Raw genomic sequence first — 452,600 nt, 5'->3', positions numbered from 1 at the left:
TCGCCGTTCATCTTTTCCTAATGGCGGAGGCGCGATGAAGTGCGACGTACTGATCCTGGCAGGCCTGTGGAATTCCGGTCCCGAGCATTGGCAGAGCCAGTGGCAGGACCGCTATCCCGCCTGGACCAAGGCCCAGCACCGCGACTGGAACTGCCCGGCGCGCGACGAATGGGTGGCCGAACTGGACGCCGCCATCGCCGCCTGCAAAGGCGCGCCGATCCTGGTCGCGCACAGCCTCGGCTGCATGCTGGTGGCGCATTGGGCGGCCAGCCGTTCGCCGCTGAAGGTCGCCGGCGCCTTCCTGGTGGCCCCGAGCGACGTCGAGGCGCCAAGCTACCCAGCCCCCGTCAACGGCTTCGCGCCGATCCCGCTCGCTCCCCTGCCCTTTCCCAGCATGGTGCTCGCGAGCGGCAGCGATCCCTACATCACCCCCGAACGCGCCGCCGCCCTGGCCCAGGCCTGGGGCAGCCGCCTGGTGCACATCGGCGAGGCCGGCCACGTGAATGCGGATTCCGGGCACGGTCCCTGGCCCGAGGGCGAGCGCCTGCTGCAGGAGTTCTGCGACCAGATCGGGCATACGACGTGACGATCCTCGCTACCGCGCGCCTGCGCCTGGAACCCGTCTGCCCCGCGCACTACGAGGGCCTGCGGGTGCTGAACGCCGACCCGGCGGTGCAGCGCTACATCGCAGGCCGTCCTGAAACGCCCGAGGAAACCGCGGCCATGATCGCGCGCGTGCAGGGACGCTGGCAGCAGTTCGGTTATTCGTGGTGGAGCTTCATCGAGAACGACACGGGGGAACTGGTCGGTGCCGGCTGCATCCAGCACCTGGGCCATGACCCGGTTAACGAACACGAGATCGGCTGGCGCCTGCTGCCCAGCCGCTGGGGCCGCGGCTATGCGACCGAAGCGGCGCGCCGCATGGCGGCCTTCGCCTTCGACGATCTTGAAGCGCCCTCGCTGGCGGCGATCTGCCACCCGGAGAACGCGGATTCGGCGAAAGTGATGCGGCGCCTGGGCATGCGCAACCGGGGTATAGAGAACTGGCACGCGCAAACCGTGGCGGTATACGACATCGGCGCCGACGCCTTCGCAGCGCTTCGCACATGAAGACCTATCACGGCAGCTGCCGTGACTTTGACCGAAGCAGCAAACCCGTAGGGTGGGCGGCTCCACCCAGGCCGTCGCTCAGCCCTCGGCGCCTGCGCCGCCCACGCGTTCAACCTGAGGTTGCGGACCACTGACGCGCTTCGATACGCGGCATGTCGACCGCGTGGGCGGCGCAAAAGCCGCGAGCTGGGCGATTACTCGGGTCGAGCCGCCCACCCTACGACAACGCGGACGCGTTAACGAAAAACCGGGGCGCGAGGCCCCGGTCCGGTGTGCAGCTCAGTCGATTATTTGGCGGTCGCCAGCAGCATCTCGTTCAGGCGTTTCACGAACGAGGCCGGATCGCTCAGGCTGCCGCCTTCGGCCAGCATGGCCTGGTCGAACAGGATGTGCGACCAGTCGGCGAAGCGCGGGCCGCTCGCGTCCTCGTACTTCAGGCGCGTCACCAGCGGGTGGTTCGGGTTGATCTCGAGGATCGGCTTCGATTCCGGCGCGTTCTGTCCGGCCGCCTTCAGCATGCGCAGCAGGTTACCCGACAGCTCGTTCTCGTCCGCGACCAGGCAGGCCGGCGAATCGGTCAGGCGGAAGGTCACGCGCACGTCCTTGGCCTTGTCGCCCAAGGCGCCCTTCATCTGCTCGACCAGTTCCTTGTAGCCGGCTTCGACCTCCTGATGCTCCTTCTTCTCGGCCTCGTCTTCCAGGCCGCCCAGGTCCAGGCCGCCCTTGGCGACCGACACCAGTTCCTTGCCTTCGAACTCGCTCAGGAAGGACAGCATCCACTCGTCGACACGGTCCGTCATCAGGAGCACTTCGACGCCCTTCTTGCGGAAGATTTCCAGGTGCGGGCTGTTCTTCGCGGCGCTGTAGTTGTCGGCGGTGACGTAGTAGATCTTGTCCTGGCCTTCCTTCATGCGGGCGATGTAGTCGGCGAAGGAGACGTCCTGCGCGTCGGACTCGCCGGCGGTGGAGGCGAAGCGCAGCAGCTTGGCGATGCGGTCCTTGTTGGTCGCGTCCTCGCCGATGCCTTCCTTGAGCACCTGGCCGAATTCCTTCCAGAAGGTGGCGTATTTATCCTTGCCGGCCTGCTCTTCCGAATTCGCCATCTCTTCCAGCATGCCCAGCACGCGCTTGGTCGAGCCTTCGCGGATCACGCGCACGTCGCGCGATTCCTGCAGGATCTCGCGCGAGACGTTCAGCGGCAGGTCGCTCGAGTCGATCACGCCCTTGATGAAGCGCAGGTAGGTCGGCATCAGCTGCTCGGCGTCGTCCATGATGAACACGCGCTTGACGTACAGCTTGATGCCGGCACGCTTGTTGCGGTCCCACAGGTCGAACGGAGCGTGGCCCGGGACGTACAGCAGCTGGGTGTACTCGCTGCGCCCTTCGACGCGGTTGTGGGTGTAGGCCAGCGGGTCCTGGAAGTCGTGCGAGACGTGCTTGTAGAACTCGTTGTACTGTTCTTCGGTGATGTCGCTCTTCGAGCGCGCCCACAGCGCGCTGGCCTGGTTGACGGTCTCGAACTCGTCCTTGACGACGGTCTGCTTCTTCTCCTCGTCCCACTCTTCCTTCTGCATCACGATCGGCAGCGAGATGTGGTCCGAGTACTTGCGGATGATCGACTTCAGCTTCCAGCCGGACAGCAGCTCTTCCTCGCCGGCGCGCAGGTGCAGGATCACGTCGGTGCCGCGGCCCGGCTTCTCGATCTGCTCGACGCTGTAGTCGCCCTCGCCGGTCGACTCCCAGCGCACGCCGTCCGAAGCAAACGCGCCGGCGCGGCGGGTGTTGACGATGACGCGGTCGGCCACGATGAAGGCCGAGTAGAAGCCGACGCCGAACTGGCCGATCAGGGCCGCGTCCTGCTGCTGGTCGCCCGACAGCTTGCTGAAGAATTCCTTGGTGCCCGACTTGGCGATGGTGCCCAGGTGCGAGATGACTTCGTCACGGCTCATGCCGATGCCGTTGTCCGAAATCGTGATGGTGCGCGCGTCCTTGTCGAAGCTGACCTTGATTTTCAGCTCGTGGTCGTTGCCGTACAGGGCGTCGTTGTTGATCGCCTCGAAGCGCAGCTTGTCGGCCGCGTCGGACGCGTTCGAGATCAGTTCGCGCAGGAAGATCTCCTTGTTCGAGTACAAGGAGTGAATCATGAGCTGCAACAGCTGTTTTACTTCTGCCTGGAAGCCAAGGGTTTCTTTTTCGGCAACTGCCATCTTGTTCCTCGTGGTGGGTCTGATAAAGGGTTAAAAACAAACGGACTGCTGCAATATAGGGACACCAACAACAATTTCAAGGCCCCGTCATTGCAGCAATGTTGCAATTATTTTAATCGATCCACCGGCGCGGCTTATAAGGGCCTGACCTGGATATTGCGGTAGAAGGTCTCCGCGCCTTCCGACTGCAGCGAAAACTTCCCGCGCGTGTGCGGGAGCATCTTGCCGCCCACGTTCTGGCGCGGATTCTCGGCGCGCAGCACTTCGACGCCGTTGACGATGTGGACCAGGGTCTTGCCGTCGGCGATCACTTCCAGCGTGTTCCACTCCCCAAGCGGCTTCTCGGGGTTGCCCTTCTTGAGGATGCGCGCCTTCAGGCCGGTGCGCAGCGGCAGCGAGGGCTCGTAGCGGTAGAACTTCCAGTCGCCCTCGTTGGCGTCGCCGACGTGGGCATCGACGGTCACGCCGTCCAGGCTGTGGTAGTCGCCGGTATCGCCTTCCTGGATCTGCGCTTCGTGGCTGCGCATCCAGTGGCCGCTTTCCGCGCCTTCCGGCCCGACCGCGTAGTACAGCAGCCCGCTGTCGCGCGGGAGGTCGAGGCGCGGCGCCCACTTCTTGCTGCCCCACTTGAACTCGAGCTTGAGGTGGAAATTCTCGTATTCGCCGACCGTGCTGATGGCGCCCCACTCCTCGCCCGACACGCGCAGCATGCCGTCGACCACCGAGAATACCTTGCGCGGATCCTTGTCGAGGCCGCGGCTCGAGGTCGGCGCCTTCATGTTCGGGGAAGTCGGCTGCATGCTGATCCAGGTCGTCCAGCCGGACAGGTCGCGGCCGTTGAACAGCGAGGTCCATCCGGCCTCGGCCGCCTGCAGCGGCGCGCACAGGGCCAGGGCGGCGGCCAGCAGGCCGGCTCTGGCAAGGGAATAGCGGGTCATCGACAGTCTCCTTCTCTTATAAATATGCGCCTGGCCTGAAACAGCCTTGCGGCGCCGCGGGCAGCCCGTCCGTACGGGCGAAGTGAATCTAGCATGGCCATGTGTGTTAGCGCTACCACAAAAACCCATCTTGCCGAATTCCTTATAAATTTTTCCGATTTATTGACACTCTTAAACATTTCCGAGTGCTAGTATTTCCCATATAAACAGCCAGGCGCGCCGATGGTGTTAGCGCGCACATGGCTGATCACAAAAGCGGAGACAGGCAGGATGAGCACAATTGTCGTTGGCATGGGCATGGTCATTGCCATGGGCTCGGGCAGCGAGCCCGGCGAGCGCAAGGAGCGCCAGCGCACCCGGCGTCCCGCCTCCGTGGCCAGGCCCTGCGCCTCCGCCGCACGGGAAGAATGTGCCGGCTTCTTCGCCGCGAACGGCATCTCGACTCCGAGCACCCTGTTCGACACGCTCTCCGATACTTATTACTTCGCCAAGAACCGGGCCGGCCAGTTCGTCTGGGGCAACCGCCTGCTGCAGGAACAGCACGCGCTGGCGGACGTCAAGGACATCCTCGGCAAGACCGACCACGACTTCTTCCGGCGCGACATCGCCGACCGCATCCGCGCCGACGACCTGGCCGTGATGGAGACCGGCGTCACCGTCAAGAACAAGCTGGAGGTGATCGACGGCGGCAACGGCGAACTGACCTGGCTGTTCACGACCAAGGCCCCGATCCGCAACCGCGAGGGGGCGATCGTCGGCATCGAAGGCTTTTCGCGCGACGCCCGCCGCTCGCAGGACACGATCGCGCCCTTCCACGAATTCAAGGCCTGCATCGAGTACGTGCAGGAACACCTGACCGAGAACATCAGCATCGACCACCTCGCCAAGCTGTCCTGCATGTCGCTGTCGACCTTCGAGCGCAAGTTCAAGGAGCACTTCTCGCTCACGCCCAAGCAGTACGTGCTGCACATGAAGGTCCACGAAGCCTGCCGCCTGCTCCCCGGCGCCAACAGCATCGCCCGGGTCGCGCTGGCGACCGGCTTCGGCGGGCAGAGCTACTTCACCAAGCAGTTCCGCAGCATCGTCGGCATCACGCCCAAGCAGTACCAGCTGGCGCTGGCGGCAGGACGGGCCGGGAACGCCCCATCTTTTCACCGAAAAGGAAACCATGTTGAAGCCTCTTGATCCTCGCGCCCGGCAAAGGCGCTCGGCCCTGCTGCGGCTGGGCGCCCTGTGTGGCGTTACCGGCTTGTCCGCCCTCGCGTCCAGCGGCGACGTGCTCGCCGCCGTGGCGGCAGCCGGCAAGGGCGCCGCCTACGAGCCGGTGCTGCTCACGCGCGACGAGCTGCTGCTGACCGGCGTGCTGGCCGAGCTGATCATCCCCAGGACCGACACCCCCGGCGCCATGGAGGTCGGCGCGCACCGCACCATCGACCACCTGCTCAAGGTGTGCGCCCTTGCGCCCGAGCAGGCGCGCTTCAAGGCCGGGCTGGCCCGTATCGAGGCGGCGGCGCAGGCGCAGGGCGGCAAGCGGTTCAAGGACCTGCCGGCGGCGCGCCAGGTGGCGCTGCTGCGCGCGCTCGACGCGGGCAGCGCGCCCTTCGAGGGCGACGACCAGGGCTTCTTCCGCCAGCTGAAGGGCTACGTCGCTTTTGCCTACTACACCTCGGAAGCCGGCGCCACGCGCGAGCTGGCCTACCTGCCGATCCCCGGCGGCTTCCAGGGCAATTACAAGCTCACCCGATCCAGCCGCGGCTGGGCGATCCAATAAACCCGACACCAGGCCCCATGGAACCCGTCTCCTCCTTCTACATCAAAAGCAGCCCGGAACAGTTCGACGCGATCGTCGTCGGCTCGGGCATCACCGGCGGCTGGGCCGCCAAGGAACTGACCGAACGCGGACTCAGCACCCTGATGGTCGAGCGCGGCCGTCCGGTCGAGCATGGCATCGATTACATCGGCGAAAACAAGGACCCGTGGACCATGCCCAACCGCGGCCGGGTCGACGCCACGGTGGCCGACGAGCAGTACCCGGTCCAGAAACAGTGCTACGCCTTCGACGAGCACACCAAGCAGTTCTTCAACAACGACCGCGACATGCCCTATTCGACACCCGCGGGCCGTCCGTTCAGCTGGATCCGCGGCAACCAGCTGGGCGGCAAGTCGCTGATGTGGGCGCGCCAGTCCTACCGCTGGAGCGACCTGGACTTCGGCGCCAACCTGAAGGACGGCCACGGCACCGACTGGCCGATCCGCTACGCCGACCTGGCGCCCTGGTACAGCCACGTCGAGCGCTTCGTGGGCATCAGCGGCAGCAAGGAGGGGCTGGCGGTGCTGCCTGACGGCGAATTCCTGCCGCCTTTCGAGTTCAACACGGTCGAAGCGGCGCTGAAAAAGAAGTTCGACGCCATGTATGCGCCGGCGCGCATGATCATCGGCCGCACCGCGAACCTGAACAAGGCCAGCGACGAGCACCTGGCCCAGGGCCGCGCCCCCTGCCAGGCGCGCAGCCAGTGCCACCGCGGCTGCTCCTTCGGGGCCTACTTCTCGACCCAGAGCTCGACCCTGCCGGCCGCGCTCAAGACCGGCCGCCTGCGCGTCGCCACCAACGCCATCGTGCACAGCGTGATCTACGACGCCAGGACCAACCGCGCCACCGGGGTGCGGGTGATCGATGCCGAGACCATGGAGACGCGCGAATTCCACGCCAAAGTGGTCATCCTGTGCGCCTCGACCCTGGCCTCCACCGCGATCCTGCTGAACTCGACTTCAAACGCCTTCCCCACCGGGCTGGCCAACTCGTCCGGCGTGCTCGGCCACTACCTGATGGACCACCTGTGGGCCGCCGGCGCCAGCGGCCGGGTCGAGGGTTTCGAGAACGACTACTACCGCGGCCGCCGTCCCACCGCCCCCTACATCCCGCGTTTCCGCAACGTGGTCGACCAGCACCCTTCTTTTGTGCGCGGCTATGCGCTGGCGGGCGGCGCCGCGCGCGACGGCTGGCAATCGGCGGCGTGGAAGCCCGGCTTCGGCAAGGACTTCAAGGCCATGCTGAGAAAACCCGGCCCCTGGCACTTCAGCCTGGGAGGCCAGGGTGAAATGCTGCCGCGCTTCGAGAACATGGTCAGCCTGCACCCGACCAGGAAGGACAAATGGGGCATCCCGCTGCTGCACATCGACATCACCCACGGCGAGAACGACCGCAAGATGCGCGAGGACATGGCCGATACCGCCGCCAACATCCTCGAGGATCTCGGCGTCAAGGACGTGAAGAAGCGCATGCTGACGGAAGCCGAATACCCGCCCGGCCTGGCAATCCACGAGGTGGGCACGGCGCGCATGGGCCGCGACCCGAAGACCTCGGTGCTGAACGGCTTCAACCAGGCCCATGACGTGCCAAATTTGTTCGTCACCGACGGTTCCTCGCTGGCATCCTGCGCCTGGCAGAACCCTTCGCTGACCTTCATGGCGCTGACCGCGCGCGCCTGCGCCTACGCGGTGGACCAGCTCAAAGCCGGGAAAATCTGACAAGAACGGAGACAGAATGAACAAGCAAACGATGCTGTACGTCCTTTTGGCCGCCACTTTCGGCGCAGCTTCCCAGGCCCTGGCCGCCGCGGGTGTCACGGAGGCGTCGCCGCGCATCGGCGTACAGCTGTGGTCCGTCAAGGACGAGATCAAGCAGGACTTCGAAGGCACGCTCACGAAGATCGCCAGGCTCGGCTTCCAGGGCGTGGAGTTCGCCGGCGAATTCGGTCCCTACAAGTCGAACCCGGCCGCCTTGAGATCCTTCCTGGACAAGAACAAGCTGCAGTGCGCCGGTGCCCACGTGGGCTTCGACCAGCTGGCGGACGCGCGCTTCGAGGCCACCACCGCCTTCTACAAGACGCTCGGCTGCGCCAACCTGGTGATCCCGATGGACGCCCGCGGCGCCAGCGTCGAGGGCAGCACCGCGATGAGCAAGGAGCTCAGCGCCTTGTCCGGCAAGCTGGCCCCCAAGGGCATGCGCATCGGCTACCACAACCATGCCCAGGAAATGGCGGGTGAGGTCGGCAGCACGCCCTGGGACGTGATCGCCCGGAACACGCCGAAGGCGTCGATCATGCAGCAGGACGTGGGCTGGACCACGCACGCAGGCAAGGACCCGGTGGCCTACGTCTACAAGTACCCGGGCCGCACCGTGAGCACCCACTACAAGGCCAAGTTCGCGCCGGGCACCAGCGGCACGCCGATCATCGGCCAGGACAGGACCGACTGGGCGGGCCTGACGCGCGCCCTGCGCGAGGTCGGGGCTACCCAATGGATCATCGTCGAGCAGGAGGAATACCCGAACGGCATGGGCCAGCTCGACACGGTGGCCGCCTCCCTGAAAGGATTGAAGGCCGTGCTCGCGAAGATGCCGGCCAAATGAGCCTGTCCGTCCGTTTCAGCCACATCGTCAAGGAATTCGGGCCTGTGCGCGTCCTGCACGGGGTCGACTTCGCGCTCGAACCGGGGCGCGTGGTGGGCCTGCTGGGGGAGAACGGCGCCGGCAAATCGACCCTGATGAAGATCCTGGCCGGCTACGAACGTCCTACCAGCGGCCAGCTGCTGGTCGACGGCGTCGAGCGCCAATTCGACAGCGCGCGCGACGCCGAGGAGCTGGGCATCGCCCTGATCCACCAGGAATTCAACCTGGCCGAGCACCTCACGATCGCCCAGAACATCTTCCTGGGCCATGAGAAGACCCGCAAGGGCCTGCTGGAGCGGCGCGCCATGGCGGTCGAGGCTGCCGCCTGCCTCGAGCAGGTCGGCCTGGACCGCGACCCGGACACCCGCGTGTCCGAGCTGATCGTCGCCGAAAAACAGCTGGTGGAGATCGCCAAGGCCCTGTCGCGCAAGGCGCGCCTCCTGATCATGGACGAGCCCACCGCCAGCCTGTCGGCCGGGGAAACGAAAAAACTCTTCGGCCTGATGGCGCGCCTGAAGGGCGAAGGCGTCACCATCGTCTACATCTCGCACAAGCTCGACGAGATGGAAGCGCACACCGACGAGGTGGTCGTCATGCGCGACGGGAAGTTCGTCACGCGCGCCGCTACCTGCGACGTGAACCGCCGGCAGATGGCCAACCTGATGGTCGGACGCGACGTCTCGGACATGTTCCCGCCCAAGCAGCCTGCGCTCGACGACGCGCCGGTACTGCTGCGGGTATCGAACCTGGAGGTCCCGGGCTGGGTACACAAGCTGGGCTTCGAGGTGCGCGCCGGCGAGATCCTGGGCTTTGCCGGCCTGGTCGGCGCAGGCCGCACCGAAGCCTTCGAGGCCATCCTCGGCCTGCGTCCGCGCCAGAGCGGCAGGATCGAGATAGGTGGCCAGGCGGTGGACATCCGCAGCCCGCGCGAGGCCATGCGGCATGGCCTGACCTACCTGAGCGAAGACCGCAAGGGCAAGGGCCTGCACCTCGACCTCGGCCTGCGCGAGAACCTCACCATGATGACGCTGGAGCGCGACGCCAGGCCCTGGGTCGACCTGAAGGCGGGCCGCGCGGCGCTCGAGCGGGCCATCGCGGACTTCGGCATCCGCCTGCGCGACCCGGATTGCGTGGCGCGCTCGCTCTCGGGCGGCAACCAGCAAAAGCTCGCGCTGGCCAAGTACCTGCATTCGAACCCGCGCGTGATCGTGCTCGACGAGCCGACCCGCGGCGTGGACGTGGGCGCCAAGCGCGACATCTATGCGCTGGTCCACCGCCTGGCCAGCGAGGGCCGCGCCGTGATCGTCATCTCGTCCGAACTGATCGAGCTGATCGGCCTGTCGCACCGGGTGGCGGTGCTGCACGGCGGGCGCCTGCAGGCCGTGCTCGGCCCCGACCAACTCAGTGAAGAAAACATCATTTCCCATGCAACCGACACCCAACACACCCGCCACTAGGCCCTCCTTCCTGCCTGCCCTGCCGCGCCTGAAGGGCCTCGGCCCGGCGCTGGCCCTGATCCTGCTCTGCATCGCGGGCGGCCTGCTCAATCCCGATTTCGCCACCTTCGACAACCTGATGAACGTGCTGACCCGCACGGCCTTCATCGGCATCATCGCGGTCGGCATGACCTTCGTGGTCGTCTCCGGCGGCATCGACCTCTCGGTCGGCTCGATGGCGGCGCTGATCGCGGGCGTCATGATCGTGGCGATGAACGCCCTGGCAAGCGGCGCGAATCCGCCCGGCGCCGTCACCATCGTCCTGCTCGGCATCGGGCTGGCGCTCGCCTTCGGCGCGGTGTTCGGCATCCTGCACGGCTTCCTGATCGCACGCGGCCGCATCGAAGCCTTCATCGTCACGCTCGGCACCCTCGGCGTGTTCCGCGCCGTGCTGACCTGGCTGTCGGACGGCGGCGCATTGACGCTCGATTTCACCTTGTCCGAAACCTACAGCCCGGTCTACTACCACAGCCTGCTGGGCGTGCCGGTGCCGGTGTGGGTGTTCGCCCTGGTGGCCCTGCTGGGCGCCCTGATCCTGAACCGCACCGCCTACGGCCAGCACGTGCAGGCGATCGGTTCCAGCGAACAGGTGGCGCGCTACGCCGCGATCCGCGTCGACCGCGTCAAGGTGCTGACCTACCTGCTGCTGGGCGTGTGCGTGGCGATCGCCACCATCCTGTACGTGCCGCGCCTGGGTTCGGCCACGCCCACTACCGGGATCCTGTGGGAGCTCGAAGCCATCGCCGCGGTGGTCGTGGGCGGCACCTCGCTCAGGGGCGGCTCGGGGCGCGTCATGGGCACCGTGATCGGCGCCATCCTGCTGTCCGTGATCGGCAACATCCTGAACCTCACCAGCATCATCAGCGTGCACCTGAACCCTGCCGTGCAGGGCGTGGTGATCATCGCCGTGGCGTATTTGCAGCGCGGCCGCCGCTGAACCGTTTATTCATTAAAAAAGGAATCTTCATGCGTCCATCGAAACGACAATTCGGCAAACTGGCCGCGGCCTGCCTGCTGGCGCTCGGCAGCGGCCAGGCGTTCGCCGCCGACAAGCTCACCATCGGCGTGGCCATCCCCACCGCCACCCATGGCTTCACCGGCGGCATCGTCTGGTGGGCCAACCAGGCCAAGCGCGAGCTGGAAGCGGCCAACCCTGGCTTGAAGATCATCGTCAAGACCGCCGGCAGCACGCCCGAGCAGGCCAACCAGGTGCAGGACCTCCTGGTGGTGAACAAGATGAACGCGCTGGTGATCCTGCCGCTGGAGTCGGCCTCGCTGACCCAGCCGGTGGCCCAGGTCAAGAACAAGGGCGTCTACGTGACCGTGGTCGACCGCGGCCTGACCAATCCGGCGGCCCAGCATGCCTATGTCGCCGGCGACAACACGGCCTTCGGCAGGCTGCCGGCCGAATACCTGGCCAAGCGCATGAACGGCAAGGGCAATATCGTGGTCCTGCGCGGCATGCCGAGCACCATCGACAACGAGCGCGTCAAGGCCTTCCAGGCCGAGATCGGGAAGCACCCGGGCATCAAGGTGCTCGATGCCAAGTACGGCAACTGGAACCGCGACGACGCCTTCAAGGTCATGCAGGACTACCTGACCCGCTTCAAGCAGATCGACGCCGTGTGGGCGTCCGACGACGACATGGCGATCGGCGTCATCAAGGCCATCGAGCAGGCCAAGCGCAGCGACATCAAGGAAGTGTTCGGCGGCGCCGGCGCCAAGTTCGCGGTCAAGAAGGTGATGGACGGCGACAAGCTGGTGCAGGCCGACGTGTCCTACTCGCCCAAGTTCATCTACGACGCCATCAAGATGACCGCCAATGCGCGCCTGAAGGGCCAGGCCCTGCCCAGCAGGACGATCATTCCGTCGGTCCTGATCACGCGCGAGAACGCCAAGCAGTTCTATTTCCCCGATTCGCCTTACTGATACGACAGGCCTCAGCATGAAAACCATCAAGGGACCGGCGATCTTCCTCGCCCAATTCATGGGCGACCAGGCGCCCTTCGACACCCTGGCCAACCTGGCCGCCTGGGCCAGCAGCCTGGGCTACGCGGGCATCCAGCTGCCGACCGACAAGCGCCTGTTCGACCTCGACATCGCCGCCGAGAGCCAGGACTACTGCGACGAGATCCAGGGCCTGCTCGCCGCGCACGGCCTGGCGATCACCGAGCTGTCGACCCACCTGCAGGGCCAGCTGGTGGCCGTGCATCCGGCCTACGACGCCCTGTTCGACGGCTTCGCCGCGCCGCAGGTGCGCGGCAACCCGCGGGCGCGCCAGGAATGGGCGGTCGGCCAGATGAAGAACGCGGCGCGCGCCTCGCGCCGCCTTGGCTTGAACACGCACGCGAGCTTCTCGGGCGCGCTCGCCTGGCCTTACCTGTATCCATGGCCGCAGCGGCCCGCCGGCCTGGTCGAGGAAGCCTTCGGCGAACTGGCGCGGCGCTGGCTGCCGATCCTGGACGCTTTCGAAGACGCCGGCGTGGACGTGTGCTACGAGCTGCATCCAGGCGAGGACCTGCACGACGGCGTGACTTTCGAGCGCTTCCTGGACGGAGTGAAAGGCCACCGCCGCGCCAACATCCTGTACGACCCGAGCCACTTCGTGCTGCAGCAGCTCGATTATCTCTCCTTCATCGACATCTACCACGAGCGCATCAAGGCCTTCCACGTCAAGGACGCCGAATTCCGCCCGAACGGGCGCCAGGGCGTCTACGGCGGCTACAGCTCTTGGGCCGAGCGCGCGGGGCGCTTCCGCTCGCTGGGCGACGGCCAGATCGACTTTTCCGCCATCTTCTCGAAGCTGGCGCAGTACGACTACGCCGGCTGGGCGGTGCTCGAATGGGAGTGCTGCCTCAAGCATCCGGAAGACGGCGCGCGCGAAGGCGCCGACTTCATCCGCCGCCACATCATCCGGGTCGCCGAGCGCGCCTTTGACGATTTCGCAGGCGGCGGCGCCGACCGCGCCGCCCTGCGCCAGCTGATGGGGATCGAAGCATGAGTGCGATCGGACGCAATGAAACGGACAAGCAGGACGGCCTGCCCCCGCGCCGGCTGCGCTTAGGGATGGTGGGTGGCGGCGACGGCGCCTTCATCGGCGCCGTTCACCGCATCGCGGCGCGCCTGGACGACTGCTACGAGATCGTGGCCGGCGCCCTCTCCAGCGACGCCGAGCGCGCCTTGCGCAGCGGCGCGGCGATCCGGCTCGACCCGGCGCGCAGCTACAGCGACTACCGCGAGATGGCGCGGCTGGAGAGCCAGCGTCCGGACGGCATCGACGTGGTGGCGATCGTCACGCCGAATCACCTGCACGCCCCGGTGGCGAAAAGCTTCCTGGAAGCCGGCATGCACGTCATCTGCGACAAGCCGCTCGGCATTTCGCTGGGCGAAGGAGAAGAACTCGCCGCCCTGGCGCGCGCCAAGGGGCGGGTGTTCGCCCTCACCCACACCTACAGCGCTTACCCGATGGTGCGCCACGCGCGCGAACTGGTCGCCTCGGGCGCGATCGGCGACCTGCGCCTGGTGCACGTGGAGTATGCCCAGGACTGGATGGCCGAAGCCGCCAACCAGTCGCCGGAATTCCAGGCCACCAACTGGCACAACGATCCGCGCCGCGCCGGCCCGACCGGCTGCACCGGCGACATCGGCACCCATGCCTTCCACCTCGCGGCTTTTGTTACCGGCATCCAGCCGAGCGAGCTGCTGGCCGAGCTGCACTCGTTCACGCCGGAGCGCATCCTGGACGACCACGTGCAGGTGATGCTGCGCTACCCGAACGGCGCGCGCGGCATGCTGTGGTCGAGCCAGATGGCGACCGGCTGCGAGAACGCGCTCAAGCTGCGGGTGTTCGGCAGCAAGGCCAGCCTCACTTTCGACCAGGAGAACCCGAACGAGCTCGTCCTGACGCCCCAGGGCAGCTGTGCGCAGCGGCTCACGCGCGGCCGCGTGGGCGGCGTTGCGGCCGGACATGCGACCCGCGTGCCCTGCGGTCATCCGGAAGGCTACCTGGAGGCGTTCGCCCAGCTGTACCGGGACGCGGCGGCGCAGATCCATGCGGCCGAGGCCGGCCAGCCCTTGCCGGCAGCGAGCGCCAGCCTGCCCACGGTCGAGGACGGCGTGGCCGGCCTGCGCTTCATCGACGCCGTGCTGGCCAGCCACGATGCGGGTTCGCGCTGGGTGGAGCTCGGCAAAAAATAAATCTGGCGGCGCATGTCGAATCCGGACCTGCCCGTTCGTCGTAGTGGCAGTAGCACCCCACAACCAGAACAGGAGGTCCAATCATGAATCAGGCAGCACGTCCCATTCCCGAAGGTTTCCACAGCATCACCCCGCACCTGATCTGCAAGGGCGCGGCCGACGCCATTGCCTTCTACCAGCAAGCCTTCGGCGCCGTCGAACTCGATCGCATGCCGGGGCCGGGCGGCAGGCTCCTGCACGCCAGCATCCGCATCGGCGATTCGATCCTCATGCTGTGCGATGAATTCCCCGAATTCTGCAGCAGCGGACAGATTCCCGCGCCGGGGTCGGCGGTCTCCATCCACCTCTACGTTCCCGATGCCGATGCGGTCTGGGAACGGGCGCTGGCCGCCGGCGCCCAGCCCATCATGCCGCTGGGCGATGCGTTCTGGGGCGACCGCTACGGCCAGCTGGTCGATCCCTTCGGCCACCGCTGGGCGATCGCCACCCACCTGCGCGACATGACGCCGCAGGAAATCGCGGCCGAGATGGCCAGGCAGGTGCCCGGCGCCTGAGTCTCAGCCAGTCAACGCGCGTTCGAGGAAGCGGAAGGTCGCCGGATCCTGCAGCGCGGCCACGTTCAGGCGCATGCGGGTCGAGGGCAGCTGGCTTGGCGAGAACAGGCTGCCCGGCGCCAGCAGCAGGTCTTCCCGCATGGCGCGCGCGGCCAGTTCGTTGGTGTCGCAGCCGGCATCGACCCACACGAACATGCCGCTTGCCGGGGCCGGTTCAGGGCGCAGGCCGAGCGCCTCGATCTGGCGCAATGCCTTCGGGCGCACCGCGTCCAGGCGGCTGCGCACCCGGTCCAGATGCTTGCGGTAGAGCCCGTCGGACAGGATCTTGTAGACCACGCGCTCGCCGATGTCGCTGGTGGTGAGCGTGGCCAGCATCTTGCGGTCGGCCAGGCGCTGCGCCCGCTCGCTCGATGCCGCGATGAAGCCGACCCGCAGGTTGGGCGCCATCGATTTCGAGAAGCCGCCCAGGTAGATCACCTGGCGCAGGCCGTCGAGCGCCGCCAGGCGCGTCGCATTCCCGGGATGCAGATCGGCGTAGATGTCGTCCTCCACCACCGTAAAACCATGCTGCTCGGCGAGGCGCAGGACCTGGAAGGCTTTCGCGGCCGACAGCGAGGTCGAGGTCGGGTTGTGCAGCACCGAGTTGATCACGTACAGGCGCGGCTGGTAGCGCGCCGCCAGCTCGGCCAGTTGCTCCAGGTCGGGACCGTCGCCAAGGCGGCGCACGCCGACCACGTTCAGTCCCATGGCGGCAAACGATCCGAACATCAGGAACCAGGCCGGATCGTCGACAAAAACGGTGTCGCCCGGCCGGCAGAACTCGCGCGCCACCAGGTCGAGCGCCTGGCTCACGCCCAGGGTCATGACGATCTGTTCCGGCGGCGCGCCGATCTCGAACTCGGCCAGCTTGCGCTGCAGCTGCTGGCGCAGCAGCAGGAAGCCCTGCGGTGCGCCATAGCCGAGGAAGGCGGCGCTGTTCTGCCGGCTCAAGCTTGCCAGGGCCCTGGCCACGGCCGGACCGTCGAGCCAGTCGGCCGGCAGCACGCCCGCGCCGGGCGAGTGCTGCAGCGGGGACTGCCGGAACATGTTGCGGATCAGCCAGGCGACATCGAGGCTGGCGCCGGCGCTCCCTGTCGGCGCCGCCTCCATTGCGCCCGCGCCGATGGGTGCGTGCGCCCGACCGCGCACGAAGAACCCGGCGCCGCGGCGCGAGTCCAGGTAGCCCTGGGCCACCAGCCGGTCGTAGCTGGCCACCACGGTGAAGGGCGACACGCCGTGGCTTGCGGCGAACTGGCGGATCGAGGGCATGCGCGCGCCGGGGCGCAGCAGGCGCTCGTCGATGCGGGCGGCAACGAGGCGCACGATCTGGTCGGCCAGCGCCTCGCCGGAATCGCGCGCCAGGCTCAAGACGGGCGTATTGGTCATGTCACCATCACAGTGAAGAAACTAAGTAGCAAAGTGTACTGGGACTGTATCGGTCCACCGCGCTAGCATAGACCTGTGCCTACCTCGCCGCAAGCATCTTTCGAAGGAGTCCCATGCCTACCGCCGCCTGCCCCGCCGCCCCTGCCATCGGCAGCACGGATGCCCCTGACCAGAACCGGGGCATGCTGCTCGGCCTGCTCGGCGTGGCGATGTTCAGCCTGACCATGCCCTTTACCCGCATGGCGGTCGCGCAGCTCGATCCGGTGTTCGTCGCGCTCGGGCGCGCCCTGGGCGCCGCCCTGCTGGCCGCGGGATGGCTGCTGTGGCGGCGCGCGCCGCTGCCGCCGCGCGCCGCCCTGCTGCCCCTGGCGCTGGTGGCGGGCGGCTGCATTGTCGGCTTCCCGCTCCTGACCTCGATCGCCCTGCGCAGCCTGCCTGCCTCGCACAGCGCCCTGCTGGTGGGCGTGCTGCCCCTGGTGACGGCGCTGTACGCCGCCCTGCGCGGCCATGAGCGGCCATCACGCGGCTTCTGGGGCATGGCCCTGCTCGGTTCCAGCCTGGTGGTGGGCTTCGCCCTGGCCCAGGGCGGCGGCAGCCTGCATCCGGCCGACCTGCTGGTGTTCGGCGCCGTGGCCGCAGCGGCGGTCGGCTATGCCGAAGGCGGCCGCCTGGCGCGCAGCCTGGGCGGGCCGGAAACCATTTGCTGGGCGCTGGTGCTGGCGGCGCCGGTCCTGCTTCCGGTGCTGCTGTGGCATGGGATTCCCGCGCTGGGCGGCGTGGGAACCGCGTCCTGGCTCGGCTTTGCCTACGTCACCGCGATCTCGATGTTCATCGGTTTCTTCTTCTGGTACCGAGGCCTGGCGCTGGGCGGGGTGGCGCGGGTCGGCCAGGTGCAGCTGCTGCAGCCCTTCATGAGCCTGGTGGGCGCCGCCCTGCTGCTTGGCGAGGCGCTGACCCTGGCCAACTGCGCCTTCGCGCTGGCGGTCGCCGCCGTCGTGTTCGCGGGACGCCGGATGGCGGTGCGTCAGCAGTAAAACGTGCTCCCCGGCGCCGGGTGGACGTACAATACCGGCTTCTTTCACTGCAACGTCACAAAAACCATGTCCGTCTACGATAAACTCAAAGAACTGAACATCACCCTGGCCGCGCCGGCCACCCCGGCCGCCGCCTACGTCATGTACGTGCAGACCGGCAACCTCGTGTTCATCTCGGGCCACATCGCCAAGAACGCCGACGGCTCGCCGAACGCGGGCATCCTGGGCCGCGACAAGACCACCGCCGACGGCCAGGCCGCCGCGCGTTCGGTCGCCATCGACCTGATCGGCACCCTGCAGGAAGCCGTCGGCGGCGACCTGAACCGCGTCAAGCGCATCGTCAAGGTGATGAGCCTGGTTGCCTCGACCCCGGAATACAATGAGCAGCACCTGGTCACCAACGGCTGCTCGGAACTGATCGGCGAAGTCTTCGGCGAAGCCGGCAAGCACGCCCGTTCGGCCTTCGGCGTCGCCTCGCTGCCGCGCGGCACCTGCGTCGAGATCGAGATGATCGCTGAAGTTGCGTAAAGCTTGTCGCTTAAACATTTGTTTAAGCGATGTTGCATTTGTTTAAAGTACCGATCGCGGGCTGGGCCTACCCGGCCCGGTCCATCCCGAGGCCGCCTACCCGCGTGCCTTATAATGGTCCGGCACTACCCGTGCGGTCCCTTCCTGAGAGTCCTGTGAGAACAGCATGAAAATCGAGAATCCAAACCCCATCCAGTGGCAGTTTTCGGAACGCGCGCAGCAGCTGCAAAGCTCGTTCATCCGCGAAATCCTGAAGATCACCCAGCGTCCGGAGATCATTTCCTTCGCGGGCGGCCTGCCCTCGCCAGCCACCTTCCCGGTCGACGTCATGAAAGCGGCGTACGACAAGGTACTGTCCGAGACCGGCAAGGTCGCGCTGCAGTACGGTCCGACCGATGGCTACGGCCCGCTGCGGGAATGGATTGCCAATTCGCTCTCCACGGAAGGCAGCCGCATCCTGCCTGAACAGATCCTGATGACCTCGGGCTCGCAGCAGGCACTCGACCTGCTGGGCAAGGTCCTGATCGACGAAGGCAGCCGCGTGCTGGTCGAGACCCCGAGCTACCTGGGCGCCCTGCAGGCCTTCTCCGTTTACCGTCCCGAATTCAAATCCGTCGAGACCGACGAACACGGCCTGGTGCCGTCGTCGATCGACGCGATCGCCCAAGGCGCACGCCTGCTGTACGCGCTGCCGAACTTCCAGAACCCGACCGGTCGCAGTTTGTCGATCGAACGCCGCCAGTCGTTGGTGGAAACCTGCGCCCGCCTCGGCCTGCCGCTGATCGAGGACGACCCGTACGGCACCCTGTCCTACCGCGGCGAGCCGTCGCCGAAGATGGTCGCGATGAACCCGGACGGCGTCATCTACATGGGTTCCTTCTCGAAGGTGCTGACCCCGGGTATCCGCCTGGGCTACGTCTGCGCCCCGCTGCCGCTGGTGCGCCGCCTCGAGCTGGCCAAGCAGGCGGCCGACCTGCACACCGCCCAGCTGACCCAGATGGTGGTGCACGAAGTGGTCAAGGACGGCTTCCTGGACCAGCACATCCCGACCATCCGCAAGCTGTACGGCGACCAGTGCCAGGTGATGCTGGACGCGATGGCCGAGCACTTCCCGGCAAGCGTGACCTGGACCAAGCCCGAAGGCGGCATGTTCATCTGGGTGACCCTGCCGCAGAGCATCGACGCGATGAAACTGCTCGACCAGTCGCTGGCCGCCCGCGTGGCCTTCGTGCCGGGCGCGCCATTCTACGCGAACGAGCCGGCCACCAACACCCTGCGCCTGTCCTTCGTGACCGTGCCGCCGGAGCGCATCCGCGAAGGCATTGCCATCCTTGGCAAGCTGATCAAGGACATGCTGTAAGGGTTTTTGCATCTTCATGAAACCGCCGGCCCGACCGGCGGTTTTGCATTTTAATCAAGACAAGTGGATGTGTGACAACAGAGTAGCCACAAGTCACCTTGAAAAGAGTATCATCTGTCGCAGTCTTACCTATCGGCAACACTGCAAAAATGAACTCCGCCTGCTCCGACTTTTCGATGCCGGTCCGCCAGACGACGATCCTGATAGTCGATGACGTGCCCGACAGTCTCGATCTGCTCAACGAAATGCTGCGCAGCCAGGGATACCATACTTTCGTTGCCAATTCCGGCTTGCGCGCCATCGATCTGGCCCAGCGCGTGCAGCCCGACCTGATCCTGCTGGACGTGATGATGCCCGGCATGGACGGCTTCGAAACCTGCCGCCGGCTCAAGGCACATCCCGAGACGATGGACATCCCGGTCATCTTCGTCAGCGGCTGCAACGAGACCGACGACGTGGTGTCCGGCTTCGACCATGGCGCGGTCGACTACATCTCGAAGCCCGTGCGCCTGCCCGAAGTCAAGGCGCGCGTGCGCTCGCAATTGCAGACCCAGTCCAGCAGCGAACACCAGAAGCGCCAAACCCGGCGCCTGCGCATGATCGTCGAGGGCATGGACGAAGGCTTGATTCTGGTCGGCGCCGACGGGCGCATCCAGTATGCGAATCCCGCAAGCGAGCGGGTACTCGGATACAAGGAGGCCGAGCTGGCCGGCCGCCCGCTGGCCGACCTGCTGGCCGAGCCCGCGGCAAACGATTACGCGGCCTATTTCGACCGCCGCGACACGCAGATGCGCGACCCGGCCCTGGAGCGCTGCCGCGGGACCCGCGAAGTGCTGTTGGTACAGGCCGACGGGAGCCTGCGGCCGATGGACCTGAACCTGTCGCCGATGGCGCAAGGCGAGCAGCTCTACGTCGCCCTGCTGCACGACATCGCCCACCACAAGCAGTCCGAGACCGCGCTGCAGCGCGTCGCCATGGCCGACCCGCTCACCGGCATCGCCAACCGGCGCCAATTCGACTCCTGCCTCGAACGCGAATGGCAGCGCGCGATCCGCAACGCCAAGCCGCTGTCGCTGCTGGTGCTCGACGTCGACCACTTCAAGCTGTACAACGACCTGCTCGGCCACGCCGCCGGCGACCAGTGCCTGCAGGCCGTGGCCAGCACGGTGCAGGCGCATGCGCTGCGCGCCACCGACCTGGCGGCGCGCTACGGCGGCGAGGAATTCGTCCTGCTCTTGCCCGACACCCCGTATGCCGGCGCGGCCAAGCTGGCCGATTCGATCCGCGCCGACGTCGAGCGCCTGCGCGTGCCCAACCCGCGCTCGAGCACCTCCGACTTCGTCACCGTCAGCGTGGGCGCCGCCACCTTCGTGCCGACCAAGTTCGACGACATGCGCTCGCTGTTCCTGGCCGCCGACCGCGCCATGTACGACGCCAAGGCGGCCGGCCGCAACCGGGTGGTCGCCGTCGGCGGCGGCTATGCCTGGGAAGCGATGCAGACGGCGCTGGCGCGCTAGCCGGCCCGGCTCACACCTGCCGCGGATAACCCGTGATGCGCGCGATGTCGCGGTACATCGGCTGCAGCCGGCGGTACATCCCCAGGTAAACCTCGCGGTACAGCCGGTTGTAGACCGCCTGGTTGCTTGCTACCGGCTCGAACACCCTGCCCACCCGCGTCATGCCCCCGATCGCCGCCGCGAAGTCAGGGTACAGGCCCAGCCCCACGGCGGCGTCGATCGCCGCACCCAGTCCCGAGGTCTCGTACACGTGCGGACGCGAGACCGGCAGGCCGAAGATGTCGGCGGTGAGCTGCATCGCGGCGTCGCTCTGCGAGCCGCCGCCTGACACGCGCAGTTCGGTGATGCGGGTGCCCGAGCGCCGCTCGATGCGCTCCTTCCCTTCGCGCAGCGCGTACGCCAGCCCTTCCAGGATGGCGCGGTAGACGTGGGCGCGGGTATGCACGTCGCCAAAGCCGATGATGGCGCCCTTGGCCTCGCGCCCCGGCACCCGGATGCCGGGCGTCCAGTAGGGCTGCAGCATCAGGCCCATGGAACCGGGCGGCACCGCATTGGCCAGTTCGTCGAACAGGCGCTCGGGCGCCACGTCTTCCAGCAGGGCGCGCATCTGTTCGTGGTGGCCGAACTGCTCCTTGAACCAGTTGACCATCCAGTAGCCGCGAAATACCTGCACCTCCGTGCTGTAGGCGCCGGGAATCGCCGCCGGATACGGCGGCACGAAGGGCGTCACCTCGACGTAGCGGGTGGTGGTGGTGTTGATGGTGGCCGTGGTGCCGTAGCTCAGGCAACCGACGTGGGGCGCGCTGCAGCCGGCGCCGATCACTTCGCAGGCCTTGTCGGCGGCCGCGGCCAGCAGCGGCAGGCCTGCAGGGATGCCGGTGTCCGTCGCTGCCTGCGCGCTGACGCTGCCCAATTGCGTGCCCGGCTCCTGCAGCTCGGGCAGCATGCGCGGCTCCACCGCCAGCGCCTGCCATTTCCAGTCGCGCCGTCCAGCCCATTTGCGGCGCCGGTAGTCGAACGGCAGGTAGGCCACCTGCGAACCGGAGGAATCGGCAAAGCGCCCGCACAGGCGCCAGTTCAGGTAGCCCGACAGCAACAGGAACTTGTGGGTCGCCCGCCAGATCTCGGGCTGGTGCGCGTGGATCCAGTTGATCTCGGCCTCCCCGCGCAGGTAATCGATGGTCTCGCGGACCCGCGCCAGCCGAAAGGCGGTGCGCCACAAGGGCCCGATCGGCGGCACCACATCGGTACGGCGCTGGTCGAGCCAGGTGATGGCGGACCGCAGCGCTGCTCCTTCGCGGTCGACGTTGATGACGGTGCCGCGCTGCGTCGTCACCGCCACGCCGGCGATGCGGGCGCGGTCGGCGCCCGGCTGGGTCCAGAGCTGCCGGCAGGCCTGGCACAGCGCCTGCCAGAAGCCCTCGGGGTCGTGCTCGGCCCAGCCGGGATGCTCGCTGCGGTAGTCCAGCAAGGGGACTTGCGACCTGGCGACGATGTCGCCCTCCAGGTCGAACAGCAGCGCGCGCACGCTCTGGGTGCCGTTGTCGATGGCGAGGATCAGCGGATCATGCATCGGAAGGGTATGGTGTCATGCCGCGCAGGTGCGGAAGCCGGCGAAGATATCGTCGCGTTCCGGCTGGTAGAAATTACGGAAATTCGGGGAGCGCAGGCGCGCCGGCGTCGCGAACGACGCGCCGCGCAAGGCCTGGCGGCTGCCGAAATACGGCGCCGAATACTCGCGGTAGCGATCCGCACCGAAGCCGGCATAAGGCAGGAAGGGCGAGGCCGTCCACTCCCACAAGTCTCCCCACTGAAAGGCCGGGTGGCTTGATGCCGCCGCGAACTCCCATTCCTGTTCCAGCGGCAGGCGCCGCCCGGCCCAGCGGCAGTAGGCCTGCGCTTCGTGCAGGCTCACATGACGCACCGGCGCACGGGGATCGAGGGCAACCGGGGCCCCGAAGCGCTGCTCCAGCCAGCCTCCCGCGCCATCCGGCATCCAGTAGCGCGGCGCCGTGCGCCCGTTCGCCGTCAGCCAATCCCATCCGGCCTGGCTCCAGCAGGCGGCACGCCGGTAGCCGCCGTCGTGCACGAAGGCGAGGTAATCCGCGTTGGAGACCAGCCCGGCATCGATCGCGAACGGCGCGACCTGGCACATGAAAGCCTGCTTTTCATTGTCGAACACGAAGCCACGCCCCTGCTCCCCGCCGAGCAGCAGCGCGCCGCCGCCAAAGGCGATCTCGCCTTGCGCGCGCGCCGGGCCGACCTCGTCCTCCAGGCAGGCGGCGTCGCGCGGCGCGGCCGCGCCGAGCGTCTGCAGCGTATAGGCAAGCGCTTCGCCATGCATGTCCTCATGCGCCAGCACCAGGCGGTAAGGATAGAGGGCGGCATCGTCGCCGGACTCGCGCGCCAGGCGCGCGCGAACCCGCTCGAGCACTTCATGGCAATAGTCCTCGATCCGGGCCGGCGCGGGCAGTGCCAGCGACCAGCGCGCGTCGTGCGGCACGGTGTTCGAATCGAAGCAGGCATCGGCCTGCGCCAGCAGCGAATCGCCGCTCGCCTCGCCCGGCGCGCTGCCGCGCGCTGCGCGCAGTACGAACCATTCGGCGAACCAGGCGATATGGCCCAGTTCCCACAGCGGCGGATTGAGGATGGCAAGACGCGGCACCCGGGCACTGTCGTGGTAGCCGGCGCCGGCCAGCGCATCGAACAAGGCAAGCGTGCGCTGCCGCGCATCCTGCAGGGCCTGGTCCAGGCCGCGCCGGTCCATGCTACGGAAGGTTGCGTGCTGTTCGTTCATGCACGCATTGTACGGCCTTGTCACTGCAAGATCATCATCCGGTCTCCGCAGCGGCCGGCATGCGCCAGGCCCGGGCTTCGCCGGGGTCGACGCCGCGCTCGCGGGTGAACGCCGTGCCCATCGCGCAGCTGTCCGCTTCATGCAATTCCCAGGCACCCTCCCCTTTCAGGCACAGCACATGGGTGTGGTGGCGCAGCACCGCGGCGCGGTGGGCGATGCTGATCAGGGTCGCGCCGCCCCTGCGCAGGCGCGCGTACAGCGAGGCCTCGTTGGCGGCATCGAGGGCGCTGGTCGCCTCGTCCAGGATGACGATCTTCGGCCGGTGCACCAGCACCCGGGCGAAGGCCAGGCGCTGCTGTTCGCCGACCGACAGCAGCTTTTCCCAGTCGTGCACGGCATCCAGGCCGCCCACCCGCTCGGCCAGGCGCGGCAGCTGGACCTCGCGCAGGATGTCCAGCAGCTGCGCGTCGCTCAGGTCGGCATGCGCGCTGGGGTAGAGCAGCTGGCTGCGCAGCGTGCCCGACTGCAGGTAGGGTTGCTGGGGCAGGAAGAAGAACTGGTCCAGGGCCGGACGGTGGATGGTGCCGCTGCCCTCGTGCCACAGGCCGGCGATCGCGCGCAGCAGCGAGCTCTTGCCGCAGCCGCTCTCGCCGGTGATGAGCAGCGCGTCGCCGGGTTGCAAGGCGAGCGACAGCTCCTTGATCAGCACCCGTTCCGATTGCGGCGGGTGCAGGGTCAGCGATTCCAGCATCAGCTGCTGGCCCTGGCGCGTCTGGATGCGCGCTTGCCCGCTAGCGCCCCCGGATCCTGCTTCGGGCTGCACCAGCCTGGACAGGGCCTGCAGGCGCCCGATGCCGGCCACGAAGCGGCTCAGGCTCTCGAAGTTGTCGACGATGACGCCCACCGCCGCCAGCACCGCCGTGAAGGCGCCGGCCGCCTGCACCGCCCGCCCCACTTCCAGCTCGCCCGACAGCACGCCATTGGCCAGGATCATGAAGGGCAGCACCAGGGTCAGTTGGCTGAAGGTGCGCTGGAACAGGTTCAGCGAACACTGCTTGCGGATCAGGCGTGCGAAATTGTCGATCACCTGCTGGAACTTGCCGTCGATATGGGCCCGTTCCTGCGCTTCGCCGCGGTAGAAGGCGATCGACTCGGCGTTCTCGCGCAGGCGCATCAGGCTGAAGCGGAAATCCGCCTCGCGCCGCAGCTGCCAGAAATTCAGGTGGATCAGCGGGGTGCCGAACACGTACAGGGCGACCACGGTGCCGGTCAGCGCATACACCGCCAGCACGCCGACCAGCAGATGCGAAATCGACCACAGCACCGTGCTGAAGGCCACCAGCTGCATGATCGAGCCCAGGAAGATGAGCAAAAAGTGGATCGAGCGGCCCGTGAAGCTGTTGATGTCTTCGCTGATGCGCTGGTCGGGATTGTCGATGTCGCCCTCGGCGCCCAGCCGGTAGTAAGTGCGCCCCTTCAGGTAGCCGTCCAGGAAGCGCCCGGTGAGCCAGCGCCGCCACTGGTTGGCGAAGCGGTCGCGCATGTAGTAATAGAAGGCATAGACCGGCACCGCGAACGCCAGCGTCATCAGGCAGGCCCGCACCGCGGTCCAGAAGCGGCCGTCTTCCCTGCCCGCCAGTGCCGAGGTCATTTCGCCGGCCTGCTCGTTGAGCATCACGGCCAGCTTGGTCTCGACCAGCATCAGCACGATCAACAGGGCCAGCAGGGTCCAGGCCTGCCGGCGCTTCTCGCCCAGCCAGTAGGGCTTGGCCACGCTGACGAATTCCTTCCATGCGGCGAGCGACAGGGGCGCGGCGCGGCGCCCATCGTTGGCGCCTGCCGGCGCATCCTGCGCTGCGGGGCCCTGGGCTGCTGTGGTCGGCGTCTTCATGCTCGGTGAAATGCTGTTGATGGCTTGAAACCAGCATACCGCCGCCCGGTCGCCGCTTCCGTGCGAAAACGGACATAGTCCGTGTTGCGCTTCTACGTCTTCGACGAACCCGGGACAGGTCCAGGACAGCCATCATCGACGGCACCGCCCTGCATGAGCGCCAGCTGCTCCGGCGCGAACACCACCGTCTGGGCCTGGAATCCCAGCGCGATCCCGGCCGCCTCGAGCCGCTCGGCGATCGCCAGCAGCAGCGCTTCGCGCGTGCGCACGCTGGCCTCGAAATCCGGCACCTCCATGTAGGCGAACACTTCGATATTGAAGGAGCGATCGCCGATCCGGCCCAGGTGCGCGCGCGAACCTTCGCCGACCTCGTCGTGCTCGAGCAGGATCTGGCGGACGATGCCGGCGGCTTCCGCCAACCTGGCGGCGGGGGTGCGATGGTCGAGCGCGATCACCGGGTTGAACAGGAAGCGGTCGCGCGCGGCGTAGTTTTCGATCTGGCGTGCCGAAAAATCGCCGTTCGGGATGGTCACCAGGGTACGGTCCAGGGTGCGCAGGCGGGTCGAACGAATCCCGATGTCTTCCACCGTGCCGATCACGTCGCCGACCTTGACGAAGTCGCCCACCTGGGCCGGCCGGTCGGCGATCACGGTGACGCTGCCGACCAGGTTCTCCACGGTCTTCTGGGCGCCCAGGGCCAGCGCGATACCGCCGATGCCGAGCGCCGCGATGCCGGTGGTGACGTCGATGCCGAAGGTATCGAGCAGGCCGATGGCGAAGAACAGCAGCAGCACCACCTTGGCGGTGCGCCGCGCCAGCACGATGACCGAGACCACCTGGCGCCGTCCGCGCCGCTGCATCCGCGTGATGGCCAGCTGGGCGACGGCGTCGAGCAGGCGCAGGCCGAACCAGACGAAAGCGATCAGGAGCAGGATGCCGGTGTAGCGCAGCAGGGTCTGGCGCGCCACGATGGCGACCGGCAGCCGCTCGGCCCATTCGAAGAACACGAACACGGCGACCAGGAGGCTGAGCGGCGGCAAGGCCGCCTCGAAGAAGCGGTAGGCGCCGTTGGCGGCGGGGTCCGCTACCAGCCGGCGGATCAGAGCGACCAGGATGGTGGCGACGATCCACAGCCCGCCGAAGACCAGCGCGCCCAGGCCCACCAGCATGCCCCAGTCCTCCAGCGGCGCGCCGGCCACGGTGAACTGCGGGCGCTGGGCATCGGTGACGGCGGTGGATTTCTCGGCCACGGCCGCGATCGCGGTCGCGGTCTCTCGCGAGATGCGCCAGATCTGCAGGCCCTCTTCTTCGCCGCGGCTGAGCAGGACCGGGATCGTCCTGCCCTTGGTCCTGATCTCGCCGATGCGCTCCTGGTCCACCGGCAGCTCGTCGCCGATGCGGCCGGGGCCGTCGTTCGACAGGGCCGCATACGGTTCCAGCGAACCGCCGCTGTCAAGCAGGGCCTGGAACTCGCGCGCCCTGGCGGCCGCCGCCGCGCGCTGCCGGCTGCTGTTTGCAGGGAGGTCAAAATACTGGGCGGCGCGGTCGTGGTCTCCCTCGGCCAGGGCCCGGATCAGCCCGGAAACCGTCGAACGCGGCGTTTCGCGGCCGAGCAGGTCGGCCTGGGTGGGCGCGGCCGCGGCCTCGGGCTCGGCCGCAAACAGGGGACCGGCTGCCGTGGCCGGCAGTATGAATGCGAGCAACAGCCAGGCGAACGATAAGGGAATCAAAAATTTCGGGAAAGAAATCAGGACAGAAAGACGCATTCTCAAAAACAACTCCTTCGCTCAAGGACAGGGCGCAGTCTAGCATCCGCCCCGTTCCTCACGAACTGCTGTCCTCGCCAACGCATCCGCAGGCAAGGGCTATAATTGTCCGAATAGCCAACGCACCCAGACCGCTTATTGACGGTAATCGACGTGAATCCACATCTCGACCAGCTCCACCCCTACCCCTTCGAACAGCTGCGCCAGTTATTCAGCGGCGTGACCCCGAACCCCGCCTACAGCCCGATCAGCCTCGGCATCGGCGAGCCGAAGCACCCGACGCCCGCCTTCATCGAGAAGGCCCTGATGCATGCGATGGCCGGCCTGTCGGTCTACCCGACGACCCACGGCAGCGAGCCGCTGCGGGTGGCGATCGCAGGCTGGCTCGAGCGCCGCTACGCCATCCCGGCGGTCGACCCGGGCACGATGGTGCTGCCGGTGAACGGTTCGCGCGAAGCGCTGTTCGCCTTTGCCCAGTGCGTCGTGGACGGCGCCCGCGGCAATGCGCTGGTGATGAGCCCGAACCCGTTCTACCAGATCTACGAGGGCGCGGCCTACCTGAGCGGCGCCACGCCCTATTACGTCAACTCGGAACCCGGCCGCAACTTCGCGCCCGACTATGCCAGCGTGCCGGATGAGGTCTGGTCGCGCGTGCAGCTGCTGTTCGTCTGCTCGCCGGGCAACCCGACCGGCGCCGTGCTCACGCTCGAGGACTGGCGCCAGCTGTTCGAGCTGTCCGAGCGCCACGGTTTCGTGATCGCCTCGGACGAGTGCTATTCCGAGATCTACTTCGGCACGACGCCGCCGCTGGGCGCCCTCGAAGCGGCGCACCAGCTGGGCCGCAGCAGCGGCGAACGCCCGTATGCGAACCTGGTGGTGTTCTCCAGCCTGTCGAAGCGCTCGAACGTGCCGGGCATGCGCTCGGGCTTCGTGACGGGCGACCCGCAGCTCCTGAAGAAATTCCTGCTCTACCGCACCTACAGCGGCGGCGCCATGTCGCCGCCGATCCAGGCGGCCTCGATCGCGGCCTGGAACGACGAGCACCACGTGCAGGACAACCGCGCGCTGTACCGCGAGAAGTTCAACCTGATCACCCCGCTCCTGAAGGGCGTCATGGACGTCGAGCTGCCCGACGCCGGCTTCTACCTGTGGGCCGACGTGCGCCGCACCGGCCTGTCGGACACCGAGTTCGCACGCCGCCTGTACGCCGAATATAATGTGACGGTTTTGCCAGGCAGTTATCTTGCACGCGAAGCGCACGGCCTCAACCCGGGCCGCAACCGCATCCGCATGGCGCTGGTAGCCAGCGTCGACGAAGGGCTCGAAGCCGCCAACCGCATCGTCGAGTTCTGCAAGGGCCTGTGAGGCCGGCACCAAACCATACCTAACTAGAGAATCATCATGACCCAACAACTCCAGAACATCATCGACACCGCGTGGGAACAGCGCGCGGAGTTCAGCCCGTCCAACGCCCCAGCCGAACTGCGCGACGCGGTCGCCCACGTGCTCGCCGGCCTGGATGCCGGCACCCTGCGCGTGGCAGAGAAAAGCAGCGGCGACTGGGTCGTGAACCAGTGGATCAAGAAGGCCGTGCTGCTGTCCTTCCGCCTCGAGAACAACGTGCCGGTCGCCGGTGGCGGCGGCATGCAGTTCTACGACAAGGTGCCGACCAAGTTCGCCGACTACACCCCGGAAGATTTCGCCAAGGGCGGTTTCCGCGTGGTGCCGCCGGCGGTCGCCCGCCGCGGCAGCTTCATCGGCAAGAACGTGGTCCTGATGCCGTCCTACGTCAACATCGGCGCCTACGTCGATGAAGGCGCGATGGTCGACACCTGGGCCACCGTCGGCTCCTGCGCCCAGATCGGCAAGAACGTGCACCTGTCGGGCGGCGTCGGCATCGGCGGCGTGCTGGAACCGATGCAGGCCAACCCGACCATCATCGAAGACAACTGCTTCATCGGCGCCCGTTCGGAAATCGTCGAAGGCGTGATCGTCGAAGAGAACTCGGTGATCTCGATGGGCGTCTACATCGGCCAGTCGACCAAGATCTACAACCGCGAGACCGGCGAGGTCACCTACGGCCGCATCCCTTCGGGTTCGGTGGTGGTGTCGGGCAGCCTGCCGTCAAGCGACGGCAAGTACAGCCTGTACTGCGCCGTGATCGTCAAGCGCGTGGACGCCAAGACCCGCGCCAAGACCGGCATCAACGAGCTGCTGCGCGGCGACTGATGCGCTTGCTGACCGCGTGGGCAGGGAACCTGCCCACCCTACAAAACCGGATCGCCGTACGTAGGGTGGGCGGGTCCCCCGCCCACGCGGTCAAGCGGCAGTAGAGCACTACTACATTAGGAGACGATGCCATGGCCATGGACCGCCTGTTCCAGCTGATGAAGGAGAAGAACGCTTCCGACATGTTCTTCGCCGTGAACTCGCCGGTGCACATCAAGATCAACGGGAACCTCATCCCGATCAACCAGCATCGTCTCGAACCCGACAACATCATCTCGCTGTTGTCCGAGATCGCCTCGCCGGAACAGATGCAGGAGCTCGAGCGCGAGAACGAACTCAACATGGGCGTGTCGGTCGCCAACCTGGGACGCTTCCGTCTGTCGGCCTTCCGCCAGCGCGGCTCGATCTCGGCCGTGCTGCGCTTCGTGCCGGCGAATATCCCGCCGATCGGCGAACTGGGCCTGCCGCCCGTGCTATCCGAGCTGATCATGGAAAAGCGCGGCCTGCTGCTCGTCGTGGGCGCCACCGGTTCCGGCAAGTCGACCACCATCGCCTCGATGCTGGACCACCGCAACGAACAGCGCACCGGCCACATCCTGACGCTGGAAGACCCGATCGAGTACCTGTTCAAGAACAAGAAGTCGATCGTCAACCAGCGCGAAATCGGCAGCGACGCCACCAGCTTCGCCACGGCGCTACGCAACTCGATGCGCCAGGCGCCCGACTGCATCCTGATCGGCGAGATCCGCGACAAGGAAACCATGGCGGCGGCGCTGGCCTATGCCCAGTCCGGCCACCTGGTGCTGGCCACCCTGCACGCCAACAACAGCTACAACGCGCTGAACCGCATCATCAGCTTCTACCCGATCGAGAACCGCGCCGCCCTGCTGCAGGATCTGGCCTCGAGCGTGAAGGCGATCGTCTCGCAGCGCCTCATCAAGTCGGCCGCCGGCGGCCAGCGCCAGGCCGCGGTCGAGGTGATGCTGAACACACGCTACATCGCCGACCTGATCGAAAAGGGCGAGATTGGCCAGATCAAGGAAGCGATGGACAAGAGCCTGTCGCCAGGCTCGCAATCGTTTGAAGGCGCCCTGCTCAAACTGGTCAAGGATGGGCTGGTGACGCAGGAAGAAGCGCTGGCCAATGCCGACTCGGCCACCAACCTGCTCTGGCTGCTCAACAATGGACCGGAGAGCCAGGTGCAGCCCGAGGAAGAGAAGAAACCGGGCAAGGAACCGCCGGGTGCGTCCTTTACCGAGTTCACGCTCAACAACTGAGCCATTTCTTCCGTCCGCTGCGGAAAAACGCCCCTGTGTAGAATCCTCGCAGGGGGCGTGCTGTGCTATCCTTGCCGCCTTTCCAAAATACCATCTCCCTGCGCATTCGCGCGGGCGCAAGGATTGACGCACCATGACCACGACCCTCTACGGCATCCCCAACTGCGACACCGTCAAGAAAGCCCGCACCTGGCTGGCGGACAACGGCCACAATTTCACGTTCCATGACTTCAAGAAACAAGGCTTGACGCGCGAACTGGTGGCCGGCTGGCTCGAACAACTGGATTGGGAAACCCTGGTCAATCGCAAGGGCACGACCTGGCGCAACTTGCCGGACGAGCGCAAGGCGCAAGTGGTCGACAAGGCCAGCGCGCTCGAGCTGATGCTGGAGAACCCGTCCGTCATCAAACGCCCGGTATTGCAAGGCGTGGGCCCGGTCTCGGTCGGCTTCTCGCTTGATGCCTACGCGGCCAAGTTCAAGGACGCTGCATGAAACCCTCGCGCACCCTCCTGCTGACGGAAGAGCTGATCGCCCTCGATTCGGTCACGCCGCAGGACAAAGGCTGCCAGGAGCGCCTGAAGGAACTGCTGGCGCCGCTGGGCTTTCACTGCGAGACCATCGAATCGAACGGCGTCACCAACCTGTGGGCGCGCAAGGGGACGACCGCACCCGTGTTCGTGTTCGCCGGCCACACCGACGTGGTGCCATCCGGTCCCGAACACCAGTGGGTATCAAGCCCTTTCGTGCCGACCCGCCGCGACGGCAAGCTGTACGGCCGCGGCGCCTCGGACATGAAGACCTCGATCGCGGCCATGGTGGTCGCCTGCGAGGAGTTCATCGCCGCCCACCCTGACCACAAAGGCTCGATCGCGTTTCTCATCACCAGCGACGAGGAAGGCCCGGCCGTCGACGGCACCGTGGTCGTCTGTGAGCGCCTGGAAGAACGCGGCGAGACCCTCGACTTCTGCCTGGTGGGCGAACCGACCTCGAACCACGTGCTGGGCGACACCATCAAGAACGGCCGCCGCGGCTCGCTCTCGGGCCACCTGGTGATCAAGGGCATCCAGGGCCACATCGCCTACCCGCACCTGGCGCGCAACCCGATCCACCAGGCCGCGCCGGCGCTGGCGGAACTGGCTCAAGAGGTCTGGGACGAAGGCAACGAGTACTACGCGCCGACCAGCTGGCAGATCTCGAACATCCAGGCCGGCACCGGCGCCACCAACGTGATCCCGGGCCACGTGACGATCGACTTCAACTTCCGCTTTTCCACCGCCAGCACCGCCGACGGCCTGGAGGCGCGCGTGCACGCGATCCTCGACCGTCACGGGCTCGACTACGAACTGCAGTGGACCTTATCCGGGCAGCCCTTCCTGACGCCGAAAGGCCTGCTGTCGGACACGCTGTGCGACGCCATCTTCGAGGAGCTGGGCGTGCAGACCGAACTGTCGACCACCGGCGGGACCTCGGACGGCCGCTTCATCGCCCGCATCTGCCCGCAGGTGATAGAATTCGGGCCTCCGAACGCCAGCATCCACAAGATCGACGAACACATCGAGCTGCGCTACATCGATCCCCTCAAGAACATCTACCGCCGCACGCTGGAACAGCTGCTGGCCCAGTAACGAGCAATAAAAACCGGGAGAAGGCCATGACCAACACCACTTTCAGCACGCCGCGCGACCTGCTGCGCTATGCGATCACCCGCTTCAACTCTGCCCGCCTGTTCTTCGGCCACGGCAGCGCCGAGGCTTTCGACGAAGCGGCCTACCTGATCCTGCACACCCTCAAGCTGCCGCTGGACCGGCTCGATCCCTTCCTGGACGCGCGCCTGCTGCCGGACGAAGTGATCCAGGTGATGGAAGTGATCGAGCGCCGCGTGGTCGAGCGCGTGCCGGCCGCCTACATCACCAAGGAAGCCTGGCTGGGCGACTACCACTTCTACGTGGACGAACGCGTGCTGGTGCCGCGCTCCTTCATCGCCGAACTGATCCCGCAAACCTTCAGCCCCTGGGTGCAGGATCCGGAAAGCGTGGAGAACGTGCTGGAACTGTGCACCGGCAGCGGCTGCCTGGCGATCATGATGGCCGAGGCCTTCCCGAACGCCGTGGTCGACGCGGTGGACATCTCGAAGGACGCGCTGGCCGTGGCCGAGCACAACATCCGCGAATACAAGCTGGAAGGCCGCGTCAACCCGATCGAATCGGACCTGTACGAGCACGTGCCCTTCAAGCGCTACGACCTGATCGTCACCAACCCGCCCTACGTGAACAGCGTCTCGATGGGCAAGCTGCCGCCGGAATACCTGCGCGAGCCGCAGATCGCCCTGGCGGGCGGCGAGGACGGCATGGACCTGGTGCGCAAGATCGTCGAAGGAGCGGCCGAGCGCCTGACGCCGGAAGGCATCCTCGTGGTCGAGATCGGCAACGAGCGCGACTATGCCGAAGCGGCCTTCGGGCACCTGGGCCTGACCTGGCTGAGCACCAGCGCGGGTGACGATGCCGTGTTCCTGCTGACCGCCGAACAACTTCAATCGCAGTAATCCCTTGCGTGGGCGGCGTCGCCGCCCACGCAACATAGACAGAAATACGCAATGATCCGCTTCCAGAACGTCAGCCTGATGCGCGGCACCAAGCCGCTGCTCGAGGACGCCGACCTTACCCTCAACCCGGGCGACAAGATCGGCCTGATCGGCGCCAACGGCGCCGGCAAATCGAGCCTGTTCGCCATGCTGCGCGGCGAGCTGCACCCGGACCAGGGCGCCATCGACTTCCCCGCCAAGTGGCGCATGGCCTACGTGGCCCAGGAGACCCCGGCCCTCGACCGCCCGGCGCTGGAATACGCGATCGACGGCGACGTCAACCTGCGCCGCCTGCAGGCCGAACTCATTGAACTGGAAGCGCATCCGGACGTGGGCGACCACGGCATGCGCCTCGGTGAGCTGCACAGCGCGCTGGCCGATGCCGACGCCTACACGGTGCAGTCGCGCGGCGAGCAGCTGCTGCTTGGCCTGGGCTTCTCGCTGGAGCAGATGGCGCAGCCGGTGGCCAGCTTCTCGGGCGGCTGGCGCATGCGCCTGAACCTGGCGCAGGCCCTGATGTGCCCTTCCGACCTGCTGCTGCTGGACGAACCGACCAACCACCTGGACCTGGACGCGATCATCTGGCTGGAGGATTGGCTGAAGCGCTATCCGGGCACCCTGATCATCATTTCGCACGACCGCGATTTCCTCGACGAGATCGTCAACGTGGTCGTGCACATCGACGAGCGCAAGCTGAAGCGCTATTCGGGCAACTACAGCGCCTTCGAGCGCCAGCGCGCCGCCCACCTGGTGCTGGCCGCCGCCGCTTTCGAGAAACAGCAGCGCACCCGCGCCCACCTGCAATCCTTCGTGGACCGCTTCAAGGCCAAGGCCACCAAGGCGCGCCAGGCCCAGAGCCGCATGAAGGCGCTGGCCAAGATGGAAGAGCTGGCCCCGCTGCGCGCCGCCGCCGAATTCTCCTTCGAATTCCGCGAGCCGCTCTCCGCGCCGAATCCGCTGCTGGTGCTGGACAACGTCGATGCCGGCTACCCCTTGCTGGATGAGCATGGCGACAAGGTCGGCGGCAAGGCGATCGTCAAGCGCGTCAACTTCTCGCTGCAGATCGGCCAGCGCATCGGCCTCCTTGGCGTGAACGGCGCCGGTAAGTCCACGCTCATCAAGACCGTCGCCGGCGAGCTGATGCCGCTGGAGGGCAAGGCCACCCTGGGCAAGGGCCTGTCGATCGGCTATTTTGCCCAGCACCAGGTCGAGATGCTGCGCCACGACGAATCGCCGCTGTGGCACTTGCTGAAGATCGCGCCGAACGTGCGCGAGCAGGAACTGCGCAACTTCCTCGGCAGCTTCAACTTCCCGGGCGATATGGTGACCAGCCCGATCGCGCCCTTCTCCGGCGGCGAAAAGGCGCGCCTGGCCCTGGCCCTGATCGTGTGGCAGCGCCCGAACCTGCTGCTGCTGGACGAACCGACCAACCACCTCGACCTCGAGACCCGCGAGGCGCTGACCATGGCGCTGGCACAGTTCGAGGGCACCGTGGTGCTGGTCTCGCACGACCGCCACCTGCTGCGCGCCACGACCGACGAGTTCATCATCGTCGCCGACGGCAAGCTGCAGCCTTTTGATGGCGACCTGGACGACTACAAGGAATGGCTGTTCCAGACCAAGCTCGGCAAGGGCACCGACACCCTGCCGGCGCCCGCCCCTGCGAAGGACGGCAAGATGGATGCGCCAATGGCGGCCCCGGTCGACCGCAAGGAGCAAAAGAAGCTGGAAGCGGAAGCGCGCCAGCGCATGGCCGCGCTCAGGAAGCCTATCGAGAACCGCGTCAAGCGCCTCGAAGAGCAGATGGCCAAGCTGAACGCGAAGAAGGCCGAGATCGACGCCCAGCTGCTCGAGCCGAGCATCTACGAGGCCGAGAACAAGGAAAAGCTCAAGCTTCTCGTGGCCGACCAGGCCTTCGCCGCGCGCGACCTGGAACAGCTCGAATCCGAATGGCTGGAGCTGCAGGAGCAGCTCGAAGGCCTGGCGGCGTAAGCCTCACGCCACACCTCTCCGTTTGACCCATCCGCATCGCCCTGAACCGGGGCGATGCGCGACCCGTTGCGCCCCTTTTCTTCCCGCCCATCCGCGAGCCCGGCGCCCTGTCACGTGCCTGCCTCGTCAAAAAAGTCGATATTTAAATAGGAATCATTCTTATTCTCATTTATAATGTTTCCATTCTGCATATCTTTACGTTTTTTTTCGACTTTTTACACGGATACCGTATGCCTGCGCCCCGCTTTGCCCTGCCGCTGTTCCGCCGCTCCCTCATCAGCACCGCCGTCGCCCTGCTGCCCCTCGCCGCCAACGCCGACCCGGCGCCGCACGACATGGCGACCGTCGTCGTCACCGCATCCGGCTTCGAACAGAGCATCCGCGAAGCGCCGGCCTCGATCACCGTGCTCACCCGCGAGCAGCTCGAGAAGGAACGCTTCGGCAACCTGGCGCAGGCGCTGGAGAGCGTGGAAGGCATCGACGTCGGCGCGGCCGGCGACAAGACCGGCGGCCTGAACATCAGCATCCGCGGCATGCCGAGCGACTACACCCTGGTCCTAATCGACGGCCGCCGCCAGAACGCTGCCGGCAGCGTCACTCCGAACGGCTTCGGCGGCACCTCGACCAGCTTCATGCCGCCGGTCGGCGCGATCGAGCGCATCGAGATCATCCGCGGTCCGATGTCGACCCTGTACGGTTCGGACGCGATGGGCGGCGTGATCAACATCATCACGCGCAAGGTCGGCAAGCGCTGGCATGGCAACGTGGCGGCCGACTACACGGTGCAGGAGGAATCGAGCTTCGGCGACGTCAAGAGCGCCAAGTTCTACCTGAGCGGCCCGCTCGCGGCCGACGTGCTGGGCCTGTCGCTGCGCGGCAGCACCCAGCGCCGCGCCGCCGCCGATATCCGCTACCAGAACCAGAATGGCATCGTTGCGCCGACCATGGGCGCCAATCCGGTCGAGTCAAACATCGACAACCTCGGCGCGCGCCTGGCCTGGGCGCCCAGCCGCATGCACGAATTCACGCTGGACGCGGACAGCACCCGCCAGAGCTACGACAACACGCGCGGCCAGCTCGGGACCCTGGGCATCCAGGGCGGCTACGGTCCGAAGCAGAAGTACAACCGCGACCAGGGCAGCCTGTCCTACCGCGCACGCCTGGGCTTCGGCACCTGGGACAGCAGCTACATGGTCAACCGCACCGAAACCATCGGCCGCACCATCCCGCCGGGCACCCCTGGCGCCGTGGCCGGCAGCGCGCGCACCCTGGAAGTGGAGAGCCGCGTGTTCGACACCAAGCTGGTGGCGCCCTGGGGCAATCACCTGACCACCATCGGCGCCCAGCACTGGGACGCCGAGATGGTCGACGGCGTCGCGCCGCAGGCCTTTGCCTTCACCCAGAAAGCCCTGTTCCTGGAAGACGAATGGCGCATCGCCCAGCCGCTGCTGCTGACGCTCGGCGCGCGCTACGACGACCACAGCATCTTCGGCGGCCAGGTCAGCCCGCGCGCCTACCTGGTGTGGAACGCGTCGCCGCGCTGGACCGTCAAGGGCGGCGCCAGCCGCGGCTACAAGACCCCGCGCGTCGAGCAGCTGGCGCCCGGCATCAACGGCTTCGGCGGCCAGGGCACGATTCCCCTGGTGGGCAGCCCCGGCCTGAAGCCCGAGACCAGCGTGACGACCGAGCTGGGCGTCTATTTCGACAACGGCGCCGGCTGGACCGCCAATGCCGCCCTGTTCAACAACGAGTTCAAGGACAAGATCACCACCGGCACCGGCCTGCTCAACTGCTCCTACCGGCCGGCGCCCAACCGCCCGGGCTGCGTCAGCTTCGGCAACTGGCCGAACGTCGACGCCTTCGGCCAGTCCACCAACGTGGACGAAGCGGTGACCCGCGGCCTGGAGCTCGCGACCCGCTTCCCGCTCGCCCCCGGCTGGGCCCTGAGCGCCAACTACACCTGGACCGACAGCGAGCAGAAAAGCGGCCCGAATGCCGGCAAGCCGCTCGGCGACACGCCGGAACATGCGCTCAACGCGCGCCTCGCCTGGGACATCTCGGCGCAATGGAATGCCTGGCTGCGCCTCGAGGCCCGCAGCGAGCGCTTCCGCGATCCGGGCAGCTCGGCAGCCACCCGCGCGGCCAAGGCGGCGCTGGGCGACTACAAGGGGTATGGGATGCTGCACCTGGGCGGCAGCTACCAGCTGAACAAGCGTGTCACGGTGAATGCGGCGATCTACAACCTGGCCAACAAGGACTTCATCGATTACCGTCCTTACCAGGCGCCGGGGTCGGCGGCGCCGACCTGGAGCAGCGTCTACGTCAACAACATGGACGGGCGCCGCCTGTGGCTGTCCGTGAGCGCGGACTTCTGACGGGCTCCTGCTCTAGGCGACCTGGCGCGGTTCGGCCGGCGCCACCGACATGAGGCGCGCGATGTCGATCAGGATCATGCGCCGCCCCTTGGCCAGGCCGAGGCCGATCAGGTAGTCGGCGTCGCGCTGGGCGCCCGGCAGCGCGACCACCTGCTCCGGGCGCAGGCGCACCACGCCGGTGACGCGCTCCACCACCACGCCCACCACGCCTGCGGCCACCCGCACGATCACCACGTCGGTATCCGGCTCGGGCAGCGCAAAGACGGGGGCGAAGGCGGCCCGCAGGTCCATCACCGGCATGATCACCCCGCGCGAGAGCGCCACGCCGCCGATGATCTCGCCGTCGCTGCAGAAACGCTCGAGCGACCGGTATGCCTTGAGTTCCTGCACCGCGGAATAGTCGAGCCCGTAATCGAGCCCGCCCACGGTGAACCCAAGGAATTGCTGGGGTGCGGCGAGGATATGGTTCGACATGGTGGTTCCTTTCATCGGCACCACCAATGCTAAAGGCGAGCTCCCCTTAAAATGTTGACTGCAGTCAACTATCGCACTGTGCCGGGGCACACTGCACTGCTGTTGTCCAGGCTATTGCCGGATTCGCCGACAGAGCGCAATGCGCGTCTGGCCCGGTGCAGGGTCTGGACATTGCGAAAACTCACGTAGGCCAGCCCGGCGATGAACAGCGCCGCGAAAGCGAGCGCCAGGCGGATGCCGCCGAACAGGAAACCGCCTGCGAAAAAAAACAGGCCGTACCAATAGATGTCGTAGACCGTGGCCAGCACCAGCCCGGCGGCCGAATGCGTGAGGCTGACCTTTTGCGAGGCGAGGTCGCGCCAGCCCAGCACCGAGTTCCAGTCTCCCGCCCGCCCGAATGCGATGGCGTAGGTGGCGCCTGCCTGCGGGATGGCGCCATGCCCCAGGCTGACGCCATATTGGGTGCGGCCTTCGCTGCGAAAGCTGAAGTCGCCGGCAGCGACATTGAATACCTCTTCAACATGGATGCGTTCTATCTGCATGGTTCTCCGTTCGCGGTCAGGTTCGGGGATCAAGGTAGCGCTTCCCCAGCGCCGCCCTGGCGGCGCGCTGTTCGATGTGCTTGAAATAGGCCCTGCCCCTGCCCTCCGATACAAAGTAAAAATACTCACCGTGGGCATTGCGCGCATAGCGGGTCACACTGATGGCGCGGATGCGGTACTCGTCCTGGTAGGCCACGTTTTCGACCACGATCTCGGCGCTGCGCCCGTCGAAGCACAGCTCCGGCGGCGCTTCCGTGATACGTATCTGCCGGAACTCCTCGTTCGCCATGCCGACGATGTCGCGCGCGCCGCGTATGTACCGGTAGTTGCTGTACGCGACGACCGCAAGGAACACGATCCCGAGGACCAGCGCAATGGGTTCCATGGCGTCTCTCGTTCAGGCCTGCAGCCAGGCCACCAATGGCGCATCGTTCGGATTGACCAGCACCTTGTCCAGGTGCGCGCGCGGCAGCAGCGACACCGCCTGGCTCTCCCAGCCCATGTCGGACGGGCAGCCGCCGACGCGCCGCCCCAGGTAGTAGCGGGTGCGGCTGCGGCTGCGCGTCAGGTCCATCAGGTGTCCGGTCAACAGCACGTGCAGGCCGCTTTCCTCGTACGCTTCGCGGATCGCCGCGGCGCGCAGCAGCATGCCCGGGTCCAGCGTCCCTTTCGGGAAGGTGGCCGGGTAGCCGCCGAAGCCGTTCGACGGGTGCACCACCCAGACCCGCCCGTCGTCCTCGAGGATGACGACGCCGGCCGCCACGCGCTTGCCCGGCGCGGGTTCGAAGGGCGACTCGCCGAAGGCGTCCTCCTGCCCCGCAAGCGCGATCCAGCCGGCATCGATGCGCGGGGCCTCGCGCCACACGGCAAATGCGAGGCCGTTCAATGCCGGCGGCACCGGGCCGCCCGGGATCACGGTGGCGGGGAGCAGCGGGTCGAGCCAGTTGTCCAGCGGCGTCGGCGCGGTGGGCGCGGCGATGGCGACCGGCTTGCCCCATTCATCAGGTTTCGGATGGATCGGCGTTTGCATGTCTCCATTCTAATACCGCAACAGCGGCGCAGCGAAGCATTGATTCGCCACCCCTTCTGTGACAACATCGGTCGACCCCATCCGCCTCCGACCGCGACCGACAACAATGAACAAGACGCCCGGCTCCGCTCCCATCACCCTTGCGCTCGACAACGTCCTGCTCGACACCCGCCCGCGCCAGCTCGGCGGCTGGCGCCGCGCTGGCGCCGAGTTCCTGTACTTCGGCTTCAAGAACGCGCGCGCCTGCCTGTTCGTGGGCCTGTTCTTTGCCGCCATGATGCTCACGCCGCGCACCGGCATCCTCGGCATCCCGCGCTACGACCTGCTGCTGCTGGTGGCGCTGGCGATCCAGCTGTGGATGGTGAGATCAGGCCTGGAGACGATGGACGAGCTGAAGGCGATCTGCCTGTTCCACGCGATCGGCTTCGCGCTCGAGGCATTCAAGGTGTCCGGCGCCATCCAGTCCTGGGCCTACCCCGACTTCGCCTACACCAAAGTGCTGGAGGTGCCGCTGTTCTCGGGCTTCATGTACGCGGCCATCGGCAGCTACATCGTGCAGGCCTGGCGCCTGTTCGACCTGCGCATCCGCCACCATCCGCCCCACTGGATGGCCTGGGCCATTGCGATCCTGATCTACCTGAACTTCTTCACCCACCACTATATCGGCGACTACCGCTGGTACCTGGCCGCCTGCGCGCTCGGCCTGTACTCGCGCACCATGGTGGTGTTCCGGCCGCTCGACCGCGACCGCAGGATGCCGCTGCTGCTGGCCTTCGTGCTGATCGGCTTCTTCATCTGGCTGGCCGAGAACATCGGCACCTTCTGGGGCGTGTGGCGCTACCCGAACCAGCTGGGCGCCTGGTCGGTGGTCCACGTGAGCAAGTGGAGCTCGTGGTCGCTGCTGGTGATCATGACCTTCACCATCGTGGCCAACCTCAAGCATATCAAGGAAAAGATCCACGTCGCGCGGGCATAGCTGCGCGCGGCGCGGGTATCATGGGTGGGTAGCGCCCGTGTCCGCTTTTCCAAAGGAGCCGCCATGAAACCGCCGACCAGCCTGGTCATGCTTGCCCTGCTCGCGGTACTGCCCGCCGTCCTGGCGACGCCCGGAGCCGTCCAGGCGGCCGGCTTCCAGAGCCAGCGCGCCATCGCCGCCGGTGAAGTCGACCTTCCGGCCATGCTGGCCGGGATGGAACGGCAGCGCGCGAAGGCCATCGTGCAGCGCGATATCGCCACCCTGCGCCACCTGATGGACCGCGAGTACTACCACGTCGACAGCCGCGGGCGGGTGCGCAGCAAGACCGAGCTGCTCACCGCGCTCGAACGCAACGAATTTCGCTTCCGGCTCTACAATATCGACAGCACCGAGGTGCACCCGCTGGAAGGCGGCAACGCGGCCCTGGTCACCGGCACCTACCGCGCGCTGATGGCGGGCGACACCGCCAAACCGCCGCGCTTTCGCTACGCGCATCTGTGGATACGCCAGCCGGACGGCTGGAAGAACAGCTTCCACCAAAGTACTGCCATCCGTCCCGCGCAGGACGATTGAAGATCAGGCGACGGCGGCTTCCGCCGTGCTCCAGCTGACGCTGCCGCTGCCGCCGGCGAACAGCAGTTCGGCGCCGCTGGCCTCGCGCAGGCGCGCCTTGATCTCGCGTGGCGCCAGGTTGTAGTGATTGCCGCGCTCCGCATCCGCGCTGTCCGGTTCCACGTCGAGCGCACGCACCGTGAGCTCGCCGGCCACCTGCGCGATGGCGACGCTGACCGTGCCGCTGTGCTGCGCGCGCTGGGCTTGCAACCTTTCCAGCAGCGCCATCCCGGACTGCTGCTCGGTCTCGACGTCCTTGATCTCCTGCGACAGCGTGGCCATCTGCTTGAGCGCCGGCGCGGCGGTGGCGGCGAGCTTCCTGAAGGCCGGCTGCTGTTCCGGCGTGAGCACCAGTTCGCCCTTGCGCACGCGCCCCGCCAGCCTGACGTAGCTGGCCACCTCGGGTTGGGCCGCCAGCGCGCCCATGGCGGCGCGGCGCCGGCCGGCCAGCTCGCCGAACTGGCCCACGCGCTCGCGGATCATGCCGAGCGCCGCATCGATGCGGGTGCAGTCCGGGCGTAGCACGAAGACCCGCATCTCGCTGTGTCCGCGCGGCGCGGCGCGCTCGATGGCGATGCGCCTGGCGGCGATGGCGCAGCCTTCGGCCTGGCTAATTTCCACCTCGTCGGCCACGATCTCGCAATTGAGCGCCTCGACGATCGAGACCCTGCTGCCGGAGATGATGCAGTTCTCGGCGCGCTGCAGACTGACGTCCCCGTTGGCGCTCTGGATGGTAGCGTTCGATGCGACGCCGGCCACGACGATCGGGCCATCGCTGTTGCGCGCGCTGCCGCCCATCAGGTTGCGGTTCAGGCGCACCACGCCGCCGCGCGAGGCGATGCGGCCGAAGACGTCGGCATGCACCGTGATGCTCTCGCCTTCGACCACGCGGTTTTCCTGCACCTCGCCGAATTCCTCGTAGTCCCCCTCGAGCTGCAGGTTGCCGGTGGTCCTGGCACTGACCCCGTCGTGGCTGACGATCTTGTCGCCCACCGAGATCCGGTTGCCTTCCACGTTCAGGAAGCCGTCCTGCAGGGCGAGCACGAACTCGCCTTCGGCGATGCGGTCGACCGTGGTGCCGGGGCCGCTCCAGTCGCTCAGTTCGAGATCCAGCGGCAGTTCGGGCGCAAGGGCGATGCCGGACAGGTCGAAGCCCGGCTCACCCTGCACGCGCGGGAGCTTGCGCAGCAGGCGCGTGCCGCGCTGGACCTGGGGGAAGCGGTTCTGGAAGCTCATCAGGTCGAGCTTGCCGTTGGCGAGCTGGCGCGGGGCGTCGCTGCGGTGCAGTTCGTTCGAGACCTCGACCACGCGCGCATCCTCGCCCGGCCGCGGAGGCAGGCGGCGCGCCACCACGATGCGGCCGGCCGCGCTGGTGGCGATGGCGTCCCTGACTCCCGCGACGTCGATGCCGAAGCGGATGCCCTTCGTCCACATGTCGGCGATGAACTCGTCGATGTCGAGCCGGGCCGGCTGCTCGACGCCCTCGGGGTCCGGCAGGAACACGGGTTCGAAGTAGTATTCGGCCTGGCCGTCGGCGATCCTGACGGCGCGGTAGAGCTCGCGGCGCGCCGGATCGAAGGGCAGGATGTCGTCCGCCAGTCGCACCACGGTCTCGCCGCGGGCATTGCGCGGCAGCTCGGGACCGTGACCGAACAAGGCCTTGATCAGGACCGGATAGTCGAGCCTAGAGAAATACTGGTTCCCGAGCAGGATGCCGTCGACCGCCGCCAGCAGGGCCGGGCCCAGGGCGGCCACGTCGCAATAGATGCCATCGGCCTGGCGGGCGATGCAGGCTTCTGCGGCTGCTGGGTTGGACACGGCGCATTCTCCCGATCTGCTAAGGTCTCTTCAAGATAGCACGTTGCAATACGAAAATAAACATATAGCAACTAGATTTCCATGAAGAAACCCCACCGATGGGGGAAGCGCGCCGTAAACGAGAACGGCGCCCGCAGGCGCCGTCAGGATTGCAGGCCGGCTCAGCGGCGCCGCGCGTTCGGATACAGGTCGCGGTTGGCTTCGTTGATCTGGCGCTTCAGTTCGCTGCGCTCGTCCGGCGTCATGCGGCCGCGGCGGCCACCTTCTTCACGCATGGAGTCGCGCATCGCCTGTTCCTGGCGCATGCGGGCCTCGTCGCGCATTTCCTGGGCGCGCGGGTCGTAGCGCGGATCCTGGGCGCGCATCTCGTAACGGTCGCGCATGGCCTGCTGCTGCATCTCTTCGCGGCGCTGGCCACGGTCCTGGCCTTCTGCCATGGCGCCGGCGGCGGTGCAAGCCAGGGCGACAGCGATCACACCGTGCCTGACGAAACGCGCCAGCCGACCCTCGTTTGCTGCCTGGATTTTCGTATGCACGTTGTTCATGGTGTTCCTCTTCCGCGATGCCATATAAACAGATAAGCTGTGATTTCCACTTGCAGCCAGTGTATGTGCATAGCGTCCGAGGTGTAAGACCGAATGGGTAAAGTTTGTAACACAATGTAATGGCTGAGCCATCCGAACAAGATGTTCAAGCGATAACACGTTACCATAGCGACATGCTTCTGACAATTCTGGATTCCATATGAACGCATCGACGAACAATACGGGCAGCAACCCGACCAACAACAGCGCCACCGGCAACCAGGGCGGCCACTCCGCCAAGATCATGGTGGTGGACGACGACGTGCGCCTGCGCGACCTGCTGCGCCGCTACCTCACCGAGCAGGGCTTCCAGGTGGTGACCGCGGAGAGTGCGCCGGCCATGAACAAGCTGTGGCTGCGCGAGCGCTACGATCTCCTGGTGCTGGACCTGATGCTGCCGGGCGAAGACGGCCTGTCGATCTGCCGCCGCCTGCGCGGCGCCGGCGACCAGACCCCGATCATCATGCTGACCGCCAAGGGCGAGGACGTCGACCGCATCGTCGGCCTCGAGATGGGCGCCGACGACTACCTGCCCAAGCCCTTCAACCCGCGCGAGCTGGTGGCCCGCATCGGCGCGGTCCTGCGCCGCAAGGGCCCGGACGAAATCCCGGGCGCGCCGAGCGAAACCCCGCAGACCTTCGAGTTCGGCGATTTCGTGCTCGACCTGGGCACGCGCACGCTGAAGAAAAATGGCGAGACCGTCCCCCTGACCACCGGCGAATTCTCGGTGCTCAAGGTGTTCGCGCGCCATGCGCGCCAGCCGCTCTCGCGCGAGAAGCTGATGGAACTGGCCAGAGGCCGCGAATACGAAGTCTTCGACCGCTCCCTGGACGTGCAGATCTCGCGCCTGCGCAAGCTGATCGAGCCGGATCCTTCCAGCCCGCTCTACATCCAGACCGTCTGGGGCCTGGGCTACGTGTTCATCCCTGAAGGACAGCCGCGCTAGTGTTCGCCCCACTCTCGGCGGCGCGCCGCGCCGCCCGCTTTGCCTGGTACCGGAGCGGCCTGTTCTGGCGGACCTTCCTCCTGATGTCGGCGCTCACCGCCGCCTCGATGGGCTCGTGGATCGGCATGATCAGTGTGTTCCAGCGCGGCCCGCAGATCCAGCAGACCGCCGAGCTGGTGGTGTCGGCGGTGACCATCACCAGGGCTGCCCTGATCCACTCGGCGCCTGCGCAGCGGCTCGAGCTGCTGCTCGAACTGGTGTCGAACGAAGGCATCCGCGTCCTGACGCTCAACGAAGACGACATCGTCGAGCCGCCGCCCAACAATCCCCTGATGCCCGAGATCGCCGCCATCGTGCGCGAACGGCTGGGCAAGCAGACGCGCTTTTCCGCCGGCGTGAACGGGGTGCCGGGCTTCTACATCAGTTTCAACATCGACGGCGACGAATACTGGCTGATGCTCGAGCGCGAGCGCCTGGCCGGGCTGACCCGCGTGCAGTGGCTCGGCTGGGCCACGCTGGTGGGCCTGCTGTCGCTGATCGGCGCCGCCTTCATTTCCTCGCTGGTGAACCGGCCGCTGGCGCGCCTGACGGCGGCCGCGCGCGCCATCGCCAAGGGCGAAAAGCCGGCGCCGCTGCCCGAGAAAGGCTCGCAGGAGATCATCGAGGCCAACCGCAGCTTCAACCAGATGGTGGACGACCTGGCGCAGGTGGAGAAGGACCGCGCCGTGATCCTGGCCGGCATCTCGCACGACCTGCGCACGCCGCTGGCGCGTATGCAGCTCGAGGTCGAGATGGCCAACCTGCCGCAGGAGGCGCGCGAAGGCATGCAGTCGGACATCGACCAGATGGACGCGATCATCGGCCAGTTCCTCGACTACGCCAAGCCGACCGATGCCGCCACCTTCATCGCGGTGAACCTGTCCGAGATGCTGGCCGAGGTCGGCCGCGAGGCGGGCCGCATCCGCGACCTGCGCGTGCAGGTCGACCTGATGCCGGGCGTGCACGTGATGGGCAACGCGACCGACCTGCGGCGCGTGGTCAACAACATCATCGAGAACGCACGCAAGTACGGCAAGACCCCGGGCCAGGATTACACCGAGATCGCGATCGTCCTGCGGGTCAAGGCCACCGGCCACGGACGGCGCGCCGTGATCGAGATCTGCGACCACGGGGTGGGCGTGCCGGAAGACCAAATCAACCAGCTGCTCAAGCCCTTCACGCGCCTGGACAGCGCACGCGGCCAGGCCAACGGCGCCGGCCTGGGCCTGGCCATCGTGGAACGCGTCCTGAGCCGCCACAATGCCGAGCTCACGGTGAGCAACCGCGAAGGCGGCGGGCTGCTGCTGCAGCTGGCCTTGCCACTGGCCGGGTAAGCGGCGCGTGGGTCAGCTGCTGGCCGCCCTCCTCCGTGGCCTCGGCCGCAACCTGCTGGTGTTCGCGGCCATCGTGCTGGTCCTCGCCTCAGGCCACTGGCTGCGGGGCGAATGGGCGAACCTCCAGCACATCGTCGCCGAGCTGCCGGCGCTGCGCCAGGCGCAGGCCGACTTCGACGCGCGCCGCGCCGCGCTGGCGCGCGATACCGAAGAAGAACTGCGGCAGCTGGCCGGCGCCGGCATCGCCCGGCTCGACGGCCGCATCGCCGCCATCGACGCCGAGATCGCGCGGCTGCGCCGCGAGCGGGAAGCGGCGCCGGTGCTGGGCGCCGCCCTCGCCGGCCGCGAGGCCCTGGCGCAGCAGCTCGCCCGTTCGGCCATGCGCGACATGGAAATCGAACTGCGGCGCCAGGAAAAGACCCACCTGCAGGCCCTGCGCGCACGCGCCGATGCGCTCGCCAACCGGCAGGCCGCGCTGGCCACCCTGGAGCGGCTGCGGCGCGAGCACGTGGCGGTCTACACGGCGCTGCAGGACACAATGAAAAAGCGCGCCCAGGCGGAACAGGCCGCGGGAACCTGGGGCAAACTGTTCTTCACCGACGACTACCGGCAGCTGCGGGCACTGGACGCACAGCTAACACAGCTGCGCGCCAGGAACAGCGCCGCACACCGCGCCTTCGTGGCGCAGCGGGCGCTGGTGAACACGCTGCCGGCGGTCGGCGCACCGGCCGCGTTCCGGCTCAATGAAGAAGCCCTGGCGGCAGCGTCCGCCCCGCTGCGCGAACGGCTGCGGCAGGTCGAGGCGCTGGCGGGAACCAGCGGCGCCTGGCGCGCCTACGGACTGGTGCAGCCGCTGTTGCTGCCGGCATTGCTGGTGCTGGCCGCGTGGTGGCTGGTGCCGGCCGCCATCCGCGCCCTGTTCTATTTCGTGCTGGCGCCGCTGGCGGCGAAGAGGCCGGCGATCGTCTTCGAGGACGCGCCGGCATCCTCCGGCACGCCCACCCGCACTTCCTCGCGCATCTCCGCCGTCTCGCAGCAACTGGTCCTGGCGCCGGGCGAGGAACTGCTGATCCGCCCCGACTACTGCCAGAGCCAACCCGCCGGCGTGCTCGTTGCGACCCGGCTGCTGTTCGACTGGCGGCGGCCGCTGAGCAGCCTGGCCGCGCGCCTGTGGATGCTCAAGCGCCTGCGCGCCAGCGCGGCGGCCGAGGTGGTCGTGTCGGCCACCAGCGACCCGCTCGACGAAGTCGCGCTCCTGGTACTCGGGCCCGGGGAATCCTTCGTGCTGCAGCCGCGCGGCCTGGCTGGCATGGTCTACCGGACCGGCCGGCGGCCCATCATCCGCAGCCACTGGCGCGTGGGAACCCTGCACGCCTGGCTCACCCTGCAACTGCGCTACCTGGCCTTCGAGGGCCCGGCGACCCTGGTGCTGAAAGGCTGCCGCGGCGTGCGCCTGGAATGCGCCGGGGCCGGCCGCACGATCAGCCAGGATGCGACCCTGGGCTTCAGCGCGCATGCGCGCTACGGCACCGTGCGCGCCGAACCCTTCCTGCCCTACCTGACGGGCCGGCAGCCCCTGTTCCACGACAGTTTCGCCGGCCAGGATGCCTGCTTCCTGTACGAGGAAGTGCCGCGCTCGGCCCAGGCGGGCGGGCGCCGCAGCAATCCCTTCGAGGTGCTGCTTGACGCCGGCTTGAAGGCCTTCGGTATTTAAGCCTCAGGCTTCCTTGCGGAACACCGGCGGCAGCACCGGCGTGGCCAGCGCCGCCCGGCCGCCGAAGGTGGCCGCCATGTCGTAGCGCAGGCCGGCCGCTTCCCAGCGCCGCAGGAACTCCTCGATCACGTCCGGATGGCTGCCCAGGTGCAGGCGCACGTAGGGCACCGGAGCGGTCTGGTTGAACAGCGAAGCCGATACCAGGGTGCCGGTGGCGAAGAACAGGTCGTCGCGGAAGCGGTCGATGCCGCCGTCCGTCGTCTGGTAGACCTTCGGGATCTCGATCAGCATGTAGGAGGTCGACGGTCCGATGCACAAGGCGGCATCCATCCATCCCATGCGCTCTTTCAGGCGCGCGCGCACCAGTTCTTTCTGGCGGGTGTAGAACAGGCCGGTCTCGATGGTCCAGTCGGCCGCTTCCGGCGTGGCCAGCCAGGCGCACATCAGTTCCGCGTTGTGGGTATTGGTGTGGTAGCGGTTGATCCAGGATTCGCGGCTCAGCTGGCGCAGCATCTTCGGCGAGGTGGTGATGGCCGCCACGCCCATGGTATTGCAGGAGAACTGCTTGCCGAAGGGACGGGTCGCGACCCAGCGCTCGAACATGCCCGAGCGCACCAGCGCATTGTCGCCGCCGTCGTGGTCGAACGCGTCGAGCAGCGCTTTCAGGTGGTTGACGACCGGCGCACGCGGATCGTGGACGCAGTAATAGGCGTCGTCGAGCAGCAGGAAGCCGCCCTGGTCGGCGCACAGGTCCAGCAGATAACGGGTCACGTCGACCGGCCACTGCATGCCGGTCGGGTTGTGCTGGGGATTGCTCACCGCCATGGCGATGTGACGGCTGCCGTCGGCCAGCGTCTCGCGCACGATCGCATCCCATGCCTGCAGGTCCGGCAGCCAGCCGTTCTTCGGTCCCAGCGGCAGGAACACGATCTCGAAGCCGACGTCCTTGAAGATGCCGCGGTAGTCCCAGGCGGGGGTCGGCACCAGCGCCACCGGCGTCTTGCCCGGATGGGTTTGCGTCGCATGGCGCATGGCGACCTTCGCCATGTCGTACATCGCCATCCGGGTCGTCATCGCCAGGCAGCCGACGTCGATGTCGAGGCCAGCCTCGGGCCGGCGCGCCTCCAGGTGGTGCTCGCTGACGATCAGGCGGCGCATGAAGTTGCGGTGGCGCTGGATGCCGTAGCCGGATTCGGCATAACCCATGTCGCCGCGTGCGAACTGGAAGGCGTTGATGAACTCCAGGAATTTCGGGCTGACGCCGTTCCAGTGTTCGCCCTTGACGGCATACAGGGCCGGTCCGTGCGGGGCTCCGGCCTGCATGTACTCGTGGTACAGCACCTGCTCCGGCGAGCACTGGCGCATCTCTTCCGAGTCGTTCTGAAGGTGTTCGGCGGCGGCCTGGATGTGGCTGCGCAGGTGCGGCGTCCAGGTCGGGACCGTGGGACGTTCGAGGGCTTGGTTCAACTGGGTCATCGGGAGGTCTCTCACTATTAACTTGGCGGAAAGCTTGTAGTTTTGCCATGTGGCAACACTGCAAACTCCGCGCAGTCTAATGAGTTGGTATGGACCCGGTCGCACGATTGGATGGGGCGATCGCGCCCCATGCAGGCCGCATGAAACGCGCTCTAACTGGCTTCTTTCAGGCTCGCCAAAGCCTGCGCAATACCGGGATAGCGGAACACGAAACCCTCCTGCTGCAGCCGGCGCGGCGCGACGCGTTGTCCTTCCAGCAGCAGGTCGGACTGCTCGCCCAGCACCATGCGCAGCGGCCAGCCCGGCGTCGGCATGAAGCTGGGGCGGCGCCAGATGCGCGCCGCCGCCTCGCTGAATTGCGCCTGCGTGACGCATTCTGGGGCCGTGAAGTTGCTGGCCCCGACCGCACCTGGACGTGGGTGCGCGAGCGCATGGCGCCAGCGGTGCGCCATGCCGCCCACGACATCGTCCACATGGATCCACGACAGCCACTGCTGCCCGCTTCCCAGCCTGCCGCCCAGGCCGAGCAGGATCGGCAGCAGCATCATGGGCAGCGCCCCGCCCACGCCCACGACCAGGCCGAAGCGCATGCACTCCACCTGCACGCCGTACTGCGCGGCCCTGCCGGCCGCCTCTTCCCATTCGCGGCACAGGTCCGACATGAAGACCGGCTGCGGCGGCGACGATTCGTCGAGCTCGGATTCGTCGCCGATGCGCTGGATGCCGTAGTAGCCGATGGCGGATGCGTTCAGCAGCAGGAAAGGCTTGTGGTCGGCCCGCGCGATCCAGTCCACCACCTGCCGCGTCAGGCCGATGCGGCTGCGGCGCAGCGCTTCCTTGCGCGCCGCGGACCAGCGCGGACCCAGGATGCGGGCGCCGGCCAGGTTGAGCACGACCTCGATGCGGGTCTGCGGCGGCAGCGCCTCCATCGATCCGACGCACTCTACCCTGCCGTCAAACAGGCGCGCCGCCGCTTCCGGCTGCCGGCTCAGGGCGACTACCCTGTGGCCGTCCTGCAGCAAGGCCCGCACCAGGTGCTGGCCGACGAAGCCGGTGGCGCCGGTGACGAGGACGCTGCGTTGATGCGCGTCGAAAGATATGGCGGGCGTAGCACCGCCGCCCTGCCCGCGCGCCGCCGCGATCACCTCGCGCAGTCCCGATAGCTTGCTCACGGTGGATGTCATGGCTGCTCCTTGCTTGTGGGTCCGAGGAAGCGGGCGACCTTGCCGCCCATCTTGAGAAAGCGCTGCAACGTCTGCGGCGGCAGGTGCCGGTAATCCTCGAAGCTGGCGCTGAGCATCTCGAGGAACTCGAGCACGACCTGCATGCGCGCCAGCGTGGCGGCATCCAGGCCCGCGTCTTCTTCGCCTTCGATGGCGCATTCGCGCAGCACGGTCAGGGTCGGGTCGATCTCGCGGCGCTTGCGCTCTTCCAGGATGACCCGGAAGATTTCCCACACGTCCTGCAAGGCCTGGAAGTGGTCGCGCCGGTCGCCCAGCACGTGCGACACGCGCACCAGCTTCCAGCTCTGCAATTCCTTGAGGCTGTTGCTGACGTTGGAGCGGGCCACGCCCAGGGTCTCGACGATGTCGTCGGCGGTCAGCGGGCGCTCTGACAGGTAGAGCAGCGCGTGGATCTGGGCGACGGTGCGGTTGACGCCCCAGCGGGTGCCCATCTCTCCCCAGTGCAGGACGAATTTCTGTGCGGTCGGGCTCAGGCTCATGGCCTTCCTTTATTTCTGTCGTTACAGAAATTAAAGAACATAATGAAGAAAAGAGCAAGCATTGATTCGATACCGCCGTCATTCCATGCGTGGCGCTTGGCCGGCCCGGTGCACCGCGCGTCACAAAACAAGCGTACTCTGCCGGTTCGCCCTGCCCGGCTTGCCTGGGACCGGCCAGGCGATTCGTCTGTCCAGGCGACGGAGGCACTATGAAACGTCTGTTCCTGGGCGCGGCCGCCCTGCTTACCTGCGCGGCTGCCCACTCGCAATCCGCCACCTGGACCTTCACCTACACCGGCTTCTATGACAACGAGGCCCAGGTCTACCGACCGGACCTCACCCTGAAGGGAGAATTCACCGGCGCCGACCTGGATGCCGACGGGGTCATCGAACGCACCGAACTGTCCGGCTTCCAGTTGTTTCATGGCTCCTTCCCCCTGGACCTGCTCAACTGCGCGACCGTCTATCCGGATTCGTACGGCTGCACGGTCGAGCGCTTCTTCTTTTCCGAGGCGGCCGGCCTCGATTTCTCGGGCAACCACACCCGGTCGAACATGCACACCGGCAATACGGAATACCTGCGGGTCGCCACCGGCATCAGCTGGGTGACGGGGCATTACTCGGGCCGCGCCGGTTCGGAGCCGGGCTCCTCGGTCTTTTTCTGGACGCCGCAGACCAGCTTGAGCATCGTGTCCTCGGTGCCGGAACCGGGCCAGGCGACGCTGCTGGCACTTGGCCTGGGCGCGCTGGCATTCGGCGGCCTGCGCCGCGCGCGGCGGCTTCGCTATACTGTCGGCTTTCGACTTTCGCGAGCCCGCCATGACCGCTACCACCCTCTCCTACCGTGACGTCGAACTGGCCGCCGAGCGCCTCCTTGGGGCCGCGCACCGCACGCCGGTCCTGACCTCGAGCACGGCCGACAAGCTCTCCGGCGGCACCCTGTTCTTCAAGTGCGAGAACTACCAGCGCATGGGCGCGTTCAAGTTCCGCGGCGCCTACAACGCGATCGCGAAGTTCGACGATGCCCAGCGCGCCGCCGGCGTGCTGACCTTTTCGTCGGGCAACCACGCGCAGGCGATTGCCCTGTCGGCGAAGCTGGCCGGCATCAAATCGACCATCATCATGCCGCAGGACGCGCCGGCGCTGAAAGTCAAGGCCACCAAGGAATACGGCGGCGAAGTCATCACCTACGACCGCTACACCGAGAATCGCGAAGAGATCGGCCGGCGCCTGTCGGAAGAGCGCGGCATGACCCTGATTCCGCCCTACGACCATCCGGACGTGATCGCCGGCCAGGGCACGGCGGCCAAGGAATTGTTCGAGGAAGTCGGCGAGCTCGACATCCTGCTGGTGTGCCTGGGCGGCGGCGGCCTGCTGGCCGGCTGCGCGCTGACGGCGCGCGCGCTGTCGCCGAATTGCAAGGTGATCGGCGTCGAGCCGGAAGCCGGCAACGATGGCCAGCAATCGCTGCGCAAGGGAGAAATCGTGCACATCGCGGTGCCCAAGACCATCGCCGACGGCGCCATGGTGACCCATATCGGCGAGCACAACTTCGAGGTGATCCGCCGTAGCGTGGACGACATCGTCACCGTCAGCGACGCCCAGCTGGTGCAGACCATGGCCTTCTTCGCCGAGCGCATGAAGATGATCGTCGAGCCGACCGGCTGCCTGGCGGCGGCAGCGGCCCTGCACGGCGTGGTCGACGTCAGGGGCAAGCGCGTGGGCATCCTGATCAGCGGCGGCAACGTCGACCTGTCGCGCTTCGCCGAACTGATGCAGACCCTCGAATCCTGACGGATTCGCCTGATGGAATTCATCGGGTCGCCTGAACTGCCCGCACCCGCCGGGCATTATTCGCAGGCCGTCGTCACGCGCGGCGGCCTGGCGTTTCCTGGTGGTAGTGCAATTGGTCGCGGAACGCCCTAACGGCTGAGAGATTCTTGTGCGCAGGCCGCGCACACGTGAGGCAGCGAACAGAGCATTGTAAGATCGACATCGACAATGGAGGCTCGAACAAAGGAGCCGACCATGAAGCGTCATCTCTGCCTCAGTATCCTTGTCGCGGCACTGGCCGCGCCCGGCGCCCACGCTGGCGCGAACATCGTCAAGTGCGTGGACGGCGCCGGCCGCGTCACCCTGACCGACCAGCCCTGCGAGCACGGCGCCACCATGGTGCGCCTGGCGAATATGCCGGCCGACGAAGGCGTCACGCGCGCCGAACCCTATCCCTTGATCACCGAGCGCGGCGTGCTGCCGCCGACGCCGGTCGCGCAGCGCCGCCAGGCGACGCAGCGCGTGAAGGCCAAGCCGATGCTGCGCGACGTGGTCACGCTCAAGGCGGCGCGGGCGCAGTTCCTGTTGATGGATGCGGCGGGAACGCCGAAGCATACGCTGGCGACGCTGGACTGAATTCCGGCCTGCCCGGCCGGCCAGCTCAATGCAGGTCGTGCAAGCGCGTCACGCTCGCCAGGTGCGAGGGCGACGGCGACTCCAGCATGCGCAGCACCTCCAGCACTTCCGGGTGGGTGATGAAATCCGCGGCCGACCGGGCCTGCAGCAGGCGCTCCGGCGGCTGCGAGCGCGCCACCGCCCAGCCCTGCACGTAGTCCACGCCGATCTCCGCCAGCGTCTGCACGGTGGCCGCGTCTTCCGCCCATTCCGCGATCGTCTTCATGCCCAGGTTGCCCGCCAGACTGACGATCGCTTCGACGATCGCCACGTTGGCCGGGTGGGCGTTGATGTTGACGATGAAGTTGCCGTCGATTTTCAGCACGTCGGCCGGCAGTTCCTTCAGGTAGGAAAAGGAGGTATAGCCGGCGCCGAAATCGTCCAGCGCCACCTTCACCCCGAAGCTGCGCACCTGGTCGATGAAGCGGCGCGTATTGTCGAGGTCATGCAGGGCGACGCTCTCCGTGATCTCGAGGCACAGGCGGCTGGCGACGTGCACGTAGCGTCCCAGGATGTCGAAGGTGTCCTGCACGAAGCGCTCGTCGTTGAGCGAGGCGCCCGACAGATTCATGCAGACGAAACGGGTATTGCCCAGCTCCTCGGCATGCTCGGCGATCCAGGCCAGGGTGGTGTTCAGCACCCAGCGGTCGATCACGCTGGCGCGGCCGCTCTTCTCGGCCGCCGAGATCACGGCGCCGGCCGGCACCACGCGGCCGTCCTGCTCGCGCATGCGCAGCAAGACTTCGAAGTTCAGCGATTCGCGCGGGCTGCGCAGCGACATGATCGGCTGCATCTCGAGCAGCAGGCCTTCGGTGGCCTGCGGGCCGGACAGGCGCGCCACCATGTCCAGTTCGGCCGCGCGCTGGCGGAAGGCTTCGGCGCCGCGCTCGTACACCACCAGGCCCTCGCCCTGCCCCGTCTTGGCTTCGCGGCAGGCGCGGTCGGCGGTCGACACGGCGTCCTTCATGGCGATGCCCGGCGTCACCTCGATCAGGCCGACCGAGCCGCGCACGTGGAAGGCCTTGTCGCCCACCCGGTAAGGCGTGTTGCCGAGGCGGTCGACGATGCCGCGGCAGATGATCGAGGCCAGCGGGATGGCGGTCTCCGGCATCACGATCACGAATTCGTCGCCGCCCACGCGGCCGATCTGCTGGCCGCCGGCCAGCATGGTGGCCATGCGTTCGCACACCTGCTTGAGCACTTCGTCGCCGGCGGCGTGGCCGAACAGGTCGTTGATGAGCTTGAAGCGGTCGAGGTCGACGTAGGCCAGGGCCATCGGCTTGCCGGCGGCCAGGCCATTCGCCGCCAGCGCGAATTCGCGCTCGATGCCGCGGCGGTTGAAGACCTTGGTCAGCGGATCGTTGTTGGCCATGAAGTGCAGCTGCTCGGTGGCCTTGTGCTTTTCGGTGGTGTCCTGCAGCACGCCCTCGATGCGCGAGCGCGCCAGCGTGGCGCTCACCAGGAAGCGCTGGGTGCCGTCGCGGCTGGTCAGTTCCATCTCGGCCTCGGCCTTGGCGTGCACCCCCTCGTGCAGTGCGGTCCAGGTGCTTTCGGTGAAGAACTGGCGCCATGCGGTGCGGCCCGGCACGAAGCTGGCGATGCCCAGCATCTTCTGCAGCGCCGGGTTGACGCTCAGGAAGTGGCCATACATGTCGAGCGTGAACAGGCCCACCGGCATGGCCTGGTAGGCGTGTTCCAGTTCCTGCTGGGCCGCTTCGCGCTGCTCGGTCTCGACCCGCATCTGCTCGGCCACGGCCAGCGCGGCCAGCAGGCTCGACGCCAGTGCGGCGGTGACGCTGTTGATGATGCCCAGCAATTCGCGCATGCCGAGCGCGGCCGAGGCGACTTCGGCGATGGTAGCCAGGAAGCTGACGGCGAAGGAGGCGGCGAACCAGGAGGCGACCCGGTTGCGCGATTCCGCGATGATCTTGAACAGGCCCACCGTCATCACCGAGAAGCAGCATACGGTGATGCCCCACAGCAGCGGCAGGTACATGCCGTAAGGCAGGAACATGGCGGCGGCCAGCATCGGCATGCACAGCCACTGCATGATGCGGAACGGCAGCACGTAGCGCAGCGCGGCGATGTTCTCGCGCAACAGCGACTGGTACAGGGTGAGCGTGGCGATGCCGTACAGGGTGATGGTCACCGACCGGCTGCGCAGCAACCAGTCCGAGGGAATGGTCTGGCCGAGCCACTGGATGTCCCAGCCGGCCGACAGCGCGGCCACCCGCAGGTTCAGCACCAGCCAGCCGGCGAACAGCACGTACAGCGGCTGGCGGTTGATCAGGGCGGTGATCAGGATGAACAGGGCCAGCACGATCATGCCGCCGTCGAGCAGGCCCGATTTGCGGTGGTACTGCTCGACCGAGAGCTGGTGCTGTTCGGCCGGCCACTGCAGGACCGACAGGCGCGCCGGGCCGGAGAAATCGGCGCGGCACAGCAGTTCCGGCGGCAGCGGGTTCAGCGTCAGGGCGAAGCCGGCCTTCGAGGCTTCGATGGCCCCTTGCCCGGCGCTGCGGGTGGCGCTGCCGAGCGGCGCCAGGCTGGCGGCGTCCCAGCAGGCCACGTCGAGCGCGTGACGCGAAGGAAACTCGACCACCTGGGCGCCGGCGCGCGGCATCGGCTCGAAGGCGAACCAGACCGGGGCTTCGGACAAATGGGTGTCATGGCCGGTCACCAGGCTGGAGGCGCGCGCGCGCGCCAGCGCGGCGCCCGGCGACAGGCTGGCTTCCTGCTGGACCGTCACATGCATCGACAGCGGCACGTCGCCGGAGGTGCGGTACTGGTCGTGCCAGAAGATCAGGGCGACGAGGGAAACGAGGCCGATCCCGAACGGGATCAGGTAATACGAGAACAACTTCAACACCCGCTCCACCACCGCATGCGCGGCGGCCAGGAGCGAAGAACGACGTTGGGGTGTTGGGATGGACATAAGCTGGACCGGTGCGAATCAATGCTGCGCCGGAGCCGGCGCAGCGTCAAGTCGCAAGGATACAGCTTTAGGTAGATGCCGTCATGCAATATATGCTTAGCAAATAGCGAATTGGCGTGTCTGCAACGTCAAATCCGTCAATTTTGTCACCTTGGTGGTGGCCAGCGCCGGCGGCGCGGCGGGGCCGACGTCGATGTCCGGATGCTGCGTATCGAAGAAGAATGTGGCCAGCGGATGGCGCGCATCGCGGTAGCGCTGTTCGAAGCTGGCGATCTCGAAGGCCATGACGCGGTGCGGGATATTGCCGACGTGGCGCAGCGGCACGGCGCCCTGCTCCGGGAACACATCGGAAAACAACAGTTGCTCGTACTGGCGGTCCACCGGCGGACGGCCGGTAGCGACCGAATAGTCGATGGCGTTGTCTTCGCAATACATGAAGCAGGCCTTGATCAGTGCCATCTTGACCACACGGCCGATGCGGCCCTCATCGATGCCGAGGCGGGTCGCTTCGACCAGGCGGCGGCCCTGCAGCCAGGACGGCAGCTCGACCGATTCCTCGACGCCGAGCGGGCGGTACAGGTTGGTGCGGATGCGGGTACTGCCGATCGGCGAGCCGTCCAGCCGGGATTCGGCCAGCAGCACGATGGTGTCGTCCTCGTAGTCGGCGGCTTCGGGCTGGGCCAGCGAGCGTGCGAAGTCCGGCACGTGGCGGGCATAGGCCGCATGGCGGATCTTCACGGCCTTGAGCAGGTCGGCCTCGGTTTCGACCCGGCGAATGGTGAATGGCAGGCGCTCGATGGGGCGACCGGCGGCGCGAGCGGCACGGGCCACATCGGCGGGGTTGGAAACGACTGGGTCGAACAGCGACATGACAACTACTCCGGATTGAAATTATGAAACGAAACTTGCTTGATTCAAATTATCAATCCGCTCAGCAATATTCTAATTGCTGAGCTGAAGCACTTTTTGCCCTCTGTTTGTCCTACACGATTGCAAGATTACTCCGACAGTTTTGCAAGATTTCTCCTACACGAAAGCACGAGCGTACTTAACAATGTCGTCACACTTACCAATAGTTATTTGACAATCAGCGCCGCCCGGTCAGCGCCGCAGCGTGTTTACATCATGCGCGCCGTGCCGGACACCCGGATCGATCCACCCGCGTCAAGGCCGATGTCGGCGGACAGGCGCGAGCGCATGCCCATGTCTTCGCCCTGCACCACCTCGATGCGTCCGCCGTGCGGCCAGCCGAGGTCGCGCAGGTAGCCGGCGAAAGCCGCGGTGCCGGCCCCGGTCGCCGGGTCCTCGAGCACGCCGCCGGAGGCGAAGGGATTACGCGTATGGAACAGCTGCGGCGTTTCCGCCCAGGCGAAGACCACCGTCACCAGGCCGTGTTCGTTCATCAGGCGGCGGCCGGCGTCGAGCTCGTAGGCCATGCGGGCCAGCGCGGCGCGGCTGTTCAGCGCCAGCACCAGGTGGTCGGCGCCGCCGTGGGCCAGGGCCGGCGGGATGCGTTCGTCGAGGTCGGCGCGGGTGTAGCCGAACAGGGCCAGCGCGGCGTCGACCAGCGCGGCGGGCGCCGGGCTGCTCCTGGTCGGCGGCGACTGCAGGCTGGCCGCCACCCGGCTACCCTCCACCCGTCCCTCGACCGAGATGGTGGCCGCGTTCAGCGCCAGCTCGTAGCGGCCGTCGCCGAAGCGGCGCGCCAGCGCGGCGCCCAGCGCAATGGTGGCATGGCCGCAGAACGGCACTTCGGACTCGGGCGAGAAATAACGCACCCGCCAGGCCCCGGTCGAGCCGGCACGCTGCGGCGCGGCGAAGGCGGTTTCGGAAAAGCCGATGGCGTGCGCCAGCGAGCCCATCTCGGACGGGGACGGCAGCGCCTCGCCGATCCAGACGCCGGCCGGGTTGCCGCCCTGGTCGCCGTCGGAGAAGGCGGCAATGCGGAGGATGTCTTTGTCGTTCATGGCAGTCTCTTTCTTGTGCTTGGGCGACCGCCATGATAATCCCTCAAGGACAGCCCTGCTGCATGGCCGCGGCCATCTCCTCGGGCGAGACGTCGCGGATATGTGTAGCCATCGACCAGCGGTGCCCGAACGGGTCTTCGACCACGCCGTAGCGGTCGCCCCAGAACATGTCGGCTGGGGCCATGCGCGCGATCGCGCCCGCCTCCACCGCGCGCTCGAAGGCGTGGTCGACGTCCGGCACCGACAGGTGGATGGTGACCGGCGTGCCGCCCAGCGCCGTGGGGCCGGTGGCGTCCCAGTCGGGGAATTCGTCCATCAGCATGAGCATCGAATCGCCGATGCGCACGCTGGCGTGGGCCAGCTTGCCGCCGGGCCCGGGCAGGCGCATGACTTCCTCGGCGCCGAAGGCGCGCGTGTAGAAGGCGATGGCGTCGGCGGCGCCGGCGCAGACCAGGTGGGGCGTGATGGTGTGCATGCCGTCTTCGACGGGCTTGACGGTGTTCTCTAGCGTGCTCATGGCGGTCTCCTCGGTTGGGAACAAGCGTACAGACACTAGCGCCGGGCGAAGGTTCTGGCCATCCCTAAAAAGCTTGACCTGGGACCGTGCCGGCCCTAGTATTTAGACAGTCATCTAATTAGAAAGCGATCGAACATGGCAGGACCGCTGAACGAGGTGTTCAAGGCGATCGCCGATCCGACGCGGCGCGAGATCCTGCGCCTGCTGCGTCACGAAGAGATGAGCGCGGGCGAGGTGGCGGCACGCTTCGACATGAGCAAGCCGACCATGTCGCATCATTTCGCAGTGCTCAAGGCGGCCGGCCTGATCACCAGCCGGCGCGAGGGGCAGACCATCTGGTATGCGCTCGACACCACGGTGCTCGAGGACGTGCTGGCCTGGTCGATGGACATGGCGCGCGGCGCCAGGGGAGAAAAATGATGAAGAAGCGTTTTATCCTGGTGTGCCTGGCGGCGCTGCTGATCGTGCTGGGCATGGCCGCAACGATCTATCCGGAACTGCCGGCGCGGGTGCCGGTGCACTGGAATGCCGGCGGCGAGATCGACGGCTGGGACGAGCGCCACATGCTGCTCATCCACTCCGCCTTCCTGCTGGGACTGGCCGCGCTCTGGCTGGTCCTGCCGAAGATATCGCCGCAACGCTTTGCAATCGACGGTTTCGAGAGCACCTGGTGGTTCAGCGGCATGCTCATGGTTTGCCTGATCGCCTACCTCCAGTGCGTCCACCTGTGGGCCGCATACCGGCCCGGCTTTCCGATGGACCGCGCGGTACTGGGCGGGCTGGGGTTGCTGTTCGTCCTGCTCGGCAACGTAATGGGCAAGGTGCGCCGCAACTTCTGGCTCGGCATCCGCACGCCATGGACGCTGGCGAACGAACGCGTGTGGTACGCCACGCACCGGCTGGCGGCCAAGAGCATGGTGGCAGGCGGCCTGCTGCCCCTGCTGGCGGCCTTCGGCGTGCTGCCGGGGGCGGTGGCGGTGGTGGCGATGGTGGCGTCGGCGCTGGTGCCGGTGGCGTTTTCGCTGATCTACTACAAGCGGCTGGAGCGCGCCGGAACGCTCGAGGCCTGATCCTTCAGCGCTCCAGCACCTGTTCCAGGCGCCGCGCCAGGAAGTCCACCAGGGCGGCCACGCGCGGCGCCAGCGATCCCTGTTTATAGAACACCGCCCACACCGGCTGGGTCCACGGCAGGCTCGCCTCTTCCAGCACCGGCACCAGCCTGCCGGCCGCCACATCGGCGCGCGTCAGGAAATCCGACAGCGAAGCCACGCCCGCCCCGGCCAGCGCCAGGTGGCGCACCGTCTCGCCGCTCGATGCCGCCACGCTTGGCGCCACCGTCCACCCTTCCCCGCCGGCGTGACGCAGCGGCCAGGTGTTGAGCAGGGCAGGCGCCGTGAAGCCGAGCGTGCGGTGCTCCTTCAGCGCGTCGACGCTGGCCGGCGTGCCATGCTTGTCGAGATACGCCGGCGCCGCCAGCACGCGCAGGCGCGAGCTGCCCAGGCGGCGCGCGTTCAGGGTCGAATCGGGCAGCGCGCCGATGCGGATCGCCAGGTCGGCCCGTTCCTCGATCAGGTCGACGTAGGTCTCGCCGCTGACCAGCTCCAGCTGCACCAGCGGATACTGGTCCAGGAATGCCGGCAGCAGCGGCGCCAGCAAGTGGTCGAGCGCCGGCGTGGCCGCGTTCACCCGCACCAGGCCCGAAGGCTGCGAGCGCCGCGCGGCGGCCTCCAGCTCGGTATTGGCCAGGTCGGCCAGCAGGCTGCGCGCCCGCCCCAGCAGCCAGCCGCCCTCTTCCGTCAACTGCAGGCGCCGCGTGGTGCGGTGCATCAGCGTCATGCCCAGGTGGTCCTCGAGCCGCGAGATGGTGCGCGACACCCCGGAGGGCGTCTGCCCGAGCCGCTCGGCGGCCTTCGAGAACGATCCCGTATCTATGACTGCAGCGAATGCAATCAAGGCTTCCACATCGATCATTCGTGACTCCACGTCAAAAGTGAATTGTACGCCAAGGCATTTTTCTGCGCAGTCCGAAGCGGCACACTGCGAGGCCTGGATCAATCCCCCGGCATACAAAGGAGAACCCCATGCCACTCGCCCTCTGGGCGCTCACGCTGAGCGCCTTCGCCATCGGCACGACCGAGTTCGTGATCGTCGGCCTCATTCCCACCATCGCCGCCAGCCTGAATGTGTCGGTGCCGTCCGCCGGCCTCTTGGTAAGCCTGTACGCGCTCGGCGTCGCCGTCGGCGCGCCGGTGCTGACCGCCCTCACCGGCCGGGTGCCGCGCAAGCAGCTGCTGCTCGGCCTCATGCTGCTTTTCACCATCGGCAACCTGGTGGCCTGGATGGCGCCCGGCTACGCCGCCCTGATGGCCGCCCGCGTGCTGACCGGCCTCGCGCACGGCGTGTTCTTCTCGATCGGCTCCACCATCGCGACCAGCCTGGTGCCGAAGGAAAAGGCCGCCAGCGCGATCGCGCTGATGTTCACCGGCCTGACCGTGGCCCTGGTCACCGGCGTGCCGCTCGGGACCTTCATCGGCCAGCACTTCGGCTGGCAGGCGACTTTTCTCGCCGTGTCGCTGCTGGGCCTGATCGCGATTGTCGGCAGCTGGATCCTGGTGCCGGCCGACATCGCCGGCAGCAAGCCATCGAGCCTCCTGACCCAGCTCGCGGTGCTGAAGAAGCCGCGCCTGCTGCTGGTGTATGCCATGACCACGCTCGGCTACGGCGGCTCCTTCATCGCCTTTACCTACCTGGCGCCGATCCTGCAGGAAGTCTCGGGCTTTGCCGCATCGAGCGTGAGCCTGGTGATGCTGGTCTACGGCGTCTCGGTCGCGGCCGGGAACATCTGGGGCGGCAAGCTGGCCGACCGCAAGGGCCCGCTGCCGGCGCTGCAGATCGTGTTCGCGCTGCTCGCGCTGGTGCTGCTGGTGCTCGGCTTCACCGCGCCCAACAAGTGGCTGGTCCTGGGAACCGTGCTGGCCTGGGGCGCGGTCGCCTTTGGCAACGTGCCCGGCCTGCAGGTCTACGTGGTGCAGCGCGCCGAACGCGATGCGCCGCACGCGGTGGACGTGGCCTCCGGCCTGAACATCGCCGCCTTCAACGTCGGCATCGCCTTCGGCGCCTGGGGCGGCGGCCTGATCGTCGCCAAATTCGGACTGATGGCCACGCCCCCGATCGGCGCCCTGATCGTCGTCGGCGCCTTCCTTCTTACCACGCTGGCGCGCTGGCTGGACCGCCGCGACGGCCTGCCAGCCAAGGTGGCTCGGCAGCACGCCGTCGCCACCCACTGATTTTTCAATGAAAGGATTCACCATGCACATGCCACAACTCGGCCTCGGCACCTTCCGCCTGCAGGGCCAGCAGGCCATCGATTCGGTCCGCAACGGACTCGAACTGGGCTACCGCCACATCGACACCGCCCAGATCTACGGCAACGAAGCCGAAGTCGGTAGCGCGCTGGCGGCGTCGAAGCTCGCGCGCGACGAGGTCTTCGTGACCACCAAGATCTGGACGGAGAACCTGGCTGGCGAGGTCCTGGTGCCCAGCCTGAAGGAAAGCCTGCGCAAGCTGCGCCTGGAGCAGGTCGACCTCACCCTGATCCACTGGCCTTCGCCGGGCGCCGCGGTGCCGGTGGCCGAATCGATGGGGGCCCTCCTCAGCGCACGCGAACAGGGTCTCACGGGAGCCATCGGCATCTCGAATTTCCCGATCGCCCTGATGCGGGAAGCAATCGATGCGGTCGGCGCCCACAACATCGCCACCAACCAGGTCGAGCTGCATCCCTACCTGCAGAACCGGACGGTCGCCGCCTTCGCACGCGAGATGGGCATCCACGTCACCGCCTACATGCCGCTCGCCTACGGCAAGGTGATGGATGATCCGGTCATCAAGGGAATCGCCGCGCGCCATGGCGCCACGGCCGCGCAGGTGACGCTGGCCTGGCTGATGGCCAGGGATTATGCCGTCATCCCCTCGTCGACCAAACGCGCCAACCTGGCCAGCAACCTGGCCGCCGGCAGTCTGGTGCTGACGCAGGACGAGCTGCTTGCGATCGATGCGCTGGACCGCGGCGAACGCCTGGTCAGCCCCGAGTTCGCACCTGGGTGGGACTGACTACTCGTCGAGTTCGGGATAGTGGCGGAAGATCCCATTCTGGTTGAACGGGATGCGGCGCGGCGAGGCCAGGTAGGCCGCGATATTGGGCCGCGCCGCCACGCGGTCGCGCAGCGCGCCGAGGGCCGGATACTCGCCCTCCAGCCGCTTCATGGCGTTCGGGAAGGCATAGCGCAGGCCTTCGATCACCTGGAACAGCGACAGGTCGGCATAGCTCGGCTTGTCGCCCACCAGCCAGTCGCGCTGCTCGGGATTGGTGAGCAGGCGCGAGAAATAGCCGAAGAACTTGGGCAGGCGCGTCTCGATGAAGTCGGCGGCGCGCCGCTGCGCTTCCGGCTTCTGGTCTTCATAGTAGAGCGAGGTGGCGATCGGATGATGGGTATCGTGGATCTCGGTGACCAGGTCGGCGATGGTCAGCTGCAGCTGGTGGGTCCACAGCCGGCCCGGATCGGAGCGGGGCGCCAGCGCATGCTGCTCGCCCAGGTACAGGAGGATGTTCGCCACCTGGCCGATGGTCAGCTCGCCGGCACGCAGGAAAGGCGGCGCGAACGAGGGACGTGTTTCGGTCTCGAGCGCCGACAGCAGCAGGTCCATGCCGCCCTCGCGGCGCGCCACGTCCACGTACTCGGCCCCCGCCTCTTCCAGGGCAAGCCGGACGAACTCGCCACGCCCCTGTATACCTGGCCAGTAAAAAAGTTCATACGCCATCTCGCACCTCCGGTCTGGTTCGGTCTGGCGCAATTATCGATGATGAATCGGAAGCGTGTCGCCGCACAAACATGGTAATCTTGTATGCTTGTCAGGCGAAAACAAAAAGTCGCAAAACAGGCGAAAAACAAGCAAGAACAAGCAAGACGAACCACGAGAGAGAGACACGACATGAACGCAACCCGTCCCAGCGGTTTCATTTCCATCCCCCAGCGTTCTCCGTATTACCACAGCACGAGTTAGCATCCTGGCAAATTGCGTGGCAGAATGTGATTTCTGCGATGCAAGCCCATCTACAGTTGCGGCCTCCTGAAACCCACTGCAGCGCGCAGCAGGTTTTCCGAGTACTCATGTAGCGGGCATCGAAGATAAAGCAGTGGCGCCGCCGTGGCGCCCGCAACTTTACGCCGACTGGAGCGCTCACATGATTTTCGCTCACCTGACCAAGCACTGGATTGCACGCCGCAGCCAGTACACGCCTGCCTCCTGGATGCTGAGCATCGTGCGCAGCCTGCGCGTGCTGCGCTACTGGCGCGAGCACCAGGCCCTGTGCCGCCTCGACCTGGTACGCCGCTTCGTCGCGGCCGCCCCCAACGACGACCTGTTCCACCACCTGAGCCACCGCAGCTACCTGGCGCGCGACCTGAGCGCGCGCGAGCGCGTGCAGTGCGTGCTGTCGCACTACCGCTTCGAGGACGCCGCCTTCAGCAATGCCTACCACCAGGCCGTCTACGGCGGCGGCGGGCTCACGCTGTGGCAGCACGACACCGGCGAGCACAGCTTCCTGCTGCGCCTCGAGATGGCGCCGCGCCACGATGCCGAGGGCGACCTTACCATCTCGCTGGTCGCCGACGGCAAGTACCTGCACCGCCTGTCCTATACCTGGATCGACGGCCAGCTGGCCGGCAGCGAGCTGCCCACCGTGCCCTTCGTGACCCGCAACCAGGGCCGCTGGCTCGACTCCGGCGCCGCCTTCGACGCTTTCGAAGAAGCCTTCCCCAACAACTCGCCGAGCTTCTTCTGCTTCGCCGCGATGCAGGGCGTGGCGCAGGCCCTGGGCATCGACCAGGTGGTGGCGATCAAGTGCACCTCGCACATCGCCTACGATCCGGCCGACCTGAAGCACTTCGAGAATGCCTACGACGGTTTCTGGAAGATTCTCGGCGGGGTCGAGATGCCGGGCCGCAGCTACCTGATCCGCCTGCCCTTCTACCTCAAGCCGCTGGCCGACATGCCGTCCAAGCACCGCAAGCGCGCCGCCCAGCGCCGCGAATACTGGCGCGCCATCGGCGACTCCACCCGCACCACCATGCTGCGCCACATGGTGCCGGCCGCCAGCGCCCAGGCGCGCGCGGTCGCGGCGCCGGCCACGGCCGAGGCCTGAGGCCGGGCGGCTCGTCGCGGCCGCCCGCCATCCCGTCTGTCCCATCCGGGGCGTGCCGGCAAGGCCGGAATCCGGCGCGCCGGCCCGGGCATTCCGACTATGATGATGGGACATGCCTTCTCGAGCCCATTCGACATCCGACAGCCGCGCGTCGCCCGCCGTCCCCATGCCCGCCTTGCCGCGCCTCGTCGCCTGCGCCTGCGCACTCATCGCCGCCATTTGCCTGCTGGGGTGGGCGGCCGGCATCGATTCGCTCGTTTCCGTCTTCGCCGGTTTGCCGGCCATGGTCCCGCTGACCGCCACCCTGACCCTGCTCGCCAGCGGCACACTCACTTTGCACGGGCGCGGCGCCGATACCCGCTTCGGCCCGGCACCGGCGCTGCTCGTGACCGTCATGGCGGCTGCGATCCTGCTGGCACATGGCAGCGCGCGGCTGGACTGGCCATTCGCAGCGTCCTTCATTGCCGACCATGCCGGCTGGTGGCGTTTGTCGTCGCCGCTGACCGCGGCGATGTTCTTCGGCATGGGCATCAGCCTCCTGGCCCTGCCCCGTGCGCGCCATGTCCAGCTCGCGCAATGGCTGGCGCTCGGGGTGCTGTCCCTGGCCGCGCTCACGCTGGCAAGCTACATGTTCCGCGACACCTTCCTGTACCAGTCGCTGCCCGGCAGCGGCACCTCGATCCTGACGGCCCTGGTGCTGATCCTGCTGCCGCTGGGCGCCCTGGCCGCACGGCCTTCCGAAGGAATGATGGCGGCGGTCGCCGGCCACACCCCAGAGGCGCAGATGGCGCGCCGGCTGCTGCTGTCGGCCATCGCCATGCCGGTCCTGCTCGGCGCGCTGGTCTGGCTCGCCCTGCACTTCGATACCATCGACACCGAAACCGGCATCGCGCTGCTGGTCTGGGGGATCGTGGCCCTGATCGTGGCGAGCACCTGGCACGCGGCGCTGCGCCTGAACCGCGCCGATGCCGCCCGCCGGCGCGCCGAGCAGGCGCTGGAACGGGCCCTGGCCTCGTTGCGCGAAGCGGACGCGCACAAGGACCGCTTCATGGCGGTGCTGGCGCACGAGCTGCGTAATCCGCTGGCCCCGATCCGGGCGGCGGCCGACTTGCTGCGCCTGCCAGGCGGCGCCGACGCCGCGCAGCAGCATCGCACCGCCGAGATCATCGGGCGCCAGGTGGAAACGATGACCCACCTGGTCGAGGACCTGCTCGACGTGTCGCGCGTGCGGCAAGGCCTGATCGCGGCGGAACGCGCGCCCGTGGACCTGTGCCTGGTCCTGAACGACGCCCTCGACCAGACCCGCCCGCTGTTCAGGCAGCGCCGCCACCGGCTGCATGCGGACCTCCCGCCGCAGGGGCCGGTCGTGCTGGGCGACCACAAGCGCCTGGTACAGATCGTCGCCAACCTGCTGGTCAACGCCGCCAAGTACACGCCCGAAGGCGGCGAGATCCGGCTGGCCCTGCACGTCGGACGCGAGCGCGCCGAGATCAGCGTGCACGACAACGGCGTCGGCATCGAGGCCGGAATGCTCGGCCGGGTGTTCGACTCCTTCAGCCAGGTCACGCGCACGCCGGGCCGCAACGAAGGTGGCCTGGGCATCGGCCTGGCGCTCGTCAAGAGCCTGGTCGAACTGCATGGCGGCACCGTCAGCGCGCACAGTCCGGGACTGGGCCTGGGCAGCACCTTCGTGGTGACCCTTCCCTGCGCACCCGCGGCCGCCCCCACAGACGCCATGGCGTCCTGAGTTCCGGCCCGTCTTGCCACATTCACCACGGCCTCCCGTGTCCGTGCTACACTGCCGCCTCGCTAGGGGTCCTGGCATGCGCGAGAAGCGCGTTGCCGGGTGAGAGATACCCTTCGTACCTGATCTGGATAATGCCAGCGAAGGAAAGCGCAACGCAGTTCCCATCCTTGTTTGCCCTTCCCCCACGTTGGCTCCGGCTTTTTTAATGAAAGCAGCGCGCCATGCTTGATGTGGCGCGCGAAGACGAGCAAACCATGACATCCAAGCTGAAGTACTCCCTGATTGCCTGCGCCATCCTGCAGGCCTTCTCCACCAACGCATCCGCACAAGCGCTTGACGGCGTGGCCTCGGTGGTCGTCACCGGCAGCCGCTGGGTCGCCAGCGACCGCGCCAGCATCGGCGGTTTTTCCGACGCGCCGCTGCTCGATACCCCGGCATCGATCACCGCCATCAACCGCACCCAGATGCTGGACCTGTCGATCCGCAACGTGACCGACGCCGCCCGCTACGATGCTTCGATCGGCGACGCCTACAACGCGGTCGGCTATGCCGAGCAGTTCTCGATCCGCGGCTTCGCCCTCGACAACGCCACCAGCTACCGCAAGGACGGCATCGCGATTTCCGCCGACACCCAGATCCCGCTGGAGAACAAGGAACGCATCGAAGTGCTGCGCGGCCTGGCCGGCCTGCAGGCCGGCGTCGCGGCGCCGGGCGGCATGCTCAACTTCGTCACCAAGCGCCCGACCAATGCGCCGCTGCGATCCATCCTGGTGGAAGCGAGCGAGCGCGGCACCCTGCACGGCTCGATCGACCTGGGCGGCCGCTTCGAGGACCGCCGCTTCGGCTATCGCATCAATGCCGCAGCCGAGGACCTGAAGTCCTACGTGCGCGGCGCCGATGGCGAGCGCCAGTTCGTCTCCGCCGCCTTCGACTGGCAGATCAGCCCGGACGCCCTACTCCAGCTCGACGTCGACCACCAGCACAAGGCGCAGATCACGGCGCCTGGCTACCAGCTGCTGCGCAACGAAGTCCTGCCGACCGGCGTATCGGCCAAGACCCTGCTGAACGACCAGCCCTGGACCAGGCCGGTCGAGACCGACAGCAGCAACCTGGGCCTGCGCTTCGAATACCGCCTGAACCCGGACTGGACCGCCACGGTCAAGGCCAACAAGCACTGGTTCAAGCGCGACGACTACACCGCATTCCCCTACGGCTGCAGCAACGAGGGCGAGGGCTTCTATCCGGGCTACTGCTCGAACGGCGACTACGACGTGTATGACTACCAGAGCGTGGGCGAGCGCCGGACACCGTGGGGCCTGCAGGCCATGCTGCAGGGCCGCTTCGCCACGGGCGCGGTGCGCCACCAGCTGACCGTGGGCGCCGCCCTGTCCGAGCGCCACGACAGCTTCGGCGAATACGTCTACGACTACGCCGGCTACAGCAACATCTGGAACAACCAGGCCGTCGATCCGGCCCCGGGCAATCCGCGTACCGGCCCGGTGATGGAGCGCCGCAGCGACCGCGAAAGCGCGCTGTTCGTGCAGGACGTGGCGGCGCTGTCCGACAAGATCACGCTGCACACCGGCCTGCGCTGGGTAAAGCTCAAGCGTGACGAGCTGGCCGAGATCGAACAGGGCTGGGTGCATGCCGACGATTCCTTCGTGCTGCCGAGCGTCGCCCTGGTCTACAAGCCGGCGCGCGACTGGAGCGTCTACGGCTCGCTGAGCCACGGCCTGCAGCACGGCGGCATCGCCGAAATGGGCACCGCCAACGAAAACAGCGTGCTGCCGCCGAGCCGCTCGAAGCAGGTGGAAGTGGGCGTCAAGGGCGTGGTGGGCAATGCGGTGATGCTGTCGGCCGCCGCCTTCGACATTCGCCAGGGCCTGGAGTACGTCAACGCCGCCAACCTCTTCGTGCGCGCCGGCCAGCAGCGCCACCGCGGCGTCGAACTGGCGGCCCAGGGCAAACTGAATTCCGACCTGAACTACAGCCTGTCCCTGATGGCGCTCGACGCCGAACAGACCGGCACCGGCGACCTCGATGTCGAAGGCAAGCGCGTGACCAACGTGCCGGAGTTCCGCTCGACCGCCTGGGTGGAATACGCGGTGCCGGCGCTGCGCGGCCTGAAAGTGGACGCCACCTGGCAGTACTCGGGAAGCAAGGCCTTCGACCCGGCCAACCGCGCCGTCGTGCCGGGCTACCACGTGGCCGCGCTGGGGGCCTCGTATGCGCTGCGCGTGGGTGGGATGAACACCATCCTGCGCGCCCGCGTGGACAACGTGTTCGACAAGTTCTACTGGCGCGACGTGACGCAGTCGCTGGGCGGTTACCTGCTGCCGGGCGCGCCGCGCACCTTCAGGGTGTCGGCGCAGTTCGACTTCTAAGGAGTTGTAGGGTGGGCGGCTTCGCCGCCCACGCGGTGATCGATGTCGGCTCCGCTTTCGCGCAGAATGATCTTGCTGCCAACTATCACCGCGTGGGCGGGAGACCCGCCCCCCTACGGTCAACGCATACTCAGTCGGCCAGCTCAGCCAGCTTGCCCAGGCAGCGCCGCTGGAAGCCATCCAGGCCGGCGGTCACGAAACTGTCGTCCGGCTCGATCACCTCTGCATCGAGCAGCAGGCGCAGCTTGGCGATGCGGTCGCCCTGGGTCAGCGCCTGGGCCAGGTGCGGCCCGTCCGGGTCGCTTGCCCAGGCGATCGCCTCGACCACCTCGGCCGGGAAGTCCCAGTGGCGGGCGATCACCGCCGACAGCTGGCGGCTGGCCTCGAACAGTTCGATCCCGAAGGTCCCCGAACCGGGCACCTTGCCCTGGCAGACCCGGTCCGCGATCTGGAACGCGACCTGCAGGCCCACGTTCTGCATCAGGCCGGCCAGGTAGGATTCGAACACGCCGGCCGACAGGCCCGGCGCCATCACGCTGGCGGCAAAGGCGCAGCGCTCGGAATGGCGCCACACGTTCGGCGCCACCTGGCGCGCGACGCCCTGCACCTTCACGCGGATCAGCGGGCGCATCGCAATGCGCGCCAGCAGCATGCGCAGGCCGTTCAGGCCGAGCATGGTCACCGCGCCGTCGAGGGTCTCGATCGGTTTGGCCGGCCGGTAGTAGGCGCTGTTCGCCTCGCGGATCACTTCGGCGACCAGCACCAGGTCGCGTCCCACCTCGGCCGACAGCGCGGCAGTGGAGATGTTCTCGTCCGACAGGGCGCCCAGCAGCTGCGTCACGAGTTCCGGCACGCGCGGCACCAGGCCGGAGGCGCTTTCGGGGTCGTCCGTGAGGGCGCGCAGCTCGTCGAGGATCTGCCGTTCGATCTCCGGACTGGCGTTGGTGCCGCTCGAGGCGGCCAGCCAACGGTAGTAGGCAGCGTCCACATCGGCCGCCATATCGGTCTCATTTGCCACCGCGGCCGCATCAGTGGCGGCTGAGGCAGCGGTCTCCTTTTCGGTGCCGCCGAGCAGGCGGCCTATCCAGTTTTTCACAGCGCACCGCCGTAGTTGTCAAAGCTGAGAAAAACATTCTAATACCATACGGCAACAAAAAGGCAAATGTAACCGCTTGTCTCCTAAATCCACCTCAATCAAGAGACAAAGAGTCAGCAGGACGCCCCAGCAGACCCTCCACCTGGCGCAAGCGCTGTTCCAAGCTGCCTTCGAGCAGGACGTAGGAGATGGCACGCGCCTGCAGCGTCTCGACCAGCATCCGGTGCACGGTCTGGCGCACCTCTTCCGATTCGCGCTGCAGCCCGTCCGGCTCCCAGGGGCTGTCGGGCGCCGTCACCAGGGTCCAGGCGTAGTCGTGGCTGCCGGCGAGGCGCGCCAGTTGCGGGTCGACGCGGCCCCAGTACTGGCGGCTGTACAGCGCCGTCATCAGGGGCGTCGTGTCGCAGAACAGGAAACCTGCGGCGCGCCCGGCCGCCTCGTCCTCGCGCGCGCGCTGGGTGCAGGCGATCGGGTACTGGTCTTCTTCGTCCGGCACGCGGCCGTGGGTATCGACGAATTCGCGCAGGTATTCCGGCACCCACACGGTGCCGTAGCGCCGCGCCAGGGCGTCGCACAGGGTCGATTTGCCGGACGATTCGGCGCCGAGCACGGCGATGCGCATCGGCTTCGGCGTCACGCATCCCTCCGCGCGATGTTCGACCAGGCGCGCCAGCCGGTCCAGGCCAGCACCACGAACACCCCATACAGGATGGCGGTCAGGTGCAGGTCCTTGTAGATGTACAGGCCGACGTAGAGCACGTCGACCACGATCCACACCAGCCAGTTCTCCACCTTCTTGCGGCCCAGCAGGAGCTGGCCCACCAGGCTGCCGGCGGTCAGGAAGCCGTCCGCATGCGGCACATCGGTGTCGGTGAGACGGTCGAGGAACTGGGACAGCAGTACGAAGCCGATGGCCCAGGCGGCGATGGACCAGCCCCAGCCCGCAGGCTTCAGGCGCGTGACCACCAGCGGCCGGTCGCCGGCGCCGTGCAGCCACTGGTACCAGCCCCATACCGAGGCGCCGATGAACACGAACTGCAGGCCCATGTCGCCATACAGCCTGGCCTCGAAGAAGACCACGGCGTACGTGCTTGACGACGCGATCGAGAACAGCCAGGCCCAGTGCTTCTGGCGGATGTTCAGCAGCACGGTGGTCACCGCCAGCAGGAAGGAGATGAGTTCCAGCGGCGTGGTGCTGAAACCGAGAAAGGCGAGCGGTTCGTTCATTCGATGCGGGGGACGCAAGGTCAGGTCAGCAGGCGATTATGGCCACTCGCTGACCAATGCGCAAGGCTCACCGTCCGGATCCGGACACGATTGCCCCCAGCCGGGCAAGGCCGGCCTGATCGAGAGCCGCTTCGCGACCCGCTTTACCTGAGCTTGCGGCGGCGCGCGCCGCCCAGGCCGAGCGCCGCCAACGCGAACAGGGCCAGCGAGCCGGGCTCCGGCACCTCGGCAGTGAGCGCCCAGCCGTCGATGCTGCCGGCGTCGCCCGCTTCGCTGTCCACCACCGTCAGGGTCCAGGCGCCGAACACGTTGTGGCCGATGAAGGCGGCCAATGCCTCCTCCGGCCGGAACGACCCGGTGTAAGGGGCATAGGCATAGCCTTCGGCGATGCTGATGGCGGCGCCGTCGTCGAACAGGGTATCGGTATAGTTGGCGCCGCCCGAGCCGCCCTGGCGGTTCGACAGCAGCACGGTCATGCCGTCATGGCTCAGGCTCAGCACCAGGTCGGCATCCCAGCCGTGGGTGATGTTGACCAGTGCGTTGACGTCCAGGACGCGGCCATGGCGCTCCACGTTCAGGGTCGAACTGACCGTGCAGGTATCGCAGATCTCGACCGGCACGTTGGGGCTGGCGACGGTGATGACGCCGGCGTGGGCGCTGGTGCTGCCGATGGCGAATGCGGCGGCAAGGGTCAGGCAAAGGGAGCTGAGTTTCACGATGGTCTCTTCTGGAATGTGTTGTGGTGGAGTGCTCTCCCCTTGGCGCGGGAGAGCCTCTGCTTACGTGTGCTTAGTTGATCTTGACCAGGTCCATGGCGTCGAAGGAGACGGCCGGGGTCAGCCAGCTGGAGGAGCTGGTGGACCCGCTGACGACCCAGATCTTGAGCGTGTTCTGGCCGGCGATCAGCGCGCTGGCCGGAATCGTGTAGTCGTAGGTGATATTGCGCGCGCGGTAGGTGCCGACCGTCATGGTGCGGGTCGATGGCTGGCCCGGCGGGAACAGGTCGCCGGACTGCGAGCCGACGAAAGGCGAGGTCCAGTTGTTCACGTTGATCTGCGGGCGGCCGCCTGCCTGCGCGGCGGTGATGCCGATCCTGAAGCGGTAGGTCGAGGTGGCCGAGATCTGGCTCGCCTTCAGGGCGAAGCTGATCGTGACCGGGCCGTTCGGCGCGGTATTCAAGCCCTTCCACTGGAAGGCCGGCATGTGCAGGCCGGGCGTCGAGATGCCGACACGGTAGGGATCGGCGCTGCTCGCCGTCGTGAACCACGGGCTCATGCGCACGTCGGACGGGTGCATGATGGTGATCTTGTCGCCATTCAGGAATTCCCTGGGCGTGCCGTCCCACTCGCCGATGCGGAACAACGCCTGCGTCAGGCTCGGGTCCCCTTTCGCGATGTGCCATTTGCCGCGCGGGTCGTCATTGTTCACCAGCGGGTCGGCGGCGATCGTCAGCGCCGGCACGATATTGGTGGTGCCTGCGGTGACGTTGACCGTCGACGTGGCGACCGCCAGTTCGTTCTTGTAGACGGTCATGGTGTAGGCGCCGGGGAGCATGCCGTTGGCCTGGGTATTGCCGTCGTGGCTGGCGGCATCTGCCCAGTATTGCGCGGTGGCGTTGGCGAAACCGACGGTGTACGGGAAGGCCGGGTTGCGGCCGTAGATGGCCGGCACGAACACGTTGCCGCGCGCCGTCGGCGGCACGTAACCGAGCAGGTTCATCTTCGAGAACCATGCGGTATCGACGCTGCCTGGCGCCGCGCCGTTGTTGAACACCATGGTATAGGCGTTCAGGCGGTTGAAACGGAAGGCTTCGGTCTGGCCCTCGCCATAGTTGACGATGTAGGTGATCTCGTTGTTGGTGCTGGTGATCTGGTTGAGCAGGCTGCGGTAGAACGGACCGCCGGAGCCGCCTTCGTTATTGTCGCGGACGATCCACACGCCGACGTTCGGACCGGTGCCGCCGATATGGGTCCAGTCCTTCAGGCGCATGTTGGAGTAGTGCTTGGAGCGCGTCTCGCCCGCATTCGCACCGCTGTTGATGCCGAAGATGTCGCCCGACTCGATGGCGCCGGTGGTGCCGCGCAGATCGTCGGGCCAGGATGGCGGGCGGTTCGGATCGGCATTCGTCACCAGGCCGCCGGGCGTGCCGGCCGGCGTGCCGCTGGGCAGCGCGGCGATGCGCAGGCGCGCGATGAAACGCACCAGCGCCTGGCCGGTCGGCTCGGCGGTGAAGTGGGTGCCCATGTAGATCCTGGGGTCGCCCTTCCTCACCAGGTAGTAATGGGTCAGGACCCCGGTCGCGCCGCCGAGCGTCTTGACCGTCACCTTGATGTAGTCGCTGGCCGCGGTGGTCGCGCTCTGGCCGGCAGCCGGCACCGTCACCGGCACGGCATTGCCGTTGGCGTCGACCACTTCGGCCTTGACCTCGACCCCGGTCTGGTCCGTATAGATCCAGTCGTAGCCGCTGTTGACCTGGGTGCCGCGGGCCGCATCCTGGAATTCGACGCCGTTATAGACGATGCTGGACAGGTCGCCGGGAGAGGTGGTGCTGGTGTCGTTCGGGTGGCCGCGTACCTTGAATACCAGGCCGGCGCCGGTGTCGATGGTGTAGCTGACGATCCTGTCGCTGGCATCCTTGGTCGTGGTGACGCCGAATGCGGCCTGGGCTTGCATCGATGCGCCGGCCAGCATCGTGAATAGTGCGCAGCCTTGCAGCAAGGCTTTCAAGCTTGGTGTTCTCATGCTGTCTCCAATGATGTTGTTGTAATTGCATTTTTAGTATTGGATGTAAAGACCTTGCAGGTCAATCGTCTGGTCGAGACAAGCGGAAATACTCACTTCCGTGAGCAGAATAAAAAGGCGCTGTCAACTTTAACTATGGATGAGCGCGGAACTGCTGAGCTCATCCATGGTCGAATGCCTGTCACCACGGACGGGAACGACCATGCGCGCGCCACATTTCAAGAAGTGGTTTGCCAAACTCCCTGCACTGAACCTGCCCCAGCGCCTGCAGACGCTGGCGGCCCTGCATCCCTCTGCCGGGCTCGATCAGGTGATTGCCCTCATCGGCCAGATCGGCGCCACGCAGCGCCGCTGCCCGAGCTGCGCCTGCGAACATTATTACCGGCATGGACAAGCGAACGGCCTGCAACGCTACCGCTGCCGCGCCTGTAGCCGCACCTATAACGACCTGAGCGGCACGCCGCTGGCCCGGCTCCGGCTGCGTACAAAGTGGCTTGATTACTTGGGAACCGTGCTCGACTCGAAGTCGGTGCGCGCAGCCGCCAGCGAGGTCGGCGTGCACCGCAACACCGCCTTCCGCTGGCGTCACCGCTTCCTGGAACGACCCAGGCATGCCCAGCCGACGCGCCTGGGCGGCATTGCCGAGGCTGATGAAATGTTTATATTGGAATCGCAAAAAGGCGCGCGCAAGCTGGACCGACCGGCACGCCGACGTGGCGGCCGCGCCAGCAGGCGCGGCATTTCACGCGAACTCGACTGCATTCTTGTCGCGCGCGACCGCAGTGGCCAGACCGCCGATGCCGTAGTCGGCCGTGGCGCCTTGACGGTTGCGCAGCTGGAGCGCCACCTGCTGCCCCGGCTCGATTGGCAGGTGCTCCTGGTCAGCGACGGCCATGCGGCGTATCGCAGTTTCGCCCGCAAGCATGGCATTGCGCACGAGGCGGTGAACCTGCGTGCGGGTGTACGGGTACGCCGCGGTATTGCCGGGGTCATCCATGTCCAGAATGTGAACGCCTACCACCAGCGCTTCCGGCAATGGTTGAGCCGCTTCCGCGGCGTAGCTTCGCGCTACCTGCCGAACTACCTGGGCTGGCGTCGGGCGCTCGATGGTGGACGGATCACGACGGTGGAGCAATTGCTGCGACTCGTGTTCGGAGTCATCCATAGCTAACGCTGACAGCGCCAAAGAAAACCGCCGCGGGATCGCTCCGGCGGCGGTTCTGGATCAAGCTTTCCCGCTTACTTCTTCGGATACTTGATCGTCATTTCCTTCAGCAGGTTGTCGGCGTGGTCGACTTCCTTCATCACCCACAGCATGTAGCGGATGTCGACGTGGATCGCACGCGTGATCGCGGTATCGAAGTACCAGTCCTTGGTGATCGATTCATAAGTCGAATCGAAGTTCAGGCCCACCAGTTCGCCGCGCTTGTTCATCACGGCCGAACCCGAGTTGCCGCCCGTGGTATCGGCGCTCGACAGGAAGTTCACCGGCACCGTGCCCAGCACCGGGTCCTTGAACACGCCGTAGCGCTTGGCCTTGATCGCATCCAGCAGCGGCGCGGGGGCGATGAACGGATCCTTGTTGGTGGCCTTCTCGACGATGCCTTCCACCGTCGTGAACGGCCCCTTGACCAGGCCGTCGCGCGGGGCGTAGGGCGCCACGGTGCCGTAGGTCACGCGCAGGGTCGAGTTGGCGTCCGGGTAGACCGGCTTGCCCTGCGACTTCTTCCAGGCGATGACGGCCGCCATGTACTGCGGGATCACGCGTTCGAGGTTGCCGTCGATCTCGTTGCGGCGGTTTTCCAGCGCCATGCCGGTCTCGTGCAGGCGCACGGCCAGCTGGATGAAGGGGTCGTTCGACTTGCGGAAGGCGTCCGCATCCTTGCCGATCCAGGCCAGGCGCTTGGCGGTGTCGGCCAGCTCGGTCGCCTTGTACATCGCGTTCAGCGCGTTCGGCGCCGGCAGCAGCCCGTCCAGGCCCTGCGGGTGCATCTTCGCATCGATGCGGGCATAGCGCGCCAGCGCGGCGCCCCAGCGGGCTTCGTCGACCTGGGGCACGAAAGACTGCTCGAGGCGGGTCAGGCGCGCCTTGATGAAGGACAGGTCGCGCTCCTGGTAGCCCGACTCGCGCTGCGCGTCCGGCTTCTGGCGCTCCAGCGCCAAGCGGTACAGGGTGCGCGCGCTCTTGAGCAGGTCGCTGTGCGTCGCTTCGGCCCAGGCGGCTTCCTGGCGCGAGGCCGCCATGTCCTGGGCGATCACGCCATCGAGTTCGCCCAGCAGGCCCTTGGCGCCCTTGCCATTCTGCTTGTGCCAGGCGCGGAACTCGGCGTCCTGCACGTCCTTGATCGCGGCGATGTCCTTGCGCGCGAAGCCGTCCAGCAGGCCTTGCGTCTTCTTGAGCACGTTGTTCAGGCTCTTGGCCACGCTCGCGTAGCGCACGTCCCAGGCCGGGTTGCCCATGGTGGCGGCCGAGATCACCGACAGGTCGGCGGTGATTGCACCTACCTTGGCGGGGAAATCGACGTCGCGCGCGAAGCGGATCTCGCTCGGCAGCTTGTAGCGGCTGGTGCGGCCCGGATAGCCTGCCAGCAGGATCGGATCGCCGTTCTTCAGGCCTTCCGCGGAGACCACCAGGAAGTCCTTCGACTTGTAGGGCACGTTGTCGGGCGACGGGTCGGCCGGGCGGCCATCCTTGCCGACGTAGGCGCGCAGGAAGGCGTAGTCGCCGGTCTGGCGCGGCCATTCGTAGTTGTCGATGTCGCCGCCGAAGTTGCCGATGCGGTCGGACGGCGCGTACACCAGGCGCACGTCGCGGATCATCAGCTGCTTGATGCGGTAGTACTCGAGGCCGCGGTGGAAGGCCGGCACCGAGCAGCGGGTCGACTTGTCGGTCTCGCACTCCGCCACCAGCGCCTTGATGCGCGACTCCACCAGCTCGTGGCGATCGCGGCCCGACATGGTCGGGCTCAATCCCTTGAGGACGCGGTCGGTGACGTTCTCGACCTTCTCGGTCACGTACACCAGGGTGTTCGGGCCGCCCGGCAGTTCATCGGCGCGGGTCTTGGCCAGGAAGCCGCCCACGATGTAATTCTTCTCGGGGGTCGAATTGCGCTGGACCGCGCCATAGGCGCAGTGGTGGTTGGTGACCACCAGGCCATCCGGCGACACGAACGAGGCCGAGCAGCCGCCGAGCGAGACGATGGCGCTCATCGGATGCTTGCTCAGGTCGGCCAGTTTCTCGGCCGGGATGGTGATCCCGATACGCTTGAGTTCGGATTTGAGTTGCGGCAGCTGGTGCGGTTGCCATTGGCCTTCATCGGCGAGCGCGAAGTTTGCGACGCCGATCAAGGCAACAGGCAGGACGAACGATTTGAACAAGGTAGACCCCAGATGAATAAAAAAGCACCCGGCAGTATAACTTTGTTATATATGCATGAGGTCGTTTTTTGGCGTAATGACGGGCAGTTCAGCCCTGCTCCTGCCCCGCGCGCCAACCGCCGCCCAGCGCCTGGATCAGCGCCACCGCCGCCGCCTGGCGGTCGGCCTGCACCTGCACCAGCTGGCGGCGCGCACTCAGGGCGGTGGCCTGCGCCTGCACCACTTCCGAATAGCTCACCTGCCCCGCGCGGTAGCGGTTCAGGATTTGCTGCTCGACCTTGTCGGCGGCTTCGGAAGCCACCCGTGTCAGCTCCTGCTGCTGCTCCAGGATGCGGGTCGCGCTGAGCTGGTTCTCCACGTCGGCGAAGGCCGTGAGCACCGTCTGGCGATAACGCGCGACGGTCGCCTGGTGGCGCGCCTCGGCCCCCGCCACGCTGGCGCGGGTGGCGCCGGCGTTGAAGATCGCCTGCGCCGCCGACAGCCCGAAGGACCAGGCGGCATTCGATGCCGAGAACAGGTCCGACACGCTGCTGCCGCCGCTGCCGAGCGAAGCCGACAGGCCGATGTTCGGGAAGTAGGCCGAGCGCGCGATGCCGATCTCCGCATTCGCGGCCGCCACGTCGCGCTCGGCGGCAGCGATGTCGGGGCGGCGCTGCAGCAGTAGCGAAGGAACCCCCACCGGCACCGCCGGCACCGTCACCCGCCATTCGGGCAGCGGGGCGAGCGTGAACTCGCTCGGCGCCTTGCCGACCAGGACCGCGATCGCGTGCTCGAACTGGGCGCGCTGGCGGTTCAGGCTCAATTCGTCGTTGCGGGCATTGGCCAGCTGGGTCTGGGCCTGCAGCACGTCGGTGCGGGCAACGATGCCGACATTGAAGCGGTTGGTCGTGATCTGCAGCTCGCGCTCGTAGCCGGCGATGGTGCGCGCCAGCAGGCTGCGCTGGGCGTCAATGGAACGCACGGCAAAATAATTCGCCGCCAGCTCGCCCTGGGCCGACAGGCGCGCGCTGGCCAGGTCGGCAGCCGTGGCCTCGGCACTGGCCTGGGCGCTGGTGACGCCGGCCCGCAGGCGGCCCCACACGTCCGGCTCCCAGCTGCCGCCCAGGTTCAGCCGATAGGCATTGTCCGCGCCCTGCCCGCGCACGCCCGCGCGGTCGCCGGACAGGTTCAGGTTCACGGTCGGGAACAGGGACGCGCGCTGCTGCGCCACCAGCGCACGCGCCTGCGCATAGTTGGCAACCGCCACCGCCACGTTCTGGTTCGAGACCTCGATGGCATCCGCCAGCTCGTTCAGCACCGGATCGTCGAACAGCTGCCACCAGGGGCCGCGTTCGAGCGCATCGGCGGGCGCCGCCGGCACCCAGCCCTGGGCTTCCTTGAAGGCCACCGGTTCCGGCGTCGTTGGGCGCTGGTAGGCGGGGCCGACGGCACAGCCGCCGGCGATGCCGGCAGCCAGGGCGACGAGGGAGAGGCGGTACATGGCGTGGGTTCTCATCATGGATTCGTTATTTTGCTGGGATCGGCTGATCGAGGTCGGCATGGCGGGTCAGCTCATGCTCGTTCGGCTTCCTGGTGCGCAGCTTGTCGAGCAGGACGTAGACGACCGGCGTGGTGAGCAGGGTCAGGAGCTGGCTGGCGACCAGGCCGCCGATGATGGCGATGCCGAGCGGGCGGCGCAGCTCCGAGCCTTCGCCGAAACCGATCGCCAGCGGCAGCGCGCCCAAGGCAGCGGCCAGGGTGGTCATCAGGATCGGGCGGAAGCGCAGGATGCAGGCTTCGCGCACCGCCTCCACCGCGGAGAGGCCGCGCGCACGCTCGGCCTCGAGGGCGAAGTCGATGATCAGGATGGCGTTCTTCTTGACGATGCCGATCAGGAGGAAGACCCCGATCAGGGCAATGATCGAGAACTCCATCCGGAACAGCAGCAGGGCCAGCACCGCGCCCACGCCCGCCGAAGGCAGCGTGGACAGCACCGTCACCGGGTGCACCAGGCTTTCGTACAGGATGCCGAGCACGATGTAGATCACGACGATCGCCGCCAGGATCAGCATCGGCTGCTCCTTGCTGGATTCCTGGGCGGCGCGCGCCGTGCCCTGGAAGCTGCCGCGCACGTTGGACGGCATGGCGATGTCCGCTTCGGCCTGCTTCACCGCGGCCTGGCCGTCCTCGAGGTTGAAGCCTTGCGCCAGGTTGAACGAGACGGTGGTCGACAGTTCGCCGTCCTGGTGGTTGACCGAGGTCGGGGTCGAGCTTTCGGCGTAGCTGGCAATCGCGCTCAGGGGCACCATGGTGGTGAGGCCGGTGGACAGCGCTGCACCGCTGGACGGGTCGCGCGCGGCGGTCAGGTTGGTGGAGGAAGCGGCCGTGCCGGACGTGGACTGCGTGCCGGTGGCGGTCCCACCGCCGCCGCCGCGCGCCGGCACGTAGACGTCGCGCAGGGCTTCCGGCGACTGGGCATAGCGCTGGGCCACGCCCATGATCACGCGGTACTGGTTCAGCTCGTCATAGATGTTGGCCACCTGGCGCTGGCCGAAATTGTTGTACAGCGCATTGTTGACGTCGCGCGTACCGATGCCCAGGCGCGCCGCCGTGTCCTTGTCGATGGTGACGAAGGTCTCGACGCCGTTCTCGGCCTGGTCGGTGTCGACGTCGACCAGCGCCGGCTGGCGCTTCATCGATTCGGCCAGGCGCGTGGCCCATTGCTTCAGGTCGGCCGCGTTGTCGCTCTTGAGCGTGTACTGGTAGGTCGAGTTGCTGGACCGCCCGCCCATGCGCAGGTCCTGCACCGGGTTCAGGAAGATCGACACGCCGGTGACGCGCGCCAGCTTCGGTCGCAGGCGCGCGATGACGGCCTGTCCGGTATCGCCTTTCGCGCGCTCGTCGATGGGTTTCAGGTTGATGAACATGAAACCGCCGCCCGCGCGCCCGCCGCCGGTGAAGGCGACCACGGTGTCGACCGCCGGGTCGCGCCGGATGATGTCCACCAGCTGGCGCAGCTTGCCCTGCATGGCCTGGAAGGAGATGCTCTGGTCGGCGCGGATGCCGCCGTTGAGCTGGCCGGTGTCCTGCTGCGGGAAGAAACCCTTCGGCGCCGCCGCGAACAGGTAGACGTTCAGGCCGACCACGAAAGCGAGGATGATCATCACCAGGAGCTTGCTGTCGAGCGCCCAGTCGAGCGCGTGCCGGTAGACCCGCAGCGTGCGATCGAAGCCGCGCTCGGACCAGCGTGCGAGTAAGCCGGGCTTCTTGTCCTTGTCTTCCTTGCGCAGCAGCCAGGCGCACATCATCGGCGTCGTGGTCAGCGAGATCACCAGCGAGATCATCACCGCGGCCGACAGGGTCACGGCGAATTCGCGGAACAGCCGGCCCACCTGCCCGCCCATGAACAGCAGCGGAATGAACACCGCTACCAGCGACAGCGAGATCGACAACACGGTAAAGCCCACTTCGCGCGCGCCCAGCAGCGCCGCCTTCATGCGGTCCATGCCGGCCTCGATGTGGCGCGCCGTGTTCTCCAGCACCACGATGGCGTCGTCGACCACGAAGCCGGTGGCCACCGTCAGCGCCATCAGGGACAGGTTGTTCAGGCTGAAGCCCAGCATGTACATGACGCCGAAGGTGCCCAGCAGCGACACGACGGTGGCCACCGCCGGGATGATGGTGGCGCGCAGGCTGCGCAGGAACACGCTCACCACCAGCACCACCAGCAGGATCGACAGCACCAGGGTGAACTCGATCTCGTGCAGCGAGGAGCGGATCGAATTGGTGCGGTCCGAGGCCACCTGCAGGCTGACGTCGCCGGGCAACTGGGCCTGCAGGGTCGGCAGCAGCGCGCGCACGCCGTCCACGGTCTCGATGACGTTGGCGTCCGGCTGGCGCGTCACCAGCACGATGACCGCCGGCTGGCCGTTGAACAGGCCGAGCGTGTTGACGTTCTCGACGCCGTCGATGACCTCGGCCACGTCGCGCAGGCGGATCGCCGCGCCGTCGCGCCAGGCCACCACCAGGTCGCGGTAGTCCGCCGCCTGCGGCCGGCCCTGGCCGGGGGTGCTCCCCTCCTTGGCGGCGGGCTGCGAATAGATCTGGAAGCGGTTGCCCGCCCCTTCGATCGCGCCCTTCGGGCGGTTGGCGTTGGTGGCCTGGATCGCGGCGCGCACGTCCTCGCTCGACAGGCCGTATTTGTTCAGCGCATAAGGCAGCAGCTCGACGCGCACCGCCGGCAGCGAGCCGCCGCCGATCTCGACCTCGCCCACGCCCTTCACCTGCGCCAGGCGCTGCTGCACCAGGTTCGATACCGATTCGTAGATTTGGCCCGGCGAACGGGTCTTCGAAGTGAGCGCCAGGATGATCACCGGCGCGTCCGAGGGGTTGGCCTTGCGGTAGGTCGGGTTGCTGCGCAGCGTGGCCGGCAGGTCGGCGCGCGAGGCGTTGATCGCGGCCTGCACTTCGCGCGCGGCCGAGTCGATCTTGCGGTTCAGGTCGAACTGCAGGCTGACCCGGGTCGAGCCGTTGCTGCTGCTCGAAGTCATCTCGTTGACCCCGGCGATCACGCCCAGCCTGCGCTCCAGCGGCGTGGCCACGCTCGAGGCCATGGTCTCGAGGCTGGCGCCGGGCAGCGAGGCCGACACCGAGATGGTCGGGTAGTCGACCTGCGGCAGCGGCGAGACCGGCAGCACGAAGAAGGCGGCGATGCCGGCCAGCGCCAGGCCGATCGTCAGCAGGACGGTCGCGATCGGGCGTTCGACGAAGGGCCGCGACAGGTTCATGCGCCGATCCTCTCGGGCTTGTTCGGCGCCCTTCCGCGCTTGTCCCCACCCCTGCGTTGCGCCAGGCGGTCGAAGGCCAGGTAGATCACCGGCGTGGTGAACAGCGTCAGCAGCTGGCTGACGATCAGGCCGCCGAAGATGGCCAGGCCCAGCGGGCGGCGCAGCTCGGCGCCCTCGCCCGTGCCCAGCATCAGCGGGACGGCGGCGAACAGCGCGGCCAGCGTGGTCATGATGATCGGACGGAAGCGCAGCAGCGCGGCCTGGCGGATCGCCTCCAGCGGCGCCTTGCCCTCGTCGCGCTCGGCCTCGATGGCGAAGTCGATCATCATGATCGCGTTCTTCTTGACGATGCCGATCAGGAGGATGATGCCGATGATGCCGATCACCCCAAGCCCCTGCCCGGTCACCCACAGGGCCAGCAGCGCGCCGACGCCGGCCGACGGCAGGGTCGACAGGATGGTCAGTGGGTGCACATAGCTCTCGTACAGCACGCCCAGCACGATGTACACGCAGACCACGGCCGCCAGGATCAGCCACAGCTGGTTCGACAACGAGGCCTGGTAGGCGCCGGATGCGCCGAGGAAGGTCATGCTGACCGCGTTCGGCATCTTGATTTCTTCCGCCGCCTTGTGGATCGCATTCACCGCAGTGCCCAGCTTGACGCCTTCGGCGGTATCGAAGCCGACGGTGGCGGCCGGATACTGGGCCACGTGGGTGATCTGCAGCGGCGCCTCGGCCTCGCGGATGGTGGCTACCGCCGACAGCGGGGTCGGCTGGCCCGAGCTGGTGCGCAGCTGCAGGCGGTTCAAGCTTGCCAGCGACATCGCCTCGTCCTGCTGGGCCTCGAGGATCACCCGGTACTGGTTGGTTTCGGTGAAGATGGTCGAGACGATGCGCTGCCCGAAGGCGCTGTAGAGCGCGTCGTCGATCGAAGCCGCCGTGATGCCCAGGCGCGAGGCGGTGTCGCGGTCGATGTCGATGTAGGCGGCGCTGCCGACGGCGCCGGCGTCGGTGGTGGCGTTGCGCACTTCCTTCTTGGTGGCCATCTGGGCAACCAGCTTGCGTGCCCATTCGTTCACGGTGGCGCTGTCGGCGCCCTCGATCGACAGGCGGTACTGGGTCGGGCCGCTTTCGGCGTCGATGGTCAGGTCCTGGGTCGGCTGCAGGTACAAGGTGACGCCGGCCACGTTGGCCACCCGGCTGCGCAGCCGGTTCATGATCGCTTCCTGGTCGCCGCGTTCCTCGGCCTTCAGGTTGATCAGCATGGTGCCGGTGTTGAGCATCGTGTTGTTGGCCGCGTCCACGCCCACGTAGGAGCTGAGCGAGGCGACCGCCGGATCCTTCAGCACTTCGGCGGCGGCAAGCTGCTGGAGCCTCGCCATCTCGGCATAGGAGATCGACTGGCGCGCCTGCAGGCGTGCCTGCAGCTGACCGGTGTCCTGGGTCGGGAACAGGCCTTTCGGAATGACCACCCACAGCAGCGCGGTCAGCACCAGGGTGGCCAGGGCCACCAGCAGGGTCAGGCCCTGGCGCGCCAGCACCCAGCCCAGCGCGACGTCATAGCGCCCGATCACGCGGTCGAAGAAGGCCTGGGACTTTTGCGCGAAGCGGCCCGGGCGCTCTTCTTCATGGCTCTTGAGCCAGCGCGCCGACATCATCGGCACCAGCGTGAGCGAGACCACCATCGAGATCAGGATGGTCACGGCGAGGGTCACCGCGAACTCGCGGAACAGGCGGCCGACCACGTCGCCCATGAACAGCAGCGGAATCAGGACCGCGATCAGGGACACGGTCAGCGAAATGATGGTGAAGCCGATCTGGGTCGCCCCCTTGACCGCCGCCGCCATCGGTTTCTCGCCCTCTTCGATATAGCGTGCGATGTTCTCGATCATGACGATCGCATCGTCGACCACGAAGCCGGTGGCGATCGTCAGCGCCATCAGGGACAGGTTGTTCAGGCTGTAGCCCATCAGGTACATGACGCCGAAGGTGCCGACCAGCGAGATCGGCACCGCCAGGCTGGCGATCACGGTGGCACGCAGGCTGTGCAGGAATGCGAAGATCACCAGCACCACCAGCACCACGGCCAGCAGCAGTTCCATCTGCACGTGCTCGACCGAGGAGCGGATGCCGGCGGTGCGGTCGCTCAGCACGTCCATGCGCACCGCGCTTGGTAAGCCCGCCTGCAGCTCGGGCAGGCGCTCCTTGATGCCGTCCACGGTGGCGATCACGTTGGCGCCGGGTTGGCGCTGCACGTTCAAGATGATGGCCGGCTTCATGTTGGCCCAGGCGCCGATGCGCACGTTCTCGGCGCTGTCGACCACGCGCGCCACTTCTTTCAGGCGCACCGGGGCGCCGTTGCGGTAGGCGACGATCAGGTTCTGGTAGTCCTCGACCGCCAGCAGCTGGTCGTTGGCGTTGATCGCGTAGGAACGGGTGGGGCCGTCGAAATTGCCCTTGGCGCTATTCGCGTTGGCCGCCGTGATGGCCGAGCGCAGGGTGTCCAGGCCCAGGCCGTAGGAGGCCAGCGCCTCGGTATCGGCCTGGATCCGCACCGCCGGGCGCTGGCCGCCCGACAGGGTCACCAGGCCCACGCCCGAAACCTGGCTGATCTTCAGCGCCAGGCGCGTGTTGACCAGGTTCTGGACCTCGGTGAGCGGCAGCGTGTCGGAAGTAATCGCCAGGGTCAGCACCGGCGCGTCGGCCGGGTTGACCTTGGCGTAGACCGGCGGCGCCGGCAGGTCGGTCGGCAGCAGCGAGCCGCCGGCATTGATGGCGGCCTGTACCTCCTGCTCGGCCACGTCCAGGGTCTGGCCGAGGCCGAACTGCAGGGTGATCACCGACACTCCGGCCGCGCTGGTGGAACTCATGCGCGTCAGGCCCGACATCTGGCCGAACTGGCGCTCCAGCGGCGCGGTGACCGTGCGCGCCATCACTTCGGGACTCGCGCCAGGGTACAGGGTCTGCACCTGGATGGTCGGGAAGTCCACCTGCGGCAGCGCCGACAGCGGCAAGAAGCGGTAGCCGACCAGGCCGGCCAGCACGATGGCCAGCATCAGGAGCGCGGTGGCGACCGGCCGACGAATAAATGGGGCGGATGGGCTCATGAGGTGCTCCCGTACGGCGCGTCAACGCGGGCGTGATTTGAACGCGCGCACGGCAGAGCCGTGCACCCTACGTAGGGTGGACGGGTCTCCCGTCCGCGCGTCCAACGCACGCTGATCATTGTTGCGCTCCCTGACGCTGGCGGCGTCCCTCGCCCTGCCCTTGCTGCCCACCCGCGCGCGCACCTTGCGGCCGGTCGCCCGGCAAGGTCACCTTGGCCCCATCGCGCAAGCGATCCGCCCCTTCGGTAATCACCTGCTCGCCCACCTTCAGGCCGGTCTTGATCTGCACCTTGTCCACGGTCGCCTGCCCGCGCGTCACCGCGCGCTGCGACACCGTCTTCTCCTGCGGATTGAGCACGAACACGAAGTCGCCGTTCGCCCCATGGCGCAGTGCCGTCACCGGCACCACCACGGCGCCCTCGATGGTGTCCAGCTGCAGGCGCAGGTTGACGAACTGGCTCGGGAACAGCTTGTTGTCGCTGTTCGCGAAGCGCGCCTTGGCGCGCACGGTGCCGGTCTGCACGTCAACCTGGTTGTCGAGCGCAATGAAGCTGCCCGTGGCCAGCTGATCGGTGCGGGTACGGTCCAGCGCGGTGGCCGGCAGCTTCGCGCCTTGCGCGATGCGTCCCTGCAGCGCCGGCACCTGGTCCTGCGGCACGGTGAATTCGACGTCGATCGGCGACAGCTGGGTGATCACCGCCACGCCGTTCGCATCGCCGGTGTTGACCAGGTTGCCGATATCGACCGTCCGCAGGCCCACCCGGCCGGAGATCGGCGCCTTGACCTGGGTGTAGCCGACATTGAGCTGGGCGATGCCTTCGGCCGCGCGGTCAGTCATGACCGTGCCCTCGAGCTGCTTGACCAGCGCCGCCTGGGTATCGACTTCCTGGCGTGCAATCGACTCCTGTTCCAACAGGGTGCGGTAGCGGCCGAGTAGCAGGCGCGCGTTCTCGAGCTGAGCCTCGTCGCGCTGGCGCTGGCCGCGCGCCTGCAGCAGCGCCATCTCGAAGGGGCGCGGATCGATCGTGGCCAGCACCTGGCCGGCCTTGACCGTCTGCCCTTCGGTGAACAGGATCTTCTGCACCACACCCGAGACCTGCGGCCGCACGGTGGCGGTGGCCGCCGGCACCACGGTACCGAGGGCGTCGATCAGGATCGGGATGTCGGCCTGTTCCGCGGTCGCGACGCCCACCGTGGTCGCCGGCCCGCCGCGCCCGCCCCGGCCGCCGCCACCGGCGCCAGGACCGCCGCCAGCGCCGGGACCGCGTGCGCCGGCCGCCCCCGGCGGGCCGCCCGCGCCCTCGCCCGCCGGACGGTGTGTCAGGTACCACGCCAGCGCCGCCAGGCCGGCCATCGCGAGCACTGCGATGACGGTCCCGATCAGGCGCTTGCGGCGCCTGGCCTCGGGAGACGGGGGTGGTGGGCTCGTGAGGGCGGACTTGGGGGACTGGTTCGAATCCATGCTCAACCTTGTTCTTATGGGCAGAATGTTATTCAGATAACGTTGTGCCCAAAAGATTAGCATGGCGCACTGCCCTGATATGTTTCGTAACGTACATTGCGCGCACGATGCTGTTACATGAGCGGGACGCTTCTTTACATCGATTTACACCGATGACCACCAAATCCGCGGAGTAAACGGGAAACGGGTGCGGAATCGCTTCCGCACCCGTCTGTTTGCCGTAGCACTCGGTTACAAAGTGGCTACAAATCCGGCGCCGTCCCGGTCATGGCGTGCCGCACAGGCAGTGGGTCACCGCGGCGAAGGGCTTGCGGCCGTCGGCGACGTCTTTCAGGAAGGCCATGTCCTGCGCCACCTGGGCCACGGGGCCGGCTGGCAGCGCCGCTTCCATCAGGCCGAGCTTGACCTGGATGTTGACGGCTTGCGCGGTCGAGGCGCCCATCATGTTCAGGAAGCGCTCGATGCGGCTGACCGGCCGCTCGATGTAGGCCACCCGGTAGTCCTCGCCCAGCTTGGCGCGCTTGGCGGCCGAGGCCAGCGCATCGCGGTAGCCGCCCAGGCGGTCGACCAGGCCTCGTTCCTTGGCCTGGGCGCCGGTCCAGACCCGGCCCTGCCCCACTTCGTCGATCTTCGCCGGAGTGGTCTTGCGCGCGTGCGCCGCCTTGGTGGTGAACTCGCTGTACACGTGGTTGATGCTGCTCTGGACCAGCGAGCTGAAACGCGGATCGATCGGGCGCAGCGGGTTGTAGGCATCGGCCAGCCAGGTGGTGGTGACGCCGGCGGTATGGATGCCCAGCTTGTCGCTGATCTTCTCGGCGGTCGGCAGGATGGTGAACACGCCGATCGAGCCGGTGATGGTGGCCGGGTCGGCGATGACTTCGTCGGCCGCCATCGAGATCCAGTAGCCGCCGGAAGCGGCCACGCTGCCCATCGACACCACCACCGGCTTGCCGGCGGCGCGCGTCAGTTCCAGCTCGCGCCGGATCAGCTCCGAACCATAGGCGCTGCCGCCTGGCGAATCGACGCGCAGCACCACGGCCTTGACCTGTTCGTCCTCGCGCGCCTGGCGGATCAGGTTGGCGGTAGTGACGCCGCCCACCACGCCGGGGCCGCTGGTGCCCTCGGTGATGTTGCCGGAGGCGGTGATCACGCCCACCGCATCGCCGAAGGGCCGGGCTTCGTGACGCGCCAGGTAATCGTGGTAGCCGACCTGGCGGAAGGATTTGATGCCCTCGTCCCAGGCGCCGCGCTTGGCCAGCATGGCGCGGATCTCGTCGCGGGTCTTGATACCGTCCACCAGCTTGGCGCCCAGCGCCACCTGCGCCGCGCTGCCGCCTGCCGCTTCCATCTGCTGCGGCAGCGTCTCGATCCACCTGGCCACGCTGCCCGCGGGGAGCTTGCGGTTCTTCTCGACCTGGGCCGTGTAGTCCTGCCACAGGGCGTTGTACAGGAAGCTGTCGGCTTCCTGGGCCGCTTCCGACGGGCCGTTGGCGATATAGGGTTCGGCGAAGCTCTTGTAGGTGCCGACCTTGATCAGGTTGACGGTCACGCCCAGCTTGTCGAGCGCGTCGCGGTAGTAGTTGCGGCGACCGCCGAAGCCTTCGATCAGCACCATGCCCATCGGGTGCACGTAGACTTCGTCCGCGTGCGAAGCGATCAGGTAGCGCTTCTGGTCATAGGTGCCGCCCCAGGCCACTACCTTCTTGCCGGCAGCCTTGACGCGGTCGAGCGCGGCGCCCACCTCGCGCAGCTGGGCCAGGCCGCCGCCGTTCATCTGGTCGAGCAGCAGCACCACGGTGCCGATGTGCTTGTCCTTTGCCGCGGCGTCGAGCACGCGCAGCAGGTCGCGCAGGCGCACGCTGCGCTTGCTGTCGCCGCCGATGGAATCGAGCACCGTGTCCTCCAGGCTCGACTGGTACTGCTCGACCAGGTCGCCCTTCAGTTCCAGCACCAGGGCGGTCTTCTCGCCGATCGGCTTGACGCCGCCCGAGCTCATGATCGAGATGACGATGATCACGAACAGCAGGAACAGCAGGTTCATGAAGGTGCGGCGCGATACGTCGACCGCGTGCCACAGCATGCCGAAGGCGCGGCGCAGCGCACTCAGGGGTTTGAAAGCCATCGAAACTCCGTCTTCAGTCTATATGAAAGGCGCAGGCCGTCTTGTTAGACGGTGACTGCGGCCGTCCCGGCCTTTTCCTTGTGGGAGATGGCGAACAGGCCGGCAAACACGAGTATGCCATTTACCATGAGCAATTCCAGCCCAAGGCGGTAGGAACCGAGCAAGTGTTCCTGATTGTACTCAAGGAGAGCGCAGAGAATCGGCGCGCCAATCGTAATGTACGGCACCAGGCGGTCGGTCAGGGTGCGGCGCGTGAGCATGCCGAAGGCGAACAGGCCCAGCAGCGGACCGTAGGTATACGCCGCCAGCTTCAGGATCACCCCGATCATGCTCGGGTTGTCGGCCGCCTTGAAGCCCAGCACCAGGACCAGGAACAGCGCGGCAAAGCCCAGGTGCACGCGGCGGCGCAGGCTTTCCTTGGCCGCTTCCGTCATGTCGGTACGGCGCTTGATGCCCAGCAGGTCGATGCAGGTCGACGAGGTCAGCGCCGTGATCGCGCCGTCGGCGCTGGGGAACAGGGCCGAGATCAGCGCGATCAGGAACACGACCTGCAGCGCCGCCGGCAGGTGGCCCATCACCACGGCCGGGAAGATCTTGTCGCCGCTTGCCGTGACGCCCGCGACCGGCGCATACAGGTACAGCAGGCCGCCCAGGAACAGGAAGGAGAGCAGCACCACGACCAGCACCGCAGTCAGGGTCAGCATGTTCTTCTGCGAGTCCTTCAGGGTCTTGACCGAGATCGTCTTCTGCATCATTTCCTGGTCCATGCCGGTCATCGTGATCGTGATCAGGGCGCCGGCGATGATCTGCTTGAGCCAGAAGTTGGGGCTGTCCAGGTCGTGCGTGAAGATCCTGGCCAAACCTTGCGACTGCATCTGGTTCAGGCTTTCCGGCACCGACATGTTCAGTTCGCCCAGCAGGATCCACACGCATGCGAACAGGCCGAACAGCATGGCGCTGGTCTGCAGGGTGTCGGTCCAGACAATGGTCTTGACGCCGCCCTTGTAGGTATACAGCAGGATCATGCCCAGCACGACGAGGGTGCTGAGCCAGAACGGCACGCCGAGGCTGTCGAGGATGATCGCCTGCAGGATATTTACGACCAGGTACAGCCGCGCGGTGGCGCCGAGCAGGCGCGACACGATGAAGAAGCCCGCACCGCTCTGGTAAGCGCGCCGGCCGAGGCGGACGTCGAGGTAGTGGTAGATCGAGGTCAGCTGCAGGCGGTAGTACAGCGGCAGCAGCACGTAAGCCACGGCGATGTAGCCGATCACGTAGCCGATCACGATCTGGGCATAGCCGAAGCCGTCGACGCCGACCGCGCCCGGCACGCTCACGAAAGTCACGCCGGACAGCGTGGTGCCGACCATGCCGAAGGCCACCAGCATCCAGTTGCTGCTCTTGTTACCGATGAAGAAGCTGTCGTTGTTGGCGTTGCGGGAGGTGGCCCAGGCCACCGCGAGCAGGAGCGCGAAGTAGCCGATCAGGATTGCGAAAAGGAGTGCCGGGGACATGGAATTCCAGTGGGGTTATCGTTTCGCCCAGCAATATACACCTAAGCGATGCCACCGGGAATGCAGCAAGCTAGCCCTGTTATGCCCGTGGGTTATGCCCGCCAGGCTATTTCCCCACGTGCGGGCGGCCCTAGGCTTCTTCGCCCTGCACCCGCTCGAAGGGGCCGATGCAGGTGTTCATGGTCTCGTCCGCGCACATCAGGAACAGCGCCCCGGAGGGGTGGAAACGGATGTAGTTGGTGGCGGTGGTGCCGGGTTTCATGATGGCGCCGGCGCAGTCCTTCTTGCCGTTGTCCTTGACGATGCGGTCTTCCAGCCGGTAGAAGCCCTTGGCGCTGGGCTTGGCGGGGATGCGGTATTCGCTCTCGGAGACTTCTTCGGCGCTGGTGACGAGGGTGGTGCCGTCACCGCGGAAGCGGTAGGTTTCCGAGCAGCCGAGGTCGGGCAGGCTCAGTTTCCAAATGCCCAGGATGGGATGATCGGCCGGCGGCGCGGCCTGGGCCGCGGGCGGGGCGGCGATCAAGGCGATCGAGAACAAGGCCCCAGTCAACACCGCGGCAGGCACACGCATGGCAGGCTCCTTCGCACGTCGCGACAGCCGGGCGGACGCCGCGGCAGGCCCGCGCATGCGGACGGTGCCATTATTGCAGGGGCGGCGCGCGCACGTCGCACGCGCCGCCGTATGCCGTCAGCCGTTTTCGACAGGGGTCTTCGGCTTGGCAGGACGGCGTCCGCGCGGGGCGGTCTTGCGGGCCGGGGCCTTGTGGGCCGGACGGGCGGATTTCTTGCGCGCCGCCTTGGCGTCGGCATCGCCGTCGGCATCCGCGGCGTCACCGGCATCAAGCGCGGTATCCGTTGCGGTATCGGCTACCGCTTCCGTTGCGCTTGCCGGCATGTCCGCAGCGCTGTCGAGCGCCACGGTCGGAGCGGGCAGATCGGCCGCCGCTTCGACAGACGGCGCTTCGACAGCCGGCGCTTCGGCTGCCGCTTTCTTCGCGGCCGGCTTGCGCGGTGCGCGGCGGCGTTCCTTGACCGGGGCCGGCGCCGGCTCCACGGGGACCTCCTCCACCGGGGTGTCGGCGACTGCGTCGACCGTTTCTTCAGCCGGAGGCGCTTCCGCCGCCGCCTCTTCCGTGGCGGCCGGGCCCGGCGGCAGTTCCGCGGCCAGGGCCGCGTCCACCGCGCTCGGCTCGGACACGGCAGGCGCTGCCTCGCGGCCCCTGCCGCCGCCACGCCCGCCACGGCCGCGGCGGCCACGTTCCGGCTTGGCTTCGGCCTGCGGTGCTTCCTCGCCGCCCTGGACGGCGGCGGCTTCCTCGCCCGCCGGGGTGTCCGGCACCGCCACCAGCTCCGGGGCCGGCATCGCTACCGGCGCCGCGGCGCTGCGGAACACATAGGTGCCGGATTTCTCGTCGCGGCCGAAATCGAACAGGCCGCGCGCCTGGGCTTCTTCCAGCAGGTTGCCGAAGGTGCGGAAACCGTAGAAGGTCTCGGAGAAGTCCGGACGGCGGCGCTTCAGGGTGTCCTTCAGCAGCGAAGCCCAGATCTTGCCGGTGTCGCCGCGCTCGGAAACCAGCGCATCGAAGGTCTCGACCACCATTTCGAGCGCCTGCGCCTTGCGCGCTTCCAGTTCTTCGCGGCGCTTGTCGTCGCTCGGACGGCGCGCGCCCGGCTGGCCGCGGCGCGCGTCGAGTTCTTCCTTGCGCTTGGCGGCGGCGCGGTTCTTTTCACGCACCAGGTCGTCGTAGAAGATGAATTCGTCGCAGTTCGCCACCAGGAGGTCCGAGGTGGACTGCTTGACGCCCACGCCGATCACGCGCTTGGCGTTCTCGCGCAGCTTCGACACCAGCGGCGAAAAGTCCGAGTCGCCCGAGACGATGACGAAGGTATCGACGTGCGACTTGGTGTAGCACAGGTCGAGCGCGTCGACCACCAGGCGGATGTCGGCCGAATTCTTGCCCGACTGGCGCACGTGCGGGATTTCGATCAGTTCGAAATTCGCTTCGTGCATCGGCGCCTTGAAGGTCTTGTAGCGGTCCCAGTCGCAATAGGCTTTCTTGACCACGATGCTGCCCTTGAGCAGCAGGCGTTCCAGCACCGGCTTGATGTCGAATTTTTCGTAGTTGGCGTCGCGCACGCCGAGCGCGACGTTTTCGAAGTCGCAGAACACCGCCATGCTGATGTTGTCGGAGGAAGCCATGAATTATTGCTTTCAGATAATAAAAGGACGAACTGACCGCGATTATACGCAACCCGCTTCTTCCTGGCGGCGCGCGTGTCGCAGAAGTAAATGTGTCATCGCAAACAATCGCTTTTATAATTGTGTTTTCTTCATGGCTCGTCCCTGTATTGACCCATGCTCTCGCCATCCGTTTTCGAGTCAGCGTTCAATAGTTCGCCGATCGGCAAATACCTGCTGTCGCCGACGCCCGAAGCCGTGATCCTCGCCGTGAACGATGCCTTCCTGAAAGCGTCTTCGCGCCGGCGCGAGGAGCTGGTGGGCACGAGCCTGTTCGTGGCCTTCCCTTCCAATCCCGACGACCCCACCAGCAGCACCAACGAGGCCGAGCTGCGCGCATCGTTCGCCAAGGTGCTGGCGACCCGCGAGCCGGATATGCTTCCGGTGCAGCGCTACCCGATACCCCTGGAAGGCCCCGACGGCACGGTCAGCTTCGACGAACGGTTCTGGAGTGCCTATAGCGCACCGGTATTCGGCGAGGACGGCGCCATCGCCTGCATCTCGCACACGACCAAGGACGTTACCGAGCAGATCCGTTCCGAACGGGCCCTGCGCGAAAGCGAGAGCCGCTTCCGGGCGCTGACCACGGCCGGCCAGGTGGTGTACCGGATGAACGCCGACTGGACCGAGCTGCGCGAGCTCGACGGGCGTGGCTTCCTGATGGATACCGCGGGTCCGCGCGCGTTCTGGCTCCAGGACTATATTCCGGCCGACGAGCAGGCGCGTGTGCACGCTGCCGTGCTCGAAGCGATCCGCACCGGTTCCGTGTATGAGCTGGAGCACCGGGTGCGCCGCATCGACGGCAGCGACGGCTGGGCATTGTCGCGCGCGGTGCCGATCCAGGATGCGCAGGGACGGGTGGTGGAATGGATCGGCGCGGCCAGCGACATCAGCGAGCGCAAGGCAGCCGAAGAGAAGCTGCGCGAGTCGGACCGGCGCAAGGACGAATTTCTCGCCATGCTGGCCCACGAGCTGCGCAATCCGATCGCGCCGATCAGCGCCGCGGCCGCCCTGCTGCAACGCATGAAGCCGGACGAGGCGCTGGTGCGGCGCACCAGCGAGATCATCGCGCGCCAGGTCGGCCACATGACGGCGCTGATCGACGACCTGCTCGACGTATCGCGGGTCACCCGCGGTCTGGTCGAACTGGAGCAGGCGCCGGTCGACCTGCGCGACGTGCTGCAGGATGCGGTCGAGCAGGTCACGCCGCTGGTGCGCGCACGCCGCCACGACCTGTCGCTGGCGCTGCCGCAAGGCGCGGTCATGGTCAGGGGCGACAAGAAGCGGCTGGTGCAGGTGGTCGCCAACCTCCTCAACAACGCGGCCAAGTACACGCCGGAAGGCGGACGCCTGGTGCTGCGTGCCCATGCCGCCGACGGCAATGCCTGCATCGACGTCAGCGACAACGGCATCGGCATGGCGCCCGAGTTGACCGGGCGGGTGTTCGAACTGTTCGCGCAGGCCGAGCGCAGCGTCGACCGCTCGCTGGGCGGCCTCGGGCTGGGACTGGCCCTGGTGAAAAGCCTGGTCGAACTGCACGGCGGCTCGGTCGCCTGCGCCAGCCCGGGACTGGGACTGGGCAGCACCTTCTCGGTCTGCCTGCCCTGCTGCGCCGGGAATGCCGCGCCGTGCGAAGATGCCGCCGCTCCCATCGCCGCGGACGCGACCGGCAAGGCGGCTGCGCTGCGGGTCCTGGTCGTGGACGACAACGTCGACGCAGCCGTGACCCTGGCCATGGTGCTGGAAGCGGCCGGCCACCAGACACTGGTGGAACACGGCGCGCTGGCCGCCCTCGAACGCGCACGGGCGGCGCCGCCGCAGGTCTGCCTGCTCGACATCGGCCTGCCGGAGATGGACGGCAAGGAGCTCGCGCGGCGCCTGCGCGCCGACCCGGCCACGGCGGGCGCCCTGCTGGTCGCCGTCACCGGCTATGGCCAGGACAGCGAACGCCAGCAGATCATGGCCGCCGGCTTCGACCACCACCTGGTCAAGCCGGTGGACATGGAGCGGCTCGGGGCGATCCTGGCGGCGGTCTGAGCTAGCGCAGCAGCTGCGTCGGCCCGTGGCCCAGCCGGGCCGCCAGGGCGCGCGCCTGCAGCTGCCGGTGTGCGGCCGCGCCCGCGGCGTTCGCAAGCGCACCCTGGCCTTGCGCGCCGGGCGTGCCGAGGTCGAGGATCGTGAGCTGCTCGAACAGCTGCGTGGCCTTGCCGGTCGAGTCCCTGACGCGCACGACGATGGTGTAGTCGCCGTTGGACGTGTAGGTATGGCTGGCGCGCACCTCGCCCTTGCCCCGGTATTCGCGCAGGCCCACCACCTGGGGGCCGCTGCCGTCGCCCCAGTCGACCGTCGCGCTGTGGGTGTCGCCCACGTTGCGGTCGCGGAAGGACAGCGTGATCTCGAGCGGCTGGTTCAGGCGCGGCTGTGCGTGCCGGATCGGCCCGAGCACCGGCGCATCGGTGCCGCCGCCGTTGGCGCGCAGGAGCACCACCCCGGCGTTGGAGCTGGCCACGATATCGCCGTTGTTCGAGACCGCCAGCGCCGAGTGCAGCACCAGGCCCGTGGGCGGGTTGAGCAGGCGCGTATTCAGGTCGACCGCGCCGCCGCGGGTCCAGCGATACGCGATATTGCCGCCCGGAGCGCGCTGCCCCAGGCCGACCACCACGCCGCGCTCGTTGGCGGCATTGGCTTCGGAGACCTGGAGCCCGCGCGGGTGCAGGTCGACCAGGCCGCGCGCCCGGGAAAACAGGAAGGCGCGGGGCGCGGGGTCGGAATTCCCGCTGACCCTGCGGCCAACCACTTCGCCGTTGCCGTTCAGCCCATGCGTGATGGTGCGCGCGCCGATGCGCACCGCGCCCTTGCCCGGACTCCACAGGAAGGCGCTGAGCTCGGGGCTCAGCGTGTCGAGCATCCCGGCGATCTCCCCGCGGTTGTTGCCCGTCGAAGCGAATGCGAAGCGCTTGCCGAAGGGACCAAGGTCCATCGTCCGGCCGGCGGCGTCCCAGGCCAGCACGTTCGGCGCCCCGCCCGCCGCGTCTCCGGACCCGACGGTGACGTTGCCGTCGTTGATGTGGCTGGCATAGGTCGCGCCGATGCCCGCCGGCGCGGGCAGCTGGATCAGGCGGTTCGCCGCGGTCCAGCGCACGGCGCGGTCGGCGCCGTTCTCGGCCGAAAGCGCGGATCGCCCGACGATCTCCGCGTAATTGTTGATGGCCGTGACGAAGGTGGAACCGTCGCTGCTCAGGCTCGGCAAGGGAAGCAGGCCGCGTGACGCCGACCAGCGGAACGGCCGGAACGGGGTGCCTTCAGGCATCGCCGGCTCGACGATGCTGGCCGAGAAGGCGACTTCGCCCTTGTCGTTGAGGTCGCCGAGAAAGGCGGTCCGGTTGTTCGGCGGCGAGATGTCGATCACGCCCGCACCGTCGAAATAGCCCACGTGCAGCAGGCCATCGAGGCCGAAGTATTCGAACGCGGCCTGGCCGCGGGCATTGATGTCGGCCACGAAGCTTAAGGTCCCGCCTGCAAGATTGACGATGCCATAGACGTCCCGGCCCTGGCTCCCGGCCTTGTGCCCTTCCTGCTCCCCTGGCGCGGCAAGGACCTTGCCGCTGTTCTCGCCGGCACGGCTGCCGGCGGCCACCGCGCTCGCCAGCACCACCATGCCTGTTATCGTGGAAAAAAGCCCTATCGAGAAATGTCGCATTGTCTGTCTCCGGTAGTGGTCTCATGCGCCTGCATGAGGCAGCACGAATGTAGAACGCCCACCGGGCGGACAGGACGAACTATCGCAAACGCGTTCGATGGCGCGCCAGGAATGGACGACGGCGTTTACAGCCGTGCCAGGGTGGCATCGTCCGGCTCGCCATCGAAATACTTGTCGATGCAGTCCTGGAAGACCGCTTCGTCCGGCGCGACGTCGGCAAACAGGGTCATCGACGAGCGGAACTTGAGGTCGTCGGGGTGGCCAAATATGTCTTCGGCCGTCAGCCCGTCACGCTTGGCCACGATGCCCGCGCACTCGCGCAGGCGCGCGCCCAGCACCGGATGCGCCAGGTAGGCGGCGGCCTCGTCGCTGGACGCGATCGCGTAGCGCTGCGCCATCTCGCTGCGTCCGAGCCCGGCAATCTGGGGAAAGATGAACCACATCCAGTGGCTGTGCTTGCGGCCGGCGCGCAGTTCGGCGAGCGCCGTGGCGTACACCGGTTCCTGGGCCTGGACGAAACGTTCCAGGTCGAATTCATTGTCCATTGCATCACCTCCAGCTCCGACCATGCTACAACTTTGAGATTGTTTGCTAAAGTGCGTTCCATAGGACGCGCCAATGGACACCCATCATCTCTCTCTACTGCTCGTGCGCGACATGCCGTACGGGAAATACAAAGGCCACAAGATTGCCGACCTGCCGGGCCACTACCTGGGCTGGTTTGCCCGCGAAGGCTTTCCACGCGGCGAGCTGGGCCATTTGCTGGCCCTGATGTACGAGCTCGACCATAATAATCTGCGCAGCCTGCTCGACCCGCTTCGTAGCCGCTGAGCAACAGCGCAGGCACCGCGGCAGTGCTTGTCGGCTATACTGGCGGCGCCACCGTCTAATCGGAATTCGATGGAAAACGAACACGCTTCCCCTCCCCTCGTGCTGGTCGTCGAGGACGACGAGCACATCGCCCAGGTCCTGCGCTTCATGCTCGAGCGCCAGGCTTACCGCGTCGTCCACCTGGCCGACGGCCGCGCCGCGAGCGAACATTTCCGCAATGCGAAGGAGCGGCCCGACCTGGTGCTGCTCGACGTCATGCTGCCCTACGTCGACGGCTTCGAGCTGGTACAGCTGGCACGCGAACGCAGCGACTGGGCCGGCTTGCCGATCCTGATGCTCACTGCCAAGAATACCGAACGCGACACCGTGCGCGCGCTCGACGCCGGCGCCAACGACTTCGTCATCAAGCCGTTCCAGCCGAATGAACTGCTGGCGCGGGTCCGGCGTTTCCTGAAGACGGGCTCATGACCCCGAGCGCCTTGCCCGCAGGCGCCGGCAACACCTTCATCACCGTCGCGGTCTGGACCGGGACGGTGGCCCTCGTCCTGACCCTGTTGCTGGCCCTGCAGATCGTGCTGCTGCGTATCAGCCTGCGGCGGCGCGAGCGGCGCGCGGCGCGTGCCGTCGCCCGCTGGCGCCCGCTGCTGAACCAGGCCATCGTCGGGGAAGATCCCGAGCTGCCGTCCTTGCGGCCGAACGAGCGCCTGCCCTTCCTGCACCTGTGGGCGCACCTGCAGGGTTCGCTGCGCGGCGAGGCCAACGAAGCGCTCAATGGCGTGGCGCGCCGCCTCGGCGTCGACACCCTGGCCCGCGGCATGCTCGCACGCGGCGCGCGCGACGAACGCCTGCTGGCCACCCTGGTGCTGGGACACCTGCGCGACCGCGCCGCCTGGCCGCAGCTGCTGCCGCTGGCCAGCGCCGCCGACAGCGTGCTCTCGCTCAGCGCGCTGTGGGCGCTGGTGCGGGTCGATCCGGAAGCCGCGGCCGACTACCTGACGCCGCTGTTCATCGAGCGCGAAGACTGGGCGCTGTCGCACGTGGCCGGCATCCTGCAGCAGGCCAGCGGCCCGGTGGCGCAGGTGCTGGCGCGCATCCTGCCGGGCTTGCCCGAGGATCGGCTGCCACGCGCATTGCGGATCGCCGAATCCCTGCGGGTCACCCTGCCGGCCGGGGTGCTCGCCGAGGCCCTGCGCAGCCCGTCAAGTAGCGTGGTGATCGCCGCCCTGCGCGGCGTGCTGACACCTGCCACCTTGTCTGAAGTGCGCACCCTGCTCGGCCATGAAGACTGGCAGGTGCGGGTGCAGGCCGCGCGCGCCCTGGGCCGGGTCGGCGAGCGCAGCGACGCCGCCCGCTTGACCAGCCTGCTGGGCGACCCGCAATGGTGGGTGCGCTACCGCGCGGCCCAGGCGCTGCGCGAACTGCCGCTGCTGGCACAGGCCGACCTGGACGCGGTGCGCGCCTCGCTCACCGACCGCTTCGCGCTCGACATGCTGGACCAGGTACTGGCGGAGGAGCAGGCATGACCGATTTCATCACCTGGTTCGTGTTCTGCTACTTCATCGCGCTCAACGGCGGATACCTGCTGCTGAACGCGATCGCGCTGCGGGCCCTGCGCGTCAAGGGCCAGGAACTGTTCATCGCCGACCTGCCGCGCGCCTATTCCGGCCTGGAGCCGCCGGTGAGCATCCTGGTGCCGGCCTATAACGAGGAAGCCACCATCGCCGCCTCGGTCCGCTCGATGCTGCAGCTGACCTACGCCGAGTTCGAGATCATCGTTGTCAACGACGGCTCCAAGGACGGCACGCTGGAGGTGCTCAAGCGCGAGTTCGCCTTGCTGCCCTTCCCGGAAGCCTACCGGCGCCAGATCCCGACCGCCGAGGTGCGCGGCATCTACCGCTCGACGCGCTACCCGAACGTGCGCGTGATCGACAAGCTCAACGGCGGCAAGGCGGATTCCCTGAATGCCGCGATCAACGTCTCGCGCTATCCGCTGGTGTGCGGGGTCGACGCCGATTCGATCCTGCAGCGCGACAGCCTGGCCAAGGTCACCGAGCCCTTCCTGCGCGACCCGACCGTGGTGGCGGCCGGCGGCACGGTGCGGGTGGCCAACGGCTGCACCGTCAGCGGGGGCTTCCTCACCAGCGTCGGGCTGCCGAAGAACATCTGGGCCCTGTTCCAGGTGGTGGAATACCTGCGCGCCTTCCTCTTCGGACGGCTGGGCTGGTCGTCGATGAACGGCATGCTGATCATCTCCGGCGCCTTCGGCGTGTTCCGCAAGGACGCGGTGGTGCTGGCCGGCGGCTACCGGCGCGACACCATCGGCGAGGACATGGAACTGGTGGTGCGCATGCACCGCCTGCTGCGCGAGAAGCGCCAGCCCTACCGCATCGAATTCGTGCCCGATCCGGTGTGCTGGACCGAGGCGCCCGAGGACTACCGTACCCTGAAGAACCAGCGCATCCGCTGGCAGCGCGGACTGGCCGAGAGCCTGAACGCCAACTGGGGCCTGGTCTTTTCGCGTAACGGCGGCGTGCCGGGCTGGGTGGCCTTCCCCTTCATGCTGCTGTTCGAGTGGCTCGGTCCGCTGGTGGAGATCGGCGGCTATGTGTTCATGATCTGGGCTTACTTCAGCGGCATGATTTCCTGGGAGGCCTTCGGCGCCTTCCTGTTCGTCGCCATCGGCCTGGGCATCCTGCTGTCGGCCTCCGGCCTGCTGCTGGAAGAGATGTCCTTCCACATCTACCCGCGCGGCAGGCAACTCTTGATGCTGGGACTGGTGGTGATCCTGGAGAACTTCGGCTACCGCCAGCTCAATTCCATCTGGCGCCTGACCGGCCTGTGGCGCTGGGCGATGCAGAAGGAGTCGAGCTGGGGCACGATGAAGCGCAAGGGCACCTGGCAAAGCCAGGACGGCCAAACGCCAACCGGCAAATGAGCGCGGCAAGCCGGCCGTCATCGCTACACTGAAGGCCATGTCACGGCTTGCCTTACTTTTTCTCCTGTCGATGAGCGCTCCCGCCCACGCCGCGTTCCTGCACCTGTGCCCAGCGCAGTCGGCACCTGGCGGCGTCCCTTCCGCCAAGGCCCGCGGGGCCGACGGCAAGGAACTGCGCTTCGTCGTCACCGGCGCAGCAGCGCTGCCCGGCTGCCGCTCGCTCGCACTCGGCGCCGCCCAGGTCGAAACCCTGCACGTGCTGGGCGCGGACGCGGCGCCGACGCCCACCATCCTGCTCCAGGGCGAAGCCAGGGACGGAGGCTTCGCCGTCAGCGAACAGACCCTGGTGCCTGACGGCGACGGGCAGCCATCGAAGCCGGCGCCGATGCCGCTGCGGACCAACCTGCTGGACCGGATGCAGGTCCGTACCTATGGGGTCGAAGAACGGGTCCAGGCGCGCCTCGACCAGGGCCGCCTGCGCATCGACTGCCGCGCCGGCTCGCGCCCGGCGGGCGTGCTGCTCACGGGCCCGTGGACCATCCCGCGCCTGCGCGCGCAGCTGGTGGCCAGGCATTCCGGCAAGGGACAGTTCACCTGGCAGGCTGCGGATGCGGCAGGGGCGGCGCGCGAATCGGCGCTCGACATGGGCCAGCTTTCCGCCAAGGGCGGCGCCGGCAGCACACGCCTGGCCCTGCCGGCCGCCCTCGACCGGGGCAACTGGCGCCACTTCGTGCTCGCCTGCCCGGCCGCCGGCGGCAGCCTGGCGCTGGATTCCCTGGTGCTGGAACCGGATGCCCCGGGCGCCGCGCCGCGCTCGACCTGGATCTGGGACCGCAGCGCCTGGCTCGAACGCGGCGAGGACCTGCTCGACTGGGCCGCGCGCGAGCGCATCGGCGAGTTGTTCATCGTGGTGCCGCTGGAACAAGGCCGCATCAAGGATCCGGAGCTTCTCTCCGCCTTCGTGCGCCGCGCCGGGCAAAGGGACATCGGCATCAGCGCGGTGGAAGGCGACCCGCACATGGTGCTGCCGGGCGAGCGCGCCGCCACCGCCGCGCGCGCCCGCGCCTATGCCGCCTACAATGCCGCGGCCGAACCGGCGGCGCGCTTGAAGAGCATCCAGTTCGACATCGAACCCTACTTGCTGCCCGAGCACGTGCTGCCGGCCGCGCGCCTCGATGCAGAGTACGTGGCCACCCTGGCGGCGCTGCGCGCGGCGGCGGGCGACATGCCGCTCGAGTTCGTGGTGCCCTTCTGGTGGGGCGAGCGCCACGCGCTGCTGGACGGCCTGGCGCGGCATGCCGATGCGGTCTCGGTGATGGACTACCGGACCGATCCCGAGCAGATCCTCGCCTTCGCCATCCCCTTCCTGGATTGGGGAGCGGCCAGCGGCAAGCGCGTGCGCATCGCACTGGAAGCCGGCCCGCTGCCGTTCGAGATCCAGCGCCGCTACCGCCGCGCGCCGGATAATGGTGCAGGCGACATGCTGCTGTTCACGGTCGAGGGCCAGCGGATAGCGGTGCTGCTGCGCCAGCCGCTCGCGCATCCGCGCGCCCTGCCCTACCAGCTGGTGGATAGCCGCCCGATCGACGGTTCGGCCACCAGCTTCCACAAGAACAAGGACGCGCTGCGCGCCCTGCTGCCCCGCCTGGAGGCCGATTTCGGCGCCTGGCCGGGGTTCGCCGGGATCGCGCTGCACGAGTGGCGATGATGGAAACCGACTTCGACCCCGGCCTGCTCGCCGCGCTGCGCGAGGCGCGCAAGCTCATGGTGCTGACGGGCGCGGGGATGTCCGCCGAAAGCGGCATTCCCACCTTCCGCGATGCCCTGACCGGCCTGTGGCGGCAGTTCGACGCAGCCTCGCTGGCCACGCCGGACGCCTTCCGGCGCGATCCCGCCCTGGTCTGGGGCTGGTACGAATGGCGGCGCATGAAGGCACTGTCGGCCCGGCCGAACGCGGGACACGTCGCGATCGCGCGGCTCGCCAGCCGCGTGGAACACCTGTCCCTGTTCACGCAGAATGTCGACGACCTGCACGAGCGTGCCGGCAGCCATGACGTGCAGCACCTGCACGGCAGTCTCCATCATCCACGCTGTGCCGACTGTGCGCGTCCCTTCTCCCTGCCGGCGGCCGCGCCCGTGGAGCCCGAAGGCGGCCGGCGCATGGCGCCGCCAAGCTGCCCGGCCTGCGGCGGCCCGGTCAGGCCCGGCGTGGTGTGGTTCAACGAAGCGCTCCCCGAAGACGTCCTCGCGCGTGCATTCGATGCATGCGCCAGCTGCGATCTGCTGATCGTCGTCGGCACCTCGGGCACGGTCTATCCGGTGGCGCAGCTTCCCGAGGTGGCGCGCCGGGCCGGCAGCCGGGTCGTCCAGGTCAATCCGACTGCCAGCGAGCTGGATCGCCTGTGCACGTGGAACCTGAGGGGAAGTGCCGCGCAGGTGTTGCCGGCCCTGCTCGACCGCGCATGGTGAGCCCGGGCACGGGACAGCGCCGTGAGATTTGGTGAACTTGTCCGGCCTGTTTAGGGGTAGAGTCGAGGCTTTGCGCCCCTCCGAACGCCCCTGAGGCACCGATGCGTATTCCACCTGCCCACCCCCGCGTGGCCACGCGCGCCACGGCGGTACAACTCATGCGCGCCCGCCTGCTGCGCGAAGGCTTCCCGCGCGTCCAGATGTTCATCCTGGTGTCGCTGACCGGGCTGGCCGGTTTCGGCGCCTCGGTGGCGATGCTCGCCGCCGGGGTCGAAGCGATGGCGCTGCGCTACACGCTGGCGATGGGCGTGGCCTACATCGCCTTCCTGCTGCTCCTGTGGCTGTGGCTGCGCACCAGCGCGGCGGACTACCTCGACCCCGGATGGGTCGGCAATGCCGACGGCAGCGCGGCGGCCAAGGATGGCGCGGCCGACTTCAGCGGTGGCGGCGGCAGCTTCGATGGCGGCGGTGCCAGCGCCAACGTCGACTTCGGCGCACAGGACAGCGCCATCGGCGCCATCGCGGACAATCCGCTCGGGGCCGTGGCCGAGGCTGAGGAAGCCGCGGTTCCCCTGGTCGTGATCCTGCTCGCCGTGGGCATCGCGCTGTCTTCCCTATTCGTGATCTGGTCGGCGCCGATCCTGTTTGCCGAGATCCTGGTGGACGCCCTGCTGGCCGCGGGCCTCTACCGGCGCCTGCGGGTGCTGGAGCCGCAGCACTGGATGCTCGCCGCATTGAAACGCACCATCGCCCCCTTCGTGCTGACCACCCTCACGGTGGCCGCGGCGGGATGGGGCATGCAGGCCTATGCGCCCGAGGCCAGGTCGCTTGGCGAGGTCCTGTCCAGCCGCTAGGACGCTGCCGGCAGCTCCACCACGAAGCGCGTGCCGCGATCGGGCGCGGTGGTGAATCCGATGGTCCCGCCATGCTCCTCGATGATCGCCTTGCTGATCGCCAGTCCCAGGCCGGTGCCGCCGCGCGTACGCGAATCGGCCCCGTCGGCCTGGGCGAAGCGCTGGAACACGCGCTGCTGGAATTCCGGCGCGATGCCGGGGCCTTCATCAAGGACCAGCAGGCGGACCTTGCCGGGGGTGTGCGCCAGGCCCAGCGTGACGGACTTGCCCGCCGGGGTGAACTTGATGGCATTCGACAGCAGGTTGGTCAGTACCTGCTCCATGCGGTCGGCGTCGATGCTGGCCGCGATCCCGGCTGCGCCCGCATCCCAGTCGTGCCGCAGCAGCACCCCAGCCTTGCGGGCATGCCCTTCCATCGCCGCCAGCGCGCGCTCGGCCACGGGCAGCAGCGGCTGCGCGCGGGCCTCGAAGTGGATCTGGCCGGCCTCGATCTTCTGGATGTCGAGCAGGTCGTTGACCATGCGCACCAGCCGCTCGCTGCTCTGGCTGGCGATGGTAATCAAGCGCAAGGCATCCGGCGGCAGCTCGCCCGCCATGCCGTCGGCCAGCATCGCCAGCGAGGCCTGGATCGAGGTCAGCGGCGTGCGCAGCTCGTGCGAGACGGTCGAGATGAACTCGTTCTTCATCTGCTCGACCCGCTTGCGCTCCGAGATATCGTGCAGGAACACGCTGAAGAAGGCGTCTTCGCCCTGGCCGGCCAGGGCCGCCGTCATCTCGATGGTGAATTCGCGCCCCTGGCGGTCGATCACCTGACGCTCCAGGCGCTGGTCGAGCATGGCCAGGTGGCCGGTCTGGCGGAAGGCATGCAGGGCCTGCCCCAGGCTGGCGCGGTAGCGCTCCGGCAGCACCAGCTCGGACAGCGGCCAGCCCACGGCCTCGTTGCGGCCCCAGCCGAACATGCGCTCGGCCGCCTCGTTCCAGTCGAGGATGATGCCGCGCTGGTCGACCGCGATATAGGCATCCTGGGCCGCTTCCACGATCGCATTGATGCGCTGTTCGCTGGCCTGCACCGAAGCCAGCGCGCGCTCCAGTTCGCGGGTGCGTTCCTCGACGCGCTGCTCCAGCGTGGCGTTCAGGTCGCGCAGTTCGGCCTGCTTTCGCACCAGGTCGCCCACCAGCCCGTTCAGGGTGGTCGACAGCGCCTGCACCTCGAAATAGTCGTTCGCGCTCGGCGGCAGCTGGACCGCCTCGCCGCGTCCCAGGCGTTCGGCCGATTCGGCCAGCGCCCCGAGCGGACGGGTGATGCGGCGCGCCACCAGCAGGCCGGCCACGGAGAACAGCACCGCCAGCGCCGCACCGCTCCACAGCGCCTGCTCGCGCAGGCGGCGCACCGGCGCATAGGCATCCTCCACGTCCTGGCGCACCAGCACGGTCCAGCCGAGCCCGGGGTAGATGCCGCGGCCGACGGTGGCGCCGTAGCCGACCAGGTAGGACAGGCCGTCCGGCCACTCTTCGACCAGGTAGCCGGTGCGCTTCTGCTGCGCCAGCCGCAGGCTCTCCAACGCGATCTTCTTGCCCTGCAGTTCCGTGGGGCCGAGCAGAACCACGCCCTGCGCACTGACGATCAGGGCCTGCACCCGGTCGCGCGCCTGGACCGGCGCGATGATCGAGCGCTCGACGTCGCGCGCCCACTGCCAGGACAGGTGCACGCCCAGCACCCCGGCCGTCTTCCCGGCCAGGTCGGTAAACGGGAAGGCGACGTCGACGAAGCGGCGCGGCTCGCCGTTCTCGCTCGGGAGCAGCTTGGCGAGCTTGACCGCTTCGTGGACGTCGCCGACGTTGACGCCCTCGAGGGCATTGCGGAACCACGGGCGCTGCGACACGTCCGCGCCTTCCAGCAGGCCGCGCGCCTCGACGATCACGCGGCCGTCGAGGCCGGTCAAGCCGATCCAGTCGTAGTAGCCGTAGGTCTCGCGCATGTCGGACAGCACCTGGCGCCGCTCGGCCGGCGCGATGGTGGCATCGCGCAGCGCGCGGCGCCGCGTCATCAGGCTGACCTCGCGGTAACGCTCGGCCATTCCACGGTCGAGCTTGTCCGCGGTCTGGCGCGCCATCTCGCCCAGGTTGTTGCCGATGCTTTCCTTGACCTGCTCGGTCGAGGAGCGCTCGATGACCACGACCAGCAGCAGGGTCAGGATCACGGTCAGGAGCGAGAAGGCCAGCGCCAGCCAGGCGCCGAGGCCGAGCCTGCGGTTCCGGGTGGCGGCGGGTGGGGAGGTGTCCATGTTGGTTCGATGCTGAAACAATTGCGTCAGCGTAACATACGTCAACTCAACATACTATGAACAAGACCGTGGGCGTCGCACGGGGGAAACGGATTTCCTGTAAACTAGACGGCTACAGCTTCGCACCATGCCGCAACAGCAAGAAATACCAAGAGAAACGCCATGCCGACCCCATCCTCCTCCACCGACCAGCTGCTCGATTACGTCACCTCGTGTGCCCTGCCGACCCCGTGGGCACAGTTCACGCTGCACGCCTTCATCGAGCACTCCACCGGCAAGGAGCACCTGGCGATGGTACTGGGCGACATCGGCGACGGCGAACCGGTGCTGGCGCGCGTGCATTCCGAATGCCTGACCGGCGACGTGCTGTTCTCGCAGCGTTGCGACTGCGGCGCCCAGCTCGAGGGCGCGCTGCAGCGCATTGCCGAGGAAGGGCGCGGCATCCTGTTGTACCTGCGCCAGGAAGGCCGCGGCATCGGCCTGGTCAACAAGATCCGCGCCTACCGCCTGCAGGAAGCCGGCGCCGACACGGTCGAGGCCAACCTGCAGCTGGGCTTCCATGCCGACGCCCGCAATTACGAGCTGTGCAAGCCGATGCTGGAACAGTTCGGCGTGCGTTCCCTGCGCCTGATGACCAACAACCCGCGCAAGATCGACGCCCTGAGCCGACTCGGGATCGCGGTAGCCGAGCGCGTGCCGCTGCTGGTGAACCGCAACGCCTTCAACAACAGTTACCTGAATACCAAGCAGGCCAAGCTGGGCCACATGATGGGCCCGCTCGAGCCGCTCGAGCCGGTCGGCGCGGCGCTGGCCGAGCCGGACAACAGCTGAGCCACCCCTGCTTCGCGTGATCGGGTCCACTGACCCGATCACCATAACGCGCGCGCAGCCCCGGCGTCCGGTGGCAAGATAATGCTTCCTTCTTGCCATGATCGGAATGCATGAAACGGACCGCCGCCGCCCTCCTGCTTCTCTGTCTCGCGGCGGGCGCCGCCACGGCGCCTCCGGAACAGGCCAACCGCCCACCCCCAACGCGCGCCGCCACGGCGCCTGCGCCGCCCCCGCACCTGTCCCCGAGCGATCCGCCCGGGCCCACGCCCCCGGCACCGGCACCGGGCGAGGTCGATGCCCAGGACGCCCTGCCGCCGCCCTCCTCGGCCGCCCAGGACCTGTACTCGTCGGCGCGCGGCGACCTGCTGCAGATCCGCATGCTGCTCAAGAACGGCCGCACCCAGTCCACCGTCGGCTCGGGTTTCCTGGTCGGCACCGGGAACCTGGTGGTCACCAACTACCACGTGGTGTCGCAGATGGCGCTCGACCCCGACGTCTACACCGCCGAATACGTCGACACCGATGGCAATAGCGGTCCGGTTGAGCTGCTGGCCGTCGACGTGCTGCACGACCTGGCCGTCCTGCGCGTCAACCGTGAAGGCAGCGGCTTCTTCAAGGTGCCCGAACGCCCGGTGCGCCTGACCCAGGGGCAGCGCCTGTACTCGCTCGGCAATCCCCTCGACCTGGGCTTTGCGATCTCGGAAGGCGCCTACAACGGCGTCGTCACACGCAGCTTCTACGACCAGCTCATGTTCGGCGGCCCGATCAATTCCGGCATGAGCGGCGGGCCCAGCGTGACCGGCAACGGCACCGTGGCCGGCGTCAACGTGTCCAAGCGGCGCGACGGCGAGTCGGTCAGCTTCCTGGTGCCGGTCAAGTACGTGCAGGAGCTGCTGCGCAAGGTCGAGAGCCAGCCGGCGCCGCCGAAGGATTTCAATCCCTTGATCGCCGCCCAGCTGCTGGAGCACCAGCGCGCCATGGTCGACCGCCTGCTGGAGGAGCCGCTGGCCATCAAGAGCATGGGGCCCTACCTGGTGCCGGTGCGCGAATCCGGCCAGTTGCGCTGCTGGGGGCGCTCGAACGTGAAGGCCGAGACCGCGTACACCTCGGACTCGATGAGCTGCGCGATGGAATCGGCGATCTACGTGTCCTCGACCCAGCAGACCGGCCACGTGGCGATGACCCACCAGTACATCCGGTCCGACAACCTGGCCCGCCTGCCCTTCGCGGCACTGAGCAGCCGCCTGTTCGGCGCGGCCAAGCTGGGCAACGCCGGCGACGCGCGCCTGACCAAGCCGGTGTGCACCGAACGCTTCGTGCACACCCGCACCCTGCCGCTGCGCGCCGTGACCTGCGTACGCGCCTACCGCAAGTTCGAGGGCCTGTACAACTTCACGCTGCTGACCGCCAGCACCAATGCGGCCGAGTCGAGCCTGCAGAGCCGGCTGGACGTGTCCGGGGTCTCGTATGAAAACGGCATGCGCGTGACGCGTGCCTTCCTCGGCTCCTTCGGACGCAACATCCGGCGCGCGCCCGCCGCACCAGGCACGCCGGGAGGCCAGCGATGAACGGCCCCTGGACCGTCGAGATCCTGGCGCGCAACGGCGAGGTGCTGCACCGGCACCGCGCCGCCAGCCTGCCGATCCGTGTCGGCCGCGCCTACGACAACGACTTCATCCTCGACGACGAGTACGCCGCCGCGCACCACGCCGTCATCGAGCAAGGCACCGATGGCGCGCTCGTGATGCGCGACCTCGGCACCCGCAATGGCTTGAACACCGGGCGCAAGCGGGTGCAGGAACTTACCCTCACGGGCGACACCGTGGTGCGCATGGGCCATACCTCGCTGCGTGTGCGCGCGGCCGATTTCCCGGTGCCGACGGAACTGCGCGACCGCACCATGCACGGCTGGGAAGGGCTGGTGCCCGGTATCGTCGGCGTGCTGCTGGCCGGGCTGGTGGCCCTGTTCGTGACCTGGCTGTTCGACGCCGAGCCCTTCGAGCTGCTCAACTATGTGCTGGCTCCCGGCGCGGGGATCGGCGCGGCGCTGCTGTGGAGCAGCCTGTGGGCCTTCATGAACCGCCTGTTCGGGCGCTATACGCGGCTGGGGCGGCACCTGTTCATCTTCGGCTGCGGCATGGCGGCGCTGGTGGGCTTCCGCCTGCTGGCGGCAGTGGCCGCCTATGCCTGGTCGCTCGAATGGCTCACCCGCTACGGTTCCCACGTGGCGGTGGCCACAAGCGCGGGCATCATCTACTTCCACCTGGCGACCATCAAGCCGCCCCTGCGCCGGCGCCTGCGTGCGATCTGCGCTTGCGCGGCGGTGCTGGCCTCGGGGCTGGTGCTGATCGTGAACCAGCAGCAGCACGGCCGGGTCGCGGACGAACTGTACATGGCCGTGCTGCTGCCGCCGGAGCTGCGCGCCAGTCCCGATGCGACGGTGGCGGAGTACATGGTCGACGTCGAGGCGATGCGCACGCAGCTGGAGGAAGAACGCGGGACTGCGCCTGCGGCGGGCGGGAACTGAGCAAGGCTTTGCAGCTTTGACAAGTAGCGGCGAATGCTGGATCATCGGGCATCTTCAGCCCGGCCAGCCCATGAAACCGACCCGCAGCGCCATCACCGCCGTCATCGCCTGGTTCCTGTTCTGGGCGCTGATGGTGCTGGTCGCCGTCGAAGACTACCGGCGCGACGGCGGCACGGCCTACTGGCAACCGGTGCTCTGGGAGACCTCCTCGGCCTGTGTCGCCACTTTCCTGCTGCTGCTCCAGCGCCGCGCCACCCGGCGCCACGACCACCTGATCGCCACGCCCTGGCGCTGGTTCGCCCTGCAGGCGCGCATGCTGCCGCTGTTCTGGCTCGCCTTCGTGCCGCTGGTCTTCGGCGTACGCCATGTCGTGTACGCGCTGGCCGGCACCAGTTACGAGCACGAGCCCTGGCTGCAGGTCTTCGTCTACGAGTCGCTCAAGCTCACCGTGTTCGTCGGCCTGTTCATCGTGATCGGCTTCGGCCTGCTGTCCTACCGCGAACTGCTGGGCGCGCGTTTGCGGGCCGAACAGGCCAACGCCCTGCTGCGCGAAGCCCAGCTGCAGTCGCTGGCGCGCCAGATGCAGCCGCATTTCCTGTTCAACGCGCTCAATACCATTTCCTCGCTGATGCACACCGACGTGGCGCGCGCCGACGCCACCCTGGTGCAGCTGGCGGACCTGCTGCGCGCCGCCCTGGCGCTGGGCGAACGGCCGCAGGCCACGCTCGAGGAGGAATTGCGGCTGGCGCGCGCCTATGCCGGGGTGATGGAAGGACGCTTCGATGGCCGCGCCCGGGTCGACTGGCGCATCGACAGTGCGGTGCTGGGCGTGCCGCTGCCGGCAATGAGCGTGCAGCCGCTGCTGGAGAACGTGTTCAAGCACACGGTCGAACGGCGGCGCGCTCCCACCCGCATCACGGTCAGCGCCGCGCGCGATGGCGGCGATTTCGTCCTGCGCGTCGAGGACGACGGCGGCATGCTCGGCAAGGATGCCGACTGCGGCGCGCCGGGCATCGGCCTGGCCAACCTGCGCGCACGCCTGGCGGGCCTGCACGGCGACGGCGCCCGCGTGACGCTGGCCCAGCTGCTGCCTTGCGGCGTACGGACCGAACTGAGGCTGCCATGCGCATCCTGATCGTCGACGACGAGCGCCCGGCGCGCGAACGGCTGCGCCGCATGCTGGCGCTGGAAGCCGGCATCGAGGCCATTGGCGAGGCGTCCGACGGCATCGACGCGCTGCGGCAGCTGGCACAGTTCCGGCCCGATGCGCTGCTGCTCGACGTCGAGATGCCGGAGCTGTCGGGCATCGACCTGGCGGCCTCGCTGCCGGCCCCTGCGCCGCTGGTGGTGTTCGTCACCGCCTACGACGAATACGCGCTGCGCGCTTTTGACGCGAATGCCATCGATTACCTGCTCAAGCCCTTCGACCAGGCGCGCCTGCGGCGCTCGCTCGAGCGCCTGCGTGCGCGCCATGCGGCGCAGGCCCTGGCTGCAGCGGCGGCGCCCGGCCTGCCGCCGCGCCAGCTCCTGGTGTCGGAGCGCGGCGCCACGCGCGTGGTGCAGGTGGCGGACATCGAATGGCTGGAGACCGCCGACAACTACGTGGTCCTGCACAGCGCCGGCGGAGCGCCGCTGCTGCGCCAGACCCTGTCCGGACTGCTGGCGCAGCTGGGCAGCGGCTTCGTGCGCTGCCACCGGCGCGCGGCGGTGCGTCCCGGCGCCGTCCAGCGCGTCAATCCGCTCGATAAGGGCGACTGCGAACTGGTGCTGCGCAGCGGCGCGCTGGTGCCCTGCAGCCGCCAGTACCGGGCCGCGCTCATGGAAGCACTCCAGTCCTGCTAGCCTGGCCCCCTCCGGTCCGATCCGCCCCATCCCGGGCCCGCCTCGCCACAAAACGCTCGCCGCCGGCATCTCGACACGCCATGCTCGCGCCATCACTTCAACAAGAGCGAGCCATGAACCCTCACCTTTCTGCACCCGCCACCCGCCTGTACTTCCTCGACTGGGTGCGCATCCTTGCCTTCTTCGTCCTGATCGTCTACCACGTCGGCATGTACTACGTGAGCTGGGACTGGCACGTGAAGAGTCCCTTTGCCGGCACCGGTCCCGAAGCCTTCATGAAGCTGTCCTCCCCATGGCGCCTGAGCCTGCTGTTCTTCGTGGCCGGCGTCGGCGCCAGCCTCATGCTGCGCAAGCTCGGCAGCGCGTCCTTCGTGCGCCGGCGCAGCCTGCGCCTCCTGGTGCCGCTGGTGTTCGGCATGCTGGTGATCGTGCCGCCCCAGCCCTATTTCGAAGTGGTCGAGAAGCTCGGCTATGCGGACGGCTATGGCGCCTTCATGGGGCTGTACCTGCAGGCCTACGACGGTTTCTGCCGCGAGGATTGCCTGAGCCTGCCGACCTGGAACCACCTGTGGTTCGTGGCCTACCTGTGGATCTACACCGTGCTGCTCGGCGGCCTCGCTGCCGTGCTCGGAAACCGCTTCGACCGCATCGCCGCGCATGCCGGCGCCCTGCTCCACGGCTGGAAGCTGATCGCGCTGCCGGCCGCGCTGCTGGCCCTGGCGCGCATCAATCTGGTCGAGCATTTCCCGACCAATCACGCCGTGGTCGGCGACTGGTACAACCACGCGATGTCCTTCCTGTGCTTCCTGTTCGGGGCGCTGGTGGCCCGGGTGCCGGGATTCTGGACGCGTCCTGGCCTGCTGCGCTGGCAGGCGCTCGGCATCGCCGCCTTCGGGTGGGCGGCGCTGGCGACGTGGAGCGCGGCCTACGAGCTGCTTGCGCCGCAGGCGAGAGAGACGCTCCGGCCCCTGATGTATGCGCTGTACGCCGTGCTGGCCTGGAGCGCGATCATGGCCGCCTGCGGTTTCGCCGCGCGCCACCTCGACCGTGACGGCCCTGCGCGGCGCTACCTGAACGAGGCGGTGTTCCCGGTCTATATCCTGCACCAGACCCTCATCGTCGTGCTGGCGCACGGGATGCAGCCGCTGCGGATCGCGCCGGGCCTGGAAGCGATCCTGTTGATCGTGCTGACCCTGACCCTCAGCTTCGGCGCATTCGAACTGATCAGGCGCGTGCGCTTGTTGCGGCCGCTGTTCGGGCTGGCGCCCCGCTCCCTCGGGAACGCGCCGGCAGCGGTCCCGGTGCCGGCGCAGCCAGCTCCTGCGCAGGCCGCCGCCGGCTAGCGCCGAAGCCGGAAGCGCTCAATGGGTCTGGGCGCCCTCCGGTCGGCCACCCTGGCTGCTGCGGGCTTGCTGGCCGCGCTGCGGCTCGCTGTTGCCGCCCGCCGCGGCGCGCGCCTCGCCGCTGGGCCGTGCAAACGGATCGGCGACGTTGCGCATCGCCTCCTGCTGGTTGCGGATATTGCGCTCGGTTTCCTCGGCGGTGCTGCGCGCCACCTCGTCGACCAGGGCACGCGCGGTGCGCGAGGTGTTCTGCACGTGCTGCTCGGTCACGCGCGCCAGCTCGACCTGGGAGTCGGCCGCCAGGCGCGAGATGTGCTGCTGGTAGGCGCGCAGCTTCTCGGTGGTGGGCTGGGCCCGGGCCGAGGCGGCGCTGAACAGCTCGGTCTGGCGGTCGGTGCTCAGCACCTGCTGGCTCGCCAGGGTGCCCTCCTCGACCAGGGTCTGGACCAGCTGGATGTTCAGGTCGCACATCTGCTGGAAAGAGCGGAACATCGATTTGGACATATCGTTGAGAAACGCGGTCTGCGCCTCCACGTGGGAGCGCACGGCCGGGGTGTGCGGAAAGAAGTACATGCGTTGACCTCCGTATGTGCTTGCAAGGAAAGGCACGCCAGGGCCGGCAAAGCGGTCCGTGGCACGAAGGTAGAAGGCTAAAGAGGGGGCCAGGTGCGCGTTTGATGTAAACCAAACGTGCGCCGCCCAGACGTCATCGCCGGGCCGGCGCGGCGGGCAGTTCGGCGCCGCAATCCTTGCAGAAGTGCGCGCCGGCCTCGTGGCCGCTACTGCCGCAGGCCGCGCAGGCGCGCTCGAGGCGCGCCGGACCGTGGCGGCGGTCGACCCGGCGCGCCGTCATCTCGGCGGTGACGATGCCGGTCGGCACTGCCAGGATGCCCCAGCCGAGCAGCATCATGAAGGAGGCGATGCCCTTGCCGAGCGTCGTGTGCGGCGTGATGTCGCCGTAGCCGACCGTCGTCATGGTGACGATGGCCCAGTACATGGCGGTCGGGATGCTGGTATAGCCGTGCGCCGGCCCTTCGACCACGTACATCACGGTTCCCATGATCAGCACCACCATCAGCACCACCGACAGGAAGACCATGATCTTGCGCCGGCTGGCCGCGAGCGCCTCGCCCAGGCGGGTGTACTCCTCGATGTACAGGGTCAGCTTGAAGATGCGGAATATGCGCAGCAGGCGCAGGATGCGGATATCGAGCAGCGCCTGGCTGCCCGGCACCAGCAGCGAGACGTAGGTAGGCAGCACCGACAGCAGGTCGACCAGGCCGAAGAAACTGGTGGCATAGCGCAGCGGATGGCGCACGCACAGCAGGCGTGCGAGGTACTCGGCGCTGAACAGCAGCGTGAAGAACCATTCGAGCACGCGCATGGTCGGCGCGTAAGGCACGCCGATCGCGGGCACGCTCTCGAGCACTACCACCAGGATGCTGAGCAGGATCGCGGCGATCAGCACGATGTCGAAGCGGCGCCCGGAAGGCGAATCGCTGAGGAAGATCAGGTCGTACATGCGCCCGCGCCAGCCGTCCGCGCGGCCGTAGCGCAGCAGCGCCTTGTCGGGGCGGCGGGCCGGCCCCGCCCCGGCTCCTCCGTTCTTTCCCGCTTTCATCGCGCTTGCGGCGCTGCGCCCGTCCCCGGTTCGGCGACATGGTAGGCCGCACCCTTGAGCTCGACGGTATTGCGCTCGGGGTCGAGCAGGTAGATCGAGGGACCGTCGCCTTCGGCGCCGTAGCGCGTTTCGACCGGACCGGCAGCCACCCCGTGCGCCTCCAGGTGGCGCCGGATCGCCGCTTCGTCGAAGGGCTCGACGCGCAGGCACAGGTGGTCCAGGTTGCGTCCGCCCACGCCCGGCGCCGCGCCGCCTTCGCGCCCGAGCCGGCTCTCCACCGGCACCAGGTCGATCAGGGAATGGCCGGCGCGCAGCTGGATCAGGCCGATGTCGTCGAGGCGGCGCTCGACCCGGCAGCCCAGCACCTCGCCATAGAAGGCGATCATGGCCTCCAGGTCGGCCACGCGCAGCACGATGTGGTCGAGCCCGCGTACCGGGATCGGATGCTCACTTGGCATGGCGCTCGACCCAGGCGGCGAAGGTGTCGATGAAGGTCTGGAAGAAGGCGCGGCTGGAATCGTCGATGAGCCGCTCGCCCTCGTACTTGCCCGCCACCTGCCCGACATAGGCTTCCGGCGCCGGCATGCAGGGCATGTCCAGGAAAGGCAGCATCTGGCGCAGGTGATGGTTGGCGCCGAAGCCGCCGAGTGCGCCGGGCGAGACGCTGACGATCGCGCAGGGCTTACCGGTCCAGGCCGCCTTGCCGTAGGGGCGCGAGCCGACGTCGATCGCATTCTTCAGTGCGCCCGGCACCGAGCGGTTGTATTCCGGGGTGCAGAACAGGATGCCGTCGGCCTGCCGGATGCGGTCGCGGAAGGCGGTAAAGGCGGCGGGCGGGTTGTCGGTCTCGTCGTCCTGGTTGTAGAGCGGCAGGTCGCGGATCTCGACGATCTCCATGTTCAGGCTGCCTGGGGCCAGCTCGATCATCGATTGCGCCACCTTGCGGGTGAACGAGTCCTTGCGCAGGCTGCCGACGATGACGGCGATGTTCCGTGTGCTCATGTTCTTCCTTTCGGGTTCGGTCACAAAACCTGATGTTAACCAGTTTTGCAATATCCCGCAGAGCGAGCGACCCGGGTGCTAGATGCGCAGGCGCCTGCGCTCTTCCAGGAAGCGCTTGAGCTGGGCCGGTTTCATCACGACCACCGGATCGCCATGCCATACGAACAGGAAAGGCTCGCCGCCCAGGCGGTCGGTGAGCTTGGCCGACACCAGGAAGCGCGTGCCGACCGGATAGCGTTCAGGATCGCTGAGCGCGCGCGCGCAGTGCACGCGCAGGGAGGTCGCGTAGGCCTGCCCCGAAACCGGACGGATGCGTACCCGGCCGCTGCGCGGATCGACAGCCGACTCGACGGCCACCTCGCGATAGTTCCATGCTTCGCGCGCCATCCGTTCAGCCTTTCGCGGCCGCCGGCGCCGGGCGTACTAGCTTCGCCTCGCGGATCGGCAGGTTGATGAGCGCGGCCGCCAGCGCCAGCAGGATGTCGGCGTACCACATCCAGGTGTAGTCGCCGAAGCGCACGAACGACAGGCCGCCCAGCCAGGCGCCGAAGAAGCCGCCGATCTGGTGCGACAGCAGGGTCAGGCCGAACAGCGTCGCCAGGTAGCGCATGCCGAACAGCTTGCCCACCAGGCCGGCGGTGGGCGGCACGGTGGCCAGCCAGGTGAAGCCGAGGGCGCCGGCGAACAGGTAGAAGGTCAGCGCCGTCTTCGGGGCCAGCAGGTAGAGCACGATCAGCACGGCGCGGCTGGCATAGATGATGGCCAGCAGCGACTTCATGCGATAGCGGCTGGCGAGTATGCCGGCGGCGAGGCTGCCGCCAATGTTGAACAGGCCGATCAGGGCCAGCGCGGTAGCCGAAACGCCGGCGGGCAGGCCGCACAGCGCGACTTCCTGCGGCAGGTGGGTGACCAGGAAGGCGATATGGAAGCCGCAGGTGAAGAAACCCAGGTGCAGGCACAGGTAGCTGCGGTCGACCATGGCCTGGCGCAGCTGCTGGCCGAGCGTGATGCCCGGCGCCGACGGGGCGGCCGCTGCGGCAGGGCCGGCAGCCGGCAGCGCAAGCGCGGGCTTGCGGCGCATGCCGAGCGCAAGGGGAATCGTCAGCAGGGTCGCGGCCGCCATCGTCAGCATCGCCATCACCCAGCCGGCGCCGGCGATGATCGCCCCCATCAGCGGTGCGAATACGAACTGGCCGAAGGAGCCGCCTGCATTGATGAAGCCGGACGCGAAGGCGCGGCGTTCCGGCGGCAGGCGCTGGGCGGTGGCGCCGATCAGGATCGAGAAGCTCCCTGCCCCTGCCCCGGCGGCGGACAGGATGCCCATGGTGAGCAGCAGGCCCCACTCGGAATCCATGAAAGGCGTGGCGGCGGTGCCCGCGGCGAGCATGATGCCGCCGACGACGATGACCCTGGCTGCGCCGTACTTGTCGGCGATGGCGCCGAACACGGGCTGGGATGCGCCCCACATGAGCTGGGCCACGGCCATCGCGAAGCTGATGCTGGCCACGCCGAGGCCGGTGGAAGTGTTGATCGGCGACAGGAACAGGCCCGTGGTCAGGCGGGCGCCCATCGTGATCATCAGGATGGTACTGGCGGCCAGGATCAGCATCCAGGCCGCGCGCGGCGTCATCGTCTCTTGATTCATGTGCGCCTCCTCGGCCGGGCGAAGTGCCCATCGAAGGGATTATAGTGCATATGCACGCACATGTCAGAGATGCATTATATCAGCCCGGTTCGACGGCGCGGATCAGCATCGCGACCGACTCCGCGGCCATGCCCTCCTCGCGCCCGAGGAAGCCCAGCTTCTCGTTGGTCTTGGCCTTGATGTTGACCTGCTGCGGCGACACACCCAGGTCTTCGGCGATGCGCGAGACCATCTGCGGGATGTGCGGCGCCATTTTCGGCTGCTGGGCGATGATGGTGGCGTCGATGTTGCCGATCGTGTAGCCGGTGGCCACCACGCGGTGCGCCACTTCGCGCAGCAGCGTGCGCGAGTCGGCGCCGGCGAACATCGGGTCGGTGTCCGGGAAATGCTTGCCGATGTCGCCCAGGGCCGCCGCGCCGAGCAGCGAATCGATGATCGCGTGCAGCAGCACGTCGGCATCGGAATGGCCGAGCAGGCCGAGGCGGTGCGGGATGGTCACGCCGCCGACGATGAGCTTGCGCCCTTCGACCAGCGCGTGGCAGTCGTAGCCGGTTCCGATGCGGAATGGCGGGGTGGGATTCCAGGATGCTTGTGTCATGGTCGTTCAGTTCGCTTCGTTGTTTGGATCGGTTCGGTAGGCTGCCAGGTACATCTCGGCGATCCGGATATCGGCAGGCAGCGTGACCTTCAGGTTGCGGGGATGCCCTTCCACCAACTTGGGGGCCAGTCCCAGCGCTTCAACCGCGCTGGCGTCATCGGTAATCGCCGACGGGTCGGTCGCCGCGTCGAGCGCCCGCAGCAGCAGCTGGTAGCGGAACATCTGCGGCGTCTGCGCCAGCCAGAGTCCGTCGCGCGAGACCGTCGCAAGGGATGAAGCCCCCGCGCCCGCGCTGCTGCGCTTGACCGTGTCGACCACGGGCAGGGCCAGCAGTCCGCCGGCCGGGTGTTCACCCGTTTCGACGATCAGGCGCTCGATCAGTTCCGCATCCAGGCCGGGCCTGGCCGCGTCGTGCACCAGGATCCAGTCGTCGAGCCCGATGCTGCCGTGCAGCGCGCGCAGGCCGTTGCGGATCGACTCCATGCGGGTGGCGCCGCCGCAGCGCAGGACGGTCACGCCGCTTGGCGGCACGACTGCATCGATGAGCGGGTCGTCGGCGCTCACCACCACATAGGTATGCGCGATCAGGGGACTCGAGCGGAAGGCGTCGAGCGTGTGGCGCAGCATGGGCTTGCCGCCGATCTGCAGGTATTGCTTGGGACTGTTCGCTCCCATGCGTGCGCCGACCCCGGCCGCGGGGAGCAAGGCGAAATAGCGTTGCGGATACTCTGACGGTTTTGCTACTGCCGGGTTTGTCATTTTTGCTTGCTTCGTTGTAAAGGGCCAAGCAAAGACTGTACCTCACCTCCGCAAACCTTGCCGAGACGGGCATATTCCTGCGGCGAATCGATTGCCGCCTGCAAGGCTTCGACCTTCGCCATCTCGCTTTTAATATAGGGCATCCAGCCGCGGTCGATTTCGCGCTGAAGCAGGCTTTGTGCCTGGCCGATGCGCGCATACAGGGGCTTGTCCTCGAAACGCCGCGCCAGCGCCAGGCGCACCCGGGCTTCGGCCTTGGGCAGGTAGTCGAGGTAGGTGTTCAGGTGGCGCATCTCGTGCGCCAGCACTTCTTCGTAGGCGCAGGAACCGGGCCGGAACTCGCGGCTGATGTAGACCACGATCGGCGGGTAGTAGAGCTTGATGTCGATGTGCGGCGCGATGCATTCGTAACCGCTGGCCTCGTCCGCCAGCAGGCGCCCGCCGACGTTGATGCTCACGCGCGACTCGGTGCGGGTCAGGCCCAGCACCAGCTGCCCGGGCCGCGCCCGGCCCTTCATCGCCGTCAGCGCACGGGCGCCGACGGTGTTGTCGATCCGGAAACCGTTCTGGGTACCGGTCAGCACCGACAGGCTTTCGCCGATCGTGTCCTCGCAGCGCGCCTGGAACTCGGTACGCGCCGCCGCCGTGGCCGCCAGCGCCCAGCACCACAGCACGAGCGCCAGCACAGCTCGCATATCTCAGGCGGGACTCCAGGCGCCGGACAGGATCTTCTCGAGCCAGAAGCTGCCGATGATGGTCTTCACGTCGGTGATCTCGCCGCGCCTGACCATCTCGAGCAGCTCGGGCACGGTAGCGCTGAAGGTTTCGAGGAACTCGCCCTCGTCCAGCTTCTGTTCGCCGGCGCTCAGGTCTTCGGCCAGGAACAGCTCGAGGTGCTCGTCCGAATAGGCGATGGCGTTGTGGATGGTGCAGACGAAGCGCCACTTGGCGGCCGTGTAGCCGGTCTCTTCTTCGAGCTCGCGCTTGGCGCAGGCCAGGTGGTCCTCGCCCGGATCGATCTTACCGGCCGGGAATTCGATGAAGACCTGGGAGTTCGGATAACGGAACTGACGCTCCAGCAGCACGCGGCCGTCGGGCAGCAGCGGCAGGATGACCACTGCGCCGGGATGGCGGATGAATTCGCGCTGGGTGATGGAACCGTCGGGGAGCTTGATGCGGTCGTTCTCGACCTTCAGGAAGTGGCCGTCATAGACGACGCCGCCGTCGATGCGGGTCTCGCGTAAATCTGACACCATGCGGTCTCCAGTTGCTACTGCGTTACAGGAAATCAGGCGCGGCGTTTGCGCAGGTAACGGAAGACGAAACCGGGGAACGCCAGCACCAGGAACAGGCAGCCGGTGATCGCATAGAACTCCCAGTTCTGCGCGAACACGCCGCCGATCCGGGATTCCAGCATGCGAGCCAGGAAGCCGACGACGAAGTATAAAACAATTAACTCTAACAGGCGCAGCGGGAAGGACTTCGTGCGCGGGCCGTCACCGGCGCTGCTGGTCTTCAGGGGTACAAGACCGAACACGCGCTCGGTGAGGAAAGGCAGGTTGGCGGCCGCGAGCGAGATCGCGACCACCAGCCAGGCAGCGAGGGAGGAATCCACCCGGCTTGCCTGATTACTTGGCGAGGGTTGCCTGCATCGCGGTGTAGCACACCGCCAGCAGCCAGCCCGGGACGATACCCAGCACCACCACGGCCACGCCGTTGATCGACATCACGGCGCGCATGTCGGCCGAGGTGTTGATCGGGGCGGTGTCCGCTGCCTCGTCGAACCAGATGGTCTTGACGATGCGCAGGTAGTAGAAGGCGCCGATCAGCGAGAACAGCACGGCCACGACCGACAGCCACACCATGCCCGCGTTCACGACAGCCTGCAGGACCGCCCACTTGGCCATGAAGCCCACCATCGGCGGCACGCCGGCCAGGGAGAACATCAGCACGGTCATCACGACCGCGAACCATGGCGAACGCTTGCCCAGGCCCTTGAAGTCGGCGATGGTCTCGGCCTCATGGCCGGCACGCGCCAGCATCATGATCAGGCCGAAGCTGCCGACCGTGGTCAGGACGTAGGTGATGGTGTAGTACATCGCGGCGCTGTACGAAGCGGCGGCATTGCTGCTGTCGCCGTCGACGATGCCGGTCATCATGGCCAGCACCACGAAGCCCATCTGGGCGATGGTCGAGTAGGCCAGCATGCGCTTGATGTTGGTCTGCGCGATCGCGGTGATGTTACCCACGGCCAGCGACAGCACGGCCAGCACCAAGAGCATCTGCTGCCAGTCGAAGGCCATGCTTGGGAGGCCTTCGACCAGGATGCGGATCACCATGGCGAAGGTCGCCAGCTTCGGTGCGCCGCCCAGCAGCAGGGTGACCGCGGTCGGGGCGCCCTGCACCACGTCCGGGACCCACATGTGGAACGGGACCACGCCCAGCTTGAAGGCCAGGCCGGCAACGACGAACACCAGGCCGAACACCAGGATGTTGCGGTTCGCATCGACCGCGGCGCTGGCCTGGTTGATGGCGGTCAGGTCGAGCGAGCCGGTGGCGCCGTAGATCATCGACATGCCGTACAGCAGGAAGCCCGAGGACAGCGCGCCCAGGATGAAGTACTTCATCGCGGCTTCGGTCGAGATCGCGTGGTCGCGGCGCAGTGCCACCAGCGCGTACAGCGACAGCGACATCAGTTCCACGCCCAGGTAGATCGACAGCATGCTGTTGCCCGAGATCATGATCATCTGGCCGAGCATCGAGAACAGCGCGAGCACGTAGAACTCGCCGCCCAGGTTACCGGACATCATGGCGCGGTCTTCCGCGTACTGGCGCGAATACACCAGGGTCATCGCGGTGGCCACGTAGGTCACCAGCTTGAGCAGGTTGGACATCGGGTCCGACACGTACATGCCGTTGAAGGTGTACACGGTCGCGCCGGTACCCATGTCGGCGAAGGTCAGCACGCCGCAGCCGGCGATGGCCATCAGGCTGAGCGCATACGTCAGGTTGCGCTTGCCCGCCTTCATGTACATGTCGATCAGCAGGATCGCGGAAGCCGCGATCAGCAGGAAGATTTCGGCATAGACCGGCGCCAGGTTGGCGTCGGTTGCCGCTAACATTGTGGAGTTCATTTCGTTCATGTCAGTTTATTGAGGCAGTTTGCCGGCTGCGACGTGCTGCAGCAGGTCGGTGACCGACACCTGCAGCGTCTCGGCGATCGGCGCCGGGTACAGGCCCATCACCAGGGTAGCGATGGCCAGCACGCCGAGGATGGCGAACTCGCGGCCGTTCAGGTCGGTCAGCTCGGCCACGTGCTTGTGCACGATCGGGCCGAACACGACGCGCTTGACCATCCACAGCGAGTAGGCGGCGCCCAGGATCAGGGCGGTGCCCGAAGCCACGCCGGTCCAGAAGTTGAACTCGACGGCGCCCAGGATGACCATGAATTCGCCGATGAAGCCCGAGGTGGCCGGCAGGCCGGCGTTGGCCATCGAGAACAGCACGACGAAGGCGGCGAATTTCGGCATGGTGTTGACCACCCCACCGTAGTCGGCGATTTCACGCGAGTGGACGCGGTCGTACAGCACGCCGATGCACAGGAACATCGCGCCCGACACGAAGCCGTGCGAGATCGACTGCATCAGGCCACCCTGCACGCCCAGGTCGTTGAACATGAAGAAGCCCAGGGTGACGAAGCCCATGTGGGCGATCGACGAGTACGCGACCAGTTTCTTCATGTCCTTCTGCACCATCGCCACCAGGCCGATGTAGATCACGGCGACCAGCGACAAACCGATGACGACCGGCGCCAGGTACTGCGAGGCGTCCGGGGTGATCGGCAGCGAGAAACGCAGGAAGCCGTAGGCGCCCAGTTTCAGCATGATCGCGGCCAGCACCACGGAACCGCCGGTCGGCGCTTCCACGTGGGCATCCGGCAGCCAGGTGTGCACCGGCCACATCGGAACCTTCACGGCGAAGGCCATGAAGAAGGCGATGAAGATCAGGATCTGCTCGTTCATCGTCAGCGGCAGGCGGTGCCACTCGAGGATGTCGAAGCTGCCCGACTGGTTGTACAGGTAGATGATCGCGACCAGGGTCAGCAGCGAGCCGAAGAACGTGTACAGGAAGAACTTGAATGCCGCGTACACGCGATTCGGGCCGCCGAACACGCCGATGATGATGTACATCGGGATCAGGGTGGCTTCGAAGAAGAAGTAGAACAGCAGACCGTCCAGCGAGGCGAACACGCCGATCATCAGGCCCGACAGGATCAGGAAGGAACCCATGTACTGCGCCACGCGCTCTTCGATCACCTGCCATGCCGCCAGCACCACGATGATGCTGATGAAGGCGGTCAGCGGGATGAACCACAGCGACAGGCCGTCGACGCCCAGCTTGTAGAACACGTTGAAGCGTTCGATCCAGGCGGCCGACTCGTAGAACTGCATGCCGTGGGCGCCATTGTCGAAGTTCATGATCAGCGGCAGCGTCGGCAGGAAGCTGACGACGGCGCCGACCAGGGACAGCAGGCGGACGAAACCGGCGTTCTTGTCACGGCCGACCGCCAGCACGATCATGCCGAACAGGATCGGGAGCCAGATCGACAGGCTCAGGTAAGGAGGAAATGTAGAAATTGACTGCATCATTTTTCGCTTTTCGCTTTTTCTCTTATCTGTGCCTGCATTAAGCGCGCCAGAACGGGAAGAACCACAGCAACGTTGCCAGCACGCCGACGATCATCACGAATGCATAGTGATAGATGTAGCCCGTCTGGAAGGTACGGGTGATCGTCGAGAACCAGCCCACCAGTTTGGCCGAACCGTTGACCAGCAGGCCGTCGATCAGGCCGCGGTCGCCCACTTTCCACAGGCCGCCACCGACGGCGCGCGCGCCACCGGCGAACACGACTTCGTTGAACTTGTCCATGTAGTACTTGTTGTCCAGCAGGGTGTGCAGGAACTTGAACTTGGCATAGAACCAGGCCGGAACGCGTGGGTTGACCATGTAGCAGTAATAGGCAGCAACGACGCCCGCCAGTGCCAGCCAGAACGGTGCGGTCTGCAGGCCGTGGATCGCCATTGCGCCGGCGCCGTGGAACATTTCGTTCAGCTCGGCCATGGCCGGGTGGCTCGGGTTGACGTAGATCACGTCCTTGAAGAAGTCGCCATGCAGCATCGGGCCGATGGCCAGGTAGCCGATGATGACCGACGGGATCGCCAGCAGGATCAGCGGCAGGGTCACGACCAGCGGCGACTCGTGCGGCTTGTCGCCCGGCTGCAGGCCATGGTGATGGTGGTCGTCGTGGCCGTCGTGCGCGTCTTCTTCGTTATGCGCATCCGAATCGTGGCCATGGCTGTGCGGCTGCGGCTTGTTCCAGCGCGATTCGCCATGGAACACCAGGAAGTACATGCGGAACGAGTAGAAGGCGGTCACGAACACGCCGGCCAGCACGGCGAAGTTGGCGAAGCCGGCGCCCGGCAGGTTCGAGGCGTGCACCGCTTCGATGATCGAGTCCTTCGAGTAGAAGCCCGAGAAGAACGGGGTACCGATCAGGGCCAGCGAGCCCAGCAGCGAGGTGATCCAGGTGATCGGCATGTACTTGCGCAGGCCGCCCATGTTGCGCATGTCCTGGTCGTGGTGCATGCCGATGATGACCGAACCCGCGCCGAGGAACAGCAGCGCCTTGAAGAAGGCGTGGGTCATCAGGTGGAACACGGCCACCGAGTAGGCCGACACGCCCAGCGCGACGGTCATGTAGCCCAGCTGCGAAAGCGTGGAATAAGCAACAACGCGCTTGATGTCGTTCTGGATGATGCCCAGGAAGCCCATGAACAGCGCGGTGATCGAGCCGATCACGATGATGAACGAGAGCGCGCCGTCCGACAGTTCGAACAGCGGCGACATGCGCGACACCATGAAGATGCCGGCGGTAACCATGGTTGCAGCGTGGATCAGCGCCGAGATCGGGGTCGGGCCTTCCATCGAGTCCGGCAGCCAGACGTGCAGCGGGAACTGCGCCGATTTACCCATCGCGCCGATGAACAGGCAGATGCAGGCGGCGGTCAAGAGAGGCCAGCCGATGCCCGGCACGGTCATGCCGGCCAGCTTGTCGGCCTGCGCGAACACCTCGGTGTACTGCATGGTGCCGGAAGCGGCCAGCAGCAGGCCGATGCCCAGGATGAAGCCGAAGTCGCCCACGCGGTTGACCAGGAAGGCCTTCATGTTGGCGAAGATCGCGGTCGGACGGGTATACCAGAAGCCGATCAGGAGGTACGAGACCAGGCCCACCGCTTCCCAGCCGAAGAACAGCTGCAGGAAGTTGTTGGACATGACCAGCATCAGCATCGCGAAGGTGAACAGCGAGATGTACGAGAAGAAGCGGTTGTAGCCTTCGTCCTCGGCCATGTAGCCGATCGTGTAGATGTGCACCATCAGCGACACCGAGGTCACCACGCACATCATCATTGCCGACAGCGTGTCGATCTGGAAGCCGACAGCCAGCTTGAGCGTGCCGACGGTCATCCAGGTGTAGATGTCTTCATTGAAGCTCGCGCCGTCGAGCACGGCCATCAGGGTCTGGACCGAGATGATCAGCGCGATCAGCACGCCCAGGATGGTCGCGGTGTGCGACACCTTGCGGCCGACCACATTGCCGAAGAACTTGGTGCCGAGCAGGCCGGCGACCGCCGAGCCCGCCAGCGGCGCCAGAGGCACCGCCAGTAACATTGAGGAAGAGAGTTGCCCCGCCATTGTTGAACCTTAATCGTTATTGTTAATCAGCCGAGACCATCAGCCCTTCAGGCTGTCGAGGTCTTCCACATTGATCGTGTCCAGGTTACGGAACAGGACCACCAGGATCGCCAGGCCGATTGCCGATTCGGCGGCCGCGACGGTCAGAATGAAGAACACGAAGATCTGCCCCGCCGCGTCTCCGAGGTAATGCGAGAACGCGACGAAGTTCAGGTTCACCGCCAGCAGCATCAGTTCGACGGCCATCAGCAGGATGATGATGTTCTTCCGGTTCAGGAAGATGCCGATCACCGAGATCGCGAACAGGATCGCGCCCAGGATCAGGTAATGTGCGAGCGACAAAGTCATGGTGCCTCCTTCGGTGCAGCTGCTGCCGCTGCTGCAGCTGCTTTTTCCGCGGCTGCTGCATCGATGGCGCGCTGGTTGACCGCATCCATCTTGACGATGCGCAGGCGGTCGTTACGCTTGACGCGGACGGCGGCGCCCGGGTCGATTGCTTTGGTGTCCTTGCGCTTGCGCAGGGTCAGGGCGACTGCGGCGATGATCGCCACCAGCAGGATCACGGCGGCGATTTCGAAGCCGTAGATGTACTTGGTGTAGATCAAGAGGCCCAGTTCCTTGGTGCCGCCGATGTTCAGGGCGGCAGCCTCGGCCGACAGGTCGGTCTGGCTGTACGAACGGTACAGCACGGCGGCCATCTCGAGCACGATCAGGGCGCCGATACCCGAGGCCAGCGGCAGGTAACCCCAGAAGCCCTCTCGCATGCGGTCGATATTAATGTCGAGCATCATCACGACGAAGAGGAACAGCACCATCACGGCGCCGACGTAGACCAGCACCAGCACGATGGCCAGGAACTCGGCCTTCAGCAGCAGCCAGATGCCGGCCACGTTGAAGAAGGCCAGCACCAGGAACAGCGCGGCGTGGACCGGGTTCTTGGTGGTGATGACGCGCAGTGCGGCCAGCACCGTGATGGCCGCGAACGCGTAGAACAGGAAAGTGGTGAATTCCATGAATTGACAGCCTCTTCTTATCGGTACTTCGCGTCCGCTTCGCGGGCGGCGGCGATGTCGTTTTCGTAGCGGTCACCGACGGCCAGCAGCATCTCTTTGGTGTAGTAAAGATCGCCGCGCTTCTCGCCGTGGTATTCCAGCACGTGGGTTTCCACGATCGAGTCGACCGGGCAGGACTCTTCGCAGAAACCGCAGAAGATGCACTTGGTCAGGTCGATGTCGTAGCGCGTGGTGCGGCGGGTGCCGTCCTCGCGCTGCGCCGATTCGATCGTGATCGCCATCGCCGGGCACACTGCCTCGCACAGCTTGCACGCGATGCAGCGCTCTTCCCCGTTGGGGTAGCGGCGCAGGGCGTGCAGGCCGCGGAAGCGGTTCGACATCGGCGTCTTCTCTTCCGGGTACTGGACCGTGATCTTGCGCGACAGCGCGTACTTGCCGGTCAGGGCCAGGCCCTTGAAGAGCTCGGACAGCATCAGGCTGCCGACAATTTCTTTAATCCGATTCATTTTCGTTTGATTCCTTACTTCACAGGCATCCAGATGTTCCACGGCGAGTGCATCCAGATCGCGACCACCACCAGCCAGAACAGGGTCAGCGGGATGAACACTTTCCAGCCCAGGCGCATGATCTGGTCATAGCGGTAACGCGGGAAGGTGCCGCGGACCCAGATCATGGTCGATACCAGCATGAACATCTTCAGGAACAGCCAGAAGAAGCCGCCGATCGCGCCGAATTCCAGGAAGCCGAACGGTGCCGACCAGCCGCCCAGGAACAGGATCGCTGCCAGGGTCGAGATCAGGATCATGTTGGCGTATTCGGCCAGCATGAACATCGCGTAGGACATGCCCGAGTACTCGACCATGTGGCCGGCGACGATCTCCGACTCCCCTTCCACCACGTCGAACGGGTGGCGGTTGCATTCGGCCAGGCCGGACACGAAATAGATGACGAACAGCGGCAGCAGCGGCAGCCAGTTCCACGACAGGAAGTTCAGGCCCATGTCGGCGAAGGTGCCGACCTGCTGGCTGGTGACGATGTCGGTCATGTTCAGGCTGCCGGTGACCATCAGCACCACGACCAGCACGAAACCGATCGGGATTTCGTAGGAGATCATCTGGGCCGAGGCGCGCATCGCGCCCAGGAACGAGTACTTCGAGTTCGAAGCCCAGCCGGCGATGATGACGCCGTAGACTTCCATCGAGGTGATCGCCATCAGGAACAGCAGGCCGGCATTGACGTTGGCCAGCGCGGCTTGCGGGCCGAAGGGCACCACCGCCCAGGCGGCCAGCGCCGGCATGATGGTCATGATCGGACCGATCACGAACAGGCTGCGGTTGGCCTTGGCCGGGATGACGATTTCCTTGAGCAGCAGCTTGACCGCGTCGGCGATCGGCTGCAGCAGGCCGCCCGGACCCACGCGGTTCGGGCCGACGCGGATCTGGATCCAGCCGATCAGCTTGCGCTCCCACAGGGTCAGGTAGGCGACCAGACCCATCAGCGGCAGCAGCACCACGAGGATCTTCATGACGGTCCAGGCCAGCGGCCAGACCGGGCCGAGCAGGTCAGCCCCGCCGGCGTTCAGCGTATCGATAAAACCGGGCGTTGCCATTATTTGCCGCCTCCTACCTGTTCAACTGCTTTCTCAACATTGATCTCACCGAACATCGCGCCGAGCGTAGCAACGGCCGGGTGGCCGGCGGCCACGCGCACTGCGTTCGACGGCAGGCGTGCATCCACGTTGGCGACCAGCACGGCGCTGCCCGAACCCTGCGACACGCGGACCGAGTCGCCGGCCGTGACGCCGATCTGCTCGGCCACGGCCTTGGACAGGGTCACCAGCGGCGCATTCGCGTCGGCGGTGCGCTGCAGCGGCTCCGAACGGCGCGCCAGCGCGTCGGTGAAGTAGATGCCGACGTCGGCGACGCGCTCGAGCTGGCCGGCCGGTGCATACGAACCAGCGGCCGGCGCCAGGCGCGCGACGTTGTTCAGCTTGGCGGACAGGTCGGTGACGCCCTTGCCGATGGCTTCGTCGCGGATCGATTCCGAAGTCTCGTAATCGAAGCCCGACAGGCCCAGCAGGTTGCCCAGCACGCGCAGCACTTTCCAGGCCGGACGGGTCTCGCCCAGCGGCTTGACGGTGCCGTTGAAGCTCTGTGCACGGCCTTCGCAGTTGACGAAGGTGCCGGCGGTCTCGCTGAACGGCGAGATCGGCAGCAGCACGTCGGCGAAGTCCATGCCGTGCTTGAAGGCCGACATGGCGACGACCATTTCGGCGCCGTCGAGAGCGGCCCTAGCCTGCTGCGGGTTGGCCGCATCCAGTTCCGGTTCCGCGTTCAGCAGCACGTAGGCCTTCTTCGGCGATGCAAAGACGGCTTCGCCCTTGCCCGTCGCGCCGACGATGTGGCCGCCGACGGTGTTGGCGGCGTCGACCAGGTAGCCGAAGGAGCAGCCGGTCTGCTCGGCGATCCACTGCGCGGCGGCGTGGATCTTCGAGGCTTGCGGGTGGTACGAAGCAGCGTTACCCAGCAGGACGGCGCCCGGGGTGTCGACACCGACCAGGGTCGCGGCGATGGCCTTGCCGCCTTCGCTCGGTTCGACATTCCCGAAGCCGGCCGGGGCTGCGACGTCCTTGGCCAGGGCCACGGCAACGACGACTTCCGACAATGCGGCCAGCCAGTCGCTCGGTGCGGCAACCATCTTGTTCGCCACCGGCATCAACAGGTCGTCGTCGCTCGCGCCCAGCAGCGACAGCTTGGCGCCGCCCTTGGTGGCGGTACGCAGGCGGGTCGCGACCAGCGGGTGGTCCTTGCGCAGGTTGGAGCCGATGACGAAGGCGCGCTTCAGTTGCGAGAAGTTCGCGATCGGCATGCCCAGCCATGGGGTGACCTGGCCGTCCAGGGCGAAGTCGCTCTGGCGCAGGCGGAACTCGATGTTGTCCGAGCCAATGCCGCGGGTCATCTTGTTCAGCAGGTACAGTTCTTCCAGGGTCGAGTGCGGGGTCGCGACGGCGGCGATGCTGTCGGCGCCGTGCTCGTGGCGGATGTTACGCAGGCCGTGGGCCACGTATTCCAGCGCGGTCTGCCAGTCGGTTTCCTGCCACACGCCACCCTGCTTGATCATCGGTTGGGTCAAACGGTCGGCGTTGTCCAGCGCCTCGTACGAGAAGCGGTCCTTGTCCGACAGCCAGCATTCGTTGATGGCTTCGTTTTCCAGCGGCAGCACGCGCATGACCTTGCCGCCCTTGACCTGGACGATCAGGTTCGAGCCGAGCGAGTCGTGCGGCGCGATCGACTTGCGGCGTTGCAGTTCCCACGGACGGGCCGAGTAGCGGAACGGCTTGCTGGTCAGGGCGCCGACCGGGCACAGGTCGATCATGTTGCCCGAGACTTCCGAGTCCACGGTCTTGCCGACGAAGGTGGTGATCTCCGAATGCTCGCCGCGGCCGACCATGCCGAATTCCATCACGCCGGCCACTTCCTGGCCGAAGCGCACGCAGCGGGTGCACTGGATGCAGCGCGCCATCTCTTCCATCGAGATCAGCGGGCCGGCCTCTTTCGGGGCCACCACGCGCTTCTCTTCTTCGTAGCGCGAGTTGCTCTTGCCGTAGCCGACGGCCAGATCCTGAAGCTGGCATTCGCCGCCCTGGTCGCAGATCGGGCAATCCAGCGGGTGGTTAATGAGGAGGAACTCCATCACCGACTTCTGTGCCTGCACGGCCTTGTCGCTGTGGGTGCGCACGATCATGCCCGGCGAGACCGGGGTGGCGCAGGCCGGCAAGGGCTTGGGCGCCTTCTCGACTTCGACCAGGCACATGCGGCAGTTCGCTGCGATCGACAATTTCTTGTGATAGCAGAAGTGCGGGATATAGGTCCCGAGTTTGTTTGCGGCGTCCATCACCATGGAACCTGGTGCGACTTCGACTTTTTTGCCGTCTAATTCAATTTCAACCATTTGATCGTTACCTGACCTGGTTTAAAGGTATGCGGGCACGAGGCAGTGCTTGTGCTCGATGTGATATTCGAATTCCTCGCGGAAGTTCTTGATCATCGCTTCCACCGGCATCGCGGCGGCGTCGCCCAGCGCGCAGATGGTGCGGCCCTTGATGTTGCCCGCGATGTTGTTCAGCAGGTCCATGTCTTCCGGACGACCCTTGCCGTTCTCGATGCGGTGGACCATGCGGTACATCCAGCCGGTGCCTTCACGGCACGGGGTGCACTGGCCGCAGGATTCTTCGTAGTAGAAGTACGAGAGACGCAGCAGCGACTTCACCATGCAGCGGGTCTCGTCCATGACGATCACGGCGCCCGAACCCAGCATCGAGCCGGCCTTGGCGATCGAATCGTAGTCGAGGTCGGTATCCATCATGACCTCGCCGCGGATCACCGGCGCCGACGAACCGCCCGGGATGACCGCCTTGATCTTCTTGCCGCCACGCATGCCGCCGGCCAGCTCCATCAGCTTGGCGAACGGGGTGCCCAGCGGAACCTCGTAGTTGCCCGGACGCTCGACGTCGCCCGAGATCGAGAAGATCTTGGTGCCGCCGTTGTTCGGCTTGCCGAGGGCCATGTAGTTTTCCGGGCCCATGTTCAGCAGGAACGGAACCGCAGCGAAGGTCTCGGTGTTGTTGATCGTGGTCGGCTTGCCGTACAGGCCGAACGAGGCCGGGAACGGCGGCTTGAAGCGCGGCTGGCCCTTCTTGCCTTCGAGCGACTCGAGCAGCGCGGTTTCTTCGCCGCAGATGTAGGCGCCGTAGCCGTGGTGGGCATGCAGCTGGAACGAGAAGTTCGAGCCCATGATGTTATCGCCCAGGAAGCCGGCGGCGCGCGCCTCTTCCAGCGCTTCCTCGAAGCGCAGGTATTCCTGGAAGATCTCGCCGTGGATGTAGTTGTAGCCCACGGTGATGCCCATCGCGTAGGCGCCGATGGCCATGCCTTCGATCAGCGCGTGCGGGTTGTAGCGGATGATGTCGCGGTCCTTGAAGGTACCCGGCTCGCCTTCGTCGGTATTGCAAACCAAGTATTTCTGGCCAGGGAACTGGCGCGGCATGAAGCTCCACTTCAGGCCGGTCGGGAAACCGGCGCCGCCGCGGCCGCGCAGGCCCGATGCCTTCAGGTCGGCGATGACCTGTTCCTGGGTGACGCCGCCTTCGAGGATCTTGCGCAGGGCCGAATAGCCGCCGCGCTTGACGTAGTCTTCCAGATGCCAGTTTTCGCCGTTCAGATCCTTGAGGATCAGCGGATTGATGTGACGGTCGTGCAGGCTGGTCATTTGTTCAGTTCCTCAAGCAGGGCGTCGATCTTCTCGTCGCTCATGAACGAGCACATGCGGTGGTTATTCACCAGCATCACCGGTGCGTCGCCGCAGGCGCCCATGCACTCGCCTTCCAGCAGGGTGAACTTGCCGTCGGCGGTGGTTTCTCGGTAGTCGATACCGAGTGCGTCCTTGATGCGCTGGCCGGCGCGCTCGCCGCCCGACAGGGCGCACGGCAGGTTGGTGCAGACCGTGATCTTGGCCTTGCCGACCGGCTTCAGGTTGTACATGTTGTAAAAGGTCGCGACTTCCTGCACGGCGATGGCCGGCATGCGGATGTAGTCGGCGATTTCCTGCATGGTTTCCGGCGACAGCCAGCCCAGTTCGACCTGGGCGTGGGCCAGCGAGGCCATCACGGCCGACTGGCGTTGATCGGCTGGGTACTTGGCCAGCTCGCGATCGATTTTCTTGTAGGTTTCCTGCGATAACATAATTCTTTCCTACCCTCTTAGCGGTCGATACTGCCGAACACGATGTCCTGGGTGCCGATGATGGCCACGGCGTCGGCAATCATGTGGCCGCGCGACATTTCGTCGAGGCTCTGCAGGTGGACGTAGTCCGGGGTGCGGATCTTCAGGCGGTACGGCTTGTTGGCGCCGTCCGACACGATGTAGATGCCGAACTCGCCCTTCGGGTGCTCGATCGCCGCAAACGCCTCGCCTTCCGGCACGTGGAAGCCTTCGGTGAACAGCTTGAAGTGGTGGATCAGCGACTCCATGTTGGACTTCATGTCCATGCGGTTCGGCGGCACGATCTTGTGGTTGTCGATCATGACCGGACCCTGGTTCACGCGCAGCCAGGCGATGCACTGCTTGATGATGCGGTTCGCCTGACGCATTTCCTCGATGCGCACCAGGTAGCGGTCGTAGGAGTCGCCATTGGTGCCGACCGGGATGTCGAACTCGACCTTGTCGTAGGCCGCGTAGGGCTGGGTCTTGCGCAGGTCCCAGGCGATGCCCGAGCCGCGCAGCATCGGGCCGGTGAAGCCCATGGCCAGTGCGTCTTCCGGCGAGACCACGCCGATGCCGACGGTACGCTGCTTCCAGATACGGTTGTCGGTCAGCAGGGTTTCGTATTCGTCGACATAGCCGTCGAAACGCTTGGTGAAGGCTTCGATGAAGTCGAGCACCGAACCCTGGCGGTCGCGGTTCAGGTCGTCGATCGCCTTCTTCGAGCGGATCGGCGATTCGCGGTGCTGCGGCATGCGGTCCGGCAGGTCGCGGTACACGCCGCCGGGACGGTAGTAGGCCGCGTGCATGCGCGCGCCCGAGACCGCCTCGTACACGTCGAACAGGTCTTCGCGGTCACGGAAGGCGTACAGGAAGGGACCCATGGCGCCGATGTCGAGCGCGTGCGCGCCCAGCCACATCAGGTGGTTCAGGATACGGGTGATCTCGTCGAACATCGTGCGGATGTATTGCGCGCGGATCGGCGCTTCGACGCCCAGCAGCTTTTCCACAGCCAGCACGTAGCCGTGCTCGTTGCACATCATCGACACGTAGTCCAGGCGGTCCATGTACGGGACCGACTGCAGGTAGGTGCGGGTCTCGGCCAGCTTCTCGGTGCCGCGGTGCAGCAGGCCGATGTGCGGGTCGGCGCGCTGGATCACTTCGCCGTCCAGCTCCAGCACGAGGCGCAGCACGCCGTGCGCTGCCGGGTGCTGCGGACCAAAGTTCAGGGTGTAATTCTTAAGCTCAGCCATTATTTCGATGTCCCGTAGGTTTCTTCACGGATCACGCGCGGGATGTTCTCGCGCGGCTCGATCGTCACCGGTTGGTAGATCACGCGTTTCTGTTCAGGGTCGTAGCGCATTTCGACGTAGCCCGTGATCGGGAAGTCCTTGCGGAACGGATGGCCGATGAAGCCATAGTCGGTCAGGATGCGGCGCAGGTCGCCGTGGCCGTCGAACAGGATGCCGAACAGGTCGAAGGCTTCGCGCTCGAACCAGTTGGCGGCGCGCCAGATCGGCGTGATCGACTCGACCATCGGCATGTCGTCGTCCGCGCAGAAGGTGCGCACGCGCACGCGCCAGTTGTTGGAAACCGACAGCAGGTGGACGACCACCGCGAAGCGCGGACCGTCCCAGGTGCCTTCACCGTACTGGGAATAGTCGACGCCGCACAGGTCGATCATTTGTTCGAAGCGAAGCGCCGGGTCGTCGCGCAGCGCCTGCATCGTCTTGATGTAGTCGGCGGCCTTGACCACCACAGTCACTTCGCCCAGCGCCTGCTTGATGGCAGCGCCCTCGCCCAGTGCATTTTTCAGGGCGAGTTCAAGGGTTTCGAGTTTCGTCGTCATGGTGTTTCGCTGTTCTTAGCGCGCGATGGTGTTGGTGCGCTTGATCTTGTTCTGCAGCTGCAGGATGCCGTACAGCAGTGCTTCCGCGGTCGGTGGGCAACCCGGCACGTAGACATCGACCGGCACGATGCGGTCGCAGCCGCGCACCACCGAGTACGAGTAGTGGTAGTAGCCGCCGCCGTTGGCGCAGGACCCCATCGAGATCACCCAGCGCGGTTCGGCCATCTGGTCGTACACCTTGCGCAGGGCGGGAGCCATCTTGTTGCACAGCGTGCCGGCGACGATCATCACGTCGGACTGGCGCGGAGACGGGCGGAACACAATGCCAAAACGGTCGAGATCGTAGCGGGCAGCGCCCACATGCATCATCTCGACCGCGCAGCATGCCAGACCAAACGTCATCGGGAACATCGATCCCGTGCGGGCCCAGTTGATCAGCTTGTCGGCTGTGGTGGTAATGAAACCTTCGTTTAATACGCCTTCAATTGCCATGGCTTATTCCCAATCAAGGGCACCTTTCTTCCAGATGTACCAGAAGCCCACGATGAATTCGGCGATGAACACCATCATCGTGATGAAACCGGTCCAGCCCAGTTCGCGCATCGAGACGCCCCATGGGAAGAAGAATGCCGTTTCCAGATCAAACAAAATAAACAGGATCGCCACCAGGTAGTAGCGAACGTCGAACTTCATGCGCGCATCTTCGAAGGCTTCGAAGCCGCATTCATACGGGGACAGCTTGGCTGCGTCGGGACGGTGCGGACCAAGGATGCGGCCGAGCACCTGCGGAGCGACACCGACGCCGATGCCAACCAGGATAAAGAGAAGAACGGGGAGATAATTTTCGAGGTTCACGTGAAGCCTATTTGAACGATCGGTTAATGAAACACTGCAGGGCTGCAGCGCCGAGTCGCGCGAACCTGGCCGGAGGGGAACTCCGTTGAATGCCACCAGGACCGTACAACTGATCCTCGTGAAAAAGCCAGCTCAGGCAGGAGAGCGATCGCTCATGCGCCCTTGCTGGCTCTTTCGTATATTGGTGCCGACGGCGAGACTCGAACTCGCACAGCTTGCGCCACTACCCCCTCAAGATAGCGTGTCTACCAATTTCACCACGTCGGCTGGAGACCAGTATTTTACCCTGCTTTAGCACTACTTTTCAATGCACAAATTGCGCTATCACAAGGAAATTACGCAATTACTCAACATTTCTTTTGATGCTAGCCATCTTACGGCAGGGTTGGCAGCTTAAAGGGCCGCCCATCCTTTACAACAATGCGTCCCTGCCCGATAGCGAGGCGCATTCTACTCCTAATCTGGAACGGGCGTGCGGCCCGCATCCCGATTACTTGGTCGGAGCCGGTGCAGGCGCGGCAGGCGCGGCTGCGGCCGGGGCCGGGGCCGGAGCGGCTTCGCCCGGCGCCGCAGGAACGGCAACGCCCGGGGTCTGCGGGATGTCGTTGGCCGGAACGGCGGTGGTCGGGCCGGCGTTCGGGCCTGCGCCCGGGACGTCGCTCGGAATGCCGGTGGCCGGCGCCTGCGAGGAAGGCACGGTGACGCGCTCCATCACACCGCCATCGGTGCCGGCGGCGGTGCTGCCATTGCTGTGCCAGGCCAGCGCCAGGGTCGATGCGAAGAACACGGCGGCCGCGACGGCGGTCGACTTCGACAGGAAGTTCGACGAGCCCGAGGCGCCGAACAGGCTGCCCGAGGCGCCCGAGCCGAAGGCCGCGCCCATGTCGGCGCCCTTGCCGTGCTGGACCAGCACCAGGCCGATGATGGCCAGGGCAGAAATAACCTGCACAACAATAATCAGATTGAACACGGTGTTCATTGCAATTCCATTTCCAAGTTAAACGACGTCGATTGACTGCTATAAATGCTTTATTTCTAAAGCTTGATTACTTTTGAAACTGTGAATCTCTCAATTCGCTGAGCGAATGATGCCGAGGAAGTCTTGCGCTTTCAGCGCCGCACCGCCGATCAGGCCGCCGTCGATGTCCGGCTGCGCCATCAGGTCCGCCGCATTATCCGGCTTCATGCTGCCGCCGTACAGCACCAGCGTGCGTTGCGCGGCGTCGGCGTTGCAAGCGCGCAGTTTTTCGCGCACGGCTGCATGGACTTCCTGGGCCATTTCCGGGGTGGCGGTCTTGCCGGTGCCGATCGCCCACACCGGCTCGTAGGCCAGCACGATCTTGTCGACAGCATCGACCCCGACCGCTTCCAGCACGGCTTCCAGCTGAGCATTGACCACGTCCATGGTCTGCCCTGCTTCGCGCTGCTCCAGGGTTTCGCCGATGCAGACGATCGGAGTCAGGCCGGCTTCCAGCGCAGCCCTGGTCTTTTTCGCCACCAGCTCGTCCGTCTCGCCGTGGTAGGCGCGACGCTCCGAGTGGCCGACGATCACATAGCGGCTGCCGAAATCCTGCAGCATCGACATGCACACTTCGCCGGTATAGGCGCCGACCGGATGGCAGGACACGTCCTGCGCACCCCAGGCGATCGGGGAATCCTTGAGAATTTCTTCGCATTGGAACAGGTAAGGCGCCGGCACGCAGACCGCGACCTGGGCCTTGGCATTGCCGAGACCTTCGAGGATGCCGGTCAGGAGCGCGGCATTGGCAGCGCGGCTGCCGTTCATTTTCCAGTTACCTACGACGAGCTTGGGACGCATAGAACCCCATCTTTTAATTTAACCCGCTATTCTAGCGGTCGAATATGTGGCGGTCAAACAATGGCTGAGCCATTCCTTGAACGCCACTTCCCTTTTTGATTCAATCTCTTAGACCACTTCCAGCACGATCTTGCCGACGTGGGTGCTGGATTCCATCAGCGCGTGTGCCTCGGCCGCCTGGGCCAGCGGGAAGCTCTTGTAAATGACCGGCTTGAGTTTGCCCTGTTCGAACAGCGGCCACACGCGCTCGCGCAAGCTGCGCGCGATCGCGGCCTTGAAGGCGACCGGACGCGGGCGCAAGGTCGAGCCGCTGATGGAGAGGCGGCGGCGCAGTACTTGGCCCAGGTCGATCTCGGCCTTGGCGCCGCCGAGCAGCGCGATCAGGGCGATGCGGCCGTCGTCGGCCAGGCAGTCGATCTCGCGCGGGAGGTAGTCGCCGGCGACCATGTCGAGGATCACGTCGACGCCCTTCCCGCCCGTCAGCTCTTTGACTACGGCGGCAAAGTCTTCGCTGCGGTAATTGATGCCGCGCTCGGCGCCGAGCTGCTCGCAGGCGCGGCACTTCTCGCTCGAGCCTGCGGTGGCGAACACGCGGTGCCCCAGGGCCGCGGCGAGCTGGATCGCGGTGACGCCGATGCCCGAGCTGCCGCCCTGCACCAGCAGCGACTCACCCGGCGCCAGTTGCGCGCGGTCGAACACATTTGACCAAACGGTAAAAAAAGTCTCGGGCAGCGACGCGGCTTCCAGCGGGCTCAGGCCTTGCGGGACCGGCAGGCACTGCTCGGCGGGCGCGGCGCAGTATTCGGCATAGCCGCCGCCCTGCACCAGCGCGCAGACCATGTCGCCCTTGGCAAAGCCGGCGGCCGCGTAGTCGCCGTCGACGATCTCGCCGGCCACTTCCAGGCCCGGCAGATCGGAGGCGCCCGGCGGCACCGGATATTTACCGAGCCGCTGCAGCACGTCGGGGCGGTTGATGCCCGCCGCATGCACCTTGATCAACACCTCGCCGGCTTTTGGCACCGGCACAGGCCGCTCGCAAAGTTGCAGGACGTCCGGCTTGCCGGGCTGCGTGATTTCGATGGCGCGCATGGGAACTCCCGTGTTGAAAAAACCACAATTGTAAGGGAGCCGGGGAAAAGCTGCGCGCCTCGCGTCGCTTCACCCGGCGCGGCGCGTGCTGCGCGTACCCCGGAATTCCTCGTGCGGCGTGCAGTAGCCGCGGTCCTGGCGGACGAACACGCGGCCGTCGCGCGACTGCAGGCGCAGGCTAGCCCGGAAGTCGGCGCCGTACTTGTGGTCGTAGGGGTAACTGGGAAGTTTTGGCATCGGCGCCAGTCCGAACTCGAGGGACAGCGTCACTGCCGCCAGCGCGTCCGGCGCAATGCCATGCCGCGCGAGCGCTGCGCGCAGGTAGAGCGCCCAGGTACGGGCCACGCTGGTGCATGCGGGACAATCCGGCTGTACGCGGCCGTGCAGCATGTCGATCTCGACGCGTTTGTCGAAGGCACGCGCTTCCGTGTACAGCACGCCGAGCGCCCAGTAGCCGTCGAAGTCGTTGTTGCGGGTAAGAAACTTGGAGAGAAGACCTGCGGTGATGTGATTGAACTTGCGTCTGGCAATCATATCCATGCCCCCGTCGATCGCCGGATGCCTGGCATCACGCGGCAGATCGACCAAGATGGATGGGCCAGGGAGTCAGATTAGCACAGTGGCGAACTCAGGCGCGCATGCGCCGCTCCGGCTCCTGCATGACGCTGACACCCACCAGGGTATCGCGCCGCAGGCGCACGCGGGTATGCGGGGTGCGGATCCCGGCGCACATGCCCCAGGCCGCAGCCCAGCGCAGCGCCCGGTCCGTTTCCGGTCCGAAGGGCCGCGCTGCCGAGGCCCGGTTCAGCGCGGCCGACATACGCTGCATCGCGTAAAGCTTTTTCATCGAAACAATCTTGGCCATGGGACCAAGATAAAGTTTCAGGCCGGGACTGACCGTTCCCTACCTAACTCAATGGCGATGCCGATGATGTGGATTCGCGTGGCACGAACAGCGGGCTCAGGCCGGCGTCCACGGCCTGCAGCGCCTGCAGCGCCATCGCATATGCGCCCTCGTAGGACTTTGCCGCGGCAATGAAGCGCCCGTTGTGGCAGAACTTCGCATCGGGCACGCCGGTCACCGCCGCCAGTTCGGCGTCGCGCAGGCCGGCCCAGCTTTCCGGCAGGTCGGCGCGGGCATCGAAGGTGTCGGTCGTGGCCGGCACGGTATGCAGCATGTAGCGGTCTTCCGACAGGCTGTGGCTGAGCACGAAGAGCACCTTCGGCATTTCCTTGCGCACCACCGAACTCCACGGCAACGCTGCATTCTTCAGGAACAGCAGGCGGCCATTCTCCAGCATCTGCGCCTGGCGCACCTGGGCCAGCGCCAGGATGGCGCCGACGCGGTACTTGACCGAATTGACGATCACCTCGGTGAGGAAGTCCATCGCCTTGCGGAACTGGGCCAGGCGGTAGGCATCGGCCCGCTCGCCATAGCCCAGGCGCTGCTCGTCCATCCAGTTCGGGTTGAAGCCGGACACCACGGCCGACATGCCGTAGCCGCCCGGCGCATTCTTGGCCGCGCCCACGTCCGACAGGTCCAGGTACTGGACGATGTCGGCGTCGATGGCATAGGCCATCTGCTGCGCCGTGTCCTCGTCGAGCTGGTGGCCCGTGTGCATAGTGGCCAGGTGGGCGACGCAGCGCGCGCCGTACTCGCGCCAGACCAGGCCGGCGCTGGCATAAGGCACACCGCTCGTGCGGGCGCCGTCGAAGCCCTTCTGGTGATGGTCGAAGCGGCCCGCGGCCGGATCCCAGATGCCGCCGACGTCGACCACGAAATCGGCGGCCTCGATGATGGCAGGCTCGCGCGTCCTGACGATGTCGGCGTCAGGAAAGAGGATGTGCAGGACGGCCACCGCCCATGCGTCGTCCGCATGGAACTTGCCGTTGTGGGTCACGATGACCATTGTCGCTCCAATACTTGAAAATCAGGAGCGCATCATACAGGGTTCACCCCGGCGGCTTCACACCGCTTCCGGCGCGAGCCGTTGCGGATGGCTGTACAGCACATGGCGCCCTCCCCGCACGAAACCGGCCAGGGTCAGCCCTGCCCGCTCGGCCACCTGCACCGCCAGCGCGGTCGGCGCCGAGACCGCGGCCAGCAGCGGAAAGCCCGCGCGCGCGGCCTTCTGCACCATCTCGAAGCTGGCGCGGCTGGTCACCACCGCGAAGCCGCTTCCCGTATCGGCGCTGGCGCGCGCCAGCGCCCCGACCAGCTTGTCGAGCGCATTGTGGCGGCCGATGTCTTCGCGCACGCACAACAGCTCACCGCTGCGATCGGCCCAGCCGGCCGCGTGCACGGCGCCGGTCGCATGGTGCAGGTCCTGGCGCGCCGCCATCGCCGCCATCGCCCGGTGCAGGGCTTCGGGTGCGAAGCTCACCTGGGTGCTGCCTTGCAGGTCGGCAAAGGCATCGTCGTCGAAGCAGTCCAGGCTCTCGACGCCGCACAGGCCGCAGCCTGTTTTCCCGGTGCGGGCGCGGCGCGTCTGCTTCAGCCGCATCATGGCGCCGGCCGCGATGCGCATCTCGATGGCGATGCCGTGCGGCGCCTCGTCCACCTCGATGTCGTGGATGTCGCGCGCGTCGCGCACGATGCGCTCGCCCAGCGAAAAACCGAGCGCGAAATCTTCCAGGTCCTGGGGCGAAGCCAGCATCACCGCATGGCTGATGCCGTTGTAGCTAAGGGCCACCGGCACCTCGTCCGCCACCAGCTCGGTCGCGTTCTCCAGGTGCCCGTCGCGCCAGCGCCCGGCCGGCAGCCAGGAGGCGCCTTGCGGGGCGAAGAAGCCTGCGCCCGCGTTCACGATGGCCTCCCGCCGCGCTCGAGGATCACGTCGATCGCCTTGGCCGCCGGCACCTTGCTTTCCTTGGCGTGGTGCCACAGCGGGATCAGGGGATTCAGCTCGGGGAAGTAGCCCGCGATGCAGCCTTCCGGCACGTCGTAGGGCACCACCGCCAGGCCGCCGACGCGGCGCTCGACGCCGTCCTCGGCCGCGCAGCGCAGGCCCACCAGGTCGCCCTGCTTCAGCGCGTATCTGGCCATGTCGGCGCGCGCCATGAAGATCACCATGCGGCTGCCGTAGACGCCGCGGAAGCGGTCGTCGTGACTGTAGATGGTGGTGTTGAACTGGCCGTCGCTGCGCACCGTGAACAGGCGCAGCGTGCCCGGGCCGCCCTTCAGGTCCGGATTGCCTTGCAGCGCTTCCGGCACCGTGAAATTGGCCTTGCCGCTCTCGGTCTTCCAGACCCGGTTCGCGGCGCCCAGGGGTTTGCGAAAGCCGCCCGGCGTCCACATGCGTGCGTTGAAGTCGTGGAAGATCTCGGGATAGGTCTCGGCGATCGCATCGCGGATGCTCGCGTAATCCGCCACCCAGCGCTCCCAGTCGACGCGCGGGTTGGGATCGAGCGTGGCCCTGGCGATGCCGGCCACGATGGCCGGTTCCGACAGCAGCGACAGCGCCACCGGCTCGGCCATGCCGCGCGAACCGTGCATGCAGGCGGTCGAGTCCTCGACGGTGACGTCCTGCGGCCCGCTCGCCTGGCGGTCGATCTCGATACGCCCCAGGCAAGGCAGGATGTAGGAGGCCTTGCCGTGCACGAGGTGGTTGCGATTGAGCTTGGTCGAAACCTGCACCGTCAGGGGGATCGCGCGCCACGCCGCCTCCATCAGCTGGCGTTCGGGCACCGCGCGCACGAAGTTCCCGCCCAGGCCGATGAAGGCCTGCACGCGCCCTGCCAGGATGCCTTCGCAGGCCTCGACCGTGTTCATGCCGGGGTCGCGCGGCGGCGCGAAGCCGTATTGTTCCTCCAGCTTGTCGAGCGGCGCCAGCTCGGGCTTCTCGGTGATGCCGACCGTGCGCTGGCCCTGCACGTTGGAGTGGCCGCGCACCGGGCACACGCCGGCGCCGGGCTTGCCGATGTTCCCGCGCAGGAGCAGCAGGTTGACGATCATCGCCACGTTCTGCACGCCGTTGCGGTGCTGGGTCAGGCCCATGCCGTAGACCGCCATCGCGGCGCTGGAACCGCAGTACACCTGGGCCGCGCTTTCGAGGGCGGCGCGACGCAGGCCTGATTCGCGCTCGATGGCTTCCCACGCGCAGGCACGCACGGCCGCTTCGAACGCCGCGAAGCCGTGGGTGTGCTCCTGCAGGAAGGCGGTGTCGAGCACCCGCTGGCTGCCTGCCACGCGAGTGGCGTCGTCGAAGGCGAAGATGGCCTTGCACAGGCCCATGATGGCGGCGGTGTCGCCGCCGGGCTTGACCTGGTGGTACTGGGTGCTGATGGCCGTCTCGGCTCCCGTGAGCATCTCGGCGGGCGATTGCGGATTGGTGAAGCTGACCAGGCCGCGCTCGCGCAGCGGGTTGAAGGTGATGATCGGCACTCCGCGCCGGCGCGCCTCCTGCAGCTGGTGCAGCATGCGCGGGCTGTTCACGCCCACGTTCTGGCCGAAGAAGAAGATGCAGTCGGTCTGCTCGAAGTCGTCCAGCGCCACGGTGCCGACCGGCACGCCGATGGTCTTTTGCAGGCCGACCGAGGTGCTTTCGTGGCACATGTTCGAGCTGTCCGGCAGGTTGTTGTTGCCGTACATGCGCGCCAGCAGGCCATACATGTAGGAAGTCTCGAGCGAGGCGCGGCCCGAGCTGTAGAACACCACCTGTTTGCGGTCCATGGCGCGCAGCAGCGCCCCGATCTCGGCAAACGCGCTGTCCCAGGCGATCTCGCGGTATTTGTCGGTCTGCGGGTCGTAGCGCAGCGGCACCGTCAGGCGCCCCTGGTCTTCCAGGCTGTGGTCGTCCCAGGCTGCGAGCTCGGTGACGGTGTGGCGCTCGAAGAAATCGGCCCCGATGGTCTTGCTGGTGGTTTCCCAGGCGGTGGCCTTGGCGCCGCTTTCGCAGAACTCGAAGGGATGCGGATTGGCCGGCTTGGCCCAGGCGCAGCTCACGCAGGCATAGCCGTCAGGCTTGTTCTGCTTCAGCAGCAGCCGGCTGTCCTTCAGCGGCACGCGCTGGTGCAGCAGGATGGTAGAGACTTCCTGCACCGAACCCCAGCCGCCGGCCGGCATGGTCGGGTTCTCGATCCTTAGCTCATTCGAATGCTTGCTCATGGCCGCTCCTCGTCCTTGGAAGCATCACGCTAGTCCTGTTGCCGGAGCCATTCGGTGCGCCTGCGAACAGTTGGGACGGCAAGACGGGTCAATCTGCGGACAAGATTTCTCGGCATGCAGAGAAGATTCTTGCAGGAATATTAATCTTTTGTGGCTTCGATCCCGCGCAAATGACGCGATTGCCGCCTTCTTGTTCAGGGCCCCGGGGCTGGCTACATTTGTCAGACGAGCTCATGCATATCGCATGGCCACTACTCGAGGAGCCGACCATGAAACGCTTCCTTCCCCTCCTGCTCGATGCCGCCCGACGCCTCAAGGACGGTTTCGCCCTCTCCACCACGGGCATGAATCCGCCGCGCCGGCGCCTGCTGCTGGGCAGCGCCATGCTGGCCGCGGCGATCGCCCTACCGCAGCCGGCCACCGCCCAGCCCTGGACCACGGAAAACTGGACCGGCACCTGGGGCACGGCCCCGGCCGGTCCGCCGCTTGACGCCAGCCTGCAGACCTTCACCGACCAGACCCTGCGCCTGATCGTCCACACCAGCACCGGCGGCAACCGCGTGCGCATCCGGCTGTCCAACGAACTGGGGGCGACACCTTTGACGATCGGCGCCGCCCGCATCGGCCTGCGCGCCGGGGGCTCGGACGTCGCCGCCGGCACCGACCGCGCCCTGACCTTCGGCGGGCGCAGCTTTGTCACCATCCCGCCCGGCGCACCGGCGCTCTCCGATCCGGTGGAGCTGAACGTGCCGCCGCTGTCCGACCTGGCGGTGAGCCTCTACCTGCCCGGCACGGTACAGGCGACCACCGTGCACCAGCTGGCCCTGCAGACCAACTACGTGTCCCTGCCCGGCAACTTCACGGCCGCCGCCACCCTGCCGGTGCAGCGCACGATCCAGGTCTGGCCCTTCTTGACCGAGGTCGACGTCGACACCAGCGGGCCCACCATCGTCACCCTGGGCGACTCGATCACCGACGGCACCCGCAGCACGCCCGACACCAACAACCGCTGGCCCGACTGGCTGGCGCGCCGCCTGCAGACCGAGCGTGACCCGGTCCTCGGCATCAACGCGCGATTCGGCGTGGTCAACCGCGGCATCAGCGGCAACCGTCTGCTGGGCAACTCGCCGAACACCCTGGCCGGGCGCAGCGCGCAGGAGCGCTTCGACCGCGACGTGCTGGCCACCGCGGGCGTGCGCTACCTGGTGGTCCTGATCGGCATCAACGACATCGGCAACAGCTCGCCGACCAGCCCGGTGACGGCCGAGGACCTGATCGCCGCCTACCGCCAGCTGATCCTGCGCGCGCATGCCAAGGGCATCAGCGTGATCGGCGCCACCCTCACGCCTTTCGAAGGCGCGGCCTATTACTCGCCGGAGAAGGAAGTCGTGCGGCAGGCGGTAAACAACTGGATCCGCAACAACGACGAGTTCGACGCCGTGATCGACTTCGACCGCGTCACGCGCGACCCGGCGCGGCCGAGCCGCTTCCTGCCGGCCTACGACAGCGGCGACCACCTGCATCCGAACGACCTGGGCTACCAGGCGATGGGCAATGCGGTGCCGCTGAGCTTGTTCCGTAGCGCCGCGAAGGCGCCAGTGTCGATACCGGCGAAATGATGTTCGTAGGGTGGGCGGGTTCCCCGCCCACGCGGTGATAGTTGGCAGCGAGATCATCCGGTGCGAGAGCGGAGCCGTTAACAACCACCGCGTGGGCGGGAGACCCGCCCACCCTACGAAACCCGGTAGGCCAACACCAAGAAAAACCGCCGGTCAAGGCCGGCGGTGTTTGATCAGGAATTGTTCCCCGTACGCGAGCTCGTCGGCAAGGGCCGGCCCGGGCGCCAGGTGCGCGACATCGCCTGCGCCTCCTCGATCTGCTCCTGCGTCATCTGGCGCGAGATGGCCGCGCGCTGCTCGACCGCATTATGGTTGCCGCCGGCTGCCGCCAGGTTCCACAGCATATAGGCCAGCACCTTGTCTTGCGGCATGCCTGCCTGGTGGTAGCGGTACATCAGCCCGAGCGCGTGCTGGGCCTCGGCATGGCCCTGCTCGGCCGCCTTGCGGAACCAGCCCACGGCATGGCGCTGGTCCTGCGGCACGGCGTTGCCGGTGTAGTACATGGCGCCGACCACGTACTGGGCGTCGGCCTTGCCCTGCTGGGCCGCCTTGTAGTGCCAGGCGAAGGCCTGCTTGTAGTCGCGCGCGACGCCGCGGCCCATGTAATACATCAGGCCCAGCAAATGCTGGGCATCCGCATGGCCGGCCTTGGCGAGCGGGACGATCTCTTTCAGTGCCAGCGCGTAGTTGCGCGCGTTATACGCGCTGGCCCCTTCCGCGAAGCCCGCATGCGCACTGGCCTGCAGGCCCAGCACGAATGCGATCGCTATCAATAGTTTTTTCATGTCTCGACCATGGAATCAGGGTCTCTGCGTACCCTTGGTCCTCGTGATGGACTCAATGTTGGTTCGTGTCGTTGTTCTTGTTCTGGTCCTGCTTATTTCCAGTTGACCTTGCCCAGGCCGTCGACGCTTACTTTGCGGTTCTGCGGCTTGCCGTGCACCGTCACCGAGCCCAGGCCCGACAGCGTCAGGTTGGCGCTGTCCTTGGCGGTCACGGTCGCGTTGCCCAGGCCCGACAGCTCGAGGGTCACGTTCTCGGCCGAAAATGCCTGGGCGTCCAGGCCGCCCAGTCCGCCCAGCTCGGCCTTCAGCTTGCGGCTGCGGCCCGACAGGGTCACGTAGCCGGCGCCGCTGAGGTTCAGCTCGACGCTCTCGCTGTTGATGCCATGTATCTTCATGCTGCCGACACCGCTCAGGTTGGCGGTCATCACCTTGTAGTTACATGATACATTCATTGAGCCGGCCCCATCGAGGTTGAGCTCGAGCTCGTCGCCCGAGAAACCGGTGATGGCCGTGCCTCCCACGCTTTCGGAACTGACTTCACGCAGGTTCGGCAGCGTCAGCTCGGCATGCAGGCCCATGCTGCGGCCGAGGTTGATGCTCACGCCCTTGGTCTCGGTGCCGATGCTGATGGTGTCGCCGCTCTGCAGCGTGGTGGTCTTGCCGAGCAGGCGCGGGTCGCCGCTCAAGACCAGCAGCGGCGTGCTGCCCTGGCGGATCTTCAGGTCCACCACCCCATCGAGCTTGACGCGCACCACGCGCGCATCGACCTGGCGCGTCTCGGTCGCCACGTCCGGTGCCGCCTTGGCCATGCCCATGCAGGTCAACAGCCAGGTGCACAATGCGGCGACAGCGAAGCCGGCCTTGGAAAGCTGATTCATACCATTCTCCGAATACATGTTCGTGTTGTCCGTGGGCCGCCTTGTGGGTGAACCGGTGTGCAACAGCTCAAAATTATCATGTTGCAACTATATCCGTTCGGGCCACCATCGCCCACCAATCTGCGATGAACTGCAAAAATGGCACCCTGGAGCGGCGTATGCACGGATGGCTGGCCTGTGGCGCATGGTGGACATGAGGCCGGGCTTCCCGAGAAAAAGATTACTTATTGGCATGCCATTGAGCTAAGATGCAGCGCATGACGGCCCTGCCGTCAGTACAGTTCCTTCCCGTACTTTTTCGAGGTCAACCAATGCGCATGCGCCAATTACCTGTATTGCTGGCCGGGCTCACGTTCTCGCTGTCGGCGTTCGCCGCCTCCGCGGACCAGTGGACCCTGCCGATCGCCGTCAAGAAGCTCGACAACGGCCTGACGGTCATCGTCACCGAAGACCGCAGCTCGCCCACCGTGGGCGTATCGGTCGTCTACAAAGTGGGCATGCGCCTGGAGCCGAAGAACCGCACCGGCTTCGCCCACCTGTTCGAACACCTGATGTTTCAGGGCACGCCGAACGCCAAGAAGGGCGTGTTCGACACCACCATCACCGCCGGCGGCGGCCGCAACAACGGCTCGACCCGCGCCGACTACACCAACTACATCGAGACCGCGCCGCGCTCGGCGCTCGAGCCGATCCTGTGGCTGGAAGCGGACCGCATGAAGACGCTCGACTTCAACCCGGCCACGCTGAAGAACCAGCAGGACGTGGTGAAGGAAGAGATCCGCGTGAACGTGAAGAACCAGCCTTACGGCGGCTTCATGTGGATCGACATCGGCCAGCACGCCTTCCAGAAGTGGGAGAACAACCATGACGGCTACGGCAGCTTCGAAGACCTCGAGAACGCCAGCCTGGACGACGTGCGCGCCTTCCACCGCGACTACTACGGCCCGAACAACGCCGTGATCGCGATCGCCGGCGATATCACCCCGGCCCAGGGCTTCGCGCTGGCAGAGAAATACTTCGGCAAGATCCCGGCCCGCCCCACCCCGAAGCCGACCGACTTCAGCGAAGGCCTGAACACCGCCGAGAAGCGCCTGGTGCAGAGCGACGCCCTGGCCCAGGTGCCGGCGATCGCCGCGGCCTGGAAGATGCCGCCGCGCGGCCACCGCGACCAGGCCGCCATGGCCGTGCTGGGCGAGCTGCTGGCCGGCGGCGACGCTTCGCTGTTCTACCAGGGCCTGGTGAAGGGCCGCGAGATCGCGCTCAACGTCGATTCCCTGTTCGGCCTGACCGGTCCCTTCGAATACGACGGCCCGACCCTCCTGACCGTGTTCGCCCTGTACAAGCCGAACAGCAGCGCCGACGCCATGCTCAAGGCCATCGACGAGGAGCTCGCCAAGGTCGCGCAGAACGGCGTGGACGACGCGACGCTCAAGCGCGTCAAGACCCGCATGCTGGCCAACTGGAACAACCAGCTGGAAAGCTTCATCAACCGCGCCGACATGATGGCCAAGATGCAGGTGATGTGGGGCGACGCCAACGTGGTCAACAAGGTCCCGGGCCTGATCGAAGGCGTGACGTCGGAAGACATCCAGCGCGCGGTGCGCACCTACATGGTGCCGACCAACCGTACCGTCATCGACCGCAAGCCGGCCGCGATGCTCGCTGCCCCAGCCACCCCCGCTGCCGCAGCCGCACCGGCCGCCGGCGCTAACAAATAAGGAGCGCATCGATGAAAAAACTGATGCTCGCATTCGCCGTCTCGGTCGCCTTTGCGCCGATGGCCTACGCCGCCCCGGCGGCGGACAACCTGCCGATGCCGGCCTACGGCAAGGACAATCCGATCCCGGTGCCGAAGATCACCAAGAAAACCCTGGGCAACGGTCTGACCGTCTGGGTCGTGCCGCGCAAGGGGCTGCCGCGCGTGGACTACGTGCTGGCGGTACGCGGCGCCGGCTTCGCGGCCGACGCGCCGCAGTCCCCGGCCTTCGCCAACATGCTGGCCGGCCTGCTCAACGAAGGCACCGCCAAGCGCGACTCGCGCGCGATCGCCGAAGCGGCCCAGGGCATGGGCGGCGAAGTCGGCGCCAGCGCCACCTCGGACGGCATCGTGGTGTCGGCCAATGCGCTGGTCTCGCAGGCCGCGCCGATGATGCAGCTGCTGGCCGAAGTGGCGCGTACCCCGTCCTTCCCGGAAAGCGAAGTGGCGCTGGCCAAGGCCAATGCGCTGCAGTCGCTGCGCGTGTCGGAAACCCAGCCGGGCTTCCGCGCCGAGCGCGCCATCAGCCGCGCGGTCTACGGCGACCATCCCTATTCGCGCACCACCCCGACGGTGGAAGCCATCAACGCCGTGACCCAGGACATGCTGCGCGCCGAGCACGCCAAGCGCCTGCGCCCGGACCGCGCCCTGCTCGTGATCACCGGCCCGGTCAAGGAAGCCGACGCGCTCAAGCTGGCCGAACAGGCCTTCGGCGACTGGAAGGCCAGCGGCCCGGCCCTGCCGGAAACCGCCGCCGCCCCGGCCAATGCCAAGCCGGCGCGCATCCTGCTGAACCGCGACAAGAGCGTACAGTCGGCGGTGCGCCTGGGCAGCCCGGGCATCGCGGCAAGCGCGCAGGACCAGATCCCGCTGCGCCTGGCCAGCACCATCCTCGGCGGAGGCTTCTCGAGCCGCGTCAACATCAAGCTGCGCGAGGAAAAGGGCTATACCTACGGCGCCTCGGCCGGTGCGCGCATGAACCGCGCGGGCGGAGCGATCGTCGGCGGCGCCGACGTGCGCAACGAAGTGACCGGCGCGGCGCTGAACGAGTTCTTCTCGGAGTACAAGCGCATCGGCACCGAACCGGTGCCGGCCAAGGAAATGGAAATGAACAAGCGCTACGTGGCGGGCGGCTACATGATCAGCAACCAGCTGCAGCGCTCGGTCGCTGCGACCCTGGCGCAGAACTGGCTGGTCGGCCTGCCGGCCGAGTTCCTGGGCGAGTACGTGCCGCGCATCCAGAAGGTCACGCCGGAACAGGTGCGTGAGGTGGCGAAGAAGTACTTCAATCCGGAGAACCAGTCGATCGTGGTGGTGGGCGATCCGAAGGCGGTGGGCGAGCAGCTCAAGGCCTTCGGCGAGTTCACGGTCACCGACAAGTGATCCTGCTTGCCTGATGTGGAAAGCCCCGCTGACGCGGGGCTTTTTTCAATCTCCAGCCATCTTCATCAACACCAGCCCCGACACGATCAGCACCGCCGCCACCACGCGCATGGTGTTGAGCTGCTCCCCGAGCACCGCGACCCCGACCACGAAGGCGCCGACGGCGCCGATCCCGGTCCAGATGGTATAGGCGGTGCCCAGGGGAATGCTGCGCATTGCCCAGGACAGCAGCAGGAAGCTGGCGATGCTGCCGGCCAGGGTGATGATGCTGGGCCAGAGCCGCGTGAAGCCATGCGACTGCTTCATGGCCACCGCCCACACCACTTCGAAGAGTCCCGCCAACAACAACAATATCCAAGCCATTCGGCCATCCTCTCAAAAAGCCGGGCCGGCCCGGTCGTAGCCCCCCCACGACGGGGAAGGTCGTTTCTCAAAAGGGCGCTATTCTACCCTTTCAGCGCTTTTTCCAGGTCCGGCAGCTCGGCCGGCTTGACCAGGTGGGCGTCGAAGCCGGCCTCCATCGCGCGCCGGCGGTCTTCCGGCGAGCCGTAGCCGGTGTGGGCCACCAGGCGGATGTTCGACAGCGCCGGATTCTTCTTGATGCGGCGCGCCACTTCGTAGCCGTCGATGCCCGGCAGGCCGATGTCGAGCACGATCACCTGCGGCTTGTGGCGCAGCGCCAGCCCCTCGATCTCGGCGGCGTCCGAGGTGGTGCAGGTCTCGTAGCCCATCTCGGCCAGCAGGAAGCCCATCATTTCCATGGCGTCGACGTTGTCGTCCACCAGCAGCACGCGCATGCCGCTGCCGCCCTGCTTGGAGGCCTCGGAATGATCCAGGCCGGCCGTATCCGCGCTGACGCGCAGCAGCGGCAGCTCGACCGTGAAGGTGCTGCCCATGCCGATGCCCGGGCTCTGGGCCGACAGGCGCCCGCCATGCAGCTCGATCAGGTGCGAGACCAGGGACAGACCGATGCCCAGGCCTTCCGGGGCGCGGTCCGGCGGCACGTCCACCTGGGCGAACATGCCGAAGATGCGCGGCAGGTTGTCCTCGGCGATGCCGATGCCGTTGTCGCGCACCGCGATCTGCACCCGTTCGTTCTCGAGCAGGGAAACGCGCACCGACAGCTCGCCGCCCTTCGGCGTGAACTTGGCCGCATTGTGCAGCAGGTTGCCCACCGACTGGGCCAGGCGCACCGGGTCGCCCATCACCCACACCTGCTGCTCCGGCAGTTGCACGTCCAGGTGGTGGCCGCGCGCCGCGATCAGGGGGCCGGCGGTCTCGATCGCCTGGGCGACCACGGCGCCCAGGTCCACCTCTTCGGTGCGCAGCACGATCTTGCCTTCGGAAATGCGGGCGACGTCGAGCAGATCGTCGACCAGGTGGGCCAGGTGGTCGACCTGGCGCGTGATGACTTCGCGCGCGCGCGCCTGGCGCTCGGTATTGCCGTCGCTGTTCGCGCCCAGCAGCGCGGCCGCGTTGCGGATCGGGCTGAGCGGGTTGCGCAGCTCGTGGGCCAGCGTGGCCAGGAACTGGTTCTTGTTGCGGTCGGCCGCGCGCAGCAGCGCTTCCATCTCCTTGCGCGCGGTGATGTCGCTGGTCACGCGCGCCACCCGGTACACTTCGCCACGCGCATTGCGGACCGCAAACAGACGGTCGCGCACCCAGTGCGTGCGGCCGTCCGGTCCGAGGATGCGGAACTCGTCGTCGTAGTGCGGCGCCTGCTCCAGCTGGCGCCAGCGCTGCGCGATGCGCTCGCGGTCCTCCGGATGCACGGCGTCCAGCCAGCTCCCGGGCCGCTGGCGCAGCGCATCCAGGCTGCCGCCCCAGACGTCCGAATACGCCGGACTGACGTACTCCAGGTCGCCTTCCGGCACGGCGAACATCCAGAACACGTCGTCGATGTTGTCGGTGATCTGGCGAAAACGCTCTTCGCTGTCGCGCAGCTGGACCTGGGTCTGGTGCATGCGCAGCAGCGCATTCACGTTGGCAATCAGCTCGTCGGCCTCGATCGGCGCCGCCAGGTAGTTGTCGGCGCCCCCTTCCAGCCCGCGGATCTTGTCGGCGCGACCGGTCAGCGCCGCCGATGTCTGCAGCACCAGCACCATGGCGCTTTCGGGATTGGCCTTGATGCGGCGGCAGACTTCGATGCCGTTGATGTCCGGGAGCTTCACGTCGAGCAGCACCAGCGCCGGGTTCAAGCGCTTGACGATCTCCAGCGCGTCGGTGCCGTTGGTCGCCTCCACCACCTCGAATCCCGCTCCCTGCAGGATGCGGTTCTTGGCGTAGCGGGCGCCGTCGTTATCGTCAACGTTGAGGATCAGGGTGGAATTGGCTTTCATGATTCGGTTCCATCGTGGCTGGGCTGCGGAAAGCGCCGCGGCAAGGTCAGCGTGAAGGTCGAGCCTTCTCCGACCGTGCTCTGCACGTCGACGCGCCCATGCAGCAGTTCGGCCAGCTTGCGGCACAGCGGCAGGCCCAGGCCCGTGCCCTTGCTGCGCCGCTGGAGCGGATGCTCGATCTGGCTGAACTCTTCAAAAATCAGTTGCAGGTTGTCCGGGCTGATGCCGATGCCGGTATCGAGGACCGCAAATGCGATCGTGTCTTGCTGCGCATCGTAGGTGGCCGAGACGCGTACCGCGCCGCGCTCGGTGAACTTGAGCGCGTTGGAAATGAAATTACGCAAGATCTGCGAGATCTTGCCCTCGTCCGAATCGAAGGCTTCCGTGAAATCGGAAGGCTCGAAGATCAGTTCCACCCGGCCTTCGTCGACCAGCGGCCGCATCATGCCTTTCAAGGCGCGGAACAGGTTGTCGATCACCACCGGCGCCAGCTGGACCTCGACCTTGCCGGCCTCGATCTTGGCCAGGTCGAGCAGGTCGTTGACCAGCTCGGACAGGTCGTTGGCGGCCTTGGCGATGAACTGCACCTGGCGCTCCTGCTCCGTGGTCAGGTCGCCGTCCATGCGGTCCAGCAGCAGCTGGGCCAGGGCGCGGATCGAGGACAGCGGGGTGCGCAGCTCGTGGCTGGTATTCGACAGGAAGCGCGACTTCATCTCGTCGGCGCGGCGCAGGCGTTCGGCCTTGTCCTCGATCTCGGCGTACAGCGCGACGATGCCGCGGTTGGTGTCTTCCAGCTCGCGCGTCAGCGACAGCAGGTCTTCCTGGCGCTCGCGCAGCTCGGCCAGGGTGCCGAGCAGCTCGTGGTTCTGCAGCTGCAGTTCCTGCAGCGTGTTCGAAACCGGGCTGCCGGCCAGGCGGTTGCTGATCTCGGCCAGGCGTGCGCTTTCGACGATGGCCTGCGGCGGCAGCGCCTTGCGCATGGTGACCGCGGTGACCATGCCCTGCTCCGGCTCGACCTCGCAGGAATCCATGAGGCGGTGCGCGCTGATCACGGCCAGTTCCGGCAGCGTGCGGCTGAAGCCCTGGCCGCTTCCGGGCGCCGTCGGGGCGCGCCGTTCGCCAGAGCCCGGGTAGATGACGACTTCCAGATACTGGCGTCCCAGGCTGCGACCCAGCAGGAAGGCGGCGCGCCCGCCCGAGCCTTGGTGGCAGGCGGCGCGGGCGATCTCGGACACCGCGGTGGCCACGCGCACCTGGTCCTGCTGCGAAAAGCCGAGCAGCTCCGATACCTGGCGCGCCCGCTGGCGCACCACGACCACGTCCTGGTCGCTGTCCAGTGCCACGTTGAGGATACGGTGCAGGCTCATGTCAGCTCCCATGCCGGCGCACGACCAGCACCATGGCGTCGTCGCGGCGGCGGATGAAATCGCGCATCAGCACGGCCGCGACCAGCACCGGGCTCCTGCCTGCCAGGCCCGGATACTTGTCCAGGTCCCACTGGGTCTGGATGCCGTCCGAGTGCATGATGCACAGCGCTCCCTTTGGGAAAGGCAGCGCGAATTCCTGCACCTTGCGCATGTTGTGGCCGACGATCCCGTTGTGCGACACCAGCGCGCGCCGGCTGCCGTCGATCACGCAGCCGCCGATGTTGCCCACGCCGGCGAAGCGCAGCTCGCTCGCATCGAAGTCGATGCGGGCGGTCGCCAGCGCCGCGCCGCGCGTCGGGCGCAGCGCGTGGTGGGCGGCGTGCATCAGCTCCCCGGCCTGGCCGCCCTTGCGGGCGTCGAGGACGCGGATCGCCGCCGCGGCGGCGCGCGCCGCCTCCGGCCCGTGGCCGAGGCCGTCGGCGGCGAGCAGGGTTGCGCCGCGGCTGTCGCAGCGCACGCCCCAGCCGTCGCCGCACTCCTCTTCGCCGGCCATCGGCGTCCACAGCGCGCCGATCTCGACGCCGCACGGCTCGGGAGCCGGCACGTCGCGCCAGATGCGCATGAAGAAGGCAGAACCCTGGCCCGGCTGGGTGTAGGCATCGAACTCGTCGGCCAGGCGGTTGAGCGCACCCAGCCCGGTGCCGGACGTTCCCGTGGTGGACACGCCGTCGATCAGGCTGGCATCCAGGTCGGGGATGCCGGGCCCCTTGTCGATGGCGAGCACGTCGACGCCCACGCCGGCGCTCGATTGCGCCGGCCCGACGTGGATCTCCCCCTCGCCCGCATGCTTGAGGATGTTGGTGGCGGCTTCGGTGATGATCAGCGCCAGCTGGCCGGCGCGGGTCTCGTTGAAACCGAGCGCATCGGCCAGTCTCTGGCCGCTGCGCCGCACCGCCGCCACATCGCTCGCATGGTTGATCGCGAAGACTTCCTGCTGCGTGAGTGAACTGATCAGCGCTTCCATTTCACCACCAGCACGGCAGTGCCCTCTCCAGGACGGCTTTCGATGTCGAATTCATCCGCGAGGCGCTTGGAGCCGCCCAGGCCGAGGCCAAGGCCGCCGCCGGTGGTAAAGCCGTCGCGCAACGCGTTGTCGATGTCGGGTATACCGGGACCGGCGTCGATGAACAGCAGGCCGATGCCCTTGCGGATGCCGTCGTCCAGGCTGTCGAGGTGGACTTCGCCGCCGCCGCCGTACTTGATCGTGTTACGTGCCAGCTCGCTCGCGGCCGTGACCAGCTTGGTCTGGTCGACCAGGGACAAGGCAATGGCCACCGCCCGCTCGCGCACCTGCTTACGCAGGCCTACAACGTCCTCGTCCGACTGCAGGCGCAGGGTCACGCGTGCGCTGCGGTGCTGGCGGTGGCTATCCAGCAGCGCGGTCTCGAACAGGACTGCGTCGGTATGCGCGCCGTTCATTATTTATAGCTCTTTCCCAACAAGGCCATGCCTTTCTCGACGTTCAGGGCGGTCTTGACGCCGTGCAGCGTCAGGCCCAGTTCGACGAGGGTGATCGCCACCGCCGGCTGCATGCCGACGACGACCGTCCGGGCATCGAGCACGCGCGCCATGGCGGCGGTATTGCTGATCATGCGGCCGATGAAGGAATCGACCAGGTCGAGCGCCGAGATGTCGATCAGGACACCCTTGGCGCCGTCGCTCACGATGCGCTCGGTGAGGTCGTCCTGCAGCTGCATGGCAAGGCGGTCGTGCATGTCGACCTGGATCGTCACGAGCAGGAGGTCGCCCATGCGCAGGATAGGAATGCGTTCCATGTTCTGTGCCTGTCCGCGCTTACGCCTTGGCGACGACCGAGGTGCCGGTGCGCTCGAGCGCGACCAGGAAGGCGTCGGCCAGGGTGGCCTTGGTGATCACGTCTTCCAGGTTCACGCCGAGGTGGACGATGGTCTGGGCGATCTGCGGGCGGATGCCGCTGATGATGCAGTCGGCGCCCATCAGGCGGGCGGCGGCGATGGTCTTCATCAGGTGCTGGGCCACCAGGGTGTCGACGGTCGGCACGCCGGTGATGTCGATGATGGCGATGATGGCGCCGGTGTCGACGATCTTCTGCAGGATGTTTTCCATCACCACCTGGGTGCGGGCCGAGTCCAGGGTGCCGATCAGCGGCAGCGCCAGGATGCCGTTCCACAGCTTCACGACCGGGGTCGACAGCTCCAGCAGCTCCTGCTGCTGGCGCACGATGATCTGGTCCTTGGTCTTCTGGAACACTTCGATGGTGTACAGGCCCAGCTTGTCAAGCAGCGTGCTGATGGTCCACGAGGTCGAGGCAATCGCTTCGGCGTCGCCGTCGAAGCCGGCGCGCAGGCGGCCGAACAGGACCTGCTTCAGCGAGAACACGAAGGTCGCGGTCTCGCTCGGGGTCGAGCCGGACTTGGCGCGGGTCGACGAGATTTCGGCGAGCAGGTCGCGCACCTCGTCCCACGAACGGTGGTCGATATTGTCCAGTTCGCCCGCACGCGCGGCAATGGCGAACGCCGCCAGGAACTGCTGGCAATGGCTGCGCAGTTGCTCCTTGGAGCTGGAAGTTCCGCGCACGATCAGCGCTTCCAGCTGCGCAATCCACTCCGCGCCGATCTCGGCCTGGTGTTCCTGGATAAGCTGGCTGATACGGGCGGCGTAATCCTTCGTGGTCATCTGTTCGATTCCTAGAATTGGATGGTTGATTTCAAGTGGGCGCTACGCGGAACACGGGCGTGCGATCCCATCCTTAAGTAAATAAACAACTATAACACTTATTGCATTACGGTCACGGCACCGTTGTGCGGTGCGGGCGAGGTTTCTTTACTTGGGCAAAGAGGGAAAAACGTAGCGAGCGCGCCGGGTTTCTAAGATCGCAATGTTAATTGCAATTGTGAAATGTGTCGACTGAGACATATGCATCTCGGCTACAATGCGGCCCCTTTTCGAAGAAACCTGGCCGCGTGATAAAAGAAGCATTGGGCAAGATGCCCGCGGAGAATCGGGAACGCAACAAGCAGTTTGTGCTCATCGATCTGCTCAAAGGCGGCGCGGCCCAGCTGATCGTCCTGCACCACCTGGCCTTTTACGGGCCGATGTCCGACCACGCCCGCCTTTTGCTGCCCGCGCTGGTCGACTGGCTCTACGACCACGCCCGGATCGCGGTCCAGGTCTTCCTGGTCGTCGGCGGCTTCCTGGCTGCGAAATCGCTGTCGCCCGACGGCCTGCCGGGAATGAAGCATCCCCTGCAGCTGATCCAGCGCCGCTACCTGAAACTGGCTCCGCCCTTCATTGCGGCGATGCTGCTGGCCGTCCTCGCGTCCGCCTGGGCCGGCAGCTGGATGCGCCACGACTCGATCTCGCCGCCGCCGACCCTGGTCCAGCTGGGTGCGCACGCTTTGTTGCTGCACGGTGTGCTCGGCATTGAATCGCTGTCCGCGGGAGCCTGGTATGTCGCGATCGATGTCCAGTTGTATGCCTTGCTGACGCTGCTTGCCTGGTTCTCGGGTCGCCTGGGAGGACAGCCGCGGCCGTGGCTGATGCCGGGCCTGGTGGCGGTGGGCGTCGCGGCCTCGCTGCTGCACTTTAATCGCGACGCGGATTGGGACGTGTGGGCGCCCTACTTCTTCGGCAGCTACGGACTGGGGGCGCTGGCATGGTGGGCGAGCGATCCAGGCCGCCGGCCGCGCGCCCTCGCCCTGCTGCTGGCCGCGCTGCTGCTCCTGCCCGGCGTTGCCCTGCTGCTGGACTTCCGCAGCCGCATCGCGCTGGCGCTGGCGGTGGCTTGCCTGCTGTTCCTGTTCGGCCGCCGTCGACCGGCTTCGCGTGCCGGCAGTGGGCTGGCTGTCATCCATTACACCGGCAAGATCTCGTTCTCGGTCTTCCTGGTCCACTTCCCGGTCTGCCTGCTCGTGAATGCCGCGTTTGCCCGCTTCGTGCCAGAGCAGGCGCATGCGCAGGCGGTCGGGATGCTGGTCGCGTGGATCGCCAGCCTGCTGGCCGGCGCGGCATTTTTCCGGTGGGTGGAGACGCCGCTGGGCGATGTGTTCTCGCGGCCTCGCAGCGTCGTGGATGGCACTGTTAGTGTGCCGGCCGTAACGCGACCTCGACACAGCGCCCGGTGATCCGGTCGATCCTGAATACCAGCAGCTGTTCCCTGCCTGCGCTGCCGTTCGATCCGGACTGGGCGACCAGGTAGGCCGGATCCTCGAAGTCGGCATAGGTGCTGGGCTCGCCCAGCCATAACTTGATCTCCACCACGGACATGCCTACCGGATGATACTTGTCGAGAAAGGAGGACATCATGCAGCCGCGTCCGATCCGGTCCGCCTGCTCCCAGCGTTGGCGGTCGAAGTCGCACGAGCCCCATTCGAAATAGAGGGCAACCGAGGTGTTGCCGCCGCAGGCGTGGAGGCACAGGGACAGGCAGATCAGGGGAATCAGGGAGCGCATGCTTTTGCCCGTGAAAGAAGGACATCAGCCTACGATTCTCGGATTTTGCCTAGCAAACCTGTTGTGCCGTCTCAACCCAGAAGCCGTTCCTGATAAAAAGCGCTGTACACATTAATGCCAGTCAGTTAGCCGGAATTGTAGGGTGGGCGGGTTCCCCGCCCACGCGGTGATAGTTGCGATATGAACAGCCGCGCGGGCTGCAGTACTGTGATTTGACCGCGTGGGCGGGAGACCGGCCCACCCTACGGATGAGCGCCGGCTCTTAAGTGACAGGCATTACTGTACACATGCGTTTGCATCCAGCTGAGATGCGTACAGTAAAGCGCTTTTATCTTGTGACTTCAGGAACCAGCCGGGCCTTTACAACCCTGCCAGCACGCTTATCCGTCACGAATATCAACAAGTAGCCTTTTCCGTACTCGGTCTGGACAGTTGGCGGCCCGAGCACATAGGCCGGGTCCTCATCGTAATCGGCGTAGCCGGTAGGCGGACCGAGCAGTTGCCTTACGTCTGTGGCTGTGAGCTGATCGATTGGATGCTTGGCAAGGAACGAGGCCAGCATTTCGCCGCGCTCGATCTGCGACGACGCCGCCCAGGCCTGTGGCGAGAATTCCCGGTGCCCCAGCATGCGTGCCTGCTCGGTCAAGGAAGGACGACTACACCCACAGACAAGGCACAGCAGGATGAGAGAGATAAATGAGCGGCGCATCGTCACTGGGCTATGACCTGCAGCTTTCCTGCGCGAAGTGCAGACATGCATCTGTCACTCAGCGTGCTATTTGACCCACCCTGGCGTCCGATATTCAAGCCTACCCGATTGTTGTGCAAATCCATGCGCTTCTCGTCCATTTTGTTCCCTGAGAATGACTCATGCGCCGTCGTGAATGCAAGTCCGTTATTGAAGCCCACATCACGTGCAAGGAGTGCAGACCAGAAGCAATGGCGAAATGCGTCTGACTGATCGTTATGCCCATTTTTGCCAAAGCGCCGCACGGTCTCCGCAAACGCTGCCGTGCGCGCATCATTGATTGTGAGTACATGATGCGGATGGCGCCGCAAGTATGCCTGTTCAGACTCAGTTAATTGCTCGTATTGATCGTAGACTGTGGTCATTCGAGCTCCTCACAAGTTCCAATTCCTCACGTGGCCTGATCACGACAGATGCGCTGCAATCATTAAGGCTAGAGCACAGACATCAGTTGGCGCTGCGCGAGCAATATCCACGGAACCTGGCTAACCTTGACCTCGCTCGAAACCGGACGGCCATAATAAAAAACCGCCAGGCTCACGCACTGGCGGTTCTTATTGGCTTGAAGCCGCGAGCAGATTACTGCGCCGCGCCTTCCACCGGATCAGCAGCCTTCATCGACAGCTTCAGGCGGCCGCGCTCGTCGGTCTCGAGGACCTTCACGCGCACTTGCTGGCCTTCCTTCAGGTAGTCGGCCACGGCGTTGACGCGCTCGTTGGCGATCTGCGAGATGTGCAGCAGGCCATCCTTGCCCGGCATGACCTGGACGATCGCGCCGAAGTCCAGCAGCTTGAGCACGGTGCCGTCGTAGGTCTTGCCCACTTCGACCGATGCGGTCAGCTCTTCGATGCGGCGCTTGGCTTCCTGGCCGGCGGCAGCATCGACCGACGCGATGGTCACGACGCCTTCGTCGGTGATGTCGATCTGGGTGCCGGTTTCTTCGGTCAGCGCGCGGATGACGGCGCCGCCCTTGCCGATCACGTCACGGATCTTTTCCGGGTTGATGCGGATGGTGATCAGGCGCGGTGCGAAGTCCGACAGCTCGGTCTTCACGCTCGGCACGGCCTTCTGCATCTCGGCCAGGATGTGCTGGCGGGCTTCCTTGGCTTGCGCCAGCGCCACCTGCATGATTTCCTTGGTGATGCCCTGGATCTTGATGTCCATCTGCAGCGCGGTGATGCCTGCCGGAGTACCGGCAACCTTGAAGTCCATGTCGCCCAAGTGGTCTTCGTCACCCAGGATGTCGGTCAGGACGGCGAACTTGCCGCCTTCCTTGATCAGGCCCATGGCGATGCCGGCGACGTGCGCCTTCATCGGCACGCCGGCGTCCATCAGTGCCAGGCAGCCGCCGCACACCGATGCCATCGACGAGGAACCGTTCGACTCGGTGATTTCCGAGACCAGGCGCACCGAGTATGAAAATTCGTCCGCCGACGGCAGCGCAGCGACCAGCGCGCGCTTGGCCAGGCGGCCGTGGCCGACTTCGCGGCGCTTCGGGGTACCCACGCGACCGGTTTCGCCGGTGGCGAACGGAGGCATGTTGTAGTGCATCATGAAGTCGTCGGTGTACTCGCCCATCAGCGCGTCGATCTTCTGGCTGTCGCGCGCGGTGCCGAGGGTAGCCACCACGAGTGCCTGGGTTTCGCCGCGGGTGAACAGGGCCGAACCGTGGGTACGCGGCAGCACGCCGGTGCGGATCGCGATCGGACGCACGGTGCGGGTGTCGCGGCCGTCGATACGCGGCTCGCCGTCCAGGATCTGGGTACGCACGACCTTGGCTTCCATGTCGAACAGGATGTTGCCGACTTCGGCCGCATCGGCTTCGACGCCCTGGGTTGCCAGGCCTGCCATCACTTCGGCCGAGATCGACTTCAGCTTCTGCTGGCGCAGCGATTTTTCGCGGGTCTGGTAAGCGTCGCGGATGGCGGCGCCGGCCAGGTCGCTCACGCGGGCGATCAGTTCTTCGTTCTTCGGCGCCGGGCTCCACTCGACTTCCGGCTTGCCGCCTTCGGCCACCAGGTCGTGAATCGCGTCGATGACGGCACGCATCTGGTCGTGGCCGAAGACGACCGCGCCCAGCATGACTTCTTCCGACAGCTGCTGCGCTTCCGATTCCACCATCAGCACGGCGGTTTCGGTGCCTGCCACGACCAGGTCCATCTGCGAGGTCTTGAGCTGGGTGGTGGTCGGGTTCAGGATGTACTGGCCGTTCGCGTAGCCGACGCGCGCTGCGCCGATCGGGCCGTTGAACGGGATGCCGGCGATGCACAGCGCAGCCGAGGCGCCGATCATGGCCGGGATGTCCGGATCGATCTCAGGGTTGACCGACAGGACGTGGATGATGACCTGGACTTCGTTCAGGTAGCCTTCCGGGAACAGCGGACGGATCGGACGGTCGATCAGGCGCGAGGTCAGGGTTTCCTTTTCCGAAGGACGGCCTTCGCGCTTGAAGAAGCCGCCCGGGATCTTACCGGCTGCGTAGGTTTTCTCCATGTAGTCGACGGTCAGCGGGAAGAAGTCCTGGCCCGGCTTGGCGTCCTTCTTGGCGACCACGGTGGCCAGGATGACGGTGTCTTCGACCGACACGACGACGGCGCCGCTTGCCTGGCGCGCGATTTCACCCGTCTCCAGGGTGACCGTGTGTTGACCGTACTGGAAGGTTTTCGAAACTTTATTAAACATGGGTAATCCCTTTCTATTTGCCGACAGATTTTCAGGAGCTGTCGTTCACCTCACCACGGGTGGTTCGTCAGAACCACCATTTACTCAACAACAACGAACAACAGAAACAAAAAATGCCCGCGACAGGTATCTGGCGCAGGCATTTCGTGACTAAATCGTCTTGACCAACGATTACTTACGCAGGCCGAGCTTGGCGATCAGGTCGCGATAACGGTTTGCGTCTTTGCGCTTCAGGTAAGCCAGCAGGCTCTTACGACGGTTAACCATCATGATCAGGCCACGACGCGAGTGGTGATCTTTCTGGTGTGCCTTGAAGTGGCCGTTCAGCTCGTTGATGCGTGCGGTCAGCAGTGCAACCTGGACTTCCGGCGAACCGGTATCGTTCTGGCCACGTGCGTTGTCCGCGATAATCGCGGCTTTGTTGATGTTTTCTACGGTCATGATGTTACCTTTCACATGCGGTGCATGAGTCGAAACCCAGCGCACCGTGATTGACGAATCGCCTGCCCAAAATGGACAGACCCGCCAGTATAGGGGAAAACGGGGCATGGGGCCACTGTTTGCATCGTCCAGAAGGCAGATTTTGGGGGTATTGGCGCGCTTGGAGGGCCAATTGATGAACAAATTGATCAGATTTACAACATTCGTGGCGCTCGTCCTGCTCGGAGGCTGCGCCGGAATGCTGCGCGAGGCGCCCACCATCGGCGATCCGGAAGACCTGGTGCAGAAAAAGATGGGGCCGCCCACCAGCATCTATGGCGCCGGCAATGACCGCATCTTCGAGTACGCGACCGGGCCGATGGGCCAGTTCACCTGGATGGCGCGCATCGGGGCGGATGGGCGGCTGGTGTCCTACGAACAGGTGCTCACCGGGGAAAAGTTCGCCACCATCAAGATCGACCAGGCCACCAAGGAAGAGGTATTGCGCACGATCGGCCGGCCGGCCGAGAAGTCCTATGTGGCGATGAGGGGCTACGAGGTGTGGTCGTACCGGTACAAGGAGGCGGGCGTGTGGAATTCCATGATGCACGTGCACTTCGACGGGCAAGGGATCGTGCGGCAGATGCTCAATGGACCCGATCCGATGTACGAGCCAAGGGATCGGATGGGGTGGTGAGGCCGATCCCGGCGAAGGCGGGAGCGGCCCGGGCAGGCGCGCTTATACGCCCTGCGGATTGACGCGTTCGACCTTCGAATGCAGCTTGTTCAGCCCCGACAGATACGCCTTGGCCGAGGCCACGATGATGTCCGGATCCGCCCCCACGCCGTTGACGATGCGCCCCGAGTGCGACAGGCGAATGGTGACCTCGCCCTGCGATTGCGGCCCGTTGCTGATCGCGTTGATCGAAAACAGCACCTGCTCCGCCCCGCTTTTCACCACGCTCTCGATCGCCGTGATTACCGCATCCACCGGTCCGTCGCCCGAGGACTCGGCCGATACTTCCTTGCCGTCCACCGCGAACACGATCTTCGCATGCGGCAGCGCGCTGGTCTCGGAGCGCTGCGACAGCGACACCAGGCGGTAGATCTCGCCGGCCTGCTCATGGTCCGCGCTGGACACCAGCGCCATGATGTCCTCGTCAAAGATCTCGGCCTTGCGGTCCGCCAGCTCCTTGAAGCGGGCGAAGGCCGCGTTCACGTCAAGCTCCGATTCCAGCTCGATGCCCAGTTCCTGCAGGCGCGACTTGAAGGCGTTGCGGCCCGACAGCTTGCCCAGCACGATCTTGTTGGTGGTCCAGCCCACGTCCTCGGCGCGCATGATCTCGTAGGTTTCGCGCGCCTTCAGGATGCCGTCCTGGTGGATGCCGGAGGCGTGGGCAAACGCGTTCGCGCCCACCACCGCCTTGTTCGGCTGCACCGCGAAGCCGGTGATCTGCGAGACCATTTTCGAGCTTGGGACGATCTGCGTGGTGTCCACGCCCACCGTCAAGTTGAAGTAGTCGTGGCGGGTGCGCAGCGCCATCACGACTTCTTCCAGCGAGGTATTCCCGGCCCGCTCGCCCAGGCCGTTGATCGTGCATTCGATCTGGCGCGCGCCGCCGATGGTGACGCCGGCCAGCGAGTTCGCCACGGCCAGGCCCAGGTCGTTATGGCAGTGCACCGACCAGATGGCCTTGTCGGAATTGGGCACGCGCTCGCGCAGGCGCAGGATGCGGCGGCCGAATTCCTCGGGCACGGCGTAGCCGACCGTGTCGGGGAAGTTGATGGTGGTCGCGCCTTCGGCGATCACGGCCTCCAGCACGCGGCACAGGAAATCCTCTTCCGAGCGGCTGCCGTCTTCGGGCGAGAACTCGATGTCGTCGGTGTGATTGCGGGCGTAGCGAATGGCGAGCTTGGCCTGTTCCAGCACCTGTTCGGGTTCCATACGCAGCTTCACCTGCATGTGCAGGGGCGAAGTGGCGATGAAGGTGTGGATGCGCTTGCGCGCGGCAGGCGCCAGCGCCTCGGCGGCGCGGGCGATGTCGCGGTCGTTGGCGCGCGACAGCGAGCAGATGGTGGATTCGCGCACCGCGCTCGAGATCGCGCGGATGGCTTCGAAGTCGCCCGGCGAGGCGGCAGCAAAGCCGGCTTCGATGACGTCCACCCGCAGGCGCTCGAGCTGGCGCGCGATGCGCACCTTCTCGTCCCTGGTCATGGAGGCGCCGGGCGATTGCTCGCCGTCGCGCAGGGTGGTGTCGAAAATGATGAGGCGGTTCGGGTCAGGCATTGCAGGCTCCGTATGCTAATTGAATTAGCGGGCGCCCTGCCCGACCCGAAGGTCCGCGCTAGCGGCGCACGCCGTCGTCCGGCTCGTCGTCGAGCGGGATGATGCTCACCGGCTTGCCCTTGGCTGCGCGCCAGGCGAACACGGCATATCCCGACAAGCCGTAAATCACAAAAATCGGCCACAGGACTTTCGGTGGGTCGATCGCCAGCAGCGCGAAGCCGAGGGCAATCAGGAACACCACGATGAACGGCACCGACTTGCGGAAGTTCACGTCCTTGAAGCTGTAAAACGGTACGTTCGACACCATCGTCAGGCCGGCGAACACCGCCAGGCCCCAGCTCACCCAGTCCACCTGGCGCGAGCTGACGTTGATGTCCGGGTCGGTCATCATCATGATGAAGCCAACGATCAGCGCCGCAGCCGCCGGACTCGGCAGCCCCTGGAAGAAGCGCTTGTCCACCACCTCGATGTTGGTGTTGAAGCGCGCCAGGCGCAGCGCGGCGCCCGCGCAATAGATGAAGGCCGCAATCCAGCCCAGCTTGCCCAGCCCGCGCAGCGACCATTCATAGATCACCAGCGCCGGCGCCGCCCCGAAGGACACCATGTCCGACAGCGAGTCGTACTGCGCGCCGAACTCCGACTGGGTGTTGGTCAGGCGCGCAATGCGCCCGTCCAGCCCGTCAAGGACCATGGCGATGAACACCGCCCAGCAGGCGTGCTCGAAACGCTGGTTCATCGCCATGACGATCGCATAGAAGCCGCAGAACAGCGCGCCGGTCGTGAACGCGTTCGGCAGCAGGTAGATGCCGCGACCGCGCTCGCCCTGGACACGGTCTTCCCCCCTGCGCCCGAAGCGTTTCAAGCGGGAAAATCGTGGCGCCTTGGGCGCGGCTCCAGGTACTCGGCGTCGTGGGAAATTGGGCATAGTGGTCCGTCAAAAAATAATGCTGTTGTCAGCATTATAAAGGCGTGAACCCCTGCTTAGCGAATGATCACTGTTGTGTGAGCACTCATTTAAAGCGAACCTTTCCCACAAGACGCATCTGGAGCGTAGTTTCTCCCGGTTCAAAGCTTGGTTCCGGCATCTGGTCAGCCGCTTCCTTCATGGCGCTGGCCCGCATCATCATCGGCGCCGGCGCCCCCTGGCCATCGCCCGCATAGTTGCCCGAGCCCTCGAAATCGACGGTGTCGAGCATGGCCTCGGCCGGCTTGCGGCCCATCGCATTGGCGATCGAGGCGATGCGTTCGTTCAGGTTGCGGTAGGTGGCAGCGATGCGCTGGTCATCGAGGCGCTTTTCCAGTTCCGGGCTGAGTCCGAAGCTCACATTGTTGATTTGCAGAACTTTCTGGGCTGCGGCGGCGGTCTTCGGCAGGTCTGCCAGGTTGGTGGTCTTCACTTCCAGGTACTGGCCGACGCGCCAGGCGATCGGCACCGGTTTCACGGGCGTGCGCAAGGCCGGTTGCGGCATCGGCGGCACTTCCGGATAGACCGGGTAGGTGTAGTAGCCCATCGTCTTCAGCTCGGCCTTCGGATCGGCGCGGCGCACGATCTCGGTTCCCTCCTTCATCTTGCGGTTCACGCGTGCCGCAGCGGCGGTCTTGTCCTTGTCATGCTCTTCGACAGCGAAGGTGACGGTGGCCTGGTCGTTGGCATGCTTCACTTCGCCGAAGGCCGGGACCACGACCAGCGTGCCGGCGGTGGACGGGGCGGTCTGCGCCTGGGCCTGGGTGTGGAAGGCCAGCACCAGTGCGGCGGCGACGAGCGATTTGGAAAGTTTCATTGTTGTTCTCCAGTAGTTGCGACGAATGTCTGCGTCACTTATACGATACTGGCTTCACAACTTCCTTCGTAGTTTTGTAATGAACCGTTGCAACTGTCTTTAATTGTCGTGTGGGCGGCTTCGCCGCCCACACGACGTAACGCTTAGTTCTTCGACTGGTCGACCAGCTTGTTCTTCGCAATCCACGGCATCATCGCACGCAGCTTGGCGCCGACTTCCTCGATCTGGTGCTCCGAGGTCAGGCGGCGGCGCGAGATCAGGGTCGGGGCGCCGGCCTTGTTCTCGAGGATGAAGCTCTTCGCGTATTCGCCGGTCTGGATGTCCTTCAGGCACTGGCGCATCGCGTCCTTGGTCGCCGAGGTGACGACTTTCGGGCCGGTGACGTACTCGCCATACTCGGCATTGTTCGAGATCGAGTAGTTCATGTTGGCGATGCCGCCTTCGTAGATCAGGTCGACGATCAGCTTCAGCTCGTGCAGGCACTCGAAGTAGGCCATCTCCGGTGCGTAGCCCGCTTCCACCAGGGTCTCGAAGCCGGCCTTGATCAGCTCGACGGTACCGCCGCACAGCACGGCCTGCTCGCCGAACAGGTCGGTCTCGGTCTCTTCGCGGAAGTTGGTTTCGATGATGCCGGCGCGGCCGCCACCGTTGGCCATGGCGTAGGACAGCGCGATGTCGCGCGCCGAGCCGGATTTGTCCTGGTAGACCGCGACCAGGTGCGGCACGCCGCCGCCCTGGCGGTAGGTGCCGCGCACGGTGTGGCCCGGGGCCTTCGGCGCCACCATGATCACGTCGAGGTCGGCGCGCGGTACCACCTGGCCGTAGTGGACGTTGAAGCCGTGGGCGAAGGCCAGCACGGCGCCCTGCTTGGCGTTCGGCTCGACGCTGTTCTTGTAGACCTCGGCGATGTTCTCGTCCGGCAGCAGGATCATGATGACGTCGGCGTTCTTGACCGCTTCATCGACCTCGGCGACCTTCAGGCCGGCCGCTTCGACCTTGTTCCAGGACGCGCCGCCGCGGCGCAGGCCGACAGTGACGTTGACGCCGGATTCGCTCAGGTTCTGGGCGTGTGCATGGCCCTGCGAGCCGTAACCGATGATGGCGACGTTCTTGCCTTTGATGAGGGAGAGGTCGCAGTCTTTGTCGTAGAAAACTTTCATGGTCATTCCTTAAATTTTTAATGTAATTATTTGCGAGCGTGATTTGAACGCGTGGGCGGGAGACCCGCCCACCCTACACTTTGAGGATGCGTTCGCCGCGACCGATGCCCGAGCCGCCGGTACGGACGGTTTCCAGGATCGAGGCACGGTCGATGGCGTCGATGAAGGCGTCCAGCTTGCTCTTGGCGCCGGTCAGCTCGATCGTGTAGGTCTTCTCGGTCACGTCGATGATGCGCCCGCGGAAGATGTCGGCGGTGCGCTTCATCTCTTCGCGCTCCTTGCCGACCGCGCGCACTTTAATCAACATCAGCTCGCGCTCGATGTGCTGGCCTTCGGTGAGGTCGACCACCTTCACCACCTCGATCAGGCGATTCAGGTGCTTGGTGATCTGCTCGATGATGTCGTCCGAGCCGCTGGTGACGATGGTCATGCGCGACAGGGTCGCGTCTTCGGTCGGCGCCACGGTCAGGGTCTCGATGTTGTAGCCGCGTGCCGAGAACAGCCCGACCACGCGCGACAGCGCGCCGGCTTCGTTCTCGAGGAGGACGGAAATGATGTGTCGCATTACAGGTCCTCCGAGCCGAGCAGCATTTCATTCAGGCCCTTGCCGGCCTTGACCATCGGCCAGACGTTCTCGCTCTGGTCGGTGATGAAGTTCATGAACACCAGGCGGTCCTTCATGGCGAAGGCTTCGCGCAGCGAGCCCTCGACGTCGCCCGGCTTCTCGATGCGCATGCCGACGTGGCCGTAGGCCTCGGCCAGCTTTTCGAAGTCCGGCAGCGAATCCATGTAGGACTCGGAGTAGCGCGAACCGTAGTCGATCTGCTGCCACTGGCGGACCATGCCGAGGAAGCGGTTGTTCAGCAGGATGATCTTCGGCGTCAGGTGGTACTGCTTGCAGGTGGCGAGCTCCTGGATGCACATCTGGATCGAGCCTTCGCCGGTGACGCAGGCGACGGTCGCATCCGGGTTGGCCATCTGCACGCCCATCGCGTACGGCAGGCCGACACCCATGGTGCCCAGGCCGCCCGAGTTGATCCAGCGGCGCGGCTTGTCGAATCCGTAGTACTGCGCGGCCCACATCTGGTGCTGGCCGACGTCCGAGGTGATGAAGGCGTCGCCGTCCGTCACCTTGTACAACTGCTCGATGACCGATTGCGGCTTGATCAGTTCGTTCGAGCCCGTATAGGCCAGGCAATCCTTGCCGCGCCATTCGGCGATCTGCTTCCACCATGCCTGCAGCGCATTGGTATTGGTCGCGGCCTGGCTGGCGTCCAGCTGCGAGAGCAGCTCGACCAGCACGTCCTTGACGTTGCCGACGATCGGGATGTCGACCTTGACGCGCTTCGAGATCGACGAGGGGTCGATGTCGATATGGATGATCTTGCGCGGGTGGGTGGCGAAGTGCTTGGGGTTGCCGATCACGCGGTCGTCGAATCGCGCGCCGATCGCGATCAGGACGTCGCAGTGCTGCATCGCCATGTTGGCTTCGTAGGTGCCGTGCATGCCCGGCATGCCCACGAAATGCGGGCTCGAGGAGCGCGAGGCGCCCAGGCCCATCAGCGTGTTGGTGACCGGGAAGCCGGTCTTGTCGACCAGGCGGTTCAGTTCGTTCGATGCATTGGCCAGGATGACGCCGCCGCCCGCATAGATCATCGGGCGCTCGGCGCCCTGCAGGAGCTGGACGGCCTTGCGGATCTGGCCGGCGTGGCCCTTGTCCACCGGCTTGTACGAGCGCATCTCGATCTCGCGGGGATACTCGAAGGCGCACTTGTGCATCGTGATGTCCTTCGGGATATCGACCAGCACGGGACCGGGACGGCCGGTGCGGGCGATGAAGAAGGCTTTCTTGATGGTCGATGCCAGTTCGCGGACGTCCTTGACGAGGAAATTGTGCTTGACCACCGGGCGGGTGATGCCGACGGTGTCGCATTCCTGGAAGGCATCCTGGCCGATCGCATGGCTCGGCACCTGGCCGGAAATGACGACCATCGGGATCGAATCCATGTAGGCCGTGGACAGGCCGGTGACGGCATTGGTCACGCCCGGACCGGAGGTCACGAGGGCAACGCCGACGGTGTTGGAGCTGCGCGAATAGGCGTCTGCGGCGTGGACCGCGGCCTGTTCGTGGCGGACGAGGACGTGCTGGAACTTGTCCTGCTTGAAGATGGCGTCGTAGATGTAGAGGACTGCCCCGCCGGGATAACCGAAGACGTGCTTGACGCCCTCTTCCGCGAGACAACGCACCACAATTTCAGCGCCAGTGATCTGGGCTGATCCTTCGTTATTCATGTTCATTCCTTTCAAGACCCAATGGGAGTTTGATCGGATGCCCGTTCCTAACGAAATACGCAATGCGCAACAGCCCTCATGCTTCCCTTCTCTCTGCGGTCGCGACTGTGGTTCAGGACACCGTAGGGTCCTTACGCACGGGCGCTGGGCGCAACTCGTTCGGCTTGAGTGTCTGTAGCGTTTATACGCATCTCTCGCGCTTGTGGCGCGGGTCGGAGCAAACTGCCTACAAATGAAAGCGCGTCAATCCGGAGATGGCTTGTGGGCCTTCACCGGGTGACCGGAGAGCTTCGGGGGTGCAAAGCGTTCAAACACATTACTGCGTTGCACCATTTTGGTCAAGCCAAAAGCGTGATTATTTTTGCTCGACCAGAATGGTGCACCTGGATGGTGCGTTGCAGGTTTTTACCGTTGCATGCCCCAGCGGCGGACGGTGAGTCGCTCGAGGGTCTGGAACACGAGGTGCTCCACGGCCAGCCCGATCAGGATGACGGCGGCGAGGCCGGCAAAGACTTTATCCGTAAAAAGTTCGTTGCGGCTCTGGAAGATATACCAGCCGAGTCCGCCCTGCCCAGAGGTACTGCCGAACACCAGCTCGGCAGCGATCAGGGTGCGCCATGCAAACGCCCAGCCGATCTTCAGGCCCGACAGGATCGAAGGCAGCGCGGCCGGGATCAGGATCTGCAGCACCATGCGCAAGCCACCCAGGCCGTAGTTGCGGCCGGCCATGCGCAGGGTATCCGGCACCGCGCGGAAGCCGGCGGTGGCGCTCAGGGTCAGCGGCCACAGTACGGAATGGACCAGCACCATCAAGAGGCTGCCCTTGCCCAGGCCGAACCACAGCAAGGCGAGGGGCAGCAGCGCGATCGCCGGCAGCGGGTTGAACATCGAAGCCAGGGTATCGATCAGCTCGCGCCCGACCTTGCTCGACACCGCGAGCCAGGTCAGCAGGAAGGCGCCGACCACGCCGAGCGTGAAGCCCTGGGTCAGCACCTGCAGCGAGACGCTCACATAGCCCCACAGTTCGCCCGAGGCCAGGCCCTCCACGAAGGTTTTACCCGTCTGGATGGCGCCAGGCAGCAGCAGGTCGTTGTCGAACCAGCGCGCCAGGGCTTCCCAGATCAGGGCGATGACCAGCAGCATGCCGAGTTTGCGCAGCCAGCCGAGGTCCGGCAGCGAAAATTTTACCGATTGGTCAAAAACCGGCGCGGTTGCAGCCGGCAAAGCTTCAAGAACGTACTCGGGACGGATCGGAGGTGTGACCATGATTCAAAGACGTATTAATTAGCGAGGACTGTAGGGTGGACGGCTCTGCCGTCCGCGCGTTCAACCGGCTCCTGCGCACCGAATAACAAACCATGAATCCGCTGCGTCGCCGCCTGGAACTCACTGCTGCCCGCGCTGGCCAGACTGAACTGATGACTGTTCAATTCCGCCCTCACCCGCCCCGGGTGCGGCGACAGCAGCAGGATGCGGTTGCCCACCACCAGCGCCTCTTCGATCGAGTGCGTCACGAACAGCATGGTGAATCCGATCTCGTCCCACAGCGCCTGCAGCTCTTCCTGCATGGTCCGGCGCGTGAGCGCATCGAGCGCGGCAAAAGGCTCGTCCATCAGCAGGATGGCCGGCTGCATCGCCAGCGCCCGCGCGATCGCCACGCGCGCCTTCATCCCGCCCGACAGCGTATGCGGATAGGCATCGGCAAAGCGTGCCAGCCCGACCTTGCCGAGCCAGTGGCGGGCCCGAAGGTCCGCTTCCTTGCGCTTGACGCCATTGGCGAGCATCGGGAACATCACGTTCTCGCGCACCGTCTTCCAGGGCGGCAGCTGGTCGAACTCCTGGAACACCACGATGCGGTCCGGCCCGGGGCGCGTGATCACCTTGCCGGCCAGGGTCAGGCTGCCCGCCTGCGGCGCGATGAAGCCGCCCACCGCCTTCAGCAGGGTCGACTTGCCGCAGCCCGAAGGCCCCAGCAGCACGAACCGATCGCCCCGGTGCACGTCAAAGCTGGCGTCGTCAAGGGCGCGCACGATGCCGCGTTCGCCCCGGTATTCGAGCGTGACGTGCTCGGCGCGCAGCAAGGGTTCGGGCGGCGGGACCAGGTTCAACGGGCTCATGTCAGCTTCCTTTGTCGAGTGCCGGATGGACGAAGAAGTAGTCGCGCCAGCTGGCGGGTCTACGCTTGATGGCGCCCACCTCGTGCAAAAATTGGGCAAGGCCGAGCGTATTCTGCGGCGCCACCTTGAACTGCACCTGCGGATTCTTGATGACCTTGAGCAGCAGGGCCCGGTCGATGTTGCCCTTGTTGACGCGCAGGTAGGCGTCGGCCGCCGCTTCCGGGTTGCTGGAAGCCAGCTGCGCCGCCTCCACCAGCGCATCGATGAAGGCGCGGTAGGTCTTCGGATTCTCCTTGACGTACTTTTCGGTCGCATACAGCACGGTGGCCGAGCTCGGCCCGCCGAGCACGTCGTAGGAATTCAGCACGACGTGCGCCTGCGGATTGCCGGCCAGTTCCTGGTCCTGGAAGGGCGGGTTGCCGAAGTGGGCGTTCAATTCCGTCTTGCCGGCGATGATGGCGGCCGCGGCATCCGGGTGCGGCACGGTCTGGGTGATCGGGTCGAGCTTCTTGAATTCGGCCTTGCCCCACTGCTTGGCGGCGGCCATCTGCAGGATGCGCGCCTGCACCGACACGGTGACGGCCGGCAGCGCGATCCGGTCCTTCTGGCTGAAGTCGGCGATGGTCTTCACCGCCGGGTTGGTGCTCACCAGGTAGTACGGGAAGTTGCCGAGCGAGGCGACGGCGCGCACGTTCTGGCGCCCGCTGGTGCGGTCCCAGATGGTAAACAGCGGCCCGAGGCCGGCGCCGGCCACGTCGATGGAGCCCGAGAGCAGCGCATCGTTGACCGCCGATCCGCCCGACAGCTTGACCCAGTCGACGTCGATATCGACGCCCTGCTTCTTGCCGTGCTTCTCGATCAGCTTCTGGTCCTGGGCCACGTTCAGCAGCATGTAGACGATGCCGAACTGCTCGGCGATGCGGATCTTGCCTTCGGCCTGCGCCGTCGAGGACGCGCCCAGGGCCAGCGCGGCGGCCGCGGCCACGAGTTTCATCTTCAGTAACATGGTTTTCCTTGGTTCAGAACGGGACGTCGCCCTCGATGGTGGTGCGGTACAGCTTGCGGCGCTGGTCTTGCGGGAAAGGCGTGGCCAGGTGCATCACGGAGCGGTTGTCCCAGAACACCATGTCCTTGGGCTTCCACTGGTGACGGTAGACGAATTCCGGCCGGGTGCTGTGCTCGAACAGCCCGCCCAGCAGCTCGCGGCTGCGCGCTTCCGGGAGGTCGAGGATGCGGGTGGTGAAATGCTCGCTGACGAACAGGGCGCGGCGCGCCGTCTCCGGATGGGTGCGCACCACCGGGTGCACGGCCGGCACCACCTCGTCAATCTGCTCCTGGGTCAGCTTCGGGCGCCAGGGGTTGCGCTGACGCAGCTCCTCGTACTTGGCCAGGTAGCTGTGCTCGGCGCGCAGGCCGGCGATCTCGCGCTTGAGCTTGCCCGGCAGCGCGTCGTAGGCGGCGTGCTGGTTGGCGAACAGGGTGTCGCCGCCCTCCGAGGGCAGCTCCTGCGCATGCAGCATCGAACCCAGGCTCGGCACTTCCTTGTACGACAGGTCCGAGTGCCAGAAATGGCCGGCGTCGCCCAGGCCGATCGGCTGGCCGTTCTCGCGGATATTCGAAATCACCAGCACTTCCGGGTGGCCAGCCAGCTGGAACTGGCGCAGTACGTGGATCTGCAGGCGGCCGAAGCGGCGGCTGAACTCCACCTGCTGCTGCGGGGTGAAGGTCTGGTCGCGGAACACCAGCACGTGGTGCTCGAGGTGGGCGCGGTGCAGGCGGTCGAAGTCGTCGATGCTGAGCGGGCGGGCAAGGTCGAGGCCGAGCACTTCCGCGCCGAGCGGCTGGTTGACGAAGGGGCGGATGTCGAAATCCTGGCGGGTCGAGTCGAGCGGCATGATGAACCAGTAATGTTGAGTGAACCTGATTCCAGAATAGCCACGCACGACAGGCCCAACAACGAATCATTTCGACTAACTTCATGCAGTTTTTGTCATCGAGGGGGCCTGCACAATAAGTGGGCACTGCGCGATTTCGATGCGTTGAACATGGTTTTTTGCTAGGATTCGATAGTTTTCCTTACGGCATTCGCACCAAACGCCCTTTCAAGCACGCATGGCCACAGACAAAGAACTCAACGACTTCCTCGAGAATGTCGAACGGCGTGCGTTCAAGCAGGCGGTATATGCGGTTCGCAAGGACGAATCGGCGCTCGACATCGTGCAGGATGCGATGATCAAGCTGGCCGAGAAATACGGCGACAAGCCGGCCGCCGAGCTGCCGATGCTGTTCCAGCGCATCCTGCAGACGACCATCCTCGATTACTTCCGCCGCGAAAAGGTCCGGAACACCTGGGTCAGCCTGTTCTCCGGCTTCAGCCGGCAGGATGGGGACGATGAAGAATTTGATATACTTTCTTCCTATGAAGCGGAGGAAGGAACGGCCGCTGCGGAGTCGAGCGCCGACCAGTATGAGCGCACACAAACGCTGCGCATCATCGAAGAAGCGGTAGAAAAGCTCCCACCGCGTCAACGGGAAGCCTTCCTCATGCGTTACTGGCAGGACATGGACGTGGCAGAGACGGCCGAAGCGATGGGTTGCTCCGAGGGAAGCGTCAAGACGCACTGCTCGCGCGCCACCCACGCCCTCGCCGAGGCGCTCAAGGCCAAGGGAATCAAGCTATGAACACGGACGACATCAACCTCGCGTACAAGATACGCCATGCCCTGAACGAGAACCTCGACGCGCTGCCGGCCTCGACGACCGACCGACTGGCCGCCGCGCGCGCGCGCGCCTTGTCGCGCAAGAAGCCCGACGCGACGCGCCAGGTCCAGGCCGCCCCGCGTCCGCTGTTCGACCTCAAGGGCCTGTTCAGCGGCCCGGCCCTGGCGCGCTTTGCCGTCGCGGCGCCGATGCTGGCGCTGGTCATCGGCATGGGCGGCGTCTACCAGTACGAGCAGCAGCAGCGCCTGGCCGCCCTGGCCGAGGTCGACGCCGCCGTGCTCGCCGACGAGCTGCCGCTGACCGCCTACCTCGACCAAGGGTTCAACGCCTACGTGGAGTCGCAACAGCGCCAGCAATGACGAAAACCGCGCCGAAGCCCCGCATCGCCGTTGTTGCAACTGCGGCAGCGGTCTTGATTGCCGGGGCCGCGACCTGGGCGGTCTACAACAAATCCGAATCGACGGCGCCGGCCGCGCGCGGCGCAGGCAATCCCCCGACCGTCGCCGCCGGCGCCAAGCCGCCTGCCAAGACCCTCGACAGACCGCTCTGGCGCGAACTGACGCGCAGCCAACGCACCGCGCTCCAGCCCCTGCAGCCCGAATGGGACGCCATGGACGGCGTCCGCAAGCGCCGCTGGCTCGAACTGTCGGCCCGCTTCGCCTCGATGAGCCCGGACGAGCAGGCACGCGTGCACGAGCGCATGCGCCAGTGGATGCGCCTGACCCCGGCCCAGCGCAACCTGGCGCGCGAAAACTTCAGCAAGACCCGCAAGCTCGACCCCGGCAAGAAGGCGGCGACCTGGGAAAGCTACAAGCAGCTGTCCGAGGAAGAAAAGCGCCGGCTGGCGCGCTCGGGCAACAAGCCGCAGGGCGTGCCCTCGCTACCGCATTCGCCGATCATCGACACGCCGACCAGCTGCCCACCGGGCGCCACGCGCCGCGGCACCTCCTGCATCATGCCGCCGACGGCGCCTGCGGTGGCAACGGGCGCCGCGACGGCGCCGGCCACCGTGACGCCGACGCCGCCCGCCGCCGCACCGGCGCAGGCGCCTGTCGCACCCTCACCCGCTGCCCCAACCGCTCCGAGTGCAAACAATGCAAGCAACGCAAGCAACATCGGCACCGCCAGCAACTAAGCCCGCGCCGGTCGCTACCCCGACCATCCTGCGCCGCGTCACCGTGATGCTGTACGAAGCGCTGCTCCTGTTCTCGGTCGAGATGCTGGCGATCGCCTTCTACATGCTGGTGACCCTGAACAGCCAGCATCCGGTGGCCAAGGAAGGCATGAAGGCCTGGCTGTTCCTGGTGACGGCCGCCTACTTCATGTGGTCCTGGATTAACACCGGCAACACGCTGGCCATGAAGACCTGGCGCATCAAGGTCGTCAAGCTGGGCCATCACAAACTGCCCTTCGGGACGGCCGCCCTGCGCTTCCTGCTGGCCTGGGGCTGGTTCCTGCCGGCCCTGCTGGTGTGCTGGGCCTTCGGGCTGCACGGCAAGGGGCAGATCGCGATCGCCCTGCTGGTCGGGGTCGCGGCCTGGGCGATGACGGCGCTGTTCGACAAGGACCGCCAGTTCCTGCACGACCGCCTGGCCGGCACCCGCCTGATCGCCCTGCCGAAGGTCAAGCGCTAGGACAGCTTGCTTGCCTTGCGGCATTCGAACGCGGCAAGAATCCAAACAGCGGAATAATCGACAGCTTCACATCTCGTCTTTCCAGAAAGGTGGACCATGAAGCTTTCGAACATGCGCGTCGTCATCATGGGCGCATCGAGCGGTATCGGCGCCGCCACGGCCCTCGCTTTTGCCCGCGAGGGCGCGCAGCTGGTGCTGGGCGCGCGCGGCAAGGAGGGGCTCGACGACATCGCCCGGCGCTGCCGGCAGGCCGGCGGCAGCGCCGAGACCCTGGTCGTGGATGCGATCGATGCCGACGCGGTCGCGGCCTTCGCGCAGCGGGCGCGTGCGATCCTGGGCCGGATCGATCTCTGGTTCAGCAACATCGGCGCCGGCGTGGTCGGCAAGTATGCCGAGGTGCCGATGAGCGACCACCGGCGCATCATCGAGACCAACCTCCTCACCCACATGAACGACGCCCATGCCGTCATGCCGATCTTCCTCGATCAGGACCACGGCATCTGGGTCAACATGATCTCGGCCGGCGGCTTCGTCGCCTCGCCCTACGCCGCGGCCTACGCGGCCAGTAAATATGGCCTGCGCGGCTTCAGCGAAGCCCTGCGCGCGGAGCTGGTCAAGCGGCCGCGCATCCGCGTCTGCGACGTGTACCCTACTTTCGTGGACACGCCAGGCATGCGCCACGCGGCCAATTACACGGGCGCCAGGCTGTCCATCCCGCCGGGCGCGCTCACGCCTGAAAAGGTCGCCGCGGCCATCGTCGACCTGGCGCGGCATCCGCGCGACTCGACCGCCGTCGGCGCTCCGGCCTCCCTGTTCAGGCTGAGCAATGCGCTCGCGCCCAACCTGCTCGCTGCCGGCATGAACCGCTTCCTGGATGGGTGGGCGAAGCGCGGAGAGCGCACGCCGGATACGGTGGGGACGCTGTATGCGCCGCAGCATGGCGCCAGCGGGATCCACAGCGGGGAACGCCGGCCGCAGCAGACGGGCAACAAGGCGCTGGCGCTCGGGACCGCGGCGCTTCTTGCCGCCGTCGGCGTGCAGCTATTGCGGCGCCGCGGAGGCTAGAAGCGTTCGTAGTCGAGCAGGTAGCGCCACTGCCCGGCCTGCAGGCCGGCCATCGGCACGCGTCCGATGCGGATGCGACGCATCTCGACGATCTCCAGGCCCACTTCGCGGCACATGTGGTCGATCAAGCCCGGGCGCACGTCCTTCAGTGCGAAGCGCAGCCGGTGCTCGCTCTGCCAGCTCACCTTCATCGGCGCCAGCGGCTTGCCGTTGAAGTTCAAGCCGTGGTTGAGCAGCGCCAGTCCGCCTTCCTTGATCGATCCGGCGACGTCGACGATGTATTCCTGCTCGACGCGCGCGGCATCGTCCACCAGCTTGCGCGCCACCCGGAAGTCCTGCGTATAGACCACCAGCCCGCTCGCATCGGTCTCCAGCGGCGAGCTCAGGGTGAGCTTGTGCAGGTGCCGCTTGAGGAAGCGCGGCTGCCCGTGCCCCTGTGCCTGGGATTCCGGCAGCAGGCAGCCCAGGGCCGGTTCGCCACGGGCGCCGACACCGGAATTCAAGCCGGCCGGCTTGTGCAGCAGGATGGTCACCGGCGGCGCTTCTTCGCTCGATGCACCCGGCAGCAGGCGCACATCCTGCGAAGGCAGGACCCGGCTGGCGGGATCCTCGACGACGGCGCCGTCGACGCTAATGCCGCCGCCGGCGATGTAGCGCTCCGCCTCGGCGCGCGAGCAGCCGAGCTGCGCGGCGACGCGCTTGGCCAGGCGGATGCCCTCCTCGCTCATCTTGTCGCTCATTGGCTGCGCCAGTCGGCGAAGAAAGCCTGGAACACCTCGACCGTGCGCGCAACATCGGCAGCGCTTACGTCCAGGTGCGTCACCAGGCGGGTACGCGGGCCGATCGAGGCGCGGATCTGCGCACGCGCCAGGTACTGGCGCAGCGGTTCGCAGGCGGCCGCCGGCATGTCGAGCCAGAAGATGTTGGTCTGCGGCGTGCCCACGTTCAGCTGTTCGATCTGGGCCAGGCCCTGCGCCAGCGCGGCGGCGTTGTCGTGGTCGTTGGCCAGGCGCTGCACGTTGTGCTCCAGCGCGTACTGCGCGGCTGCCGCCAGCACGCCGGCCTGGCGCATGCCGCCGCCCAGCATCTTGCGCCAGCGCTTGCCCTGCTCGATGAAGGCCTTCGGACCCAGCAGCACGGAGCCGACCGGCGCGCCCAGGCCCTTCGACAGGCAGACCGAGACGGTATCGAAGCCTTGCACCACCTCGCGCAGGCTGATGCCCTGCTTCACCGCCGCGTTGGCGATGCGGGCGCCGTCGAGGTGGGTGGCCAGGCCGCGGCTGTGCGCGAGATCGGTGGCAGCTTTCACGTAGTCCTGCGGCAGCACGCGGCCGCCGATGGTGTTCTCCAGCGCCAGCAGGCGGGTGCGCGCGAAGTGCATGTCGTCGGGCTTGATGTAGGCCTCGATGTCCGACAGCAGGATCGAGCCGTCCGCCTGGTTGACGATCGGCTGCGGCTGGATCGAGCCCAGCACCGCCGCGCCGCCGCCTTCGTACTTGTAGGTGTGCGCTTCCTGGCCGACCAGGTACTCGTCGCCGCGGCCGCAGTGGGTCATCAGCGCGATCAGGTTGGTCTGGGTGCCCGAGGGGGCGAACATGCCGGCTTCAAAGCCGAACAGCTCGGCCGCATACTCCTGCAGGCGGTTGACCGAGGGGTCGTCGGCGTACACGTCGTCGCCGACCTCGGCCCCCGCCATGGCGGCGCGCATCGCCTCGCACGGCTGGGTGACGGTGTCGCTGCGCAGGTCGATCCACTTCTGGTTGGTGTCGCTCATCTCGTTCTCAGTCTGCTGTGACAGGTGTATAAAAGCGCTGCTTCATTTCGTCGAGCCCCAGCTCGGCCATCACTTCCTGAAGGCGTTCGGACGGCCGGCGGCGCGGCAGGTTCTTGTAGGTAGCGACGATGAGTTCATTCTTCATCGAGTGCTCCCAGCCCACCAGCTCGGTCACGGTCACCTGGTAGCCGTGCGCTTCCAGCTGCAGGCAGCGCATGACATTGGTGATCTGGCTGCCGAACTCGCGGGTGTGGATCGGGTGGCGCCAGATCTCGGTCAGCGCGCTGCGGCCCAGGTCCTTGCCCTTGTTCTTGCGCAGCACGCTCGCCACTTCGGCCTGGCAGCACGGCACCAGCACCATGTGCCTGGCCTTCTTCTTGAGGGCGAAGTCGATGGCGTCGTCGGTCGCCGTGTTACAGGCGTGCAGTGCGGTGACGATGTCGATGGTGGGCGGCAGTTGGCTGGACGTCGTCGATTCCGCCACCGACAGCGGCAGGAAGGACATGCCCGTGAAGCCCAGGCGCGCGGCCAGCTCGGTCGATTTGCTTACCAGCTCGTCGCGGGTCTCGATGCCGTAGATGTGCGAACCCGCTTCGAGTCCCTTGAAGAACAGGTCGTACAGGATGAAGCCGAGGTAGGACTTGCCGGCGCCGTGGTCGACCAGGGAGACGCTTTGCTTCTCCTCGAGCACGCTCTTCAGCAAGGGCTCGATGAAGTTGTACAGGTGGTAGACCTGCTTGAGCTTGCGGCGGCTGTCCTGGTTCAGCTTGCCGTCGCGCGTGAGGATGTGGAGTTCCTTCAGCAGCTCGACCGACTGGCCGGGACGGACTTCCGGCGGCAGCGCCGCCGGGATGTGGTTGGTTTGCTTAGCGTGCTTCATCGATCCATGCCGCCTGAATGGCTTCCAGTACGCGTTCCCCGCCGCGCGCACGGTCGTCGTCGAAGCCTTCGAGGGCGACGACCCAGTTGTGCAGGTCGACGAAGCGCACGGTGGCGGGGTCGACCTCGGGGTACTTCTCGTACAACGCCTCGGCAATGGCCGAGACCTCAGTCCACTTCATGGCAGCCTCCGTTCAGTGGCTTTCTCAGTGACTCTTCTCTGCGGCGTGGTTGATCGTGTACTTCGGGATCTCCACGACCAGGTCTTCCTCGGCGACGATGGCCTGGCAGGACAGGCGCGAATTCGGCTCCAGGCCCCAGGCCTTGTCGAGCATGTCTTCTTCTTTTTCTTCCTGCTCGTTCAGCGAGTCGAAGCCTTCGCGCACGATCACGTGGCAGGTGGTGCAGGCGCAGACGCGGTCGCAGGCGTGTTCGATCTCGATGTCGTTTTCCAGCAGGACGTCGCAGATCGACTTGCCGGCCGGGGATTCCAGCACGGCGCCGTCGGGGCAGAAGACTGGGTGGGGGAGGATGACGATTTGTGGCACTTGGGTTACCTCGTTAATTTTTCTATGTGACTGCCCTCGCCCGTCGTTCCCGCGTAGGCGGGAACCCAATTTATGCTTGCGCTAACGCTGCGCTACGAACTTGGATTCCCGCCTGCGCGGGAATGACGGTCTTTAGGCTATAGGCCATTGATTGGCGCCTGTGGTCGGTTAAGCTTTTAAACCTCGTCCAGCGACTTGCCCGCCAGGACCTTGCGCACGCTCTTGTCCATCCGGCGTGCCGCGAACTCTTCCGTGCCCTTGGCCAGCGCCTGCACCGCCGCGTGCAGCGCGTCCTGGCGCACGCCGGGCTCGATCGAGGTGTCGTTCGAGCCGTGGATGGCATTGCGCACACCATGCACCAGCTTTGCGGTCTCTTCCTGCTCCGCCTCGCTCAGCAAATCGCCATCCGCATCCAGCGCCGCCTGCGTCGCCAGCAGGATGCGCTCGGCCTCGACCTGCTCTTCGCGCAGCGCGCGCATCTGCATGTCGCCCTGGGCCGAGGTGTAGGAATCCTGCAGCATGCGCGCCACTTCGTCGTCGCCCAGGCCGTAGGACGGCTTGACGGTGATGGACGCCTCCACGCCCGAGCGGGTCTCGCGCGCCGACACCGACAGCAGGCCGTCGGCGTCGACCTGGTAGGTCACGCGGATGCGCGCCGCGCCGGCCGCCATTGGCGGGATGCCGCGCAGCTCGAAGCGCGCCAGCGAACGGCAGTCCGACACCAGCTCGCGCTCGCCCTGCACCACGTGCACCGCCAGGGCCGTTTGACCGTCCTTGAAGGTGGTGAATTCCTGGGCCCTGGCGCACGGGATGGTCGAGTTGCGCGGGATGATCTTCTCGACCAGGCCGCCCATGGTCTCGATGCCGAGCGACAGCGGGGTGACGTCCAGCAGCAGCCAGTCGTCGCCTTCGGCGCGGTTACCGGCCAGCAGGTTGGCCTGGACGGCGGCGCCCAGCGCCACTACCTTGTCCGGGTCGATGTTCGCGTGCGGGATGGTGTGGAAGAACTCGCCCACCGCGCGGCGCACGTGCGGCATGCGGGTGGCGCCGCCGACCATCACGACGCCGTCGACGTCCTCGACGCTCACGTCGGCGTCGCGCATGGCCTTGCGGATCGCGTTCATGGTCTTGCCGACCAGGTGCTTGGTGATGTCGGCGAAGGTCTGCGCGGTGATGGTCACCTGCACGATCTCGCCCGACTTCAGGATCGCCTCGATCGTGGTTTCCTCGTTGGTCGACAGCAGTTCCTTGGCCTGGCGCGCCTTGACCATCAGGGTGGCGGTGTCCTGCTCGGAGAGCGGCGCCAGCTTGGCCTGCTCGACGATCCAGCAGAACAGGCGGTGGTCGAAGTCGTCGCCGCCCAGGGCCGAGTCGCCGCCGGTGGACAGCACCTCGAACACGCCCTTGGAGAGCTTGAGGATCGAGATGTCGAAGGTGCCGCCGCCCAGGTCGTAGACGGCGTAGACGCCTTCCTTGCCGTGGTCGAGGCCATAGGCGATCGCCGCGGCAGTCGGTTCCGACAGCAGGCGCAGCACGTTGATGCCGGCCAGCTGGGCCGCGTCCTTGGTGGCCTGGCGCTGGGCGTCGTCGAAATAGGCCGGCACGGTGATCACGGCGCCGACCAGCTCGTCGCCCAGCGAATCCTCGGCGCGCTGGCGCAGCGTGGCCAGGATCTGGGCCGAGGTCTCGACCGGGCTCTTCACGCCGGCGACGGTGCTGATCTGCACCATGCCGGGGGCGTCGACGAAGTCGTACGGCAGGTTCTCGGCGTAGGCGATGTCCTTCAGGCCACGGCCCATGAAACGCTTGACCGAGACCACCGTGTTCTTCGGGTCGGTGGTCTGGTGTGCCTGGGCCTTGTAGCCGATGTTGGCATTGCCGTTCGGGAGGTAACGCACGACCGAAGGCAGCAGCGAACGGCCATCCTCGTCGCTCAGCACTTCCGGGCTGCCGCTGCGCACGGTGGCAACCAGCGAGTTGGTGGTACCCAGGTCGATGCCGACCGCCAGGCGATGCTGGTGCGGGGCGGTGGACATGCCGGGTTCGGCGATTTGGAGTAGTGCCATGGTCGTGTTACCTGTTTGTTTTTCTGTGCTGCCAAGTGGGCGGGGTCGCTTGCGCCACTGGCACAAGCGACCCCGCCCATCGTACGGAATTCCTTACGCGTCGAGCGCTTCGAACGCGTACTGTACCTCTTCCCCGAATTTATCGAGGAACATCATCGCGCGCACGCCCTGCGCGGCCGCCTGGTAGTCGCCGGCGTCGAGCTGCTTGCCGACCTGTTCCAGCATCGACTTGCGCTCGCGGCGCACCTGCGCATCCAGCTCGTCCAGCGCGCCCGCATCTTTCGACGAGCGCGCATCGTCGAGCGCTTCGCGCCATTCCATCTGCTGCATCAGGAAGCTTGCCGGCATCGCCGTGTTCGACTCGGTCTGCAGGTCGACGCCGTTGATCTCGCAGAGGTACTGCGCGCGCTTCTGCGGATTGCGCAGGGTCTGATAGGCCTCGTTGGCGCGCGTGGCCCACTGCATCGCGACCCGCTTCTCGGTGTCGGTGGCGCTGACGAAGCGGTCCGGGTGCACGCGGCCCTGGATTTCGCGATAGGCCGCGTCCAGGGCATCCTGGTCGACCGCGAAGCTCGCAGGGAGCTGGAACAGCTCGAAGTGGTTCTGCATGACTTGGCAACCCCGCCTTAAATGCGGAAGCTTTCGCCGCAGCCGCAGTTGTCCTTGACGTTCGGGTTATTGAAGCGGAAACCTTCGTTCAGGCCTTCGCGTGCGAAGTCGAGTTCGGTGCCGTCGATGTACGGCAGGCTCTTCGGGTCGACGAAGACCTTCACGCCGTGCGACTCGAAGACATTATCGTCCGGGGTTGCATCGTCGACGTACTCGAGCTTGTAGGCCAGGCCGGAGCAGCCGGTGGTGCGCACACCGAAGCGCAAGCCGATGCCCTTGCCCCGGCGCTCGAGGTAACGGTTGACGTGCTTCGCGGCTTTTTCAGTCAGGGTGATTGCCATAACGGTGACTCCAGTCTCTGTGCTTACGTGTTACGCCTTCTCGGCGTGCTTCGCTTTGTAGTCGGCCACGGCGGCCTTGATCGCGTCTTCCGCCAGGATCGAGCAGTGGATCTTCACCGGCGGCAGCGCCAGTTCTTCGGCGATCTGGGTGTTCTTGATTGCCAGCGCTTCGTCCAGCGACTTGCCCTTGACCCATTCGGTCACGAGCGAGCTCGATGCGATGGCCGAGCCGCAGCCGTAGGTCTTGAACTTCGCGTCCTCGATCAGGCCCTGGTCGTTGACCTTGATCTGCAGCTTCATCACGTCGCCGCAGGCCGGCGCGCCGACCATGCCGGTGCCGATCGCATCGTCGCCCTTGTCGAAGGCGCCGACGTTGCGCGGGTTTTCGTAGTGGTCGAGTACTTTGTCCGAATATGCCATTTTGCTACTCCTTGAATGCGGTAATTAGTGGGCTGCCCATTGGATCGAGTTCAGGTCGATCCCTTCCTTGAACATGTCCCACAGCGGCGACAGTTCGCGCAGTTTGCCGACCTTCGACTTCAGCAGGTTCACTGCGAAGTCGATGTCTTCCTCGGTCGTGAAGCGGCCGATGGTGAAGCGGATCGAGCTGTGCGCCAGTTCGTCGCTGCGGCCCAGTGCGCGCAGCACATAGGACGGTTCCAGCGAGGCCGAGGTGCAGGCCGAACCCGAGGACACGGCGATGTCCTTGATCGCCATGATCAGCGACTCGCCCTCGACGTAGTTGAACGAGACGTTCAGGTTGTGCGGCACGCGATGGTCCATGTCGCCGTTGATGTAGACCTCTTCGATCTCCAGCAGGCCCTTGGCCAGGCGGTCGCGCAGCGCCTTCACGCGCTCGAGTTCCGACGCCATCTCTTCCTTGGCGAGGCGGAAGGCTTCGCCCATGCCCACGATCTGGTGGGTCGGCAGCGTGCCCGAACGCAGGCCGCGCTCGTGGCCGCCGCCGTGCATCTGCGCTTCCAGGCGCACGCGCGGCTTGCGGCGCACGTACAGGGCGCCGACGCCCTTCGGGCCGTAGGTCTTGTGCGCCGTGAAGGTCATCAGGTCGCACTTCGTTCTATTCAGGTCGATCTCGACCTTGCCCGTCGCCTGCGCGGCGTCGCAGTGGAAGATGATGCCCTTCGAACGGCACAGTTCGCCGATCGCGTCGATCGGTTGAATGACGCCGATCTCGTTATTCACCAGCATGACCGACACCAGGATGGTGTCCGGACGGATCGCCGCTTCCAGCTGGGCGACGGTGATCAGGCCATTATCTTGCGGCTCGAGGTAGGTCGCCTCGAAGCCCTGGCGCTCCAGTTCGCGCACGGTGTCCAGCACCGCCTTGTGCTCGGTCTTGACCGTGATGATGTGCTTGCCCTTGGTCTTGTAGAAGTGGGCGGCACCCTTCAGGGCCAGGTTGTTCGATTCGGTCGCGCCCGAGGTCCAGATGATCTCGCGCGGGTCGGCGCCGACCAGGGCCGCCACGTTGGCGCGTGCTTCCTCGACCGCCGCTTCGGCGCTCCAGCCGTACATGTGGCTGCGCGATGCGGGGTTGCCGAACTGCTCGCGCAGGTAGGGGATCATCTTGTCGGCCACGCGCGGATCGATCGGAGTGGTCGCCGAGTAATCCATGTAGATCGGGAAATGCGGCGCAGTCACGAAGCTCTGCTCGGTTTTTTTGTCCAAAGGCGCGTTCATCAGTTCACTCCGGTTTCAATGTTTTGTGCAGCGGTGGCAGCGGTGCGGTGCACCACCACGACGTTTTGTTCTTTCTGCTTCTGCTGGTCGACCAGGTCTTGCAGCGAGACCGAATCGAGGTAGTCGACCATCTTGGCGTTCAGCGTGGTCCACAGCTCATGGGTCATGCAACGGGTGCCGGAAGCAGCATCGGCGCCGTGACAATTTTCTTTACCGCCGCACTGGGTGGCATCGAGCGGCTCGTCGACCGCGATGATGATGTCGGCCACCGTCACCTTGTCGGCGGTTCTGGCTAGGCTGTAGCCGCCGCCGGGGCCGCGGATCGACTCGACGATCTGGTGGCGGCGCAGTTTGCCGAACAGTTGTTCCAGGTACGACAGCGAAATGGCCTGGCGCTGGCTGATGCCCGACAGCGTGACCGGACCATTGCCCTGGCGCAGGGCGAGATCGATCATCGCGGTAACAGCAAAACGGCCTTTGGTGGTCAGACGCATCGGAACCCCGGTTAGTGTAAAATATTGCCTCTTTTCAACCCATCGGTGCAGCGCAACAATCAAATCTCTTGAGAGAGCCTGCCGAACATGCCGATTAGTTGATCGATTTAGTCAAGTATAGCAAATCCTGACTGGCTTGTCTTGGAAGGCCCCAAAACCTCCATCGGCCTTTCCTTCTCCCGGCCTTTATCGCAAACGCAGCAATTCCATCGGCCCGAACAGCGCCTGCATCCCCTGGTGCTGGATGAACGACAGGTTGTACGGGTGCTCGGCATGGATCTGCGGCAGGCGCGCCGCTTCCGGCAGCTTTTTCAACTGCTCGGCGATCTTTCCCCACAGAACGAGCGTCGGCGGCTGCGGCTGGCTTGCCAAGGCAGCAAGCACGGTCTGCAGGAATGGCTGCCAGGCGCGTGCATCGATGGCCGGCGCGACGTGCTTGCGGAACACCAGGGCCGCGTTCAGCAGCAGGAAGCCCTGTTCTATTAGATTGTCCTGCAGCTGGGCCAGGGTCTGGATGGAGCCGTTCGTGCGGGCTGCCTGGGCCACCGGCACCATCGCGCTGCCGCCGGTGTCGCCCGCATCGAGTTGACCATTTGCCACCAGCAGCATCTTCATGAAGTTGCGCAGCGAGGTGGCGCGGTTGACCGGTTTCGACAGGCCCGTCTCCGACCACAGCTCGCCGACGGCGCCATCCATGAAGCAGACCCCGGTCGCGCTCTCGGCGCGCGGGTAGGGCCCCTCCCCCACCAGCACGTGCTTCACCCGATCCAGCGGCTGGGCAAAGGCGGCGAAGATGCGGCCGCCGGTCGGCAGGTAGTCGTCGACCGCCAGCGCCGGCAGATAGCCTGGGTCGGCGGCAGCGACGGCCTGCAAACCGGCCTCGAGGATGGGGCGCCAGGAGGCGTCGGCACGGTCGAGGGCGGCGATGATCGGAGCGGGAATTGAAAGGTTGGACATGGCGAAATCGCAAGGCGCAAAGAAGCGGGATTGTAGCCCAGGGCTTGGCGCATTCCCAGCGTCAATCTAGCGTCCGCCTTTGGCATTTCAAGGCATGATTTTCACCCTTCCACTCACTCAAGCAGGAGGAGCCATGCAAACGATTCGTGAAGTGATGACGCCCGACGTGCAAACGATCACTCCGCAGGAAACCGTGCAGCGCGCGGCGCAGATGATGGACGAGCTCAACGTCGGCGCGATTCCCGTCTGCGACGGCGACCGGCTGGTGGGCATGATCACCGACCGCGACATCACCGTGCGCTCGGTGGCGGCCGGGCAGTCGCCCGACCAGACCTTCGTGGGCGACGTGATGAGCACCGACGTGCGCACCTGCTACAGCAACCAGGACCTCGACGAGGTGATGGACACCATGGGCGACGTGCAGATCCGGCGCGTGCCGGTGATCGACGAGAACTCGAAGCAGCTGGTGGGGATCGTGTCGCTGGGGGATATCGCCACCAAGTCGACCGGGGCGGTAGAGGGGGCGCTGGATGAGATTTCGTCGCCGTCGGAGCCGGATCGGTCGGAAACCCGGCATTGATGGGATGTCCTTGGTGAGCGCAACAAGCGCCCACCAAGGGGATCACTCCGCGTCCGGCTGCTGCGACGGATGCGCCGCCTTGAACGCCGGCAAATCCACACACAGCGCATTGATGCGCGCAACGGTGGGATACGCATCCACGTCGATATCGAAGCGCTGCGCATTGAACACCTGCGGCACCAGGAAGCAGTCGGCGATGGTCGGCGTGTCGCCGTGGCAGAAGCGCCCCGTGCCCAGGTTGCGCGCCAGGTGCGCTTCCACCGAGCGCAGCCCCTCGATCACCCAGTGGCGATACCAGTCGGTCTTCGCTTCTTCCGACAGCCCCAGGTGCTTCACCAGGTACTTCAGCACGCGCAGGTTGTTCACCGGGTGGATGTCGCAGGCGATGATCTGCGCCAGCTCGCGCACGCGGGCACGGCCGACCGCGTCCTTCGGCAGCAGCGGCACCATCGGGTGCAGCTCGTCCAGGTACTCGATGATGGCCATCGACTGCGTCAGCGTCATGCGGTCGTCCTGCAGGGCCGGCACCAGAGCGCTCGGATTGATGGTCAGGTAGTTGTCCATCAGGTGCTGCCCGCCCTCGCGCAGCAGGTGCACCGGCACCGACTCGTAGTCCAGTCCCTTCAGGTTGAGCGCGATGCGCACCCGGTACGCGGCCGAGCTGCGAAAATAGGTGTAGAGCTTCATGCGGGTCTCCTCTCAGGCTTTCCTGTGATAAGGGCATACTTCCTGGTCGATCGCGCCGAAGATGCTGGCGCCGTCCTTGTCGACCATCTCGATGCGCACGGTGTCACCATACGCCAGGAAGGGCGTGTGCGGCTTGCCCCCCTCGATCGTCTCGTACATGCGCACCTCGGCCAGGCAGCAGTAGCCGACGCCGCCGTTCTCGATGCTCGAGCCGTGCAGGCTGCCCTGCTTGTTCGACACCGTGCCGGAACCGACGATGCTGCCCGCGCCCAGCTCGCGCGTCCGGGCGGCGTGCGCGATCAGCTGGGCGAAGCTGAAGCTCATGTCCTCGCCCGCGTTCGGGCGGCCGAAGGGGCTGTCGTTGAGCGTCACCAGCAGCGGCAGGTGCAGCTTGCTGTCCTGCCAGGCCTCGCCCAGCTCGTCCGGCGTGACCGCCACTGGAGAAAACGCGCTGGCCGGTTTCGACTGGTAGAAGCCGAAGCCCTTGGCCAGCTCGTTCGGGATCAGGTTGCGCAGCGAGACGTCGTTCACCAGCATCACCAGGCGGATCGCTGCGGCCGCTTCTTCAACGGACGCGCCCATCGGCACGTCGCCGGTGATGACCGCCACCTCGGCCTCAAGGTCGACGCCCCACTCTTCCGACAGCACGGCGATCGGGTCGCAGGGACCCACGAAAGAGTCCGAGCCGCCCTGGTACATCAGCGGATCGCTGTAGAAGGATTCCGGCAGCGCGGCGCCGCGCGCCTTGCGCACCAGCTCGACGTGGTTGATGTAGGCCGAACCGTCGCACCATTGGTAGGCGCGCGGCAAGGGCGAATGGCATTCTTCCTCGATGAAGGACTCGGCCTTGTCGGCAGTGCCGGCGTTCAGGCGCTCATACACCTTCTTGAGCTGCGGCGCTACCTCATCCCAGTTGTCCAGCGCGCACTGCAGCGTGCGGGCGATCTTCGGGACGGCCTGGCAGGTGACCAGGTCGCGGCTGACGACGACCAGCGTGCCGTCGCGGCCGCCGGTCTTGAGGGTGGCGAGTTTCATGGCGTTTCCTTTGCTTGGTGTTTGCTTTTCGCCATTAGAGAACAAAACGTACTATCATTCAAACAGTATTTTTCGCTCGATTTATTAGATAAGCTTATGAATCCGACCTTGCGCCAGATGCGCGCATTCGTGGCCCTGGCCAAGACGGGTAACTTTACGCTTGCCGCGCAGGCGATGCACGTCACGCAATCGGCGCTCTCGGGTTTGATCAAGGAGCTCGAGCAGACCCTGGGCGCCAAGGTGGTCGACCGCAGCACGCGCCGCGCCCTGCTCACCGACATCGGCAAGGAACTCTACCCGCTGTTCAGCCAGATGATTGACGACCTCGACGGCGCCCTGGCCAATGTGGCCGACCACACGCGTCTGAAAAAAGGCATCGTGCGCATCGCCGCGCCCCAACTGCTGTCCTGCACCCTGATGCCGGAGGCGATCGCCGCCTACCGCGCCAAGTACCCCGACATCGAGGTGCGCCTGGGCGACACCGGCGTGGAGAGCGTGGTCAACCGGGTCTTGTCCGGCGAAGCCGACATCGGCATCGGCCCGGAACGCGAACCCGCGCCGCCGCTCGACGCGCGGCTGCTGTTCGAGATGCCCTTCGCGCTGGTGTTCCCGAAAGGGCATCAACTGGAAAAGCAGGCGCGCGTCACCTGGAAGGACGTCGCGCGCTACCCGCTGATCTCGCTGCAGGGCCAGTTCACCGAGCGCCTGCTGGACGACATGCACGCGTCGATGCACGCGCCATCGGTCAAGCCCGCCAACGAGGTCACCTTCATGACGACCGCGCTGGCGATGGCCGCCGCCGGACTCGGGGTGACGGTATGCATGCCCTACGCCGCCCCGCTGGCCACGCTCTACGGCCTGGTCATGCGCCAGCTGGAGGAACCAGTGCTCACGCGCCGCTTCTTCCTCTACACGCGCCCCGGGCGCTCGCTGTCGCCGGCGGCGGAAAGCTTTATCGACTTCCTCGACGGTTTCGTCGGCAGCCTGGCGCCTGCTTCGTCAGCATGAACGCGGGCCGCGGAGCGCATCACTTGGCCGCTTTCGCGGACGGATAGAAGACCTGCTCGCCGCCCGCCTTGAACGAGGCGATCAGCCCCTGCCCTTCGGGTGAGGTCATCCACTCGATCAGCTGCATCGCGCCCTTGTAGTTGACGTGCTTGTGGCGCTCCGGATTCACCGCGATGATGCCGTAGGGATTGAACATTTTCGGGTCGCCCTCGACCGCGATGTGCAGGCCGGTCTTGGCCTTGTAGGCGACGTAGGTGGCGCGGTCGGTCAGGGTGTACGCGTTCATTTCCGCCGCCATGTTCAGCACTTCGCCCATGCCCAGCCCGGCGGAAATATAGGCGGCGCCCTGCGGCTGGGCGCCGGCCTGCTTCCAGTAGGCCTTCTCCATCTGGTCGGTGCCCGAGTTGTCGCCGCGCGAGACGAAGCGCACCTGGCTAGCGGCGATCTTCTTCATCGCCGCGAGCACGTCCTTGCTGCCCTTGATGCCGGCCGGGTCGCTTACCGGACCGACCAGGATGAAGTCGTTGTACATCACGTCGCGGCGGTTGACGCCATGGCCTTCGGCGACGAACTTGTCTTCCGCCGCGCGCGCATGGACCAGGGTCACGTCGACGTCGCCGTTCTTCGCCAGCTCGAGGGCCTTGCCGGTGCCCACCGAGATCACGCTGACCCTGTAATTGGTCTTGCTCTCGAACTTGGGCAGCAGGTATTGCAGCAGGCCCGAGTTCTCGGTGCTGGTGGTGGTCGAGAGCCTGATCGCCTGCTGGGCCAGGGCTGGCGCAGTCGCCGCCAGCAGGAAGCCCAGCAGGGCAAGCTGTTTGCTCAAGAAGCGCATGTTTGGTCGCCCCATCGAAAGTTGTGGAAGCGCCATCCTAAGCTATACTGAAAAACTTTCAATATGAACAAGTTTGCATATGTTGCACATCAAGCTGTCTTACACCTTCGACGATGCGGCAGTCTCCGGGCAGCAGCTCGGCAATCCCTTGTTCGACATCCTGGGCGCCATCCATGCGTGTGGATCGGTGGGCGCGGCGGCGCAGCAGCTCGGACTGTCCTACCGCCACATCTGGGGTGAACTGAAGCGCTTCGAGACGGCGCTGCGGGCCGATCTGATCGTCTGGGAACGGGGCAAGCGGGCTAGGTTGTCGCCCTTCGGGGAGAAGCTGCTGTTCGCCGAACGGCGCGCCCGGATGCGCGTGCAACCGCAGGCCGACAACCTGATCGCCGAGATGGAGCGCGAATTCGCGCTGGCCTTCGACCCGCAGGCGCACGTGATTCCCATGTTCGCCAGCCATGACATGGCCCTGCCGCGCCTGAAGGAATTCTTGGCGCGCGACGCCAAGCTGTACCTGGACCTGCAATACCGCGGCAGCCTCGAATGCATCGCCGCCCTGTCGCGCGGCGAGTGCCTGCTGGCGGGCTTCCATGTGAGCGAGGACCACGCGCCCGGCAGCATGACGCATCGGGCCTTCAAGTCCATGCTCAAGCCGGGCCGCCACAAGCTGATCCGGTTCGTCGGCAGGCAGCAGGGCCTGATGGTGGCCGCCGGGAACCCGAAAGGCATCCACGGCGTGCAAGACCTGCGCCGCAAGGACCTGCGCTTCGTCAACCGCCAGAGCGGCTCCGGCACCCGCGTCACCGTCGAGCAGCTGCTGGCCAAGGCCGGCATCCATCCCGGCGAGGTCGACGGCTTCGAGAATGCCGAACCGACCCATCTCGCCGTCGCCGCCAGCGTCGCCTCAGGCGTGGCCGATGCCGGCTTCGGCATCCAGGCGGCGGCCGCCGCGTTCGGACTTGCCTTCGTCCCGGTCATCCGCGAGCAGTATTATTTTGTCTGCCTGAAGGACGCGGTGGACCGGCCGCCCATCAGCAAGCTGCGCGAGCTGCTGCGGCGCAGCGAGTGGCAGGCCTTGACCGCGGACCTGCCCGGCTACGACATCAAGGATGCCGGCGAAGTGGTCGCGCTGCGGCGCGCCTTCCCCTGGTATGCGTTCCGCACGCCGAAACACCAGGGCGCGCCCTGCGCTTGACGCGGGCTGCACGTACAATAGCGTGCATCCCCGCTTTTCCTGCCACCGATGTCCCTCAACACGATCGAGATCAACCGCCTGATGGACCGCTTCGACAGCCATGACAGCGTCTGGCTGTTCGGCTACGGTTCCCTGATCTTCAAGGCCGACTTCCCCTACATCGAACGCCGCCCCGCCAACATTCGCGGCTGGAGCCGCCGCTTCTGGCAGGGCTCGCACGACCACCGCGGCACCGAAGCCGCCCCGGGCCGCGTGGTGACGCTGGCGCCGGTCGATGGCGCCACCTGCCACGGCATGGCCTACCTGGTCACGCCCGAGGAATTCGCCCACCTCGACCACCGCGAGAAGAACGGCTACCTGCGCCTGGCCACCGAGATGACATTCGAGGACGGCGACACTGCCGAGGGCATCGTCTACATCGCCACATCCGACAATGCCGCCTATCTAGGCCCCGCGAGCGAGGAAGCCATCGCGCGCCAGATCGCCAGCGCACGCGGCCCGAGCGGCCCGAACAGCGAATACCTGCTGGAACTGGCGCGCGCCCTGCGCGAGCTCGGCAAGCACGACGAGCACGTGCACGAGATCGAGCGCCACCTGAAAGAATTCATCGGGGCGGCGCGCTGAGGTCTCATGGCGAACCGGCCGGCCTGCGCTCCACCTTGAGCAACAAGGGTGCTTTCGGCCGCAGTGAAATATTCAACACCGCCTCCGGCTCCCCCATCCCCTCCCCCTTCGCCAGCACGAAGCGCTGCAGCAGCATCGCCGCCACCACCGTCATCTCCGCCAGCGCCAGGTGCTGCCCCAGGCACACCCGCGGCCCGATGCCGAAGGGCATGAAGGCCCCGCGCGGAATCGCCGGCGCATCCGCCCCGAAGCGCTCCGGCCGGAAGGCCTGCGGCTCCGGAAACCAGCGCGGGTCGCGGTGCATCAGGAACACCGGAACCATGAACATGGTCCGCGCCGGCATGGTCCAGCCGCCAAGCAGGAAGGCGCGCGTCGAACGGCGGCTCATCAGGATCGGCGCGGCCGGGTACAGGCGCATCGTCTCGTTCAGGGTCTGGGCCAGGTAGCCCAGCCGCGCCAATGCGTCCTCGCCCGGCGCGCCGCCCTGCAGCACCGCATCGACCTCGCGCCGCGCCGCTTCCTGCGCCGCCGGATTGGCCGCCATGCACCAGGCCCACCAGCTCAGGCTGGCCGCGGTGGTCTCGTGTCCGGCGATGAAAGCCGTCATGCATTCGTCGCGCACCGCCGACAAGGGCCAGGCGGCCGCGTCCTGCCGGTGCAGTGCCAGGAGGCGGCTCAGCAGGTCCTGTGGCCATGCCTCATGCGGCAAGGCCAGACGGGCCTGGACGTGGCGCTCGATCAGTTGCGCCAGCATGGCGCGCACCTGCCGCTTGCGACGCTTCCACGGCAGCCAGTCGGGGCTGCTTACGGGCCAGAACATCTCGGCATTGGCCGCCACCAGCGCCTCCTGCACCGCGCTCTCCACCGCACGCGCATCAAGGCCGATCTCGCTCGAGAACATCATGCGCATGATGACGTCCATCGCCAGCGAGGTCAGCGCGCTTTCGATCGGCATCGCTGCGCCCGGCTGCCAGCCTGCCATTGCCGCCTCGGCTGCCGCCGCGATCGTCGGAACGAAGGCCTTGACCGACTTCGGCGCAAAGGCCGGCTGCAGCGCCTGGCGTTTCGCTGCCCAAGCGCTGCCCTCCGCGACCAGGACGCTGTCGCCCTGCAAGTAGGCGAAGATCTCTATCCCGCGCTCCCAGCGCTGGATCGCGTCATGGCGACTCACCAGCAGCTCGCGCACTAGTTGCGGGTCGCTGACCACGATCTCGTGCTCCGGCCACATGCGCAGGTGCACCACGTCGCCATAGGCCTGGCGCCAGCTCGCCAGGCTGCCGGGCAGGTCGCGCGCCATCCGCGCCAAGAGGCCCCAGCCGGTCAGGCCGGATGGCGGACCGGGCGGCCAGGCGCCGGGCGGATGCCGGGCTGGCGCCGGGTCGGTGGAAGCGTGCGGCGCGCCATCCGCATGGAAGGGGCAGCGGGAGGTGTCGGGCGTATTCATGTCTCGCATTCTTCGCCGCTTTCGCCGCCGCGTCTTGAACGGAAACGACATCGACAGGCCGCGGGCGCCTGCCTATACTGCTGACTCATGGCCCCCGATCGTCACGATTGCCTGCTCCCCTGCCCCGACCGGCTGGCGCGCGGCCCGCGCATATGCAGTGGGGGTAAGGCGCCGCACGACCGCCTCTACCTGGCGCCGCCGGCGCTGCAGGGCGCAATGATGGCGCTGGTCTGCCGCGATACCTCCCGCCTCGTACTGAGCGACGCCCAGCGCTTGTCGCACTTCCCCGCTTCGCCGATCGTGACGCTGTCCTGGTTCGACGGCTCCGGGATGGGCCTGGTGGACCCGGACACGGGCTGGCATCCCTTCGCTGCGCAGATGATGATCTCGGGCAGCCATTCGCGCCCGGTGACCACTTGGTCGCCGACGGGCGGCCGCGGCTACATGGCCTGCTTCCAGCCGGACGCCATCCCCGCCCTGTTCGGCATCGAGCTCGCGGCCATCCAGGACCGCTTCCTGCCGGCGCACGAAGTACTCGGCGTCGGCTGGCAGCCCTTCTTTGACGCGCTGCTGGCCGCGCCCGACGATGCCGCCGTGCTGCGCGTGCTGGAGGCGGAGCTCGGCAAACGCTGGCGCGCGGCGCAGGGCGGCGAGACAAGCCGGTTCTCGCTGCGCCAGATGGGCCGGCACTGGGTGCAGCGCCTGGCCTGGCAGGCGCACCAATGGCGCGACACGCACAGCGCGCGCCAGGTCGAGCGCCGCATCAAGTCCTTCAGCGGGCGCTCGCTGCGCGAGTGGCAATCGCTGGTGCGCACCGAAGGCTTGTTCTTCGCCGCCCGCGAACGCTACGAGACCGGCCAGCCCTTTGACTGGGCCACGCTGGCCCTGGACGAGGGCTTCTCGGACCAGGCCCACCTGAGCCGCGTCACCCGGCAGATCTGCGGCTTTCCCCCGACCGAATTCGCCGACCGCTACATCGAGGACGAGTCCTTCTGGATCTACCGGCTGTGGGTCTGAAGACCGACCCTGCCCGGCCTGAAGTCCGCTAGAATCGCTGGACCATACCGAGCGCGTCGATGCCACGCGCCATATAACAAGGAGAACAGGGATGTCGAAGAAGATGCTGGTGGGCTTGTACGCTTCGCTGTTGCTGGCGATGCAGCCGGCCGTGGCGCAAACCAAGGCCGTTGAACCCGCGCCGCAATACGATGCCGCCTTGGCCCAGTCGCTCGGCGCCGACGAGCGCGGCATGCGCCCCTATGTGTTCGTGATCCTCAAGACCGGCCCCAAGAACATCGAGGACAAGGCCGAGCGCGCGAAGATCTTCGAGGGACACTTCGCCAACATGGGCAAGCTGGCCAGCGAGAAGAAACTGGTGTTCGCCGGACCGCTGGACGGCAAGGAAGGCCGCCGCGGCATCTTCGTGATCGCGACCCCGGACATCGAGGAAGCCAAGCGCTACGTGGCAACCGATCCGGTCATTTCAAGCGGGCTGATGGAGGCCGAGTACCACAAGCTCTACGGCTCGGCGGCGCTGATGATGGTGAACGACATGCACAACAAGATTCAGAAGAAGTAATTCGACCGAGAACGCAAGGCACGCCAAGGACCAAGGACCCCATGAGCACCTCACACCCGGCATGGCTCAAACGTATGCAAAACGGATCGATCGGGGAGGCACGAGCGCGTGCCTTCCTGATCGATCGATTCTGGATACTGGAACGGTCGGTCGACATCGAAGGCGCCGATTTCATCATCCAGCGCCGCATCACGACGCACTCGCTCTTTGACCTGCGGCCGCCGCGCCTGGGTCTCGTTCAAGCCAAATTCATCCAGGACGAAAAGACCGACATTTATATTCATTCCGAATATGTCAAAGAAAAAACGGGTGAGCCGCATCCGGAATTTTTCTTGCTGGTGAGTACCGGATATGAAGACCGGTGTGTGATGCACCTCCTGTCAGCGGAGGACATCATGCAAAATTTCGCGATGGTAGAGCCGGGACTGGAAAACGCAGGCAAATACAAGCTGCCCGGCAAGACACTTTTTAACAACAAGTTCAAAGTCGCATCTCCGCGGCTGAGTCTGGAACGTATGGAGGCTTCGTTGAACCTGGCCGACATCGTCAAGAACCATCGTTTCATGTTTCCTTTCGTGTCGACTGAAGCGCCGAAGGAAGCTGCGATCGCACCGAAATATTCGGAAAAAATCGATAACGCGTACGCGAGCAATATTCCCAAAACGTTTTTCACGATTAAGAAGGACGCTCGACGCTGGCTGGAGGACGTTGAGGAGGCAAAAGGCTATCTGGAAGACATCGTCACTTCCATCGATCCCTTGATTGCACTGAAAGCAGCGAAAGATTTCGACTCCATGTTGACGGTCGATGGACGTCTTTCACTGGGACGTCTATATGACAAAGAATTCGAGGACGAGGTCAACGAATATTCGCACAAGCTTGCATTGCTCAAGCAGCACAATCTCCTGGACAACTACATCCTGCTGCGTGAGAAAGGCGAAAAATTAATTTCCGAACATCTCTGCACAGGGGAACCCTGGAATAAACAGGACGTTTGCCTCTTTGAGTGCAAGCTTGACAACATGCTGAATGTCACCAGCTTCGGTTTAAGGAAGGAGCAAGAAAAACATTCACTGCCGAATAATGGGACAGTGCAAGTCATCGCTTCGGATGCCGAGACGATTGAACTTTGTTTCTCGTTCGTTCCGGCGGTATGCCGATGGTCCTTCAGCGACACTTACCAAGAGAACCCAACATGGGAACAGACCGTTCTTTCCAATGCACGCGTCTGGACTGCGACGATATTGTTTACGGTGTTTTCCTGGATAGAACAGGACTTTTGTTCTGCTGAAAAACTCGATGTTTATAGATGAAGAACCTGCCCATGCTGCAAGGCCTGAGCGCTGAGCCTACGGCCAAAGACCAGTTTGCCGTTTTCTCAAAACAGATCCAGCTGTCCCGCCACATTCCCGTCTCTTTTGCCTGAAGCAGGCAAAGGGCGCGCCGGCACGGTCAGCGGCTTGCGAAACTGCGAGCCATCCAGCCTGCCGAAGCGCCCGCGAAACTCCCCCATCCCCAGCCGGTCCACCGCTTTCGAGAAGCGCTGGCGGATCAGGTCCGCCCACACGCCCTCCCCGTGCATGCGCTTGCCGAAGTCGCTGTCGTAATCCTTGCCGCCACGCAGGTCGCGCACGCGGTTCATCACGCGCTGCGCCCGCTCGGGGAAATGCGCCTGCAGCCATTCCTGGAACAGCGGGTTGACCTCGTGCGGCAGCCGCAACACGACGTAATGGGCGCCGATGGCGCCGGCGTCTCGCGCCGCTTCCAGGATGCGCTCGATCTCCGGTTCAGTGACGAAGGGAATGATGGGCGCCACGCTCACGCTGACCGGAATGCCGGCCTCGGCAAGGGTACGAATGGTGCGCAGGCGCCGTGCCGGCGCTGCCGCGCGCGGTTCCAGCGTGCGCGCGATCTCCGGATCGAGCGTGGTCAGGGTGATGGCGGCGCAGGCCAGGTTCTTTTCCGCCATCGGCGCGATCAGGTCGATGTCGCGCTCGATGAGGGAGGACTTGGTGATCAGCCCGACCGGATGCCGGCATTCGCTCAGCACCTCGAGCACCTGGCGCGTCAGGCGCAGCTCGCGCTCGCAGGGCTGGTAGGCGTCGGTGTTGACGCCGAGGGCGATGTGCTCGGGCACGTAGCCCGGCTTAGCCAGCTCGCGCCGTAGCAGCTCGGCCGCGTTCACCTTGGCGAACAGCCGGCTTTCGAAGTCGAGCCCCGGCGACAGGCCGAGGTAGCTGTGGGTGGGCCGCGCAAAGCAATAGATGCAGCCGTGCTCGCAGCCGCGATAAGGATTCAGCGAGACGTTGAATGGGATGTCGGGCGACGCATTGCGCGAGAGGATGCTCTTGGCGTGCTCGTCGGAGACGACCGTCTTGATGCCGGCGGCTTCGTCCTCCTCACGCTCCCAGCCGTCGTCGAATTCTTCGCGGCCATTGACTTCGTATCGACCCTGCAGGTTCGATACCGCGCCCCGCCCCTTGCGCGCCGCGAGCGGACGCGGGCCGAGCATGGGCTGCTCGTCCACGGGCTGGCGCTGGCTGGGTTGGGTGCGGTCGGGCACGTCGGCTCCATACTGTATTTTTATACAGTATGGTACGCCTCCCTCAGCCGGATTTCAAGTCTGGCGCACCAGGCGGCACATAGGCTGCCTGCTGCTGCACGAAGCCTTCGAATGCGTCGAACAGGGGCTGGAAGGGGGCATCGTCCCCTTCCAGCTGAGCCAGCGCCAGCACCGCCGCCTCCAGCGAAGATAGCTGGTGCGGCGCATGCGCCTTGCGGATCCGGTAATTCGAGGGAGCGACGTCAACCAGCGCCAGGCGCGGCAAGGCTTGCAGGGCCGGGTTCAGGTACAGCATCTTGCGGCTCTTGCGCCAGGTGGCGTCCAGCACCACCAGGCGCACGCGCTCGGCCACCATCGCCTCGAACGGCGGCGGCGCCGGCAGGCTGGCGTCGCCCGGGGTGTCCGGGTACAGCAGCACCGGCACGCGGCCATCCGCATGCAGCAGCGCATCCAGTTCGGCGCTGTCGAATTGCTCGCCCACCGCCAGCCTGCTTCCGGCCACGCTCAGGTGCAGCAGGCGCGCGCTGTTCTTGGCATTGGCCACTTCGAGCGGATGCTGCAGCACCAGCAGCGCCGCACGCGGCTCGACACGGGTGATCCAGCGGCAGATGCAGGCCGATTGCGCGCGCAGGCAGGTGGCGCAGCGCGCACGCTTCACGGATACCTCGCTCATGGCGCGGGCGTCCAGCCGCCGCCCAGCGCGCGGTACAGGTCGACGTGGGCCGCGAGCAGGCTGGCGCGCAGCTGCAGCACGGTGTTCTCGGCGCCGAAGGCATTGCGCTGGGCGTCCAGCTCTTCGAGGTAGGACGCATAGCCGTTGGCATAGCGGTTGTGCGCCACCCGCAGCACTTCATTCGCCGCCGTCCGTCGCGCTTCGGCCTCGGTCAGCTGGCGCCGCAGGCCGTCGATGCCGGCCAGCGCGTTCTCGGTCTCGGCAAAGGCCCCGCGCACCACGTTCTCGTAGGTGTAGATGGCGCGGTCGCGCACCGTTCCCGCAATCTCGGCCTGGGCGCGCAGGCGGCCCGCATCGAACAGGGGCGCCAGCACGCTGCCGCCGATGCTCCACAGCTCGACCGGGGAGCGCAGCAGGCGCGCCACGCTGGCGCCCTCCAGCCCCGCGGATGCGGTGAGCCGGATCGAGGGCAGCAGTTGATCGCGCGCCGCTGCCAGGCTGGCGTCGGCGGCGGCTACCGCGCGCTCGGCCTGGGCGATGTCGGGCCGGCGCCGCAGCAGCTCGGACGGCAGGCCGGGAGCCGGCAGGGGCATGCGCAGGGCAAGCAGCGGCCCGCCCCGTGCCACCGGTCCGGGGCTGCCGCCCGCCAGCAGGTTCAGCGCCTGCTCCTGCTGCGCGATCGCGCGTTCCATCTGCGGCACCACGCCGGCGGTGGCATGCAGCTCGGCCTCGGCCTGCGACATCTCCAGGCGCGAACTGTAGCCGACTTCGAACTGGTGCCGCGCCAGCGCGAACGAACGCTCGCGCGAGGCCAGTGTCTGCCGTGCCAACGCCAGCTGGGCATCAAGCCCGAGCAAATTGAGGTAGCCGGAAGCGGTATTCGCGGCCACCGACAGGGCGGCCGCTTCCAAGGCTGCTTCCTGCGACAGGGCGTCGAAGCGCGCCGCTTGCGTGGTACTGGCCAGGCGCCCGAACAGGTCGAGTTCATAGGCCGCCTGCACCGTCCCTACAAGAGAAGTGACTTCCACCGGCTGCCCCAGCGGCCCGATGGCGCGCGCACGCGCCGGCGCAAACGAGAAGTTCAGGGACGGCTGCTGCGCGCTGCCGGCGATGCGCACGCGCGCCGCGTATTCCTGCAGGCGCGCGCGGGCGATGCGCAGGTCGCCGTTGTTGTCGAGGGCGCGCCGCACCAGCGCGTCCAGTTGCGGGTCGCCGAAATACTTCCACCAGTCGCGCGTGATCGCTGCGTCAGCGGCGGGCGCCGTGCGCCAGGCAAGGGGCACCTGCAGGGTCGGCGCGGGCGCCGGCTGTGGCGCCATCGCACAGCCGGCCAGCACCAGGGGCGCAAGGAGGTAGACAGCCCGTGTCATCGTGCTTCCTTGCCTGCCGAGGCGGTGTCGATCGTCGCCACCACCGACATGCCGGGCCGCAGGCGCTGCGCCAGCGGCTGGTTCGGATCGATGCTGATCCGCACCGGGATGCGCTGCGCGATCTTGACGAAGTTGCCGGTCGCATTGTCCGGCGTGATCACCGAGAACTCCGAGCCGGTCGCCGGGGAGATCCGTTCCACGTGGCCGCGCAGGGTGGCGTTGTTGAGCGCGTCCACCGTGAAGCTCACCGGCTGGCCCAGGCGCACGTTGGCCATCTGCGTTTCCTTCATGTTGGCGATGATCCAGAGCGTGTTCGGCACCAGGGCGGTGAGCTGGGCGCCGGCGTTGACGAACGCGCCCTGGCGCACCGTCACCTGCCCCAGCTGGCCGTCGCGCGGCGCCAGGATGTGGGTATTGGACAGGTCGATCTCGGCCAGCCGCACGGCCGCTTCGGCATTGGCCACCGCGGCCCCCAGGGAAGCGCGGCTCACGCCCACCGAACGCAGGTTCTGGCGCGCGATCTCGAGCGCCGCCCTGGCCTGGTCGCGCGCGGCCACCGCCTGGGCGCGGGTGGCGCGTGCGGCATCGCGTTCGCGCGCCGACAGCGAACCGTCGGCGGCCAGCTCCTCCACCCGGCGCAGGTCGGCCTCGGCGCGGCGCGCCTGTGCTTCGCTCGATGCCAGCGTCGCCTGGTTCTGCGCGATGGTTGCCTGCGCGCTGCGATTGCTCTGCGCGTAATTCTCGAGCGCGGCGCGGCGGGTTGCCAGTTCGGCGCGCGCCTGCTCCAGCCGCTGGGTCGGGATGCGGTCGTCGATGCGCATCAGGAGTTCGCCCTTGCGCACCGGCTGGAAGTCCTGCACCAGCACTTCGACCACATAGCCGCTCAGCTGCGGGCTGATGATGGTCACCTGCCCGCGTACCAGTGCGTTCTCGGTGCTTTGCAGCGTGGTGCGGAACGGCGGCAGCTGCCAGGCGTAGAGCACGATCAGCACGCCGGCCAGGGCGATGGCGGCGAAGGCGAGTGCGCTCAGCAGGATGCGGCGCGAACGTTTGTTGACGGAGCTTGTCGATGGTTCGGGCATATCAGTCTGTTACCGGTTCGGGTGGCGGTGGCGCCCCGGGCGGCCGCACTGCCGGCACGGGTTTCGGGGCGGGGAAGTAATGCAGCCAGACCGCGTGCACGAAGATCCACACGGCGGCCGTGGCGGCCAGGATGGAAAGGACGAGGAACACGTCGTTGTAGGCCAGGATGTTGGCTTCGCGCGTGGCGCTGGCCGCCAGCGAGGCGACGCCCTGGCGGCTGCGCGCGGCCGGGTCGGCCACCAGCTGGCCGACCGCGGCGGCGCCGGACTGGATGCGGCCGGTCACCAGCGGATCGAGGCTGCTGAGGTGCTCGGCGATGATCGAGGAATGGTACTTCTCGCGCAGCACCTGGAAGGTGCCGACGATGGCGGAACCGAGCAGGCCGCCCAGGTTCTGCGTGAGGCCGAACAGCACCGAGAAGCTGATCAGGTTGGCCGGATTGGCGATCACGGTGCCGATCAGGGAGATCACCAGCGGTCCGAGGAAGAGCGTCCCGCCGAAGGCGAGCAGGCTCTGGCTCAGGTACATCTGTTCCGGGCGGGTCTGGTTGGTGGCATGGGCGTCCAGCCAGGCGCCGAGCGCCATGATCAACAGCGAAATCACCTGCGGCGCCATCAGGTGCTGCACGTTGATGGTCAGCGCCGAGACCACCACGCCGGCGATGGTCGCGCACAGCACGATGGCGAACAGGGTCTGCAGCTGGTCGTTGTCCAGGCCCACCAGGCGCAGGAAGCCGACCGCGCCGACGCTCTGCTCGGACAGCACGATGCGCACCAGGATCATCGACAGCGCCAGGCGCAGGATGTTCGCATTGGTGAAGAAGCGGATGTTCAGCAAGGGATTGGCGCGGTTGTGCTCCACGCAGATCGCCGCCGCCAGCAGGACGATCGAAACCGCCAGCGCGACGCCGATCCAGGGCGCTTCGAACCACCAGCGCACCCGACCGAAGCTCACCGCCGCGCACAGCAGCGCCATGCCGGGCGCGAACAGCGCGAAGGTGACGAAGTCCATCGGGCGGAAGGCCTGGAAGCGGTCGCCCGGGGGCAATTTAAGCATCAGCACCGCGCCGAGCGAGACGATGGCCAGGCCCAGCTCGAACATGTACAGGCCGCGCCACTCGGCGATCTGCAGCAGGTCGTTGGAGAAGATGTAGGCCAGCGGCAGCGCCAGCTGGGCGCAGCCAAGCGCCAGCGCCACGCCGCGCAGGCGCCACTCCTTCTTGAATGCCTGCAGCACGTAGTACAGGCCGAGCGGCGACACCGCCGCCGCCAGCATGCCGTGGGCGGCGCGCACCGCGATGGCCGAGCCGAGGTCGTTGACGAACAGGTGGGCAAAGGTCACCAGCGCGTACAGCACCAGGAAGAATTCGGTGAACAGGCGCAGCCCGAACTGCTGGCGGAACTTCACCAGCAGCAGGTTCATGGACGCATTGGCCATCACGAAGACGGCCGGCAGCCAGGCGGTCTCGGTGGAATAGGCGCCCAGCGTGCCCTGCAGGTTGACCAGGTTGACGGCCACCAGCGCATTGCCGAGGCCGCCCGTGATGGTGATCAGGATGCCGACGAAGAGGTAGGCGAAACGCAGCGGTGTCGGATGGGCGGGCGTGGACGGAGAGCCGGGGAGCATCGGCTTCTCGTCGGGCGCCCACTCGCGCGGCGCGTACTTGCTCATCCGATCATTCCTCTACCTCCCTTGCCAGGTTTGCATGATAACCGTTCACGAAAAACCACGCCGGACGCTGTACGGCAGCGTGATTGGCGCAATAAAGATAAGGAACACGTGATCACTTTGTCACGCCACAAAAATTTACCTTTGGAATTGCCAGATTGAGTATTGCCCTGCCTTTTCCACGTACCTAGAATCAATTTATGCCATGCGGAAATTCTTCCGTGTTTGTTTCACCCGGTACGCAGTCGAGACAGAGTCACCATGGTTCCACGCTTTACGCTCCGCAACATCCTGGCAGCCGCCCTGGCTGCCGCCGCATTGACCCCGGGCATCGCCGTGCAGCAGGAGTTGCAACTTGATCACCGCATGAACGAACACATCGAGCAGGTGCCCGCCGGCCCGCAGGGCCGCGCCATGCTCGAGACCACCGTGTTCCAGCCGAACGGCCCGGGCCCCTTCCCGCTCATCATCATCAACCACGGCAAGGATCCGGGCCGCCCGAACCTGCAGCCGCGCGACCGCTTCTATCACATGGCCTCGGCCTTCGTGAAGCGCGGCTACGCCGTGATGGTGCCGATGCGCCAGGGCTTCGCCAATTCGACCGGCCGCTACCGCGACTTCGGCTGCGACATGACCGCCAACGGCTACGCCCAGGCGGAAGACATCGCCGCCACCCTCGCCTACGCGCGCCAGCAGAAGTGGATCGACGCCAACCGCATCGTGATCGCCGGCCAGTCCTATGGCGGCCTGGCGACCATCGCCCTCGGCACCAAGGAGCTGCCGGGCGTGCGCGGCCTGATCAACTTCGCCGGCGGCCTGCGCGACGACAGCGACCGCTGCGCCTGGCGCTCGGCCCTGGTGACCGCCTTCTCCGAATACGGCGCCAAGACCAGGCTGCCGACCCTGTGGATGTATGGCCAGAACGACTCGCTGTTCGGCCCCGAGCTGGCGCAGCGCATGCACGCCGCGTTCGAACAGGCTGGCGGCCGCGGCCGCCTGGTCGAGTTCCCGGCCTTCAAGCGCGATTCGCACGGCATGCTGGCCAGCCGCGACGGCGAAAAGGTATGGCTGGACGACACCATGCGCTTCCTGGCCCAGGTCGGCATGCCGACCAAGGTGATCTACGACGTGCCGCCGCCGCCGAGCCCGGCGCGTACCGACTATGCCCAGGTCGACGATGTCGACGCCGTGCCCTTCCTGTCCGAGAACGGCCGCCGCGCCTACCAGGAATACCTGAGCAAGATGACCCCGCGCGCCTTCGCGGTCTCGCCGAGCGGCGCCTGGACCTGGGCCGAGGAAGGCGAAGATCCGGACGGCCGCGCATTGGCCACCTGCACCGCCAAGAGCAAGGAGCCGTGCCGGCTGTACTCGGTGGACGACTACGTGGTCTGGACCGGTGACCTCGACCAGGCGGAGAAGACCTCGGTCACGGCTTCGGTGATCGATGTGCCGAAGCCGGCGGTGGATCCGACGGCGTCGGCGCCGACCACCTCGATCGGCTCCAACAAGGCCACGAACTAGCTTGTCGCGGGGTGGGCGGCTGTCAAGCGGGCGACGCACTGTTTCTGTGCGTAAAATCTGACAGCCGCCAAGAGTCCGACCCAGCGCAAACCGCGCCCCGCCCGCAGCTCCGACAATGGCCCTGAGCTCATTTCGGAGAATTGCATGTTTCGCATCATCCACGCCCTGCTGGCGCTGGCCGCGTTGTGCGCCAGCGTGCCGGCCAGCGCCGAGAACAACCACCCCGTGATCCTGGTCCACGGCTTTCTCGGCTTCGGTCCGGACACCTTCGAGCACAGCGGTTTCAACTACTGGGGCGGCTACGGCGACATCGCCTCGCACATGCAGGTCTACCGCGGCCCGCGCACGGTGTTCGCGGCCGTGGTCGGCCCGATCAGCTCCAACTGGGACCGCGCGGCCGACCTGTACGCCCAGATCAAGGGCGGCTGCGTCGACTACGGCGCCGCGCACGTGCGCAAGTACGGTCTGCCGGGCCAGCAGCAAAAACCCGCCGGCAAGTGCTGGGCCGCCGACCCGAAGAACAACCCGGAGGCTTACCCGCTCGCGCTCTACCCGGCCTGGGACGCGGACCATCCGGTCCACCTGATCGGCCACAGCCAGGGCGGCACGACCATCCGCGCCCTGATCGAACTGCTGGAACACGGCTCGCCAGAGGACGAAGGCGGCCACGAACTGTTCAAGGGCGGCAAGGTGGGCTGGATACGCAGCGTCACCACCATCTCGACGCCCCACAACGGCACCACTTTCGCCGACGCGGTGCTGAACGTGGTGCCGCCGCTGCAGTCACCGCTCGGCGACCTGCTCAAGCACCGCTGGGCGAACTGGGAGCTGTCGCCGGACGGTGCGCGCGAATTCAACCTGTGGGCGCGCACCTCGCCGCACATCTATTACTACTCAGTGGGCACGCAGGCGACCGAAGCCGGCAGTTGGTGCTGCAACGAGACCGACCGCGTGATCGCGCCGATCCAGACGACGCTCTACCAGTACCCGCGGCTCGACATGATCCCGGCCTTCAAGGCCATGGCGGGGGAATGGATCGTGCCCTCGGTGCTCCAGAACGGCCTGGGCGGCTATACCCAGACAGGCGCAGGGCGGGTAGCGATCGACAGCGAGTGGTTTCCCAACGACGGGGTGGTGAATACGGCCAGCATGCGGGCGCCGACGGGGCATCCGGTGCGGAACTACGACGGCAAGTCGGTCAAAGGGAGCTGGAACTTTCTCGGCACCTACAAGGGGTATGACCACTTCGATATCCTGAACTGGCCGAATCCGGGGCCGTCGGCCAATCCGCTGTATGAGCGGATCAGCGACATCATCTTCAGCTTGTAAGATGACTTGACGCAATAGCCTTCGCCTAAGTCGAACGTATCGTGGCTGACGTTTCATTTGAAAAATGGAGCGTCTGCCATGAGCAGCGACTTGACCGATCAAATCACTGCTACGCTCGCGGAATTCTCGAGCGCGACCAGGCTGTTCGAATTAAGACTCGGTGACGCCTCGTGTTCCACACTGCTTGTCGAGGCTTTCTCTGCCGAGGACGCTTTGCTCGACATTCCGGTATGCGACGTCATTGCGCTGTCCACCAACGCCTATCTGAAAGCGGAGCCCCTGCTGGGCCAACCGGCCTCGCTGCAAATTACCCTCGTGGACGGAGAACAGGAAAGCATCGGCGGCGAGATCTGCGCCGTATCCGTTCTTGGCAGCGATGGCGGGCTGGCACGATACCGTATCCGTATCTCTCCCTGGATATGGCGGCTAGAACATGTTCGTAGCAGTCGTGTGTGGCAGGACAAGACGATCGTGGAGATTGTCGATGAGGTATTCGCCTCCTACCGGCCCGTAGCGCGCTGGCGCTGGAGCGCCGATACCGCGTCGTATATGGCTACTGTGCCGTCACGCAGCTACTGCTGCCAATACCGCGAACGGGACCTCGATTTCGTGCGCCGACTCCTGGCCGAAGAAGGCCTTGGCTGGCGAACCGAGCAAACGGAAGACGGTCCTTGCCTGGTGTTGTTCGCCGACAGTACCTCGCTCGATGCAGTGCCGGATGACCGAAGCTGCCGCGATGGCGCCGGCGTCCGCTATCACAACGCAAGTTCTGTAGAAGAGCACGATACCGTGCAGGCGCTGGTGGAACACAAGCGCCTGCACGCCTCGCTGACGACCTTGCAAAGCGCTGACTACAAGGCCAAGCAACTGGTCGGCGCGGCGTCTCTTTCCGTCACGAAGGCCAAATCGCTGCCGGAACTCGAATCCTACGACGCTCCCGGGCAGTACGCATTCACCGACACGGCATCGGCGCGGCGCCATGCCGATCTGCAGATGCAAGCGGCCGAAGCAAGGGGACAACTGTGGCAAGGGCGCTCCACCGTTCGTACCATGCGCGCGGGAACGCGGCTGACCGTCACCGGCATGCCACTGGGGCGGCTCGGCGATGCTGCCGCGTTCACCATCCATCACGTCACGAGCATTGGCGTGAACAACATGCCGCCGCCCGCGCAGCTCGCCCTTGCCGAACTGTTCGGCCCGCTTCCAGAACTGCTGGCAGAGGCTGTCCGCGCCCGGCAGGACGGCCTGGCCCAGGTCATCGAGCAGGCCCAGAAAACCGGCTATGCCAACTGCTTCGCTGCAATTCCCGCAGGGGTTCCATGGCGCCCGCAGCTGCACCAGGGAGAGGACCGCATCAAGGCCAGGACAACCGCACATGGCGCACAAACTGCGATTGTCATCGGCGCCGATGGCAACGACCGCCCAGACAAGGCTGACGACGCTTACTGCGATCGTCTGGGACGCATTCGCATCCGTTTCCATTGGCAGGACAGCGGACATGCGAGCTGCTGGGTACGGGTAGCGCAGCGCCTGGCTGGTAGCGGCATGGGGTGCCAGTTCCTTCCCCGGGTCGGACAGGAAGTGCTGGTGCAATTCCTTGAAAATGATATCGATCGGCCGGTCGTGGTTGGGGCACTGTACAACGGCCGGGGTGAAGGCGGCATTGCGCCCACGCCGGGCGGCCACACTGGTGCGCCGGACGATCGGGAATGCTTCGGGCGTGCGCACGACCATGCGTACTCGGCACAGGCCAACCTCGCTGGCGGCAACAGCCCGGCCTGGCACGGTGCGTCGAGCGACGCCGATGGCCACCGCAACAGGGCTGCCCAATGGGGCCTGCGCACGGCCGGGATTGGCGGGAGCGGCTATAACCAGCTGCTGATCGACGACAGCGATGGGCAAGGCCGCGCCCAGCTCAGGACCACCCAGTCGGCGACCGAGCTGAATCTTGGACATCTACTCCACGCCGCCGACAATTACCGTGGCAGCTCGCGAGGGCGCGGCGCCGAGCTGCGTTCCGACAGGTATGGCGCGGCGCGCGGCGGATCGGGGCTGCTGGTATCGAGCTGGCAGCTCAGGCACGATGCAGCCTCGCGCGACGTCGCCGGTGAGAATGCGACTGGCGCCAGCCTGATCCGCCAGGCAGCTGCGACCGCTGGCACGCTGCACCCCGCAGCGAGGATCCATCAGACCGTGGGACTGGCGGCTCACGCCGGCAGCGTCAAGGCCAACGCAAGCGTCCTGGACGGCAAGTGCGGACCAGTCAAGGCGATGTCGAATGCCGTGTCGGCGCCGCAGACCGAGAGCGGCGCTGCCCTCGTTACGGTATCCGCCAAGGACGTCTTCGGCGCCAGCGCCGGGCAAAGCCTGCAGCTGGCGAACGGCGAGACCGTCACCTTGGTAAGCGTACAGGACACCCAGCTGGCCGGCGGCGCAGGGCTTCGGCTGCACACCGGTCAGGTCATCGGCGCGCTGGCAGGCGCCACCGGCTCCGGCGCGGGCAGCGCCGGCCTGCAACTGATCGCCGCCCAGGACGAGATCGGCCTGCAGGCGCAGGCGGACGCGCTCGCCGTGCAGGCACGCGACGACGTAAAGCTGCTCAGCGCCAGCGCGCATATCGACTGGGCCGCCGCGCAACGAATCGTGCTGTCGACCGCCGGCGGCGCCAGCCTGACGATCGATGGCGGGAACATCAGTGTGCAATGCCCCGGCAAACTCGCCGTCCATGCGAACAAGAAGAGCCTGACCGATCCGCAGCAACTGGGTTATCCAATGCCTGCCCTACCCCGCAGCGTATGCGTCGAATGCCTCAAGCGCGCGCTCGCCGTGGGCTCGGCCTTTTCCATGGTGGAGTGAGATGCTGACTGATCCATTTGCCGAAGACTGGCTCGACATGCTGCACCAGCGCTTTCGCGACCGTCCCGCCGCTCACGCACTGCATGTGCTGATCGATGGCGCCTTCGTACCGGGCCTGCACCGACGTATTGGCGTCGACCGCAAGGCGCTTCTGTTCGAGGGACTGCCGGCGAGTGGGCCGAGCACGCTGGACGTGTCGCCCTTCATTGTTCCTTTCGATCCCGAAGACCGTGCGCTCAGGGCCGTGCTACGCAAGTGCCAGGGCTGGCCCATGGTCAGCGTGATCGAATCGCCGGAACCATGGCCGGATTGTGCAGCGCGGCTGGCGGCATGGTGCATCGTCGAAGCCGACGGTCAGCGTTTCAATTTCCGTTTCGCCGATACCCGGCGCCTTCCCGTCATCCTGAAGACGCTCGAGCGCGCGCAGCGCGGGCAGTTCACCGGGTCTGCCGTGAGCTGGAGCTACATCGGAAGAGACGGCAACTGGAAGACGCTTGCGCTCGAAGGATCGGGCGAGCCCATTGCTACCGCTCCGCGACTCGACGATGCCCGGTTCGCGCCGCTGGTGGAAGACAGCCGGGCCGACGAGGTGCTGGCGCGGCTCGCCGACCACCCCCATCGTGGTACGTACCGCCCGTCGCAGGCCCATGCACTGGTTTCCTCCGCACTTGCGCCGGCTCTCGAAGCCGGCTTAGGCGACGGTGACATCGTCGGCTGGTGTGGCTGGCTGCTGGCGCACGGCAAACGGGACGATGAACCGGACATCGCGCGATTGTTCACGGCGTGGAAGGCACACGCGATTTCGATGGAGGCTGTCGATGCTACTGAAACATAAGATCCTGATTGGCGTGCTGGGCGTTTCGGCCGTGGTTGGCTTGGCCTTATCACAATACCGGGACTCGCATGCGAGCGTCAGCCTGCACGGCGTGAACTACAGCGACCGCGAATTCAGCTATTTCATTGCTGATCCCGAGAACCCGAGGAAGACCATCGGCGGTGAACACATCGCGCCGTTCGCGGGCGGTGGCACGACCTGCTGCGCGGTGCTGCCGTGGAAGTGGAAGCCGGGGACCAAAGTACGACTCACGACGACTCACTGGCTGAAGAAGCTGCCTGACGGGAGCCTGCCCGAGGTGACGGAAGAACACGAAGTCGAGGTACCGGAATATGCCGAGGCAGGAGAGCTGTGGGTGATCAGGGATGGCGAAGGAAAGATTAGCGTCGTTTCCAGCAATGTTCAGCCGGACCATCCGGCCTGGCCTGGAAAGATCAAAGGGTGGCCAGTTCCGTCACTCGAGTATCGACGTGAGAGATGGGAGATCTATCGAGAAGTTGAGGAAGCATATGTCAACGCCTTCATATCGCTAATCAAAGAATTTGAACAAGATCCTATAAAGCGTGCAAAAGAAGCGTGGGAATTCGATAAGGAATACAGCCCAAAAGAAATAGCAGGATTTAATGGACCAGATGATCCACGTTATCCCGAGTACCTCAAGAATCGATACATCAGTGGACTGCAGCGTAGTAGAGACGATCTTGAAAAAATCACGAGGGCCAAACCATGAATGCAAGTCTCGCCTTGCCGGTTGGACCAGAATTTCAAGCACCCACTAAGGTCAGCGAATTATTCAACGGCAGAGAACAAGAAATACTTAAGAATGTGAGCATCAGAGAAACTGCGCCGATGTGCTCACCAAAAGCCTCATGCGAAACTAACTTATTCTTCGGCTTCTTCTTCGACGGAACAGGCAACAACTACATCGCCGCCGAAAGAACAAAAGACCATTCGAACATTGCCCGCCTGTACGACTGCTTCCCGGGAATGAGCGTACCCGGCGTGCTCCCCAAGTCCACCGACTGGGAATACAAGCCAGCGGAGCACAAGCACTTCTTCAGGGTCTACGTCCCTGGCGTCGGTACGGAATTCCCGCAAGTGAAGGACAACGGAACCGGCACCGACAAGACTTTTGGCGGCGGCACCGGTCTCTGGGGCGAGCGCCGCATCATCTGGGCGCTTGCTCAGGCCATCAATAATGTTCATCGCTTTTTTTTCGGCTCTGTCTTGATCTCGCCTGCAGAGATGAACAACTTGTTCGAAACGCTGTCGCTCACGAAAAGCACGCGTCGCGTTGTTGAGGGAAGAGTTGATCCCGATGCCGGCGCGGACATCTCGACTACTGGCAAGCAGACGAAATACATCCTGAGCGGGGTGCTCTCCCGCCTGCACAAGGCCGTCTCCGCGCACTGGATCGACCAGAGAACCGGCAAACCTGCGAAGAAAGAGCCCGGCGTCGTCAAGACAATCTACATTTCCATCTTTGGCTTCTCGCGTGGCGCAACCATGGCACGGGCCTACACCAACTGGCTACACGCGCTGTGCCTGCTCGACGCCCAACTCTGCGGTGCGAAGCGAATGTCGCTTGGCGGCTTCCCAGTGGTGTTCGACTTTCTTGGCATGTTCGATACGGTCGCCTCGGTCGGCGTGGGCAACACGGTATCCGGTCGCAACGGCCATGGCGCCTGGGCCGATGCGGAAGACAGCCTCCGCATCCCCTCCGGAATGAACTGCCTCCACTTGGTCGCCGCACACGAACTCAGGCGCAGCTTTCCCCTGGATTCGATTTCAGTGAATGGCACCGTTCCCGCCGGCTGCAAGGAAATCGTCGTTCCCGGCGTGCATTCCGACATCGGAGGTGGCTATTGCCCGCGCGAGCAGGGACGTGGCTCCGATCCGAACGGTGCGGACATGCTGTCGCGGATCCCCCTGATCATGATGTACAAGGAGGCTCGACTGAGCGGCGTACCACTGAAACTCGAACTGGCGACGGAAGCCACCAAGGCCAAGTTCGCAGTCAGCAGGGAGACGATCCAGGCCTTCAATGCCGATCTCGACACCTGCAAGGAAAAGCAGGGGCCCTTGCACCGCATCGTGCGCGAGCATATGCGCAAGCAGATCGAGTGGCGTGTCCACCGCAAGGTATCAGGAAAAGCGCCGCTGCAAAACAGTCGTAGCTTCCTTCAGGCGTCCACGTATTACCAGAACGACCTGCACAGTGCAGCGCTGCAGTTCGACGACGAAATCAAGGCCTTCTTATCGTGGCTGCAATCCAAAGGCCCGCACTTTCGACCAGCCCCCCAGCAACCCGGCTTTGGGGACCAGCTTTATTCGGAATGGGAAGAAATTGCTACCTTCTGGCAAGCGCTCGCACATCCATGCGATGCGGAGCTCGACCTGTTCGACAACTATGTCCATGACTCACGAGCTTCATTCAAGCTCAGCGGACCCGATACCGAGCAAAAGATGCATGACTATCTGCGTCGATGCGTCAAGGAGCGTGAAAAGGCACTCACCGTCATCAGCAAGGCAGATCACAGGTCACAGGTGACGCTTGAAGAACATCGCGCTGCTGAAGAGTATGCAAAAACAAACAAGATTCCGCGCTTTCGTGTCGGTGGTCATGAATCATGGGACGGGGCATTCGGCGTGATGTCGAGGGCGGGCTATCTCAGATACAGGAAAATCTATGCCGGAAGCGACACGTCCTTGATTTCCTGAACGATGACGCTGGAGACCATAGTCACCAGCGTCATCGGATAGACAAGCGCCGACGCTTCTGAGCAGAGCAGCGGGTATTCAGTGCACGCTGCGCAACCCCCGCGCCAGATCCGACAGCCGGTAGGGCTTGCTCACGAAGGTGAAGTCTCCCAGCCGGTACTGGTCCAGCTTGAGCGCCGGCTGCGGATAGCCCGAAGCCAGCATCACCTTGATGCCCGGGTAGTTCTCGCGCGTGTACTCGGCCAGCTCGATGCCGTTGACGCCGTTCGGCATGACGATGTCGGTGAACAGGATGTCCACGTCGCGGGTGGCCAGCACATTCATGGCTTCTTGCCCGCTGGCCGCGGTGGTGACCTCGTAGCCCATGCTCATGAACAGCGCCGAGGCCACGTCCAGCAGGTCCGGCTCGTCCTCGACGATCAGCACCGTTTCCGAGTCGCCGCGCGACAGCTCGCCGTCCTGCGAGGTCACGGCCGGCAGGTAGATCGCGATCGCGGTCCCCTCGCCGAGTGTGCTCTGGATGACCACCTCGCCGCCCGACTGCTTGATGAAGCCGTACACCTGCGACAGGCCCAGGCCCGTGCCCTTGCCGGTCTCCTTGGTGGTGTAGAAGGGTTCGAAGGCGCGTTGCACCGTCTCGGGCGACATGCCGGTGCCGGTGTCGGTCACCGAGGTGCACACGTAGGGTCCCGGCGCCAGCCCCGGCACCTCGCCTTCCTGCAGCGTCAGCTGGGCGGTGTCGAGCGTCAGCCGGCCGCCGTCGGGCATGGCGTCGCGCGCATTTACGACCAGGTTGAGCAGGGCCGATTCGAACCGGGCCGCGTCCACCACCGCGCTGCCGGCCTGGGGGTCGAGGTTGAATTCGAACTCGATGCCGGAATGCCCGGCGCGGCGCAGCACCGATTCGAAGCCGGAAATCAGGCGGTTGATGCTGCGCGTTTCCGGCTGCAGCGGCTGCTGGCGTGCAAAGGCGAGCAGCTGCTGGGTGAGCGTGGCGCCGCGATCGATCGCGCGGCGCATGCTGTCCAGGGTCTTGGCGTCGCCGCCGCCCTGGCGGTTCATGCTCAGCACCTCGAGGCCGCTGGCCAGCACCGACAGCAGGTTGTTGAAGTCGTGCGCCACGCCGCCGGTGAGCTGGCCGATCGATTCCATCTTCTGCGACTGGAACAGTGCGAGCTGGGCCTGCTCCAGCGCTTCCTCGGTGCGCTTCTTCTCGGTGAGGTCGCGCGTGATCTTGGCGAAGCCCAGGATCTTGCCGTCGTCGTCGTGGATGGCGTCGATGATGACATGGGCCCAGAAACGGGTGCCGTCCTTGCGCCGGCGCCAGCCTTCGGCCTCGTAGCGACCCTCGCGCGCGGCGGTGCCGAGCGCGCGCTGCGGCATGCCGCCCGCGCGGTCCTCATCGGTGTAGAAGCGCGAGAAGTGGCTGCCGAGGATCTCCTCCAGGCTATAGCCCTTGATGCGTTCGGCACCGACGTTCCAGTTGGTCACCAGGCCTTCGGGCGAGAGCATGTAGATCGCATAGTCGGTGACGCCCTGCACCAGCAGGCGGAAGCGTTGCTCGCTCTCGCGCAGCGCGTCCTCGGCCAGCTTGCGCTGGGTGACGTCGCGGGTGATCTTGGCATAGCCCAGCAGGTTGCGCTCTTCGTCGTAGATCGGGTCGATGACGACGTGGGCCCAGAAACGGGTGCCGTCCTTGCGCACGCGCCAGCCTTCGGCCTCGTATTTACCGTGCTCCAGGGCCTGCGCCAGCGCGCGCGCCGGCAGGCCGTCCTCGCGGTCTTCCGGCGTGTAGAAGCGCGAGAAGTGCTCGCGCAGGATCTCGTGCGGCTGGTAGCCCTTGAAGCGCTGCGCGCCGGCGTTCCAGCTGGCGATGTGGCCAGAGGGATCCAGCATGTAGATGGCGTAGTCGCTGATGCCGGCGATGAGGTACTGGAACCGTTGTTCCTCGGTCAGCGGCGGCTTGGACGGGTGGTGCGTGTTCATGACCGGGACCTTGCTATGTCTGGTGCGGCAAATATCCTATCATACCGATACTCAGCAATAGGATGCCACGCAATTGACCCGCATTCGCCTTGTATACACAAGATCAATATTGGAAATTGCGCCACCCTCCGCGTGATCTGCCGGATTTGACGTTACAATACCGAGTTGTATCCTCAGCAGGCCTTCCGTTTGACAATGACCCAGGCACCCACCGACACCCTAGACCTCAGCCGCTGCGCGGACGAACCGATCCGCACGCCCGGCAGCATCCAGCCGCACGGCTTCATGCTGACGCTGTCGCCGGCAGCGCTCGTGGTGCAGCAAGCCAGTGCCAACCTCGAAAGCTGGATCGGCATGCCGGCACAGGAAGCCATCGGCCGGCCGCTCGCCGAGGTCGTGGGCGAGACGGCCGCGGTGCGCATCGGCGCCGAGATCGAATCTAACCCGGCGGTGTCGCGACCCGCCTATATCGGTACGGTCACTGCCGGCAACGGCGCCCACTTCGACGTCCTTGTCCATGCCTGGGACAGCCTGCTGATCCTTGAATTCGAAGAGGTCGAGCGCCGCCGCGCCGCCGACTTCCGCCACTTGTACCCCTTGATCGGCGACTTCCTGGTCAAGATCAACCAGCCGGCCTCGATTCCCGAGATGTCCGAGCTGGCGGCGCGCCGGGTGCGCGAAGTGACCGGCTACGGCCGGGTCATGGTGTACCAGTTCGACACCGACGGCCACGGCCAGGTGCTGGCCGAATCGAAGGAAGACGGCTACGACTCCTACCTGGGGCAGCATTTCCCGGCCAGCGACGTGCCGGCCCAGGCGCGCGCCCTGTACACGCTGTCGCCGATCCGTGTGATCCAGGACGCCAACTACGTGCCGGCGCCGCTGGTGCCCGGCCTGAATCCGGCGACCGGGGCGCGCAACGACCTGTCCTTCGCCTCGCTGCGCAGCGTCTCGCCGGTGCACCTGCAGTACATGCGCAACATGGGCACGCTGGCCTCGATGTCGGTGTCGCTCATCGTCAAGGGCAAGCTGTGGGGCCTGATCTCCTGTCACAACGCCGAGCCCCGTCCGGTCTCGGTCGAGAAGCGCACCGCCTGCGAGCAGCTGGGCCAGATCCTGGCGCTGGTCATCGAGTCGCGCGAGGACGCGGCCGAACTGCAGTTCCGCCTCGACGTGCGCCGCATCATGGTCGAGATGCTGGGCCACCTGACCAAGGGCGCCGACTTCCTGGAAAACATGAGCGGCGTTTTCCCCGAGCTGCTGCGCTTCGGGCGCGCCGGCGGGGTCGCCATCGTGGTGGACGACCGCGTGCTGACCTATGGCGACACCCCGGGCGAGCCGGAGATCCGCGCGCTCGCCGACTGGCTGTCGCTGCACGGCCATACCGAGGTGTTCCACACCGATCACCTGAAGGAGGTCTACCCGCCCGGGGCCGACATGGTGCGCAATGCCAGCGGCCTGATGGCGCTGCCGATCTCGCGCATCCACCAGCATTACCTGCTGTGGTTCCGCCCGGAGGTGGTGCAGACCATCGAGTGGGCCGGCAACCCGCGCGGCAAGCAGGCTTCGCCCGACGACCCCACCCAGCTGACGCCGCGCCTGAGCTTCGATGCCTGGCGCGAGACCATCCACGGCCGCAGCCTGCCCTGGCATAGCGCCGAGATCGAGCTGACGGTCGAATTCCGCAGCGCCCTGCTGGGCATCGCGCTCGAGCGCGCCGAACAGATGGCCGAACTGGCCGAGGAACTCGGGCGCGCCAACAAGGAGCTGGAAGCCTTCTCGTATTCGGTCTCGCACGATCTGCGCGCGCCGCTGCGCCACATCGTCGGATTCTCCGACCTCCTGATCGAATCGGCCGGGTCGGAAGACCCGGAGCGGCGCCAGCGCTTCCTGAAGAACATCAAGGAGTCGGCCCGCCTGGCCGGCAAGCTGGTGGACGACCTGCTGTCGTTCTCGCAGATGGGCCGCGCCGCCCTGCGCCCGACCACGGTGGACATGAACGACCTGGTGTCGGCCTGCATCGACAAGCTCGGCATGGAAATGCAGGGCCGCAACGTCGACTGGCACATCGAGCCGCTGCCCACGGTGTGGGCCGACCCGACCTTCCTGCACCTGGCGGTGCTCAACCTGCTGTCGAACGCGGTGAAGTTCACCGGCCAGCGCGACCCGGCGGTCATCACCATCAGCTCCGAGGAAGACGCCGACTTCATCGTCTTCCACGTGGCCGACAATGGCGCCGGCTTCAACATGGAATACGTGCACAAGCTGTTCGGCGTGTTCCAGCGCCTGCACCGCATGGAAGACTTCCAGGGTACCGGCATCGGCCTGGCCAACGTGCGCCGCATCGTCGAGCGCCACAACGGCCGCGTCTGGGCCACCTCCGTACAGGGACAAGGCGCAACCTTCTCCTTCAGTATTCCGAAACACAATCCTACCGAGGCAGACAATGCTCAAGCCCATACTTCTCGTCGAAGATAATCCGCACGACCTGGAACTGACGCTGATCGCGCTGTCGAAGAGCCAACTGGCCAACGAGGTCGTGATTGTGCGCGACGGCGCGGAAGCGCTCGACTACCTCAACCGCCGCGGCGAGTTCAAGGAGCGTGTCATCGGCAACCCGGCCGTGATCCTGCTCGACCTGAAGCTGCCCAAGGTGGATGGCCTGGAAGTGCTGAAGGAAATCCGCGAAACCGAGACGCTCAAGAGCATCCCGGTCTGCATGCTGACCTCGTCGAAGGAAGAACAGGACGTGGTGCGCAGCTACGAGCTGGGCGTGAATGCCTACGTGGTCAAGCCGGTGGACTTCACCGAGTTCGTGCGCGCCATCGCCGACCTGGGCATCTTCTGGGCAGTCCTAAACGAACCGCCGCCGGGCTCGCGCCGCTACGTCAAGCCCAAGTGATTCTGCGCCGCCGGCTGCGGGGATGACACGCCGGCCTTCTGGTCGCGCTTCGCGCGGCGCAGCAGGTGGCGGATGCGCGCGCTCAGCGCGTCCGGATGGTAGGGCTTCTGCAGCAGGTGCACCGACGCGTCCAGCTTGCCCTCGTGCGCGAGCACGCCTTCCGCATAGCCCGAGGTGTACAGCACCTGCGCGTGCGGCAGGCGGCGGCGCACGATCTCGCCCAGCTGCAGGCTGCTGACCGGGCCCGGCATGATCACGTCGGTGAACACCAGGTCGATGTGGCGGCCGCTGTCGATGATCTCCAGCGCGCCTTGCGCGTCTTCCGCTTCCAGCACCTCGTAGCCCAGCGCCGACAGGATGCCGCAGGTCGAGCTGCGTACGTCAAGCTCGTCCTCGACCACCAGGATCGTCTCCAGCCCGCCCGCCAGCGGCACGCTGTGCACGGGCTCGATGGCCGCGGGCGCGGCGTCGCTGCGCGGCAGGTAGATGCGCACGCTGGTGCCCCGCCCCACTTCGCTGCGCATCACCAGTTCGCCGCCCGACTGCTTCACGAAACCATAGGCCATCGACAGGCCCAGGCCGGTGCCCTGCCCGGTCGGCTTGGTGGTGAAGAAGGGCTCGAAGGCGCGCAGCAGGACTTCCTGCGGCATGCCCTTGCCGGTGTCGGCCACCTCGATCATGATGAAGCTGCCCTGCGGGACCTCGGGCGGACGCTCGTCATCCGGACCCACATTGCAGGCGCGGATGGTCAGGGTGCCGCTGCCGGCCATGGCGTCGCGCGCATTGATGGCCAGGTTCAGCAGCACGTTGTTGAGCTGGTTCGGATCGACCATAGTGCTGCCCAGGCCCGGCTCGATGTCGGTGACGACGCGCGCGCTCGGCCCCAGCACGCGGCGCATCATGTCGTCCATTTCGCGCAGCAGGTGGCCGGGATCGACCACCACCGATTGCAGCGGCTGGCGCCGCGCGAAGGCCAGCAGGTGCGCGGCCAGCTTGGCGCCGCGCTCGACCCCGCCCAGGGCCATGTCGACGCGGCTTCTCGCGTTGTCGTTCAGGTTGCCCACCAGCTTGAGCAGCTGCAGGTTGCCGCCGATGATCTGCAGGACGTTGTTGAAATCGTGGGCCACGCCGCCGGTGAGCTGGCCGATGGCTTCCATCTTCTGGGCCTGGTGCAGCGCCGACTGGCTGGCGGCCAGCTGTTCCTGGCTCACGCGCAGCGAGGCAAAGGCGGCATCGCGCTGGCGCCGCGCAATGCAGGCGCCGCTGTGGTAGCGCACGCGCGCCACCAGCTCGCGCGGGTCGGGCCACTTGACCATGTAGTCGTTGGCGCCCACCGCGAAGGCGCGCGCCTTGATCTCGGGGTCGTCTTCGGAAGACAGGACGATGACGGGAAGGTCTTCGGTATCGGGATGGGCGCGCAGGCTGGCGGTGACGTCGAAGCCGTCCAGGTCCGGCATGCGCAGGTCGACCAGCACGACCGTGGCACGCACCTCGCGCGCCACCTCGACCGCCCGCGCCGGACTCGACTCGTAGCACAAGGTGTGGCCGGTGCATCCCTGCAGGCCGTGCGCAATGATGTCTTGCGCAAACGGCTCATCGTCGATGAGGAGAACGGAGCATTCGGGACGATCGTCAATCATTGCGGCGGGCTCGTTGATACGACACGATCTTGCATAAAGGTAAGCATTGATTCTACTATATTTTACAAATAGCGCGCACGATTGACGAATTTGAGGAGGCATCTTGCAAGTGGGCGGTCGCGCCGCCATCTATGCGGCATGCCTAAACGCCGGCCAGAACCGATCGAAGCAGCCCCCCTCGCCGATGCGCACTGCCCCTTGTGCGGCCGTGTGCTCGGCACGGTCAACATCGACCGCCATCACCTGATCCCCAAGACCTTCAAGGGCAAGGATCAGTTCCCCATCCATAAAATCTGCCACCGCAAGATCCATTCGGCCTTCACGGAACGTGAACTGCTGCAGACTTATCACACCTGGGAAGCGCTGCGCGAACACGAAGACATCCGCGCCTTCGTCGACTGGGTGGCAAAGAAGCCGCCGGATTTCTACACACGCACCTACACCTCGAACAAGAAGAAATTGCGCTGAACCGTGCAGGCCTCGCGACATCAATATATAATTTTATATATTGATGTCCTGTGTGAGGTAACTTCATGAACAGTCCCGCGGATCTGCCCGCGCTGGAAGCGGCAGCGGGCGAAGCCAGCCAATTGCTCAAGGCCCTGTCGAACCGCGACCGGCTCCTGCTGCTGTGCCAGATGACGCAGGAGGAACGCTCGGTCGGCCAGCTCGAAGCCCTGACCGGGATCCGCCAGCCCACCCTGTCGCAGCAACTGACGGTCCTGCGCGAGGAAGGCCTGGTGGCGACACGCCGCGCCGGCAAGCAGGTGTTCTACCGCATCGCGAGCGCCAAGGCCCTCGCCGTGCTGCAACTCCTGTATTCCCTCTACTGTCCAAGCGACGAGGAGCCACGCGATGAACATTGACATGGCCAGTTTCACGCCCTGGATGTCGCTGGCGGGCGGTCTCCTGATCGGTACCGGCATCGCCCTCTTCGCCCTGCTGGCGGGCCGCATCGCCGGCATCAGCGGCATCGTCGGCGGCCTGCTGCGTCCCAAGCCGGGCGAGACCGGCTGGCGCATCGCCTTCCTGGCGGGCCTGGTCGGCGCGCCCTTTGCGTATGCGCTGTTCGTGCCGCTGCCCGAGGTCCGGGTCGATGCCGGGGTGCCCGCGCTGCTGCTGGCCGGCCTGCTGGTCGGCGTCGGCACCCGCTACGGCTCCGGCTGCACCAGCGGCCACGGCATCTGCGGCCTGTCGCGCCGCTCGCCGCGCTCGATCGCCGCCACCGCCGCCTTCATGGGCGCCGGTTTCATCACCGTCTGGCTGCTGCGCCACGTGCTGGGGGCCGCATGACGATCGCCTACGCCCTCCTTGCCGGCTTCGTGTTCGGCATCGGCCTGCTGCTGTCGGGGCTGGCCGACCCGTCCAAGGTGCTTGCCTTCCTCGACCTGGGCGGCAACTGGGATCCTTCGCTGCTGTTCGTGATGGGCGGCGCCCTCTTGGTAGCGGCGCCGGCCTTTGCCTGGCTCGCGCGGCGCGGGCGCACGCTGGACGGCGCCCCGCTGCACCTGCCTGCCAAAGGACGCATCGACCGCCGGCTGGTGCTCGGCAGCCTGGTGTTCGGCGCCGGCTGGGGGCTGGCCGGTTATTGCCCCGGCCCGGCGCTGGTGTCGCTGGCCTGGGGCGGCCTGGCGCCGCTGCTGTTCGTGGGCGCGATGGTGGCGGGCATGGCCTTGTTCGAGCTGCTTGAAAAGCGGCGCTGAGCAGGCTTTTCCTTGACAAGCGCGGGCGCAACGCATTTCATGGGGTGCATGTCCAACAACTGGCTTGCCCATGGATTTCGACGACTATTCCCGCCATGACGCCACCTCCCTCGCCGCCCTGGTCGCGCAGGGCGAGGTGACGCCGCACCGACTGCTCGAACTGGCGCTGGCGCGCCACCACCAGGTCCATGGCCGCGTCAACGCGGTGGTGCGGCTGATGGAGAACGAAGCACGCCGCCAGCTGCAGGGTCCGCTGCGCGGGCCCTTCGCCGGCGTGCCCTTCCTGCTCAAGGATACGCTGCAGGACTATGCCGGCCTGCCTACCACCAACGCCAGCCGCACGACACGTGCGTATGTGCCCGGGGAGCACGCCGCCGTGGTACGCCGCTATCTTGGCGCCGGCCTGGTCGTCTTCGGCAAGACCAACCTGCCCGAGTTCGCCCTGAAGGGCGTGACCGATCCGGAACTGTTCGGCCGGTCCAGCAACCCGTGGAACCTGGCGCACACGCCGGGCGGCTCGAGCGGCGGCGCGGCGGCGGCCGTGGCCAGCGGCATCGTACCGATGGCGGCCGGGAACGACGGCGGCGGCTCGATCCGCATCCCGGCCGCCTGCTGCGGCCTGTTCGGGCTGCGGCCTTCGCGCGGGCGCGTCTCCGCCGGCCCCGATGTGGGCGAAGTCTGGTTCGGCGCATCGAGCGAAGGCGTGCTCTCGCGCAGCGTGCGCGATTCCGCGCTGGCGCTCGACGTGCTGCAGGGCGCCGAGCCGGGCGACCCGTTCATCATCGTGCCTCCGTCCGCGCCCTACGCGGAACTGATGCGGCGTGACCCGGGCCGGCTGCGCATCGGCTTCACCAGCGCCTCGCCGATCGGCACCGAGGTGCATCCGGAAGCGGTGGCGGCGGTGAACCATGCGGCCACGCTGCTGCGCGGCCTGGGGCACGACGTGGAGGAAGCGGCGCCGGAGATCGACGGCGCAGCCCTGGCGACGAGTTACCTGCACATCTACTTCGGGCAGGTGCCTTCGCTGGTGGCGCGCATGCGCTCGCTCGGCGCAAGCGGCGGCGAGCCGGAGCTGATGACGCGCCTCCTGATGACGCTGGGCGGCGCGCTCAAGGCGCCGGCGCTGACGACACAGCTGGCACAGTGGAACACCTTTGCGCGGGCATTGGGCCGCTTCCACCAGCGCTACGACCTGCTGCTCACGCCGACGCTGGCGCATCCGCCGGTGAAGCACGGCACCGGCGATTTGCCTGCGGCGCAGCAGGCGCTGCTGGGCTTCCTGCAGCGCACCGGCATGCTCGGCCTGCTGGCGCGGCTCGGGCTGCTCGACAGCACCGTCGAGCAGATCGCGCGCGACAACCTGCGCTATGTGCCCTTCACCCAGCTGTCGAACCTGACGGGGACGCCGTCGATGTCGGTGCCCTTGCACTGGACCACGGATGGCTTGCCGCTGGGGGTCCAGTTCGTGGCGCCGTTCGGGAGGGAGGACGTGCTGCTGCAGCTGGCGCATCAGCTGGAGGGGGCGCAGCCGTGGTTCGCTCGGCTGCCGGCGATGACGCGCGGTACGGAAGTCACTGTGGCCTGAAAACGAAAAGGGCCGCATTCGCATGCGGCCCTTCGTATTCTGGCTCCCCGACCTGGACTCGAACCAGGGACCTGCGGATTAACAGTCCGTCGCTCTACCGACTGAGCTATCAGGGAAAGGAGGCCGCATTATAGCGGCCCGTTTCCAGTTTGCCTAGTGCTGCGCATAAACAGTTTGGCCGCCAGCAGCCGCGGGGCTGCTTTGCTATAGTCGTCGCACTTTTCACAACCGCGATTTCCAATGACTTCCCCACGCCTCTTCGGTACTCCGCTCTCCCCTTCCGCCACCAAGGTCATGCTGCTCGGCTCCGGCGAGCTCGGCAAGGAAACCATCATCGCCCTGCAGCGCCTGGGCGTGGAGACCATCGCCGTCGACCGCTATCCGAACGCCCCGGGCCACCAGGTCGCCCACCGCGCCCACGTGATCGACATGACCGACGGCGCCGCCCTGGCCGCCCTGATCGCACTGGAAAAGCCCGACCTGGTGGTGCCGGAAATCGAAGCCATCGCGACCGAGACCCTGCTGGCCCTCGAAGAAGCCGGCAAGATCACCTGCATCCCGACCGCGCGCGCCGCCATGCTGACCATGAACCGCGAAGGCATCCGGCGCCTGGCCGCCGAGGAACTCGGCCTGCCGACCTCGCCCTACCGCTTCGCCAGCAGCCTGGAAGAACTGGAACAGGCCTGCGCCGCGGTCGGCTTCCCCTGCGTGGTCAAGCCGGTGATGTCCTCGTCCGGCAAGGGCCAGTCGAAGCTCGACAGCGCCGCGGACGTGGAGAAAGCCTGGGAAGTCGCCGCCAGCGGCGGGCGCGTCGATGCCGGCCGCGTGATCGCGGAAGGCTTCATCGACTTCGACTACGAGATCACCCTGCTCACCGTGCGCTCGATGGGCGCCGATGGGCAGGTCGAGACCAGTTTCTGCGAGCCGATCGGCCACAAGCAGGTGCAGGGCGACTACGTCGAATCCTGGCAGCCGCAGCCGATGAACCCTGCCGCACTCGAACGCGCGCGCGACATCGCGGCCAAGGTGACGGCCGACCTGGGCGGCTGCGGCGTGTTCGGCGTCGAGCTGTTCGTCAAGGGCGACATGGTGTGGTTCTCGGAAGTGAGCCCGCGTCCGCACGACACCGGCATGGTGACCATGGCCAGCCAGGTGCAGAGCGAGTTCGAATTGCATGCCAAGGCCGTGCTGGGCCTGCCGGTGGATGCGTCGCTGCGCGCGCCGGGGGCTTCCGCCGTGATCTACGGCCAGCTTGAGGCGGCGGGCATTGCGTTCGAGGGCGTGGCCGAGGCGCTGCGTGTGCCGGGCGTGGACCTGCGCCTGTTCGGCAAGCCGGAGTCGTTCGAACGCCGCCGCATGGGCGTAGCGCTGGCGACGGCGGAGGATGTCGAGACGGCGCGCCGGCGAGCGTTGGAGGCGGCGTCGCGCGTCAAACCCGTGATCCGCTAGACCTGCCAGGCAATGAGCGGCGTGGCCGGGGGCAGGTCACGCTTTGACAGAAGTTCAATAGTGAATGATAATCGTTCTCATTATCATTCTCATTGAAGCTTCTGTCATGCCCACGCCTATCGGAACACCTCGTACCCTGCTGAGCCTTCTCGTCCTCTCCACCCTCGCCCCGCTCGCAGTGGCACAGGAGCAGGCGGCGGACGGAACGGCGCAAGTACTGGTCAGCGCCACCGGTTATCGCACCACCGGCACCAAGTCCGACCTGAAACCGCTCGAGTCGCCGATGAGCTACGAGGTCTACGGCAGCGAATTGCTGGAAGCGCGCCAGGTCGACAGCGTCAACGAAGCGCTGCGCTACGTGCCGGGCGTGACGCCGGAGAGCCGTCCCACCGTGACGATCTTCGACCAGTACACCATCCGCGGCTTCGAAAGCTACCGCAACTATTACGACGGCCTGCCGCTGCAGTACAACGGCCTGTGGAACCTGGCGCCGCAGGTCGATGCCTTCGCCACCGAGAGCATCGAAGTGCTGAAGGGACCGACCTCGGTACTGTACGGTTCGGCGCCGCCGGGTGGCATGGTCAACCAGACGGCCAAGCAGCCGCGCGCCAGGCAGGAAACTCTAATACGCGCCCGCATCGGCACCGATGCGCTGCGCGAACTGGCCATCGACAGCACCGGCCCGCTGTCGCACAACCTCGACTACCGGGTGATCGCCCTGGCGCGCGAGCGCGACGGCCAGCAGGTGACGACCAAGGAAGAGCGCCGCCTGCTCGCTCCCTCGCTCACCTGGCGCATCAGCCCCTCGACGCGCCTGAACCTCAACCTGTACTATCAGGATGACCCGGCATTGATTCCGTCCACGCCGCTGCCGGGGCTCGGCACGCTGCGCCAGGCGCCCTATGGCCTGCTCGACTCGAACGCCTTTGCCGGCGATACGGCCTGGTCCGGCATGGAGCGCGAAACCACCATGGCGGGCTGGAAGTTCGAGCATGCCTTCAACGACAGCGTGAGCTTCCTGCAGAACGTCCGCTACACGAAGGCGGAGGGCTTTCAGCGCAACACCTACAACAACGGTCTGCTCGCCGACGATCGCACGCTCACCCGCTCGGCCTATTTCACCGACGAGGCGCAGAGCGGCTGGGTGGCCGACAACCAGTTCACCTTCCGCCTGCGCACCGGCGCCTTTAGCCACCGCATCCTGGCGGGTATCGACTACCAGCGCCTGCGCTCGCGCGTCGGCTATGGCGACACCCTGGGCACCGACACGCCGTCGATCGACCTGGGCGCGCCGAACCATCGCTTGTTCGACGTGTCGACGCTCCCCTTCGGCTACTACACCGAGCACCATGTGATCCGCCAGTCGCAGCTCGGCTTCTACCTGCAGGATGTAGTAACGTTCGGCGCCCTCACTGTGATCGGCGGCCTGCGCCGTGACCGCTACCGCAGCGAAGACGTCAATGCGTCGACGTACGCCGGCGCCCCCTCGGACAGCACGACCTCGATTGCCCAGCACAAGACCAGCGGCCGCCTTGCCGCGATCTACCAGCTCGGCAAGGGCCTGGCGCCCTACCTGAACTACTCGACCTCGTTCGAGCCCACCTCGGGCATCGATTCGCTCACCGGCGCGGCCTTCAAGCCCACCACGGCGAAGCAGATGGAAGGCGGCATCAAGTACAAGTCGGCGGACGGCCGCACGCAGTTGACGGCGGCGGTCTTCGATATCCGCAAGCAGAACGTGGTCGTGAACACGCCGAGCTTCAACCAGTACACGCAGAATGGCGAAGTGCGCTCGCGAGGCGCCGAGCTGTCGTGGATCCAGGCGCTGAGCGAGCAATTCGACTTCACCCTCGGCGTGACCAAGCTCGACATGGAAGTGACGAAGAACCCGCTCGATCCTGCCCTGGTCGGCAAGAAGCCGGTATGGGTGGCGGACAGGCAGGCCTCGCTGTGGCTGAACTACCAGCCGTTCGACACGCTCGGCCTGAGCGCCGGCGTACGCCATGTCGGCGACAGCCAGATGGATGCGCTCAACACCGGCATCGTGCCTTCGTACACGGTATTCGATGCCGCTGCGCTGTTCAAGCTGAACCAGACCTGGCGCCTGGGGCTCACCGCCAGCAACCTGGGCGACAAGCGCTACGTCGGCGCCTGCCACAGCGCGCAGAACTGCTGGATGGGCGCCGAGCGCAGCGTCGAGCTGAGCCTGCACGCCGCATTCTGAGGAGCGGACGATGAGCTTCCGCGCCTGGTATGCGGTCCACAAATGGACCAGCCTGGTCAGCACCCTGTTCCTCCTGATGCTGTGCGTGACCGGCCTGCCGCTGATTTTTTCGCACGAGATCGCCCACCTGACAGGCGCCAGCGTCGAGCCGCCCGCGCTGCCCGCCGGCCACGCCGGGCAGGCGAACATCGACGCCATCGTCGCCGACGCCCAGGCACGCCGCCCAAACGACCTGCCACAATTCCTGGTGGCCGAGGCCGACGAGCCGGAACTCGTCTACGTGCGCATGGCCGACAGGATCGACTCGGAAGGCCTGACGGCCTTCTATACCTACGACGCGCGCACCGGCGCTTTTCTCAGCGAATACCCGCTGGGCCAGGGTTTCATGGACCTGATGCTGCGCCTACATACCGACATGTACCTGGGACTGGGCGGCACGCTGTTCCTCGGTTTTACCGGACTGCTGCTGGCCGCTTCCATCGTGTCGGGCATTTATGTGTACGGACCGTACATGAAGAAGCTGCGCTTCGGAACCGTGCGCCGCGACCGCATCGCGCGGCTCAAGTGGCTCGACCAGCACAACCTGCTGGGCATGGTGACGCTGGTGTGGCTGCTGGTGGTCGGGCTGACCGGCACCATCAATGCGCTGAACCGCCCGATCTTCGCCGCCTGGCAGGCAACCGAGCTGGCCGCGCTGGCCGCGCCTTACCGCGAACGGCCTGCGGTCACCGGCGCGCTCGCGGCGGATGCGGCGCTGCGGGCTGCGCGCGCGGCGCATCCGGACAAGTCGCTGAGCTTCATGGCCTATCCGGGCAACGGCTTCGCCACGCCCCAGCACTTCGTCGCCTTCATGAACGGGAACACGCCCCTGACCTCGAAACTGCTGTCGATCGTGATGATCGATGCGCGCACTGCGGACATCGTCGCCAGCGCCGAGATGCCGTGGTACGTGTCGACGCTGATGCTGTCGCAGCCGCTGCATTTCGGCGACTACGGCGGGATGGCGCTCAAGCTGCTGTGGGCGCTGCTGGACGTGCTCAGCATCGTGGTGCTGTGGAGCGGGCTGGTACTGTGGTGGAAGCGGAGGAAGGTGACGGCGGAGCAGAAGCTGGCGTCCTTGCGAGGGGTGCCGATAGCCGTCGCCGAGTAACAGTGCCGAAGCCGCTAGCCATACACTACCCGCTACCTAACCAAGGTCATCCCAGCGCAGGCGTGAACAATGCCACCGGCATTGTCCACTCCAAGTTTGTCGCACAGCGCTAGTGCTTCGTGGATGCCACCTCGGCCTGCACAGGAAATTGGGTTCCGGCCTTCGCCGGAAGTCGGAGGCGCCAGTGGCGCGTACGACGATTCTTAGCAACGTCTATTCGCTCCCTAGCGCCGCCTTCTCACGCCCGTAGGTAGCAAAACAAAAAGGGCTGCATTCACATGCAGCCCTTCGAATTCTGGCTCCCCGACCTGGACTCGAACCAGGGACCTGCGGATTAACAGTCCGTCGCTCTACCGACTGAGCTATCAGGGATTAGAGGCCGTATTATAGCAGCGCTTTTCGATTTCGCGAAGTGCCGCGCTATCGAAAGGCAATATTTCCTAGCATTGGGTCCGGCGGATCAGCTTCGACAAGGCCTCCAGCACCAGCTGCGGCTCCGACATCTGCGGGAAATGCGCACTGCCCTTCGCGATCACGCGCTCGCCCAGCGGCGACAGACCCACCAGCGCTTCCTGGTTACGCTCGCGCTCGCGTTGCGCCGCGCTGGACACCATCAAACGCGGCAGCCGCTTGCCGCCCGACAGCACGGTGATGGGAATCGGCGGGAATGCCGGCGCCTCCGCGATCTCGGCCACCGTCTCGGCTTCGTTGCTCACCTCGTCATTCGGATCCTGCGGCGAAAAACGGTCCAGCAGCCCCGTGACCGCGCGCTGCAGTGCCGACCGGTAGCGCTTCATGTTGAGGACGTCGTCGGGCGCGGTCGCCTCGAGGAACAGCACGCCGCAGGTTTCTTCCGGGTAGACGCGCGCAAACAGGTTCGCATGCAGGCCGCCGAAGGAATGTCCCACCAGAAGGAATGGCGGCCTGGCCTCGATCTCGCGCAAGAGCGCGCGCAGCTGCAGGATGACCGTGGTGCCCATCTGCGCCTCGCGCGGGCGCGCACTGCCGCCGACGCCGGGCCGGTCGTAGGTGATCACCGTGCCCAGCTGTTCGATCTCGGGAAACAGCTTGAACCAGGTTTCGAGCGCGCTGCCGGCGCCGCCGAGCATGACGATGGTCGGGCTGCCCTGCCCCGATTGCGAAAAACGCAGCACCTGGCCCGCGACCGCGATCCGTTTGTTCGATGGTAGATGCTTCACTTGGTTGGTCCTGATGAGTTGATGTTGCCAGCTTACCCACTTAGCATGCAAGCCCGCAACTACCAAAACGCATCGGCGCAAAAAAACAAAAAAGCCACATCTCGCGATGTGGCTTTTTATTACATTCTGGCTCCCCGACCTGGACTCGAACCAGGGACCTGCGGATTAACAGTCCGTCGCTCTACCGACTGAGCTATCAGGGAATTGATGACAGCATTATATGTTTGCGGTGACAGTGTGTCAAATTCGACGCGTGTCGCGCAGCCACTTTTGCTGCTCTTCGGAATCAACTCTCGTCAGTTCCGAAGAGCCGCGATTTTAAAGAACTTTCGCGACGGCGTCAACGACGCGGTCGAGGTTGGTCGAGTTCAGGGCAGCGACGCAGATACGGCCGGTGTCGACCGCGTAGATCGACTGCTCGCGCAGCTTGCCGACCTGCTCTTTCGTCAGGCCCGAGTACGAGAACATGCCGACCTGCTCGCGCACGAATTCGAAGTCGTGGCCAGGGGCTTTTTCCTTGAGCTTCTCGACCATGAGGTTGCGCATCTCGCGGATGCGCACGCGCATGCCGGCCAGCTCTTCTTCCCACAGCTGGCGCAATTCCGGGGTCGACAGCACCATCGCGACCACCTTGGCGGTATGCGTCGGCGGGTTCGAGTAGTTGGTGCGGATCACGCGCTTCAGTTGCGACAGCACGCGCGCCGACTCTTCGCTGCTCGCGGCCACGATCGACAGCGCGCCGGCGCGTTCGCCGTACAGCGAGAACGACTTCGAGAACGAGTTCGACACCAGCAGCGGGATGCCGGTCTCGGCGAAGCGGCGCACCACGGCGCCGTCTTCGGCGATGCCGGCGCCGAAGCCCTGGTAGGCCATGTCGAGGAAAGGCACCAGGCCGTTATCGACCACGGCCGCGATCACCTGGCTCCACTGATCCTGGCTCAGGTCGGCGCCGGTCGGGTTGTGGCAGCAGGCGTGCAGCACCACGATCGAGCCGCGCGGCATCGCCTTGAGGGAGGCCAGCATGCCCTCGAAATTCACGCCATGGGTGGCCGGGTCGTAATAGGTGTAGTTGTTGACGGCGAAGCCGGCGCTCTCGAACAGCGCGCGGTGGTTTTCCCAGCTCGGGTCGCTGATGTAGACGCTTGACTCAGGGGCAAAGCGCTTGAGGAAGTCGGCGCCCAGCTTGAGTGCGCCGGTGCCGCCCAGGGCCTGCACGGTGATCGCACGCTTCTCTTGAATTACGGCGCTGTCGGCCCCAAATACCAGCTCTTGCACGGCCTTGTCGTAACTTGCCAGCCCTTCGATCGGCAGGTAGGTACGCGGCGCCGGCTGTTCCATCAGCTTCGCTTCCGCCTTTTGCACGCACTGCAGCAAAGGAACCTTGCCATTGTCGTCGTAGTAGACGCCCACCCCCAGGTTGATCTTGGCCGGGTTGGTGTCGGCGTTGAATGCTTCGGTGATGCCCAGGATCGGGTCGCGTGGCGCCATTTCGATGGCGCCGAAGAGGCTGGCGGAGGCTGTGGAAGTCATCGTGATAAACTGAGTTGTCGGTGGGTTCGCAGCGGTTGTATAGACATAGACGTCAGTGCTGCACTGCGTCATGTGGACTCCCATTCTAGCAAAGGTCTGAAAGTATGGCAGATTTATCCATCGCAAATGCCCCGGAACCGACCGTCATCACCTACCCCGGATCGCCCTTCAAACTGCACCAGCCCTTCCCGCCGGCCGGCGACCAGCCGACCGCGATTGCCGGACTGATCGAAGGCATCAATGACGGCCTGATGTACCAGACCCTGCTCGGGGTGACCGGTTCCGGCAAAACCTACACGATGGCCAACGTGATCGCGCAGGCCGGGCGTCCGGCCATCGTCTTCGCGCCCAACAAGACGCTGGCGGCCCAGCTGTATGCGGAGTTCCGCGAATTCTTCCCGCAGAACGCGGTCGAGTATTTCGTGTCCTACTACGACTACTACCAGCCGGAAGCCTATGTGCCGCAGCGCGACCTGTTCATCGAAAAGGACTCGTCGATCAACGAGCACATCGAGCAGATGCGCCTGTCGTGCACCAAGTCGCTGATGGAGCGGCGCGACGTCGTCATCGTGGCCACCGTGTCGGCCATCTACGGTATCGGTAACCCGAACGAATACCACAAGATGATCCTGACGCTGCGCCACAAGGACAAGGTGGCGCAGCGCGACATCATCGCGCGCCTGATCCAGATGCAGTACACGCGCAACGAGATGGATTTCTCGCGCGGCTCCTTCCGCGTGCGCGGCGACACCATCGACATCTTCCCGGCGGAACACGCCGAGCTGGCGATCCGCGTCGAGATGTTCGACGACGAGATCGAGTCGCTGCAGCTGTTCGACCCGCTCACGGGCCGCGTGCGCCAGAAGATCCCGCGCTTCACCGTGTACCCGGGCTCGCACTACGTCACACCGCGCTCGACCGTCCTGCGCGCGGTGGAATCGATCAAGGCCGAGCTGCGCGACCGCCTCGAATACTTCCGCAACGAGAACAAGCTGATCGAGGAACAACGCCTCGAGCAGCGCACCCGTTTCGACCTCGAGATGCTGGCCGAGATCGGTTTTACGAAAGGCATCGAGAACTACTCGCGCCACCTGTCCGGCTCGATGCCGGGCGAACCGCCGCCGACCCTGATCGACTACCTGCCCAAGGACGCGCTCATGTTCATGGACGAGTCGCACGTGATGGTCGGCCAGCTCAACGCGATGTACAACGGCGACCGTTCGCGTAAAGTGAACCTGGTCGACTACGGCTTCCGCCTGCCGTCGGCACTGGACAACCGGCCGCTGAAGTTCCAGGAGTTCGAGAACAAGATGCGCCAGACCATCTTCGTCTCGGCCACGCCGGCCGAGTACGAAAAGAGCAAGGCCGACAACGTGGTCGAGCAGGTGGTGCGCCCGACCGGCCTGGTCGACCCGAAGGTCATCGTCAAGCCGGCCCGCTCGCAGGTCGAAGACCTGATGAGCGAAATCACCGACCGCATCGCCAAGGACGAGCGCGTGCTGGTGACCACGCTGACCAAGCGCATGGCCGAGCAGCTGACGGAATACCTGAGCGACCACGGCATCAAGGTGCGCTACCTGCACAGCGACATCGAAACCGTGGAGCGGGTGGAGATCCTGCGCGACCTGCGCCTGGGTACTTTCGATGTGGTGGTCGGCATCAACCTGCTGCGCGAGGGCCTGGACTTGCCGGAGGTGTCGCTGGTGGCGGTGCTGGACGCTGACAAGGAAGGCTTCCTGCGTTCCGAACGCAGCTTGATCCAGACCATCGGCCGCGCGGCGCGTAACCTGAACGGCGTGGCAATTCTCTATGCGGACCAGATGACCGATTCGATGAAGAAGGCCATCGACGAGACCGAGCGCCGCCGCGCCAAGCAGATCGCCTTCAACGAAGCGCACGGCATCGTGCCGAAGGGCGTGAACAAGAAGATCAAGGACATGATCGACGGCGTCTACAGCAACGCGGCGCAGAAGGCCATGGGCGAAGGCATGGTCGACGAAGAGGCGACGGCCAAGGTCGAGGCCATGAGCGAGAAGCAGATCAGCAAGGAGATCAAGCGCCTCGAAAAGCTCATGGTGGACCACGCCAAGAACCTCGAGTTCGAAAAAGCGGCGCAGGTGCGCGACCAGCTGCATGTGCTCAAGCAGCAGGCCTTCGGGGCGCCGGGGGCGGACAACGTGGTGTCGATGCTGGGCAAGTAAGCCTGCACCGTACCCAAAACCGTTCCCGGCTTACTGCGGGAACGGTTTTTTTTCGCCTCAGATTTTTTTTATTGCGGTGGAATTTCGTGCATTTTCATCAAGGCCGGCTGTGTAGACTGCTGCCCATGACGCCTCACACCAAACTCAAAGTTGCAAACGCCCTCATGCTGCTGGGAGCCGTGCTGGTCCCGATCAGCTTTTACCGCTTCCTCGCCATGGTGTCTCCCGCTCCTTATCGCATGAGCTCGCTGGGAGAAGGATTGCTGAACCTGGGAGGCCTGGTCGCCTTCGCGCTCGTTGTCGGCATGGCCGGCTTCGTCTGGTCCCTGCGCGTGGAAAAGCGCCATCCCTCGGTGCAGGTCGGCGGGACTTTTGCGATCCGCATCCTCGTCTTCATCGTCGTCTTCATCCCGATCGTTGTGGGCAGCTTCTGACGTGAACCCGAAGCCGCGATCGACATTGGCAGCGGCATGCCTGGCTGCGCTGGCACTGCCTGCAACGGCCGCCGCCTCGTCCACCCAGGTCTTCATCGACAACGGCGAATTGAACTACGTGGGCAGCCTCACGACCGAGGCCAACCAGCGCGCCTTCGCGTTATTCAGCAAGGCGCGGCCCAGGCCAGCCATCCTGTCGATTCGCAGCAAGGGCGGGGTTACCGGCGCCGGCATCGAACTGGGCCGCTGGGTGCATGCCCAGGGCCTGACGGTCAAGGTGATGGAATACTGCTTTTCTTCGTGTGCGAACTACGTCTTCCCGGCGGCGCCGCGCAAGGTGGTGAGCAATTTTGCCGTCGTCGGCTACCACGGCGGCCTGAGCAGCATGTCGTTCCAGCTCGATGGTGAACAGGAAGCCATGCTCAAGACACTGCCCGCCGGGCAGCGCGAGGCGCTGCGCGCCAGGCTGGAACAGGCCGTGCGGGAGGCGGCCGCACCGCAAGCCGCGGAAGAAGCCCGTTATTTTGCCCTCATCGGGGTACAGCAACGCATCACGACCCTGGGCCAGTCGCCTGCGCATGCGCAGCTCGAGACCGAACAATCGGTGGGGTGGACTTATTCGATCGCGGACTTCGCCAAGCTGGGCGTGCGCGACATCCGGGTCGTCAATCCGCCGTGGAAGCCGACATTCGTCAACAGCGACAGAACGGTCATTACTATCGCGGTGGATTAGTCCGGCCGATTGAACATCCTGGGGTCGAAGCTGAATGACCTGGCGATCGACAGCTTCACGTCTGCATAGGCCGGATGCTCCGGGTTGATGACCAGGTTGCCCCCCTCCCCCACGATCACCGACGGCACCCGCATGTAGAGGTGGTGGCACTTCTGCAGGAAGGCAGTGCCGAATTGCGTTGCGCTGCCGCCGTCGTCGAGGTCATCCCAGCCTTCCGGCAGCTCTTCGCGCGACACGTCGATGCCCAGCTCGGGATCGTCCGGCAAGTCCACCGCCACCAGCACCAGGCCGGGTTCGTTGCCATCAAGGTGGACGAATTTTTCCAGCACCGCCATCTCCGCCGTCATGGCGGTGTACAGCGCGGCGCAGCCCTCTTCGTGCCAGTGTCCGCCGCTCTTGCGCGCGCCTTCGCAGCTGCGGTCCAGCGCCACGTCTTCTTCCGCGATTCTCCAGGTTCTCATGCGAGCGCGTCCCCGTATTGTCCCGGAACCAGCATACACCGGCCTGGGGCGCAGACCGCGCACGGATGGGACGGTCTCTTAGTCGACCCGCTCGCGCAAGTCGGCCAGGATGCGCAGCAGTTCCGACAGGTCCGCCGGCTTGACCAGGTGCCGGTCGAAGCCGGCCTGGCGCGCGCGTTCGCGGTCTTCGCTCTGGCCGTAGCCGGTGAGTGCGATCAGCATGGCGTTGGCGGTATCCGGCGAGGCGCGCAGGCGGCGCGCGAGCTCGTGGCCGTCCATGTCGGGCAGGCCGATATCGAGCAGCATGACTTCGGGCCGTTCGCGCAGCGCGCGCGCCAGGCCGCCGGTGCCGTCGTACTCGACGCTCACCACGTGGCCGTGCGCCTCGAGCAGCGTGGCGAGCATCTGCGCGGCGTCGGCATTGTCGTCCACCACCAATACCCGCACCGCACCCTCATTGGCCTGGTCAAGCGCCTGCTGCGGCTCCTGCGCCTCGGCGCCGGAGAGCAGCGGCAGGCGAATCACGAATTCGCTGCCCTTGTTCGGGCCCTCGCTGAAGGCCGCCACCCGCCCGCCATGCAGCGCCACCAGGCTCTTGACCAGCGCCAGGCCGATGCCCAGGCCGCCCTGCGAGCGGTCCGGCGTGCGCTCGGCCTGGGTGAACAGGTCGAAGATGTAGGGCAGCACCTGCGGGTCGATGCCCTGCCCGTTGTCGCTCACCGCGATCACGGCTTCGCCACCTTCGCTGGTCACGCGCAAGGCGATCCGACCGCCCGAAGGCGTGTACTTGGCGGCGTTATTCAGGATGTTCGAGACCACCTGCACCAGGCGCGTGCGGTCGCCCGACACGTACAGAGGCTGCTGCCACTGCTCGACCCGGAGCTCGTGGCGCTTCATGTCGAGCAGCGGGCGCACCTGTTCGACGGCGCCGTTGACGACCGCGGCAATGTCGAGGTCTTCCTTCTCGATCTCGGCCAGGCCACGCGTGACGCGCGAGACATCCAGCAGGTCGTTCACCAGGTTGGTCATGTGCTCGGCCTGGCGCACGATGATGTCGCTGGCATGGCGCGCGCGCTGCGGATCGAGCGTGCCGCGTTGCAAGAGCTGGGCGGCGGTCGTGATCGGGGCCAGCGGGTTGCGCAGCTCGTGCGCCAGCATCGCCAGGAACTGGTCCTTCTGGCGGTTGGCGGCGCGCAGCTCGTCCTCGACGCGCTTGCGCATGGTGACGTCGCTGCCTTCCACGAAGATGCCCTCGACGTCGCCCTTCGGGCCGCGGATCGGCTGGTACACGAAGTCGACGAAGCGCTCTTCCAGGGGCGCACTGGCCTCGCGCTGCACGCGTAGCGGCACCGCATGGCCCACGAAAGGCTGGCCCGACTGGTAGACCTGGTCGAGCAGCTCGAAGAAACCCTGGTCCGCGACCTCGGGCAGGGCCTCGCGCGCCGACCTGCCGATCAGTCCGCGGTGACCGATCAGCTGCAGGTAGGACTCGTTGGCGATCTCGAACACGTGGTTTGGCCCGCGCAGCACGGCGAAGATGCCGGGCGCCTGCTCGAACAGCGCCATCAGGCGCTGGTTCTCCTGTTCGCGATAGCGTTCCGCCAGCACTTCGCCGGTCATCTCGACGCAGGCGCAGTACATGCCGGCCACGGTGCCATCCTCGTCGCGCACCGGCGAATACGAGAAGCGGAACCAGGTGTCCTCGTCGTAGCCGTGACGGTGCATGCGCAGCGGCAGCCGGTCCATGTAGGTGGATTCGCCCTTGAGCGCACGCACGATCAGCGGATGGATGTCGTCCCAGATCTCGCGCCAGATGTCGTGGAAGCGGTCACCCAGCGAAGCGGGATGCTTTTCGCCGAGGATGATCGCGTAGGAGTCGTTGTACAGGAAGCCGAGCTCCGGCCCCCAGGCCACGAACATCGGGAACTTCGAGTTGAGCATCAGGCCGACCGTGGTGCGCAGGGCCTGCGGCCAGGTGCGCGGGTGGCCGAGCGGGGAATGCGACCAGTCGTGCGCCCGCATCATGGCCCCCATCTGGCCGCCCCCGCTCAGGAAGGGCAGCCATTCGGACGGAGTCTCGTGTTCGGGTTTCATGCCTGGGTCAATACGGATGTGGTCGCAGCGGTGCGCATGCCAAAAGTGTGCCAGAAAGACGAGGTTTGACCCCGCACCGCTGCCCTCATAGTGTCTGGACGAATTCGCGGATGCCGCCCAGCAGCATCTCGACCGACATGGCCGTCAGAATCAGGCCCATCAGGCGCTCGAAAGCGGTCATGACCTGCGGCCCCAGGCGCTGCTGCAGCTTTTCCGCGCTCAGGAAGACCGCCAGCCAGACCACGCCGACCGCGGCCAGCGCCGCCACGTGGATCATGGTCTCGTTGATGCTTCCGGAGCTGAACAGCAGCACGGTGGCCAGTGCCGACGGACCAGCCAGCGCGGGAATGGCCAGCGGCACGATAAAGGGCTCGCCTCCCTCGCTGCGGCCGAGCACGCCGTCCGGATGCGGGAAGATCATGCGAATGGCGATGATGAGCAGGATAACCGCGCCACCGATACGCAGGGCCACCGGCGACAGGTGCAGCGCTTCCAGGAAGTGCTGGCCGAAGAACATGAACACCAGCAGCAGCAGGAAGGCAATGGCGCATTCGCGCACCACGATGCGGGGGCGGCGCTGGACCGGGACTTCCTTGAGGGCGGCGGCGAACAGGGGAACGTTGCCGAAAGGATCAGTGACGAGGATCAGCAGGATGAAGGTCTGGAAAAAACTTTGGGTCATCGATTTTTAGTTTTTTATTGTTAAATATGTGCGGATGGCCGCGACGCATCTTAGCAGAGTATTACGTTCAAGGCTCGACCGAATGGGTGCGTTTCAGGGTGCGCAGCACGAAAGTTGAACGGCTGTGGCGGATGCCGGGAATCTTGTACAGGCGCTGGCGCAGGAAGCGCTCATAGCCCTCGGTGCCGGCCACCGCCACCTTGATCAGGTAGTCGTAGTCGCCGGTCAGCAAACTGGCCTCCATCACTTCGGGTAGCTTGGCCAGCTCTTCGCCGAAGCGGATCAGCATGTCGTCGTCGTGGCGTTCCAGCGTGACCTCGATGATGACGGTGTCCGGCAGGCCCAGCGCACGCTGGGACAGGATGGCGGCATAGCCTTCGATGTAGCCCTGCTCTTCCAGGGCCCGAACCCGGTTCCAGCAGGGCGTGGGCGACAAGTGGACGCTCTCGGCCAGCTTCTGGTTGGTGATGCGGCCATCGACGCGCAGGATGCGCAGGATTTTTCGGTCGATCTCGTCGAGGACGTCCTTTTTTGGCTTGCTGTCGGCCTCCATGAGAAGAAACTCCTGATGTTTTACATTTATATAGGAGATTCTCCCATATTCCCCTTAAAACAGGGAAACAACGAAAGCACCTTTTCGTTCCCTGCCACTACGATGGAGGGGTACTTCATCGAGACATTCCGCGCCGTCCTGAACCTCCGCCACGAACGGAGCTGCATCGCGCGCCGCGGGCGCCGCTTCAAGAGAGCGGCTTAGCAAATGAAACGGGCAGGAAAGGCTTGCGCCTTCCCTGCCCGTTCGCCTTGCCCTTGCAGGCCCGGTCGATTACTTCTCGAACTTCTTCATCCACGCCGCCAGCTGGTGCGGACGCAGGCCGTCGTAGTCTTCGAACGGCTGGTGGATCCACGGGTTGTGCGGCAGGTCTTCCAGGTGGTAGTCCGGCTTGAAGGCCGAGGTGCCCTTCACCCAGATGACGGCCGAGCGCACTTCCGAGACGTCCGGATAGTTGGTCTGCAGGTGCTCGCGCACCTTCTGCAGGGTCACGCCCGAATCGGCCAGGTCGTCGACCAGCAGGATGCGGCCGGCCAGCGGGCCCTTGGTCATCGTCATGTACTTGGCGATGTCCAGGTTGCCCTGCTTGGTGCCGGCTTCTTCGCGGTAGGAGCTGGTCGACAGGATCGCCAGCGGCACGTCGAAGATGCGCGAAATTAACTGAGCAATTCTTTAATTGCCACTGCCCCTTCCAAGACCGGCAGCCCTGCCACGCCAATGGACTTAGCCGCACTCAAAATCCCGTCAATCCGCCGACGAATTCGCGATTCACTTGGTTTTTCGGCGCTTACTTCATTTACCAAAACGTTAGTATCCGCCGAAATTTCCAACACATCGCCGGCCGAGTCCGGTGGGGCAGATGTTTTTAACTCATTCACTCGGGACTGAAGCGCCTCTACCAATTGCTTCAGCTTCTCAAGTTCTACACTGCCTGCACTCAAATTGAAGCTATTTGCCACGTCATCTGCTGCAACGATACTGCCAGAAATTGCGCTATTAGCAACATTAATACTCTTGTTTCCAGTTGAATTTCCCATATTCACAACTCCTCCGTAAACTTTGATCTGATTAATCATATCCAACTTCTGCCGCTTCGTCGTGACAACATTTCCTAAGACGATAGCAATATCATATATATTTCCAGATATAGAAATATATTCGAACTCGCCGCGAGATGCATACGCCAAAACCTGCCGATACGGGGCTTTTTCTATGTTAAGTGGCATCCGCTGCTCTAAATTTAACCTAGCATTCTCAGGTAGCACAACATACTCTTGATACGCGACATCAATACGCTGCAAGATTGCATCTAGATCGTCGCGCAACACTGCCAAATATTCTTTAGCATTCGAACCAATCACCCATATCGATATCTTGCGGGCATGATAATCTGCAGTGATCAACGCAGAGGCATCAAAAACTCCACTCTTAAAATGAACGCCAGTTTGCCAAACACATTCTTCAAAAATTTCCTGATGCCGCCCAACAATCAATTGCGGAAATATATGACGCGGCAAAAAGACATCAAATGAATATTCAAAGCTTAGTCCCGCCGACTTATCAAACTTGATAACTGCTTGCTCAGCAGGGAGCAATGCAGGAATAATTATAGTTTTCTCATCATCGCCAAGCGGATAACTCAACTTGAACTCCCGCATTGCATCCATAATCAAGCGGCACTTATCACTTGGATAGCGTAACTCATTACCAGCCTCATCAATGACTTTTTCATCACTAAGAAGTCGCACAATATCATTGATATCAATTCTGGCCTTTTGCCCATACATCAATTTATAAACTCCGTATGTCAGCCATCTCGGATTCAATACATATCCATCTGCAAATGGCAGCTGTGGAAAATGAATGATAACTCCAAGTTTATCCAACACATCGAGCAGCCAGCGCCGTCCTTGAACGGGGTCTAGAGATACACCATGACTGTTGCATATCTGATCAAATTCTTGCTTTGGAAGGAACGATTGCTTGCGGGTCAACTGCCGCAATTCCTGCAACACTTCAAATTGCTCTTCAGTGAACATAACCTGATGAGTACTAATGGCAAGAACTTCACGCCGGAATGCATCCCGAAACGTATTGGCGTGAGACGCGAATCGCCCTTGCGCTTGAGTGCATGACAATGGGTAATACCCTACAATATTTTGGTATTTTTCACGTAGTAAACCCATATCAATATTCAAATCTGCTTGATCAATTCTGTTTCCAACTACCATTACTGGAGCATTTCCTCCGAAACTTCTTACATGCTCTAGCCAATACTGTGCCTGCTCAGTAGCACTAATTTCAGCCCGTGCATTGACAACAAGAACGTATAGGCAGGACGATCGCAAGAAAAGTTGATGGGTTGCGTGAACCATCACTTGCCCGCCAAAGTCCCAGAAATGTGCTTTGATCTCAGTATCAGGTACTTGCCACTCTCGGATGTCGATCCCCGGCGTCATTGGCTCTCTACCTTCGACGACCGGCTCACCGTGGAGAACTTTGATCAAGGACGTTTTTCCTGAATCGCCGTAACCAATAAATATTACGCGAACCCGATTCAAGGGCTTAATCGCCGTCTGGCGCAGTCGAGCGGCAATGTATGCATTGGTTGCTATTGCCCCTTGAGCAATAATCTCTTCAGGCAAATCGTGGATTTTGTTCAAAAGTTGGTCGTCCAGCGGATTTCCTTGCAAGAAATTTGAATACCACCTTCGCCAAATCTCAAAGCCGTTGCCGAGCGAACTTAGACCTTTCTCGAACTCAATGCACGACGATTTCCACTGTTCTGGAGGATCGCAATCCCATAACGGGTGTTGCAGGAAAGCCTCGGCGGAAACTGACTCATCATGGAGTAGTTTGATTTCAGTCGCAAGCTGCTTTCCATATGGAGTTCGAGCATCCTCTAAATCATTCACTTCTTCTGTTTTCTCTAGATCCCCCATAAACTTCGGCTTAATACATGAAACCATGGCGGCGGCCTTCGTATAGGATGGAAAATACGAGGCAGTCATTCCTGCCAACAAAATCGCAGTACATGCCATATCTGCGTCTGACATGTCCTTTCCACTTTGATGGCTTCGGTTTACTCGTGCTTTAACACGTTGTGCTTGGGGAAGAATTTGATCAAAGTCAGTCTTATCTCTGCCCAGAGCTTGCATTACCGAGCTGTTCAGGATTCGAAAGAAAACGATCAAGTTGTTAGCGCGCTGGGCTTTCGTCCATATAGAAAATGGTATTTTTCGTGTTGGCGAAGGTTCGCAAAGCGAGGGTAAAAATCGTAGGGCTAAACGTGTTGCAAACGCAGCTAATTTTTCTTTTGGCAGCTTAGTAAATTGCTCTTCCAAAATATCGATGGCTTCTTGATTATTTTCGCTCATTTTAAAACCAGAGAAATTTAAGCTGAATTAGAATTCTTAATTATCTGTGCGACGAAAGCACAAGGCTTAAATGCAGTAAGCATAAATAAAAAATCGGGGCAGCGCCCCGATTTTTCTAAAACTATTACTTCTCGAACTTCTTCATCCACGCCGACAGCTGGTGCGGACGCAGGCCGTCGTAGTCTTCGAACGGCTGGTGGATCCACGGGTTGTGCGGCAGGTCTTCCAGGTGGTAGTCCGGCTTGAAGGCCGAGGTGCCCTTCACCCAGATGACGGCCGAGCGCACTTCCGAGACGTCCGGATAGTTGGTCTGCAGGTGCTCGCGCACCTTCTGCAGGGTCACGCCCGAATCGGCCAGGTCATCGACCAGCAGGATGCGGCCGGCCAGCGGGCCCTTGGTCATCGTCATGTACTTGGCGATGTCCAGGTTGCCCTGCTTGGTGCCGGCTTCTTCGCGGTAGGAGCTGGTCGACAGGATCGCCAGCGGCACGTCGAAGATGCGCGAGATCACGTCGCCGGGACGCACGCCGCCGCGCGCCAGGCACAGCACCATGTCGAACTTCCAGTTCGATTCGTAGACTTGCAGCGCGAGGCGCTCGACCAGGCGGTTGTACTCGTCCCACGAAACCCAGAGGTCCTTGTCGGTCGATGCAGGGGTGTTCATTTCAGGTCATTCCTATTGTTATTAAGCTGCGAACGGATGGCGCAGCACGATGGTTTCTTCGCGGTCCGGGCCGGTCGACACCATGTCGATCGGCACGCCCACCAGTTCTTCGATGCGCTTGATGTAGGCGCGGGCATTGGCCGGCAGGTCTTCCATCGACTTGGCGCCGACGGTCGATTCGGTCCAGCCCGGCATCTCTTCGTAGACCGGCTCGCACAGGGCCGCTTCTTCGGCGCCGACCGGGAAGATGTCGACCTCGCGGCCGTCGATCTTGTAGCCGGTGCACAGCTTCAGCGACTCGATACCGTCCAGCACGTCCAGCTTGGTCAGGCACATGCCCGACACGCCGTTGATCTGCACCGAGCGGCGCAGCAGCGCGGCGTCGAACCAGCCGCAGCGGCGGGCACGGCCGGTCACGGTGCCGAACTCGTGGCCGATACGCGACAGGTGCTCGCCGACGCCGGCGTCGGTCGGCAGTTCGGCCGGGAACGGGCCCGAACCCACGCGGGTCGTGTAGGCCTTGGTGATGCCGAGGATGTAATGCAGCATGCCCGGACCGACGCCGGCGCCGGCGGCGGCATTGCCTGCCACGCAGTTCGACGAGGTCACGAACGGGTAGGTGCCGTGGTCGACGTCGAGCAGCGAGCCCTGCGCGCCTTCGAACAGCAGGCTGCCGCCGGCCTTGTAGGCGGCGTACAGCTGCGACGAGACGTCGCCCACCATCGGGCGCAGGCGCGGCACCAGGGCCATCGCGTCATCGTAGGTCGTCTGGAAGTCGATCGGATCGGCGCCCAGGTAGTTGACCAGCACGTGGTTGTGGTACTCGAGGTTTTCCTTGAGCTTCTCGGCGAAGCGCTCTTCGTTGAGCAGGTCGGCGATGCGGATCGCACGGCGTGCCACTTTGTCTTCGTAGGCCGGGCCGATGCCCTTGCCGGTGGTGCCGATCTTGTTCTCGCCGCGCTTGGCTTCACGCGCCTTGTCGATGGCGACGTGGTAAGGCAGGATGACCGGGCAGGCTTCCGAGATCTTCAGGCGCGACACCACTTCGATGCCGGCGGCCTGCAGCTTGTCGATCTCGCGCATCACGTCCGGGACCGAGACGACGACGCCGTTGCCGATGTAGCAGGCCACGCCTTCGCGCATGATGCCCGACGGGATCAGCTGCAGCGCGGTCTTCTGGCCCTTGATCACGAGGGTGTGACCCGCGTTATGGCCGCCCTGGAAACGGACGACGCCGGCCGCATGGTCGGTCAGCCAGTCGACGATCTTGCCTTTACCTTCATCGCCCCACTGGGTGCCGATGACAACGACGTTCTTTGCCACGTTAGTATTTGACATCACTTAACCTAAGTTTTTGAGAATCCAATTTCCGTTTTCGAGGACGAGCACGCGGTCGCACTCGAACTCGTCCTGAACATTGTCGTGACCCGGCATGGACTGGATCACGACTTCGCCTGCCTTGCGCAGGTCAGCGATTTTTTCCTTCAGTTCCGGCGCATTGCCCCACGGCGCGCGGATCGAATGCTTGCGCTCGGCAGTCGGCAGCAGCCGCGCCAGTTCGCGCAGGTCGAGCGAGAAGCCGGTCGCCGGACGCGCACGTCCGAAGGCTTCGCCCACATGGTCGTAGCGGCCGCCGCGCGCCACTGCGTTGGGCAGGCCCGGCACGTAGAGCGCGAACATGGCGCCGCTTTCGTACTGGTAGCCGCGCAGGTCGGCCAGGTCGATCGCCACTTCGGCGCGGCCGATGGCGCTTGCCGCGAGCGCAGCCAGCTCGGCCAGCGCGCGGGTGATGCCCGGCAGGGCCGGCAATTCTTCCCTGGCACGCGCCAGCACTTCGACGTCGCCGTACAGGTGCGGCAGCGCCAGCAGGGCCATGCGGGTGGCGGGCAGATAATCTTGGGTGAGCCCGTCCAGTCCCGGCGCGTCCTTGGCGCGCAGCATGGCGATGAGCTGGGCTTCGTCGCGGCGCGCGGCCGGGTCGTCGTTGAGGATGGCGCGCAGGATGCCGACGTGGCACAGGTCGAGGCGGACGCTGTCGAAGCCGGCCAGCGCCAGCGCACCGAGCGCCAGCTCCTGGATCTCGGCGTCGGCTTCCAGGCCGGCGTGGCCGTAGATCTCGGCGCCGATCTGGATCGGCTCGCGGGTGGCGTGCAGGCCCGACGGACGGGTATGCAGCACGCTGCCGGCGTAGCACAGGCGGGTGACGGTTTCCCGGTTCAACAGGTGCGCGTCGATGCGCGCCACCTGCGTGGTCATGTCGGCGCGCAGGCCGAGCAGGCGGCCGGACAGCTGGTCGACCACCTTGAAGGTGCGCAGTTCGGTGTCCTGCCCTGCTCCGGCCAGCAGCGACTCGACGTACTCGAGCAGCGGCGGCATCACCAGTTCGTAGCCGTACAGGCGGAAGGTATCGAGCATCTTGCGGCGCAGATCCTCGATCTTGCGCGCTTCGGACGGCAAGACATCGGCGATATTTTCAGGCAGAAGCCAGTTCGGCATGGGCGGAGCTAACGGGTTGTTTGACAAGAGCGGTACAAAGGGCACGGGCGTGCTGGCGCACGGTGCGAGCGCCGAATCGGCAATTTTACCCGAAAATGATAAGGCGTAGGCGGGGGATGTTGGTTTGGCAGGTCTGGCGGCTTGCCATAGTGCCATGTTGCAACGCTTGTCTATACCGAAAATTGCCTGTAAACGTAGCGTGGGCGGGTCTCCCGCCCACGCGGTGATAGCTGAGGTGTGAATAGCCGCTCGGGCAAATCCACCGCTACTCGACCGCGTGGGCGGGGAACCCGCCCACCCTACAAAAGCGACCTGGCTTACTTGCCGCCTGGCTGCTTGAAGTACTTGAAGAACTCCGAATTCGGATCCACCACCATCACGTCGCCACGGTTCTTGAAGGTCGCGCGGTAGGCTTCCAGCGAACGGTAATACTTGGCAAATTCCGGGTTCTTGCCGAACGACTCGGCGTAGATCACCGATGCCTTGGCATCGCCGTCACCCTTGATCTTCTCGGCCTCGCGGAAGGCTTCGGCGATGATCACGGTGCGCTGGCGGTCGGCGTCGGCGCGGATCTGTTCGGATTCGGCGGCGCCGGTGGAGCGCAGCTCGTTGGCCACGCGCACGCGCTCGGCCTTCATGCGTTCGTACACCGAGTTGTTGATCTGCTCGATGTAGTCGACGCGCTTGAGGCGCACGTCCACCACGCCCACGCCGATCTCCTTGGCTTCGGCCACGACCTTTTCCTTCACCGCGTTCATCACCGCGCCACGCTCGCCGGAAATCACTTCGCGCACGGTGCGCTTGGTGATCTCGTCGTTCAGGGCAGCCTTGATGATCTGCGACAGGCGGTCGCGGGCACGGGTCTCGTCGCCGCCGAAGCTGACGTAGTACAGGCGCGGGTCGGTGATACGCCACTTCATGAAGGCATCCACCAGGATGTTCTTCTTCTCGGCCGTGATGAAACGGTCGGCGTCAGGCGTGTCGAGCGTCAGGATGCGTTTGTCCAGGTAGATCACGTTCTGGAACGGCGGCGGCAGCTTGAAGTGCAGGCCCGGCTCGGTGATCACGTCGCGCACCTGACCCAGGGCGAACACGATGGCGAAGCGGCGCTGGTCGACCACGAACACGGTGGACGAGAGCAGCATCAAGGCAATGAAGCCCGCCACAAATAAAGTTACGAGGCGGTTCATTAACGGCTCTCCCTGTCACGTGAGGAATCGCGGCTGCGGCTGTCGCGCTGGCGCACCGAATCCATGGCTTGCATGACGTCCGACGGCGGCGCCGACTGCGGCACCTGCACCGGACCCGAACGGGCGCCGACACTTTCGTTGCCGGCGCCTTGCTGGATCAGCTTGTCCAGCGGCAGGTAGATCATCGGATTGCCCGCGCGCGAATCCACCATCACCTTGCTGGTGCTGGAGAAGATCTGCTGCATGGTATCGATGTACATGCGGTCGCGGGTGACGGCCGGGGCCTTCGCGTAGGCGGCCACCACCTGGTCGAAGCGCGAGGCGTTACCGGTCGCGTTCTCGACCACCATCGAACGGTAGGCCTCGGCGTCCTGCTGCAGGCGGAAGGCCTGGCCGCGCGCCTGTGGAATCACCTGGTTGGCGTAGGCCTCGCCTTCGTTGCGGGCACGGGCGCGGTCCTGGCCGGCCTTGACGGCGTCGTCGAAGGCTTCTTGCACCTGCTCCGGCGGCTGCACGCCCTGCATGGTCACGTTGGTGACCAGGGCGCCCAGCGCGTAGCGGTCGAGGATCTGCTGCATCATCTGGTGCACGTCGGCAGCGACCTTCTCGCGGCCTTCGTACAGGACGAAGTCCATCTTGCTCTTGCCGACCACTTCGCGGATGGCGGTCTCGGCCACCTGACGCACGGTTTCGTCGTTCTCGCGGTTGTTGAACAGCCACTGGACCGGGTCCTTCAGCGTGTACTGGACCGCGAACTGGATGTCGATGATGTTCTCGTCGTCGGTCAGCATCAGCGACTCTTGCGGCTGCTTGTTGCGCACGTTGGCGCGATAGCCGATCTCGGCGGTGCGGATCGTCGACACGTTGACGGTCTCGTGGGCCTGGATCGGGTACGGCCAGCGCCAGTTGAAGCCGGCGCCGGTGGTATGGCTGAGCTTGCCGAAAGTGGTGACGACGCCGGTCTGGCCTTCCTGCACGATGAAGGCGCCGCTCGCCAGCCAGATCAGGCCGACGATGGTCGCCACCACGCCGGCGCCGATGCCGGCGCCGCGCATCTCGCCGCGGCCGCCCGGGCCGCCGCCGCCGTCGCCGCCGTTGTTGCGGCCGCCGAAGATGCGGTTCAGGCGCGCATTGAAATCGCGCCAGAGTTGATCGAGGTCGGGCGGGCCTTCACCCGGCCGGCGGCCCTCCTGGGCCTTGTGGTCACCGTCGGGTTTATGGCCCCAACGTGGGTCGTTCAGCGACAGTTTGATGCCGCAACGTTTTAGTAAAGAAACGAGCATAGGCTAGTGTGGCCCGAGATGGGTGGAGGTTGTCATAGTGTTCTCTGCAGAATTGGCCAGGGAGCCGCCCACCGCCGGTTCTTCCCCATTGCGCGACTGTTCCTGTTCTGCGCCTGCCGCCAACGCCGCCTCGACGATGGCATCTCGCAGCAGGTCCAGGCCGGCCCCGCTGTGGGCGCTGATGAAAACGCGGCTGATCTTATCATATTCATCACGCTCGACCCCGGGCTCCAGCCCGGCCGCATCAATCTTGTTCCAGACCAGGATCTGGGGCACATGATCGGCGCCGATCTCGCGCAAGACTTCGTTCACCTGCTCGATCTGTTCCATGCGCACCGGCGAGTTGCCGTCGACCACGTGCAGCAGCAGGTCGGCGTGGATGGTTTCTTCCAGCGTGGCGCGGAAGGCCGCCACCAGCTGGTGCGGCAGTTCGCGCACGAAGCCGACGGTATCGGAAATCACCACATTGCCCACCTCGTCGCCCAGGTAGAGGCGGCGGCTGGTGGTGTCGAGCGTCGCGAACAGCTGGTTCGCAACATACACCCCGGCCTTGGTCAGCGTATTGAACAGGGTCGACTTGCCCGCGTTGGTATAACCGACGAGGGAGACCGAGAAGGTCTGGTTGCGCCCGCGCTGGCGGCGCTGGGTCTCGTGCTGCTTGCGCAGCTTGGTGAGCCGGGTGCGCAGCATCTTGACGCGCTCGCCGATCAGGCGGCGGTCGGTCTCGAGCTGGGTTTCACCCGGGCCGCGCAGGCCGATACCGCCCTTCTGGCGCTCCAGGTGGGTCCAGCCGCGGATCAGGCGCGTGGCCAGGTGCTGCAGCTGGGCCAGTTCCACCTGCAGTTTGCCCTCGTGGCTCTGGGCGCGCTGGGCGAAGATGTCGAGGATCAGGCTGGTACGGTCGACCACGCGCACCTCGAGCCTGCGCTCGAGGTTACGCTGCTGGGCAGGCGACAGGGCGTGGTTGAAGATGACGAGCTCGATGCCCTCGACCTTGCAGGCCATCTTGATTTCGTCGGCCTTGCCGCTGCCGACGAAATGGGCGGGATCGGGACTGCTGCGCTTGGCCGTGATCGTGGTGATCGGTTCGGCGCCGGCGGAACGCGCAAGCAGCGACAGCTCTTCCAGGCTGGCGGTGAAATCACCGCTACCGAAATCGATGCCGACCAGCGCTGCGCGCATGGAGGTGTTGCCGGGGGCGTCAGCCATCGGCCTTACTCGGCTTCGGAGTCGAGGTTAAGGTTGACGGCGCGAGCCGGGACAACGGTGGAAATGGCATGCTTGTAGACCATCTGGGTCACGGTATTACGAAGCAGGACGACGTACTGGTCGAAGGATTCGATGTGGCCTTGCAGCTTGATGCCGTTGACCAGGTAGATGGAGACGGGGACGTGCTCCTTGCGCAAAGCGTTCAGGAATGGGTCTTGTAACAGTTGCCCTTTGTTGCTCATAACAGCTCCGTAATGTTGTTGTAGTTTAAAAATAGTGGCGGTTTGCCAAATTTCAAGTGCCTGAGCCGCATTCAGCTGTGGCGAATGCAAGCCCTAAGCTACTGTAACCTGTTTCGCCACTTTTTGTCGTACTGCTATGCCCCAGCACTGATTTAATTCTGCTCCTTGGCAAAAGGATTCTTACCGGATTTGAATTCGATGCGCACCGGGGTGCCGACCAGGTTGAAGGTATCGCGGAAATGTTTTTCCAGATAGCGCTTGTACGGGTCGCTGACGGCTTCGAGCGCATTGCCGTGGATGACGATGATGGGCGGATTCTGGCCGCCCTGGTGGGCATAGCGCATCTTCGGACGGGTGCTGCCCTTGCGCTTCGGCTCCTGCTTCTCGATCGCTTCCTGCAGCGCGCGCGTCAGGCGCGGAGTCGACAGGTTGGCGGTGGCGGCGGCATAAGCCGAGTCCACCGACTTCATCAGCTGGCTGATGCCGGTGCCCTTCAGGGCCGAGACGAAGTGGGTCTTGGCAAACGACAGGAAGTCGAGCTTGCGGTCAAGGTCCATCTTGACCTGGTCGCGCTGGTCCGACTGCAGGCCGTCCCATTTGTTCACGGCCACCACCAGCGCCCTGCCCGATTCCAGGATGAAGCCGGCGATGTGGGCGTCCTGTTCCGAGATGTCCTGCTGGGCGTCGAGCAGCAGGATGATGACGTTGGCGTCCGAGATCGACTGCATCGTCTTGATCACCGAGAATTTCTCGATGGCCTCGAAGATCTTGCCGCGGCGGCGGATACCGGCGGTGTCGATCAGGGTGTACTTCTTGCCGTCGCGCTCGAACGGCACTTCGATCGAGTCGCGGGTGGTGCCCGGCATGTCGAAGGCGATCACGCGCTGCTCGCCGACCAGGGTGTTGATCAGGGTCGACTTGCCCACGTTGGGACGGCCGACGATGGCGATCTTGATGCCATGGTCGGGATGTTCCGCTTCCTCTTCTTCATCCGGACGGTTGGCGAAGGCGAAGTCGAGCGCCTCGTTCACCAGGTCGTGCACGCCGTCGCCATGGGCGGCGGAAATGACGTAGGGGTCGCCCATGCCGAGCTCGTAGAAGTCGGCGGTGACCGAGGTGTACTTCATGCCCTCGGACTTGTTGACCACGAGCATGACCTTGCGGCCCGACTTGCGCAGGTAATCGGTGATGGTCTTGTCGTGCGGGGTCAGGCCCTGGCGGCCGTCGACGATGAACACGACGACGTCGGCTTCCGCCACCGCCTGGCGCGTCTGCAGCGCCATCTCGAACATGATGCCCTCTTTGGCCACCGGTTCGAAACCGCCGGTGTCGATGACCAGGAACGGCCGTTCGCCGATCCGGCCTTCGCCATAGTGGCGGTCGCGGGTCAGGCCAGGGAGGTCGGCCACCAGCGCGTCCCGCGAGCGGGTCAGGCGGTTGAATAGGGTCGACTTCCCGACGTTCGGGCGACCAACGAGTGCAATTACCGGCTTCATGTAGTTATTCTATTCGACCGCGATGGCGGCCACAGTTCCATTTTGTGTTTGAAAAATCAGGTGCGATCCAGCCACCAGAGGAGTGCCGATGACGGCGCTGCCGTCGGTAGCGGCGCGTGCGAGGAAGCTGCCATCCTCGCGCGACAGGAAGTGCACGATGCCCTGGTAGTCGCCCACCGCCACCGCACGGCCGAAGGAGACCGGAGTCGACAGGCGGCGGAAGGCCAGCTTGTCGTTCTTCCAGGCGCTCGAACCGGTGTCGCGGTTGAAGGCGTACAGCGCGCCCTTGTCGTCCGCCGCGAACACGAAGCGCTGGTCGACGGCGACGCCGACTTCCGACGACAGGTCGCGGGTCCACTTGGGCGAACCGGCGCTGGCGTCGAAGCAGGCGACCCGGCCCTGGTAGGACGCGGCGCAGACCTCGCCCTCGAACAGCACCGGGGCGCCGCCGATGTCGGTCACGCGTTCCAGCTCGGTGGCGCCGCGCGCCACGCCCACTTCCTGGTCCCAGCGCGGCGCGCCGGTGGCCAGGATCATGGAGGACAGGCGGCCGGCCGGCTGGGCGACGATGACGTCGCTGCCGTTGACGATCATGCCCGGTGCGGTGCGCAGGGTCAGCGACGGGGTCACGCGCTGCACGGTCCATTTCTTTTCGCCGGTCTTGGCATCCAGGCCGACGATGCGGTTGTCCAGGCTGCGGGCGACGACGATGCCCTGCCCCACCACCGGCGAGGACAGGAGCTCGCTCGACAGCTGCGAAGTCCACAGTTTCTTGCCATCCATGTCGAAGGCGAGGACGGTGCCTTTGATACCGCCGACCACGATCAGGTTGCCGTCGGTGCCGACGCCGGCCGACAGTTCGCTGCCGGCCTTGATGCGCCACAGCTGCTTGCCGCTTTCAGCCTCGACACGGGCGATGTCGCCATTGCCGCCGGCCACGACCACGGTGTTGCCCGCCAGCGCAGGCGAGAAGGTGTACGGACCGGCCTTGCCGATGTCGAGCTTCCACGCGGTACGCACGGCCATCGTCGCTTTCAGTTCCACCAGCGGCGCCGGCTGGTCGGTCTTGGATTTCGACGCGAACGGATTGAGCGAGCTGAGTTTATGGACCATGCTGGACGGGCTCAGGCTCGAGCAACCCGTCACCAGGGCCAGTACACCAACACCGACAAGTTTGCTGCTGATACGCATATTCTTTAACCTTGTTCCTGGACTGTAGAGCTGTAGAGGACGCAAAGCCCGCGCACGCCTTCGCGGCCTGCGCGGGCCTGTCAATCTTCGAGTTTACGCGGCCGCGGCGTTGGCTTTGGCGTCTTTCGCTTCCGGCACGGTGCCGCCGATGGCTTCGAGCTTGATCTGGACCAGCTGGCGGCCCGGATTATCCTTGTGCATCGCTGCCAGCGCGGCCACATAGGCCTGGCGCGCCTCAAGGATCTTGTTCTGCGCCACCAGCACGTCGCCCTTGCGGTCGGCCACTTCGGCCGAGAACTGCTCGGGGAACTTGTCGTTCAGCAGCTTGAGGGCGGCGTCAAAGGACTTCTCGTCCAGCAGCACGCCGGCCAGGCGCAGTTTCGCGATTGCCTTGTACTCGTCGTTGCCCTTGTCCACCACCCACTGCAGCTGCGCCTTGGCGGTCTTCAGGTCGTTCGCATCGAAGGCCGTCTTGGCGGCGGCCAGGCTGGCCATCTGCGCGTACACGGTGCCTTCGTACTTCTGCTTGATGTCGCCGGCGATGCGCTGGGACTTGGCATTGTCGCTGGCGACCAGGGCAGCCTGCAGCTCGTCGTACAGCGCCGAGGCCTCGACGGCCTGGGTGCGCTGGCGCGACTGCCAGAAGTTGTAGCCGGCGTAGGCGAGGAGCGCGACGATCAGCACGCCCATGATGAGATTGCCGAAACGCGCCCAGAAGGCCTTGAAAGTCGCTATCTGTTCCTGTTCTTCGAGGTCGTATGCCATGGTCTGCTCAGTGTCTGTTTGTTATTTGGAATGGTGAATCGGTGCTGTTACGGACGGTGGTGATGACCGTGTTCGTTGCAATTCTCGTCGTCGCAGTCGTGGCCGCCGCCTCCGACGATCTGGTCGACCACGTAGTCGACCACTTCCTCGAAGGGCACGCTGGCCTGCTGCTGCTCGCCGGCCTCGCCGCGCATGGACTTGACCGCGGCCTTCTGGTTCGCGATCTCGTCTTCGCCGATGATCACGGCGAACGAGGCGCCGCTGCCGTCGGCCTTCTTCATCTGGCTCTTGAAGCTGCCCGCGCCTGCCGGCGTTGCGCAATGTAACACAACATCCAGGCCGGCATCCCGCAGGCGCTCGCCCAGGATGAAGGCTTGCAGCTGGGCGTCCTCGCCCTGGTGCACCAGGTAGACGTCGCACTGGCTCGGCGCCTGGGTCTCGCCCAGGCCCTTCATCAGTTCGATGATGCGCTCGATGCCCATCGCGAAGCCGACCGCCGGGGTGGACTTGCCGCCGAACTGTTCGATCAGCGGATCGTAGCGGCCGCCCGCGCAGATGGTGCCCTGCGAGCCCAGCTCGTCGGTGACCCATTCGAACACGGTGCGGTTGTAGTAATCCAGGCCGCGCACCAGGCGCGGGTTGATGGTGTACTGCACCGCATTGCGGTCCAGGATCTTGCGCAAGCCGTTCAGGTGCGCGAGCGACTCTTCGCCCAGGTAGTCGAGCAGCTTCGGCGCGCCGTTGACCATTTCCTGCATGGCCGGGTTCTTGGTGTCCAGGATGCGCAGCGGGTTGCTGTGCAGGCGGCGCTTGGCTTCGGCATCCAGGATGTCGTCGTGCTTCTCGAAGTAGGCGATCAGGTCGGCGCGGTGGCGCAGGCGCTCGTCGGCATTGCCGATCGAATTCAGCTCCAGGCGCACGTTCTGCAGGCCGAGGTCGTCCCACAGGCGGCGGCACAGCATGATCAGTTCCGCGTCGATGTCCGGGCCCGAGAAGCCGACGGCTTCGGCGCCGAACTGGAAGAACTGGCGGTAGCGGCCGCGCTGCGGACGCTCATGGCGGAACATCGGGCCCTTGTACCAGAGGCGCTTGGGGCCGTCGTACACGAGGTTGTGCTCGATCACGGCGCGCACGGCGCCGGCGGTGCCTTCTGGACGCAGGGTCAGCTGGTCGCCGTTCATCGAGTCTTCGAAGGAATACATCTCCTTCTCGACGATGTCGGTCACGGCGCCGATGGCGCGCGCGAACAGCGAGGTATCCTCGACGATCGGGGTGACGATCTTCTGGTAGCCGTAGCTCTTCAGGATCGTTTCGGCGGTGTTCTCGAACAGCTCCCACATCGGCGCATCGGCCGGGAGGATGTCGTTCATGCCTTTGACGGCGACGATTTTTTCTGGTTTGGACATGTATGAATACCTTCGGTATCAACCAACGTCATTCCCGCGAAGGCGGGAATCCAAGTTTGCATGCATACCGGCTGCTCACGCAAAATTGGGTACCCGCCTGCGCGGGTACGACGTGCTAAGAGCGCGGGTCCTAGCTCCCGCACCTGGCTATTTTATTGTGTCACCGCCTCGCGGCTGTAATTCTTCTGCACGTAATTCAGCACGATGGTCTTGAACTCATCCACGATGCGCTCACCGCGCAGCGTGGCCACCTTCTGCCCGTCGACGAACACCGGCGCGGCCGGCGATTCGCCGGTGCCCGGCAGGCTGATGCCGATGTTGGCGTGCTTCGATTCGCCCGGACCGTTCACGATGCAGCCCATCACGGCCACGTTCATCGCTTCCACGCCCGGATAGGTCTTCTTCCATTCCGGCATCTGCTCGCGCAGGAAGGTCTGGATGTTGTCCGCCAGTTCCTGGAACACGGTCGAGGTCGTGCGGCCGCAACCCGGGCAGGCGATCACCATCGGGGTGAACTTGCGCAGGCCCATGGTCTGCAGGATCTCCTGGCCGACCACCACCTCCTTGGTACGGTCGCCGCCCGGTTCCGGGGTCAGCGAGATGCGGATGGTGTCGCCGATGCCTTCCTGCAGCAGCACCGACAGCGCCGCGGTCGAGGCGACGATGCCCTTGCTGCCCATGCCGGCCTCGGTCAGGCCCAGGTGCAGCGGGTAGTCGCAGCGGCGCGCCAGTTCGCGGTAGACCGCGATCAGGTCCTGCACGCCCGAGACCTTGCACGACAGGATGATCTTGTCGCGCGCCAGGCCCACTTCCTCGGCGCGCACGGCGTTCTCGATCGCGGAAGTGATCAAGGCTTCGTACATCACGGCCTGCGCGCTCCACGGGGTGGCACGCGCGGCATTCTCGTCCATGATGCGGGCCAGCAGGGATTGATCCAGCGAGCCCCAGTTGACGCCGATGCGCACCGGCTTGTCGTACTTCGCCGCAATCTCGATCATCTGGGCGAACTGGGTGTCGCGCTTGGCGCCCTGCCCCACGTTGCCCGGGTTGATGCGGTACTTCGACAGCGCCTGCGCGCATTCCGGATAGTCGCGCAGCAGCAGGTGGCCGTTGTAGTGGAAGTCGCCCACCAGCGGGGTGTCGATCTCCATGCGGTCGAGCTGTTCGCGGATCGCCGGCACCGCGGCCGCCGCCGCCGGGGTGTCCACGGTGATGCGCACGATCTCGGAGCCGGCGCGCGCCAGTTCCTTCACCTGGATCGCGGTGCCGATCGCGTCGGCGGTGTCGGTGTTGGTCATCGACTGCACCACCACTGGCGCGTCGCCGCCGACCCAGACGGTGCGATTGCCATGCGAGACCGCGACCTTGCGGCGCGCGCGGCGCGGCAGCGGGCCCGAGGGGATCGGTTCGCCAATGCAGGGTTCGTTCACGATCATGTTCCGTTCCATTACTTCAGAGAGACTTGAGCAAACTTCTTGCCCGGGGCCTGTTCCAGGCTGACAGGCGAACCACGCAGGGTCGCGCTGACGGCAGCCGGATTACCGACGGTCAGCATGCCCGGCGCGGTGACGTCGAAGGTTTCGGTCGAGCCGGCCTTGACCTCGCGCCAGAGCAGGCGCTTGCCGCCGACGACCACGCCGATCCAGGCATCTTCACGCACGTTCAGCACCAGCGCATTGCCGCCGGCGGCTGCCGGCGCTGCAGGTACGGCGGTCACGGGCGCTGCCAGCGTGGCCGGCGCCGTGGCCGCGGGCGCGGTGCCCGGTACGGCGGCGGCCGGGGGCGTTGCGCCCGGGGCGGTGGCCGGCGCCGCGGCCGGCGGCGTGGCGTTTGCCGGCGCAGTCGCGCCCTCGCCTGCCGGCGCCGGCACCGAGATCAGCGGCACCGACGGGTTCTGCAGGCTGTCCTGGTGCGCCGGCGCGGCCGGCGCGCCGCCGTGCGGGGTCACCACCGGGGTTTCGAGCAGGGCGCCATTGTCCGCTTGCGGCTGCTGGCTGCCCGGGAGCAGGCCGAAGTGCCAGAGCGCGGCGCCGGCGGCGACCAGTACCGCCACGCCGGCGATCAGGCCGACCGGCACTTTATTGCGCTTGCCGCCGATCGGGAAGCGGCTTTGCGAGAACGAGGCCGGACGCTGCTCGCGGCGCGGGATCGAGGCGGTGGCGCCGGCCTGGGCTTCGGGCGGCATGTTCATCTCGATCTTGGCGACCAGCGGGGCGGCGTCGATCTTCAGCAGCTTGGCATAGGCGCGCACGAAGCCGCGCGTCACGGCCGGGCTCGGGAGCGAGGCGTAATCGCCGGCTTCCAGCGCCACCACCTGGCGCGGCGCCAGTTTCAGTTGGTCGGCCACCTGCTCCACGCTCCAGCCCATCGCTTCGCGCTGGGACTGCAGGGTCTTGCCGGGAATACCAGCGTCGTTGCCCGGCGTCGCCGGCTGGTCTGCATGCTCGTTCATCATCTTGTCTCACTCATCGAATGCGCCGCGCTCGAAGGCCGCGTACTCCGGCGAGCCGGGGAAGCGCCGCCGCAGCTGCGCTGCCAGGCTGGCTTCCTGCGTCCGGTCGCCCAGCTTGCGCTGCACGCGCAAAGCCAGCCAGAGCGCGTCGGCCGACAGCGTGTCGAGTTTCGAAGTCTCGATCAGGCGGTTAATGAAAAAACCGGCGCGCGGGTACTCGCGCCGCTCGTAATAGATCCGCGCCAGGCCGGCGTTGCTCGCCTGCAGGTCGGGGTTGTAACGCAGGGCCTCGAGCAGGTAGCGCTCGGCGGCCTGAAAATTCTTGCTGCGGATGCTGCACAGCCCGGCATTCACCAGCGCGCTCACCGGGGTCTGGTAGGACGGGTTGCGCAGCGCCGCGTCGAAGTACGGCATGGCCTGGGCCGGCTTGTTCAGCGCGGTGCACAGGAAGGAGCCGTAGTTGTTCGACAAATCCGGGTTGCCCGGCTTCAGGCGCAGGGCGGTCTGGTAGTTGTCGTCTGCCAGGGCCAGCTGGCCCATCGCGGTGTAGATCAGCGCGCGCAGGCCATGGGCTTCGGCATTGCCCGGGTCGGCCGCGAGCGCCTGCTTGACCTCGTCGAGGGCGATCTCGTACTGGCCGTTCTGGTAGTAGCCGACCGCCAGCTGCAGGCGGATCGAGGCGCGCTTCTCCGCCGCCGTGACGTCGGACGCGGTCTTCAGTTCGCCGCTGCCACTGCCATTGCTGGCGCAGCCGGCGAGCACAGCCAGCGCAGCGATAGACGCTGACAGGAGAGCTGCACGACCGGCCTTGCTACCCATCAGGAAGGGATCTCCACGATGCGCCCGAAGTCGGCGCCGAACTTCTTCTGGTACTCGGCCATCTTTTCCATGCGCTGGGCCACGCGGGTGCGGTCCTGCACTTCGCCGGCCAGCTGGCCGCAGGCGGCGTCGATGTCGTCGCCGCGCGTCTTGCGCACGGTGGTGACGATGCCGGCGTCCATCAGCACCTGGGCGAAGGCCTTGATGCGCGGGTTCTTCGAGCGCGTCAGGCCCGATTCCGGGAACGGATTGAACGGGATCAGGTTGAACTTGCAGTTCACACCCACCACCGGGTCGTTCACCAGGGCGATCAGTTCGCGCGCGTGCTCGTCGCTGTCGTTGAAGCCGTCGAGCATGCAGTATTCGAAGGTGATGAAGTCGCGCGGAGCGAATTCCAGGTAGCGCTTGCAGGCAGCCAGCAGCTCGCGCAGCGGGTATTTCTTATTCAGCGGCACCAGGATGTCGCGCAGGGCGTCGTTCGACGCGTGCAGCGACACGGCCAGGGCCACCGGCACGTCCTGGGACAGCTTGTCGATGTTCGGGACCACGCCCGAGGTCGACAGGGTCACGCGGCGGCGCGACAGGCCGTAGGCGTTATCGTCCAGCATCATCTTGAGCGCGGTAACGGTCGGCTCGTAGTTGAGCAGCGGCTCGCCCATGCCCATCATGACCACGTTGGTGATCTGGCGCTCGCCCTTCGGGCCCGGCTCGATGCCCTTGGTACGGCGCAGCTCGAACTCGGCCATCCACAGCTGGCCGATGATCTCGGCCACGGTGAGGTTGCGGTTGAAGCCCTGCTTGCCGGTCGAGCAGAAGCGGCAGTTGACGGCGCAGCCGGCCTGCGTGGAGATGCACAGCGTGCCGCGGTTTTCTTCCGGGATGAACACGGTTTCCACGGCGTTGCCATTGCCGACGTCGACCAGCCACTTGCGGGTGCCATCAAGCGAGGTATGGTCGCTGATGATGCCCGGCGCACGGATCTCGGCGCGGGTCTTGAGCTTTTCGCGCAGCGACTTGGCCAGGTCGGTCATGTCGTCGAAGTTCGCAGCGCCGAACTGGTGGATCCAGCGCTGGAGCTGCTTGGCGCGGAACGGTTTCTCACCCAGCTCGGCGCAGTACGCAACGAGTTGCGCGGGATCGAAGTCCAGCAGGTTGGTGAGAGTCGTCATGGCAAAATCCTTTATTTCCTGAAACCACTCGCGCCGGCCCGGGGCCGCGGGCGAGTGGTTTACTCTTTTAAATTAGTCCGGGGGAAAATTTACCGGGGCGCGCCCCGGATGCGCTCCCCCTACTAATTAACGCGAGTAGACGTTCAGTGCCGGGAAGAAGTAAGCGATTTCCACGGCAGCGGTTTCAGCAGCGTCCGAACCGTGGACGGCGTTGGCGTCGATCGAGTCGGCGAAGTCGGCGCGGATGGTGCCGGCTTCAGCTTTCTTCGGATCGGTCGCGCCCATCAGGTCGCGGTTCTTCAGGATCGCGCCTTCGCCTTCCAGCACCTGGATCATGACCGGGCCCGAGATCATGAAGTTGACCAGGTCCTTGAAGAACGGACGCGCAGCGTGCACGGCGTAGAAGCCTTCGGCTTCGGCTTGCGACAGCTGGGTCATGCGTGCAGCGACGACTTTCAGGCCAGCGCCTTCGAAGCGGCTATAGATTTGGCCGATCACGTTTTTTGCAACTGCGTCCGGTTTGATGATCGACAGGGTGCGTTCGATTGCCATGTAAAACTCCAATGAAAAGAATGGTTTGAATCAAGAACCTTTAGTGGCTCCTGCAACTGAATTTGGAACTCAATTAACCTTTAATTTTACCACAGCTGCCTCATATAACCGATATTGCGGCACTGGCAAGCAAAGTGGTAGAGTTGCAGAGCAAAATCGTCCTGGTTTAAGGCTCTGCTAAGCATCTGCTTGTATGGTTTTCAGTGACGCTCATCCACCAACCGGAGGCACCATGATCCCTAATTCGCAACCCCGCAGTACGATCGACCTGACCAAAGCCGGCCGGGTCGACGTCACGCGCAACAAAGTCCTGCGCAACACCTACTGGCTGCTGGCGCTGTCGATGATCCCGACCGTGCTGGGCGCCTACATCGGCGTGTCGTTCAACCTGATGGCCGGCCTCGGTACCTTCGGCTTCATTGGCTTCATGCTGGTCCTCTTCGGCTTCATCTTCGCGATCCAGAAGTTCAAGGACTCGGCCGTCGGCCTGGGCCTGCTGCTGGCCTTCACCTTCGTGATGGGCCTGATGCTGACCCCGCTGCTGCAGCACACCCTCGGTTACTCGAACGGCGGCACCCTGATCATGACCGCGTTCGGCGGCACCGCCTGCGTGTTCGCCGTGATGGCCAGCATCGCCACCACCACCAAGCGCGACTTCTCGGGCATGGGCAGCTGGCTGATGGCCGGCGTGATCGTGCTGATCCTGGCAGCCGTGGCCAACATCTTCCTGCAGATGTCGGCCCTGACCATCGTGATCTCGCTGCTGGCGATCGGTATCTTCTCGGCCTTCATCCTGTTCGACGTGCAGCGCATCGTCAACGGCGGCGAAACCAACTACATCACCGCCACCCTGTCGATCTACCTGGACGTGTACAACATCTTCACCAGCCTGCTGCAACTGCTGGGCATCGCCGGCGGCGACCGCGACTAAGCGGTTTCAGCCGAAATGAAAAGCCGACCTCGAGGTCGGCTTTTTTTATACCACGGGGGTCAGGTCTGACATTCGGACACAAGCTCTTCCGTACTTACGCTCGAGGCCGTGTCTGAATGTCAGACCTGACCCCGATCTGTGTGCGTTATGCCTCGGCGGGCACTTCGTAGGCGGCGGCTGCCGCCGGCTTCTCGCCCAGCTCGAACACCGCGATCGACTCCACGTGCGAGGTATGCGGGAACATATTGCACACCCCCGCCTTCTTCAGTACATAGCCCGCCTTGTGCACGAGGATGCCGGCGTCGCGCGCCAGCGTCGAGGGGCTGCAGGACACGTACACGATCCGCTGCGGCATCAGCTCCTCGTGGGTCTCGCGCAGGTCGGCCAGCGCCAGCGACAGGGCCATGGCGCCGTCGCGCGGCGGGTCGACCAGCATGCGGTCGAACTTGCCGAGCGCGACCAGGTCGTCCTTGCTCACCTCGAACAGGTTGCGGGTCGAGAACGAGGTCTTGGCGGCCAGGCCGTTGGCCTGCGCGTTCTCCAGCGCGCGGGTGGTGAGCGCGGTGCTGCCCTCGATCCCCACCACCTCGCGTGCCTGGGTCGCCAGCGGCAGCGTGAAGTTGCCGAGGCCGCAGAACAGGTCGGCCACGCGCTCGCCCGGCTGCACCGCCAAGAGGCGCAACGCCTTCGACACGAGCACGCGGTTGATCTGGTGGTTCACCTGGGTGAAGTCGGTCGGCTTGAAGGGCATGCGGATGCCGAATTCCGGCAGCGTGTAGTACAGCTCCTTGCCCAGCGGGTAGTACGGGTAGGCGGTGTCCGGGCCCTTCGGCTGCAGCCACCACTGGATGTTCCATTTGTCGGCGAAGGCCCTGGCCAGTTCCTCGTCCGCCGGAGTGAGCGGGGCCATGATGCGCAGCACCAGCACGGTCACTTCTTCGCCGATCGCGACTTCGATCTGTGGCATCTGGTTGTAGATCGACAGCTGGCCGACGAACTCGCGCAGCGGCACGATCAACTGGGCGACGTGGTCCGGCAGGATCTCGCAATAGGTGATGTCGGCCACGTAGGACGACGCGCGCTCGTGGAAGCCGACCAGCACCCCGCCCTTCTTGGCCACGTGGCGCACCGACAGGCGCGCGCGGTAGCGGTAGTCCCAGGTCGGGCCGTACAGCGGGCCCATGATGTTCTCGGCCTTCACTTTGCCCAGGTGCCACAGGTTGTCCTCGAGGACGCGCTGTTTCATCGCGACCTGGGCCGAAGGCTCGAGGTGCTGCATCGAGCAGCCGCCACAGTAGCCGAAGTGCTGGCACTTCGGCTCGACGCGCATCGACGAGGCGCGCTGCAGGGTGACCATGCGGCCCGACTCCCAGTTCTTCTTCTTGCGCAGGGTTTCAAAGCTGACGCGTTCGCCCGGCAGTGCGCCTTCGACGAAGATCACCTTGCCCGGGGTGCCATCTTCGTTCTCGAGGTGACCGACGCCGCGCGCGTCCGCATCCAGGGCTTTGATGTCGATGAAAATTTCTTGCATGTTGGTCAAAAAGAAATAGGGAGTGGGCACAGGACTGGCTGTGCAGGGAGTTCGCAAATAAAAAATGGGCGGAATTCGCCCGGGCGGAATGATAGCAAGGAAATGGGGTGGGTGCCATGGGTGGTGGACGCCCAGAGGATGCCCGGCGGGAGCCGGGCCGGCGTGCCGCGACTACTGGAAGGCGGGCGCCGTGCTGCCCTGGACGCCGTCGGCGTTCCGGATATAGCGCAGCCACACCGGCGGCAGCATGACCAAGCGTTCCTTCCCGTCCGCACTGGGTTTTACTTCCCATTCGCACAAGCTGCGCGCGACGCAAGCCATGAACATCGCGTCGTTCACATTCTCCGCGCCCAGTACCGACACCTGGGTCATCTTGCCCTCGGGCGAGATACGACCGCCATACAGCACGACCGCGCCCTTGACCAGGCCGCCCTCGCGGCGCGCGTAGCGATTGATGCACTTGTCGGTGACGCGCTGGTACTTGCCTTCTAGTTGCCGCATTTCCACCGCAAGGGCCGGATCGGCATCGAAGGGAACCATCTTGTCCCTCGTGAAATCGCCGCTTGGATCTTTCGCGGCATAGCAGGCCTGGGGTTCGTCGGCAAAGGCGGCGCCTGCGAACAGGACGGATGCGGCGAGGGCGATCAGGGTACGCATGAGGTAGGGGCAGGCAGTCGATAACAGGCCGATGTTATCAACTATAGTTGCCTAGTGGAACGCTTTTTGGCTGATCCGAGCCGCACGGGGCAAGATGATGCACAGCGCATGGCAAGCGGCTGCAGTGTTACAACAAGGAGTCACGCACCACCCCGCGCGCCGCCATCGCCCGCTTCAGCTTGACCAGCGCCTCCTGCTGGATCTGGCGCACCCGCTCGCGCGTCACGCCCATCTCCTCGGCGAGGGTCTCCAGCGTGGCCGGATCGTCATTGTCCAGCCCGAAGCGCCGGGTGACCACCAGGCGCTGCTTGTCGGGCAGGCGCGTGAGCCAGTCGCGCACCAGGGCCGTCATTTCGTGCTGCTCGGCGCGCGCGTCCGGGCTGGCCTCGCCGTCGTCGGGCAGCATGTCCATCAGGTTGGAGGTCGGGTCGTTGTCGAGCGGGGCGTCGAGCGAGGCGGCGTGTTCGGACAGCGCCAGGATGTCCTGCACCTCTTCCACCGGCCGCCCGACCAGGCTGGCGATGTCTTCGCAGGAAGCTTCCTTGCCGTCGTGCTTCTGCGCCTCGAGGTGGTACTTGGCGCGCAGCACCTGGTTCAGCTCGCGCACCATGTGCACTGGGAGGCGCACCGTGCGCGCCTGGTTCATGATGGCGCGCTCGATGCTCTGGCGGATCCACCAGGTGGCGTAGGTGGAGAAACGGAAGCCGCGCTCGGGCTCGAACTTGTCGATCGCGCGCATCAGGCCGATGTTGCCCTCTTCGATCAGGTCGAGCAGCACGACGCCTCGGTTGATGTAGTGCTTGGCAATCGAGACGACCAGGCGCAGGTTATGCTCGATCATCTTCTGGCGCGCCGCGAAATCGCCCGCCTTGGCCAGGGTGGCGACCTGGACTTCCTCGCTCGCCGTCAGTAGCGGGCGGGTGCCGATCTGGTTGAGGTAGTGCTGGGTGGTGTCGGTGGCGAGCTCGGCCTGCAAGACCTTGCGCAGCTCGTCCACCGTGTCGACCTCGGGGCCGGGGAGGATGTCCTCCCCGTCGGTCGCAGCGGCGCCCCCGCGTTCCGGTTCGTCCGGAAACTCGTCTGATTCCTGCTGGTCCAGCGAGTGCGGCGGCTGCGTCATACCCTCTTTACATCCTTTAACGTCCCGGCAGGAACCTCGCCGGATCGACAGGTTTGCCCTGCTGGCGTATCTCGAAATGCAACTTCACCGAGTCGGCGTCCGAATCGCCCATTTCCGCGATCATCTGGCCCTTGGCCACGTTGTCGCCTTCCTTGACGACGATCTTGCGGTTGTGCGCGTATGCCGACAGCAAGCTGTTGTTGTGCTTGACGATGACGAGGTTACCATAACCCCGGATGCCACTGCCAGCGTACATTACCTTGCCGGCGCCCGCAGCCACCACCTGCTGGCCCGGACGGCCGGCGATGTCGATCCCCTTGTTGCGGCCTTCGTCGAAGGTGGCGACGATGCGTCCGTCCGCCGGCCACATCCAGCTCAGCTTGTCGTCGTCGTTCGCGGTCACGGTGCTGCCGGCGACGATCGCCGGGGCCGGGGCCGCCGGCGCCGGCGCAGCCGGGCGCACCGGCTCGGTGCGCGCGCCCGATTCCGGCCGGGCGGCGACGTTCTCGGTATAGGGCTGCTTATCGGCGCGCGGTTCGGTCTTGCGCGGCGGCGTGGCCGCCGGCGGCGCCGGCACCGGCTGGGTCTGGATGTTAGCGGTGCGTTCGCCACGCTCCGGCGCCGCAACGCGCAGGGTCTGGCCGACCTTGATGTCGTCCGGATCGCGCAGGTTGTTCCAGGCGACGATGTCGCGGTAGTTTTCGCCGTGGTCCAGTGCGATGCGCAGCAGGGTGTCGCCGCGGCGCACGACGTACATGCCCTTCTCGGCCTTCGGTTCTTCGACGCGGGCGGCCGGGGCCGGGCGCGGACGCTCGGACACCGAGGCGCCGGTGCGCTCGACGACCGGCGCCTGGCGCGTCAGGGAGTTACAGCCGGCCAGCAGGCCGAGGGCGAGGGTGAGCAGTGCGAGGCGGGGTAAATGGGAGGCTTGGTTCATTGTCTTTCTATTTTCTGTTCATGTTCTATGGCGGCGCGTCCCTGCAGCAGCGCCAGGGGCGACACGCGCCGGCGGACATCATCAGCCGTGGTCGTGCCGGTTGGACCAGGCTCTTCAACGCCGGCCGGGCCGGCGGGGTTGACCCGGCAGGCCGGGACAGGCAGCATCGTGCGCGGCGCGCCTGGGCGCGCCCGCTGGCCATGCTAGATGGTGCCGGGGCGCAGCGGCACGAAGTGGCACGCTTCCAGCGTTTCGCTGGCCCACTCGCTTTTGCCGATGCGGGTAATACGTTGCAGGTGCTGGACCTGGGCGCCAACCGGTGCGACGAGATGCGCGCCGATGGCCAGTTGTTCGAGCAGGGCTTGCGGCACTTCGAGTCCCGCAGCTGCAAGGATGATGCCGTCGAAAGGCGCTACCTGCGGCAAGCCTAGCATACCATCGCCGTATTGCAAACGCAGGTTCGAAATCCTCAGCGGCCGCAGGTTGGTCTTGGCCAGCTCGTGCAGCGGCTTGATGCGCTCGATCGAATACACCTCGCGCGCCACGAAGGACAGCACGGCGGCCTGGTAGCCGCAGCCGGTGCCGATCTCGAGCACCCGGCCCAGCTGGCCGCCGGCGCCTATCGAGGCACGCATGGCTTCGATCATGCGCGCGACGATGTAGGGCTGGGAAATCGTCTGGTTGTGCCCGATCGGCAGCGAGGCGTCGATGTACGCCTGCGCCGACAGGGCCGGTTCGATGAACAGGTGGCGCGGCACCGCTTCCATCGCGCCCAGCACGACGCCGTCCTTGACGCCCTGCTTCGCCACGCGCGCCACCATGGCCCGGCGTACCGCTTCCGACGCCATCAGCTCGGAGCGCTGCGCGACCGGGGCGGCGGGCGCATGTGCCTGGGCATAGCCAGGCGGACGCGGCGACGGCGCCGGCGCGGCCGGCGCGAAACTGGCGCGCCCCGCCGTGCTGGCGTTACGCGTCGCGGTCTGCGGCGTGGCCACCGGCGTAGGCAGTCCCGGCTTGCGCACGGCGCCGCCGGTCACCGAGGACAGCGGCAAGGGAAAGGTGCTGCGTTTATCGTTCACGTCGCCGCTCATACGAGTCCTCGCAGCAGTTCCAGCTGGGCCTTGTGGGTCAGGTCGACCTGCAGCGGCGTGATCGACACGCGGCCCTGCGCGGTCGTATGGAAATCGGTGCCCTCGCTTGCATCGCGGCAGGCGCCCGGCGCCCCGATCCAGAAGATCTCGCGGCCGCGCGGATCCTGCGAGCGGATGACCGGCTCGGCCTGGTGGCGGCGGCCGAGGCGCGAAGGCGTCAAGGGACCGATCTCTTCGTACGGCAGGTTCGGGATGTTCACGTTGAACAGGAAGGGCAGCTCGAGCTTGTCGAAGCGGCGCTCGACGATCTCGCGCGCGACCCTGGCGGCGGCATCGACGTGGGCCCAGCCCGGGTTCACCTGCGAGAAGGCGATCGCCGGGATGCCGAACAGGTAGGCTTCGGTAGCCGCCGCGACGGTGCCGGAATACAGCGTGTCGTCGCCCATGTTCTGGCCATTGTTGATGCCGGAAACGACCAGGTCGGGCGGCGCATCGCCCATCGCGGTCAGAGCGATGTGGACGCAATCGGTCGGCGTTCCATTAACAAAATGGAAACCATTAGCGGCTTTCGTGACCGTCAGCGGGCGGTCGAGCGTCAACGAATTCGACGCACCCGAGCGGTTGCTGTCGGGTGCGACCACCACGATGTCCGCGATCGCGGACAAGGCATCGGCCAGCGCGCTGATACCAGGCGCCAGGTAGCCGTCGTCGTTACTGATAAGAATTCGCATGTCAGCGATTTTACCTGAAGCAACGCCCGGATCGCTCGTCAGCCAGCCCTTTTTTGTTTCCTCATGGCGATTCTTCTTGTCAAGGAATGAGCAGCTTGCCAAGTGTTTTTGTCGCTCATACACTGATATTTGCCGCTATCGCAATACCGACAACTCCTCGCGCCTGGCACGGACCAGGGCCCCCTCCAGTGAGGAGACCAGGTCCTTGTTGAGCGCCAGCGCCGCGTCCTTGTCCCCCTCCCGAAGGTAGACCTGCTCGATCATGGCCGCCACCCGCTGGCGTAGCGGAAGCGCCACACTCAGCCATTGCACCGAGTGGCGCATGCTGTCGGCCAGCGCGCGCGCCTCCAGCCGGCTGTCCTGGTCGATCAGGGCTTTCAGCTGCGCGCACTGTTGCTGCAGGCTGTCGATCGCGTGGTGCTCGTCCGTATGGCCGGCGCCCGCCTCGGTCTCGCGGACCGGCGCCGGTGCGCTGCGCAGGCTGCGCACGGCGGCCATGTCGCCCTGGGCGGCGAGGATCTGGGCCAGTGCGTCGCGCGCGCTCAGCGTCGGCAGCGCATAGGCGCCGTCGTAGCGCTCGCGCACGCGCAGCACGGCTTCCAGGAGCCGCCGCGCATTGCCAAGCTCGCCCATTTCACCTAGCAGCTGGCCGAGCCGCTGGCCGCAGCGCAGGGTGTCCTCGTGCTCGGCGCCCTGCAACTGGCGGCGGCCGTCGAGTACCCGCTCAAACAGCACCCGCGCCCTGTCTTTCTCGTGCTGGCTGTCCAGGGTGGCGGCGAGCTGCTCGAGGCTGTCGAGGGAGGCCGGGTGCGCATCTCCCCACAGGCGCTCGCAGGTGGCTACCACCTGCTCGTGCAGCGCCAGCGCCCGTTCCCCCTCCCCTTTCCGGCCAAGCACGGACGCCAGGCCGGAACGTGCGGCCAGCGTCTCCGGATGCTCGCTCCCCAGGGTGCTCATGCCGCGCTGGGCCAGCAGTTCGTAGCGCTGGCGTGCATCGTCGAGCCTGCCTCCGGCGAGGTCGAGCGCGGCCAGCGCGGCATGCGCGGCGCGCGTGTCCGGGTGGTCTTCGCCCAACTCGGCGCAGCGCAGCAGCAGGCTCTCGCGCAGCAGCTCGCGCGCTTCGTTGCCGCGCCCTTCCTGCTGGCACAGTTCGGCGAGCCGCGCCAGGCAGCTGGCCTGCAGCACGGCCGCGGCCCGGCCTTCCTGTACGCGGGCGCGTGCAAGCGCGCTGCGCAGGCGCACCTCGGCCAGCGGCTGCCAGGGGAAGCAGCCCTGGGCGAACCACATCATCAGGCAGGACGCAGGGTGCGCCAGCGCGGCGCGTCCCGGGCCGGCGATGGCCACCGCCTCGGACACCGGCAGCTGGACCTCGTCGAACCAGCTTTCCAGGCGCAGCCAGCCGACGCCGTAGCTGCTGCGCAGCAGCGCTTCGAGGCGCGGCTGGTAGCCGGCCAGGCCCTGGGCCGGATCGCCGCGGCGCCAGCGCTGGCCGGTGTCGCTGCGGGCGCCGTCGGCGGCGCAGGCGACCGGATAGACCAGCAGCGGGCGCTGCTCCTCCTCGTGGGTGCAGCGGTAGTCGATGGCGCGCCGCACGACACCCTCGAGGCCTTCGATGCTGCCCGGCGCCGGCGTGAACAGGCCGACCAGCCGGTCGGGGACGAGAACGGTGCAGGCGCTGACGCTCGACGAGCGGCCGGCGCCGCTGGCCACCAGCACGTGGCGGAAGTGCCCCGCCAGGCGCGCGGCGAAGCGGCGCAGCAGCGCCGGGCAGGCATCGAACAAGGCCACCCAGTCGAGGCGCCCGGCGCGCTCGGCATAATCGTCGTCGAAACGGCCGGCCCGCATCAGGTACAGCGGGCGGCGGCCATCCACGCGCTGCACGTAGGGGCGCCAGTCGACGGCGTCGAGCAAGGCATCCGCAACCCCGTCGCCGCCATCGTCGCGGGCGATGCGGCGCCGTCGCAGTTCTCCGAGCAGTGCGCCGGCATAGTCGACCAGGCCGGGCGGACAGTTGTCGTCGGCGCCGTCGGGCGGCGGGCCGAAGTAGCCGTGCAGCGAAGGAGAGGCGAGGTCCCAGTCGATCACCAGGACCGGCGCCGCGTCGGTGTCGCCGGCCAGCTGCAGCGCCATGGCCGCCAGCAGGCCGTTGCGGACGGGGCCGCCTTCGTAGGCATACAGGGTGGTGACCTGGCCGGGACTGTCCAGTGCCTGGAGCGTAGAGCGATTCTGTTCCATGTGACTCCTCGTTATTTCTTTGGGAAAGTCAGGCTTGGCATCGCGCGCCATTCTGGTGGGACATCGGGGAGCACGAATTGGTTGCAGTCATGTCCGGGCGGCGTATGCTTTTTTTGTTCCTGATAATGCTTGGCGATGCGCTGGACCATCTTGTCGATGTCGGGCAGGAAGTCCGGATTGGATTTCAGGTCGCTCGTGGCCATCGTGAAGTGCGAGAAGTCGACATAGAAGGTGTTCTCGGTGATTTCCGGCGGCAGCGATTCGGGGTGCCGCGTCATGATCACCGGGATGATCAGGCGGCTCGGCAGCTCGTACCAGCTTGATCGCTCATGCTCGAGCAGGCGCATGGCCGCGTATTCGCGCCGGGTGTAGGCATGGGCCTCGTACTTGGGTGTGTAGATGAGGATCATGCACACGCTCTCGCACATCGCGCGCGCGATCTTGCGATCGAGGTCGTCGCCACCGCCCAGCTGTTCGGTGTCGATGAACAGTTCGTCTTCGTTGTCGAAGTGAGGTTCGAGATAGCAGCGCAGCGCGTCGGCAAGGGCGGTCTTGAACCGTTTCATCAGGTCGTGCCTGCCGTGTGCGTAGCTGAAAAAACACCCGTAACGGATCGCCATTGCCTATCCCCCATTCCAATGCGCTAAGGCTGGATTCCTTTGACTCTAGCGACACAGACCTCGGCCACTTTGCGTGCGCACAAGCGTGCTGGCGGTCTCGTCAGCATCCTTGGAAAGTAGCGTGAAATGCACCTTCAGGCATAATGCCGCCGATTAATGGACAGGTATTCGAAGTAAAGGGACAGGATATGAAAGCCGTAGTTTGCAAGGATTGGGGTCCGATCGACCAGCTCATGATCGAGGACCTGCCCGACCTGGTGCCGGGCGCGGGAGAGGTCGTGGTCGACGTGAAGGCGGCCGGCGTCAACTTCCCCGACGTGCTGACCGTGCAGGGCAAGTACCAGGTGCGCCCGCCCCTCCCCTTCACGCCGGGGAACGAATTCGCCGGCACCGTGCGCGCCGTCGGCGCAGGCGTCACCGGCGTCGCCCCGGGGCAGCGGGTGATCGGCTTCACCCGTACCGGCGCGTTCGCCGAGCAGGCGCTGGCGCCGGTGGATGCCCTGATGCCGATACCGCCCGGCATGGACTTCGACACCGCCGCCGCCATTACCCTCACCTATGGCACCTCGCACCACGCGGTGGTCGACCGCGCCGCCCTGCAGCCGGGCGAAACCATGCTGGTGCTGGGCGCGGCCGGCGGCGTCGGGCTGGCGGCGATCGAGATCGGCAAGGCCCTGGGAGCACGCGTAATCGCCGCCGCCTCGAGCGAAGAGAAACTGGCGGTCTGCCGCGCACACGGTGCGGATGCCGTGATCAATTACGAGAAGGAAGACCTGCGCGAGGCATTGAAGGCCGCCACCAACGGCCGCGGGCCGGACGTGATCTACGACCCGGTGGGCGGCAAGTACAGCGAGCCGGCGCTGCGCTCGATCGCCTGGCGCGGGCGCCACCTGGTGGTGGGCTTCGCGGCGGGCGAGATTCCGAAGCTGCCCTGGAACCTGATGCTGCTGAAAGGCGCGTCGGTGGTGGGCGTGTTCTGGGGCGATTTCGTGCGCAAGGAGCCGGCGGCGAACCTGGCGGCGATGCGGCAGATGCTGGGGTGGATGGCGGAAGGGAAACTGAAGCCGCTGGTGTCGGCGCGCTACCGGCTGGAAGAGACGGCGCGGGCCTTGAACGACATGGCGGACAGGAAGGTCACCGGCAAAGTCGTGATTTGCCCATAACGTCGGTTTTGTAGGGTGGGCGGGTCTCCCGCCCACGCGGTGATCGTTACGGGTTCCGTTTTCGCGCCGAATGATCTCGCTGTTAGCTATCACCGCGTGGGCGGGGAACCCGCCCACGCTACGTAAAACTACGCCTCAAGCGTTCAAATCCGCCGCGTCCGCCATCGTCCCCGGCCGGAAAAACTCGATCACTTCCGACTGCACCCGGGTGCGCTTGAACGGCGGCAGGCTCTGCCAGATACGCCTGCCGTAGGGCTTGGTAATGATGCGCGGATCGCAGATCATCAACACCCCGCGGTCGTCCACGTCGCGGATCAGGCGCCCTGCTCCCTGCTTGAGCGTGATGATCGCCTCCGGCAACTGGTGGTGCATGAAGCCGTTCAGCCCCTGCTTTTCCATCACCTCGATGCGCGCCGCCAGCACCGGATCGTCCGGCGGGGCGAAGGGCAGCTTGTCGATGATGACGAGCGAGAGCGCGTCGCCGCGCACGTCCACGCCTTCCCAGAAGCTCTGGCTGCCCACCAGCACGGCGTTGCCGGCATTGCGGAAGGAATCCAGCAGTTCGGTACGGCCGCGCTCGCCCTGCACGAACAGCGGGAAATCCAGTCCGCGCGCGGCGAATTCCTCGCGCAGGCGCTCGGCCACCTTGTTCACGGCGCGGATGGTCGTGCACAGGAAGAAGGTGCGCCCGCCCGCCGCCTCGATCACCGGCAGCGCGATGTCGACGCAGGCGTCGGTGTACTGGAAGGAGTTCGGCTCCGGCAATCCGGTGGGCACGTACAGGATGCCCTGCTCGCCATAGTTGAACGGGCTCGGCCAGGTCATGGCCGGTTCGCCGGTCAGACCCATCTGGTCGGAGAAATGCTTGAAGTCGTTCTTCACCGCCAGCGTCGCCGAGGTGAAGATCCAGCTGCGCGGCGTGCCTTCGCGCTGGCCCGAGAAGATCGGGGCGATCGACAGCGGCGTCTTGTGCAGCTGCAGCGATGAATTGAAGGCCTCGACCCACAGCACGGCGGCGTCATCCCCCTGCACCGCCTTGCCTTTCTTGGCATCCGGCTTCCAGGCGTCGAAGGACGCGCTGAGCTCGTGCGCGCGCAGGCGACAAGCCTCGATCGTCTCCGCGCGGGCGGAATGTTCTTCCAGCACCGTGATCATGCCGGACAGTTCTTCCTTCAATTTCTCGAGCGCCGGGAAGAAGGCCGAGGTCGGCAGGATCTGCGGCAGCGACAGGCGGGTGCCGCCTTCCGGGAAGGTCAGGCGCAGGTCGCGCGCGGCCTTCTCGACCACGGTCACGACCTTGGCCCAGTCCGGTCCGCGCGCATGCGCCAGGCCTTCGGCCAGCACGTCGCGGCACAGCTCCAGCACCTGCGAGGTCGAGACCGACTGGCCGAAGAACAGCGTGGCGGTATCCGGCAGCTGGTGCGCTTCGTCGAAGATGATTGTGTTGGCCGAGGGCAGCAGTTCGGCGACGCCGGTGTCCTTCAGGGCCACGTCGGCGAAGAACAGGTGGTGGTTGACCACCACCACATCGGCCTGCTGGGCCTCCCTGCGCGCCTTCATCACGAAGCAGTCCTGGTAGTACTGGCACTCGGCGCCCATGCAGCTGTCGCGCGTGGAGGTGACCAGGTTCCAGACCGTGGCGTTTTCCGGCACCTTGGCCAGCTCGGCCTTGTCGCCCGAGTTGGTCATCTTGATGAAGCGCGAGATCTCGCGCAGGTGGCCGACGTCGTCGCGCGAGGTCAGGCGCCCGTTGTTCAGCGTGCGCTCCAGGTGGAAATGGCAGACGTAGTTCGAGCGCCCCTTGAGCAGGGCCACCGAGACCGGCGCGCGCAGCGCGGCGCGGATGGTCGGGATGTCGCGCAGGAACAGTTGATCCTGCAGGTTCTTGGTACCGGTCGAGATGATGGTCTTGCCGCCCCACAGCAGCGCCGGGACAAGGTAGGCGAAGGTCTTGCCGGTGCCGGTGCCGGCCTCGGCCATCAAGACTTTCTGCTCGGCGATCGCCGCCGCGATGGCCTTGGCCATCTCGGTTTGCGACTGGCGCGGCTTGTAGGTACCGACGTTGGGCGCGAGCGGGCCTCCCGCCCCGAACAGGCGGTCGAGCTCTTCGTCGTATTTACCAAGCGGTCGGGCGCTGGCGGGAAGCACGTCGCCCTGCGGCGACGAACCCGCCGGCTCGGCGGTGACGCCTGGAACAGGGAGATGGTCGGTCAAAATATCTGTTTCTTTAGAGCCTGGACTCAGGCTGGAATATCGGGCACCAGCTGCATCTTCAGCAGCGTAATATGATCCTTCAGCTGCAGCTTACGCTTTTTCAAACGGCGCAGCTGGAGCTGGTCGGCATGGCCGTCCGCAGCAAGCATCGAAATGACGGCATCGAGGTCGCGGTGTTCCACGTCGAGTTCAATGATGCGGCGCTGGATGTCCTGGACGTCGGTCATGATGGCTGTTCCAAACAGTTCTTTACAAAGCGTTTGCGGGGGCTGGGGTGGCGGCGCCGGCAGTCGGCGGCGGCACGTGATGGCGGCCGCTTGTGTTCGGCTTGCAACACCACGGCTTCTCGGTGCATAGTTTAATCTACGCTGAGGTTGCCGCCAACAAAGATTGGCGCAGGCGCTACGGAAATAAAGGTTTATGACAACATACAAGATCGAAGCGGGAACCGCGCAGCACATCGGGAACCGCCCGCAGCAGAACGACCGCGTTGCCCTCTTGACCGGCGCCCGCGCGCCCGGTTACGTGCTGGCCGTGCTGTCGGACGGCATCGCCGGCGCTGCAGGGGCGGACCAGGTGCTGCACACGGCGCGCCAGGTCTTCGACGAATTCAAGCCGGGCGACCGCCCCAGCCTGGAGCGGATCGAGCAGCTGCTGCAGGACATCGTCAGCGAAACCCATCTGGTCATGAAGATGAACTCGGTGATGCTCGGCGCCGGCGAGGGACTGGAAGCGCATGCGAGCTTTGTCGGCCTGGTATTGACGCCGCACGGCGAGGCGGTATGGGGACATGTGGGCGACTCGCGCCTGTACCATTTTCATGACGGCAAGTGCAAGCTGCGCACGGGCGACGCGGCCTATGTGCAGCACCTGGTCTCCAGCGACAGGCTGCCGGAGGACGCGGCAAGGAACCACCGCAAGTCCAAGCTGCTGCTCAACGTCATGGGCAACAGCCGCAAGGAGCCTTTTGTGAGCTTCGGCAGCCACACCGGGCTGGCCCCGGGAGACGTGTTCCTGCTGGCCTCGGACGGTTTATGGCATTTCTTCACGGATGCCGAACTGGCGGCGGCCACCAGCCGGGCCACGCCGCGCCAGGCGTCCGAAATGCTGATCAACAAGGCGCAGGAACGCTCGCAGGGCAAGGGCGGGAATTGCTCGATGGCGATCGTGAAGCTGGTGAAGCCGGCCCAGGATGGGTTGGCGGGAAGGGTTGGGCGGACAGTCTGAGACCATCGGCGCCGCGCAGGCGCCCGTCGACAGCCTTTACTTCCCCGCCGCCGGCGTCGCCGCCTTCGCCTTCTCTTCTTCCGCTTTGCGCGCGGCCGCCTTCGCCTGGCGCTCGGCCACGCGCTGCGCGACTTCCTTCTGTTTCTCTTCCGACTTGCGCTTGCGTTCCTCGAACGCGCGCGCGTTCGCCGCGGCCTTGGCGGCTTCCTCGGGCGCGCGGGCAGCCTCTTCCTTGGCCTTGGCATTGCGGCGCGCCATGCGCGAGGCGGCCGGCGACGGCTTGGGCGGCGGCAGGGCCGTGGTGTCGCGCGGCGGTGGCGGCGGTTCGGCCGCCAGGCGCGCTTCCTCGGCCTTGTATTCGGCGTCCGCGGCGGCGATCTCGCGATCGCGCTCTTCGACCTTCACGCGACGCTTGAAGCGCTCGGCTTCGATTTCGATGTTGCGCTGCGCATTCAAGGCCACGCGGCGGCGTTCTTTCGCTTCGTCCAGGCAGTTATTGACGAAGAATTTCTCGTAGCAGACCGCTTCCCGCTCGGCATAGCGCGCCTCGATCGCGGCCCGTTCCACGGCGACCGCGGCCAGGCGCTGATCGGCCTGTTCCACCGAAGTGGTGGGGTCGACCGTTTCCAGCGCAGGGCCCGGCTCGACGCTGGCGCAGGCGGACAGGCTTGCGGCGACCGCGGCCGCGGCGAGGACGCGGATGATTGGGTAAGTCCTCATGGTTTCCTTTCGATCAGGCGATGGCATCGGCGGCGCCGCGGCGTTCGGCCAGCATGTATTCGCGCGACTGCATTTCAATGATACGCGAGACCGTGCGGTGGAATTCGTTCGCGAGCATACCCTGGGTGTACAGCTCCTCCGGCTCCACCGCGGCCGACATGATCAGCTTGACCTTGTGGTCGTAGAACACGTCCACCAGCCAGGTGAAGCGTCGCGCTTCCGAGGACTGTCCCGCGGACATGGCCGGGATGCCCGACAGGATCACCGTATGGAAGCGCGAGGCCAGTTCGAGGTAGTCGTTCTGCGAGCGCGGCCCGCCGCATAGGGTGGCGAAGTCGAACCAGATCACGCCGCCGGCGCGGCGCAGCGCGCGGATCTCACGGTTCTCGATGTGCACGATCGGGCTCTCGTCGGCGGTGTCGGCCACCTTGGCATAGGCTTCGCGCAGCGCATGGTCCGAGGCCGCATTCAGCGGCGTGTAGTAGGCCTCCACCTGCTCGAGCGCGCGCTTGCGGTAGTCGTTGCCGGCATCGACGTTCAGGACGTCCAGCTTGTCCTTGAGCAGCGCGATGGTGGGCAGCATGCGGTCGCGGTGCAGCCCGTCCGGATACAGGGTCGAGGGCTCGTAGTTCGAGGTCATCACGAAGGAGACGCCGTTGTCGAACAAGGCCTTGAGCAGGTTGTACAGGATCATCGCGTCGGCGATGTCCGAGACGTGGAATTCGTCGAAGCAGATCAGGCGGTATTTTTTCGCGATGCGCTTGGCGACTTCGTCGAGCGGATCGGCCACGCCTTTCAGTTCATCCAGTTGGCCGTGCACGGCGCGCATGAACTCGTGGAAGTGCAGGCGCGTCTTGCGCACCACCGGCACCACCGAATAGAAGGAGTCCATCAGGAAGGACTTGCCGCGCCCCACCCCGCCCCACATGTACACGCCCTTGGGCACGTCCGGGCGGTTGATGAGGCGCTTGAAAGCGGACGACCGCTGGGCCTTGTACTGGACCCAGTCGTCGTACGCCTGCTGCAGGCGATCCACCGCGGCGGCCTGTGCCGGGTCGGACTTGAAGCCGCGCTCGGTCAGCGCGTGCTGGTAATACTCTTGAACATTCATGACGAGACGGTGTTAACGTAGGGTGGGCGGGTCTCCCGCCCACGCGGTCAAATCACGTATCTGGGCCCGCTCCGTGGCTTCACATACGCCGGTTAACCGCGTGGGCGGGGAACCCGCCCACCCTACAAAGGCGCACTGTTGGATGCGCCGGTGATGCTTTAGAAGTTCAGCGAACGCTTGTCCACCGCCAGCGCGGCTTCCTTGACGGCTTCCGACAGCGACGGGTGCGCGTGGCAGATGCGGGCGATGTCTTCCGACGAGGCCTTGAACTCCATCGCGACGACGGCTTCCGAGATCAGCTCCGAAGCCACCGGGCCGACGATGTGCACGCCCAGGATTTCATCGGTCGTGGCATCGGCCAGGAACTTCACCATGCCCGAGGTATCGCCCAACGCGCGCGCACGGCCGTTGGCCATGAACGGGAAGGTGCCGGCCTTGTAGGACACGCCTTCGGCCTTCAGTTGCTGCTCGGTCTTGCCGACCCAGGCGATTTCCGGCGAGGTGTAGATGACCCACGGGATGGTGTTGAAGTTGACGTGGCCGTGCTGGCCGGCGATGCGCTCGGCAACCGCGACGCCCTCTTCTTCCGCCTTGTGCGCCAGCATCGGGCCGCGCACCACGTCGCCGACTGCCCACACGCCCGGCAGGCTGGTACGGCATTCGTCGTCCACGACCACGAAGCCGCGCTCGTCCAGCTGCAGGCCGACTGCTTCGCCATTCAGGCCGTTGGTGTTCGGCACGCGGCCGATCGAGATGATCAGGCGATCGAAAGTGGCGGTCTGCTCGGCGCCGGTCGAATCGGCGTAGTTGACGGTGACGTTGTTCTCGCCCTTGGTGATCGCGCCGATCTTGCAGCCCAGGTTGATCTTCAGGCCCTGCTTGGTGAACAGCTTGTGCGCTTCCTTGGCGATCTGCTCGTCGACCGCGCCCAGGAAGGTCGGCAGGCCTTCCAGCACGGTGACGTCGGCACCGACGCGGCGCCACACCGAGCCCATTTCCAGGCCGATGACGCCGGCGCCGATCACGCCGAGTTTACCCGGCACGGCGTCGATCGCCAGTGCGCCTTCGTTCGACAGGATCAGCTTCTCGTCGAATTCCGCGCCCGGCAGCTGGCGGGCGTTCGAACCGGTCGCGATGACCACGTTCTTGGCAGTCAGGGTGTCGGTGGTCGGGCCGCTCACGTTGACGGTGTAGCCGCCTTCGGTCTTGCCGGCGAACGAACCCAGGCCGTGGAAGAAGGTGACCTTGTTCTTCTTGAACAGGAACAGGATGCCGTCGTTGTTCTGCTTGACGATGGTGTCCTTACGCTTGAGCATGGTCGGCAGGTCGAGTTCCAGGCCGCCAACCTTGATGCCGTGGTCGGCAAAGGCGTGGCCGGCGTGCTCGAAGTGCTCGGACGACTGCAGCAGGGCCTTCGACGGGATGCAGCCGACGTTGGTGCAGGTGCCGCCCGGGGCCGGCTTGCCTGCCGCATTGCTCCATGCGTCGATGCAGGCGGTTTTGAAGCCGAGCTGCGCTGCACGGATGGCGGCGATGTAGCCGCCAGGGCCGCCGCCGATCACGACGACGTCGAATTGTTTCTCGTTACTCATGAATAGCTTCCTTATTTATTCTTCTGGGACAAAGATCCACAGCGCCAGATAGGCCAGCGCCCCAGCACCGGAGGTCACCAGGGTGAGCAGCACGAACACGAGGCGCCAGGCATAGATGTCCATGCCGAAGCCATCGCTCAGGGCGCCGCAGACGCCGGCCAGCCAGCGGTCGCGGCGCGTACGGCGCAGGGACTTCAGCTTGGCCTCGAAGCTGCCGGGCGGCGGGCCGAAGCCGGCGCCGGTGCTGCTCCTGCCTTCCTTTTCCAGGCTGACCTTTTCGCTGGCCAGGACTTTCGCCTTGGCCTGCTCGAATTCGGCGTCGGAGAGCGCGCCGGCCTGGTGCAGTTCGTGCAAACGCCGGATTTCATCGGAGATCATGGCGGTCCTCACTGGTCTTGGGGACATGCCTGCAAGCACAGGCATGTCTGTATTGCACTACGGTGCTGCCGAATTACAGGTCGAGCAGCAGGCGTGCCGGATCTTCCAGCGCGTCCTTCATGGCGACCAGGCCCAGCACGGCTTCGCGGCCGTCGATGATGCGGTGGTCGTACGACATCGCCAGGTAGTTCATCGGGCGGATGACGATCTGGCCGTTTTCCACGACGGCGCGGTCCTTGGTGGCGTGCACGCCCAGGATCGCCGACTGCGGCGGGTTGATGATCGGGGTCGACAGCATCGAGCCGAACACGCCGCCGTTGGAGATCGAGAAGGTACCGCCGTTCAGGTCTTCCAGGGTCAGCTTGCCGTCCTTGGCTTTCTGGCCGAATTCGCCGATCTTCTTCTCGATCTCGGCGATCGACAGCTGGTCGGCGTTGCGCAGGATCGGCACCACCAGGCCGCGCGGCGAACCGACGGCGATACCGATGTCGAAGTAGCCGTGGTAGACGATGTCGTTACCGTCGACCGAGGCGTTCAGGATCGGGTACTTCTTCAGGGCGGCGACAGCGGCCTTGACGAAGAAGGACATGAAGCCCAGCTTGACGCCGTGCTCTTTCTCGAACTTGTCCTTGTACTTGTTGCGCAGTTCCATGACCGGCGCCATGTTCACCTCGTTGAAGGTGGTCAGGATGGCGTTGGTCTGTTGCGACTGCAGCAGGCGCTCGGCGATACGGGCGCGCAGGCGGCTCATCGGCACGCGCTCTTCCGGACGGTCGCCCAGGTTCGCGACCGGTGCGGCGACCGATTGCAGGGCCGGCTTGGCGGCAGGCGCCGGCGCCGGTGCGGCGGCTTGTGCCGGCTTGTTGGCGACAGCGGCCAGGGCGTCGCCCTTGGTCACGCGGCCGTCGCGGCCGGTGCCGGTGGCGTCCGAAGCGCTCATGTTGTTGTCAGCCAGGATCTTGGCGGCGGCCGGCATGGCGACGTCGCCTTTCGCGCCGGTGGCTGCGGCAGCAGGAGCAGCGGCGATCGGTGCGTTCGGGGCGGCCGACGGGATCGGCTTCACTTCCAGCGGGCTGGTCTGGGCCGAAGCTTCGGTGTCGATGATGGCGATGACTTCGCCCGACACGACGGTGGCGCCGTCGGCCTTGAGCAGCTGGACGATCACGCCTTCGCTCGGGGCCGGCAGTTCCAGGACCACCTTGTCGGTCTCGATGTCGATCATGTTCTCGTCGCGCGAGACCTGCTCGCCGACTTTCTTGTGCCAGGACAGCAGGGTTGCTTCAGCAACCGATTCCGACAGTTGGGGGACCTTGACTTCGATTTGTGCCATTTTGTTGTAGCTCCGTTTATGTATTCTGTATGCAAACGCCCCCGCGCGTCAGACGCATGCGGGGGCAGTGGTGATTACTTGGTGAGGATGAAACCCTTGAGCTTCGAGAACGCGGTCTCCAGCAGTTCCTTCTGCTGCGCCACGTGCTTGTCGGCGTAGCCGACCGCAGGCGACGAGGAAGCCGGGCGGCCTGCGTAGGCGAGGCGCTGGCCGTCTTCCATGCTTTCGAACACATTGTGCTGGATCTGGAACCACGGACCCTGGTTCTGCGGCTCGTCCTGCACCCACACCACTTCGGTCGCGTTCGGGTACTTCTTCAGTTCGGCGGCGAACGACTTGTGCGGGAACGGGTACATCTGTTCGATACGAACGATGGCGACATCGCTGACGCCGCGGGTCTTGCGTGCGTTGACCAGGTCGTAGTAGACCTTGCCCGAGCAGACCTGCACGCGCTTGACCTTGGATGCGTCGATCTTCTCGTCCACTTCGCCGATGACGGTCTGGAAGCCGCCCTTGGCCAGGTCGGTCAGCGGCGAGCCGGCGTCCTTGTTACGCAGCAGCGACTTCGGCGTGAAGATCACCAGCGGCTTGCGGAACTGGCGCACCATCTGGCGGCGCAGCAGGTGGAAGATCTGGGCGGCCGTGGTCGGCTGCACCACTTGCATGTTGTTGTCGGCGCACAGCTGCAGGAAGCGCTCGATGCGTGCCGACGAGTGCTCCGGACCCTGGCCTTCGTAGCCGTGCGGCAGCATCATGGTCAGGCCCGAGGCGCGGCCCCACTTCACTTCGCCCGAAGCGATGAACTGGTCGATGACGACCTGGGCGCCGTTGACGAAGTCGCCGAACTGGGCTTCCCAGATGGTGAGCGTGTTCGGTTCGGCGGTCGAGTAGCCGTACTCGAAGCCGAGCACCGCCTCTTCCGACAGCACCGAGTCGATCACGGTGAAATTGGCCTGGTTGTCCGAGACGTTGGCCAGCGGCAGGTAGATGCCCTGGTCCCAGCGCTCGCGGTTCTGGTCGTGCAGCACGGCGTGGCGGTGCACGAAGGTGCCGCGGCCGGCGTCCTGGCCCGACAGGCGCACTGCGTAGCCCGAGGACAGCAGCGAGGCGAATGCCAGGTGCTCGCCCATGCCCCAGTCGAGGTTCATCTCGCCGCGGCCCATGGTGGCGCGGTCGTTCAGGACCTTCTCGACCAGCGAGTGCGGCTTGAAGCCTTCCGGCACCTTGGTGATGCGTTCGGCCAGGCGCTTCAGTTCAGCCAGCGGCACCGAGGTATCGCAGGCGTCGGTCCACTTCTTGTTCAGGAACGGCGCCCAGTCGACGGCGTACTTGCCCTTGAAGTTGGTCAGCACCGGATCCACGGTGTGCTTGCCGGCGTCCATCGCGGCGCGGTACTCGGCGACCAGCTGGTCACCGGTTGCCGGCGGCACGGTGCCCTGCGCAGCCAGCTTCTCCGCGTACAGCTTGCGGGTGCCCGGATGCTTGGCGATCTTCTTGTACATCAGCGGCTGGGTCAGGGCCGGGGTGTCCTGCTCGTTGTGGCCCAGCTTGCGGTAGCAGACGATGTCCACGACCACGTCCTTGCCGAACTCGGTGCGGTAGTCCATCGCGATCTGCGAGGCCAGCACGACCGCTTCCGGATCGTCGGCGTTCACGTGCAGCACCGGCGCCTCGATCATCTTGACGACGTCCGAGCAGTAGATGGTCGAACGGGCGTCACGCGGGTCCGAGGTGGTGAAGCCGATCTGGTTGTTGATGACGATGTGGACGGTACCGCCGGTGCCGTAGCCGCGGGTCTGGGCCAGGTTCAGGGTTTCCATGACCACGCCCTGGCCGGCGAATGCAGCGTCGCCGTGCACCAGGATCGGCAGCACTTCCTTGCCCTTGCGGTCGCCGCGGCGTTCCATGCGCGCCTTGACCGAACCTTCGACGACCGGGTTGACGATCTCGAGGTGCGAAGGGTTGAAGGCCAGCGACAGGTGGACCGGGCCGCCCGGGGTCGAGATGTCGCTCGAGAAGCCCTGGTGGTATTTGACGTCGCCTGCCGGCAGGTCGTCGGCGTGCTTGCCTTCGAATTCTTCGAACAGGTCGGCCGGGCTCTTGCCCAGGGTGTTGACCAGCACGTTCAGGCGGCCGCGGTGGGCCATGCCGATGACGATCTCCTGCACGCCCTTTTCACCGGCGCGCTGGATGACTTCGTCGATCGAGGCGATGAAGGATTCGCCGCCTTCCAGCGAGAAGCGCTTGGCGCCGACGTACTTGGTGTGGAGGTAGCGTTCCAGGCCTTCGGCCGCGGTCAGGCGCTCGAGGATGTGCTTTTTCTTGTCGCCGGTGAAGGTCGGGGTCGAGCGGATCGACTCCAGGCGCTCCTGCAGCCAGCGCTTTTCGGTCGGATCGCTGATGTACATGAACTCGGCGCCGATCGAACGGCAGTAAGTATCACGCAGCATGTTCAGGATGTCGCGCAGCGGCGCGGTTTCTTTCCCGAAGTAGGTATTGCTGATGTTGAAGACGGTGTCGAGGTCCGCTTCGGTGAAGCCGTAGAAGGCCGGGTCGAGTTCCGGCAGCGGCGGACGTTCCTGGCGCTGCAGCGGGTCGAGGTTGGCCCAGCGCGAGCCGAGGTAGCGGTAGGCGGCGATCAGCTGGGTGACGGCCACGCGCTTGCGGCCCATTTCCGGGTCCGACGAGGCGCTGATGGTGCGGATGGGGCCCTGCTTCGCGCGTTCCGCGAACGAGGCGACGACCGAGGAGTGGACCACGTCCGGGCGGCTGGAGCCATCCACTGCGGGCACGTGCTGCATCTGGTCAAAGTAAGCGCGCCAGTTTTCCGGGACCGAACCCGGATTGTTCAGGTACGCTTCGTACAACTCTTCCACGTAGGGCGCATTACCGCCGAACAGGTACGAGTTCGCATTCTGTTGCTGCATCATTCTTGCTCACCTTTCTTCGCGCTTCGCGAGTATGGGGCGGGTTAATCTAACCTTCCGCGACACGGCCTGACCGGTTAGCGGATCGCACTTACTTCTCAAGTTGTGGGGGAAGGACGTCGTTCTGTGCACCAAGCAAGGCAAACAGGCCTCCTGCTGCCTTTTGGCGCACAGTATTGTAACGCAAGCTTCCGGGCAAGGCAGAGCGTTCAACAAGAAATGTTTTATTTCTATTTGTAAAGCCACATGGAGCGGGTTGACCAGGTAAATGATAATCGTTATCATTTAATGATGAGCCCAACCGGACCGACCACTTCCGCATCCGCAGCACCCAAGACCATGCCCAGCGCGGGTCGCGCCGTCTATTTGAAGCAGCTGCACCAGTGGCACTGGATCAGCTCCGCGATCTGCCTGATGGCGATGCTGCTGTTCAGCTTTACCGGCCTGACCCTGAATAATGCCAGCCTGATCGAGGCCGAGCCGCGCGTCACCCGCCTGAAGGCGAGCCTGCCGGAACCCCTGCGCGCCCAGCTCGCGACATTCGCCGCCGAACATGCCGACGCCGACCTGCCGTTGCCGAGCGAGATCGCGGACTGGGCCAACACGGCCTTCCCGGTCGAGGCGCGCGGCAAGCGCGCCGAGTGGAGCGAGGAAGACGCCTACCTGGCCCTGCCCCGCCCGGGCGGCGACGCCTGGCTGCGCATCGCCGCCGACGGCAGCGCCGAATACGAGCGGACCGACCGCGGCTGGATCTCCTGGCTCAACGACATGCACAAGGGCCGCAACACGGGCCCGATCTGGAGCTGGTTCATCGACATTTTCTCGGTCGCCTGCGTGGTGTTCTGCATCACCGGCTTCCTGATCCTGAAGTACCACGCGGCCAAGCGGCCGTCGACCTGGCCGGTTGTCGGCTTCGGCATCGTGCTGCCGATCGTGCTGGCCCTGCTGTTCGTTCATTGAATCCCCCATTGAGAAGACCAAGAATGAAACTGTCCCATTCACTCCTCCTAACCCTGCCGTTTGCATCGAGCTGGGCCGTGGGCGCCGACCTGTCCGTCAAGTTCGAGCTGCCGCGCCTGAACGTGGCCGAATACCACAAGCCCTATGTCGCGATCTGGATCGAGCGCGCCGACCAGACGGTTGCCTCGAACCTGGCCGTGCTGTACGACCTCAAGCTGAAGAACCGCGAAGGCGAGAAGTGGCTGAAGGACCTGCGCACCTGGTGGCGCAAGGCCGGGCGCGAAGCGACCATGCCGATCGACGGCGTGAGCGGCGCGACCCGTCCGCCGGGCGCCCACACCATGAAGTTCGACGGCGCGCGCCATGGCCTGGACAAGCTTCCGGCCGGGGACTACACGCTGGTGGTCGAGGCCTCGCGCGAATCGGGCGGACGCGAAGTGGTCAAGCTGCCCTTCAACTGGGCCGGCAAGGGCAAGGTCGCGGCCAGCGCGGCGGGCAAGGACGAACTGGGGGCCGTGTCGCTCCAGATCCAATAACGTATCAAGAACAGGAGAACACCATGCAACAACCCCGCTTCACCAAAGCCGCCCTGCTCGGCCTGATCCTCGCCGGCATGTCCTTCACGGCCCAGGCGCACGACGCCTGGCTGCTGCCGAACAGCACCATGGTCGACGCCAAGGAAGCCTGGGTCACGCTCGACGCCGGCATCTCGAACCAGCTGTTCGAATTCAACCACGCCCCGCTGCGCCTGGACAACCTGACCATCACCGACCCGGACGGCGCGACCAGCAAGGCCACCGGCGCAGTGCTGGGCAAGTACCGCAGCACCCTCGACCTGCGCCTGCCGAAGGACGGCACCTACCGCCTGTCCATCGTCAACAACAACGTGATGGGCAGCTACAAGCTGAACGGCGAGACCAAGCGCTTCCGCGGTCCGCAGGGCAGCCCGCAGGTGCAGGTGCCGGCCGGCGCCACCGAGGTGCAGACCACCAACGTGCACACCCGCCTGGAAACCTTCGTCTCGGCCAACAAGATGAACGAGACCGCCCTGAAGCCGAGCGGCGTCGGCCTCGAGCTGGTCCCGGTCACCCACCCGTCCGACCTGCGCGTCGGCGAGCCGATCCGCGTGCGCTTCCAGCTCGACGGCAAGCCGGTGGCCAGCATGCCGTTCAGCGTGGTGCCGGGCACCGCCAAGTACCGCGGCTCCTCGGGCGAACAGCGCCTGACCACCGACGCCAAGGGCGAAGCGAGCTTCACCGTGGCGGCGCCGAACATGTACTACCTGAGCGCGGCCGTGCCGCACGGCGAACGCGGCGCCCCGCAGCAGCCGGGCGCCAAGCGCTACACCTACGCCGCCACCTTCGAAGTGCTGCCGCAGTAAGAAGGCAGTCAGACGATGCGCAGCGTTCTCGTTCCGTTCGAGATCGATATGGCACTCCCTCCCGCCGGCAGCGTGCTGCGCAAGGCGGCGGGGCGCTCGATGGGCACCACCTGGTCGGCGCAGATGCTGGTGCCGCCTGGCGCGGGCCACGGCCTGGAGGCGGCCCTGCAGCGCGAGCTGGACGAGATCGTCGCGCAGATGAGCCACTGGGAAGAAAGCTCCCTGCTGGCGCGCTACAACCGCGCGCCAGCAGGGAGCTGGCATGCGCTGCCGCCGCAGTTCTACGACGTCGTCGATCTTGCGCTGCAGGTCCATGAAGACACGGCCGGCGCCTACGACCCGGCCGCCGGGGCGCTGGTCAAACTGTGGGGCTTCGGCCCGACCGGCCGCCACGACGGCGCCGGCTTCCAGCTGCCCTCCCCCATCGAAGTCGCCAGCACCCTGGCGCGGCGCGCCAGGGCCGCTCCCCAGCTCGACCGCACCAAGCGCCGCCTGCTGCAGCCGGGCGGCGCCGTCCTCGATTTCTCCTCGATCGCCAAGGGCTACGGCGTGGACCGCCTGGGCCTGTGCCTGGAGCGCCTCGGCGTGCGCCACTACCTGGTCGAAGTCGGCGGCGAGCTGCGCGGCGCCGGCATGAAGCCGGGCGGCGAGCCCTGGTGGGTCGAGATCGAAGGCGTGCCCGATGCGGCAGCAAGCCCGCAGGCCATGGTGGCCCTGCACGGGCTGGCGGTCGCCACCTCGGGCGACTACCGCAGCTATTTCGAGCACGGCCGGCAGCGCGCCTCGCACACGATCGACCCGCGCAGCGGCCATCCGATCGCCAACGGCGTCGCTTCCTGTACGGTCGTGGCTAGCAGCTGCATGGTGGCCGATGCGTTGTCGACCGCGCTGACCGTGATGGGCGTCGATGCGGGACTGGCCTTTGCCGACGCGCGCGGCATCGCGGGGCGCTACCTGGTTCGCCGCGAGGACGGCCTGCGCGAACATGCCAGCGCCGCCTGGCGCGAGCTGCTGCAATGATGCTCACCATCGATCCGGTGCGCTGGGGCAGCGCCCTTGCCCTGTCGGGCGGCTACCTCGCGATGTGCTTCGCGTTCTGGCGTGCCCGCGCCGGCACCCGCAAGGCCACCGCCACGGGCGAGGCCGACTGGCTGGTGGTCCACGCCAGCCAGACCGGCGGCGCCGAATACCTGGCGGAACAGACCGCGGCCACCTTGACGACAGGCGGCCTGTCGGCGCGCGCGGCCTGCATGTCGGCGCTCGGCCCGGACACGCTGTCGAAGGCCGGCCGCATCCTGTTCATCGTCAGCACCTATGGCGAGGGCGACGCCCCCGACAGCGCCGCGCGTTTCGCGGGCGTGACGATGGGTGCCGGGCTCGACCTGTCGCACCTGCATTACGCGGTGCTGGCGCTGGGCGACAGCAGCTACACGAATTACTGCGGCTTCGGCCGCCTACTTTCCGACTGGCTGGCGGCGCACGGCGCCACGCCGCTGTTCGAACGCATCGACGTCGACCGCGGCGACCCCGCCGCGCTGGCCGCATGGCAGCACCACATCGGCCGCCTGGCCGGCACCAGCGACGCACCGGACTGGGAAGCCCCGAGCTACGGCGAGTGGCGCATCGCGACGCGCGAGCTTGCCAACCCGGGCAGCGCCGGCGCCCCGCTGTACCGCATCGCGCTGGTGCCGCTCGATGCCGCGCTGCCGGCGTGGGAGGCCGGCGACCTGGCCCAGGTCAGCGCCCCGGCCGACCCGGAACATCCGCGTGAATATTCGATCGCGTCCCTGCCTTCCGAAGGCCGGCTGGAGCTCCTGGTGCGCTTGCAGCGGCGCGAGGACGGCAGCCTGGGCGCGGCATCGGGCTGGCTGTGCGAGACGGCCTCGCCGGATGAGGTGGTCCGCCTGCGCATCCGCGCGCATGCGCGCTTCCGCCTGAACGGCAACGCCGCACGTCCCCTGATTGCGATCGGCAACGGCAGCGGGCTGGCCGGGCTGCGCGCGCTGCTCAAGTCGCGCATCGATGACGGGAAAGGCGACAACTGGCTGCTGTTCGGCGAGCGCAATGCTGCCCACGATTTCCTGTGCCGCGACGAGCTGCAGGGATGGCTGGCCTCGGGCGACCTGGCCCGGCTCGACCTCGCCTTCTCGCGAGATCAGGCGGCGCCGCGCTATGTGCAGCACCTGGTGCGCGAGCAGGCGCAAACGCTACGCAGCTGGGTCGACGGGGGCGCGGCGATCTACGTGTGCGGCAGCCTGCAGGGGATGGCGGGCGGCGTGCACGAGGCGCTGACGGAGGTCTTGGGCGTGGAGATGCTGGATGCGCTCACGGCCGAAGGACGCTACCGCAGGGATGTGTACTAAATCTTACCCCGATAACGCAACCGTAGGGTGGGCGGGTCTCCCGCCCACGCGGTGATAGTTGACGGCAAGCTCATCCGGCACGAAAGTGCAGCCACTACCTATCACCGCGTGGGCAAGAAACTTGCCCACCCTACGAAGAACGATGCTATTGATTACTTGTCGTTCTTGTGGCTCTGCGAGCCGGCCTTGGCATGCTGCTCGGGCGTGCCGCCGCGGGTGTTGCCGCTGCTTGCCTGATTGCCGCCGCGGCCACCGCCACTTTGCTGGTTGCCGCCCTGGCCGCCACTCTGCTGGCCGCCACCGCCGCCGTGGCTCATCGAGCCGGCACGGCGTGCTTCTTCCGAGGTGAACTCATGGGCATTGCCCGATGCGTGTGCGGCGCGGCCGCCTTCCGATGCGATCTCGCGCTGCTTCTGCGGATCCATCGAGGCGAAACCACGGTTGCTGGTATCGCCGCTCTGCTTGTTACCGCCCTGGTTGTTGCCCTTGTTGCCGCCTTGGTTATTCGATGCCATAGTTGCCTCCTATCTATGTTGAAAGCACCAGCCGGAAGTGGCTGAGACAGGTCCATCCTAACCACGACGAGCCCGATAGACCACCCAAAACCGGCAATAGTCTTGTAGGACTGAGCCTTGCCAGCTCCGGCGTTTCCTCTGTCAGACTGGAAGTAATTTTAAGTGAATTTTTGGCATCACTAGAATAGGATGATCGTTCGCCAGTTCTTTTTGAGAATAAAAAATCTCTTTCATGTAGTCCGACACTGACTCGACATTGTGAAATTTTCCATCGGCCATCGCCTCTTTCTCTCGGTCCTGCTCGCCATCCTCGCGGTGGTTGCCAGCGCCGTTTACCTGCTGCGCCAGAACGTGCTGGCCAGCTTCGGCGACTACGCCGTCGGCATCGAACTCGACCGCCTGGGCGAACTATCGGACAGCCTGGCGACGCGCTACCGGGCCCAGGGCGGCTGGCAATTCCTGCCCGCCGGCGACGCACGGCACGGCTGGATTGCGCAGGAGCTGGTGCGCCTGCAGGACGAACGCGCGCGCCGGACGATGGCCGTACCACCGGCGCCCGAGCTACCGGCAGCTCCCCTGCCTCCGGCAACGCCCGCGCGGGCCAGCGCCCCAGCCCCGGCTGCGCCGATGGCCGGCGTCATGCCGCCGGCGCCGCCGGCGCCGCCAGCGCCGCCCGCTCCTCCTGCGCCACCGGCGCTGCCCCTGGCGCCGCCGCGCGTGGACGCGCCGCGTGCCGATGGCGTGACCTACGACCTGCACCAGCGCGTCACCCTGCTCGATGCGAAGGGCGCCTACCTGGCAGGCCGCGTGCCGGGCGACTTCCCACTGGTCCACCGTGCCATCGACGTCGACGGCCGCACGGTCGGCCTGCTCGGCGTGGCGCCCAGCCAGCGGCCGAGCGATGCGATGGCCTTCGCCTTCCTGGAACAGCTGCGCAGCAGCCTGTGGCCGATCGTCGCCGCGGCAGTCGCCCTGAGCGCGCTTGCCGCCGTGCTGCTGGCGCGCCACTTCCGCCAGCCGATCGAACGCCTGGCCGAGGGCGCCGGCGCGCTGGCCGGCGGCCGCTACGAGGTACGCCTGCCGAGCACCCGCAGCGACGAACTGGGCGAGCTGGCGCGCCACTTCAACGCCCTGGCGCAGCAGCTGGAAAGCGCGGAAGGGGCGCGCCGCCAGTGGGTGGCCGATACCTCGCACGAGCTGCGCACTCCGCTGGCCGTGCTGCGCGCCCAGCTCGAGGCCCTGCAGGACGGCGTGCGCAGCGCCACGCCCGAGACCGTCGAGTCCATGCTGCGCCAGGTGCTGGCCCTGAACAAGCTGATCGACGAACTGTATGCGCTGGCGCGCGCCGACGTCGGGGCGCTCGACTGCAAGCCGGTCCCGCTCGACCTGTGGGAGCTCGCCAGCGCCCATGCGCAAGGCTTCGCCGCGCGCCTGCAGGCGGCCGCTCTTGCCCTCGAGCCGGGCGCCGCCCCTGCGCGCAGCCGCGTGCTGGCCGACCCGGACCGTCTGCGCCAGGTGCTCGACAACCTGTTCGAGAACAGCCTGCGCTATACCGCCGCGGGCGGGCGCATCGCGCTCCATGCGCACGCCGACGCTAGCTGCCTGCATCTCGTCATCGACGACAGCGCACCCGGCGTGCCGGACGATGCCCTGGCGCGCCTGGCCGAACGCTTCTACCGCGTCGACGCCTCGCGCAGCCGTGCCCACGGCGGCGCCGGGCTTGGCCTGGCGCTGTGCCGGCGCCTGCTCGAAGCGCAGGGCGGCAGCCTGGCCTTCGCCCACTCGCCGCTCGGCGGCCTGCGCGTGACACTGTCCCTGCCGCTGGCGCGAGGCGCCGCATGAGCCAGTCCATCATGATCGTGGAAGACGAGCCCGAACTGGCCACGCTGGTCGCCGACTACGCGCGCGCTTCCGGCTATGCGCCGCAGGTCTTCGGCGACGGCCGCGAGGCACTGGCCGCGATCCGCGCCCAGCCGCCCGCCCTGGTCGTGCTCGACCTGATGCTGCCGGGCCTCGACGGCCTGTCGCTGTGCCGCACGCTGCGGGAGTCCAGCGACCTGCCGGTGATCATGGTTACTGCGCGGGTCGAGGAGATCGACCGCCTGCTCGGCCTGGAAGCCGGCGCCGACGACTACCTGTGCAAGCCCTTCAGCCCGCGCGAACTGATGGCCCGCATCAAGGCCATCCTGCGCCGTGCGGGGCCGGCAGAACCCCGCCGCGCGCTGGCCATCGACGAGGGCGCGCGCCGCATCGCGATCCAGGGCCGCCAGCTCGACCTGACCCCGACCGAATTCGCGATCCTGGCGGCGCTGGCGCGGCGCCCGGGGCAGGTGTTCTCGCGCGCCCAGCTGCTCGATGCCGCCCGCGCCGACAGCCTGGACGCCACCGACCGCGCCATCGACAGCCACATCAAGAACCTGCGGCGCAAGATCGATGCCGCCGCGCCGGGGCTGGAAGCGATCCGTTCGATCTACGGGCTCGGCTACCGCTGCGACCTCTAGCTCGGCGCTCCATCATTTCTCCACATTTGGCATGCAGGATGCAAGCATGGCCCGCCGCATGGCGCGGGCCGCTGCCAAGGGAGACCATCATGCATACGAAAAACAAGGCGATTGCCGCCATCGCCCTGCTGGGCTTGCTCGCCGGCGGCGCCCAGGCGGGCGTGCACGTCCATTACAAGTGCGAGTCGACCGTGAAGGGCAAATGCCCGCCGCCGCCGGCCCCGCCCACCCCGCCTGCGCCCCCGGCGCCCCCGGCTCCTCCTGCCCCGCCGGCGCCGCCCGCGCTCCCGGACGAGCGGGTCACCGGCATCGCCCCGCCGGCCCTGCCGTCCATGCCCGCGATGCCCGCGATCCCGGCCCCGCCAGCGCCCCCCGCGCCGCCGCCCCTGCCCGAGGTGCCGGAAGCCGCCCACGCCGCCTGCGCCGGTAAGGCCGTGGGCACCCGCATCAAGCACGTGCTGCGCCAGGGCGAGACCATGACCGGGGTGTGCGTGCGGGAGAACGGCAGGAACGTGCTCGACCTGCGCGAATACCGGCTCCACGACCGAAGCTGAGGCGCTGCCGCGGGGACGGCTCGACTTGGGCGTCTAGATCATTTAATCTAGATCCATGAGCACTCCCGACGTTCCCGCCAAGCCGACCCCGTCCGAACTGGAAATGCTGCGCCTGCTGTGGCAGCTCGGCCCCGCCACTGCCCGCCAGGTGCACGAAGCCGCGCTCGCGTCGCGGCCCGACATGGCCTATGCCAACGTGCTGCGGCTGCTGCAGATGATGCACGCCAAGGGCCTCCTCACCCGCGACGAGAGCGCGCGCGCCCACGTGTACGCGCCGGCCCAGCCGCAGGACCGGCACCAGGCCGGCCTGATCAAGGACCTGATCCACAAGGCCTTCTCCGGCTCGGGCAAGGAACTGGTGCTGGCCGCCCTGCGCGGCCACGTCAGCAAGAAGGAACGCGAGGAAATCCAGCAGATCCTGAACGGCGAGGCCGGGCGCAAGGAATGAGCACGCCGTCCCCGCGTCCGGTTCCGCCGGTGCAGCCCGAACTCGAGGACTGCTGCCGCAGCGGCTGCGTGCCCTGTGTCTTCGACCTCTACGAGGAAGCATTGGCACGCTACGAGCGAGAACTAGCCGCCTGGGAAGCTGCCAGGCAATCGCCGTCGCCGCCGGCCTCCTGAGCGGCCGCCGGTAGCGCACGCTTGAAAATCAAGACCTTAGCATTTTGATTACAATGAACCCATCGGTGTTGTGCATGGAGACGGTATGTTCGACATGGATCTTCCTTGGTGGGAATTCATCGTACGCGGGCTTGCCGTGTACATCTTTCTGCTAATCATGGTGCGCCTGTCCGGGCGCCGCACGGTCGGCCAGTTCACCCCCTTCGACCTGCTGGTCATCATGCTGCTGTCCGAAGCCGTGTCCAACTCGCTGAATGCGGGCGACCAATCGCTGGTCGGCGGCCTGATCGCGGCAGCTACGCTGGTCGCGATCAACTCCCTGGTCGCCCTGTTCAGCTCGCGCAGCCCGCGCTTTGAAAAATTGGTCGACGGTAGCGCCGTCCTGATCGGACGCGACGGGGTGTTCTTCGACAAGGTGGTGCGCAATTGCCGCCTGTCCGAATCCGACATCGAGGAAGCCCTGCGCGAGCACGACTGCCCGCGGCCGGAAATGAAATGCGCCTTCCTGGAAGCCGACGGCGAAATCACCATCCTGCGCAATCCCCACTGAGGGACCGATCCGCTTGCGAACGCGAGGGGAAGCGCCATGTCCATCGGGTCGGCTCTGCCAGGATCACAGTCCAGGATCAGTCGGGTGCACGATCCGCATTCGCGATGGCGGCAGTACCGAGCACTTGCACCTGCGCGGTATCCGACGCCGCCGTTGTCAGGGTGAACACCATCTTTTTCCCGGCCTTCGGCACGCCCCACTCGTAGGCAAGCGTATGCGTCGGTCCGCTCGCGGTCCTGGCGTGATCGTCTGCCGTTCGCTTGCCGATCAATGGTGCTGGAGCCGTGCCAACGCGTTCCACGAACAGCTTTTCAGCGGCCCTCGTATCCGCCCGGCGGGCGTACACCGCACACAGGTTCTTCTGATGGGGCAAGGCGAGCACAAAAGTGCCGTGCTTGTCGGGTACGGACCACGCATCGCCACTCCTCCCCGACAGGAAATGCCGCGCCTGCTCTGGCGCAAGCTTGGGCACCTGCTTCAGCTTCTCGCGCAAGGCGTCCAGATTCGTCAGGTGTTTCATGCAGAGCGACGTGTAGATCTCTGCAAATGATCTGGCCTGGTCCGCGGGCCCGCCTGCATTGCTGGTGAATGGCAGTGCTGCGAGTATGAAAACGGCAGCAAAGCGCTTGCCCATGCCTTGTTCCATGTCGACTTGTCAGTTGTATGAACGAAGCCGTCAAGTATAGCCAGCCGGGCTCGCTACAAATCCTCGCTTTCCCACCATGGATGCAAGGCAGCACCTGAAGCATCTTTCTTTCATGCCTATGCCCAAGGTACTTTTATCCCCCGTACGGTGTGGACGGTGCGGAATTGATGCGCTACTTTTTTCAGCAGTACCCCCACCTGGGTGTGCTGTCTGGATTCTTTCCTAATCAGGAGCTAGACCCTAGTCGAACTTAATGTGCACCCAAGTGTCGAATAATGATCATGGAAAGCACTTTAGCGATTGGACACGCAGCGAAGCTGCTGGGAATCACGGTCAAGACGCTGCAGCGCTGGGAGCGTGAGGGACGACTGGTCCCGGCGGCGCGCACCGCCAGCAACCGCCGTCGCTATACCGAGAGCCAGCTGCGCGCGGCGCTGGAGAGTCACGATGCTGCTGGCGCACCGGATCAGGATTGACCCCACGCTTGAACAACGCGGCTATTTCGCGCGCGCGGCCGGGACTGCGCGCCGGGTCTGGAACTGGGCCCTCGCCGAATGGAAGCGCCAGGCCGGCGCAGGCTGCAAGCCGAATGCGATGGCGCTCAAAAAGCAGTTCAACCGGATCAAGTATGCGGACCCGGCCTGGCTTGACGAGAACGGCCAGCCCTGGCTGCGCACCGTCCACCGCGACGCCCATGCGCAGCCCTTCACCAACCTCGCCAGGGCCTGGAGTCGCTACTTCGAGCAGCGCCGTGCAGGAACGCCGGCATACCCTCCGGTATTCAAGAAAAAGGGGCGCTGCCGCGATGTGTTTTACCTGGCGAACGACAAGTTCAGGATCGAGGGAAGCACCGCCGTGCTGCCCAGGGTCGGCCGGGTGGCGCTGTGCGAAGCGCTGCGCTGGCCTGGACGCATCCTGGGCGCGAGCGTCTCGCGCGAAGCGGATCACTGGTTCCTGTGCGTCCAGGTCGAGGTATCCGACACGACAGCGCGCCTGCCGCGCAGCGGCCACGGTGTCACCGGCGTCGACCTCGGCGTGAGCGCGGCCGCCACGCTCGCCAACGGCGAGAAGATCGCGGCGCCGCATCCCTTGACCGCCGCGTTGCGGCGCCTGCGCATTCGCAGCCGGCGCCTGTCGCGCAAGCTGGAGGCCGCGAAGGCCTTGGCTGGTATCGCGGGCCGGATCCCGAAAGGCATGCGACTGCCCGTGTCGAAGAACCGCACCAAGGGAGCGAAGGCGCTGGCGCGCCTGCACGCCCGTATCGCGCGGGTGCGCCATGATTTCACCCACAAGCGCACGACGCGCCTGTGCCGCGAAAACCAGGCGGTGGCGATCGAGGACCTGAACGTGGGCGGCATGCTGGCCAATGCCAGGCTGTCCCGCGCGATCTCGGATGTCGGCTTTTACGAAATTCGGCGCCAGCTGCTGTACAAGGCCGCGCGCTACGGCACCCTGATCGTGCTGGCCGACCGCTGGTATCCGTCCAGCAAGCTCTGTTCGGGCTGCGGAGCACGCAACGCCGCCCTGGCCCTGGGCGAGCGCGCCTGGACATGCGCCGGCTGCAGCGCGTACCACGACCGCGACGTCAACGCGGCCATCAATCTGCAACGGCTCGCCACCGGCGCCCTCGCGGCGGCAACGGCGCTACCCGTGGCGAGTCCGGCGGCGACGCCGGGCACTGCCGCCGGCCAGGTGCCGGCGGGAGGCGGGAAAGTCACGCCTGCCAGGCACGAGCACGGTCAACAAGACGGTTCGGGGCAGGAAGAGAACGCTGCACGCTTTTGTGCGCGTTTTTGCTAGCAGGACTGCCATGAAAAAAGTACTGACCGCACTTGCGCTCGCCGCGTCAACGCTGGCGCTCGCACCGGCGGCCCAGGCTGCCGACATCTACCGTGCCACGTCCAGCGGCCCGGCCGAGTCGCCGCCCAACGGGTCGCCCGGCTCGAGCATCGCCACCCTCGAGATCGATGGCTCGCTGCTGCGGGCCGAAGTACCGTTCAGCGACCTGGTGGCCGGGACGACCGTCGCCCACATCCACTGCTGCACCACCGAAGCCTTCACCGGCGTCGCGCCGCCGGCGATCTCGCTGGTGGATTTCCCGATGATGGTCACCGCCGGCGAATACACCCACACCTTCCACCTGGGCGAGGCGGCGGTCTGGGAGCCGGCCTTCCTGGCCCAGTTCGGCGGCACGCCGTCGGGCGCCAGCTCGGCGCTGCTCGATGCGATGAACGCCAACCAGGCCTACCTCAACATCCACACGACCCGCTATCCGAACGGCGAAATCCGCGGCTTCGTGGTGGCGGCGCCGATTCCAGAACCGGCGACCTGGGGAATGCTGGGGATCGGCCTGGCCGGACTGGCGCTGATGGCGCGCCGCCGGACGAGTTCGGTCAGGTAAGCGCCGCGCCCTCGCGCGTAGCCAGCAACTGGCTCCAGGCCGGTATCGCCGCCTGCCAGAAGGCGTGCAGCGATGCCGGCCGCATCAAAGGCAAGCCGAGGAAACGCGCGGCTGCCAGGAGGGCCTCCACCGCCGCGGCTTCGTCGCCCGGCGCCACGGCCAGCGCGCCGGTCTGCTTCGACAGCTTTTCGCCGTTCTCGTTGCGCACCACGGGCACGTGGAGGTAGCGCGGGGTCGGCACCCCGAGCACGCGCTGCAGGAAGATCTGGCGCGGCGTGGAGTCGAGCAGGTCGGCGCCGCGCACGACGTCGGTGACGCCCTGCTCGGCATCGTCCACCACCACCGCCAGCTGGTAGGCCCAGAAACCGTCGGCGCGCTTCAGGACGAAGTCGCCGGATTCCCCGCTGAGCCGCTGCGTGACCTCGCCCGCGAAACGGTCGGTGAAGCTGACGAGGTCGTAGCCCGGTTCCGGCACGCGCAGGCGCAGGCTGCGCATGCTGCGTCCCTCTGCCAGCCCGTAGCGGCAGGTGCCGGGATAGATCGCGGCGCCGTCGGGCGCGAAGCCGAGGCGCGAATCGGCGATCTCGCGCCGGTTGCAGCCGCAGGGGTAGGTGTGCAGGGCGATGCGCTCGGCGGCGGCCTGGTACAGGTGCTTGCGCCGGCTCTGCCAGACGACTTCGCCGTCGGCGTGCATGCCCAGCAGCTCCAGCAGGGCCAGGATGCCCTCGGCCGCGCCGGGCACGCTGCGGCCTTCGTCGATATCCTCGATGCGCACCAGCCAGGTGCCGTGGTGGGCACGGGCGTCGAGGTAGCTGGCCAGCGCCGCGACCAGCGAACCGGCGTGCAGCGGGCCGGTGGGCGACGGGGCGAAACGGCCGATATAAGGTGGATTCAGTAGCGACATCCGCTGATGATAACCGCACGGCGACGGCCGTGCGGCCTCCCCTTACTTGGCGGCCTGCTTGCCCTCTTTCTCGTGCTCGGCGATCAGCGCCGTCACCCGTCCCGCCACCTCGTTCGGCACTGCCATCGACAGCTGGTAGTGCACGATCTCGAAGCCCTTGGCCGTCTTGCGGATCACGCCGCTGGCCATGCACGGGCCCATGTTCGGGGTATCGAGCAGCTCGTCGAACCAGATCAGCGACTTGTCGCTCGAGGCATACACATTGCGGCGCGTGGCCTTGAAGCTCCAGGCCGACTTGCGCTCGAAATATTTCTTGGCCCAGGTCTTGAAGGCGTCGCGCTTCCACAGCTCGGTGCGGTCGGTGCCGATGTAAACGCCGTCCGGGGCGATCTTGTCGAAATAGGCCATGCGCGCGTTGGCGGCGTCGTCGTGCCATGCGTCGACGAAGGCATTGACCTGCTTGGTGAGCTGGGCGTCGGTCTCGGCACGGGCGATGCCGATCAGGCCCAGGAACAGGAAGGCGGCGGCGAGGAATCGTTTCATGGTCTCTTTCGTTGGCAGTGAACGCGCCAACGATAATCCAAAGATGCGCATTTGCCAACGTTTCCAGTCAGGGTCACTGCCGGAAGCTCATCTTTAACGCGATCTTAACGCCCGCAACGCTACGCTGAGCGTGCTCTACTCCACTAGAATAAGCGCATGCGCATCCTCATCGTCGAAGACCACCCCGACATCCTCGCCAACCTGTACGGCTTCCTGGAGCCGAAGGGCCACCAGCTCGATTCCGCCCGCAACGGCTACGGCGGGCTGGCGCTCGCCTCCGAGAACGATTACGACGTGATCGTCCTCGACGTCATGCTGCCCGGCCTGAACGGACTGGAGCTGTGCCAGAAGCTGCGCACGGAGCTCGGCAAGGCCACGCCGGTGCTGATGCTGACCGCGCGCGACAGCTTGCCCGACAAGGTGGCCGGCTTCGACAGCGGCGCCGACGACTACCTGGTCAAGCCCTTCTCGCTGGTGGAGCTCGAAGTGCGCCTGAAAGCCCTGGTGCGCCGCTCGTGCGCCGCCCATGCGGTGCACGCGACCATGCGCTTCGGCGAGCTGAGCTTCGATCCCGACACGCAGGAAGCCGCGCGCGCCGGCGTACCGGTGCAGCTGACCCGGACCGGCTACACGCTGCTGCGCTGCCTGCTCGCCGGCGCGCCGCGCATCGTCACCCGCGAGACCCTGGAGCAGGCCGTGTGGGGCGAGGACCGGCCCGACAGCGATGCCCTGCGCACCCACATCCATGCGCTGCGCCAGGCGATCGACAAGCCCTTCGCCACGCCGATGCTGCAGACGGTGGCCGGGGTCGGCTACAAGCTGGTGCAGGGCGATTCCCAGGGCGGCCAGCAGCGCGATGCGCCCGGCTGATTCCCTGAAACGGCGCATCGTCGTCGCCTTCGTCCTGTTCGGCCTCGGCGCCTCGTGCTTCTTCGCGGTGATCGCCGCCATTGCGGTGGAAGGCATCGAAGTGCAGCTGGTCGACAAGCGCCTGGAAGCGGCCGTGGCCTGGGCCGCCCCGCGCCAGGCGGCCGGCCTGGACGTCGACATGCCGGCCGGCCTGCGCTTTCACCGCAACGAAGCGATTCCCGCTCCCTTGCGCGGACTGTCCGACGGCGTGCACAAGGTCGACGTCGGCGCCATCCGCCTGCACGTGCTGGCCGGGCGGGACGCGCGCGGCAGCTGGGTGCTGGTCGACCACGAAAGCGACTACGACAAGATCGAGCTGGTGGTGTACTCGATGTTCGCCGCCGTGTTCATCGTCTTCGTGCTGCTGGCTTCGCTCCTCGGCGGCTTTTTCGGCGCCCGCGTGGTCACCCCGATCCACGCGCTGGCGCAGTCGGTGCGCCGCGGCGGCGCGCCGCCGGAACTCACCGCACGCAAGGACGAACTGGGCGTGCTGGCGCGCGCGCTGGAAGCCCACACCGCAGAACTGCGCGCCTTCCTCGACCGCGAACGCTATTTCACCGGCGACGTCAGCCACGAACTGCGCAGTCCGCTCACCGTGATCATGGGCGCAGCCGAGATCCTGATGCAGGAAGCCGCGCCCGCCGTGCGCGTCCCGGCCGAGCGCATCTACCGCGCGGCGCGCGAGGCTGCCGAATCGGTCACCGTGCTCCTGCTGCTGGCGCGCGCGCCCGAGCTCGGCACGCTGCCGCCGGTCGACGTGCACGCCGTGGCCGAGGACGAAGTCGAGAAGTACCGCGTGCTGGTGGCCGGCAAGCCGGTTGCGCTGCGCTTCCTCGACGGCCCGCTACTTGCCGTGCGCGCCCCGCGCGAACTGGTCGCGGCCGCCATCGGCAACCTGGTGCGCAACGCCTGCCAGTACACCGACCGGGGCGAGGTGCTGGTGCGCCTGCTGCCGGGCCGGGTGGTGGTCGAGGACACCGGCCCCGGCCTGCCGCCCGCCGTGGTGGCCACCCTCGGCAGCGGCGGCGCGCCCTCGAGCGGATCGGGCGGCACCGGGCTGGGGCTGGCGCTGGCCCGGCGCATCTGCGATTTTCTCGGCGCCGGCTTCGCCTACGAAGCACGCGAGCAAGGCGGCAGCCGCTTCACGATCAGCTTTCCTGCCGCCTGAGCCTGGAGGTTCACGCAGCCTTAACGCCCGCTTGAGCCGCGATTCACGCCGCGCCTCGTATCCTGCAAGCATGACGTGGCCATCCCGGCCGCGCGGTTCGATTGCAATACGAAGTGCACAACACACCTCCCCGGCGCATCAGCGCCAACCTGCTCGTCTTCGGCGTCGCCGTGCTGCTGGCCAGCGCCGCCAACATCAATTTCTGGTCGAATTTCATCCACGCCGTCGGCGGCTTCTCGCTGGCGCGGCTGCCGCTGCTGGCCGGCAGCTTCGCGATCGTGGTGCTGCTGTTCTACGCCCTGCTGACCCCGTTCAGCTTCCGCTACGTCGCCAAGCCGGCGCTGGTCGCCTGCATCCTCGTCGCGTCGGCCTCGGCCTGGTTCATCAACGAGTACGGGGTCGTGATCGACAAGTCCATCATCCAGAGCCTGTTCGAGACCGACCCGCGCGAAGCCGGCGAACTGCTGTGCTGGCGCCTGGCGGCCTTCGTCCTGCTGACCGGCGGACTGCCGGCGCTGCTGGTGGCGCGCGCGCAGCTGGCCTTTCCGCGCGGGCTGCGCGGCATCGGCCGGCGCCTCGGCTTCGGCACGGCGGCGCTCGCCGCGGCCGCGCTGCTGCTGGTCCTGCTGTTCAAGACCCTGGCGCCGGTGGTGCGCGAGCACCGCGAGCTGCGCTACCTGCTCACGCCCACCAATGTGGTGCAGGCGCTCAATGGCTACCTGCGCAACCGCTGGAGCAAGCAGGTCCCGCTGCAGCCGATCGGCCGCGACGCGGTCAAGGGCAGCCGCTGGGCCGGTCAGGCGCGCCGCACGGTCACCGTGATCGTGGTCGGCGAGACCGCCCGCGCGGCCAATTTCTCGCTCAACGGCTATGCACGCCAGACCAACCCGCGGCTGGCGCGAGAAGAGGGCCTGATCAACTTTGCACGGGTCGAATCCTGCGGCACCGCGACCGCGGTGTCGGTGCCCTGCGTGTTCTCGGCGCTGCCGCGCGAGCGCTATGACGACAGCGTCGCCAAGCACCAGGAGGGCCTGCTCGACGTGCTGTCGCATGCGGGTTTCCGCGTGCTCTGGCGCGACAACAATTCCGGCTGCAAGGGCGTGTGCGAGCGCGTCGAATTCGTCGACGTGGCGACGCCGGCGCCCGGCAAGCCCTACTGCGCCGGCGGCGAATGCTACGACGAAGGCCTGCTGGCGGGCTTGCCGGAGCTGATCCGCCAGAGCGGCAAGGACCTGGTCATCGTCCTGCACCAGAAGGGCAGCCACGGGCCGGAGTATGCCAGGCGTTATCCGGCCGGCTTCGGCCGCTTCGGGCCGGTGTGCCAGACCAGCGAGTTCGAAAGCTGTACCCGCGATTCCATCGTCGCCGCCTACGACAACACCATCCTCTACACCGACAGCTTCCTGGCCCAGACCATCGACCTGCTGCGCCAGGCCGCGCTCGAGGCCGACGTCGACACGGCGATGCTGTATTTTTCCGACCATGGCGAGTCGCTCGGCGAAGGCAATATGTACCTGCACGGCGCTCCCTGGCTGTTCGCGCCGAAGGAACAGACCCATGTGCCGATGATGTTGTGGATGTCGGAGGGCTTCAGCCAGCGCTTTCGCATCGACCGCGCCTGCCTGCAGGCGCGCCGCGACCAGCCGCTCTCGCACGACAACGTGTTCCACTCGGTGCTCGGCATGCTGAATGTCGAAACCGCCGTCCTGAATCCGAAACTCGACCTGTTCCATGCCTGCATCCGCAATTGAGGGAGCGGCGGAGCAACACGCGGGAGCCTTGCTGGACATGCGCAGCTGCCGGCGGCTTGCCGCCGCGCTGGTCCTGGTGGCGCCGCTGCTCGCCGCACTGGGGCAATGGACCGACGTCGACCTGGTCCTGGCGGACTGGCTGTACAGCCGCGCCAGCGCCAGCTTCCCTTGGCGCGACGCATGGCTCACCGCGACCTTCGGCCATGAGATACTCAAGGCGGGACTGGCGCTGCTGGCGGCATGCTTCGTGGCGCTGGCGATCACCGATGCGTTCAGGCCGCAGGCGCCGCTGGACCGGCCCCTGGCGCGGCTGCGGCTGCGCGTGATCGCCTGCTCCGCCGTGCTGGTGCCGCTGGCGACCAGCCTGCTCAAGCAGGCCAGCAGCGCGCACTGTCCCTGGGACCTGGCGCGCTACGGCGGCAACAAGCCCTATGTGCGCCTGTTCGAGGCGCTGCCGGCAGGGATCCTGCCCGGCCATTGCATGCCGGCCGGCCACGCGTCGAGCGCGCTGTGGCTGGTATCGCTGGTGGTGTGGTGGCTGCCGGGGCCGCGCCGCGGGGCATGGCGCGCCGCCTGCCTGGCGCTGGCGCCGGGCTTGGTGCTGGGCTGGATGCAGCAGATGCGTGGCGCCCACTTCCTCACCCACACCCTGTGGTCGGCCTGGATCGCCTGCGCCATCGTGCTGGCCCTGGTGATGCTGCTGCAGCCTAGCGGTGGTACTGTCCGTCGCGCTCCGGCTGGTACTCGATGCCGCGCACGCTGAGCTCGAACATGGCGCCGTCGGGACGCTCCCAGCTGATGGAATCGCCGACCTTCAGGCCCAGCAGGGCGGTGCCGACCGGGGTCAGGATCGACAGCTGATCGGGATTGCCGGCCATGTCTTTCGGATAGGTCAGCGTCATGGTCACTTCCTCCTCGGCGCCGTCGAAGGAAAAACGCACGCGCGAGTTCATGGTGACGACGTCGGGCGGCATTTCCCAGGGCTCGGCGAGCGCGGCCCGGCCCAGTTCATCGAGCAGCGCGTCGCGCGCGGCGAGTTGGGCGGCTGGAACGGCGTCCAGCATGCGGTCGAGGCGGTCCATGTCCAGCCATGAGACGAGGATGGTCGGTTTCATTGTGTACTCCTGTGCTTGCCCGCGGCGTGGCGGGCGGATATCGATGTGATGTGAGATGCCGGCCACGAAAGATGGCGGGCTGGGCGGATCGGGGCGGCTCGGGAGGACGGAGAAGCGCGTGCAGGGGTCCTCACCGAGCCCGGACGAGCCAGGCGAGGTTGCGGGACGACTGCTGCACCGCTCGGGAGACGGCGGCGCAGTCACGCTCGACGGACGCGGCAAAGCCCCTGCCCTGCTGGCAGGCGCTATTGCGCGGCGATGTAAAGCGTGGTGGGTTCATGGGCATGTGAAAATCGTACAGGGGCCAGTATAGCCCTTGTGGGAGATTCGTCAACGCCATGCGTCAAACCCACCCCGCGAGATCATATCGACAAGGGCATCTTCGTGATCAGCTTGTCGAGGGTGATCGGATACTCGCGCACCCGCACCCCGGTGGCGTTGTACACCGCATTGGCCACGGCCGCCGCCACGCCGCAGATGCCCAGCTCGGCGATGCCCTTGGCCTTCATGGGCGAGGACATCGGATCGACCTCGTCCAAAAAGATCACCTCCTGGTGCGGGATGTCGGCGTGCACCGGCACCTCGTAGCCCGCCAGGTCGTGGTTGACGAAGTAGCCGAGCCGCTTGTCGACGGCCAGTTCCTCCATCAGCGCCGCCCCGGCGCCCATCGTCATCGCGCCGATCACCTGGCTGCGCGCCGTCTTCGGGTTGAGGATGCGCCCGGCCGCGCACACCGCCAGCATGCGCCGGATGCGCACTTCGCAGGTCACCGCATCGACACCCACCTCGACGAAGTGCGCGCCGAAGGTGGACAGCTGGTAGCGCTTGTCGATGTCGCCATACTCGATCAGGTCCTCGCCGACCAGCTCGCGCCCGGCGACCGCCTCGGACAGCGGCAGGCTGCGCTCGCCCATGCGCACCAGGCCGTCGGCGAAGATGGCGCGCTCCGGCTCGAAGCCGGCCTGGCGTGCCACCGCCTCGCGCAGCTTGAGGCAGGCGGCGTACACGCCCGCCGTCGAGTTGTGCCCGCCCCACTGCCCGCCCGAGCCGCAGGATGCCGGCAGGCTGGAGTCGCCCAGCCGCACCCGCACCCGTTCCAGCGGCACACCCATCATCTCGCTGGCCGTCTGCGCGATGATGGTGTAGCTGCCGGTGCCGATGTCGGTCATGTCGGTTTCCACCGTCAGCATGCCGCGCCGGTCCAGGCGCACCCGCGCCGCCGACTTGGTCAGCAGACTGTCGCGGAAGGCGCCGGCCACGCCCATGCCCACCAGCCAGCGGCCTTCGCGCAGCGTGCCGGGTTTCGTCGCCCTGCGCTCCCAGCCGAAGCGCTCGGCACCTAGCTGCAGGCACTGGACGAACTGGCGCTTGGAGAACGGCGGATTCGCAATGTGCTTTTCCTTCTCCGGCTTCTTCGACTGCGGGTCCGCAGACGCGGGCTTTTCCGGATTGTCGGGCACCACCTGGGTGTCGTTCAGGATGCGGAACTGCACCGGGTCCATGCCCAGCTTTTCCGCCATCTCGTCCATCGCGATCTCGAGCGCCGCCATGCCGGGCGCCTCGCCCGGCGCGCGCATCGCGTTCGCTTCCGGCAGGTCCATCGCGGCCACGCGGTTGGAGGTCATGCGGTGCTCGCCCGCGTACAGCGAGCGGGTTTGCGTGGCCGCGTTCTCCGGCGAGCCATCCTTCAGGTTGCCGGACCAGCTTTCGTGGCCGATGGCGGTGATCTTCCCTTCGCGGGTGGCGCCGATGCGGATGCGCTGCAGGGTCGCCGAGCGGTGCGTGGTGTTGTTCGGGATGAGCGCGCGCTGCAAGGGCACGCGCACCGGCCGGCGCGCGGCCTTGGCGCCCAGCGCCGCCAGCACCACGTCGGCGCGCAGGAACAGCTTGGAGCCGAAGCCGCCGCCGATGTAGGGCGACAGCACCCGCACCTTCTCCTTCGGGATGCCGAGGGTCTTGGCCAGGTCGCCCTTGGCCCAGGCGATCATCTGGTTCGAGGTCCACACGGTGAGCTGGTCGCCGTCCCAGGCGGCCACGCTGGCGTGCGGCTCCATCATCATGTGCGATTCGTGGGCGGTGTGGTACTCGGCGTCGAGCTTCACCGGGCTGGATGCGAAGGCGCCGGTGAAGTTGCCGATCCTGGTCTCGGCGGCTTCCGACTTCGGCGCGATGGCCTTGTTCTGCACCGCCCGCAGGTCGAAGTCGCCCTTGTCGCGCTCGTACTTGATGCGCACCAGCGAAGCGGCGTCGCGCGCCTGCTCGAAGGTCTCGGCCACCACCAGCGCCACGGCCTGGTGGTAGTGCTCGACTCGCGGTCCGCCCAGCAGCATGGCGGTGTTGAAGTTGCCCTTGGTGAGCTTGCCGGCGTTCTGGGCGGTGACGATGGCGATCACGCCCGGCGCGGCCTTGGCCGCCGACAGCTCCATCGAGACGATCCGTCCGGTGGGAATGGCCGAGCCGATCACGTAGCCGTGCGCCTGGTTGGGCACCACGTCGTGGCGGTCGAGCGCGTAGGGCGCGGTGCCGGTGGTCTTGAGCGGGCCGTCGATGCGGTCGATCGGCTGGCCCACCACCTTGAGCTGGTCGATCGGGTTACTGGTGGCTGGTTCGTTGAATTTCATGGCTGTCCCTTTTGCTTAAGCTGCGGCTTTGGCGTCCGCGATGGCGGCGGCCAGGGTGCGTTCGACCAGCGGCACCTTGAATGCGTTGTCCTGGGTCGTGCGCGCGCCGGCAAGCACGCCGCCCGCCACCGCCTGCGCCCCGCGCGGGAACGCGGCTTCGGCCGCTTCCACGCGCCAGGGCTTGTGGGCGACACCGCCCAGCGCCACCCGGCCGCTGCCGTCGCGCTGCAGGATGGTGGCCACCGAGACGATCGCGAAGGCATAGGACGCGCGGTCGCGCACCTTGCGGTAGCTTTGCACCCCGCCGACGGGCGGCGGCAGCGTTACCGCCGTGATCAGCTCACCGGGCTTCAGGTTGTGGTCGACGTGCGGCGTGTTGCCCGGCAGGCGGTGGAAGTCGGCGATCGGGATCACGCGCGTGGCGCCGCTCGGGTCGATGGTCTCGACCTGGGCGTCCAGCACGCGCATGGCCACCGCCATGTCGCTCGGATGGGTCGCGATGCAGGCATCGCTCTGGCCGACGATCGCATGCAGGCGGGTGAAGCCGCCGATGGCGCTGCAGCCGCTGCCGGGCTTGCGCTTGTTGCAGGGGACGTTGGTGTCGTAGAAATAGGGGCAGCGGGTGCGCTGCAGCAGGTTGCCGGCGGTGGTGGCCTGGTTGCGCAGCTGGCCGGAGGCGCCCGCGACCAGCGCGCGGGTCAGCACGCCGTAGTCGCGCCGCACCCGCAGGTCGGCCGCCAGGTCCGAATTGCGCACCAGCGCGCCGATGCGCAGGCCGCCATTCGGCGCCGGCTCGATGCGGTCGAGCGCCAGGTCGTTGACGTCGATGAGGTGGGCCGGCGTCTCGATCTGGAGCTTCATCAGGTCCAGCAGGTTGGTGCCGCCGGCAACGAAGCGCGCATTCGGGATACGCGCCGCGGCCGCCGCGGCTTCCTGCGGGGTCTTGGCCCGTTCGTAGGTAAAGGCTTTCATCGCTTGGCCCCCGCCACTTCGGCAATCGCTTCCTGGATGTTGGAATAGGCGCCGCAGCGGCAGATATTGCCGCTCATGCGCTCGCGGAACTCCATTTCGCTCGGCTGCGGGCCCGCGTTCAGGTCGGCCGTGACGTGGCTCGGCGCGCCGGCCCGGATCTCTTCCAGCATGCCGACGGCGGAGCAGATCTGGCCCGGGGTGCAGAAGCCGCACTGGTAGCCGTCATGCTTGATGAAAGCGCGCTGCAGCGGATGCAGGTTGGTCGGGGTGCCGAGGCCTTCGATGGTGGTGATCTCGTGGCCTTCCTGCATCACGGCCAGGGTCAGGCAGGAGGTGACGCGGCGGCCGTCCACCAGCACCGTACAGGCGCCGCACTGGCCCTGGTCGCAGCCCTTCTTGCTGCCGGTGAGGTGCAGGCGGTCGCGCAGGGCGTCCAGCAGCGTGGTGCGCGGATCGACCATCAACTGGTGCTCGATGCCGTTGACCTTCAGCCGGACGCTCATGGTCGTGGGCGTGGTGGAGGCCGGCGGCTGGGCGGCGGCGGGTGCGGCCTGGGCGGGCGCCGCGAGCTGGGAGGCTACCGCGACGCCGCCGACGGCGGCGGTCGACGCCTTGAGCAGCTGGCGCCGATTGGGATCGAAGTCGGGCATCGTACTTCCTTTCTTGAGGGGGGCTGGCTGGACGGGCAATTTGATGAAAATGCGCATGCAAGAACATAGCGCTTTTTTAATTTTTGAGGCGTGCAGTTCGTTCAGGTGTGCAGCCCTGGCATTGTAGGGGCGTGGGAAGGCCGCACTGCATGTGAAAAATGCAAGGGCTTATGAATGGAATTCATGAATCCGGGGCAGTTATCAGTACGCCCGGTCATGAAAAATCAGGAAGCGCGCTTGGCGGCCGGTGCTTTCTTCGGCTTGGGCAGCGGCATCAGGGCCGCGGTCTCCTCGATCAGGCGGCGCAGCGCCTCGGGATCGTCGAGCAGTTCGTCGGCGATCGGATAGTCCTTGGCGCCCGGATACGGCGGCCCTTGCGGCAGGTCCGGCGCAAGGGTAGCGACGGCCTTCGACGGCTTGATGAACAGGCTGTTGTCGCAGGCGAAGGCGACCACCTTGCCGTCCAGGTACAGGGCGTACTCGCCGAACATCTTCTTGTGCGTCAGCCGGCTGCCCAGCCCCGCGACCTCGGTGACGTAGTCGACGAAACTGCGTTCAGTGCCCATGTGCGCTCCTCTTCATTATCCGCCCCACATAATAATCCAAGCGTTCATGCAGGCTTAAGAATCTGATAACGCGTTCGGGTAAAGTCGGCGGCTCATCCACTCCGCGAAACGACCGATGAACGCCTGGCTCCTGCGCCTCCTCCTGCCTCTTGCTGCCTGCCCTCTACTGCTCGCCCATGCGGATGCGCCGCCGGTGCCCGGGCCCGCGCAGGCCGATCCCCTCGGCGCGTCCGGAACGCAGCCGGCACCGCCGCCGAGCGCACGTCCGAGCGACGAGGCGATCAAGGCAGCCGTGCGCGCCGTCCTCGAAGAGATGCCGCCCGACTCCATGCCGGCCGGCGGCACGGTATTGAGCGGCGGGGCCTACCAGGCATTCGCACGCAAATTCTCCGAAGCGGAAAAGCCGCACTGCCTGGGCCCGAACGCGACCAGACACCAGCCGTCCGGCTTCAGCACCAAGAACTGGAACTTCGGCTTCGGTGGCCTGGCTGCCCTGCCCTTCTGGGGCGCAGCCATCCTGCGCGGCAAGTGCAACTGGACCCGCTGATCCAGCCTCACAGCAGTTCGATGCCGAAGCGCTTGACCGCCAGCGCAAAGAGGCCGAAGCACACCACGGTAATCACGGTGCACGCGCCCAGTGTCCACCAGAATCCGAGCCGCGGCAGCAGCCACGGGAAGGCCAGGAACATGGGCAGGGTCGGCACCACGTACCAGAAGGTGTACCACGCGTGGTTGGCGATCCGCGCCGCCGGCTGGTTCTCGATGTACAGCCACACCAGGGTCAGGATCGTGATCAAGGGCAGCGCCGCGATGAAGCCGCCGAAACGGTCGCTGCGCTTGGCGGTCTCGGACACGAGCACGACCATGGCCGCGGTGAGCAGGTATTTGGTGATGATCCACTTCATCGCAGGCTTCCCAAGCTTACTTGACCGAGAAGCGCACGCTGACGGTCTTCTTGTCCGCGAAGCTCACCGACGCCACGGCCTTGCTGCCCTTTTCGAGTAAGGCCTTGCCCTTCACGACCAGCGTGTTGTCGCCGCCCGACTCCAGCGGGAGCTCGGTCTTCTGCGTGCCCGTCAAGACGGTCATGGTGCCGCTCGCGCCGGCGGTCGGCTTGTCCTTGCCGTGGTCGTCGACGTAGATGGTGGTAGCACCATCCCTGGCGACCAGCTCGAAGGACAGGTCGCCCGCGGTCTGCACGATGCCGCCGTGCTTCGGCTTGGCGCCGTGTGCGAGGGCCTGGCCGGACAGGACGAGGCCGGCCGCGCATGCTGCTACTGCAAAGATCTTTTTCATATTCCTGCTCCAGAAAGACATGTGGCGGCTCGGGATGGGCGCCGCCACTGGGCCCGTGAATCAATAGCTATCGCTGCCCTTCTCCGCCAGCAGGCGCTCCAGGGGACGCCGCCCGAGCTTCCAGAAGATGAGCGGCGTCAGCAGCGTATCGAGCAAGGTGGAGCTGATCAGGCCACCGAAGATCACCACCGCCACCGGATGCAGGATCTCCTTGCCCGGCGCATCCGCCGCCAGCAGCAGCGGCGTGAGTGCAAATGCGGCTACCAGCGCCGTCATCAGGACCGGCGTCAGGCGCTCGATCGAGCCGCGCACGATCATCGGCCATCCAAAGGACTCGCCCTCGAACTTGCACAGGTTGATGTAGTGGCTGATCTTGAGGATGCCGTTGCGCGTGGCGATGCCGGCCAGCGTGATGAAGCCGACCATCGAGGCCACCGACAGCGACACGCCCGCGATCCACATCGCGATCACGCTCCCGACCAGGGCGAACGGGATGTTCCCCATGATGATGAGCGCCAGTCTTGATGAGCGGTAGCGCGAATACAGCACCAGGAAGATCATGAGCAGCGAGCCGAGCGCCAGGGCCGCGATCAGGCGCTGCGACTGCTCCTGCGCCTGGAACTGCCCTTCCACGCTGACGAAGTAGCCGCCCGGCAGCCGGGTTTTATCCACCGCCTGGCGCACGTCCTCGATGATGTGCGACATGTTGGAGCCGTCCGTGTTCGCATACACGACGATGCGGCGGCGCCCGTTCTCGCGTCCGATCTGGTTGGGGCCGTCGCCCTCTTCGACCGTGGCCACGCTCGACAGCGGAATCGGGCCCGCCGGTGTGCTGAGCATGATGCGCCCCAGGTCCTGCGGCGAGCGGTCGGCGTCGGCCAGGCGCAGCACCAGATCGTAGCGGCGCGCGCCGTCGATCACCTGGGTCACGCGCGTGCCTTCGGACAGCGACTGCAGCGCCTGCAGTACCTCGCCCGCGGCCAGGCCGTGCTGGGCCGCCTTGCGGTAGTCGATGCGCAGCTTCACCTGCGGGATCAGGACCTGGCGCTCGACCGACAGGTCGACCAGGCCCGGAATGCCGGCCACGCGCCCGCGCAAGTCTTCGGCCAGGCCGCGCAGGGTGTCGATGTCGTCGCCGTAGATCTTCACCGCGATCTGCGCGCGCACGCCGGACAGCAGGTGATCCAGGCGGTGCGAGATCGGCTGGCCGATCGCCACCGAGGCCGGGATGCCTGCGAGCTGGTTGCGGATGCTCGCCATGACCTCCTCGCGGCTGCGCTTCGAAGGCTTCAGGTCGATCTCGATCTCGGACGAGTGCACGCCCTCGGCATGCTCGTCCAGTTCGGCACGACCGGTGCGGCGCCCGACCTTGGCGACTTCCGGCACCTGCGCGATCAGGGTCTCGGCCAGGGTCCCCATGCGGTTCGCCTCCGCCAGCGAGGTGCCCGGCGTGAAGCTCATGCCCATCACCAGCGAGCCTTCGTTGAAGGCCGGCAGGAAGGCGCGCGGGAAGAAAGGCACCGAGGCGAGCGCCACCAGCACGACCACTGCTGCAGCACCCAGCACGGGACGGGTGCGCGGCAGCGACCAGTGGAGCAGCGCCGTGTCCCAGGCCTTCAGGCGGCGCACGATCGGGCTGTCGCCGCGATGCAGGCGCTTCATCTTCGGCAGCAGGTAATAGGACAGCACCGGCGTGACCGTCATCGACACCAGCATCGAGGCCAGGATCGAGACGATGTAGGCGATGCCGAGCGGCGCGAACAGGCGTCCCTCGATGCCCGGCAACGCGAACAGCGGAATCGACACCAGCACCACGATCACGGTCGCGTAGACGATCCCGGAACGCACCTCCACCGAGGCATGCCAGATCGTCTCCAGCACGGAGTGCCCCGTCTTGTCGCGCTCCTTCAGGCGGCGCAGGATGTTCTCGACGTCGACCACCGCATCGTCCACCAGCTCGCCGATCGCGATCGCCAGGCCGCCCAGGGTCATCACGTTGATCGACTGGCCCAGCAGGTGGAAGGCCAGCGCCGTCACCGCCAGCGACAGCGGGATCGCCACCAGCGAGATCAGGGTAGTGCGCGCGCTCAGCAGGAAGGCGAACAGCACGATCGCCACCAGGATGGCGCCGTCGCGCAAGGCTTCCACCACGTTGCCGACGCCGGCCTCGATGAAGTTCGCCTGGCGGAACAGCACCACGGGCTGCGAGATCCCGGCCGGCAGGCCCTGCTTGAGCTCCGCCAGCGCGCCCTCGATGTCGCGGGTCAGGCGCACCGTGTCGCCGTCCGGCTGCTTCTGCACGCTGACGATCACCGCCGGCTTGCCGTTCATGCCGGCGTCGCCGCGCTTGAAGGCCGGCGCGTAGGCGACGCTGGCGACCTGCTCGAGCAGCACCGGCGTGCCGTTGCGGTAGGCCACCGCCAGGCCCTTGACGTCTTCCAGGCGGGTGGTGCGCCCGAGGTTGCGGATCAGGTACTCGCGGTTGTTCAGGTCGATGAAGCCGCCGCTGGTGTTGGCGGCGAAGCCGCGCAGCGCATCCGTTACCTGCGCGAGCGAGACCCCGAACTGCGCCATGCGCGCAGTGTCGGGCTGCACGCGCAGCTGGCGTACTTCGCCGCCGATCGGGATCACCTGCGACACGCCCGGAATCGACAGCAGGCGCGGACGCAGCACGAAGTCGGCATACTCGCGCGCCTTCATGGGATCGGTCCGGGCCACGTCGATGGGCAGCGCGATCAGCATGATCTCGCCCATGATCGACGACACCGGCCCCATCATCGGCGAGATATCGCCGGGCAGCCCTTCCTTCACCAGGCCCAGGCGCTCGGACACAAGCTGGCGGTTGCGGTAGACGTCCGTGCCCCAATCGAATTCGGCATACACGATGGACAGGCCGACGCCCGACACCGAGCGCACCCGGGTCACGCCCGGCATGCCGTTGAGCGAGGTCTCGATCGGGAAGGACACCAGCTGCTCGACTTCCTCGGGCGCCATGCCGCCGGCCTCGGTCAGCACCGTGACGACCGGCTTGTTCAGGTCGGGGAACACGTCCACCGGAGTGCGCGAGGCCGTGTAGGCCCCGTAGACCATCAGCAGCAGCGCCGCCGCCAGCACGAACAGGCGATTGCGCAGGCTGAAACGTACGATAGCGTTGAACATGGGCCGCCTACCGGATCTGGTTGATCAGCGAGGTGCCCTTGACCACGACCCGGTTGTCGGGGCTGAGCCCGCGGGTCACGATCACGGTGCCGGCATCGAGCGGCGTCGCCTCCACCGGCAGCGCAATGAAGCGCTGGGCCCCGGACTTGATCCACACCACGGTCTCGTTGGCCTGATTGCGCGCCAGCGCCGACGCCGGCAGGGCGATGCCCTTCACCGTCGTGTTCAGCCTGGCCAGTACCGTCACCGGTTGTCCCACCGCCAGGTCGAGCGCCTTGCCCTGCGCCCGGAAGTTCAGCGGCACCGCGCCTTCGCGCAGGCTGCGCCCTCCTCCCAGCAGCGTGAGCTGGACATCGGCCACGTCGAGCAGGGTCGCGCTGCCGATCCTGCCCGCCAGCGCGGCGTCCGTGGCCAGGGCTTCGACCAGCATCCGCTGCGGATCGACGATCTCGAACAGCACCTCGCGCATGTCCACCATCTGGCCGTTCAGCACCGCGGCGCTGGCGATGATGCCGCTGCTCGGTGCGACGAGGTTTTCCACGCCGCCGATCGACCTGGCCACCGCGCGCTCGCGGCCGGCGTTGGCCGCCAGTTCGGCGCGGGCCGCCTCGACTTCCTTGGCCGGCACCACGCCTTCCAGCGATTCCAGGCGCTTGAGCCGCTGTTCCAGCAGCGTGCGGTTGGCGCGCAGGCCGGCCAGTTCGGCCGCCTGGTTGCCGCGCTCGATGGCGTCGCCGGTCGGGCGCAGGCGCGCCAGCACCTGCCCTTTCACGACGCGCTGTCCAAGCACCGGCAGGCCCTTCGGCCCCGGCGCGATCTGTCCCGCGAACGGCGCCTGCACCCGGCCGCCCGCGTTCGGGTCGATGGCGGCGCGGCCGTTGAGCTGGACGGTGCGCGCGTGCTCGCCTTCCTTCACCATCAGGGTGCGCACGCCCATGCGGCGCTGCGCCAGCTTGGGCACGTTGACGCTGCCGTCCGGCAGGCGCGCCAGGCCACTCGGCGTGCCGCCTGCCTTCTCGTCGAGATGTTCGCCATTGGGGCCGTGCGCGCCCGGCGAGGCCAGCAGGGAAGTTGTGAAGAGGCCGGCGAGCAGGCCGATAACAATGCGATGTTTCATGTTCAGGCTCCCTTGCGTTGGCGCATGCGGCGCACGACGAATACGGCGGCAATCAGGACGACGGCCGCGATGGCGGCCAGCAGCCACGGGCTCCACGCCGAGTGCTCGTGGTCGTGATCGTCTTCAAGCGCTTGCGTTACCTGGAGCGTGCCTTCCAAGAGGTCGCTCTCCTCCCCAGCGACCAGGGTGAACAGCAGCGGATGGGCGCCCGGTTTGGAGATCGCGGCGAGCAAGGCCGGATCGTCGACCGCGTAGTCGCCTATGTCGGCGTGGAAGGTGGCTTTCGCCTTGAGGTTCTTGTACTGGACTTCCAGCACGCCGTTCAGGACCGGCTCGTTGGTCTCGTAGCGGTCGATCATGATCGACAGTTCGCCTTTCGTAAGCTGGCCTACCAGCTCGAAGGCTTCGGTAAAGGTCTCGACGCGCGGCAGCACGGCGCCCGCGGCGGCCGTCGGGGCGTCGAGGTGTTCGCCGTTCGGCCCGTGCGCGCCGGGCCCGGCCAGTGCCGGCGACATGGCCAGCATGGCGACGAAGAACAGGGTCAGGATTTTCATGGAAGGATTCCTAATGCTTGATTGAGTTGCGCATGGGCGTGCCCGACTGCGACTTGTTGCTGGGCCACGGCGACGTCGGCTTCATGGGTCAGTGCGCGCGAGCGCAGCAGGTCCGCCAGGCCGCGCTCGCCCTGGCGAAAGGCGTTCTCGAACAGCGCGGTGTGTTCGTGCAGGGCCTTGGCGCGTGCGATGGCATCGTTCAGGGCCGTGCCGGCATTCGCCAGGCGTGCGCGGGCGATGGCGAGCTCGGCCGCGCTGGCGGCTTGCGCCTCGGCCGCTTCGGCGGCCGCGGTGGCGATCGCGGTCTGGGCCTGGGCCTCGACGCTGCGGTTGCGCGCGGCGCTCCCGAACGGAATCTGCAGCGCCACGCCGAGGCTGCGCGTCGGTTCGCGCAAGCCGCGTTCGTCTTCGCGACGCACCGACAGGGCGATCGTCGGGGGCGCCGAACGGTTGGCCTCAAGCAGCCGCAAGTCCGCGCGTGCACGCTGCTCGGACGCCTGGGCAGCGGCCAGGCGGGTATTGGCAGGCGCCTTCGCTTCGCGCAGCGGCTCCGGCTCCAGCGCCGGCAGTTCCGGCAACCCGGTCAGGACCTGGAAGCGCGCCAGCGCCTCGGCGGCGGCGGTGCGGGCCTTGCCGACCTCGATGCGCGCGGCCAGCACTTCCTGGTCGGCCAGCAGTCCATCGCTGCGCGCCAGGTCGCCGGCTTTCACGCGCCGCCCTACCTCGTCGGCGAGCCCTTCGAGGTGGTGCAGGTGGTCCTGCTTTTCGTCCAGCGTGACCTGGGCGGAAGCCGCTTCCCACATCCGGTCGCGCACCAGCCCAGCCACGGCCAGGCGGGTTGCAAGCAGGTGGGCGTTTGCCTCGATCGTCGTGCGCGCGGCCAGCGTTTCGCGGGCCGACTTCTGGCCGGGCAGCCAGAACGAGGACGAGACCGACATCTCGGATTCGCGCTGGGCGCGTTCCGATCCGCTCTCGTCGCGTCGCTGGGACAGGCCGAGCGTGGGCGCCGTGGCGAGCCAGGAAGCGGCGCCCGCGCGTGCCGCGGCGGCTTCAAGCTGGCGTGCTTCGATCGTGCGCGCGTCGGGCACGCGCTGCCAGGCGCTGTCGACGGCGTGTTTGAGTGTGACTGGCGGTGCCGCAAGCGCCCAGCATGGCAGGGCGAGTGCGGTACCGACAAGGTAAAGGGACAGGCGGCGGGTGCGCATGTGTTCTCCATCGGTGAATATCGAAATCGACCGAAGGGAAGCGCACGGGCGCGAGGAGCTCGCGCCAAGGGTTCTGTCAGGCGTGCGTCATTCCCCCGGCGGCGAGGCCGGGGGCGTGGCGGGGTGGTTTTCGTGGCCCATCCAGGAAGGGTTCCGGCAGCGACTGGGCAGCGGGAACGATCACGCTGGACAGCAGCTGCTCGGGTGGCACGATGAGCGCGGGAAGGAGCAGGTCGGCTGGTTGCGCGCAGGAGTGGTGGTCCTGCGCATGGGCGAGCGACTTTTCGGAGGCGTCATAGTGCACCGAGCCGTCGTCTTCGTGGTGATGGTGGAGGATGTTCTCGTCGTGCGCCACCGCGTGCGCGAGGGCGCCGGCGCCGTAGGCCTGCGGCAAGCCGCCCTGCATGGCGAAACCATACAGGGGAAGGCTGAGCAGCAGAAGGATGGTAATGAACCGGCGCAAGAGGTCACCTCGGGGAATGCGCCGATTATAGCAGCGTGGCGGCGGGCCGGATCATGCCGGCCGCAAACGCCGATCAGAACGCCGCGCGCACGCCCACGGTAATGTTCCGTCCCGCCAGCGGCGCCACATCCTTCAGGACCGAGGTCGAGATGCGGATGTCCTCGTCGAGCAGGTTCTTGCCGATGATGAACCAGGTCAGGTCCGCATTACGGAAACGCTGGGTGTAGGACAGGTTGGCGTCCAACTGGGTGTAGGCCGGGGTCGGCGTCGATTCGAACGAGGCCAGGCGCTCCTGCTCCAGCGCGCGCAGCACCGACACGTTTGCGCGCAGCGCACCCTGGCGATAGCCTGCCTCAAGACCGACGCGCTTGGCCGGCTGCAGCGGCAGGCTGCCCGCATGCTCCAGCGAACCGCGCGACAGGTCGCCGAAGGCGCGCAGCGACAGGCCTTGCGTATGCGGGTGCCGGTTGTAGCTGATCTCGGCTTCCATGCCGCGGATCGTGGCGTCGGCCTGGCGGAAGATGCGCTCGCGCAGCTCGTCGCCCGGGTTGCCCTCGTCGTCCAGCAGGGTGTCGTTGACCTCGCCATAGATGAAGTCGCGCACGCGGTTCTCGAACAGGTTCGCCTGCCAGCGCACCAGGCCGGTGACCTTGCGCAGCGAGATTTCCAGGTTGCGCGAGGTCTCCTTCTTGAAATTCGGGTTGCCGATGTCGTAGGTCAGGGTCGATTCGTGCGGGCCGCCCGAGTACAGCTCGTCGGTGCCCGGCGCACGCTGCGCCACCGAGGCGGTCACGCCCACCGTGTAGTCCCGGGCCAGGGGCCAGATCGCCCCTGCCGAGTACGAGAGCAAATCGAAGCTACGGCGCGGCGCGGCTCCTTCCGGTTCGCGTTTCACCGATTCGACCCGCACGCCGGCGTTGACGCGCGTCTTGCCGAACTGGCGCTGCTCGACCAGGAAGGCGGCGTGGGTGTCGGACACTGTCACCGGCACCGTCGCCGGTTCGCCGCTGTCGGCGCTCAGGCCCGAGAACCGGGTGTGCTCGGTCTGGATGCCGAAGCTGCCTTCCCAGCCCTTGAGCGGCTTGTGGGTCAGCTCCAGGCGTGTCTCCGTCGAGCGGTTCGAGAAGATGGTCTCCGGGCCGCCCTCGCTATTCAACTCCACGTGGCCGTAGTCGGAATAGCCGGCCTTGAAGCGCAGCTTCTCGAAGCCCGCCATGGGCGCGTTCAGCTGGCCGTCGAGGTCGTAGCGGGTCTGGTCGAGGTCGATCCTGGCGCCCTCGCCGCCCGGGATGCCGTAATGTTTCTTGAGCGAGCTGACCGAGGCGCCGAAGTAGCCACGCTCTCCGATATACGAGGCGCCTGCGCCCAGGGTGTGCTGGCGCAGGGCGGAATTGAGCAGCGTGTCGCCCTCCGGCGCATCCGGGATGTGATAGTCGCCGGCGTCGCGTCCGCTGCCGTCGACGTGCAGCGCGACCTTACCGGTCGCCGCGTCGCCGGAGAAGGACACGGCGCGGCCGTGGTCGACGCTGCTGTAGCGGCTTTCCATCACGCCGCTGGGCTTGTCGTGCAGCTCGGTCGGGATGCGTTCGTTGACGACGTTGACCAGGCCGCCGATCGCGCCCGAGCCGTACAGCAGCGCCGCCGGGCCGCGCAGGATCTCGATCTGGCGCGCGGTGGCCGCTTCGCCGGTGACGGCGTGGTCGTTCGACAGGCCGGACAGGTCGGACACCGACATGCCGTTTTCCAGCACCTTGACGCGGTTGCCTTCCAGGCCGCGGATGATCGGGCGCGAGGCGCCGGCGCCGAAGGCCGAGGCCGAGACGCCCAGTTCATTGCTCAGGGTGTCGCCGAGCGAGCTTCCCAGCTTGCTGCGCAGTTCGTCGCCGGCCAGCACCTTGGCCGGCGTGAGGATCTGGTCGCCTTCGGCGGCATTGAAGGGGCTGGCGGTCACGACGACGGTCGCGACGGGCTCGCCGGTGGTCTGGGCAAACGAGAATGGTGCGAGTGCGGCCAATACCGCGCTCGCCAGGATGGTACGCTGGACGTGCATGATGAATTCCTCAAAACGAAAACGGACGGACACGCCTGCGCGAAACGGGCGGCGCAGGCGCATCGAGCGGTTCAGGACATCAGGCGACGGGAGGAGCGCGGGAAGAGAAGTACGGCGTGAACGGCGCACGCCAGGAATCGAAGGCGGTCCACAGGGCGAGCACCCGGCCGGCGGGCAGGATGGCGATCGTGCAGGCCGGGGTATCCAGCGCGGGAGCGACCGTGGCGGCGTCGAAGGCGATGCAGGAATGCGGGACGGTGTTCTGGTGCGAGGCCGCGGAACCGTTGACGGCGGTATCGAGCGCAACGGACGCATACTGCGTGGCGTGCGCGATCCGGTGCGCCAGGCCCTGCCAGTGCGCAAACACCATCGCCAGCGTCAGCAGGAATGCGACGAGGTAGCGGGTGGAGCGGATGCGTGGAAGGCTGGCGACCATCTGTCTGTACGAAGAGCCGAAGTGGAACGTGGCGCTGAAGGACGGCATTATAACTGGATGGCAGGCTGACTGACAGCGTGGGCGGCGACTGGCCTGCGCATTGCGTGCTAGGTTCTCGTGCGTAAACACGTTCAGCAAGGAGATCACATGGCACGGCATCCCGGCATCTTCCCCACTTTCTTCCTGTCCGGCTTCGAATGCTCGAATTTCCTCTGGAAGGATGGCGTACGGCGCAACCTGGTCGCGGAGACCGGCCATGACCGGCATGCCGCCGAGGATTACCGCATCCTGTCCAGCCTCGGCATCGCCGTCGCGCGCGAAGGCATCCCCTGGCCGCTGGTGGACCGCGGCGGCGCCTACGACTTTTCCATGATCGATCCCTACATCGAGGCGATGAACGCCTCGAAGATCACGCCGATCTGGGACCTGTGCCACTACGGCTATCCGGACGACCTCGACCCGTTTTCAAACGCCTTCACCGAGCGTTTCGCCCGCTATTGCCGCGCTTGCGCCGAATACGTGATGCCGAAGCTGCGCGGCCCGCATTTCTTCACGCCCATCAACGAGATCACCTTCTTCTCCTTCTGCGCCGGCGAGTGGGGCTGGGCCGCACCCTACCGCTGCAGCCGCGAAGACCGGGCGCGCCTGCTGGAGGCGCTGTGCCGGGCGGCGATTGCCGGCGTGAAGGCGATCCGCGACGTCGATCCGCAGGCGCGCATGGTGCACATCGACCCGCTGGTGCGGGTGGTGGCGCCGCGCGACCGGCCCGACCAGGAGGAAGCGGCACGCTACGAAACCCATGTCGACAGCTTCCTGGCCTGGGACATCATCTGCGGGCGCGAGCATCCGGAATTCGGCGGCTCGCCCGAGATCCTGGACATCGTCGGCACCAACGTGTATTCCTTCGGCCAAATGGAATACCGCGAGAGCGGCCCGCACGCCCCGCTGCCCCCCGGCGACGAGCGCATCGCGCCGCTGTGCGACATGCTCGACACCGTCTGGCAGCGCTACCGCAGGCCGATGATCATCGGCGAGACCAGCGGCCTGGGACACGGACGGCCGGACTGGCTGCGCGACGTGATGGGAGAATCGCTGGCCGCGGTGCGGCGCGGCATGGACCTGCAGGGCGTCTGCCTGTTTCCCGCCGTGGACATGCCGGACTGGCATACCGGCGAATGGGTCGGCAACGGCATCTGCGACGTGCTCGACGGGTGCGGCGACTTGAAGCGGGTGCCGAACCAGGCCTATGTCGAGGAACTGCGGCGCTGGCAGAAGGAGCTGAACCGGGTGACCAGCCTGGACGAGGATCCGTTCAGCGATCCGGTGGAACTGCAGGATGTGGTCGATGCGGCGCAGCGGCTCAACGTGCAGCCGGACAAGGACTGGGCTTGATATCCGTTCACCTGGGGGTCAGGTCTGACATTCGGACACAAACTCAACAGTAAAGCTCGAGCAAGCCGACGTTGGAAGCGCGGTGGAAACGTGGATTACAGCAGAGGTCGTGTCTGAATGTCAGACCTGACCCCGATGTTGCTACTTCAACTGCGCCAGCCGCTGCCTGGCGACATTCGCCGCGGGCGAGCCTGCATGGGCCGCGATGGCCTTCCTGTAGTCGCCCACGGAAAAATAGGCATTGCCTAGCCAGAAGCGGGCATCGGCAGCATGATCGGAATCCGGGAAGCGGCGGAGAAAAGCTTGCAGGCCGGCGGCGGCCTCCTTGTAATCCCCCGCCTTGAGGGCGTTCATCACCGTCTCGTAGGATTGCTTTTCTGCCGACAGCGAGTCGGCTGCTTCCTGGCGCGATTCGAACCGCTTGATGCGCGCGTCGAGATCGGCGTACAGGTCTTTCTGGCTTTTCCGGGCGTTGGCGATCTCGTTGGTCAGCAGCTCGATCTGCCCGCGCAGGTTTGCCAGCTCGCGCATGGTCTGCTCGTGCTGGTTCAGCATGTCCAGGCCAAGCGTCTTGTCGCCCTTGGTATCGATGCGCGCGTGGAGATCGCGCATCTGCGTATCGATGTCGCGCAGCCTGGTGTCGACCCTGGCGCCTAGCGCCACGATGGCCTTGCGGGCTTCATCGTCGTCGAGCAGTCCGGCCCCGGCATGCATGGGCAGGCAAGCGAACAGGAGAAGGGATGCGGCGGCGCGCCGGCGAAGGCTAGCGCCGCCCACGGTAAGGCTCGCATCCGATGCCATCGCCGTCGCGGTCGAGATGGGGACCATAGCCGGGCTCCCCGATGCGTACCGGCGCGGCGCCTGCCGCCCGCGCTTCCGTGCAGTTTTTAAAAGCACCGCCGCCGCGCATGCCTCCCTGCGAGCCTGTCTTCAGCGGCGCCAGGCCCTGGGCGGAGGCGTAGGATTCGGCGATCGGCTGCCTTGCAGGACTGCGGTGGCAATGGTAGTCACCGGTCTTGCGGTTGACGTGGCAACCGTCCGCATTCAGGCCGCCGCCATGGGCACTGGCCCCAAAGGAGCATACCGAAGCGCCCAGCGCGACCAACAGCCGAAGAATTGGCTTCATCTGCACATCCCACCCTATCCGAATCGCTCGAAATTACCAACCAAGTCTCATGAATACCTGGTAACCCGATTCGATATTAGTGAGTGATGGGGTTTCGCGCAAGAAATAGTCGAGGACGGAATGGCATTAATGCTGATCGGGTAGCCATTCGAGCAAATCGGTCACGCCGATATCGACGCCCGATTGCGACAACAGGGTGCTAGCCTGGCCGCGGTGATGGGTCTGGTGGTTAAAGAAGTGCAGCAGCAGGCTGCCGAAATGCTTCCGGTTGTCGCCGCGTGCGTTCCGGTACGAGAGAGACTGGGCCAGGTCACGGTCCGACACCTCTGCCGCGAAGGCCGTGATGATCGCATCGAGCCGCACGCGGTGTTGGTGCAGCACAGGCAGGTCGTCGCTGTAACGGTAGGCCAGGCCAGTGGGCGCGGGCATGTCGGCCATCGCTTGCAAGGCAGCGAAGGCCGAGGGATGCCCCATGAAGCGGCGCAGCCAGATGGTGTCTCCGGCAACGATGTGATTCAGGGTGACCATGATCGAGCCGAAGAAGGCGCCCCGGTCGGCAAGCAGCACCTCCTGCGGCAGGCTCGCGGCGGCGGCATATACCCTGCCGTTCATGGCCGCGTTATAGGACGCCAATAAGACGATATCGTCGCGGGTCGGCATGCCTGTCTGTCTCCTGCTTGTTCAGTGTCGGAGGCGATCATACGGATAGCATGCCGTCGATACAAGTGAGTGCATGGCCGCCGACCCGGATCGCCTTGTCCGAGATAGCGAGCCGGAGCACGCCGGCGCGTCCGACCATTTCACCCTGGGTGGCCAGCAGTTCGCTTCCGAAGGTTCCGAGCTGCCCCGTATGGCGCAGGTAGGCCGCCACGGCGCCGGTGCCGCTCCCGCACACCGGATCCTCGTTGACGCCATGGGCCGGGGCAAAAGCGCGCACCTCGATGTCCGCCGGGCTGCCCGGATCGTGGGCGCCGAAGATGACCACGCCCGTGTGCCGCTCCTTGATGTCCTGCGCCTTCATGCGCTGCAGGTCCGGTTCGCAGGCCAGCACCGCGCGGGCGCCGGTCAGTTGGGCAATCACCCAGCGCGCGCCGACGTCGACCAGGTAGGGCACGACGTTCACTTCCAGGTCGGCGCCGAGGATGGACTCCAGCTGGGCGGCTTGGGCTGTGTCTAGCGCGGTCAGGCTCGGCGTGGGCAGCTCGAACGAGATCCAGGGCGCGCCCTGCCCTTCCTGCTCGACCGTCAGGGTCACCAGTCCGGCGGCGCATTGCTGCACCAGGATGCCGTTCCTGGCCTGGACGGTGCCCGCTTCCATCAATGCATGCGCGGTGCCGATCGTCGGATGGCCTGCGAACGGCAGCTCGCCGCCGGGCGTGAAGATGCGGACCTGGTAGTCGGCACCCTGCTGCGTCGGCGGCAGCACGAAGGTGGTTTCGGACAGCTTGATCCAGCGAGCGATCTGCTGCATCTGTCCGGTCGACAGACTGGCGGCGTCCAGCACGACGGCAACCGGGTTGCCCTTGAACGGGACGGTGGTGAAGACGTCGACGGTCTTGATCGGTAGGCGTGTCATGCTGGCTCCCTGTTGGTGAAGGCTGACGATGAGTGTACGCCCACGGGCTGGAAAACAAAAAAGCGGACCGAAGTCCGCTTTCCTGTCGAGTCGCTTACGAATCAGCGCTTGTCGATCCCCGGCACATCACGCACCGGCGAACCCACGAACAGCTGGCGCGGACGACCGATCTTCTGCTCCGGATCGGCGATCATTTCGTTCCACTGGGCGATCCAGCCGATGGTACGGGCCATCGCGAAGATACCGGTGAACAGCGAGACCGGGATGCCCAGGGCCGACTGCACGATGCCCGAGTAGAAGTCGACGTTCGGGTACAGCTTGCGCGAGACGAAGTATTCGTCGTTCAGCGCAATCTTTTCCAGTTCCATCGCCAGCTTGAACAGCGGGTCGTCCTGCAGGCCCAGTTCGTTCAGCACTTCGTGGCAGGTTTCGCGCATCAGCTTGGCGCGCGGGTCGAAGTTCTTGTAGACGCGGTGACCGAAGCCCATCAGCTTGACGCCCGAGTTCTTGTCCTTGACCTTCTCGATGAAGGCCGGGATGTTCTCGACCGAGCCGATTTCCTTCAGCATGGTCAGTGCGGCTTCGTTGGCGCCGCCGTGCGCCGGGCCCCACAGGCAGGCGATACCGGCAGCGATACAGGCGAACGGGTTGGCGCCCGACGAACCGGCTAGGCGGACGGTCGAGGTCGATGCGTTCTGCTCGTGGTCGGCGTGCAGGATCAGGATGCGGTCCAGGGCGCGCACCAGCACGTCGTTGACCTTGTACTCTTCGCACGGGTTGGCGAACATCATGTGCATGAAGTTCGCGCTGTACGACAGGTCGTTGCGCGGGTACATGAACGGCTGGCCGACCGAGTACTTGTATGCCATCGCGACCAGGGTCGGCAGCTTGGCGATCAGGCGGATGGCCGAGATCTCGCGCTGCTTCGGATCGTTGATGTCGAGCGAGTCGTGGTAGAACGACGCCAGCGCGCCGACGGTGCCGACCAGGACCGACATCGGGTGCGCGTCGCGACGGAAGCCGCGGAAGAAGAAGTTCATCTGCTCGTGAATCATCGTGTGACGGGTCACGGTGTCGTCGAACTTGGCCTTCTGTTCGGCGTTCGGCAGTTCGCCGTTCAGCAGCAGGTAGCAGGTTTCCAGGAAGTCGCAGTTGACGGCCAGCTGCTCGATCGGGTAACCGCGGTACAGCAGTTCGCCCTTGTCACCGTCGATGTAGGTGATGCTCGAGTTGCACGAGGCAGTCGACATGAAGCCAGGGTCGTAGGTGAACTTGCCGGTCTGGCCGTACAGCTTGCGGATGTCGATGACGTCCGGGCCGATGGTGCCTTTGTAGATCGGCATGTCGACCGACGGGCTGCCGTCGGAGAACGACAGGGTGGCTTTGGTATCAGAGATATTCATGGCACTTCCTTCTTGTGGGAGTGGATCTAAAAACAATTACGAATTCTGGCTGTAGGTCTCGAACTACGCCTGCCGCAGGCGCGCCAGCAAGGCGTGCACGTGCGGCTGGTCGACCTCGCCTTCAGGCTCGGTCCGGCCCAGCAGCAGGTCCATCAGCGGGTTGTCCGCCAGGTCCAGCAAGCGGGTCAGCGCATCGACGTCCTCGTCGCTCAATTCTTCTTCATGCGCATCGAGGAAGCGCGTGAGGATCAAATCGTTCTCGAGCAGACCGCGGCGGGCACGCCAGCGCAGGCGGGCACGATTGGCGGGGTCGGATTGATGCGTTTTCACTTGAGTCCGTTGTTGGGTCAACATCATACTCCGCATGCCGGGAATAGGCAGTACGGTACTTTTACTGTATTTGCGGCATCTTTACGGCCGGATGCCGCAAGATGCCGCGTGCCGGCCTTAAATCGCGCGGCGGACCAGCAGTTCCTTGATCTTGCCGATCGCCTTGTTCGGGTTCAGGCCCTTCGGGCACACGTCCGTGCAGTTCATGATCGAGTGGCAGCGGAACAGGCGGTACGGGTCTTCCAGGTTGTCCAGGCGCTCGTTGGTGGCTTCGTCGCGCGAGTCGGCGATGAAACGGTAGGCCTGCAGCAGGCCGGCCGGGCCGACGAACTTGTCCGGGTTCCACCAGAACGACGGGCACGAGGTCGAGCAGCAGGCGCACAGGATGCACTCGTACAGGCCGTCGAGCTCTTCGCGCTCTTCCGGCGATTGCAGGCGCTCTTTCTCCGGCTTGATCGAGTCGTTGATCAGGTAGGGCTTGATCGAGTGGTACTGCTTGAAGAAGTTGGTCATGTCCACGATCAGGTCGCGCACCACCGGCAGGCCAGGCAGAGGACGCAGCACGATCGGCTGGGTCAGCTCGTTCAGGTTGGTGGTGCAGGCCAGGCCGTTCTTGCCGTTGATGTTCATCGCGTCCGAACCGCACACGCCTTCGCGGCAGGAGCGGCGCAGGGCCAGCGAGTCATCGACGTCGGACTTGATGCGCTGCAGGGCGTCGAGCAGCATCTTGTCGGTGTCCTTCAGCTCGACGGTGACGTCTTGCATGTAAGGCTTGGCATCCTTGTCAGGATCGTAGCGGTAGATCTTCAGTTGGACGGTGCGTGCCATGTTTTTACCTGTCTTATCGGGCCGCGATCTAAAAACGCGGCCCTTCGAAAAATTAGAAAGTACGGGCCTTCGGCTTGAAGGTGTCGACGGTGAGCGGCTTCTGCACCACCGGCTTGTATTCCAGGCGGTTGCCTTCCGAGAAGAACAGGGTGTGCTTCATCCAGTTCTCGTCGTCGCGGTTCGGGAAGTCGCTGTGGGCGTGGGCGCCGCGCGATTCCGGACGCGCCGCTGCCGACACGATGGTCGCCTTGGCGGTCTCGATCAGGTTGTCGAGTTCCAGCGCTTCCACGCGGGCGGTGTTGAACACCTTCGACTTGTCCTGGAACGAGACGTGCTTGCGGCGCTCGTCGAGCTTCATGATTTCCTTGACGCCGGCATCGAGCAGTTCCTGGGTACGGAACACGCCGCAGTACTTCTGCATGGTGGCGCGGATGTCGTTGGCGACGTGCTGGACCTTCTCGCCGCCGGTCGAGGTCTCGAGGCGGTTCAGGCGGTCCAGGCCGAAGTCGGCGGCGTCCTTCGGCAGCGGCTTGTTGACCTTCTGCTTCAGGTTCGATGCGACAACGTGGTTGCCGGCCGCGCGGCCGAACACCACCAGGTCGAGCAGCGAGTTGGTGCCGAGGCGGTTGGCGCCGTGGACCGAGACGCAGGCGCATTCGCCGATTGCGTACAGGCCGTTGACGATCTTCTGGCCGCCGGTGCCGTCAGGTGCGACGACCTGGCCGTGGATGTTGGTCGGGATGCCGCCCATCTGGTAGTGGATGGTCGGGACCACGGGAATCGGTTCCTTGGTGGCGTCGACGTTGGCGAACTTGTGGCCGATTTCCAGGATAGACGGCAGGCGCTTCTCGATGGTGTCCTTGCCGATGTGGCGCAGGTCCAGCAGCACGTGGTCCTTGTTCGGACCGCAGCCGCGGCCTTCCTTGATCTCCTGGTCCATCGAACGCGAGACGAAGTCGCGCGGCGCCAGGTCCTTCAGGGTCGGCGCGTAGCGCTCCATGAAGCGTTCGCCGTTCGAGTTGATCAGGATACCGCCCTCGCCGCGCACGCCCTCGGTGATGAGGACGCCCGCACCAGACACGCCGGTCGGGTGGAACTGCCAGAACTCCATGTCCTGCAGCGGCAGGCCGGCGCGCGCCGCCATGCCCATGCCGTCGCCGGTATTGATGAAGGCGTTGGTCGATGCGGCGAAGATGCGGCCTGCGCCGCCGGTGGCGAAGATGGTGGTCTTCGCTTCCAGGATCATCACGTCGCCGGTTTCCATTTCCAGGGCCAGCACGCCGAGGACGTCGCCATCGGCGTCGCGGATCAGGTCGAGGGCCATCCACTCGACGAAGAAGTGGGTGCGGGCGCGGACGTTACGCTGGTACAGGGTGTGCAGCAGCGCGTGGCCGGTACGGTCGGCCGCGGCGCAGGCGCGCTGGACCGGCTTCTCGCCGAAGTTCGCGGTGTGGCCGCCGAACGGACGCTGGTAGATGGTGCCATCCGGGTTGCGGTCGAAAGGCATGCCGAAGTGTTCGAGTTCGTACACGACCTTCGGGGCTTCGCGGCACATGAATTCGATTGCATCCTGGTCGCCCAGGTAATCGCCACCCTTGACGGTGTCGAACATGTGCCAGTACCAGTCGTCTTCGCTCATGTTGCCCAGCGAAGCACCGATGCCGCCCTGGGCAGCCACGGTGTGCGAACGGGTCGGGAACACTTTCGACAGCACCGCGACGTTCAGGCCGGCTTCGGCCAGTTGCAGCGATGCGCGCATGCCGGAACCACCGGCGCCAACGATGACCGCGTCAAAGCGGCGGGTAGGGATTGCAGTTTTGATTGCTGCCACGATTACACACTCCAGAGAATTTGCACGGTCCAGGCGGCGCAGGCGAGCAGCCAGAAGATCGTCGCCAGCATCAGGAACAGACGCAGGCCTGCCGATTTGATGTAGTCCATCCAGATGTCACGGATGCCGACCCAGGCGTGGTAGAACAGGCCCAGGAAGGTCACCAGCGCGAACAGCTTGAACCACTGGCGGGCGAACAGGCCGGCCCAGCCTTCATACGTGAAATTCTGGCCGGTCAGGAAGGAGACCAGCAGGACGACCGTGAACACGGCCATGACGATGGCGGTGACGCGCTGCGCCAGCCAGTCCTTGACGCCGTAGTGGGCGCCGACGACGAGGCGGCGCGGTCCGATATTATTCTTGTTTGCCATGATTAAAACACTCCGAACAGTTTCAGGGCGACCAGCGCGGTCAGCACCAGGCTGATGATCAGCACCCAGCGGGCGGTCTTCTGTGCAGCATCCTTGTCCAGGGCCAGGTGGTTATCCATGAACAGGTGGCGCACGCCGGCGACGAAGTGGTGCAGGTAAGCCCAGGACAGGCCCAGAATGATGATTTTCGCGAACGGATTGCTCACGACGCCACGGAAGTGCTCGAACGAGATTTCCGACATCAGGCTTTCCTGCAGCAGGTACAGCAGGAACGGCAGGAACAGGAACAGACCGGCGCCGCTGACGCGGTGCAGGATCGACACGATGGCCGATGGCGGCATGCGATATTTACCTGTGATATCACCAATGCCAACGTTGCGGAACTCCGGCCGCCCTTTTTTTGCAGCTTCTCTCACGGCTTCGGACATGAAACACCTCCCTCTATGACGACAGTTTTTTAATGAACCCTTCATTTTCGCCGATTTTGTGACGGGGCACCAAGCATCCAGGGGTGGATAACCGGGGCATCCCTGCGGCGAACCGGGCACTGTTCGTCGCGTACGCAAAACCAACTTATTTTAATCGCTAGAAGCGATCGCTGCAGAGGGCCGCTTGGTCCACCACAGTTGGCGCCGATTCTGCGGCGCCCCCACGGTTATCTCTTATGACAACTCGTTCTGGTAATGGTGGCGAGCGGTCGAATAAATTCCGCGCCGCAACTCCACCGGCTTGTCTCCGTAACTGAACGACACCCGGTCCGCGCACAGCAGCGGCGTGCCTTCCGGCACTTTCAGGTGCTCCGCGGCGGCCGCATCCGCCGCCACCGCGCGGATCTTCTCGGTCGCCCGGATCATGCGGGTGCCGAATTCGGACTCGAACAGTCCGTACATCGGCCCCTTGTACTCCATCAGGCGCTCCGCCGTCAGGCCCTTGAACAGCTGGCCCGGCAGCCACAGCTCTTCCAGGATGGTCGGCACCCCGTCGAAGGACTGCACGCGCTTGATGTAGACCACGGCGTCGCCCGACTTCAGCTCGAGCAGGCGCGCGACCTCGGCCGTGGCGCGGATGCGCAGCACGGCGATGAAGCGGCTCTCGGGATGGTGGGGAACGCCCTCGTCGGGCATCAGGCGCAGGAAGCGGAAGTGGGCGCGCTCCTCGGCATGGGTGGCGACGAAGGTGCCCTTGCCCTGGCGGCGCACCACCAGGTTCTCGGCCGCCAGCTCGTCGATGGCCTTGCGCACCGTGCCCTGGCTGACCTTGAAACGCCCCGCCAGCTCGACTTCGCTCGGCATCAGCTCGCCCGGCTTCCACTCGCCCGACTGCAAACTTTGCGTGATCAGGGCCTTGATCTGCTGGTACAGCGGGCGGAACGACGGCGATGCGTCACTGCCTGGCGCATCGCTGCTGTTGGACTGGAGGGGATTCATAGACCACGATTTCACCACAAAACAACCCCCTACGTCCAGTATATGACTCGCAAGACATGTGTCTTATATAAGACATATGATATGAATTGACAGATAGAACAGTCGAGGCATAAACTCGTGGCCGGCCTGGACCTCCGCGCCTGCCTTCGACCATGCGCGCGATATCCTATTGACACGGTGCGCTTTTGGTATCATTGCAGTTTCCCCAAATTCGCACCCTCGGCTCGACCGTTTTCATTCCCTTTTTGGAGATTCATCATGGCTAAAACCCCAATGCGCGTCGCCGTTACCGGCGCGGCCGGCCAGATCGGCTATTCCCTGCTGTTCCGCATCGCCAACGGCGACATGCTGGGCAAGGACCAGCCGGTCATCCTGCAGCTGCTCGAGATCGACAACGAGAAGGCACAGAAGGCGCTCAAGGGCGTCATGATGGAAATCGACGACTGCGCCTTCCCGCTGCTGGCCGGCATGACTGCCCACGCCGACCCGATGACCGCCTTCAAGGACGCCGACGTGGCCCTGCTGGTCGGCGCCCGTCCGCGCGGCCCGGGCATGGAGCGCAAGGACCTGCTGGAAGCCAACGCCCAGATCTTCACCGTGCAGGGCAAGGCCCTGGACGCCGTCGCTTCGCGTGACGTGAAAGTGCTGGTGGTCGGCAACCCGGCCAACACCAACGCCTACATCGCCATGAAGTCGGCCCCGAACCTGCCGGCCAAGAACTTCACCGCCATGCTGCGCCTGGACCACAACCGCGCCCTGTCGCAGGTTGCCGCCAAGCTGAACAAGCCGGTCGGCTCGATCGAGAAGATGGTCGTGTGGGGCAACCACTCGCCGACCATGTACGCCGACTACCGTTTCGCCACCGCTGACGGCGCATCGGTCAAGGAAGCGATCAACGACGACGTCTGGAACCGCGACACCTTCCTGCCGACCGTCGGCAAGCGCGGCGCCGCCATCATCGACGCCCGCGGCGCATCGTCGGCTGCCTCGGCCGCCAATGCAGCGATCGACCACGTGCGCGACTGGGTGCTGGGCACCAACGGCAAGTGGACCACCATGGGCATCCCGTCGGACGGCTCGTACGGCATCCCGGAAGGCACCATGTTCGGCTTCCCGGTGACCACCGAAAACGGCGAATACACCATCGTCCAGGGCCTGGACATCGACGCCTTCTCGCAGGAACGCATCAACCTGACGCTGAAAGAGCTCGAAGAAGAGAAAGCCGGCGTCGCTCACCTGCTCGCCTAAGCAAGAAAAACGGCGTGGCCATCCGGCCGCGCCAACCGTGCCATGCCGGCCCGCCGGCATGGCCGAATCGTTTCAAGACATACCATGCATCCTTCCGAGGTTTTATTCCAGGGCAAACGCCAGCCGCTCCTCCTCCCCGCCTGCGATCACTACGCCGGCTCGGAGAAGCTGATGCGCAAATCGATGGCCCTGCAACAAGAGCTTGGGCCGGTCTTCGACATCACCTTCGACTGCGAGGATGGCGCCGTCGCGGGTAGCGAAGCGGCGCACGCCACGCTGGTGGCGAGCCTCGTCAACAGCAGCGACAACCGTTTCAACCGCATCGGCGTGCGCCTGCACGACACCGGCAGCGCGCACTTCGCCAACGACGTCGCCACCATCGTCGGCAGCGCGGCCGAGCGCCTCGCCTACGTGGTGCTGCCCAAGGTCGAAAGCGCCGACGAGGTGATCCGCGCCATCGACCTGATCAACGAACATGCCGTCAAGGCCGGCCGCAACGATCTTCCCGTGCACGTGCTGATCGAGACCCATTGCGCCCTGCGCGAAGCCTACGACATCGCCGCCCTGCCCCAGGTCGAGTGCCTGTCCTTCGGCATCATGGATTTCGTCTCGGCCCACTACGGCGCCGTGCCGGCCAGCGCCATGCGCACGCCCGGCCAGTTCACGCACCCGCTGGTGGTGCGCGCCAAACTGGAGATGGTGGCGGCCTGCCATGCGCACGGCAAGGTGGCCTCGCACAATGTCACCACCGACATCAAGGACAGCGCGGTGGTCGCCAACGACGCCCAGCGCGCCGGTGCCGAATTTGGTTTCACCCGGATGTGGAGCATCCATCCGGACCAGATCAAGCCGATCCTGAAGGCCTTCACCCCGCGCCTGTCGGAAGTGAACGAAGCCACCAATATCTTGACCGAGGCCATGGCGGCGCAATGGGGGCCGATCGCGCAACACGGCCGCTTGCACGACCGCGCGAGCTACCGATATTATTGGACCGTGTTGCAGCGCGCAAAACTGGCTGGCCTGGCGCTGCCGGAAGCCGCTGCGGCAATCGTCAACCTCACGGATTCCAACTAATGGCCACCCTCCTCTCCCGCATCCTTGCCGCCGGCGCATTCGCGTTCGCGGCCGCCGTCATCTGCACCAGCGCAGCCGCCGCCCCCGAAAAACACCCGAAGGCCGAAAAGGTCGTAAAGGCCAAGGCGAAGGCCAAGCCGGCGTCGAAGGCTAAAAAAGCCGCGGTCGCTGCTGGAGCAGCCGGCGCTGCCGCCGCCGTCGCCGCCCCGGCCTATGGCGCCGATGTCATCGACGAACCGGACATCACCGACACGGTCGTCACCGACTATGCTTGCGAACTCGGCAACAAGATCACGATCTACACGAACGCGACGGACAATGCGCACATCGCCCTGCGCTGGAAGAAGCGTCTGCACCGCCTGAGCCGCGTGGGCACCACCACCGGCGCCCAGCGCTTCGAGAACCCGCACTGGGGCCTGATCTGGATCGGCATCCCGGCCAAGGGCATGCTGCTGGATTCGAAGCTGAACCGCCAGCTGGCCAACGAATGCAAGAACGCCGAGCAGGCGGCGCCGGTGGTCGCGGCGCTGCCTGCCGAAAAGAATGGCTGATCCGCGGCTGAACCCCGTCGGATCACCTGTATAGCAGTACCGGAATAACAACATATCCCCACTGAAGGAGAGATTATGTCTCGCAACACCCTGAACACGCTGAAGGAATTCCCGGTCGGCGCCGGCCAGAACGGCCAGTACTACTCGCTGCCGGCACTGGGCGAAGCCCTCGGTGTGAACCTGTCGCGCCTGCCGGTGTCGATCCGTATCGTCCTCGAGTCCGTCCTGCGTAACTGCGACGGCAAGAAGGTCACCGAAGAGCACATCAAGCAGCTGGCCAACTGGGGCCCGACCGCCGAGCGCACCGAAGAGATCCCCTTCGTCGTGGCCCGCGTCGTGCTGCAGGACTTCACCGGCGTGCCGCTGCTGGCCGACCTGGCCGCGATGCGCAACGTCGCCGCCAAGACCGGCGCCGATCCGAAGAAGATCGAGCCGCTGGTGCCGGTCGACCTGGTGGTCGACCACTCGGTCACCATCGACCACTTCCGTGAGCCGGGCGCGCTGGACCTGAACATGAAGCTGGAATTCCAGCGCAACAACGAGCGCTACCAGTTCATGAAGTGGGGCATGCAGGCCTTCGACACCTTCGGCGTCGTGCCGCCGGGCTTCGGCATCGTCCACCAGGTCAACCTGGAATACCTGGCGCGTGGCGTCATGAAGCAAGGCGACGTGTTCTATCCGGACACCCTGGTGGGCACCGACTCGCACACCACCATGATCAACGGCGTCGGCGTGGTCGGCTGGGGCGTGGGCGGCATCGAAGCCGAGGCAGGCATGCTGGGCCAGCCGGTCTACTTCCTGACCCCGGACGTCATCGGCGTCAACCTGACCGGCAAGCTGCGCGAAGGCTGCACCGCGACCGACCTGGTGCTGACCATCACCGAACTGCTGCGTAAAGAAAAAGTCGTCGGCAAGTTCGTCGAGTTCTTCGGCGCCGGCACCCGCTCGCTGTCGACCACCGACCGCGCCACCATCGCCAACATGGCCCCGGAATACGGCGCGACCATGGGCTTCTTCCCGGTGGACGAAGCGACCGTCGACTACTTCCGCGGCACCGGCCGTACCGAAGAAGAACTGGCCGCATTCGAAGGCTACTTCAAGGCCCAGGGCATGTTCGGCATCCCGCAAGCCGGCGAGATCGACTACACCCGCGTGCTGGAACTGGACCTTTCGACCGTCACCCCGTCGCTGGCCGGCCCGAAGCGCCCGCAAGACCGTATCGAACTGGGTCACGTGAAGAACACCTTCACCGAACTGTTCAGCAAGCCGACCACCCAGAACGGCTTCAACAAGTCGCCGGACGAGCTGGGCAAGGTCTACGAGACCACCAACGGCGTGCGCGTGAAGAACGGCGACGTCCTGATCGCCGCGATCACCTCGTGCACCAACACCTCGAACCCGAGCGTGCTGCTGGCTGCCGGCCTGCTGGCCAAGAAGGCGGTCGAGCGCGGCCTGACCGTGGCGCCGCACATCAAGTCCTCGCTGGCTCCTGGCTCGCGCGTGGTCACCGAGTACCTGACCGCCGCCGGCCTGCTGCCTTACCTGGACAAGCTGGGCTTCGGCGTGACCGCCTACGGCTGCACCACCTGCATCGGTAACGCCGGTGACCTGACCCCGGAACTGAACGCCGCGATCGTCGAGAACGATATCGTCGCCTCGGCCGTCCTGTCGGGCAACCGCAACTTCGAAGCACGTATCCACCCGAACATCCGCTCGAACTTCCTGGCATCGCCGCCGCTGGTCGTCGCCTACGCGATCGCCGGCAACATGACCAAGGACCTGATGAGCGAGCCGCTGGGCAAGGACCAGAACGGCGTCGACGTCTACCTGGGCGACGTGTGGCCGACTTCGCAGGAAGTGGGCGAACTGATGCGCTTTGCGATGAACTCGGACGTCTTCCGCAAGAACTACGCCGACGTGAAGGGCAACCCGGGCGAACTGTGGCAGCGCGTGTCGTCGACCGAAGGCCAGGTTTACAACTGGCCCGAGTCGACCTACATCGCCGAGCCGCCGTTCTTCAGCGACTTCGAGATGACCCCGAAGGCAGCCGCCACCGGCATCCAGGGCGCGCGCGCACTGGGCGTGTTCGGCGACTCGATCACCACCGACCACATCTCCCCAGCCGGCTCGATCAAGGAAGACGGCCCGGCAGGCAAGTGGCTGAAGGACCATGGCGTCCTGAAGGCGGACTTCAACTCCTACGGCTCGCGCCGCGGCAACCACGAGATCATGATGCGCGGCACCTTCGCCAACGTGCGTATCAAGAACAAGATGATCCCGCCGAAGGCGGACGGTTCGGCGGTCGAAGGCGGCATCACCATCCACCAGCCGTCGGGCGAACAGCTGTCGATCTACGACGCGGCGATGAAGTACATCGCCGAAGGCACCCCGACCATGATCTTCGGCGGCGAAGAGTACGGCACCGGCTCGTCGCGCGACTGGGCAGCCAAGGGCACCCAGCTGCTGGGCGTGAAGGCCGTGATCTGCCGCTCGTTCGAGCGTATCCACCGCTCGAACCTGGTGGGCATGGGCGTGCTGCCGCTGCAGTTCATCGGCAACGACAGCGTCGAAAGCCTGGGCATCACCGGCAAGGAAACCTACGACCTGAAGGGCCTGGAAGGCGAGATCAAGCCGCAACAACTGGCCACCCTGGTGATCCACCGCGAAGGCGGCGAATCGCAGGAAGTGCAAGTGCTGCTGCGTATCGACACCCCGATCGAAGTCGACTACTACAAGCATGGCGGCATCCTGCCGTTCGTGCTGCGCCAGCTGCTGGCTGCGTAATTGACGGGCCCGCGCCAGCGGGCTGCTGACAAAAAAGGCCGGAGCCCGCACGGGTTCCGGCCTTTTGTCCGTCAAAAGCGGTTCACGTTTACAATGCTGAACCGAATTTTTTCGCTTCAATATGCCGAACCCCATCGTTTTTCTCTCGAGCAAGGCTTTCCCCGGCAAGATCGCCACTGTCGCCCTCTTCGTCTTGAGCTTCCTCTGCGCGAGCGCGGGCGCGCAGCCGCAGCCGGTGCGTGTCGGCCTCGATGCCGAATTCGGGCTGGACAACAGCACCTCGGCCCAGGCCGTCGAGCTGGGCATGCGCACCGCCATTGCCGAGATCAACCGCGCCGGCGGCGTATTGAAAGGCAGGCCGATCGAGCTGGTCACCAAGGATCACCGCTCGATCCCGGCGCGCGGCATCCGCAATATCGAGGAATTCGCCCGCATGCCCGACCTGGTCGCCGTGTTCGGCGGCCGCTTCAGTCCCGTCATCATCGAAGAATTGCCGACCCTGAAAGCGACCAAGACCCTGTTCATGGCGACATGGTCCTCGGCCGACGGAATCATCGACAACGGCATGAAGCCGAATTACGTGTACCGCCTGTCGCTGCGCGACAGCCTGGCCATGCCCAAGCTGCTGCAGACGGCCCACAAGCGCGGCTTGCGCAAGGTCGGGCTGCTGCTGACCAACACCTCCTGGGGACGGAGCAACCTGGCCGCCGCCGAAAAGTTTGCCGAAGCAAACAAGGACATCGCGATCGTGCAGACCGCCTGGTACAACTGGCGCGACCAGACCCTGGTGGCCAAGTACAACGCCCTGCGCAGCGCCGGCGCCCAGGTGGTCGTGCTAGTCGCCAACGACGACGAGGCGGCCGTGCTGGTGCGCGAAGTGGCCGCGCTGCCCAAGTCCGAGCGCGTGCCGATCCTGAGCCACTGGGGCGTCACCGGGGGCGAGTTCGTGCGGCAGGCCGGCCCTGCCCTGAACCTCGTGGACTTTTCCGTTATCCAGACTTTTTCCTTCTTCAAGGCCGACCCGAAGCAGCTCGAGCGCTTCATGCACAACGCTGCCATCGTGTCGAAGGTGCGCAGGATCGAGGACATCCAGGGGCCGGTGGGCGTGGCCCACGCCTACGACCTGATGCACATCCTGGCCAAGGCGATCGACCAGGCCGGAAGCACCGACAGGAAGGCCGTGCGCGATGCCCTGGAAAAGCTGCGCCCCTATCGCGGCCTGGTGAAGAACTACGCCCCGGCTTTCACCCCGACCCGCCATGAGGCGCTGGGCGCGCGCGAACTCCTGATCGCGCGCTACCGTGCGGACGGCGTGATCGTGCCGACCGACGACTGATGATGGCGCTGTGGTCGACGTCCCGCACTGCGAGCCTGACGCAGCGTTTTGCCTTCGCCTCCGCGATCCTGGCCGGCGTGGCCGTGCTGATGGTGGCGGCAGCCTCGTTCTGGCTGGTCAATCGCCAGCATGATGCCGCGGTCGCGCTGCTGCAGCAGCGCGAGGCGGCGTTCAACGCCAGAAGCGTCGGCAATACCCTCAGGACCCTGGTCACGCGCATGGGCGAAGTGGCGGACAGCCCGATCCTGGCGACCGGCCTGGTCGACAGCGCGGGCAAGGAAACCTACCTGGCGCCCTTCCTCGGCGGCCTGCGCCAGATCGCGGGCATCCCGGTCCAGGTCATGTTCACCGATTTCAAAGGCAAGATGGTGGCCGGCAATGGCCTCGAGCGCTTCGACCAGGAGCAACTGGCCTGGCTGCGCGACCGCATCGACCGCGGCGTGGACCAGGCGGCCATCTTCGTGCAGCCGCAAGGCGCGGAGCTGGTCGGCGTCAGCCTGCTGCGCTACTCGCGCACCAATACCCCCGAGGGCGCCCTGGTCTACAAGGTCAGGATGCAGGACCTGCACCCGAACCCGTCGTCGGCCTTGACCTGGAAGGGCCTGGCCGCGGCGGCGCCGGCGGAGCACATCCTGGAGGTGCCGGTGACGGTGCCGGACCAGCTTGCGCACCTGGGGCTGAAGCTGCGCGTGGACGCCTCCGGGCTCGACGACATTCTGGAGGAGTCCTCGTCCCAGTACGGCCTGATCGGCGGCATCGCCGCGCTGATCGCCCTCGGGGTGTTCCTGCTGGGCTCGCGCCTGTCCCTCGGCCTGACCCAGGACTTGCGCAAGCTCGAGCGCTTCGCCGGCAGGTTCGGCGAAGAAGGCATCACCGAGCACCGCGCCGAACTGGCCGGCAGCAGCGAAACGGTCACCCTGGCGCGCTCGATCAACCAGATGCTCGACCGCCTCCACGAACAGCAGGAGCACCTGCAGCAGGAGCACCGGCGCAAGGACGAATTCCTGGCCATGCTGGCGCACGAACTGCGCAATCCGCTCGCGCCGATCAGCAGCGCCGCCCAGCTCCTGCGCATGCTGTTCGCTAACGAACCCCGGGTCAGGCAGGCGAGCGAAGTCATCTCCCGCCAGGTGACCCACATGACCCACCTGGTCGACGACCTGCTGGACGTGTCGCGCGTCACGCGCGGCTTGGCCACGATCGACAAGGCCGTGGTGGAGCTCGGCGACGTGCTGCGCGAAGCGGTCGAGCAGGTCACACCGGTGATCAACGCCCGCGGGCACCGCCTGACGCTGGACGGTTCACCCGACCCGCTGCTGGTCAGCGGCGACCGCACCCGCCTGATCCAGGTCGCTGCCAACCTGCTCAGCAATGCCGCCAAATACACGCCCGAGGGCGGCCAGCTGCGCGTCGCGCTGCACCGGCACGAGGGGAGCGCGGTCCTCGAGGTGCAGGACAACGGGATCGGCATCGGGCCGGAGCTGCTGCCGGTCGTGTTCGACCTGTTCACCCAGGGGCAGCGCACGCCCGACCGTGCGCAGGGCGGGCTTGGCCTCGGCCTGGCGCTGGTGAAGAAGCTGGTCGAGCTGCACGGCGGCGCGGTCGAGGCCCGCAGCGGCGGCGCCGACCAGGGCAGCACCTTCATCGTTCGCCTGCCGCTGCTGCCGGCCGCTCAAGGCACCGCCAGCGCGACCGCCACCGCGATTGCAGCAGGCTCGGCCACCGGGCAGTCCCGCCGCATCCTGGTCGTGGACGACAACGTCGACGCCGCCAACACCCTCGCCCTGCTGCTCCAGAGCGCCGGGCACGTGGTCACGACCGAGCATTCGGCGCAGGCCGGGCTGGCGGCGGCCGGGCGCGAGGACTTCGACGTCATCCTGCTCGATATCGGCTTGCCGGACATGAGCGGGCACGAGCTGGCCCAGACCCTGCGGCAGCAGGCGCGCAGCGCCGGCGCATTGCTTGTCGCCGTCAGTGGCTACGGCCAGGAACAGGATCGCCGCATGTCGCTGCAGGCCGGCTTCGCTGCCCCCCTGGTCAAGCCTGTCGTGGCGGAAGAACTGCTCGCGACCATCGCAGGCCGGCACGCTTGAGAAGAAATTTATTGAAGTAAGCGTTCTGTTCGTCCACGCACCGAGAGAACAGGCGAGCAGGAGGATGATGGCTTATCGGGAAAGCAGACAGCACGCAGGTCTGCCCCCTCATTCCAAGCGGAGGCCAACATGCTCTATACCATTGCAATCATCCTTCTCGTTCTGTGGGTGCTCGGCATGGTTACTTCGGTAGCCGGCGGACTGGTTCACCTTCTTCTCGTCGCCGCCGCCGTCATCATCCTGATTCGCCTGTTCACCGGCAGAAAAGTACTTTGACGAGTGACATCCTGAGATGATCAAGCCGGAATCCTCATGGATTCCGGCTATCCCTACATCTCCGCCCACATCCGGAGCAGGTTGTGATAGTGCCCCGTGATGCCGACGACGGCCTCGGTCTCGCCATGCGCCGCCCGCAGCTTCTGGATGTTGGTGTCCAGTTCGAACAGCATGGCCCGCTTCGCGTCGTCGCGCACCATGCTCTGGGTCCAGAGGAAGGACGCCACCCGCTCCCCGTGCGTCACCGGCAGCACCTGGTGCACGCTCCCTGACGGATACACGATGGCGTCGCCCGCCGGCAGCTTCACTTCATGCGTGCCGTAGGCATCGACCACCACCAGCTCGCCGCCCTCGTAATCGTCCGGGTCGCTCAGGAACACCGTGGTCGACACGTCCGCGCGCAGCGGCGGCAAGCCGCCGCGCTGGGGCCGGATCGCCCCGTCCACGTGCAGTCCGTAGTGCTCTCCCCCGCCGTAGGCGTTGAAGTAAGGCGCCAGGATCCGCAAGGGCAGCACGCTTGAAAAGAACAGCGGATTGTTCATGAGCGCCTGGCTCACCAGCTGCCCCAGCTCCACCGCCAAGGGCGAGCCTTCCTTGAGCTGGCGGTTGCGCTTGACCTGGGCGCCCTGCGAGCCGACGCTTTCCCGTCCGTCCACCCATTCCGGCGCCCCGTGCAAGCGGGCGCGGATGGCGGCGACCTGTTCGCGCTGGAGCACGCCCGGGATGTGGAGCATCATGGTTCGAATCCTCGTCAAAAGAAAAAAGCCCTCCCGATCATATCAGGAGGGCGAAGTCCGGTTGCCCGGCGGGGGTGGTGTTGCCCGGTATCAGAACTTGAGGTTGGCCGTCAGGGTGGCCGAGCGGCCCGGGCCCACGCCGGCGTAGTGCGGCGACGAGACGCGGTCGAAGTACAGCTTGTCCGTCAGGTTCTGGATGTTCAGCTGGAAGGACACGTTCGGGCTCAAGACGTAGGTCGCCATCGCGTCGAAGCGGGTATAGCTCGGCGAATACTTGGTGTTGTTCACGTTGGCGAACTGGCGGTCCACGAAGTTGGCGCCGCCGCCGATCGTCAGGGCGCGGCTCACCGCATAGGTGGTCCACAGCGAGGCGCTGTGCTTCGGCGTGGTCGGGAAGGCGTTGCCGTTGAAGGGCGACGGCGTCCAGACCGGGTTCGCAGTCGTGCCGGTGTTGGCGAAGCCGTTGTCGGCGACGATACCGTCCAGGTAGGTGTAGCCGCCGAACACGGTCCAGGCGTTGGTGATGCGGCCCGACAGGCCGAACTCGACGCCCTTCATCTCCTTGCGACCCACGTTCTGGCTGGTGCCGTCCGGTGCGGTGACGCGGGCATTGTCCATGTCGTTCTTGAACACCGCGGCGCTGACCGACAGGCGTCCGCCCGGCAGCACTTCCCACTTGGTGCCCAGCTCGATGCTGCGGCTGGTCTGCGGCTGCAGGTTCTGGACCGCCACGCTCAGGGCATCGAGGCCGTCGCCGCCGTCATTGCCCGGCGGGGTGGCCGAGGTCGCCCACGACACGTAGACGCTGCCGTTCGCCTTCGGCTTGTACACCAGGCCGGCCTGGTAGGTATCGAAGCTCGATTCGACGCGGGCACGGGTGGCCGCGCCGCCCGCGGTGGCCGGCGAGGTATAGAGGGAGCTCGAGAAGTCGTCCCAGCGCGCGCCCAGGTTCAGCAGCCACTGCGGGCTGAACTCGATGGTGTCGAAGCCGTACACGGCGCGGGTGCGGGTGACGACGTCGGTCCTGGCCGGCGACACGCTGCGGGTGTAGAGCCACGGGTCATAGGGGTTCGGGTTGACCAGGGTGGTGCAGTTGTACAGGGTGGCGGCGCCCGCGGTCGGACAGGTCGAGGTATTGGTCAGCGGGTTGTTGGTGCCCGGGGTGAACACATAGGTGCCGCGGTCGGTGTTCTCGCGCGAGAACTCGACGCCGACGTTGAAGCTGTGCTTGATGCCGGCGGTCTGCAGGCTGCCGGTCAGGCTGGTCGCATTGGCCAGGGTGCGGGTGTCGACCAGGCGGGTGTTGGCGCGGCGCCAGACGGTCCCGTAGCGGACGGTGTTGCCCTTCGAGTCGTCCGGCTGGGTGTAGACGTAGTCCTGGCCGGTCTTGCCCCAGCGGGTGACGTTGCGGATGGCCAGGTTCGGGCTGAATTCGTGGCGCAGGTCGACGGTGGCGACGTCGGTCTCGGTGTCGCGGAAATCGCGGTTCTTGAGGCCGTAGAAGGCTTCGCGGTCCACCGTGAACGGGGTGCCGCCGCCGTTCTTGGCGACGTCCGGGCCGCTGCTGACCGGGTTGTTGAACGGGATGCCGGTATCCTGGATCTCGCTGCTCTGCATGTGGTAGTAGCTCAGGATCGCGCGGGTCGGGCCATTCAGGCCGAAGGTGACGGTGGGCGCGATGCCCCAGCGCTCGCCGCCCACGACGTCGCGGCCGGCGACGTCGTTATTGTGGACCATGGCGTTCAGGCGGAAACCGGTGTTCTCGCCGATCACGCGGTTGATGTCGGCGGTGGCGCGGCCGTACTTGTCGCTGCCCAGGCCCACAGTGGCGTTGCTGAAGTTGCTGTCCTTGGCGGTCTTGGTGACGATGTTGATGCCGCCGCCGGCCGAGGAACGCCCGCCCAGCGCCGAGTTCGGGCCCTTGACCACTTCGACCTGCTCGATCGCGAAGATCTCGCGCGACTGCGAGCCGGAATCGCGCACGCCGTCGATATAGGTGTCGGTCTGGGCGTTGTAGCCGCGGATGAACAGGTTGTCGCCCACCGGGTTGCCACCTTCGGAAGCGCCGATGGTGATGCCCGGGACGGTGCGCAGCGCGTCGGTAAGCGACACGGCGCCGGTCTGCGAAATGGTTTCCGAGGTCACGACGGTGACCGACTTCGGGGTGTCGAGCAGCGGCGCGGTGAACTTGTCCGAGCTGGATTTTACCGGGCCCTGCACGGCGCGGTCGTGGCCGCCGGTCACCAGGACCTTCGGCAGGGTGGCGTCCGCCGCCAGTTCCGGGGCAGCCTCCGGGCTGGCGTGCACGGCCAGCGGCATGGCCAGCGTGGCGAGCACGGCGAGTGCCGGAGCCGACATGACGGGAGCGGAAGGACGGGAGTGTTTCTTGCTCTTGATGAAGGTGTTGCTTGCCTGCGAAGTGATCGTGGTCATGTTATTTTTTGGTCAAGGAAGGCACCAGGCCTTAAAGCAAACGTTAATGAGAACGATTCGCATTATCCTTTCCATTTGAGATTTTTGCAAGCAGTGCGTTTCCTTTCCCCGACAGGCCTTGTGTTCATGGCATGTGGCCGAATCAACTACAATACCGGAGATATGGGTTTATCATGACCTTGACCATTATTTGAAAAGAGAGACCCCTAGCGCCATGCGTCGTCCTTCCAAAGATTCAACCCCTAAACTCTCCGCCGAAAGCCAGCGTCTCGTCAGCATTGCGCAAGCCATCATGCAGGCCGCCAGCCGCGTTGAAGAACGGACCTGGGAGCACCAACTGGACACGCAACTGCAGAAGCTGCTCAAGACCAACCACCAGGAAAGCATCGATGCCGCGCTGAACGCCCTGTTCAAGGACGATCTCGCCTCCTACGACGTGCTGATGGATGCGGTCGAGGCCGTGAGCGAATCGGCCAGCATGGTCGAGCAGCAGGACGGCGGCGACGTCACCTGGCAGGCCCTGCTGGTGGCCGCGCCGGTGCTCGCCTGGACCCGCTTCAACATCGCCTCGGGCAATATCCCGGCCGAGATGCTGAGCACGCTGCAGGCGCACTTCTCGGCCCACCTGCTGGCCGAAGGCACCCGCATCGCGATGGCGCCCACGCTGTACTCGATCGACCAGCTGCCGCGTACCCATGCCGAGACCTATGCGCTGACGCACAAGCTGGCGGCCGCGGCGCACAAGGGCGGCACGGTCAAGCCGGCCGCGCGCGTGGAAGAAACCGCGCCCTTCCTGGCCGACACCCGCTACCTGCTGGTGGCGATCGTCGCACCGCAGGGCGCGCCGATGTTCCGCTGGCAGGAGCCGCAACACCACATCGGTTTCGCCGAGGAGCGCAACCGCGCGCTGGAACAATGGCGTGCCCAGGGCACGGCCAACATCGCGCGCCTGCTGCCGGGCTGCGGCGTCGAGCTGCTGCTGCCGGAAGCCTATTACGTGGCCTGCCGCGAAGCCGACAAGCTGATCCGCCCGATCTCGATCCGCGCCGCCGTCCACTACCTGACCCATACGCTGGGCGTGGAGCCTTCGGACCTGCGCGCCGTGGTCGCCGGCTTCGGCGAGGAGTCGGCCGACATCCAGATCGACGAATACCGCGTTTCCTTCACCATGCGCCAGGACAGCGACGTCATGTACGGCATCGTCTGGCCGCTGTACGGCCAGGAGGACGAGAACGGTACCCCGATGGAAGGCCCGTTCGCCACCGGCCCTGCCCCGCTGACCCCGATCAACGAGATCGTGGCCCACCTGAACGAGGCCGGCATCGCCCACATCAAGCGCATCAACGAGCGCTACCCCGCCGAATACTGCGACGACTGCGGCGGCCCGCTGTTCGCCGACCCGACGGGCGAACTGGTGCATGCCGAGATGCCGGAAGATACGCCGCCGGGGAGCGAGCACTTCCACTAAGCCGGTTCATGTGCTTTCATGGGGGCGGCGCGGCCGCCCCCATGCTGCTCCGTCATGCTAGAGTCTCAGCATTCTGCTGAACAATAACCATACGGAGACTTCCTCGATGCCGCGCCCCGCCGTCCGCCTCGCCCTCGCCACCCTCGCCCTCTGCACCGCCAGCCTCGCCCTCGCCGCCCCGGCGAAATCCCCGCAGCAAGCGCGCAGCACCAGCATCAAGTCCACATTCAACTACCTCAGCTTCCTGCCGAAGTCGTATTCGAGCAAAGGCGACAAAGTCCCGCTGATCGTCTTCCTGCACGGTTCCGGAGAACGCGGTAACGACCTGAACAAGGTAAAAGCCTGGGGCCCGCCGGCCATCGTCGAGAAGGACCCGGACTTCCCCTTCATGGTCGTCTCGCCGCAGGTGGCGGAAGGCGAATGGTGGGATTCCTACCGTCTGAAGTCGATGCTCGACGACGTCCTCAAGCGCTACAACGTCGACCCCAAGCGGGTCTACCTGACCGGTATCAGCATGGGCGGCTACGGCGCCTGGGATTTTGCCTCGCGCTATCCGGACTACTTCGCCGCGGTCGCTCCGATCTGCGGCGGCGGCATACCGCGCCTGGCCGGGCGGCTGAAGGACATTCCGGTCTGGGCCTTCCATGGGCTGAAGGACGACGCGGTGCCGGAGCAGGAATCGGCGCGCATGGTGGAGGCGCTCAAGGCCCAGGGCGGCAACGTGAAGTACACGGTGCTGCCGGAAGCCGGCCACATCGAGGCATGGGTGCATGCCTACGGCGAGGCCGGGCTGTTCGAGTGGTTCGCGCAGCAGCGCCGGCCGTGATGGCGGCAAGGCCGGCCGGCCTGCGGGCGCAGGCCGGCGAAGGGATCAGCGCGGCAGGCTGGCGATGACCTTGCTGGCGAAGTCGGCCGGGTTGCCGGCGTGCCAGCGCCACACGATCACCAGGTCGTGGTCGGGCGACACGACGATGGTATTGCTGCCCGCGCCCAGTGCGGCATAGGCATTCGCCGGCAGGCCCGGCAGGTTCTTGCCCTTGGTGTTCAGCCACCACAGGTAGCCGTAATCCGGACCATGCGCGCTTGGCGTGAGCGCTTCCTTCACGTAGGACGCCGGCAGCACCTGCTTGCCCTGCCACTCGCCGCCGCGCAGCCACAGGTAGCCGAAGCGCGCCATGTCCCAGGAATTGATCCACATGCCGCCGCCCCAGCGCGTACCGCCGCTGACGGAAGCTACTTGCTTGCCGTTCAGTTCGACATAGCTGTTATGGTAGGGCACCCACTTCCAGCTGTTGGAGGCGCCGATCGGGTCCATTACCTGCTGCTTGAACACCTGCGGCACCGACCCGTCGAACACGCGCAGCAGCGACAAGGCGAAGCGGTTGATGCGCACGTCGTTGTACTCGTAGAAGCTGCCCGGGGCCTGCAGCGCGCGCGGCTTGCGCTCGCCGGCGCCGAAGGCATCCTTGCCGACGAAGTCGGCGTTCTTGCCCCACAGGCTGCCCTCCCACTCGGTTTCCTGCTGCAGGTGCTGCTTCCAGGTGACTTGCGCATTGCGGCTCGAGGCATAGCCGCCGTCGACCACGCGCTTGCCCACGGGTTCGTCGACCGCGATGCGGCCGTCGCGCACGGCCACGCCGGCAACCGTTGCCAGCATGCTCTTGGCCACCGAATAGGTCGGGTCCACAAAATTGGTGTCGCCGAACTCGGCCACCACATAGCCTTTGTAGATCACCAGCCCGTTGGTGCGGGCGCGCTCGGTCGGCATCGAGCCCAGGCGCGTCCCGAAGGTGGCTTCCTGGTCCGAGAAATCCACCGCGCGGGTGGTCTCGCGCGACTGCGCGAACTGCACCGCGGCGGCCAGGGCCTTGGCGTCGATGCCGAGCTCGGCGGGCGACTTGCGGGCCCACTCGCCGGCGGGCGGGAAATAGCTTGCGCTTGCGGAGTTTGTTGCTGTTGCGGCGCAAGCGGCGAGCGCCGGCAGCAGCGCGGCGAGGCCCAAGGCGAGCACGCCGCGACGTGAAACACGAATCATGGATGAGTCCACTGTGAATAGGGGAAACGGATCAGGCTGGAGTTGTAGTAGCGCTTGTCGCCGCTGACCTCCTGGCCGATCCAGTCGGGCCTGGCGAACACGGTGTCCTCGGACGGCAGCTCGATCTCGGCCACCACCAGGCCGGCGTTCTCGCCCAGGAATTCGTCGACTTCCCAGGTGAAGCCGGCGTGCTCGATGCGGCGCCGGTATTTTTCGACCAGCGGGCGCTCGCACAGGGTGTCGAGCAGCTCCTGCGCCTCGGGCAGAGGAATCGGATACTCCCACTCGCCGCGGCGCACGCCGCTGCCCTTGGTCTTGATGGTGAGCCTGCCTTCCTCGCCCTCGATGCGCACGCGCACCGTGCGCTCCGGGTCGGAGCACAGGTAGCCCTGGCGCAGCAGCACGGGCTCCCCGAGCTGGCGCCAGGCATCGCCGCTGAGCAGGAACTTGCGTTCGATCTCGACGCCCATGGCCTGCCTTCAGTCCAGCGTCTGCAGGATCGGCGTCAGGATCGCCGCGCCCAGCGCCGCGCTGCGCGCGCCGTTCCAGCCGGTGTGCGGGTCGGGCAGGTTGGCGTTGTCCTTGAAAGGCATTTCCAGGGTCAGCGACAGGCACTTGAAGGTGTGGCCGATGTACTTCGAGGCCAGGGTCAGCAGTTCTTCGTTGTACTTGCTGGCCGCGTAGCCGTAGACGTTCTGGAAGTCCGGGCTGGCCGCCATGTAGCGCTGGATGAAGGCGTTCTGCTCGTCCAGGCGCTCCGGGGTGAAGTCGGCCAGCATCTCGCTGCCCGCCACGAAGTTGTACGGCAGCGCTTCGTCACCGTGGATGTCGAAGAACATGTCGACGCCCGTTTCGTGGATCTTGTTCTTCACGCACAGCACTTCCGGGCTGCGCTCCAGCGAAGGCGTCATCCATTCGCGGTTGAGGTTGGCGCCGGCCGCATTGGTGCGCAGGTTGCCGCGCACCGAGCCGTCCGGGTTCATGTTCGGCACGATGTAGAACACGGCGCGCTGCAGCAGTTTACGCGACACCGGGTTGGCGTTGTCCAGCAGCGCATCCATCATGCCTTCCACGAACCACTCGGCCATGGTCTCGCCCGGATGCTGGCGCGCGATCACCCAGATCTTCTTTTCCGCCTGCGGGTTGCCGATCACGACCAGGTTCATGTCGCGGCCGTCGATCGTGGTGCCGATGTCATGCACGCGTGCGATCGGGTTCTCCGCCACTTCGCCCAGCAGGCGCAGGTGGCGCTCCCAGGTGTAGGGCTCGAAGTAGGCGTAGTAGATGCTGTCGAGTTCCGGCGTGTGGTTGATCGTCATCACCTGGCCGTCGAAACTGGTCGGCACGCGGAACCAGTTCTCGGTGTCGTAGCTGGCGGCGACCTGGTAGTCCTCGAAGCCCTTCGGGTAGGTGGCCTGGCCGGCGTTCAGGAAGCGGATGGCGCAGGCCTGGCCGCGCGCGCCCTGCAGGCGGAAGTGGAACCACTGGTGGATGTCGGCGTGCGAATCCGCGCGCAGGTTCAGGTCGATTGCCTTGGGGCCGTCGGCGCGCACGACCTCGATGGCGCCGGAGTCGAAGGCCTGGCTGATTTTGATGGGCATGGCGAATCCTCTTTGTCCGTTCAGGAGAAGCGCATCATACTGCAGGGATGCGTGCAGCGATGCGCCACGTGAGGCGAGCGGACGGGGCCCGGCGCTGCCGTGCCCTGCCCGGCTGCGCCGGTGGTCTACCGTAGCGCGATTACTGCGCGTCGAGGTCGATCAGGTCCTTGCTGTACATCAGCATGATCTGACGCATCAGTTCGACGTTGCTGCGGTCCAGCACCACGGTCAGGTCTTCCTTGGCGTTCGACGCGAAGTTCATGCGCAGCGTGCCGGGCAATTCCTTGCACTGCACGAACTCGGCGCGCGGGGTGTAGGGATGGTCCCAGTCCTGCTGGCTCACCGGCGCGCAAGGGGGAGGCGGCACCAGGTTCGGGTCACGATTGACCGGCAGGTGCTTGAGCAGCCAGAACACGATGGTTGCCGGCACATAGAGCTGGACGTCGCTGGCGCCCTTGCAGGCAAACTTGACCAGCAACAGGTTGCCGACGCGATCGCAGGACATGGCCATGCTCTTGACTTGACGAATTACCGCAGGTTTCACGACGATATTCCTAGGGAAAAGGTTGAAAAAGGCGCAGCGATTCTACCGCATCCCATTGCCGTGTCACAAACAAAACGGGGAGCTCGCGCTCCCCGTATCTGTTCTACCACTGGCTCCCGCCTGGCGGGAGCCGTGACATCACTCTTTCGACCCGCGGCCGCCGCCCTGCGAGTTGCGGCCGCCTTTTGCGGACGCTGCACGCGACGGGCCACCCGAGCCGGCATTGGCCGACTGACGGTTGCCGTGGCTCATGCTACCGGCACGGCGGGCTTCTTCCGAGGTGAACTCGTGGGCCGTACCCTTGGCGTGGGCGGCCTTGCCGCCCTGACTGGCGATCTCGCGCTGGCGGGCCGGATCCATCGAAGCGAAACCGCGGTTGCGGGTGCCGCTGCTCTGGCTGTTGCCGCCCTGATTGCTGCCTTGCTTGTTACCTTGATTGCTTGAGGCCATGATGATCTTCTCCCTTGTACGCTTTATGAACCGCCGCGTCCTGCGGCAGGCTGTTGCCGGGCAAACTCGAAGCCCGATGAGTGACCGGCGAAATCATCTTAGGTAGCACTGATGAATGCTGGTATAGGACGCTTTCAGATGACTTTGTAGGAATTCACGCGACAGAAAATGCATTAATGAAAATGTACTTCCAGTAGTCAACAAGCCCTTCAGTATCCGTCCTACACAGCCCCCCTACCCCTTCCTATACTGTATTGGCGTGAACGCGCGCATCATGGCGCTACAAGACGGCGTACGTGCGCCGCAGCGACACAGCGAAAGGAGTCGATATGGACGCGAACCAACGTAGCGAGGTCAATAACCAGACCAATAACGGCGCGAACGAAAAATGGACACCCGGCGCCAAGGGCAATACCACCGACGGCCCCTTGGACCATACCTATCCGCAGGGTCCGGGCCAGCAGGGGACCATTCGCGGCGAGAACGAAATGCATCCTGACCAGGACCCATCGCACATGGACCGGCAGGAAGTGGCCGCCGAAGACGGCGGCCGCGCCGACTACGAGACCACCCTGCCCGGTGCCGTCCCGAACGACCTGCCGGGCGGCTCGATGCAGAGCCAGCAGACCGGCGGCTCGGGCCCGCAGCAAGGCATCACCGACAGCCACCAGCGTCAAATGGAACAGCGATCTGGCGCCTGGGGCCTGCTGGAGCAGCCGGTCGGCCACCGCGACAAGCATTCCGGCACCGACCTGCGCGCCCACCCGGCCAACCAGCAGGGCCACAGCCAGGATGTGCATGCGATGAATCCCCACGATCCGGCCCAGCCTAGCGCGGCCCGGCCCGAACTGCAGGGCGGCTCGCTCGGACGCCACCACGGCGTCGCGCCCGGAACCTACCAGTCCCAGGGCACGACCGCCGAAGTCGGCTACGGCAACCGGCAAAGCGCGGCGGGCAAGGTCGAAGGCACCGGCATGGCGGTCGGGCCGCATCCCGTGAACCAGCAAAGGAGCAAGGAATGAACCAGCAAAACGACCAGAACCGGCAATCGAGCACCGACCGCAACGGTTCGCAGACCGGACCGGCGGGCAGCGAAGGCAAGGCCGAGCCGCACAAGTCGAACGACGTGAGCGGCGGCCTGCCGCGCAGCCCAGGCAACAGCGGCCCGCGCACCGAGGACGAGAGCTGGAAGCCGGGCCAGAGCGTGAAGGCGGAAAAGAACCCGGTGCACGAGTCGAACGACGTCGCCGGCGGGCTGCCAAAAAGCCCGGCCGGTGCGAACCGCCTGGCGGGCGACCGCAAGATGGACGACGACACCGGTTTTTCGCGCCAGTAAGCTGCCATCGGGGGGCGGCCCTGCCGCCCCTTCCCTCCGCTGGCCCCATCCGGGCCGAACATTGATGCACCTCCAAGCCGCAAGATCCTGACGGAACCCGTCCGTTCCCGCTCGACTCCAACCGCACTCAACACGTCTCGTTGTCCGCCGAATTTATTGGGCAGCGGTGGCGGTGCACATGCAACGAGAATACGCGGAGAGAATCATGACGGAAGACGCAACGCTCGCGGTTTCGGTGGTGGTGCCCGCCTGTGGCCGCACGGACCTGCTCGACCGCTGCCTGGACGCGCTGATGCGCCAGCAGTTCGATCCGCACCAGGTCGAAATCATCGTCGTCGACGATGAGCCCAACCACAACACCCTGCACCTGGTCGCCGGATGGCGCACCCGCACGCTCGAGCGCGGCCCGCGCCTGTCCTACGTCGCCAACCCGGGGCCGGTCGGGCCCGCATCGAGCCGTAACCGCGGCTGGCGCGCCGCGCGCGCGCGCCCATCGTTGCCTTCACGACCGACGACGCGGTGCCGGAACCGGGCTGGCTGGCCGAGGGCCTGGCCGCCTTCCGCGACGACGCCGACGTGGTCTGCGGACGCATCCAGACCCCGGTCCCGGCCCGTCCCACCGAATACCAGCGCAGTGCCCACGGGCACGAGGCCGCCGACTTCACCAGCGCCAGCTGCTTCTTCCGCAAGACCGCGCTCGAGCGGCTCGACGGCTTCGACGAGCGCTTCAGCGTGCCGCGCGGCAGCGATGCGGACATGTATTTCCGTCTGCTGGAACACGGCGTGACCATCGTGCGCGCGCCGCGCGCCCTGGTGGTCCACCCGGTCCGCCCCGCGCCCTGGGGCGCGAGCCTGCTGCAGATCCGCCATGCGGTGTTCGACGCCCTGCTCTACAAGAAGCATCCGGCCCTGTACCGCCAGAAAGTCGAGGCACGCCCGCGCTGGGACCACTACGCGATCGTCGGCGTGCTGCTGCTCGCCCTGGCCGGGCTGCTGGCCGGCCTGCCGCTGCTGGCCGGCCTGGCCTTCGCGGGCTGGCTGCTGCTCACCGGCCGCCTGTGCGCACACCGGCTGCGCGGCGTCGCGCACACGCCGGCGCACGTGGCCGACATCGTCATCACCTCGGCGCTGCTGCCGCCGCTGGCCGTGTTCTGGCGCCTGGCCGGCGCGGTGCGCTACCGCGTCCGTTTCGCCTGAGGCCGCCATGCGCAGACTGAAGGTCCTCACCTGGCACACCCACGGCAGCTACCTGCACTACCTGTCGCACGCGCCGCACGATTTCTACGTCCTGTCCAAGCCGGGCTGCCCGCCCGGCTATGGCGGCCGTTGCGGCAGCATGCCCTGGCGCGACAACGTGCACGACCTCCCGGTCGAGCACGCGCGCCACCACGAATTCGACTGCATCCTGTTCCAGGACGATCACCAGTGGGAGAAAGACCAGTACGAGTACCTGGCGCCGGCACAGCGGGCGCTGCCGCGCATCTACCTCGAACACGATCCGCCGCTGGCCCATCCCACCAACACACGCCATCCGGTCGACGATCCGGGCGTGCTGCTGGTGCACGTCACCCCGTTCAACGCCCTCATGTGGGACAGCGGGCGCACGCCCGTGCGCGTGATCGAGCATGGCGTGCCGGCGCCCCACGAGCTGCACTACAGCGGCGAGCTGGCGCGCGGCCTGGTGGTCACCAACCACCTGGCACGGCGCGGCCGGCGCATGGGGCCCGACCTGTTCCTGCAGGCGCGCCGGACGGTGCCGCTCGACCTGGTCGGCATGGCCGCACAGGAACTCGGCGGGCTCGGTGAAATCGAGCACGCCCAGCTGCCGGCCTTCATGGCGCGCTACCGCTTCCTGTTCAGCCCGATCCGCTATTCGAGCCTTGGCCTGGGCGTCATCGAGGCCATGATGGCCGGGCTCCCGGTGGTCACCTTCGCCACCGCCGAAATGGCCACCGTCATCGAGAACGGCGTGTCCGGCTACACGGCGACCTCGCTGGAACCGCTGCTCGGGCACATGCAGGCCCTGCTCGACGATCCGGGACTGGCCCGCCACCTCGGCGAGGGCGCCCGCCGTACCGCACGCGACCGTTTTTCGATCGGCCGCTTCAGCAGCGACTGGGATGCAGCGCTGCGCCACGTCACCGGCCTGGGCACGGCCCGGCAGGAGCATGTATGAAACTCGATGAAGTCCAGGCCGCGGCGAACGTGGCAGCAATGGCAGCGGCACAGGCGGCGGCCGAGGCGGCGGTGCAGGTGGACGGACACCCGCTCCCCCCGCCCTCCCTGGCCGCGGGCGGCGCCGGCGCACGCCGCATCGCCATCATCAGCGACCACGCGTCGCCGCTGGCCGCACCCGGCAGCGTCGACTGCGGCGGCCAGAACGTCTACGTGGCCCAGCTCGCACGCGAACTGGCGCGCGCCGGGCACCTGGTCGACGTGTTCACGCGCCGCGACGCCCCCGAGCAGCGCCAGGTCGTGCACTGGCTGGAAAACATCCGCGTCATCCACGTGCCGGCCGGGCCGCCGCGCTACGTGCCGAAGGAACAGCTGCTGCCGCACATCGATGCGTTCTCGCGCTACGTCACGCGCTTCGCGCGGCGCCAGCCGGCCGCCTACGACATCGCGCACGCCAACTTCTTCATGTCGGGCATGGTCGCCCAGCACCTGAAGGCGGCGCTCGGACTGCCCTTCGTCATCACCTTCCATGCGCTGGGCAGGGTCCGGCGCCTGGCGCAGGGCACGGCCGACGCCTTCCCGACCGAACGCATGCGCATCGAAGCCGCGCTGATGCGCGCGGCCGACCGCATCATCGCCGAATGCCCGCAAGACCGCTACGACATGGAAAGGCTCTACGGCGCACCGCTCTCGCGCATCGCCATCACGCCATGCGGCTTCGCGCCCGACGAACTGTGGCCGGTGCCGATGCTCGAAGCGCGCGCCCGCCTGGGCCTCGACGAAGGCCGCTTCATCGTGCTCCAGTTAGGGCGCATGGTGCCGCGCAAGGGCGTCGACACCGTCATCCAGGGGGTGGCCATGCTGCGCCGCCGCTACGGGGTCGACGCGCAGCTGCTGGTGGTGGGCGGCGACATCAGCGGCCAGGCCGGCGCCAGCAGTGGCGACGGCCTCGAGCTGGCGCGCCTGCGCAGTGTCGCGGCCGACCTCGGCATCGCGACACACGTGCGCTTCACGGGCCAGCAGCCGCGCGCCGTGCTGCGCGACTACTACAGCGCCGCCAACGTCTTCGCCAGCACGCCCTGGTACGAACCCTTCGGCATCACCCCGGTCGAGGCGATGGCCTGCGCCCGTCCCGTGATCGGCGCCGAGGTGGGCGGCATCAAGAGCACCGTCAACGACAGCGTGACCGGCTTCCTGATCCCCTCGCGCGACCCGGCCGCGCTGGCCGACCGGCTGGCGCGCCTGCACCGCCATCCCGAGCTGGCGCGCGCGATGGGCGAGGCCGGGCGCCGCCGCGCCTGCGAACACTACACCTGGCGCCACGTCGCCACCCAGCTGGCCGCCATCTACGCCGACGTGCTCGATGCCACCCGGCCCGCGGCCGAGGCCGCGGCCTATCCCAACTAAGCCACCCTGAGGAGCCCATGAGTAACTCGACGCAGCAGCATCCTTCCCTGCAAGGCAAGGTCGTACTGGTGACTGGGGCCGCCAGCGGCCTGGGCGCCGCCCTCGCACGCCGCCTGGCCGCCTCCGGCGCCAGCATCTTCGGGGTCGACCGGCAGGCCGCGCGCCTGGCCGACAACATGGCGCAGCTGCGCGAACTGGGCGTGCAGGCGCACGCCCTGGGCGTCGACATCGCCGACCCGACCGTGGCGCCGCGCGTGGTGGAGCATGCCGTCGACGTGCTGGGCCGCCTCGACATCCTCGTCAACAATGCCGGCACCGACGTCACCCTGCCGATCGCGGAACTCGCGGACCAGGACTGGCTGCGCGTGGTGGGCACCAACCTGACGGCGCCCTTCCTGCTGTCCAAGTACGCGGCCGGCGCCATGCGTCGCGACGGCGGCGGCCACATCGTCAACATCGCCTCCACCGCCGCCAAGCGCGCCTGGCCCAACGCCAGCGCCTACCACGCCAGCAAATGGGGCCTGCTGGGCCTGTCGCACGCCCTGCACGCCGAACTGCGGCCGGAAAACATCCGCGTCACCGCCGTGATCGCCGGCGGCATGCGCACTCCCTTCCTGCTCGACCGTTTCCCCGACCTCGACGCCGACAGCCTGCAAGACCCGGCCGACGTCGCCGAGGCCATCCATTCCGTGCTGGTGCTGCCGCCCGCCACGGTGGTCGCCGAACTCACGGTCCTGCCGCTGCGCGAAACCTCCTGGCCATGAAAGCGATCTTCCTCGACAAGGACGGCACCCTGGTCGACGACCTGCCCTACAACGTCGAGCCGCGCCGGATCCAGCTGGTGAGCGGCGCCGGCGCCGCCCTGCGCCTGCTGGCCCGACTCGACTACCGCTTCTTCGTCGTAACCAACCAGTCCGGCATCGCGCACGGCTGCTTCGGCGAAGACGCCATGGGACCGGTCGCCGACCGCCTGGCCGACCTGCTGTTCCGCGAGAACCTGTCGCTGGACGGCTTCTATTACTGCCCCCACCACCCGCTGGGCACGGTCGGCAGCTACGCCATGGTGTGCGCCTGCCGCAAGCCTTCGCCCGGCATGCTGATCAAGGCAGCGCGCGACCACGACATCAACCTGCGCGAATCCTGGATGATCGGCGACATCCTGCACGACGTCGAAGCCGGCAACCGCGCCGGCTGCCGCACGCTCCTGATCGACAACGGCAACGAGACCGAATGGCGGCTCGGCCCGCGCCGCGTGCCCACCCGGATGGCGCCCGACCTGTATGCGGCGGCCGTGCTGATCGCCTCGCACGAGGAGGCGCGGCTGTGAGACTGGTACACGCGGAGGCGCCCGTGAGCGCCCAGTCGTCACGCCCCTGGCAGGCCGCACGGCGCATCCTGTGCGTCCGGCTCGATTCGCTGGGCGACGTACTCATGTGCACGCCGGCGATCCGGGCCCTGCGTCAATCCCTGCCGGGCTGCCACCTGACCCTGCTCAGCTCCCCGTCGGGCGCGGCGGCGGCGCCCTACATCCCCGAGCTCGACGCTGCGATCAGTTTTCGCGCCCCGTGGATGAAGCACGACCACGCCATTGGTGCGCAAGCGCTGCAGGAATGCGCCGCACAGCTCGCTGCCCAGCGCTTCGATGCCGCCGTCATGTTTACGTCGTACTCGCAAAGCCCCCTGCCCGCCGCGATGCTGTGCCAGCTGGCCGGCATACCCTTGCGCCTGGCCTCCTGTCGCGAAAACCCTTACCAGCTGCTCACCCACTGGGTGCCGGAGCGCGAGCGCGAACGGGCGAGCCGCCACGAAGTGCAGCGCCAGCTCGACCTGGTCGCCGATGTCGGCTGCGCGGCTTCCGACACCGCGCTTTCCTTCGCCGTCGCGGCGGCGGACGCCGCGCGCCTCAGCACCATGCTCGAGGAAGCAGCGGTCGATCCGGCCGCGCCCTACCTGGTGCTGCATGCGGGAGCCAGCGCCGCCTCGCGCCGCTATCCCGTCCGTCACTGGCTGGTCTTGATCGGCATGCTGCGCAGGCAGTTCGGCCACAAGCTCATCCTCACAGGCGACGGCGGCGACGCCGAGGCGCTGCGCCCGCTGACCGAGGGCTGGCGCAGCCCGGCGCATTCCCTGATCGGCAAGCTCGGACTGGGGGAACTGGGGGCGCTGATCCGCGGCGCAAGCCTGCTCATCACCGGCAACACCGGGCCGGCCCACATCGCGGCCGCCGTCGGCACGCCGCTGGTCGACCTGTATGCGCTGACCAATCCCCAGCACACCCCGTGGCGCGTGGCGCACCGCCTGCTGTTTCATGATGTCAGCTGCCGCAACTGCCTGCGCAGCAGCTGCCCGCAGAGCCACCATGCCTGCCTGGATCTACTTGCGCCGCGCACTGTGCTGGAGGCCGCCGTGGAGCTGCTGGCGGCCGCCCCGCACAGGCCCGCGCGCACGGACGACGCGGCCCTTGCCTTCGCCTAGCGGAGGCGTATTGACGTGGAGCGTATGCGAAAGCGCAAAAAACTGAGCACAAGCCTATTACAAAAACTCAAGTATTTGGACGAGCTCTGATATAATTTCAGAGTTCGTCGGGGCGTAGCGCAGCCTGGTAGCGTACCTGCATGGGGTGCAGGGGGTCGGAGGTTCGAATCCTCTCGCCCCGACCAACAAATCAATGAGTAGGGCCAACCATCGGTTGGCCTTTTGCTTTTCCGGCGTCGTAGCTGAACAGCGTCGAGCCATCCTTGATCGCCAAGCCGTCCCGAACTCGTTCCGTCAAAAGCCCATGCTATGCTTGAGCTCCAAATGCATTGCTGCATGCAGCGAGACTCAACCACGCATCGAGGAAAGATATGAAAGACGTCAAAGTAGATGTTCGCGTCAACGTCACCGTCGACCCTGCAAGCGTTCTCCTTGTGCTTGCGACGGCAACCATGGGCTTGTTCTTCTATAAGCAAAACAAGCAACAGAAGTCGCTACCGAACGCATCCTGATGATGTAATGAATGCGCCAGCACCTGGCGCGGCAGTGTAAAGCGCCAGGGCAATTTGCCATCCTGACCTGAAGCCCTCGTCATCAAGGGCTTCCATGCCGGCAGTCGCGTCTACTTCCAGTCCCCCCGCAATTCCAGCACCTGCTGCTGCAAGTACTCCGGCGACGCCGCCTCCGGCGCCACCGGCTGCCCCACCGCCAGCGCCAGCTTCGAACGGATGCCGCGTGCGAACGAGCGCTCGAACACGTTCGACTTATCGCGCGTGAATACGCTGCCCCACAGCCCGCGCAGCGCCATCGGGATCACCGGCACCTTGCTGCGCTCGACGATCTTGGCGATCCCGCTGCGGAACTCGTTGATCTCGCCGGTGTGGGTCAGCTTCCCTTCCGGGAAGATGCACACCAGCTCGCCCTGGTGCAGCGCTTCGGCGATGTCGACAAAGGCGCGCTCCATCATGAACGGGTCTTCCTTGCTTGGTGCGATCGGGATCGCCTTGGCTGCGCGGAAGATCCAGCGCAGGAAAGGCGTCCTGAAGATGCGGTGGTCCATCACGAAGCGGATCGGGCGCGGGCTGGCGGCGCCGATGACGAGCGCGTCGACATAGCTGACGTGGTTGCAGACCAGCACCGCCGGGCCCTGCGCGGGAATGCGGTCGGCGTCGATGGTGCGCACGCGGTAGCCGGTGTGAATCAGGAGCCAGGCCAGGAAGCGCATCAGGAATTCCGGCACCAGCGAGAAGATGTACACTGCCACGCAGGCGTTCAGCAGCGCCGTCACCAGGAACATCTCGGGAATCGTGAAGCCCTGCCCCAGCAGCACGATGGCCAGGCCGGCGGCCGCCACCATGAACAGCGCATTCAGGATGTTCATGCCGGCGATGGTGCGCGAGACGTGCTTCTGGTCGCAGCGGGTCTGGATCAGGGCGAACAGCGGCACGATGAACAGGCCGCCGAACACGCCGATCAGCACCAGGTCGAGCATGATGCGCCAGGCGCCCGGCAGGCCGAGCAGCGTGAGGGCGCCCACGGTCGCGGCGCCATTGAGCTCGGCATAGGCCACGCTCGCGAAATACAGGTCGATGCCGAACACCGACAGGCCGATCGAGCCGAACGGCACCAGGCCGATCTCCACCTTGCGGCCCGACAGCTTCTCGCACAGCAGCGAGCCGGCGCCGATCCCGAGCGAGAACACGGTCAGGAGCAGCATGATCACGCTGTGGTCGCCGTGCAGGTAATCCTTGGCGTACAGCGGGAACTGCGACAACACCAGCGCGCCGTAGAACCAGAACCAGGAATTGCCCAGCATCGACAGGAACACGGTACGGTTCTGGCTCGAGAACCTCAGGTTGCGGATCGATTCGGCGAAGGGGTTGCGGCTGATTTTCAGCTCAGGCACAGGCGCCGGCGAGGGCGGAATGCGCCAGCTGGCGGCCAGGCCCAGCACTGCGCACAGCAGCGTGCCGCCGGCGACCAGTTCGATGCCCCAGGGTTTCACGCCGACCAGCAGGGTGCCCGCGACCTCGCCCAGCAGGATGCCGACAAAGGTCCCCATCTCGATCACGCCATTGCCGCCCACCAGCTCGTCGGACTTCAGGTGCTGCGGCAGGTAGGCGTACTTGACCGGACCAAACAGGGTCGAGTGCAGGCCCATGCCGACCACGGCCGCGATCAGGACCCATAGCGTATGGGTCAGCCAGCCGATGCCGGCCACCAGCATGATGGCGATCTCCAGCAGCTTGACGAACCTGGCCATGCGCCCCTTGTCGAACTTGTCGGCGATCTGGCCGGAGGTCGCCGAGAACAGCACGAAAGGCAGGATGAACAGGCCGGCGATCAGGTTGTTCAGCATGCCCGGGTCGGCCGTGGTCCAGTTCGCCGTGTCGAAGGTCAGCGCAACCAGCAGCGCGGTCTTGAACAGGTTGTCGTTGAAGGCGCCAAAGAACTGGGTCCAGAAGAAGGGGCCGAAACGGCGCTGGGTCAGCAGGGAAAACTGGCTCGGTTGGCTCATGCGGGTTGGCTCGTGAACATTGGAAGGCGTAATCTACAACAGCTCACCAGGTGGATTACCCTGTTTTATTGTTGCGTTGCCGATATTAATTCCTAAAGTGTCGGCTGGCGATACCGGATGGGTAAAAAGCATAGACCGCCGAACGGTTCAAGCGGCGCGCCATGTCAACCGGAGGCATTGATAAACTTGATTGAAACGTCTCAAGCACTCGACCATACGCCACGATTGTGCAGCGCAGCGCAGGTAGAATCCGCGGATGACTTCTTCCGACTTCCTCCTCCGCTACGCCAGCGTGACAACCGCGCTGTTCGACCACATCGAACACGACATGCTGGCCCTGTCCTGTGCCTTCATCGACGATGACGACACTGCGCCACCAGCCTGGCAGGACGCCCTGCCCCCGCATGCGATGCAGCCGCTCGGCCTACCCCAGACCTGAGGCTGGGCAAAAAAAATGATTCGATTCTGCAAGCAATGCCGCAAAATCGAATCATGTTGCAGCCGCCAGTTGGCGGCGGCATCCCTCCTCAGGCCAGGGTTTCCAGGCGAATACGCGTGACCTTGCCGATCACCGCCGGCAGCGTCTCGATCTTCTCGATCGCCGCGATGATGTTCTTCTCGCGGGTCTGGTGGGTCAGCAGGATGATGTCGAGATTGACCTGGTCGCCCGGCTCCTTCTGCAGCACCGCGTCGATCGAGATGCCGGCGTCGGCCAGGATGCGGGTCAGGTCGGCCATCACGCCGAGCTGGTCCTTCACATACACGCGCAGGTAGTAGCTGGTGGTGATCTCGGCCATCGGCACGATGGCGACGTCGGTCATCTCGTTCGGCTGGAAGGCCAGGTGCGGCACGCGGCAGTACGGATCGACGGTGGCCAGGCGGGTCACGTCGACCAGGTCGGCAATCACCGCCGAGGCAGTCGGCTCGGAACCCGCGCCCTTGCCGTAGTACAGCGAAGCGCCGACCGCGTCGGCCTGCACCAGCACCGCGTTCATCGCGCCTTCCACGTTGGCGATCAGGCGCGCCGCCGGGATCAGGGTCGGGTGCACGCGCAGCTCGATGCCCTCGCCGCCGTTTTCCCCTTCAATATGGGTGCGGCGCGCGATGCCCAGCAGCTTGATGCGGTAGCCGAGCTGTTCGGCGTAGCGGATGTCGCGGGCCTGCAGCTGGCTGATGCCCTCGATGTAGGCCTTGTCGAACTGCACCGGAATGCCGAAGGCGATCGCCGACATGATGGTCAGCTTGTGCGCCGCGTCCACGCCCTCGATGTCGAAGGTCGGGTCGGCCTCGGCATAGCCCAGCTCCTGGGCCTGCTTCAGCACGGTGGCGAAGTCCAGGCCCTTCTCGCGCATTTCCGAGAGGATGAAATTGGTGGTGCCGTTGATGATGCCGGCCACCGACTCGATGCGGTTGGCGGTGAGGCCCTCACGCAGCGCCTTGATGATCGGCACGCCGCCGGCGACCGCCGCCTCGAATGCCACCATCACGCCCTTTTCCTGGGCCGCGGCAAAGATCTCGTTGCCGTGCAGGGCCAGCAGCGCCTTGTTCGCGGTCACCACGTGCTTGCCGTTGGCAATTGCCTTGAGCACCAGTTCACGCGGCAAGTCGTAGCCACCGATCAGCTCGACAACGATGTCGATGTCCGGGTGGTTCACCACGGCGAAGGGGTCGCCCACGACCTCCACGCCGGCGCCGACGATCCCGCGCGCCTTCTCCAGGTTACGCGCCGCCACCATCGTAATCTCAATACCGCGGCCGGCGCGGCGGCGGATATCCTCCTGGTTGCGTTGAAGAACGTTGAAGGTGCCGGCGCCGACGGTGCCGATGCCCAGGAGGCCTACTTTGATGGGTTTCATGATCTCGTATCTCGTTAAGTTCCGACCTGCAGGATCAGAGTGTGTGAAAAAACGGCCAGGGCAAGGCGCCGAGTCGAAGACAGTACGATAGTACGGCGAGACGAGGCAACGCAGCCATGGACGAATTTTTCACACACTCAGCGCGCGTGGCGCCGTCGGTAGCCGTCAAGGAAGCGCGCAATGCGTCCGCAGGCATCCGTCAGGTCGTCGGAATTGGGCAGGAACACCAGCCGGAAATGGTCCGGGGCGATCCAGTTGAAGCCGGTGCCTTGCACCAGCAGCACTTTTTCCTCGGACAGCAGTTCGCAGATGAACTGCTGGTCGTCCGCGATCGGGTACATCTTCGGGTCGAGGCGTGGGAACATGTACAGCGCCGCTTTTGGCTTGACGCAGGACACGCCCGGAATATCGGTGAGCAGCTTGTGCGCGAGGTCGCGCTGTTTCAGCAGGCGCCCGCCGGGGCCGACCAGGTCGGCAATACTTTGATAACCGCCGAGGGCGGTCTGGATCGCGAACTGGCCCGGCGCATTGGCGCACAGGCGCATCGAGGCCAGCATGTTCAGGCCCTCGATATAGCCCCTGGCGTGGCGCTTGTCGCCCGAGACCACCATCCAGCCGGCGCGGTAGCCGCAGGAACGGTAGTTCTTCGACAGGCCGTTCAGGGTCAGGAACAGCACGTCGTCGGCCAGCGAGGCGATCGAGACGTGCTCCGCGCCGTCGTACAGGGTCTTGTCGTAGATCTCGTCGGCGTAGATGATCAGGCCGTGCTGGCGCGCCAGTTCGACGATCTCGAGCAGCACCTCGCGGTGGTACAGGGCCCCGGTCGGGTTGTTCGGGTTGATGACCACGATCGCGCGCGTGTTCGGCGTGATCTTCCTGCGCATGTCCTCGATGTCCGGCAGCCAGCCGGCCTGCTCGTCGCACACGTAGTGCACCGGGTTGCCGCCGGCCAGGCTCACCGCCGCGGTCCACAGGGGATAATCGGGCGCCGGCACCAGCACTTCGTCGCCGTTGTTCAGCAGGCCCTGCATGGCCATGACGATCAGTTCCGACGCGCCATTACCCAGGTAGATGTCATCGATGCCGACACCCTCGATGTTCTTGCTTTGGGTATAGTGCATTACCGCCTTGCGCGGTGCGAACATGCCCTTGGAGTCGGTATAGCCAGCCGCGCCGTGCATGTTGCGGATCATGTCGTGCACGATCTCGTCGGGCGGATCGAAACCGAACACGGCCAGGTTGCCGATGTTCAGCTTGATGATCTTCTGGCCGTCGTCTTCCATCTCGCGGGCCTTTTCCAGGGCCGGGCCGCGGATTTCGTAGCAGACGTCGTCCAGCTTGTTCGATTTCAGGATCGGTCGCAAAGTGTCCCCTGTGAGCTAGGTCTCGCGCCTGCACATTTGTTGCAGTGCGAAAAATACCCATTCTGCCGAAAGCGCCCGATTTAAGCAACCTCACCCCTTCCCGGCCAAATAAAATCCTGCCGAATGGCGCCTGGAAGATCGCAGCTTGCCGTCCACCGTTCCGGCGTGCGGGGCGGCCCGCCTCTCCGGTTACAATGGATGTTCCGATGTCATTGCCATCCGCGCTACGATGAAGCTCCATTCCGACAATACCCAGCAGTACCAGACCGTCACCGGCTATGACGCCAGCGGTGTCGAGATCAATGCCCAGCGTTTCAACTTCAGCCTGACCGTCCTGCCGGAAGTGCCGCCGCGTCCCTGGAACGTGACCCGTTTCGAAGACCTGACGCCCGCCCATTTCGAGGAAATCGCCAAGGATGCTCCGGACGTCGTGGTGCTCGGCACCGGCGAGCGCCAGCGTTTCATCCACCCGAAACTGGTGGCCAGCCTGTCGAGCATGCACGTCGGCGTGGACTGCATGGACAACCAGGCCGCCTGCCGCACCTATAACGTGCTGATGGGCGAAGGCCGCAAGGTCACGCTGGCCCTCATCATCGGCAGCGGCGCCTGATTCCCCGCCCTGCCGCGCCGGACCCGCGCCGCGCCCTGCCGCGGCGTGCCTGCGCTCGTGCCATTTTCGTCGCTCCCATCAAGCCACCATCCCCATGAACGCATCGGCTTTCGCCTTCATCATCACCGGCGTCATCCTGAACGCCGCCGCCCAGCTCCTGCTCAAGGCCGGCACCAACGCCCTCGGCGGTGCCATCCACCTCACCCGCGACAACTGGTTCATGACCGGCCTCAAGGTGGCCACCCAGTGGCCCATCGTGCTCGGCATGCTGTGCTACGGCGTATCGCTGGTGGTCTGGATCCTGGGCCTGTCGCGCACCGACGTCACGGTCGCCTATCCGATGCTCTCGCTCGGCTACGTGATCGGCGCGGTGGGCGCCTGGATGTTCCTGGGCGAAGTCATCTCGCCGCAGCGCATGCTGGCGCTCGCCGTGATCGTGCTGGGCGTGGTGCTGCTGGCGCGCAGCTAAATATTTCCGTTTTGCATCTTGAAGAAATGAAAACGCCCGCTATATTGCGGGGTGAAACCTGCATTGTCGACGTCAATACGGACTAGCAAGGCGCGGCCGCGCCGATTATCATTCCGGTATCCGCTGCCCTGCAGGGACCCGGCGCCAGTGCGCCATGACACCAGGAGAATCCCGTGGCCGAGAGCCAAACCGCCGCTACCATCGACAACTTTTCCGCCCCCATGACGGGAGGCCAGACCTTCGAGCTGGCTGGTCGTCCGGCAAAGTACACCGTGCTGTATTTCTATCCGAAGGACAACACGCCGGGCTGCACCACCGAGAGCATCGCCTTCCGCGAGGCCTATCCGGAGATCCAGGCCGCGCACGCCGAGATCTACGGCATCAGCCGCGATTCCCTGCGCTCGCACGAAAACTTCAAGGGCAAGCTGGGCCTGCCCTTCGAACTAATCTCGGATCCGGAAGAAGCGGTCTGCACGCAGTTCGGTGTCATGAAGATGAAAAACATGTACGGCAAACAAGTGCGCGGCATTGAGCGCAGTACGTTTATCATTGACGCTCAAGGCCGATTGGTGAAAGAATGGCGTGGCGTGAAAGTCAACGACCACGTGGCCGAAGTGCTGGAATTTCTGAAGAGCCAGCCCTGAAAACGGATGGCTCCAGCAACCCAGTTACCGATAACTTTGCTGGACATTGCCACCTATTTTGAGTCACCGCGTATCTCATCAGCATTATTCTTCCCGCTGCTGCCGGACCGGCATCCTCCGGCTGCAGCCCTCAAGCTGGCATCGCCAGCCACAGCACCATCCCCAAGTAGCATCGTTTTCGTGCAGCGGCGCGCCCCGTGCTGCGCCCGCACGTCCTATTAAGTCCTTTTTCGAATCGAGAACCTGATGCCACTGCCAAAAATGCCAACCAAGCCAGCGACCATGCTGCTGGCAAAAGATTATCCCAAGGCCGAACCGGGCAAGTCGCCCGTGCGCCCGGCGTCCGCGACGGCCGATGCCGAACTCGAAGAATTGATCAGCGGCCAGGCCGTGCCGACGCCGAAGGCGACCCGGGCACGCAAGGCCAAGGCCGCCGCCGCCCCTGCCGCCAATGATGCCGCCCTTGCCGGCACGGCTGCAGGCACGACCGGCACCGCCCCCGTCGACGTCGTCGGCGCCCCCGCCGCCGAAGCGCCTACCGGCGAAGCTCCGCTGGCCAAGGGCCCGTCGCGCAAGTCGAAGGACGGCGTCGGCGCGCGCCTGCGCGAGGTCGATGCCGACCAACCGCATCCGGCCAAGCACAAGCCGGTCGAAGTCAACGTCAAGTCGTCCACCAGCCGCAAGGCCGACAAGTCCGGCACCACCAAGGTCTTCGTGCTCGACACCAACGTCCTGATGCACGACCCGACCTCGCTGTTCCGCTTCGAGGAACACGACGTCTACCTGCCGATGATGACGCTCGAGGAGCTCGACAACCACAAGAAGGGCATGTCGGAAGTCGCGCGCAACGCCCGCCAGGTGGCGCGCACCCTCGACGCCCTGATCGCCAACGTCGACGACGACGCGATCGAAGCCGGCATCCCGCTGGCCAAGCTGGGCAACAAGGATGCCAGGGGACGCCTGTACTTCCAGACCAACCTGGAATCCGCGCCCCTGCCGGAAGGCCTGCCCGAAGGCAAGGCTGACAACCAGATCCTGGGTGTCGTCCGCGCACTCGAAGACCGGATGGACGGCCGCGCCATCGTGCTGGTGTCGAAAGACATCAACATGCGCATCAAGGCGCGTGCGCTGGGCCTGCCGGCCGAGGATTACTTCAACGACCACGTGCTGGAAGACACCGACCTGCTGTACTCGGGCATCGTCCAGCTGCCGGACGATTTCTGGAACAAGCACGGCAAGGACATGGAGTCCTGGCAGGAAAACAAGAACGGCAATTCGGCCACCTATTACCGCGTGACCGGTCCGGTGATCCCGACCTTGCTCGTGAACCAGTTCGTGTTCATCGAGCCGCGGGGCGGCGAAGCGCCCTTCTATGGCCAGGTAAAACAGATCAACGGCAAGACCGCCGTGTTCCAGACCCTGCGCGACTACAGCCACAACAAGAACAACGTGTGGGGCATCACGGCACGCAACCGCGAGCAGAACTTCGCGCTCAACCTCCTGATGAACCCGGAGTGCGACTTCGTCACCCTGCTGGGGCAGGCCGGTACCGGCAAGACCCTGCTGGCGCTGGCCGCGGGCCTGGCCCAGGTGCTCGAGACCAAGCAGTACAACGAGATCATCGTCACCCGCGTCACCGTGCCGGTGGGCGAGGACATCGGCTTCCTTCCCGGTACCGAGGAAGAGAAGATGTCGCCGTGGATGGGCGCTTTCGACGACAACCTCGAAGTGCTGATGAAGTCCGACAGCGACGGCGGCGACTGGGGCCGCGCCGCGACCCAGGACCTGATCCGCTCGCGCATCAAGATCAAGTCCCTGAACTTCATGCGCGGCCGTACTTTTGTCAACAAGTTCCTCATCATCGACGAGGCGCAGAACCTGACGCCGAAGCAGATGAAGACCCTGGTCACGCGCGCCGGCCCCGGCACCAAGATCCTGTGCCTCGGTAACATCGCCCAGATCGACACGCCTTACCTCACCGAGGGCTCGAGCGGCCTGACCTACGTGGTCGACCGCTTCAAGGGCTGGAGCCACAGCGGCCACGTCACCCTGGCGCGCGGCGAACGCTCGCGCCTGGCGGACCACGCCAGCGACGTGCTGTAAGCCGGTCGTCATCCATCGCCTGCCGGCTGAAGGCAGGCGGCATCCGGAACGCTCGCCGCCTGGCGGGCGTTTTTCATTTCCAGCGTCTATTCATCCCACATGATCTTCCTGCTCAAACTCCTGCTCGTACCAGTCCTGATCGCCCTCGTCACCCTGGCCGGCCGCCGCTGGGGGCCGGGCGTGGCCGGCTGGCTGTCCGCCTTTCCCATCGTCTCCGGCCCGATCCTGCTGGTGATCTCGCTCGAACAGGGTCCGGCCTTCGCCGCCAGCGCGGCCGGCAACACGCTGCTGGCGGTGCTGGCCATCCTGGTCTTCAGCGTCGCCTATGCGCGCTGCGCCCACCTCGGCATGCCGCGCGCCATGGTCGCCGCCCTGCTCGCCTACGGCCTGGCCGTGCTGGTGCTGCAGGCCCAGCCCGTCCAGCTGCCGCTGTGGGCCGGCTTCGCTGCCGTCGTGATCGCGCTCCTGGGGGCGCCGCGCCTGTTCGGCCCGGCACCGGCGCCGGCCGCCGTCGTCAAACCCGCCAATGACCTGCCCTGGCGCATGCTGGCCGGCGCCCTGCTGTCGCTGAGCGTCACCTATGCCGCCGCGAGCCTCGGGCCGCGCCTGTCCGGCCTGTTCGCGATGTTCCCGGTGATGAGCACGGTGCTGGTCGGCTTCTCGCACCGTGCCAACGGGCCCGGCTTCGCGGTGGCGCTGCTGCGCGGCATGGTCAACGGCTACTATGCCTTTGCCGTGTTCTGCCTGGTGCTGTCGCTGCTGCTGGGTTCGCAGCCGATCGGCCTGGCCTTCCTGCTGGCGACCGGCGCCGCACTGGTGGTGCAGCTGGGAGTCAAATGGATGGTGCAGCGTTCTTGCGCGCAGGATTTGCCCAAAGCGCGTGCCGGCGGCCAGAAGGCAGCTTAGAATAGCCGCGTTCATCACAGAGGAGAGATGCCGATGCCGCACATGCTGTTGATCCATGAACCCGTCTGCCAGCGCGCCACCCGCAGCGAGGCCGAGGGTCGCGCCATCTACGACCGGATGTTGCGCTGGGGCGAGGACCTGCGCAGCCGCGGCCTGCTGCTGGGGGCGGAATCGCTGGCCTCGCAAGACAAGGCGGTGCGCGTGAGCGTCCGGGCCGGGAAGGCACGCATCGTCGACGGCCCGTTCGCCGAGGCCAAGGAAATGGTCGGCGGCTTCTTCCTGGTCAATGTCGACACCCGCGAAGAAGCGATCGCGCTGGCGCAGCAGTGTCCTGCGGCCGAGTGGGCGACGGTGGAGGTGCGCGGCCTGGCGCCCTGCTTCGACCGGTAAGGAAAAAATTTTCATCCGCGATGTCGAAAGACGCCTGCTTCGCTCGTCGTAGCGGATGGAAGCCCCATATGCTTCCATCCCACGACAAGGAGACCACCATGCGTTTCATGATCATCGTCAAGGCCACCCCCGACACGGAAGCCGGCATCATGCCCGCCCAATCCCTGTTCGACGCCATGACCGCGTACAACCAGGAGCTGGCCCGCGCCGGCGTCCTGCTCGACGCCAACGGCCTGCGCCCCAGCCGCGACGGCTGGCGCATCCGCTACGACGAAGGGCGCCGGACGGTCACCGACGGTCCCTTCGCCGACACCAAGGAGCTGATCGCCGGCTACACCCTGATTCAGGTGCGCTCGCGCGAGGAGGCGATGGAGTGGTCGCGCCGCTTCCCCAATCCGCATGGCGAGTTCGCCGACGCCGAAATCGAAGTCCGCCAGCTCTACGAGCCGGCCGACCTGCCCTCTTGACGCCCCCCACACAAGGAAACGAGCATGAAAAAGCAGATCGCCATCACCCTCCCGGTCCGGGACCTCGAACGCAGCAAGGCCTTCTTCGCCGGACTGGGTTTCGGCTTCGACGAGCGCTTCAGCAGCCAGCACGGCGCCGGCATGATCGTGTCAGACGACATCACCGTGATGCTCGCCTCCGAAGACATCGCCCGGACCCTGTGCGGCAAGCCGCTGGCCGATCCGCGCAGCAGCAGGATCGCGCTCCTGTGCCTGTTCTGCGACAGCCGGGCCGAGGTCGACGCCGTCGCAAGCAAGGCCCTGGCCCTCGGCGCCACCCTGCCGGAGCCGGTGGAGGACCACGGCTTCATGTACCAGCACGGCTTCGAAGACCTGGACGGCCACATGTGGGCGCTGACCTACATCGAGAGCATGCCCGAGCAGCAGGCCGCCGCCTGAGCAGACAAGGAGAGCACCATGAACAAGCAGATCTACGTGAACCTTCCGGTGAAGGACCTGGAACGCAGCAAGGCCTTCTTCGGCGCGCTCGGCTTTGCATTCAATCCGCAGTTCACCGACCAGAACGCCGCCTGCATGATCGTCAGCGAGGACATCTACGTGATGCTGCTGACCCAGCCCTTCTTCCAGGGCTTCACCAACAAGCCGGTCGCCGATGCGCGCAAGTCGACCGAAGTGCTGCTATGCCTGTCCTGCGACAGCCGCGCCGCCGTCGACGACATGGCCGCCAGGGCGAAAGCCGCCGGCGGCAGCTGGCCGAACCCGCCGAAGGACCACGGCTTCATGTACCAGCACGGCTTCGAAGACCTCGACGGCCACATGTGGGAGCTGGCGTATATGGAAGGCATGCCGGCGCAGGCGGAAGACGCGGCATCGCAGATCTGATGGACGCACAGGTCGAACGCAGCATCGCCGCCGTCTGGCGCATCGAGTCGGCCAGGATCGTGGCGGTCCTGGCGCGCATGGTGCGCGACGTCGGCCTGGCCGAGGAGCTGGCCCAGGACGCCCTGGTGGCGGCCCTCGAGCACTGGCCGCGCCAGGGCATCCCGGACAATCCCGGCGCCTGGCTCACGACCACGGCCAAGCACGCCGCGCTCGACCGCCTGCGCCGCGACCGCCTGCTCCAGCAGAAGCTGGAGCAGATCGGCCTCGACCTCGAAGCCCAGGAGGCCTCCATCGTGCCCGATTTCGTCGACGGCCTCGATGCCGCCCGCAACGACGTGATAGGCGACGACCTGCTGCGCCTGATGTTCACGGCCTGCCACCCGGTGCTCTCGCTCGACGCCCGCCTGGCGCTCACGCTCAAGCTGCTGGGCGGCCTGTCCACCCAGGAGATCGCACGCGCCTTCCTGGTGCCGGAGGCAACCATGGCGCAGCGCATCGTGCGCGCCAAGCGCAGCTTGGGCGAGGCGCGCGTCCCCTTCGAACTGCCGCCGCCGAACGAGCTGGGCGAACGCCTCGGCGCGGTGCTGGAAGCCGTCTACCTGATCTTCAACGAAGGCTATACCGCCACCGCGGGCGAGGACTGGATGCGCCCCGCCCTCGTGGACGAAGCCCTGCGCCTGGGCCGCATGCTGGCCGAACTGGCCCCTGGCGAGCCGGAGGCGCACGGCCTGGTGGCGCTGATGGAACTGCAGGCCTCGCGCATGGGAGCGCGCCTCGACGCCGAAGGGCGCCCGGTGCTGCTGCTCGAGCAGGACCGTTCGCGCTGGGACGGGGTGCTGGTGCGGCGCGGCCTGGCGGCGCTCGCGCGCGCCGCGCAGCTGGGCCTGGCGCGCGGCCCCTACCTGCTGCAGGCCGAGATCGCGGCCTGCCACGCCCGCGCCCGCGTCGCCCGGGACACCGACTGGCGCGCAATCGCGGCGCTGTACGGCGAGCTGGCGCAGGTCCAGCCTTCTCCGGTGGTCGAACTGAACCGCGCGGTGGCCGTCGGCATGGCCGACGGTCCCGCCGCTGGCCTGGCGCTGGCCGACGCGCTGGCGCTTGGCGGCAAGCTGGCCGGCTACCACTGGCTGCCGAGCGTGCGCGCCGACCTGCTCGCCAAGCTGGGCCGGGGCGAGGAAGCGCGCCGCGAATTCGAACGCGCCGCCGCCATGACCGCCAACAGCCGCGAGCGCGAACTGCTGCTGGAACGCGCGCGCTCCCTGCGCTCCTGAATGAAACAGCCCCGTGGGCCAGTGGCGCACGGGGCTGTCGATGGCAGGCTTGCCGTTCAGCGGACGATGCAGTCGGGCCCCTGGCCCTGACCCGGCCCGTTGGCGGCCGCAGGTCCGCCCACGCTGCCGGCGTCGAAGCTTGGCGGCGGCGCGAACTGGATGCCCGGGTTGCTTGGTACGATCACCGGCGGCTGGTTCAGGTTCGGCACGTAGCCGAACTGGCCGGCCTGGAAGCCGAGCGCGCCGCCGTTGTTGGTCACGACGATGGCGCCGTCGGTCACGTTCAGGTGCAGGCCCGGCGGCAAGGCCGGCGCCGGAGCGCCCTGGACCGGCACCGGCACGTACTGCGCAACGAAGGTGGTGCCGCGGATGCCGATGGTCGCGGTCGGCGTCTTCAGCGAGAACTTCTCCTTGTTGCGCTTGCCCATCAGGCCGGTGATCGAGCGCAGGCCGCCCTTCACCAGGCTGTAGCTGGCACTGTCGCTTTCCGGCTTGCCCTCGTCGAAGGAAAAATTCTCGACCTTGAAGGTGGTGCCGGGGCGCAGCGTGATCTCGCTGTTGTCGATGAACTTGATCTGCGCGTAGGTGTTCTTTTCCGACACCAGCGTATCGCCGCTCTCGACCTCGGACTTCAGGCCCAGCACCTTGACGCTGCCGTCGGCCTTCTTCGCCATCAGCGGGCCGCTCAGGCGCGCCACCACGCCTGCGACCTGCGCGGCCCAGGCGGCATTGCCGGTAACGAGCAGCGCCGCGAGCAGCAGCGTGCCCAGGGCCCGCTTAGTTGCAGTACATTTTTGTGGCTGGTTTTTCATTCTTTGCTCCAGTGTTCGTACCTGCCGCCGGGCCGGCCCCCTGCTCCGACTGCTCCGACGGCTTGGCGCCTTCGCCATCCTGTTTGCCGGCGGCCGGCGTGGCTGGCGGCAGCTTCTCCTGCGCCGGGGTGCGCGTATTGACCAGGTTGACCGTGGTCTGCTGGACCTGGGCCACCGGCTTCTTCGACTCACTCTGGCTCGGGGCCGGGTTGAACACGGCGCAGCGCGCGTCGAGCGGGTGGGTGGCGCAGAAGTCGGGCTTGGGCAGCACCGCCTCGCAGCCTTGCAGGGTCGGGTTCGCCGCGCACTGCTCCAGGCGCGGCAGGATTGCCGCGCAGCCCGGCTGGGTCGGGCCGAGGATGCACTGCTGCATGCTCGGCAGCACCGCGCTGCAACCGGCCAGGGCCTTGTTCGCCTCGCATTGCGCCAGCGTCGGCAGGATGCCGGCGCAGGACGGATCGTTCTTGTTGACCAGGCAGGCATTGAAGGCCAGCTGCATGACCACATTGCAGCCCAGCCTGCCGGGGTCGGCGCGGCAGCTGTCCACCGACGGCAGTACCTGGGTGCAGCCCTGGACATCCGGATTGCCCATGCAGGCGCGGGTGGCCTGTTCGATCACGCCACTGCAGCCCGGGGTGGCCGGGTTGGCCAGGCACACGTTCAGCTGCGGCGGCGCGGGATCGGGTTGCACGGGGTCCGGCTTCACGGGATCGGGCTGCACGGGGTCGGGCTGCACGGGATCGGGCTGTACGGGATCAGGCTGTACAGGATCAGGCTGCACGGGATCGGGCTGCACGGGATCCGGCTTGACGGGATCGGGCTGCACAGGATCGGGCTGCTGGGTTCCCGGCTTCGTCTGTACGACTTCCAGCTTGCCGACGACACTGCCCTCCGGATAGCTCACCTGGCCGCCGGTCAGGTGGACCTTGCCCGACTCGGACGCTACCCGGCCGGCCGGGCCGATGGTGAGCGCACCGTCGTTGGCGGCCAGCAGCGTGATGTTGCCGCTGTCGGTGCCGACCCGGCCCTGGATGTTCATGGGGCTGTGCGTGACCAGGCGGATGTCGCCGCTGCCGGTCCTGACGCCATCGAGCGGCCCCGAACCCGGGCCGACGGTCAGGCCGCCGGTGCTTTCGATCGAAATCGCACCGCCGTTGCCGGCGCCTTCCTGGGCCACGTTGCCAACCACGAGGGCGCGGTCGTTCACGATGCTGATCGGCGCATTGCCGCTCGCCGTGTTCTTCGCGCTCAGCAGGAAGTTGGTGCTGGTGCGCAGCGCGCGGTCGGCTTCGCCGATGCCGCCGCGCGCCTGGATCGACAGGACGTTCGCGCTGAGCCCGCCCGTTCCCTTGACCGATGCGACGTCGGCCACGATCGCCACCGGCGCGGCCACTGGGGCATCGACCTCGAGATGCTCGCCCGTGAGGGTGATGTCGTTCTGCGAGGCGAGGCCGGCCAGTTCGCCGATGCTGCCGATGCGCAGATTGCCGGTCCAGCGGACACGCAGGCCGGCGCCGCCGGCGCTGCCGGTGGCGCTGCCGGCCAGGGTACCGATCTGGTTATTGCCCAGCAGGTTGGCACTATTGGCCTCGACCAGCAGTTGCGGCGTCTTGATGACCTTGTTCGCCTGCTGGATGGCGCCGCTGGTGCGCAGTGTGACGCGGCTGTTGGAAGTGATGTCGGCGGTGAGCGTCATGCCGGCGCTGCCCGCATTGATGTCGATCTCGCCCGACTTCAGCGCGCCGTCGACGACCACGCGGCCGGCGCCGCCGATGCCGATCTTGCGGCCGGCATCGATCGCGCCGGCGCTGCCGACCTGGAACAGGCCGCCAGGTGCGTGCAAGGTAGCGAGGAACCGGCTGGTCGCGCCGTTCAGGAGCACGGGCGCGTTCAGGTAGACGCGGCCGGCGCTATCGATGACCAGGTTGCCGTCCAGGGTCAGCGGATTGTTGATCACGATCTCGCCGGTATGGCCGCTGTTGCCGATGTTGATCTCGTAGGCCTTGAAGGCGCCGAGGCGGCCAGGGGCCAGCGTCAGCGCGCCATTGACCTCGTCGGCGTTGACGAAGATGCTGGTGCCCTTGTCAAAGCTGTTGAAAGAGACGACCGGCAGCGTACTGCCGATGCCGCCGATCATGCCGGCCAGCGTCATCCGGTTCGACTTCAGGTCGATGTAGTCGGGACTCGCAAGCTGGCTGCCCGCAAGCAGGTTGATCTGGTTCTTCGCACGCAGGTCGATGCTGCCGGTGGTCGAGGTCAGCGCCGCGCCGACGGTCAGCTCGTTACCCGCCTCGGCGCGCACGTCGTGCGGCGTGGTGAGGTTCTCCAGGATCTTCAGGTCGTTGGTCGCCTGCAGCACGATGTCGGCATTGGTGGCGGTCAGCGTGCTGGCCTTGATGTAGGTGGTGTCTCCGGTGGAGACGCCATCGGCGATCACGATGTTTTCCGGGTCGATCAGCCAGCTGCCCTTGCGCCCGCCCGACACGCCGCCGCCGGCATCCACGCGCACGCCGTCGATGTCGAGCCGGCGGCCCGAGGTTTCGACCAGGCCGCCCTTGCCCGCGCCGGCGCCGCGCGCCGAGATGCTGCCGTTGGCAAGGGTGGCGCCGTCCGACCACAGCACGACCTTGCCGCCCTCGCCGTTCGCTGTAGCGTCGGCGCGGATGCTTGCCTCCTTGCCGAAGCTGGTCTGCTGCGCGTTCGGCAAGGCGGCATTCCTGCCCTGGTAATCGCCGCCCACCAGCACGGTGCCGCCCCGGGCGGCGCCGCTGGCGTCGACCTGCGCATTGCCGCTCAGGCTGACGCGTTCGCCCAGCAGCTGGATTTCGCCGCCCTTGCCGCTGCCTTGCGCGCTGGTGACGCTGCCCCCTTCCAGCACGGTTTCCCTGCTGGCCTTCAGGACGATCCTGCCGTCCTGGCCCACCACCGCGCTGTCGGCATTGACCACGCCGCGCTGGTTCACCAGGGCGCCGTAGATGCCGACCCGGCCGCCCTGCGCCACCACCTGGCCCAGGTTGATGGCCTGGTCATTCGGCGCCGACACCACCACGCTCAGGTCGGGGTTGCCGGCATCGACCAGCTGCACGCTGCGGCCGGCCGCCAGCACCACCTCGCCGTTCGGGGCGGTGATGACGCCGCTGTTCTCGACCTTCGGGGCGACCAGGAAGACCTTGCCGCCGCTCGGGGTCGTGATCGCGCCATCGTTGCGGACGTTCCCCACGTTGGGAGCGGCGCTGAAATTCTTCTTCCCGGCCAGGAAGTCGCTGTCGCTCATGTCCAGCGTCGAGGCCACCAGGCCGTTCACGTCCACGCGCGCGCCCTGCCCGAAGACCACGCCGTTCGGGTTGATCAGGAAGACCTTGCCGTTGGACTGCAGCGCGCCGAGGATGCGGCTGGGGTCCTGGCCATTGACGCGGTTCAGTACCGCGCTGTCGCTGCTTTGCTGGATGAAGCGCGTGATCTCGCCGGCGTTCACCGAGAAGCTCTGCCAGTTGATGATGGTCCCGGGCGTGTTCGTGATCGAGAACACGTTGCCGTCCTGGGAGAAGCTCGCCTGCCCGGCCACCACGTTCGGCAGCGTCGGGGCCGCGGCGCTCGTCGCCACGCCGCCGAAGCAGGCGGCGACGCACAGCGCCGCCCGGCTGAGTCGAATAAGTCCGTTCCTCATGAAATTCTCCTAGTAGGCCAGGCCGACGCGCAGGTGCAGCCTGTCCTTGTCGGCGCCGCCCAGGGCGCCCTCGTTCACCACCTTGCCGTAATCGACCTGCAGGCTGGCCGCGCGCCCCACCGAGAAGCGCAGGCCGGCGCCGGCGCCGGCGATGGTGGTGCTGCGCAGTTCGCCCGGCAGCGCCTTGTTGCGCTTGCCGTAGGCAGTGTCGTAGAAGCCCAGCAGGCGGCACTGCCAGCCGCTGCGGCTGCACAGGTTCGGGGTATACACTTCCAGGTTCAGGCCCAGGCCCGAGTCGGCCGCCAGGGCACGCTCGTCGAAGCCGCGCACGCTGGTCGAGCCGCCGGCGCCGAACTGCTCGCCCGGCACCAGGGCATCCGGCGAATACTGGCCGTTGGCCAGCACGCGGCCCAGCCAGTCGCCGGCGCCGATGCTGCTGCTCCAGGCGCCGGCCAGGCGCAGGGCGGTGTAGCCGGCCTTGGCGCCCGAGCGCGCCACGCTGAAGTCTTCCTGCGCACCGCGCGAGCCGCCGGGCAGGTTGCGCAGCAGGGTCGCCGAGACGTTCACTTCGCTGTTGTCCAGCACCGCGCGGCCGAGGTAGCCGATGCTGAGCGGACGCACGGTGACCTTATTGCCGAAGTCCTGGTTGAAGAACATGACGCTGTTCTTGTAGGCCTTCACTTCCAGGCCGGCTACCAGGCGGCCTTCGAGATCGCGTCCGCCCAGGCTGCGCTTGTCCAGCACCTTGCTGTAGCGGGCGCCGTAGACCGCGCCGCGCCCGCTCACCGCCAGGTCGAACAGGCCGGCGCTGACCACGCCCGAATCCACGTCGGAATAGCTGGCATAGAGGTCGAGGGCGGCGCCTTGCGCGTACAAGGGCACGTGATAGCCCAGGCCCCAGACCGCGACCTGCGACGGCTCCTCGACCGTGGTGGTGTACTGCAGGCTGCCGACGTGGCCGCGGCCCCAGAGGTTGGCATGCTGCAGCACCAGGCCGGCGTGGGTCTTGCCGGTCTCGCCCGTGCCGGTGTTGTCGAAGTTGGCCATGACGGTCCAGGGGCGCTCTTCGGCGACTTCGACGCGCGCGTCCACCGTGTCCAGCCCAGCTTCGTCCTGCGCGCCGCTGCCGAGGCTCAGCTTGAGCTTCCTGGCCGGGTTCTCGTTGGCCAGCTTCAGGTTGGCCGAGACGCGCGCCAGGTTCGGGGTCTCGCCTTCGCGCAGGGCCGGCAGGCTGCGGCGGATGTTCGCGGTGCTGAAGCTGCTATTGCCGTCCACCGTGATCCTGCCGATCCGCGTCTGCAGCACATGCAGGCGCACCACCCCGCCGTCGAGCTCCTGCTCCGGCAACTGCACCGTGACCAGCTTGTAGCCGCGCGCGTGGTAGAGCGCTTCGAGCGCATCCAGGGCGCGCTGGACGTCGCCGAAATCGCGTCCCTTGCCGGTAAACGGCGCCACAGCACCCTCGATCTCGGCAGCGCCGAGCAGGGTGTTGCCGCTGACCTCGAAGCGCTGGACGTCGAAGCGGACGATGTCGTCGGTACTGCCGGCGGCACCGGGTTCCTGTCCCCAGGCGCCGGCCACGGCCATGGCAAGCACGGAGCCCGCAAGCAGGCGCGCAAAGCGTTGTTTCATCGGATTTGCTTTATAGACTGTTGTTTTTATGAGTTTTTCTTATGAATCATGGACATGCGATGGCCGCATACGGGTCATGGTCGATGGCAGTGTAACGAGCTTTTTGTTGCAATGGAGAAAAACTAGAACGTCAACGGAAACTTCCCCCACACAAAGGGGGGCATTCCGTTGCTTTAGTGACACACTACTTCGTGTCGAAGCGCGTCACCCCATCCCAGTCCATGCCCGGAGGATGGGCGCGGTAGTGATCGATGCGCTCCAGGTACAGGGTGTACAGGCCGCGCTCGGGATGGGCGTTGGCCAGCGCCCGGATCGCCGCCTGCGCGGCGTCCCAGTCTTGCGCGCGCAGCCGCGCCAGTGCCGCCTCCCATTGCGCCAATTCGTCGATGACGGCGGGCGCCAGTTGCGCAGGCTTGCCGAGCGGTTCGTAGATCGCGACCGGCTCGTTCTTGCCCTTCACCCGTACCCGGTCGAGCTCGCGGTAGACGAATTCCGGAGCCGCCAGCCTGGTGGCGGCCCCGACCGCGATGCCGACGCCGTAGACCTTGGTGATGCCTTCCAGGCGCGCGCCGAGGTTCACGGCGTCGCCCATGACGGTATAGGCGCGGCGGATGTTGGAGCCCATGTCGCCGACGTGCATGAGGCCGGAATTCAGGCCGATGCCGATCTTCAGTTCCGGCCAGCCGCGCGCCAGGAAGTCGCGGTTCAGGCGCGCGGCGCTGGCCTGCATCAGGAGCGAGGTGGCCACCGCGCGGCTGGCGTGGTCGGCGAACGCGACCGGCGCGCCCCAGAAGGCCATCACGGCATCGCCGATGTACTTGTCGAGCGTGCCCTGGTGGCTGGAGCGGATGTCCTCGGACATCGCGGTGAGGTAGAGGTTGATGTACTCGCGCAGCTCCTTCGGGGAGAGGCCCTCGGAGATGGTGGTGAAGCCGCGCACGTCGACGAACATGACGGTCAGCTCGCGACTTTCGCCATCCATGTTGTAGGCTTCCGGGTCCTCGGCCATCTTTTCCACCAGCTCGGGGGCGACGTACTCGCCGAAGCGGGTGACCAGCGCCCTGCCCTTGCGGAATTCGAAGAAGTAGCCCCAGGCGAGATTCAGCACGAACAGGGCGCCGACCAGCAGCAGGCAGATGAAGACGTTCAGCACCAGGTCGTGTTCGGTGTAGGCGTACCAGTTCAGCCAGCCGCAGCCGACGAAGACGGTGGAGGCGAGCAGCACCGACCAGGCCGGGGCCAGCACCGGCAAGGCCAAGCTCAGGAGCAGCCCGACCACGAGCGCCAGGCCCGCTTCGAGCGCCTCGGCGGACCAGGGACGCGCCTTGAAGCGCCCGTCCAGCATCGACTTGATCATGTTGGCGTGAATCTCGACGCCCGGATACTGGGCGCTCACCGGCGTGGCCCGCAGGTCCTGCAGGCCCGGGGCGGTGGTCCCGACCAGCACGATCGTCCCTTCGAGCAGCGCTTTCGGCACCTTGCCCGCCAGGACGTCGGCCGCCGACACGTAGGGGAAGGCCCCGCCGTCCGGCCCGCCGCTGCCGCGGAACTGGACCGTGCTGACCATGCCGTAACCGACCGGGAAGCGCACCACGCCAGCCTTGTTGGTGAACATCTGGATGGTGTCGAAAGCGGAGGCGTCGCGCTCGGCCTGGGACATCTGGTCCACGCTGGTGTCGAGCACCGGCTTGATCGCGCGGGTCTCCAGGAAGGCCGCGATGGTCGCCAGCGACAGAGAGGCATGGTAGCCGTCGCCGATGCGGAACACGAGCGGCGAGGAACGCACCAGCCCATCGGCATCGGGGATGGCCGTGAACACGCCGGCGCCGGCCGCGGCCTGCTGCAGGCGCGCGATGTTGGCCTCGTAGCCGGTGCCGAAGGCGGCCGTCGCTTCGCGGCCGTTGAGGAATTCGGTGGTGAACAGCGGTTCCGGCAGCACGCCCTTGGCCTGCTGGTCCGAAATATTAAAGCCGAGCACCACCGGCTTGCCTTGCATCGAACGCGCGAACATGCCGTCGTAATCGAGGGCCGGCTTGAGCGTGTCGAGGCGTTCGCGCAGTGCGCCCACGTCCTTCAGCTCGCGCGCGGCCAGGCGCTCCAGCACCTCGTAGCCGGAACTGGTGTCGGGCTCCGGGAACGAGACGTCGAAGCCCACCGCCCCGACCCCGTAGTGATCGGTCAGCTGCTCGACCAGCCGGGCCATGACATTGCGGCTCCACGGGAAACGGCCCACCTCGGTCAGGCTGCGGCTGTCGATATCGACGATCACGATGCCTGGATCGAGCTCGTAGGGCTCGAGGCGCATGCGCATGTCGGCGATGATCGTGTCCTGGCGCTCGATGGTGTGGCTGGTCCAGGCGCCCCAGACGTACAGCACGGCGGCGAGGGTGAAGAGCAGCCCGAGCGCCCAGCGCGCACCGTACCGGGAGAATGCCTGGCGAAGACGCTTCATGAGGGGCTGCGGGTGCTACGGCCGGTAGCCCGGAATCGCCGACTCGTCCACCTCGTCGATCTGGTGCGCATCCATGTTCTTGTGCGCGAACTGCAGGTACACGCGGTTGCGCACGAAGATGTCGAACAGGTCCGGGTCGATGTGGCCGTTGAGGGCGAACTTGCCGAGGATCTGCAGCGACTCGGACAGCTTCTTGCCCTTCTTGTAGGGCCGGTCGCAGGCGGTCAGCGCTTCGAAGATGTCGGCGATCGCCATGATGCGCGCCTGCACCGACATCTGGTCCTTCGTCAGCCCTTTCGGATAGCCCTTGCCGTCCATGCGCTCGTGGTGGCCGCCCGCGTACTCCGGCACGTTCTTCAGGTGCTTCGGCCACGGCAGCGACTCGAGCATGCGCACGGTGACGTCGATGTGGTTGTTGATGATCTTGCGCTCGTCCTCGGTCAGGGTGCCGAAGCGCACCGTCAGGTTGCGCACTTCGTCCGGGCTCAGGAAATCCTGCTCCTGCCCGTCCGGCCCCAGCCAGCGGTACCGGGCGATGCGGCGCACGCGCTCCTGGTCGTCAAGCGACATCCCCTCGCTGCCCACGTTGGCACGGCGCAGGAAGTCGCGGTCGGCGCGAATGCGCCTCTGTTCCGACAGCAGGCGGTCCTCGATCGCCGCCAGGTTGGCGCCCGGCTCGATTCGCGCGCGCAGCGCGCGGATCTCGCAGTCGCGCAGCAGCACCTCGAAGCGGGTGTCGACCAGGTGGATGCGGTCAAAGATGGTTTCCAGCTTGGTCGACTTGTCGACCACATGCACCGGGGTGGTGATCTTGCCGCAGTCGTGCAGCAGGCCGGCCAGCCACAGTTCCTTGCGGTCGGCGTCGTTCATGCGGAATGCGGCGAGCGGCCCCTGGGTGGTGTCGTGCACCGCCTCGGCCAGCATCATGGTCAGCTCGGGCACGAACTGGCAGTGGCGGCCGGTATACGGCGACTTCTCGTCGATGCCGATGTTGATCAGGTTGACCAGCGCTTCCAGCAGGCTTTCCAGTTGCTGGATCAGGAGCTGGTTGGTCAGCGCCACCGCCGCCTGCGCGGACAGCGCTTCGATGAAGCGCTGGTCGGTCGGGGAAAACGCGCGGATCTTTCCGGGCTCCGGGTCATTGGCCGAATTTTTCGCGTTAACCAGCTGGAGCACGCCCACCAATTCGCCCTCGTGGTCGGTCATCGGCACCGTCAGGATCGACTGCGAGTGGTAGCCGAAGGTCGCGTCGAACGAACGCATGCCCGAGAAGTTGAACACGTCGGCCTTGTAGACGTCTTCGATGTTCACCGACTGGTTGAAGTTGGCCGCGTAGGCCGCCACCGAGGCGATGTTCTTGTTGCCGTAGTTGTCGTAGAGCGGCACCGGCGCGATGTCGATCGGCTTGCCGCTCACCCCGCCCTGGTAGATCTCGAGGGTGTCGTTGATCGAGATGTGGAAGCACAGGCTCCTCCGGTCTTCGCTCGGACGGTACAGGGTGCCGCCGTCGGCATCGGTCATGTGCTTGGCCACGCGCAGGATGCGGTCGAGCAGCGCGGCGGTGTCATGCGTGTCCCCGAGCGCCACGCTGACTTCGGTGAGCTGGTGCAGGCGTTGCGCGATTTGGGTGGGATTCAGCTCTTGCATATGCATGCAGCAATTTTCTTGCCAATAGGTAATTTCTTCGAAGTGTAGCTTCCTTACGACCCGGTGTATATCCCAGAGGTGGGGGGAGTTCGAAAAATGCGGATTTTTGATGCTTTTGGGAACAAAACCCTTATCATGCTCGGTATTCAAAAAACATAACAAGTTCGGCTGGGAGTCCCGATGAAATTCCGCTTCTGGGGGGTGCGTGGTTCGATACCGTCCCCCGGTCCACGCACGGCGCGCTACGGCGGCAACACCACCTGCATCGAAGTGCGCAGCGACGATGGCACCCTGATCATCCTCGACGGCGGCACCGGCCTGTTCCCGCTGGCCCAGCACCTGCTGGCGCGGCCGCAGGCGCCGGCGATCCAGGCCAACATCTTCATCACCCACAGCCACTGGGACCACATCCATGGCCTGCCCTTCTTCACGCCGCTGTTCATCAAGGGCAGCCGCGTGCGCCTGCACGGCGCCCACGATCCGGTGACCGGCAAGGGCATCGAGCACGTGATGGCGGTGCAGCTGCAGAACAGCTACTTCCCGGTCAGCGAAACCCAGATGGGCGCCACCATCGAGTACCGTACCCTCGACATCGGTACGCCGGTCGCGGTCGGCGATGCGGTGGTCGGCAATGTCCTGATGAACCACCCGGTCACCAACCTCGGCTACCGCATCTCCTGCCATGGCCGCTCGCTGTTCTTCACCGGCGACCACGAACCCTGGCACAACCCCTATCCGCCGGGCGACCCGGCCTTCGACGCGTTCGAAGCGCACCTGGGCGGGCGCCAGCGCGCGATCGACGCCGCCATGGCCGGCGTGGACGCACTGATCGTCGACTGCTCCTACACCCGCGAGGAATACCCGTCCAAGGCCGGCTGGGGCCACGGCACTTTCGATGCCGCCATCGAGATGGCGCTGCGCGTGGGCGCGCGCGCCCTGTACTGCACCCACCACGAGCCGACCCGCGGCGACGACGAGCTCGAGGCCGCATTCGCCACCGTGATGGCGCGCTACCGCGCGCGCCTGGGCGAGCTGCAGGTGCACTTGGCCTTCGAAGGCCTGGAAGTCACGCTGTGAAGCACGCGCCGTCGGCGCGCAGCGCGAGGCAGCCATCCGCCATGGGTAATCGTGCGGTGGCCGGTGGAAAAGCCGCCCTTTCCGGCATGGGCGGCACTACAATCGCTCCTGTTGAAACGTCTTGAAGAAGGAGTTGTATCGTATGAAGAAGTTGATGCTGGCCGCCCTCGCGTCCACCCTGCTGGGCGGCTGCGCCCATCAATCCTCTACCCCGCGCGAGAGCCGGGCCCAGGATGACGACTACGTCTCGGTCGGCAGCAATATCCCGCGCAAGAAGACCGCCGGCGCCAGCCCGGTCAGCACCGCGAGCGCAGCCGAAATCGAGAACGATCGGATGAGCGGCAAGTAATCCATATTGGGCCGCGCAGGCCGCCAGCGAACAAGGCCAGGATCACCTGGCCTTGCTGCTGCTTACTCCTCGCCGCGGTTCGCCCCCCTCTCGACGAACACCGCCGCCGTGCGCGCCGGGATCGTGAAACTGCCGTCGGCGTCGCCGTAGCCGGACGTCTTCACCACCGGGTCAGCCGAGCTGACCTGCACCTGGTGCAGCTTGAACTTGCGCCCCTTCAGCTCCGGGATCGCGATCGTCTTCGCTTCCTTGTCCACGTTGAACAGCACCGCCACGCTGCGGTAGCGCGCGTCCGGGTAGCGGCCCGGCCTTTCCCCGTCGATGTGCATCACCACCAGGCCGGGCAACTGGTCCGGCCCGGTGTTGTAGAAGCGCAGGCGCTCTTCGACGTCCTTCGCACTGCGCAGGCGGAACAAAGCGCTGTCCGTGCGGATCCGGAGCAGATCTTCAAACGCCTCCTTCGCCGCCAGGATCGCCCTGGTATCCGGCTTGATCAGCGGGTTTTCCAGCACCGGCGTCATCAGGCCCCAGTTGTCGCGGTTCTTGTCGCTTGAGGGCAGGCCCACGCCGAAGTTGTTCGACGCGTAGCTGTAGTCCAGGCGGTTGAACCAGTCGCCCGCATTGTAGCTGTCGCGGTCGAGCGACTTGGAACGCAGCAGCTCCTGTCCCGCATGGATGAAGGGAATGCCCTGCGACAGCAGCACGATGGCAGCGCCCAGGTTCTGCACCCGCACCCGGTCCGCAAGCGAGGTCGATTGCGGCAGGCGGAAGGCGTTGATGTCGAACAGGGTCTGGTTGTCGTGCTTCTCGACGTAGTTGATGGTTTCGACCGGGCTGGCGGTGTAGCCGGCGCGCTGGCCGAAGTAGTCGATGTCGGCATTGCTGCGCAGCGAACCGAAACGGTCGACGAAGCGGTAGTCGCGCAGGGTGCCCGACAGGCCCACGCGCACCAGGTCGGCCAGGCGCAGCGCATCGTCGCGCGACTGCCTTGCCAGGTGGTTCGGGTCGTACCACACGCCGTTGATGAAGCCCTGCTGGCTGATCAGGTTCTCGCCGCCGTCGCAGCAGCCGCCGCCGCGCACCGTGTCGCGCAGGCGGTCGTTGAAGGAGCCGATGCCGGTGCCGAACAGGTTGGCCTGGCGCGCCGTCACGAAGCGCTGGTCGTTGGCGACCGCGCCGAAATTCCAGCCCTCGCCGTACAGGTAGATCTCGCGGCCGGCGGCCTGGTTGACGCGCGCCTGCAGTTCCTGCATCACGGCCAGCGGCGCAAACGTCATGATGTCGAAGCGGAAGCTGTCGACCTTGTACGCGCTGGCCCACAGGGCCACCGAATCAAGCATCAGCTTGGCCATCATGGTGTGCTCGGCGGCGGTGTCGGCGCAGCAGCTGTCGTTCAGGTTGGCGCCCTTGTCGTTCAGGCGGTAGTAGTAGGTCGGCACGATCTTGTCGAGGGTCGACAGCTGGCCCTGCTGCGAGGCGCTGGTGTGGTTGTAGACCACGTCCATGGTGACCCGCAGGCCTGCCTCGTGCAGGCTCTGCACCATCTCGCGGAACTCGCGCACGCGCGCGGCGCCGTCGTTGGCGTTCGATGCATAGCTGCCTTCGGGGGCGTTGTAGTGCACCGGATCGTAGCCCCAGTTGAAGCAGTCGGCATCGCGCACCGCCTCGATCGCGGCCTGCTGTGCTTCCGAGGCCGGGCCGGCATCCGGGATCACGGGCGACACGCAGCCGGCTTCGTTGACGCTGGCGATGTCGAACACGGGCAGCAGGTGCACGTGGCTCAGGCCCGCCTTCTGCAGCGACTGCAAGTGGCGCATGCCGCGCGAATTGCGCTCGGCAAAAGCCAGGTACTTGCCGCGGCGCGCGGCCGGCACCGAGTCGTCGTTCAGCGAGAAGTCGCGCACGTGCAGCTCGTAGATGGAGATGTCGGCCGGATGCGCGAGCGCCGGGATGCGGTGCTTGTCCCAGTTGCGCGGCTTGAGTTGCTCGCTGTCGAGGTTGGCGAGATAGCTGCGGGCGCTGTTGGCGTTCAGGCTCACCGAGTAGGGGTCGGTGACGGTATTCGTCACCAGCGTGTTGTCGGCCCAGCGCGACAGCACCTTGACGGTGTAGGTGTAGTAGGCGCGGTTGGTCCAGTCGGCGCTCGGGGCCGTGTAGCTCCAGACTCCGGTGGCGGCATCGAAGCGCATCGGCACCTGGCTGGCGGCGGGCGCGTTTGCGTCCGGATAGATGTCGAGCGCCACCGACTTGGCGGTCGGCGCCCACAGGCGGAAGGTGGGCACGCCGGCGCCGTTGAAGCTTACGCCGAGCCTGGTGTCGGCCGCGCGGGCGGCGAACACCTCGTCGAGCATGCCGGCGGTCTGCAGCGAGGTCACCTGCACCAGCTTGCCGCTAGCGTCGAACCGGGCGATCGCGAACTGGGCGCTGGCCAGAGCGGCGACCTTGGCCGCGTCTGGCGTCGACAGCGCCAGGCCGGTGCTGCCGGCCAGGTGCGGAAATTTCGCGCGCACCGCCTCCGGCAGCGGCGCCAGGCTCAGGTCCATGCTGCCATCGAAGCCGGTGACGCCGGCCGCGCCCGAACCGAGGCCGCCGTTCGCCGCGTAGTACAGCTTGTAGCTGCCGCTGGCGGGCGCGCCCGGCCAGGCCAGGGTGGCGGCGGCCAGCCAGTGGGCGCCGGCCTGGGCCAGGCTGCCGTAGCTGGGCGCCGGCGGCGCGGTGTAGATGCTGCAGTCGCCCTCCAGCAGCCAGATCTCGTGGCCACGGCTACCCACGTCGGCAGGCAGCTGCGCGCCCTGGTCGGCGCCGCAGTTCTTGGTGCCGCTGCCGTCGGTGACGAGGAACCACAGGGCGGTCTTGCCTGGCGCCAGCGGAATGTCGACCCAGCCGCCGAAATCGTCGCTCTGGGTGAACATGAAGCGGTCCGTGATCCAGGCCGAGCTCGGCCTGGCCGGGCCATCCCAGGAATACACGCCCCACTGGGCGGTATCGTTCTGGACGCGGCGGAAATGGATGCGGATGGTGCCGGGCGCGACCGGCGCGGCAGCGCTGGCGGCCGGCTGCTGGGCGAAAGCGCTGGCGGCCGGGAGCCCGACGCCGCTCACGGCTGCCAGCAGCCCGCACACGGCCAAACCGCGCCGCAATGGTGAAGTCAAACTACTTCTAGTGCGCATGGTGTCCCCTTTGTCATTGTTTTTAAACGCTGATTACCCGGGCAGCGACGCCGCGGGCGGCAGCGGTGGCGAGCGCCACCGTGTAATATTACTACCAGCGTTAGTACAAATGTAAAGGAACACGCAAAGAAAGTTTCAAAGTCGCGGACCCGGCCAGACATGCGCCGCCGGCACCCGGTACTCCTCTGGGGGAACCGGGCGCGAAAAGAAATAACCCTGTCCTTCGTCGCAGCCGAGGGTCTGCAGCAGCTGCATCTGCCCCTGGCTCTCGATGCCCTCGGCCACCACCCGCATGCCGAGCGCGTGCGCCATCGCGATCATCGAGGCGATCAGGGTGTCGCCCTCGGGATGTTCGATCCGCAGCACGAAGGCGCGGTCGATCTTGAGCACGTCGAAGCGCAGCTTCTGCAGCTGGGACAGCGACGAGTAGCCGGTGCCGAAATCGTCGATGCACAGCTTGATGCCCAGTTCGCGCAGCTGGCTGAACACGGCCGACTCGCCGATCCCCTCCTGCATCATCGACGATTCGGTGACTTCGATTTCCAGCAGCGCCGGGTTGATGCCGTGGCGCGCGATCGCGCTGCGGAACTGCGTCATCACGTCGGACTGGCTGAACTGGCGCGGCGAGATGTTGACCGAGACCGGCACCGGGGCCGTTCCCTCGCGCGTCCAGCTGGCCAGCTGGCGGCAGACGCTGTCGATCACCTGTTCGCCCAGCTGGACGATCAGCCCGGTCTCTTCCAGCAGCGGAATGAAGCGGTCCGGCCCGGTCAGCCCGCGCCCCGGGCGCTCCCAGCGCACCAGCGCCTCCATGCTCGATGCGGTCCCGGTGGCCAGGTCCACGCGCGCTGGTAATGCAGCACGAACTGGCGCTGGTCGATCGCGCGCCGCAGTTCCATCTCGGTCTCGAGGCGGGCACGGATGGCCTCGAAGAAGCGCGACTGGAAGAAGCAGAAGCCGCCCTTCCCTTCGGTCTTGACCGAGTACATCGCGATGTCCGCATGCTTGAGCAGGGTCTCGGCATCCTCGCCGTGCTCGGGAAACAGGCCGATCCCGATCGAGGCGCCCAGCACGTGGGTGGCGTGCTGCACGTGGAAGCCGTCGTGGAAGGCTGCGAGGACGCGGCCGGCGACGTGCTCGACGTCTTCCCGGCTGCCGACCTGCTCCAGCAGCACCACGAACTCGTCGCCGCCCAGCCGCACCACGTGGTCGCGCGGGCGCACCGCCAGTTTCAGGCGCTTGCCGACGGTACGCAGCAGCTCGTCGCCGGCCGCATGCCCGAGCACGTCGTTGACGGCCTTGAAACCGTCGAGGTCGATGAACAGCACGGCCAGCCCATGCCCGCCAGCGCGCGCCCGCGCGATCGCCCGCGGCAGGAATTGCTGGATCCAGTAGCGGTTCGGCAGGCCGGTGAGCTCGTCCGAATTGCTCCTTCGCTCGAGCTCGGTCAAATGCGCCTTCGATTCGCTGATGTCGCGGATCGTGACCGCCAGGTCGCCGTTGGCGCGCACCGCCTTGTAGCGGATCCAGCGGGCCCGCAGCGGCTGGTCGGGCGCCGGCTCGACCGGCAGTTCGCGGTCGTAGAAGCCGGTCTCGAGGGCCTGGCACAGGCGCTCGCAGGCCCGCTCGAACAATTCGCCCCGGTAGAACTCGGACAGGCGGTGGCCGATCAGCTCCTCCGCCTGCCTGCCGAACATGGCGGCGCCGTGCTGGTTGCAGTCGACCACGCTGAAATCGCGGATCACCCCATGCCGGTCGCGCAGCGGGCGGTTGATGAAGAAGCCGTCGCCGGCGTCCTCGGTGGCCAGGCGGTAGGCGGCGCGCAGGGCGTCCATCTGGTGCTGGCGCCAGCGCGCATGCACGAAGACACCGGTGGCCAGCAGCCCGGCCAGCATGATCCAGGCGCTGTTCCACCAGGCGGCGGCAAGCCGGGCCTCGCGGTGGGCCCGGAAGGCCGCCATCGCGGTGTACTCGTCGACGCCGACGATGCCGATCAACCCGAGGTCGGGAAACGGCTGCCAGCCGACCACGCGCTGCCGCCCGTCTGCGAACCAGCGCCGTCCGCCGAGCAAGGCCACGCCCTGCGGATCGCGGCCCGGCATGGGTGCGCGCAGGAATGGCTTGCGGTAGGAATGGACGGTGTTGCCGGTGCGGGTGGCCAGCAGGGCGCCATCGGTGCGCGCCACGGCGGCGAAGCCATAGTTCCCCAGGATCCACTCGGCGTAGTGCTGCGTAAAGAATGCAGGCAAGACGTTGATCAGCACAATGCCGTCGAAGCGCCCGTCGGGGGTCAGGAGCGGACGCGAAAAGGCGACCACCTCCTGCCCGGTCAGCTGGGCGTCCAGCGGTCCGCTCAGGTACAGACGATCCTCGAGGGCATGCTGCTGCGCGACGAAATAGGGCCGGTTGCCGAAATAGCGGCCGACGGCGCCCGGATGGGTGCTGGTGACGGCGATGCCATTGCGGTCGATGAACGCTACCGCCGATATATATTGTTGAGAAAAGATCCCTGCTTCCAGGGTGCCGGCAAGATCGCCATGGCTGTCCGAGCTGGCCCAGGTGTGGCGCAACAGGAGCAGCAGGCGGTCGGTCTCGTCGATCGAGCGGCGCGTGCGGATGACAAGGCTGTGCGCATAGGCCCCGGCCTGCTGTTCCAGCTCGGCGCCGCGCTCGCGCTCGTCGTGCCCCAGCCCGCGCAGCACATGGCTCCACAGCACGGCGATGACGACCAGGGCGATCGCCGGCCACACGAGCAGGAGCGACATCCGCTGGCGCAGGAAGGCCAGGAAGGGACGCAAAGGGCTGTTCACACCGAGACCAAGCGTGCTCGCGGCCGGGATCGCCTTATCGATACGCGGATTCATGATTCCTGCGCGGCATGGGGGCGGCAAGCCAGTATAACCCCCGCGCGCCCGCGGGACGCAAAAAAGCCCGGACAGGCCGGGCTTTCCATGCAGCAGCGAAGGGGCGCTTCTTACATGATGTGGGTGCCGATCCACCAGGCGATCGCGGCCATGAAGGCCGAGGCCGGGATGGTGAAGATCCAGGCCCAGACGATGTTGCCCGCCACGCCCCAGCGCACCGCCGACATCTTCTGCGAGGCACCCACGCCGACGATCGCGCCGGTGATGGTGTGGGTGGTCGAGACCGGGATGCCGAAGTAGCTCGACATCAGGAGGGTCATGGCGCCGCCGCTTTCCGCGCAGAAGCCGCCGACAGGCTTGAGCTTGGTGATCTTCTGGCCCATGGTCTTGACGATGCGCCAGCCGCCGAACAGCGTGCCGAAGGCGATCGCGGCATAGCAGGAGATGATGACCCAGGCCGGCGGATGGGTGTCGCTGGCGCTGACGTAGCCGGCCGCGATCAGGAGCATCCAGATGATGCCCATGGTCTTCTGCGCGTCGTTGCCGCCGTGGCCCAGCGAGTAGGCTGCGGCCGAGGCCAGCTGCAGGCGGCGGAACCAGGTGTCGACCTTGCGCGGCGTCGACTTCACGAAGGTCCAGGACACGATCAGCATGATGATCGACCCGAGGGCGAAGCCCAGCATCGGCGCGACCACGATGAAGGCCACGGTCTTGAGCAGGCCGCCGGAGATCAGCGAGCCGGTGCCTGCCTTGGCCACCGCCGCGCCCACCAGGCCGCCGATCAGCGCGTGCGAGGACGAGGACGGGATGCCGTAGTACCAGGTGATGATGTTCCAGGCGATCGCCCCGACCAGCGCACCGAAGATGACGTAGTGGTCGACCACGTGCGGGTCGATGGTACCCTTGCCGATGGTCTGCGCCACCTTCATGTTGACCACGAAGATCGCGATGAAGTTGAAGAAGGCCGCCATCGCCACCGCATGCTGGGGTTTCAGCACGCCGGTCGACACCACGGTGGCGATCGAGTTCGCCGAATCGTGGAAGCCGTTCATGAAGTCGAATACCAGTGCCAGCAGCACCAGGAAGCCCAGCACGTAAATGCTGATGTTAATAGTTTCCATGTTTATTCTTGTTGTGCGTGTGCGCTGTGCACGTTACGCGTTCTCGACGATGATGCCTTCGACGATGTTCGCCACGTCTTCGCAGCGGTCGGTGACGGTTTCGAGGATCTCGTAGATCGCCTTCATCTTGATCAGGTTGCGCACGTCCGGTTCGTCGCGGAACAGCTTGGACATGGCGGCGCGCATCACGTGGTCGGCGTCCGATTCAAAGCGGTCGATCTCTTCGCAGATGGCGACGATCTTCTGGGCGTTGCCCATGTCGTGCAGCAGGGAAACAGCTTCCTGCACCTTCTTGCAGGCCGACAGGCACAGTTCGGCCAGGCGCGCGGCTTCCGGGGTCACGGCGTGCAGGTCGTACAGCGAAACGGTCTGGGCCGCGTCTTCCATCATGTCGAGGATGTCGTCCATGCTGGTGATCAGCTTGTGGATGTCATCGCGGTCGAGCGGGGTGATGAAGGTCTTGTGCAGCAGGTCGACGCATTCGTAGGTGATCTTGTCTGCTTGTTTTTCGATGCTTTCGACGGCGTGGGTGCGGTTTTCCAGGTCGTCGAAGTTGGTCATCAGGCCAACCATTTCCTGCGCGCCCTTCACGCACAGGGCGGCGTGTTGGTTGAACAGGTCAAAAAACTTGCCCTCCTGGGGCATCAGGCGTCCGAACATATTATTCTCCGTTGTGAATCTCTTGGGACTTCGAGACCGCTACCACGGCTGGCAGCGGCGAGGTGGTAAATCGCGGCTTATTGCTTCTTAATCGCCCTGATAGATGCTCAGGTTGCCGCTGTAGTTGCCGAACTTGGTGTAGGAGCCGATCCAGGTAAGGCGAATCGCCCCGATCGGGCCATTACGCTGCTTACCGATGATGATCTCGGCGGTTCCCTTATCGGGCGAGTCGGGATTGTAGACCTCGTCGCGATACAGGAAGATGATAACGTCGGCGTCCTGTTCGATAGCGCCCGATTCGCGCAGGTCGGACATGACGGGTCGTTTATTGGGTCGCTGTTCCAGCGAACGGTTCAGCTGGGACAGTGCGATGACGGGGCAATGCAGCTCTTTCGCCAGGCCTTTCAGGCTTCGCGAGATCTCGGAGATCTCGGCCGCGCGGTTGTCGCCCGGCTGGCTGCCCTGCATCAGCTGCAGGTAGTCGACGATGATCAGGCCCAGCTTGCCGCACTGGCGCGCCAGGCGTCGTGCCCGTGCGCGCATCTCGATCGGGTTCAGCGCCGGCGTCTCGTCGATGTAGAGCTGGGCGTCGTTCATCTTTTGAATGGCGTGCGTCAGGCGCGGCCAGTCTTCGTCGTTCAGGCGGCCGGTACGCAGGCGGTGCTGGTCGAGCTGGCCCACCGAGCCGAGCATACGCATGGCCAGCTGGGCGCCGCCCATTTCCATGGAGAAAACAGCCACCGGCAGGCCGGCTTCGATCGCGACGTTCTCGCCGATGTTGACCGAGAACGCGGTCTTGCCCATCGACGGACGGCCGGCGACGATGACCAGGTCGCCCGGCTGCAGGCCCGAGGTCATGCGGTCGAGGTCGATGAAGCCGGTCGGCACGCCGGTGATCTCGCCCTGGTTCTCGCGCGAGTACAGCTCGTCGATGCGCTCGACCACTTGCGTGAGCAGCGGCTGGATCGGGTTCCATCCCTGCTGGCCGCGGGCGCCGGTTTCGGCGATGGCGAAGATCTTCGATTCGGCCTCGTCAAGCATCTGCTTGACTTCCTTGCCCTGCGGGTTGAAGGCGTTGCCCGAGATTTCGTCGGCGACCGTGATCAGGTTGCGCAGGATGCCGCGGTCGCGCACGATCTCGGCGTAGCGGCGTATGTTGGCCGCCGACGGCGTGTTCTGCGCCATCGCGTTCAGGTACTGCAGGCCGCCCACCTCCTCGGCCTTGCCCAGCATGTTGCAGGCTTCGTAGACCGTGATCACGTCCGCCGGCTTGCCGGCGTTGATCAGGCGGATCATCTGTTCGAAGATGATGCGGTGGTCGTAGCGGTAGAAATCCTCTGCGTGCATGAAGTCGGCAATGCGGTCCCAGGCGGCGTTATCGCGCAGCAGGCCGCCGATGACGGACTGTTCTGCTTCGATGGAATGCGGCGGGATGCGCAGGGAATCGACTTGCGGATCGGATGGGGAATTCATGGCGGGCATTATACCGTTTCCGGTCACACGGCTGAAATAATTGGCGAGTTTCCAGGAATAAAAAAAGCCGGGCGAACCCGGCTTTTTCATTTATACAACAGCAGCTTAAGCAGCTTCGCCGACGACAGCGATGGTGATTTCCGAGACGACGTCGGTGTGCAGCGCGACGGCGACCGGGAATTCGCCGGTGGTCTTCAGCGGACCGGTCGGCATGCGAACCTGCGACTTCTCGACCGGGAAACCTTGCTTGCTCAGGGCTTCGGCGATGTCGAAGTTGGTGACCGAACCGAACAGACGGCCGTCCACGCCCGCCTTCTGGGCGATGGTGACGGTCATGCCGCTCAGCTTGTCGCCTTGCGCCTGGGCAGCCGACAGCTTCTCAGCTGCTGCTTTTTCCAGTTCGGCGCGCTTGGTTTCGAACTCGGCCACGGCGGCCTGGGTAGCGCGGCGTGCCATTTTTTGCGGGATCAGGAAGTTACGTGCGTAACCGTCCTTGACTTTGACGACGTCGCCCAGGTTACCGACGTTGACGACTTTTTCGAGCAGAATAACTTGCATATTTTTTCTCCAGGATATCTAGCTGACGTGCCGCGATTTAAGCGTTGTGCAGGTCGGTGTACGGCAGCAGCGCGAGGTAGCGTGCGCGCTTGATGGCGGTGTCGACCTGGCGCTGGTAGTGCGCCTTGGTACCGGTCAGACGTGCCGGCATGATCTTGCCGTTTTCCTGGACGAAGTCCTTCAGGGTGTCGACGTCCTTGTAGTCCACCTGTTCCACGCCTGCGGCGGTGAAGCGGCAGAACTTCTTGCGCTTGAACAGCGGGTTCTGCTGCTTGCGCTTCATTTTTTCTTTAGCTTTGTTTTTGTCGAACTTTTTACCGAATGCCATGTTGAGGCTCCTGTATCTGTAATCTAAATAGGCCGAGTACTGTTACGCGGCACTGAAATCAATGATGTGAAACACCAAGGCTTTGCTGTTGCGGTTTTTCCTTGCGAGGAATCCTTCGAAGCGGTAGGCGGCGCCGAGTTCGGCGCTTTCCAGCCTGCCTGAAATCTCGCCCGCGCCGAGCGCAGGGATTTCAAACGCGACCTGCCTTGCCACTCCGGCCTCGACCTGCTGCGAATCGTGCATCAGGATCGCACCCACGATGGGGACGCCGGCCGGGGTGAAACGCAGTACGTCTCGCTCCGCGATGGTCGCGATGAGCTGGAACCGGTTCACTGCGTTCTACGAATTCCCGAGAAAAAACTTAGGCAGCGGCGGCCGGAGCAGCGGCTGCTGCTTCTGCGCGGTGGCTCTTGGCTGCGTCTTCGCGCTGGACCGACTTCATCATCGGCGACGGTGCGGTTTCGGCCTTCTTCATCTTGACGGTCAGGTGACGCAGGACGGCATCGTTGAACTTGAATGCGGTTTCCAGCTCGACCAGGGTCTCGTTGTCGCACTCGATGTTCATGCAGATGTAGTGAGCCTTCGGCAGCTTCTGGATCTGGTAAGCCATCTGGCGACGGCCCCAGTCTTCCACGCGATGGATGTTACCGCCGCGGCTGGTCACCGTGGTCTTGTAACGCTCGATCATCGCCGGAACTTGTTCGCTCTGGTCCGGGTGGACGATAAAAACGATTTCATAATGACGCATGCAACACTCCTTGAGGACGTTTAAACAAATGCCCACCTCGGCGTCAAGACGAGTGTGGGAAGGGAAAGCCTTCGATTATAGCCTGAAAAACCGGTGAATGGGAACCCATGGCATGGCCCAGCCCGGCCGATGGCGGCGAAAAGCGGGCATCGGCGCCACGAATGCGGACGCACTGCACAAATTTTTTACAGTTTTCCTGTGTTTGCCCTTGCGCATATCAGAATACTGTACAAAAATACAGTCTGCTCTTACAACTAATGCCGTAAAACACCCATGCTCAAGCTCACTGCAAGGCAAGAACAGATCCTTAACCTGATCAAGGAAGCGATCGAAAACACCGGCTTCCCGCCGACCCGCGCCGAAATCGCGGCCGAGCTGGGTTTCAAATCGGCCAATGCGGCCGAAGAACACCTGCAGGCCCTGGCGCGCAAGGGCGCCATCGAGATTTCCCCGGGCACCTCGCGCGGCATCCGCCTGGTCGGCGCCTCCGTCGAACAGGTCCCGATGGTGCCTGCGGCCCTCATGATGTCGCTGCCGCTGGTCGGCCGCGTGGCCGCCGGTTCGCCGATCCTGGCCCAGGAACACGTCGAAGCCACCTACTCCGTCGATGCCGCCATGTTCTCGGCGCGCCCCGACTTCCTGCTGAAGGTCAAGGGCTGGTCGATGCGCGATGCCGGCATCTGCGACGGCGACTTCCTGGCCGTCAAGAAGATCGACAGTGCCAAGAACGGCCAGATCGTGGTGGCCCGCCTCGGCGAAGAAGTCACGGTCAAGCGCTACCGCAAGACCGGCAACCTGGTCGAACTGCTGCCGGAGAATCCGGACTTCAAGGTGATCCAGGTGAACCCGGAAGACGAGTTCGCTTTGGAAGGCCTGGCCGTCGGCCTGATGCGCAGCTGGCACTAAGCCTGCGCCCACCAAGCCGCCGGCTTGCCCGGCGGCTTATTGAATCTTCTTGTCCGCCCAGTGGGAATCCTTCTTGGCGGATTTCACCATCTGGTTGTGCTCGGTCACATAGGCATCGGTCGCCGAGCGCCATGCGGCGTAGTCCGCCAGCACCAGCTTCGAACCCACCTTCGCTTCCTCGGTCAGGTTTTCCTGCAGCTGGGCCAGGTAGGCATTCGATTTCTCCATCTCCTCCTTGTTCATCAGCTTCTGGATGTCGCTCGGGACGCGCTTGGTCAGCGGCAGCGACGCGTTCAGGTTGGTGACGTACTTGTTGTAGCACTCCTGCCACGTCTGCACGGCCGCGCTGATGCGGTCGATGTCGGCATTGACCTTCGACATCGCGGGAATGCGCGGCGCGGTGCAGCGGAACTCGCCCGACTTCAGGTCTTCGCCGTCGTAGCCCTTGATCCAGTAATCGATGTCCTTGCGGCGCTTGACGCGCTGCTCGATCAGTTCGAGCGAGGCGATCGCGACCTTGTTGCCCTTGGCGGCGGACTTCTTGAACAGATCGACGGCCCTGGCTTCGTCGACCTCCCCTGCTTCGCCATAGAAATACATCTGGCCCAGCGCCTGCTGCGCGGCCGGATTACCGGCATTGGCCAGCTTGGTGTAGATCTTCATCGCGCCCGCGTAGTCCTTCTTCTCGAACAGGGCATTGGCGTCTTCCAGCTCGCCGGCAAAGGCGGCGCCGCACAGCAGCAGGGATGCAAGGAACAGCGTGGTCTTCATGGGCGGATCGGTGTGATGAAAAGAAATCCCATGATAGCGGCAATCCGGCGCCGGGCTCAACCGCTGAAACAAAAACGGCAGCCTCGGCTGCCGTTTCGCTCACGCGTCGAGCGCCTGGCGGAAGTCCGCCAGCAGGTCCTCGGTATCCTCGATGCCCACCGAGACGCGGATCAGGGACTCGGCGATGCCCATGCTGGCGCGCCGCTCCGCGCCCATCTCGAAGAAGATCGTGTGCGCCACCGGGATCACCAGGGTGCGGGTATCGCCCAGGTTGCTGGCCGGGATACCGAGCTTCAGGCGGTTCAGGTAGTCGAAGGGGTCGATACTATCAACCAGCTCGAAGCTCATCAGCGAGCCGCCGGCGTGGAACAGCTCTTTCGTGATGCCGTTCTGCGGATGCGAGGCCAGTCCCGGGTAGTGGACGGCCGCCACGCGCTCATCAAGCTCCAGCATCTGCGCCAGCGCCAGCGCATTCGCGCTGGTGCGTTCCATGCGCAGCGCCAGCGTCTCGGCGCCCACCGCGATGTGGTGCGCCGCTTCGGGCCCGAGGGCCGCGCCGAAGTCGCGCAGGGCCTTGGCGCGCAGCTGGGCCAGGCCCTGGGCAGCTAGCGGCTGCTTGCGGAAGTTGGCCGCGATGTGCGGGTAGGCGCTCCAGTCGAACAGGCCGGTATCGGTCAGGGCGCCGCCCAGCGCGATGCCGTGGCCGCCGATCGACTTGGTCAGCGAATTGACCACCAGACCCGCCCCCACCGCCTTCGGGCGGAACAGCCAGGGCGTGGTCATGGTGTTGTCGACCACGTACAGGATGCCGCGCTCGCGGCACAGCTGGCCGATGCGCGCCAGGTCCGCCACCTGGGTGCGCGGGTTGGCGATGGTCTCGACGAACACCATGCGGGTATCGGGCCGGAGCACCGCTTCCACGTTGGCGACCTCGGTGGCATCGACGAAGTCCACCGCCACGCCCTGGGCTGCCACCGTCTGCCACAGGCTGTTGGTATTCCCGAACAGGAAGGACGACGAGACGATGTGGTCGCCCGCCCTCAGCAGGCCCTGGAACAGCGCGCCGATGGCGCCCATGCCGGTCGCGAAACAGATCGTGCCGACGCCGTCTTCCATCTTGCTGATCTTGTCCTCGAGCGCGGCGACGGTCGGGTTGCCCTGGCGGCCGTAGCGGAAGCCCGGTTCCTTGCCCTGGAAGACCGAGGCCAGCTGGCGCGCATCGTTGTAGCCGAAGGCCACCGACGTGTGCACCGGCTTGTGCAGCGAGCCCTGCTCGATGTTCTTCCTGCGGTCGTTGTGCAGGATGGTGGTGGTGAAGCCGTACTTCTGCTCGCTCATGGTCTTACTCCGCCGTGGCCGGACGGTTGAGATTGAGCTGGTTGGTGGCCGCATCCTCGACGCCCTTGCTGCCGCCCTTGTGGCGCGCCGATTCCTGGCGATCCAGGTATTCCGGCGTCACGTCGCCGGTCACATAGACGCCGTCGAAGCAGGAGGCCTCGAAATTCTTCAGCGCCGGATTGACGTCCGAGATCGCCTTTTTCAGCGCATCCACGTCCTGGTAGACCAGGCGGTCGGCGGTGATCTCCGCGCAGATTTCCTCATTGGTGCGGCCATGGGCGATCAGCTCGTCGCGGGTCGGCATGTCGATGCCGTACACGTTCGGGTACAGCACCGGCGGCGCGGCCGAGGCGAAGAACACCTTGCGCGCGCCGGCGTCGCGCGCCATCTGCACGATTTCGCGGCTGGTGGTGCCGCGCACGATCGAATCGTCGACCAGCAGCACGTTCTTGTCCTTGAATTCGGAGGCGATCGCGTTGAGCTTCTGGCGCACCGACTTCTTGCGCATGTTCTGGCCCGGCATGATGAAGGTGCGGCCGATGTAGCGGTTCTTGATGAAGCCTTCGCGGTACTCGACGCCGAGCTTCAGGGCCAGCTGGATCGCGGCCGGACGCGAGGAATCGGGGATCGGCATCACGACGTCGATCTCGTCGACCGGGATCTCCTTGCGGATCTTGTCGGCCAGGTATTCGCCCATGCGCAGGCGGGTCGCGTAGACCGAGGCGCCGTCGATCACCGAGTCCGGACGGGCCAGGTAAACGTATTCGAAGGCGCAGGGATTCAGCGACGGATTTTCGGCGCACTGGCGCTCGTGCAGCTGGCCGTCGTTGGTGATGAACACCGCCTCGCCCGGCGCGATGTCGCGCACGAAGCGGAAGCCCAGGCCTTCCAGCGCCACCGATTCGCTCGCCACCAGGTACTCAAGGCCGTGCTCGCCCTCGTTCACGCCCAGGCACAGCGGACGGATGCCGAACGGGTCGCGGAAGGACAGCATGCCATGACCGGCGATCTGCGCCACCACGGCGTACGCCCCGCGCACGCGGCGGTGCACCGCCGCCACCGCCTTGAAGATGGCGTCGGTGTCCAGATTGTAGCCGTCGGCCGCTTCCTGGATCTCGTGGGCCAGCACGTTCAGCAGCACTTCCGAATCGGAATCGGTGTTGATGTGGCGGCGGTCGTTCTTGAACAGCTCTTCCTTGAGCTGGGCCTGGTTGGTCAGGTTGCCGTTGTGGGCCAGGGTGATGCCGAACGGGGCGTTGACGTAGAAGGGCTGCGCTTCTTCCTCGCTCGAGGAGCCGGCGGTCGGATAGCGGCAGTGGCCGATACCGGTATTGCCCTGCAGCGTACGCATGTTACGGGTACGGAACACGTCGCGTACCAGGCCATTGGCCTTGTACATCGAGAACATGCTGCTGTGATTGGTTGCAATACCCGCCGCGTCCTGGCCGCGATGCTGCAGCAGCAGCAAGGCGTCATACAGAAGCTGGTTGACGGGATTGTTCGAGACGACGCCGACGATGCCACACATGGTGCGCTCCTAAAACTGGATTGCTGATTACGAAAGATTAGTAGTTCACGTGCTGCGCCAGGGCAGCAGGGAGAAATGGTTTGACGGTGCGCGCTCCGGTTTCCGCCATCGGCGAGAGCAGCGCGTTCCTCCAGAAATCCTGTTGCGGGATGGACGTCATCCCACACAATATGACGGCGGCCAGCACGATTACAATGCCGCGCGCCAATCCAAATAATCCACCCAGGCCGCGGTCCGCAAGGCTCAGGCCGGTGGCCGTGATCAGGGCCCCGATCGCCAGCGACAGCAGGCCCATCAGGATGCGCACGCCGAGGAACAGCAGCACGAAGGCCATGATGAGGCGCGCGGTCTCGCCGGGCAGCAATTCCGGCAGCATCGGCGCCAGTGTCGCCCCGTAGGCATTCGCCACCACGAAGGCCACGATCCAGCCCAGCAGCGACAGGATCTCCTTGACCAGCCCGCGCAGGGTGGAAATGATGACCGACGATACCAGAACGAACAAGACCAGGTAATCGAAAATCGTCACGCCGCCAGTCCTTGCCTGCCACTGTGGATCAGAGCGGCACCATGGTGCCGGACAGGCCCATGGCGATAAGCTTGGAGCGGATCTTCTCGCCCTCTTCCTTGCTGTACGGACCCACGCGCACGCGGATCAGGTCACCGGATCTCTCGGTGAAGGAAGACACGCCGGCGGCGCGCAGGCGGCCCTGCAGCTCATCGACCTTTTGCTGGGTCGCCAGCGCGGCCACCTGCACCACGTACTTCTGCGACGGGCCGGTGGCCTTCACGACCGGCTTGCCCTCCAGGATGGCCATGGCGCGCGCGGCGTCGTTCTGAACCGGGGCCGGCTTCACCTCGACCGGCTTGACCGGCGGCTTCTCGGCAGGTTTTTCAAGCTTCTTCGGCTCCAGGTCGGCGACCTTCGGGTGCGCTTCAAACTTCGGCTCGCGCTTGGGCTCCGGCTTGACCGGTTCCGGCTTCGGCTCGGCCCTGGCCACGGCCGGCTCGGTGCGGGCGGTGTCGAGGGTGCGGACCGGCGGCGGATCGGCCGGCGCCGTCGCCACCCTGGCTGCGGGCGCCGGCGGCTGGGCCGTCTCGAGCGGCGCCTCGTCCATCGGCTCGACGATTTCCTCGCCGCTGTCGACGCTGGCCGCGGCGGGTACCGGCAAGGCCGCCGCCTTGTCCTTCGACGGGATGTTGATGGCGATGTCGGCGCCGAGCGGCTTGGGCTCGGAATCGAGCAGCATCGGCAGGCCGACCGCCGCGGCGAGCGCCAGCGCGATCGCGCCTACCAGGCGGCGGCGCGCGCGCTTCTTCTCGGGGAGGATCGGATCGGCGCCGGCACGGCCACGGCCGCGGGTGGCGCCTTCGCCGGCATTGGACGCGCGCTTGGCGCGGGCCTGCTGCCCATAGGCGGCGTCGTCGTCCTTGACGAAGTGGCCGCTGTCCCGGACAGTGTCTTGCTTGTTTTTGCTACCGAACGAGAACAAGCCCATGCGTATCTAGAATCAGTGTAGTGAGTTTTTGCGGGCCGCCATGACGCCGGCGACCGTGTAGAACGAGCCAAAGACCACAATTCTATCATTCTCCCCAGCCCGGCTCACGGCATTCGCATAGGCTTCGGCCGGAGTTGCAAAGGCAGTCACCGAAAAATCGCCTTCTTTCGCGCCCGCAGGCCGCAATGCGGAGAGCTTTTCGGCCAGCTTCTGCGGGTCGCTCGAGCGCGGCGACGGCAGCGCGGTGACGCACCAGTGGTCGACGATCTCGCGCATCGGGGCGATCACGGCCTCGATGTCCTTGTCTTCCATGATGCCAAACACCGCATAGGTGTAGCGGTGGAAGCCCATGTTGCCGAGGTTGTGCGCGAGGGCCGCCGCTGCATGCGGGTTGTGGGCCACGTCCAGCACCTGGGTCGGACGGCCCGGCAGCACCTGGAAGCGTCCCGGCAGCTCGACCATGGCCAGGCCCGCACGCACTTCCTGCGCGCCGCAGGGCAGCTGCATGCGCAGCACCTCGAGCGCGGCCAGCGCGGCCGAGGCGTTGAGCAGCTGGTTGGCACCGCGCAGGGCCGGATAGGCCAGCGAATTGCGGCGCTGACCGCGGCCGCCATAGCTCCATTGCTGCTGGTCGCCCTGGTAGTTGAAGTCCCGCCCCAGCAGCCACAGGTCGGCGCCGATGCTTTCCGCGTGATCGATGAGCGATTGCGGTGGCACCGGATCGCTGCAGATCGCGGCCTTGCCCGGACGGAAGATGCCGGCCTTTTCAAAACCGATCTTCTCGCGGGTGTCGCCCAGATAGTCGGTATGGTCGATGTCGACGCTGGTGACGATCGCCACGTCGGCGTCGACCACGTTGACGGCATCGAGGCGCCCGCCCAGGCCGACCTCGAGGATGGCGACGTCCACGCCGGCCTGCGAAATCAGGTGCATGATCGCCAGCGTGGTGAATTCGAAGTAGGTCAGCGAGACCTCGCCGCGCACGGCTTCGACCGCATTGAACGCCTGGATCAGCGCCTCATCGGACGCCATCTCGCCATTGATGCGGGCGCGCTCGTTGAAGTCGAGGAAGTGCGGCTTGATGTACAGGCCCACGCGGTAGCCGGACTGCAGCAGCACGGCTTCCAGCATGGCGCAGGTCGAGCCCTTGCCGTTGGTCCCGGCCACCATGATCACGGGACAGCTGAAGGCGAGCCCCATGCGTTCCTTGACGGTGCGGACACGGTCGAGGCCCATGTCGATGTGGGTTTCGGCATGGCGCGACTCGAGCAGCGCCAGCCAGTCGGGCAAGGTGGTCGGAAGAGTGGACATTGGATGGACTTCGGTGAGTGCGCGCGGGGGCGCTGGTGCGGACGCCTGGGGGCCCGCACCGGGACGGGATCAGGCCAGCGCGTCGGCGGCCTGGTTTTGCAGCAGCGCCAGCAGGCGGGCGATTTCTTCGCGCATCTTGCGGCGGTCGACGATCATGTCGACGGCGCCCTTCTGCACCAGGAACTCGGCGCGCTGGAAGCCTTCCGGCAGCTTTTCGCGCACGGTATTCTCGATCACGCGCGGGCCGGCGAAGCCGATCAGGGCTTTCGGCTCGGCGATGACGACGTCGCCCATGAAGGCGAACGAAGCCGAGACGCCGCCCATGGTCGGGTCGGTCAGCACGGAGATGAACGGCAGCTTCTTCTCGGACAGCTTGGTCAGCATGGCGGTGGTCTTGGCCATCTGCATCAGCGACAGCAGGCCTTCCTGCATGCGGGCGCCGCCGGTGGCGGTGATGCAGATGAAGGGCACCTTCTGCTCCAGCGCCACCTGGGCGCCGCGCACGAAGCGTTCGCCGACGACCGAACCCATCGAGCCGCCCATGAATTCGAATTCGAAGCAGGCCACGACGACCGGCAGGCTCATGATCGAACCGCCCTGCACGATCAGGGCATCGGTCTCGCCGGTGGCGTCCATGGCCTGCTTGAGGCGGTCCGGGTACTTCTTGCTGTCTTTAAATTTCAGGGTGTCGACCGGCAGGGCTTCCTGGCCGATCTCGTAGCGGCCACCCTCGTCCAGCAGCGCATCGAGGCGCTCGCGGGCGCGGATGCGCATGTGGTGGTCGCACTTGGGGCAGACGTGCTGGTTCGATTCCAGGTCGGCGCGGTACAGGACCGATTCGCACGACGGGCACTTGACCCACAGCCCTTCGGGCATGGTCTTACTCTTGGCGGCATCGGAGCGCTGGATCCGTGGGGGCAGCAGTTTTTCTAGCCAACTCATCTTTTCTCCTTGCGGCAAGTCTTCGAAGTGGCGGTAGTGTAGCCGCAAGCGTGCCGCTTGTCGAATCATGTCGGCCTGCCAATTGCCATTCCGACATCAAACAAAAAAGGGCGCCATCGTGGCGCCCCCATGCTGCCGCGGTTGCCGCGTCAGGTCTTGGCTCCGACGCCGGGCATCTCGGCGACACTGTACTCCAAGCCGCCGACACGCCGCGCCACGAGGTTGTAAAGCCAGGCCACCAGACCGGTGCATAGAAACGTAATCAGGCCATAGACAAGAGGGGCAATTAACAGCGTCATGATGGCTACACCAATGCCTGCGCCAAGACCGCCGCCGACGAAGCCGGCTGCTGTTACGATCAGCATAATGGGCAGCGACATTACTGTGTAAAGCACGGCCAGTACTTTAGCTGACTGACCTACCGATACGTTGACAATCTGTATTTTCATCGCGGGATCCAAGAATTGTTTAGGGGAACAACGGATCCACTGTACTGCGATGATTTACAGCACAAGACGCGGCAGCACAAACCGCGTCTTGCGTGAAGGCAACCTTCGTTCAGGCGTCCAGCGCGCTGCGGATACCCGAGGTGAAACTGCGCACTGCGTCCACAGCCTGCCCTTTCGGCACCGACTCCAGCTCCTGGATGATGCGGCTGCCGATCACCACCGCGTCCGCCACTTCCGCCACCGCCCGGGCGGTGGCACCGTCGCGGATGCCGAAACCGACGCCGATCGGCAGCTTGACGTGCTCGCGGATCGCGCCCACGCGTTTGGCCACGTCGGCCGTGTCGATGCTGCCGGACCCGGTCACGCCCTTGAGCGAGACGTAGTAGCTGAAGCCGCTGCCGTACTGGGCCACCTGCTGCACCCGCTCCGTGGTCGAGGTCGGCGCCAGCAGGAAGATCAGGTCGAGCTCGTTGGCGCGCATCGCTTCGGCGAACGAAGCGCACTCTTCCGGCGGATAGTCGACCACGATCGCGCCGTCCGCGCCCGCCTCCTTCGCGCAGCGAATGAAGTTGTCGGGGCCGATGCGCTCGATCGGGTTGGCGTAGCCCATCAGGACCACCGGCGTCGTCGCATTCGTCTTGCGGAATTCGCGCACGAAACCGAAGACGTCCTGCAGGCCGACCTTGAACTTGAGCGCGCGCTCGCAGGCGCGCTGGATCACCGGGCCTTCGGCCATCGGGTCGGAAAACGGGACGCCCAGTTCCAGGACGTCGGCGCCGCCTTCCACCAGGGCGTGCATCAGCGGCACGGTCAGTTCGGGACCGGGGTCGCCGGCGGTGATGAAGGTGACGAGGCCGGTTTTATTTTGCGCCTTGAGGGCGGCAAAGGTTGATTCGATACGGGACATGCTGTTCTTTCTATTAAAGGTTCACGAGGGTGCGGGAAGACGGTCAGCTGAAATCCAGCCCCATCCTCTGCGCCACCGTGTGCATGTCCTTGTCGCCGCGGCCCGACAGGTTGACCAGGATGAGCTGGTCCTTCGGCAGCGTGGCCGCCAGCTTGGTCGCGTAGGCGATCGCGTGCGAGGACTCGAGCGCCGGGATGATCCCCTCGATGCGGCAGCAGTCGTGGAAGGCCTGCAAGGCTTCCTCGTCCGTGATGCTCACGTATTCTGCGCGCTTGATGTCCTTCAGCCAGGCGTGCTCCGGCCCCACGCCCGGGTAATCCAGGCCGGCCGACACCGAATGCGTCTCGATGATCTGCCCGTTCTCGTCCTGCAGCAGGTAGGTGCGGTTGCCGTGCAACACGCCCGGGATGCCGGCGCTCAGGGACGCCGCATGCTTGCCCGTCTCCAGGCCCTCGCCCGCCGGCTCGACGCCGACCAGCTTCACGCCCGGCTCGTCGATGTAGGGATAGAAGATGCCCATCGCGTTCGAACCGCCGCCGACGCAGGCCAGCACGTAGTCCGGCTGGCGGCCGGTCATGGCTGGCATCTGCACGCGGCACTCCTCGCCGATCACGGACTGGAAGTCGCGCACCATCATCGGATACGGGTGCGGCCCCGCCACGGTGCCGATGATGTAGAAGGTGCTCTCGATGTTGGTGACCCAGTCGCGCATCGCTTCGTTGAGCGCGTCCTTCAGGGTCTTGGAGCCGGACTCCACCGGCACGACGGTCGCGCCCAGCAGTTTCATGCGGTAGACGTTCTGCGCCTGGCGCTTGACGTCCTCGCTGCCCATGTAAACCACGCACTCCATGCCGAAGCGCGCGCAGATGGTGGCGGTAGCCACGCCGTGCTGGCCCGCGCCGGTCTCGGCGATGATGCGCTTCTTGCCCATGCGGCGCGCCAGCAGGGCCTGGCCGATCACGTTGTTGATCTTGTGCGCACCGGTATGGTTCAGGTCTTCGCGCTTGAAGAAGATCTGGGCGCCGCCCACCTGCTCGGACCAGCGCTTGGCGTGGTAAACGGGCGACGGACGGCCGACGAAGTGGGCCAGTTCGTAGCGGAATTCCTCGAGGAATTCGGGGTCGTTCGAGAAGCGCGCGTAGGCCTCGTTCAATTCGGCCAGCGCATGCGACAGGGTCTCGGCAACGAAGCTGCCGCCGTAGGGGCCGAAGTGCCCGGTCTGGTCGGGCAGCTGGTAATCCGGGGTCTGGAACAGCGGCGTGTTGCCGCTAGGACGATCTTTCATGATGGTTCTCACTCGATGGGATGGCGTCGGCGGCCCGCACTGCGCCGATGAAATCGGCAAGCTTGCAGGCATCCTTGATGCCCTTCTGCGCTTCGACGCCACTGCTGACGTCGACCGCGAAGGGACGAACACGTACCACCGCGTCAGTCGCGTTGTGTGCGTTCAACCCACCACTCAAAACGACCCGAGGCGCGAGCTCTTTTGGGACGAGAGACCAATCGAAGACCTTTCCTGCGCCGCCGTAGGCGTCCACCCAGGTATCCAGCAACAGGCCGGAGAACCAGGGGCTGGCGGCGCGGTATATACCTTCGTATTCTAGCAGTTCATCCGGGCTTGTGTCCGGCCGGACGCGGAAGGCTTTCACGAAGGGCCGCGCTACGTCCGCGGCCAGCGCCGCGCACTGCTCGACCGTCTCGTCGCCGTGGAACTGGATCAGCGACAGCGGCGTCCGTTCGGCGACCGCCCTCACCTCGTCCACCGTCGCGTTGACGAACAGCGCCACCGCGCTGACATAGGGCGGCAGCGCCCGGCACAGCTCGGCCGCCTGTTCCGGCGTGACGTAGCGCGGACTCTTCGGATAAAAAACGAAACCCAGCGCGTCGGCGCCGGCACTGACGGCCGCGCGCAGGTCTTCCGCGCGCGTGATGCCGCAAATTTTGATACGGGTGCGTTGCATGTCGATTTCCAGGTAGTGGCTCAGAGCCACGGGAGTGGATGCGCAGGCTCTTGCGGCAATCCCCACTTGGGATCGTAATCGATTTTCGCCAGGTACAGGCCGTCCGGCATGAACGTAGGCGCGGCCACGTCGCGCGAGCGGCTCTCCAGCACTTCCTTCATCCAGCCGGGTTCGTTGCGGCCCGTGCCCACATAGATGAGCGAGCCAACGATGTTGCGCACCATGTGATGGAGAAAAGCGCTGGCGCGCACCGTGAACACGAGCACGTCGCCGTAGCGCTGGATGCTCACCTCGTGCATCTGCTTGACCGGCGAATTGGCCTGGCAGCCCGAGGCGCGGAAGGCCGAGAAATCGTGCTCGCCGATCAGGTACTGGCCGGCTTCACGCATCAATTCCACGTCGAGCGGACGGAATACCCAGCCGGCCCGGTTCGCCAGCAGCGCCGAGGGATTCGGGTTGTTGTACAGCACGTAGTGATAGGTGCGCGAGCGCGCCGAGAAGCGCGCGTGGAACTCGTTACCCTCGGCATCCGGCTTGACCTCGTGCGCCCAGCGCACCACGATCGAGTCGGGCAGGAAGGCGTTCACGCCGCGCACCCAGCTCTGCATGGCGCGGTCGAGCTCGGTGTCGAAGTGGACCACCTGCTCGATGCCGTGCACGCCGGCGTCGGTGCGGCCGGCGCAGGTGGTGCCGAGGAAGGTACAGGCGAACTTCTCGAGGGCGATCTCGAGCTGGTCCTGGACCGTATTGCGCGCCGGCTGCTTCTGGTAGCCGTTCCAGGCGGTGCCTACATACTGGACACCCAGTGCGATGCGCCTCACGCGAGCAGGGAGCGCATTGCGCTGGCCTTGCTCACCTGTTCGCTGCTGCCACCCTTGATGACTTCATCGAGCAGCTCGCGCGCACCTTCCTTGTCGCCGATTTCCTGGTAGGCGATCGCGAGATCGAGCTTGGTTTCCATTTCCATGTGCTCCGGCGACAGCGCGGCCGGCTCCAGAGCCTCGCCCGGCACCGGCAAGTCTGCCGCGCTCACTGCGGGCTGGTCGAAGGACGGCAGCTCGAGGTCGATGTCGGCCAGGTCGAAGGACGGCTCGCTTGGTGCGGCAGCGGGCGCGGTCGCCGGGAACTCGTCCAGGGCGGACGGGTCTTCGTCGGCGGCCGGGCTGGCTGCAGCTGCCGGCGGCGCGTCGAATTCGAAGGGCTCGACCGCAGGCTGGGACAGGCTCGGCGCGGGGCTTGGCACGGCCGGGCTGCCGAAGTCCATGGTATCGAGGTCGAACAGCGGATCGTCCGCACCGTTCGAGGTCGCCGTTGCGCCGAGGATGGCGGGCACCTCTTCGTGGAACGGGGTCGCCTCGGCCACGGCGGCGGGCGCCACTGCGGCAGGCGGCAGGCCGAAGTCCATGGTGTCCAGGTCGAACAGCGGGTCCTCTTCGGCGGCGGCCGTGGCCAGCGCAGGCACCTCGTCTTCGTCGACCGCGGGCAGCGGCGGCAGCTCGAATTCGGCGGCCAGGCCGGCCATGTCGCGGTCGGTGGCGCCCGGGACGGCGGCTGCCACATCCGGCTGCGCGGCGGTTTCCGGCTCGCCGAAGCTCATGTCGAAGGCGAGATCGAAAGGCTCTTCGCCGGCGGGGGCAGGCGCGGCGCCCAGGTCGGGCGGCGTGATCGGATCGAGCGCGAAGTCGAGGTCCGGCACGGCGGTGTCGTCAAGCGCGGCGTCGCGGCCGGGGCCGGCCATGGCGATCGGTTCGGTGCTGGCGACCGGTTCGAAGCTCAGGCCGCCGAGGTCGAAGTCGAGCGAGTTGTCCTCGAGGCGCTGCTCGGCCACCGGAGCGGCGAGCACATCGGCTTCCGGCACGGCAGTCGGGTCCTGCTGCTCGTCGTGGTCCATCGCGGCGTAGGCCCCACCGGCCATGGCGCCCGCGCCCAGGGCCGCCATCGGGGCGCCGCCGCGGAACGAGGCTTCGAGCTGCTGCGACAGCAGCGACTGCTGGTCGCGCTCCTGCGGGCTCGGGTTCGGTGCGACCGGCGCCGCACCGGCAGCAGCGGCATACAGCGGATTGGACGGGTCGATGCTCAGGCCGAGCGCGGCCGCCTGGGCCCACTCGTCACCCATGCCGCGCGTCAGGCTGTACAGCTCGCTGGCCTGGGTCTCGAAGGCGCGCAGGTCCTTGCGGGCGGCATAGATCTCGAGCAGCTTCAGGCGCACGGCATGGCGCTCCGGATGGGTGCGCAGCGCTTCCTTCAGGATCTCCTCGGCCTGGGCGTCGCGGCCGTAGGCGATGTAGACGTCGGCTTCGGCGACCGGGTCGACTTCATTGGTGTCGAGCTGGGAGGCCGACGGGGCGAAGCTGGAATTGAACACGCTGTTGCTGGTGTCGACGCTCTGGCCGCCCGCTTCCGCGAACAGCGAGTGCGCCCCCTGGGTCGGCACGCCCAGCACCGAGGGCTCGGCGACGATGCCCTTGGCGCCGTCCTGCTTTTTCCGGCGGCGCTGCGAGATGCCCAGCGCGCCCAGCAGCAGGATGGCGGCGCCGGCGGCGACGATATTGATGTTGTCCATCAGGATATCGGCGAAGCCCTTCTCCGCAGGCTTGGGCTCGGCCGGCGCTGCCGGCTTGGCGGTCGGGGCCGGCTTGACTGCCGGTGCGGCGGGCGTGCCGGTGGCGGCGCCGGCGACGGCGCCCGCCGCGGCGGCGTTCTGCACCTCGCTGCCGGAGCGGCTCTTCACCGTCATCAGCTGTTCCAGCTCGTTGACGTTCTTCTCGAGTTCCTTGACGCGGGCCTGGGCCTGCTCCAGTTCGCGCTCGCGCGCGATGCTGTCTTCGGCGCTCGCGGTGGCGGCTCCTTGGGCGCCGGTGGCCGCCTGGGTGGCTTTCGACAGGCGCAGCTGGTCCTGCGATTCGTTGGCGGCGGTCGGGCGTTCCTCGACCTTGGCGGTGATCTTGCCGGCCGCGCTCTGGCCGGCCTGCGGCGTACGCTGCGGGGCGGCGTTGGCCACCTGCCCTGCCAGTTTGTTGCGGTAGGCGTTGAAGTCGGCCGCGTGCGCGACCACGATGCCGCGCGCCTCGGCGTCGCCGGTGCCGCTTCCTCGAATTGCACCGGAATCCGGCACCGACAGGATCTGGCCCGACTTCAGGCGGTTCATGTTGTTGCCGATGAAGGCGTCCGGATTGGCGCGGTACAGCGCCACCAGCATCATGTCGAGCGAGATGTCGGCAGGCTTGAGCTTGGCGGCGATCTTGCCCAGGGAGTCGCCCTGGCGCACGCGGTAGCTCGACGGGGTCTCGGCCGTGGCGGCTGCAGGCGCTTCGGCGCGCGGCGCCGGAGCCTGCTGCGGCTGCTGCGCGACCGGCGCCGCCGGCTGCGGCACCGCTGGCCGCGGCTGAGGGAGCGGCGCGGACGGCTGGGCCGCTGCCGGGCGGGTCTCGGCCGCCGCCTGGGCCGGCTGGGTGTTACGCAGTTCGGCCGGATCGAGCAGGAAGGTGTACTCGCGCACCAGGCGGCCGCTGTTCCACGACAGCTCGATCAGCATGTCGACGAAGGGCTCGTTCAGCGGCTGGCTCGAGGAAACGCGGATGAACTGGCGGCCGGCGCGCTGCTCCACATTGAAGCGCAGCGACAGCAGGGCCGGGTTGAATTCGATGTTGGCCGCGCGGAAGGCTTCCGGCGAGGCCAGCTTCACTGCCAGGCTCGATGCATCCTCGCCGGCGGTCGTCGTCAGTTCGATTTCGGCACGCAGCGGCTGGCCGAGTGCCGACAGCACCGTCAGCTTCCCGAGGCCCGCAGCCGAGGCGGCGGACGACAGGAGCACGGCACTTGCCACGGCCGCGGTGACTGATTTCAGCGCAAATGCCATGAGCGGAGGACGGTGAGGAAAATGCATAATCGGCAGTGAGAGAAAGTTGGCCAGAGGAAAGACGATTTCCCAGGAGTCTCAACATATCATCATGCTCTGGAGCATGCAAGCTCCCAGCGCACAAGCTCGTCGAGGGAGCTGGAGATATGTGGCCAGAATGACCGATGCGGGGCGTGTTTGATAGCGTTTGATTACAATCGCTTAGCACTATTACAGCAGGTGTGGCAAGGCTGCCAACACGATACGCAGGGCCAATCGAGGATCGGCCCTGCAGGGCTTCTTGCTTGTTACTTGTCCAGCACGATGCGCAGCATGCGGCGCAGCGGCTCGGCGGCGCCCCACAGCAGCTGGTCGCCGACGGTGAAGGCCGACAGGTAATCATTACCCATCGACATCTTGCGCAGGCGGCCGACCGGGATGCCCAGTCCACCGGTGACGGCGGCCGGCGACAGGTCGCGCATCGAGGCTTCGCGGGTATTCGGCACCACCTTCACCCATTGGTTGTGCGAGGCGATGATGTCGTTGATCTCGTCCAGCGGCACATCCTTGGTGAGCTTGATGGTCAGCGCCTGCGAGTGGCAGCGCATCGCGCCGATGCGCACGCACAGGCCGTCCACCGGAATCGCCCTGGAACCAAAACCTTCGCCGCGGCCGAGGATCTTGTTGGTCTCGGCGCCGGCCTTCCACTCTTCCTTCGACTGGCCGTTGCCCAGGTCCTTGTCGATCCACGGAATCAGGTTGCCGGCCAGCGGCACGCCGAACTGTTTGGTTTCCTCAGCCGACAGGCCATGCTGGGTCGCCAGCACGGTACGATCGATCTCGAGGATGGCCGAGGCCGGGTCGTCCAGCAGCGGCTTGACAGCGCCGTTGATGGTGCCGAACTGGGTCAGCAGCTCGCGCATGTGCTGGGCGCCGCCGCCCGATGCCGCCTGGTAGGTCATGGAGCTCATCCACTCGACCAGGCCCTGCTCGAACAGGCCGCCCAGGCCGATCAGCATGCACGACACGGTGCAGTTACCGCCGATGAAGTTCTTCACGCCGCGCGACATGGCGTTCTTGATGACTTCCTTGTTGACCGGGTCGAGCACGATGACGGCGTCGTCGTTCATGCGCAGGGTCGAGGCCGCGTCGATCCAGTAGCCGTTCCAGCCGCTGGCGCGCAGCTTCGGGAACACGTCGGTGGTGTAGTCGCCGCCCTGGCAGGAGATGATGATCTCGCACTTCGAGAGTTCGGCGATGTCGGTCGCGCTCTTCAGGGTGGTTTCGTTCTTCGCCATCTTCGGCGCTGCGCCGCCCGGGTTCGAGGTGGTGAAGAACACCGGCTCGATGTGGTCGAAATCGCCCTCTTCCTGCATGCGCTGCATCAGGACCGAGCCCACCATGCCGCGCCAGCCAACCAGGCCTACTAGTTTCATTTTGCTTTCCTTGGAATGTGAATTATTGGAGGGCCGCGACGACCGCGTTGCCCATGTCTTCGGTACCAACCTTCCTGGTACCTGCTTCGTAAATGTCGGGGGTGCGCAGGCCCTGGGCCAGCACGAACTTGACCGCGTTCTCGATGCGGTCGGCTTGTTCCGTGCGGCCGAAGCTGAAGCGCAGCATCATCGCGGCGGACAGGATGGTCGCGAGCGGATTGGCCACGCCCTGGCCGGCGATGTCCGGCGCCGAGCCGTGCGAGGGCTCGTACAGGCCTTTGTTATTGGCGTCGAGCGAGGCCGAGGGCAGCATGCCGATCGAACCGGTCAGCATGGCGGCGGCATCCGACAGGATATCGCCGAACATGTTGCCGGTCACGATGACGTCGAACTTCTTCGGCGCGCGCACCAGCTGCATGGCCGCGTTGTCGACGTACATGTGCTCGAGCTCGACGTCCTGGTATTCCTTGTGCACCTCGGTGACGATGTCGCGCCAGAACTGGAAGGTTTCCAGCACGTTGGCCTTGTCGACGCTGGTCACGCGGCGGTCGCGCTTGCGCGCGGCCTGGAAGGCCACGTGGGCGATGCGGCGGATCTCGCCTTCGGCATAGCGCATGGTGTCGAAGCCCTCGCGCTGGCCGGCGAACGGTCCGTCCGGGCATTCGCGCACGCCGCGCGGCTTGCCGAAATAGATGTCGCCGGTGAGCTCGCGGATGATCAGGATGTCCAGGCCCGAGACGACCTCGGGTTTGAGCGTCGAGGCGCCCGCGAGTTCCGGGTACAGGATGGCCGGACGCAGGTTGGCGAACAGGCCGAGTTCGCGGCGCAGGCCGAGGATGGCCTGCTCGGGGCGCAGCGCGCGCTCGAGCGTGTCGTACTTGTAGTCGCCGACGGCGCCGAACAGCACCGCGTCGGCTTCCTTGGCCAGCTTCAGCGTGCCTTCCGGCAGCGGGTGGCCGTGGGCCGCATAGCCGGCGCCGCCGACCTGGGCGGTTTCCATCTCGAAGGGCTCGCCGAGGGCGTTCAGGACCTTGACCGCCTGGTCCATGATCTCCGGGCCGATGCCGTCACCCGGCAGGATTGCGATTTTCATGCGGTCTCTCTTTATCAAATCGTGTTGGCCAGCCACGGCTGGGCTGCCAGGTGGCCTTGCTCGAAGGCGCGGATGTCGTCGGCATGGCGCAGGGTCAGGCCGATGTCGTCCAGGCCGTTCAGCAGGCAGTACTTGCGGAAGTCGTCGATGGCGAAGCCGTACGAGATGCTGCCGTCCTGCGTGCCGATGCGTTGCTTCTCGAGGTCCACCACCAGCGTGAAGCCCGGATTCGCCTCCACTGCCTTGAACAGGCCGTCGACCTCCTCTTCCGACAGGACGATCGGCAGCAGGCCGCTCTTGTAGCAGTTGTTGAAGAAGATGTCGGCGAAGCTCGGCGCCACGATGGCGCGGAAGCCATACTGCTGCAGGGCCCAGGGCGCGTGCTCGCGCGAGGAGCCGCAACCGAAGTTCTTGCGCGCCAGCAGGATCGAGGCGCCCGCATAGCGCGGCTGGTTCAGAACGAAGTCCGGATTCACCGGGCGGGTGCTGCAATCCTGGCCCGGCTCGCCGTGGTCCAGGTAGCGCCACTCGTCGAACAGGTTCGGGCCGAAGCCGGTGCGGCGGATCGATTTCAGGAACTGCTTCGGAATGATGGCGTCGGTGTCGACGTTGGCGCGATCCAGCGGCGCCACCACGCCTTCGTGTACGGTGAATTTATCCATGGCCGCTCCGGCTCCCTTTTCTAGATTGTTATTTGCCGCCGGCGCTGGTGACGACCTGGCCGACCTTTTGCACGTCCTTGCCGATGCCCGAGATGGTGTTGCAGCCGGTGAGGACGATGGCGGTCAGGGTGAGTGCGATTACTTTCTTCATGATGTTCCTGTTACGGTTAAAACGGTGTTAACGCGCTAGAAGGCGCGTACGTCGACAAAGTGGCCGGCGATTCCCGCGGCGGCGGCCATGGCCGGCGAGACCAGGTGGGTGCGGCCGCCCTGCCCCTGGCGTCCTTCGAAGTTGCGGTTCGAGGTCGAGGCGCAGCGCTCGCCCGGCTCCAGGCGGTCGGCGTTCATGGCCAGGCACATCGAGCAGCCCGGCTCGCGCCATTCGAAGCCGGCTTCCTTGAAGATGCGGTCGAGGCCTTCGCGCTCGGCCTGCTCCTTCACCAGGCCCGAGCCCGGCACCACCATCGCCAGCTTGACGTTGGCGGCGCGCCGGCGGCCGCGCACCACATCGGCGGCGGCGCGCAGGTCTTCGATGCGCGAGTTGGTGCAGGAACCGATGAAGACCTTGTCGATCTTGATCTGGTCGATCGGGGTGTTGGGCAGGAGGTCCATGTAGGCCAGGGCCTTTTCGATGGCGCCGCGGCGCACGGCGTCGCTTTCCTCGCGCGGATCGGGCACGCGGCCGTCCACCGAAACCACCATCTCGGGCGAGGTGCCCCAGGTGACCTGCGGGCGGATCTCCGCTGCGTCGAGTTCCACGACCGTGTCGAACACGGCGCCTTCGTCCGAGTGCAGGGTGCGCCAGTAGGCGACGGCCTGCTCCCACTGCTCGCCCTTGGGCGAGAACGGGCGGCCCTTGACGTAGTCGATGGTGGTGTCGTCCACCGCGACCATGCCGGCGCGCGCGCCCGCTTCGATCGCCATGTTACAGACCGTCATGCGGCCTTCCATCGACAGGGCGCGGATGGTCGAGCCGCCGAATTCGATGGCGTAGCCGGTGCCGCCGGCGGTGCCGATCTTGCCGATCACGGCCAGCACGATGTCCTTGGCGGTCACGCCCGGCGGCAGTTCGCCCTCGACCCGCACCAGCATCGATTTCGATTTCTTGGCCAGCAGGGTCTGGGTGGCCAGCACGTGCTCGACTTCCGAGGTGCCGATGCCGTGCGCCAGGCAGCCGAAGGCGCCGTGGGTGCTGGTGTGCGAGTCGCCGCAGACCACAGTCATGCCGGGCAGCGTGGCGCCCTGCTCCGGGCCGATCACGTGCACGATGCCCTGGCGCTTGTCGTTCATGTCGAAGTAGGTCAGGCCGAAGCTCCTGGCGTTGCCGTCCAGGGTTTCGACCTGCAGGCGCGAGGTCGCATCAAGGATGCCGTGGGACCTGTCGGTGGTCGGCACGTTGTGGTCGGCCACGGCCAGATTGGCCGAGGTACGCCATAGTCCGCGCCCTGCTTCGCGCAGGCCTTCGAAGGCTTGCGGACTGGTGACTTCGTGCACCAGGTGGCGGTCGATGTAGAGGACTGTGGTGCCATCGGCGTCGGCACGCACGACATGGGAATCCCAGAGTTTGTCGTAGAGCGTTTTTTGCATGGTCTATCCGGTGAACGCGGTACCCCTTATGCGGGGACGGTTTTTGATTATGCCATAATTGTGCACTGCCGCACCAAGCCAGGGCAACGCATTTTTCTGCCAATCAAGCCGAAAGTATGCAAATATTATTTGCATAAACAACTCGCCATTCAAATAAAAAAAGCCTGAGCGGGGAAGCTCAGGCTTTTGTATGCGATTTTGTGTAGGGTGGGCAGGTCCCCTGCCCACGCGGTGATAGTTTGCAGCGAGATCACCCAGGTGCGCGATCGGAGCTGCTAACGATCACCGCGTGGGCGGCGAAGCCGCCCACCCTACGCAGCCAGGCGCACATTCGAACGGCAGCCGTCCATCAGGAAGGACAGGCCGACCACCAGCACCAGTTCGCCCTCGGCCGAACGCGCGGTACCGGTGATGCCCTCGACCGACAGCGCGGTCATCGGCTTGATCACCAGGTCGGCCGTGCCGTCCACCGCTTCCACCGCCAGGATGTAGGGCTGTGGGGCGTTGATCACGATGCCGACGCGTTCCGAGCAGGCTTCGTAGCCCAGCGCCAGGGCCAGCGAACGCACCGGCAGCGGGCGTCCCTGGTCCTTCAGCACCGGGGCGCCGCCCACGCACTGGAACTCTTCCGGCAGCTCGACCACGCGCTCGACAACGGCCATCGGCAGCGCCAGCGAGGCGCTCGAGGTCGACACCAGCATGGTCGGGACGATCGACAGTTCGATCGGCAGGCGGATCGCGAAGCGCGTGCCCGCGCCCAGCTGCGATTCGATGCGGATCGCGCCGCGGTTCTTCTCGACTGCCGTCTTGACCACGTCCATGCCCACGCCGCGGCCCGACACCGAAGAAGCCACTTCCTTGGTCGAGAAGCCCGGCAGGAACACCAGCTGGTAGGCGTCGTCGTCGTTGGGGGCGCCGTTCTCGCCGATCAGGCCCTTGTCGATCGCCTTGCGGCGCAGCTTGACCGGGTCCATGCCCTTGCCGTCGTCCTGCAGCACGATCATGACGCTGTTGGCTTCCTGCCAGGCCTTCAGCAGGATGAAGGCCTTGGCCGGCTTGCCGGCGGCGACGCGCTCTTCCGGCGATTCGACGCCGTGGTCGAGCGCGTTACGGAGCATGTGCACCAGCGGGTCGTACAGGCTGTCGACCACGACGCGGTCGACTTCGGTCTCGGCGCCTTCGATGGTCAGTTCGACATCCTTGCCGAGGTCCTTGGCCAGTTCGCGCACCAGGCGCGGGAACTTCTGGAACAGGCGGCCCACCGGCTGCATGCGGGTGGCCAGCGTGGCGCGCTGCAGTTCAGCCGAGTAGCGCGAGGCGCGCTCCAGGGTCTCGGTGAGCGTCGCCATCAGGGCGGCGGCCGGACCTTCGAACTTGAACTGCTGCAGGCGCTCGAGCAGCACGGCGGCCTGGTTGGCGGCCTGCACCGATTCGCCCGCCACTTCCAGCAGCGCGTCGAGCTTGACCGCATCGATACGGATGCTTTCGTCCTTGGCCGGGGCCGCGGCGGCGCGAGCATCGGCGACCTTGTCGTTCGAGCGGCGCTCGACGCCGTCCCAGCCGCCCTGCTTGGCGGCCGGCGCGGCCTCAGGGGCAGCAGCGGCAACCGGCGCGGCAGCGGCAGGGACTGCGGCAGGCGTCGATCCCGCCGCAATCGCGGAGCCCGCAGGCACCACGGCGTTGTACATGCCGACCCAGTCCAGACCGTCTTCGTCAGCAGCGGCCGGTGCTGCCGCAACCGGGGCGGCCACGGTGGGGGCCGGTGCCGCCACAGGCGCCGGCGCGGCCGCCGGTGCGCTCGTCGCGCCCTTGCCTTCGATCGCGTCCTTCAGGATGCGTTCGAGGGCTTCCGGCATTTGCGCCAGGCCTTCCGGCGGGGTGCCGTTGTTCAGGTCGTTGAGCTGGTCCGCCACGAAGCCCGAGGCCTCGAGCGCGGCTTCGATCGCCAGTGGCGTCACCGGCGCGGCGCCGGTACGCAGGGCGTCGAACAGGTTCTCGGTCAGGTGGCAGGCGGCGACCAGCGCGGGCAGGCCCATGAAGCCGGCGCCGCCCTTGATCGTGTGGAAGGAACGGAACACCGCATTGAGTGTTTCCTTGTTGTCCGGATCGCGTTCGAGGCGCAGCAAATGTTCTTCAACATTCACCGCAAGGTCCATCGCCTCGACGACGAAGTCCTTGAGCATATCGTCCATTAGAACCCCAGATCGGCCAGAAGATCGTCAACGCTGTCCTGGTTCAGCGCCGTATCCGGCACCGACGGGCCCTGCATCAGCGGCGCGGGCGCGGCCGGCACTTCTTTCTTCGCCAGCTTTTCCTTCAGGTCGGCCGGCGCGCTGTCGCGCAGCAGCTGCGCCAGCTCGGCTTCCACCGTCTGGGTAATCTTGACCACTTTCTTGATCAGCTGGCCGGTGATGTCCTGGAAGTCCTGGGCCATCATGATCTCGAGCAGGCGCGCCTTCTCGGCTTCGGTGGCTTCGTTGACGGCGGTGGCGAACTGGCGCGAATCCCCGGCCAGGGCCTTGAATTCGTCCAGGCTCAGCTTGCCCGAGAACAGGTCGGCCCAGCGGGTTTCCATGTCCTTGGCCTGCTTCGACAGCAGGTCCTGCGCCGGCATGCCGTCGTCCAGGGTATTCAGCACCTTGTTGGCGGCCTGTTCGGTCAGGGTGGCGACGTATTCCAGGCGGTCCTGGGCGTCGACGATGGCCGAGGACGCCTCGGTCAGCGCCTTGTCGTAGCCGAGCTCGCGCAGCGAATCGTGCAGCAGGCGCACGATGCCGCCGAGGCGTTCGAACATGGCGTGTTCGCCGTCGCTGGCCACGGCGGGCACGGACGCCGCAACTGGCGCAGCTGCCGCGGCGGCGGCCACCGGAGCGGCAACGGCGATCGCCGGCGCGCTCGCCGCCGATACCTGGTCGAACAGGGAGTCGAGGTCGTCTTCGTCTGCGACAGCTGCCGCAGCTGGGGCCGGTGCGGGCTCGGCCGCCGGCGCCGGGGTAGGAGCGTTGGCGCGCTGCGCCGCCACTTCCTCGAATAGTGCGTCGAAATCGTCAGCGGCGTCGGTCATAATCCCTGCTTCTCCATGGTGTATAAGTTCGCAATCAGCGGTATTCAGTAGTGTTTGCTGCGACCATCCGGGATGGTCCAAAGTCTGCATGCGAGTGTAGCAGCGTAGTTGCCACAGGTAAATCTCGGCGACGGAGACGCAACAAAATGGACAGCGAAACTTAATTCCGCGACAATTAAATGGCACAGTCCCTGAATGTTTACACAAGGAGGTGTTGTTTTTCGTAACTCGATGGTTCTTCTTATCACGGCCATGCAGTTGCCGAACAATAAGAACCCGAAGTTTGATCAAGCTCAACAGTTTGCGTTCTTGCAATCGCCGCCGCGCCCGGTACGCCCCAGAATGGCGTGGCCATTGGAGGAGTCATCATGTACCGCAAAATCCTGATCACCACCGACGGCTCGGCCGTGTCGCAGCATACGGCCTGCGCCGGCGTCAAATTTGCGCAACAGATGGGCGCCGAGGTGCTGGCCCTGTTCGTCGCGCCCGATTATCAGTATCCCGTGTACGTGGAAATCATTCCGCCCTCCTATCCCAGCGAAGAAGAATATATCGCGCAGATGCGCCGCATGGGCGAGGAGTACATGGGGAGAATCATGCGCTCCTGCGCCGGCGCCGGCCTGAAGCACAGTTGCATGACCGCGTTTTCCGACACCGCGGCCCTCAAGATCGTCGACGTCGCCGAGCAGGAAGGCTGCGACCTGATCTTCATGGGGTCGCACGGCCGCAGCGGCTGGGGCCAGCTGTTGCTCGGCAGCGTCACCAACAAGGTGTTGTCGCACACGACCAAGCCGGTGCTGGTGCACCGCCTGATCAGTGAGCCCGCACCTGCTTGACAACGCGGTCGGCCTGAAGAAAGTACGACAAATGCCGCTGCCGTCCTGTGTTAGCCTGCATTGGTCATCGTTGCTTTCACCGAGAAGGATGGTTTTATGATTCGCATCGTCATTGCCGACGACCACACGATCATGCGCGAAGGACTCAAGCGCATCCTCGATGGTGCGCCGGATATCGAGATCGCCGGAGAGGCGACCAACGGCTTTGAGGTGCTGGCCCAGGTACGCCAGGGCGGCTTCGACCTGCTGCTGCTCGACCTGTCGATGCCGGGCCGCAGCGGCGTCGACCTGATCCGCCAGGTACGCAGCGAGGCGCCCAAGCTGGCGATCCTGATCCTGACCATGCACGAGGAAGAACAGTATGCGGTGCGGGCGATCCGCGCCGGCGCCCAGGGCTACCTCACCAAGGAAAGCGCGGGCACCCAGCTGGTGGGCGCGATTCGCAAGGTGGCGTCGGGACGTCCTTATATCAGTACCGAAGTGGCCGAGCAGCTGGCGCTCAATATCATGGCGCCGAACGAACAGCTGTTGCATAAACAGCTGTCCGACCGTGAATTCGAGGTGTTTTCGCTACTCGTCGGCGGCAAGTCGATCACCGAGATCGCCAACAGCCTACACCTGTCGGTCAAGACGGTCAGTACCCACAAGACCCGGATCATGCAGAAGATGGGCATGAGCTCGCTGTCGGAAATGGTCCAGTACGCCGTGGCGCACCGGCTGTTGTCGCCGATGAAAGCCTAGGATTAAGAAGTCTTAGACACGCCGCCGGCGGTTTTGTGCCGCAGGTGGCCCGCACCAGGGGGGCGCCCGCCTCCCCCTCGCACTCCCCCTCCTCCTACAGCGCCTCGCTGACCTCTTCCTCTGTAGTTCAACATCAGGGGTCAGATTATTCCTACAAGCCTGTCAGCCTTCCTACCTACATATTCAGCCATCGCTGATATCCGTGCCGGACTCGTGTTGGCATACTGAATTCAGCGTTTCGACTTGCTTGCGATCCAAGTCCCAGCGTGAGCAAGATGCTCCGCCCCGTGGTCGCCGAAACCCTGAGTCTTTCACCTGGAGATGAGCATGCAGTCCCAGCCAACGTCAGAACAACGCAACGTCACCCAGCCGACCATGCACTCCCCCATGGAAGCCGGCCGCCAGCGCCAGGGCCGCCTTTGGTCCAACCTCAAGGAAGTCTGCGACCTGCTCCGTATCCCGGCCAGCGTCTCGGTGACCTCCGAAGAATTGCTGTTCCAGCATGTCCAGTTCAAGACCGGCCAGCGCGTCCACACCATCGGCCAGGCCTTCGACACCCTGTACATCGTCAACTCGGGCTTCCTGAAAACCGTACTCATCGACGAGTTCGGCAACGAACAGGTGCTGAGCTTCCCGATGAAGGGCGACATGCTGGGCGTGGACGGCATCCACACCCGCCACTACGCCTCGGAAGCGGTGGCCCTGTCCGACTGCGACCTGATCCTGCTGCCGTTCAAGAAACTCACCGCCCTCGGCCGCGTCCACGCCGAGCTAGAGAACATGATGTACGGCGTCATGAGCCGCGAACTTGTGCGCGAGCAGACCATGATCGGCATGCTCGGCGCCCTCTCGGCCGAAGCGCGCGTGGCCCGCTTCCTGGTCTCGCTGGCCGACCGCTTCGCCGCGATGGGCTACTCGAGCAAGCTGTTCAATCTGCGCATGACCCGCCACGAGATCGGCAGCTACCTCGGCCTGACCCTGGAAACGGTCAGCCGCACCCTGTCGGCCTTCAACGAGATCGGCCTGATCACGGTCGACCAGCGCACCATCGGCATCAAGGACGCCGAAGCGCTCAAGACCCTGCGCCGCCTGCCGCCCTCGCGCTCGCGCACCAAGGGTGGCGCCAAGCAGAAGGCCGAGAGCGAGCAGCCGGGTGACGATCAAGTCCTGGCCACTGCCTGAACGCTTCGTAGCTAAAAAACAACAAGGCCGGTTCCCTCAGGGGCACCGGCCTTGTGTTTTTTGGTGTCGTTTTTCTGTAGGTCACTGATCCCGCGACAACACCCCATTGTTCACCCGCACCCGATCCCCCTGGCGGAAGCCCGGATCGTTCTCGAACTGCAGCGTCTGGGTTGCGCCACTGGTCGCATAGCGCACCACGACTTCGTAGCGCTGGCTGCGGTTCATGTTGCGCTGGACATTGCGTCCTGCCAGGCCGCCGGCCACTGCGCCAGCCACCGTGGCCGCGGTCCGACCGCTTCCACTGCCGACCTGGCTGCCGAGCAGGCCGCCGATGACGGCGCCGCCCGCGGTCCCCAGGTAGTTGCCATTACCCGAGACTTCGATCACGTTCACCGCCTCCACGGTGGCGCAGTTGGTGCAGTATCGCGCCTGGCGTGGCGCGTCGACGCGGCCGCCGGCCAGCAGCGGACGGCCCAGCACCGAGGTGGTGGTGCGGCCATTGGCGCGGATGGTGGCGGTCACGCGGCTGTCCGGGGCAATGCGGTCGGCGTTGCGGATGGTATACACGCCGTCGTACTCGCCCGGCCGGACTTCCGGCAGGAAGAACACGCCGCGGGCGCCGGCAATCGCCACTTCGGCACGGCCGCCGGGCGTGCCGAACACCGTGAAGCGCAATTCATTGCCCGGGCTCAGATCCGGACTGCCCTGCACGTTGAAGCGCTCGATTGCCAGGTTGGTCGCCAGCTGCCCGCGCTGCTGGCGCGGCGCGTTCGGCTGCAGCAGCGATTCGCTCAGCAGGCTGGTAGCGACCTGGTTGCCCAGGCGCAGGTTGGCGGTGACGCCGCTTTCCGGACGGATGCGGTCGTGGGTGCCGATGGTATAGGTGCCGGTGTACTGGCCAGGCTCGACTTCGGTCAGGTTCAGGTTGCGGGTGGCGCCGTCGATGCGCAGGGTCGCGATGCCGCCGGGGCTGCCGTACAGGTCGAAATGCAGCTCGACGCCCGGCGTCAGGCGGCGCACTTCTTCCACGTTGAATCCGTTGATGACCGGCCCGTAGGCGCGGTTCTGAGATTGCTGGGCCTGGGCGGTGGCGCTACCCGTCAGGACCGGTCCAAGCATGATTGCCGCAGCGAACGCGGCCTGCAGCAGCTTACTGAAAACCATGGCTTCGCCCCCCCCTTGTCGATTGGCAGTACAGGATCACCTTTTATCTGCAGGGAATTGTCGCCCCAGCACGACAAGGGGTCGGTACGCTATCGTACGCAGTGAACGGCGTCTCCCGACGTCACGTAGATGCTGTCGCCCGGTTCCGGGCGGATCGCATGACCGCCGGTGAAGGCGCCGAAGGATGGCAGGATCATGCGGTCCTGCCCGACCACGAAGCACGGCAGGCGCAGCGCATCGAAACGGGTTGCCAGCACGTAGACCGGATGGATGTGGCCGGCCAGGGCGTAGCCCGGGGTGGCGAGATCCGGATGGTGGCAGAAGGCGAAGGGGCCGAGCGCATGCGGCTCGTCCACCAGGTCGATGCGAAGCGCCGCGGCCGGGTCGCCCGCGTGACGGTCGTGGTTGCCGCGCACCAGCGTCAGCTGCAAGTCACGGCGCCGCTCGCGCCAGGCCAGCATGGCTTGCTGGGTGGCGCTGGCATGGGCCGCGCGCGCATGCAGGAAATCGCCCAGGAAAACCACGTGGCGCGCCCCATGCGCCTCGACCAGGGCGTCCAGCCCTGCCAGGTTCTCGGTGGTGGTCCCGCGCGGCACCGGCACCCCGAGGGCGCGGAAGGCCGCCGCCTTGCCGAAGTGGATGTCGGCGATGGCCAGCATCTTTTCATGCGGCCAGTACAGCGCCTTCTCCGGCAGCAGCAAGAGCGTCTCGCCGGCGACACGGACCGCGACGCTGCTCATGCCGCTGCCGCCTTTTCGAGTTCGCGCACCATGCGGGCGACGCGGTCGGACAGCTTCTCGGTGCTGACCTTCTCGCGGAAGCGCTCGACCATCAGCGCGAAACCGAAGGGCGTGGCGCGCTTGACCTCGCGGTAGGCGACGCGGCGCCCGTGCAGTTCGACCAGGGTCTCGCGCAGGCGCGTCAGTTCCAGCTCCTGCTCCAGCACTTCGCGCTGCGCCTGGGTGAGCAGCAGGTTGCCCGCATCGTGCTTGCGAAAGACCTCGAAGAACAGCGAGGACGAAGCCTGCAGCTGACGGTTCGATTTAGGCTGGCCGGGATAGCCCTGGAACACCAGGCCGGCGATGCGCGCCACCTCGCGGAAGCGCTGCTGCGACAGCTGGGTCGCGTTCAGGCTGCCCAGCACGTCCTCCAGCAGGCAGTCGGTCGTGAAGAGGTCCACGTCATGGCCCATGTCGCCTTCGAACATGCGGGTCCAGTCCACCGGTTCCGGCGTGAGCAGTTCGAACCCGTAGTCGTTGATCGCAATCGAGAAGGTCGAGGGCTGCATGCGCCCGATCCGATAGGCGAACAGCGAGGCCAGTCCCATGTGCACCGAGCGCCCCGCGAAGGGATAGACGAACAGGTGCCAGCCTTCGCGGCTCTTCATGCTCTCCAGGACCAGGGTCTCGTTGGTCGGGAGCGCCGACCAGCGGCACTGGATTTCGATCAGCGGCCGGATCGCCTCCATCTCCGGGCTGTCGTAGATGCCTGTTGATGCCAGGCGCAGCTCCTCCAGCGCCGCATGGGCCAGCTCCGAGGACATCGGCATCTTGGCCCCGCCCCAGCGCGCGATCGCCCCGCGGTTGCTGGTGGCGCGCTTGACGAAGGCCGTCATCTCGTGCACGCGCACGAATTCCAGGATGCGCCCGCCGAACAGGAAGTGGTCGCCGGGCTTCATGCGCGAGATGAAGGATTCCTCGACGCTGCCGATGCGGCCCCCGCTCATGTACTTCACCGAGATGGTGGAATCGGACACGATGGTGCCGATGCCCATGCGGTGGCGCCGTCCGATCGCCGTATCCGGCACCCGGTAGACGCCCTCCTCGTCCGGCAGTACGCGCCGGTATTCCGGATAGGCCAGCAGGCTCTGGCCGCCGCGCGCGACGAAATCGAGCGCCCACTGCCATTCTTCCTCGTCCAGGTTGCGGTAGGACCAGGCGCGCCTGACTTCCTGGTACAGCTCACTGGAAATGAATCCGCCGCCCAGCGCCACCGTCACCAGGTGCTGCACCAGCACGTCGAAGGGTTTGTTGGGCACGTAGCGGCCCTCGATGCGGCGCGCCGCCACCGCCTTCTTGGCGCCGGCCGCCTCCAGCAGCTCCAGGCTGTTGGTCGGCACCAGGGTCACGCGCGAGACCCGCCCCGGCGCGTGGCCGCTGCGCCCGGCCCGCTGCAGCAGACGCGCAATGCCCTTGGCGCTGCCCACCTGCAGGACGCGCTCGACCGGCAGGAAGTCCACGCCCAGGTCCAGGCTGGCGGTGCAGATCACCGCCTTCAGCTCGCCTTTCTTGAGGCCCATCTCGACCCACTCGCGCACTTCGCGGTCGAGCGAGCCGTGGTGCAGCGCGACCAGCCCGGCCCAGTCGGGACGCTCGTCGATGATGTTCTGGTACCAGATCTCGGACTGGGCGCGGGTATTGGTGAACACCAGAGTCGCCTCGTGCTGCTCGATCTCGCGGATCACGGGACCGAGCATCTGCAGGCCCATGTGACCACCCCAGGGGAAGCGCGCCACGTTCTCGGGAATCAGGCAATCGACCTCGATTTTCTTGCGCAGGTCGCCTTCGACCAGCACGCCCTCGTCACCACCGAGCAGCACCTGGCGCGCCAGGTCCAGGTTGCCCATGGTGGCCGAAACGCCCCACACCAGCAGTTCCGGGCGCCAGTGGCGCAGGCGCGCCAGCGCCAGCTGCACCTGCACGCCGCGCTTGCTGCCCATCAGTTCATGCCATTCGTCGATGACGATCATGTCCAGGTGCTTGAACTGCTCGGCCGCTTGAGCGTGGCTGAGCATCAGCGACAGGCTCTCGGGCGTGGTCACCAGGGTAGCGGGCATCTTGCGCGTCTGGCGCGCCCGCTCGGCCGAGCCGGTATCGCCGGTGCGCGCGCCCACCTGCCATTCGGGCATGAGCTGGGCAGCGGACTCTTCCAGCGCACGCATGGTGTCGGCGGCCAGGGCGCGCATCGGGGTGATCCACAGCACGCGCAGGCCGGCCGTGTGGCGGCCTGTCTTGAGGCCGGCGCGCTGCAGGGCCGCGAACCAGACGGCGAAGGTCTTGCCGGCGCCGGTGTTCGCATGCAGCAGGCCGGACTGGCCCTTCAAGGCCGCTGTCCACACCTTGCGCTGGAAGGGGAACACGGTCCAGCCGCGCGCGGCGAACCAGGCGTCGATGCGTTCGGTAACAGGATTCTTGCTCATGCACCAGCCGCGGCCAGCAGGCCTTTCAGTGTGTCGAGGGTATCGGCCTCCTCGACCGGCTTGTCCAAGCGGCGCCGCAGGATGCGCGGGAAGCGCACCGCGATGCCGGCCTTGTGCCGCGTCGACAGCGCGATGCCCTCGAAGCCGATCTCGAACACCATGGTCGGCTTCACCGAGCGCACCGGCCCGAATTTTTCGATGGTGGTCTTGCGCACCGCATTGTCGACCTGCTGGATCTCGGCGTCCGTGAGCCCGGAATAGGCCTTGGCGAAGGGGACCAGCTTGCGTTCCCCGCCCTCTCCGTCCCACACCGCGAAGGTGTAGTCGGTGTAGAGCGAGGCGCGGCGGCCGCTGCCGGCCTGGGCGTAGATCAGCACCGCATCCACCGTGTAGGGGTCGATCTTCCACTTCCACCAGGTGCCGACGTCCTTGGTGCGGCCCACGCCGTACTGGGCGCTCCTCGCCTTGAGCATCATGCCTTCGACGCCGCGCTCGCGCGATTCGCTGCGCAAGCTGGCCAGCTCTTCCCAACTGTCGGCCCGGATCACGGGCGAGAGACGCAGTTGCGGCAGGTCGATCGCCGCCACCTCGGTTTCCATCAGCGCGCGCCGCTCGTGCTGGGGCAGCGCGCGCAGGTCGACGCCGCCGAATTCGAGCAGGTCGTAGCAGCACAGCACCGCCGGCAGTTCGCTCAAGAGCTTGGCGCTCAGGGTCTTGCGGCCGATGCGCTTCTGCAGGTCGGCAAAGGGCGCGGGGGCATCGACGCCAGGCTGCCAGATCAGGACTTCGCCATCGAGCACCGTCCCTTCCGGGATGCGCACATTGGCCAGCTCGGGAAAGCGCTCGGTGATCAAGTCTTCGCCGCGCGACCACAGGAAGTTCTGACCGCCGCGGCGCACCAACTGGGCGCGGATGCCGTCGTACTTCCACTCCACCTGCCAGTCGTCGATTTCGCCTAAAGCGGCAGGCTCGCCCTGCAGCTGGTGCGCCAGGAAGAAGGGATAGGGCTGGCCGCCGCGCAGCTTGTGTTCCTCGTCGGACTGCGCGGCGATCAGCTGCAGGAAACTGGTGGCGGTCGGCCGCACCGAGTTGTCGGTCCAGCCCATCAGGCGCTGGGCGATCAGCTTGCTGTCGACGGCGGCAATCGCCGCCAGCGCGCGCGTGACCAGGAGGCGCGATACACCGACGCGGAAGCCCCCGCCGATCAATTTGACGAACAGGAAGCGTTCGCGCCAGTCGAGTTCATCCCAGGCCGCGTACAGGGCCTCCTTGATCGTGCCCGGGTCGGCGCCGCGCAGCGGGCCGATCCGCTGCTCCATCCATTCGGCCAGGCCGACATCGCTGCGCCGGGTCGGCGGCGGCAGGATGTGGGCGATGGTCTCGGCCATGTCGCCCACCGCATGGTAGGACTCGTCGAACAGCCACTCGTCCAGGCCGGCGTACTCGATCGCGTACTGGCGCAGCAACTTCGTTGGTACGGCTTGCCGGGGCTTTCCTCCGGCCAGAAAGTACACGGCCCAGGCCGCGTTTTCAGGCGCGGCGTGCGAGAAATAGGATTGCAGGGCGTCGAGCTTGCGGGTGGTGGAGGTGGTTTCGTCAAGCTCGGCGTAGAGGCGGGCGAATTCACGCATCGGACTCTCCCTGCGCCTCCTGCGGCGCCTTGTTCGCCGCCGCGCCGGCCGGCGCAGTCGCCTCGTCTTCTTCCTCGTCGCCGTATTCGGTATCGAAACCCTTGGCATCCAGCCCGTTCTGGCACAGCCAGCGCACCATGGTCGGAATCGAGCCGTGGGTGACGATGATCTGCTGGGCTTCGGTGGCCTTGATGGCGCTCATCAGGCCGGGCCAGTCGGCATGGTCGGACAGCACGAAGCCGCGGTCGACGCCGCGCCGCCGCCGCGCGCCGCGCAGCAGCATCCAGCCGCTGGCGAAGGAATCGCTGTAGTCGCCGAAGCGCTTCATCCAGGGCGAGCCGCTGGCGGACGGCGGTGCGATCACGATCGCGCGCCGCAAGGCCGCCTTCTCGATCTCGCTGACCATGACGGTGTCGGGCAGCTCGACCCCGCCGGCGCGGTAGACCCGGTTGAGCGGCTCCACCGCCCCGTGGCAGACGATCGGCCCGATCGAAGGATCCAGGCGCGACAGGATGCGCTGGGCCTTGCCGAAGGCATAGGCGAAGACCACGCTGCAGCGCCCTTCCTCGGCATTGCGGCGCCACCAGGCGTTCATCTCGTCGATGACCTGCTGCTCCGGGTCCCAGCGGTAGATCGGCAGGCCGAAGGTGGATTCGGTGATGAAGGTGTCGCAGCGCACCGGCTCGAAGGGGGCGCAGGTCTTGTCCGGCTCGACCTTGTAGTCGCCGGAGGCGACCCAGACCTCGCCGCCGCACTCCATGCGGATTTGCGCCGAGCCAAGCACGTGGCCGGCCGGGTGCAGCGAGATGCGCACGCCGTTATGGGTAATGCTTTCGCCGTACTCCAGACCCTGCACGTGGATGTCGCCCAGGCGCGATGTGAGCACGCCGACGCCGGGCGCGGCTGCCAGGTAATGCCCGTGGCCGTAGCGCGCATGGTCGCCGTGGGCATGCGTGATCACGGCCCGGTCGACCGGGCGCCAGGGATCGATGTAGAACCCTCCAGGTACGCAATACAAACCTTCCTTGCGGACGACGACCATGTCCCCCATGCGGTCCCTTCACATAGAATGCGCGGCTTATGCCGGCTCGAGAAACTCGGCCAGGAAGGTTCGCGGTTCTTCCTGGTCGGGAAATTCCAGTGTCACCTGGCTTCCTGCGACGGCGACGATCACGCCTTCGCCATGCTTCGGCGCCCTGGCACGACTGCCGACCTCGAACTTCGGTCCGGAAGCCTCGGGCGCCGGTTCGCGGTCGAACTCGTCGTCGCGGATCTCGATCTCGTCGAGCGCCAGCGCCGGCGGATTGAGGCAGTTATCGCACTTGCAGCACTTCTCGAAGCCCTCGACTTCGTCGCCAAAGTAATCCAGCAACAGCTTCCAGCGACAGAAGCCGCTTACCGCATAGCCTACCATTTGATCGAGCGCTTCGCGGTCCCGTTCAGCCTTCTGAACATATACCTCCGCCAATTGCCCGAACACTTGCGGGTCAGGCTCACCCTTGGTCGGCAGGTATTCGAGCTTGCGGTTCTGGCGCAGCAGCTTGCCGTCCTTCAAGAGTTTGATGCATACCTTGAGCTTGGCTTCGCCCGCCTCTTCCAAAGCTTCTTCCAGGCGCGCGGTGGTGACGGGCGCTTCTTGCGCCAGCTCGCGCACGACGGTATAGACCGTCTGCAGCTCGGCCGCCGCCGGATAGTGCTTGACCAGGAAGAATTGCTGGATGCGCTTGTCGTCCTGCAGGAACAGCAGCGTGCAGGTGGCGTCCAGTCCGTCGCGTCCGGCGCGGCCCGATTCCTGGTAATAGGATTCGAGGTTGGCGGGAATCTGCAGGTGGATCACGAAGCGGGTATCGCTCTTGTCGATGCCCATGCCGAAGGCATTGGTGGCGACCATCACGCGCCGCTCGCCATCCATGAACAGGTCCTGGTTCAGCTTGCGCTCGGCGCTGGACAGCTTGCCATGGTAGATCGTGACCGATTCGCCGGCCTCTTCCAGCACCGCCAGCATCTCTTCGGCCATCTTGACGGTGGCGGCGTAGACGATGCCGGTTCCTTCCGTCTCCTGCACCAGCTTGCGTGCCTGCGTCAGCTTTTCCTGGGGATTGGTCACCTGGACCACGCTGTAATGCAGATTCGGCCGGTAGATGCCGGTGTTGATGACGTTCAGCTTGCGGCCCAGCTGCTTGCCGATGTCGGCCATGACCTCGTCGGTCGCGGTCGCCGTCAGGGCCAGCACCGGCGGCTTGCCGAGGGCGTCGAGGGCGGCCGACAGGCCGATGTAGGCCGGGCGGAAATCATGGCCCCATTGCGAGATGCAGTGGGCTTCGTCGACCACGACGATGTCGAGCGTGACCTGCTGGAGGACCGCGATGAATTCGGGCGAGACCAGGCGTTCCGGGGTGCAGAACACGATCTCGCAGGCTTCGCTGGCGATCGCCTCGATCGCGGCCGCTTCTTCCTCGGCGTTCAGGCTGCTGTTGACCTGGACCGAACGGATACCCAGCTCTTCGAGTTTTTCGAGCTGGTCTTTCATCAGGGAAATCAGGGGCGAGACGACGATGGTGATCCCTTCGAGCATCTTGGCCGGGATCTGGTAGCACAGCGACTTGCCGCCGCCGGTGGGCATGATCGCCAGCGTGTCCTTGCCATCGAGGACGCTGTCGATGACGCGTTGCTGGCCGTCGCGCAGCTGTTCGATTTCGAAGGTGGAACGCAGCAGGCGGCGGATGGTATTGCGGCGCACGGCGAGCAGGCCGCGGTGCAGGAGTTTGGGTTCGTGTCGGGTCATGATGGAGGCTACTCTATGCCCGCCGCATCACCGCACCTATAGGACGCGGCCTAGCTCTCCCGTAGGAACTCAACTAAGTCGCATGACAAAATTCATCGTGACAATGTCACAAGGTTTACTCCTACAAACCCACGGAGGTTTTGCCGATGGTTACCATCGAGAGGAGTGACTAAGATGACACCATCATCACTACGAATCCAACCGATCAGGGAGTCTCATCATGGCACGCCGTCACCCAATGACCTGGACCGCAGTCCACCTGGCACTGGCCAGTGCGGCCACCTGGCTGCTGCTGGAGACCGAAGCGCTGACCGGCGCCCTGCTCGTCGCTTTCCACTGATTGGCAGCTGTCTGATAGTGGTTGCTGTCTTACCATAGCGGCTTGGCAGCGACTTCATCGGTATCCCCGGTGCAAGCAAAGCTGTATGTGGTGTAGGGTCGCCCCAGGCAATCATTCGGCGGATTTGCAGGGCACTCTTCAGAGATGTTTGTAGAAGAAGGTCGTCGCGCAGAATGCGCCGTCGGGCATGAGCGCAAACTTCGGCACCACGCCGGCGCGCTGCCACCCGGCCCGCTCGTACAGGCGCTCGGCGTCGCCACCCGTCACCGTATCGAGCACCAGCACGGTTTTCCCCTCCTCCTTCGCCACCTCATCGAGCGCCGCCAGCAGCCGCCGCCCCACCCCGGCGCGACGCGCGCGGCGATGCACCAGCATCTTGGCGACGTCGGCCCGGTGCGGCTGGTTGTCCGGCATCGCCATGACGAGCTGCACGGTGCCGACGATCGCACCATGCGCGTCTTCGGCCACCAGCAAGGCGCGCTCGCCGCGTGCGACGCCGTCGGCCACGCCACGCCAGAAGGCCAGCGCCTTCTCGCGCGCCAGCGGCAGCATGAAGCTCACGGACGCGCCGCCTTCGACGCAATCGACCAGCACGTCCGCCAACCCCTCGACGGCGGCCGCGGCTTCCCTACCGCCGAGGCGCCGCACGATCAGGTAGTCGCTCATGGGTTCCTCCTGTTCGACGTGACCAGCGCCACCAGGTAGCGCGCATCCCTGCTGCCGGGGTTGTGGAAGCTGACCGGCCGGTCGACGCGCATCGCCAGGCAGTCGCCCGCTGCTAGCTGCCAACGGGCGTCGCCGACCGTGATGTCCATCTGTCCGTCGATCATCCACACCTGCTGCTGGATGTCGGCATCGCGCACCGAGGTGTCGAAGGCCACCCGTTGCCCGGCCGGGAACACGACCTCGACCAGCTGGATCGGCGAAGGCGCGGCGGGAGACAGGTGGCGGCGCCGGTAGCCGCTGACGGGATCGGTCCACACCGGCTGCTTCGCGGCGCGGGAGACCGGCGACGGCGCGCTATCGCCGTCGCCGCCTTGCTCGAACAGCGCCGCCAGCGAGACGCCGAGGGCGGTGGCCAGCTTGTCGAGCACGGTGGCGGTGGCGCTGCTCTCGCCGCGCTCGATCAGGGAGATGGTCGAGCGGCCCACCCCGCTCAGCTCGGCAAGGGTGGCCAGGGAATAGCCCCGTTTCTCGCGCAGGATCCGTACGCGGCGGGAGATCAGTTCGTTGATGTCCATGAATCCATTATACTGGATTCATTCATCCAGTAAACTGGATTTCGCAGCCGTAAAAAAAACGCCATCCCCATGACGGGAATGGCGTTCCTGGTTTACTTAGGCTGCCTTGGCTTCCTCGGCAGTGCTTTCTTCTTCCACCGGCAGGCGCATCAGGTAGTCGAAGGCCGCCAGCGATGCCTTGGCGCCCTCGCCGACCGCGATCACGATCTGCTTGAACGGCACCGTGGTCACGTCACCGGCCGCGAACACGCCCGGGATCGAGGTCTGGCCCTTGGCGTCGACTTCGATTTCGCCGTGCGCCGACAGGTCCAGCGTACCCTTCAGCCATTCGGCGTTCGGCACCAGGCCGATCTGGACGAACACGCCTTCCAGGTCGACACGCTTCAGTTCGCCGCTGTTGCGGTCCTTGTACGACAGGCCGTTGACGATCTTGCCGTCGCCGTGGATCTCGGTGGTCTGCGCCGACTTGATCACGGTGACGTTCTTCAGCGAGTAGAGCTTGCGCTGCAGGACCGCGTCGGCACGCAGTTCGGCGCCGAACTCGATCAGGGTCACTTCCTTGACGATGCCCGCCAGGTCGATCGCCGCTTCCACGCCCGAGTTGCCGCCGCCGATCACGGCCACGCGCTTGCCCTTGAACAGCGGGCCGTCGCAGTGCGGGCAGTAGGCCACGCCCTTGTTGCGGTACTCGCGCTCACCCGGCACGTTGATCTCGCGCCAGCGGGCGCCGGTGGCGATGATCACCGACTTGCTCTTCAATACGGCGCCGGTCTCGGTGTGCACCTCGATCATCTTGCCTTCGACCAGCTTGTTGGCGCGCTGGGTGTTCATGATGTCGACTTCGTAGTGCTTGACGTGCTCTTCCAGGGCGACGGCGAACTTCGGGCCGTCGGTTTCCTTCATCGAGACGAAGTTCTCGATGGCGAGCGTGTCCAGCACCTGGCCGCCGAAGCGGTCGGCCAGCACGCCGGTACGGATGCCTTTGCGGGCAGCGTAGATCGCCGCGGCCGCGCCGGCAGGACCGCCGCCGACGATCAAGACGTCGAACGGGTCTTTCTGGTTCAGCTCAGCGGCCTTGCGGGCGCCGGCGCCGGTGTCGATCTTCGACAGGATCTCTTCCACGCTGGTGCGGCCCTGGCCGAAGTGCTGGCCGTTCAGGAACATCATCGGTACCGCCATGATCTGGCGCGCTTCGACTTCGCTCTTGAACACGCCGCCGTCGATGGCGACGACCTTGATGCGCGGGTTAATGACCGACATCGCGTTGAGGGCCTGCACCACTTCCGGGCAGTTATGGCAGCTCAGCGAGATGAAGGTTTCGAATACGTAGTCGCCGTCCAGGTTCTTGATCTGGTCGATGACAGCCTGGTCCAGCTTGATCGTGTGACCGCCCACCTGCAGCAGCGCCAGCACCAGCGAGCTGAATTCGTGGCCGAGCGGGATGCCGGCGAAATCCACGGCGATATCGGTGCCCACGCGCTTGATCGAGAACGAAGGCTTGCGGGCATTGGTGCCGTCGGTGCGCACGGTGATCTTGTCGCTCAACGCGGCGATTTCGCGGAGCAGTTCATCCATTTCGCGCGCTTTCGGCGAATCATCCAGCGATGCAACGAGCTCAATCGGCTGCACCACTTTTTCCAGATAGGCCTGCAACTGCTTCTTGAGGGTTGCGTCCAGCATGATATTTTCCTCGACTATGACGTTGTTGTTTGAGTATATGGCGGTGCCCGGGATCGAAACGGATCCCTGAAATGCACCGGGCCGCCCACGGCGGCCCGGGACAGTACTACTGAACTGCTATTTAGATCTTGCCGACCAGGTCCAGCGACGGGGTCAGGGTTTCAGCGCCTTCGGTCCACTTGGCCGGGCACACTTCACCCGGGTGCGAAGCGACGTACTGGGCAGCCTTGACTTTGCGCATCAGTTCCGACGCGTCGCGGCCGATGCCGTTGTCGTGCACTTCCATGACCTTGATCTGGCCTTCCGGATTGATCACGAAGGTGCCGCGCAGTGCCATGCCTTCTTCTTCGATCATGACTTCGAAGTTGCGCGACAGGGTGCCGGTCGGGTCGCCGATCAGCGGGTAGTTCACTTTCTTGATGGCGTCCGAGGTGTCGTGCCATGCCTTGTGGGCGAAGTGGCTGTCGGTCGACACGCCGTAGACGTTCACGCCCATCTTCTCGAATTCAGGCTGGAAGGCAGCCAGGTCTTCCAGTTCGGTCGGGCAGACGAAGGTGAAGTCAGCCGGGTAGAACATCAGAACCGACCAGGTGCCCTTGAAGTTCTCTTCCGTCAGATCGATGAACTTGCCGTTGTGGTAAGCGGTGGCTTTGAACGGCTTGATCTGGGTGTTGATGAGGGACATGTAATCTCCTGTTTTCGGGTGGTTAAAAGATTTGATAGACGCCAGTGTACCGACCTGAGCGTCTTTTGTGAAATTGATTGATACGATACTGCCGATTGATTTTAACTATCGAACAAGTATTGCTCTCCCCGCGAAGGGATTATCGAGCCGGCAAGCCAGCCCAATTTGTGAGTGTGGACGAAACGACAGCGTGATGCAACCCGTGCTTCGATTGGAAGAATAGTGGAGAAGTGTGACAGGATGGTTTCGTGAGATGGGCGGCCAAGCCCGCCCGTCTCACGATACAGACGTCTTCAAGCCGTGGTGGCCGTATCGACCGTCTGCTCGCAGGTCGGCAGGATCAGCGAGAAGGTCGAGCCCTCCCCCGGCTTGCTGCTCACGCGCAATTCGCCGCCGTGCGAAATGGCCAGCTGGCGCGAGATGTACAGGCCCAGGCCCAGGCCCTTGGGCTCGCCGTTGCGCGCGCCGCGCTCGTAGGGCTCGAAAATGCGTTCCAGGTCGCTCTGGGCGATGCCCTTGCCCTCGTCGCGCACGTCGATCCGCACCGTGTCGTCGGCGTACTGCACGCTCACCTCGACCGGCTGCCCGCCGCCGTAGCGCAGCGCATTGGTCAAGAGGTTGACCACCACCTGCTCGATGCGGAACTCGTCCCAGCAGCCCTCCACCGGCGGATGCGGCTGCAGGGACAGCTTGCAACCGGTGGCCGCCGCCTGCAGCGACAGGTCGCTGACCACGCGTTCCAGCAGATCCATCAGCTGCACCTGGCCCGGGCGGATGGACAGCTGGCCGCTGCGCATGCGCGAGACGTCGAGCATGTCGTCGATCAGGCGGATCATGGCCTTGATCTGGCGCTCGTCGCGCTTGATCATGGCTTCGAACTGGTCGGGCTTGATCGTGGCCAGGGTGCCGCGCTTGAGCTGCAGGCTGCGCATCTGCGCTTCCAGGAACAGGGTGTTGAGCGGCGTGCGCAGCTCGTGCGCCACCAGCGACATGAATTCGTCGCGCATGCGCAGCGAGCGCTGCAGCTCTTCCTGGGTCTGGTTCAGTTCGCGCAGCAGGGTTTCCTGTTCCTGGCGGCTGCGCTCGAGCGCGGCCATCTGGCGCTGCATCTGGCGGCGCTGCTGGTCGAGCGTGACGAACACGTTGACCTTGCTGCGCACCGCGTCCGAGTCGAGCGGCTTGTAGAGGAAGTCGACGGCGCCGGTCTCGTAGCCCTTGAAGGCGTAGTTCAGCTCGCGGCCGGCGGCCGACACGAACACGATCGGGATGGCCCGGGTGCGCGACGTGGAGCGCATCATCTCGGCCAGTTCGAAGCCGTCCATGCCCGGCATCTGGACGTCGAGGATGGCCAGCGCGAAGTCGTGCTCGAGCATCAGCGCCAGCGCTTCCTCGCCCGAGGAAGCCTGGTAGACGAGGCGTCCTTCGCCGCGGATCAGGGCATCGAGGGCGCGCAGGTTCTCCGGCAGGTCGTCGACGATCAAAAGTTTGCTAGGGTCTTGCAGGCTCATAAGTTCCTCAGCATGGGAAGCAGTGTCCGGATACCGGACAGCGGCAGCACGAGATGGGGCGCGCAGCGCCGGATCGCCTCGATCGGCATGGCGCTGGCCTGGGCCTCTCCCGGGTCCTGCACGACGGTCAGCCCGCCGCGCTCGCGGATATGGCACATGCCGTCGGCGCCGTCGTGGTTGGCGCCGGTCAGCAGGATGCCGGCCAGCGCCGGGCCATAGGCGTCGGCGCTTGACTCCATCAGCACATCGATCGCCGGGCGCGCGAACTGCACCGGCGGCTCGCAGCTGAGCGAGAAGCAGCGGTCGCGCTCGACCGACAGATGATAGCCCGAACCGGCGAAATAGATCACGCCGGGTTCGAGCTGCTCCTTGTCGCGCGCCTCGCGCACCGGCAGCGCGGCGCGCAGCTCGAACAGCTCGGCCAGGCGGCTGTCGCGATCGGGCGGCACGTGCAGGATGCACACGACGGTGGGGCGAAAACCAGCCGGGATGGCCGGCAGCAGGCCAATCAGGGCATCGACGCCGCCGGCCGAGCCGCCGATGACGACCAGCTCCACGCGGCGGCCGCGCAGGGCCGCGCCAAGGTCCGCCAGGGCGCTCGCCGGGATGCTCACAGGGCACCCTTGCGGTAGATGCGCTCGCGCCGGGCCAGCACGTCGAAGCGGTCGGCATAGCTGGAGAACTCGATGCTCTCCTTGCTGCCCAGGCCCAGGAAGCCGCGGTAGCACAGCGATTCGTGGAACAGGCCGAGCACGCGGTTCTGCAGCTTGCGGTTGAAATAGATCAGCACATTGCGGCAGCTGACGAAATGGGTCTCCGAGAACACGGTATCGGTGGCCAGGCTGTGGTCGGCGAAGGTCACGTTCTCGATCAGGGCGCGGTCGAACAGCGCGCCGTTGTAGGCCGCCGTGTAATAGTCGGAAAAAGCGCGCTTGCCGCCGGCCTTCTGGTAGTTCTCGGTGTACAGGCGCATGCGTTCGAGGTTGAACACCCCGCGCCGCGCCGCCTCCAGCGATTCGGGGTTGATGTCGGTGGCGTAGATGATGGTGCGGTCCAGCAGGCCTTCTTCCTGCAGCAGGATGGCCAGCGAATACACCTCTTCGCCGGTGCTGCAGCCCGCCACCCATACCTTCAGCGAAGGATAGGTCTTGAGAAAAGGCACCACGTGCTCGCGCAGCGCCAGCCAGTATTCCGGATCGCGGAACATCTCGGTGACCGGAATCGTCAGATACTGCAGCAGCTGGGCGAAGCCGTCCGGCTCGTGCATCACCTTGGCCTGGAGCGCGGACACGGTGTCGCAGTCCATCTCGCGCATGGCCACCAGGATGCGGCGCTTCTGCGACGCACCCGTATAGTCCCTGAAGTCGTAGTTGTACTTCAGGTAGACGGCTTCCACCAGCATCTTCAGCTCGATGTCGAAGTCGTCCGGCGGTGTCGGATCGATGGGGCTCATTGGCGTGCTCAAATACGTTCCAGTGTCGGCATCCACACCCGCAGCAGCGAGTACAGGCGGGAGAGGTCGATCGGCTTGGCCAGGTAATCGTTGGCGCCGGCGGCCAGGCACTGCTCCTGGTCGTCCTTCATCGCCTTGGCCGTGATCGCGATGATCGGCAGGCGGTCGAAGCGGCCGTCCGCGCGGATGCGGCGGGTCGCTTCCAGCCCGTCCATGCCCGGCATCATCACGTCCATCAGCACCAGGTCGATGCCCGGCACCTCGTCGAGCTTGGCGATGGCTTCGAAGCCATTCCGGCCCACCTCGACCTTGGCGCCGCGCGATTCGAGCGCGCTGGTCAGCGCGAACACGTTGCGCACGTCGTCGTCCACCAGCAGGATGGTACGCCCTTCGAACACGCGGTCGCGTCCACGCACGGCTTTCAGCATGGTCTGGCGCTCGGACGAGAGCTCGCTTTCCACCTTGTGCAGGAACAGGGTCACCTCGTCCAGCAGGCGCTCGGGCGAACGCGCGCCCTTGATGATGATCGAGCGCGAATACTTGAGCAGCTCGGCCTCTTCGTCGCGGGTCAGGTTGCGGCCGGTGTACACGATTACCGGCGGGAAGGAGCAGACTTCCTCGCTGGCCATGCGTTCGAGCAGCTCGCCGCCCTGCATGTCGGGCAGTTTCAGGTCGATGATCATGCAGTCGAAGATCTGCTCCTTCAGCAGGGCCAGGGCGTCGCCGCCCATGCCGACCGCCCGGATCTCGACATCGGTGTCGGCGATCAGCTGCACCACGCTCTCGCGCTGGCGCTCGTCGTCCTCGACCAGCAGCACGCGCTTGATCTTCTGGCTCGATTTTTCCTGCAGCTTGCGGAACACCTCTTCCAGCTGCTCGCGGCTGGTGGGTTTCAGCGCATAGCCGATCGCGCCCAGGTGCAGGGCCTCGCCGCCGTTTTCCATGCTCGAGACGATGTGCACCGGGATGTGGCGGGTGGCCGGGTTGTCCTTCAGCTGCTGCAGCACCGACAGGCCGGAGCTGTCCGGCAGGCGGATGTCGAGCAGCACCGCGTCCGGCTTCTGGCTGGCGGCCAGCGCCAGGCCCTCGCCGGCGCTCAGCGCCACCAGGCAGCGGTAGTCGAGTTCGTGCGCCAGGTCGAACAGGATGCGCGCGAATTCGGGTTCGTCCTCGATCACCAGCACGGTGCGCGTGCCTGCCGCAGGCAGGTCGCGGTCGTCCGCGAAGCTGGCGGCCGGCTCCATCGATGCCGGAGCGCTGGTCGGCGCCGGCGTCGCCAGCGGGGCCGGCTGCGGGGCATTCAGGGCCGGCGCCGCCGGCGGGGTGGCCGCCACCGCGCCGCTGCGCGGCAGGCTCAGGGTGAACAGGCTGCCCTCGCCCGGCTGGCTCGACACGTTCAGGGTGCCGCCCAGCAGGTTGGTGAGGTCGCGCGAGATCGACAGGCCCAGGCCGGTGCCGCCGAAGCGGCGGCTGGTGGTGCCGTCGGCCTGGTGGAAGGCGTCGAAAATCTTGTCCTGCTGGTCCGGGGCGATGCCGATGCCGGAATCGCGCACGCCGAACTGCACCCAGCCTTCCGGCGTCACGCCCAGCGTCATGGCTACCTGCCCGCTGTCGGTGAACTTCACCGCGTTGGACAGCAGGTTCTTCAGGATCTGCTCGACGCGCTGGCGGTCGGTGGTGATGGTGGGCGGCACATTCGGGTCGATCGTCACGCTGAAGTCGAGCATTTTCTGGCGTGCGAGCGGCTCGAAGGTGCGCGCCAGGCCCTCGACCATGCGGCGCAGCGGCACCTCTTCCGGCACCAGCTCGAGCTTGCCCGCCTCGACCTTCGAGATGTCGAGGATGTCGTTAATCAGATGTAGCAGGTCGTTGCCGGCCGAGTAGATGGTCTGGGCGAAGCGCACCTGCTCGTCATTGAGGTTGCCGCTGGCGTTGTCGGCCAGCAGCTTGGCCAGGATCAGCGAGCTGTTGAGCGGCGTGCGCAGCTCGTGCGACATATTGGCCAGGAATTCAGACTTGTAGCGGCTGGCGCGTTCCAGCTCCAGCGCGCGCTGGCGCAGTTGGTCCTGGGCGCCGGTGAGGGCCGCGTTCTTCATGTCGAGGTTCAGCGCCTGCTCGGCCAGCTGGTCGTTGGTGGCGCGCAGCTCGGACTGCTGGTTCTCCAGCGCGGTCTGCGATTCTTCCAGCGCGCGCGACTGCTCTTCCAGCTCTTCGTTGGCGGTGCGCAGCTCTTCCTGCTGGACCTGCAATTCCTCGTTCAGGGTCTGGGTCTCTTCCAGCGCATGCTGCAGGCGCAGGCGGTACAGCACCGCCGCCATCGAGGCGCCGACCGCCGGGGCGATCAGTTCCATGAACTCGCGGTCGCGCGCGGTCACGGGATGCAGGAAGCCGATCTCGATCACGCCCTTGATCTTGCCGTGGTTGTGCACCGGCGAGATTACGAGTTCGCGCGGCGGCGCGTCGCCCAGGCTCGAGGCCACCTTGATGTAGCCGTCCGGCAGGTCGTGCAGCACCAGCAGGCGGCCCTCGATCGCCGCGCGGCTGGCCAGCGATTGGCCCGGCATGATGACCTGGGCGTCGTCGGCCTTGTCGAAGGCGAAGCCGTAGGCGCCGATGCGGCGCAGGACGCCGTCCTCGCCGTTCACGTACATGGATGCAACCGCACCGTCCAGGTAGCGGATCAGGTAGCCCAGCACGGCGTCGGCCAGCGGTTCCAGCGAATGGATGCCGGCGCTCAGCGTGGACAACTCGGTCTGGCCCGCGCGCAGCCAGTCCTGGTGGCGCAGCTGGGCGTTGTGCTCGGCCTCGTGCTCCAGCGTCTCCTGGTAGGAATCCGACAGCATGACCAGCTGGCGGCGCCCGAACATGGCCAGGCCGCCGCCGACCAGCAGGCTGAGAAGCAGGAAGGAAATCACCGACCAGGTCGTGACGCGGCGTGCCTCGTCGTTGCGCTCGCGCAGCAGGCGGCGCTCGACGTCGAGGAAGTCGTCGAAGGAACGGCGGATCTCGTCCATCAGGATCTTGCCGCGGCCGCTACGTACGGCGTCGAGGTAGGTCGGATCGTTGCGGCGGCGCCGTTCGATCATCTCGGCGGCGAAGGCCTTCCATTGCATCTGCGAGGCCTGGATGCGCTTGATCCGGTCAATCTGGGCCGGATTGTCCGCGACCATCTCGCTCATCGATCCGAGTCCGCTCTGTACGCGCTGCAGGGCGAGCAGATAAGGTGAAAGGAAAGCCTCGTCGCCGGCAAGCAGGTAGCCGCGCATCCCGGCTTCCATGTCGGCCGCAAGCTTGCTGACCTCTTGCGCATTGCCGATGACGCGCTCGGAATGCTCGACCCGGTTCAGTGCATTGATCAGGTAAGCGATCAAGGCGACGAATACGATTGCGGTAACGACGCTCAATCCCAGCGGCAAGGCGACGTTGCGGCTCAAGATGCGGCGAAATTGTGAATTATCGATGGAAGGGCCGGCCATGCGTGACGAAAAGTTAGGGAAAAAATATCCCAAGTGTAACGCATGGTCGTATTTTCCGTCACACAATTGGATGAATGATCGACATCTCAATTGTTAATACGGAAATTAGATTCCGACGAATCCTTTATGCAAGATGGGTCGCAAGATATGGCGCCGTGCGGCTGGCCTTGCAGCGCGCCACCTCTTGCGGCGGCCCGGCGCAGATCAGCTTGCCTCCCTCGTCGCCCGCTCCCGGGCCGACATCGATCACCCAGTCGCAGCCCGCCACCACGCGCATGGTGTGCTCGACCACGATCACCGTGTTGCCGGCGTCGACCAGGCGGTTCAACTGCGCCACCAGGCGGTCGGCATCGCGCGGGTGCAGGCCGGTGGTCGGCTCGTCCAGCACGTACAGGGTGTTGCCGCGCCCGGCGCGCTGCAGCTCGGCCGCCAGCTTGATGCGCTGCGCCTCGCCGCCCGACAGTTCGGTCGCCGGCTGGCCCAAGCGTAGGTAATCGAGGCCGACTTCACGCAGCACCTCGAGCGAGCGCTCGACCAGCGGCTCGCCTTCGAAGAAGCGAATCGCCTCGCCCACCGTCATGCCCAGCACCTCGGCGATGTTCTTGCCGCGGTAGCGCACTTCCAGGGTCTTGGCGTTGTAGCGTGCGCCTTCGCAGGTCGGGCATGGCGCATACACGCTGGGCAGGAACAGCAGCTCGACCATGACGAAGCCTTCGCCGGCGCAATGCTCGCAGCGCCCCTTGGCCACGTTAAAGGAGAAGCGGCCGGCGTCATAGCGGCGCTTCTTCGCGTCCGGCGTGGCGGCGAACAGCTTGCGCACCTGGTCGAACAGGCCGGTATAGGTGGCCAGGTTGGAACGCGGGGTGCGGCCGATCGGCTTCTGGTCGACCCGCACCATGCGCCGTATTCCCTCCATGCCGGCGACGATGCGCCCTTCGAGCGGCAAGGCGGCTTCCTGTTCCAGGCCCGGTTCTTCGGCCTCCGGGGTATCGGCCTCTGGCGCGCCCTGGCCGAGGGCCCTGCTTACCAGCTCCACCAGCACCTGGCTGACCAGGCTCGACTTGCCGGAACCGGACACGCCGGTGACCGCCGTCAGCACGCCGAGCGGGAAGTCGGCCTTGACCCCGTCGAGGTTATTGCGGCGCACGCCCTCCAGACGCAGCCAGCCGACCGGCTGGCGCGGCGCGCGTTTTTCCAACGGCGCTTCGTTGAACAGGTAGCGCCGCGTCTGCGAGTCGGCGACCTTCTTCAATCCGCCGGGCTCGCCGCTGTACAGCACCTGCCCGCCCTTCTCGCCCGCTTGCGGGCCGACGTCGACGATCCAGTCGGCCTGCCGGATCACGTCGAGCGCGTGCTCAACCACGAACAGCGAGTTGCCCGCGCTCTTCAACTGTGCGAGCGCATCGAGCAGCGCTTCGGTATCGGCCGGGTGCAGGCCGGCCGAAGGCTCGTCCAGCACGTAGACCACGCCGAACAGGTTCGAGCGCACCTGGGTCGCCAGGCGCAGGCGCTGCAGCTCGCCCGGCGACAGGGTCGGCGTGCTGCGTTCCAGCGCCAGGTAGCCCAGGCCCAGGTCGAGCAGCACGCGCAGGCGCGCGCACAGGTCCTGGGCGATGCGCTGGGTGACGATCATCTGTTCCGGGTGTTCCCTGGCGCGCGTCTTGTCCTTGGCCGCTTCGCCGGCCGCGTAGGGTTGCAACAGCTCGCTGAGCCGCGCCAGCGGCATGCGCGACAATTCCATGATGTCGATGCCGGCAAAGGTGACCGACAGCGCTTCCTGGCGCAGGCGCTTGCCGCGGCACTGCGGGCATTCGGTCGAGACCATGTAGCGCGCCACGCGCTTCTTCATCGAGGCGCTCTCGGTATTGGCGAAGGTCTGCAGCACGTAGCGGCGCGCGCCGGTGAAGGTGCCCTGGTAGCTGGGCGTGTCCTTGCGCTTGAGCGCCGCCTTCGTTTCCTTCGGCGTGAGGCCGGCGTAGACCGGCACGGTCGGGGTCTCGTCGGTGAACAGGATCCAGTCGCGGTCCTTCTTCGGCAAGTCGCGCCAGGGGGTATCGACGTCGTAGCCCATGGTGACCAGGATGTCGCGCAGGTTCTGGCCATGCCAGGCCGGCGGCCAGGCGGCCACCGCGCGCTCGCGGATGGTGAGCGAATCGTCCGGCACCAGCGATTGTTCCGTCACTTCGTAGACCCGGCCCAGGCCCGAGCACTGCGGGCAGGCGCCTTCCGGCGTGTTCGGCGAAAAGGATTCCGCGTACAGGAGTTCCTGGCCAGGCGGATAGTCGCCGGCGCGCGAATACAGCATGCGCAGGGAATTCGACAGCGTGCTCACGCTCCCGACCGACGAGCGCGCGGTGGGCGAACCGCGCTGCTGCTGCAGCGCCACCGCCGGCGGCAGGCCGTCGATCTCGTCGACCTCGGGCACTGGCATCTGGTGGAACAGGCGGCGCGCATAGGGCGACACCGACTCCAGGTAGCGGCGCTGGGCTTCCGCGTACAGGGTGCCGAAGGCGAGCGAGGACTTGCCCGAGCCGGACACGCCGGTGAACACCACCAGGCTGCCCCTCGGGATGTCGACGTCGACGTTCTTCAGGTTGTGTTCGCGGGCGCCGCGCACCCGGACGTAGCCTGCGCGGCTTTCGCCCGCGGTGGAAGAATGGTCGTGCTTGTGGCCCGTCGGCTTGTCGCGCATGATTTCCCCGGCATCGTGAGGTCGATCCCGTATTACAGCCGACGTCCAAGGAGTTGTCCGTGCGTTTAGCAACAGTTCAGCGCGCAAGCGAGGCCAAGCGCTCGCACATGGGCGCCAGGTCCGTCGGTCCGCATAGCGCGGCGACCTTGCGGCAGGCTTCGTTCACATCTTTATTGTCAACAACTTCTGCCAGCCGCTTCTCGAGCCGCCGTGCCGTCAGTCGGGCAGCGTTCAGGCTGGCGCCCACACCCAGCGCCCTCACCCTTGCCGCGTTGTCGAACTGGTCGTGCGCCAGCGGCACCACCAGCTGCGGCGTGCCGGCGCGCAGGGCTTCGGCCGTGGTGCCGATGCCGCCATGGTGCACCAGCGCCGCCACGTGCGGCAGCAAGGCGCGCAGCGGCACGTAATCCTGCCACAACACCGACGTCGGCAGATGGGCCGGCAGCTGCGCGCGGTGCGGCGTCAACAGGATGGCGCGCAGCCCGCGCCGGGCGCAGGCGTCCAGGGCGCAGCGGAAGTAATGGGCCGCCTGGCGGTTGCCGGTGCCGGGCGTGAACACCACCGGCCTGGTCCCCTCCTCCAGGAAGCGCGCCACTTGCGGCGACAGCTCCGCCTGGGGCGATGGGTCGAACAAGGGAAAGCCGGCGCGCGCCAGAGGCTGCGGCCAGTCTGGCTGGGTCGGCGCAAACCATTCGGGGAACAGGGTCACGGACAGGTCGGGCACCTGCACGATGTGCTCGATCAGGCTCGCAACCGGCGCCAGCCCATGCGAAGCCCGCGCCGCGTTCACGTCGGGCAGCGAAACCGGATCGATCAGGGCTTTGCCGATGCGCCGCCACAGCCAGCGGCGCGCGCCCAGCGGCACCCAGGGCGGCACCGGATACGGCCCCAGCATGAGCGGGTCATGCACGGTCGGCAGGTTGGATGGCGCCAGGTAGATTGCCGCGACTTTCAGGCCGGGCCGCTGCGCACGGCACAGGTCCGCTTCCGGCAGCGCGAGCGGGTGCGCCAGCAGCACAACCTGCTCGTCCTGCGGCAGCGCGGCCACGATAGCGGGAATCTGCGCCATCGCCGGGCGCGTGGCGCGCCACACCACGGCCAGGCCACGCGTCGGGTGCCACAGGTCGGGATGGTCGAGCACCGCTTCGTCGGCCGGCAGGCCGTGGAAGGCCAGGCCGGTCGGCTCCACGAAAGGCGCATGCTGTACCGGCCCGAGCATGCTGACCCGATACCCTGCCTCGCGCAGCGCCAGCGCCACGCGCATGAATGGATACAGGTCGCCGGCCGAGCCGATGGTGACGACGACGAAGTGCAGCTGCGGCATCGGAAAGCCGGCCCGTCAGAAGCTGAGCGTGCCCTCGATCGAATCGTCGAGCGTCTTGCCCAGCACCGCGCCGACCATGACCTTGGCGCCGGCCACCGCGTCGCCATGCTTGTTGTCCCAGTAGTAGCCCTGGCGCGGGATCACGCGGATGGCGGTGATGCGCGGGTCATCCTCGCCTTCGGTGAACCAGGTCTTGAGCATGAAGTTCCACAGCTCCTTGATGCGCTGGCGGTCGGTGATCACTTCCGCATAGCCGTCGAGCTCGAGGAAGCCGGAATGCGCGCCCTGCTGGAAATACAGCTTCACGGCCGGGTGCGCCGCGATTTCTGCGTTCTTGTGGCTATCGCTGGCGCTCAGGAACCAGAGCTGGCCGGCGTCGTCCACCTCGCGCACGCTCATCGGGCGCACGCCACGGCTCGGGCCGCTGCCGCCCTGGGTGACGAAGAAGCAGCTGTCGGCGTCGTCGGCCATGTCCTTGAGGCGCTGCACGGCCTGCTCGCCGCTGAGGTCGAGGCGGTTCTGTTCCGGCTGGTTGCGGTTGATCGAATCCATGAAGTCTCCCGGTAGGCGTAAGCGGATAGGAGGACTCTACCCGCGATGCGCTTGTGGGTATGTGAACGGACGTACACTGACGGTCGAAACGCCCGGTCAATCCTGTGACGCACCCGGCTCCAGCGCCGCCGCCTGGGCCAGCCAGCGCGCCACGGTCTGCAGTTCTTCCGGCGTAAAGCCTTCCGCCAGGCGCGCATTCAGCTTGACCAGCACCTCCCCGGCGCGGGTGCCGGCCTCCTGGCCGCTGCCGGTCATCCGCAGGCGCGTCAGGCGCGCGTCGCGGGCGTCGGCGACGCGCTCGACCAGGCCGGCCGCCTGCATGCGCTTGGACAGGTTGGTGATGGCGGCCGGCGCCACGCCCAGTTCCGTGGCGATCTCCCCCACCGCGGCGTCGCCGCGCGCGCGCAGCACGAACAGCAGGCCGACCTGGGCCGCGCTGATCCCTTCCCAGGATTCGGGCCGTGCCTCGATCCAGCGCTGCAGGGCGCGCTGGGCGCGGTTCAGCAGCTGGACGAAACGGGGTTTAGCGGGCGCCATGCGCGACCTCCCTCCCCTGCCTGGCCCGGGCGTGCAGCCAGTCGGCCACCTGCGGCCACAGCGCCGCTTCGCAGCGGCGCCGGAAAAAGCCCATGTGCCCCACCGCCGGCACGCCCGCCGCACGCGGGTCGATGTTGCGGCGCTCCAGCTGCGCATTGACCAGGTGCGACACCAACATGTCGACCGCCACCGGGTTGGCCCAGGGATCGTCGTCGAAGCCCAGCACCAAGAGCGGGATGTCGACCCGGGCCATGCGGCGCGCGGCGTCGAGCGCCGGATCGTCAAAAAAGTAGCGCGGCAACGCGGTCCACCGGGCCCATTGCAGCATGACGCCGCACGGCAGGTCTTCGCCCAGGCCGATGCGGCGTCCCGGCATGTAGCCGAGCAGCGCGCACAGGAGCGGCGCCAGCACGCGCAGCACGAAGCGCACGCGCAGGCGCTCGCCGAAGCCGCGCACCGTGCGGCTGGCGCCCGCGTGGGACGCCACCAGCACCGCGGCGCGCAGGCGCGCGGTCTCGGGCGACAGGCCGATCGCGTGGCCGCCCACGCTGTGCCCCACCGCCAGCAGCGGCGAGCCGGGGAAGCGCTCCTCGGTCCAGCGCGTGACGGCGGCGACGTCCTTGTCGATCCAGTCCGTCATGCTCGCCTTGAAGCCGCGCAGGCTGTGCGGGCGCGAGCGCCCGGTGCCGCGGTAGTCGTAGGTCACGACATTGAATCCGCGCCCCGCCAGCCAGGCCGCGAAAGGCGCGTAATAGGCCTGCGTGACCGCCGTCGCCGGATGCAGGATGACGGTGGCGGCGGCGCCGGGCGCCGACCAGCAGCTGGCCTCGACCGGGATCCTGCCGGCGGGAATCGAAAGATGTTCGGCTTGCATGGCAGCGATTTCGCCCATTTCGTTAACGTGTTAACGAATTTAGCACCAGCCAGCCGGCACTGCAAGCGGCTGGGTCGAACTCAGGGAATCAGGCGCGCCGCGCGCAGCTGGCCGAACAGGTCGAAGAAGGAGTCGTCGGTGGCCTGGTAAGCCGTGAAGCCGAGCTTGCGGCTGCGCGCCATGTCAGTCATCACCTCGATCGGGCGGCCCAGGTCGAGGTCGGTATGCCAGGGCGACGCCAGGCGGTCGAGGTCGGCTTCCGCCAATCCGTGGCGCGCGGCGATGTCGCGCCACAAGGCATGGTCGTTCGCCATCGCGCTTTCCAGCGGCTGCACCGTGCCCTTGAAGCCCGCGGCCTGCACGCCAAAATAGTCGGCGATGCGGCCCCACAGCCAGCTCCAGCGGAACAGGTCGCCGTTGACGATGTTGAAGGCTTCGTTGCGCGCCGCGTCGGTATTGGCCGCCCAGACCAGCTGCCTGGCCAGCATGCGCGCGTCGGTGACGTCGGACAGGCCGTTCCACTGCGCGCCGGAGCCGGGGAACTGGAAGGGACGCCCGGTCTCCTTGCAGATGGTGGCGTACACGGCCAGCGTGGTGCCGAGGTTCATCGCATTGCCGACCGCCATGCCGATGACCGTGTGCGGACGGTGGACGGTCCAGGTAAAGCGGTCGCGCTCGGCGGCCGCGTAGACTTCGTCTTCCTGGGCATAGTAGAAATTCTCGACAGGCAGACGCGGCTGGCTTTCGCGCAGCGGCGTGTCCGGCAGCGTACCGGAAGCGGCATAGGCCTCAAAAGGGCCGAGGTAGTGCTTCAGGCCGGTGACCAGGGCCACGTGGCGCAACGACTTCTTGCTCGACAAGGTGGACAGCAGATTGCGCACCATGGCCGCGTTGACGCGGATGTTCTCGCTTTCTGTCGCCTGGCGCATCCAGGTGGTGATGAAGACGTGGGTGGGCGCGATATCCGACAGCGCGGCGGCCAGCCCTGCCTCGTCGAGCAGGTCGGCCGCGACCGGGATCACGCCCGCAACATCGTTGCCGGGACGGCGCGCCAGTCCGTAGACTTGCCAGCCGTCCGCCACCAGGGCTTTCGCCGTGTAGTTCCCACCGATCCCGCTAGCGCCCACTACCAGTGCTGTTCGTTGCATTGCCGTTTTCCTTCCGTATCAAAGGAAAAACGGTAGCACGGATAGACGAATGGAGTCGTCTTACAGGAAACGGTCCAGGATCTTGCGGCTGTGCTTATCGATATGGAACATGTCGCGCACCAGGAAGTTGATGCCGTGGTTGTCGGCGATCAAGAGCGAGGCTTCGCCGATGCGGCGGATGTCCTCATCGACCTTCAGCACGAACTCGGTATCGCCTCGGTCGGTCGTCACGAACCAGGTGCAGGGGGTGGCGAAGCTCGACACATCCTTGATCCTCAGGATTTCGGGAATGAATTCGCGGCCTTCGATCTCTTCCTGGATCAGGTCGCGGATCTCCCTGGACACCTCGGCCAGGTCGTCGATCCAGGCCACTTCCTTGCCGCCTTCGCGCACCAGCGAAATGCCGCGCGTCGGCGCCTGGATCGGGAAGGCGCGCACCGGAATGACGCCGACGTGTTCTTCACCTTCGGCGGTGGTGAGCACCAGCTTGCCGAAGCTGTCGCGCCGTAGTTGGAAAGTACTGCTCATTCAATCATCCTTGTCGTCCGGTTCCCCGTCCACGTTGCGCGCCTGCGCTTCGTAGAGGCGGTGGTAAGCGCCTTCGCGCGCCATCAGCTCGTCGTGGCTGCCCTCTTCCACCACCACGCCGCGGTCCAGCACCACCAGGCGGTCGGCCCGGTGCAGCGTGGACAGACGGTGCGCGATGGCGATCGTGGTGCGGCCCTGCACGAGGTTGTCGAGCGCCTTCTGGATCTCTTTCTCGGTTTCCGAGTCCACCGAGGACGTCGCTTCGTCCAGGATCAGGATCGGCGGATCGATCAGCAGCGCGCGCGCGATCGAGATGCGCTGGCGTTCGCCGCCCGACAGGCCCTGGCCGCGCTCGCCCACCATCGAGTCGTAGCCCTGCGGCAGGCGCAGGATGAACTCGTGCGCGTGGGCCGCGCGCGCCGCCGCGATGATTTCTTCGCGGGTGGCGCCCGGCTTGCCGTAGGCGATGTTCTCGGCGATCGTGCCAAAGAACAGGAAAGGCTCCTGCAGCACCAGGCCGATGTGGCGGCGGTAGTCGCTGACCGCGAAAGTGCGGATATCCTGGCCGTCGAGCAGGATCGCGCCCTCGGCCACGTCGTAGAAGCGGCAGATCAGGTTGACCAGCGTGCTCTTGCCCGAGCCCGAGTGGCCGACCAGGCCGACCATCTCGCCGGCTCGGATCTTCAGCGAGATGCCGCGGTTGACCGCGCGGTTGCCGTAGCGGAAACCGACTTCGCGCAGCTCGATATTGCCCGCCACCTTGTCGACCTTCACCGGGTTGACCGGGTCCGGCACGCTCGACACGTGGTCGAGGATGTCGAAGATGCGCTTGGCCGCCGAGGCCGACTTCTGGGTCACCGAGACGATGCGGCTCATGGAATCGAGCTTCACGTAGAAGCGGCCGCTGTAGGCGATGAAAGCGGTCAGCGTGCCGACCGTGATGTCGCCGCGCGACACCTGCCAGATGCCGAAGATCCAGATCACCAGCAGCCCCATCTCGGTCAGCAGCGAGACGGTCGGCGAGAACAGCGACCAGACCTTGTTCAATTTGTCGTTGACGGCCAGGTTGTGCTTGTTCGCTTCGCGGAAGCGCGCCGCTTCGCGTTTTTCCTGGGCGAAGGCCTTCACGACCCGGATGCCCGGGATGGTATCGGCCAGCACGTTGGTCACCTCGCCCCACACGCGGTCGATCTTCTCGAAACCGGTGCGCAGCTTGTCGCGCACCACGTGGATCATCCAGGCGATGAAGGGAAGCGGAACAAGCGTCACCAGCGCCAGCCAGGGATTCATGCTGAACAGGATCACGCCCGTCATGATGATCAGGAGGACGTCCGACAGGAAGTCGAGCAGGTGCAGCGACAGGAAGACACTGATGCGGTCGGAGCCGCTGCCGATGCGCGACATCAGGTCGCCGGTGCGCTTGCCGCCGAAATATTCCAGCGACAGGCGCAGCAGGTGTTCATAGGTGGTCGAGCGCAGGTCGGCGCTGATGCGCTCGGAGGCCAGCGCCAGCACGTAGGTCTTGCCCCAGCCGAGCGCCCAGGCCAGCAGCGCCGCCCCGAACAGGCCGCCCATATATAAATAGACGAGCGAGGTATCGATGACCTGGCCGTTCTGGTACGGGATCAGGACATTGTCCATCAGCGGCTTGGTCAGGTACGGCGGGATCATGTGCGCGCCGGTCGAGCCCACCATCAAGAGGAAACCCAGCAGCAGCTGGCCCTTGTAGGGCCGGGCGAAGCGCCACAAACGGAACAGGGTCCAGGTCGACGGCGGGGTGTGCAGCACCTTGGCGCACACCGCGCATTCGGCGTCGTCGGCCTCGAGCGGGGCCTTGCAGCTCGGGCAGGTGTGCTGCTCCGGCGGCGTCACCGGCACGCCGGTCACGACGCTTTTCAGCTGTTCGTTGAAATGGTCGACCACCCGGATCGCACCCAGGTTCTGGCCCAGCGTGAAGCGCCAGGCTCCCAGGCGGCCCTCCAGATCGACCAGTTCGAGATGGCCGACACCCGCATGGTCGTGGTGGCGCAGCTGCAGGCCGGATCGGTAAGTCCAGTCGCGCCAGGCGTCTTCGCCCGGGCTTCTCGCCAGCAAACGGCGGCTGGTGACCACCACCAGGCCCTTCCGGAAATGTAATTTCGCATCGAGGTCAACCTCGACGCTGCTTAAAACGTTTTCCCCTGGTGCAAGCTGTTTCGTAACGTCATTTTGCCAGTGTTCGGGCAAAACATTGGCGGCGACCGCCAGGGACGACGGAATAGCAGGTTGTTGAGTTGTCATGTGTTGCGCCCGAGATCAGGCATTTGGTTCTGGTGGGGTACAAACAGCGGCGGGGCTTGGCAAGGCACAGGATTGCCGGGATGCCCCCGTACGTGAAGCGTTCCACAAACAGGCTTAACGTTTCTGCGTATCCTTTGGATGACAGAAGGTGGCGTTCCGGCAGAAAAGGAAGCAACCCGATAAGCTTCGGGCCGGCGAGTATACATGAAGTGCGCTGCGGGAAACCGGCTTTGGGTACCGTAGCAGCAGGCAGGTAATTTAAGGTAACGCCAAGCTTGCGCGCAACAGTCGCGGCTGGCAAAGACATTTTTTCATGAACAAGAAGAACGACATCAAGTTCCTCCGCGTGACCCACCTGCGCGGCCCGAACATCTGGACCTACCGACCGGTGATCGAGGCCTGGCTCGACATTGGGGAGCTCGAAGACTTCCCCTCGAACACCCTGCCCGGTTTTACCGAGCGCCTGACCGCCTGGCTGCCGGGCCTGGTAGAACACCGCTGCGGCGTCGGCAGCCGCGGCGGTTTCCTGGAGCGCCTGCGCGACGGCACCTGGGCCGGCCACATCCTCGAGCACATCGTGCTCGAGTTGCAGAACATGGCCGGCATGAAGACCGGCTTCGGCAAGACCCGCTCGACCGGCCAGCGCGGCGTCTACAAGATGGCGTTCCGCACCCGCGACGAGGTCGTCGGCCGCGCCGCCCTCGAAGCCGGCCACCGCCTGATCATGGCGGCCATCAACGACACGCCCTTCGACATGGCCGCCACGGTGCAGGCGCTGACCGAGCTGGTCGACCGCTGGTGCCTGGGCCCGTCGACCGCCCACATCGTCGATGCCGCCACCGACCGCCGCATCCCCTCGATCCGCCTCACCGAGGGCAACCTGGTGCAGCTCGGCCACGGCGCTGCCCAGCGCCGCATCTGGACCGCCGAGACCGACCGCACCAGCGCCATCGGCGAAGGCATCGCCAGCGACAAGGACCTGACCAAGACCCTGCTCGCCTCCTGCGGCGTGCCGGTGCCGGAAGGCGCCCTGGTGCGGAGCGCCGAAGAGGCATGGGAAGAAGCCCAGGACATCGGCCTGCCGGTCGTGGTCAAGCCGGTCGACGGCAACCATGGACGCGGCGTGACGCTGAACCTGATGAGCGAAGCGGAAGTGACGACCGCCTATGCGATCGCCGCGGAAGCCGGCGACAGCAGCGCCGTGCTGGTCGAGCGCTTCATTCCCGGCAACGAGCACCGCCTGCTGGTGGTGGGCCGCGAGGTGGTGGCCGCCGCCAGGGGCGAATCGCTGTGGGTGACGGGCGACGGCAGCTCGAGCGTGCTTCAGCTGTGCGACAGCCAGATCAACACCGACCCGCGCCGCGGCGAGAGCGAAGAACACCCGCTCGGCCGCGTCAACCCGCACGACAGCGAAATCATGCTGGACCTGAAGCGCCAGGGCCTCACGCCGGAGTCCGTGCCGCAGGCCGGCCAGAAGGTGCTGATCCAGGTGAACGGCAACGTCGCCGACGACGTCACCGACCTGGTGCACCCTTCGGTCGCCCACGCCGCCGCGCTGGCGGCGCGCATCGTCGGCCTGGACATCGCCGGCATCGACCTGGTGTGCGAGGACATCTCGCGTCCGCTGGAAGAGCAGCGCGGCGCCATCATCGAAGTCAATTCGAGCCCGGGCCTGCTGGCCCACATCAAGCCGGCCAGCGGCCAGCCGCGCAACGTGGGCAAGGCCATCGTCGACCATCTGTTCGAGCAAGAAGAAACCGGGCGCATCCCGGTGGTCGGCGTCACCGGCACGCTCGGCACCAGCCTGATCGCGCGCCTGGTGGGTTGCCTGGTCCACATCACCGGCAAGCACGTCGGCGTGGCCAACGGCGAAGGCCTGTACCTCGACGCGCGCCAGGTATCGAGCCGCGACTCGACCGGCTTCGAGGCTGGCCAGCGCCTCCTGATCAACCGCACCGTGCAGACCGCCGTGTTCGAATCGAACGCGCGCTCGATCCTGTCGGCGGGCCTGCCCTACGACCGCTGCCTGGTGGGCATCGTTACCGACATGGAAGGTCTCGAAGACGTGGCCGAGTTCCACATCCAGGACCAGGACGCGCTGCGCAACGTGATCCGCAGCCAGGTCGACGTGGTCCTGTCGGAAGGCACCGCGGTGCTGAACGCGGCCATTGATGCGGTTGCCGCGCTGGCGGAACTGTCGGACGGCCGCGTGATCTTCTATGCGCTCGACGAGAACAACCCGGTCGTCGCGAGCCATCGCGCGCAAGGCGAGCGCGTGGTGTTCGTGCGCGACAACCGCATCGTGCTGGCCGAAGGCTTCGATACGGAAGACGTGCTGCTCGACCTGGCCAGGATCCCGCCGGCGACGGTGAAGCACCCGGACAGCGTGCTGGCGGCCGTGGCGGCGGCCTGGGCGCTGGGCGTGCCCTCCGACCTGATCTGCGGCGGCCTGCGCGCTTTTGATGCCACCCCGAAGAAGACGACCCACTCAATTTAAGACTGAAGGTTTATGGAAGTATCTCGTGTACGGGCCCTGCGCGGCCCAAATCTGTGGAGTCATCACACCTCGGTGGAGGCGATCGTCTCCTGCACGCCTGACGAAGAATCGATCCGCGGCCTGGCCGGCTTCGAGACGCGCCTGCGCGCGCGCTTTCCGCAGGTAGGCGAACTGCAGCCCTACGGCCACGACGACACCGTGCCGCTGGCCCAGGTGCTCGAACGCGTGGCCCTGGCCCTGCAGGCCGAAGCCGGCTGCCCGGTCACCTTCAGCCGCACCACCGCCACCGTCGAGCGCGGCATCTACCAGGTCGTGGTCGAGTACAGCGAGGAAGACGTCGGCCGCCTGGCCCTGGAGCTGGCCCAGGAACTGGTCGACGCGGCGCGCAAGGATGCCGCCTTCGACCTCGCGGGCGCCCTGGCGAAACTGCGCGAAGTCGACGAGGACGTGCGCCTCGGCCCGTCCACCGGCGCCATCGTGCATGCCGCCATCGCGCGCAACATCCCCTTCCGCCGCCTGACCGAAGGCAGCCTGGTGCAGTTCGGCTGGGGCAGCCGCCAGCGCCGCATCCAGGCCGCCGAGATCGACGCCACCGGCGCGATCGCCGAGACCATCGCCCAGGACAAGGAACTGACCAAGAAGCTGCTCGACGCCGCCGGCGTGCCGGTGCCGATGGGCCGCAGCGTGAGCGACCCGGAAGACGCCTGGGCCGCCGCCCTCGAGATCGGCCTGCCGGTCGTGATCAAGCCGAAGGACGGCAACCAGGGCAAGGGCGTGACCGTCAACGTCACCACCAAGGAGCAGCTGACCGCGGGCTTCCACACCGCGTCCGAGTTCCGCGACGACATCCTGGTCGAGCGCTACCTGCCGGGCCACGACTACCGCGTGCTGGTCATCGGCGACAAGATGGTGGCTTGCGCCCGCCGCGATCCGCCGCAAGTGGTGGGCGACGGCGTGCACAGCGTGCGCCAACTGGTCGAGCAGGTCAACAAGGACCCGCGCCGCGGCGACGGCCACGCCACCTCGCTGACCAAGATCCGCTTCGACGACATCGCCCTGGCCACGCTGGCCAAGCATGGCATGCATGCCGACTCGGTGCCCGACAAGGGCCAGCGCGTGGTGCTGCGCAATAACGCCAACCTGTCCACCGGCGGCACCGCCACCGACGTGACCGACGACGTCCATCCGGAAGTCGCGGAGCGCTGCATCGCCGCCGCCCACATGGTCGGCCTGGACATCTGCGGCGTCGACCTGGTGTGCGACAGCGTCTTGAGGCCCATCGAGGAACAGCACGGCGGCATCGTCGAAGTCAACGCCGCGCCGGGCCTGCGCATGCACCTGTCGCCCTCGTTCGGCAAGCCCCGTCCGATCGGTGAAGCCATCATGGACACCCTGTTCGCGCCCGGCGACGACGGCCGCATCCCGGTAGTGGCCGTAACCGGCACCAACGGCAAGACCACCACCGTGCGCCTGATCGCGCACCTGTTGACGGCGTCGGGACTGCGCACCGGCATGACCAACACCGACGGCGTCTACATCGAAGGCCGCCGCATTGACAGCGGCGACTGCTCGGGTCCGCGCAGCGCCCGCAACGTGCTGCTGCACCCGGACGTCGATGCGGCCGTGTTCGAGACCGCGCGCGGCGGCCTGCTGCGCGAAGGCCTGGCCTTCGACCGCTGCCAGGTAGCGGTGGTGACCAACATCGGCGCCGGCGACCACCTCGGCCTGAACTACATCACCACGCTCGAAGACCTCGCGGTGCTCAAGCGCGTGATCGTCCAGAACGTGGCCGTCGGGGGCATGGCCGTGCTGAACGCGGCCGACCCGGCGGTGGCGGCAATGGCCGAAGTGACCCGCGGCGACGTCACCTTCTTCGCGCTCGACGTCGGCCACCCGATCATGGCGATGCACCGCGCCCAGGGCCGCCGCGTCGTCTTCGTCGAAGACGGCCAGCTGGTCGCCGCCCAGGGCAATGTCGAACACCGCGTGTCCCTGGCGGAGGTCCCGATCACCCGCGGCGGCAGCGTCGGCTTCCAGATCGAGAACGTGCTGGCCTCGGTGGCCGCGGCCTGGGCCGTGGGCACCGACTGGGACAAGATCCGCCTTGGCCTCAAGACATTCGTCGGCGAGAGCGACAACGCGCCGGGCCGCTTCAACGTGTTCGACTACCGCGGCGCCACCGTCATCGCCGACTACGGCCACAACCCGGACGCGATCGCCGCGCTGGTCAATGCGGTGGAAGGCATGCCGGGCAAGCGCCGCTCGGTGGTGATCAGCGGCGCCGGCGACCGCCGCGACCAGGACATCACCCAGCAGACCGCAATCCTCGGCAAGGCTTTTGACGAGGTGCTGCTGTACCAGGACCAGTGCCAGCGCGGCCGCGCCGACGGCGAGGTGGTCGCCTTGCTGCGCAAGGGCTTGAGCGGCGCTACCCGCACCAGCCACGTGGAAGAAATCAACGGCGAGTTCGTCGCGATCGACCGCGCGCTGTCGCGTCTCGAGAACGGCGACCTGTGCCTGATCCTGATCGACCAGGTGGACGCGGCGCTGGCGCACATCAAGCAGCGCGTCGCCGAAGCTTGAAACCTGCCCCTCCTGCTACCCATGTGCCGGCGCTGCCGGCCATGGGGCCGGGCATCCTGCTGCGGGCGCTGCTCAAGCGTCCGCAACGCCCTCGTCCCGCCCTGCCGCCGGAACTCGTCACCGAGTATCGCCTCGACAGCCTCCCGCTGGACGACATCGCGCGCTACCGCGCCGCCTTCGGTTTCGCGGGCGACCGTATTCCGCTGACCTGGTGGTACTTGCCGGCCCAGCGCGCCCACCTGGCCACGATGCTCGACCCACGCTTTCCCTTCCGGATCGCGGGACTCGTCCACATCGAGAACCTGCTCGAGGAGCACGGCAGGATCGCGCCCGGCCAGGCCCTGCTGCTACGCACCGTGTTACGGATACTGCCGCCATCGGCCAGTGGCGCCCTGCGCTGCGCACTGGAGACCACCGGCATGGCGGGCGGCTCGCCGGTATTCAGCTGTTCCAGCACTTACCTCATCCGCCGGGGCGAACGCGGCGCGGCCAGGCCGCCCGAGGCGGGCCCCGAGCTGTCCGGCCGGGCATTGGCCCAGTGGACGCTGGACGCAACAGCGGGCCGCCGCTACGCCCGGCTTTCGGGGGACTGGAACCCGATCCACCTCACCCGCTGGAGCGCCCGCCTGATGGGCATGCGCAAGCCGATCATCCACGGCATGCACACGCTCGCATCGTGTTGCTCGGCACTGGAAAACGAGAGCGGCCGCAGCGCCGCCCGCATCGAATGCCGTTTCCGTTCACCCGTGTCCCTGGGCAGCGCTGTCGTCCTGCGTGCGGCTGCCGGGACCGGCGGATTCGTGGTGGAAGCGGACGGCAAGCCGGCAGTCACGGGCCACTGCTCGCTCGCATGAGCACGGCGCTGGACCTTGTTATTGCTTGCGCCCCGGCTCGACAGCGACCTTGATCGACTTGTAGAACACGGCACTTCTTGCCTCGAAACCGGAGTCGATCCCGAAGAAGACCCAGATGTCGCCATTGGCATTGCTGGTCACCGCCAAGGGCGCCGTACTCTTGAGCACCTTGGTCTGGAAAACCTGGGGGCCGCAGTCCGGCACGGCGTTGGCGACGTTGCCGAGCACCTGGGACGCGGCGCCCGGTGTCGCCTGGTTGCCGCGGTCGAGGTCGACCCTCCACTCGCCATTGACCTGGACGGTCTTCGGCTCCGTCGGCGCCGCGCCCGCGACCACGTAGACGCTTTCGCCCGGCGCGCCACCGACGCCGACGCAACCGGATGACTGGTTGGAGGCGATCTCGATTTCAAAGCGCAACAGGTAGGAGGCCGACGGCGCATAGCCGCTGAATTTTTTCCTGCTGTAGACAAACAGGTCGTCGCTGCGATTGGTCCCGCCCGTGTAGTAGGCCTGGCCCGACAAGGGCGCCGGCAAGGGACGCAACTCCCACACGAGCTCGGTCGGCGCCGTCGCCTCCTCATAGTCGGCGAACGCGCCCACCCAGCCGTCGAGCGAGCCGGCGAAGCTGGTGCTGATCTGTGGCGCCGGTGCGTCGAGCGTGTCACCACCACAAGCGGCGAGCAGGCAGGCAGAGCTGATCATGCCCAGGACGAGTCTCTTTTGAATGGCCATCGGCACCTCCATGGTGGATATCGAGGAAGCCGAGGATAGGAGACTGTGGTGTCAGAAAATAGACGATATTTGTCCGAGAATTGTAGAGCTCAATCGGGAGCCGCCTGCCCTCGGGGCCGGCGCGCCTTCACCAGGTCCTGGAAGTGGCGCATGCGCGGCGCCGCCTCTTCTTCGGGGAGAAAGCGCTGGGGGTGGTCGGCACGGTACAAGGCCGTGCCGTCCGCGCCCGGCGTCGCGCGCAGGAACCACAGGCCCTTCTGGCCGACGCTGTAGTGAATGTCGGAACTGGAGCGGAGCGCCCCGGCGGGAGAAAGGAGCAGGCGCACGACCCGGGGATGCCCGGCTCCCTTGAGGACCTGGCGGACGTCAAGGATACCCGTTTCGGCCGGGCCTGCGGACCCGGGCCCGGCCTGGCGCTCGATGCGCACCAGCGTGGCCGAGACGATCAGGTCGGAATGCTCGACGAGCTCGGGATCGCCGAAGCGTGCCGACGAGGCCCCGGCCGCTCCTGCAAGCATGCAGGTGGCGAACAGGAGAAGCGAGGCGGCTGCTTTCATGCCTTCCCCCACGCGGCACTGACGCAACACCAGCGTGGGTTCCAGGCGATCAGGCGCGGCGGCGGGCAGCGCCCAGGGCAGCCAGTCCCAGGCCGATCAGCAGCAGCGAGCCCGGCACCGGCACCGGGTTGGTATTGGCGGCGCCGTAGATGTAGCGTGCGCCGGCGATGTCGTCCGCCTGCAGGCCGCGGAAGGCTTCGGTGTAATAGGGATTCATGAGCGAGCCCGGGGTCGTGCTGTGGTTCAGGCCGATGGCGTGGCCGATCTCGTGCGCCGCCACCTGGAAGATGTCGAAGCCCGGACCACCGAAGCCCAGCTTCCAGGTTTCGCCGATGTCGAAGTGGATGTCGCCGGCGGCCGTCGCGCCGTTTGCAGGCGGGTAGTAGCCATGCGCCAGCGTGCCGAAAGCGCCATCCATGGCATGGCCGCCGAAACGCAGGTCCGCGACCGTGCCGGGTGCGTTGAAGGGCACGCCATTGTCTTCCACCTGGGTAAAGATGATGTCCGCGACGGCCGACCAGGCGGCAAAGGCGGCATTCAGGGCGGCCAGATAGCCGGTCGGCATGAAGTCGCCAAGGGCGGTGCAGGTTCCGCCACCATCGGCGGCGCAGTTGGTGCCGGTCGGCATCAGGCTCCAGGTCACGACTGCGCCGGTACCAAACACTGGGGAACCCCACTTGCCGGGCGTGGTCGGTCCGAGCACGTAGCCACCGCTCTGCAGCGGCACGTCGTGGGCGTGGTCGTCATGGTCCACCTCGCCGGAGCCGATCACCATGGCATGCGCAGGCAGGGCGATCGATGCAGCCGCCAGGATTGCCGTTGCCAGGATTTGTTTGGTTTTGATTACTGCACGCATCGTCGTGTCCTTATGGGTTGATAAGAATATGGAGAGCCTCCCTATAGGCAAGAAACGTGCCACAAGTTAATTAAAAATAGGAAACTCAAGCGATACAAGGACTTATTCCTCTAGTCCAGCAGGTTTCTCAAAACAAAGAATGTTCAGTGTAAAATTTTTCGACATGGAAACATTTCGCTCCGAGGTGTGAGCGAAGGACAGACACCAGATAGGAACTTGACAAGCACTACCCCGCTTTCGGCCAGCCGTTCGCGGTAAAATGGCGAGCCCTGGCTCAGCACCCGCCTGCCGTACCGAAACACGAAGAAATGAACGCTCCCAACGAAATCAATGCCGCCGCCCTGAAGACCGGCGCGACGGAAAAAGTCACTCCCATGATGCAGCAATACCTGCGCATCAAGGCCGATTACCCCACCATGCTGGTCTTCTACCGCATGGGCGATTTCTACGAGTTGTTCCACGACGACGCGGAAAAAGCGGCGCGCCTGCTCGGCATTACGCTGACCGCGCGCGGCAGCTCGAACGGCCAGCCGATCAAGATGTGCGGGGTGCCCTTCCACTCGCTCGACGGCTACCTGGCCAAGCTGGTCAAGATCGGCGAATCCTGCGCCATCTGCGAGCAGATCGGCGACCCGGCCCTGTCCAAGGGCCCGGTCGAGCGCAAGGTGGTGCGCGTGGTCACCCCGGGCACCCTGACCGACAGCGACCTGCTGCCGGAGAAGGCCGACCGCCCGCTGCTGGCCATGTGCATGCTCCCCCAGCGCAAGAATGTCACGGTCGGCCTGGCCTGGCTGTCGCTGGCCAGCGGCGTGCTACGCCTGATGGAATTCTCGGGCGAAGGGCGCGCGGTCGAGTCGCGCCTGGCGCATGAACTCGAGCGCATCGCGCCGGCCGAGATCCTGCGCGCAGATTGCGCGGACATGTTCGAGTCCGAGCCGGTGGCGCACACCAACCGCGTGCCGGAGTGGCATTTCGACGTCCTCAAGGGCCACCAGTCGCTGCTGGAGCAGCTGGGCGTGGCCACCCTGACCGGCTTCGGCGCGGACGGCATGGGCGCCGCCTTCGGCGCGGCCGGCGCGCTGCTGCGCTATGCGCAGTCGACCCAGGGCCGAGGCCTGCAGCACGTCAAGAGCCTGGCTTGCGAAACCGAGAACGAATACATCGGCCTGGATGCCGCGACGCGACGCAACCTGGAGCTGACCGAAACCATCCGCGGCCAGGAAGCGCCGACCCTGTTCTCGCTGCTCGACGGCTGCCGCACGGCGATGGGTTCGCGCATGCTGCGCCACTGGCTGCACCATGCGCGCCGCAACCAGCGCGTCGCGCGCTCGCGCCATGAGGCGATCGCCGCGCTGGCCCAGTTCGATGCGACCCGCGGTTTGTCCAGCACCCTGGCCAACGTGCCCGACATCGAACGCATCACCACCCGCATCGCCCTGTTGTCGGCGCGTCCGCGCGACCTGTCCTGCCTGCGCGACGGCCTTAAAACATTGCCGGCCTTGCGTGAACAGGTGGCGCGCTGCTTCGTCCCGGGCGACACCACGCTGCTGCGCGAGGTCCACGACCTGCTCTCCCCACCGGAAGCCTGCCTCGACCTCTTGACGCGTGCGCTCATGGAAGAACCGAGCGTGATGGTGCGCGACGGCGGCGTGTTCGCGCGCGGCTTCGACGCCGAGCTCGACGAGCTGCGCGCGCTGTCCGAGAACGCCGGCCAGTTCCTGGTCGACCTGGAAGCGCGCGAGCGCGCCCGCACCGGCATCGCCAACCTGCGCGTCGAGTACAACCGGGTGCACGGCTTCTACATCGAAGTCACCAACGGCCAGGCCGACAAGGTGCCGGAAGACTACCGCCGCCGCCAGACCCTGAAAAACTGCGAGCGCTACATCACGCCGGAACTGAAAGCCTTCGAGGACAAGGCGCTGTCGGCCCAGGACCGCGCCCTCGCCCGCGAGAAGATGCTGTACGACCAGCTGCTGGGCGACCTGGCGCCCTTCATCGGCTGCCTGCAGTCGATCGCCGGCGGCCTGGCCCAGCTCGACACCCTGGTGGCCCTGACCAGCCACGCGGTGCGCAACAACTGGTGCGCGCCCCAGCTCGTGGACGAGCCCTGCCTCACCATCGTCGAAGGCCGCCACCCGGTGGTGGAAAACCAGATCGAGCGCTTCATCGCCAACGATTGCCGCCTGGCGAACGAGCGCCGCATGCTCCTGATCACCGGCCCGAACATGGGCGGTAAATCGACCTTCATGCGCCAGGTGGCATTGATCACGCTGCTGGCCTACGTGGGCAGCTACGTACCCGCTACCAGTGCCACCATCGGCCCGATCGACCGCATCTTCACCCGCATCGGCGCCAGCGACGACCTGGCCAACGGGCGCTCGACCTTCATGGTCGAAATGACCGAATCGGCGGCCATCCTCAACGGCGCCACCGAGCAGTCGCTGGTGCTGATGGACGAAGTGGGCCGCGGCACCTCGACCTTCGACGGCCTGGCGCTGGCCTGGGCGATCGCGCGCCACCTGATCGAGACCAGCCGCAGCTTCACGCTGTTTGCGACCCATTACTTCGAGCTCACCCAGCTGCCGGAAACCCACCCGAGCGCGGTGAACGTGCACCTGTCGGCGGTGGAGCACAAGGACAGCATCGTGTTCCTGCACGCGGTGCAGGACGGCCCCGCTTCGCAAAGCTACGGCCTGCAGGTGGCGCAACTGGCGGGCGTGCCTCCTGGCGTGATCCGCGCCGCGCGCAAGCACCTGGCGCGCCTCGAATCGCAGGCGCTCGACACGACGCCCCAGCTCGACCTGTTCGCCGCGCCAAGCGACGAGGTGGAAGCAGCATCGGAGAGCGCCTCCCTGCCTGCGAGCGGCGCGAACGACGAGCTGCAGCAGGCCCTCGCGGCCATCGACCCGGACGCACTGAGCCCGCGTGAAGCGCTGGAACGGCTCTACGAGCTGAAACGGCTCGTCGCCTGATGCCGGCGCGCCGTCCCTTCCTCCTGGCGAGCCTGCTCGCGGTGGCCCTGGCGGCGGCGCCGGCCTTCGCCCGCGACAAGAAAAAAGAGAAAGAGACGGATGAACATGCGCACCGCTTCGCCGTCGCGGGCCACCGTGCGGCCGAGGGTGGCGAGGAGGCGCTGAAGGAGCTGCTGCTCGACGCCAGGGACCCGGAGCTTGCCTTCCTGGTCGTCACCGGCATCAAGGGGGCCGGAGAAGCCTGCGGCGACCGCCTTTACCAGAAGCGGCGCGACCTGTTCGACAAGGCCAGGCGTCCGGTGATCCTGTCCTTGAGCGGCAACGACTGGACCGGCTGCCGCAATTCGGCGGGCCGCACCAATGCCATCGAACGCCTGAACCGGCTGCGCGAGCTGTTCTACAGTGAGCCGGAGTCGCTCGGCAAGGACAAGCTTCCCTTGACGCGCCTGTCGAGCAGTCCGCGCTTTCGCAGCTATGCCGAGAACGCCCACTGGCAGGTCGGCAAGGTGCTGTACGCCACCATCAACCTGCCCGCGGCCAACAATCACTACCTGGCGGCGGCGGGACGCAACAGCGAGTACGAGGACCGGACCGTGGCCAACCGCTTCTGGCTCAACCGCCTGTTCGCGATCGCCAAGCAGGACAAGGTCGATGCGGTGGTGCTGTTCGCCGAAGGGAATATGCAGCCCCTGCTGCAGCCGGCCAACGGACTGCGCGCCCTGCTGCAGCGTACGCCGGCGGGCCAGGACGGTTTTGCCGAGACACGCCGCCAGCTGCAACAGCGGGCAGCCGGGTTCAAGGGGCGGGTGCTGGTGATCGACAGTGCGGGACTGCCCAAGGACGCGCGGCCGGCGATCGCGTGGCGCGGGAACCTGGGTCACTTGTCCGTCGGGGCGCACGCGGTGGAGCTGCGGGTGACGGGCAAGGGGGAGAATGTGTTTTCGCTGGGCGAAGTGCTGCGTTAGCGGCTGCGCAGGCAGAAATTGGATCCCGGCCTCCGCCGGGATGACGTGCTAATGCTAACGATGGCGCAAACGCTAGCGTGCAATCTAACCGTTAGCCCCAAGACCGTCGTTCCCGCGCAGGCGGGAACCCAAGTTCGTCGCAGTCCCGCAGCGCATCCGAGCACCGCAGGCGCGAACCAAATGAATTACAGCGGCTTGCTGCGGAAGTGGTCGCCCTCTTCGCTGTCTTCCATCTCTTCATGATGGTGGCCGTGCGCACCGTGCACGTGGCCGTGGGCGATTTCTTCCGGCGTGGCTTCACGCACGTCGATCACCGACAGGTCGAAGCGCAGCGCCATGCCGGCCAGCGGGTGGTTGCCGTCCAGGACCACCTTGTCGTCCGCGATATCGGTCACGGTGAAGATGGTCGGCTCGTCGTCCACGCCTTCGGCCATGCCTTCGAACTGCATGCCGACTTCGAGCGGCTCCGGCAGGCGCTTGCGGTCTTCGACCTTCACCAGCTCCGGATCGTAGTCGCCGAAGGCGTCTTCCGGCTCGACCTGGATCGTCGACGAATAGCCGGTTTCCTTGCCGTCGAGCTCTTCTTCGATTTTCGGCAGGGTGTTCTCATAGCCGCCGTGCAGGTACACCATCGGCTGGGAACCCTCCTCGATCAGGTTGTTCTGGGCGTCCGACAGCTTGTAGTTGACCGACACGACCGTATTCTTGGCAATCTTCATCGCAGATCCTTTCGTTGTAAGCCCCGGATTATACCCTTACCGAACCATGGCACTTGCCAGTTTGGCTCATTTGGCTGGTTATAATGGCGCATGAAAAAATTACAGCTTCTCGGGAATATTACTCCCGCCCAGTTCCTGCGCGATTACTGGCACAAGAAACCGCTCCTGATCCGCCAGGCCATCCCCGGCTTCAAGCCGCTCCTGAAATTCGAGAAACTCG

The 452,600-nt window shown here is 66.1% G+C and carries 412 protein-coding genes, 5 tRNA genes, 2 pseudogenes and 1 riboswitch (1 of these 420 cut by a window edge); of the genes and pseudogenes, 156 read left to right on the top strand and 263 right to left on the bottom strand.

Going from position 1 to position 452,600, the window contains the following annotated elements; translation table 11 throughout:
• Positions 1-34: 34 nt before the first annotated feature.
• Both ACK6C6_RS06855 and ACK6C6_RS06850 read left to right on the top strand, forming a co-directional pair.
• Entirely contained in the window at positions 35-586 is a 552-nt protein-coding gene (locus ACK6C6_RS06855; protein WP_409266544.1) for an RBBP9/YdeN family alpha/beta hydrolase, read from the top strand.
• Complete coding sequence (locus ACK6C6_RS06850) at positions 583-1,110, top strand: GNAT family N-acetyltransferase (protein WP_409266542.1); 528 nt, start codon at positions 583-585, stop codon at positions 1,108-1,110. The genes ACK6C6_RS06855 and ACK6C6_RS06850 overlap by 4 nt, the downstream gene beginning before the upstream one ends.
• A 287-nt stretch (positions 1,111-1,397) precedes the next feature.
• On the opposite strand, the gene htpG is transcribed toward ACK6C6_RS06850, so the two are convergent.
• Together htpG and ACK6C6_RS06840 are read right to left on the bottom strand one after the other, a co-directional pair.
• The gene (gene htpG, locus ACK6C6_RS06845; protein ID WP_409266541.1) at positions 1,398-3,317 is read right to left on the bottom strand and encodes a molecular chaperone HtpG; all 1,920 of its coding nucleotides are present in this window, start codon (positions 3,315-3,317) and stop codon (positions 1,398-1,400) included.
• A 134-nt stretch (positions 3,318-3,451) separates the two neighbouring features.
• The gene (locus tag ACK6C6_RS06840; protein WP_409266540.1) at positions 3,452-4,255 is read right to left on the bottom strand and encodes a DUF1080 domain-containing protein; all 804 of its coding nucleotides are present in this window, start codon (positions 4,253-4,255) and stop codon (positions 3,452-3,454) included.
• Between the two features lie 270 nt (positions 4,256-4,525).
• Here ACK6C6_RS06840 and ACK6C6_RS06835 point away from each other — a divergent pair, with 270 nt between their 5' ends.
• The 10 genes from ACK6C6_RS06835 (at position 4,526) to ACK6C6_RS06790 (ending at position 14,952) form a co-directional block, all read left to right on the top strand.
• On the top strand, positions 4,526-5,440 hold the full coding sequence (locus tag ACK6C6_RS06835) for an AraC family transcriptional regulator (RefSeq protein WP_209586070.1): 915 nt from the start codon (positions 4,526-4,528) through the stop codon (positions 5,438-5,440).
• The gene (locus ACK6C6_RS06830; RefSeq protein ID WP_409266539.1) at positions 5,424-6,026 is read left to right on the top strand and encodes a gluconate 2-dehydrogenase subunit 3 family protein; all 603 of its coding nucleotides are present in this window, start codon (positions 5,424-5,426) and stop codon (positions 6,024-6,026) included. The genes ACK6C6_RS06835 and ACK6C6_RS06830 overlap by 17 nt, the downstream gene beginning before the upstream one ends.
• Before the next feature lie 17 nt (positions 6,027-6,043).
• Complete coding sequence (locus tag ACK6C6_RS06825) at positions 6,044-7,783, top strand: GMC oxidoreductase (protein WP_409266538.1); 1,740 nt, start codon at positions 6,044-6,046, stop codon at positions 7,781-7,783.
• Between the two features lie 16 nt (positions 7,784-7,799).
• On the top strand, positions 7,800-8,666 hold the full coding sequence (locus ACK6C6_RS06820; protein ID WP_409266537.1) for a sugar phosphate isomerase/epimerase family protein: 867 nt from the start codon (positions 7,800-7,802) through the stop codon (positions 8,664-8,666).
• On the top strand, positions 8,663-10,162 hold the full coding sequence (locus ACK6C6_RS06815) for a sugar ABC transporter ATP-binding protein (protein ID WP_409266535.1): 1,500 nt from the start codon (positions 8,663-8,665) through the stop codon (positions 10,160-10,162). Before ACK6C6_RS06820 ends, ACK6C6_RS06815 begins: the two co-directional genes overlap by 4 nt.
• The gene (locus ACK6C6_RS06810) at positions 10,131-11,138 is read left to right on the top strand and encodes an ABC transporter permease (protein WP_209586065.1); all 1,008 of its coding nucleotides are present in this window, start codon (positions 10,131-10,133) and stop codon (positions 11,136-11,138) included. Before ACK6C6_RS06815 ends, ACK6C6_RS06810 begins: the two co-directional genes overlap by 32 nt.
• 29 nt (positions 11,139-11,167) lie before the next feature.
• The gene (locus ACK6C6_RS06805) at positions 11,168-12,130 is read left to right on the top strand and encodes a substrate-binding domain-containing protein (protein ID WP_209586064.1); all 963 of its coding nucleotides are present in this window, start codon (positions 11,168-11,170) and stop codon (positions 12,128-12,130) included.
• Positions 12,131-12,146: 16 nt separating this feature from the next.
• Positions 12,147-13,202: a sugar phosphate isomerase/epimerase family protein gene (locus ACK6C6_RS06800; protein WP_409266533.1), complete on the top strand. Its 1,056-nt coding sequence runs from the start codon at positions 12,147-12,149 to the stop codon at positions 13,200-13,202.
• The gene (locus ACK6C6_RS06795) at positions 13,199-14,398 is read left to right on the top strand and encodes a Gfo/Idh/MocA family protein (protein WP_409266532.1); all 1,200 of its coding nucleotides are present in this window, start codon (positions 13,199-13,201) and stop codon (positions 14,396-14,398) included. Before ACK6C6_RS06800 ends, ACK6C6_RS06795 begins: the two co-directional genes overlap by 4 nt.
• Positions 14,399-14,481: 83 nt before the next feature.
• On the top strand, positions 14,482-14,952 hold the full coding sequence (locus ACK6C6_RS06790) for a VOC family protein (protein WP_409266531.1): 471 nt from the start codon (positions 14,482-14,484) through the stop codon (positions 14,950-14,952).
• A 3-nt stretch (positions 14,953-14,955) separates the two neighbouring features.
• Here the strand turns inward: ACK6C6_RS06790 and ACK6C6_RS06785 are convergent, their stop codons facing one another.
• Complete coding sequence (locus ACK6C6_RS06785; RefSeq protein WP_409266530.1) at positions 14,956-16,377, bottom strand: PLP-dependent aminotransferase family protein; 1,422 nt, start codon at positions 16,375-16,377, stop codon at positions 14,956-14,958.
• A gap of 113 nt (positions 16,378-16,490) precedes the next feature.
• Between ACK6C6_RS06785 and ACK6C6_RS06780 the strand changes: the two genes are divergently transcribed.
• The 4 genes from ACK6C6_RS06780 to ACK6C6_RS06765 all read left to right on the top strand — a co-directional run bounded on the left by ACK6C6_RS06780 (position 16,491) and on the right by ACK6C6_RS06765 (position 20,816).
• Positions 16,491-17,411, top strand: a complete 921-nt coding sequence (locus ACK6C6_RS06780; protein WP_409266529.1) for a DMT family transporter — start codon at positions 16,491-16,493, stop codon at positions 17,409-17,411.
• A gap of 66 nt (positions 17,412-17,477) precedes the next feature.
• Positions 17,478-17,939, top strand: a complete 462-nt coding sequence (locus tag ACK6C6_RS06775) for a RidA family protein (RefSeq protein ID WP_036207821.1) — start codon at positions 17,478-17,480, stop codon at positions 17,937-17,939.
• Between the two features lie 166 nt (positions 17,940-18,105).
• Positions 18,106-19,299, top strand: a complete 1,194-nt coding sequence (locus ACK6C6_RS06770; protein WP_209586059.1) for a PLP-dependent aminotransferase family protein — start codon at positions 18,106-18,108, stop codon at positions 19,297-19,299.
• A gap of 149 nt (positions 19,300-19,448) precedes the next feature.
• Positions 19,449-20,816: a diguanylate cyclase gene (locus ACK6C6_RS06765; protein WP_409266528.1), complete on the top strand. Its 1,368-nt coding sequence runs from the start codon at positions 19,449-19,451 to the stop codon at positions 20,814-20,816.
• Positions 20,817-20,826: 10 nt separating this feature from the next.
• On the opposite strand, the gene ACK6C6_RS06760 is transcribed toward ACK6C6_RS06765, so the two are convergent.
• The 4 genes from ACK6C6_RS06760 to ACK6C6_RS06745 form a co-directional block, all read right to left on the bottom strand.
• Positions 20,827-22,389, bottom strand: coding sequence for an FGGY-family carbohydrate kinase (locus ACK6C6_RS06760; protein ID WP_409266526.1), 1,563 nt, complete (start codon positions 22,387-22,389; stop codon positions 20,827-20,829).
• Positions 22,390-22,404: 15 nt separating this feature from the next.
• On the bottom strand, positions 22,405-23,613 hold the full coding sequence (senA, locus tag ACK6C6_RS06755) for a selenoneine synthase SenA (protein WP_409266525.1): 1,209 nt from the start codon (positions 23,611-23,613) through the stop codon (positions 22,405-22,407).
• Between the two features lie 34 nt (positions 23,614-23,647).
• Positions 23,648-25,504 (bottom strand): ABC transporter ATP-binding protein/permease, encoded by a 1,857-nt coding sequence (locus ACK6C6_RS06750; protein ID WP_409266523.1) that lies wholly within the window; start codon positions 25,502-25,504, stop codon positions 23,648-23,650.
• 92 nt (positions 25,505-25,596) lie between these two features.
• Positions 25,597-27,207 (bottom strand): mechanosensitive ion channel family protein, encoded by a 1,611-nt coding sequence (locus tag ACK6C6_RS06745; protein WP_409266522.1) that lies wholly within the window; start codon positions 27,205-27,207, stop codon positions 25,597-25,599.
• 216 nt (positions 27,208-27,423) lie between these two features.
• On the opposite strand from ACK6C6_RS06745, the gene dapC reads away from it, so the two are divergent.
• The 8 genes from dapC (at position 27,424) to ACK6C6_RS06705 (ending at position 37,725) form a co-directional block, all read left to right on the top strand.
• The gene (gene dapC / locus ACK6C6_RS06740) at positions 27,424-28,635 is read left to right on the top strand and encodes a succinyldiaminopimelate transaminase (protein ID WP_409266521.1); all 1,212 of its coding nucleotides are present in this window, start codon (positions 27,424-27,426) and stop codon (positions 28,633-28,635) included.
• A gap of 36 nt (positions 28,636-28,671) precedes the next feature.
• On the top strand, positions 28,672-29,499 hold the full coding sequence (gene dapD, locus ACK6C6_RS06735) for a 2,3,4,5-tetrahydropyridine-2,6-dicarboxylate N-succinyltransferase (protein ID WP_409266520.1): 828 nt from the start codon (positions 28,672-28,674) through the stop codon (positions 29,497-29,499).
• A 131-nt stretch (positions 29,500-29,630) separates the two neighbouring features.
• On the top strand, positions 29,631-30,776 hold the full coding sequence (locus tag ACK6C6_RS06730; protein WP_409266518.1) for a PilT/PilU family type 4a pilus ATPase: 1,146 nt from the start codon (positions 29,631-29,633) through the stop codon (positions 30,774-30,776).
• A 133-nt stretch (positions 30,777-30,909) separates the two neighbouring features.
• Positions 30,910-31,269, top strand: a complete 360-nt coding sequence (locus ACK6C6_RS06725) for an ArsC family reductase (protein ID WP_409266516.1) — start codon at positions 30,910-30,912, stop codon at positions 31,267-31,269.
• The gene (gene dapE / locus ACK6C6_RS06720) at positions 31,266-32,402 is read left to right on the top strand and encodes a succinyl-diaminopimelate desuccinylase (RefSeq protein ID WP_409266514.1); all 1,137 of its coding nucleotides are present in this window, start codon (positions 31,266-31,268) and stop codon (positions 32,400-32,402) included. Before ACK6C6_RS06725 ends, dapE begins: the two co-directional genes overlap by 4 nt.
• A 26-nt stretch (positions 32,403-32,428) precedes the next feature.
• The gene (gene prmB / locus ACK6C6_RS06715; RefSeq protein ID WP_409266512.1) at positions 32,429-33,319 is read left to right on the top strand and encodes a 50S ribosomal protein L3 N(5)-glutamine methyltransferase; all 891 of its coding nucleotides are present in this window, start codon (positions 32,429-32,431) and stop codon (positions 33,317-33,319) included.
• A 51-nt stretch (positions 33,320-33,370) separates the two neighbouring features.
• Positions 33,371-35,350, top strand: coding sequence for an ATP-binding cassette domain-containing protein (locus ACK6C6_RS06710; protein ID WP_409266511.1), 1,980 nt, complete (start codon positions 33,371-33,373; stop codon positions 35,348-35,350).
• A 230-nt stretch (positions 35,351-35,580) separates the two neighbouring features.
• Positions 35,581-37,725, top strand: a complete 2,145-nt coding sequence (locus ACK6C6_RS06705; RefSeq protein WP_409266510.1) for a TonB-dependent receptor domain-containing protein — start codon at positions 35,581-35,583, stop codon at positions 37,723-37,725.
• Between the two features lie 12 nt (positions 37,726-37,737).
• On the opposite strand, the gene ACK6C6_RS06700 is transcribed toward ACK6C6_RS06705, so the two are convergent.
• From ACK6C6_RS06700 to ACK6C6_RS06685, 4 genes are all read right to left on the bottom strand, one after another.
• The gene (locus ACK6C6_RS06700; RefSeq protein ID WP_409266509.1) at positions 37,738-38,199 is read right to left on the bottom strand and encodes a chemotaxis protein CheW; all 462 of its coding nucleotides are present in this window, start codon (positions 38,197-38,199) and stop codon (positions 37,738-37,740) included.
• A 68-nt stretch (positions 38,200-38,267) separates the two neighbouring features.
• The gene (locus ACK6C6_RS06695; protein ID WP_409266508.1) at positions 38,268-38,741 is read right to left on the bottom strand and encodes a hypothetical protein; all 474 of its coding nucleotides are present in this window, start codon (positions 38,739-38,741) and stop codon (positions 38,268-38,270) included.
• Between the two features lie 16 nt (positions 38,742-38,757).
• A complete protein-coding gene (locus ACK6C6_RS06690) occupies positions 38,758-39,126 on the bottom strand; it encodes a hypothetical protein (protein ID WP_409266507.1) in 369 nt (122 codons plus the stop codon).
• Between the two features lie 12 nt (positions 39,127-39,138).
• Positions 39,139-39,771, bottom strand: a complete 633-nt coding sequence (locus ACK6C6_RS06685; RefSeq protein WP_409266506.1) for an NUDIX hydrolase — start codon at positions 39,769-39,771, stop codon at positions 39,139-39,141.
• Between the two features lie 106 nt (positions 39,772-39,877).
• Here ACK6C6_RS06685 and ACK6C6_RS06680 point away from each other — a divergent pair, with 106 nt between their 5' ends.
• Positions 39,878-40,747 carry a DUF817 domain-containing protein gene (locus ACK6C6_RS06680; RefSeq protein WP_152570843.1) on the top strand — a complete coding sequence of 290 codons (870 nt, stop codon included), beginning with the start codon at positions 39,878-39,880 and terminating at the stop codon, positions 40,745-40,747.
• A 63-nt stretch (positions 40,748-40,810) separates the two neighbouring features.
• Complete coding sequence (locus ACK6C6_RS06675; protein WP_409266504.1) at positions 40,811-41,320, top strand: nuclear transport factor 2 family protein; 510 nt, start codon at positions 40,811-40,813, stop codon at positions 41,318-41,320.
• Positions 41,321-41,323: 3 nt separating this feature from the next.
• Here the strand turns inward: ACK6C6_RS06675 and ACK6C6_RS06670 are convergent, their stop codons facing one another.
• The gene (locus tag ACK6C6_RS06670) at positions 41,324-43,177 is read right to left on the bottom strand and encodes a flagellar assembly protein A (RefSeq protein ID WP_409266503.1); all 1,854 of its coding nucleotides are present in this window, start codon (positions 43,175-43,177) and stop codon (positions 41,324-41,326) included.
• 161 nt (positions 43,178-43,338) lie between these two features.
• On the bottom strand, positions 43,339-43,722 hold the full coding sequence (locus ACK6C6_RS06665) for a hypothetical protein (protein WP_209586038.1): 384 nt from the start codon (positions 43,720-43,722) through the stop codon (positions 43,339-43,341).
• A 283-nt stretch (positions 43,723-44,005) separates the two neighbouring features.
• Between ACK6C6_RS06665 and ompR the strand changes: the two genes are divergently transcribed.
• From ompR to ACK6C6_RS06650, 3 genes are read left to right on the top strand one after another with little or no spacing between them, the layout of a single operon-like run.
• The gene (gene ompR, locus ACK6C6_RS06660) at positions 44,006-44,707 is read left to right on the top strand and encodes a two-component system response regulator OmpR (protein ID WP_051306146.1); all 702 of its coding nucleotides are present in this window, start codon (positions 44,006-44,008) and stop codon (positions 44,705-44,707) included.
• Entirely contained in the window at positions 44,707-46,080 is a 1,374-nt protein-coding gene (locus ACK6C6_RS06655; protein ID WP_027863810.1) for a sensor histidine kinase, read from the top strand. Before ompR ends, ACK6C6_RS06655 begins: the two co-directional genes overlap by 1 nt.
• A 7-nt stretch (positions 46,081-46,087) precedes the next feature.
• Complete coding sequence (locus ACK6C6_RS06650; RefSeq protein ID WP_409266501.1) at positions 46,088-47,794, top strand: hypothetical protein; 1,707 nt, start codon at positions 46,088-46,090, stop codon at positions 47,792-47,794.
• Between the two features lie 3 nt (positions 47,795-47,797).
• Here the strand turns inward: ACK6C6_RS06650 and ACK6C6_RS06645 are convergent, their stop codons facing one another.
• The 3 genes from ACK6C6_RS06645 to ACK6C6_RS06635 all read right to left on the bottom strand — a co-directional run bounded on the left by ACK6C6_RS06645 (position 47,798) and on the right by ACK6C6_RS06635 (position 50,993).
• A complete protein-coding gene (locus ACK6C6_RS06645) occupies positions 47,798-49,270 on the bottom strand; it encodes a pyridoxal phosphate-dependent aminotransferase (RefSeq protein ID WP_409266500.1) in 1,473 nt (490 codons plus the stop codon).
• Between the two features lie 152 nt (positions 49,271-49,422).
• Complete coding sequence (locus ACK6C6_RS06640) at positions 49,423-50,454, bottom strand: TIGR01777 family oxidoreductase (RefSeq protein WP_409266499.1); 1,032 nt, start codon at positions 50,452-50,454, stop codon at positions 49,423-49,425.
• The gene (locus ACK6C6_RS06635; protein WP_409266497.1) at positions 50,451-50,993 is read right to left on the bottom strand and encodes a GbsR/MarR family transcriptional regulator; all 543 of its coding nucleotides are present in this window, start codon (positions 50,991-50,993) and stop codon (positions 50,451-50,453) included. The genes ACK6C6_RS06640 and ACK6C6_RS06635 overlap by 4 nt, the downstream gene beginning before the upstream one ends.
• Before the next feature lie 209 nt (positions 50,994-51,202).
• On the opposite strand from ACK6C6_RS06635, the gene ACK6C6_RS06630 reads away from it, so the two are divergent.
• From ACK6C6_RS06630 to ACK6C6_RS06620, 3 genes are all read left to right on the top strand, one after another.
• Positions 51,203-51,841 (top strand): PEP-CTERM sorting domain-containing protein, encoded by a 639-nt coding sequence (locus tag ACK6C6_RS06630; RefSeq protein ID WP_409266496.1) that lies wholly within the window; start codon positions 51,203-51,205, stop codon positions 51,839-51,841.
• Complete coding sequence (locus tag ACK6C6_RS06625; protein WP_409266494.1) at positions 51,813-52,787, top strand: threo-3-hydroxy-L-aspartate ammonia-lyase; 975 nt, start codon at positions 51,813-51,815, stop codon at positions 52,785-52,787. Before ACK6C6_RS06630 ends, ACK6C6_RS06625 begins: the two co-directional genes overlap by 29 nt.
• A gap of 234 nt (positions 52,788-53,021) precedes the next feature.
• Positions 53,022-53,402 carry a DUF4124 domain-containing protein gene (locus ACK6C6_RS06620; protein ID WP_209586029.1) on the top strand — a complete coding sequence of 127 codons (381 nt, stop codon included), beginning with the start codon at positions 53,022-53,024 and terminating at the stop codon, positions 53,400-53,402.
• 25 nt (positions 53,403-53,427) lie between these two features.
• Here ACK6C6_RS06620 and ACK6C6_RS06615 read toward each other — a convergent pair whose 3' ends face one another.
• The 4 genes from ACK6C6_RS06615 to ACK6C6_RS06600 all read right to left on the bottom strand — a co-directional run bounded on the left by ACK6C6_RS06615 (position 53,428) and on the right by ACK6C6_RS06600 (position 58,860).
• On the bottom strand, positions 53,428-56,310 hold the full coding sequence (locus ACK6C6_RS06615) for a putative bifunctional diguanylate cyclase/phosphodiesterase (protein WP_409267310.1): 2,883 nt from the start codon (positions 56,308-56,310) through the stop codon (positions 53,428-53,430).
• Between the two features lie 162 nt (positions 56,311-56,472).
• A complete protein-coding gene (locus ACK6C6_RS06610; protein ID WP_409266493.1) occupies positions 56,473-57,246 on the bottom strand; it encodes an N-acyl amino acid synthase FeeM domain-containing protein in 774 nt (257 codons plus the stop codon).
• Between the two features lie 248 nt (positions 57,247-57,494).
• Positions 57,495-58,343: a PhzF family phenazine biosynthesis protein gene (locus ACK6C6_RS06605; RefSeq protein ID WP_409266492.1), complete on the bottom strand. Its 849-nt coding sequence runs from the start codon at positions 58,341-58,343 to the stop codon at positions 57,495-57,497.
• Between the two features lie 43 nt (positions 58,344-58,386).
• Entirely contained in the window at positions 58,387-58,860 is a 474-nt protein-coding gene (locus ACK6C6_RS06600; RefSeq protein WP_209586027.1) for a VOC family protein, read from the bottom strand.
• Positions 58,861-58,995: 135 nt separating this feature from the next.
• On the opposite strand from ACK6C6_RS06600, the gene ACK6C6_RS06595 reads away from it, so the two are divergent.
• Together ACK6C6_RS06595 and ACK6C6_RS06590 are read left to right on the top strand one after the other, a co-directional pair.
• Positions 58,996-59,280, top strand: coding sequence for an autorepressor SdpR family transcription factor (locus tag ACK6C6_RS06595; protein WP_229412980.1), 285 nt, complete (start codon positions 58,996-58,998; stop codon positions 59,278-59,280).
• Entirely contained in the window at positions 59,280-59,930 is a 651-nt protein-coding gene (locus ACK6C6_RS06590) for an SdpI family protein (protein WP_409266489.1), read from the top strand. The genes ACK6C6_RS06595 and ACK6C6_RS06590 overlap by 1 nt, the downstream gene beginning before the upstream one ends.
• A gap of 4 nt (positions 59,931-59,934) precedes the next feature.
• Here ACK6C6_RS06590 and ACK6C6_RS06585 read toward each other — a convergent pair whose 3' ends face one another.
• The gene (locus tag ACK6C6_RS06585) at positions 59,935-60,831 is read right to left on the bottom strand and encodes a LysR family transcriptional regulator (RefSeq protein WP_409266488.1); all 897 of its coding nucleotides are present in this window, start codon (positions 60,829-60,831) and stop codon (positions 59,935-59,937) included.
• A 110-nt stretch (positions 60,832-60,941) separates the two neighbouring features.
• Between ACK6C6_RS06585 and ACK6C6_RS06580 the strand changes: the two genes are divergently transcribed.
• Together ACK6C6_RS06580 and dkgB are read left to right on the top strand one after the other, a co-directional pair.
• Positions 60,942-62,147, top strand: coding sequence for an MFS transporter (locus tag ACK6C6_RS06580; protein ID WP_409266487.1), 1,206 nt, complete (start codon positions 60,942-60,944; stop codon positions 62,145-62,147).
• Between the two features lie 22 nt (positions 62,148-62,169).
• Positions 62,170-62,970, top strand: coding sequence for a 2,5-didehydrogluconate reductase DkgB (gene dkgB, locus ACK6C6_RS06575; RefSeq protein WP_409266486.1), 801 nt, complete (start codon positions 62,170-62,172; stop codon positions 62,968-62,970).
• Here the strand turns inward: dkgB and ACK6C6_RS06570 are convergent, their stop codons facing one another.
• The gene (locus tag ACK6C6_RS06570) at positions 62,971-63,678 is read right to left on the bottom strand and encodes a glutathione S-transferase (RefSeq protein WP_285378915.1); all 708 of its coding nucleotides are present in this window, start codon (positions 63,676-63,678) and stop codon (positions 62,971-62,973) included.
• 424 nt (positions 63,679-64,102) lie between these two features.
• On the opposite strand from ACK6C6_RS06570, the gene ACK6C6_RS06565 reads away from it, so the two are divergent.
• The 3 genes from ACK6C6_RS06565 (at position 64,103) to ACK6C6_RS06555 (ending at position 69,193) form a co-directional block, all read left to right on the top strand.
• The gene (locus tag ACK6C6_RS06565) at positions 64,103-65,062 is read left to right on the top strand and encodes a DUF535 family protein (protein ID WP_292045610.1); all 960 of its coding nucleotides are present in this window, start codon (positions 64,103-64,105) and stop codon (positions 65,060-65,062) included.
• A 112-nt stretch (positions 65,063-65,174) separates the two neighbouring features.
• Positions 65,175-66,809, top strand: coding sequence for an ATP-binding protein (locus tag ACK6C6_RS06560; protein WP_409266484.1), 1,635 nt, complete (start codon positions 65,175-65,177; stop codon positions 66,807-66,809).
• 54 nt (positions 66,810-66,863) lie between these two features.
• A riboswitch (TPP riboswitch) is annotated at positions 66,864-66,972 on the top strand.
• 91 nt (positions 66,973-67,063) lie between these two features.
• On the top strand, positions 67,064-69,193 hold the full coding sequence (locus ACK6C6_RS06555) for a TonB-dependent siderophore receptor (RefSeq protein ID WP_409266483.1): 2,130 nt from the start codon (positions 67,064-67,066) through the stop codon (positions 69,191-69,193).
• A gap of 130 nt (positions 69,194-69,323) precedes the next feature.
• Here ACK6C6_RS06555 and ACK6C6_RS06550 read toward each other — a convergent pair whose 3' ends face one another.
• From ACK6C6_RS06550 to ACK6C6_RS06530, 5 genes are all read right to left on the bottom strand, one after another.
• On the bottom strand, positions 69,324-70,193 hold the full coding sequence (locus tag ACK6C6_RS06550) for an HDOD domain-containing protein (RefSeq protein ID WP_409266482.1): 870 nt from the start codon (positions 70,191-70,193) through the stop codon (positions 69,324-69,326).
• A 190-nt stretch (positions 70,194-70,383) separates the two neighbouring features.
• A complete protein-coding gene (locus tag ACK6C6_RS06545) occupies positions 70,384-70,911 on the bottom strand; it encodes an AAA family ATPase (RefSeq protein WP_409267309.1) in 528 nt (175 codons plus the stop codon).
• An 11-nt stretch (positions 70,912-70,922) separates the two neighbouring features.
• A complete protein-coding gene (gene pnuC, locus ACK6C6_RS06540; RefSeq protein WP_409266480.1) occupies positions 70,923-71,516 on the bottom strand; it encodes a nicotinamide riboside transporter PnuC in 594 nt (197 codons plus the stop codon).
• Positions 71,517-71,659: 143 nt separating this feature from the next.
• The gene (locus tag ACK6C6_RS06535; protein WP_409266479.1) at positions 71,660-72,232 is read right to left on the bottom strand and encodes a proprotein convertase P-domain-containing protein; all 573 of its coding nucleotides are present in this window, start codon (positions 72,230-72,232) and stop codon (positions 71,660-71,662) included.
• 73 nt (positions 72,233-72,305) lie between these two features.
• Positions 72,306-74,258: a rhamnogalacturonan lyase B N-terminal domain-containing protein gene (locus ACK6C6_RS06530; protein WP_409266478.1), complete on the bottom strand. Its 1,953-nt coding sequence runs from the start codon at positions 74,256-74,258 to the stop codon at positions 72,306-72,308.
• Positions 74,259-74,460: 202 nt separating this feature from the next.
• Between ACK6C6_RS06530 and ACK6C6_RS06525 the strand changes: the two genes are divergently transcribed.
• Positions 74,461-75,429: an IS1595 family transposase gene (locus ACK6C6_RS06525; protein WP_409267308.1), complete on the top strand. Its 969-nt coding sequence runs from the start codon at positions 74,461-74,463 to the stop codon at positions 75,427-75,429.
• Between the two features lie 68 nt (positions 75,430-75,497).
• Here the strand turns inward: ACK6C6_RS06525 and ACK6C6_RS06520 are convergent, their stop codons facing one another.
• The 9 genes from ACK6C6_RS06520 to ACK6C6_RS06480 form a co-directional block, all read right to left on the bottom strand.
• On the bottom strand, positions 75,498-77,636 hold the full coding sequence (locus ACK6C6_RS06520) for a S46 family peptidase (RefSeq protein WP_209586014.1): 2,139 nt from the start codon (positions 77,634-77,636) through the stop codon (positions 75,498-75,500).
• 88 nt (positions 77,637-77,724) lie between these two features.
• Positions 77,725-79,131, bottom strand: a complete 1,407-nt coding sequence (locus ACK6C6_RS06515; protein WP_409267307.1) for an efflux transporter outer membrane subunit — start codon at positions 79,129-79,131, stop codon at positions 77,725-77,727.
• Positions 79,132-79,141: 10 nt separating this feature from the next.
• Positions 79,142-82,402: an efflux RND transporter permease subunit gene (locus ACK6C6_RS06510; RefSeq protein ID WP_409266477.1), complete on the bottom strand. Its 3,261-nt coding sequence runs from the start codon at positions 82,400-82,402 to the stop codon at positions 79,142-79,144.
• Positions 82,399-85,509: an efflux RND transporter permease subunit gene (locus tag ACK6C6_RS06505; protein WP_409266475.1), complete on the bottom strand. Its 3,111-nt coding sequence runs from the start codon at positions 85,507-85,509 to the stop codon at positions 82,399-82,401. The genes ACK6C6_RS06510 and ACK6C6_RS06505 overlap by 4 nt, the downstream gene beginning before the upstream one ends.
• 115 nt (positions 85,510-85,624) lie before the next feature.
• Positions 85,625-86,971 carry an efflux RND transporter periplasmic adaptor subunit gene (locus ACK6C6_RS06500; protein ID WP_409266473.1) on the bottom strand — a complete coding sequence of 449 codons (1,347 nt, stop codon included), beginning with the start codon at positions 86,969-86,971 and terminating at the stop codon, positions 85,625-85,627.
• Between the two features lie 265 nt (positions 86,972-87,236).
• Positions 87,237-89,093: a signal peptide peptidase SppA gene (sppA, locus tag ACK6C6_RS06495; RefSeq protein WP_409266471.1), complete on the bottom strand. Its 1,857-nt coding sequence runs from the start codon at positions 89,091-89,093 to the stop codon at positions 87,237-87,239.
• 44 nt (positions 89,094-89,137) lie between these two features.
• Complete coding sequence (locus ACK6C6_RS06490; protein ID WP_209586009.1) at positions 89,138-90,607, bottom strand: sodium:solute symporter; 1,470 nt, start codon at positions 90,605-90,607, stop codon at positions 89,138-89,140.
• A 130-nt stretch (positions 90,608-90,737) separates the two neighbouring features.
• Positions 90,738-91,178: a hypothetical protein gene (locus ACK6C6_RS06485; RefSeq protein WP_409266470.1), complete on the bottom strand. Its 441-nt coding sequence runs from the start codon at positions 91,176-91,178 to the stop codon at positions 90,738-90,740.
• Between the two features lie 117 nt (positions 91,179-91,295).
• A complete protein-coding gene (locus tag ACK6C6_RS06480; RefSeq protein WP_409266468.1) occupies positions 91,296-92,807 on the bottom strand; it encodes an NYN domain-containing protein in 1,512 nt (503 codons plus the stop codon).
• Positions 92,808-92,963: 156 nt separating this feature from the next.
• Between ACK6C6_RS06480 and ACK6C6_RS06475 the strand changes: the two genes are divergently transcribed.
• The gene (locus tag ACK6C6_RS06475) at positions 92,964-94,883 is read left to right on the top strand and encodes an ATP-binding protein (RefSeq protein WP_409266466.1); all 1,920 of its coding nucleotides are present in this window, start codon (positions 92,964-92,966) and stop codon (positions 94,881-94,883) included.
• A gap of 1 nt (position 94,884) precedes the next feature.
• On the opposite strand, the gene ACK6C6_RS06470 is transcribed toward ACK6C6_RS06475, so the two are convergent.
• The gene (locus ACK6C6_RS06470) at positions 94,885-96,504 is read right to left on the bottom strand and encodes a PKD domain-containing protein (RefSeq protein ID WP_409266465.1); all 1,620 of its coding nucleotides are present in this window, start codon (positions 96,502-96,504) and stop codon (positions 94,885-94,887) included.
• A 167-nt stretch (positions 96,505-96,671) separates the two neighbouring features.
• A complete protein-coding gene (locus ACK6C6_RS06465) occupies positions 96,672-97,091 on the bottom strand; it encodes a DUF1810 domain-containing protein (protein WP_409266463.1) in 420 nt (139 codons plus the stop codon).
• A gap of 73 nt (positions 97,092-97,164) precedes the next feature.
• Between ACK6C6_RS06465 and ACK6C6_RS06460 the strand changes: the two genes are divergently transcribed.
• The 7 genes from ACK6C6_RS06460 to ACK6C6_RS06430 all read left to right on the top strand — a co-directional run bounded on the left by ACK6C6_RS06460 (position 97,165) and on the right by ACK6C6_RS06430 (position 103,635).
• Positions 97,165-97,377 carry a DUF3820 family protein gene (locus ACK6C6_RS06460; RefSeq protein ID WP_409266462.1) on the top strand — a complete coding sequence of 71 codons (213 nt, stop codon included), beginning with the start codon at positions 97,165-97,167 and terminating at the stop codon, positions 97,375-97,377.
• 69 nt (positions 97,378-97,446) lie between these two features.
• Positions 97,447-97,845: a response regulator transcription factor gene (locus tag ACK6C6_RS06455; RefSeq protein ID WP_409266461.1), complete on the top strand. Its 399-nt coding sequence runs from the start codon at positions 97,447-97,449 to the stop codon at positions 97,843-97,845.
• Positions 97,842-98,900 (top strand): HEAT repeat domain-containing protein, encoded by a 1,059-nt coding sequence (locus ACK6C6_RS06450; protein WP_409266459.1) that lies wholly within the window; start codon positions 97,842-97,844, stop codon positions 98,898-98,900. The genes ACK6C6_RS06455 and ACK6C6_RS06450 overlap by 4 nt, the downstream gene beginning before the upstream one ends.
• Positions 98,897-100,312: a glycosyltransferase family 2 protein gene (locus ACK6C6_RS06445; RefSeq protein WP_209586001.1), complete on the top strand. Its 1,416-nt coding sequence runs from the start codon at positions 98,897-98,899 to the stop codon at positions 100,310-100,312. The genes ACK6C6_RS06450 and ACK6C6_RS06445 overlap by 4 nt, the downstream gene beginning before the upstream one ends.
• Before the next feature lie 37 nt (positions 100,313-100,349).
• Positions 100,350-102,020: a hypothetical protein gene (locus tag ACK6C6_RS06440; RefSeq protein ID WP_409266458.1), complete on the top strand. Its 1,671-nt coding sequence runs from the start codon at positions 100,350-100,352 to the stop codon at positions 102,018-102,020.
• Entirely contained in the window at positions 102,017-102,781 is a 765-nt protein-coding gene (locus tag ACK6C6_RS06435; RefSeq protein WP_409266457.1) for an SIR2 family NAD-dependent protein deacylase, read from the top strand. The genes ACK6C6_RS06440 and ACK6C6_RS06435 overlap by 4 nt, the downstream gene beginning before the upstream one ends.
• A gap of 101 nt (positions 102,782-102,882) precedes the next feature.
• Positions 102,883-103,635 carry a hypothetical protein gene (locus ACK6C6_RS06430; protein ID WP_409266456.1) on the top strand — a complete coding sequence of 251 codons (753 nt, stop codon included), beginning with the start codon at positions 102,883-102,885 and terminating at the stop codon, positions 103,633-103,635.
• Here ACK6C6_RS06430 and ACK6C6_RS06425 read toward each other — a convergent pair.
• Positions 103,632-105,920 carry an ATP-binding protein gene (locus ACK6C6_RS06425; protein WP_409266455.1) on the bottom strand — a complete coding sequence of 763 codons (2,289 nt, stop codon included), beginning with the start codon at positions 105,918-105,920 and terminating at the stop codon, positions 103,632-103,634. The genes ACK6C6_RS06430 and ACK6C6_RS06425 overlap by 4 nt on opposite strands.
• Before the next feature lie 162 nt (positions 105,921-106,082).
• Between ACK6C6_RS06425 and ribA the strand changes: the two genes are divergently transcribed.
• From ribA to ACK6C6_RS06395, 6 genes are all read left to right on the top strand, one after another.
• The gene (ribA, locus tag ACK6C6_RS06420) at positions 106,083-106,751 is read left to right on the top strand and encodes a GTP cyclohydrolase II (RefSeq protein ID WP_209585996.1); all 669 of its coding nucleotides are present in this window, start codon (positions 106,083-106,085) and stop codon (positions 106,749-106,751) included.
• A 110-nt stretch (positions 106,752-106,861) separates the two neighbouring features.
• Complete coding sequence (locus ACK6C6_RS06415; RefSeq protein WP_409266454.1) at positions 106,862-108,319, top strand: serine protease; 1,458 nt, start codon at positions 106,862-106,864, stop codon at positions 108,317-108,319.
• Positions 108,316-109,278: an FHA domain-containing protein gene (locus ACK6C6_RS06410; RefSeq protein ID WP_409266453.1), complete on the top strand. Its 963-nt coding sequence runs from the start codon at positions 108,316-108,318 to the stop codon at positions 109,276-109,278. The genes ACK6C6_RS06415 and ACK6C6_RS06410 overlap by 4 nt, the downstream gene beginning before the upstream one ends.
• A 70-nt stretch (positions 109,279-109,348) precedes the next feature.
• Positions 109,349-110,413, top strand: a complete 1,065-nt coding sequence (locus tag ACK6C6_RS06405; RefSeq protein WP_409266452.1) for a sensor histidine kinase — start codon at positions 109,349-109,351, stop codon at positions 110,411-110,413.
• Positions 110,401-111,120: a LytR/AlgR family response regulator transcription factor gene (locus tag ACK6C6_RS06400; protein WP_409266450.1), complete on the top strand. Its 720-nt coding sequence runs from the start codon at positions 110,401-110,403 to the stop codon at positions 111,118-111,120. Before ACK6C6_RS06405 ends, ACK6C6_RS06400 begins: the two co-directional genes overlap by 13 nt.
• A gap of 113 nt (positions 111,121-111,233) precedes the next feature.
• Positions 111,234-112,463 carry an acyltransferase family protein gene (locus ACK6C6_RS06395; protein WP_409266449.1) on the top strand — a complete coding sequence of 410 codons (1,230 nt, stop codon included), beginning with the start codon at positions 111,234-111,236 and terminating at the stop codon, positions 112,461-112,463.
• 18 nt (positions 112,464-112,481) lie between these two features.
• Here the strand turns inward: ACK6C6_RS06395 and ACK6C6_RS06390 are convergent, their stop codons facing one another.
• The 34 genes from ACK6C6_RS06390 to ACK6C6_RS06225 all read right to left on the bottom strand — a co-directional run bounded on the left by ACK6C6_RS06390 (position 112,482) and on the right by ACK6C6_RS06225 (position 142,332).
• Positions 112,482-113,036, bottom strand: coding sequence for a phasin family protein (locus ACK6C6_RS06390; protein WP_409266448.1), 555 nt, complete (start codon positions 113,034-113,036; stop codon positions 112,482-112,484).
• Positions 113,037-113,169: 133 nt separating this feature from the next.
• Positions 113,170-114,084 (bottom strand): ion transporter, encoded by a 915-nt coding sequence (locus tag ACK6C6_RS06385; RefSeq protein ID WP_409266447.1) that lies wholly within the window; start codon positions 114,082-114,084, stop codon positions 113,170-113,172.
• Complete coding sequence (locus ACK6C6_RS06380) at positions 114,081-114,542, bottom strand: VOC family protein (protein ID WP_409266445.1); 462 nt, start codon at positions 114,540-114,542, stop codon at positions 114,081-114,083. Before ACK6C6_RS06380 ends, ACK6C6_RS06385 begins: the two co-directional genes overlap by 4 nt.
• Positions 114,532-115,086: an NADPH-dependent FMN reductase gene (locus tag ACK6C6_RS06375; RefSeq protein WP_409266444.1), complete on the bottom strand. Its 555-nt coding sequence runs from the start codon at positions 115,084-115,086 to the stop codon at positions 114,532-114,534. Before ACK6C6_RS06375 ends, ACK6C6_RS06380 begins: the two co-directional genes overlap by 11 nt.
• A 78-nt stretch (positions 115,087-115,164) precedes the next feature.
• Positions 115,165-115,473, bottom strand: a complete 309-nt coding sequence (locus tag ACK6C6_RS06370) for a hypothetical protein (protein WP_409266443.1) — start codon at positions 115,471-115,473, stop codon at positions 115,165-115,167.
• Between the two features lie 4 nt (positions 115,474-115,477).
• Positions 115,478-116,731 carry an MFS transporter gene (locus tag ACK6C6_RS06365; protein ID WP_409266442.1) on the bottom strand — a complete coding sequence of 418 codons (1,254 nt, stop codon included), beginning with the start codon at positions 116,729-116,731 and terminating at the stop codon, positions 115,478-115,480.
• A gap of 79 nt (positions 116,732-116,810) precedes the next feature.
• Positions 116,811-117,329 carry a 2-C-methyl-D-erythritol 2,4-cyclodiphosphate synthase gene (gene ispF, locus ACK6C6_RS06360; protein ID WP_027863866.1) on the bottom strand — a complete coding sequence of 173 codons (519 nt, stop codon included), beginning with the start codon at positions 117,327-117,329 and terminating at the stop codon, positions 116,811-116,813.
• 6 nt (positions 117,330-117,335) lie between these two features.
• On the bottom strand, positions 117,336-118,088 hold the full coding sequence (gene ispD, locus ACK6C6_RS06355) for a 2-C-methyl-D-erythritol 4-phosphate cytidylyltransferase (protein WP_409266440.1): 753 nt from the start codon (positions 118,086-118,088) through the stop codon (positions 117,336-117,338).
• Complete coding sequence (locus ACK6C6_RS06350; protein ID WP_209585983.1) at positions 118,085-118,783, bottom strand: hypothetical protein; 699 nt, start codon at positions 118,781-118,783, stop codon at positions 118,085-118,087. The genes ispD and ACK6C6_RS06350 overlap by 4 nt, the downstream gene beginning before the upstream one ends.
• Before the next feature lie 3 nt (positions 118,784-118,786).
• On the bottom strand, positions 118,787-119,344 hold the full coding sequence (locus ACK6C6_RS06345) for an NUDIX hydrolase (protein WP_209585982.1): 558 nt from the start codon (positions 119,342-119,344) through the stop codon (positions 118,787-118,789).
• Between the two features lie 32 nt (positions 119,345-119,376).
• Complete coding sequence (locus ACK6C6_RS06340) at positions 119,377-119,703, bottom strand: DUF2818 family protein (protein WP_409266439.1); 327 nt, start codon at positions 119,701-119,703, stop codon at positions 119,377-119,379.
• Between the two features lie 13 nt (positions 119,704-119,716).
• Positions 119,717-121,210: an NADH-quinone oxidoreductase subunit NuoN gene (gene nuoN / locus ACK6C6_RS06335; RefSeq protein ID WP_409266437.1), complete on the bottom strand. Its 1,494-nt coding sequence runs from the start codon at positions 121,208-121,210 to the stop codon at positions 119,717-119,719.
• Between the two features lie 27 nt (positions 121,211-121,237).
• Positions 121,238-122,737 (bottom strand): NADH-quinone oxidoreductase subunit M, encoded by a 1,500-nt coding sequence (locus ACK6C6_RS06330; RefSeq protein ID WP_409266436.1) that lies wholly within the window; start codon positions 122,735-122,737, stop codon positions 121,238-121,240.
• Between the two features lie 37 nt (positions 122,738-122,774).
• On the bottom strand, positions 122,775-124,841 hold the full coding sequence (gene nuoL, locus ACK6C6_RS06325; protein WP_409266435.1) for an NADH-quinone oxidoreductase subunit L: 2,067 nt from the start codon (positions 124,839-124,841) through the stop codon (positions 122,775-122,777).
• A 39-nt stretch (positions 124,842-124,880) separates the two neighbouring features.
• A complete protein-coding gene (gene nuoK, locus ACK6C6_RS06320) occupies positions 124,881-125,189 on the bottom strand; it encodes an NADH-quinone oxidoreductase subunit NuoK (RefSeq protein WP_027863874.1) in 309 nt (102 codons plus the stop codon).
• The gene (locus tag ACK6C6_RS06315) at positions 125,186-125,854 is read right to left on the bottom strand and encodes an NADH-quinone oxidoreductase subunit J (protein ID WP_036205808.1); all 669 of its coding nucleotides are present in this window, start codon (positions 125,852-125,854) and stop codon (positions 125,186-125,188) included. The genes nuoK and ACK6C6_RS06315 overlap by 4 nt, the downstream gene beginning before the upstream one ends.
• A gap of 17 nt (positions 125,855-125,871) precedes the next feature.
• On the bottom strand, positions 125,872-126,360 hold the full coding sequence (gene nuoI / locus ACK6C6_RS06310) for an NADH-quinone oxidoreductase subunit NuoI (RefSeq protein WP_027863876.1): 489 nt from the start codon (positions 126,358-126,360) through the stop codon (positions 125,872-125,874).
• Between the two features lie 14 nt (positions 126,361-126,374).
• Positions 126,375-127,463 (bottom strand): NADH-quinone oxidoreductase subunit NuoH, encoded by a 1,089-nt coding sequence (nuoH, locus tag ACK6C6_RS06305; RefSeq protein ID WP_409266433.1) that lies wholly within the window; start codon positions 127,461-127,463, stop codon positions 126,375-126,377.
• Positions 127,463-129,805 carry an NADH-quinone oxidoreductase subunit NuoG gene (gene nuoG / locus ACK6C6_RS06300; RefSeq protein ID WP_409266432.1) on the bottom strand — a complete coding sequence of 781 codons (2,343 nt, stop codon included), beginning with the start codon at positions 129,803-129,805 and terminating at the stop codon, positions 127,463-127,465. The genes nuoH and nuoG overlap by 1 nt, the downstream gene beginning before the upstream one ends.
• Before the next feature lie 21 nt (positions 129,806-129,826).
• Positions 129,827-131,122 (bottom strand): NADH-quinone oxidoreductase subunit NuoF, encoded by a 1,296-nt coding sequence (gene nuoF / locus ACK6C6_RS06295; protein WP_036205801.1) that lies wholly within the window; start codon positions 131,120-131,122, stop codon positions 129,827-129,829.
• The gene (gene nuoE, locus ACK6C6_RS06290) at positions 131,119-131,595 is read right to left on the bottom strand and encodes an NADH-quinone oxidoreductase subunit NuoE (RefSeq protein ID WP_036205799.1); all 477 of its coding nucleotides are present in this window, start codon (positions 131,593-131,595) and stop codon (positions 131,119-131,121) included. The genes nuoF and nuoE overlap by 4 nt, the downstream gene beginning before the upstream one ends.
• Positions 131,596-131,612: 17 nt before the next feature.
• Positions 131,613-132,866 (bottom strand): NADH-quinone oxidoreductase subunit D, encoded by a 1,254-nt coding sequence (locus tag ACK6C6_RS06285; RefSeq protein ID WP_409266430.1) that lies wholly within the window; start codon positions 132,864-132,866, stop codon positions 131,613-131,615.
• On the bottom strand, positions 132,866-133,462 hold the full coding sequence (locus ACK6C6_RS06280; RefSeq protein WP_036205795.1) for an NADH-quinone oxidoreductase subunit C: 597 nt from the start codon (positions 133,460-133,462) through the stop codon (positions 132,866-132,868). The genes ACK6C6_RS06285 and ACK6C6_RS06280 overlap by 1 nt, the downstream gene beginning before the upstream one ends.
• 15 nt (positions 133,463-133,477) lie before the next feature.
• On the bottom strand, positions 133,478-133,954 hold the full coding sequence (locus tag ACK6C6_RS06275; protein ID WP_036249088.1) for an NADH-quinone oxidoreductase subunit B family protein: 477 nt from the start codon (positions 133,952-133,954) through the stop codon (positions 133,478-133,480).
• Between the two features lie 3 nt (positions 133,955-133,957).
• Positions 133,958-134,317, bottom strand: a complete 360-nt coding sequence (locus ACK6C6_RS06270) for an NADH-quinone oxidoreductase subunit A (protein WP_027863883.1) — start codon at positions 134,315-134,317, stop codon at positions 133,958-133,960.
• 182 nt (positions 134,318-134,499) lie between these two features.
• Positions 134,500-134,584: transfer RNA gene (locus ACK6C6_RS06265), tRNA-Leu, on the bottom strand.
• Positions 134,585-134,807: 223 nt separating this feature from the next.
• Positions 134,808-135,296: a preprotein translocase subunit SecG gene (gene secG / locus ACK6C6_RS06260; protein WP_409266429.1), complete on the bottom strand. Its 489-nt coding sequence runs from the start codon at positions 135,294-135,296 to the stop codon at positions 134,808-134,810.
• 90 nt (positions 135,297-135,386) lie between these two features.
• Positions 135,387-136,136 (bottom strand): triose-phosphate isomerase, encoded by a 750-nt coding sequence (gene tpiA, locus ACK6C6_RS06255; protein WP_409266428.1) that lies wholly within the window; start codon positions 136,134-136,136, stop codon positions 135,387-135,389.
• Positions 136,137-136,244: 108 nt separating this feature from the next.
• Entirely contained in the window at positions 136,245-137,225 is a 981-nt protein-coding gene (locus ACK6C6_RS06250; RefSeq protein WP_409266427.1) for an NAD(P)H-quinone oxidoreductase, read from the bottom strand.
• Between the two features lie 69 nt (positions 137,226-137,294).
• Positions 137,295-137,765, bottom strand: a complete 471-nt coding sequence (locus ACK6C6_RS06245; RefSeq protein WP_409266426.1) for a hypothetical protein — start codon at positions 137,763-137,765, stop codon at positions 137,295-137,297.
• An 88-nt stretch (positions 137,766-137,853) separates the two neighbouring features.
• The gene (locus ACK6C6_RS06240) at positions 137,854-138,072 is read right to left on the bottom strand and encodes a hypothetical protein (RefSeq protein ID WP_409266425.1); all 219 of its coding nucleotides are present in this window, start codon (positions 138,070-138,072) and stop codon (positions 137,854-137,856) included.
• A 61-nt stretch (positions 138,073-138,133) separates the two neighbouring features.
• Positions 138,134-139,135 carry an MYG1 family protein gene (locus ACK6C6_RS06235; protein ID WP_409266424.1) on the bottom strand — a complete coding sequence of 334 codons (1,002 nt, stop codon included), beginning with the start codon at positions 139,133-139,135 and terminating at the stop codon, positions 138,134-138,136.
• Positions 139,136-139,192: 57 nt separating this feature from the next.
• A complete protein-coding gene (fdhD, locus tag ACK6C6_RS06230) occupies positions 139,193-140,032 on the bottom strand; it encodes a formate dehydrogenase accessory sulfurtransferase FdhD (RefSeq protein ID WP_409266422.1) in 840 nt (279 codons plus the stop codon).
• Complete coding sequence (locus tag ACK6C6_RS06225) at positions 140,029-142,332, bottom strand: FdhF/YdeP family oxidoreductase (protein WP_409266421.1); 2,304 nt, start codon at positions 142,330-142,332, stop codon at positions 140,029-140,031. The genes fdhD and ACK6C6_RS06225 overlap by 4 nt, the downstream gene beginning before the upstream one ends.
• A gap of 269 nt (positions 142,333-142,601) precedes the next feature.
• Between ACK6C6_RS06225 and ACK6C6_RS06220 the strand changes: the two genes are divergently transcribed.
• Positions 142,602-143,951 carry an SGNH/GDSL hydrolase family protein gene (locus ACK6C6_RS06220; protein ID WP_409266419.1) on the top strand — a complete coding sequence of 450 codons (1,350 nt, stop codon included), beginning with the start codon at positions 142,602-142,604 and terminating at the stop codon, positions 143,949-143,951.
• 173 nt (positions 143,952-144,124) lie between these two features.
• Here ACK6C6_RS06220 and ACK6C6_RS06215 read toward each other — a convergent pair whose 3' ends face one another.
• Both ACK6C6_RS06215 and ACK6C6_RS06210 read right to left on the bottom strand, forming a co-directional pair.
• Positions 144,125-144,736: a tetratricopeptide repeat protein gene (locus ACK6C6_RS06215; RefSeq protein ID WP_036205779.1), complete on the bottom strand. Its 612-nt coding sequence runs from the start codon at positions 144,734-144,736 to the stop codon at positions 144,125-144,127.
• Positions 144,737-144,828: 92 nt separating this feature from the next.
• Positions 144,829-145,614 (bottom strand): GIN domain-containing protein, encoded by a 786-nt coding sequence (locus tag ACK6C6_RS06210; RefSeq protein ID WP_409266418.1) that lies wholly within the window; start codon positions 145,612-145,614, stop codon positions 144,829-144,831.
• A 317-nt stretch (positions 145,615-145,931) separates the two neighbouring features.
• On the opposite strand from ACK6C6_RS06210, the gene ACK6C6_RS06205 reads away from it, so the two are divergent.
• Complete coding sequence (locus ACK6C6_RS06205; RefSeq protein WP_409266416.1) at positions 145,932-147,332, top strand: M16 family metallopeptidase; 1,401 nt, start codon at positions 145,932-145,934, stop codon at positions 147,330-147,332.
• Between the two features lie 11 nt (positions 147,333-147,343).
• Entirely contained in the window at positions 147,344-148,753 is a 1,410-nt protein-coding gene (locus tag ACK6C6_RS06200) for a M16 family metallopeptidase (protein WP_409266415.1), read from the top strand.
• Positions 148,754-148,798: 45 nt separating this feature from the next.
• Here ACK6C6_RS06200 and sugE read toward each other — a convergent pair whose 3' ends face one another.
• From sugE to ACK6C6_RS06165, 7 genes are all read right to left on the bottom strand, one after another.
• The gene (gene sugE / locus ACK6C6_RS06195) at positions 148,799-149,116 is read right to left on the bottom strand and encodes a quaternary ammonium compound efflux SMR transporter SugE (protein ID WP_409266413.1); all 318 of its coding nucleotides are present in this window, start codon (positions 149,114-149,116) and stop codon (positions 148,799-148,801) included.
• Between the two features lie 83 nt (positions 149,117-149,199).
• Positions 149,200-151,092 (bottom strand): response regulator, encoded by a 1,893-nt coding sequence (locus tag ACK6C6_RS06190; RefSeq protein WP_409266412.1) that lies wholly within the window; start codon positions 151,090-151,092, stop codon positions 149,200-149,202.
• On the bottom strand, positions 151,089-152,459 hold the full coding sequence (locus ACK6C6_RS06185) for an ATP-binding protein (RefSeq protein ID WP_409266410.1): 1,371 nt from the start codon (positions 152,457-152,459) through the stop codon (positions 151,089-151,091). Before ACK6C6_RS06185 ends, ACK6C6_RS06190 begins: the two co-directional genes overlap by 4 nt.
• Before the next feature lies 1 nt (position 152,460).
• Positions 152,461-153,483, bottom strand: a complete 1,023-nt coding sequence (locus ACK6C6_RS06180) for an ATP-binding protein (protein WP_409266409.1) — start codon at positions 153,481-153,483, stop codon at positions 152,461-152,463.
• A complete protein-coding gene (locus ACK6C6_RS06175) occupies positions 153,471-153,938 on the bottom strand; it encodes an anti-sigma regulatory factor (RefSeq protein WP_209585964.1) in 468 nt (155 codons plus the stop codon). Before ACK6C6_RS06175 ends, ACK6C6_RS06180 begins: the two co-directional genes overlap by 13 nt.
• Positions 153,938-154,294, bottom strand: a complete 357-nt coding sequence (locus ACK6C6_RS06170; protein WP_027867697.1) for an STAS domain-containing protein — start codon at positions 154,292-154,294, stop codon at positions 153,938-153,940. The genes ACK6C6_RS06175 and ACK6C6_RS06170 overlap by 1 nt, the downstream gene beginning before the upstream one ends.
• Before the next feature lie 19 nt (positions 154,295-154,313).
• Positions 154,314-155,174: an STAS domain-containing protein gene (locus ACK6C6_RS06165; RefSeq protein ID WP_409266407.1), complete on the bottom strand. Its 861-nt coding sequence runs from the start codon at positions 155,172-155,174 to the stop codon at positions 154,314-154,316.
• A 311-nt stretch (positions 155,175-155,485) separates the two neighbouring features.
• Between ACK6C6_RS06165 and ACK6C6_RS06160 the strand changes: the two genes are divergently transcribed.
• On the top strand, positions 155,486-156,622 hold the full coding sequence (locus ACK6C6_RS06160) for an acyltransferase family protein (protein WP_409267306.1): 1,137 nt from the start codon (positions 155,486-155,488) through the stop codon (positions 156,620-156,622).
• Here ACK6C6_RS06160 and ACK6C6_RS06155 read toward each other — a convergent pair.
• The 5 genes from ACK6C6_RS06155 to rpsO all read right to left on the bottom strand — a co-directional run bounded on the left by ACK6C6_RS06155 (position 156,579) and on the right by rpsO (position 160,821).
• On the bottom strand, positions 156,579-156,950 hold the full coding sequence (locus tag ACK6C6_RS06155; protein WP_409266405.1) for a hypothetical protein: 372 nt from the start codon (positions 156,948-156,950) through the stop codon (positions 156,579-156,581). The genes ACK6C6_RS06160 and ACK6C6_RS06155 overlap by 44 nt on opposite strands.
• 328 nt (positions 156,951-157,278) lie before the next feature.
• Complete coding sequence (locus tag ACK6C6_RS06150; protein ID WP_409266403.1) at positions 157,279-157,596, bottom strand: hypothetical protein; 318 nt, start codon at positions 157,594-157,596, stop codon at positions 157,279-157,281.
• A 65-nt stretch (positions 157,597-157,661) separates the two neighbouring features.
• On the bottom strand, positions 157,662-158,063 hold the full coding sequence (locus tag ACK6C6_RS06145; protein WP_292042909.1) for a DUF6973 domain-containing protein: 402 nt from the start codon (positions 158,061-158,063) through the stop codon (positions 157,662-157,664).
• A 214-nt stretch (positions 158,064-158,277) separates the two neighbouring features.
• Positions 158,278-160,380: a polyribonucleotide nucleotidyltransferase gene (pnp, locus tag ACK6C6_RS06140; RefSeq protein ID WP_409266401.1), complete on the bottom strand. Its 2,103-nt coding sequence runs from the start codon at positions 160,378-160,380 to the stop codon at positions 158,278-158,280.
• Positions 160,381-160,551: 171 nt separating this feature from the next.
• Complete coding sequence (rpsO, locus tag ACK6C6_RS06135; RefSeq protein WP_027867691.1) at positions 160,552-160,821, bottom strand: 30S ribosomal protein S15; 270 nt, start codon at positions 160,819-160,821, stop codon at positions 160,552-160,554.
• A 175-nt stretch (positions 160,822-160,996) separates the two neighbouring features.
• Here rpsO and ACK6C6_RS06130 point away from each other — a divergent pair, with 175 nt between their 5' ends.
• Positions 160,997-161,497, top strand: a complete 501-nt coding sequence (locus ACK6C6_RS06130; RefSeq protein WP_409266399.1) for a hypothetical protein — start codon at positions 160,997-160,999, stop codon at positions 161,495-161,497.
• Between the two features lie 42 nt (positions 161,498-161,539).
• Here the strand turns inward: ACK6C6_RS06130 and ACK6C6_RS06125 are convergent, their stop codons facing one another.
• From ACK6C6_RS06125 to ACK6C6_RS06080, 10 genes are all read right to left on the bottom strand, one after another.
• Positions 161,540-163,087, bottom strand: a complete 1,548-nt coding sequence (locus tag ACK6C6_RS06125) for a 2-isopropylmalate synthase (protein WP_409266398.1) — start codon at positions 163,085-163,087, stop codon at positions 161,540-161,542.
• 58 nt (positions 163,088-163,145) lie between these two features.
• Positions 163,146-164,012 carry a CDP-diacylglycerol--serine O-phosphatidyltransferase gene (gene pssA / locus ACK6C6_RS06120; protein ID WP_409266397.1) on the bottom strand — a complete coding sequence of 289 codons (867 nt, stop codon included), beginning with the start codon at positions 164,010-164,012 and terminating at the stop codon, positions 163,146-163,148.
• An 85-nt stretch (positions 164,013-164,097) separates the two neighbouring features.
• A complete protein-coding gene (locus ACK6C6_RS06115; RefSeq protein WP_409266395.1) occupies positions 164,098-164,868 on the bottom strand; it encodes an SIMPL domain-containing protein in 771 nt (256 codons plus the stop codon).
• Positions 164,869-165,011: 143 nt separating this feature from the next.
• Positions 165,012-166,028 (bottom strand): ketol-acid reductoisomerase, encoded by a 1,017-nt coding sequence (gene ilvC / locus ACK6C6_RS06110; RefSeq protein ID WP_036213902.1) that lies wholly within the window; start codon positions 166,026-166,028, stop codon positions 165,012-165,014.
• Positions 166,029-166,101: 73 nt separating this feature from the next.
• A complete protein-coding gene (gene ilvN, locus ACK6C6_RS06105; RefSeq protein WP_027867685.1) occupies positions 166,102-166,593 on the bottom strand; it encodes an acetolactate synthase small subunit in 492 nt (163 codons plus the stop codon).
• Positions 166,593-168,320, bottom strand: a complete 1,728-nt coding sequence (locus ACK6C6_RS06100) for an acetolactate synthase 3 catalytic subunit (RefSeq protein WP_027867684.1) — start codon at positions 168,318-168,320, stop codon at positions 166,593-166,595. The genes ilvN and ACK6C6_RS06100 overlap by 1 nt, the downstream gene beginning before the upstream one ends.
• A 405-nt stretch (positions 168,321-168,725) precedes the next feature.
• The gene (locus ACK6C6_RS06095; protein ID WP_409266393.1) at positions 168,726-169,586 is read right to left on the bottom strand and encodes an ABC transporter permease; all 861 of its coding nucleotides are present in this window, start codon (positions 169,584-169,586) and stop codon (positions 168,726-168,728) included.
• A 14-nt stretch (positions 169,587-169,600) separates the two neighbouring features.
• Positions 169,601-170,437, bottom strand: coding sequence for an ABC transporter ATP-binding protein (locus ACK6C6_RS06090; protein WP_409266392.1), 837 nt, complete (start codon positions 170,435-170,437; stop codon positions 169,601-169,603).
• 1 nt (position 170,438) lies between these two features.
• Positions 170,439-171,443 carry an ABC transporter substrate-binding protein gene (locus ACK6C6_RS06085; protein WP_409266391.1) on the bottom strand — a complete coding sequence of 335 codons (1,005 nt, stop codon included), beginning with the start codon at positions 171,441-171,443 and terminating at the stop codon, positions 170,439-170,441.
• Positions 171,444-171,456: 13 nt separating this feature from the next.
• Positions 171,457-172,332, bottom strand: a complete 876-nt coding sequence (locus ACK6C6_RS06080) for a TauD/TfdA family dioxygenase (protein ID WP_209585950.1) — start codon at positions 172,330-172,332, stop codon at positions 171,457-171,459.
• Between the two features lie 217 nt (positions 172,333-172,549).
• Here ACK6C6_RS06080 and ACK6C6_RS06075 point away from each other — a divergent pair, with 217 nt between their 5' ends.
• The 5 genes from ACK6C6_RS06075 (at position 172,550) to ACK6C6_RS06055 (ending at position 175,857) form a co-directional block, all read left to right on the top strand.
• The gene (locus ACK6C6_RS06075; protein WP_027867680.1) at positions 172,550-173,119 is read left to right on the top strand and encodes an RNA polymerase sigma factor; all 570 of its coding nucleotides are present in this window, start codon (positions 172,550-172,552) and stop codon (positions 173,117-173,119) included.
• Positions 173,116-173,517: a DUF3619 family protein gene (locus tag ACK6C6_RS06070; RefSeq protein WP_409266390.1), complete on the top strand. Its 402-nt coding sequence runs from the start codon at positions 173,116-173,118 to the stop codon at positions 173,515-173,517. Before ACK6C6_RS06075 ends, ACK6C6_RS06070 begins: the two co-directional genes overlap by 4 nt.
• Complete coding sequence (locus ACK6C6_RS06065) at positions 173,514-174,293, top strand: DUF3106 domain-containing protein (RefSeq protein WP_209585948.1); 780 nt, start codon at positions 173,514-173,516, stop codon at positions 174,291-174,293. The genes ACK6C6_RS06070 and ACK6C6_RS06065 overlap by 4 nt, the downstream gene beginning before the upstream one ends.
• Positions 174,253-174,792 (top strand): RDD family protein, encoded by a 540-nt coding sequence (locus ACK6C6_RS06060; protein ID WP_409266389.1) that lies wholly within the window; start codon positions 174,253-174,255, stop codon positions 174,790-174,792. Before ACK6C6_RS06065 ends, ACK6C6_RS06060 begins: the two co-directional genes overlap by 41 nt.
• A gap of 96 nt (positions 174,793-174,888) precedes the next feature.
• Complete coding sequence (locus ACK6C6_RS06055; RefSeq protein ID WP_409266387.1) at positions 174,889-175,857, top strand: SDR family oxidoreductase; 969 nt, start codon at positions 174,889-174,891, stop codon at positions 175,855-175,857.
• On the opposite strand, the gene ACK6C6_RS06050 is transcribed toward ACK6C6_RS06055, so the two are convergent.
• The 12 genes from ACK6C6_RS06050 to ACK6C6_RS05995 all read right to left on the bottom strand — a co-directional run bounded on the left by ACK6C6_RS06050 (position 175,854) and on the right by ACK6C6_RS05995 (position 185,226).
• Positions 175,854-176,597, bottom strand: a complete 744-nt coding sequence (locus ACK6C6_RS06050; protein ID WP_409266385.1) for an rRNA pseudouridine synthase — start codon at positions 176,595-176,597, stop codon at positions 175,854-175,856. The genes ACK6C6_RS06055 and ACK6C6_RS06050 overlap by 4 nt on opposite strands.
• Complete coding sequence (ltaE, locus tag ACK6C6_RS06045; RefSeq protein ID WP_409266384.1) at positions 176,594-177,631, bottom strand: low-specificity L-threonine aldolase; 1,038 nt, start codon at positions 177,629-177,631, stop codon at positions 176,594-176,596. The genes ACK6C6_RS06050 and ltaE overlap by 4 nt, the downstream gene beginning before the upstream one ends.
• Before the next feature lie 7 nt (positions 177,632-177,638).
• Positions 177,639-178,511: an SAM-dependent methyltransferase gene (locus ACK6C6_RS06040; RefSeq protein WP_209585941.1), complete on the bottom strand. Its 873-nt coding sequence runs from the start codon at positions 178,509-178,511 to the stop codon at positions 177,639-177,641.
• Entirely contained in the window at positions 178,498-178,692 is a 195-nt protein-coding gene (gene iscX, locus ACK6C6_RS06035) for a Fe-S cluster assembly protein IscX (RefSeq protein ID WP_036213875.1), read from the bottom strand. Before iscX ends, ACK6C6_RS06040 begins: the two co-directional genes overlap by 14 nt.
• Positions 178,693-178,716: 24 nt before the next feature.
• Entirely contained in the window at positions 178,717-179,058 is a 342-nt protein-coding gene (gene fdx / locus ACK6C6_RS06030; protein ID WP_027867671.1) for an ISC system 2Fe-2S type ferredoxin, read from the bottom strand.
• Positions 179,059-179,234: 176 nt separating this feature from the next.
• A complete protein-coding gene (gene hscA, locus ACK6C6_RS06025; protein ID WP_409266383.1) occupies positions 179,235-181,124 on the bottom strand; it encodes a Fe-S protein assembly chaperone HscA in 1,890 nt (629 codons plus the stop codon).
• 93 nt (positions 181,125-181,217) lie between these two features.
• Positions 181,218-181,733, bottom strand: a complete 516-nt coding sequence (gene hscB, locus ACK6C6_RS06020) for a Fe-S protein assembly co-chaperone HscB (RefSeq protein ID WP_209585937.1) — start codon at positions 181,731-181,733, stop codon at positions 181,218-181,220.
• Positions 181,734-181,750: 17 nt separating this feature from the next.
• Positions 181,751-182,074, bottom strand: a complete 324-nt coding sequence (gene iscA, locus ACK6C6_RS06015; protein ID WP_027867668.1) for an iron-sulfur cluster assembly protein IscA — start codon at positions 182,072-182,074, stop codon at positions 181,751-181,753.
• A gap of 30 nt (positions 182,075-182,104) precedes the next feature.
• Positions 182,105-182,494 carry a Fe-S cluster assembly scaffold IscU gene (gene iscU, locus ACK6C6_RS06010; protein WP_036213867.1) on the bottom strand — a complete coding sequence of 130 codons (390 nt, stop codon included), beginning with the start codon at positions 182,492-182,494 and terminating at the stop codon, positions 182,105-182,107.
• A 24-nt stretch (positions 182,495-182,518) separates the two neighbouring features.
• The gene (locus ACK6C6_RS06005; RefSeq protein ID WP_409266381.1) at positions 182,519-183,775 is read right to left on the bottom strand and encodes an IscS subfamily cysteine desulfurase; all 1,257 of its coding nucleotides are present in this window, start codon (positions 183,773-183,775) and stop codon (positions 182,519-182,521) included.
• Positions 183,775-184,269 carry a Fe-S cluster assembly transcriptional regulator IscR gene (gene iscR / locus ACK6C6_RS06000; protein WP_036213865.1) on the bottom strand — a complete coding sequence of 165 codons (495 nt, stop codon included), beginning with the start codon at positions 184,267-184,269 and terminating at the stop codon, positions 183,775-183,777. The genes ACK6C6_RS06005 and iscR overlap by 1 nt, the downstream gene beginning before the upstream one ends.
• Positions 184,270-184,455: 186 nt before the next feature.
• On the bottom strand, positions 184,456-185,226 hold the full coding sequence (locus tag ACK6C6_RS05995; RefSeq protein WP_409266379.1) for a uracil-DNA glycosylase: 771 nt from the start codon (positions 185,224-185,226) through the stop codon (positions 184,456-184,458).
• Between the two features lie 133 nt (positions 185,227-185,359).
• On the opposite strand from ACK6C6_RS05995, the gene ACK6C6_RS05990 reads away from it, so the two are divergent.
• Positions 185,360-185,806: a CBS domain-containing protein gene (locus ACK6C6_RS05990; protein ID WP_409266378.1), complete on the top strand. Its 447-nt coding sequence runs from the start codon at positions 185,360-185,362 to the stop codon at positions 185,804-185,806.
• 42 nt (positions 185,807-185,848) lie between these two features.
• Here the strand turns inward: ACK6C6_RS05990 and maiA are convergent, their stop codons facing one another.
• Both maiA and ACK6C6_RS05980 read right to left on the bottom strand, forming a co-directional pair.
• Positions 185,849-186,493, bottom strand: coding sequence for a maleylacetoacetate isomerase (gene maiA, locus ACK6C6_RS05985; protein ID WP_409266377.1), 645 nt, complete (start codon positions 186,491-186,493; stop codon positions 185,849-185,851).
• Positions 186,494-186,505: 12 nt separating this feature from the next.
• Positions 186,506-187,528, bottom strand: a complete 1,023-nt coding sequence (locus ACK6C6_RS05980; protein ID WP_409266376.1) for a fumarylacetoacetate hydrolase family protein — start codon at positions 187,526-187,528, stop codon at positions 186,506-186,508.
• Positions 187,529-187,624: 96 nt separating this feature from the next.
• Between ACK6C6_RS05980 and ACK6C6_RS05975 the strand changes: the two genes are divergently transcribed.
• Complete coding sequence (locus ACK6C6_RS05975) at positions 187,625-188,536, top strand: LysR family transcriptional regulator (RefSeq protein WP_409266375.1); 912 nt, start codon at positions 187,625-187,627, stop codon at positions 188,534-188,536.
• Between the two features lie 19 nt (positions 188,537-188,555).
• Here ACK6C6_RS05975 and ACK6C6_RS05970 read toward each other — a convergent pair whose 3' ends face one another.
• Positions 188,556-189,371, bottom strand: a complete 816-nt coding sequence (locus ACK6C6_RS05970; RefSeq protein WP_409266374.1) for a substrate-binding domain-containing protein — start codon at positions 189,369-189,371, stop codon at positions 188,556-188,558.
• Between the two features lie 79 nt (positions 189,372-189,450).
• Here ACK6C6_RS05970 and ACK6C6_RS05965 point away from each other — a divergent pair, with 79 nt between their 5' ends.
• Positions 189,451-190,566, top strand: a complete 1,116-nt coding sequence (locus ACK6C6_RS05965) for a substrate-binding domain-containing protein (protein WP_409266373.1) — start codon at positions 189,451-189,453, stop codon at positions 190,564-190,566.
• Positions 190,567-190,614: 48 nt separating this feature from the next.
• The gene (locus tag ACK6C6_RS05960) at positions 190,615-191,190 is read left to right on the top strand and encodes a gamma-glutamylcyclotransferase (RefSeq protein WP_409266372.1); all 576 of its coding nucleotides are present in this window, start codon (positions 190,615-190,617) and stop codon (positions 191,188-191,190) included.
• Positions 191,191-191,194: 4 nt separating this feature from the next.
• Here the strand turns inward: ACK6C6_RS05960 and ACK6C6_RS05955 are convergent, their stop codons facing one another.
• Positions 191,195-192,634 (bottom strand): cytochrome P450, encoded by a 1,440-nt coding sequence (locus ACK6C6_RS05955; protein ID WP_409266371.1) that lies wholly within the window; start codon positions 192,632-192,634, stop codon positions 191,195-191,197.
• An 87-nt stretch (positions 192,635-192,721) separates the two neighbouring features.
• Between ACK6C6_RS05955 and ACK6C6_RS05950 the strand changes: the two genes are divergently transcribed.
• The 3 genes from ACK6C6_RS05950 to ACK6C6_RS05940 all read left to right on the top strand — a co-directional run bounded on the left by ACK6C6_RS05950 (position 192,722) and on the right by ACK6C6_RS05940 (position 195,526).
• Entirely contained in the window at positions 192,722-193,651 is a 930-nt protein-coding gene (locus tag ACK6C6_RS05950; RefSeq protein ID WP_409266369.1) for an AraC family transcriptional regulator, read from the top strand.
• Positions 193,652-193,742: 91 nt separating this feature from the next.
• Positions 193,743-194,213, top strand: a complete 471-nt coding sequence (locus ACK6C6_RS05945) for a YciI family protein (protein ID WP_409266367.1) — start codon at positions 193,743-193,745, stop codon at positions 194,211-194,213.
• Positions 194,214-194,254: 41 nt separating this feature from the next.
• Entirely contained in the window at positions 194,255-195,526 is a 1,272-nt protein-coding gene (locus ACK6C6_RS05940) for a hypothetical protein (protein WP_409266366.1), read from the top strand.
• A gap of 65 nt (positions 195,527-195,591) precedes the next feature.
• Here the strand turns inward: ACK6C6_RS05940 and ACK6C6_RS05935 are convergent, their stop codons facing one another.
• The 5 genes from ACK6C6_RS05935 to ACK6C6_RS05915 all read right to left on the bottom strand — a co-directional run bounded on the left by ACK6C6_RS05935 (position 195,592) and on the right by ACK6C6_RS05915 (position 201,573).
• Positions 195,592-196,725, bottom strand: a complete 1,134-nt coding sequence (locus ACK6C6_RS05935) for a PA0069 family radical SAM protein (RefSeq protein ID WP_409267305.1) — start codon at positions 196,723-196,725, stop codon at positions 195,592-195,594.
• 94 nt (positions 196,726-196,819) lie between these two features.
• Positions 196,820-197,449 carry a tRNA-uridine aminocarboxypropyltransferase gene (locus tag ACK6C6_RS05930; protein WP_409266365.1) on the bottom strand — a complete coding sequence of 210 codons (630 nt, stop codon included), beginning with the start codon at positions 197,447-197,449 and terminating at the stop codon, positions 196,820-196,822.
• Entirely contained in the window at positions 197,446-198,819 is a 1,374-nt protein-coding gene (locus ACK6C6_RS05925; RefSeq protein WP_409266364.1) for an efflux transporter outer membrane subunit, read from the bottom strand. Before ACK6C6_RS05925 ends, ACK6C6_RS05930 begins: the two co-directional genes overlap by 4 nt.
• Positions 198,816-199,901: an HlyD family secretion protein gene (locus ACK6C6_RS05920; RefSeq protein WP_409266363.1), complete on the bottom strand. Its 1,086-nt coding sequence runs from the start codon at positions 199,899-199,901 to the stop codon at positions 198,816-198,818. Before ACK6C6_RS05920 ends, ACK6C6_RS05925 begins: the two co-directional genes overlap by 4 nt.
• 1 nt (position 199,902) lies before the next feature.
• Positions 199,903-201,573, bottom strand: coding sequence for an MFS transporter (locus ACK6C6_RS05915; protein WP_409266362.1), 1,671 nt, complete (start codon positions 201,571-201,573; stop codon positions 199,903-199,905).
• A gap of 258 nt (positions 201,574-201,831) precedes the next feature.
• Here ACK6C6_RS05915 and ACK6C6_RS05910 point away from each other — a divergent pair, with 258 nt between their 5' ends.
• The 6 genes from ACK6C6_RS05910 to ACK6C6_RS05885 all read left to right on the top strand — a co-directional run bounded on the left by ACK6C6_RS05910 (position 201,832) and on the right by ACK6C6_RS05885 (position 210,832).
• Positions 201,832-203,091, top strand: coding sequence for a dienelactone hydrolase family protein (locus ACK6C6_RS05910; RefSeq protein WP_409266361.1), 1,260 nt, complete (start codon positions 201,832-201,834; stop codon positions 203,089-203,091).
• Between the two features lie 144 nt (positions 203,092-203,235).
• The gene (locus tag ACK6C6_RS05905) at positions 203,236-204,420 is read left to right on the top strand and encodes an esterase/lipase family protein (RefSeq protein ID WP_409266360.1); all 1,185 of its coding nucleotides are present in this window, start codon (positions 203,236-203,238) and stop codon (positions 204,418-204,420) included.
• Between the two features lie 78 nt (positions 204,421-204,498).
• Positions 204,499-207,276 (top strand): type VI secretion system Vgr family protein, encoded by a 2,778-nt coding sequence (locus ACK6C6_RS05900; protein WP_409266359.1) that lies wholly within the window; start codon positions 204,499-204,501, stop codon positions 207,274-207,276.
• Position 207,277: 1 nt separating this feature from the next.
• Complete coding sequence (locus ACK6C6_RS05895) at positions 207,278-208,111, top strand: DUF4123 domain-containing protein (RefSeq protein ID WP_409266358.1); 834 nt, start codon at positions 207,278-207,280, stop codon at positions 208,109-208,111.
• Entirely contained in the window at positions 208,095-208,841 is a 747-nt protein-coding gene (locus ACK6C6_RS05890) for a DUF3304 domain-containing protein (RefSeq protein WP_409266356.1), read from the top strand. The genes ACK6C6_RS05895 and ACK6C6_RS05890 overlap by 17 nt, the downstream gene beginning before the upstream one ends.
• Positions 208,838-210,832: a T6SS phospholipase effector Tle1-like catalytic domain-containing protein gene (locus ACK6C6_RS05885; RefSeq protein WP_409266354.1), complete on the top strand. Its 1,995-nt coding sequence runs from the start codon at positions 208,838-208,840 to the stop codon at positions 210,830-210,832. The genes ACK6C6_RS05890 and ACK6C6_RS05885 overlap by 4 nt, the downstream gene beginning before the upstream one ends.
• 78 nt (positions 210,833-210,910) lie before the next feature.
• Here ACK6C6_RS05885 and ACK6C6_RS05880 read toward each other — a convergent pair whose 3' ends face one another.
• Entirely contained in the window at positions 210,911-212,818 is a 1,908-nt protein-coding gene (locus ACK6C6_RS05880; protein ID WP_409266352.1) for a PAS domain S-box protein, read from the bottom strand.
• Positions 212,819-213,013: 195 nt separating this feature from the next.
• On the opposite strand from ACK6C6_RS05880, the gene ACK6C6_RS05875 reads away from it, so the two are divergent.
• Both ACK6C6_RS05875 and ACK6C6_RS05870 read left to right on the top strand, forming a co-directional pair.
• Positions 213,014-215,296: an ATP-binding protein gene (locus ACK6C6_RS05875; protein WP_409266351.1), complete on the top strand. Its 2,283-nt coding sequence runs from the start codon at positions 213,014-213,016 to the stop codon at positions 215,294-215,296.
• Entirely contained in the window at positions 215,265-215,720 is a 456-nt protein-coding gene (locus ACK6C6_RS05870) for a response regulator (protein WP_209585893.1), read from the top strand. Before ACK6C6_RS05875 ends, ACK6C6_RS05870 begins: the two co-directional genes overlap by 32 nt.
• Here ACK6C6_RS05870 and ACK6C6_RS05865 read toward each other — a convergent pair.
• Positions 215,702-217,360: a response regulator gene (locus ACK6C6_RS05865; protein WP_409266350.1), complete on the bottom strand. Its 1,659-nt coding sequence runs from the start codon at positions 217,358-217,360 to the stop codon at positions 215,702-215,704. The two genes, ACK6C6_RS05870 and ACK6C6_RS05865, sit on opposite strands and share 19 nt — an antisense overlap.
• Positions 217,361-217,498: 138 nt before the next feature.
• Between ACK6C6_RS05865 and ACK6C6_RS05860 the strand changes: the two genes are divergently transcribed.
• From ACK6C6_RS05860 to ACK6C6_RS05840, 5 genes are all read left to right on the top strand, one after another.
• A complete protein-coding gene (locus ACK6C6_RS05860; protein WP_409266348.1) occupies positions 217,499-217,828 on the top strand; it encodes a hypothetical protein in 330 nt (109 codons plus the stop codon).
• A 65-nt stretch (positions 217,829-217,893) separates the two neighbouring features.
• Positions 217,894-218,226, top strand: coding sequence for a metalloregulator ArsR/SmtB family transcription factor (locus tag ACK6C6_RS05855; protein WP_036212388.1), 333 nt, complete (start codon positions 217,894-217,896; stop codon positions 218,224-218,226).
• Positions 218,216-218,653 carry a YeeE/YedE family protein gene (locus ACK6C6_RS05850; RefSeq protein ID WP_409266347.1) on the top strand — a complete coding sequence of 146 codons (438 nt, stop codon included), beginning with the start codon at positions 218,216-218,218 and terminating at the stop codon, positions 218,651-218,653. The genes ACK6C6_RS05855 and ACK6C6_RS05850 overlap by 11 nt, the downstream gene beginning before the upstream one ends.
• Positions 218,650-219,063, top strand: coding sequence for a DUF6691 family protein (locus ACK6C6_RS05845; protein WP_409266346.1), 414 nt, complete (start codon positions 218,650-218,652; stop codon positions 219,061-219,063). The genes ACK6C6_RS05850 and ACK6C6_RS05845 overlap by 4 nt, the downstream gene beginning before the upstream one ends.
• A 70-nt stretch (positions 219,064-219,133) precedes the next feature.
• Complete coding sequence (locus ACK6C6_RS05840; RefSeq protein WP_409266345.1) at positions 219,134-220,648, top strand: amidase; 1,515 nt, start codon at positions 219,134-219,136, stop codon at positions 220,646-220,648.
• Between the two features lie 40 nt (positions 220,649-220,688).
• On the opposite strand, the gene ACK6C6_RS05835 is transcribed toward ACK6C6_RS05840, so the two are convergent.
• A tRNA-Asn gene (locus ACK6C6_RS05835) sits at positions 220,689-220,764 on the bottom strand.
• Positions 220,765-220,888: 124 nt separating this feature from the next.
• On the opposite strand from ACK6C6_RS05835, the gene purT reads away from it, so the two are divergent.
• The 3 genes from purT to ACK6C6_RS05820 all read left to right on the top strand — a co-directional run bounded on the left by purT (position 220,889) and on the right by ACK6C6_RS05820 (position 225,471).
• The gene (gene purT / locus ACK6C6_RS05830; RefSeq protein ID WP_409266344.1) at positions 220,889-222,097 is read left to right on the top strand and encodes a formate-dependent phosphoribosylglycinamide formyltransferase; all 1,209 of its coding nucleotides are present in this window, start codon (positions 220,889-220,891) and stop codon (positions 222,095-222,097) included.
• Between the two features lie 106 nt (positions 222,098-222,203).
• Positions 222,204-224,321 carry a TonB-dependent siderophore receptor gene (locus tag ACK6C6_RS05825; RefSeq protein WP_409266343.1) on the top strand — a complete coding sequence of 706 codons (2,118 nt, stop codon included), beginning with the start codon at positions 222,204-222,206 and terminating at the stop codon, positions 224,319-224,321.
• A gap of 10 nt (positions 224,322-224,331) precedes the next feature.
• Complete coding sequence (locus ACK6C6_RS05820; protein WP_409266342.1) at positions 224,332-225,471, top strand: PepSY-associated TM helix domain-containing protein; 1,140 nt, start codon at positions 224,332-224,334, stop codon at positions 225,469-225,471.
• 296 nt (positions 225,472-225,767) lie between these two features.
• Here the strand turns inward: ACK6C6_RS05820 and ACK6C6_RS05815 are convergent.
• The 4 genes from ACK6C6_RS05815 to ACK6C6_RS05800 all read right to left on the bottom strand — a co-directional run bounded on the left by ACK6C6_RS05815 (position 225,768) and on the right by ACK6C6_RS05800 (position 228,200).
• Positions 225,768-225,843 (bottom strand) — tRNA-Asn (locus tag ACK6C6_RS05815).
• Between the two features lie 68 nt (positions 225,844-225,911).
• A complete protein-coding gene (locus ACK6C6_RS05810; protein WP_409266341.1) occupies positions 225,912-226,670 on the bottom strand; it encodes an alpha/beta fold hydrolase in 759 nt (252 codons plus the stop codon).
• A gap of 127 nt (positions 226,671-226,797) precedes the next feature.
• Positions 226,798-226,873, bottom strand: a tRNA-Asn gene (locus tag ACK6C6_RS05805).
• Between the two features lie 115 nt (positions 226,874-226,988).
• Positions 226,989-228,200 carry an aromatic amino acid transaminase gene (locus tag ACK6C6_RS05800; protein WP_409266340.1) on the bottom strand — a complete coding sequence of 404 codons (1,212 nt, stop codon included), beginning with the start codon at positions 228,198-228,200 and terminating at the stop codon, positions 226,989-226,991.
• A gap of 104 nt (positions 228,201-228,304) precedes the next feature.
• On the opposite strand from ACK6C6_RS05800, the gene uvrB reads away from it, so the two are divergent.
• The 3 genes from uvrB to ACK6C6_RS05785 all read left to right on the top strand — a co-directional run bounded on the left by uvrB (position 228,305) and on the right by ACK6C6_RS05785 (position 231,568).
• On the top strand, positions 228,305-230,401 hold the full coding sequence (uvrB, locus tag ACK6C6_RS05795; protein ID WP_409266338.1) for an excinuclease ABC subunit UvrB: 2,097 nt from the start codon (positions 228,305-228,307) through the stop codon (positions 230,399-230,401).
• Between the two features lie 125 nt (positions 230,402-230,526).
• Positions 230,527-230,835 (top strand): hypothetical protein, encoded by a 309-nt coding sequence (locus ACK6C6_RS05790; RefSeq protein ID WP_292037608.1) that lies wholly within the window; start codon positions 230,527-230,529, stop codon positions 230,833-230,835.
• 25 nt (positions 230,836-230,860) lie between these two features.
• Positions 230,861-231,568, top strand: a complete 708-nt coding sequence (locus ACK6C6_RS05785) for a hypothetical protein (RefSeq protein WP_409266336.1) — start codon at positions 230,861-230,863, stop codon at positions 231,566-231,568.
• Here ACK6C6_RS05785 and ACK6C6_RS05780 read toward each other — a convergent pair.
• From ACK6C6_RS05780 to ndk, 22 genes and pseudogenes are all read right to left on the bottom strand, one after another.
• The gene (locus ACK6C6_RS05780) at positions 231,565-232,029 is read right to left on the bottom strand and encodes an RES family NAD+ phosphorylase (RefSeq protein WP_409266334.1); all 465 of its coding nucleotides are present in this window, start codon (positions 232,027-232,029) and stop codon (positions 231,565-231,567) included. The genes ACK6C6_RS05785 and ACK6C6_RS05780 overlap by 4 nt on opposite strands.
• Positions 232,030-232,107: 78 nt before the next feature.
• Entirely contained in the window at positions 232,108-234,123 is a 2,016-nt protein-coding gene (locus ACK6C6_RS05775) for an ATP-binding protein (RefSeq protein ID WP_409266333.1), read from the bottom strand.
• A gap of 85 nt (positions 234,124-234,208) precedes the next feature.
• Entirely contained in the window at positions 234,209-234,805 is a 597-nt protein-coding gene (locus ACK6C6_RS05770) for a MarC family protein (protein WP_409266332.1), read from the bottom strand.
• A gap of 67 nt (positions 234,806-234,872) precedes the next feature.
• Entirely contained in the window at positions 234,873-235,358 is a 486-nt protein-coding gene (locus tag ACK6C6_RS05765) for an Lrp/AsnC family transcriptional regulator (protein WP_209585875.1), read from the bottom strand.
• Between the two features lie 273 nt (positions 235,359-235,631).
• Positions 235,632-236,015, bottom strand: a pseudogene (locus ACK6C6_RS05760) (phosphoribosyltransferase); the annotation flags it as partial.
• Positions 236,015-238,735: a COR domain-containing protein gene (locus ACK6C6_RS05755; protein ID WP_409266330.1), complete on the bottom strand. Its 2,721-nt coding sequence runs from the start codon at positions 238,733-238,735 to the stop codon at positions 236,015-236,017. The pseudogene ACK6C6_RS05760 and the gene ACK6C6_RS05755, both read right to left, overlap by 1 nt.
• Positions 238,736-238,859: 124 nt before the next feature.
• Complete coding sequence (locus ACK6C6_RS05750; protein WP_209585874.1) at positions 238,860-239,399, bottom strand: phosphoribosyltransferase; 540 nt, start codon at positions 239,397-239,399, stop codon at positions 238,860-238,862.
• Positions 239,400-239,420: 21 nt separating this feature from the next.
• On the bottom strand, positions 239,421-240,737 hold the full coding sequence (locus tag ACK6C6_RS05745; protein WP_409266329.1) for an adenylosuccinate synthase: 1,317 nt from the start codon (positions 240,735-240,737) through the stop codon (positions 239,421-239,423).
• A 3-nt stretch (positions 240,738-240,740) separates the two neighbouring features.
• A complete protein-coding gene (locus ACK6C6_RS05740) occupies positions 240,741-241,895 on the bottom strand; it encodes an ATP phosphoribosyltransferase regulatory subunit (protein WP_409266328.1) in 1,155 nt (384 codons plus the stop codon).
• Positions 241,896-242,212: 317 nt separating this feature from the next.
• Positions 242,213-243,085 (bottom strand): protease modulator HflC, encoded by an 873-nt coding sequence (gene hflC / locus ACK6C6_RS05735; RefSeq protein ID WP_209585871.1) that lies wholly within the window; start codon positions 243,083-243,085, stop codon positions 242,213-242,215.
• The gene (hflK, locus tag ACK6C6_RS05730; RefSeq protein ID WP_036212417.1) at positions 243,085-244,368 is read right to left on the bottom strand and encodes an FtsH protease activity modulator HflK; all 1,284 of its coding nucleotides are present in this window, start codon (positions 244,366-244,368) and stop codon (positions 243,085-243,087) included. Before hflK ends, hflC begins: the two co-directional genes overlap by 1 nt.
• A gap of 3 nt (positions 244,369-244,371) precedes the next feature.
• A complete protein-coding gene (gene hflX, locus ACK6C6_RS05725) occupies positions 244,372-245,550 on the bottom strand; it encodes a GTPase HflX (protein WP_409267304.1) in 1,179 nt (392 codons plus the stop codon).
• 32 nt (positions 245,551-245,582) lie between these two features.
• Complete coding sequence (gene hfq / locus ACK6C6_RS05720) at positions 245,583-245,819, bottom strand: RNA chaperone Hfq (protein ID WP_026354376.1); 237 nt, start codon at positions 245,817-245,819, stop codon at positions 245,583-245,585.
• Between the two features lie 152 nt (positions 245,820-245,971).
• Complete coding sequence (der, locus tag ACK6C6_RS05715) at positions 245,972-247,315, bottom strand: ribosome biogenesis GTPase Der (protein WP_409266326.1); 1,344 nt, start codon at positions 247,313-247,315, stop codon at positions 245,972-245,974.
• Between the two features lie 9 nt (positions 247,316-247,324).
• Entirely contained in the window at positions 247,325-248,506 is a 1,182-nt protein-coding gene (gene bamB / locus ACK6C6_RS05710) for an outer membrane protein assembly factor BamB (RefSeq protein ID WP_409266325.1), read from the bottom strand.
• A 93-nt stretch (positions 248,507-248,599) separates the two neighbouring features.
• Positions 248,600-249,271, bottom strand: coding sequence for a tetratricopeptide repeat protein (locus ACK6C6_RS05705; RefSeq protein ID WP_209585866.1), 672 nt, complete (start codon positions 249,269-249,271; stop codon positions 248,600-248,602).
• Between the two features lie 47 nt (positions 249,272-249,318).
• Complete coding sequence (hisS, locus tag ACK6C6_RS05700) at positions 249,319-250,677, bottom strand: histidine--tRNA ligase (protein ID WP_209585864.1); 1,359 nt, start codon at positions 250,675-250,677, stop codon at positions 249,319-249,321.
• 152 nt (positions 250,678-250,829) lie between these two features.
• Complete coding sequence (gene ispG, locus ACK6C6_RS05695) at positions 250,830-252,113, bottom strand: flavodoxin-dependent (E)-4-hydroxy-3-methylbut-2-enyl-diphosphate synthase (protein ID WP_409266323.1); 1,284 nt, start codon at positions 252,111-252,113, stop codon at positions 250,830-250,832.
• A gap of 11 nt (positions 252,114-252,124) precedes the next feature.
• On the bottom strand, positions 252,125-253,132 hold the full coding sequence (locus tag ACK6C6_RS05690) for a helix-turn-helix domain-containing protein (RefSeq protein WP_409266322.1): 1,008 nt from the start codon (positions 253,130-253,132) through the stop codon (positions 252,125-252,127).
• A 6-nt stretch (positions 253,133-253,138) separates the two neighbouring features.
• Positions 253,139-253,948, bottom strand: coding sequence for a type IV pilus biogenesis/stability protein PilW (gene pilW / locus ACK6C6_RS05685; RefSeq protein ID WP_409266320.1), 810 nt, complete (start codon positions 253,946-253,948; stop codon positions 253,139-253,141).
• Positions 253,948-255,117 carry a 23S rRNA (adenine(2503)-C(2))-methyltransferase RlmN gene (gene rlmN / locus ACK6C6_RS05680; protein WP_036212425.1) on the bottom strand — a complete coding sequence of 390 codons (1,170 nt, stop codon included), beginning with the start codon at positions 255,115-255,117 and terminating at the stop codon, positions 253,948-253,950. Before rlmN ends, pilW begins: the two co-directional genes overlap by 1 nt.
• Positions 255,118-255,243: 126 nt before the next feature.
• Entirely contained in the window at positions 255,244-255,669 is a 426-nt protein-coding gene (ndk, locus tag ACK6C6_RS05675) for a nucleoside-diphosphate kinase (RefSeq protein WP_027867147.1), read from the bottom strand.
• A gap of 232 nt (positions 255,670-255,901) precedes the next feature.
• Here ndk and ACK6C6_RS05670 point away from each other — a divergent pair, with 232 nt between their 5' ends.
• A complete protein-coding gene (locus tag ACK6C6_RS05670; protein ID WP_209585848.1) occupies positions 255,902-256,600 on the top strand; it encodes a Bax inhibitor-1/YccA family protein in 699 nt (232 codons plus the stop codon).
• A gap of 145 nt (positions 256,601-256,745) precedes the next feature.
• On the opposite strand, the gene rlmD is transcribed toward ACK6C6_RS05670, so the two are convergent.
• The 8 genes from rlmD to ACK6C6_RS05630 form a co-directional block, all read right to left on the bottom strand.
• Entirely contained in the window at positions 256,746-258,131 is a 1,386-nt protein-coding gene (gene rlmD, locus ACK6C6_RS05665; protein ID WP_409266318.1) for a 23S rRNA (uracil(1939)-C(5))-methyltransferase RlmD, read from the bottom strand.
• Positions 258,132-258,302: 171 nt separating this feature from the next.
• Positions 258,303-258,788, bottom strand: a complete 486-nt coding sequence (locus ACK6C6_RS05660) for a hypothetical protein (protein WP_409266317.1) — start codon at positions 258,786-258,788, stop codon at positions 258,303-258,305.
• A 127-nt stretch (positions 258,789-258,915) separates the two neighbouring features.
• Positions 258,916-259,908: an RNA polymerase sigma factor RpoS gene (rpoS, locus tag ACK6C6_RS05655; RefSeq protein WP_209585834.1), complete on the bottom strand. Its 993-nt coding sequence runs from the start codon at positions 259,906-259,908 to the stop codon at positions 258,916-258,918.
• Positions 259,909-259,924: 16 nt separating this feature from the next.
• Positions 259,925-260,845, bottom strand: a complete 921-nt coding sequence (locus tag ACK6C6_RS05650; protein ID WP_209585832.1) for a peptidoglycan DD-metalloendopeptidase family protein — start codon at positions 260,843-260,845, stop codon at positions 259,925-259,927.
• Positions 260,846-261,048: 203 nt separating this feature from the next.
• Entirely contained in the window at positions 261,049-261,936 is an 888-nt protein-coding gene (locus ACK6C6_RS05645) for a protein-L-isoaspartate(D-aspartate) O-methyltransferase (protein WP_152570972.1), read from the bottom strand.
• Entirely contained in the window at positions 261,933-262,667 is a 735-nt protein-coding gene (gene surE, locus ACK6C6_RS05640) for a 5'/3'-nucleotidase SurE (RefSeq protein ID WP_036212437.1), read from the bottom strand. The genes ACK6C6_RS05645 and surE overlap by 4 nt, the downstream gene beginning before the upstream one ends.
• Positions 262,668-262,802: 135 nt before the next feature.
• A complete protein-coding gene (locus ACK6C6_RS05635) occupies positions 262,803-264,902 on the bottom strand; it encodes a tetratricopeptide repeat protein (protein ID WP_409266316.1) in 2,100 nt (699 codons plus the stop codon).
• Between the two features lie 11 nt (positions 264,903-264,913).
• The gene (locus tag ACK6C6_RS05630; protein WP_409266315.1) at positions 264,914-265,522 is read right to left on the bottom strand and encodes a toll/interleukin-1 receptor domain-containing protein; all 609 of its coding nucleotides are present in this window, start codon (positions 265,520-265,522) and stop codon (positions 264,914-264,916) included.
• Positions 265,523-265,710: 188 nt separating this feature from the next.
• Between ACK6C6_RS05630 and ACK6C6_RS05625 the strand changes: the two genes are divergently transcribed.
• Positions 265,711-266,685, top strand: a complete 975-nt coding sequence (locus ACK6C6_RS05625) for an NADPH:quinone oxidoreductase family protein (RefSeq protein WP_409266314.1) — start codon at positions 265,711-265,713, stop codon at positions 266,683-266,685.
• Positions 266,686-266,820: 135 nt separating this feature from the next.
• Here the strand turns inward: ACK6C6_RS05625 and ACK6C6_RS05620 are convergent, their stop codons facing one another.
• Both ACK6C6_RS05620 and ACK6C6_RS05615 read right to left on the bottom strand, forming a co-directional pair.
• The gene (locus tag ACK6C6_RS05620; RefSeq protein ID WP_409266313.1) at positions 266,821-268,899 is read right to left on the bottom strand and encodes an ATP-dependent DNA helicase; all 2,079 of its coding nucleotides are present in this window, start codon (positions 268,897-268,899) and stop codon (positions 266,821-266,823) included.
• Between the two features lie 26 nt (positions 268,900-268,925).
• The gene (locus ACK6C6_RS05615) at positions 268,926-269,126 is read right to left on the bottom strand and encodes a YdcH family protein (RefSeq protein ID WP_027867157.1); all 201 of its coding nucleotides are present in this window, start codon (positions 269,124-269,126) and stop codon (positions 268,926-268,928) included.
• 193 nt (positions 269,127-269,319) lie between these two features.
• On the opposite strand from ACK6C6_RS05615, the gene ACK6C6_RS05610 reads away from it, so the two are divergent.
• Positions 269,320-270,126 carry a PP2C family protein-serine/threonine phosphatase gene (locus ACK6C6_RS05610; protein WP_409266311.1) on the top strand — a complete coding sequence of 269 codons (807 nt, stop codon included), beginning with the start codon at positions 269,320-269,322 and terminating at the stop codon, positions 270,124-270,126.
• Between the two features lie 36 nt (positions 270,127-270,162).
• Here the strand turns inward: ACK6C6_RS05610 and ACK6C6_RS05605 are convergent, their stop codons facing one another.
• The 6 genes from ACK6C6_RS05605 to ACK6C6_RS05580 form a co-directional block, all read right to left on the bottom strand.
• Positions 270,163-270,846: a hypothetical protein gene (locus ACK6C6_RS05605; RefSeq protein WP_409266310.1), complete on the bottom strand. Its 684-nt coding sequence runs from the start codon at positions 270,844-270,846 to the stop codon at positions 270,163-270,165.
• 13 nt (positions 270,847-270,859) lie between these two features.
• Positions 270,860-271,957, bottom strand: a complete 1,098-nt coding sequence (gene zapE / locus ACK6C6_RS05600; protein WP_036209889.1) for a cell division protein ZapE — start codon at positions 271,955-271,957, stop codon at positions 270,860-270,862.
• Positions 271,958-272,115: 158 nt separating this feature from the next.
• On the bottom strand, positions 272,116-273,549 hold the full coding sequence (gene lpdA, locus ACK6C6_RS05595) for a dihydrolipoyl dehydrogenase (protein ID WP_409266309.1): 1,434 nt from the start codon (positions 273,547-273,549) through the stop codon (positions 272,116-272,118).
• Between the two features lie 15 nt (positions 273,550-273,564).
• Positions 273,565-273,927 (bottom strand): PspC domain-containing protein, encoded by a 363-nt coding sequence (locus tag ACK6C6_RS05590; RefSeq protein ID WP_209589966.1) that lies wholly within the window; start codon positions 273,925-273,927, stop codon positions 273,565-273,567.
• 73 nt (positions 273,928-274,000) lie between these two features.
• A complete protein-coding gene (odhB, locus tag ACK6C6_RS05585) occupies positions 274,001-275,257 on the bottom strand; it encodes a 2-oxoglutarate dehydrogenase complex dihydrolipoyllysine-residue succinyltransferase (protein ID WP_409266307.1) in 1,257 nt (418 codons plus the stop codon).
• Positions 275,258-275,331: 74 nt separating this feature from the next.
• Positions 275,332-278,187 carry a 2-oxoglutarate dehydrogenase E1 component gene (locus ACK6C6_RS05580; RefSeq protein ID WP_209589964.1) on the bottom strand — a complete coding sequence of 952 codons (2,856 nt, stop codon included), beginning with the start codon at positions 278,185-278,187 and terminating at the stop codon, positions 275,332-275,334.
• A 336-nt stretch (positions 278,188-278,523) separates the two neighbouring features.
• Here ACK6C6_RS05580 and ACK6C6_RS05575 point away from each other — a divergent pair, with 336 nt between their 5' ends.
• The 5 genes from ACK6C6_RS05575 to ACK6C6_RS05555 are packed head-to-tail and all read left to right on the top strand — an operon-like array spanning position 278,524 to position 282,888.
• Positions 278,524-279,144, top strand: a complete 621-nt coding sequence (locus ACK6C6_RS05575) for a PepSY-associated TM helix domain-containing protein (RefSeq protein ID WP_409266306.1) — start codon at positions 278,524-278,526, stop codon at positions 279,142-279,144.
• A gap of 23 nt (positions 279,145-279,167) precedes the next feature.
• A complete protein-coding gene (locus ACK6C6_RS05570) occupies positions 279,168-279,680 on the top strand; it encodes a DUF2271 domain-containing protein (protein WP_036209876.1) in 513 nt (170 codons plus the stop codon).
• Positions 279,681-279,703: 23 nt separating this feature from the next.
• Positions 279,704-280,525 carry a DUF4198 domain-containing protein gene (locus ACK6C6_RS05565; protein ID WP_036209872.1) on the top strand — a complete coding sequence of 274 codons (822 nt, stop codon included), beginning with the start codon at positions 279,704-279,706 and terminating at the stop codon, positions 280,523-280,525.
• 48 nt (positions 280,526-280,573) lie between these two features.
• The gene (locus ACK6C6_RS05560; protein ID WP_409266305.1) at positions 280,574-281,545 is read left to right on the top strand and encodes an FAD:protein FMN transferase; all 972 of its coding nucleotides are present in this window, start codon (positions 280,574-280,576) and stop codon (positions 281,543-281,545) included.
• Positions 281,542-282,888 (top strand): sulfite reductase subunit alpha, encoded by a 1,347-nt coding sequence (locus ACK6C6_RS05555; RefSeq protein ID WP_409266303.1) that lies wholly within the window; start codon positions 281,542-281,544, stop codon positions 282,886-282,888. The genes ACK6C6_RS05560 and ACK6C6_RS05555 overlap by 4 nt, the downstream gene beginning before the upstream one ends.
• 152 nt (positions 282,889-283,040) lie before the next feature.
• Here the strand turns inward: ACK6C6_RS05555 and ACK6C6_RS05550 are convergent, their stop codons facing one another.
• The gene (locus ACK6C6_RS05550; protein WP_209589960.1) at positions 283,041-283,403 is read right to left on the bottom strand and encodes a KGG domain-containing protein; all 363 of its coding nucleotides are present in this window, start codon (positions 283,401-283,403) and stop codon (positions 283,041-283,043) included.
• Between the two features lie 258 nt (positions 283,404-283,661).
• Between ACK6C6_RS05550 and ACK6C6_RS05545 the strand changes: the two genes are divergently transcribed.
• The 6 genes from ACK6C6_RS05545 (at position 283,662) to ACK6C6_RS05520 (ending at position 287,629) form a co-directional block, all read left to right on the top strand.
• Entirely contained in the window at positions 283,662-285,245 is a 1,584-nt protein-coding gene (locus tag ACK6C6_RS05545; RefSeq protein ID WP_409266302.1) for an ATP-binding protein, read from the top strand.
• Positions 285,242-285,904 carry a response regulator gene (locus ACK6C6_RS05540; protein WP_209589958.1) on the top strand — a complete coding sequence of 221 codons (663 nt, stop codon included), beginning with the start codon at positions 285,242-285,244 and terminating at the stop codon, positions 285,902-285,904. Before ACK6C6_RS05545 ends, ACK6C6_RS05540 begins: the two co-directional genes overlap by 4 nt.
• Positions 285,905-285,993: 89 nt before the next feature.
• The gene (locus ACK6C6_RS05535) at positions 285,994-286,458 is read left to right on the top strand and encodes a hypothetical protein (RefSeq protein ID WP_409266301.1); all 465 of its coding nucleotides are present in this window, start codon (positions 285,994-285,996) and stop codon (positions 286,456-286,458) included.
• A gap of 55 nt (positions 286,459-286,513) precedes the next feature.
• The gene (locus tag ACK6C6_RS05530; protein WP_409266300.1) at positions 286,514-286,906 is read left to right on the top strand and encodes a BlaI/MecI/CopY family transcriptional regulator; all 393 of its coding nucleotides are present in this window, start codon (positions 286,514-286,516) and stop codon (positions 286,904-286,906) included.
• Positions 286,903-287,079: an oxidoreductase-like domain-containing protein gene (locus tag ACK6C6_RS05525; RefSeq protein ID WP_292044440.1), complete on the top strand. Its 177-nt coding sequence runs from the start codon at positions 286,903-286,905 to the stop codon at positions 287,077-287,079. Before ACK6C6_RS05530 ends, ACK6C6_RS05525 begins: the two co-directional genes overlap by 4 nt.
• 85 nt (positions 287,080-287,164) lie before the next feature.
• Positions 287,165-287,629, top strand: a complete 465-nt coding sequence (locus ACK6C6_RS05520; RefSeq protein WP_209589955.1) for a DUF421 domain-containing protein — start codon at positions 287,165-287,167, stop codon at positions 287,627-287,629.
• Positions 287,630-287,705: 76 nt separating this feature from the next.
• Here ACK6C6_RS05520 and ACK6C6_RS05515 read toward each other — a convergent pair whose 3' ends face one another.
• Positions 287,706-288,275, bottom strand: a complete 570-nt coding sequence (locus ACK6C6_RS05515) for an NMCC_0638 family (lipo)protein (RefSeq protein ID WP_209589954.1) — start codon at positions 288,273-288,275, stop codon at positions 287,706-287,708.
• A gap of 281 nt (positions 288,276-288,556) precedes the next feature.
• Here ACK6C6_RS05515 and ACK6C6_RS05510 point away from each other — a divergent pair, with 281 nt between their 5' ends.
• Genes ACK6C6_RS05510 through ACK6C6_RS05500 form a run of 3 tightly spaced genes read left to right on the top strand, consistent with a single transcriptional unit; the run spans position 288,557 to position 290,676 of the window.
• The gene (locus tag ACK6C6_RS05510; protein ID WP_409266299.1) at positions 288,557-288,751 is read left to right on the top strand and encodes a MerR family DNA-binding transcriptional regulator; all 195 of its coding nucleotides are present in this window, start codon (positions 288,557-288,559) and stop codon (positions 288,749-288,751) included.
• Positions 288,723-290,075, top strand: a complete 1,353-nt coding sequence (locus ACK6C6_RS05505; RefSeq protein ID WP_409266298.1) for an RNA-guided endonuclease InsQ/TnpB family protein — start codon at positions 288,723-288,725, stop codon at positions 290,073-290,075. The genes ACK6C6_RS05510 and ACK6C6_RS05505 overlap by 29 nt, the downstream gene beginning before the upstream one ends.
• A 10-nt stretch (positions 290,076-290,085) precedes the next feature.
• Positions 290,086-290,676: a CHRD domain-containing protein gene (locus ACK6C6_RS05500; RefSeq protein WP_409266297.1), complete on the top strand. Its 591-nt coding sequence runs from the start codon at positions 290,086-290,088 to the stop codon at positions 290,674-290,676.
• On the opposite strand, the gene gluQRS is transcribed toward ACK6C6_RS05500, so the two are convergent.
• Positions 290,669-291,580: a tRNA glutamyl-Q(34) synthetase GluQRS gene (gluQRS, locus tag ACK6C6_RS05495; protein ID WP_409266296.1), complete on the bottom strand. Its 912-nt coding sequence runs from the start codon at positions 291,578-291,580 to the stop codon at positions 290,669-290,671. The genes ACK6C6_RS05500 and gluQRS overlap by 8 nt on opposite strands.
• A 42-nt stretch (positions 291,581-291,622) precedes the next feature.
• On the bottom strand, positions 291,623-292,123 hold the full coding sequence (locus tag ACK6C6_RS05490; RefSeq protein ID WP_409266295.1) for a nuclear transport factor 2 family protein: 501 nt from the start codon (positions 292,121-292,123) through the stop codon (positions 291,623-291,625).
• Between the two features lie 156 nt (positions 292,124-292,279).
• On the opposite strand from ACK6C6_RS05490, the gene ACK6C6_RS05485 reads away from it, so the two are divergent.
• The 4 genes from ACK6C6_RS05485 (at position 292,280) to ACK6C6_RS05470 (ending at position 296,714) form a co-directional block, all read left to right on the top strand.
• On the top strand, positions 292,280-292,993 hold the full coding sequence (locus ACK6C6_RS05485) for a response regulator transcription factor (RefSeq protein WP_409266293.1): 714 nt from the start codon (positions 292,280-292,282) through the stop codon (positions 292,991-292,993).
• Positions 292,980-294,200, top strand: a complete 1,221-nt coding sequence (locus ACK6C6_RS05480; RefSeq protein WP_409266291.1) for a sensor histidine kinase — start codon at positions 292,980-292,982, stop codon at positions 294,198-294,200. The genes ACK6C6_RS05485 and ACK6C6_RS05480 overlap by 14 nt, the downstream gene beginning before the upstream one ends.
• 113 nt (positions 294,201-294,313) lie before the next feature.
• Positions 294,314-295,951, top strand: coding sequence for a phosphoethanolamine transferase (locus ACK6C6_RS05475; protein ID WP_409266290.1), 1,638 nt, complete (start codon positions 294,314-294,316; stop codon positions 295,949-295,951).
• Positions 295,932-296,714, top strand: a complete 783-nt coding sequence (locus ACK6C6_RS05470) for a phosphatase PAP2 family protein (protein WP_409266289.1) — start codon at positions 295,932-295,934, stop codon at positions 296,712-296,714. Before ACK6C6_RS05475 ends, ACK6C6_RS05470 begins: the two co-directional genes overlap by 20 nt.
• Here the strand turns inward: ACK6C6_RS05470 and rnk are convergent.
• From rnk to ACK6C6_RS05445, 5 genes are all read right to left on the bottom strand, one after another.
• Positions 296,659-297,066, bottom strand: a complete 408-nt coding sequence (rnk, locus tag ACK6C6_RS05465) for a nucleoside diphosphate kinase regulator (protein WP_036205760.1) — start codon at positions 297,064-297,066, stop codon at positions 296,659-296,661. The genes ACK6C6_RS05470 and rnk overlap by 56 nt on opposite strands.
• Before the next feature lie 362 nt (positions 297,067-297,428).
• Complete coding sequence (gene paoC / locus ACK6C6_RS05460; RefSeq protein ID WP_409266287.1) at positions 297,429-299,687, bottom strand: aldehyde oxidoreductase molybdenum-binding subunit PaoC; 2,259 nt, start codon at positions 299,685-299,687, stop codon at positions 297,429-297,431.
• Between the two features lie 15 nt (positions 299,688-299,702).
• Positions 299,703-300,659, bottom strand: a complete 957-nt coding sequence (locus ACK6C6_RS05455; RefSeq protein ID WP_209589059.1) for a xanthine dehydrogenase family protein subunit M — start codon at positions 300,657-300,659, stop codon at positions 299,703-299,705.
• Positions 300,656-301,309, bottom strand: a complete 654-nt coding sequence (gene paoA, locus ACK6C6_RS05450; protein ID WP_409266286.1) for an aldehyde dehydrogenase iron-sulfur subunit PaoA — start codon at positions 301,307-301,309, stop codon at positions 300,656-300,658. The genes ACK6C6_RS05455 and paoA overlap by 4 nt, the downstream gene beginning before the upstream one ends.
• Positions 301,310-301,533: 224 nt before the next feature.
• The gene (locus ACK6C6_RS05445; RefSeq protein WP_409266285.1) at positions 301,534-301,875 is read right to left on the bottom strand and encodes a TfoX/Sxy family protein; all 342 of its coding nucleotides are present in this window, start codon (positions 301,873-301,875) and stop codon (positions 301,534-301,536) included.
• Between the two features lie 115 nt (positions 301,876-301,990).
• Between ACK6C6_RS05445 and ACK6C6_RS05440 the strand changes: the two genes are divergently transcribed.
• Positions 301,991-302,422, top strand: coding sequence for a hypothetical protein (locus tag ACK6C6_RS05440; protein WP_409266284.1), 432 nt, complete (start codon positions 301,991-301,993; stop codon positions 302,420-302,422).
• Between the two features lie 7 nt (positions 302,423-302,429).
• Here ACK6C6_RS05440 and ACK6C6_RS05435 read toward each other — a convergent pair whose 3' ends face one another.
• The 9 genes from ACK6C6_RS05435 to ACK6C6_RS05395 all read right to left on the bottom strand — a co-directional run bounded on the left by ACK6C6_RS05435 (position 302,430) and on the right by ACK6C6_RS05395 (position 312,155).
• Positions 302,430-302,780, bottom strand: a complete 351-nt coding sequence (locus ACK6C6_RS05435) for a DUF3147 family protein (protein WP_209589055.1) — start codon at positions 302,778-302,780, stop codon at positions 302,430-302,432.
• Positions 302,781-302,796: 16 nt separating this feature from the next.
• Positions 302,797-303,171, bottom strand: a complete 375-nt coding sequence (locus tag ACK6C6_RS05430) for a hypothetical protein (protein WP_409266283.1) — start codon at positions 303,169-303,171, stop codon at positions 302,797-302,799.
• A 60-nt stretch (positions 303,172-303,231) separates the two neighbouring features.
• Complete coding sequence (locus ACK6C6_RS05425; protein WP_409266282.1) at positions 303,232-306,330, bottom strand: efflux RND transporter permease subunit; 3,099 nt, start codon at positions 306,328-306,330, stop codon at positions 303,232-303,234.
• Between the two features lie 7 nt (positions 306,331-306,337).
• Complete coding sequence (locus tag ACK6C6_RS05420; protein WP_409266281.1) at positions 306,338-307,447, bottom strand: efflux RND transporter periplasmic adaptor subunit; 1,110 nt, start codon at positions 307,445-307,447, stop codon at positions 306,338-306,340.
• Between the two features lie 2 nt (positions 307,448-307,449).
• Entirely contained in the window at positions 307,450-308,001 is a 552-nt protein-coding gene (locus ACK6C6_RS05415) for a hypothetical protein (RefSeq protein WP_409266280.1), read from the bottom strand.
• The gene (locus tag ACK6C6_RS05410) at positions 307,998-309,206 is read right to left on the bottom strand and encodes a TolC family protein (protein ID WP_409266279.1); all 1,209 of its coding nucleotides are present in this window, start codon (positions 309,204-309,206) and stop codon (positions 307,998-308,000) included. The genes ACK6C6_RS05415 and ACK6C6_RS05410 overlap by 4 nt, the downstream gene beginning before the upstream one ends.
• A gap of 76 nt (positions 309,207-309,282) precedes the next feature.
• Positions 309,283-309,669, bottom strand: a complete 387-nt coding sequence (locus ACK6C6_RS05405) for a hypothetical protein (protein WP_409266278.1) — start codon at positions 309,667-309,669, stop codon at positions 309,283-309,285.
• Positions 309,670-309,742: 73 nt separating this feature from the next.
• A complete protein-coding gene (locus ACK6C6_RS05400) occupies positions 309,743-311,719 on the bottom strand; it encodes a TonB-dependent receptor (RefSeq protein ID WP_409266276.1) in 1,977 nt (658 codons plus the stop codon).
• Positions 311,720-311,798: 79 nt separating this feature from the next.
• Entirely contained in the window at positions 311,799-312,155 is a 357-nt protein-coding gene (locus ACK6C6_RS05395; protein WP_209589047.1) for a hypothetical protein, read from the bottom strand.
• A 147-nt stretch (positions 312,156-312,302) separates the two neighbouring features.
• Here ACK6C6_RS05395 and ACK6C6_RS05390 point away from each other — a divergent pair, with 147 nt between their 5' ends.
• A complete protein-coding gene (locus ACK6C6_RS05390; protein WP_409266275.1) occupies positions 312,303-313,547 on the top strand; it encodes a b-glycosidase in 1,245 nt (414 codons plus the stop codon).
• Positions 313,548-313,688: 141 nt separating this feature from the next.
• Here the strand turns inward: ACK6C6_RS05390 and ACK6C6_RS05385 are convergent, their stop codons facing one another.
• From ACK6C6_RS05385 to ACK6C6_RS05335, 11 genes are all read right to left on the bottom strand, one after another.
• Entirely contained in the window at positions 313,689-314,375 is a 687-nt protein-coding gene (locus tag ACK6C6_RS05385; RefSeq protein WP_409266273.1) for a YbgF trimerization domain-containing protein, read from the bottom strand.
• A complete protein-coding gene (locus ACK6C6_RS05380; RefSeq protein ID WP_409266271.1) occupies positions 314,311-314,673 on the bottom strand; it encodes an excalibur calcium-binding domain-containing protein in 363 nt (120 codons plus the stop codon). Before ACK6C6_RS05380 ends, ACK6C6_RS05385 begins: the two co-directional genes overlap by 65 nt.
• 126 nt (positions 314,674-314,799) lie before the next feature.
• The gene (locus ACK6C6_RS05375) at positions 314,800-315,333 is read right to left on the bottom strand and encodes a DinB family protein (protein WP_409266270.1); all 534 of its coding nucleotides are present in this window, start codon (positions 315,331-315,333) and stop codon (positions 314,800-314,802) included.
• Between the two features lie 37 nt (positions 315,334-315,370).
• Positions 315,371-316,249, bottom strand: coding sequence for a PhzF family phenazine biosynthesis protein (locus ACK6C6_RS05370; RefSeq protein ID WP_409266269.1), 879 nt, complete (start codon positions 316,247-316,249; stop codon positions 315,371-315,373).
• 101 nt (positions 316,250-316,350) lie between these two features.
• On the bottom strand, positions 316,351-317,652 hold the full coding sequence (gene gltA, locus ACK6C6_RS05365; protein WP_027866797.1) for a citrate synthase: 1,302 nt from the start codon (positions 317,650-317,652) through the stop codon (positions 316,351-316,353).
• Positions 317,653-317,715: 63 nt separating this feature from the next.
• Positions 317,716-318,018: a succinate dehydrogenase assembly factor 2 gene (locus ACK6C6_RS05360; protein ID WP_409266268.1), complete on the bottom strand. Its 303-nt coding sequence runs from the start codon at positions 318,016-318,018 to the stop codon at positions 317,716-317,718.
• 81 nt (positions 318,019-318,099) lie between these two features.
• Positions 318,100-318,810: a succinate dehydrogenase iron-sulfur subunit gene (locus ACK6C6_RS05355; RefSeq protein WP_036206624.1), complete on the bottom strand. Its 711-nt coding sequence runs from the start codon at positions 318,808-318,810 to the stop codon at positions 318,100-318,102.
• Positions 318,811-318,862: 52 nt separating this feature from the next.
• Positions 318,863-320,641 carry a succinate dehydrogenase flavoprotein subunit gene (gene sdhA / locus ACK6C6_RS05350; RefSeq protein ID WP_209589043.1) on the bottom strand — a complete coding sequence of 593 codons (1,779 nt, stop codon included), beginning with the start codon at positions 320,639-320,641 and terminating at the stop codon, positions 318,863-318,865.
• 2 nt (positions 320,642-320,643) lie between these two features.
• Complete coding sequence (gene sdhD, locus ACK6C6_RS05345; protein ID WP_036206619.1) at positions 320,644-321,012, bottom strand: succinate dehydrogenase, hydrophobic membrane anchor protein; 369 nt, start codon at positions 321,010-321,012, stop codon at positions 320,644-320,646.
• A 2-nt stretch (positions 321,013-321,014) separates the two neighbouring features.
• Complete coding sequence (sdhC, locus tag ACK6C6_RS05340; protein ID WP_027866792.1) at positions 321,015-321,428, bottom strand: succinate dehydrogenase, cytochrome b556 subunit; 414 nt, start codon at positions 321,426-321,428, stop codon at positions 321,015-321,017.
• A 246-nt stretch (positions 321,429-321,674) separates the two neighbouring features.
• Positions 321,675-322,439: a GntR family transcriptional regulator gene (locus ACK6C6_RS05335; protein ID WP_036206616.1), complete on the bottom strand. Its 765-nt coding sequence runs from the start codon at positions 322,437-322,439 to the stop codon at positions 321,675-321,677.
• Positions 322,440-322,697: 258 nt separating this feature from the next.
• On the opposite strand from ACK6C6_RS05335, the gene ACK6C6_RS05330 reads away from it, so the two are divergent.
• The 7 genes from ACK6C6_RS05330 (at position 322,698) to ACK6C6_RS05300 (ending at position 331,801) form a co-directional block, all read left to right on the top strand.
• Positions 322,698-323,687 (top strand): malate dehydrogenase, encoded by a 990-nt coding sequence (locus tag ACK6C6_RS05330; RefSeq protein ID WP_036206613.1) that lies wholly within the window; start codon positions 322,698-322,700, stop codon positions 323,685-323,687.
• Between the two features lie 84 nt (positions 323,688-323,771).
• A complete protein-coding gene (locus ACK6C6_RS05325) occupies positions 323,772-324,761 on the top strand; it encodes a CoA ester lyase (protein WP_036206610.1) in 990 nt (329 codons plus the stop codon).
• The gene (locus ACK6C6_RS05320) at positions 324,761-325,312 is read left to right on the top strand and encodes a hypothetical protein (protein ID WP_409266267.1); all 552 of its coding nucleotides are present in this window, start codon (positions 324,761-324,763) and stop codon (positions 325,310-325,312) included. The genes ACK6C6_RS05325 and ACK6C6_RS05320 overlap by 1 nt, the downstream gene beginning before the upstream one ends.
• 75 nt (positions 325,313-325,387) lie before the next feature.
• Positions 325,388-328,096: an aconitate hydratase AcnA gene (gene acnA / locus ACK6C6_RS05315; RefSeq protein ID WP_409266266.1), complete on the top strand. Its 2,709-nt coding sequence runs from the start codon at positions 325,388-325,390 to the stop codon at positions 328,094-328,096.
• Positions 328,097-328,217: 121 nt separating this feature from the next.
• A complete protein-coding gene (locus ACK6C6_RS05310) occupies positions 328,218-329,432 on the top strand; it encodes an ABC transporter substrate-binding protein (RefSeq protein WP_409266265.1) in 1,215 nt (404 codons plus the stop codon).
• Positions 329,432-331,525: an ATP-binding protein gene (locus ACK6C6_RS05305; protein WP_409266263.1), complete on the top strand. Its 2,094-nt coding sequence runs from the start codon at positions 329,432-329,434 to the stop codon at positions 331,523-331,525. Before ACK6C6_RS05310 ends, ACK6C6_RS05305 begins: the two co-directional genes overlap by 1 nt.
• Positions 331,526-331,654: 129 nt before the next feature.
• The gene (locus ACK6C6_RS05300; RefSeq protein WP_152570815.1) at positions 331,655-331,801 is read left to right on the top strand and encodes a lmo0937 family membrane protein; all 147 of its coding nucleotides are present in this window, start codon (positions 331,655-331,657) and stop codon (positions 331,799-331,801) included.
• Between the two features lie 53 nt (positions 331,802-331,854).
• Here the strand turns inward: ACK6C6_RS05300 and ACK6C6_RS05295 are convergent, their stop codons facing one another.
• On the bottom strand, positions 331,855-332,538 hold the full coding sequence (locus ACK6C6_RS05295; protein ID WP_409266261.1) for a Fe2+-dependent dioxygenase: 684 nt from the start codon (positions 332,536-332,538) through the stop codon (positions 331,855-331,857).
• 90 nt (positions 332,539-332,628) lie between these two features.
• On the bottom strand, positions 332,629-334,971 hold the full coding sequence (locus ACK6C6_RS05290; protein WP_409266259.1) for a TonB-dependent receptor: 2,343 nt from the start codon (positions 334,969-334,971) through the stop codon (positions 332,629-332,631).
• A gap of 214 nt (positions 334,972-335,185) precedes the next feature.
• Between ACK6C6_RS05290 and ACK6C6_RS05285 the strand changes: the two genes are divergently transcribed.
• Together ACK6C6_RS05285 and ACK6C6_RS05280 are read left to right on the top strand one after the other, a co-directional pair.
• Entirely contained in the window at positions 335,186-336,439 is a 1,254-nt protein-coding gene (locus ACK6C6_RS05285) for a DUF2863 family protein (protein ID WP_409266258.1), read from the top strand.
• A 106-nt stretch (positions 336,440-336,545) separates the two neighbouring features.
• Entirely contained in the window at positions 336,546-337,265 is a 720-nt protein-coding gene (locus ACK6C6_RS05280; protein WP_209589034.1) for a prolyl oligopeptidase family serine peptidase, read from the top strand.
• 45 nt (positions 337,266-337,310) lie between these two features.
• Here ACK6C6_RS05280 and ACK6C6_RS05275 read toward each other — a convergent pair whose 3' ends face one another.
• The 5 genes from ACK6C6_RS05275 to ACK6C6_RS05255 form a co-directional block, all read right to left on the bottom strand.
• Entirely contained in the window at positions 337,311-338,474 is a 1,164-nt protein-coding gene (locus ACK6C6_RS05275) for a serine hydrolase domain-containing protein (protein ID WP_409266255.1), read from the bottom strand.
• The gene (locus ACK6C6_RS05270; protein ID WP_409266254.1) at positions 338,471-338,944 is read right to left on the bottom strand and encodes a CYTH domain-containing protein; all 474 of its coding nucleotides are present in this window, start codon (positions 338,942-338,944) and stop codon (positions 338,471-338,473) included. The genes ACK6C6_RS05275 and ACK6C6_RS05270 overlap by 4 nt, the downstream gene beginning before the upstream one ends.
• A gap of 9 nt (positions 338,945-338,953) precedes the next feature.
• Positions 338,954-340,075: a M14-type cytosolic carboxypeptidase gene (locus tag ACK6C6_RS05265; protein ID WP_409266253.1), complete on the bottom strand. Its 1,122-nt coding sequence runs from the start codon at positions 340,073-340,075 to the stop codon at positions 338,954-338,956.
• 139 nt (positions 340,076-340,214) lie between these two features.
• The gene (locus ACK6C6_RS05260; RefSeq protein ID WP_051996052.1) at positions 340,215-340,580 is read right to left on the bottom strand and encodes a hypothetical protein; all 366 of its coding nucleotides are present in this window, start codon (positions 340,578-340,580) and stop codon (positions 340,215-340,217) included.
• 177 nt (positions 340,581-340,757) lie between these two features.
• Positions 340,758-341,069 carry a KGG domain-containing protein gene (locus tag ACK6C6_RS05255; protein WP_036206582.1) on the bottom strand — a complete coding sequence of 104 codons (312 nt, stop codon included), beginning with the start codon at positions 341,067-341,069 and terminating at the stop codon, positions 340,758-340,760.
• Positions 341,070-341,398: 329 nt separating this feature from the next.
• Here ACK6C6_RS05255 and ACK6C6_RS05250 point away from each other — a divergent pair, with 329 nt between their 5' ends.
• The 11 genes and pseudogenes from ACK6C6_RS05250 (at position 341,399) to ACK6C6_RS05200 (ending at position 348,974) form a co-directional block, all read left to right on the top strand.
• Positions 341,399-342,091: a hypothetical protein gene (locus ACK6C6_RS05250; RefSeq protein WP_409266252.1), complete on the top strand. Its 693-nt coding sequence runs from the start codon at positions 341,399-341,401 to the stop codon at positions 342,089-342,091.
• The gene (locus ACK6C6_RS05245) at positions 342,088-342,405 is read left to right on the top strand and encodes a hypothetical protein (RefSeq protein ID WP_209589029.1); all 318 of its coding nucleotides are present in this window, start codon (positions 342,088-342,090) and stop codon (positions 342,403-342,405) included. Before ACK6C6_RS05250 ends, ACK6C6_RS05245 begins: the two co-directional genes overlap by 4 nt.
• A 178-nt stretch (positions 342,406-342,583) precedes the next feature.
• Positions 342,584-342,829 (top strand): annotated as a pseudogene (locus ACK6C6_RS05240) (glycosyltransferase); the annotation flags it as partial.
• A 95-nt stretch (positions 342,830-342,924) separates the two neighbouring features.
• A complete protein-coding gene (locus ACK6C6_RS05235) occupies positions 342,925-343,602 on the top strand; it encodes a glycosyltransferase family 2 protein (protein ID WP_409266251.1) in 678 nt (225 codons plus the stop codon).
• Between the two features lie 7 nt (positions 343,603-343,609).
• Positions 343,610-344,581 (top strand): glycosyltransferase family 4 protein, encoded by a 972-nt coding sequence (locus ACK6C6_RS05230; RefSeq protein WP_409266250.1) that lies wholly within the window; start codon positions 343,610-343,612, stop codon positions 344,579-344,581.
• Entirely contained in the window at positions 344,578-345,987 is a 1,410-nt protein-coding gene (locus ACK6C6_RS05225; RefSeq protein WP_409266249.1) for a glycosyltransferase, read from the top strand. The genes ACK6C6_RS05230 and ACK6C6_RS05225 overlap by 4 nt, the downstream gene beginning before the upstream one ends.
• A gap of 17 nt (positions 345,988-346,004) precedes the next feature.
• Positions 346,005-346,751, top strand: coding sequence for an SDR family oxidoreductase (locus ACK6C6_RS05220; RefSeq protein WP_409266248.1), 747 nt, complete (start codon positions 346,005-346,007; stop codon positions 346,749-346,751).
• Positions 346,748-347,314 carry a D-glycero-alpha-D-manno-heptose-1,7-bisphosphate 7-phosphatase gene (locus ACK6C6_RS05215; RefSeq protein WP_409266247.1) on the top strand — a complete coding sequence of 189 codons (567 nt, stop codon included), beginning with the start codon at positions 346,748-346,750 and terminating at the stop codon, positions 347,312-347,314. The genes ACK6C6_RS05220 and ACK6C6_RS05215 overlap by 4 nt, the downstream gene beginning before the upstream one ends.
• Entirely contained in the window at positions 347,311-348,462 is a 1,152-nt protein-coding gene (locus ACK6C6_RS05210) for a glycosyltransferase family 9 protein (protein WP_409266246.1), read from the top strand. The genes ACK6C6_RS05215 and ACK6C6_RS05210 overlap by 4 nt, the downstream gene beginning before the upstream one ends.
• A 108-nt stretch (positions 348,463-348,570) precedes the next feature.
• Positions 348,571-348,647 (top strand) — tRNA-Pro (locus ACK6C6_RS05205).
• A gap of 186 nt (positions 348,648-348,833) precedes the next feature.
• Positions 348,834-348,974, top strand: coding sequence for a hypothetical protein (locus ACK6C6_RS05200; RefSeq protein WP_156923791.1), 141 nt, complete (start codon positions 348,834-348,836; stop codon positions 348,972-348,974).
• Between the two features lie 110 nt (positions 348,975-349,084).
• Here the strand turns inward: ACK6C6_RS05200 and ACK6C6_RS05195 are convergent, their stop codons facing one another.
• A complete protein-coding gene (locus ACK6C6_RS05195; RefSeq protein WP_409266245.1) occupies positions 349,085-350,980 on the bottom strand; it encodes an MFS transporter in 1,896 nt (631 codons plus the stop codon).
• A gap of 256 nt (positions 350,981-351,236) precedes the next feature.
• Here ACK6C6_RS05195 and ACK6C6_RS05190 point away from each other — a divergent pair, with 256 nt between their 5' ends.
• Positions 351,237-351,419 carry a hypothetical protein gene (locus tag ACK6C6_RS05190; protein ID WP_036206560.1) on the top strand — a complete coding sequence of 61 codons (183 nt, stop codon included), beginning with the start codon at positions 351,237-351,239 and terminating at the stop codon, positions 351,417-351,419.
• 88 nt (positions 351,420-351,507) lie between these two features.
• Here the strand turns inward: ACK6C6_RS05190 and ACK6C6_RS05185 are convergent, their stop codons facing one another.
• Together ACK6C6_RS05185 and ACK6C6_RS05180 are read right to left on the bottom strand one after the other, a co-directional pair.
• A complete protein-coding gene (locus ACK6C6_RS05185; RefSeq protein ID WP_209589022.1) occupies positions 351,508-352,836 on the bottom strand; it encodes a homoserine dehydrogenase in 1,329 nt (442 codons plus the stop codon).
• A 137-nt stretch (positions 352,837-352,973) separates the two neighbouring features.
• On the bottom strand, positions 352,974-354,200 hold the full coding sequence (locus ACK6C6_RS05180) for a pyridoxal phosphate-dependent aminotransferase (protein WP_036206554.1): 1,227 nt from the start codon (positions 354,198-354,200) through the stop codon (positions 352,974-352,976).
• Positions 354,201-354,429: 229 nt separating this feature from the next.
• On the opposite strand from ACK6C6_RS05180, the gene ACK6C6_RS05175 reads away from it, so the two are divergent.
• The 10 genes from ACK6C6_RS05175 (at position 354,430) to ACK6C6_RS05130 (ending at position 361,942) form a co-directional block, all read left to right on the top strand.
• Positions 354,430-354,810 (top strand): Mth938-like domain-containing protein, encoded by a 381-nt coding sequence (locus tag ACK6C6_RS05175; RefSeq protein ID WP_209589021.1) that lies wholly within the window; start codon positions 354,430-354,432, stop codon positions 354,808-354,810.
• Between the two features lie 94 nt (positions 354,811-354,904).
• Positions 354,905-355,279 carry an SMR family transporter gene (locus ACK6C6_RS05170; protein ID WP_409266243.1) on the top strand — a complete coding sequence of 125 codons (375 nt, stop codon included), beginning with the start codon at positions 354,905-354,907 and terminating at the stop codon, positions 355,277-355,279.
• Between the two features lie 173 nt (positions 355,280-355,452).
• Complete coding sequence (locus ACK6C6_RS05165) at positions 355,453-355,923, top strand: peroxiredoxin (protein ID WP_409266242.1); 471 nt, start codon at positions 355,453-355,455, stop codon at positions 355,921-355,923.
• 246 nt (positions 355,924-356,169) lie between these two features.
• A complete protein-coding gene (locus ACK6C6_RS05160; protein WP_409266241.1) occupies positions 356,170-358,026 on the top strand; it encodes a PhoH family protein in 1,857 nt (618 codons plus the stop codon).
• A gap of 99 nt (positions 358,027-358,125) precedes the next feature.
• Entirely contained in the window at positions 358,126-358,932 is an 807-nt protein-coding gene (locus ACK6C6_RS05155) for a hypothetical protein (RefSeq protein WP_409266240.1), read from the top strand.
• Positions 358,933-358,965: 33 nt separating this feature from the next.
• Entirely contained in the window at positions 358,966-359,322 is a 357-nt protein-coding gene (locus ACK6C6_RS05150; protein WP_409266238.1) for a YciI family protein, read from the top strand.
• A 98-nt stretch (positions 359,323-359,420) separates the two neighbouring features.
• Positions 359,421-359,789 carry a YciI family protein gene (locus ACK6C6_RS05145; protein WP_409267303.1) on the top strand — a complete coding sequence of 123 codons (369 nt, stop codon included), beginning with the start codon at positions 359,421-359,423 and terminating at the stop codon, positions 359,787-359,789.
• A gap of 24 nt (positions 359,790-359,813) precedes the next feature.
• Complete coding sequence (locus tag ACK6C6_RS05140; RefSeq protein ID WP_409266237.1) at positions 359,814-360,227, top strand: VOC family protein; 414 nt, start codon at positions 359,814-359,816, stop codon at positions 360,225-360,227.
• An 18-nt stretch (positions 360,228-360,245) separates the two neighbouring features.
• On the top strand, positions 360,246-360,671 hold the full coding sequence (locus tag ACK6C6_RS05135) for a VOC family protein (RefSeq protein WP_409266236.1): 426 nt from the start codon (positions 360,246-360,248) through the stop codon (positions 360,669-360,671).
• Entirely contained in the window at positions 360,671-361,942 is a 1,272-nt protein-coding gene (locus tag ACK6C6_RS05130) for an RNA polymerase sigma factor (RefSeq protein WP_409266235.1), read from the top strand. Before ACK6C6_RS05135 ends, ACK6C6_RS05130 begins: the two co-directional genes overlap by 1 nt.
• Before the next feature lie 56 nt (positions 361,943-361,998).
• On the opposite strand, the gene ACK6C6_RS05125 is transcribed toward ACK6C6_RS05130, so the two are convergent.
• The 5 genes from ACK6C6_RS05125 to ACK6C6_RS05105 form a co-directional block, all read right to left on the bottom strand.
• Positions 361,999-362,754, bottom strand: coding sequence for a FecR domain-containing protein (locus tag ACK6C6_RS05125; protein WP_409266234.1), 756 nt, complete (start codon positions 362,752-362,754; stop codon positions 361,999-362,001).
• Positions 362,720-366,421 (bottom strand): filamentous hemagglutinin N-terminal domain-containing protein, encoded by a 3,702-nt coding sequence (locus tag ACK6C6_RS05120; protein WP_409266233.1) that lies wholly within the window; start codon positions 366,419-366,421, stop codon positions 362,720-362,722. The genes ACK6C6_RS05125 and ACK6C6_RS05120 overlap by 35 nt, the downstream gene beginning before the upstream one ends.
• Positions 366,422-366,430: 9 nt before the next feature.
• Positions 366,431-368,053: a ShlB/FhaC/HecB family hemolysin secretion/activation protein gene (locus ACK6C6_RS05115; RefSeq protein WP_409266232.1), complete on the bottom strand. Its 1,623-nt coding sequence runs from the start codon at positions 368,051-368,053 to the stop codon at positions 366,431-366,433.
• Positions 368,054-368,237: 184 nt separating this feature from the next.
• The gene (locus ACK6C6_RS05110; protein WP_409266230.1) at positions 368,238-370,505 is read right to left on the bottom strand and encodes a CHASE2 domain-containing protein; all 2,268 of its coding nucleotides are present in this window, start codon (positions 370,503-370,505) and stop codon (positions 368,238-368,240) included.
• 15 nt (positions 370,506-370,520) lie between these two features.
• Positions 370,521-372,152: a GAF and HD-GYP domain-containing protein gene (locus tag ACK6C6_RS05105; protein ID WP_409267302.1), complete on the bottom strand. Its 1,632-nt coding sequence runs from the start codon at positions 372,150-372,152 to the stop codon at positions 370,521-370,523.
• A gap of 180 nt (positions 372,153-372,332) precedes the next feature.
• On the opposite strand from ACK6C6_RS05105, the gene ACK6C6_RS05100 reads away from it, so the two are divergent.
• Together ACK6C6_RS05100 and ACK6C6_RS05095 are read left to right on the top strand one after the other, a co-directional pair.
• Entirely contained in the window at positions 372,333-373,229 is an 897-nt protein-coding gene (locus ACK6C6_RS05100; RefSeq protein ID WP_409266228.1) for an MBL fold metallo-hydrolase, read from the top strand.
• A 142-nt stretch (positions 373,230-373,371) separates the two neighbouring features.
• Positions 373,372-373,578, top strand: a complete 207-nt coding sequence (locus ACK6C6_RS05095; RefSeq protein ID WP_209589008.1) for a hypothetical protein — start codon at positions 373,372-373,374, stop codon at positions 373,576-373,578.
• Positions 373,579-373,640: 62 nt separating this feature from the next.
• Here the strand turns inward: ACK6C6_RS05095 and pulA are convergent, their stop codons facing one another.
• The 10 genes from pulA to rpsF form a co-directional block, all read right to left on the bottom strand.
• Positions 373,641-376,730, bottom strand: coding sequence for a pullulanase-type alpha-1,6-glucosidase (pulA, locus tag ACK6C6_RS05090; protein WP_409266227.1), 3,090 nt, complete (start codon positions 376,728-376,730; stop codon positions 373,641-373,643).
• Between the two features lie 153 nt (positions 376,731-376,883).
• A complete protein-coding gene (locus ACK6C6_RS05085; protein ID WP_409266226.1) occupies positions 376,884-377,591 on the bottom strand; it encodes a putative bifunctional diguanylate cyclase/phosphodiesterase in 708 nt (235 codons plus the stop codon).
• Positions 377,519-379,612, bottom strand: coding sequence for a diguanylate cyclase domain-containing protein (locus ACK6C6_RS05080; protein WP_409266224.1), 2,094 nt, complete (start codon positions 379,610-379,612; stop codon positions 377,519-377,521). Before ACK6C6_RS05080 ends, ACK6C6_RS05085 begins: the two co-directional genes overlap by 73 nt.
• 110 nt (positions 379,613-379,722) lie before the next feature.
• Positions 379,723-380,733, bottom strand: coding sequence for an inorganic phosphate transporter (locus tag ACK6C6_RS05075; RefSeq protein ID WP_209589005.1), 1,011 nt, complete (start codon positions 380,731-380,733; stop codon positions 379,723-379,725).
• Between the two features lie 33 nt (positions 380,734-380,766).
• A complete protein-coding gene (locus tag ACK6C6_RS05070; RefSeq protein ID WP_027866752.1) occupies positions 380,767-381,393 on the bottom strand; it encodes a DUF47 domain-containing protein in 627 nt (208 codons plus the stop codon).
• A gap of 87 nt (positions 381,394-381,480) precedes the next feature.
• Entirely contained in the window at positions 381,481-382,866 is a 1,386-nt protein-coding gene (locus tag ACK6C6_RS05065; protein WP_209589004.1) for a replicative DNA helicase, read from the bottom strand.
• A gap of 105 nt (positions 382,867-382,971) precedes the next feature.
• Positions 382,972-383,424: a 50S ribosomal protein L9 gene (gene rplI / locus ACK6C6_RS05060; RefSeq protein ID WP_027866750.1), complete on the bottom strand. Its 453-nt coding sequence runs from the start codon at positions 383,422-383,424 to the stop codon at positions 382,972-382,974.
• A gap of 37 nt (positions 383,425-383,461) precedes the next feature.
• Entirely contained in the window at positions 383,462-383,752 is a 291-nt protein-coding gene (gene rpsR, locus ACK6C6_RS05055; protein WP_027866749.1) for a 30S ribosomal protein S18, read from the bottom strand.
• 42 nt (positions 383,753-383,794) lie between these two features.
• A complete protein-coding gene (gene priB / locus ACK6C6_RS05050; protein ID WP_209589003.1) occupies positions 383,795-384,085 on the bottom strand; it encodes a primosomal replication protein N in 291 nt (96 codons plus the stop codon).
• Positions 384,086-384,113: 28 nt separating this feature from the next.
• Entirely contained in the window at positions 384,114-384,500 is a 387-nt protein-coding gene (rpsF, locus tag ACK6C6_RS05045; protein ID WP_020656856.1) for a 30S ribosomal protein S6, read from the bottom strand.
• A 273-nt stretch (positions 384,501-384,773) separates the two neighbouring features.
• Here rpsF and lexA point away from each other — a divergent pair, with 273 nt between their 5' ends.
• Positions 384,774-385,406 (top strand): transcriptional repressor LexA, encoded by a 633-nt coding sequence (gene lexA, locus ACK6C6_RS05040; RefSeq protein ID WP_027866747.1) that lies wholly within the window; start codon positions 384,774-384,776, stop codon positions 385,404-385,406.
• Positions 385,407-385,442: 36 nt separating this feature from the next.
• Here lexA and ACK6C6_RS05035 read toward each other — a convergent pair whose 3' ends face one another.
• The 20 genes from ACK6C6_RS05035 to ACK6C6_RS04940 all read right to left on the bottom strand — a co-directional run bounded on the left by ACK6C6_RS05035 (position 385,443) and on the right by ACK6C6_RS04940 (position 407,789).
• Complete coding sequence (locus tag ACK6C6_RS05035) at positions 385,443-386,177, bottom strand: tetratricopeptide repeat protein (protein ID WP_409266219.1); 735 nt, start codon at positions 386,175-386,177, stop codon at positions 385,443-385,445.
• A gap of 99 nt (positions 386,178-386,276) precedes the next feature.
• On the bottom strand, positions 386,277-387,515 hold the full coding sequence (locus ACK6C6_RS05030) for a cystathionine gamma-synthase family protein (RefSeq protein WP_409266217.1): 1,239 nt from the start codon (positions 387,513-387,515) through the stop codon (positions 386,277-386,279).
• Between the two features lie 4 nt (positions 387,516-387,519).
• Positions 387,520-389,043, bottom strand: a complete 1,524-nt coding sequence (purF, locus tag ACK6C6_RS05025) for an amidophosphoribosyltransferase (RefSeq protein WP_036214332.1) — start codon at positions 389,041-389,043, stop codon at positions 387,520-387,522.
• Between the two features lie 37 nt (positions 389,044-389,080).
• The gene (locus ACK6C6_RS05020; RefSeq protein ID WP_027866743.1) at positions 389,081-389,569 is read right to left on the bottom strand and encodes a CvpA family protein; all 489 of its coding nucleotides are present in this window, start codon (positions 389,567-389,569) and stop codon (positions 389,081-389,083) included.
• 28 nt (positions 389,570-389,597) lie between these two features.
• Complete coding sequence (locus ACK6C6_RS05015) at positions 389,598-390,539, bottom strand: SPOR domain-containing protein (RefSeq protein WP_409266216.1); 942 nt, start codon at positions 390,537-390,539, stop codon at positions 389,598-389,600.
• Between the two features lie 12 nt (positions 390,540-390,551).
• Positions 390,552-391,850 carry a bifunctional tetrahydrofolate synthase/dihydrofolate synthase gene (gene folC / locus ACK6C6_RS05010; RefSeq protein ID WP_409266214.1) on the bottom strand — a complete coding sequence of 433 codons (1,299 nt, stop codon included), beginning with the start codon at positions 391,848-391,850 and terminating at the stop codon, positions 390,552-390,554.
• Between the two features lie 69 nt (positions 391,851-391,919).
• Complete coding sequence (gene accD, locus ACK6C6_RS05005; protein ID WP_409266213.1) at positions 391,920-392,792, bottom strand: acetyl-CoA carboxylase, carboxyltransferase subunit beta; 873 nt, start codon at positions 392,790-392,792, stop codon at positions 391,920-391,922.
• Positions 392,793-392,941: 149 nt separating this feature from the next.
• Positions 392,942-393,241, bottom strand: coding sequence for a hypothetical protein (locus ACK6C6_RS05000; RefSeq protein ID WP_409266211.1), 300 nt, complete (start codon positions 393,239-393,241; stop codon positions 392,942-392,944).
• Between the two features lie 109 nt (positions 393,242-393,350).
• Positions 393,351-394,148, bottom strand: coding sequence for a tryptophan synthase subunit alpha (gene trpA / locus ACK6C6_RS04995; protein ID WP_409266210.1), 798 nt, complete (start codon positions 394,146-394,148; stop codon positions 393,351-393,353).
• A gap of 43 nt (positions 394,149-394,191) precedes the next feature.
• Positions 394,192-395,433, bottom strand: coding sequence for a tryptophan synthase subunit beta (gene trpB / locus ACK6C6_RS04990; protein WP_036214321.1), 1,242 nt, complete (start codon positions 395,431-395,433; stop codon positions 394,192-394,194).
• A complete protein-coding gene (locus ACK6C6_RS04985; RefSeq protein ID WP_409266209.1) occupies positions 395,417-396,109 on the bottom strand; it encodes a phosphoribosylanthranilate isomerase in 693 nt (230 codons plus the stop codon). Before ACK6C6_RS04985 ends, trpB begins: the two co-directional genes overlap by 17 nt.
• 20 nt (positions 396,110-396,129) lie before the next feature.
• On the bottom strand, positions 396,130-396,930 hold the full coding sequence (gene truA / locus ACK6C6_RS04980; protein WP_409266207.1) for a tRNA pseudouridine(38-40) synthase TruA: 801 nt from the start codon (positions 396,928-396,930) through the stop codon (positions 396,130-396,132).
• On the bottom strand, positions 396,927-399,923 hold the full coding sequence (locus tag ACK6C6_RS04975; RefSeq protein ID WP_409266206.1) for a FimV/HubP family polar landmark protein: 2,997 nt from the start codon (positions 399,921-399,923) through the stop codon (positions 396,927-396,929). Before ACK6C6_RS04975 ends, truA begins: the two co-directional genes overlap by 4 nt.
• 332 nt (positions 399,924-400,255) lie before the next feature.
• Complete coding sequence (gene asd, locus ACK6C6_RS04970; protein ID WP_409266205.1) at positions 400,256-401,383, bottom strand: aspartate-semialdehyde dehydrogenase; 1,128 nt, start codon at positions 401,381-401,383, stop codon at positions 400,256-400,258.
• 22 nt (positions 401,384-401,405) lie between these two features.
• Positions 401,406-402,476 (bottom strand): 3-isopropylmalate dehydrogenase, encoded by a 1,071-nt coding sequence (gene leuB / locus ACK6C6_RS04965; RefSeq protein WP_409266203.1) that lies wholly within the window; start codon positions 402,474-402,476, stop codon positions 401,406-401,408.
• Between the two features lie 14 nt (positions 402,477-402,490).
• Positions 402,491-403,138 carry a 3-isopropylmalate dehydratase small subunit gene (gene leuD, locus ACK6C6_RS04960; RefSeq protein ID WP_409266202.1) on the bottom strand — a complete coding sequence of 216 codons (648 nt, stop codon included), beginning with the start codon at positions 403,136-403,138 and terminating at the stop codon, positions 402,491-402,493.
• Positions 403,139-403,166: 28 nt separating this feature from the next.
• Positions 403,167-403,289 (bottom strand): entericidin A/B family lipoprotein, encoded by a 123-nt coding sequence (locus tag ACK6C6_RS04955; RefSeq protein WP_313033115.1) that lies wholly within the window; start codon positions 403,287-403,289, stop codon positions 403,167-403,169.
• A gap of 35 nt (positions 403,290-403,324) precedes the next feature.
• Complete coding sequence (gene leuC, locus ACK6C6_RS04950; protein ID WP_409266200.1) at positions 403,325-404,725, bottom strand: 3-isopropylmalate dehydratase large subunit; 1,401 nt, start codon at positions 404,723-404,725, stop codon at positions 403,325-403,327.
• Positions 404,726-405,036: 311 nt separating this feature from the next.
• On the bottom strand, positions 405,037-406,917 hold the full coding sequence (locus ACK6C6_RS04945) for a chemotaxis protein CheA (protein WP_409266199.1): 1,881 nt from the start codon (positions 406,915-406,917) through the stop codon (positions 405,037-405,039).
• Complete coding sequence (locus tag ACK6C6_RS04940; RefSeq protein WP_409266198.1) at positions 406,917-407,789, bottom strand: protein phosphatase CheZ; 873 nt, start codon at positions 407,787-407,789, stop codon at positions 406,917-406,919. Before ACK6C6_RS04940 ends, ACK6C6_RS04945 begins: the two co-directional genes overlap by 1 nt.
• A gap of 368 nt (positions 407,790-408,157) precedes the next feature.
• Here ACK6C6_RS04940 and ACK6C6_RS04935 point away from each other — a divergent pair, with 368 nt between their 5' ends.
• From ACK6C6_RS04935 to ACK6C6_RS04925, 3 genes are all read left to right on the top strand, one after another.
• A complete protein-coding gene (locus tag ACK6C6_RS04935) occupies positions 408,158-408,625 on the top strand; it encodes a universal stress protein (RefSeq protein WP_209588987.1) in 468 nt (155 codons plus the stop codon).
• 96 nt (positions 408,626-408,721) lie between these two features.
• A complete protein-coding gene (locus ACK6C6_RS04930) occupies positions 408,722-409,366 on the top strand; it encodes a response regulator transcription factor (protein ID WP_209588986.1) in 645 nt (214 codons plus the stop codon).
• 387 nt (positions 409,367-409,753) lie between these two features.
• Positions 409,754-410,548, top strand: a complete 795-nt coding sequence (locus ACK6C6_RS04925) for a Crp/Fnr family transcriptional regulator (RefSeq protein WP_027866725.1) — start codon at positions 409,754-409,756, stop codon at positions 410,546-410,548.
• 81 nt (positions 410,549-410,629) lie between these two features.
• Here the strand turns inward: ACK6C6_RS04925 and ACK6C6_RS04920 are convergent, their stop codons facing one another.
• The 22 genes from ACK6C6_RS04920 to ACK6C6_RS04815 form a co-directional block, all read right to left on the bottom strand.
• The gene (locus tag ACK6C6_RS04920) at positions 410,630-411,712 is read right to left on the bottom strand and encodes a glycine zipper 2TM domain-containing protein (protein WP_409266197.1); all 1,083 of its coding nucleotides are present in this window, start codon (positions 411,710-411,712) and stop codon (positions 410,630-410,632) included.
• A gap of 89 nt (positions 411,713-411,801) precedes the next feature.
• Positions 411,802-412,452, bottom strand: coding sequence for a ligase-associated DNA damage response endonuclease PdeM (gene pdeM / locus ACK6C6_RS04915; RefSeq protein ID WP_409266196.1), 651 nt, complete (start codon positions 412,450-412,452; stop codon positions 411,802-411,804).
• On the bottom strand, positions 412,449-414,911 hold the full coding sequence (locus ACK6C6_RS04910; protein WP_409266195.1) for a ligase-associated DNA damage response DEXH box helicase: 2,463 nt from the start codon (positions 414,909-414,911) through the stop codon (positions 412,449-412,451). Before ACK6C6_RS04910 ends, pdeM begins: the two co-directional genes overlap by 4 nt.
• Complete coding sequence (locus ACK6C6_RS04905; RefSeq protein ID WP_409266194.1) at positions 414,908-416,542, bottom strand: ATP-dependent DNA ligase; 1,635 nt, start codon at positions 416,540-416,542, stop codon at positions 414,908-414,910. The genes ACK6C6_RS04910 and ACK6C6_RS04905 overlap by 4 nt, the downstream gene beginning before the upstream one ends.
• On the bottom strand, positions 416,535-417,593 hold the full coding sequence (locus tag ACK6C6_RS04900) for a ligase-associated DNA damage response exonuclease (RefSeq protein WP_409266193.1): 1,059 nt from the start codon (positions 417,591-417,593) through the stop codon (positions 416,535-416,537). The genes ACK6C6_RS04905 and ACK6C6_RS04900 overlap by 8 nt, the downstream gene beginning before the upstream one ends.
• A gap of 27 nt (positions 417,594-417,620) precedes the next feature.
• On the bottom strand, positions 417,621-419,327 hold the full coding sequence (locus ACK6C6_RS04895) for a RecQ family ATP-dependent DNA helicase (RefSeq protein ID WP_409266192.1): 1,707 nt from the start codon (positions 419,325-419,327) through the stop codon (positions 417,621-417,623).
• A 478-nt stretch (positions 419,328-419,805) separates the two neighbouring features.
• The gene (locus ACK6C6_RS04890) at positions 419,806-420,333 is read right to left on the bottom strand and encodes a GNAT family N-acetyltransferase (RefSeq protein WP_409266191.1); all 528 of its coding nucleotides are present in this window, start codon (positions 420,331-420,333) and stop codon (positions 419,806-419,808) included.
• Positions 420,330-420,908, bottom strand: a complete 579-nt coding sequence (locus ACK6C6_RS04885; RefSeq protein WP_409266190.1) for a helix-turn-helix domain-containing protein — start codon at positions 420,906-420,908, stop codon at positions 420,330-420,332. Before ACK6C6_RS04885 ends, ACK6C6_RS04890 begins: the two co-directional genes overlap by 4 nt.
• 96 nt (positions 420,909-421,004) lie before the next feature.
• The gene (gene ahpF / locus ACK6C6_RS04880) at positions 421,005-422,588 is read right to left on the bottom strand and encodes an alkyl hydroperoxide reductase subunit F (protein ID WP_409266188.1); all 1,584 of its coding nucleotides are present in this window, start codon (positions 422,586-422,588) and stop codon (positions 421,005-421,007) included.
• Positions 422,589-422,709: 121 nt separating this feature from the next.
• Positions 422,710-423,273, bottom strand: coding sequence for an alkyl hydroperoxide reductase subunit C (gene ahpC, locus ACK6C6_RS04875; RefSeq protein WP_027864232.1), 564 nt, complete (start codon positions 423,271-423,273; stop codon positions 422,710-422,712).
• A 293-nt stretch (positions 423,274-423,566) separates the two neighbouring features.
• On the bottom strand, positions 423,567-424,781 hold the full coding sequence (locus ACK6C6_RS04870) for an ATP-binding protein (RefSeq protein ID WP_409266187.1): 1,215 nt from the start codon (positions 424,779-424,781) through the stop codon (positions 423,567-423,569).
• Positions 424,778-425,395: a chemotaxis protein CheB gene (locus ACK6C6_RS04865; RefSeq protein WP_409266186.1), complete on the bottom strand. Its 618-nt coding sequence runs from the start codon at positions 425,393-425,395 to the stop codon at positions 424,778-424,780. The genes ACK6C6_RS04870 and ACK6C6_RS04865 overlap by 4 nt, the downstream gene beginning before the upstream one ends.
• Positions 425,392-426,234 carry a CheR family methyltransferase gene (locus ACK6C6_RS04860; protein WP_409266185.1) on the bottom strand — a complete coding sequence of 281 codons (843 nt, stop codon included), beginning with the start codon at positions 426,232-426,234 and terminating at the stop codon, positions 425,392-425,394. Before ACK6C6_RS04860 ends, ACK6C6_RS04865 begins: the two co-directional genes overlap by 4 nt.
• An 8-nt stretch (positions 426,235-426,242) precedes the next feature.
• A complete protein-coding gene (locus tag ACK6C6_RS04855) occupies positions 426,243-429,710 on the bottom strand; it encodes a response regulator (protein ID WP_409266184.1) in 3,468 nt (1,155 codons plus the stop codon).
• 124 nt (positions 429,711-429,834) lie between these two features.
• Entirely contained in the window at positions 429,835-432,402 is a 2,568-nt protein-coding gene (gene uvrA, locus ACK6C6_RS04850; RefSeq protein WP_409266183.1) for an excinuclease ABC subunit UvrA, read from the bottom strand.
• A gap of 76 nt (positions 432,403-432,478) precedes the next feature.
• The gene (locus ACK6C6_RS04845; protein WP_409266182.1) at positions 432,479-433,726 is read right to left on the bottom strand and encodes a glycosyltransferase; all 1,248 of its coding nucleotides are present in this window, start codon (positions 433,724-433,726) and stop codon (positions 432,479-432,481) included.
• A 15-nt stretch (positions 433,727-433,741) separates the two neighbouring features.
• Complete coding sequence (locus ACK6C6_RS04840) at positions 433,742-434,278, bottom strand: pyridoxamine 5'-phosphate oxidase family protein (protein WP_409266181.1); 537 nt, start codon at positions 434,276-434,278, stop codon at positions 433,742-433,744.
• Between the two features lie 96 nt (positions 434,279-434,374).
• Positions 434,375-434,815: a MarR family winged helix-turn-helix transcriptional regulator gene (locus ACK6C6_RS04835; RefSeq protein WP_409266180.1), complete on the bottom strand. Its 441-nt coding sequence runs from the start codon at positions 434,813-434,815 to the stop codon at positions 434,375-434,377.
• Positions 434,802-435,689 carry an alpha/beta fold hydrolase gene (locus ACK6C6_RS04830; protein WP_409266179.1) on the bottom strand — a complete coding sequence of 296 codons (888 nt, stop codon included), beginning with the start codon at positions 435,687-435,689 and terminating at the stop codon, positions 434,802-434,804. Before ACK6C6_RS04830 ends, ACK6C6_RS04835 begins: the two co-directional genes overlap by 14 nt.
• Positions 435,690-435,769: 80 nt before the next feature.
• Positions 435,770-436,837, bottom strand: coding sequence for an SDR family oxidoreductase (locus ACK6C6_RS04825; RefSeq protein WP_409266177.1), 1,068 nt, complete (start codon positions 436,835-436,837; stop codon positions 435,770-435,772).
• Positions 436,838-436,897: 60 nt separating this feature from the next.
• Positions 436,898-437,365 (bottom strand): DUF1854 domain-containing protein, encoded by a 468-nt coding sequence (locus ACK6C6_RS04820; protein ID WP_209588966.1) that lies wholly within the window; start codon positions 437,363-437,365, stop codon positions 436,898-436,900.
• Entirely contained in the window at positions 437,366-439,645 is a 2,280-nt protein-coding gene (locus tag ACK6C6_RS04815) for an ABC transporter ATP-binding protein (RefSeq protein ID WP_409266175.1), read from the bottom strand.
• Positions 439,646-439,958: 313 nt separating this feature from the next.
• Between ACK6C6_RS04815 and cphA (ACK6C6_RS04810) the strand changes: the two genes are divergently transcribed.
• Genes cphA (ACK6C6_RS04810) through ACK6C6_RS04800 form a run of 3 tightly spaced genes read left to right on the top strand, consistent with a single transcriptional unit; the run spans position 439,959 to position 445,579 of the window.
• Positions 439,959-442,142, top strand: a complete 2,184-nt coding sequence (cphA, locus tag ACK6C6_RS04810; RefSeq protein ID WP_409266173.1) for a cyanophycin synthetase — start codon at positions 439,959-439,961, stop codon at positions 442,140-442,142.
• A 12-nt stretch (positions 442,143-442,154) separates the two neighbouring features.
• The gene (gene cphA, locus ACK6C6_RS04805; RefSeq protein WP_409266172.1) at positions 442,155-444,725 is read left to right on the top strand and encodes a cyanophycin synthetase; all 2,571 of its coding nucleotides are present in this window, start codon (positions 442,155-442,157) and stop codon (positions 444,723-444,725) included.
• Positions 444,722-445,579: a MaoC/PaaZ C-terminal domain-containing protein gene (locus ACK6C6_RS04800; protein ID WP_409266171.1), complete on the top strand. Its 858-nt coding sequence runs from the start codon at positions 444,722-444,724 to the stop codon at positions 445,577-445,579. The genes cphA (ACK6C6_RS04805) and ACK6C6_RS04800 overlap by 4 nt, the downstream gene beginning before the upstream one ends.
• A gap of 18 nt (positions 445,580-445,597) precedes the next feature.
• On the opposite strand, the gene ACK6C6_RS04795 is transcribed toward ACK6C6_RS04800, so the two are convergent.
• The 3 genes from ACK6C6_RS04795 to ACK6C6_RS04785 form a co-directional block, all read right to left on the bottom strand.
• Positions 445,598-446,311 (bottom strand): hypothetical protein, encoded by a 714-nt coding sequence (locus ACK6C6_RS04795; RefSeq protein WP_409266170.1) that lies wholly within the window; start codon positions 446,309-446,311, stop codon positions 445,598-445,600.
• An 89-nt stretch (positions 446,312-446,400) separates the two neighbouring features.
• A complete protein-coding gene (locus ACK6C6_RS04790) occupies positions 446,401-446,898 on the bottom strand; it encodes a hypothetical protein (RefSeq protein WP_409266168.1) in 498 nt (165 codons plus the stop codon).
• Positions 446,899-446,917: 19 nt separating this feature from the next.
• Positions 446,918-447,724: a matrixin family metalloprotease gene (locus ACK6C6_RS04785; protein WP_409266166.1), complete on the bottom strand. Its 807-nt coding sequence runs from the start codon at positions 447,722-447,724 to the stop codon at positions 446,918-446,920.
• A 308-nt stretch (positions 447,725-448,032) separates the two neighbouring features.
• Here ACK6C6_RS04785 and mutS point away from each other — a divergent pair, with 308 nt between their 5' ends.
• Together mutS and ACK6C6_RS04775 are read left to right on the top strand one after the other, a co-directional pair.
• Entirely contained in the window at positions 448,033-450,696 is a 2,664-nt protein-coding gene (gene mutS / locus ACK6C6_RS04780) for a DNA mismatch repair protein MutS (RefSeq protein WP_409266164.1), read from the top strand.
• On the top strand, positions 450,696-451,661 hold the full coding sequence (locus ACK6C6_RS04775; RefSeq protein WP_409266163.1) for a hypothetical protein: 966 nt from the start codon (positions 450,696-450,698) through the stop codon (positions 451,659-451,661). The genes mutS and ACK6C6_RS04775 overlap by 1 nt, the downstream gene beginning before the upstream one ends.
• A 185-nt stretch (positions 451,662-451,846) precedes the next feature.
• Here the strand turns inward: ACK6C6_RS04775 and ACK6C6_RS04770 are convergent, their stop codons facing one another.
• Positions 451,847-452,380: a peptidylprolyl isomerase gene (locus ACK6C6_RS04770; protein ID WP_209588957.1), complete on the bottom strand. Its 534-nt coding sequence runs from the start codon at positions 452,378-452,380 to the stop codon at positions 451,847-451,849.
• Positions 452,381-452,470: 90 nt separating this feature from the next.
• Here ACK6C6_RS04770 and ACK6C6_RS04765 point away from each other — a divergent pair, with 90 nt between their 5' ends.
• Positions 452,471-452,600, top strand: partial view of a JmjC domain-containing protein gene (locus ACK6C6_RS04765; protein WP_409266161.1) — the 5' end (the start) only. The gene runs 992 nt beyond the window's last position; the window shows 130 of its 1,122 coding nt (coding positions 1-130); the start codon lies at positions 452,471-452,473; its stop codon lies off the right edge, out of view.

This window comes from Massilia sp. BHUDP2 (assembly GCF_046236355.1).
Taxonomy (GTDB): domain Bacteria; phylum Pseudomonadota; class Gammaproteobacteria; order Burkholderiales; family Burkholderiaceae_D; genus Telluria; species Telluria varians.
The sequence above is the reverse complement of the archived record's forward strand: the minus strand, read 5'-3'. Positions and strand labels throughout refer to the sequence as shown.

Excerpts from the sequence above, each read along its gene's own strand:
- ACK6C6_RS05220 (WP_409266248.1), top strand. The coding sequence starts at position 346,005 with ATGAGTAACTCGACGCAGCAGCATCCTTCCCTGCAAGGCAAGGTCGTA.
- ACK6C6_RS04895 (WP_409266192.1), bottom strand. The coding sequence starts at position 419,327 with ATGACCCGACACGAACCCAAACTCCTGCACCGCGGCCTGCTCGCCGTG.
- iscU (WP_036213867.1), bottom strand. The coding sequence starts at position 182,494 with ATGGCATATTCGGACAAAGTACTCGACCACTACGAAAACCCGCGCAAC.
- ACK6C6_RS06500 (WP_409266473.1), bottom strand. The coding sequence starts at position 86,971 with ATGGATTCGAACCAGTCCCCCAAGTCCGCCCTCACGAGCCCACCACCC.
- ACK6C6_RS05995 (WP_409266379.1), bottom strand. The coding sequence starts at position 185,226 with ATGTCCAACCTTTCAATTCCCGCTCCGATCATCGCCGCCCTCGACCGT.
- ACK6C6_RS04775 (WP_409266163.1), top strand. The coding sequence starts at position 450,696 with ATGCCGGCGCGCCGTCCCTTCCTCCTGGCGAGCCTGCTCGCGGTGGCC.
- ACK6C6_RS06465 (WP_409266463.1), bottom strand. The coding sequence starts at position 97,091 with ATGGACAATGAATTCGACCTGGAACGTTTCGTCCAGGCCCAGGAACCG.
- ACK6C6_RS05510 (WP_409266299.1), top strand. The coding sequence starts at position 288,557 with ATGGAAAGCACTTTAGCGATTGGACACGCAGCGAAGCTGCTGGGAATC.
- ACK6C6_RS06235 (WP_409266424.1), bottom strand. The coding sequence starts at position 139,135 with ATGGTCATCGTGACCCACAACGGCAAGTTCCATGCGGACGACGCATGG.
- purT (WP_409266344.1), top strand. The coding sequence starts at position 220,889 with ATGACTTCCCCACGCCTCTTCGGTACTCCGCTCTCCCCTTCCGCCACC.
- ACK6C6_RS05380 (WP_409266271.1), bottom strand. The coding sequence starts at position 314,673 with ATGAAGCCAATTCTTCGGCTGTTGGTCGCGCTGGGCGCTTCGGTATGC.
- ACK6C6_RS04885 (WP_409266190.1), bottom strand. The coding sequence starts at position 420,908 with ATGGACATCAACGAACTGATCTCCCGCCGCGTACGGATCCTGCGCGAG.
- ACK6C6_RS05840 (WP_409266345.1), top strand. The coding sequence starts at position 219,134 with ATGGATTTCGACGACTATTCCCGCCATGACGCCACCTCCCTCGCCGCC.
- ACK6C6_RS06630 (WP_409266496.1), top strand. The coding sequence starts at position 51,203 with ATGAAACGTCTGTTCCTGGGCGCGGCCGCCCTGCTTACCTGCGCGGCT.
- ACK6C6_RS06775 (WP_036207821.1), top strand. The coding sequence starts at position 17,478 with ATGTCCGTCTACGATAAACTCAAAGAACTGAACATCACCCTGGCCGCG.
- ACK6C6_RS06390 (WP_409266448.1), bottom strand. The coding sequence starts at position 113,036 with ATGTACTTCTTTCCGCACACCCCGGCCGTGCGCTCCCACGTGGAGGCG.
- ACK6C6_RS06170 (WP_027867697.1), bottom strand. The coding sequence starts at position 154,294 with ATGGAACGCATTCCTATCCTGCGCATGGGCGACCTCCTGCTCGTGACG.
- ACK6C6_RS05565 (WP_036209872.1), top strand. The coding sequence starts at position 279,704 with ATGCAACAACCCCGCTTCACCAAAGCCGCCCTGCTCGGCCTGATCCTC.
- ACK6C6_RS06280 (WP_036205795.1), bottom strand. The coding sequence starts at position 133,462 with ATGACGACGAAACTCGAAACCCTTGAACTCGCCCTGAAAAATGCACTG.
- ACK6C6_RS06830 (WP_409266539.1), top strand. The coding sequence starts at position 5,424 with ATGTTGAAGCCTCTTGATCCTCGCGCCCGGCAAAGGCGCTCGGCCCTG.
- ACK6C6_RS05445 (WP_409266285.1), bottom strand. The coding sequence starts at position 301,875 with ATGGGCACTGAACGCAGTTTCGTCGACTACGTCACCGAGGTCGCGGGG.
- ACK6C6_RS05630 (WP_409266315.1), bottom strand. The coding sequence starts at position 265,522 with ATGGCGATCCGTTACGGGTGTTTTTTCAGCTACGCACACGGCAGGCAC.
- ACK6C6_RS04985 (WP_409266209.1), bottom strand. The coding sequence starts at position 396,109 with ATGCAACGCACCCGTATCAAAATTTGCGGCATCACGCGCGCGGAAGAC.
- ACK6C6_RS05925 (WP_409266364.1), bottom strand. The coding sequence starts at position 198,819 with ATGACACGGGCTGTCTACCTCCTTGCGCCCCTGGTGCTGGCCGGCTGT.
- hisS (WP_209585864.1), bottom strand. The coding sequence starts at position 250,677 with ATGTCCAAACCAGAAAAAATCGTCGCCGTCAAAGGCATGAACGACATC.
- ACK6C6_RS04905 (WP_409266194.1), bottom strand. The coding sequence starts at position 416,542 with ATGCGTGAATTCGCCCGCCTCTACGCCGAGCTTGACGAAACCACCTCC.
- ACK6C6_RS06175 (WP_209585964.1), bottom strand. The coding sequence starts at position 153,938 with ATGAACGGCGCGCATACCGACGCAGTCCTGTTCGAGACCGCGCTGCTG.
- ACK6C6_RS05110 (WP_409266230.1), bottom strand. The coding sequence starts at position 370,505 with ATGAAGCGTCTTCGCCAGGCATTCTCCCGGTACGGTGCGCGCTGGGCG.
- ACK6C6_RS05100 (WP_409266228.1), top strand. The coding sequence starts at position 372,333 with ATGAAATTCCGCTTCTGGGGGGTGCGTGGTTCGATACCGTCCCCCGGT.
- ACK6C6_RS05200 (WP_156923791.1), top strand. The coding sequence starts at position 348,834 with ATGAAAGACGTCAAAGTAGATGTTCGCGTCAACGTCACCGTCGACCCT.
- ACK6C6_RS06565 (WP_292045610.1), top strand. The coding sequence starts at position 64,103 with ATGATTTTCGCTCACCTGACCAAGCACTGGATTGCACGCCGCAGCCAG.
- ACK6C6_RS04900 (WP_409266193.1), bottom strand. The coding sequence starts at position 417,593 with ATGGGGGACATGGTCGTCGTCCGCAAGGAAGGTTTGTATTGCGTACCT.
- ACK6C6_RS06220 (WP_409266419.1), top strand. The coding sequence starts at position 142,602 with ATGAAACGCTTCCTTCCCCTCCTGCTCGATGCCGCCCGACGCCTCAAG.
- ACK6C6_RS06690 (WP_409266507.1), bottom strand. The coding sequence starts at position 39,126 with ATGGAACCCATTGCGCTGGTCCTCGGGATCGTGTTCCTTGCGGTCGTC.
- ACK6C6_RS05955 (WP_409266371.1), bottom strand. The coding sequence starts at position 192,634 with ATGAATACGCCCGACACCTCCCGCTGCCCCTTCCATGCGGATGGCGCG.
- ACK6C6_RS05415 (WP_409266280.1), bottom strand. The coding sequence starts at position 308,001 with ATGAAAATCCTGACCCTGTTCTTCGTCGCCATGCTGGCCATGTCGCCG.
- ACK6C6_RS04855 (WP_409266184.1), bottom strand. The coding sequence starts at position 429,710 with ATGGCCGGCCCTTCCATCGATAATTCACAATTTCGCCGCATCTTGAGC.
- ACK6C6_RS05370 (WP_409266269.1), bottom strand. The coding sequence starts at position 316,249 with ATGACACGCCTACCGATCAAGACCGTCGACGTCTTCACCACCGTCCCG.
- ACK6C6_RS05075 (WP_209589005.1), bottom strand. The coding sequence starts at position 380,733 with ATGGAAACTATTAACATCAGCATTTACGTGCTGGGCTTCCTGGTGCTG.
- ACK6C6_RS06400 (WP_409266450.1), top strand. The coding sequence starts at position 110,401 with ATGCGCATCCTGATCGTCGACGACGAGCGCCCGGCGCGCGAACGGCTG.
- ACK6C6_RS06580 (WP_409266487.1), top strand. The coding sequence starts at position 60,942 with ATGCCACTCGCCCTCTGGGCGCTCACGCTGAGCGCCTTCGCCATCGGC.
- ACK6C6_RS06835 (WP_209586070.1), top strand. The coding sequence starts at position 4,526 with ATGAGCACAATTGTCGTTGGCATGGGCATGGTCATTGCCATGGGCTCG.
- ACK6C6_RS06685 (WP_409266506.1), bottom strand. The coding sequence starts at position 39,771 with ATGCAAACGCCGATCCATCCGAAACCTGATGAATGGGGCAAGCCGGTC.
- ACK6C6_RS05660 (WP_409266317.1), bottom strand. The coding sequence starts at position 258,788 with ATGCGTACCCTGATCGCCCTCGCCGCATCCGTCCTGTTCGCAGGCGCC.
- ACK6C6_RS06790 (WP_409266531.1), top strand. The coding sequence starts at position 14,482 with ATGAATCAGGCAGCACGTCCCATTCCCGAAGGTTTCCACAGCATCACC.
- nuoH (WP_409266433.1), bottom strand. The coding sequence starts at position 127,463 with ATGGCAACGCCCGGTTTTATCGATACGCTGAACGCCGGCGGGGCTGAC.
- bamB (WP_409266325.1), bottom strand. The coding sequence starts at position 248,506 with ATGCGTATCAGCAGCAAACTTGTCGGTGTTGGTGTACTGGCCCTGGTG.
- ACK6C6_RS06285 (WP_409266430.1), bottom strand. The coding sequence starts at position 132,866 with ATGGCTGAGCTTAAGAATTACACCCTGAACTTTGGTCCGCAGCACCCG.
- uvrB (WP_409266338.1), top strand. The coding sequence starts at position 228,305 with ATGGCAGATTTATCCATCGCAAATGCCCCGGAACCGACCGTCATCACC.
- ACK6C6_RS04910 (WP_409266195.1), bottom strand. The coding sequence starts at position 414,911 with ATGAGCAAGAATCCTGTTACCGAACGCATCGACGCCTGGTTCGCCGCG.
- ACK6C6_RS04935 (WP_209588987.1), top strand. The coding sequence starts at position 408,158 with ATGTACCGCAAAATCCTGATCACCACCGACGGCTCGGCCGTGTCGCAG.
- hflK (WP_036212417.1), bottom strand. The coding sequence starts at position 244,368 with ATGCTCGTTTCTTTACTAAAACGTTGCGGCATCAAACTGTCGCTGAAC.
- ACK6C6_RS06785 (WP_409266530.1), bottom strand. The coding sequence starts at position 16,377 with ATGACCAATACGCCCGTCTTGAGCCTGGCGCGCGATTCCGGCGAGGCG.
- ACK6C6_RS04815 (WP_409266175.1), bottom strand. The coding sequence starts at position 439,645 with ATGACAACTCAACAACCTGCTATTCCGTCGTCCCTGGCGGTCGCCGCC.
- ispD (WP_409266440.1), bottom strand. The coding sequence starts at position 118,088 with ATGACAAACCCGGCAGTAGCAAAACCGTCAGAGTATCCGCAACGCTAT.
- ACK6C6_RS05605 (WP_409266310.1), bottom strand. The coding sequence starts at position 270,846 with ATGAGGACTTACCCAATCATCCGCGTCCTCGCCGCGGCCGCGGTCGCC.
- ACK6C6_RS05355 (WP_036206624.1), bottom strand. The coding sequence starts at position 318,810 with ATGGCACGCACCGTCCAACTGAAGATCTACCGCTACGATCCTGACAAG.
- ACK6C6_RS05190 (WP_036206560.1), top strand. The coding sequence starts at position 351,237 with ATGACTTCTTCCGACTTCCTCCTCCGCTACGCCAGCGTGACAACCGCG.
- rlmN (WP_036212425.1), bottom strand. The coding sequence starts at position 255,117 with ATGACGACTCTCACCAACCTGCTGGACTTCGATCCCGCGCAACTCGTT.
- nuoI (WP_027863876.1), bottom strand. The coding sequence starts at position 126,360 with ATGAATCGGATTAAAGAAATTGTCGGCAGCCTGATGCTGTCCGAGCTC.
- sdhD (WP_036206619.1), bottom strand. The coding sequence starts at position 321,012 with ATGGCAAACAAGAATAATATCGGACCGCGCCGCCTCGTCGTCGGCGCC.
- ACK6C6_RS05625 (WP_409266314.1), top strand. The coding sequence starts at position 265,711 with ATGAAAGCCGTAGTTTGCAAGGATTGGGGTCCGATCGACCAGCTCATG.
- ACK6C6_RS06610 (WP_409266493.1), bottom strand. The coding sequence starts at position 57,246 with ATGTCGCTGTTCGACCCAGTCGTTTCCAACCCCGCCGATGTGGCCCGT.
- ACK6C6_RS05580 (WP_209589964.1), bottom strand. The coding sequence starts at position 278,187 with ATGATGCAGCAACAGAATGCGAACTCGTACCTGTTCGGCGGTAATGCG.
- ACK6C6_RS06635 (WP_409266497.1), bottom strand. The coding sequence starts at position 50,993 with ATGAGCCTGAGCCCGACCGCACAGAAATTCGTCCTGCACTGGGGAGAG.
- iscA (WP_027867668.1), bottom strand. The coding sequence starts at position 182,074 with ATGGCAATCACCCTGACTGAAAAAGCCGCGAAGCACGTCAACCGTTAC.
- ACK6C6_RS06435 (WP_409266457.1), top strand. The coding sequence starts at position 102,017 with ATGATGGAAACCGACTTCGACCCCGGCCTGCTCGCCGCGCTGCGCGAG.
- ACK6C6_RS05905 (WP_409266360.1), top strand. The coding sequence starts at position 203,236 with ATGTTTCGCATCATCCACGCCCTGCTGGCGCTGGCCGCGTTGTGCGCC.
- ACK6C6_RS05635 (WP_409266316.1), bottom strand. The coding sequence starts at position 264,902 with ATGGAACAGAATCGCTCTACGCTCCAGGCACTGGACAGTCCCGGCCAG.
- pssA (WP_409266397.1), bottom strand. The coding sequence starts at position 164,012 with ATGCCCAATTTCCCACGACGCCGAGTACCTGGAGCCGCGCCCAAGGCG.
- ACK6C6_RS05375 (WP_409266270.1), bottom strand. The coding sequence starts at position 315,333 with ATGCCGACCCGCGACGATATCGTCTTATTGGCGTCCTATAACGCGGCC.
- ACK6C6_RS05435 (WP_209589055.1), bottom strand. The coding sequence starts at position 302,780 with ATGAAGTGGATCATCACCAAATACCTGCTCACCGCGGCCATGGTCGTG.
- ACK6C6_RS06645 (WP_409266500.1), bottom strand. The coding sequence starts at position 49,270 with ATGACCCAGTTGAACCAAGCCCTCGAACGTCCCACGGTCCCGACCTGG.
- ACK6C6_RS06210 (WP_409266418.1), bottom strand. The coding sequence starts at position 145,614 with ATGAATCAGCTTTCCAAGGCCGGCTTCGCTGTCGCCGCATTGTGCACC.
- ACK6C6_RS05950 (WP_409266369.1), top strand. The coding sequence starts at position 192,722 with ATGGCCCCCGATCGTCACGATTGCCTGCTCCCCTGCCCCGACCGGCTG.
- ACK6C6_RS06240 (WP_409266425.1), bottom strand. The coding sequence starts at position 138,072 with ATGAAAAAGCTTTACGCGATGCAGCGTATGTCGGCCGCGCTGAACCGG.
- dapE (WP_409266514.1), top strand. The coding sequence starts at position 31,266 with ATGAAACCCTCGCGCACCCTCCTGCTGACGGAAGAGCTGATCGCCCTC.
- ACK6C6_RS04845 (WP_409266182.1), bottom strand. The coding sequence starts at position 433,726 with ATGCCGCAGCTGCACTTCGTCGTCGTCACCATCGGCTCGGCCGGCGAC.
- hscA (WP_409266383.1), bottom strand. The coding sequence starts at position 181,124 with ATGGCACTACTCCAAATCGCCGAACCCGGCATGTCCACCGCCCCGCAC.
- folC (WP_409266214.1), bottom strand. The coding sequence starts at position 391,850 with ATGTCCACTCTTCCGACCACCTTGCCCGACTGGCTGGCGCTGCTCGAG.
- ACK6C6_RS05790 (WP_292037608.1), top strand. The coding sequence starts at position 230,527 with ATGACGCCTCACACCAAACTCAAAGTTGCAAACGCCCTCATGCTGCTG.
- paoC (WP_409266287.1), bottom strand. The coding sequence starts at position 299,687 with ATGAAATTCAACGAACCAGCCACCAGTAACCCGATCGACCAGCTCAAG.
- ACK6C6_RS05570 (WP_036209876.1), top strand. The coding sequence starts at position 279,168 with ATGAAACTGTCCCATTCACTCCTCCTAACCCTGCCGTTTGCATCGAGC.
- ACK6C6_RS04945 (WP_409266199.1), bottom strand. The coding sequence starts at position 406,917 with ATGGACGATATGCTCAAGGACTTCGTCGTCGAGGCGATGGACCTTGCG.
- ACK6C6_RS05610 (WP_409266311.1), top strand. The coding sequence starts at position 269,320 with ATGACAACATACAAGATCGAAGCGGGAACCGCGCAGCACATCGGGAAC.
- ACK6C6_RS05590 (WP_209589966.1), bottom strand. The coding sequence starts at position 273,927 with ATGATCTCCGATGAAATCCGGCGTTTGCACGAACTGCACCAGGCCGGC.
- ACK6C6_RS05845 (WP_409266346.1), top strand. The coding sequence starts at position 218,650 with ATGACGATCGCCTACGCCCTCCTTGCCGGCTTCGTGTTCGGCATCGGC.
- ACK6C6_RS05875 (WP_409266351.1), top strand. The coding sequence starts at position 213,014 with ATGACCCAGGCACCCACCGACACCCTAGACCTCAGCCGCTGCGCGGAC.
- ACK6C6_RS06275 (WP_036249088.1), bottom strand. The coding sequence starts at position 133,954 with ATGGCAATTGAAGGCGTATTAAACGAAGGTTTCATTACCACCACAGCC.
- ACK6C6_RS05285 (WP_409266258.1), top strand. The coding sequence starts at position 335,186 with ATGCGTCGTCCTTCCAAAGATTCAACCCCTAAACTCTCCGCCGAAAGC.
- ACK6C6_RS05000 (WP_409266211.1), bottom strand. The coding sequence starts at position 393,241 with ATGAAAATACAGATTGTCAACGTATCGGTAGGTCAGTCAGCTAAAGTA.
- ACK6C6_RS05125 (WP_409266234.1), bottom strand. The coding sequence starts at position 362,754 with ATGAAAAACCAGCCACAAAAATGTACTGCAACTAAGCGGGCCCTGGGC.
- ACK6C6_RS05910 (WP_409266361.1), top strand. The coding sequence starts at position 201,832 with ATGGTTCCACGCTTTACGCTCCGCAACATCCTGGCAGCCGCCCTGGCT.
- ACK6C6_RS06095 (WP_409266393.1), bottom strand. The coding sequence starts at position 169,586 with ATGGTCACACCTCCGATCCGTCCCGAGTACGTTCTTGAAGCTTTGCCG.
- ACK6C6_RS05275 (WP_409266255.1), bottom strand. The coding sequence starts at position 338,474 with ATGATTCGTGTTTCACGTCGCGGCGTGCTCGCCTTGGGCCTCGCCGCG.
- ACK6C6_RS05750 (WP_209585874.1), bottom strand. The coding sequence starts at position 239,399 with ATGAACACCCCTGCATCGACCGACAAGGACCTCTGGGTTTCGTGGGAC.
- ACK6C6_RS05070 (WP_027866752.1), bottom strand. The coding sequence starts at position 381,393 with ATGTTCGGACGCCTGATGCCCCAGGAGGGCAAGTTTTTTGACCTGTTC.
- ACK6C6_RS05135 (WP_409266236.1), top strand. The coding sequence starts at position 360,246 with ATGAACAAGCAGATCTACGTGAACCTTCCGGTGAAGGACCTGGAACGC.
- ACK6C6_RS05775 (WP_409266333.1), bottom strand. The coding sequence starts at position 234,123 with ATGAAACCCGAACACGAGACTCCGTCCGAATGGCTGCCCTTCCTGAGC.
- ACK6C6_RS05120 (WP_409266233.1), bottom strand. The coding sequence starts at position 366,421 with ATGAGGAACGGACTTATTCGACTCAGCCGGGCGGCGCTGTGCGTCGCC.
- ACK6C6_RS05155 (WP_409266240.1), top strand. The coding sequence starts at position 358,126 with ATGATCTTCCTGCTCAAACTCCTGCTCGTACCAGTCCTGATCGCCCTC.
- ACK6C6_RS06805 (WP_209586064.1), top strand. The coding sequence starts at position 11,168 with ATGCGTCCATCGAAACGACAATTCGGCAAACTGGCCGCGGCCTGCCTG.
- ACK6C6_RS06475 (WP_409266466.1), top strand. The coding sequence starts at position 92,964 with ATGCTCTCGCCATCCGTTTTCGAGTCAGCGTTCAATAGTTCGCCGATC.
- ACK6C6_RS04925 (WP_027866725.1), top strand. The coding sequence starts at position 409,754 with ATGGAAGCCGGCCGCCAGCGCCAGGGCCGCCTTTGGTCCAACCTCAAG.
- ACK6C6_RS06480 (WP_409266468.1), bottom strand. The coding sequence starts at position 92,807 with ATGGCTTCCTCCGACAACATCAGCATGGCGGTGTTCTGCGACTTCGAA.
- ACK6C6_RS05490 (WP_409266295.1), bottom strand. The coding sequence starts at position 292,123 with ATGAAACGATTCCTCGCCGCCGCCTTCCTGTTCCTGGGCCTGATCGGC.
- ACK6C6_RS06640 (WP_409266499.1), bottom strand. The coding sequence starts at position 50,454 with ATGACATCCACCGTGAGCAAGCTATCGGGACTGCGCGAGGTGATCGCG.
- ACK6C6_RS05880 (WP_409266352.1), bottom strand. The coding sequence starts at position 212,818 with ATGAACACGCACCACCCGTCCAAGCCGCCGCTGACCGAGGAACAACGG.
- rplI (WP_027866750.1), bottom strand. The coding sequence starts at position 383,424 with ATGCAAGTTATTCTGCTCGAAAAAGTCGTCAACGTCGGTAACCTGGGC.
- rlmD (WP_409266318.1), bottom strand. The coding sequence starts at position 258,131 with ATGCAAGAAATTTTCATCGACATCAAAGCCCTGGATGCGGACGCGCGC.
- ACK6C6_RS05885 (WP_409266354.1), top strand. The coding sequence starts at position 208,838 with ATGAATGCAAGTCTCGCCTTGCCGGTTGGACCAGAATTTCAAGCACCC.
- ACK6C6_RS05915 (WP_409266362.1), bottom strand. The coding sequence starts at position 201,573 with ATGAGCAAGTACGCGCCGCGCGAGTGGGCGCCCGACGAGAAGCCGATG.
- ACK6C6_RS05195 (WP_409266245.1), bottom strand. The coding sequence starts at position 350,980 with ATGAGCCAACCGAGCCAGTTTTCCCTGCTGACCCAGCGCCGTTTCGGC.
- ACK6C6_RS05900 (WP_409266359.1), top strand. The coding sequence starts at position 204,499 with ATGAGCAGCGACTTGACCGATCAAATCACTGCTACGCTCGCGGAATTC.
- ACK6C6_RS06330 (WP_409266436.1), bottom strand. The coding sequence starts at position 122,737 with ATGATGCAGTCAATTTCTACATTTCCTCCTTACCTGAGCCTGTCGATC.
- ACK6C6_RS05705 (WP_209585866.1), bottom strand. The coding sequence starts at position 249,271 with ATGGCATACGACCTCGAAGAACAGGAACAGATAGCGACTTTCAAGGCC.
- hfq (WP_026354376.1), bottom strand. The coding sequence starts at position 245,819 with ATGAGCAACAAAGGGCAACTGTTACAAGACCCATTCCTGAACGCTTTG.
- ACK6C6_RS05425 (WP_409266282.1), bottom strand. The coding sequence starts at position 306,330 with ATGTTCAACGCTATCGTACGTTTCAGCCTGCGCAATCGCCTGTTCGTG.
- ACK6C6_RS06440 (WP_409266458.1), top strand. The coding sequence starts at position 100,350 with ATGTCACGGCTTGCCTTACTTTTTCTCCTGTCGATGAGCGCTCCCGCC.
- ACK6C6_RS06430 (WP_409266456.1), top strand. The coding sequence starts at position 102,883 with ATGCGTATTCCACCTGCCCACCCCCGCGTGGCCACGCGCGCCACGGCG.
- ACK6C6_RS05645 (WP_152570972.1), bottom strand. The coding sequence starts at position 261,936 with ATGAGCGGCGACGTGAACGATAAACGCAGCACCTTTCCCTTGCCGCTG.
- ACK6C6_RS06455 (WP_409266461.1), top strand. The coding sequence starts at position 97,447 with ATGGAAAACGAACACGCTTCCCCTCCCCTCGTGCTGGTCGTCGAGGAC.
- ACK6C6_RS05310 (WP_409266265.1), top strand. The coding sequence starts at position 328,218 with ATGCCGAACCCCATCGTTTTTCTCTCGAGCAAGGCTTTCCCCGGCAAG.
- lpdA (WP_409266309.1), bottom strand. The coding sequence starts at position 273,549 with ATGAGTAACGAGAAACAATTCGACGTCGTCGTGATCGGCGGCGGCCCT.
- ACK6C6_RS06055 (WP_409266387.1), top strand. The coding sequence starts at position 174,889 with ATGAAGCTTTCGAACATGCGCGTCGTCATCATGGGCGCATCGAGCGGT.
- ACK6C6_RS05215 (WP_409266247.1), top strand. The coding sequence starts at position 346,748 with ATGAAAGCGATCTTCCTCGACAAGGACGGCACCCTGGTCGACGACCTG.
- ACK6C6_RS05615 (WP_027867157.1), bottom strand. The coding sequence starts at position 269,126 with ATGACCGACGTCCAGGACATCCAGCGCCGCATCATTGAACTCGACGTG.
- ACK6C6_RS05755 (WP_409266330.1), bottom strand. The coding sequence starts at position 238,735 with ATGAGCGAAAATAATCAAGAAGCCATCGATATTTTGGAAGAGCAATTT.
- ACK6C6_RS06450 (WP_409266459.1), top strand. The coding sequence starts at position 97,842 with ATGACCCCGAGCGCCTTGCCCGCAGGCGCCGGCAACACCTTCATCACC.
- ACK6C6_RS06730 (WP_409266518.1), top strand. The coding sequence starts at position 29,631 with ATGGCCATGGACCGCCTGTTCCAGCTGATGAAGGAGAAGAACGCTTCC.
- ACK6C6_RS05980 (WP_409266376.1), bottom strand. The coding sequence starts at position 187,528 with ATGAAACTCGCCACCCTCAAGACCGGCGGCCGCGACGGCACGCTGGTC.
- ACK6C6_RS05745 (WP_409266329.1), bottom strand. The coding sequence starts at position 240,737 with ATGTCAAATACTAACGTGGCAAAGAACGTCGTTGTCATCGGCACCCAG.
- ACK6C6_RS05430 (WP_409266283.1), bottom strand. The coding sequence starts at position 303,171 with ATGAAAAAGATCTTTGCAGTAGCAGCATGCGCGGCCGGCCTCGTCCTG.
- ACK6C6_RS06405 (WP_409266452.1), top strand. The coding sequence starts at position 109,349 with ATGAAACCGACCCGCAGCGCCATCACCGCCGTCATCGCCTGGTTCCTG.
- ACK6C6_RS06560 (WP_409266484.1), top strand. The coding sequence starts at position 65,175 with ATGCCTTCTCGAGCCCATTCGACATCCGACAGCCGCGCGTCGCCCGCC.
- ACK6C6_RS05520 (WP_209589955.1), top strand. The coding sequence starts at position 287,165 with ATGTTCGACATGGATCTTCCTTGGTGGGAATTCATCGTACGCGGGCTT.
- ACK6C6_RS06525 (WP_409267308.1), top strand. The coding sequence starts at position 74,461 with ATGCGCGCGCCACATTTCAAGAAGTGGTTTGCCAAACTCCCTGCACTG.
- iscX (WP_036213875.1), bottom strand. The coding sequence starts at position 178,692 with ATGAAGTGGACTGAGGTCTCGGCCATTGCCGAGGCGTTGTACGAGAAG.
- ACK6C6_RS06315 (WP_036205808.1), bottom strand. The coding sequence starts at position 125,854 with ATGGAATTCACCACTTTCCTGTTCTACGCGTTCGCGGCCATCACGGTG.
- ACK6C6_RS05935 (WP_409267305.1), bottom strand. The coding sequence starts at position 196,725 with ATGCTCGGCCCGCGTCCGCTCGCGGCGCGCAAGGGGCGGGGCGCGGTA.
- ACK6C6_RS05160 (WP_409266241.1), top strand. The coding sequence starts at position 356,170 with ATGCCACTGCCAAAAATGCCAACCAAGCCAGCGACCATGCTGCTGGCA.
- ACK6C6_RS06380 (WP_409266445.1), bottom strand. The coding sequence starts at position 114,542 with ATGCCAAGTGAGCATCCGATCCCGGTACGCGGGCTCGACCACATCGTG.
- trpB (WP_036214321.1), bottom strand. The coding sequence starts at position 395,433 with ATGAAAGATCGTCCTAGCGGCAACACGCCGCTGTTCCAGACCCCGGAT.
- ACK6C6_RS05250 (WP_409266252.1), top strand. The coding sequence starts at position 341,399 with ATGGACGCGAACCAACGTAGCGAGGTCAATAACCAGACCAATAACGGC.
- ACK6C6_RS06245 (WP_409266426.1), bottom strand. The coding sequence starts at position 137,765 with ATGGATATGATTGCCAGACGCAAGTTCAATCACATCACCGCAGGTCTT.
- ACK6C6_RS05525 (WP_292044440.1), top strand. The coding sequence starts at position 286,903 with ATGAGCACGCCGTCCCCGCGTCCGGTTCCGCCGGTGCAGCCCGAACTC.
- ACK6C6_RS06545 (WP_409267309.1), bottom strand. The coding sequence starts at position 70,911 with ATGCGCATCGCCGTGCTCGGCGCCGAATCGTCCGGCAAATCGACCCTG.
- ACK6C6_RS06125 (WP_409266398.1), bottom strand. The coding sequence starts at position 163,087 with ATGCCTGACCCGAACCGCCTCATCATTTTCGACACCACCCTGCGCGAC.
- nuoG (WP_409266432.1), bottom strand. The coding sequence starts at position 129,805 with ATGGTTGAAATTGAATTAGACGGCAAAAAAGTCGAAGTCGCACCAGGT.
- ACK6C6_RS05770 (WP_409266332.1), bottom strand. The coding sequence starts at position 234,805 with ATGACCCAAAGTTTTTTCCAGACCTTCATCCTGCTGATCCTCGTCACT.
- nuoL (WP_409266435.1), bottom strand. The coding sequence starts at position 124,841 with ATGGCGGGGCAACTCTCTTCCTCAATGTTACTGGCGGTGCCTCTGGCG.
- ACK6C6_RS05930 (WP_409266365.1), bottom strand. The coding sequence starts at position 197,449 with ATGAGCGAGGTATCCGTGAAGCGTGCGCGCTGCGCCACCTGCCTGCGC.
- odhB (WP_409266307.1), bottom strand. The coding sequence starts at position 275,257 with ATGGCACAAATCGAAGTCAAGGTCCCCCAACTGTCGGAATCGGTTGCT.
- ACK6C6_RS06810 (WP_209586065.1), top strand. The coding sequence starts at position 10,131 with ATGCAACCGACACCCAACACACCCGCCACTAGGCCCTCCTTCCTGCCT.
- ACK6C6_RS06130 (WP_409266399.1), top strand. The coding sequence starts at position 160,997 with ATGAACAAATTGATCAGATTTACAACATTCGTGGCGCTCGTCCTGCTC.
- ACK6C6_RS05140 (WP_409266237.1), top strand. The coding sequence starts at position 359,814 with ATGAAAAAGCAGATCGCCATCACCCTCCCGGTCCGGGACCTCGAACGC.
- ilvN (WP_027867685.1), bottom strand. The coding sequence starts at position 166,593 with ATGCGACACATCATTTCCGTCCTCCTCGAGAACGAAGCCGGCGCGCTG.
- dkgB (WP_409266486.1), top strand. The coding sequence starts at position 62,170 with ATGCACATGCCACAACTCGGCCTCGGCACCTTCCGCCTGCAGGGCCAG.
- ACK6C6_RS05145 (WP_409267303.1), top strand. The coding sequence starts at position 359,421 with ATGCGTTTCATGATCATCGTCAAGGCCACCCCCGACACGGAAGCCGGC.
- ACK6C6_RS05410 (WP_409266279.1), bottom strand. The coding sequence starts at position 309,206 with ATGCGCACCCGCCGCCTGTCCCTTTACCTTGTCGGTACCGCACTCGCC.
- ACK6C6_RS06345 (WP_209585982.1), bottom strand. The coding sequence starts at position 119,344 with ATGGTGTCAGATTTACGCGAGACCCGCATCGACGGCGGCGTCGTCTAT.
- ispG (WP_409266323.1), bottom strand. The coding sequence starts at position 252,113 with ATGATCGTGAACGAACCCTGCATTGGCGAACCGATCCCCTCGGGCCCG.
- ACK6C6_RS06515 (WP_409267307.1), bottom strand. The coding sequence starts at position 79,131 with ATGAGAACCCACGCCATGTACCGCCTCTCCCTCGTCGCCCTGGCTGCC.
- lexA (WP_027866747.1), top strand. The coding sequence starts at position 384,774 with ATGCTCAAGCTCACTGCAAGGCAAGAACAGATCCTTAACCTGATCAAG.
- ACK6C6_RS05530 (WP_409266300.1), top strand. The coding sequence starts at position 286,514 with ATGAGCACTCCCGACGTTCCCGCCAAGCCGACCCCGTCCGAACTGGAA.
- ACK6C6_RS05990 (WP_409266378.1), top strand. The coding sequence starts at position 185,360 with ATGCAAACGATTCGTGAAGTGATGACGCCCGACGTGCAAACGATCACT.
- ACK6C6_RS05780 (WP_409266334.1), bottom strand. The coding sequence starts at position 232,029 with ATGAGAACCTGGAGAATCGCGGAAGAAGACGTGGCGCTGGACCGCAGC.
- ACK6C6_RS06445 (WP_209586001.1), top strand. The coding sequence starts at position 98,897 with ATGACCGATTTCATCACCTGGTTCGTGTTCTGCTACTTCATCGCGCTC.
- iscR (WP_036213865.1), bottom strand. The coding sequence starts at position 184,269 with ATGCGTCTGACCACCAAAGGCCGTTTTGCTGTTACCGCGATGATCGAT.
- ACK6C6_RS06185 (WP_409266410.1), bottom strand. The coding sequence starts at position 152,459 with ATGAGCCTGCACCGTATCCTCAACGTGGCACTGGACAGCGACCAGGAC.
- hflX (WP_409267304.1), bottom strand. The coding sequence starts at position 245,550 with ATGCGCGCAGCGCTGGTCGGCATCGATTTCGGTAGCGGTGATTTCACC.
- ACK6C6_RS06460 (WP_409266462.1), top strand. The coding sequence starts at position 97,165 with ATGGACACCCATCATCTCTCTCTACTGCTCGTGCGCGACATGCCGTAC.
- ACK6C6_RS05965 (WP_409266373.1), top strand. The coding sequence starts at position 189,451 with ATGTTGCACATCAAGCTGTCTTACACCTTCGACGATGCGGCAGTCTCC.
- ACK6C6_RS05175 (WP_209589021.1), top strand. The coding sequence starts at position 354,430 with ATGAAGCTCCATTCCGACAATACCCAGCAGTACCAGACCGTCACCGGC.
- ACK6C6_RS06570 (WP_285378915.1), bottom strand. The coding sequence starts at position 63,678 with ATGGCGTATGAACTTTTTTACTGGCCAGGTATACAGGGGCGTGGCGAG.
- ACK6C6_RS04955 (WP_313033115.1), bottom strand. The coding sequence starts at position 403,289 with ATGAAGAAAGTAATCGCACTCACCCTGACCGCCATCGTCCTCACCGGC.
- ACK6C6_RS06425 (WP_409266455.1), bottom strand. The coding sequence starts at position 105,920 with ATGGACACCTCCCCACCCGCCGCCACCCGGAACCGCAGGCTCGGCCTC.
- ACK6C6_RS06680 (WP_152570843.1), top strand. The coding sequence starts at position 39,878 with ATGAACAAGACGCCCGGCTCCGCTCCCATCACCCTTGCGCTCGACAAC.
- ACK6C6_RS06225 (WP_409266421.1), bottom strand. The coding sequence starts at position 142,332 with ATGAGCAAGCATTCGAATGAGCTAAGGATCGAGAACCCGACCATGCCG.
- ACK6C6_RS06470 (WP_409266465.1), bottom strand. The coding sequence starts at position 96,504 with ATGGTGGTGCTGGCGAGCGCGGTGGCCGCCGGCAGCCGTGCCGGCGAG.
- ACK6C6_RS05860 (WP_409266348.1), top strand. The coding sequence starts at position 217,499 with ATGCCTAAACGCCGGCCAGAACCGATCGAAGCAGCCCCCCTCGCCGAT.
- ltaE (WP_409266384.1), bottom strand. The coding sequence starts at position 177,631 with ATGAGCGACACCAACCAGAAGTGGATCGACCTGCGCAGCGACACCGTC.
- ACK6C6_RS05400 (WP_409266276.1), bottom strand. The coding sequence starts at position 311,719 with ATGCACGTCCAGCGTACCATCCTGGCGAGCGCGGTATTGGCCGCACTC.
- ACK6C6_RS05575 (WP_409266306.1), top strand. The coding sequence starts at position 278,524 with ATGCCCAGCGCGGGTCGCGCCGTCTATTTGAAGCAGCTGCACCAGTGG.
- ACK6C6_RS05185 (WP_209589022.1), bottom strand. The coding sequence starts at position 352,836 with ATGAAACCCATCAAAGTAGGCCTCCTGGGCATCGGCACCGTCGGCGCC.
- ACK6C6_RS06585 (WP_409266488.1), bottom strand. The coding sequence starts at position 60,831 with ATGATCGATGTGGAAGCCTTGATTGCATTCGCTGCAGTCATAGATACG.
- ACK6C6_RS06780 (WP_409266529.1), top strand. The coding sequence starts at position 16,491 with ATGCCTACCGCCGCCTGCCCCGCCGCCCCTGCCATCGGCAGCACGGAT.
- ACK6C6_RS06370 (WP_409266443.1), bottom strand. The coding sequence starts at position 115,473 with ATGGCGCGCGAAGCATGGAACTATCGCGAGGTGGCCGTCGAGTCGGCT.
- mutS (WP_409266164.1), top strand. The coding sequence starts at position 448,033 with ATGAACGCTCCCAACGAAATCAATGCCGCCGCCCTGAAGACCGGCGCG.
- ACK6C6_RS05385 (WP_409266273.1), bottom strand. The coding sequence starts at position 314,375 with ATGGTCCCCATCTCGACCGCGACGGCGATGGCATCGGATGCGAGCCTT.
- ACK6C6_RS05360 (WP_409266268.1), bottom strand. The coding sequence starts at position 318,018 with ATGCGGAGTATGATGTTGACCCAACAACGGACTCAAGTGAAAACGCAT.
- acnA (WP_409266266.1), top strand. The coding sequence starts at position 325,388 with ATGTCTCGCAACACCCTGAACACGCTGAAGGAATTCCCGGTCGGCGCC.
- ACK6C6_RS06415 (WP_409266454.1), top strand. The coding sequence starts at position 106,862 with ATGAAACGGACCGCCGCCGCCCTCCTGCTTCTCTGTCTCGCGGCGGGC.
- leuC (WP_409266200.1), bottom strand. The coding sequence starts at position 404,725 with ATGCAAAAAACGCTCTACGACAAACTCTGGGATTCCCATGTCGTGCGT.
- ompR (WP_051306146.1), top strand. The coding sequence starts at position 44,006 with ATGGTGGTGGACGACGACGTGCGCCTGCGCGACCTGCTGCGCCGCTAC.
- ndk (WP_027867147.1), bottom strand. The coding sequence starts at position 255,669 with ATGGCAATCGAACGCACCCTGTCGATCATCAAACCGGACGCAGTTGCA.
- ACK6C6_RS05115 (WP_409266232.1), bottom strand. The coding sequence starts at position 368,053 with ATGAAACAACGCTTTGCGCGCCTGCTTGCGGGCTCCGTGCTTGCCATG.
- ACK6C6_RS05945 (WP_409266367.1), top strand. The coding sequence starts at position 193,743 with ATGTCGAAGAAGATGCTGGTGGGCTTGTACGCTTCGCTGTTGCTGGCG.
- ACK6C6_RS04785 (WP_409266166.1), bottom strand. The coding sequence starts at position 447,724 with ATGCGTGCAGTAATCAAAACCAAACAAATCCTGGCAACGGCAATCCTG.
- nuoE (WP_036205799.1), bottom strand. The coding sequence starts at position 131,595 with ATGTTATCGCAGGAAACCTACAAGAAAATCGATCGCGAGCTGGCCAAG.
- ACK6C6_RS06040 (WP_209585941.1), bottom strand. The coding sequence starts at position 178,511 with ATGAAGCACGCTAAGCAAACCAACCACATCCCGGCGGCGCTGCCGCCG.
- ACK6C6_RS05130 (WP_409266235.1), top strand. The coding sequence starts at position 360,671 with ATGGACGCACAGGTCGAACGCAGCATCGCCGCCGTCTGGCGCATCGAG.
- ACK6C6_RS06675 (WP_409266504.1), top strand. The coding sequence starts at position 40,811 with ATGAAACCGCCGACCAGCCTGGTCATGCTTGCCCTGCTCGCGGTACTG.
- ispF (WP_027863866.1), bottom strand. The coding sequence starts at position 117,329 with ATGACACAAGCATCCTGGAATCCCACCCCGCCATTCCGCATCGGAACC.
- ACK6C6_RS05150 (WP_409266238.1), top strand. The coding sequence starts at position 358,966 with ATGCCGCACATGCTGTTGATCCATGAACCCGTCTGCCAGCGCGCCACC.
- purF (WP_036214332.1), bottom strand. The coding sequence starts at position 389,043 with ATGTGTGGCATCGTCGGCGTCGTCTCGAACAATCCCGTCAACCAGCTT.
- ACK6C6_RS04890 (WP_409266191.1), bottom strand. The coding sequence starts at position 420,333 with ATGAGCGACTACCTGATCGTGCGGCGCCTCGGCGGTAGGGAAGCCGCG.
- cphA (WP_409266173.1), top strand. The coding sequence starts at position 439,959 with ATGAACAAGAAGAACGACATCAAGTTCCTCCGCGTGACCCACCTGCGC.
- ACK6C6_RS05270 (WP_409266254.1), bottom strand. The coding sequence starts at position 338,944 with ATGGGCGTCGAGATCGAACGCAAGTTCCTGCTCAGCGGCGATGCCTGG.
- ACK6C6_RS05455 (WP_209589059.1), bottom strand. The coding sequence starts at position 300,659 with ATGAAAGCCTTTACCTACGAACGGGCCAAGACCCCGCAGGAAGCCGCG.
- ACK6C6_RS04820 (WP_209588966.1), bottom strand. The coding sequence starts at position 437,365 with ATGAGCAGTACTTTCCAACTACGGCGCGACAGCTTCGGCAAGCTGGTG.
- ACK6C6_RS05255 (WP_036206582.1), bottom strand. The coding sequence starts at position 341,069 with ATGGCCTCAAGCAATCAAGGTAACAAGCAAGGCAGCAATCAGGGCGGC.
- ACK6C6_RS06530 (WP_409266478.1), bottom strand. The coding sequence starts at position 74,258 with ATGAGAACACCAAGCTTGAAAGCCTTGCTGCAAGGCTGCGCACTATTC.
- paoA (WP_409266286.1), bottom strand. The coding sequence starts at position 301,309 with ATGCCCGACTTCGATCCCAATCGGCGCCAGCTGCTCAAGGCGTCGACC.
- ilvC (WP_036213902.1), bottom strand. The coding sequence starts at position 166,028 with ATGAAAGTTTTCTACGACAAAGACTGCGACCTCTCCCTCATCAAAGGC.
- ACK6C6_RS06215 (WP_036205779.1), bottom strand. The coding sequence starts at position 144,736 with ATGAAAAAACTATTGATAGCGATCGCATTCGTGCTGGGCCTGCAGGCC.
- ACK6C6_RS06160 (WP_409267306.1), top strand. The coding sequence starts at position 155,486 with ATGCCCGCGGAGAATCGGGAACGCAACAAGCAGTTTGTGCTCATCGAT.
- ACK6C6_RS06060 (WP_409266389.1), top strand. The coding sequence starts at position 174,253 with ATGCAAGCAACGCAAGCAACATCGGCACCGCCAGCAACTAAGCCCGCG.
- ACK6C6_RS04830 (WP_409266179.1), bottom strand. The coding sequence starts at position 435,689 with ATGCAAGCCGAACATCTTTCGATTCCCGCCGGCAGGATCCCGGTCGAG.
- ACK6C6_RS05940 (WP_409266366.1), top strand. The coding sequence starts at position 194,255 with ATGAGCACCTCACACCCGGCATGGCTCAAACGTATGCAAAACGGATCG.
- ACK6C6_RS06350 (WP_209585983.1), bottom strand. The coding sequence starts at position 118,783 with ATGCGAGCTGTGCTGGCGCTCGTGCTGTGGTGCTGGGCGCTGGCGGCC.
- ACK6C6_RS05890 (WP_409266356.1), top strand. The coding sequence starts at position 208,095 with ATGCTACTGAAACATAAGATCCTGATTGGCGTGCTGGGCGTTTCGGCC.
- ACK6C6_RS06250 (WP_409266427.1), bottom strand. The coding sequence starts at position 137,225 with ATGCGCGCCATCGAAATCACGCAGCCCGGCAAGCCGGACGTCCTGCAA.
- ACK6C6_RS06375 (WP_409266444.1), bottom strand. The coding sequence starts at position 115,086 with ATGAGCACACGGAACATCGCCGTCATCGTCGGCAGCCTGCGCAAGGAC.
- ACK6C6_RS05480 (WP_409266291.1), top strand. The coding sequence starts at position 292,980 with ATGCGCCCGGCTGATTCCCTGAAACGGCGCATCGTCGTCGCCTTCGTC.
- rpsO (WP_027867691.1), bottom strand. The coding sequence starts at position 160,821 with ATGACCGTAGAAAACATCAACAAAGCCGCGATTATCGCGGACAACGCA.
- pnp (WP_409266401.1), bottom strand. The coding sequence starts at position 160,380 with ATGTTTAATAAAGTTTCGAAAACCTTCCAGTACGGTCAACACACGGTC.
- ACK6C6_RS06155 (WP_409266405.1), bottom strand. The coding sequence starts at position 156,950 with ATGCGCTCCCTGATTCCCCTGATCTGCCTGTCCCTGTGCCTCCACGCC.
- ACK6C6_RS06065 (WP_209585948.1), top strand. The coding sequence starts at position 173,514 with ATGACGAAAACCGCGCCGAAGCCCCGCATCGCCGTTGTTGCAACTGCG.
- ACK6C6_RS06695 (WP_409266508.1), bottom strand. The coding sequence starts at position 38,741 with ATGCAGATAGAACGCATCCATGTTGAAGAGGTATTCAATGTCGCTGCC.
- ACK6C6_RS05320 (WP_409266267.1), top strand. The coding sequence starts at position 324,761 with ATGGCCACCCTCCTCTCCCGCATCCTTGCCGCCGGCGCATTCGCGTTC.
- ACK6C6_RS05825 (WP_409266343.1), top strand. The coding sequence starts at position 222,204 with ATGCCCACGCCTATCGGAACACCTCGTACCCTGCTGAGCCTTCTCGTC.
- ACK6C6_RS06550 (WP_409266482.1), bottom strand. The coding sequence starts at position 70,193 with ATGGCGGCCGATGTGGACGCTGCCTACTACCGTTGGCTGGCCGCCTCG.
- ACK6C6_RS05245 (WP_209589029.1), top strand. The coding sequence starts at position 342,088 with ATGAACCAGCAAAACGACCAGAACCGGCAATCGAGCACCGACCGCAAC.
- ACK6C6_RS05290 (WP_409266259.1), bottom strand. The coding sequence starts at position 334,971 with ATGACCACGATCACTTCGCAGGCAAGCAACACCTTCATCAAGAGCAAG.
- ACK6C6_RS06145 (WP_292042909.1), bottom strand. The coding sequence starts at position 158,063 with ATGACCACAGTCTACGATCAATACGAGCAATTAACTGAGTCTGAACAG.
- ACK6C6_RS05800 (WP_409266340.1), bottom strand. The coding sequence starts at position 228,200 with ATGACTTCCACAGCCTCCGCCAGCCTCTTCGGCGCCATCGAAATGGCG.
- ACK6C6_RS06075 (WP_027867680.1), top strand. The coding sequence starts at position 172,550 with ATGGCCACAGACAAAGAACTCAACGACTTCCTCGAGAATGTCGAACGG.
- ACK6C6_RS04920 (WP_409266197.1), bottom strand. The coding sequence starts at position 411,712 with ATGGTTTTCAGTAAGCTGCTGCAGGCCGCGTTCGCTGCGGCAATCATG.
- ACK6C6_RS06205 (WP_409266416.1), top strand. The coding sequence starts at position 145,932 with ATGCGCCAATTACCTGTATTGCTGGCCGGGCTCACGTTCTCGCTGTCG.
- ACK6C6_RS05305 (WP_409266263.1), top strand. The coding sequence starts at position 329,432 with ATGATGGCGCTGTGGTCGACGTCCCGCACTGCGAGCCTGACGCAGCGT.
- ACK6C6_RS06165 (WP_409266407.1), bottom strand. The coding sequence starts at position 155,174 with ATGACCACGAAGGATTACGCCGCCCGTATCAGCCAGCTTATCCAGGAA.
- cphA (WP_409266172.1), top strand. The coding sequence starts at position 442,155 with ATGGAAGTATCTCGTGTACGGGCCCTGCGCGGCCCAAATCTGTGGAGT.
- htpG (WP_409266541.1), bottom strand. The coding sequence starts at position 3,317 with ATGGCAGTTGCCGAAAAAGAAACCCTTGGCTTCCAGGCAGAAGTAAAA.
- ACK6C6_RS05470 (WP_409266289.1), top strand. The coding sequence starts at position 295,932 with ATGCCTGCATCCGCAATTGAGGGAGCGGCGGAGCAACACGCGGGAGCC.
- ACK6C6_RS06820 (WP_409266537.1), top strand. The coding sequence starts at position 7,800 with ATGAACAAGCAAACGATGCTGTACGTCCTTTTGGCCGCCACTTTCGGC.
- ACK6C6_RS06765 (WP_409266528.1), top strand. The coding sequence starts at position 19,449 with ATGAACTCCGCCTGCTCCGACTTTTCGATGCCGGTCCGCCAGACGACG.
- ACK6C6_RS06705 (WP_409266510.1), top strand. The coding sequence starts at position 35,581 with ATGCCTGCGCCCCGCTTTGCCCTGCCGCTGTTCCGCCGCTCCCTCATC.
- ACK6C6_RS05690 (WP_409266322.1), bottom strand. The coding sequence starts at position 253,132 with ATGATGAACGAGCATGCAGACCAGCCGGCGACGCCGGGCAACGACGCT.
- ACK6C6_RS06625 (WP_409266494.1), top strand. The coding sequence starts at position 51,813 with ATGACCGCTACCACCCTCTCCTACCGTGACGTCGAACTGGCCGCCGAG.
- ACK6C6_RS06750 (WP_409266523.1), bottom strand. The coding sequence starts at position 25,504 with ATGAAGACGCCGACCACAGCAGCCCAGGGCCCCGCAGCGCAGGATGCG.
- nuoK (WP_027863874.1), bottom strand. The coding sequence starts at position 125,189 with ATGACTTTGTCGCTCGCACATTACCTGATCCTGGGCGCGATCCTGTTC.
- ACK6C6_RS06385 (WP_409266447.1), bottom strand. The coding sequence starts at position 114,084 with ATGAAAGCGGGAAAGAACGGAGGAGCCGGGGCGGGGCCGGCCCGCCGC.
- ACK6C6_RS04940 (WP_409266198.1), bottom strand. The coding sequence starts at position 407,789 with ATGACCGACGCCGCTGACGATTTCGACGCACTATTCGAGGAAGTGGCG.
- ACK6C6_RS05105 (WP_409267302.1), bottom strand. The coding sequence starts at position 372,152 with ATGCAAGAGCTGAATCCCACCCAAATCGCGCAACGCCTGCACCAGCTC.
- hflC (WP_209585871.1), bottom strand. The coding sequence starts at position 243,085 with ATGAACCGCCTCGTAACTTTATTTGTGGCGGGCTTCATTGCCTTGATG.
- ACK6C6_RS05225 (WP_409266249.1), top strand. The coding sequence starts at position 344,578 with ATGAAACTCGATGAAGTCCAGGCCGCGGCGAACGTGGCAGCAATGGCA.
- ahpC (WP_027864232.1), bottom strand. The coding sequence starts at position 423,273 with ATGTCCCTCATCAACACCCAGATCAAGCCGTTCAAAGCCACCGCTTAC.
- ACK6C6_RS06595 (WP_229412980.1), top strand. The coding sequence starts at position 58,996 with ATGGCAGGACCGCTGAACGAGGTGTTCAAGGCGATCGCCGATCCGACG.
- ACK6C6_RS05895 (WP_409266358.1), top strand. The coding sequence starts at position 207,278 with ATGCTGACTGATCCATTTGCCGAAGACTGGCTCGACATGCTGCACCAG.
- nuoN (WP_409266437.1), bottom strand. The coding sequence starts at position 121,210 with ATGTTAGCGGCAACCGACGCCAACCTGGCGCCGGTCTATGCCGAAATC.
- ahpF (WP_409266188.1), bottom strand. The coding sequence starts at position 422,588 with ATGCTGGACGCAACCCTCAAGAAGCAGTTGCAGGCCTATCTGGAAAAA.
- ACK6C6_RS05970 (WP_409266374.1), bottom strand. The coding sequence starts at position 189,371 with ATGCGCTTCTTGAGCAAACAGCTTGCCCTGCTGGGCTTCCTGCTGGCG.
- ACK6C6_RS06365 (WP_409266442.1), bottom strand. The coding sequence starts at position 116,731 with ATGAATCAAGAGACGATGACGCCGCGCGCGGCCTGGATGCTGATCCTG.
- secG (WP_409266429.1), bottom strand. The coding sequence starts at position 135,296 with ATGAACACCGTGTTCAATCTGATTATTGTTGTGCAGGTTATTTCTGCC.
- leuD (WP_409266202.1), bottom strand. The coding sequence starts at position 403,138 with ATGGATAAATTCACCGTACACGAAGGCGTGGTGGCGCCGCTGGATCGC.
- ACK6C6_RS05670 (WP_209585848.1), top strand. The coding sequence starts at position 255,902 with ATGATCCCTAATTCGCAACCCCGCAGTACGATCGACCTGACCAAAGCC.
- ACK6C6_RS05850 (WP_409266347.1), top strand. The coding sequence starts at position 218,216 with ATGAACATTGACATGGCCAGTTTCACGCCCTGGATGTCGCTGGCGGGC.
- ACK6C6_RS04930 (WP_209588986.1), top strand. The coding sequence starts at position 408,722 with ATGATTCGCATCGTCATTGCCGACGACCACACGATCATGCGCGAAGGA.
- uvrA (WP_409266183.1), bottom strand. The coding sequence starts at position 432,402 with ATGCGCGACAAGCCGACGGGCCACAAGCACGACCATTCTTCCACCGCG.
- ACK6C6_RS05230 (WP_409266250.1), top strand. The coding sequence starts at position 343,610 with ATGCGCAGACTGAAGGTCCTCACCTGGCACACCCACGGCAGCTACCTG.
- ACK6C6_RS05170 (WP_409266243.1), top strand. The coding sequence starts at position 354,905 with ATGAACGCATCGGCTTTCGCCTTCATCATCACCGGCGTCATCCTGAAC.
- zapE (WP_036209889.1), bottom strand. The coding sequence starts at position 271,957 with ATGAATGTTCAAGAGTATTACCAGCACGCGCTGACCGAGCGCGGCTTC.
- ACK6C6_RS06395 (WP_409266449.1), top strand. The coding sequence starts at position 111,234 with ATGAACCCTCACCTTTCTGCACCCGCCACCCGCCTGTACTTCCTCGAC.
- ACK6C6_RS06200 (WP_409266415.1), top strand. The coding sequence starts at position 147,344 with ATGAAAAAACTGATGCTCGCATTCGCCGTCTCGGTCGCCTTTGCGCCG.
- ACK6C6_RS04840 (WP_409266181.1), bottom strand. The coding sequence starts at position 434,278 with ATGGATTCGATCAACCGCAACCAGCCGGAACAGAACCGCCTCGACCTC.
- ACK6C6_RS05295 (WP_409266261.1), bottom strand. The coding sequence starts at position 332,538 with ATGATGCTCCACATCCCGGGCGTGCTCCAGCGCGAACAGGTCGCCGCC.
- ACK6C6_RS05870 (WP_209585893.1), top strand. The coding sequence starts at position 215,265 with ATGCTCAAGCCCATACTTCTCGTCGAAGATAATCCGCACGACCTGGAA.
- ACK6C6_RS05300 (WP_152570815.1), top strand. The coding sequence starts at position 331,655 with ATGCTCTATACCATTGCAATCATCCTTCTCGTTCTGTGGGTGCTCGGC.
- ACK6C6_RS06050 (WP_409266385.1), bottom strand. The coding sequence starts at position 176,597 with ATGAGCGACAAGATGAGCGAGGAGGGCATCCGCCTGGCCAAGCGCGTC.
- rpsR (WP_027866749.1), bottom strand. The coding sequence starts at position 383,752 with ATGGCATTCGGTAAAAAGTTCGACAAAAACAAAGCTAAAGAAAAAATG.
- asd (WP_409266205.1), bottom strand. The coding sequence starts at position 401,383 with ATGAAACTAGTAGGCCTGGTTGGCTGGCGCGGCATGGTGGGCTCGGTC.
- ACK6C6_RS05505 (WP_409266298.1), top strand. The coding sequence starts at position 288,723 with ATGCTGCTGGCGCACCGGATCAGGATTGACCCCACGCTTGAACAACGC.
- ACK6C6_RS05535 (WP_409266301.1), top strand. The coding sequence starts at position 285,994 with ATGCATACGAAAAACAAGGCGATTGCCGCCATCGCCCTGCTGGGCTTG.
- ACK6C6_RS06085 (WP_409266391.1), bottom strand. The coding sequence starts at position 171,443 with ATGTTACTGAAGATGAAACTCGTGGCCGCGGCCGCCGCGCTGGCCCTG.
- gltA (WP_027866797.1), bottom strand. The coding sequence starts at position 317,652 with ATGAATATCTCTGATACCAAAGCCACCCTGTCGTTCTCCGACGGCAGC.
- ACK6C6_RS06005 (WP_409266381.1), bottom strand. The coding sequence starts at position 183,775 with ATGAACGCGCCTTTGGACAAAAAAACCGAGCAGAGCTTCGTGACTGCG.
- ACK6C6_RS05865 (WP_409266350.1), bottom strand. The coding sequence starts at position 217,360 with ATGATTGACGATCGTCCCGAATGCTCCGTTCTCCTCATCGACGATGAG.
- ACK6C6_RS05820 (WP_409266342.1), top strand. The coding sequence starts at position 224,332 with ATGAGCTTCCGCGCCTGGTATGCGGTCCACAAATGGACCAGCCTGGTC.
- ACK6C6_RS05500 (WP_409266297.1), top strand. The coding sequence starts at position 290,086 with ATGAAAAAAGTACTGACCGCACTTGCGCTCGCCGCGTCAACGCTGGCG.
- ACK6C6_RS05555 (WP_409266303.1), top strand. The coding sequence starts at position 281,542 with ATGATGCTCACCATCGATCCGGTGCGCTGGGGCAGCGCCCTTGCCCTG.
- ACK6C6_RS06605 (WP_409266492.1), bottom strand. The coding sequence starts at position 58,343 with ATGAACGACAAAGACATCCTCCGCATTGCCGCCTTCTCCGACGGCGAC.
- ACK6C6_RS04860 (WP_409266185.1), bottom strand. The coding sequence starts at position 426,234 with ATGAGCCCCATCGATCCGACACCGCCGGACGACTTCGACATCGAGCTG.
- ACK6C6_RS05265 (WP_409266253.1), bottom strand. The coding sequence starts at position 340,075 with ATGCCCATCAAAATCAGCCAGGCCTTCGACTCCGGCGCCATCGAGGTC.
- ribA (WP_209585996.1), top strand. The coding sequence starts at position 106,083 with ATGCCGACCCCATCCTCCTCCACCGACCAGCTGCTCGATTACGTCACC.
- ACK6C6_RS05030 (WP_409266217.1), bottom strand. The coding sequence starts at position 387,515 with ATGAGCGAGCAGAAGTACGGCTTCACCACCACCATCCTGCACAACGAC.
- gluQRS (WP_409266296.1), bottom strand. The coding sequence starts at position 291,580 with ATGTCGCTACTGAATCCACCTTATATCGGCCGTTTCGCCCCGTCGCCC.
- ACK6C6_RS06840 (WP_409266540.1), bottom strand. The coding sequence starts at position 4,255 with ATGACCCGCTATTCCCTTGCCAGAGCCGGCCTGCTGGCCGCCGCCCTG.
- ACK6C6_RS05650 (WP_209585832.1), bottom strand. The coding sequence starts at position 260,845 with ATGAACCAAGCCTCCCATTTACCCCGCCTCGCACTGCTCACCCTCGCC.
- leuB (WP_409266203.1), bottom strand. The coding sequence starts at position 402,476 with ATGAAAATCGCAATCCTGCCGGGTGACGGCATCGGCCCGGAGATCATG.
- rpsF (WP_020656856.1), bottom strand. The coding sequence starts at position 384,500 with ATGCGTCATTATGAAATCGTTTTTATCGTCCACCCGGACCAGAGCGAA.
- nuoF (WP_036205801.1), bottom strand. The coding sequence starts at position 131,122 with ATGACCAGCCTGCACGACCGTCACATCAATCCGCTGATCCTCAAGGAT.
- ACK6C6_RS05015 (WP_409266216.1), bottom strand. The coding sequence starts at position 390,539 with ATGGGCTTGTTCTCGTTCGGTAGCAAAAACAAGCAAGACACTGTCCGG.
- pnuC (WP_409266480.1), bottom strand. The coding sequence starts at position 71,516 with ATGAACGAACCGCTCGCCTTTCTCGGTTTCAGCACCACGCCGCTGGAA.
- ACK6C6_RS05260 (WP_051996052.1), bottom strand. The coding sequence starts at position 340,580 with ATGTCCTGCGATCGCGTCGGCAACCTGTTGCTGGTCAAGTTTGCCTGC.
- ACK6C6_RS06090 (WP_409266392.1), bottom strand. The coding sequence starts at position 170,437 with ATGAGCCCGTTGAACCTGGTCCCGCCGCCCGAACCCTTGCTGCGCGCC.
- ACK6C6_RS04870 (WP_409266187.1), bottom strand. The coding sequence starts at position 424,781 with ATGAGCCTGCAAGACCCTAGCAAACTTTTGATCGTCGACGACCTGCCG.
- ACK6C6_RS05335 (WP_036206616.1), bottom strand. The coding sequence starts at position 322,439 with ATGAATCCCCTCCAGTCCAACAGCAGCGATGCGCCAGGCAGTGACGCA.
- ACK6C6_RS04825 (WP_409266177.1), bottom strand. The coding sequence starts at position 436,837 with ATGCAACGAACAGCACTGGTAGTGGGCGCTAGCGGGATCGGTGGGAAC.
- ACK6C6_RS06600 (WP_209586027.1), bottom strand. The coding sequence starts at position 58,860 with ATGAGCACGCTAGAGAACACCGTCAAGCCCGTCGAAGACGGCATGCAC.
- ACK6C6_RS05280 (WP_209589034.1), top strand. The coding sequence starts at position 336,546 with ATGCCGCGCCCCGCCGTCCGCCTCGCCCTCGCCACCCTCGCCCTCTGC.
- ACK6C6_RS06180 (WP_409266409.1), bottom strand. The coding sequence starts at position 153,483 with ATGGAAGCGCTGATCAGTTCACTCACGCAGCAGGAAGTCTTCGCGATC.
- ACK6C6_RS06485 (WP_409266470.1), bottom strand. The coding sequence starts at position 91,178 with ATGCGTGTGCCTGCCGCGGTGTTGACTGGGGCCTTGTTCTCGATCGCC.
- ACK6C6_RS05390 (WP_409266275.1), top strand. The coding sequence starts at position 312,303 with ATGGCACGGCATCCCGGCATCTTCCCCACTTTCTTCCTGTCCGGCTTC.
- ACK6C6_RS06620 (WP_209586029.1), top strand. The coding sequence starts at position 53,022 with ATGAAGCGTCATCTCTGCCTCAGTATCCTTGTCGCGGCACTGGCCGCG.
- rpoS (WP_209585834.1), bottom strand. The coding sequence starts at position 259,908 with ATGACGCAGCCGCCGCACTCGCTGGACCAGCAGGAATCAGACGAGTTT.
- ACK6C6_RS06590 (WP_409266489.1), top strand. The coding sequence starts at position 59,280 with ATGAAGAAGCGTTTTATCCTGGTGTGCCTGGCGGCGCTGCTGATCGTG.
- ACK6C6_RS05420 (WP_409266281.1), bottom strand. The coding sequence starts at position 307,447 with ATGAAACATCGCATTGTTATCGGCCTGCTCGCCGGCCTCTTCACAACT.
- ACK6C6_RS05975 (WP_409266375.1), top strand. The coding sequence starts at position 187,625 with ATGAATCCGACCTTGCGCCAGATGCGCGCATTCGTGGCCCTGGCCAAG.
- ACK6C6_RS06710 (WP_409266511.1), top strand. The coding sequence starts at position 33,371 with ATGATCCGCTTCCAGAACGTCAGCCTGATGCGCGGCACCAAGCCGCTG.
- ACK6C6_RS06100 (WP_027867684.1), bottom strand. The coding sequence starts at position 168,320 with ATGAATAACGAAGGATCAGCCCAGATCACTGGCGCTGAAATTGTGGTG.
- tpiA (WP_409266428.1), bottom strand. The coding sequence starts at position 136,136 with ATGCGTCCCAAGCTCGTCGTAGGTAACTGGAAAATGAACGGCAGCCGC.
- ACK6C6_RS06815 (WP_409266535.1), top strand. The coding sequence starts at position 8,663 with ATGAGCCTGTCCGTCCGTTTCAGCCACATCGTCAAGGAATTCGGGCCT.
- ACK6C6_RS06770 (WP_209586059.1), top strand. The coding sequence starts at position 18,106 with ATGAAAATCGAGAATCCAAACCCCATCCAGTGGCAGTTTTCGGAACGC.
- ACK6C6_RS04795 (WP_409266170.1), bottom strand. The coding sequence starts at position 446,311 with ATGGCCATTCAAAAGAGACTCGTCCTGGGCATGATCAGCTCTGCCTGC.
- hscB (WP_209585937.1), bottom strand. The coding sequence starts at position 181,733 with ATGCAGAACCACTTCGAGCTGTTCCAGCTCCCTGCGAGCTTCGCGGTC.
- ACK6C6_RS05035 (WP_409266219.1), bottom strand. The coding sequence starts at position 386,177 with ATGAAGACCACGCTGTTCCTTGCATCCCTGCTGCTGTGCGGCGCCGCC.
- senA (WP_409266525.1), bottom strand. The coding sequence starts at position 23,613 with ATGAACGAACAGCACGCAACCTTCCGTAGCATGGACCGGCGCGGCCTG.
- prmB (WP_409266512.1), top strand. The coding sequence starts at position 32,429 with ATGACCAACACCACTTTCAGCACGCCGCGCGACCTGCTGCGCTATGCG.
- ACK6C6_RS06555 (WP_409266483.1), top strand. The coding sequence starts at position 67,064 with ATGACATCCAAGCTGAAGTACTCCCTGATTGCCTGCGCCATCCTGCAG.
- ACK6C6_RS05765 (WP_209585875.1), bottom strand. The coding sequence starts at position 235,358 with ATGGAGGCCGACAGCAAGCCAAAAAAGGACGTCCTCGACGAGATCGAC.
- ACK6C6_RS04770 (WP_209588957.1), bottom strand. The coding sequence starts at position 452,380 with ATGAAGATTGCCAAGAATACGGTCGTGTCGGTCAACTACAAGCTGTCG.
- ACK6C6_RS05325 (WP_036206610.1), top strand. The coding sequence starts at position 323,772 with ATGCATCCTTCCGAGGTTTTATTCCAGGGCAAACGCCAGCCGCTCCTC.
- ACK6C6_RS05540 (WP_209589958.1), top strand. The coding sequence starts at position 285,242 with ATGAGCCAGTCCATCATGATCGTGGAAGACGAGCCCGAACTGGCCACG.
- sppA (WP_409266471.1), bottom strand. The coding sequence starts at position 89,093 with ATGGCTTTCAAACCCCTGAGTGCGCTGCGCCGCGCCTTCGGCATGCTG.
- ACK6C6_RS05485 (WP_409266293.1), top strand. The coding sequence starts at position 292,280 with ATGCGCATCCTCATCGTCGAAGACCACCCCGACATCCTCGCCAACCTG.
- ACK6C6_RS06665 (WP_209586038.1), bottom strand. The coding sequence starts at position 43,722 with ATGAACAACGTGCATACGAAAATCCAGGCAGCAAACGAGGGTCGGCTG.
- dapD (WP_409266520.1), top strand. The coding sequence starts at position 28,672 with ATGACCCAACAACTCCAGAACATCATCGACACCGCGTGGGAACAGCGC.
- ACK6C6_RS06800 (WP_409266533.1), top strand. The coding sequence starts at position 12,147 with ATGAAAACCATCAAGGGACCGGCGATCTTCCTCGCCCAATTCATGGGC.
- ACK6C6_RS06825 (WP_409266538.1), top strand. The coding sequence starts at position 6,044 with ATGGAACCCGTCTCCTCCTTCTACATCAAAAGCAGCCCGGAACAGTTC.
- ACK6C6_RS06725 (WP_409266516.1), top strand. The coding sequence starts at position 30,910 with ATGACCACGACCCTCTACGGCATCCCCAACTGCGACACCGTCAAGAAA.
- der (WP_409266326.1), bottom strand. The coding sequence starts at position 247,315 with ATGAAGCCGGTAATTGCACTCGTTGGTCGCCCGAACGTCGGGAAGTCG.
- pilW (WP_409266320.1), bottom strand. The coding sequence starts at position 253,948 with ATGGGTAGCAAGGCCGGTCGTGCAGCTCTCCTGTCAGCGTCTATCGCT.
- maiA (WP_409266377.1), bottom strand. The coding sequence starts at position 186,493 with ATGAAGCTCTACACCTATTTTCGCAGCTCGGCCGCGTACCGGGTGCGC.
- ACK6C6_RS04835 (WP_409266180.1), bottom strand. The coding sequence starts at position 434,815 with ATGGCGCCCGCTAAACCCCGTTTCGTCCAGCTGCTGAACCGCGCCCAG.
- ACK6C6_RS05560 (WP_409266305.1), top strand. The coding sequence starts at position 280,574 with ATGGCACTCCCTCCCGCCGGCAGCGTGCTGCGCAAGGCGGCGGGGCGC.
- accD (WP_409266213.1), bottom strand. The coding sequence starts at position 392,792 with ATGAGTTGGCTAGAAAAACTGCTGCCCCCACGGATCCAGCGCTCCGAT.
- ACK6C6_RS06700 (WP_409266509.1), bottom strand. The coding sequence starts at position 38,199 with ATGTCGAACCATATCCTCGCCGCACCCCAGCAATTCCTTGGGTTCACC.
- ACK6C6_RS06410 (WP_409266453.1), top strand. The coding sequence starts at position 108,316 with ATGAACGGCCCCTGGACCGTCGAGATCCTGGCGCGCAACGGCGAGGTG.
- ACK6C6_RS06490 (WP_209586009.1), bottom strand. The coding sequence starts at position 90,607 with ATGTCCCCGGCACTCCTTTTCGCAATCCTGATCGGCTACTTCGCGCTC.
- ACK6C6_RS06080 (WP_209585950.1), bottom strand. The coding sequence starts at position 172,332 with ATGCCGCTCGACTCGACCCGCCAGGATTTCGACATCCGCCCCTTCGTC.
- ACK6C6_RS05395 (WP_209589047.1), bottom strand. The coding sequence starts at position 312,155 with ATGGTCGCCAGCCTTCCACGCATCCGCTCCACCCGCTACCTCGTCGCA.
- ACK6C6_RS06505 (WP_409266475.1), bottom strand. The coding sequence starts at position 85,509 with ATGAGCCCATCCGCCCCATTTATTCGTCGGCCGGTCGCCACCGCGCTC.
- ACK6C6_RS06510 (WP_409266477.1), bottom strand. The coding sequence starts at position 82,402 with ATGAACCTGTCGCGGCCCTTCGTCGAACGCCCGATCGCGACCGTCCTG.
- ACK6C6_RS05440 (WP_409266284.1), top strand. The coding sequence starts at position 301,991 with ATGAACGCCTGGCTCCTGCGCCTCCTCCTGCCTCTTGCTGCCTGCCCT.
- ACK6C6_RS05960 (WP_409266372.1), top strand. The coding sequence starts at position 190,615 with ATGTCCCTCAACACGATCGAGATCAACCGCCTGATGGACCGCTTCGAC.
- ACK6C6_RS05065 (WP_209589004.1), bottom strand. The coding sequence starts at position 382,866 with ATGAATTCCCCATCCGATCCGCAAGTCGATTCCCTGCGCATCCCGCCG.
- ACK6C6_RS06070 (WP_409266390.1), top strand. The coding sequence starts at position 173,116 with ATGAACACGGACGACATCAACCTCGCGTACAAGATACGCCATGCCCTG.
- ACK6C6_RS05920 (WP_409266363.1), bottom strand. The coding sequence starts at position 199,901 with ATGCCCGAACCATCGACAAGCTCCGTCAACAAACGTTCGCGCCGCATC.
- ACK6C6_RS05330 (WP_036206613.1), top strand. The coding sequence starts at position 322,698 with ATGGCTAAAACCCCAATGCGCGTCGCCGTTACCGGCGCGGCCGGCCAG.
- ACK6C6_RS05095 (WP_209589008.1), top strand. The coding sequence starts at position 373,372 with ATGAAGAAGTTGATGCTGGCCGCCCTCGCGTCCACCCTGCTGGGCGGC.
- sugE (WP_409266413.1), bottom strand. The coding sequence starts at position 149,116 with ATGGCTTGGATATTGTTGTTGTTGGCGGGACTCTTCGAAGTGGTGTGG.
- ACK6C6_RS06855 (WP_409266544.1), top strand. The coding sequence starts at position 35 with ATGAAGTGCGACGTACTGATCCTGGCAGGCCTGTGGAATTCCGGTCCC.
- ACK6C6_RS05550 (WP_209589960.1), bottom strand. The coding sequence starts at position 283,403 with ATGGCATCGAATAACCAAGGCGGCAACAAGGGCAACAACCAGGGCGGT.
- ACK6C6_RS05855 (WP_036212388.1), top strand. The coding sequence starts at position 217,894 with ATGAACAGTCCCGCGGATCTGCCCGCGCTGGAAGCGGCAGCGGGCGAA.
- ACK6C6_RS06760 (WP_409266526.1), bottom strand. The coding sequence starts at position 22,389 with ATGCATGATCCGCTGATCCTCGCCATCGACAACGGCACCCAGAGCGTG.
- ACK6C6_RS06795 (WP_409266532.1), top strand. The coding sequence starts at position 13,199 with ATGAGTGCGATCGGACGCAATGAAACGGACAAGCAGGACGGCCTGCCC.
- ACK6C6_RS06190 (WP_409266412.1), bottom strand. The coding sequence starts at position 151,092 with ATGAAAGCCAATTCCACCCTGATCCTCAACGTTGACGATAACGACGGC.
- trpA (WP_409266210.1), bottom strand. The coding sequence starts at position 394,148 with ATGTCCCGTATCGAATCAACCTTTGCCGCCCTCAAGGCGCAAAATAAA.
- ACK6C6_RS05740 (WP_409266328.1), bottom strand. The coding sequence starts at position 241,895 with ATGCCGAACTGGCTTCTGCCTGAAAATATCGCCGATGTCTTGCCGTCC.
- rnk (WP_036205760.1), bottom strand. The coding sequence starts at position 297,066 with ATGAAACCGACCATCCTCGTCTCATGGCTGGACATGGACCGCCTCGAC.
- surE (WP_036212437.1), bottom strand. The coding sequence starts at position 262,667 with ATGCGAATTCTTATCAGTAACGACGACGGCTACCTGGCGCCTGGTATC.
- ACK6C6_RS06115 (WP_409266395.1), bottom strand. The coding sequence starts at position 164,868 with ATGAAACTTTCCAAATCGCTCGTCGCCGCCGCACTGGTGCTGGCCTTC.
- ACK6C6_RS05515 (WP_209589954.1), bottom strand. The coding sequence starts at position 288,275 with ATGGAACAAGGCATGGGCAAGCGCTTTGCTGCCGTTTTCATACTCGCA.
- ACK6C6_RS05080 (WP_409266224.1), bottom strand. The coding sequence starts at position 379,612 with ATGAATCCGCGTATCGATAAGGCGATCCCGGCCGCGAGCACGCTTGGT.
- pdeM (WP_409266196.1), bottom strand. The coding sequence starts at position 412,452 with ATGAGCAGCGTCGCGGTCCGTGTCGCCGGCGAGACGCTCTTGCTGCTG.